The 369,844-nt window shown below is 42.6% G+C and carries 311 protein-coding genes, 3 tRNA genes and 19 pseudogenes; 182 read left to right on the forward strand and 151 right to left on the reverse strand.

The features are described from left to right. Both IPP77_03670 and IPP77_03675 read right to left on the reverse strand, forming a co-directional pair. Positions 1–1,469 (reverse strand): HNH endonuclease (locus tag IPP77_03670; protein MBL0308794.1); only part of this gene is annotated, 1,469 nt, incomplete at its 3' end. Between the two features lie 21 nt (positions 1,470–1,490). Further along, positions 1,491–1,946, reverse strand: coding sequence for a hypothetical protein (locus tag IPP77_03675; GenBank protein ID MBL0308795.1), 456 nt, complete (start codon positions 1,944–1,946; stop codon positions 1,491–1,493). A gap of 546 nt (positions 1,947–2,492) precedes the next feature. On the opposite strand from IPP77_03675, the gene IPP77_03680 reads away from it, so the two are divergent. Beyond that, positions 2,493–2,669 (forward strand): hypothetical protein, encoded by a 177-nt coding sequence (locus IPP77_03680; GenBank protein MBL0308796.1) that lies wholly within the window; start codon positions 2,493–2,495, stop codon positions 2,667–2,669. A 35-nt stretch (positions 2,670–2,704) separates the two neighbouring features. Here the strand turns inward: IPP77_03680 and IPP77_03685 are convergent, their stop codons facing one another. Both IPP77_03685 and IPP77_03690 read right to left on the reverse strand, forming a co-directional pair. Next, on the reverse strand, positions 2,705–3,751 hold the full coding sequence (locus IPP77_03685) for an ImmA/IrrE family metallo-endopeptidase (GenBank protein ID MBL0308797.1): 1,047 nt from the start codon (positions 3,749–3,751) through the stop codon (positions 2,705–2,707). Then, positions 3,748–4,332 (reverse strand): hypothetical protein, encoded by a 585-nt coding sequence (locus IPP77_03690; GenBank protein ID MBL0308798.1) that lies wholly within the window; start codon positions 4,330–4,332, stop codon positions 3,748–3,750. Before IPP77_03690 ends, IPP77_03685 begins: the two co-directional genes overlap by 4 nt. A 133-nt stretch (positions 4,333–4,465) precedes the next feature. Here IPP77_03690 and IPP77_03695 point away from each other — a divergent pair, with 133 nt between their 5' ends. Continuing rightward, positions 4,466–5,380: an IS1595 family transposase gene (locus IPP77_03695; protein ID MBL0308799.1), complete on the forward strand. Its 915-nt coding sequence runs from the start codon at positions 4,466–4,468 to the stop codon at positions 5,378–5,380. A gap of 273 nt (positions 5,381–5,653) precedes the next feature. Here the strand turns inward: IPP77_03695 and IPP77_03700 are convergent, their stop codons facing one another. From IPP77_03700 to IPP77_03710, 3 genes are all read right to left on the reverse strand, one after another. Next, entirely contained in the window at positions 5,654–5,920 is a 267-nt protein-coding gene (locus IPP77_03700; protein MBL0308800.1) for a hypothetical protein, read from the reverse strand. A 159-nt stretch (positions 5,921–6,079) separates the two neighbouring features. Then, the gene (locus IPP77_03705) at positions 6,080–6,226 is read right to left on the reverse strand and encodes a hypothetical protein (GenBank protein ID MBL0308801.1); all 147 of its coding nucleotides are present in this window, start codon (positions 6,224–6,226) and stop codon (positions 6,080–6,082) included. Positions 6,227–6,256: 30 nt separating this feature from the next. Next, positions 6,257–6,610, reverse strand: a complete 354-nt coding sequence (locus IPP77_03710) for a hypothetical protein (protein MBL0308802.1) — start codon at positions 6,608–6,610, stop codon at positions 6,257–6,259. Between the two features lie 145 nt (positions 6,611–6,755). Here IPP77_03710 and hisS point away from each other — a divergent pair. The 3 genes and pseudogenes from hisS (at position 6,756) to IPP77_03725 (ending at position 11,689) form a co-directional block, all read left to right on the forward strand. Continuing rightward, a pseudogene (gene hisS / locus IPP77_03715) lies at positions 6,756–8,102 on the forward strand (histidine--tRNA ligase). Positions 8,103–8,339: 237 nt separating this feature from the next. Continuing rightward, entirely contained in the window at positions 8,340–9,599 is a 1,260-nt protein-coding gene (locus IPP77_03720; GenBank protein MBL0308803.1) for a T9SS type A sorting domain-containing protein, read from the forward strand. Positions 9,600–9,661: 62 nt separating this feature from the next. Further along, complete coding sequence (locus IPP77_03725) at positions 9,662–11,689, forward strand: thioredoxin family protein (protein ID MBL0308804.1); 2,028 nt, start codon at positions 9,662–9,664, stop codon at positions 11,687–11,689. Positions 11,690–11,714: 25 nt separating this feature from the next. Here the strand turns inward: IPP77_03725 and IPP77_03730 are convergent, their stop codons facing one another. After that, a complete protein-coding gene (locus tag IPP77_03730) occupies positions 11,715–12,509 on the reverse strand; it encodes a M48 family metallopeptidase (protein ID MBL0308805.1) in 795 nt (264 codons plus the stop codon). 211 nt (positions 12,510–12,720) lie between these two features. Between IPP77_03730 and IPP77_03735 the strand changes: the two genes are divergently transcribed. Together IPP77_03735 and IPP77_03740 are read left to right on the forward strand one after the other, a co-directional pair. Then, entirely contained in the window at positions 12,721–13,278 is a 558-nt protein-coding gene (locus IPP77_03735) for an ATP-dependent Clp protease proteolytic subunit (protein MBL0308806.1), read from the forward strand. 36 nt (positions 13,279–13,314) lie between these two features. Then, on the forward strand, positions 13,315–13,728 hold the full coding sequence (locus IPP77_03740; GenBank protein ID MBL0308807.1) for a hypothetical protein: 414 nt from the start codon (positions 13,315–13,317) through the stop codon (positions 13,726–13,728). 5 nt (positions 13,729–13,733) lie between these two features. Here the strand turns inward: IPP77_03740 and IPP77_03745 are convergent, their stop codons facing one another. Both IPP77_03745 and IPP77_03750 read right to left on the reverse strand, forming a co-directional pair. Beyond that, positions 13,734–14,060: a nucleotide pyrophosphohydrolase gene (locus tag IPP77_03745; GenBank protein MBL0308808.1), complete on the reverse strand. Its 327-nt coding sequence runs from the start codon at positions 14,058–14,060 to the stop codon at positions 13,734–13,736. Further along, entirely contained in the window at positions 14,061–14,513 is a 453-nt protein-coding gene (locus IPP77_03750; GenBank protein ID MBL0308809.1) for a D-tyrosyl-tRNA(Tyr) deacylase, read from the reverse strand. It lies immediately after the preceding gene. A gap of 122 nt (positions 14,514–14,635) precedes the next feature. Here IPP77_03750 and IPP77_03755 point away from each other — a divergent pair, with 122 nt between their 5' ends. From IPP77_03755 to IPP77_03770, 4 genes are all read left to right on the forward strand, one after another. Beyond that, positions 14,636–15,514: a YicC family protein gene (locus tag IPP77_03755; GenBank protein ID MBL0308810.1), complete on the forward strand. Its 879-nt coding sequence runs from the start codon at positions 14,636–14,638 to the stop codon at positions 15,512–15,514. A 64-nt stretch (positions 15,515–15,578) separates the two neighbouring features. Beyond that, the gene (gene gmk, locus IPP77_03760; GenBank protein ID MBL0308811.1) at positions 15,579–16,196 is read left to right on the forward strand and encodes a guanylate kinase; all 618 of its coding nucleotides are present in this window, start codon (positions 15,579–15,581) and stop codon (positions 16,194–16,196) included. Between the two features lie 41 nt (positions 16,197–16,237). Beyond that, entirely contained in the window at positions 16,238–16,624 is a 387-nt protein-coding gene (apaG, locus tag IPP77_03765; protein ID MBL0308812.1) for a Co2+/Mg2+ efflux protein ApaG, read from the forward strand. Positions 16,625–16,704: 80 nt separating this feature from the next. Beyond that, positions 16,705–17,862, forward strand: a complete 1,158-nt coding sequence (locus IPP77_03770; GenBank protein ID MBL0308813.1) for an ATP-binding protein — start codon at positions 16,705–16,707, stop codon at positions 17,860–17,862. Positions 17,863–18,068: 206 nt separating this feature from the next. On the opposite strand, the gene IPP77_03775 is transcribed toward IPP77_03770, so the two are convergent. Beyond that, positions 18,069–18,746, reverse strand: coding sequence for a fibronectin type III domain-containing protein (locus IPP77_03775; protein ID MBL0308814.1), 678 nt, complete (start codon positions 18,744–18,746; stop codon positions 18,069–18,071). Between the two features lie 888 nt (positions 18,747–19,634). Between IPP77_03775 and IPP77_03780 the strand changes: the two genes are divergently transcribed. The 8 genes from IPP77_03780 (at position 19,635) to IPP77_03815 (ending at position 25,043) form a co-directional block, all read left to right on the forward strand. Next, positions 19,635–19,811, forward strand: coding sequence for a hypothetical protein (locus IPP77_03780; GenBank protein ID MBL0308815.1), 177 nt, complete (start codon positions 19,635–19,637; stop codon positions 19,809–19,811). After that, complete coding sequence (locus IPP77_03785; GenBank protein MBL0308816.1) at positions 19,808–21,478, forward strand: PDZ domain-containing protein; 1,671 nt, start codon at positions 19,808–19,810, stop codon at positions 21,476–21,478. Before IPP77_03780 ends, IPP77_03785 begins: the two co-directional genes overlap by 4 nt. A 2-nt stretch (positions 21,479–21,480) precedes the next feature. Then, positions 21,481–21,738, forward strand: coding sequence for a hypothetical protein (locus IPP77_03790; GenBank protein MBL0308817.1), 258 nt, complete (start codon positions 21,481–21,483; stop codon positions 21,736–21,738). 59 nt (positions 21,739–21,797) lie between these two features. Further along, complete coding sequence (locus IPP77_03795) at positions 21,798–22,040, forward strand: hypothetical protein (GenBank protein MBL0308818.1); 243 nt, start codon at positions 21,798–21,800, stop codon at positions 22,038–22,040. A gap of 1 nt (position 22,041) precedes the next feature. Then, entirely contained in the window at positions 22,042–22,548 is a 507-nt protein-coding gene (locus IPP77_03800; GenBank protein ID MBL0308819.1) for a hypothetical protein, read from the forward strand. 87 nt (positions 22,549–22,635) lie between these two features. Then, positions 22,636–23,505: a hypothetical protein gene (locus tag IPP77_03805; protein MBL0308820.1), complete on the forward strand. Its 870-nt coding sequence runs from the start codon at positions 22,636–22,638 to the stop codon at positions 23,503–23,505. Positions 23,506–23,514: 9 nt separating this feature from the next. Beyond that, positions 23,515–24,561, forward strand: coding sequence for a hypothetical protein (locus IPP77_03810; protein MBL0308821.1), 1,047 nt, complete (start codon positions 23,515–23,517; stop codon positions 24,559–24,561). Positions 24,562–24,563: 2 nt separating this feature from the next. Further along, on the forward strand, positions 24,564–25,043 hold the full coding sequence (locus IPP77_03815) for a hypothetical protein (protein MBL0308822.1): 480 nt from the start codon (positions 24,564–24,566) through the stop codon (positions 25,041–25,043). Between the two features lie 454 nt (positions 25,044–25,497). Here IPP77_03815 and IPP77_03820 read toward each other — a convergent pair whose 3' ends face one another. The 6 genes and pseudogenes from IPP77_03820 to IPP77_03845 form a co-directional block, all read right to left on the reverse strand. Further along, positions 25,498–27,138 (reverse strand): T9SS type A sorting domain-containing protein, encoded by a 1,641-nt coding sequence (locus IPP77_03820; GenBank protein ID MBL0308823.1) that lies wholly within the window; start codon positions 27,136–27,138, stop codon positions 25,498–25,500. Between the two features lie 441 nt (positions 27,139–27,579). Then, positions 27,580–28,711, reverse strand: a pseudogene (locus IPP77_03825) (class I SAM-dependent methyltransferase). 234 nt (positions 28,712–28,945) lie between these two features. After that, a tRNA-Arg gene (locus tag IPP77_03830) sits at positions 28,946–29,017 on the reverse strand. A 46-nt stretch (positions 29,018–29,063) separates the two neighbouring features. Beyond that, positions 29,064–31,164 (reverse strand): annotated as a pseudogene (gene metG / locus IPP77_03835) (methionine--tRNA ligase). 173 nt (positions 31,165–31,337) lie between these two features. Beyond that, positions 31,338–31,595: a type II toxin-antitoxin system RelE/ParE family toxin gene (locus tag IPP77_03840; GenBank protein MBL0308824.1), complete on the reverse strand. Its 258-nt coding sequence runs from the start codon at positions 31,593–31,595 to the stop codon at positions 31,338–31,340. A gap of 1 nt (position 31,596) precedes the next feature. Continuing rightward, positions 31,597–31,794, reverse strand: coding sequence for a hypothetical protein (locus IPP77_03845; protein MBL0308825.1), 198 nt, complete (start codon positions 31,792–31,794; stop codon positions 31,597–31,599). Between the two features lie 592 nt (positions 31,795–32,386). Here IPP77_03845 and IPP77_03850 point away from each other — a divergent pair. The 6 genes from IPP77_03850 (at position 32,387) to IPP77_03875 (ending at position 37,955) form a co-directional block, all read left to right on the forward strand. Beyond that, on the forward strand, positions 32,387–33,283 hold the full coding sequence (locus tag IPP77_03850) for an LD-carboxypeptidase (GenBank protein ID MBL0308826.1): 897 nt from the start codon (positions 32,387–32,389) through the stop codon (positions 33,281–33,283). Beyond that, positions 33,283–33,843 carry a nicotinamide mononucleotide transporter gene (locus IPP77_03855; protein ID MBL0308827.1) on the forward strand — a complete coding sequence of 187 codons (561 nt, stop codon included), beginning with the start codon at positions 33,283–33,285 and terminating at the stop codon, positions 33,841–33,843. Before IPP77_03850 ends, IPP77_03855 begins: the two co-directional genes overlap by 1 nt. Next, complete coding sequence (locus IPP77_03860) at positions 33,840–34,358, forward strand: ATP-binding protein (GenBank protein MBL0308828.1); 519 nt, start codon at positions 33,840–33,842, stop codon at positions 34,356–34,358. The genes IPP77_03855 and IPP77_03860 overlap by 4 nt, the downstream gene beginning before the upstream one ends. A gap of 250 nt (positions 34,359–34,608) precedes the next feature. After that, the gene (locus IPP77_03865; protein ID MBL0308829.1) at positions 34,609–35,241 is read left to right on the forward strand and encodes a TonB-dependent receptor plug domain-containing protein; all 633 of its coding nucleotides are present in this window, start codon (positions 34,609–34,611) and stop codon (positions 35,239–35,241) included. Further along, positions 35,198–36,850 (forward strand): TonB-dependent receptor, encoded by a 1,653-nt coding sequence (locus IPP77_03870; protein MBL0308830.1) that lies wholly within the window; start codon positions 35,198–35,200, stop codon positions 36,848–36,850. Before IPP77_03865 ends, IPP77_03870 begins: the two co-directional genes overlap by 44 nt. Before the next feature lie 190 nt (positions 36,851–37,040). Beyond that, positions 37,041–37,955, forward strand: a complete 915-nt coding sequence (locus tag IPP77_03875) for a hypothetical protein (protein ID MBL0308831.1) — start codon at positions 37,041–37,043, stop codon at positions 37,953–37,955. A 659-nt stretch (positions 37,956–38,614) separates the two neighbouring features. Here IPP77_03875 and paaN read toward each other — a convergent pair. Beyond that, positions 38,615–40,275 (reverse strand): annotated as a pseudogene (gene paaN / locus IPP77_03880) (phenylacetic acid degradation protein PaaN). 123 nt (positions 40,276–40,398) lie between these two features. Between paaN and IPP77_03885 the strand changes: the two are divergent. Then, entirely contained in the window at positions 40,399–42,963 is a 2,565-nt protein-coding gene (locus IPP77_03885) for a M1 family metallopeptidase (protein ID MBL0308832.1), read from the forward strand. On the opposite strand, the gene IPP77_03890 is transcribed toward IPP77_03885, so the two are convergent. After that, on the reverse strand, positions 42,960–43,394 hold the full coding sequence (locus IPP77_03890) for a hypothetical protein (GenBank protein MBL0308833.1): 435 nt from the start codon (positions 43,392–43,394) through the stop codon (positions 42,960–42,962). The genes IPP77_03885 and IPP77_03890 overlap by 4 nt on opposite strands. 145 nt (positions 43,395–43,539) lie before the next feature. Between IPP77_03890 and IPP77_03895 the strand changes: the two genes are divergently transcribed. Further along, positions 43,540–44,223: an alpha/beta hydrolase gene (locus IPP77_03895; protein MBL0308834.1), complete on the forward strand. Its 684-nt coding sequence runs from the start codon at positions 43,540–43,542 to the stop codon at positions 44,221–44,223. Here the strand turns inward: IPP77_03895 and IPP77_03900 are convergent. Further along, the gene (locus IPP77_03900; protein MBL0308835.1) at positions 44,209–45,501 is read right to left on the reverse strand and encodes a carboxypeptidase-like regulatory domain-containing protein; all 1,293 of its coding nucleotides are present in this window, start codon (positions 45,499–45,501) and stop codon (positions 44,209–44,211) included. The two genes, IPP77_03895 and IPP77_03900, sit on opposite strands and share 15 nt — an antisense overlap. A gap of 82 nt (positions 45,502–45,583) precedes the next feature. Further along, entirely contained in the window at positions 45,584–47,524 is a 1,941-nt protein-coding gene (locus tag IPP77_03905; protein MBL0308836.1) for a DEAD/DEAH box helicase, read from the reverse strand. A gap of 322 nt (positions 47,525–47,846) precedes the next feature. Here IPP77_03905 and IPP77_03910 point away from each other — a divergent pair, with 322 nt between their 5' ends. After that, positions 47,847–48,068, forward strand: coding sequence for a hypothetical protein (locus IPP77_03910; GenBank protein MBL0308837.1), 222 nt, complete (start codon positions 47,847–47,849; stop codon positions 48,066–48,068). Positions 48,069–48,306: 238 nt separating this feature from the next. Here the strand turns inward: IPP77_03910 and IPP77_03915 are convergent, their stop codons facing one another. The 8 genes from IPP77_03915 to rsfS form a co-directional block, all read right to left on the reverse strand. Further along, complete coding sequence (locus IPP77_03915) at positions 48,307–48,918, reverse strand: SGNH/GDSL hydrolase family protein (protein ID MBL0308838.1); 612 nt, start codon at positions 48,916–48,918, stop codon at positions 48,307–48,309. Positions 48,919–49,268: 350 nt separating this feature from the next. Beyond that, on the reverse strand, positions 49,269–50,732 hold the full coding sequence (locus IPP77_03920; GenBank protein MBL0308839.1) for an MBOAT family protein: 1,464 nt from the start codon (positions 50,730–50,732) through the stop codon (positions 49,269–49,271). A gap of 160 nt (positions 50,733–50,892) precedes the next feature. Continuing rightward, positions 50,893–51,969 carry a peptide chain release factor 1 gene (prfA, locus tag IPP77_03925; GenBank protein ID MBL0308840.1) on the reverse strand — a complete coding sequence of 359 codons (1,077 nt, stop codon included), beginning with the start codon at positions 51,967–51,969 and terminating at the stop codon, positions 50,893–50,895. A gap of 80 nt (positions 51,970–52,049) precedes the next feature. Further along, complete coding sequence (locus IPP77_03930) at positions 52,050–52,865, reverse strand: hypothetical protein (GenBank protein MBL0308841.1); 816 nt, start codon at positions 52,863–52,865, stop codon at positions 52,050–52,052. Continuing rightward, entirely contained in the window at positions 52,862–53,623 is a 762-nt protein-coding gene (locus IPP77_03935) for a UDP-2,3-diacylglucosamine diphosphatase (GenBank protein ID MBL0308842.1), read from the reverse strand. The genes IPP77_03930 and IPP77_03935 overlap by 4 nt, the downstream gene beginning before the upstream one ends. Before the next feature lie 34 nt (positions 53,624–53,657). Beyond that, positions 53,658–54,428, reverse strand: coding sequence for an LUD domain-containing protein (locus IPP77_03940; protein ID MBL0308843.1), 771 nt, complete (start codon positions 54,426–54,428; stop codon positions 53,658–53,660). A gap of 75 nt (positions 54,429–54,503) precedes the next feature. After that, positions 54,504–56,579 (reverse strand): ATP-dependent zinc metalloprotease FtsH, encoded by a 2,076-nt coding sequence (gene ftsH / locus IPP77_03945; protein MBL0308844.1) that lies wholly within the window; start codon positions 56,577–56,579, stop codon positions 54,504–54,506. Positions 56,580–56,645: 66 nt separating this feature from the next. Further along, positions 56,646–57,011 carry a ribosome silencing factor gene (gene rsfS, locus IPP77_03950; protein ID MBL0308845.1) on the reverse strand — a complete coding sequence of 122 codons (366 nt, stop codon included), beginning with the start codon at positions 57,009–57,011 and terminating at the stop codon, positions 56,646–56,648. Between the two features lie 83 nt (positions 57,012–57,094). Between rsfS and IPP77_03955 the strand changes: the two genes are divergently transcribed. After that, positions 57,095–57,847 (forward strand): biotin--[acetyl-CoA-carboxylase] ligase, encoded by a 753-nt coding sequence (locus tag IPP77_03955; GenBank protein ID MBL0308846.1) that lies wholly within the window; start codon positions 57,095–57,097, stop codon positions 57,845–57,847. Positions 57,848–57,963: 116 nt separating this feature from the next. Here the strand turns inward: IPP77_03955 and IPP77_03960 are convergent, their stop codons facing one another. Next, on the reverse strand, positions 57,964–59,775 hold the full coding sequence (locus IPP77_03960; protein ID MBL0308847.1) for an SLC13 family permease: 1,812 nt from the start codon (positions 59,773–59,775) through the stop codon (positions 57,964–57,966). 359 nt (positions 59,776–60,134) lie between these two features. Between IPP77_03960 and IPP77_03965 the strand changes: the two genes are divergently transcribed. Then, on the forward strand, positions 60,135–60,518 hold the full coding sequence (locus IPP77_03965; protein MBL0308848.1) for a hypothetical protein: 384 nt from the start codon (positions 60,135–60,137) through the stop codon (positions 60,516–60,518). An 8-nt stretch (positions 60,519–60,526) separates the two neighbouring features. On the opposite strand, the gene IPP77_03970 is transcribed toward IPP77_03965, so the two are convergent. Continuing rightward, positions 60,527–60,748: a hypothetical protein gene (locus IPP77_03970; GenBank protein MBL0308849.1), complete on the reverse strand. Its 222-nt coding sequence runs from the start codon at positions 60,746–60,748 to the stop codon at positions 60,527–60,529. A gap of 9 nt (positions 60,749–60,757) precedes the next feature. Between IPP77_03970 and IPP77_03975 the strand changes: the two genes are divergently transcribed. From IPP77_03975 to IPP77_04025, 11 genes and pseudogenes are all read left to right on the forward strand, one after another. Next, positions 60,758–61,507, forward strand: coding sequence for an isoprenyl transferase (locus IPP77_03975; GenBank protein ID MBL0308850.1), 750 nt, complete (start codon positions 60,758–60,760; stop codon positions 61,505–61,507). Next, positions 61,504–64,182: an outer membrane protein assembly factor gene (locus IPP77_03980; protein MBL0308851.1), complete on the forward strand. Its 2,679-nt coding sequence runs from the start codon at positions 61,504–61,506 to the stop codon at positions 64,180–64,182. The genes IPP77_03975 and IPP77_03980 overlap by 4 nt, the downstream gene beginning before the upstream one ends. Before the next feature lie 74 nt (positions 64,183–64,256). Next, the gene (locus IPP77_03985; protein ID MBL0308852.1) at positions 64,257–64,775 is read left to right on the forward strand and encodes an OmpH family outer membrane protein; all 519 of its coding nucleotides are present in this window, start codon (positions 64,257–64,259) and stop codon (positions 64,773–64,775) included. 46 nt (positions 64,776–64,821) lie between these two features. Beyond that, positions 64,822–65,334, forward strand: coding sequence for an OmpH family outer membrane protein (locus tag IPP77_03990; GenBank protein MBL0308853.1), 513 nt, complete (start codon positions 64,822–64,824; stop codon positions 65,332–65,334). Positions 65,335–65,358: 24 nt separating this feature from the next. Then, the gene (locus IPP77_03995) at positions 65,359–65,904 is read left to right on the forward strand and encodes an OmpH family outer membrane protein (protein MBL0308854.1); all 546 of its coding nucleotides are present in this window, start codon (positions 65,359–65,361) and stop codon (positions 65,902–65,904) included. A gap of 42 nt (positions 65,905–65,946) precedes the next feature. Then, complete coding sequence (gene murI, locus IPP77_04000; protein MBL0308855.1) at positions 65,947–66,762, forward strand: glutamate racemase; 816 nt, start codon at positions 65,947–65,949, stop codon at positions 66,760–66,762. 67 nt (positions 66,763–66,829) lie between these two features. Beyond that, complete coding sequence (locus IPP77_04005) at positions 66,830–67,063, forward strand: hypothetical protein (protein MBL0308856.1); 234 nt, start codon at positions 66,830–66,832, stop codon at positions 67,061–67,063. 367 nt (positions 67,064–67,430) lie between these two features. After that, positions 67,431–68,270: an SBBP repeat-containing protein gene (locus tag IPP77_04010; protein ID MBL0308857.1), complete on the forward strand. Its 840-nt coding sequence runs from the start codon at positions 67,431–67,433 to the stop codon at positions 68,268–68,270. A gap of 1,479 nt (positions 68,271–69,749) precedes the next feature. Further along, positions 69,750–73,460 (forward strand): family 16 glycosylhydrolase, encoded by a 3,711-nt coding sequence (locus IPP77_04015; protein ID MBL0308858.1) that lies wholly within the window; start codon positions 69,750–69,752, stop codon positions 73,458–73,460. 2 nt (positions 73,461–73,462) lie between these two features. Then, positions 73,463–75,130 carry a T9SS type A sorting domain-containing protein gene (locus IPP77_04020; protein MBL0308859.1) on the forward strand — a complete coding sequence of 556 codons (1,668 nt, stop codon included), beginning with the start codon at positions 73,463–73,465 and terminating at the stop codon, positions 75,128–75,130. 146 nt (positions 75,131–75,276) lie between these two features. Beyond that, a pseudogene (locus tag IPP77_04025) lies at positions 75,277–76,250 on the forward strand (virulence protein RhuM/Fic/DOC family protein). Positions 76,251–76,591: 341 nt separating this feature from the next. On the opposite strand, the gene IPP77_04030 reads toward IPP77_04025, so the two are convergent. Further along, positions 76,592–77,566, reverse strand: a complete 975-nt coding sequence (locus tag IPP77_04030) for a T9SS type A sorting domain-containing protein (GenBank protein ID MBL0308860.1) — start codon at positions 77,564–77,566, stop codon at positions 76,592–76,594. Beyond that, positions 77,517–78,221, reverse strand: coding sequence for a hypothetical protein (locus IPP77_04035; protein ID MBL0308861.1), 705 nt, complete (start codon positions 78,219–78,221; stop codon positions 77,517–77,519). Before IPP77_04035 ends, IPP77_04030 begins: the two co-directional genes overlap by 50 nt. A gap of 279 nt (positions 78,222–78,500) precedes the next feature. Between IPP77_04035 and purH the strand changes: the two genes are divergently transcribed. The 7 genes from purH to IPP77_04070 all read left to right on the forward strand — a co-directional run bounded on the left by purH (position 78,501) and on the right by IPP77_04070 (position 86,466). Continuing rightward, positions 78,501–80,027, forward strand: a complete 1,527-nt coding sequence (purH, locus tag IPP77_04040) for a bifunctional phosphoribosylaminoimidazolecarboxamide formyltransferase/IMP cyclohydrolase (protein MBL0308862.1) — start codon at positions 78,501–78,503, stop codon at positions 80,025–80,027. A gap of 109 nt (positions 80,028–80,136) precedes the next feature. Beyond that, positions 80,137–81,165, forward strand: coding sequence for a rod shape-determining protein (locus IPP77_04045; GenBank protein MBL0308863.1), 1,029 nt, complete (start codon positions 80,137–80,139; stop codon positions 81,163–81,165). Between the two features lie 90 nt (positions 81,166–81,255). Then, the gene (gene mreC / locus IPP77_04050) at positions 81,256–82,095 is read left to right on the forward strand and encodes a rod shape-determining protein MreC (GenBank protein ID MBL0308864.1); all 840 of its coding nucleotides are present in this window, start codon (positions 81,256–81,258) and stop codon (positions 82,093–82,095) included. Further along, entirely contained in the window at positions 82,088–82,609 is a 522-nt protein-coding gene (locus IPP77_04055) for a rod shape-determining protein MreD (protein MBL0308865.1), read from the forward strand. The genes mreC and IPP77_04055 overlap by 8 nt, the downstream gene beginning before the upstream one ends. 24 nt (positions 82,610–82,633) lie before the next feature. Next, positions 82,634–84,517, forward strand: a complete 1,884-nt coding sequence (gene mrdA / locus IPP77_04060) for a penicillin-binding protein 2 (protein MBL0308866.1) — start codon at positions 82,634–82,636, stop codon at positions 84,515–84,517. A gap of 15 nt (positions 84,518–84,532) precedes the next feature. Beyond that, positions 84,533–85,798, forward strand: a complete 1,266-nt coding sequence (gene rodA / locus IPP77_04065) for a rod shape-determining protein RodA (GenBank protein ID MBL0308867.1) — start codon at positions 84,533–84,535, stop codon at positions 85,796–85,798. A gap of 26 nt (positions 85,799–85,824) precedes the next feature. Next, a complete protein-coding gene (locus tag IPP77_04070) occupies positions 85,825–86,466 on the forward strand; it encodes a DNA-3-methyladenine glycosylase I (GenBank protein ID MBL0308868.1) in 642 nt (213 codons plus the stop codon). A 347-nt stretch (positions 86,467–86,813) separates the two neighbouring features. On the opposite strand, the gene IPP77_04075 is transcribed toward IPP77_04070, so the two are convergent. The 5 genes from IPP77_04075 to IPP77_04095 all read right to left on the reverse strand — a co-directional run bounded on the left by IPP77_04075 (position 86,814) and on the right by IPP77_04095 (position 92,497). Further along, positions 86,814–87,203 (reverse strand): hypothetical protein, encoded by a 390-nt coding sequence (locus IPP77_04075; GenBank protein MBL0308869.1) that lies wholly within the window; start codon positions 87,201–87,203, stop codon positions 86,814–86,816. Between the two features lie 74 nt (positions 87,204–87,277). Then, positions 87,278–90,133 carry a carbamoyl-phosphate synthase large subunit gene (gene carB, locus IPP77_04080; GenBank protein ID MBL0308870.1) on the reverse strand — a complete coding sequence of 952 codons (2,856 nt, stop codon included), beginning with the start codon at positions 90,131–90,133 and terminating at the stop codon, positions 87,278–87,280. Positions 90,134–91,229: 1,096 nt separating this feature from the next. Then, positions 91,230–91,487 carry a GIY-YIG nuclease family protein gene (locus IPP77_04085; protein MBL0308871.1) on the reverse strand — a complete coding sequence of 86 codons (258 nt, stop codon included), beginning with the start codon at positions 91,485–91,487 and terminating at the stop codon, positions 91,230–91,232. A gap of 40 nt (positions 91,488–91,527) precedes the next feature. Next, positions 91,528–91,609 (reverse strand) — tRNA-Leu (locus IPP77_04090). Between the two features lie 33 nt (positions 91,610–91,642). Next, the gene (locus IPP77_04095; GenBank protein ID MBL0308872.1) at positions 91,643–92,497 is read right to left on the reverse strand and encodes a 3-hydroxybutyryl-CoA dehydrogenase; all 855 of its coding nucleotides are present in this window, start codon (positions 92,495–92,497) and stop codon (positions 91,643–91,645) included. A gap of 97 nt (positions 92,498–92,594) precedes the next feature. Between IPP77_04095 and IPP77_04100 the strand changes: the two genes are divergently transcribed. From IPP77_04100 to IPP77_04130, 7 genes and pseudogenes are all read left to right on the forward strand, one after another. Next, positions 92,595–93,845, forward strand: a complete 1,251-nt coding sequence (locus tag IPP77_04100; protein MBL0308873.1) for an insulinase family protein — start codon at positions 92,595–92,597, stop codon at positions 93,843–93,845. 2 nt (positions 93,846–93,847) lie between these two features. Then, a complete protein-coding gene (locus IPP77_04105) occupies positions 93,848–95,119 on the forward strand; it encodes an insulinase family protein (protein MBL0308874.1) in 1,272 nt (423 codons plus the stop codon). Between the two features lie 64 nt (positions 95,120–95,183). Then, complete coding sequence (locus IPP77_04110; protein MBL0308875.1) at positions 95,184–96,896, forward strand: hypothetical protein; 1,713 nt, start codon at positions 95,184–95,186, stop codon at positions 96,894–96,896. A 6-nt stretch (positions 96,897–96,902) separates the two neighbouring features. Continuing rightward, a pseudogene (locus IPP77_04115) lies at positions 96,903–98,584 on the forward strand (ribulokinase). Next, on the forward strand, positions 98,577–100,070 hold the full coding sequence (locus tag IPP77_04120; GenBank protein ID MBL0308876.1) for a sugar ABC transporter ATP-binding protein: 1,494 nt from the start codon (positions 98,577–98,579) through the stop codon (positions 100,068–100,070). Before IPP77_04115 ends, IPP77_04120 begins: the two are co-directional and overlap by 8 nt. Before the next feature lies 1 nt (position 100,071). Continuing rightward, positions 100,072–101,052, forward strand: coding sequence for an ABC transporter permease (locus IPP77_04125; protein MBL0308877.1), 981 nt, complete (start codon positions 100,072–100,074; stop codon positions 101,050–101,052). A gap of 444 nt (positions 101,053–101,496) precedes the next feature. Next, the gene (locus tag IPP77_04130) at positions 101,497–101,697 is read left to right on the forward strand and encodes a YgiT-type zinc finger protein (protein MBL0308878.1); all 201 of its coding nucleotides are present in this window, start codon (positions 101,497–101,499) and stop codon (positions 101,695–101,697) included. Between the two features lie 77 nt (positions 101,698–101,774). On the opposite strand, the gene IPP77_04135 is transcribed toward IPP77_04130, so the two are convergent. Next, positions 101,775–103,499, reverse strand: a complete 1,725-nt coding sequence (locus IPP77_04135; protein MBL0308879.1) for a hypothetical protein — start codon at positions 103,497–103,499, stop codon at positions 101,775–101,777. 300 nt (positions 103,500–103,799) lie between these two features. After that, positions 103,800–104,150 (reverse strand): hypothetical protein, encoded by a 351-nt coding sequence (locus tag IPP77_04140; GenBank protein MBL0308880.1) that lies wholly within the window; start codon positions 104,148–104,150, stop codon positions 103,800–103,802. 103 nt (positions 104,151–104,253) lie between these two features. Here IPP77_04140 and IPP77_04145 point away from each other — a divergent pair, with 103 nt between their 5' ends. The 5 genes from IPP77_04145 to serA all read left to right on the forward strand — a co-directional run bounded on the left by IPP77_04145 (position 104,254) and on the right by serA (position 109,626). Further along, entirely contained in the window at positions 104,254–105,180 is a 927-nt protein-coding gene (locus IPP77_04145) for a substrate-binding domain-containing protein (protein MBL0308881.1), read from the forward strand. 27 nt (positions 105,181–105,207) lie between these two features. Beyond that, positions 105,208–106,050 carry an esterase family protein gene (locus IPP77_04150; GenBank protein MBL0308882.1) on the forward strand — a complete coding sequence of 281 codons (843 nt, stop codon included), beginning with the start codon at positions 105,208–105,210 and terminating at the stop codon, positions 106,048–106,050. A gap of 45 nt (positions 106,051–106,095) precedes the next feature. Beyond that, positions 106,096–107,271, forward strand: a complete 1,176-nt coding sequence (locus IPP77_04155) for a DUF2961 domain-containing protein (GenBank protein ID MBL0308883.1) — start codon at positions 106,096–106,098, stop codon at positions 107,269–107,271. A gap of 165 nt (positions 107,272–107,436) precedes the next feature. Beyond that, the gene (locus tag IPP77_04160; protein MBL0308884.1) at positions 107,437–108,378 is read left to right on the forward strand and encodes a nitronate monooxygenase; all 942 of its coding nucleotides are present in this window, start codon (positions 107,437–107,439) and stop codon (positions 108,376–108,378) included. Between the two features lie 12 nt (positions 108,379–108,390). Further along, on the forward strand, positions 108,391–109,626 hold the full coding sequence (serA, locus tag IPP77_04165; protein ID MBL0308885.1) for a phosphoglycerate dehydrogenase: 1,236 nt from the start codon (positions 108,391–108,393) through the stop codon (positions 109,624–109,626). Positions 109,627–109,671: 45 nt separating this feature from the next. Here serA and IPP77_04170 read toward each other — a convergent pair whose 3' ends face one another. Together IPP77_04170 and IPP77_04175 are read right to left on the reverse strand one after the other, a co-directional pair. Further along, complete coding sequence (locus IPP77_04170; protein ID MBL0308886.1) at positions 109,672–110,676, reverse strand: NAD-dependent epimerase/dehydratase family protein; 1,005 nt, start codon at positions 110,674–110,676, stop codon at positions 109,672–109,674. 146 nt (positions 110,677–110,822) lie between these two features. Continuing rightward, positions 110,823–112,118, reverse strand: coding sequence for a DUF389 domain-containing protein (locus IPP77_04175; GenBank protein ID MBL0308887.1), 1,296 nt, complete (start codon positions 112,116–112,118; stop codon positions 110,823–110,825). 708 nt (positions 112,119–112,826) lie between these two features. Here IPP77_04175 and IPP77_04180 point away from each other — a divergent pair. The 4 genes from IPP77_04180 to IPP77_04195 all read left to right on the forward strand — a co-directional run bounded on the left by IPP77_04180 (position 112,827) and on the right by IPP77_04195 (position 117,543). Continuing rightward, positions 112,827–114,359 (forward strand): hypothetical protein, encoded by a 1,533-nt coding sequence (locus IPP77_04180; GenBank protein ID MBL0308888.1) that lies wholly within the window; start codon positions 112,827–112,829, stop codon positions 114,357–114,359. 162 nt (positions 114,360–114,521) lie between these two features. Further along, complete coding sequence (locus IPP77_04185; protein MBL0308889.1) at positions 114,522–115,607, forward strand: efflux RND transporter periplasmic adaptor subunit; 1,086 nt, start codon at positions 114,522–114,524, stop codon at positions 115,605–115,607. Beyond that, entirely contained in the window at positions 115,604–116,863 is a 1,260-nt protein-coding gene (locus IPP77_04190) for an ABC transporter permease (GenBank protein ID MBL0308890.1), read from the forward strand. The genes IPP77_04185 and IPP77_04190 overlap by 4 nt, the downstream gene beginning before the upstream one ends. Beyond that, positions 116,860–117,543 (forward strand): ABC transporter ATP-binding protein, encoded by a 684-nt coding sequence (locus IPP77_04195; GenBank protein ID MBL0308891.1) that lies wholly within the window; start codon positions 116,860–116,862, stop codon positions 117,541–117,543. Before IPP77_04190 ends, IPP77_04195 begins: the two co-directional genes overlap by 4 nt. Before the next feature lie 85 nt (positions 117,544–117,628). Here the strand turns inward: IPP77_04195 and IPP77_04200 are convergent, their stop codons facing one another. Continuing rightward, positions 117,629–120,958 (reverse strand): methylmalonyl-CoA mutase family protein, encoded by a 3,330-nt coding sequence (locus IPP77_04200; protein MBL0308892.1) that lies wholly within the window; start codon positions 120,956–120,958, stop codon positions 117,629–117,631. A gap of 135 nt (positions 120,959–121,093) precedes the next feature. Here IPP77_04200 and IPP77_04205 point away from each other — a divergent pair, with 135 nt between their 5' ends. After that, positions 121,094–121,522 (forward strand): DUF255 domain-containing protein, encoded by a 429-nt coding sequence (locus tag IPP77_04205; protein ID MBL0308893.1) that lies wholly within the window; start codon positions 121,094–121,096, stop codon positions 121,520–121,522. A gap of 40 nt (positions 121,523–121,562) precedes the next feature. Then, positions 121,563–122,261: a hypothetical protein gene (locus IPP77_04210; protein MBL0308894.1), complete on the forward strand. Its 699-nt coding sequence runs from the start codon at positions 121,563–121,565 to the stop codon at positions 122,259–122,261. A gap of 554 nt (positions 122,262–122,815) precedes the next feature. Here IPP77_04210 and IPP77_04215 read toward each other — a convergent pair. The 13 genes and pseudogenes from IPP77_04215 to IPP77_04275 all read right to left on the reverse strand — a co-directional run bounded on the left by IPP77_04215 (position 122,816) and on the right by IPP77_04275 (position 132,132). Beyond that, positions 122,816–123,508 carry a fibronectin type III domain-containing protein gene (locus IPP77_04215; GenBank protein MBL0308895.1) on the reverse strand — a complete coding sequence of 231 codons (693 nt, stop codon included), beginning with the start codon at positions 123,506–123,508 and terminating at the stop codon, positions 122,816–122,818. A gap of 509 nt (positions 123,509–124,017) precedes the next feature. Continuing rightward, positions 124,018–124,596 (reverse strand): T9SS type A sorting domain-containing protein, encoded by a 579-nt coding sequence (locus tag IPP77_04220; GenBank protein MBL0308896.1) that lies wholly within the window; start codon positions 124,594–124,596, stop codon positions 124,018–124,020. After that, entirely contained in the window at positions 124,553–125,293 is a 741-nt protein-coding gene (locus IPP77_04225; protein MBL0308897.1) for a hypothetical protein, read from the reverse strand. Before IPP77_04225 ends, IPP77_04220 begins: the two co-directional genes overlap by 44 nt. Further along, positions 125,290–125,580 (reverse strand): T9SS type A sorting domain-containing protein, encoded by a 291-nt coding sequence (locus tag IPP77_04230; GenBank protein ID MBL0308898.1) that lies wholly within the window; start codon positions 125,578–125,580, stop codon positions 125,290–125,292. The genes IPP77_04225 and IPP77_04230 overlap by 4 nt, the downstream gene beginning before the upstream one ends. Positions 125,581–125,733: 153 nt before the next feature. Further along, complete coding sequence (raiA, locus tag IPP77_04235; protein MBL0308899.1) at positions 125,734–126,039, reverse strand: ribosome-associated translation inhibitor RaiA; 306 nt, start codon at positions 126,037–126,039, stop codon at positions 125,734–125,736. Between the two features lie 13 nt (positions 126,040–126,052). Then, the gene (locus IPP77_04240) at positions 126,053–126,523 is read right to left on the reverse strand and encodes a DNA starvation/stationary phase protection protein (GenBank protein MBL0308900.1); all 471 of its coding nucleotides are present in this window, start codon (positions 126,521–126,523) and stop codon (positions 126,053–126,055) included. A 225-nt stretch (positions 126,524–126,748) separates the two neighbouring features. Next, positions 126,749–127,063: a phosphoribosylpyrophosphate synthetase gene (locus IPP77_04245; protein ID MBL0308901.1), complete on the reverse strand. Its 315-nt coding sequence runs from the start codon at positions 127,061–127,063 to the stop codon at positions 126,749–126,751. A gap of 23 nt (positions 127,064–127,086) precedes the next feature. Beyond that, positions 127,087–128,009 (reverse strand): annotated as a pseudogene (locus IPP77_04250) (DsbA family protein). A 62-nt stretch (positions 128,010–128,071) separates the two neighbouring features. Further along, positions 128,072–128,452, reverse strand: coding sequence for a nuclear transport factor 2 family protein (locus IPP77_04255; protein ID MBL0308902.1), 381 nt, complete (start codon positions 128,450–128,452; stop codon positions 128,072–128,074). Positions 128,453–128,495: 43 nt separating this feature from the next. Then, on the reverse strand, positions 128,496–129,668 hold the full coding sequence (locus tag IPP77_04260; GenBank protein MBL0308903.1) for an MFS transporter: 1,173 nt from the start codon (positions 129,666–129,668) through the stop codon (positions 128,496–128,498). A 111-nt stretch (positions 129,669–129,779) separates the two neighbouring features. Further along, positions 129,780–131,028, reverse strand: a pseudogene (locus IPP77_04265) (amidohydrolase family protein). 35 nt (positions 131,029–131,063) lie between these two features. After that, complete coding sequence (locus IPP77_04270) at positions 131,064–131,624, reverse strand: NAD(P)H-dependent oxidoreductase (GenBank protein MBL0308904.1); 561 nt, start codon at positions 131,622–131,624, stop codon at positions 131,064–131,066. A gap of 37 nt (positions 131,625–131,661) precedes the next feature. Further along, positions 131,662–132,132, reverse strand: a complete 471-nt coding sequence (locus IPP77_04275; protein ID MBL0308905.1) for a catalase — start codon at positions 132,130–132,132, stop codon at positions 131,662–131,664. A 361-nt stretch (positions 132,133–132,493) separates the two neighbouring features. Here IPP77_04275 and IPP77_04280 point away from each other — a divergent pair, with 361 nt between their 5' ends. Next, positions 132,494–132,952 carry a hypothetical protein gene (locus IPP77_04280; protein MBL0308906.1) on the forward strand — a complete coding sequence of 153 codons (459 nt, stop codon included), beginning with the start codon at positions 132,494–132,496 and terminating at the stop codon, positions 132,950–132,952. Between the two features lie 493 nt (positions 132,953–133,445). Here IPP77_04280 and IPP77_04285 read toward each other — a convergent pair whose 3' ends face one another. Continuing rightward, positions 133,446–133,907: a hypothetical protein gene (locus IPP77_04285; GenBank protein ID MBL0308907.1), complete on the reverse strand. Its 462-nt coding sequence runs from the start codon at positions 133,905–133,907 to the stop codon at positions 133,446–133,448. A gap of 77 nt (positions 133,908–133,984) precedes the next feature. Here IPP77_04285 and IPP77_04290 point away from each other — a divergent pair. Next, positions 133,985–134,706: pseudogene (locus tag IPP77_04290) on the forward strand (TerC family protein). Positions 134,707–134,712: 6 nt separating this feature from the next. On the opposite strand, the gene IPP77_04295 reads toward IPP77_04290, so the two are convergent. Beyond that, positions 134,713–136,632 (reverse strand): ABC-F family ATP-binding cassette domain-containing protein, encoded by a 1,920-nt coding sequence (locus tag IPP77_04295; GenBank protein ID MBL0308908.1) that lies wholly within the window; start codon positions 136,630–136,632, stop codon positions 134,713–134,715. Positions 136,633–136,793: 161 nt separating this feature from the next. Here IPP77_04295 and IPP77_04300 point away from each other — a divergent pair, with 161 nt between their 5' ends. Beyond that, entirely contained in the window at positions 136,794–137,024 is a 231-nt protein-coding gene (locus IPP77_04300) for a hypothetical protein (GenBank protein ID MBL0308909.1), read from the forward strand. Between the two features lie 145 nt (positions 137,025–137,169). Next, the gene (radA, locus tag IPP77_04305; protein ID MBL0308910.1) at positions 137,170–138,543 is read left to right on the forward strand and encodes a DNA repair protein RadA; all 1,374 of its coding nucleotides are present in this window, start codon (positions 137,170–137,172) and stop codon (positions 138,541–138,543) included. A 34-nt stretch (positions 138,544–138,577) separates the two neighbouring features. On the opposite strand, the gene IPP77_04310 is transcribed toward radA, so the two are convergent. Further along, complete coding sequence (locus IPP77_04310) at positions 138,578–139,849, reverse strand: acetyl-CoA hydrolase/transferase family protein (GenBank protein MBL0308911.1); 1,272 nt, start codon at positions 139,847–139,849, stop codon at positions 138,578–138,580. A 20-nt stretch (positions 139,850–139,869) separates the two neighbouring features. Continuing rightward, entirely contained in the window at positions 139,870–140,859 is a 990-nt protein-coding gene (locus IPP77_04315; GenBank protein MBL0308912.1) for a hypothetical protein, read from the reverse strand. 51 nt (positions 140,860–140,910) lie between these two features. Here IPP77_04315 and IPP77_04320 point away from each other — a divergent pair, with 51 nt between their 5' ends. Next, positions 140,911–141,132: a hypothetical protein gene (locus IPP77_04320; GenBank protein MBL0308913.1), complete on the forward strand. Its 222-nt coding sequence runs from the start codon at positions 140,911–140,913 to the stop codon at positions 141,130–141,132. Positions 141,133–141,504: 372 nt separating this feature from the next. Here the strand turns inward: IPP77_04320 and IPP77_04325 are convergent, their stop codons facing one another. The 9 genes from IPP77_04325 to IPP77_04365 form a co-directional block, all read right to left on the reverse strand. After that, a complete protein-coding gene (locus IPP77_04325) occupies positions 141,505–142,260 on the reverse strand; it encodes a tetratricopeptide repeat protein (protein MBL0308914.1) in 756 nt (251 codons plus the stop codon). Positions 142,261–142,318: 58 nt separating this feature from the next. Beyond that, on the reverse strand, positions 142,319–144,241 hold the full coding sequence (locus IPP77_04330) for a protein BatD (GenBank protein ID MBL0308915.1): 1,923 nt from the start codon (positions 144,239–144,241) through the stop codon (positions 142,319–142,321). Between the two features lie 81 nt (positions 144,242–144,322). Beyond that, the gene (locus IPP77_04335; GenBank protein MBL0308916.1) at positions 144,323–145,069 is read right to left on the reverse strand and encodes a tetratricopeptide repeat protein; all 747 of its coding nucleotides are present in this window, start codon (positions 145,067–145,069) and stop codon (positions 144,323–144,325) included. Then, positions 145,066–146,073 (reverse strand): VWA domain-containing protein, encoded by a 1,008-nt coding sequence (locus IPP77_04340; protein MBL0308917.1) that lies wholly within the window; start codon positions 146,071–146,073, stop codon positions 145,066–145,068. The genes IPP77_04335 and IPP77_04340 overlap by 4 nt, the downstream gene beginning before the upstream one ends. Beyond that, a complete protein-coding gene (locus IPP77_04345; GenBank protein MBL0308918.1) occupies positions 146,074–147,087 on the reverse strand; it encodes a VWA domain-containing protein in 1,014 nt (337 codons plus the stop codon). It abuts the gene before it with no gap. Then, on the reverse strand, positions 147,080–148,057 hold the full coding sequence (locus tag IPP77_04350; protein MBL0308919.1) for a hypothetical protein: 978 nt from the start codon (positions 148,055–148,057) through the stop codon (positions 147,080–147,082). Before IPP77_04350 ends, IPP77_04345 begins: the two co-directional genes overlap by 8 nt. After that, positions 148,054–148,971: a DUF58 domain-containing protein gene (locus tag IPP77_04355; GenBank protein ID MBL0308920.1), complete on the reverse strand. Its 918-nt coding sequence runs from the start codon at positions 148,969–148,971 to the stop codon at positions 148,054–148,056. Before IPP77_04355 ends, IPP77_04350 begins: the two co-directional genes overlap by 4 nt. Positions 148,972–149,026: 55 nt before the next feature. Further along, positions 149,027–150,028, reverse strand: coding sequence for an AAA family ATPase (locus tag IPP77_04360; GenBank protein MBL0308921.1), 1,002 nt, complete (start codon positions 150,026–150,028; stop codon positions 149,027–149,029). Positions 150,029–150,309: 281 nt separating this feature from the next. Continuing rightward, positions 150,310–151,257 (reverse strand): glycosyltransferase family 2 protein, encoded by a 948-nt coding sequence (locus tag IPP77_04365; protein MBL0308922.1) that lies wholly within the window; start codon positions 151,255–151,257, stop codon positions 150,310–150,312. A gap of 127 nt (positions 151,258–151,384) precedes the next feature. Here IPP77_04365 and IPP77_04370 point away from each other — a divergent pair, with 127 nt between their 5' ends. Beyond that, complete coding sequence (locus IPP77_04370) at positions 151,385–152,527, forward strand: collagen-like protein (GenBank protein ID MBL0308923.1); 1,143 nt, start codon at positions 151,385–151,387, stop codon at positions 152,525–152,527. Positions 152,528–152,533: 6 nt separating this feature from the next. On the opposite strand, the gene IPP77_04375 is transcribed toward IPP77_04370, so the two are convergent. Further along, positions 152,534–153,115 carry a sigma-70 family RNA polymerase sigma factor gene (locus IPP77_04375; protein ID MBL0308924.1) on the reverse strand — a complete coding sequence of 194 codons (582 nt, stop codon included), beginning with the start codon at positions 153,113–153,115 and terminating at the stop codon, positions 152,534–152,536. Positions 153,116–153,422: 307 nt separating this feature from the next. On the opposite strand from IPP77_04375, the gene uvrA (IPP77_04380) reads away from it, so the two are divergent. The 3 genes from uvrA (IPP77_04380) to gcvT all read left to right on the forward strand — a co-directional run bounded on the left by uvrA (IPP77_04380) (position 153,423) and on the right by gcvT (position 158,728). Continuing rightward, a complete protein-coding gene (gene uvrA, locus IPP77_04380) occupies positions 153,423–156,218 on the forward strand; it encodes an excinuclease ABC subunit UvrA (GenBank protein MBL0308925.1) in 2,796 nt (931 codons plus the stop codon). Positions 156,219–156,247: 29 nt separating this feature from the next. Continuing rightward, complete coding sequence (locus IPP77_04385; protein MBL0308926.1) at positions 156,248–157,030, forward strand: carboxypeptidase regulatory-like domain-containing protein; 783 nt, start codon at positions 156,248–156,250, stop codon at positions 157,028–157,030. A 618-nt stretch (positions 157,031–157,648) separates the two neighbouring features. Beyond that, complete coding sequence (gcvT, locus tag IPP77_04390) at positions 157,649–158,728, forward strand: glycine cleavage system aminomethyltransferase GcvT (protein ID MBL0308927.1); 1,080 nt, start codon at positions 157,649–157,651, stop codon at positions 158,726–158,728. Positions 158,729–158,837: 109 nt separating this feature from the next. Here the strand turns inward: gcvT and IPP77_04395 are convergent, their stop codons facing one another. Further along, positions 158,838–159,623: a segregation/condensation protein A gene (locus tag IPP77_04395; protein MBL0308928.1), complete on the reverse strand. Its 786-nt coding sequence runs from the start codon at positions 159,621–159,623 to the stop codon at positions 158,838–158,840. Positions 159,624–159,667: 44 nt separating this feature from the next. Next, positions 159,668–161,871 (reverse strand): annotated as a pseudogene (recQ, locus tag IPP77_04400) (DNA helicase RecQ). A gap of 188 nt (positions 161,872–162,059) precedes the next feature. Here recQ and IPP77_04405 point away from each other — a divergent pair. The 4 genes from IPP77_04405 to IPP77_04420 are packed head-to-tail and all read left to right on the forward strand — an operon-like array spanning position 162,060 to position 165,519. After that, a complete protein-coding gene (locus IPP77_04405) occupies positions 162,060–163,139 on the forward strand; it encodes a mannose-1-phosphate guanylyltransferase (protein MBL0308929.1) in 1,080 nt (359 codons plus the stop codon). Between the two features lie 11 nt (positions 163,140–163,150). Then, the gene (locus IPP77_04410; protein MBL0308930.1) at positions 163,151–164,305 is read left to right on the forward strand and encodes a methionine aminotransferase; all 1,155 of its coding nucleotides are present in this window, start codon (positions 163,151–163,153) and stop codon (positions 164,303–164,305) included. Between the two features lie 27 nt (positions 164,306–164,332). After that, positions 164,333–165,157 carry an amidohydrolase gene (locus IPP77_04415; protein MBL0308931.1) on the forward strand — a complete coding sequence of 275 codons (825 nt, stop codon included), beginning with the start codon at positions 164,333–164,335 and terminating at the stop codon, positions 165,155–165,157. A gap of 47 nt (positions 165,158–165,204) precedes the next feature. Continuing rightward, entirely contained in the window at positions 165,205–165,519 is a 315-nt protein-coding gene (locus IPP77_04420) for a hypothetical protein (protein MBL0308932.1), read from the forward strand. 142 nt (positions 165,520–165,661) lie between these two features. On the opposite strand, the gene IPP77_04425 is transcribed toward IPP77_04420, so the two are convergent. Both IPP77_04425 and IPP77_04430 read right to left on the reverse strand, forming a co-directional pair. Beyond that, positions 165,662–166,975, reverse strand: a complete 1,314-nt coding sequence (locus tag IPP77_04425; GenBank protein MBL0308933.1) for an amidohydrolase family protein — start codon at positions 166,973–166,975, stop codon at positions 165,662–165,664. 30 nt (positions 166,976–167,005) lie between these two features. Continuing rightward, positions 167,006–169,969 (reverse strand): amidohydrolase family protein, encoded by a 2,964-nt coding sequence (locus IPP77_04430; GenBank protein ID MBL0308934.1) that lies wholly within the window; start codon positions 169,967–169,969, stop codon positions 167,006–167,008. Positions 169,970–170,081: 112 nt separating this feature from the next. Between IPP77_04430 and IPP77_04435 the strand changes: the two genes are divergently transcribed. The 6 genes and pseudogenes from IPP77_04435 (at position 170,082) to IPP77_04460 (ending at position 175,120) form a co-directional block, all read left to right on the forward strand. Continuing rightward, entirely contained in the window at positions 170,082–170,486 is a 405-nt protein-coding gene (locus IPP77_04435; protein ID MBL0308935.1) for a hypothetical protein, read from the forward strand. A 124-nt stretch (positions 170,487–170,610) separates the two neighbouring features. Beyond that, positions 170,611–171,457, forward strand: a pseudogene (locus IPP77_04440) (class I tRNA ligase family protein). A gap of 299 nt (positions 171,458–171,756) precedes the next feature. Further along, positions 171,757–171,909 (forward strand): class I tRNA ligase family protein, encoded by a 153-nt coding sequence (locus IPP77_04445; GenBank protein MBL0308936.1) that lies wholly within the window; start codon positions 171,757–171,759, stop codon positions 171,907–171,909. A 33-nt stretch (positions 171,910–171,942) separates the two neighbouring features. Next, positions 171,943–172,398, forward strand: coding sequence for a class I tRNA ligase family protein (locus IPP77_04450; GenBank protein ID MBL0308937.1), 456 nt, complete (start codon positions 171,943–171,945; stop codon positions 172,396–172,398). Positions 172,399–172,763: 365 nt separating this feature from the next. After that, complete coding sequence (locus IPP77_04455) at positions 172,764–174,398, forward strand: class I tRNA ligase family protein (GenBank protein MBL0308938.1); 1,635 nt, start codon at positions 172,764–172,766, stop codon at positions 174,396–174,398. 53 nt (positions 174,399–174,451) lie between these two features. Beyond that, a complete protein-coding gene (locus tag IPP77_04460; protein ID MBL0308939.1) occupies positions 174,452–175,120 on the forward strand; it encodes a lipoprotein signal peptidase in 669 nt (222 codons plus the stop codon). Here the strand turns inward: IPP77_04460 and IPP77_04465 are convergent. Continuing rightward, the gene (locus tag IPP77_04465; protein MBL0308940.1) at positions 175,110–175,433 is read right to left on the reverse strand and encodes a diacylglycerol kinase family protein; all 324 of its coding nucleotides are present in this window, start codon (positions 175,431–175,433) and stop codon (positions 175,110–175,112) included. The genes IPP77_04460 and IPP77_04465 overlap by 11 nt on opposite strands. A 41-nt stretch (positions 175,434–175,474) precedes the next feature. Continuing rightward, positions 175,475–176,539, reverse strand: coding sequence for a glycosyltransferase (locus tag IPP77_04470; protein ID MBL0308941.1), 1,065 nt, complete (start codon positions 176,537–176,539; stop codon positions 175,475–175,477). 248 nt (positions 176,540–176,787) lie between these two features. Here IPP77_04470 and IPP77_04475 point away from each other — a divergent pair, with 248 nt between their 5' ends. Further along, positions 176,788–177,033, forward strand: coding sequence for a FeoA domain-containing protein (locus IPP77_04475; protein ID MBL0308942.1), 246 nt, complete (start codon positions 176,788–176,790; stop codon positions 177,031–177,033). A gap of 131 nt (positions 177,034–177,164) precedes the next feature. Here IPP77_04475 and IPP77_04480 read toward each other — a convergent pair whose 3' ends face one another. Further along, positions 177,165–177,575, reverse strand: a complete 411-nt coding sequence (locus tag IPP77_04480) for a hypothetical protein (protein ID MBL0308943.1) — start codon at positions 177,573–177,575, stop codon at positions 177,165–177,167. A gap of 159 nt (positions 177,576–177,734) precedes the next feature. On the opposite strand from IPP77_04480, the gene IPP77_04485 reads away from it, so the two are divergent. The 5 genes from IPP77_04485 (at position 177,735) to IPP77_04505 (ending at position 181,445) form a co-directional block, all read left to right on the forward strand. Beyond that, positions 177,735–178,382, forward strand: coding sequence for a fibronectin type III domain-containing protein (locus tag IPP77_04485; protein ID MBL0308944.1), 648 nt, complete (start codon positions 177,735–177,737; stop codon positions 178,380–178,382). Between the two features lie 223 nt (positions 178,383–178,605). Further along, complete coding sequence (locus tag IPP77_04490; GenBank protein ID MBL0308945.1) at positions 178,606–179,106, forward strand: hypothetical protein; 501 nt, start codon at positions 178,606–178,608, stop codon at positions 179,104–179,106. 12 nt (positions 179,107–179,118) lie between these two features. Next, positions 179,119–179,790, forward strand: coding sequence for a DUF4393 domain-containing protein (locus IPP77_04495; GenBank protein MBL0308946.1), 672 nt, complete (start codon positions 179,119–179,121; stop codon positions 179,788–179,790). Between the two features lie 329 nt (positions 179,791–180,119). After that, positions 180,120–180,716 carry a hypothetical protein gene (locus IPP77_04500; GenBank protein MBL0308947.1) on the forward strand — a complete coding sequence of 199 codons (597 nt, stop codon included), beginning with the start codon at positions 180,120–180,122 and terminating at the stop codon, positions 180,714–180,716. Between the two features lie 96 nt (positions 180,717–180,812). After that, a complete protein-coding gene (locus IPP77_04505) occupies positions 180,813–181,445 on the forward strand; it encodes a hypothetical protein (protein ID MBL0308948.1) in 633 nt (210 codons plus the stop codon). A 57-nt stretch (positions 181,446–181,502) separates the two neighbouring features. On the opposite strand, the gene IPP77_04510 is transcribed toward IPP77_04505, so the two are convergent. Both IPP77_04510 and IPP77_04515 read right to left on the reverse strand, forming a co-directional pair. Beyond that, entirely contained in the window at positions 181,503–182,063 is a 561-nt protein-coding gene (locus tag IPP77_04510) for a transposase (GenBank protein ID MBL0308949.1), read from the reverse strand. A gap of 153 nt (positions 182,064–182,216) precedes the next feature. Further along, on the reverse strand, positions 182,217–182,468 hold the full coding sequence (locus IPP77_04515; protein ID MBL0308950.1) for a hypothetical protein: 252 nt from the start codon (positions 182,466–182,468) through the stop codon (positions 182,217–182,219). Between the two features lie 380 nt (positions 182,469–182,848). On the opposite strand from IPP77_04515, the gene IPP77_04520 reads away from it, so the two are divergent. The 7 genes from IPP77_04520 to paaJ are packed head-to-tail and all read left to right on the forward strand — an operon-like array spanning position 182,849 to position 186,847. Then, positions 182,849–183,424 (forward strand): TetR family transcriptional regulator, encoded by a 576-nt coding sequence (locus IPP77_04520; GenBank protein MBL0308951.1) that lies wholly within the window; start codon positions 182,849–182,851, stop codon positions 183,422–183,424. Between the two features lie 23 nt (positions 183,425–183,447). After that, positions 183,448–183,741: a four helix bundle protein gene (locus tag IPP77_04525; protein MBL0308952.1), complete on the forward strand. Its 294-nt coding sequence runs from the start codon at positions 183,448–183,450 to the stop codon at positions 183,739–183,741. A 6-nt stretch (positions 183,742–183,747) separates the two neighbouring features. Next, positions 183,748–184,734 carry a 1,2-phenylacetyl-CoA epoxidase subunit A gene (gene paaA, locus IPP77_04530; GenBank protein MBL0308953.1) on the forward strand — a complete coding sequence of 329 codons (987 nt, stop codon included), beginning with the start codon at positions 183,748–183,750 and terminating at the stop codon, positions 184,732–184,734. Positions 184,735–184,748: 14 nt separating this feature from the next. After that, positions 184,749–185,171, forward strand: coding sequence for a four helix bundle protein (locus IPP77_04535; protein MBL0308954.1), 423 nt, complete (start codon positions 184,749–184,751; stop codon positions 185,169–185,171). 10 nt (positions 185,172–185,181) lie between these two features. Then, positions 185,182–185,571: a hypothetical protein gene (locus IPP77_04540; GenBank protein ID MBL0308955.1), complete on the forward strand. Its 390-nt coding sequence runs from the start codon at positions 185,182–185,184 to the stop codon at positions 185,569–185,571. Continuing rightward, on the forward strand, positions 185,568–186,326 hold the full coding sequence (paaC, locus tag IPP77_04545) for a phenylacetate-CoA oxygenase subunit PaaC (protein MBL0308956.1): 759 nt from the start codon (positions 185,568–185,570) through the stop codon (positions 186,324–186,326). The genes IPP77_04540 and paaC overlap by 4 nt, the downstream gene beginning before the upstream one ends. Beyond that, on the forward strand, positions 186,320–186,847 hold the full coding sequence (paaJ, locus tag IPP77_04550) for a phenylacetate-CoA oxygenase subunit PaaJ (GenBank protein ID MBL0308957.1): 528 nt from the start codon (positions 186,320–186,322) through the stop codon (positions 186,845–186,847). Before paaC ends, paaJ begins: the two co-directional genes overlap by 7 nt. A gap of 563 nt (positions 186,848–187,410) precedes the next feature. On the opposite strand, the gene IPP77_04555 is transcribed toward paaJ, so the two are convergent. The 3 genes from IPP77_04555 to IPP77_04565 form a co-directional block, all read right to left on the reverse strand. Further along, on the reverse strand, positions 187,411–188,118 hold the full coding sequence (locus IPP77_04555; protein MBL0308958.1) for an OmpA family protein: 708 nt from the start codon (positions 188,116–188,118) through the stop codon (positions 187,411–187,413). A 65-nt stretch (positions 188,119–188,183) separates the two neighbouring features. After that, positions 188,184–189,206, reverse strand: coding sequence for a Holliday junction branch migration DNA helicase RuvB (gene ruvB / locus IPP77_04560; protein ID MBL0308959.1), 1,023 nt, complete (start codon positions 189,204–189,206; stop codon positions 188,184–188,186). 57 nt (positions 189,207–189,263) lie between these two features. Continuing rightward, on the reverse strand, positions 189,264–190,448 hold the full coding sequence (locus IPP77_04565; protein ID MBL0308960.1) for a proline dehydrogenase family protein: 1,185 nt from the start codon (positions 190,446–190,448) through the stop codon (positions 189,264–189,266). An 82-nt stretch (positions 190,449–190,530) separates the two neighbouring features. On the opposite strand from IPP77_04565, the gene rmuC reads away from it, so the two are divergent. Further along, on the forward strand, positions 190,531–191,811 hold the full coding sequence (gene rmuC, locus IPP77_04570; protein MBL0308961.1) for a DNA recombination protein RmuC: 1,281 nt from the start codon (positions 190,531–190,533) through the stop codon (positions 191,809–191,811). Between the two features lie 6 nt (positions 191,812–191,817). Then, positions 191,818–192,375, forward strand: coding sequence for a hypothetical protein (locus IPP77_04575; protein ID MBL0308962.1), 558 nt, complete (start codon positions 191,818–191,820; stop codon positions 192,373–192,375). A 5-nt stretch (positions 192,376–192,380) separates the two neighbouring features. On the opposite strand, the gene IPP77_04580 is transcribed toward IPP77_04575, so the two are convergent. From IPP77_04580 to IPP77_04590, 3 genes are all read right to left on the reverse strand, one after another. Then, on the reverse strand, positions 192,381–193,109 hold the full coding sequence (locus IPP77_04580; GenBank protein MBL0308963.1) for a shikimate dehydrogenase: 729 nt from the start codon (positions 193,107–193,109) through the stop codon (positions 192,381–192,383). Then, entirely contained in the window at positions 193,106–193,756 is a 651-nt protein-coding gene (locus IPP77_04585) for a DedA family protein (GenBank protein ID MBL0308964.1), read from the reverse strand. Before IPP77_04585 ends, IPP77_04580 begins: the two co-directional genes overlap by 4 nt. Before the next feature lie 81 nt (positions 193,757–193,837). Beyond that, on the reverse strand, positions 193,838–195,253 hold the full coding sequence (locus IPP77_04590) for a tetratricopeptide repeat protein (GenBank protein ID MBL0308965.1): 1,416 nt from the start codon (positions 195,251–195,253) through the stop codon (positions 193,838–193,840). 336 nt (positions 195,254–195,589) lie between these two features. Here IPP77_04590 and IPP77_04595 point away from each other — a divergent pair, with 336 nt between their 5' ends. Next, positions 195,590–196,438 (forward strand): hypothetical protein, encoded by an 849-nt coding sequence (locus IPP77_04595; GenBank protein MBL0308966.1) that lies wholly within the window; start codon positions 195,590–195,592, stop codon positions 196,436–196,438. A gap of 9 nt (positions 196,439–196,447) precedes the next feature. On the opposite strand, the gene IPP77_04600 is transcribed toward IPP77_04595, so the two are convergent. The 5 genes from IPP77_04600 to IPP77_04620 all read right to left on the reverse strand — a co-directional run bounded on the left by IPP77_04600 (position 196,448) and on the right by IPP77_04620 (position 201,857). Then, positions 196,448–197,383 (reverse strand): UDP-3-O-(3-hydroxymyristoyl)glucosamine N-acyltransferase, encoded by a 936-nt coding sequence (locus IPP77_04600; GenBank protein MBL0308967.1) that lies wholly within the window; start codon positions 197,381–197,383, stop codon positions 196,448–196,450. Positions 197,384–197,626: 243 nt separating this feature from the next. Beyond that, positions 197,627–198,361 (reverse strand): hypothetical protein, encoded by a 735-nt coding sequence (locus tag IPP77_04605; protein ID MBL0308968.1) that lies wholly within the window; start codon positions 198,359–198,361, stop codon positions 197,627–197,629. 519 nt (positions 198,362–198,880) lie between these two features. Continuing rightward, positions 198,881–200,431: an Rne/Rng family ribonuclease gene (locus IPP77_04610; protein MBL0308969.1), complete on the reverse strand. Its 1,551-nt coding sequence runs from the start codon at positions 200,429–200,431 to the stop codon at positions 198,881–198,883. A 240-nt stretch (positions 200,432–200,671) separates the two neighbouring features. After that, entirely contained in the window at positions 200,672–201,493 is an 822-nt protein-coding gene (locus IPP77_04615; protein ID MBL0308970.1) for a tetratricopeptide repeat protein, read from the reverse strand. A gap of 64 nt (positions 201,494–201,557) precedes the next feature. Beyond that, positions 201,558–201,857 carry an integration host factor subunit beta gene (locus tag IPP77_04620; protein ID MBL0308971.1) on the reverse strand — a complete coding sequence of 100 codons (300 nt, stop codon included), beginning with the start codon at positions 201,855–201,857 and terminating at the stop codon, positions 201,558–201,560. 81 nt (positions 201,858–201,938) lie between these two features. Here IPP77_04620 and mutY point away from each other — a divergent pair, with 81 nt between their 5' ends. The 12 genes and pseudogenes from mutY (at position 201,939) to IPP77_04680 (ending at position 214,070) form a co-directional block, all read left to right on the forward strand. Beyond that, a complete protein-coding gene (mutY, locus tag IPP77_04625; protein ID MBL0308972.1) occupies positions 201,939–202,991 on the forward strand; it encodes an A/G-specific adenine glycosylase in 1,053 nt (350 codons plus the stop codon). 36 nt (positions 202,992–203,027) lie between these two features. Next, entirely contained in the window at positions 203,028–203,468 is a 441-nt protein-coding gene (gene ssb, locus IPP77_04630) for a single-stranded DNA-binding protein (GenBank protein ID MBL0308973.1), read from the forward strand. Positions 203,469–203,576: 108 nt separating this feature from the next. Beyond that, complete coding sequence (locus tag IPP77_04635; GenBank protein ID MBL0308974.1) at positions 203,577–204,317, forward strand: DUF21 domain-containing protein; 741 nt, start codon at positions 203,577–203,579, stop codon at positions 204,315–204,317. A gap of 101 nt (positions 204,318–204,418) precedes the next feature. Beyond that, a complete protein-coding gene (locus tag IPP77_04640; GenBank protein MBL0308975.1) occupies positions 204,419–204,907 on the forward strand; it encodes a CBS domain-containing protein in 489 nt (162 codons plus the stop codon). A 35-nt stretch (positions 204,908–204,942) separates the two neighbouring features. Next, positions 204,943–205,545, forward strand: coding sequence for a gliding motility lipoprotein GldD (gldD, locus tag IPP77_04645; protein ID MBL0308976.1), 603 nt, complete (start codon positions 204,943–204,945; stop codon positions 205,543–205,545). A 50-nt stretch (positions 205,546–205,595) separates the two neighbouring features. Further along, entirely contained in the window at positions 205,596–207,077 is a 1,482-nt protein-coding gene (guaB, locus tag IPP77_04650; GenBank protein MBL0308977.1) for an IMP dehydrogenase, read from the forward strand. A 19-nt stretch (positions 207,078–207,096) separates the two neighbouring features. Then, on the forward strand, positions 207,097–208,119 hold the full coding sequence (pheS, locus tag IPP77_04655) for a phenylalanine--tRNA ligase subunit alpha (protein ID MBL0308978.1): 1,023 nt from the start codon (positions 207,097–207,099) through the stop codon (positions 208,117–208,119). A gap of 68 nt (positions 208,120–208,187) precedes the next feature. Next, positions 208,188–210,454 (forward strand): annotated as a pseudogene (locus IPP77_04660) (aconitate hydratase). Between the two features lie 69 nt (positions 210,455–210,523). Beyond that, positions 210,524–211,684, forward strand: a complete 1,161-nt coding sequence (locus IPP77_04665) for a beta-lactamase family protein (GenBank protein MBL0308979.1) — start codon at positions 210,524–210,526, stop codon at positions 211,682–211,684. 74 nt (positions 211,685–211,758) lie between these two features. Continuing rightward, entirely contained in the window at positions 211,759–212,454 is a 696-nt protein-coding gene (locus tag IPP77_04670) for a glycosyltransferase (protein ID MBL0308980.1), read from the forward strand. Next, positions 212,438–212,908: a hypothetical protein gene (locus tag IPP77_04675; GenBank protein MBL0308981.1), complete on the forward strand. Its 471-nt coding sequence runs from the start codon at positions 212,438–212,440 to the stop codon at positions 212,906–212,908. The genes IPP77_04670 and IPP77_04675 overlap by 17 nt, the downstream gene beginning before the upstream one ends. A gap of 1 nt (position 212,909) precedes the next feature. Beyond that, positions 212,910–214,070: an ABC transporter permease gene (locus tag IPP77_04680; GenBank protein MBL0308982.1), complete on the forward strand. Its 1,161-nt coding sequence runs from the start codon at positions 212,910–212,912 to the stop codon at positions 214,068–214,070. Positions 214,071–214,178: 108 nt separating this feature from the next. On the opposite strand, the gene IPP77_04685 is transcribed toward IPP77_04680, so the two are convergent. The 6 genes from IPP77_04685 to IPP77_04710 form a co-directional block, all read right to left on the reverse strand. Continuing rightward, the gene (locus tag IPP77_04685) at positions 214,179–214,535 is read right to left on the reverse strand and encodes a hypothetical protein (GenBank protein ID MBL0308983.1); all 357 of its coding nucleotides are present in this window, start codon (positions 214,533–214,535) and stop codon (positions 214,179–214,181) included. A gap of 94 nt (positions 214,536–214,629) precedes the next feature. Beyond that, positions 214,630–216,447: a hypothetical protein gene (locus IPP77_04690; GenBank protein MBL0308984.1), complete on the reverse strand. Its 1,818-nt coding sequence runs from the start codon at positions 216,445–216,447 to the stop codon at positions 214,630–214,632. Positions 216,448–216,594: 147 nt separating this feature from the next. Beyond that, positions 216,595–217,995: a tryptophanase gene (locus IPP77_04695; GenBank protein ID MBL0308985.1), complete on the reverse strand. Its 1,401-nt coding sequence runs from the start codon at positions 217,993–217,995 to the stop codon at positions 216,595–216,597. Positions 217,996–218,019: 24 nt separating this feature from the next. Then, positions 218,020–219,414: a tyrosine phenol-lyase gene (locus tag IPP77_04700; GenBank protein MBL0308986.1), complete on the reverse strand. Its 1,395-nt coding sequence runs from the start codon at positions 219,412–219,414 to the stop codon at positions 218,020–218,022. Between the two features lie 39 nt (positions 219,415–219,453). Further along, positions 219,454–220,899 (reverse strand): L-aspartate oxidase, encoded by a 1,446-nt coding sequence (nadB, locus tag IPP77_04705; protein ID MBL0308987.1) that lies wholly within the window; start codon positions 220,897–220,899, stop codon positions 219,454–219,456. After that, on the reverse strand, positions 220,896–221,831 hold the full coding sequence (locus IPP77_04710; protein MBL0308988.1) for a quinolinate synthase NadA: 936 nt from the start codon (positions 221,829–221,831) through the stop codon (positions 220,896–220,898). The genes nadB and IPP77_04710 overlap by 4 nt, the downstream gene beginning before the upstream one ends. Positions 221,832–221,996: 165 nt before the next feature. Here IPP77_04710 and IPP77_04715 point away from each other — a divergent pair, with 165 nt between their 5' ends. The 4 genes from IPP77_04715 to IPP77_04730 all read left to right on the forward strand — a co-directional run bounded on the left by IPP77_04715 (position 221,997) and on the right by IPP77_04730 (position 226,968). Then, entirely contained in the window at positions 221,997–223,499 is a 1,503-nt protein-coding gene (locus IPP77_04715; GenBank protein MBL0308989.1) for a U32 family peptidase, read from the forward strand. Beyond that, positions 223,500–224,618 carry a bifunctional 3-deoxy-7-phosphoheptulonate synthase/chorismate mutase type II gene (locus IPP77_04720; GenBank protein ID MBL0308990.1) on the forward strand — a complete coding sequence of 373 codons (1,119 nt, stop codon included), beginning with the start codon at positions 223,500–223,502 and terminating at the stop codon, positions 224,616–224,618. Between the two features lie 527 nt (positions 224,619–225,145). Next, positions 225,146–225,445: a T9SS type A sorting domain-containing protein gene (locus IPP77_04725; protein MBL0308991.1), complete on the forward strand. Its 300-nt coding sequence runs from the start codon at positions 225,146–225,148 to the stop codon at positions 225,443–225,445. Positions 225,446–225,927: 482 nt separating this feature from the next. Next, positions 225,928–226,968, forward strand: a complete 1,041-nt coding sequence (locus IPP77_04730; GenBank protein ID MBL0308992.1) for a tryptophan 2,3-dioxygenase — start codon at positions 225,928–225,930, stop codon at positions 226,966–226,968. A gap of 123 nt (positions 226,969–227,091) precedes the next feature. Here IPP77_04730 and recJ read toward each other — a convergent pair whose 3' ends face one another. The 6 genes and pseudogenes from recJ to rho form a co-directional block, all read right to left on the reverse strand. Beyond that, a complete protein-coding gene (gene recJ / locus IPP77_04735) occupies positions 227,092–229,059 on the reverse strand; it encodes a single-stranded-DNA-specific exonuclease RecJ (protein ID MBL0308993.1) in 1,968 nt (655 codons plus the stop codon). Between the two features lie 423 nt (positions 229,060–229,482). Continuing rightward, positions 229,483–230,649, reverse strand: a pseudogene (locus IPP77_04740) (S8 family serine peptidase). A 35-nt stretch (positions 230,650–230,684) separates the two neighbouring features. Beyond that, positions 230,685–232,034 (reverse strand): FAD-dependent monooxygenase, encoded by a 1,350-nt coding sequence (locus IPP77_04745; protein MBL0308994.1) that lies wholly within the window; start codon positions 232,032–232,034, stop codon positions 230,685–230,687. A gap of 242 nt (positions 232,035–232,276) precedes the next feature. Further along, positions 232,277–232,501, reverse strand: a complete 225-nt coding sequence (gene yidD, locus IPP77_04750) for a membrane protein insertion efficiency factor YidD (protein MBL0308995.1) — start codon at positions 232,499–232,501, stop codon at positions 232,277–232,279. Then, complete coding sequence (rnpA, locus tag IPP77_04755; GenBank protein ID MBL0308996.1) at positions 232,498–233,001, reverse strand: ribonuclease P protein component; 504 nt, start codon at positions 232,999–233,001, stop codon at positions 232,498–232,500. Before rnpA ends, yidD begins: the two co-directional genes overlap by 4 nt. Before the next feature lie 148 nt (positions 233,002–233,149). After that, on the reverse strand, positions 233,150–234,688 hold the full coding sequence (gene rho / locus IPP77_04760) for a transcription termination factor Rho (protein MBL0308997.1): 1,539 nt from the start codon (positions 234,686–234,688) through the stop codon (positions 233,150–233,152). Between the two features lie 270 nt (positions 234,689–234,958). Here rho and serS point away from each other — a divergent pair, with 270 nt between their 5' ends. The 5 genes from serS (at position 234,959) to IPP77_04785 (ending at position 241,544) form a co-directional block, all read left to right on the forward strand. Then, positions 234,959–236,227 (forward strand): serine--tRNA ligase, encoded by a 1,269-nt coding sequence (serS, locus tag IPP77_04765; GenBank protein MBL0308998.1) that lies wholly within the window; start codon positions 234,959–234,961, stop codon positions 236,225–236,227. A gap of 362 nt (positions 236,228–236,589) precedes the next feature. Then, positions 236,590–237,003, forward strand: coding sequence for a hypothetical protein (locus IPP77_04770; GenBank protein MBL0308999.1), 414 nt, complete (start codon positions 236,590–236,592; stop codon positions 237,001–237,003). A gap of 56 nt (positions 237,004–237,059) precedes the next feature. Beyond that, positions 237,060–238,559 (forward strand): hypothetical protein, encoded by a 1,500-nt coding sequence (locus IPP77_04775; protein MBL0309000.1) that lies wholly within the window; start codon positions 237,060–237,062, stop codon positions 238,557–238,559. A gap of 36 nt (positions 238,560–238,595) precedes the next feature. Beyond that, positions 238,596–239,195 (forward strand): hypothetical protein, encoded by a 600-nt coding sequence (locus IPP77_04780; GenBank protein ID MBL0309001.1) that lies wholly within the window; start codon positions 238,596–238,598, stop codon positions 239,193–239,195. Between the two features lie 87 nt (positions 239,196–239,282). Beyond that, positions 239,283–241,544 carry a hypothetical protein gene (locus tag IPP77_04785; protein ID MBL0309002.1) on the forward strand — a complete coding sequence of 754 codons (2,262 nt, stop codon included), beginning with the start codon at positions 239,283–239,285 and terminating at the stop codon, positions 241,542–241,544. Here the strand turns inward: IPP77_04785 and uvrA (IPP77_04790) are convergent. The 3 genes from uvrA (IPP77_04790) to IPP77_04800 form a co-directional block, all read right to left on the reverse strand. Continuing rightward, the gene (uvrA, locus tag IPP77_04790; GenBank protein ID MBL0309003.1) at positions 241,533–244,442 is read right to left on the reverse strand and encodes an excinuclease ABC subunit UvrA; all 2,910 of its coding nucleotides are present in this window, start codon (positions 244,440–244,442) and stop codon (positions 241,533–241,535) included. The two genes, IPP77_04785 and uvrA (IPP77_04790), sit on opposite strands and share 12 nt — an antisense overlap. A 227-nt stretch (positions 244,443–244,669) precedes the next feature. Beyond that, positions 244,670–245,494 carry an endonuclease/exonuclease/phosphatase family protein gene (locus IPP77_04795; protein MBL0309004.1) on the reverse strand — a complete coding sequence of 275 codons (825 nt, stop codon included), beginning with the start codon at positions 245,492–245,494 and terminating at the stop codon, positions 244,670–244,672. 207 nt (positions 245,495–245,701) lie between these two features. Continuing rightward, a complete protein-coding gene (locus tag IPP77_04800; GenBank protein MBL0309005.1) occupies positions 245,702–246,013 on the reverse strand; it encodes a hypothetical protein in 312 nt (103 codons plus the stop codon). 289 nt (positions 246,014–246,302) lie between these two features. Between IPP77_04800 and IPP77_04805 the strand changes: the two genes are divergently transcribed. Further along, complete coding sequence (locus IPP77_04805; GenBank protein MBL0309006.1) at positions 246,303–246,950, forward strand: hypothetical protein; 648 nt, start codon at positions 246,303–246,305, stop codon at positions 246,948–246,950. Between the two features lie 66 nt (positions 246,951–247,016). Here IPP77_04805 and IPP77_04810 read toward each other — a convergent pair. Together IPP77_04810 and IPP77_04815 are read right to left on the reverse strand one after the other, a co-directional pair. After that, a pseudogene (locus IPP77_04810) lies at positions 247,017–247,352 on the reverse strand (endonuclease). Positions 247,353–247,649: 297 nt separating this feature from the next. Next, entirely contained in the window at positions 247,650–248,030 is a 381-nt protein-coding gene (locus IPP77_04815; GenBank protein MBL0309007.1) for a hypothetical protein, read from the reverse strand. A 269-nt stretch (positions 248,031–248,299) separates the two neighbouring features. On the opposite strand from IPP77_04815, the gene IPP77_04820 reads away from it, so the two are divergent. Both IPP77_04820 and IPP77_04825 read left to right on the forward strand, forming a co-directional pair. Continuing rightward, positions 248,300–249,580, forward strand: a complete 1,281-nt coding sequence (locus IPP77_04820; protein MBL0309008.1) for an IS4 family transposase — start codon at positions 248,300–248,302, stop codon at positions 249,578–249,580. Between the two features lie 136 nt (positions 249,581–249,716). Then, positions 249,717–250,841 carry a Fic family protein gene (locus tag IPP77_04825; GenBank protein ID MBL0309009.1) on the forward strand — a complete coding sequence of 375 codons (1,125 nt, stop codon included), beginning with the start codon at positions 249,717–249,719 and terminating at the stop codon, positions 250,839–250,841. Positions 250,842–250,920: 79 nt separating this feature from the next. Here the strand turns inward: IPP77_04825 and IPP77_04830 are convergent, their stop codons facing one another. The 4 genes from IPP77_04830 to IPP77_04845 are packed head-to-tail and all read right to left on the reverse strand — an operon-like array spanning position 250,921 to position 254,975. Next, positions 250,921–251,886: a hypothetical protein gene (locus IPP77_04830; GenBank protein MBL0309010.1), complete on the reverse strand. Its 966-nt coding sequence runs from the start codon at positions 251,884–251,886 to the stop codon at positions 250,921–250,923. Then, positions 251,886–253,538: a DUF3696 domain-containing protein gene (locus IPP77_04835; protein MBL0309011.1), complete on the reverse strand. Its 1,653-nt coding sequence runs from the start codon at positions 253,536–253,538 to the stop codon at positions 251,886–251,888. The genes IPP77_04830 and IPP77_04835 overlap by 1 nt, the downstream gene beginning before the upstream one ends. Next, complete coding sequence (locus tag IPP77_04840; GenBank protein ID MBL0309012.1) at positions 253,535–253,948, reverse strand: AAA family ATPase; 414 nt, start codon at positions 253,946–253,948, stop codon at positions 253,535–253,537. The genes IPP77_04835 and IPP77_04840 overlap by 4 nt, the downstream gene beginning before the upstream one ends. Positions 253,949–253,994: 46 nt before the next feature. Beyond that, positions 253,995–254,975, reverse strand: a complete 981-nt coding sequence (locus tag IPP77_04845) for a transcriptional regulator (protein ID MBL0309013.1) — start codon at positions 254,973–254,975, stop codon at positions 253,995–253,997. A gap of 11 nt (positions 254,976–254,986) precedes the next feature. Here IPP77_04845 and IPP77_04850 point away from each other — a divergent pair, with 11 nt between their 5' ends. Beyond that, the gene (locus tag IPP77_04850) at positions 254,987–256,405 is read left to right on the forward strand and encodes an AAA family ATPase (GenBank protein ID MBL0309014.1); all 1,419 of its coding nucleotides are present in this window, start codon (positions 254,987–254,989) and stop codon (positions 256,403–256,405) included. A gap of 12 nt (positions 256,406–256,417) precedes the next feature. Further along, the gene (locus IPP77_04855) at positions 256,418–256,858 is read left to right on the forward strand and encodes a hypothetical protein (protein ID MBL0309015.1); all 441 of its coding nucleotides are present in this window, start codon (positions 256,418–256,420) and stop codon (positions 256,856–256,858) included. A 719-nt stretch (positions 256,859–257,577) separates the two neighbouring features. Here the strand turns inward: IPP77_04855 and IPP77_04860 are convergent. The 3 genes from IPP77_04860 to thyA form a co-directional block, all read right to left on the reverse strand. Beyond that, entirely contained in the window at positions 257,578–258,948 is a 1,371-nt protein-coding gene (locus tag IPP77_04860) for a hypothetical protein (GenBank protein ID MBL0309016.1), read from the reverse strand. Positions 258,949–259,039: 91 nt separating this feature from the next. Beyond that, positions 259,040–259,121, reverse strand: a tRNA-Leu gene (locus IPP77_04865). An 85-nt stretch (positions 259,122–259,206) separates the two neighbouring features. Continuing rightward, the gene (gene thyA / locus IPP77_04870; protein ID MBL0309017.1) at positions 259,207–260,088 is read right to left on the reverse strand and encodes a thymidylate synthase; all 882 of its coding nucleotides are present in this window, start codon (positions 260,086–260,088) and stop codon (positions 259,207–259,209) included. 174 nt (positions 260,089–260,262) lie between these two features. Between thyA and IPP77_04875 the strand changes: the two genes are divergently transcribed. The 3 genes from IPP77_04875 (at position 260,263) to IPP77_04885 (ending at position 264,955) form a co-directional block, all read left to right on the forward strand. After that, entirely contained in the window at positions 260,263–261,282 is a 1,020-nt protein-coding gene (locus tag IPP77_04875) for an SPASM domain-containing protein (GenBank protein ID MBL0309018.1), read from the forward strand. Positions 261,283–261,519: 237 nt separating this feature from the next. Next, positions 261,520–264,018 (forward strand): carboxypeptidase-like regulatory domain-containing protein, encoded by a 2,499-nt coding sequence (locus IPP77_04880; GenBank protein ID MBL0309019.1) that lies wholly within the window; start codon positions 261,520–261,522, stop codon positions 264,016–264,018. 58 nt (positions 264,019–264,076) lie between these two features. Beyond that, on the forward strand, positions 264,077–264,955 hold the full coding sequence (locus IPP77_04885) for an NAD kinase (protein ID MBL0309020.1): 879 nt from the start codon (positions 264,077–264,079) through the stop codon (positions 264,953–264,955). Positions 264,956–265,337: 382 nt separating this feature from the next. Here the strand turns inward: IPP77_04885 and IPP77_04890 are convergent, their stop codons facing one another. From IPP77_04890 to IPP77_04910, 5 genes are all read right to left on the reverse strand, one after another. After that, entirely contained in the window at positions 265,338–265,601 is a 264-nt protein-coding gene (locus IPP77_04890) for a hypothetical protein (GenBank protein MBL0309021.1), read from the reverse strand. Then, positions 265,598–266,161 carry a hypothetical protein gene (locus tag IPP77_04895; protein ID MBL0309022.1) on the reverse strand — a complete coding sequence of 188 codons (564 nt, stop codon included), beginning with the start codon at positions 266,159–266,161 and terminating at the stop codon, positions 265,598–265,600. The genes IPP77_04890 and IPP77_04895 overlap by 4 nt, the downstream gene beginning before the upstream one ends. A gap of 124 nt (positions 266,162–266,285) precedes the next feature. Beyond that, positions 266,286–266,549, reverse strand: coding sequence for a hypothetical protein (locus IPP77_04900; protein ID MBL0309023.1), 264 nt, complete (start codon positions 266,547–266,549; stop codon positions 266,286–266,288). 21 nt (positions 266,550–266,570) lie between these two features. Then, entirely contained in the window at positions 266,571–267,110 is a 540-nt protein-coding gene (locus tag IPP77_04905) for a hypothetical protein (GenBank protein MBL0309024.1), read from the reverse strand. 43 nt (positions 267,111–267,153) lie between these two features. After that, positions 267,154–267,303 (reverse strand): hypothetical protein, encoded by a 150-nt coding sequence (locus IPP77_04910; protein ID MBL0309025.1) that lies wholly within the window; start codon positions 267,301–267,303, stop codon positions 267,154–267,156. 903 nt (positions 267,304–268,206) lie between these two features. On the opposite strand from IPP77_04910, the gene IPP77_04915 reads away from it, so the two are divergent. The 3 genes and pseudogenes from IPP77_04915 (at position 268,207) to IPP77_04925 (ending at position 270,716) form a co-directional block, all read left to right on the forward strand. Beyond that, positions 268,207–268,914: a UMP kinase gene (locus IPP77_04915; GenBank protein ID MBL0309026.1), complete on the forward strand. Its 708-nt coding sequence runs from the start codon at positions 268,207–268,209 to the stop codon at positions 268,912–268,914. A 24-nt stretch (positions 268,915–268,938) separates the two neighbouring features. Then, positions 268,939–269,504 (forward strand): annotated as a pseudogene (gene frr, locus IPP77_04920) (ribosome recycling factor). A gap of 78 nt (positions 269,505–269,582) precedes the next feature. Beyond that, positions 269,583–270,716 carry a saccharopine dehydrogenase NADP-binding domain-containing protein gene (locus IPP77_04925; GenBank protein MBL0309027.1) on the forward strand — a complete coding sequence of 378 codons (1,134 nt, stop codon included), beginning with the start codon at positions 269,583–269,585 and terminating at the stop codon, positions 270,714–270,716. 3 nt (positions 270,717–270,719) lie between these two features. Here IPP77_04925 and IPP77_04930 read toward each other — a convergent pair whose 3' ends face one another. From IPP77_04930 to IPP77_04945, 4 genes are all read right to left on the reverse strand, one after another. Beyond that, positions 270,720–271,544: a helix-hairpin-helix domain-containing protein gene (locus IPP77_04930; GenBank protein ID MBL0309028.1), complete on the reverse strand. Its 825-nt coding sequence runs from the start codon at positions 271,542–271,544 to the stop codon at positions 270,720–270,722. A 148-nt stretch (positions 271,545–271,692) separates the two neighbouring features. After that, positions 271,693–272,514, reverse strand: a complete 822-nt coding sequence (locus tag IPP77_04935; GenBank protein ID MBL0309029.1) for a TPM domain-containing protein — start codon at positions 272,512–272,514, stop codon at positions 271,693–271,695. Next, positions 272,495–272,935 carry a TPM domain-containing protein gene (locus tag IPP77_04940; protein MBL0309030.1) on the reverse strand — a complete coding sequence of 147 codons (441 nt, stop codon included), beginning with the start codon at positions 272,933–272,935 and terminating at the stop codon, positions 272,495–272,497. The genes IPP77_04935 and IPP77_04940 overlap by 20 nt, the downstream gene beginning before the upstream one ends. Before the next feature lie 28 nt (positions 272,936–272,963). Then, positions 272,964–273,566 (reverse strand): LemA family protein, encoded by a 603-nt coding sequence (locus tag IPP77_04945; GenBank protein ID MBL0309031.1) that lies wholly within the window; start codon positions 273,564–273,566, stop codon positions 272,964–272,966. 182 nt (positions 273,567–273,748) lie between these two features. Here IPP77_04945 and IPP77_04950 point away from each other — a divergent pair, with 182 nt between their 5' ends. Beyond that, positions 273,749–274,717, forward strand: coding sequence for a polyprenyl synthetase family protein (locus tag IPP77_04950; protein MBL0309032.1), 969 nt, complete (start codon positions 273,749–273,751; stop codon positions 274,715–274,717). Positions 274,718–274,759: 42 nt separating this feature from the next. Here IPP77_04950 and IPP77_04955 read toward each other — a convergent pair whose 3' ends face one another. After that, positions 274,760–276,997: a terpene cyclase/mutase family protein gene (locus IPP77_04955; protein ID MBL0309033.1), complete on the reverse strand. Its 2,238-nt coding sequence runs from the start codon at positions 276,995–276,997 to the stop codon at positions 274,760–274,762. A gap of 354 nt (positions 276,998–277,351) precedes the next feature. On the opposite strand from IPP77_04955, the gene IPP77_04960 reads away from it, so the two are divergent. Then, a complete protein-coding gene (locus IPP77_04960) occupies positions 277,352–279,100 on the forward strand; it encodes an NAD(P)/FAD-dependent oxidoreductase (protein MBL0309034.1) in 1,749 nt (582 codons plus the stop codon). Positions 279,101–279,115: 15 nt separating this feature from the next. After that, the gene (locus IPP77_04965; GenBank protein ID MBL0309035.1) at positions 279,116–279,298 is read left to right on the forward strand and encodes a hypothetical protein; all 183 of its coding nucleotides are present in this window, start codon (positions 279,116–279,118) and stop codon (positions 279,296–279,298) included. A 152-nt stretch (positions 279,299–279,450) separates the two neighbouring features. On the opposite strand, the gene IPP77_04970 is transcribed toward IPP77_04965, so the two are convergent. Then, positions 279,451–281,700, reverse strand: a complete 2,250-nt coding sequence (locus IPP77_04970) for a transposase (GenBank protein MBL0309036.1) — start codon at positions 281,698–281,700, stop codon at positions 279,451–279,453. Between the two features lie 63 nt (positions 281,701–281,763). Next, the gene (locus IPP77_04975) at positions 281,764–283,413 is read right to left on the reverse strand and encodes an N-6 DNA methylase (protein ID MBL0309037.1); all 1,650 of its coding nucleotides are present in this window, start codon (positions 283,411–283,413) and stop codon (positions 281,764–281,766) included. A 491-nt stretch (positions 283,414–283,904) separates the two neighbouring features. Between IPP77_04975 and IPP77_04980 the strand changes: the two genes are divergently transcribed. The 6 genes from IPP77_04980 (at position 283,905) to gldN (ending at position 290,518) form a co-directional block, all read left to right on the forward strand. Beyond that, on the forward strand, positions 283,905–284,525 hold the full coding sequence (locus IPP77_04980; GenBank protein MBL0309038.1) for a fibronectin type III domain-containing protein: 621 nt from the start codon (positions 283,905–283,907) through the stop codon (positions 284,523–284,525). A 180-nt stretch (positions 284,526–284,705) separates the two neighbouring features. Continuing rightward, positions 284,706–285,677: a PorP/SprF family type IX secretion system membrane protein gene (locus IPP77_04985; protein MBL0309039.1), complete on the forward strand. Its 972-nt coding sequence runs from the start codon at positions 284,706–284,708 to the stop codon at positions 285,675–285,677. A gap of 157 nt (positions 285,678–285,834) precedes the next feature. After that, complete coding sequence (locus tag IPP77_04990; GenBank protein MBL0309040.1) at positions 285,835–287,097, forward strand: SUMF1/EgtB/PvdO family nonheme iron enzyme; 1,263 nt, start codon at positions 285,835–285,837, stop codon at positions 287,095–287,097. Positions 287,098–287,204: 107 nt separating this feature from the next. Beyond that, positions 287,205–287,999, forward strand: coding sequence for a gliding motility protein GldL (gldL, locus tag IPP77_04995; GenBank protein MBL0309041.1), 795 nt, complete (start codon positions 287,205–287,207; stop codon positions 287,997–287,999). 50 nt (positions 288,000–288,049) lie between these two features. Then, positions 288,050–289,675 carry a gliding motility protein GldM gene (gene gldM / locus IPP77_05000; GenBank protein MBL0309042.1) on the forward strand — a complete coding sequence of 542 codons (1,626 nt, stop codon included), beginning with the start codon at positions 288,050–288,052 and terminating at the stop codon, positions 289,673–289,675. Between the two features lie 15 nt (positions 289,676–289,690). Continuing rightward, positions 289,691–290,518, forward strand: a complete 828-nt coding sequence (gene gldN / locus IPP77_05005) for a gliding motility protein GldN (protein ID MBL0309043.1) — start codon at positions 289,691–289,693, stop codon at positions 290,516–290,518. A 115-nt stretch (positions 290,519–290,633) separates the two neighbouring features. Here gldN and IPP77_05010 read toward each other — a convergent pair whose 3' ends face one another. Then, entirely contained in the window at positions 290,634–291,581 is a 948-nt protein-coding gene (locus IPP77_05010) for a putative sulfate exporter family transporter (protein ID MBL0309044.1), read from the reverse strand. A 200-nt stretch (positions 291,582–291,781) separates the two neighbouring features. Then, positions 291,782–292,171 carry a DUF423 domain-containing protein gene (locus tag IPP77_05015; GenBank protein ID MBL0309045.1) on the reverse strand — a complete coding sequence of 130 codons (390 nt, stop codon included), beginning with the start codon at positions 292,169–292,171 and terminating at the stop codon, positions 291,782–291,784. A gap of 68 nt (positions 292,172–292,239) precedes the next feature. On the opposite strand from IPP77_05015, the gene IPP77_05020 reads away from it, so the two are divergent. From IPP77_05020 to IPP77_05030, 3 genes are all read left to right on the forward strand, one after another. Continuing rightward, positions 292,240–294,819: a hypothetical protein gene (locus IPP77_05020; GenBank protein MBL0309046.1), complete on the forward strand. Its 2,580-nt coding sequence runs from the start codon at positions 292,240–292,242 to the stop codon at positions 294,817–294,819. Positions 294,820–295,069: 250 nt separating this feature from the next. Continuing rightward, a complete protein-coding gene (locus tag IPP77_05025; protein ID MBL0309047.1) occupies positions 295,070–295,297 on the forward strand; it encodes a hypothetical protein in 228 nt (75 codons plus the stop codon). Between the two features lie 284 nt (positions 295,298–295,581). Next, entirely contained in the window at positions 295,582–296,916 is a 1,335-nt protein-coding gene (locus IPP77_05030; GenBank protein ID MBL0309048.1) for a hypothetical protein, read from the forward strand. Positions 296,917–297,152: 236 nt separating this feature from the next. On the opposite strand, the gene IPP77_05035 is transcribed toward IPP77_05030, so the two are convergent. After that, a complete protein-coding gene (locus IPP77_05035; GenBank protein MBL0309049.1) occupies positions 297,153–298,031 on the reverse strand; it encodes a class I SAM-dependent methyltransferase in 879 nt (292 codons plus the stop codon). A gap of 27 nt (positions 298,032–298,058) precedes the next feature. Then, complete coding sequence (locus IPP77_05040) at positions 298,059–298,382, reverse strand: septum formation initiator family protein (protein ID MBL0309050.1); 324 nt, start codon at positions 298,380–298,382, stop codon at positions 298,059–298,061. Positions 298,383–298,512: 130 nt separating this feature from the next. Between IPP77_05040 and IPP77_05045 the strand changes: the two genes are divergently transcribed. Next, entirely contained in the window at positions 298,513–298,839 is a 327-nt protein-coding gene (locus IPP77_05045; GenBank protein ID MBL0309051.1) for a hypothetical protein, read from the forward strand. Next, on the forward strand, positions 298,817–300,190 hold the full coding sequence (locus tag IPP77_05050) for an AarF/ABC1/UbiB kinase family protein (GenBank protein MBL0309052.1): 1,374 nt from the start codon (positions 298,817–298,819) through the stop codon (positions 300,188–300,190). The genes IPP77_05045 and IPP77_05050 overlap by 23 nt, the downstream gene beginning before the upstream one ends. Before the next feature lie 53 nt (positions 300,191–300,243). On the opposite strand, the gene IPP77_05055 is transcribed toward IPP77_05050, so the two are convergent. From IPP77_05055 to gldF, 6 genes are all read right to left on the reverse strand, one after another. Further along, the gene (locus IPP77_05055) at positions 300,244–301,239 is read right to left on the reverse strand and encodes a hypothetical protein (GenBank protein MBL0309053.1); all 996 of its coding nucleotides are present in this window, start codon (positions 301,237–301,239) and stop codon (positions 300,244–300,246) included. A gap of 54 nt (positions 301,240–301,293) precedes the next feature. After that, positions 301,294–302,292 (reverse strand): NAD-binding protein, encoded by a 999-nt coding sequence (locus IPP77_05060; GenBank protein MBL0309054.1) that lies wholly within the window; start codon positions 302,290–302,292, stop codon positions 301,294–301,296. A 42-nt stretch (positions 302,293–302,334) separates the two neighbouring features. Beyond that, positions 302,335–302,829 carry a hypothetical protein gene (locus tag IPP77_05065; protein ID MBL0309055.1) on the reverse strand — a complete coding sequence of 165 codons (495 nt, stop codon included), beginning with the start codon at positions 302,827–302,829 and terminating at the stop codon, positions 302,335–302,337. A gap of 86 nt (positions 302,830–302,915) precedes the next feature. Then, on the reverse strand, positions 302,916–303,371 hold the full coding sequence (locus IPP77_05070) for a hypothetical protein (protein ID MBL0309056.1): 456 nt from the start codon (positions 303,369–303,371) through the stop codon (positions 302,916–302,918). Positions 303,372–303,409: 38 nt separating this feature from the next. After that, complete coding sequence (gene gldG, locus IPP77_05075) at positions 303,410–305,146, reverse strand: gliding motility-associated ABC transporter substrate-binding protein GldG (GenBank protein MBL0309057.1); 1,737 nt, start codon at positions 305,144–305,146, stop codon at positions 303,410–303,412. Continuing rightward, entirely contained in the window at positions 305,140–305,871 is a 732-nt protein-coding gene (gene gldF, locus IPP77_05080; GenBank protein MBL0309058.1) for a gliding motility-associated ABC transporter permease subunit GldF, read from the reverse strand. Before gldF ends, gldG begins: the two co-directional genes overlap by 7 nt. A 115-nt stretch (positions 305,872–305,986) precedes the next feature. Between gldF and IPP77_05085 the strand changes: the two genes are divergently transcribed. Then, a complete protein-coding gene (locus IPP77_05085) occupies positions 305,987–306,892 on the forward strand; it encodes a T9SS type A sorting domain-containing protein (GenBank protein ID MBL0309059.1) in 906 nt (301 codons plus the stop codon). A 151-nt stretch (positions 306,893–307,043) separates the two neighbouring features. Here the strand turns inward: IPP77_05085 and IPP77_05090 are convergent, their stop codons facing one another. Both IPP77_05090 and IPP77_05095 read right to left on the reverse strand, forming a co-directional pair. Next, complete coding sequence (locus IPP77_05090; protein MBL0309060.1) at positions 307,044–307,424, reverse strand: hypothetical protein; 381 nt, start codon at positions 307,422–307,424, stop codon at positions 307,044–307,046. A gap of 202 nt (positions 307,425–307,626) precedes the next feature. Next, on the reverse strand, positions 307,627–307,806 hold the full coding sequence (locus tag IPP77_05095) for a hypothetical protein (protein MBL0309061.1): 180 nt from the start codon (positions 307,804–307,806) through the stop codon (positions 307,627–307,629). Between the two features lie 565 nt (positions 307,807–308,371). Here IPP77_05095 and IPP77_05100 point away from each other — a divergent pair. Continuing rightward, a complete protein-coding gene (locus tag IPP77_05100) occupies positions 308,372–308,989 on the forward strand; it encodes a fibronectin type III domain-containing protein (protein ID MBL0309062.1) in 618 nt (205 codons plus the stop codon). Between the two features lie 50 nt (positions 308,990–309,039). Here IPP77_05100 and rlmD read toward each other — a convergent pair whose 3' ends face one another. Further along, on the reverse strand, positions 309,040–310,449 hold the full coding sequence (rlmD, locus tag IPP77_05105) for a 23S rRNA (uracil(1939)-C(5))-methyltransferase RlmD (protein ID MBL0309063.1): 1,410 nt from the start codon (positions 310,447–310,449) through the stop codon (positions 309,040–309,042). 149 nt (positions 310,450–310,598) lie between these two features. Between rlmD and IPP77_05110 the strand changes: the two genes are divergently transcribed. Genes IPP77_05110 through IPP77_05130 form a run of 5 tightly spaced genes read left to right on the forward strand, consistent with a single transcriptional unit; the run spans position 310,599 to position 315,778 of the window. Then, entirely contained in the window at positions 310,599–312,569 is a 1,971-nt protein-coding gene (locus IPP77_05110) for a peptidylprolyl isomerase (GenBank protein ID MBL0309064.1), read from the forward strand. A gap of 42 nt (positions 312,570–312,611) precedes the next feature. Continuing rightward, positions 312,612–313,466, forward strand: a complete 855-nt coding sequence (locus tag IPP77_05115) for a hypothetical protein (GenBank protein MBL0309065.1) — start codon at positions 312,612–312,614, stop codon at positions 313,464–313,466. Continuing rightward, positions 313,463–314,143: a hypothetical protein gene (locus IPP77_05120; GenBank protein ID MBL0309066.1), complete on the forward strand. Its 681-nt coding sequence runs from the start codon at positions 313,463–313,465 to the stop codon at positions 314,141–314,143. Before IPP77_05115 ends, IPP77_05120 begins: the two co-directional genes overlap by 4 nt. Before the next feature lie 27 nt (positions 314,144–314,170). Continuing rightward, a complete protein-coding gene (locus tag IPP77_05125; GenBank protein MBL0309067.1) occupies positions 314,171–315,529 on the forward strand; it encodes a peptidylprolyl isomerase in 1,359 nt (452 codons plus the stop codon). Positions 315,530–315,580: 51 nt separating this feature from the next. Next, positions 315,581–315,778 (forward strand): hypothetical protein, encoded by a 198-nt coding sequence (locus IPP77_05130; protein MBL0309068.1) that lies wholly within the window; start codon positions 315,581–315,583, stop codon positions 315,776–315,778. Between the two features lie 68 nt (positions 315,779–315,846). Here the strand turns inward: IPP77_05130 and IPP77_05135 are convergent, their stop codons facing one another. The 3 genes from IPP77_05135 to IPP77_05145 are packed head-to-tail and all read right to left on the reverse strand — an operon-like array spanning position 315,847 to position 319,858. Then, positions 315,847–317,193 (reverse strand): aryl-sulfate sulfotransferase, encoded by a 1,347-nt coding sequence (locus IPP77_05135; protein MBL0309069.1) that lies wholly within the window; start codon positions 317,191–317,193, stop codon positions 315,847–315,849. Next, positions 317,190–318,527 (reverse strand): aryl-sulfate sulfotransferase, encoded by a 1,338-nt coding sequence (locus tag IPP77_05140; protein ID MBL0309070.1) that lies wholly within the window; start codon positions 318,525–318,527, stop codon positions 317,190–317,192. The genes IPP77_05135 and IPP77_05140 overlap by 4 nt, the downstream gene beginning before the upstream one ends. Next, entirely contained in the window at positions 318,524–319,858 is a 1,335-nt protein-coding gene (locus IPP77_05145; GenBank protein ID MBL0309071.1) for a hypothetical protein, read from the reverse strand. Before IPP77_05145 ends, IPP77_05140 begins: the two co-directional genes overlap by 4 nt. A gap of 3,005 nt (positions 319,859–322,863) precedes the next feature. Here IPP77_05145 and IPP77_05150 point away from each other — a divergent pair. The 9 genes from IPP77_05150 (at position 322,864) to IPP77_05190 (ending at position 329,005) form a co-directional block, all read left to right on the forward strand. Continuing rightward, positions 322,864–323,229: a hypothetical protein gene (locus IPP77_05150; protein MBL0309072.1), complete on the forward strand. Its 366-nt coding sequence runs from the start codon at positions 322,864–322,866 to the stop codon at positions 323,227–323,229. Positions 323,230–323,294: 65 nt separating this feature from the next. Beyond that, positions 323,295–323,792 (forward strand): hypothetical protein, encoded by a 498-nt coding sequence (locus tag IPP77_05155; protein MBL0309073.1) that lies wholly within the window; start codon positions 323,295–323,297, stop codon positions 323,790–323,792. Further along, positions 323,782–323,964: a hypothetical protein gene (locus IPP77_05160; GenBank protein ID MBL0309074.1), complete on the forward strand. Its 183-nt coding sequence runs from the start codon at positions 323,782–323,784 to the stop codon at positions 323,962–323,964. Before IPP77_05155 ends, IPP77_05160 begins: the two co-directional genes overlap by 11 nt. Positions 323,965–324,039: 75 nt before the next feature. Beyond that, positions 324,040–324,372, forward strand: a complete 333-nt coding sequence (locus tag IPP77_05165) for a hypothetical protein (protein ID MBL0309075.1) — start codon at positions 324,040–324,042, stop codon at positions 324,370–324,372. Between the two features lie 81 nt (positions 324,373–324,453). Next, on the forward strand, positions 324,454–325,482 hold the full coding sequence (locus IPP77_05170; GenBank protein MBL0309076.1) for a hypothetical protein: 1,029 nt from the start codon (positions 324,454–324,456) through the stop codon (positions 325,480–325,482). 98 nt (positions 325,483–325,580) lie between these two features. Continuing rightward, positions 325,581–326,786 carry a hypothetical protein gene (locus IPP77_05175; GenBank protein ID MBL0309077.1) on the forward strand — a complete coding sequence of 402 codons (1,206 nt, stop codon included), beginning with the start codon at positions 325,581–325,583 and terminating at the stop codon, positions 326,784–326,786. Further along, positions 326,758–327,459 carry a hypothetical protein gene (locus tag IPP77_05180; GenBank protein ID MBL0309078.1) on the forward strand — a complete coding sequence of 234 codons (702 nt, stop codon included), beginning with the start codon at positions 326,758–326,760 and terminating at the stop codon, positions 327,457–327,459. Before IPP77_05175 ends, IPP77_05180 begins: the two co-directional genes overlap by 29 nt. Beyond that, positions 327,402–328,142 carry a hypothetical protein gene (locus IPP77_05185; GenBank protein MBL0309079.1) on the forward strand — a complete coding sequence of 247 codons (741 nt, stop codon included), beginning with the start codon at positions 327,402–327,404 and terminating at the stop codon, positions 328,140–328,142. The genes IPP77_05180 and IPP77_05185 overlap by 58 nt, the downstream gene beginning before the upstream one ends. 29 nt (positions 328,143–328,171) lie before the next feature. Continuing rightward, entirely contained in the window at positions 328,172–329,005 is an 834-nt protein-coding gene (locus IPP77_05190; protein ID MBL0309080.1) for a PKD domain-containing protein, read from the forward strand. 144 nt (positions 329,006–329,149) lie between these two features. Here IPP77_05190 and IPP77_05195 read toward each other — a convergent pair. The 4 genes and pseudogenes from IPP77_05195 to IPP77_05210 form a co-directional block, all read right to left on the reverse strand. Next, a pseudogene (locus IPP77_05195) lies at positions 329,150–330,441 on the reverse strand (MFS transporter). Beyond that, positions 330,438–331,487 carry a COX15/CtaA family protein gene (locus tag IPP77_05200; GenBank protein MBL0309081.1) on the reverse strand — a complete coding sequence of 350 codons (1,050 nt, stop codon included), beginning with the start codon at positions 331,485–331,487 and terminating at the stop codon, positions 330,438–330,440. The pseudogene IPP77_05195 and the gene IPP77_05200 overlap by 4 nt, the downstream one beginning before the upstream one ends. 148 nt (positions 331,488–331,635) lie before the next feature. Continuing rightward, positions 331,636–332,735 (reverse strand): annotated as a pseudogene (locus IPP77_05205) (glycosyltransferase family 4 protein). 92 nt (positions 332,736–332,827) lie between these two features. Continuing rightward, complete coding sequence (locus tag IPP77_05210; GenBank protein MBL0309082.1) at positions 332,828–333,826, reverse strand: NAD-dependent epimerase/dehydratase family protein; 999 nt, start codon at positions 333,824–333,826, stop codon at positions 332,828–332,830. Between the two features lie 136 nt (positions 333,827–333,962). Between IPP77_05210 and asnB the strand changes: the two genes are divergently transcribed. The 12 genes and pseudogenes from asnB (at position 333,963) to IPP77_05270 (ending at position 349,126) form a co-directional block, all read left to right on the forward strand. After that, positions 333,963–335,864 (forward strand): asparagine synthase (glutamine-hydrolyzing), encoded by a 1,902-nt coding sequence (gene asnB, locus IPP77_05215; protein ID MBL0309083.1) that lies wholly within the window; start codon positions 333,963–333,965, stop codon positions 335,862–335,864. Between the two features lie 32 nt (positions 335,865–335,896). After that, entirely contained in the window at positions 335,897–337,084 is a 1,188-nt protein-coding gene (locus IPP77_05220; protein MBL0309084.1) for a glycosyltransferase, read from the forward strand. Between the two features lie 135 nt (positions 337,085–337,219). Beyond that, the gene (locus IPP77_05225; protein MBL0309085.1) at positions 337,220–337,900 is read left to right on the forward strand and encodes a polysaccharide biosynthesis/export family protein; all 681 of its coding nucleotides are present in this window, start codon (positions 337,220–337,222) and stop codon (positions 337,898–337,900) included. Positions 337,901–337,905: 5 nt separating this feature from the next. Next, entirely contained in the window at positions 337,906–340,362 is a 2,457-nt protein-coding gene (locus IPP77_05230; GenBank protein MBL0309086.1) for a polysaccharide biosynthesis tyrosine autokinase, read from the forward strand. A gap of 62 nt (positions 340,363–340,424) precedes the next feature. Then, on the forward strand, positions 340,425–341,051 hold the full coding sequence (locus IPP77_05235) for an undecaprenyl/decaprenyl-phosphate alpha-N-acetylglucosaminyl 1-phosphate transferase (GenBank protein ID MBL0309087.1): 627 nt from the start codon (positions 340,425–340,427) through the stop codon (positions 341,049–341,051). Positions 341,052–341,146: 95 nt separating this feature from the next. Further along, positions 341,147–341,485: a hypothetical protein gene (locus tag IPP77_05240; protein MBL0309088.1), complete on the forward strand. Its 339-nt coding sequence runs from the start codon at positions 341,147–341,149 to the stop codon at positions 341,483–341,485. A gap of 139 nt (positions 341,486–341,624) precedes the next feature. After that, positions 341,625–342,113, forward strand: a complete 489-nt coding sequence (locus IPP77_05245) for a hypothetical protein (GenBank protein MBL0309089.1) — start codon at positions 341,625–341,627, stop codon at positions 342,111–342,113. Between the two features lie 72 nt (positions 342,114–342,185). Further along, positions 342,186–343,616 (forward strand): T9SS type A sorting domain-containing protein, encoded by a 1,431-nt coding sequence (locus IPP77_05250; protein ID MBL0309090.1) that lies wholly within the window; start codon positions 342,186–342,188, stop codon positions 343,614–343,616. A 166-nt stretch (positions 343,617–343,782) separates the two neighbouring features. After that, on the forward strand, positions 343,783–345,081 hold the full coding sequence (locus tag IPP77_05255) for a hypothetical protein (GenBank protein ID MBL0309091.1): 1,299 nt from the start codon (positions 343,783–343,785) through the stop codon (positions 345,079–345,081). Then, complete coding sequence (mnmE, locus tag IPP77_05260) at positions 345,081–346,505, forward strand: tRNA uridine-5-carboxymethylaminomethyl(34) synthesis GTPase MnmE (protein MBL0309092.1); 1,425 nt, start codon at positions 345,081–345,083, stop codon at positions 346,503–346,505. The genes IPP77_05255 and mnmE overlap by 1 nt, the downstream gene beginning before the upstream one ends. Before the next feature lie 292 nt (positions 346,506–346,797). Next, a pseudogene (locus tag IPP77_05265) lies at positions 346,798–347,942 on the forward strand (Fic family protein). A 143-nt stretch (positions 347,943–348,085) separates the two neighbouring features. Continuing rightward, positions 348,086–349,126, forward strand: coding sequence for a DUF255 domain-containing protein (locus IPP77_05270; protein ID MBL0309093.1), 1,041 nt, complete (start codon positions 348,086–348,088; stop codon positions 349,124–349,126). Between the two features lie 72 nt (positions 349,127–349,198). On the opposite strand, the gene IPP77_05275 is transcribed toward IPP77_05270, so the two are convergent. Next, positions 349,199–350,161, reverse strand: a complete 963-nt coding sequence (locus tag IPP77_05275) for a carboxypeptidase regulatory-like domain-containing protein (GenBank protein ID MBL0309094.1) — start codon at positions 350,159–350,161, stop codon at positions 349,199–349,201. A 119-nt stretch (positions 350,162–350,280) separates the two neighbouring features. Between IPP77_05275 and IPP77_05280 the strand changes: the two genes are divergently transcribed. Then, positions 350,281–353,343, forward strand: a complete 3,063-nt coding sequence (locus IPP77_05280) for an N-6 DNA methylase (protein ID MBL0309095.1) — start codon at positions 350,281–350,283, stop codon at positions 353,341–353,343. A 556-nt stretch (positions 353,344–353,899) separates the two neighbouring features. Here IPP77_05280 and IPP77_05285 read toward each other — a convergent pair. Next, complete coding sequence (locus tag IPP77_05285; protein ID MBL0309096.1) at positions 353,900–356,047, reverse strand: hypothetical protein; 2,148 nt, start codon at positions 356,045–356,047, stop codon at positions 353,900–353,902. Next, positions 356,048–358,153, reverse strand: coding sequence for a hypothetical protein (locus IPP77_05290; GenBank protein MBL0309097.1), 2,106 nt, complete (start codon positions 358,151–358,153; stop codon positions 356,048–356,050). It abuts the gene before it with no gap. A gap of 102 nt (positions 358,154–358,255) precedes the next feature. Between IPP77_05290 and IPP77_05295 the strand changes: the two genes are divergently transcribed. Further along, positions 358,256–358,750: a hypothetical protein gene (locus IPP77_05295; protein MBL0309098.1), complete on the forward strand. Its 495-nt coding sequence runs from the start codon at positions 358,256–358,258 to the stop codon at positions 358,748–358,750. Between the two features lie 12 nt (positions 358,751–358,762). On the opposite strand, the pseudogene IPP77_05300 reads toward IPP77_05295, so the two are convergent. Then, positions 358,763–359,442, reverse strand: a pseudogene (locus tag IPP77_05300) (response regulator transcription factor). Positions 359,443–359,654: 212 nt separating this feature from the next. On the opposite strand from IPP77_05300, the gene IPP77_05305 reads away from it, so the two are divergent. Next, on the forward strand, positions 359,655–360,965 hold the full coding sequence (locus IPP77_05305; GenBank protein MBL0309099.1) for a hypothetical protein: 1,311 nt from the start codon (positions 359,655–359,657) through the stop codon (positions 360,963–360,965). 127 nt (positions 360,966–361,092) lie between these two features. On the opposite strand, the gene IPP77_05310 is transcribed toward IPP77_05305, so the two are convergent. Then, the gene (locus IPP77_05310) at positions 361,093–361,500 is read right to left on the reverse strand and encodes an OsmC family protein (protein ID MBL0309100.1); all 408 of its coding nucleotides are present in this window, start codon (positions 361,498–361,500) and stop codon (positions 361,093–361,095) included. Positions 361,501–361,572: 72 nt separating this feature from the next. Here IPP77_05310 and IPP77_05315 point away from each other — a divergent pair, with 72 nt between their 5' ends. The 4 genes from IPP77_05315 (at position 361,573) to mgtA (ending at position 369,588) form a co-directional block, all read left to right on the forward strand. Beyond that, a complete protein-coding gene (locus IPP77_05315; GenBank protein MBL0309101.1) occupies positions 361,573–362,325 on the forward strand; it encodes a hypothetical protein in 753 nt (250 codons plus the stop codon). A 141-nt stretch (positions 362,326–362,466) separates the two neighbouring features. Beyond that, the gene (locus IPP77_05320; GenBank protein ID MBL0309102.1) at positions 362,467–365,418 is read left to right on the forward strand and encodes a T9SS type A sorting domain-containing protein; all 2,952 of its coding nucleotides are present in this window, start codon (positions 362,467–362,469) and stop codon (positions 365,416–365,418) included. A 737-nt stretch (positions 365,419–366,155) separates the two neighbouring features. Beyond that, complete coding sequence (locus IPP77_05325) at positions 366,156–366,779, forward strand: class I SAM-dependent methyltransferase (GenBank protein MBL0309103.1); 624 nt, start codon at positions 366,156–366,158, stop codon at positions 366,777–366,779. Between the two features lie 289 nt (positions 366,780–367,068). Next, positions 367,069–369,588 carry a magnesium-translocating P-type ATPase gene (mgtA, locus tag IPP77_05330; protein ID MBL0309104.1) on the forward strand — a complete coding sequence of 840 codons (2,520 nt, stop codon included), beginning with the start codon at positions 367,069–367,071 and terminating at the stop codon, positions 369,586–369,588. Positions 369,589–369,844 lie beyond the last annotated feature (256 nt).

The raw sequence follows: 369,844 nt of genomic DNA on the forward strand, positions 1-369,844 counted from the left end.
CCTTTGCGATTAAATAAGTCGTCTTGCTTTTTCGCTGAAACCAACAAGCTGTCAATTTCTCCTTCTGGTTCGTCCCACATATTGTGAGTGAACAAGCGGTTCAAACATTTTCTGATAATTAACTTCTCTTTGTCGTCAAGTGCAGGGCGATAAAGGATTTTTTCCCGTTCCTCATTAGTCATTGTCTGCAAAGCGAAATACAATATACTTTTAAGATATGGAGCCCAAGTCAGAACAGAACCTTTGTGCCAAATACGTCTTGCTTTTAGTTGAACATTTGTAAGTGTCCTGCCTTTTACGTTTTGTATCCAGTCGTTTAGAAAACTTTCGTCAACAAGAATTGAAACCAACTCTTTGAAATTGTCAACTTCTAAATTTCTGTAGTCGTCAGCCGCAGTAAATTTTGCTGTTGAAGGTTCAAGAAAAAGTGTTGCAGGGAAAAGAGTTTTGTTTAGTAGGTCAATAGTCATTGGAAAACTTGCGTCCTTAAATGCCTCTGCAACAAACTTTGATAAAGTAGAGTTGTCAAGTGCTGAATTTTTTATTGCACTCCGCAACATTTCTTTTGCTTCCAATTTTGCATATTGTTTCTCCGTAACAAGAAAGTGAACAAAATTGCTCTCGGTATGATTGTCTGCTGGCTTGTTAGAGATAAACTCTTCAAGAAGTTCTTTGTAAATAACCGAAAGTCGGTCAAGAAGGGTAGAAGTATAAAATGGAACTTGTTTAAGTTTTGAATGTGCTTCAAGATTTGTAATCATCAAATCGTCAAACAGCTTTTTTGCTTTTTCCGCTTCGTCAGGTGAAATGTAAAACTTAACATCAATGTCGCTAAGATTATTCAGAACTTGTCCAGCAAGTTTATGTTGTCCGTCAAATAGTTTAAGTCGGTTACCTACTAACCTGCCAATTGATGGAGCAAGTTGTGGGTGGTCTTGTAAGTGGTCACGAATTGTTATCAATCTCTTGTAATCAATTACTCTTGGCTGAAGTCCTTCTTGGTCGTCATTCTCAAGCCAAGAGATTGGAATTTTACCATAGAAATAATCTACTCCGAGAATTTTGTCGTGAAGAAGTTGAAACTCTCTTGCTTCTGAACCGTCATCAATTTTTATTGTTGCTCCGTTTCTGTTAGCGTGGGTATTTTTATGTTGAACCTCTTTGAGTTCAAAGATGTCTTGAAGTTTTATGTTGTTCTTTTTGTGCTGAAACAATCTTTCAAGTTTGAGATTGTCCCGAACATCATAAAGCGATTGGTCTGATTTTCTTCGGTTGTATTTTTTTAAAACTATCCGAATGTTTACTACATCAGTTTCTCCGTCCTTTGAAAACGGTTGGATATGGTCATATTCAATATCGTCAGTGTCTGCAATGATTTCTCCTGAAATAAAACATCTCAACGAACCGTCTGCTGAAAGTTGTTGCTGTCTGACTGTTTGCTTTTCTGGTTCTGATAACTGTCTTTTCATTTTCTATTGTTTGTTAGTGGTTTATTGTTGTGCAACACAGCCGAAAGCTACAATTTTATTGTCTCCATCAATTTCAACAAAGGTTTTACCCTGCAAATTAAATTGCTCTCTGTAATCTTTAAGTTCCTGTTGTATGCCGTGAATGAGAAACTTAGCTTCGGTATTTGTCGCTTGCTCAATGTAGCTGAACATCTTTGCAAGATTTGTTTTTTGAGTTACAAACTTGTCAGCAACATATATTTCCCATTGTCCTTGCTCTGTTTCTTTCTCATGCTTAATAATCATCATTAAGTCAAAACTAAAGTCCTTGTCGCTATTAGGAATGACGAGAGGATAAACAGCGGCTTTGCCGCTGGCTTTTTCCATTTCGTCATAAATGCTTTTCAATGCCTCTTGACTTGAAAGAAATGAAGTTACCTCATCGTCCACATAAAAGTGGATTACGTTGTCAGAAAAAGTCCGTTGTGTTTTAAGCATTTGTCAGAGTTTAAGTTTGTAAAAATTGTCCGTCCTGTTGTTCGTTTTATGTCGGTCAGTCGGTGGTCGCACGGTCGTCACAGAATAGCCGATAACATTTATTATGCGAAATAAAGCTATCAAAACTTTCGCTTATCCGCAGTTTAAGCGCGAAAAAGCGAAAGTTTGTGTTTCGCTTTTTCGTATCAGTTTATCCAAAGGTGATTGTATTTTGTTCAGTTTTTTACTGCTGACATGCGTATAGATCATCGTTGTTTTAGGTCAATTGTCACCTCCCTTCGGTAAGGTGCTTCGGCAAATAGCCGTTCTTCACCATGGTGTTCCTAAACAGATAATCTGAGGGGTGGTTTTGTCATTTATCAAAATTAAAATTCTTTTCTTCTTATGCCAAATATCCATGATAGATACCCCCCCCTCGCATATATAGTTTTAGCACCTTCTAATTTTGCATTATACATAGATGTAAATATCAATATGATGCCATTTTCGGTATGTATCCCCTCAAGACACTTGGTCATAGAAAAGTTATTTTAGCAACAAAAAAACATGAACAACCACAAAGTTGAAATTTATCAAAGCGACGACTTCACAAAGCTAAAGAATAGCATAAACGCATTTATTGCGCAAGGTGACCTAAAATCAGTGAGCGTTTCCATTACTTCAGTTGGGGCAAAGGAGTATGATGAACAGATTTACACCGCTTGCATTACATATAGCTGGTAAATAAAAAAGCCCCTTTCTGGGCTTCGCTTTTATTGTTATGCGACTTTTAGTCGCTTGGACTTGGTGAAAAATCTTTCTTCCATTTCATCAACATTCAATCTGAATATTCCGGCGAGTTCCTTCTTGCTATATTCAAGGTCGGTAATAAACAAATTTGCCATCCGGTTCAACAATGTGGCTTCTTCTTTTGGGACTTCAATAGGCTCAACCTTCCTCCATCCCCTTGACGCGAATTGCGACCACAAATATCTTGCGCTGTTATAAGTAATAAGGCTTTGCTTTTGCGCTCTAAACACAATTGACTGCATTGATATTTTCCAAATTCTTTTAAGGTCTGCCAATTTCTCAATGGTCAACCTTCCTTCCAAATCATATTTACACTCGCTTAACGGCATTAAAAACTCAATGCCAAATCCAAAAGCATCTCCCTCCTCATCTCTTGAAAATGAGGGGATACTATTCATGTGCAAAATGACATGACCAAGTTCGTGAGCCAAAGTCAATCTTTGCCTATCACCGGAAGCGTTTTTATTTATAAATATTATTGGATGCCCGGTGTCAGTTACAATAGTTCTCCCGTCTATTTTATCGGTATCAAAATCAAGTTGAATAATAATGATGCCATTGTCCTCTATAACTTGAGCAAGGTTTTGTACGGCTCCTTTAGGAATTTTCCAATAGCTCCTTAAAAATTGAGCTACCTTTTCAGGGGAATCTGTTTCTTCTTTTAATACTGGTATATTGTGCGTTGACAACTCTAAAGACTTGAGCATTTCCTCAATATTGGCCTTATAAATATTCATCAAAGCCTCTGCTTTAAGTTTTGTTTTCTGCTCAATAACAATCGCCTTTCTATAATGAGTATCTGTTGTTGCAAGCGTGATTTGTTGAAAGAAAAATTCTTCTGGGTAGCTAAGAGTGGCACACAACTTTTTCAAATTTTCTGGTGACACATTCAATGCGTCCCTTTCTATCCTACTAAGGTTGCTTTGTGGTATATCGGTTAGCTCGGCAAGCTCGGTTTGGGTGTAACCACGCGACTCACGAGCAAGTTGAATCATCTTATGGTTTACTTTATTCATTCTGCTTTCTTAATTTTTATTTGTTTTTCTTCTCTTACTAATGGCACAATCGGCTCTAATGGTAATGTTGTTATTGTACCGGTCGCGTCATTATTGTTATCAATATTTATTGTCCATTCTATTGAGTCATTTGTCCGGCATACAATAACTAATCGTTCGTAGTATGTCCATGTAGCATCAACTTTATATCCCAAATCTATAAAGGTTAGACTGGTTTCGTCCGAAAATAATACCAACTGATGTGTTAAGATGTCGGTGTTTCTATACGTTTTGGCATTGCTTGATAGATTATTGTGGTTCACCTTTTTTATTCTGCCCACGAGCGAATTATTAAACACTATTTGCAATGATTGATATTTCATTTTTAGCAATACCCCGCCTTGTTCTACAAAATGCCGTTTTGCTTTTTCAATAGCCAAACTATGTAGTGTTGAACACTTCGCTCTATTATTCCACCTTTCGTTTGTAGCGTTCATCGCTAAATTTAGTTCTACTAATGATTCGTTCATTATCATTGCAAGAGCAGAGGCATGTGGCATTAAAATCTCTCTTGCTTGTTCTTTGGGTACTAATTGGCTCATTTCATATTATTTGCGGCAAAGTAAAGCATAAAAACTGAAATCTGCAAATTCATTTGTAATTAGACAAAATAATATTTGCAAATCTCTTTGTAATTAGACACTTATTCATACATTTGCAGTACAATTCACTCCTATGGCAACTTATACTATCCAACAGTTCAGAGAGAAATTCGCAACAGACGAGGCTTGTTTAGACAAGATTTTCACTTTGCGGTACGGGAAGTTAGAAGCATGTCCTGAATGTCAATGTGTTGCATCCTTTCGCCGCATCACAACAAGACGTTGTTATCAATGCACCGAATGTTACACGCAATTCTATCCAACAGCCGGAACGGTATTTGAAAAGACGCGCACTCCTTTAGCGTCTTGGTTTTATGTAATCTATCTTTTCACTTCTACTCGTAACGGAGTAGCGGCTAAAGAAATTCAAAGACAATTAGGAGTGACTTACAAATGCGCTTTTAGAATGGGGCATTGCATCCGTGCCCTGATTCAAGGAATGGGTGCAGAAGCACTAAAGGGGCTTGTAGAATGTGATGAAACGTTTGTAGGTGGGAAAGAATCTAACAAGCATAAAGACCGCAGACCAAAACCAATTCATGTTAGCGTGAATAAAGAAAAGAGAAAATCTCCCATAGCCGGAAAGACTATTGTATTCGGAGCATTGGAGCGCGATGGAAAAGTAATTACAAGAGTTATCCCTGACGTAACTACAAAGTCATTAAAGGCGGCATTAAAAGAAACAGTTGAAGAAGGCTCAATAGTTATTACTGATGAACACGGAGGCTATAAATCAATTACAGACAAATATTTTCACGGTTATGTAAGTCATAGCAAAGGCGAATACGCGCGTGGCGTTGTTCACACAAATTCAATCGAAGGCTTTTGGGCGCAACTCAAAAGGACAGTAGGGGGAACTCACATATCCGTTTCGCCTAAGTATCTTCAACAGTACGCTAATGAGTGCGCGTTCAGGTATAACAACCGTAAAGAGCCGCAAATGATGTTTAAAGTGATTCTTGAGAACTTGCCAGTTCGAGAAATGTAACCCCCTACTTATCTTTCTTGGCGTGAGTATTTTTTATATGCTCAGATACCTCTTGCATATATTGGCATTCAGAAATTATTTCTATCCCTAATCGAATGCAGGCTTGACAGGCGGTAAAGTGTCGAACTGGCTTTTCATCAATGGGGCAATCCATATACCAATGACCACCTTTTGGTCCAATTACCTTGATGGCAGAACCTTTGGTAGATTCCTTAAGTGGCTCAACAGTACATCCATGCGCATTAAACCAATCCCTTAAAAAGGCTCTGGTTATCATGCAACTGGCGCGTACTCTACTGATTTAGTTTTTATGCTCCCGATAATATTTTGGATTCTATCTGAGTGCATTTCTTCTGACCTCTGATGCTCGAAAGTCACATGCAATAGCTCATTTAGATTGACCATAGATTCTTCTTCCGTGTCACCTTCGGCAACTATGTTCGGGAATTGGGCAAAGAATGCTGTATAGCCGCCTATTTGGGGGTCTTCCACCATAATCACATCCAATTTAAAAGACTTAAACTCATTCATATCGTTCATGCGCTTTGGTTTTATATACGCAATGTAAATAAATTTCACTCAAATAAACAAATGTTTTATACATGGTAAACTTTGTAGCACTATATACTACTCATACCACAATCGAAAATTTTATGCCTATTTAACCAATAACGGTAATGCGAAAAAAATATTGCACCATCATTTTACGCCCTTCGGCTTTACTTCCGGCACTAACATTCTAAGCACCTTCTCAAAGTCCTCCTTGTGGTTTGGATTTGGCTTTGCCTCTTTCGGTTTATTGGGAGCGCGTTCCCTTGCTTTCTTGACAGACTTCTTCTTTGCCATGCGACAAAGGTAAAACGAATTTATTTGGGGCTAAGTGTTCAGAGGGGATACATACCCCATTTTCCATGTTTTTCTGTTAATTGGCTGTATTTCGGCAAATATCCAGACTGTTTTTGTCACAGAAATAGGCAAAACCGCGGCAGAATTAGGCAAGTCCGTGACGGAAATATGGAAGTCTGTTATAAAATTAGGGAAGTGCGCGGCGGAAATACCTAAGTCCGTCGCAGAAATAGGTAAGTCTGTCATAAGAATAGGGAAGTTTGCGACAGAAATACCTAAACTCAACACAGAAATAGGGAAGTCCGCCACGAAAATAGGTAAGTCTGCGGCAGGAATAGGTAAGTCTGTCTTGAGATTAGTCTGATAAACGGAGGAGATGCTCAAGTCTGGCCTGAGAATGGGGAAGTGATTTTCAAGGTGCAACTTGCTCGGGCAGATTCATAATTAGTCCTTGCATTGAATAAGTCAGTCCGTATTTTTGAAGGTTGCCTAAACTTATTAAAACAAACAGTTAAACTATTTTCGCCCCATGTCCGATCTCAAAAAAATAAAACCTTCTTTAAGCAAAGGCACTCGCGATTTTCTGCCTTCGGAAGTAGCGAAGCGCAACTATATCTTCGATACCATTAAAGAGGTGTTTCGAAAATATGGATTTGAGCAAATTGAAACCCCCGCTATCGAACGCCTCGAAACCCTGACGGGGAAATATGGAGAGGAGGGAGACAAGTTGTTGTTTAAGATTTTGAATTCGGGAGATTATTTAAAAGAAGTCAGAAGTCAGCAATCAGCAATCAGCGATGCGGATATAAAGGAGATTACAAAAATAATTTCCGAAAAAGGTTTGCGTTATGATTTGACCGTTCCGTTGGCGCGATATGTGGTACAGCATCAGGAAGAATTAGCTTTCCCTTTCCGCCGCTTTCATATCGGTCCGGTTTGGCGGGCAGACCGTCCGCAAAAGGGGCGCTACCAGGAATTTTATCAGTGCGATGCAGATATTATAGGAAGCACTTCGCTTTTGAATGAAGTGGAGCTGACGCAGATTTATGCAGAGGTGTTTGCCCGGTTAGGAATGAAAGTCAGTATTCGTCTCAATAACCGAAAACTTATTGATGAGCTGATTAACGCAATAGAGGGGAATTCTAAGAAAAAGGAAATCATCACCGTTATAGATAAATTGGATAAAATAGAATGGGATGGTGAAAAGGGGATTGCTAAGGAGCTGTCAAACTTAGGATTGAATGCGCAACAGGTGCAGGATTTAAAAGGATTTCTGTTTATGGCAGATTTCAAATTGCTATTTCCGAAGAGCGTTGGCAACCATGAATTGACTTATGTAATGAATAATCTAGACAGCACAACAGGCGTTCTGGTAGATCCTAAATTGATGCGTGGCTTGGATTACTACACCGGTACTATATGGGAAGTAAAATCGAACGATACACAAATCGGCTCGCTTGGTGGCGGGGGTCGCTATGACAACCTAACGGAAATGTTTGGTGGGCAAAATATGAGCGGGGTAGGGATTTCTTTTGGTATCGAACGCATTTACGATGTGATGGAAGAACTGAATCTTTTCCCTGAAACGATTGCTCAAGGAGCAAAGGTGCTTTTTGTTCCTCGCGAAGAAGCGATGGAAGATTTTGCTTTTTAGCAAGTACAACAGATTCGTGAGGCAGGGGTATCTGCCGAAATTTTTCTGGGTAACGTGAAGAAGAAAAAGCAATTTGACTATGCAGTGGCTAAGAATATTTTATTCATAGTAGAAGTAGGTGATGACGAAATGAAGACAGGCAAATTTCGCTTGCGCAATACGCGAAACCGCGAGACTCAAAATGATCTTTCAATAGCTCAAATCATTGAAATGCTTGCTTAAAAGGCGGATTTATGTTGCTTAGACCTTAAATCCTAAGGATGGAAGCAACTCGTAGTCATTTTATGTGGAAAGGATATTGATTTTTGATATTTATAACATCTATTGCCCACTGTAGATAACTAAAGAGAGCTGTGCCATAAATATTCAATCAGAATATTGACATTTGCCGAAGTTTGTATTAACTTCGGGTTCTAAATTGTGTGTTCCGGTCTTTTAGTTGCCGGATGGATAAGCGTTATGAAAAGAATTGGGACTTTAGTTTGTTTAACTTTTCTAGTGGTCGTTCAATTGTTGGCTAACCCCGGCAAGAAAGAACTGAAAATTGGCTTTCGTGACGTTACCACTGGTCTTTTCGATGTCACGAGCATCTATCTCGACATCGGCAGAGGTCCGCTATTTAATCCGGCAAATCCGCCGCTAGCTCAACCGGAAGATGAAGCCAAGCCATTTGATACAGCCGTCGCCAAACCACAGGTTTATTCTTTCACTACCGATAGTATTGCTTGCTACTCTAATAGCTATGGAGCCTTTGGTTCTACAACCATAGTTCGTTTGGGCGTCCGTGTGCAAGGAGGCCATTCCTATACTTTTTCCGCACAAATGATAGACAACTTCGATCCTACCACTATTATTTTGATTGAAGACCGCTCTACCGGTACTTTTCAGAGCCTTCGACAGAGGGGCGAATTTACAGTCAGTCTGCCGCAGCCGGAGTCAATGGAATATCGTTTCTATGTTCATATTACCTATCCACCGGTGATTGATCCTATCCCATCGGGTTGCGATAACAACGACGGTATGGTGACGGTTACTCAAGATACTTTTATAAAGTGGGACCTTTGTTCTATAGACCGGAACGGCTCCAATCCTATTTCGTCCTATACTGGTATTAGCGGTGATTTGAGCTTCTCTAATCTTCCGGCAGGCACCTATAATGTAAACTTTTATTACCAAGGATATCCGGCAAGAAAAATTGTAGTAGTCGGCACTTATAAAATCACCAGTTCTGCCGCCCCTGTGGATAGCTACGCAGCTGTAAATGAGATTTTAAGTTTTTATTCTCAGGCACAAAATGCCACTTCCTACGTTTGGGATTTTGGCGAAGGGACAGTAATTACGGGAGTCGCTAATCCGGAAATGGCTTATGCCCTGCCGGGTGTATATTCTATTTCCTTGCACTGTAGCAACACTTTCGGATGTAATGCTTATGAATATTTGACTGCCCATATCGGCCTGGGTGCTTCTATTGGCGATGACGCAGAGATTATACCGACCATTACCCTTGCAAACAGGACTTTGATAATTCAAATGAACGATCAAGTATCGGGACCGGTAAATTATCAGGTTTATAATATCGCCGGGCAAGAAATCATATCGGGTACTGCCTCTAATGTCCATACTCCGATTAACCTCTCCAGCCAGACATCTGGAATTTATATCCTTCGGCTTCAGGGGGACGACCATGGAACCTATGCCAAGAAATTTTTCTTAGAATAAGTTAAAACTAATTGGCTGAAGGGTTATTGTCCTATTTTCGTCCATTACCTAATATAGTATTGATGAAGACCACAGCCGCCTTTTTTAGTTCACTTCTGATATTCTGCTTTCATTTTTCTTCTGCTCAGATTCTGGCTCCCGCCTCTTGGGAGTGGAAGGCAGAGCAGACCGGTAAGGGAGAATACAAACTTGTTTTTACTGCTAAAATTGACAAGGGGTGGCATATTTATTCTCAGCATATCGGCCCCGATGGACCGGTTCCCACTTCCTTCAAATTTGAAACAAATAAAGAAGTTGAACTGATAGGTAAAACGACCGAAACGGGAGCAAAAACTCATGAAGGACATGATCCTGTGTTTGAAATGCAGTTGAAGTATTTTGAAGAAAGTATGACTTGTACCCAGAAAGTAAAAGTTTCAAAAGATACTAAACTTAAAGGCTCACTAGAGTTTATGCTTTGCGACGACTCACGTTGTTTGCCGCCTGAAGAAAAGGAGTTTGAATTTAATCTGAGTGGCTTGACCGGATTATTGCCACAAGAAAACCTTCTTAAAGAGGAGGTGCCGATTCGCGCAGACCAGATTGCATTTGATTCAACAGTTCAGGCTGAGATTGAGCGTTCCATGAATCAAACTAGCACTCCGGTTCTAGGAGAAAAGGACTTTGGGGTTACGATGAGCGATTGTGGCAAAAGCGAAGCATCTGTGGACAAAGGTTTTTGGTCCATTATTGTATTGGGTTTTCTGGGTGGGTTGGTGGCCTTGCTAACGCCCTGTGTTTTTCCAATGATTCCGCTGACGGTTTCCTTTTTCACGAAACGAAGCGAAAGCAAAACAAAAGGTCGCTTTGAAGCATTCTTTTATTCCTTCAGTATTGTGATGATTTATTTTCTGCTGGCCGTTCCCTTTTTAATCTTCAATATTTCGCCCGATACGCTCAACGAAATCTCCACCGGTGCGCCCTTGAACGTTTTCTTTTTTGTCATCTTCGTAGTCTTTGCCTTTTCTTTTTTCGGATTCTACGAAATCAGCTTACCTTCTTTTATTGCTAACAAGGCAGATTCGGCTTCTAACGTTGGCGGCTTGATTGGTATTTTTTTTATGGCGCTCACCTTGGCGATTGTTTCTTTTTCCTGTACCGGTCCCATTCTCGGCTCCTTACTGGTCGGAGCCTTGAGCTCATCTAGCGGTAAGTTAAATTTAGTGGCCGGGATGACCTCTTTTGGCTTGGCGCTTGCACTTCCGTTTGGGCTATTTGCTCTCTTCCCCAACATGATGAAGTCGCTTCCCAAATCAGGTGGTTGGTTAAATACGGTGAAAGTAACTTTAGGTTTTGTAGAGCTAATTTTAGCGGTGAAATTCTTGTCAAACGCTGACTTGGTTGCTCACTGGGGTATCTTAAAGCGGGAGGTTTTTCTTGGGCTTTGGGCTTTGTTAGGAGCAGGAACGTTTATCTATCTGATGGGTTGGTTTCGCTTTTCAAATGAATCGCCGGTGAACAGGCTTTCACCTATTCGTTTAAGCGCTGCTGCGCTTGCTTTGCTTTTTACGATATATACAGCTTATGGCATTCCGGGCAATGACCTGCATTTGTTTAGTGACTTTCCGCCGCCTAAATTCTATTCGCTGGTTGAAAGCCGTTCCGGAATAGAGTCTGTTAAAAATAATTATGAAGCCGCTCTGGCCAAAGCAAAAGCTGAGAATAAATTACTGATGCTAGATTTCACAGGCTGGGCTTGTGTCAACTGCCGGAAAATGGAGGAAAATGTATGGCCCGATCAGGAAGTGATGGAACGATTGAATGAGCGCTTTGTCATTGCTTCTCTTTATGTAGATGATAAAAAGGAACTGCCTAAAAATGAACAGTATATCAGTGAAGTCTTTAACGGAAAAAAAATCAAAACAGTAGGCAATAAGTTTAGCGAGATGCAGGCAAAATATTTTGGAGCGAATACACAGCCTTATTATGTCCTGCTATCTCCTGACGAAAAGCTGCTCACTCATCCCAGAGGATATACCCCCGACCCGAAAGAGTATGTTGATTTTTTGGATTGTGCCTGGAATACGTACCGGCAGGTCGGTCAGAAGTAACTCCCTACTTCAGGGGATATTCCCCCTACAAATAATATTGGATATGCTTTTCTTTCAGATGCTTCTCCGCCTGTTCAAAATCGGGCATTACCTGCTTCACTAAATTCCAAAAGCGGTTGGAGTGGTCATGGTGCACTAAGTGAGCCAATTCATGAATGAGTACATAGTCTATCACCTTGGCTGGAGCAAACATCAGGCGAATGGAAATTACAATCTTCCCATTTCGTGAACAATGTCCCCAAAAACTGGTGGCATGTTTCATGTTCACCTGGCTCACCTGCTTCTTGAAATAACGATTATTGAGTTCATGAATTCGCTCTTCTACAATAGGGTGAAAGTACTTACACAGACATTTCGACACCAGATAGGAACAGGCATTTCCTTCTGCTTCTTTGCTCAACCCCTTCGCCAGAGAGATGACAATATTGTTGCGAAATATTTTCGCTGTGGACTTGTTCACTTCATTATAGAATAGGCTGACAACAAATTCATAAGCGCCCACCTGGAGCAATTCTCCATTTTTATACTGTCGCTGCGGAAGACTTTCTAACAAATGTGGTTTGTCATCTAGTTTTTCCTTTGCCCATTTCAGCAACTCATCAATGCTTTTGCGCTGTTCTTCTTTTTGTTGTCTGTCAGACACCCGAAGCAGGATGCCATTTTTATTTACTGATACCCGATTATTGAACCGTGGTTCAAATAAAATGCGTACCGGCACTTCGGAACCGTTCACCTCGATCTCAAATTCGCGTCGCATAGCAACCTCTCTTTCGAGTTTGGGGCTTTCTGTAAGGAAGTGGTCAAATAATGATAGTGCCATGAACGGCGCTAAAATCAAAAGAACCCTGAGACTTGAGTGGTGATTTTTTCAACATTAAGGAGATAATATTATGGCTCAGGTATTGTGCTGTTTATTAGCCCTGCTTATAAAATATTCTATTTTTGAATCCTTGTAAACAAAAGACAATAAACGAATGAGAACAAGAGCCGAAGAGCCCGAAACACCTGGCAATCCTGAACCGGAGAAATTGATGGAGAAATTTGCAGGTGGCATGAAATTTGATAATAAATTTCTGGAACAACGCCGTGTATTCCTTTGGGGAGCCGTGTTTGATGAGTCAGCCGAGAAAGTGGTGAACCGTTTATTGTTTCTCGAAGCTACTGATCCGGGGAAGGATATTTTCTTCTTCATTAATAGTCCGGGCGGAGTGGTAACCTCGGGCATGGTGATTTATGATACGATGCAGATGATATCTTCCCCGGTTCATACTATCTGTATGGGCTTGGCCGCTTCTATGGGCTCTATACTGCTGAGCGGTGGTAAAAAAGGCAAGCGGTTGATTTGGCCAAATGGTCGTGTGATGATTCATCAGCCATCATTGGGTGGCATGTATGGGCAGGCGACAGATATTGAAATCACTGCTGCTGAAATACTTAAAACCAAACAGTTGAGTGCTGAAATCTTGGCGAAGAATTGTGGCAAGACCTATGAGCAAGTGATGAAAGATTTCGACCGCGACCACTGGATGAATGCCAAAGAAGCAGTAGAATATGGCATCGTAGATAAGATTGCGGATAAACTTTCATAGGAAACCGGACAATCTGATTCCCGAATTTCCAGTGTAATTGAAACAATGACCAACCAAGATCAACATGTAGAAACTGCCAAATTGCAAAAGAGCATTGCTACGCGATTGGGCATTGACCCGCAGAATCTCATCTTCAACTATACTCAGAAAAACGAGACCGTTCGGCTGGACATCGTGACTGTAAACCCCAAGCACGACCAGTCATTTCTTTTTCAAACCACTTTGGGCATTGATAAATTGGAGGCGCTCAAAAAGATGTTGGAGTATATTGATCGTCATTATAACGATGAGGGAAGCCTGACGATTCAGTGGATAAAAATTGGAGAGAACAAATTACACACCTCCTATTTCCGGGCTAAGAACATGTACGAAGCACTGGACAAGTTCTATTATGGGCGAGACATGGGTTCATACAAGATTTTCAGCATCGTATTAAATCCGGTGAGCTGACTTTTCTATTTCAGCTTTTCGTTTTTCTGATGCCGTTCTGCATCGCGGATGCTTTTCTTCTCTAAGTTTTTTTGTAGTGCTTCGGTGAGGTTGACACCTGTTTGATTGGCAAGACAGATCAATACCCACAGGACATCAGCCATTTCGTCGGCCAAATCTACTTTCTTGTCAGATTCCTTGAATGATTGTTCGCCATATCTTCTTGAAATGATACGCGCAACCTCACCCACTTCTTCAGTCAGGATAGCCATATTGGTCAACTCACTGAAATATTTCACCCCGGTTGTTTTAATCCAACGATCCACGGTTTCTTGTGCTTCTTCTATAGTCATTTACTCTTTGTTTTTACTGTCTATATTTATCGTGACCGGGCCATCATTAATCAACGCCACCTTCATTTCTGCTCCGAATACCCCGGTGCCGACTCCTTTGCCCAAATCCATTTCTAATTGCTTCACGAACTCTTGATATAAGGGAATAGCCACCTCCGGTTTTGCCGCCTTGATGAAAGATGGTCGGTTCCCTTTCTTAGTGAGGGCATGGAGCGTAAATTGCGAAACCACTAAAACATCGCCACTATTTTCCAGCACCGACAAATTCATAAGCCCATTCTCATCGTTGAATATACGCAGGTTCACTATCTTTTTACTCATCCATTTCAAATCTTCCTGGGTATCCGAATCTTCAAAACCTGCCAGTATCAGCAATCCTTTTTGAATACTTGCTTTCATCTGCCCTTCAATAGTGACCGATGCTTCCTCTACGCGCTGGATGGTAACTCTCATATTATTATGGACGCAAATTAAAGACTTAGTTGCTGAACCAATCGGGTGGACGATTGCAATTCTCAAATCCTCTTATTTTTACCACCTAAGTACCAATCTATTCATCCGTTATTCAAATTGATATGCTGAAATCTATGACAGGCTTTGGAAAAGCCAGTGGCAAAATTGAAGAGCGAACCGTGAATGTGGAAATCAAATCGCTCAACAGTCAGAAAGGGTTAGACCTGAATATGAAGTTGCCAAGCAAATATCGGGAATATGAATATGCTTTGCGCACTAAGGCCGGTACTATGCTCCAGCGAGGAAAGGTAGATGTCTATGTTAGTCTCGAAAACAATGAAGCAGCCAGCGAGCTTTCGCTGAATCGCGAATTAATCAAATCCTATTTCGCCGAGTTTAAAAAAATCGCTCAAGACATTGGCGCCTCTACTGAAAACCTCTTGCCCGTCATTCTGAAAATGCCGGATGTGATTGGCGAATCACACCAAGACCCAAGTGAAGGTGAACTCAAAGCCATAGAAGCTGTTTTGGAAAAAGCTATTGCCGAAGTAATATCCTTTCGCAAGAGCGAGGGCAAGACAACCGAACAGGACATATTGTTGCGGATCAAAAATATTGAGGATGGAGCAATAAATCTGGCGGAGGAAGACAAAAGAAGGATACAAGATATTCGCAGCCGATTAAAAAAGAATCTGGATAATTTTATTCCCAAAGACAAGGTGGATCAAAATCGCTTTGAGCAAGAGGTGCTTTATTATATTGAGAAATTAGACATCACAGAAGAATTAACTCGTTTGAAATCACATGGCGACTATTTTCGCAAAATCATTTCGGATGAAGAAGAATTGAAAGGTCGTAAATTAAATTTCATTGCTCAGGAAATCGGCCGCGAAATCAACACTATTGGCTCTAAGGCAAACGATGCTACTATTCAAAAAATAGTGGTGAACATGAAAGATGAATTGGAGAAAATTAAAGAACAAACGAGTAATATTTTATAGTATATGGTTTGCGGTTCACGGCTGCTACTGCTAATCGCTATCTGCAAACTACTAAACCTAATCCATGAGCAAACGTAAATTTACAAGGGTTCTGATTCCGCCAAAAAGGATTTTGGTAATTTGTTCTCCGTCCGGTGCCGGCAAATCATCCATCGTTAGAAAGCTATTGCGCTTCTTCCCCGAACTTTCCTTTTCCGTATCCTGCACCACGCGCGAACTGCGAGATGGGGAAGTGAATGGTCAGCACTATTATTTTTTAACGGTAGAAGAATTCAAAAATAAAATCAGCAAAAACGAATTTGCCGAATTTGAAGAAGTATATCCCGGTAAATTTTACGGAACGCTGAAAAGCGAAGTTGAGCGCATCTGGAATGAGCATCAGGTAGCTGTTTTTGATATTGATGTGAAAGGGGCACTGAATATCAAACAACAATTCGGTAAGGATTGTTTGACTATTTACATTGCGCCGCCCTCAAAAGAAACACTGGTTCAGAGATTGAAGAGTCGTGGCTCGGAAGATGCCAAAAGCCTGAAAGAAAGAATCAAACGTTTTGATGAAGAGATGAGCTATGCTACCAAGTTCGACTCGGTGGTGGTGAATAAAGATTTTGATACGGCGTATATGCGAGTAAAAAACTTAGTCATCAATTTTTTGGAGCCGGACACGATACATGTGTATTGAACTTCCTTCCTTTACAGAGATAGTTTTATTATTGCAACAACATGGAAACGCTCACCACAGCAGGAGTTGAAATCAGGGTAGAGACTTTCTATCAATTTGCCGAATCCAATTCGGCAAATGGCGAATTCATTCATTCTTACCGCATCACAATCAGCAACCACAATGCATTCACGGTACAGTTGCTTCGGCGCAAATGGGTGATTTTAGATTCCTATCGCGAGCTAAAGACGGTGGAAGGCGAAGGAGTGGTTGGTCGCCAACCCATTCTCTATCCCGGTGATTCTTATGAATATGTTTCGGGTTGCAATTTGCAGTCACCCATCGGACGTATGGATGGCATCTACATTTTTCAGAACAAACAAAGCGGAAAAGAGTTTGAAGTTAAGGTGCCTGTTTTTCGTTTGGAGGCACCGGAGATTCTCAATTAAAGTACGTAATAATTATTAAGTCAAACCATGCAGATTGAAAGTTAAACTTTCAATCTGCATGGTTTGACTATTTTTACAGAATGATAGTTCGAGCGAAATACAGCGAAGCTCAACGGTTGCTGAAACACTTTCCGGCGGTGGCCATCGTAGGTCCCCGCCAATGCGGCAAGTCCACTATGGCAAAACTTATTGCCAAGAACTATAAGGACTCGATCTATTTAGACCTTGAAAATCCCGACGACCGCGCAAAACTCACAGAGCCTACTCTTTTTCTGTCGCAAATGAAGGGGCGGCTGGTTTGTTTGGATGAAGTGCAGTTCATGCCTGACATTTTCAATGTGCTGCGCAGCCTGATAGACAAGCATAAAAGGAATGGACAGTTTTTGCTTCTTGGCTCCGCCTCCCCTCATTTGTTGCGCCAATCATCCGAAACACTGGCGGGCAGAGTCGCGTATATGGAGTTAGCTCCTTTCACCTTGAAAGAGGTGAATGTGTCCAATACAAATCAGGAAAGAAAGTTGTGGTTACGAGGAGGCTTTCCGAAAAGCTACTTACCTCGTGTAGAACAAATCAGTATGCTGTGGCGCAAAAATTTTATTCAGACCTTTTTAGAAAGAGACCTTTCAGTATTTGGTTTTAACGTGCCGTCTGAAAGCATGCGCCGGTTATGGCTGATGTGCGCTCACCTTCATGGGCAGCCACTCAACTTATCTGCTCTCGGCAATTCGCTGGGGGTGAGCCACACTACTGCCGGTCATTATATTGAAGTGCTTTCGGGAACCTATATGCTCCAGAAAATTGAGCCGCATTTTGCAAATTTGGAAAAACGCCTCCGCAAAGCACCCAAACTATATGTGGCAGACAGCGGTATCTTACATGCGCTGCTGAATATTGAGAAATACGAAGATCTCATCACCCATCCTGTAGCGGGTTTTTCATGGGAGGGATATGTATTGCAGCAGATAAAAGGATCTTTGCCCGATTGGCAGGTTTCTTACATCGCTACCTCCAACCAAGCAGAGATTGATTTTATTTTGACCAAAGGAAAACGGACCATTGCCGTAGAATGTAAACTGTCCCAAGCTCCATCGGTTGGGCGCGGGTTCTATAGCATCACGCAGGAGCTAAAGATAAAAGAAGCGTTTGTGGTATGTCCCGTCAAGGATTCTTTTCCACTCAATAAACACATCATTGCTACAAATATTCTAGGCTTGCTGGACAGTCTGAGTAAAAAATAAACCATGCAGATTGAAAGTTTAACTTTCAATCTGCATGGTTTGACTTTCTTACTGCGAAGGAAATTCATTGAAAGATATGTATGAGATTTCTGAAGCAATCTCCCATTGTGTAATTTGTAAATCAAAATTGCAATGACCAGCATCCATTAAAAAAGCCGTCCGATATTTATCGGGACGGCTTTTTGTCGAATCAACCGTTAGACAGCTTAGTTGAAATTGATGCGAAGCGTGATCACATCGCTAAACCCTTCATAACCTTCCGATGAAATAGTAGCCACGCGGAAATAGTACCGCTCCCCCAGAGTTAGATCAGCGATATCTACTTTCGCTTTTTTTGAAGTTTTGGCATTGGGCCACACAGACATCGTAATATCCTGCGTCCACTCAATCCAGTAACCCGAACTCTTTTCCACCTTCTTCCATCTAAGGGATACCTTGCCTGTTACTACCGTATTCTTTACTTCAACAGTTGCAGGCGCAGGCAGAATGCCTATGGGATTACGTGTTGCGCGCATCTCAAAACCACTGCTGAGCGCAATCACCACATCGCCCATAGATATATGCTCTACATAAGTATAGAGTAGCGCCAGCAATCGCTTCAGTTCTTTGAGGCGGAGATTTCGTACCACCGTTTTAGAACGCGCCCCGTCCATATCCGTCTGCGCCGCCTCCAGTGCATCAGTGGCCAAGATCAAATCTGCCAGAGTGGGATTAGGTATCGGGAAATTCGGGTTACCCGTCATCATGGTTATAATCCTCCGCGCCAGGATGATTATTTCTGCGACACTTTTGTTTTTAAGCCCCAGCTTGATGACGAAGAAAATAATAATGATGCCAATGATTATACTGATTTGGCGGTTCAGATGTTGGTAATAGTGTTTCATGTTTAAATTTTTTTAGTTTATGAATAAATAATTATAACTCATAGAACGCAAAACATGAAAAAAAGTTACAAATGGCAACTTACACTTCACCTATTTTTGTTCAATTTTCATTGACAAAAAATATTTTAAAAAAAATTTCATTTCATATATTCTATAACTTGAAAATGGCGATTCTAGGGTCTGTAAAAACAAAAATTTGTTTTAGTATATGGACGATATATCTGTGTTATTTAACCCAATAAGCGTGTATCATCACTGTACCAGCCAATAACGCCTCATTATACATTATAAAGCCCCTGAAGTCATGTATATTGCTAGAAAAGCAGCGTATAAAGGCAGAATATACGTGTATAAAGCCCCTGAAATCATGTATATAGCCACAAAAGCAGCGTATAAAGGCTGAATATACGAGGGGAAAGCCTCAATATACACGGATATCGTCTCAATATACATGTATATTGAGGCTATATACCTGACTATTCACACATTATACCGGTATAAAAGGGCGATATACAGGTATAATCCTGCCGATGCAAAGGAGCAAAAATGATGCCAGCAAAAATTTTCTGGGGGTAAGCGGTAACCTTTAGGTGGGTATCAAACACCCCATGTACAGTCAAATTTAATTCAAAAATGTGAGTTAGGGGAATGCTTTTAAACTAAATCTTTACTATTCTTGCAACGATTCATCAAACACCATCAAAAGCAAGAACGGAAAGGAGCACAACCGGAATTGCGGAGAATGACATAAAATAATTTATAAACCAAACATTATGAAACGTGTCCCGTTTATTTTGGGCTGACACACGAACCAGCCAAATACAAACAGACAACAGCCGAACTAGTCAGTTAAAATAAGAGTATTAATAGCACCCTTTAATTTTTTATATGAATGAACAAGAAATAGAAGAATTAGAAAAATGGGTAGAGGCCCAAATTGTAATTGCCAAAAACGATAAAAAAGAAGCTGTAGATTCAAAAGATTTAAGTCGGGAATCTTACCAACTTGGCAAATTAGATACATATTGGGAAGTATTAAAAAAACTAAACCAAAAAATAGAATGAAACAGCTATTTGCTACATTAACAGCCCTATATTTTTGCGCCTTTTCCTTTGCCCAGGATAAACCGGTAACCGTGATTGGCGATGGCGATGGGGCTAATAAAACTATTGCGACAAACCAAGCATTGCGCAATTGCATTGAAAAATCAATGGGTGCTTTTTTAAGTTCAAGCACCACAGTAATAAATGATTCTCTTGCTAAAGATGAGATAGTAACCATAGCTTCCGGCAATATAGTGTCATACGAGGTGCTGTCAGAGGTAAGCACAAATAACAACTACAGCGTTTCCGTTTCCGCACTAATTTCTCCTGAAAAATTAGTGCAGGTGCTAAATTCTAAGGGGTATAGTTTCGAACTAAACGGTGGGGTATATGCTCAAAATATTTTAAAGGAAAAATTTTATACAACGCAAGAACGACCTGCCTTAGAGAACTTTATAGCAACCTGGGAAAAAATTCCTCTGTTTGACTTTGAAGTTGCTTTGCTTGAACCAAAGGTAATCTCAGGATATTGCAAACGTGACTTTAGCCCCAAATTGAACAATGTGGATAATCTCCAGATGACGGAAGTTGGCAATAAATACATTGAACAAAATAAAAACGTTTTAGACTGGTACAGGATTAACTCAATAGCAGTTGCAAAAGGAATTAAAGAGAAATATGATGTCAATATTGGAGGAGTTAAAAACTTGCGTCAATCACTTGGTAACAATGGCGGTCAAGAAAATTGGCATAATGGACTAACTGATGGTTATGTAATATTCGCGGTAATTACACCGAAATTTCGACAAGAATATATTTCTTTTGTTAAAGCTCTTTTGAATTTGCTATCCTCAATTTCCATTAAGGATTTAGCTAATTATAACGCTCTTAACAAAGGATCTCAACAAATATTTATACCAGCAGATGCCATCGCTGGCGGGGTTGATATTTCAAAGTATCCGCAATTCACACAACCACTAAATAATAGGCAAGAAAGGGAGTGTGTAGTATTTTCGTTGAGGAGCAATAAAAATCTTGATTTGTTCGAAAAGCTAAGCAAAATGGTAAATGTGAAATCCTCTGGCTTAAATATTTCTTCTGCATTGTTTAATAACCTAAAAACAGTTCCGCAAGTATTTGGGGATAGTTATCCTTTTATAAACACTGATTATTCATTCCATATCCCCCCAGACATCATGATTTACCCTTTTTATGCAACCGCTGGTCCTCAATCATTACAATTTAGTGCGGATCAGATCATCTCATCTAAAATAATGGCCATCTATTTAACTTTGGATGAGTTGCAAGCTTTGAAAAAACTAGAATTCAGTTCAACTGATGGGAGCGGAATTATTACACCGGGCGAGAAAAAGGGACTTATGGGGGTCAAAATTGTTGATATAGACGCTGCATTGATTGAGCAGATTAATCAAAAAAAAGATAGTAAGTCGAAATATTTAAAAAACGATACAAAAGGTATTTATATAAACGAAGTAATAGAGGGGAGCGCGGCATACGAGGCAGGCATACGCAATGGCGATATAATTACTAAGTTAAACGGCGAGGATGATTTAACGACTGCCATTCACTTTGAGAAATTTAAAAAGTTTCATTCAGGTGATGAAATTAGTTTAACTGTACAGCAATGGCAGGGTGGAGAAAAGACTTTTAAGGTTAAATTGAAATAAGCATGTTTAAACTACATTTTAATGACAAAGAAGGCAAGCAAGATGTCCTTTATTTATTTTTAGTATCAGCGCCTAACAATCAATGCACTTTTACTTGCCTAAATAGAGATTTCAGCAAAGTTGAGGCCTCTACGACAATAAGCACCGCTGATGTTTACCAAAACATTCTGCGCATAATAAAACCCCTTGGAGAATATAGTGGTTTTGAAGGAATTCTACCAGACCCAGAAATGGGAAAGTGGATGGAGCTATCGAAATAATATTTATGCGAATTGATATGGTGCAGGTGATGAGTGTTGAAGTTACAAAAAAATAAATTATGGGAACAACAGATAAAACAAAGCAAAAGGAAATTAGTAATGATGATCTATTGAAAGAATATGATGCAACGATCGCGGCTGGTTATGCAAAATTTGAAAAGAGTATAAAACAAAAGATTGGTGAGAATGAAATGAGTGAGAAAATAATTATCATAAATAATGATTTAAATAAGGTAGGTAGAGAAAATTTTATCCAAAGATTAAAAGATAGCCCTTTAGTAAAAAGCATAATTAAAAAATAAGATGAAACACTCAAAACCCACTAAAGCTATCCTCCGTTTTCTACTGGCTCTTTGCTTATTGTCCTTTGCGCCTAGCAAAAGGTCATACCAAACAGAATGTGTTTCATTAGCAACCGAGGGATACGTCACGCTAAAAATATGGGACATTCAAAAGGGAAACTCATACCAACAGGAACAAGCCCGCAAAGATGCTATTGATGCACTTTTATTTTCCGGCATTGCCGGAAACAATGGATGCACCACCCAAAAACCCATCTTATCCTCAGCCACTGAAATAGAGCAGTTTCAAAAAATAGAAAAAGACTTCTTTAGTAAAAACGGAGTTTGGGCAAACTATACTCGCGAATCAAATACAGAAACAACAGTTCCTTCCAGTATTGGCGATAAAAATTGGAAAGTATATCGTGTTTCCGTTGCCAAAAATTTATTGCGCAAATATTTAGAAGAGGGAAAAATAATCGCCGCAGAAGAAAAAGTAATAATCAAATCACTCAAAACCGGGTTTTAATTTTAAAGCATGAAAAAAATCTTATTGTTTCTCTCGTGCCTGACGCTATCAGGTGCCGCCATAGCTCAAGCCAAAAAACCAACGCTTATGGTGTTGCCAAGCGATAATTGGTGTAACCAACGCTATTTTATGACTGAGTTTGATAATCAGGGCACCAAACAAAAAGTGCCCGATTATAAAATGGCTTTTCAGGAAGATGTGGAGATAGGGCAGGTCATAAGTAAAATTGGCGCCCTCATGATAGACAAAGGCTTCCCGTTGAAGGATGCGGAGCAAGAATTAAAGGCAATAGAAGCCAGAACTGCTGAAGATAACATGACATCCAGCACCACAAGTGGCTCATCTATCTCTGAAAGCCCATTGGATAAATTAAAAAACAAAGCTAAGGCAGATATCATTATTCAGATTTGGTGGAAAGTGAATAAAACAGATCAGGGTAAATCGGTATCATTTATACTTGAAGGGTTTGACGCTTACACCAGTAAAAGAATTGCATCATCCACCGGCAACGGCACTCCATCCGATAAAGATATTGTACCTGTTCTATTGCAAAATGCAATACTGGCGAATATTGATCCTTTCGTTGCTCAACTGCAATCACACTTTGATGATATGTTTCTTAATGGCAGAGAAGTTTTGCTGACCGTAAAAAAATGGGATAGCTGGGATAAGAATTTTGAGACAGAAATAGATGGCAAAGAAATTACAGACTATATCAATTCATGGATGCAAGAAAACACTGTGAAGGGCAGATTTAATATGAGCGATGCTACTGAAAATAAAATAAAATTCGATCAGGTAAGGATTCCGTTATATGATAAAAACAATCAGGCGCTTGATGCCAGACAATTCGCCAAGGGGCTACAAAAATATTTAAAAGCAGCACCCTTCACTTATGAGGTAAAACTTATGACCCGCGGTCTTGGTGAAGCTATTTTAGTTGTTGGTGAAAAATAAAAAATAGCAATGAATAAAACAGCCTTAATAACTGTCCTGCTTAGTCTCTTTGCGTCCTATGCCAAAAGCCAGGCTAAATTAGATGACTTTGGTCGCATCGTTTTGAATACCTATTTGTCCGAAAAGATAAACCTGCCGGGGGAATCAAAGAAATTATTGGAAACCAAGTTAAACCAAATTACCAGCAATAATGGTATGGGCGGCAGCGCGGCTAATCCGAGATTTATTATTACCGCGGTAGTAAATATTGGTACCAAGGACATTATTCCCGGACCCCCTCAAATGATTGCTCAGAATTTTTCTCTTACCCTATTTGTTGGTGATGCAATTGAAGATAAGGTATTCAGCAATACTTCAATATCATTAAAAGGTGTAGGCACCAATGAGAACAAAGCTTTCATTGATGCTCTAAAAAATATTAATCCTAAGAATAAAGAAGTCGCTGCTTTTGTTGAGGAAGCTAAAAATAAAATTATCGCTTACTATGCTACCAAATGTGATTTTCTTATTAAAGAATCTCAAACACTTCGAAATCAGGGCAAATTCGATGAATCAATTTACAAATTATCTCTTGTGCCCGAAGTTTGTCAGTCTTGTTATTTCAAATGCTTAGACACCCTTTCGACTATCTACCAGCAAAAGATAAATGCTGATTGTAGGGAGAAGCTGACCAAAGCTAAATCTATTTGGATGGCTGAACAAAGCCCAAGTGGTGCTGAAAAAACAGGGGATATATTGAGCGAAATTAATCCAATGTCTAACTGTCAGCCCGAAGTGGCTGCGTTTATTAAAAATATAGATGCAAAACTTAAGGCGGATGAAAAAGAACGCTGGCAATTTAAAATGAAGCAATATGCTGACAATGTAGCCAAGGAAAAGGAGCAGACCAGAATTGCCGAACAACAAGCAATTAGAAATGATGCATTACAGGATAAACAAGCTGCTCGTAATTTAGAATTAGATAAAATCCGAGTTAGTGCCTATCGCGATGTAGCCGTAAAATATGCCGAAAATCAACCTAAGACCGTAACCTATAACAATATTTATTGGAGATAATTATGAAACAAACATTTCTGCAGTTTTTCGCAATCGTAACACTGGTTACTACTTCCACTGCCGGTTATGGCCAAGGATTTAATGAAGACAAAACAACGTTGGCCAATTTCATAAAACGTATGTATAACTCTTCTCCTTTTGAGGGGGTAAAAATTATAGAAGACTACAATGCCAAATATATTGTTTCACTAGTCATCTTGGAGAAAGCAAAATATCCTAATTCATCTACATTAAATAGAGTTGCTAATGTAAAAGCTCGTAGCAACGCCAATATCTTTGTGAACGGCTCGTCCATAACATCCGACATGGTTATTAGAACCACAGAGGTTAAGGACTCCGCCAAAACCTCTTTGACAACAATGGAAGAAACAATAAAAGAAAATGCCAACGGCTTTGTAGAAGGTATGGAACTTTTAAATTCTTTTGACATTGACGAGGGTTCAAGATTTGTGTACATTGTGTATCGCGAACTGAAAAAATAAAGGATAAGACCCACACCCTAATTATTAAACAGCCGGTACGTGAAAACGTACCGGCTTTTTTTAGTTAGTCGGCTTGTTATTAATTAGCTCCTTTTCCCAATACAAAAGAATCTAATGACCACAAAAAGATATGGAATTTGAAATCATCCTGGGGGAAGACCCGATAATAGCCTTGTCCATTTTTGGGATCCATTTCATTCGTAAGCATCACAATCGCATCCGCCGCCTTTAATTTTTCGTGATAAACAGTTTGCTTTGAAATCAAACTGTGCGTGCAGAATCACACAGCTTACTTATAGGCTCGAGCGAATTCTAATCTTTAATTCCGTTTTACCCTTTTTATCGCTTGGCCTCGCTTGCTCTTCTCCCGGGAGGAATCTTGTGAATCAGCTTTCCTACTTACCTCAGGCAAACTTCTTTTAGTTTTAAAAGGCTTTCGAAGCTTTGATCTGAATTATTCCTTAATAAATCTTTTGGTGATCTCACCACTATCCGTTTTCAGATGGAGGAGGTACATGCCTTTTGGGAAATTGCTTACATCTACATCAAAGTTAGAGTCAGTCAATTTGTTTTCTGCTACTACTGCACCGAGCAGGTTGCAAATTTGGTAACGTGTGTTTGCGCTATTTAAGCTCGTAGTAATGTGCAGGGTATTGATGGTGGGATTGGGAAAAATATTTACACTATTATTTGCCGCTTCAATGATGCCAACAGTCTTACAAGAGTAGTAAGAATGAGTGCTGTCACCACTTACCCACGAACCATTGAAATAGGCCTGTCTCGCGACGTAATCTGTCAAACTATTGTTGGCATCATAGGTGTACTTTCTTTGTTCATAGTCCACCCAGATTGCGCCGTCCCAAGGTTGATACAAAGAGCTTGTCATGTTATTATTGGCATCGTAGGTATATATATATTGGTAGTTGTCAGCCCAAACCGTGACATTCCATGCTTGACGCAAATAGCTTATCATGTTATTATTAGCATCGTAGGTGGATACATAGTGGTAGTTGTTCACCCAAGCCGTATCCTTCCATGTTTGGAATAATTCAACTGTCTCGTCATTATTGGCATTGAAGGTATATGCATATCGTGTGTTGTTCGCCCAGGTCGTGCCATTCCATGTTTGACGCAAATCACTTGTTTTGTTACTATTGGCATCGAAAGTGTCTGTATATAGGACGTTGTTCAGCCAGACTGTGTCGCCCCATACTTGGTGCAAATCACTTGTGTTGTTATTATTGGCGTCGTAAGTCCAGATATCTTGACTGAGGTTCGCCCAAACTGTATCCTTCCATGTTTGACGCAAATCACTTGTTTTGTTCTTGTTGGCGTCATAGGTGAATATTCCCTGATCGTGGTTCAACCAAGCTGTGCCATTCCATAATTGACGCGAATCACTTGTCATGTTATCATTGGCATCATAGGTATATATGTGTAAATCGCTGTTCTCCCAGACCGTACCGCTCCCTGTTTGATACAAATAGCTTGTCTTGTTATTATGGGCATCGTAGGTAGAGACATATTTGTAACTGTTCCCCCAAGCCGTACCGTTCCATGTCTGAAACAAATGGCTTGTGTCATTCTTATTGGTATCGAAGTTGTATAGATGTTGCCAGTCGTTTTTCCAAACTGTTCCATCCCATGTTTGGTGCAAATCCTTCGTAACGTTATTATTGCTATCGTAGTTACCTATTCTTTGATCGGAGTTCACGCAAGCCGTATCGTTGCAGACTTGATGCAATTCACCGGTCTTGTTATTGTTGGCATCAAAGGTTAAAAAGAACTTGCTGGTAAGATTCCAACTATTATTAAGGGTGTCCAATTTATAGTTGTATCCGCTGTCTATGTAGCACTTTAAAGAAGTCGCGCCCATGGCTTTGGATAAATGTTCCTGTGTATCCGGTATTCTGTTGTGCGAAGGGCGGTCTATTTGTACTTGTTCGTTCGCTTGGTTTACAGAGATAGGCTTCTCAAGTATTTGTTCCTGTGTTATAGCGATAGCATCGCTAGAAGGAAACTGTTTCCCTTGCGCAAACAGACCGGAGATGAACATCAGCAAGCAGATGGCGGTGAGGGGTAGATTTTTTTTCATACAAGTTACTTTATTTGGTTTTTAATTTTTGTCTCTTCGGTTTACTACAGAACGGTTGGTATTCGCTGCAAAAGGGAAAGCGAAAGGCTATAGTGCTCTGACCAAGAATGACCTACTTATATGTCTCTTCGGATACTTGCCACTTTGCACTTCTTTTTCCCTCTGACAATGAAAACTTCTTCAAAGAACTTTTCTACCTACGACCCTGAGTAGGTCGTTTCATGCCTCAAGTATAGCAATAATAATGCTGACCCGCGAAAATATTTTCGGACATCTTCTCTGATTTCTGGAAATTGACAAATACCCCAAAAACTCCGACCCCTTATGATGGTAGCCGGAAAATAGAGGGTGAACTCATCGAATAAGTAACTTCTCTCTCAGCAACAGAAACCCATCCTTGATTTGGATACTGCCTATTTGAGGTTCAATACTGCTTTCGCTTTACCGTGAAGCAGGAATAACTTCTGCTTCTTTGCGGGTATTCACTGTCTGCTTCATGCCGTATAGCTCAGCCCAAACACCGGTATATGGTCGGTCGAAAACGGGAGGATTTGACAAATCCATCCGCAGACCACTTTGGGTATTGGTGATGTTGCGATTGCGGTCGTTCTTATCCAAGTTTTTGTGGGCCGTGATGCTCCAGCAGGTAGAGTTACCGTTAGCAGCCACATCCACGCTCCAGCGCAAGAAGAGTTGCCACATGCGGAAGTAACGGTTGCCGTAGTGTGTGTTGATATAGGCTTCATTGCGCATCCAGTTTTTGTACCAGCGACGAATAGTATGCGAATAGTGAATGCCAATGTTTTCAACGTGCAGCGCTTCAAAGTTTGCGCTCTGTAAAGAGTCAATGAGGAAAGCAAGCGGGGTAGATGCATCAGCACCGCTGAAAATGTTTTCGCCCATGAAGAGACCCCATACGAGGTCTTGCCAGTGCTGGCCTTTTTGAAAAATACCCGGATTAGCGCGCAGACCTGCTTGTTGCAAATAGAACAAGCCGTCGTCTTCGAGCATATCATAAATCATTTTGATAAAGCCCTTGAATTTGCGTATGCCGACGTGCTCGCCCATTTCGAGGCAGGAGATTTGGTTGTAGGTGTTTCCCTTGGGGATGTCGCGATAATCCATACATAAGAATGCGTGCTTTGTCGCTCACTCCATGGTCTTTGATTTGCTGCATACCCCAGTCATGACCGTCTTGTGCAATGGTGACACCGGTGCTGTCTGTGCCATGGTTTTTAGCGGCATAGGCAACGAGGGTTCCCCATCCGCAACCGATGTCGAGGTGGCGGTCGCCGGGTTTCATAAATAGTTTGTTGCAGACCATTTGCATCTTGCGGTCTTGTGCTTGTTCCAGCGTTTCGTTTTCGGCATCTAAAAAAAATCCGCTGGTATAAACCATGCGCGGGCCGAGATAGGCTGCAAAGAAATCGTTGCCGCGGTCGTAGTGGGAGCGGATGATGCGTTCGTCCTGACTTTTAGAGTGAATTAATGTTTCAGGAATCAGCCGGGAGAAGAAAAATTTCCAATGGTGTGCTGTGAGTGAGTAGCGGAAGTAGCCATTACGCACCTTCATAAATTCTTCAAAGTCGCCCTTGATGTCAATATTGCCGTCCATAAAATCTTCCACGAAATGTCCGAAAGAAGGGTTGTTTCCGGTTACGTAACGCGCACGGGTGGCGTTGGTTTTAGGGACAATGAAGTCCAGTGCTGTTGCAGTCATGCTATTTTTAATTCGAATAAAAAAGTCGCCAAAAGTAACTTATTATATGAGGAAAACTATAAAGGCAACCTCCTATAAAAAAAGGTGTCGCCTCTGCAGGAATCGAACCTGCATTTAAAGTTTAGGAAACTTCCGTTCTATCCATTGAACTAAGAGGCGAAAATAGGGGGCGGGGCGAAAATAAAAAATCCGTTCTCTGAAAAGACTACTTGATGATATTGCCGTTCGTCGCCCCTTCCTTCGGTGCAACAAAATGTAGTTTGCCATCCGCATCCTCCGCCATCAAAATCATTCCTTTAGATTCGATACCGCGCAGCTTTCGCGGAGCCAGGTTGGCTACTACCGAAACCTGTAGGCCGATAATTTCTTCTGGCTTGAAGAATTCCGCAATGCCGGATACTACCGTTCTGGTTTCAAAGCCGAGGTCAACACTCAGTTTTAAAAGTTTGTCAGCTTTTTCCACCTTCTCAGCGGTCAAGATTGTGCCGACACGCAAATCAATTTTATCAAAATCATCGAAGGTGATTTCTGATTTTTGAGTACTGATTTCTGATTTTTCTTCCATTTCTGATTTCTGATGTCTGTTGTCTGTTGTCTTGTGTCTGTTGTCTGATGTCTGATGTCTAATATCTTGTGTCTGTTTCAACTTCGCAATTTGTTTTTCAATGGTTTCATCTTCCACTTTCTGATAGAGCAAGGAAGCCTTCCCCTAATTGGTGTCCGGGTTTCAAAAGGTTTTGTCTGCCTGCGTCACTCCATTTAAACTGCTCCTGATTGAGTTGAAGCAGCTCAAAAATCTTCTTGGAGGTGAAGGGTAGAAAAGGCTCACATAAAATAGCGAGGCTGGCAATGATTTGAAGACAGTCATAAAGGGTTGCGGCAGTCAATTCCTTATCAGTCTTGATGGTTTTCCACGGCTCCTTCTCCGAAAGCAATTGATTGCCATGACGCGCTATGTTCATCATTTCCGACAAGGCATCGCGGAACCAGTATTGTTCAATTGCGGCACCTATTTTATCTCGCTGGGTTTCAATAAAGATTTTCAAGGTCGCATTCTCCTTCGCCTCCGGCACTTGGTTGTCAAAGAATTTTTCGGTTAAGACCATCACCCTGTTCACCAGGTTTCCGAAAATGGCCACCAGTTCGCTGTTGACGCGCGTTTGATAATCCTTCCAGGTGAACTCGCTGTCTTTGGTTTCCGGTGCAATCGAGCAGAGCACATATCTTAGCTCATCTGCCTTTTCCGGAAAGTCTTCGATGTATTCATGCATCTCTACGCTCCAGCGTCGGCTCGTACTCATTTTATCGCCCTCCAGATTCAAAAATTCATTGGCGGGTACGTTATCTGGCAGAATATAATCGCCGTGCATGTGCAACATCACCGGAAAGATGATGCAGTGAAAAACGATATTATCCTTCCCGACGAAATGAACTAATTGTGTATCGGTATCTTTCCAATACGGCTCCCAATTTTTTTTATTGTCCAGTGCCCATTGTTTTGTTGCTGATATGTATCCAATCGGTGCATCAAACCAAACATAGAGCACTTTGCCATCGGCATTGGGTATAGGAACTTTCACACCCCACTCTCCATCACGGGTCATGGCCCGTGGTTGCAAGCCCGCATCAATCCAGCTTTTACACTGACCATAAACATTTGAGCGCCAATCTTTGGCGTGGTCACGAAGCAGCCAAGTGCGCAGCCAGGGTTCGTATTGATCGAGTGGCAGATACCAGTGCTTCGTTTTGCGAAGAACAGGTTGTTTGCCACTTAAGGTGGAATGAGGTTTAATTAATTCGCGAGGAGAAAGGGATTTGCCGCATCGTTCGCATTGGTCCCCGAATGCCTTTTCATATCCGCAATTCGGACAGGTGCCTATGATGTAACGGTCGGCGAGAAAAACTTTTTTCTCTTCATCAAAATATTGTTCTGAAGTGATTTCTTTAAATAGCCCTTTATTATAGAAGTCTAGAAAGAACTCTTGTGCGGTTTTATGATGAAGCGGAGAACTAGTTCGATCATAAATGTCAAATGAAATACCAAGCTTCTCAAAGCTCTGCTGAATGAGCGTGTGATATTTATCAATAATTGCTTGCGGTGTGGTCTTTTCCTGCAAGGCCTGAAACGTAATGGCCGTGCCATGTTCATCGCTGCCACAAACAAAAACCACATCCCTTTGGTTGGCACGCAGATAGCGAACATAAATATCAGCCGGAAGATAGGCTCCCGCCAAATGACCAATATGTTTCGGCCCATTTGCATAAGGCAAAGCTGCTGTTACGGTATGTCGCTTCCATTCTTTCATGTCGGGCGAAGTTGAAAATTTGGCGCGAAGAAACAAAGATGCAGAGGGCATTGCCGTGATTTTACTTAGAGCAAAGCATCTCTGCTGGGCATTTATAATACTCAAACTCTATCTGTCATCTTCTATCGTAAAGCGGGTAGGGTTGGCAAGAAATATTTATAGGCTGAGAAAGCTTATTTATAAATATTTTTTCGATGTCCTGCACTTCGCACTTCTACTATCCTTATTTCATCGTCAATAGAATAGACTATTCTGTAGTCTCCTACTCGGATTCGCCACAGATATTCGTCCATGCCTTTAAGTTTTTTACAGCCCTTGGGTCGCGGGTTGTCGGCAAGGGATTTGATAGCGGGAAATATTTTTCTTAAAACCGGGGTTGGAAGTTTAGCTAAATCTTTTTCAGCATCACGGAGTATGCGAATAGAAAACATATTACAACTTACCAGCCTTGATGAGACGTTTTTCAATAGCTTCTAAACTGCTAGACGGCTGACCTTTTCTTAAACTTGCAATGAGCACATCATACAAATCCTCCCACATGGCATCGCCGAACTTTTGAACTTGCGCAATGTCAATCTTCAGATATTTCTTCTTTTTCTTTTCGTCAGTAAGTATTTCAATGCCTTTCATAATAGTGCTGTATTTTGATTTCGAAGATACGTAAAAAATACGATTTTTATTGGTTTTGACGCATTTATAAAGCCATGATTTTTTTCGCGGGTAATTGATTCATAGCAATATAATAGTCAGTCCTTAAAAGGTCATTTCCATCAATTCAAAGATATTGTGGGCGACATTTCTGGGCAGTAGGGTATGGATATTGGAGTAGGGGGAGCCTTACGGAAGAGATGGTGCCGCAATATTTGGAACACCACAAAAGTGCAGCAAACCATGAAGGTGAAAATTTCATTCTGGAGTAAGAATTTTATTCTATTCCCAAACCCATGCACTTTTAGTGTATAGTATTCTATTTTTTTCTGTCCTTCTATGTATTGGAAACACCTAAGCAGGAATTTATAAAAGAATACCCTCGTTTTGCTTACTCCTTGGCTACATAAACTGATTGCATTTTATTTTTGATACTTGATGTTCTAGCCAGAAACCCCCAACCCCACCGAAAACAGTTCTCACTGTTACAGAAAAGAAGAAGCTGGTGTTGAAAATAGTATAGTGACTGGGAATTTTTTGACTCTTGAACACCGCTTTGTTTTATTTTCGCCTCATGCTATTACGACCGCCAGCCCTTCAAAAAGGAGATACCGTTTATATACTCAGCACTGCCCGAAAAATTACGCTGGAAGAAATTCAGCCCGCTATCGCAATGTTTGAAAAATGGGGGCTGAAAGTGATTATCGGCAAAACCATTGGTTTAGAGTTTCGTCAATTTGCGGGTACAGATGCCGAGCGCAGAGAAGATTTTCAGACCGCTTTGGACAACCAACAGGTGAAGGCTATTATATGCGCCCGTGGGGGTTATGGCACTGTGCGTATGATGGATGAATTGAACTATGATGCTTTCACTCTAAATCCAAAATGGGTAGTTGGTTTTAGCGATGTTACTTTTCTTCATGTCAATATCTCCAACAACATCGGCATACAGACTTTACATTCTGCGATGCCCTTTAATTTTCCTAAGGTGTCGGAAGTCTCTATTGAAAGCTTGAGAAAAGAGTTGTTCGGCGAGAAGAACGAATACACGGTTGCTACCCACGCATTGAACCGATTGGGAAATGCAGAAGGCATCTTGATTGGCGGCAATCTCTCTATTCTATATGGTATCACCGGAACGAAAAGTGGCATCAACACCTCCGGCAAGATTCTGTTTCTCGAAGACCTCGATGAATACTTATACCACATTGACCGGATGATGATGAACTTGAAGCGTTCCGGCAAACTGAACGATTTGGCGGGTTTAATTGTTGGTGGCTTTACGGATATGAAAGACAATAAAGTTGCCTTCGGAATATCCGCCTATGAAATCATTGCTGAAAATGTTGCTGAGTTTAAGTATCCGGTTTGTTATGGATTTCCTGCCGGGCATGTAGAAGATAACCGCGCCTTAGTAATGGGTAGAACATACAAACTGCAAGTAACGAAGGAGGATGTAAAAGTCTTTTGATGGACGATTATATTGAATACTTCGCGGTGGCGTTTGGAGTGATTTATGTGGTGCTGGCGGCCAGGGGAATTATTTGGTGTTGGGCAGCGGGAATTCTAAGCTCCATTCTTTATATCTATATCAATCTCCACCACACTCTTTATCAGGATGCCATTCTCCAGACTTATTATGTGTTGGCCGGATTTTATGGCTGGTGGATTTGGAATAAAAAAGATACTCATCCCGAGGAGCAGGATGTCCTTACCTGGTCATTATCCAAAAACGGAAAGCTGATTTTGTTGGGAGTAATTCTTGTTCCTCTTTTTGGATATGGTTTTTCAAAACTCGGCAATTCGCTTCCCTATTTTGATGCGGCAGTTACCGTCTTTAGTTTCATCGCCACCTGGATGACTGCCAAAAAGATTTTAGAGAATTGGTTATTCTGGATTGTGATTGACGTAATTGCTGCGGGGATGTATTTCGTAAAAGGACTTCATGCTACTTCAGGGCTATATATTTTCTACTCCATAGTAGCGATATATGGATACTATCAATGGCGCAAACAGTTGAAGCTGGTATGATTAAAAAAATATCCATCATCGGTACAGAATCTTCGGGCAAAACAGGGTTAGCAGCAAAGTTGGCAGAACACTACAAAACTATTTATGTACCTGACTATTCTCGGACCTATATCCAAATGTTGGAAAGAAAATACAATCATTCTGATGTATTGAAAATTGCCGAAGGGATTATAGAGCAAGAAGATAAAATGGCACACTTAGCTCACCGGATTTTAATCACCGACAATGACCTCGTCAATATCAAAATCTGGTTGCGCTATTATAAGTGGCCTGTTCCCGATTGGTTGGAGAAAGACATCATCACTCGCCTACCGGATTTATATCTACTGTGCGAGCCTGATATTCCCTGGGTAGGGGATGAGCAACGTCAAAATGCACATGACCGAATGGAGCTATTTCATCAGTTCCGAGAAGAACTCGCCGCCATCAATGCCAACTTCAAAAGTATTACTGGTTTTGGAGTTGAACGTCTGGAAATGGCAGTTTCGACAGTGGATGAATTATTGATGTATTAAGATGCCGATGCCATCGCTTCAAGCGATGGCATCGGTAAAAATTCCTCCGCTCACTTTTCTTTACATACATTTGTGCGAATTCTGGGGCGTTCCCGACAATTAATTGTCGGGATTCTGAGAAGAACCCTTCGAACCTGAAACGCGGTAATTCGTGCGCAGGGAAGAAATTGAGAACATAGCTCTCCTTCTCACCAACTTTCAGAAATTATTTATTCCACTAAGTATATCAGTGGTTAACGGATAATAATTTATGATGAAAAGAACATTATTTCTTGCGGCCTTACCATTTATGGCATTCGCACAAACTGATTCAACTTCTGTTGATTCCATCCAATCAAAAACAATTATCAAAGAAGAAGTGATCGTGAGCGCTACCCGCGCGGGCGAAAATTCACCCACTACTTTTCAGGTATTGAGCAAAGAAGTGTTGAACAAAAATAATCTCGGGCAAGATTTGCCCATCCTGCTTGATATGACACCATCAGCAGTCACTACCTCTGATGCCGGTACCGGTATCGGTTACACCGGTATCCGTATTCGTGGGAGCGATGCGACCAGAGTGAATGTAACCCTCAATGGCATACCCGTAAATGACGGTGAATCACAAGGGGTATATTGGGTGGACTTGCCCGATGTGGTTTCTTCGGCGCAGAGTATCCAGATACAGCGAGGTGTTGGCACCTCCACCAACGGCCCCGGCGCCTTTGGGGGGACGGTGAGTTTGCAAACACAAAATCCCAGTGCGAATCCTTTTGGCGAAGTGAATTTGTCCGGTGGTTCATTTCAGACCATCCGCCTGAACGCCAAAGCCGGTACCGGAATGATTAAGAAACGCTTCTTTGTCGAAGCTCCGGTTATGGATTGCATCCAATGGTTACATTGATCGTGCCCATTCTAACTTATACTCTTGGTTCGCTCAGGCCGGCTATCAGTATAAGAACACGTTGCTCAAAGCCCTGTACTTTGGCGGCAGAGAAAAAACTTACCAAAGCTGGTATGGGCTGCCGGAAGATTTGCTCAAAACCAATCGCACCTTTAACGAGGCGGGGACGGATGGAGGTCGTCTTGAACCGCCTTACAAAAACCAGATTGACCACTACGGACAAGATTATTTCCAACTCTTGTTTTCTCAATATCTTCCATCACATTTCAACCTCAACATCGGTTTGTTCTCCACGCTTGGCCGTGGTTATTATGAAGAATATAAAGTGGACCGAAACTTCAACAGCTACTTTGAAAACCACGACAGCATCGGTATTCGCACCGACTTGGTGCGCCAGCGCTGGCTCAAAAACATTTTCTATGGAGGGACTTTTGCCTTAAACTATGAACACCAATCAATTGCCGCTACGCTTGGTGGCGCGCTCAGTCAATATCGCAGTAAGCATTTTGGCAAGGTGGTTTGGGCTGAGAATATCAATAATCTCGATGTGAATGCCCATTACTATGACGGCTCCTCTACCAAAAATGACTTCAACGTTTATGGTAAATTCAATTACGACTTACTGCACAAAATCAATTTCTATTTCGATTTGCAATATCGCTATGTGGGGTACGTAACGAGCGGGATTGACAATGATAAGAACGCTTACTCGGTTGATAAAACCTGGCATTTCTTCAATCCCAAAGCCGGTATACTTTACAAGATAAAGCCAGAACATCAGGTCTATGCTTCTTATGGACTGGCCCATCGCGAACCGAATCGGGATGACCTCCTCGCTGCCACTATTTCCAATCCACCGCACGCAGAGCAGATGCACAATTTGGAAGCGGGTTACAAATTTCTGCATCGAAAGTTTCCCCTTGCGCTCAACTATTTTCTGATGCAATACAAAGACCAATTGGTGCTGACCGGCCGGGTGAATGATGTAGGAAATCCTATCAAAGAAAATGTACCGGTCAGTTACCGTACCGGTTTTGAACTCACCGGAGCCATCAATATCTACGAACAAAAAGTGTCTCGCCGCCTCTTCGCCATCAATTATTCCTTCAGCTATTCGTGGAATAAAATCAAATCGTTTGACGAATACATCTATACCTACGATGAAAACTATTCACCGGTTGAATCGCTGACCCTCGTTATCAACCATCAGAAAACCAACATCTCTTTTTCGCCCGCCATCGTTGCGGCGCTAGAGCTTGTGGCTTATCCCGTCAAAGGCCTTTCCATCAGTTTGATGAATAAGTTTGTCAGCCGACAGTATCTCGACAACACTTCAAACAAGATGCGCTCGCTGAAACCTTTTTATTATTCCAATCTGAACATCTCTTATTCCATTCCGCTGCGCCAAGCAGGCAAAGAGATTAGCCTGAAAGTGTTGTTCAATAACATTTTCAACCGCCATTATGAAAGCAATGGTTACACCTACTCGGAGCGATACAGCTATCTGGACGAGCACAACGCGCTTCAGGTAACCGACCCGGCTACCTATAATTATTATTTCCCACAAGCGGGATTTAACGTGTTGGCAGGGGTAAGTGTGAGGTTTTGACACAACGGCGAATTGAACAAGGAGGTTGTTGCCTCCTAACGAGGCGAGTTTTATTGCTTTAACTCCTAAGATTTAATCCTTCCAAATCTGTGAAGGATGTAATTCATTTACAGATTTATGTAACACTTATACATAAAAAGAAGTGTATTCTTGCAGGGCAACAATTCTGTTGCCTCATAAAATGAATGAAATGAAATTAAAGATTTTCGGATTCCTTAGCGGATCTAATAAAGTAGTAAGAAATGGGTTCTTGCTTATCATCCCGGTGTTGATGCTCTTGGCGTCCTGCCATGATTACAAACCGGATATTGCAAAACTGGAAGGCGAGAAGCAGGATTTAGTGGTTGATAATACGGGTAAGGATTCCACTATTGAGCACTTCATTAATGAAGTGAATACGATTGAAATGAACTTGGCTGCTATTGACACCAGCAAGCGGAATGTAGTGGTTTCTACTTCAAACCCGGAACTGAGAAAAACCCAAATTGTTCGCATCAACGAGAACATTGCGAACATTAATGACTTGCTGCAACAAAACAAGCAACGCATCGCTGCATTGAGTGCAAAGCTGAAAGCTTCGGGCGTTAAAGTTGCGGCGTTGGACAAAATGATGGTTACGCTCAATATGCAAATAGAAGAGAAAGACAAGCAGATTGTCGAGTTGAACAATCAGATTGTTTCGCTAAACACAACTATCGGCGACCAAAAGAACCGAATCGAAGAACTCATCACTAAGAATAATGAAATGCAGAAAGTGGTGGAAGATCAAAAAACAAAACTCAACACAGCGTATTATGTGATAGGCACATCGAAAGACCTGATTACCAAAAAAGTGCTGACGAAAGAAGGTGGATTTATAGGCATGGGAAAATCGAAAGTGTTGAAGGGTGATTACAATAACATGGGATTCACTCAGATTGATATTTCACAAACGACAACTTTCCCGCTTGATGTCAAGGAAGCAAAGTTGATAACCCCACATCCCAGCAGTTCATATAAGCTGAACTATAAAGACAAGAAACATGTTGCCTCGCTGGATATTTTAGATCAGGATGCTTTTTGGAAAACCTCTAAATATTTAGTGGTTCAGGTGGTGAATCATTAGGATTTGCATCTCCCCAAAGAGAGAAGTTTACAAACCTCTCCCGATGCCTGATGGTGTCGAATACCATATATAAAGACAAGCCTCGTGAAAGCGGGGCTTGTTTATTTTAGGTCGGTGAGGGCTACAGGTGGGGGAGCCGAGCCGATTAGAAAGGGCGAAAAGGATGCTTTTTGATAAAAAGCTCTTTGTTTTTCGCCCAAGACACAGATTTTGCGAATCAGCGCACATCGTGAGCGAATCAGTGCTTATCTTCTCCTAATCAGCACACTTCTTACCTAAATGTGCGCTGATTAGGAGAAGAAGTGGGCAGCTTTAGACAAGAAGTGTGCTGATCTTGTGCGAAGCTGTGCAGCTTCGCACTAAATGTGTGCTGATTGCGGTAAAATCAGCACAGTATAGCGCGCAAAGTGCGCTGATTCGCTCACGATGTGCGCTGCTTCGCAGAAAAGCATGTTTTTGCGTCAATTTTGTAGAATTTGGCCAATTTGCCTCAATTTGGAGATTGCCAAAGGTTGGTTTTGAAATGGAGATATAAAAGAGGGGAAGGGGAGTGTGGAATGGGTGTAGTAATAGCCCGACAAAGACAGTTTGGACTTTAAACTTTGACAACTTTCTAAAAGTTGTCAAAGTTTAATCATCAAGAAGACGGACTACTTTATCTATGCCACTCTTCTATGCCCCACCCAAACAAAACGTTTGTTGACGTATTCGGGGTTGGTGAAGGAGGCGTTGCCGGCGGGGTTGCCACCAGTGACGTGGAAGTCGCTGAAGGTGGCGTGTTGGTTCACCCAAATCATGCCGGTCAGGTTGAGGGACACGGGGACAAATACGGATTCCATCTCTTCGAGAATCATGTTGGTGGTGGCTTCGTCGGTGGAGTAGGCAGCGAAGGTAATGGCGCCGTGTTTGGCGGCCATTTCTTTTGCCAGTTCGACGGACTGAGCGGTGTCTTTGGTTTTGATGAGGAGGACGATGGGGCCAAAAAGTTCATTTTCATAAATGCCGATGTCTCTGGCATCTACTTCGAGGACGACCGGTGAGCAGGTGCGTGCATCGGGGAACTCGGCGTTGGCGACTTTGGTGGGCTGGACGAGGATTTTGGCATCGAGGTCTTTGACGGATTCGACGCGCTTGATGGTCGCTTCATTTTGAATGGCTCCGAGCGTGCGGGTCCCATTTGAGGGTGAGCGGCGATGCCGGAGATGGCATCGGTGAGTGCTTTCTTCACCTCTTCATAGGAGATTAATTTGTCGCCTTCTTTGATGCCACCGGCAGGGATAAAGAAGTTTTGTGGAGCGGTGCACATTTGTCCGCTATAAAGTGAAACAGCGAAAGAGAGGTTTTGCATCACTGCTTTCAAATCTTGCACGGAATCGAGAATGGCGGAGTTGACACCAGCCATTTCGGTGAAGGTGGTTTTGTTGGGAAGGGATTGGATATAATTTCCGAAGGCAGAGCCGCCGGTGTAGTCAATGAGTTTTACTAAGGGATGTTCGGCTAATTGTTTGGTGATGAGATTGGTGGAATTGTCCACGGCCAGTTGGCAAACATTGATGTTGATGCCTTTGGCTTGGAGTGCGTTTTGAATCTCAGCAACGACAATCGCCATAGGGTAAACCGATTTGGGATGTGGCTTGACGATGACGGTGTTGCCGGTGATGAGCGAGGCGAAGAGGCCGGGGACGGAATTCCAAGTAGGGAAGGTAGAACAGCCAATCACCAGTCCAATTCCCTTGGGAATGGCTTTGAAAGTTTTTTCCAACTTGACGGATACTTTGCCCATCGGTTTTTCCCAAGTGACGTTGGCAGGGAAGCGTTTCAGTTCTTCGTAACCCATAGCAAGGGCTTCGAGCGCGCGGTCGTTGGCATGAGGGCCGGAGGCCTGAAAGCTCATGACGAAACTTTGTCCGGTGGTGTGTTGTGTGGCGTAGGCGATTTCGAAGAAGCGGTTCTTGATTCTTTCCAGTGCATCTACCAAAATATCGGCGCGAGTATCTATGCTTACTTTTTTCCAGTCGGAGAAGGCCGTGCCAGCACGAACGATGAGGGTTTCTACATCGAAGATGGGATAGGTGATGCCCAATGATTTTTTGGTGTATGGAGAAACTTCTTCTCCTGCCCAGGCAACGGGGTTGAGTTGTCGAAGACCTGTGAAAGATTTGCCAAGTTGATTATTGAAATCATCTTGCCCTTTCTTGGGGGCTTCTTCACCATAGGCTTTTGGATGTTCGGGATATTGGGCGTAGAAAGTGCGTTCATGAATAGCTTTGATTGCTTTTTCGATGATTTCTTTGTTGCTGGCAAGTTGAGTAGCGGACATAAAATGAATCTTTAATCGTTTTGAAAATTGAGGGCGTGAAGATAGAAAAAGCGGGAAGGGAGGACAGGTCATCCTCATCGGCTTGGGACTTTTGATACTTTTACACCCGACAGAAACCAAACCATGATGCAGTTGAAAACCCCTGCCTTTGCCTTCCTGCTGTTGTGGGTGGCCGCTTGTTCTACTTCTAAAAAAGCCCTGAAAAATGCAGCGGAGCAAAACCTGCCTGCCATTGAAATCACCGCTTCGAGGGAGAATCCTTATCGCGCCAGTGCGACTAAAGATTTTGACCTGATCCATACCAAACTGGAAGTTACGCCTGATTATCAGAAGCAATATTTGTATGGAAAGGCGACGATTACGCTCAAACCCCATTTCTATCCTCAAAAAGAATTGGTGCTGGATGCCAAACAGTTTGATATTAAAGAGGTGAGTGTGGTGAGCGGCGAAAATTCGCGCGAGGGTTTGGCTTTCACATACGATTCGTTGGAATTGAAGATTACACTGAACAAAGAATATACGCGCAACGATCGGTTGAAAATATTTATTGATTACACGGCCAAACCCAATGAACGCAAAAGCAGCGGAAGCGCTGCGATTTCAGACGATAAAGGGTTATACTTTATCAATCCACTGGGAACGGACACCACCAAACCGATTCAGATATGGACGCAGGGAGAAACAGAATCTAACTCCTGTTGGTTTCCGACTATTGACAAGCCGAATCAGAAACAAACGGATGAAATCTATATCACACACCCAAAGAAATATTTGAGCCTGAGTAACGGTACACTTATTTCTTCTAACCCGGTGAATGACAGCACCGTGACGGATTATTGGAAGATGGATTTGCCACACGCTCCGTATTTGATCATGATGGCGATTGGAGATTTTGCGGTCATTCAAGATCGGTGGCGCGACGTGCCGGTCAATTATTACGTAGAGAAGAGTTATGCGCCTTATGCCAAACAGATTTTTGGCAACACGCCGGAGATGATGGAGTTTTTCAGTCAGAAGTTGCAGTTTGATTATCCCTGGCAGAAGTATGCGCAGATGGTGGTAAGAGACTATGTGAGCGGTGCGATGGAAAACACTACGGCGACGATTCATGGAGAGTTTATGCAGCGCAATCCTCGCGAGTTGTTGGATGAAACTTATGAAGATGTGATTAGCCATGAATTGTTTCATCAATGGTTTGGAGATTTGGTGACTACTGAAAGTTGGAGCAATATTCCACTGAATGAATCTTTTGCAACCTATGGAGAATACCTGTGGAATGAATACAAGTACGGCAGAGATTTTGCTGATTATAAAGCCTACGAAAATTATGAGTTGTATATAAGCGAAGCGCGGGCCAAGAATGTAGATATGATCCGGTATTATTATGATAATCGGGAAGAAATGTTTGACCGGCACAGTTATGAGAAGGGTGGATTGATTCTTCATTCTCTCCGAAAAACGGTAGGCGATGATGCCTTCTTTAAATCGCTGGAACTCTATCTGAAAACCAATCAGTTTAAGCCGGTGGAGTTGGCACAGTTGCGATTGGCATTTGAAGAGGTGACCGGCAAGGATATGAACTGGTTTTTCAATCAGTGGTTCATGAATTCCGGGCATCCGGTGCTGGATATTAAATATCGTTATGAGAACGACAGCGTCTATGTGGCGATTGAACAAAAACAAAGCAACGGCAAAGGGTTGGTTTATCAATTGCCCGCTAAGATTGGAGTGTGGTATGGCAACCAGATGACTGCTTATGATGTAGTTATAAAAAAGAAGGCCGAGGAGTTTTCGTTCAAAGCAAAAGGAAAGCCGGACTTAATTGATTTTGCTTCCGATCGGGCCTTGTTGTGTGAGAAAAAAGAGAATAAGAATTTGGAAGAGTATGTGTTTCAGTATAAGCATGCCCCCTTGTTCGACCAAAGACGAGAAGCGCTTAACGCTTTGGCTGAAAGCCAAAAGCAGAATGACACGGCGAAACAGGTGATGATATTGGCTTTGAATGACCATTTTTTTTACCTCCGTGAGTTTGCGATTAGAAAACTGACATTATCTAAAGAAGATGCGGCATGGTCAACGATTGAAAGCATGGCTAAGAATGATAAGTCAAGCAGAGTTCGGGCAGCAGCCATCGAAAAATTGAGCAAAAGCAGCCGGTCTAAAGAGTATGCAACGGTATTTGCATCTGCCGCGACAGATAGTTCCTATGATGTGGCTTCTGCTGCACTAAAGGCGTTGAGTGCTGTAGATTCTATTAAAGCACTGGCTACAGCAAGAACACTGGAAAATGAAAAAAACAATTCATTGGCGGCTGCGGTAGCAGATATATTTTCGAAGAACGGAGATTCTACTTATCAAACGTTTTTCGAGAGCAAACTTCGCCAATCATCGGGTATCGGGAAATATACTTCGCTGTATTATTATGCGAACTTTCTTATCCGCATGAACAAAGAGATGGTGCTGTCGGGAATTGAAACGATTACTGCCGAAGGGAATAATTCTGAAAATGTTTTGGTGAAGGGAGGAGCAAAGGGCGCGCTGAAAAGAATTGTAAAGTCCTTTGAAGAGCGAAAGAAAAATACCAAAGACGACTCGCCGGAGCTTATATCAAATTACGAGGCAATCATACGCGCAGCAAATAGCGGTTTGGAGAAGCTGACAAAAACGAGCGAGCCGGAAAAGAATTAATTTAAAGAAACTGTTTTGACCCCCTTTCCGGAAGGAAGACGGAGGGAAGGATAGACGCGTTCTATATTCTCAATACTTATTGTTCTGAGCCGATAGAAGGAGTCATCAACTGTTTTGGAAGGATGTAAATCAACGACACTAATAGCTCCGTTTTCAGAGGTCGTGAGCATTTTTTGATCGAGGTAAGCACATTGGCGGAACTGAGAAGGTTCCCCCATCAGCCGCTCCACTAGCACGTGATGATAGTTCTCAGGATGGGGGAATTGAATAATTACGCTAACGGTTTTTTCTTCTCTGACTACTTCAATAGTAAACTCCTCATCTGTAGACGTCATCTTATAGTCCGGGATTTGAGCAGACATACCGATACTACTGAAAGCTGCAAACAAACAAATCACCCCCTTAAACATCTCTTTATAATTATTCAACATAATCCTTGATATTATTCTGCCACCGCAAATATGGATGTTATCCAAAGGTATATAGTGGTTGTTTTTCTTACTTTTTTGTTCATAGTCCAATATAACGTCCAAATAATCTTTTGTCAAACTCTTTCTGGTTTTTTAACTTGCATCCATGAAAGAATTGCTGCTTTTACATGGAGCCTTGGGCTCAAAAGATCAGTTTGCTGAATTAGAATCGGATTTGAGTGCCTTGTATCATACGCATAGTATTAATTTCTCCGGGCATGGAAAGGCAAGCTCTCATCATCATGCTTTCACCATACAGAATTTTTCTCATGAGGTGTTGGACTGGATGAACGAGAGATACATTCAAAGTATGGATATTTTCGGATACAGTATGGGAGGATATGTGGCCTTGTGGCTGGCGCGGTTTTATCCTGAAAGAGTGAACAGGATACTTACGCTCGGCACCAAACTGAAGTGGAGCGCAGAGGAAGCAGAAAAGGAAATTAAAATGCTCAACCCTGAAGTGGTGGTTGAAAAGGTTCCATCCTTCGCCAAGGATTTGGCTGAACGCCACGGCGAACATGAATGGAAAAGCATGATGAGTAAAACTGCTTTGCTCATGAAAGATCTTGCTCATACGCATCTCGACGATCAGGATTTTATCAAAATTGCATGTCCTGTTCTTTTAGGTTTGGGTGAAAAGGACAAGATGGTTACTCTTGAAGAAACAGATTATGTGCACCGCTTGTTGAAGAATTCTGAATTGAAACTCTATCCCGGTGTTGGTCACCCTATAGAACAAGTGCCATTGACTCTTTTAGAGCAGGAGATAAAATCATTTTTTGTCTGAGGCTGGAATTATTTTACCTGCGTCACGAAATTGGAGGTTCAGGTTCTTCACTTTATCCAGATCAATGGTCAGTTCTGACGGTGTTTTATGTAAGTTGACCATCGAGTAGGTCTTCCAAAAATTTTCATCGTATTTGTAGTAGCTATCATACAGGCTGGACATGCTTAAAAAATTCCCCTTTGTCAGAATTTCACCTACATTCTTAGTGGTGAATTCATCAAAATAAAGCTCAAACACTTCTTCTACAATAAAATCTACCTGACCGGTTTGCCGGTTTAGCACGTGATGGTTATATGTTCTTTGCAAGGAGGTGACAAAATATTTTCCGCCAATATTTTTCAAAATAATGACATCACTTTCATTCACTAATTTCCATCGGCTATCTAATTCATAACGAGACCGGACGTAATATGGGTTAGGAAATTTCTCTATTTCGATTTTTAAAATGGCAAAGGTCTCCTTCTGTATCCAAAATTTCGCTTTTTCCAGTTTTGCACTGCTCTTATCTTTGTATTGCGTCCGTATAATATACTGAGCCGAATCCTCGCTTTCAAACTTAGGAGAAAGGAAATCCAACATCTTTGGGTTCAAAAGAGTCCCCTTATTATAGCTGAAAGGGTTTTCCTTCAACAGGTCTGTTAAGTGATCTCCATGAATATCGCCGTTGGTTTCAAAGTTCTCACTTCTCCGGACTTTATTCGTTTGAATCAATTCGTGAAAAGAATATTTATAGGGCGACTTCGTATTAAATGCTATGCTCACATCCGCCTCAATCAGGCGAACATATTTTCCATTCTCTTTATGATATTGTCTGTATAAGCCCCGCTGAATAATGGAGTCGGTGTATATGTTTTTTCGCAGGTTATCAATCGCCTTTAACAAAACACCACGGGCATTCATGGCGGTAACTACCACTTCGTCTTTGGTTGCTACTTGAGTTTCAAGAATGATTCTAAGGGTGTCTTTGGCTTGGTAATCTGAAACAGAAATGGTTTTGGCTTCGTAGCCAATGAAGGAAATCCTAAGAGAATCTGTCAGGCTACTTTTGGGAAGTGGCAATTCAAAATAACCATTGTCTTCGGTCAACGCACCTAATTGGGAATTCTTTATTTGTACTGCGGCTAATGATAGTGGCTGGCTATTCTCCTTATCAAGAACATATCCCTTTAACAACACGTTGTCTTGTGCAAATACAAGAGAAATAGAAAACAATGCCATCATCGAAAACATGCACTTCATACCCTTCATAAACGTTTCTTCACCCCTTTTTATTTTCACGAACTCGTTTCAAAGAAACAAAAAAGGCAGTAAGCCTTCGCCTACTGCCTAATTTTCTGACCGAGTTACTGTCAAACTGGTCTTACCAGCTCAAATCGTCATCAAATTTTTTCATGAACTCATCCACAACGGAGGAGTCATTTTTTTTCTTACCGGGCTTTTCATTTTCCGGAGAAGCGGGCTTTTCTAAATAGTCTGTCATTTTATTAGTCCTTTTGCGAGCAGGTTTGTTTTCAGTAGGCTGTGCTACGTTCGATACCGCCGTCTCAGGTTTAGGCTTTCTGAAATCAGGCTTTCCTGAGAATTGCTTCTTTTCTCCAAAGGGCTTCCGATCTCCTCTGCCAGAAGGTTTATCATCGAAACTTTTTTCTCTCCTTTCGTCGCTATTATTTGTCCGATGACCGCCACCGCCGCCGAACGATCTGCCGCTGCCGCCGCCACTATCGCGTTCCTTCGCTTTAGTAATCAGTGGCTTTCTTCCAGCTTTATTTTTGCTGAACACCGCCAACAATTGTTCTGCCTCAACAAAACTTACGGTAATGAAGGAGAACTTATCATAAACCTTTATATCCTTAATGGCACTTTGGTTAATAGTTCCTTCCTCTTCTAAAAATTTCGTCAGCGTTGCCGGATTGTATCCTTGCTCCCTGCCGAGAGCCACAAATAAACGTGCTGTTCCTTTGATATCTACAGAACCGCCTCTGCTTTCACTTATTTCCCGATAGGAGTCTTCCTTCAATTCATCTTTAAATGTGTATTTCAATAGAGCAGCGACCACCCGTTCAGCGGTCTGTCCTTCATCTATCAACTCATGAGCCATATCCACATATTCTTGATATCCACCGCTGTCAATCATTTCCATGATGTCAGCCTTCATTCGCTTTCTCTTCGTGGCCACAACGTCTTTTACCGTTGGCACGTTTTCTTTCTTAATGGTTGCTCTTGCAATTTTCTGAATGAAAAGTAATTCACGAAATTCGTGAGGTGTGATAAAAGTGATTGCAGTTCCCTGCTTCCCTGCACGACCGGTTCTGCCGATACGGTGTACATAGGCCTCCGGATCTTGAGGAAGATTATAGTTAATAACGTGTGTCAAATCATTTACGTCAATTCCTCTAGCAGCTACGTCAGTTGCAACTAGTATAGTGGCCTTCTTTGCCTTGAATTTCTTGATAATCAATTCGCGCTGACTTTGCGATACATCACCGTGCATCGCCTCTGCCTCGTAGCCCCGGTCGTTTAGCTTATGAGCTACCTGATCGGTTTCGATTTTGGTTCTGCAAAAAATGATGCCGTAAAAATCAGGCTCTACATCAATGATTCTTGAGAGGGCTTCAAACCTTTCGCTTTCGCGGACTTCAAAATAAATTTGTTCCGTAAGATCTGAGGTTACCTGTTCCTTTTTTACCTCCACGAGGTCATAATCCTTCATGAAGTTTTTTGCCAATCGCAAAATTTGTGCGGGCATCGTAGCACTGAAAAGAAGCATTCTTCTTTCGGCTGGGACGCTCTTCAAAATTTCGCGTACCTCTTCTTCAAAACCCATGTTCAGCATTTCATCAGCCTCATCCAACACCACGTGTGTCACATGCTCCAACTTCAGCGTTCTCTTATCTATCAAATCGCGGATACGACCGGGTGTTCCCACTACGATCTGCGAGCCCCGCTTGAGACCTCGCTCCTGAATGACATAGCTCTGCCCGCCATAAACCGGCAGAACCGAGAACTTCTTGTCTCCTTTATAAGAACTGATTTCCTCCGCCACCTGTATCGCTAATTCGCGAGTAGGGCAAAGAATCAGTGCCTGAACATTTTTGGAGTTGTCGTCCAGTTTTTCAATCAGCGGAAGGCCGAAAGCCGCTGTCTTACCGGTACCGGTTTGAGCCTGTCCAACAATGTCTTTAGCTCCGCTGAGCAATAGCGGAATAGTTTTTTCCTGAATAGGCGATGGTTGCTCCCATCCTTTTTTCTGCAATGCAGACAATACATTCTCACTCAAGCCGAGTGCTTTAAATTTTTCCATGATAAAGTTTTTGTGTCAGTTCGAACGCCAATGAGCCATCTGAGAAAGGAATCCCGACCAAAGGTAGGGAACGAAGCGATAACCATGAGAGATTATCAACGCTGAACCAGATATCCCGCCATCGTTCTGATGACGTTTTAAATAATAAGGGCGCGAAGATAGTAAATCCAGCGATAGTTTTACATGAAATGCAATTTTAAGCGAATTCTCGGCTATTAAAAAGACCGCATTATACTTCTTATCTGTAGCCCAGCCTCCCTTATTTCCGTGATAGGAATAACTAATTCTGAAGCTGTGGAACACCGGTAAACCTTGTTGGGATATGATTAAGATAGCCGCTGATTTGATTAAAACATCGAAAGGTTTGATCAAGATAGCGGATAGTATGATTAAGAAAGCAACCGCTTTGATCAAGATAGCGGAAGATATGATTAAGAATGCCGCGCTTATGATTAAGAAAGTGGCTCTTGTGATTAATATAGCGAATGACTTAATCAATATAGCGGCTACTATGATTAAGATACCCGAAGATGTGATTGATTAAGCGGCTTCTTTAACCGCTAAAGCGGGGAAATTGATTAAGTATCGGGGGATTATTATCGATATTCCGGGGATTATTGTTGATAATCGTTTGCGGGATAGGCGGTTACGAGCAGAACAACCAAATTAGAGTATTTTGTTACGTGAAATGGGTGGTTTTCGCCCTTGATGGAGTTTAGGGTACCAGAATTTCCCCGCCGCCAAGTCCGAAACGAGACTATGCGAGGGCGAAATAACAACTATCAGCGATGCTCAGAGTCTTTTAGCAGTTCCATTTGCTGGTTGATGAATGCTTGTTTGTCAACAGAGTCAAGTAGACCTTGTTGAAGAAGATTATTGAAAAATATTGAGAATTTTCGTGCGCCGCGATAGTTTAGGTGCATATAGTCAGCACGGTCATTATTGTTGGAAGGAAAGTCTTTGAAATCTATAAAATCAACATCTGACAGTCTTTCTTTTCTGAAATGTTGAATGCTACTTTCATTTTTCAAGGTGAGCGAGAGGGGATGTAGAGGTGTTCTTACCAACACAACTTTTATTTGTTTATTCTTTAAATGAGCAACGGTTTTTTCTAAGTAGCTAATACTAATATCAGATAGTTCACCTGATGAGTATAATGAATCATTTTTTGCAGGCAGGCGAAGCAAGGAGTCCATATTGCTTTTGACATTGGGCAAATACTTACCCCACTTGGAATAGGAGATATAGCTGCTCTCTTTGCCGGCAAGAAACTGAATGTTCTTTAGTAAACTGACGGATTCGAGGTTCAGAATGGTTTTGGACTTTTTCGGGAGCAATATTTGATACTCTTTCTTGGTTAAAAGAGGGGCATATTTGACGTAATGACCATTCATGAAATTATCATCCCAAACCCATTTATCACCCCAAGCTGCAATTGAGTTATTGGAAAATACAATAAAAACTACCTGTAATTGGGGATTGTTATCCGCTAATTTTGTTGCCTTAAAATACCGATATAAATAGGCCTCTCCCGAATTAGATATGTTTTGTGAATGGCCAATTAGGGAATCGTTAAATGCACACTCAAATTGAGAGTCTCCTAAAAATAAATAATGTACCTTCTTATCTATTGAAAAATAATGCCCGTTTGCTATTAGGGACTTTACTATACCAATTGTCCCTGCCGTAATTAAAATTACACATGTCGAAAAAACAACAAAAAGAACTAAGAACCGCTTCATGTTTAGAACTGAAAATAAATAAACTGTTGCTCGCTACCCCCCCATAGATAGATAGACATCAGGATTAAGTAATAAAGCCCCCAGCGGATTGGCCGCCACCAACCCAAGCCCAGTTTTTCTAATGCATATTTTTGCTCACGCCCTATCCATTCAATGATGATAAACAAGAAGATGAAGATTGGGAGTGACCAAGACATTCGCCAAACCAGAAAATTGATAGAGTTAATGTATGCTGATTTGTGGAATAGGCCCTGAAACATACTTTCTATATAAGCCAAGGCTGCGGTCAGGCTGGCGGCACGAAAAAATATCCAGGCAAAAACAGTCAGACCAAAGGTTATCGCCATTTGCAATAGTTCTTTGATAGATGGAAACCACTTCCCTTGTGCCACTGTTTGAAGATGAGTGCGGTTGCGGTTAGAAAGCAGCAAGGGTAAAAAGTAAAGCGCATTCAATCCTCCCCAAACAAGGAAGGTCCAATTAGCTCCATGCCAGAAGCCACTGAGCAAGAAAATAACAAAGATATTGCGAACTTTCATCCAAGTGCCGACCTTACTTCCCCCTAAGGGGATATAGACATAATCTCGAAACCAACTCGATAAAGATATATGCCATCGCCGCCAAAACTCTGCAATGTCTCTTGAAAAATAGGGGAATGCAAAATTCTGTAACAGCTCAAATCCCAGCAAGCGGGCCGTGCCTAAAGCAATATCCGAATATCCGGAAAAGTCACAGTAGATTTGGAAGGTGAAAAACAATGCCCCCAGTACCATAGTTGCACCGGAATAGTCCGAAGGGTGATTGAAAATCATGTTGGCATACGTTGCACAGTTATCTGCAATTACAATTTTTTTAAAAAGCCCCCAGAGGATTTGCCGCAGGCCATCTATCGCCTTGGAATAATCAAAATTTCTTTTCGCTTTTACCTGAGGCAGCAAGTGGGTGGCGCGTTCAATAGGCCCGGCCACCAAAAGGGGAAAAAAAGATACAAACAGGCTATAGTCCACCCAATTCCTAGTGGGCTTGATACGGTCATAATAGATATCAAAGACGTAAGATAGTCCGTGAAAGGTATAGAATGATATTCCTACAGGCAGGATGACGCTGAGGGTGGAAAAGTGTGCCTGAAAACCTATTGATTGCAAAAGATCGGCAAAGGATTCTGCAAAGAAGTTGTAGTATTTAAAGAGTCCGAGAAAACCTAGATTCACGACTACACTTATTGTAAGCCAAACTCTTCGAACCCGATTAGATTCAGAATCCTTGATTTTAATTCCGGTGTAATAATCTAAGAACGTAGAAAAGGCCAATAGAAAAAGGAATTTCCAATTCCAACAGCCATAAAAAAAATAGCTCGCTGTCAGAAGCATTATGTTTTGTAGCCGCAATGACTTGTTGGTGACAAACCAATAGAGAATAAAGACTATCGGTAAGAAAAGTGCGTAATCAAGGGAATTAAAAAGCATTGTGAAACCGCTTAAGTCCCTATAGAATGAAGAAAATTAATAGCATCATGCTACAACAATAGTTATTTTAACTAATGGAGGAGGGTAATGTCGCCAATGCGAACCTTTTTTGTGTGAAATAATTCAAATCGAGTCAGCCAATTTCGGCTTTCTGGACTATCTAAAACGCCAAGTTCCCTTCCTTCAGTTTTTCTGATTGTTCTGCCACCGCCAGCGCATCAATCATTTCACCAATATCACCATTCATAAACACTTCTAAGTTATAGACGGAGAGGTTTATGCGGTGGTCAGTAATTCTACCCTGAGGATAATTATAGGTACGGATTTTAGCAGACCGGTCGCCGGTAGAGACTAGGGTTTTACGGCGGGCCGCAATTTCATCTTCGTGTTTGCGCACTGCTGCTTCATAGATACGGGTTTTGAGCATCTTCATCGCCTGTTCTCTATTCTTATGTTGCGAGCGCTCAGCCTGACATTCTACTACTGTGTTGGTGGGAACGTGCGTCAAACGAACAGCGCTTTCTGTTCTATTTACGTGTTGACCTCCGGCTCCAGAAGCACGGAACACGTCTAATCTTATATCAGCAGGATTAATGTAAATCTCCACTTCATCGGCTTCGGGCAGAACAGCTACGGTGACTGCAGAAGTATGTACCCGACCTTTCGCCTCTGTTTCAGGAATACGCTGTACGCGATGAACCCCAGATTCAAATTTCAATCGGCCATACACCGTATCGCCGTTTACCTCAAGAACAACTTCCTTATAGCCACCTGCCGAACCATCGCTTGCATTAACCACAGAGACTTTCCAGCCCAGGGTTTCACAATATCGCGTGTACATACGCGCCAAATCACCTGCAAAAATGCCGGCTTCATCTCCGCCAGTACCGGCTCTAATTTCAAGCAATACATCCCGATCGTCTTCGGGCTCTTTAGGAACCAAAAGAGACTTCAATTCTTCCTCAATTTTTTCTTTTTGTGGTTCAAGTGTTGTTAAATCATTCTTGGCAAGCTCTCTGAAATCCTCATCGCTTTCTGTGGCGATAATTTGCTTATTGGTTTCTATATTGCTTAAAACAAGACGGTATTGCTCATACACCGCCACCACTTTCTCCAACTCTCGATACTCCTTGTTCAATTGGGCATAGCGTTTCATATCCACCATAGCAGCAGGGTCACTGAGGGTTTTACCCATTTCAATGAACTTCCCTTTGATATTTTCTAACTGACTAAACATGGAAATGGAGCGCTAACTTGTTGATTTTAAGGCGGGCAAAAATAACCGAATTGACGAAAGAACTTCTTTCAAATTCCGGCTCAGTATTTATAGAAATCAATATGGTCTTTCTTTAAAATTCCGAGACAATCTTTTTCCAGAACGGCTTGTTGAATATTGGAGGTGTCGGGCAAAGCCAAGGCTACACTTTCAAATGTTGTCGGATTATAAGAGTTGATGGAATTGTTTTCGAAATAGATGACCTGTTCTTTTAGAATTTGGAATTTTTTCAACCCTTTAAGTGGAATGGTTTTAGAATAGCCGCCGAACAGGTCGAACACCAGGATGCCTATTTCGGGGTCGTTCACATATACTCTGTTATCCTTTTCTATAATAAAGTTTGGCGAAGGGGCTTCGCCGATAATTATATTCAGCGGTTGGCTTTCCCGAAAAATCTTTCCGGCTTCATCTATCTTCTTCAATTTAAAATCTACGTTATCATAGAACCACAGCCGATTGTCTGTAGATGAAGCAATAGCGGTGATGTTTTGATAACCGAGATTGAAAAAGTTATAGGTGGTGATAGGAGCCAAGAACCGATCAAGAGTCGTCACGGTCATAAAATCAGGATAAAAAACCATAATTTTCAAAGGGTTGGTAACATCGAGCGTTCCAAACTTTCCAAAACGGTATTCTTCGTACCGATAAAGAAATTTACCGTCTGTAGAAAATTTTTGTAGCCGGTTATCAGACATGGCATAGAAGTTACTGAAGCTATCTACCGCAATCAAGTTTGCCTTTGTTTCATACGTGGCGACAAAAGAAAAGGATGTGGTGATTACAAATACGACAAACAATAGCCACCGTACGGTAATCTTGCGATAAAAGCGACCAATCTCTGATTTTACGACACTCACTTTCTAAAGTATTTCAGCTCCATATTTTTTCCATCAAATTCGGCATAGCTGTTATAGTCCAGCCAATCACCGGTATTGATATAACGGCTTTCCGGACTTAAAACTATATCCAAAGGGAGGTGCCGATGTCCGAATATAAAGTAATCGAAGTGTTCTTTCTTTAACATATCACGCGCATATTGAACGAGCCACTCTCCCTCTTCTCCTTTAAAATGTTCTAGCACCTTTTTATCTCCCTTCAAACCAAACCTACTTTTATAGGAAAAGAAAGCAGCCAACTTTATTCCCAAATCGGGATGCAGCCATCGAAAAACAAACTGACAAATGGGATTTGAAAAAACCTTTTTGATAAATTTGTAGCCACGGTCTCCCGGCCCTAAGCCATCACCGTGCCCGATGTAGAATTTCTTTCCATTGAACTCCCGCTGAACAGGTTCTCGAAACACCTTCACCCCCAACTCTTTTTCAAAATAGCCGAACATCCACATATCGTGGTTTCCGGTGAAGAAATTGACGGGTATTCCGGCATCAGTTAATTCGGCAATTTTCCCTTGTAATCGAACAAACCCTTTGGGAATAACGGTCTGATATTCATGCCAGAAGTCGAAAATATCACCAATGATAAATATCTCTTGCGCCTCCCCTTTTATCTCCTCCAGCCAGCTTATAAAAACTTTCTCTCGTTCCGAGCTGGATTTTTCATCGGGTACACCCAAATGAAGGTCAGAGGCAAAATAGATTTTCTTCCCAAAGGTCATTGGGATAAAAATAGGATTATTGTAATGATCCTGATTAGGGCCGAAGAGAAGGGGGGATAATTTCGTCAATCAGGAAAATATATACATTTTCCGGACCTTCTGCGTTCAGAATCAGACGTTTCTTATCATAGAAGTGGCCCTTATTACAAGCGTCCAATTTTACGATGGAAGGTAATTCCCCTTTGTGCATTTTGTGAAATATTTCAAGTCCTTCTGCCTCACTTGCTGTAAGATGAGACACGTCGGTAATGATAATATGTGTTTTTGGAAAACAGGGAAGTCTTCTTCTAGATGCTTGCTTGGGATTGAGTATCACGATACCCTCGTCAGCCACCAACAATTCACAGAGGGAAATAGCGGCATCAGAATTTTCTATCGTATATCCAATGGCTCCTTTCTGGAAGTTGTTTTCGGCAAAAGCATCTTTAATTTCATTCTCCCAACAAAAAACATGTGCCCATCCCTGCTCTTCCTTCAACATCCGAATGCCGTAGATGGCCTCCCGGATACTTTCACAGAAAATGAATTTGCCACCCGATTGGATAAACTTAGTGGCAAAACGAATATCTAAATCTTTTTTATCGGGGCGCGGTGCCTGCGGGGCACTGACCGGTACGGTGCGGAGTGCAATTTCTCTTTTGGTTATACTTTCCTCTTCCTTTTGCGATGACTTCACAGGATACTCTGCTTCCTCGACATCTGTAACTACTGCCATTAACGTTTCAGTTTGAGTTAGTTCTTCGGAAGATACAAAGGCATTTTTAAGGCGCGAAAAAATATTGGTTCCGGTTGCTTGAGTCAGCATAGTCTTTTTTTTAGTTCTTGGGAATGCTTTATTACCAGAACCCAAAATTAGAATAGGGGACAGAAACCAATAAGATTATACCTTTTCATTCTCAACAGGGGTATTTTCAACGTCCGTGTTTGTGGACACGACACCGGTGCCGTTTTGAATGATGTTTTGCTCACTGGGTTTCTCGACAATTTCAAAAGGCCTTTTGCCAATCAACCTTTCCAAATCATCTTTAAACAGCACTTCCTTTTTCAACAGGAGATTAGCCAAGTCATCCAATTCTTTTCGTTTAGAATTGAGCAGGTTCTGTGCGCGCACATACTCTGCTTCTATTATCTTTCTGGACTCTTCGTCAATCAACCGGGCTGTCTCTTCGCTGAATGGTTTGTTGAAGGTGTTCTGGTTTTGCATGTCATAGAACGATACATTACCTACTTTTTCATTCATTCCAAATATAGACACCATCGCGTAGGCAATCTTGGTTACATGGTCCAAATCATTTTGAGCGCCGGTAGAAATTTTATTAAAAACAATTTTCTCGGCTGCTCTTCCGCCCAAGGTCATGCACATTTTATCCAGCATTTCGTCCTGCCGTTCGATGTACTTTTCAATGGGCAAATACTGCGCATATCCAAGTGCAGCCACACCACGAGGAATGATGGATACCTTTAATAAAGGGTGAGCATATTCCAAGAACCAGCCGCAAATAGCATGACCGGCTTCGTGATAGGCAATAATCTTTTTTTCCTCCGGCGAAATCAACTTGTTTTTCTTTTCCAATCCACCGACGGCACGGTCAATGGCATCGTTAAAGTCCTGCATATCAATTTCGGTCTTGTTGTTACGAGCGGCAATCAAGGCTGCTTCGTTGCAGATATTGGCAATGTCGGCACCAACAAAGCCTGGAGTCAATGCCGCTAACTTATGCGCATCAATAACCGGACTTAGTTTAATGCTCTTAAGGTGTACCTTGAATATTTGTTCTCTCCCGTTCAGGTCGGGTTTATCAATTGAAATCTGTCGGTCGAATCGCCCGGGTCGCAACAAAGCAGTATCCAATACATCCGGTCTATTGGTCGCGGCTACTATAATTACGCCCTTTTCAGAACTAAAGCCATCCATTTCAACCAACAACTGATTCAGCGTGTTTTCGCGCTCATCATTTCCCTGAATAACGTTTTTGCCTCTGGCTCTGCCAATCGCATCAATCTCATCAATAAAGATGATACAAGGAGCTTTTTCTCTTGCTTGGCGGAACAAATCACGTACCCGCGAAGCACCTACCCCTACAAACATTTCAACAAAATCTGAACCGGAAATACTGAAAAAAGGCACCTGTGCCTCGCCTGCCATGGCTTTGGCAATCAGCGTTTTGCCGGTTCCCGGAGGCCCAATCAATAAAGCACCCTTGGGGATTTTACCGCCTAGAGCGGTATATTTTTTAGGGTTCTTCAGGAAATTGACAATTTCCTGAACCTCCACTTTTGCCTCATCCAAACCGGCTACATCGTCAAAAGTGAGATTGACCTTTTCATCGCGGTCAAACAAAATGGCTTTTGATTTTCCGATATTGAAAATATTTCCTCCCGGCCCACCTATGCCACCACCACCGGAGCGGCGCATCATGAAAACCCAGAACAGCACAAGAAGTACTAATGGAAATACCCAAGGGAAGATGTCGCGAAGCCAATCTTGCCGGATTTCATACTTCACGTCTGGTCTTTGCAAATCAGTATGATCTTTATAAAAATCATCGATATACCGGTCGAAGGCATCATTAGAGGCTACCGTGAAATAATAATGTGGTCCCTTATTCACCGAGCCGAAACGGCTATGGTGAACGTCCTTATATTGCTCTTTCGTCAGCGCAGAGTCTTTAATCGTTATTTCAGCATCCTTATCATTGACAATGGCAATTTTATCCACGTCATTGGCCAATAACATCTCGCGAAGTTTGGTTTCGCTAGACTCTTTCGGCTTATCAGAGAAAAGAGGAGTGAACATGAAAAAAGCGAAAAGCAACATCAGGGCATACACCCAGAAATAATTGAATTTCGAACCATCTAACGAAGACTTTGGAGTAGATTTTTTCGTTCCACTCTTCTTGCTGTCCTTCTTTTTGTCTCCCTTCTTGACTTCTTCTTTGTTTTCTTCAGTCCCCATGATATTAGTTTTCTATAATCCTTCTTTCAGACGAATCGCCTGTTGTATTATTGTATTCTTTCTTATTCAGCTCTCGCCGTATTTGGTCAACTTGGCATCGCTCCACAACTCTTCCAGTGCATAAAAGTCCCTCTTGTCGCGCAGAAAAATATGAACCACCACATCCGCGAAATCAACAATGATCCATTCAGAGTTTCCGGAACCTTCTGTATGATATGGCGTAAAACCTTTCTCTTTTGCCTCTTTTACTACATTGTCAAAGATGGCTCTGACCTGTGTGCTCGAATCGCCATGCGTGATAATAAAAAAATCCGCCGGGGTAATTTTTATTTTTCTGAGGTCAAGAGCGACTAGCTCTTTCCCCTTTTTATCCAAAATAGCATCAAGTACAACTTTCTTTAAACTTCCAGCCTCCGATTTCTTTTTTGCCAAATGCCTGTATTTTGTGGATAAAATTTGCCTGCAATACTTCCCAAAAGTAATTAGTTTTCACAAACCTAATAGAGAATGAAGTCATGACAAACAAGCCTTTTATCGGAAAAAATCTAATCGAGTTGGAAGCTGTGGACTCTACCAACAGCTATATTAAAGTGCTACTCACATCTGACCCACCCGCTCATGGAACAGTCGTTGTCGCCAGAGAACAGTTCGGTGGCAGAGGGCAAATGGGGACTACTTGGTCTTCGGAAAGCAATCAGAACATCACCATGAGCGTGTTGCTCTATCCCGATTTTTTGGAGGCAGACAAACAATTCTTTTTAAGTATGGCAGTGGCTTTGGCTGTTAAGGATTTTTGTGAGTTTATTTTGAAAGACGACATCAAAATCAAGTGGCCGAACGACATATACTATCTCAATCAGAAACTGGGGGGTATTCTGATTGAAAACACCATAAGCGGCAACAAGCTTTCCTCGTCTATTATTGGCATAGGATTGAACATCAACCAATCTACCTTCGACCCCGACATCCCTAATCCGGCTTCGTTTGCTCAAATAGCAGGCCATACGTTCGACCTGCCTTCGTTGGTGACGGACCTCTGTTCCTTTTTAGAGAAATATTATCTACAACTGCAACAGCTTCATTTCAACTTTTTGGATCGGGCCTACACTGATAGTTTGTATCGCTATCAGCAAACGCATGAATTCAAAAAGGGCGACCGTGTTTTTAAGGGAGAGATAAACGGGGTGACTAAAGAAGGTAAACTTATCTTGCATTCCAACGGAAAAGAACAGCGCTTTGCCTTTAAGGAAGTGCAGTATGTGATCTGAGCCGTTCCATCATATTTCAACCTGCCAATTTTTCTTATCCAACAAAAAGGGATGGGTAGATTCTCTTTTATCCAAGACATCTTTATGACAAAGAAACCGGATAGTTGCCAGCCCGCCTATTTCGCGAAGGGAAAGTATATCGGTATCACTATCGTAGCGATAATCCACAACAGAATATTGAGTGGCGTACCTATCTTCAGGTAATCATTGAATTGATAATTGCCCGGTGCGTAAATCATGGTATTGGTTTGATAAGAAATTGGAGTCATAAAGCTGCAAGAGGCGGCAAAAGCAACGGCAACGATGAACGGTCGTTCGGATAATCCCATTTGATTGGAAAGGCTGATAACGATGGGAGTCATCAAGGCGGCGGTTGCATTGTTTGAAATAAAATTGGTAGCGATAAAGGTGACCAGAAAGACAAATGACAAGGCTACTTGAGGATGAAAACCACCGAGAAGTTTCTCAATGCCAATTCCCATTTGTGCCGCTCCGCCAGATTTTTCGAGCGCGGCGCCCATAGATAATACCCCGGCGAGCATAAATATTACTTTCCAATCCACCGAACGATAGGCTTCTTCCGGCTTTATGATGCCGAGTATAATCATCAACAAACAACCCACCATGGCGCTAATCACAATAGGAGCAATATTTAAAGCAGCCGTGCCGATAACTCCTACAGCAATTGCCAAGGCTATCACTGTATTCTTGACATGGATTCTTTTTGGCGTATAGTCTGAAATCAAAATGAGATTGCCGTCGCTGATTATTTGATAGAGTTTGTCTTCATCGCATAGCACCAGCAATACATTGCCTTCGTTGAGCACCATGTCGGCAAAATTGGAATGACGGTTCTCGGCCTTGCGATATACCCCCATGACAATGGCATCATAAGTCTGGCGGAAATACAATTGTTGCAAGGACTTGCCCGCAAAAGAAGAACCGGAAGGGATGGAAAGTTCAAAGAGTTTAAACTTCTTGTCATCGCCTATATTTTTGGCATGCTTTCTTTCAAATGGAATCGAAATGCCCTTTTCCTTTTGGAGACTCAACAAATTTTGGGGTGCAATAGTTATACGCAAAATATCACCGGCTGCCAATAATTTTTCATCACCGATATCCTCTATATAATTTTGGTTCTGATAAAACCCAATCGGAGTGGCTTCAAACTCCTTCACAATGTTGGAGTGCTTTATCGGCTTCCCTATATCTGAAGCGCCGGGGCTTAGGAGTATCTCGGTGATGTAGCCCTTTCTGGTCGCAATTTCATGAACCTCCGAATCGGGTTTTCTATTGGGCATCAGCCAATTACCAATCGTCAACATATAAATAACTCCGCCTGCCAGCAACCAGAGCGCTGCTTGAGAAAATTCAAACATCCCCAAAGGCGCCTTGCCATAGCTTTCGGCTATGCCGCTGACCAAGATATTGGTAGAAGTGCCAATCAGCGTACATGTTCCGCCAAGCAAAGCACCAAAGGAAAGCGGCATCAACAATTTGCTGGCGGGCATTTTTGATTGTTTAGCCACCTGCAACACCAACGGAAGAAACATAGCCACTACGGCCGTATCATTGATGAATGCAGAGAGCAATCCCGCAAACGTCATAATAACGGCTATCGTAAATATGTGATGCACCCTGCCAGCTCGGATCAGAAGATTTCCCACCCCGTCCAGCACATTGGTTTTAAAAACTCCCGCACCCAAAACAAACATACAAGCTACCGTAATGGTGGCAGAATTATTAAAACCGGCAAATCCTTCTGCCGGCGATAAAACTCCCGCAACGATAAAGCAGGCCATGATGATGATAGACGTAGTGTCAATGGTGAAATATTCTTTAACAAACAGAAATATTCCGAAGGCAATAATCAGCAACGTGATAACCAAATCGGCATATACCAGCAATTCTTGGTAAAGGTTGAACATGAAACGAAAATAGTTTTCTATGGATACATTTATGTAGTGGACGATGTTTCTTGAAAAGGTAGATGAACCGACTTGCCGATTTCTACCGCTTTCGGTTATCCTTGCTATGAAATTATATTCTCCATCAAAAACCGTCCCTTTGAAGAACTCCTTTGAAATAGTACGATATATTTTCGACTTATTTTACTAAATGGATAAAAAAGCTCCATAAAGGGTTGAAATAGTTTGATACATGGTTGAACCATAATAATATAATTTAGAATGATAACGATGAATGATTGAACTAATTTGATAAAATAATAATGATGTTTGATAAATAGTTGAAAAAATGCTATTTTTATCATTCAAAGAACAACAAAATGGGTACTTACGGAAATAAAGAACTGCTCGGCGAGCAAAACGCTGCCGACCAACCGCATATTGGCAAAGTCATCAAACTGGTGATGGAAAAGAAACGAATGAAAGTAGCCGACCTGAAACATGCCTTGGGGCGAAAGGGCGGCGCTATCTATTATATACTGCGCCAAAAGTATATTCCTGTTCCTATGTTGCTGCGCATTTCAGAATTATTAGACGAAAATCTTCTTGAATTTTACAAGCCAAAAATCAGTCAGCCGAGCATGGGGAAAAAGGAGGCAGAAGACCTGCGAGAAGAAATAGCGAGACTGCATGAGGAGATGAAGTTGCTTAAAAAGGAAAACGAAATATTCCGCGAAGTGTTGACGATTAGGAAAAATGCTTAAACCCTTTTTCATAAAGCTACTTCAACCATAACCAAAGGTTCTGATTGAAACCCTCCAAGCAGCCCCTTGGCCGACAATCTGTTTCGTGTAATAAATGTATCAATCCCGGCATGAATTTCGCGGCTGCCAAGCACAGAAAATGCAGCCTGCATCCCGGCACAGTGACAGACCCATAAAATAATATCTTTGCCCGCCTTTGGAAAATATATCTTCGCAAAGGCGTTAATCATTACGTAAACGTGAGCCTGAAAGACCAAATAGACCTGAGCAAATTGCCCAAGCACATCGCCATCATCATGGATGGCAATGGTCGTTGGGCAAAACAGCACGGCAAAAACAGAATCTTTGGTCACACCAACGGGGTGAGTTCTGTTCGCGAAACTTCGGAAGGCTGTGCAGAGTTGGGCATTAAATATCTGACGCTTTACGCCTTCTCTACCGAGAACTGGAACCGCCCGAAAACAGAAATCAGCGCCTTGATGCAACTCTTGTTAAAGACCGTCAAGATAGAGCTGAAAACTCTATTGAAAAATGATATTCGCCTCCGCCTAATCGGAGACTTGGATTCCCTGCCTCAAGGTGTTGTAAAAGAAATGCAAGAAGCAGTAGAAAGTACCAAGAATAATAGTCGGATGGATTTAATTCTTGCCTTGAGTTATAGTGGCAGAAACGAAATTACTCATGCTGCGAAAAAGATTGCCGAAGAAGTGAAGAACGGAACCTTAGCTCTGGAAGACATCAACGAAACATTGGTCAATCAACATTTATACACGACAGGAATACCGGATCCGGAACTGCTGATTAGAACCAGCGGCGAAAAGCGGGTGAGCAATTTTCTATTATGGCAACTTGCTTATGCAGAATATTATTTCACCGATATATTCTGGCCCGAGTTCAAGAAAGAAGAACTGTATCAAGCCATTATTGAATTTCAAAACCGGGAAAGAAGGTTCGGCAAAACCAGCGAACAGATAGCAACGACTTCATGACCTTTTCTTCTAAGCCGACCTTTCTTTTTATAGCACTGATTGTTTCGTCCTTTTTATATGGACAAGACACGCTCCCATTTTTTGACTATGGTCACGGAGGAGAATATGAGATAGGCGATGTTCGGGTGGAGGGCGCTAAGTTCCTCGATGGCCGAATCCTTGTTACCCTTTCGGGATTGGCAAAGGGGGATAAAATAAAAATACCCGGCGACCCCATTCCTAAGGCGATCAAGTCGCTTTGGAAACAAAGACTTTTTACCAATATTTCCATCACGGCAGATAAAATAGAAGCCGGGAAAATTTATCTCGTGATTCATGTGGAAGAACGGCCACGTATCTCGCGATTCTCTTTCAAGGGGATTAAGAATAGCGATGCAGAAGACCTGAGAAAGAAACTGGAGTTGCGGGCAGGTAGTATCTTCACAGAAAACATGCGCAGCCTGACCGTCAACACGGTGAAGAACTATTATATAGACAAAGGATTTCTATCGGTAGATGTAGAGATAGACGAAGCGAAAGATTCCTTGTTGGCGAACAGCGTGCTGGTGAAAATCAAAGTGACGAAAGGGGTGAAGGTGAAGATTGAGGAAATCAATATCATCGGGAACCATGAACTTTCAGAAGCTGCTCTCAAGCGGAAGATGAAAGACACGAGAGAGAAAGTGAAGTTTGATTTGGATGGACTGTTTCGGTTTAAGAAAAACTTTGAACGCGATTCTATTTTCAAAGTTCGTTGGTATCAGGTCATAGGAAGTATTTCACCTTTGAGGATATGGGAATACTCTGCCCCCCATGTGAATCTGAATATTTTCAAATCATCCAAATTCAAGACGGATGATTATGAAAAGGATAAACAAAAAATTGTTGAGTTCTATAATAGCAAAGGCTATCGAGACGCACGGATAGTGCATGACAGTGTGTATTTGGTAGATCGCAAGAATATGCGCATTAATTTAGTGGTGGATGAAGGCGCAAAATATTATTTCCGGAACATTTACTTCAACGGCAATACGAAATATCCGGATTCGCTCATAGCCCGAATTGTCAATATAAAGAAGGGGGAGGTCTATAGTCAGAAATTGTTGGATGAACGAATATTCATGAATCCGAACGGAGGCGATTTGAGCTCCTTATATATGGATGATGGGTATCTTTTTTTCAGTGTTACCCCGATGGAGGTGAAAGTAGAGGGAGATTCCATTGATATAGAGCTGCGTATCAATGAAGGAGCGCAGGCAACCATCAACGAAGTACGGATTGTTGGAAACACGAAGACCAACGAAAAAGTAATTAGACGAGAGCTCCGCACACTTCCGGGCAACAAATTCAGTCGGACGGATCTGATTCGCTCGCAAAGAGAGATAGTGAACTTAGGATACTTTGATCCGGCTCAGTTGGATGTTATCCCGATTCCCAATCCTGAAAATGGAACGGTGGATATTGAATATAGGGTAACGGAAAAGCCTTCTGACCAATTAGAACTCTCTGCCGGTTATGGAGGCCGCGCTACGGCGACGAATACCGGAGGATTGTTTGGAACACTCGGTGTCAACTTCACCAATTTCTCCATCAAAAATATTGTTGATAAAAAGGCCTGGTCTCCGCTTCCGTCCGGTGATGGCCAGCGATTGGGCATTCGGGTGCAGACCAACGGAAGGGCTTTTCAGTCCTATAGTGTTTCGTTTACGGAACCTTGGTTGGGAGGCAAAAAACCACAAGCGCTCAACTTCGCTTTCAACCGCCTGCGCGCCAATTCGCTGGATCCTGCTGACTTCACAAAAATCACGGGCAAGTATTTTTCTACCAGCGTTTATCTCGGACTGGGAACCCGCGTAAAATGGCCCGACGATTTCTTTACCGGCGAAATAGGCTTAGAGTTTCAGCATTATATCCTAGATAATTACGCCACCTTCTTTACCTTCTCTACCGGCAAAGCCGTGAACTTGAACCTGCAGTTGACTTTGTCGCGTGATTCTCGCGACCTAGTGGCCCCTACTTTTTATAATCGAGGTATCTACCTGATGTTTCAGGGCAAATTGACCCTTCCCTACTCCAGTTTATTCAACGCCCGCAAGAATCTATCTTTTGAAAGCTCTTTGCTTTCTGATGCAGAGCGCTATAAATGGGTGGAGTTCCATAAATGGAAAATACAGTTTGAATGGTATCTTCCTGTTTGGAAAAACCTAGTATTCAAATCATCAGCCAGCCTTTCTTTCTTGGGTTATTACAATCCGCGACTGGGCTATTCTCCCTTTGAACGGGTAGAGTTGGGCGGTGATGGATTAAGCAATATGAATGCCGCAGCACAGTTAGGACGTGATATTATTTCCATGCGCGGCTATCCGGTGGTCACCCCGCAAGGAGGAGCACCGATATACAATAAGTATTTTGTGGAGTTGCGCTATCCTATCTCCCTAAATCAATCTGCCACCATCTATGCCTTGGTATTTGGAGAGGCTTCCAATTTCTGGAATCGCCTGAGCGATTACCGGCCGTATGATTTAGCCCGCTCTACCGGAGTCGGAGTAAGAGTGTTCCTGCCTATGTTTGGATTATTAGGTTTTGACTATGGTCTGGGCTTTGACCGCACCAAATTCGGATTGCAGCCTACAGGAAAGAACATATTTGCCAAATACGGTCAGTTCCGAATCATTTTAGGTCGGGAGCCGGAATAATGATTTGTGAAAAAAATATAACGCATGTATCCTTGCACAGATAATTGGTCTAATCTTGTAAAAACGTAAATATTATGAAACAGACAGTCATATTAATAGCCGCTCTGATGATGAGCATTTCGGGTTTTGCGCAGAAATTTGCTTACGTGGACATGGAATATATACTGGGCAAAATGCCTCAGTACAGCGAAGCGCAGAAACAATTAGATGCCGTAGCCGCCGGTTGGCAGAAAGAGGTGGAAGCCAAAATGAAATCGGTGGATGATATGTATAAGCAGTTTCAGGCAGAACAGGTGCTGATGACCGAGCCGATGAAACAGCAGAAAATCAAGGAAATTGAAGCCAAGGAGAAGGATGTGAAAGAATTTCAGAAGGACAAGTTTGGTCCTAGCGGTGAGCTGTTCAAAAAACGGCAGGAACTCATCAAACCTATTCAGGACAAGATTTATGAAGAGATTCAGAAATTTGCTCTGGCTAAAACGTTTGATTTTATCTTCGACCGTTCCAGCGGGCCTACCATGCTTTATGCCGGCGACAAATACAACAAAAGCGACGATATTCTTTCGGCTTTAGGAATCACCCCTAAGCCATAAATTGTTTTCAAATACTGGTTTCTCTAAAAATTTATATTTGCGCCCCTTGACCAATAAAATAATAGTCCTTCTTATCGCATCACTCTTTATATCTGTAGGCACCATTCAGGCACAACAGAAATATGGACACATCAACTCGAGCGAGATACTGGAAGCCATGCCGGAGTATAAGCAGATGACGGCTGTTTTGGAAAAGAAACAAAAAGATGCCCAACTCCAGATGCAGAAGATGTATCAGGATTATCAGGCGCGCCAAAAAGAATTATCGGAATATGGCATGAGCATGATGATGGCCGTACGGGAAGAAAAAATGCTGGAACTGGACAGCCTGCAACAAACGCTTGATGGCTTTGAAGGCAAGGCCAGTGCTGATATACAAAAGATGCATGAGAAACTGATGACACCCCTCAACGACAAATACATTAAAATAGTGAATCAGGTAGCGAAAGAAAATGGGTATAGCTACATTTTCGATATTGCCGCCGGAATCTTGGTTTACTATCCTGAAAACAGCGGTGATATCACCAACATGGTCAAACAAAAAATGGGAATCAATTAATCAATCGAAAAAACAAAAACAGAAATGAAGAAATCACTTTTAGCAGTCCTTACTATTTTAGTTGCCTTTTGTGGAAGCGTCAACGCCCAACAGAAAATCGGACACCTCAACTCGCTTAATATTTTGCAAGCCATGCCCGAATTCAAGCAAATGACCGGTGATATTGACAAACAAAAGCAGGCTTACACCAAGGCGCTTGAATCTATGTACGGCGATTATGAAAAAAAGCAGAAAGACCTACAGGCTTTGAGTAACGACAAAGCCACTCCCGATCCAATCATTGAATCTAAAATTCAGGAATTGCAAGATTTGCAGAAAAGAATTCAGGATTTTGAAGAGAAGGTAAACGGCGATCTGCAAAAGATGCAACAGGAAAAATTGAAGCCCATCAATGAAAAATATATCAAGGCGGTGAAGGAAATAGCCCAAGCAAATAGCTACGCTTATATTTTGGATGTGGTTTCGGGCAGTATCCCTTACTTCACCGAAGGGCAAAATGACGTAACCGATCTGGTTATGAAAAAATTAGGAATTACTGCTGCGCCGCCGACTCCGGCTCCGGGCAAATAATTTCACAGTACTCAACAGCAGAAGCAAGTAAATCAGTAACAAGTGAAACAACAAAAACATCAGCCCATTGGTGTTTTTGATTCAGGCATTGGCGGCTTAACGGTCGCCAATGCTATTTCTAAACTATTGCCCCAAGAACAGATTATCTATTTTGGAGACACGGCAAACCTTCCCTACGGCGACAAATCGCCGGAACTGGTTCGCTCCTATGCACAAAAGATTACTGAATTCTTGCTGCATGAAAAACAGTGCAAAGCCATCGTCATTGCGTGCAACACCGCTTCGGCTGCTGCCTATGAATGGCTGCGCGATCAGTATAAAGGGGATGTGCCGGTTATCAATGTCATTGACCCGATGATTGAAGCCGTCATTGCCGATCAAGCCATTAAAAAAGTGGGCATCATCGCTACGCGAACCACCGTTGCTTCGGGCGTATATCAGGAGAAATTTTCGCGGCGAAGGCCGGAACTAAAATATGCGGCGGTAGCTACCCCTCTGCTTGCCTTGATGATTGAAGAAGGCTTCTATCACAACAACATCAGCAGCGCCATACTGGAAAAATATCTGGCTCGCAAAGAACTAAAAGACATTGATGCGCTGGTACTTGCTTGTACGCATTATCCGCTCATTAAAAATGAAATTTCCGCCTTCTATCACCACCGCATCAAAATCTTTGACTCTGCCGAAGTCGTAGCGGCCCGTTTGAAATGGATTCTCGAAAAAGAAAACCTTGATTCAGATAAGAAAACGGCCCAGGACAAATTCTTCGTTTCCGACTTCACCGAATCTTTTGAAAAAACAACCCAGATTTTCTATGGCCATGCCATCCATTTGAAGCACTTAGACATTTGGAAATAAAGGAATCCTAAATTCAAGTTCGTCTCTTCCAACTTCTGCAACAGCCCTCCTGATTCCATCAATAATCTTGCCTGTTTTTGCAGCGGTTTTGGGTATTCCTGTCACAGACTTACATATTCCTATCACAGAAATAGCTATTTCCGTAGCTGACTCCCCTAATTCCGTGGCGAACTTCCCTATTCTTATAACAGACTTACCTATTTCTGCGACGGACTTACCTCATTCCGTCACGGACTTACCTCATTCCGTCACGGACTTCCCTCATTCTGTCACGGACTTCCCTCATTCTGTGACAGAATGAGTCTAGATATTTGGGAAAACAGACTATAAAATTGTTAATTCATAGATAAACGCAAAATTTTGATGAAAAGACGATTTTTTCGCTATATTTAGATGCGCATGATTCAGGAGGTTTAAAATCACAATATTCTGAGATTAAATTTGAAGATATGCGAGTTATAACACACAAATGTTTTGGCAATCATTAACAGAATCGTACTTTTACTCAACAATTATGGAAAGATACCCGGACAGCAAGAATGAGATGTAGTTGGTGATTTTGGTTTCCCCTTGAAGGAAGAACATAGGGTGTGATAGCTGAAGGGTTAGCATTGGTGTTGAACAAAGGATAGATTCTTTTATCAATAAACTCACATAAACCTAAAGCCATGAAAAAATCTCTCCCGTTCCTTGTATGCCTACTCCTCATCTTTTTCGGAAAAACATTTCTCAGCGCTCAAGACATGAAATGGGCCATTCGGGTAGGCGGCTCGGGCAAGGATATAGGCTTTAACGTAGCGGTGGACAGCAGCAAGCGCACCTACGCTGCGCAGCAAGTCATTAGCGGTACGAGCGTCAATTTCAACGGCAGTTGTACCATAACGGGAGGGTCTAACAGTTATGATGTGTCCTTTGTGCGGTTGGATACTGTCGGCGCCTGTACTTCATCAAAATATATCATTACCCAAAACGATAACGTCATGGGTTTAAGACTGGATAGCCTGAATAATATCTATATCGTAGGCAATAGGTCAGGAACAAATTCTCTTTGCACCTCACAGGCCACCTCCGGTCAGGACATCTTGCTGGCCAAACTAGGTTCAACCGGTACCTGCTCTTGGGGGAAAAAGATAGGTGGATCAAGTGGTGATTATGGATACCGCCTTAGCTTAGACCGCGATGGTAACATTTACATCACGGGCAGTTTTGCGGGCAGTTTCTCTTTTGAAGGAACATCGCTTTCCTCCAGTGGCAGCAATGACGGATTCATCGCTAAGTTCAATAACAGCGGAACCATACAGTGGGTAAAAAATTCGGCGGCACCGGGGATGACTTTGGGTATGGAATCTCTAACGTGGTGGATGGCTACCTTTATGTATGTGGACGTTTTCAGAATACGGGCACCTTTGGAACACTATCGGCTGTCAGCGCCGGTGGATACGATGCCTTTATTGCCAAAGTGGATGCTTCTAATGGCAGCTTCGTTTGGCTACGAAGAGCAGGGGTGACAGGTGCGCAGAATGAAAATGGCATTCAGGTGGTCATGGATAAATCAGGTAATGCCATATATACCGTCTTAGCCAATACAGGTGCCATATTTGGTACAGACACGATTCCCTATCTATGTGAAGCGGTAGTTATGTACGATTCAAACGGTAATGTGCAATGGACTCGGACGATGGGAAAAGCTGCCGGGTATATCGGGCCCAGCGTAACATTACATGATTCCACTATTTACTTTGCAGGTGCTGTCGGTGCCACTACTTCTATCGGTTCCTTTACGGCTACCACAGCGGGTAGTGCTGATATACTGATTGCCGCATTGGATTATTCCGGCAAACCGCTCTGGGTAAAAACGTATGGCAGCACCTCATCTGATTATGCTATGGAAATAGCTTGTGATAAAGACGGGGATTTGTATGTTGCCGGTGTTTTTGGGGGTACGGTGAACTTTGGCGGCATCAGCCGTACATCGTCGGGATCTAATGATGTCTTTTACTTCAAAGCCACCCCACCGCTTCTCATCACGAAAGTAGCGGAAGGTGAAAACATGGTGTGCGGCACCGGAGCCTTTGACGTAGAATATAGGGCTGGCATTACTTATGACACTACGAATGTATTTACGGTTCAGCTATCCGACACCGCTGGCAGTTTTGCCAATCCGGTTCCAATAGGAACGTTAAGCGCTACTACTTCAGGTACCATCACAGCGTCCATACCAGATACAATCCCTGCTAGTAGTAAATATAGGTTAAGAATTGTTGCTTCAAATCCATCTGCTACGGGAGCCGAATACACAACCAATTTCAGACTATCCCAAATCCCATCCGCCCCGACACCACCCGCCCCACAAACCTCTTGCAGCGACACTGCCGTGCTCTTTACGTTTGACAGCATCCAGCCCGGCAGCGGCGGTAATCAAATTGAATGGGCTTTGAGCAGTTCTTTTGATACCACCGAAATCATTGAGAGTAATGGCAGTATAAATCGCTTGGTGGAATCAGGGGCTATGGATACGCTCTGGATGAGGAGCAGGGATAGCATAACCGGTTGTGTGAGTGAAATAGTTTGGACAGCAGGGGGGGTGAATGAGTTGCCTGAGAATGTTACTCCTTACACTGTTGATACTATGGTATGTGCCGGCTCGTCTACTTACATCAAGATTCCTAATTCACAAGTGGGAGTGTTGTATGAATTGATGGTGAATAGTGTAGTCGTAAATATTGAATTTGGTACGGGGGACACATTGAATATCAGTACAGGAGTTATTGACACGAATACCATGTTTACTGTGGCGGCCATAGATACTGGTACAGGATGTTTAAAGGAATACGCTTCTGTGAATGTAACTATCCCGCCAATGATGGATACCGTTATGTTTAATACAGGGGATACCATACTTTGTACAGGCAGCACGAGTTGTTATACGGCAGCAGCGACTAATAGTGTTTCAATAGTTTATTCAATAAACGGCGGTGGTGCGGTGATTGACTCTGCCAGCGGATGTCAGCCAGGTGACGAGCAGCTTTACCGTCAAAGCCACCTGTTTCGGGTTGTTGGGTTGTGATACGATAGAAGGGTTCATGAACGTATATGTGCCTTATATTACCATCAGTATGCCTTCACCCCTTGGGGTGTTGAGCGATACTCCACACCTCTTCATTATGGAGCCTATAAGTGTTGGTGGAAGAGGAAATCTAATTGAATGGTCCGCAGACAGTGCCTTTACTGCATCCTATACAGATACCTCTCCCACCTCTATTTCAGCTATAGTAAATCCGGGGGCTGATACGCTGATATGGCTGCGGGCAATAGATAGTGTTACTGGCTGTGTTTCTAAGGCAGCTACCATACAGATGATTGTCATGTCAACAGACACCTTGCCAGACCCTGTTTATGATACTATCATTACCCAATGCGTGGGGACCTCTGTTGAAATTCCCATAGCCAATACACACGGCGGATATTTATACAGCCTGAGAATTGACACCACCGTGGTAGCCAGTTCTTTGGGAAATGATGACGTGCTGATCTTGAACACGGGCGCTATTGACACAATGACTCTATTTAATATAATTGCTGCCGACACCACAAAAACCACCTATGAGATACTGGACTCTGCTATTCTGGTGATGGTATTGGAGCCGGTGGACACCCCGATTTTTTATGAGGGAGATACTTTTGTTTATGCGTTGGACAGCTTGGTCTATATCGCCGTGGCGGAGAATGCCGTTTTCACCAACTATAGTATTCTAAGCGGTGACGCAACTATTGACACCTTAACCGGCGTCGTGTTCCATCCCAATTCCGATTTTGTGGTGAGGGCTACTGCCACAGGTCTTACCGGCTGTGGTACGACCACGGCTGACCTGCAAGTCACAGTTACCAACATAGCCTCGCCTATTGCCCCCGAATCGCAATATGTAGTGGCAGATAGCTTTGAAGCTAAAACCGTCACCCTCAGTGCCGTGCAAGCAGGTGAGGGTGGCGATGAAATTGAATGGGCGGTGAATCTAGATTTTGACAACTCGACTATTGTTTCTTCTCCGGCTGATATCGGCTTAATGCTGGAGGCTGGTTCCGACTCCCTGATCTGGCTGCGGAGCAGGAACAGTACCACCGGGAAAGTGAGCAGGTCCTTGAGGAGGCAAAGGAAGAATGAGTACAAAGTTATGAGTGCGGGTATTTTGGATAAAACCCATTGGGAATATAATGCAGAACGTAGTGATGAGTTTACGTACGGAGATCTTGCGGAATTGCGCAATTCAGATAAATGGTTTTTCGGCATTTGCTTTGATGCTGGTTCCGCCTTACCAGTGGATTGCGATATCGAAAATTGTGCTACGCATTGGGTACTGGCAAAAAACGAATCCACAGGAAATTGGTATCAACAATCCGAGGACTACATAAATAATTACACCACTGAGACGGGAGACGGCGGAGAAGTAGATATATTAGATCCCGGTATTGCGGCATTTACCGCTACCAAGTTAGCCCTCCCCAAGACATCTCCCTACAATGCCACCACCTGCGCTTATCCATTTGAAGCTCCTCTATCTTTCCATTACCAATCCGGAGGAGTGGTGGCTAAAAATTTTGTGGTGAATCTTAGTGAAACATCTCTCATGGAGTTGCGCTGCATTACACCAGCTGGCACCGGAGCATGGCCTTCATTTTGGACTTTTGGCGGTAGTTTTGAATTCGATATGTTTGAAAATTATAATGGTGCCTCAAAAACTACTTCTAATGTTCATGACAATGATCGGCCAGAAGGTCAGAGGGGCTGTCAATATTCGACTTGGAAAAAAACGGACTGTGATTATTCACAGGACTGGCATACTTACTCTATTCTGATCAATACAGAGGAGATAATATTTTTTGTGGATGGCAAAGAAACCCGTTCTATAGACCGAACGGTCAATCCATATCCTCAAAATATGACAAATGGTAATAAAGGAATCCTCACCTTTGGCCTAGGAATTCAACAAGGCGCGGATGATGAGTCCTATCAGATGCTGGTGGATTACTTTCGTTATTATACTCCGAAGGCAAACACCGGAAGCGAATGTAATATCCCGAAACGAAGCCTGCAAAATTTAGATGTTTGCACTGCGAAAACACTTGAAAATACTCGCTACTCATCTACCCTTTCACACCATTACCCTGCACCAGTTGTTAACAGCTTTATTCACGTTACCAGAGATATCACCGGTGCCAATTTGGGGGTTATTTCATCCGGCTCAAACACCAAAGTGTTTTTTAATAGCTATACCCTGTGTGGCATCGCCACACAATATTCGAATGGGCTTTGGACAGAATCAGCCATTCTGCCGGTCGAGTTTTTCAAAGTATGGCTTCCTTTTCATGGTAAAGTCAACATTCCCTTACCTCGTTTCCCGGATGTGAAAAATTACATCACGCCAGTGACCGAAAAGCTGGTTTATTACCAAAGTTTGGGTAACCGGCTTCAATATTACAGCTATAATAGCTTCTGGGGATTGTGGGAAAAGCGGATTCCGCTGATAGCAGGTAAAAAAAACAGACCGATTCCAGCCAACTGTGCTGGCTACCTGAATACAGATTTTGCGGGTAGGATATGGTATAAAGGAACCGACAAAAAAATATGGTGTTGGAATCCCCTTTTGAAGGAGCATACCAGCTTGAACCATACTAGCCTCGTAGAGGGATCTATGGTGATGCATACTTGTGGCTGCCTCACTTATTATTGCGACAACCAACATAACCTCAGGCAAATGCAATGGCACAATGGAACGTGGACTTCATCTGCCAATCCGGTGGTTGACATCTGGGAAATACCGCTACACGGCACTATTCCGCAACATGTTAATATTTTGGGTGATTTGCTGATAGACGAAGCAGAAGGCCGGTCGCGGGTTTACTTTATAGGTAGCAACCACGCAGTTTATTATTATTCATGGATAACTCAAGAAACCGTAAAATTAAAATTCAGTTCTGTACAGGATGCCAATAACAATGAGACACGATGCGAGCTCTATCACAATGCCGCATCGCAATTAACTTTAAGCCCCGATGGAAATATGATATACTACCGCGGTACGGATGATAAAATTTGGTATTATTTCAGTGATCGTGAAGACTCTAAAATACTTATTGATAACGATGAACTGCTTCTTGTTGCCCGTGAGAACTGGAATAAAACCCCCATGGATTATTCATCATCCATTATGGGGCCGATGGCTTTTAAGCCGGGTCCTTTTGGAGATTTATATTATGCCGGTCAACGGAATAAATTACATGTGGTGAAATGGGTGTCTGCTGATATCCCAGCTCCTTGCCCAGAAAGCGACGGCTGGCAAATTGCTTCATACAAAACGGATAATAGCAATGGCACAGATATGCCAGAAGTTAAAGATTCCCATGATTCATCACGTGCGGCACTAGATACAAGCAATGTTATTAGTGTAAAAGTTTACCCTAACCCATCTCATGATGTTTTTTTTATTGAAATAGCCGGGGTTGAATCTGGTTCTTTCATAGATATTCAAATTGAAACCCCTGCCGGGAAGGCAGTTTTTGAAAGCAGGCAAAGAATAGCTGCCGGTTCAAAATATCACCACTTGAGATGGGATGCTGATAATGTGCCCTTAGGTTTGTATCTTTATAAAATATATTCCGGCAAAGGTCAGGTGTCTTACGGAAAGATCATTAAAATGTAGCTATGAAGTTCTTTATCATATTCACTGTATGTTTAGTTGGGTCATTGACAGGCCTCTCCCAATATACCTTCATCAAACAATGGGATAAGCGGTACGGAGGCTTTGAGCGTGATAGAGCAAAGGTAATATTACAGACGCGGAATAGCGGATATCTAATTGGTGGCTATTCAGAATCTTCTTTAAGTGGCGATAAAACAGAAGATTCCCGGGGCGGGTATGATTACTGGCTGGTCAAGATGGATTCCAACGGCACCAAAGAATGGGATAAACGCTTTGGTACTACGGGCTTTGATGTCTTTGAAACTATGGTAGAAACAAAAGATGGGGGTTTCCTCTTAGGTGGCTATAATGGAGGTGCTTTAAACGGAGATAATACCCAAGCCGGAAAAGGCGGCACTGATTATTGGATTGTGAAAGTAAGTGCCGGAGGCATCAAAGAATGGGATAAGCGATACGGGGGTAGTAGGGATGACGACCCTAAAACAATTATCTGCACTAATGACGGAGGGTACCTCATTGGCGGAGGCTCTACATCAGGTGTAAGCGGCGACCGTACCTGGCCCAACTGGAACACCTGGTTTGTACCCACTTATGACTATTGGATAGTGAAAACCGATTCGCTGGGTAATTATGAGTGGGATCGGGCTTATGGGGGTAATAAAGATGATATGCTTCGGTCGGTAATCCAAACCGTGGACGGAGGATATTTATTAGCAGGATATTCCAGTTCTGACAGCAGCGGCGACCGGACACAGCCCAATTGGAACCCCAACCCGAGCAATTCACAACAACCTGACGGCTGGATAGTCAAAATAGATTCCGTAGGGAATAAGCAATGGGATAAGCGATTTGGAACGACGCGCTCAGATTATCTTTATTTTAATTTTAATACTGAAGAGGGGGGCTACATAATGGGTGGACGAGGCGAGGGTGGAATTGAGGGTGAGAAGGAAATAATAAAAGGTAGTTTTTGGCTTATTAAGATTGGACTAACCGGCATTAAGGAATGGGAAGCAGGGTTTAGTGCTGGTGCCGATTTTACCGATATGTCTAAAACTTCTGATGACGGATATCTTATATCTGGCAATGCTACATCAGCCGTGATAATCAAGGATAGTAGCTCATTCGATAAAACGGAAAGTAATTTAGGTCTTCATCAGTCCTGGATATTAAAACTTGACTCCCAGGGTAAGAAGCAATGGGATAAAACTATTTTTTCTTTAGGGGATGACCAGGGATGCTATGCCGTTCAAACTACAGATGGTTGTTATGCGATGGCCAACTCCACAAACGGAGACATTGGCGGTTATCAAAGCCACCCCAATCGCGATACTATCGTAACTTGGAATTCTTACGATTACTGGGTGCTGAAATTTTGCATGGAACCATTTAATGCAGTAGATGATTTGAATAAGGAGGATGTAAAAGTATTGGTGTATCCTAATCCATTTACATCGGATGTTTCTATTGCAATAACAAAAGAAGGTATCAGCGAAGCCACGTTTACAATCAGCAACGCGAAGGGGCAGGTAATCTATAATAGAAAGGAAACTAACCTGGGCAGCGGTTATACTAAGAACCTTGATTTAGCACCGTTACCTAATGGAGTTTACTTTATTGAGGTCATTATGAATGGAGAAAGGGTGGTGAGGCAGGTGGTGAAGGAATAGCTTTTTCGAGAGTATGTTTCGGTTTAACATCCACAAAACATCGGATTTATTCCCCTGTTGATAATTTCTATTGCCCTACCTGCCAAGGGTCATAAACCTCAAAACATTAAAAGCACTAAATATGCAGCCATTCCAATCAGGACGAAATGAATCAGATAGAGATATACGAAACGCCAGATAATCAAACACATGTGGAGGTGCGGTTTGAAGAAGAGACGGTTTGGTTAACGCAAAAGGAAATTGCGGTGGTATTTGGCACCGAAGTTCCAGCAGTGAATAAACACATCAAAAATATTATTAGCGATAGGGAATTAAACAAAGCAACTATTTCCAAAATGGAAATAGTTCAAAAAGAGGGCAAGCGAATGGTAGCCCGAAATGTTGAGGTATATAATCTTGACATGATTATATCTGTAGGCTATAGAATTAATTCACAAAGAGCTACCCAATTTAGGGTTTGGGCAACCCAACGGTTAAAAGATTATTTGGTGAATGGCTACGCCATCAACAAAAAACGCTTAGAGGAACTGGGCAAAATGGTTCAACTCATTGAAAAATCGGGCAAAACCGAAACGCTGCAATTGCAGGAAGCCAAAGGATTGCTCGAAATCCTGAGCCATTACACTAGAAGTTTTGTGCTACTCAATCAGTATGACAGCCACAAGCTCCAACCCGGCAAGTTGAACGAAACTATTACTTATGAGATAGAATATTCGGAAGCCAAAAATGCAGTAGCTGAGTTGAAAACAATTGATGGCGAAAAAAGGAGGCAACGGTTCTATTCGGTAACGAAAAAGATGAAGGGTTTAAAAGCTCTCTGGGTAATATCGTACAAACCTTCGGAGGACAGTATCTATATCCGAGCATAGAAGAGCAGGCGGCTCACTTGTTGTACTTTGTTATCAAGAACCACTCTTTCAATGATGGCAATAAGCGGATAGGTGCGTTTTTATTTGTTTGGTTTTTGGAGAAAAATAAACATCGCTTCAAAAGCAATGGGGAGTTAAAAATCAATGATACCGGACTTACAGCCATCGCACTTCTAGTGGCACAAAGCAGTCCTGAAGATAAGGAAATCATCGTCCAGTTGATTATTGCTTTGATTGCAGACAGCAGATAAAAGCCCTTTTTATCCTCTGTGGATAATTTTTATTGCCTTACGAATCAGGCCTTTACAACGACAATTGGATTTATTTTTCATTCGGCTATTGACTTTAGTGTTTTTAGCCATTATATTTGCATCGTCTTTTAGTTCAGAACACCCATAAAAAGGCTCGGAACGAAAAAGACAAACCCACCGAAAGGCGGGTGAAGCAAACCGCCGCCTCCCGGTAAAATAGTCGGGACAGGCTATGCGGGTCACGCATACAGCGGTCCAGAAAACTGTAGAGCTACTTTGAAATAGTAATCAAGCAACGATTTATAGCCCACGATCAGTAGGGGTGCCTCTGCCCGAAGGAATTATCTCCCTACTATCACTTTTCTGGTGAAGCTATGCTCCTTTCCATCAACAGAAATGAAGTAAATACCCGGCGATAAACCACCAATGCTGAGTACCGGTTCTTCTTTTCCGGTAACAGGCAAAGTAGCAATACGAGTTCCTGATGTAGAACTAAGGACCAGATTTTCAGTTCCTTCCGGAATGTTTTGAAAACGCCACACCCCATCAGAAGGATTGGGATAGACTTCAAAAGCAGGTGTATTATCTTCTGATAGTTGTAGCCCCGAAATAATCGAAGGGCTACAAGCTTCCGCACCAAAAACATTCGAATAGTTTGATGCCCAGAAAACAACATTACAGCCTTGGTTATTATCCAATACTTCATAGTCACTATCAGTGATCAAATTTTGTCGGTCGGCACTAAGTACTTTCCTATTACCGGGCCAAGTTCTTGAACCGTCCGGACGAATGCGCTGAATGGCCAAGACGGAGCTTTCCAATCCTTGCCAAACGTTGACTATAGAGCCGCTGTCGCTGACTGCCAGTTTAGGAAATCCATAAACTCCGCTAGAGGTATCCACCATCATTCCCGAAGCAATGAGCTGTTTATTACCCGATGAATCCAATTTTTGGATCATGCTGAAATATGTTGGAAGTTTTCTTGACTCCACCCAGGTAACATAAAGGGTGTCGCCCACCAACTTGGCGGAAGAATGTTGCGGAAAGTATTGCGACGTGTCAGACATGCGTACCCTGAGGTTTGACCACGCAAAGGCTCCTTGTGCGGTAACCTTTGTAGCCACTACGTTCGAACTCGAATTGTCCCAGACGACATAAAGATTCCCTCGCGCATCGGGCTGCATAGTGATATTACCCGAAAACCCGTTGAGCGTACCCCCTGAAGTAATATCAAGAGGATTGACCCACATCATATTTCCTTGCAAATCAAAACGCTGTATATACATGGTAGATCCCACACCATTTCCTTTCGACAAGGCAAAAACCATTTTGATTATCCGTCTGCGAGCGATAGTCATAACCATAAAGTGTTTGGGTTTTTGAAAGTGCCGGCCATCGAAGATTGCCGTTAAAATCTATGCGGTTGTACGTTAAGCCACTTGAGCCGCCAGTATATGTGTAAGAGTGCACAATAAAAGCACCCGAATCATTCGGAAAAATATTGAACCCGGGCAGATCCATATAGAGAAATCCATTTCCACTATAGGCTACTGTTGTTGGCTGTGCCCACAGATCGCTGCCCGCACTACTAATATATTTGCAGAACACCGTATCGTGTGCATTTGTAAAACCTTGTTGAAACCAACTAAGCAGCACGCCCGACTGCCAGGCCGCCACCCGATAGCCCGTGGTGTTCCGACCGGTGTCAGTTAGTACCTTCCCGTCAGCCGCCCATTGTGCCAGTCCATCCTGATCCAAATGTTGCGCATACACCTGTTTTTTGCCTGCATCAAGTCGGTTATCCAACCAAAAAACAAAATATCCGCCGCTACCGTCGTCAAGCACCTGAATATTAGTTTGATTTCCCGTTGCATTGCATAGAGCCATTGGATGCAAATTGTCTGAACTGAATTGTGCACGACTATTCAACACCACCATTGTCAGCACAAGAAAAGCGTAAATGTTTTTCATAATAAATGTTTTTTAGGTAAGGTAAAATTAGAAATTCCGTAGGAATAACTGTCTGGCTTTTCTACTTGGGCGAACCATATCGTCTTGAACGGCTGGGGCGGCGTACCAAACCTATAAAAGTTCACTGTGCATCAATATAGCTTTATCTCTTCGCGAATTGCCTATGCTATTAACCGGAAGATTGTGCGGACTTTTTGAATTGGGAGCATTTATGTTTCGGACTCTTTTTTATCGGGAATCCAATTTCAAAAACTACTTTTGCGCGCAAATTCCCTCCCCATGCAAAAACAGATCAAATCAGCGCTCATCTCCGTTTATTATAAAGACAAGCTAGACCTGATTGTGAAGGAACTCCATCACCTTGGAGTCAAAATATATTCTACCGGTGGCACCCAGAGTTTCATTGAAGGATTGGGCATTCAGGTAACCGCTGTAGAGAATCTTACCTCCTACCCTTCTATTCTAGGTGGACGAGTAAAAACCCTTCACCCAAAGGTTTTTGGAGGAATTCTGGGAAGGAGGGATACGGAAAGTGACCGGCAGGAGATGAAGCAATATGAGATTCCTGAAATTGATTTAGTTATCGTGGACCTCTACCCATTTGAAGAGACGCTAAAGGCGGGGAAAAGTGCTGATGAGATTATCGAGAAAATAGACATCGGTGGCATCTCTCTGATTCGTGCCGCCGCAAAGAATTTTAAGGATGCCATCATCGTGGCTTCTAAAGATGATTACAGCACTTTGTTGGAATTGCTTCAAACTAAAAAAGGGATTTCGGATATAGACGACCGCAAGAAATTTGCCACTAAAGCCTTCATGGTTTCTTCTCATTATGACACCCGTATTTTTGAATATTTCAACCGCGATTCGGGCTTCGATGTTTTCAAGAAAAGCGAGCTGAATGGCAAGGTGCTTCGCTATGGAGAGAACCCACATCAGCGAGGCCTTTTCTATGGCGATTTGAACGAGATTTTCGACATTTTGAACGGAAAAGAATTATCCTACAACAACCTAGTGGATGTAGATGCTTCTTTGAGCCTGCTCGCTGAATTTGATGAGCCCACCGTAGCCATCATCAAGCACACCAATAGCTGCGGTCTGGCTTCGCGGAACAATATCACCGAAGCATACAAGGCCGCCTTTGCCTGCGATACAATTTCTGCCTTCGGTGGAATCATTGCTGCCAATCGCAATATTGATTTGGCAACTGCCAAAGAAATGAACACTCTTTTCTTTGAAGTGTTGATGGCTCCCTCATTCGATGAAGATGCTTTGGCTGTTTTAAAATCTAAGAAGAATAGAATTATTATCAGACTCAAGAAATCAGACATAAGACCTCAGGCAAAACAATACAAGAGTTTGTTGAACGGCGTTTTGGAACAAGAAGCTGATTTAAAGATTGAAGGTCAAAATGAATTCAAGGTAGCTACTTCACAAGCCCCTACCAAACAGGAAATGGCGGATTTGGCTTTTGCGGTAAAAGCGGTGAAGCATCTTAAATCCAACGGTATTGCTCTGGTGAGGAATCAGCAATTGGTTGGCATGGGCTGCGGACAAACCTCTCGTGTAGATGCCCTGCAAGGCGCGATCAAAAAGGCCAAGGAATTTGGATTTGCCCTGAATGGCGCGGTCATGGCCAGCGATGCTTTCTTTCCATTTCCGGATTGTGTAGCTATTGCCCACGAGGCGGGCATCACCGCCATTGCCCAACCGGGAGGCAGTATCAAGGATCAGGATTCGGTGGATGCGGCCAACAAAAACAATCAAGCGATGGTGATGACCGGGATCCGGCATTTTAGGCATTGATACTTCCGGCTATACAGGAAACATGACTTTGTTTATAAAGCAGGAGAATAATGATTAGTTTTTCTCTACTTTGCGCACCATTGCAAACCCTTAGAAACCCGTTCAAAGCATGGCTTTGTTTAATTTTTTAACCCAGGAAATCGCCATAGACTTAGGCACGGCGAACACACTGATTGTTCACAACGACAAAGTGGTGGTGGATGAGCCTTCTATAGTGGCTATTGATCGGCGCACCGATAAAGTGATTGCCGTAGGGCAACGCGCGATGCAGATGCATGAAAAAACGCATGAGAACATCAAGACGGTTCGTCCGTTGAAGGACGGGGTGATTGCCGATTTCCGTGCAGCGGAAAGCATGATACGGGAAATGATCAATATGATCTATGATAAGAAGAAGCCACTATTTCCGCCACGCTATCGAATGGTGATTTGTATTCCATCAGGCATTACCGAGGTAGAGAAACGCGCGGTGAAAGATTCGGCAGAACAGGCAGGAGGGCAAGAAGTAAAAATGATTCATGAGCCCATGGCCGCCGCCATTGGAATCGGTATTGATGTGGAAGAGCCCAACGGCAACATGATCATTGATATTGGCGGTGGAACAACCGAGATTGCGGTGATTGCCCTTTCAGGAATTGTGTGTGACCAATCTATTCGCGTAGCAGGTGATGAATTTACTTTGGATATTGTGGACTATATGCGTCGTCAGCACAACATGCTGATTGGCGAAAGAACGGCTGAAAAGATTAAAATCCATGTAGGATCTGCTTTGACTGATTTGGATACTCCGCCCGATGATTTTGCGGTGAATGGTCGCGATTTGATGACCGGTATTCCAAAACAGATTATTGTATCGTATTCAGAAATCGCACATGCCATTGACAAGTCTATTTCAAAAATTGAAGAAGCAATTTTGAAAGCGTTAGAAACTACACCACCGGAATTGGCGGCTGATATTTTTAAAACCGGTTTATACCTCACCGGTGGAGGTGCGTTATTGCGCGGCCTTGATAAACGGATTAGTCAAAAAACGAAATTACCGGTTCATGTAGCAGAAGACCCCCTACGGGCGGTAGTGCGTGGAACAGGTATCGCACTCAAGAACATTGACCGGTTCACTTTCCTAATGGATGATTAAACAAAGTTGACAGTTGGCTGTTCACGGTTGACCATAATATAGGTTTGTATTTTCCGTGAACTGCAAACCGAAGACCGTAAACTTTTACAAGTGTATAATCTCTTTCGATTTTTCGTCCGCTACCATCTTTTCTTTCTTTTTCTCTCGCTGGAAGTTTTTTGTTTTTATCTTATTTATCGAAACAACCGCTATCAACACGCTGCATTTATCAATATAGCCAATAACATGAGCGGGCAGGTGTATGAAACTTATTCAGGAGTGACCGATTACCTATATCTTGGAAAAATAAACGACAGCCTAGTGGTCGAGAACGCTGAGCTTCGGGCTCAGCTGCTCGAATCTCAATATGATAATCGGATAGATTCTGGCAGCGTGAGCGATTCGAGTGGAAAATATATCCAGCAATACAAGTATTTGACAGCGCGGGTGATTCGCAATTCGGTCAATCAATCGTCCAATCTCATTTATCTTAATAAAGGAAGCCTTCAGGGAATTAGTAAACAAATGGGGGTGATCAATGCCAACGGGATTGTGGGACAGGTTATCAACGTGACCGATCACTATGCTGTAGCAATGAGTGTATTGAGTAAAGATTTTAAGGTAAGTGCTAAATTCAAAAAGAACGATTACTTCGGCAATCTACATTGGACCGGTATGCAGTCTAACATTGCTATTCTGGAAGAAATACCAAAGCATGTGCCGGTGGTGGTAGGTGATACTATTGTGACCAGCGGTTTCTCAGAGCTATTTCCAAGGAATATCATGATAGGGACGGTTAAAAAAATGAAAGCGCAGGCCGACAAAAACTTTCTCGACATTACCATCGCTCTTTCCACTAACTTTGGGAACCTAAGTTATGTCTATATCGTGAATGACCTGAAGAAAAGCGAATTGGCTAAATTAGACAGCTCTACTGTAAAACATGATTAACCAGATTCCGGTCATACTCTTTCGGCTCCTGCTCTTGCTTTTGGTGCAGGTCATTCTTTTCAGCAACATGAATCTGAGTTCGCTGGTTATTCCTTATGTTTTCCCTTTGTTCGTTTTACTCTTGCCGTTTGAAACGCCTCGTTGGCTGCTAATGTTGTTGGGCTTTATATCCGGTTTGACGCTGGATATATTTCTGGGATCTACTGGCATGCACGCCGCTGCTGGAGTTTTAATAGGGTATCTGCGTCCTTTCCTAATTAATGCCATTACACCCAAAGGAACCGAATTCGAAATCAGCCCTAATATTTATGCTCAAGGCGTAACTTGGTTTGTGTTTTATCTCGGCATTTCAATGTTCCTGTACCTCTTCTTTTATTTTCTTGTAGAGGCCGCCACTTTTCTCAACTTTTTCCTACAAATGTTGAAAATTATTTTGAGCACTGTCGCTTCTGTTTTCTTTATGTTGATCTTCCTCTTTTTGTTTTCGGCAAGGAGGAAACGTCGTTTCGTTTAACTCCCTATCTCGTTGAGCAAGGATATTTTTAAAACCCGGTATAAGATTATTCAAACCATCATCGTTTCATTTGCGGTGGTGTTTTTGTTGCGGCTGTTTTATGTCCAAGTGATTGACACAAAATATGTGACACAAGCACGCAACAATGCCATCAAGGAGTTGGACATTTATCCCACCCGTGGCTTGGTTTATGATCGTAAGGGGGAATTGGTGGTTTATAACGAAGCCATTTATGATTTGATGGTGATTCCTCGCCAGTCCAAAGGTTTTGACACTGCCAGAATGTGCGCACTACTTGATCTGACGAAGGAAGATTTGGATGATCGCTTTGTTCAAATGAAAAAATCAAGAGGATATTCTTCCTATAAACCAAACGTATTTATCAAACAAATTTCTTTGAAAGACTATTCGCGCCTGCAAGAATATCTTTATCTCTTTCCGGGTTTCTATGGGCAGGTTCGCACCATCCGTAAATACCCACACCGGGTAGCTGCTACTATTCTTGGCGACATTGGCGAAGTGGACGACAAACAGATTGACAAATCAAACGGCTATTATAAACCGGGAGATTACGTAGGGAAAAGCGGCATTGAAAAAGTTTATGAGAAAGAATTGGGCGGGCGACGCGGTAAAAAATTTGTTTTTGTAGATGTACACAACCGTGAAATGGGGAGTTTCAGTAACGGGGAGTTCGATACGCTTTCCGTTTCGGGTGACAATGTAGTGGCCACACTGGATATTCTATTACAGGAATATGGTGAAAAACTGATGCAGAATAAAAAGGGGAGCATCGTTGCCATTGAACCTTCCACTGGTGAAATACTAGCTCTAGTCAGCAGTCCGGGCTATGATCCGAATCTATTATGTGGCGCGGTGCGCGGTCATAATTTCAAACAACTTCTTTCCGATACTTTGCTGCCTTTATACTCCCGGCCAACCTTAGCCACCTATCCACCTGGCTCATCCTTCAAACCCATTGTTGCCCTAATCGCTTTGAACGAGGGCGTGCAAGGAGTCAATTATACGGTTCCATGTAATGGGATGTACCATTTTGCAGGATTGTCACTTCATTGTTCGCATCACCATCCTTCCGCAACGAATATCCAGTATGCACTGCAACAATCTTGTAATCCATACTTCTGGCAAACCTTTCGCAACACAATTGAAAACCGGAACTACCCTCGTATTCAGGATGCTTACGGAAAATGGGTGGAGTATTGCAAAAGTTTTGGGCTTGGTGTTAGAACCGGTGTAGACCTTCCCAGCGAAGTTACCGGCAATATTCCTTCAGTAAAGTATTTTGATAAACTCTATGGTGAAACCGGTTGGCATTCCTCTACCATTATCTCGTTGGGCATCGGCCAAGGAGAGGTGCTCACTACGCCTATTCAAATGGCAAACATGTATGCCTGTATTGCTAATCAGGGGTACTATATTACACCTCACATTGTCAAAAAGATTACCGACCCACTAACCGGAAAAGATGTAACCCACAAGTATGAAAAGCATACGGCTAGTATAAATAAAGAACACTTTGAGCCTGTGATTGAAGGGTTATTCCAAGTAGTGGAAATGGGTACCGCTAGAGCAGCTAGAGTAGAAGGTATCACTATGTGTGGCAAAACTGGTACAGCGCAAAACCCGCATGGCGATCATCACTCTATGTTTGCAGGGTTCGCCCCAAAAGACAATCCGAAAATCGCCATCGCCGTGGTGGTTGAAAACGGGGGCTATGGCGGAGTCTTTGCCGCTCCAATTGCCAGTTTAATGGTTGAAAAATATTTGAACGATACGATTCAAACCAAAAGGCTACCGATAGAAAAGAGAATGTTTGAATCAAATCTATTGCATAAATACGGAGTGAGTATTAATAAATCGGCACAAATGAGTGCCGAAGGCGATGAATAGTATGATTGGATAATCATGATAAAGCGCAAACAGGAGTCATTTACAGGGAAGATAGATTGGATAACGGTCCTGCTATATTTTGCGTTGGTGTTGATTGGTTGGCTGACTATCTATTCAGCTGTTTACAGCGATGAGACCAGAAACATTTTCAGTTCAACTACCAACAGCGGAAAGCAATTGCAGTGGATGATTGCCTCTATAATTATTGCGGCGGCCATTCTCATAGTGGACTCGCGTTTCTACGTCACGTTTTCCTATCCGGTATATGTATTGATCTTGTTGTTAGTAGTGGCGGTGATGTTCATAGGGGTTGAAGTGAAGGGACAACGAAACTGGATACGTTTCGGAGGATTTCAATTGCAACCCTCTGAGTTGGCTAAGTTTGCGGTGAGTTTGGCTTTGGCCAAGTATTTTTCCAACCTGAACGTTGATATGCGGAAATGGCGCGACAAATGGAAGGTCTTTGCGCTTATTGGCATTCCAATGGTAATTGTATTGGTGCAGGGAGATGCAGGCTTCGCAGTTGTATTTGTTGCCCTGGCACTCGTCTTATTTCGTGAGGGATTGGAATCCTATTTTCTTATAGTTGGCGCATCGGTGGTGGTTTTGTCGTTGCTAGCTCTGTTGTTCAGCCCCTATATCATCGGCGGCATATTATCTGTACTTGCTGCTATCTTGATTTACAATTTCTTTAAAAAACGAAAAGTGGTATGGACCATTTTAGCAATTTGGGTTCTCTCTACCGCCTATATTTTTTCCGTAAACTTTGCCTTCAATAAAATTTTGAAGCCACACCAGAAAGATCGCATTAATGTATTGCTTGGGAAAGAAGTAGAAGAAGGCCGAGACTGGAATATCCGTCAGTCCATTATTGCCATTGGCTCCGGTGGATTCATCGGGAAAGGCTACCTGAACGGCACACAAACAAAATTGAAATTTGTTCCGGAACAAAGTACCGATTTCATTTTTAGTTCTATCGGTGAGGAATTTGGGTTTGTTGGAAGCACAGCTTTAATCCTGATATATCTCGCCTTGTTTTTCAGATTGCTGTTTATGGCAGAACGACAGCGCTCGCGCTACAGTAGAGTCTATGGTTATTGTGTAGCCAGTATTTTGTTTTTTCATTTTCTAATCAACATTGGAATGACTATCGGTGTTGCTCCGGTCATCGGCATCCCCTTACCCTTTATCAGTTATGGCGGATCGTCTCTGCTTTCCTTCACCGTGCTGCTCTTTGTTTTCATCCGTCTGGATACACAGCGCTTTGAAATGATGCGTTAGTCATTTTTTAATCAAATTTTCTCTTCATGGTAACTAAAAAGAAAATATCCGTACCCAAAAAATCAAAGTCTAAATCGGTAAAGGAAAAGTATGCAGGACCGAATGATGGGAAAATCCGTTGCGGCTGGTGTCTCAGCAATCCGATTTATGTAAAATATCACGATGAGGAATGGGGCAGACCGGTGCATGATGACACCTTGCTGTTTGAATTTTTAGTGTTGGAAATCTTTCAGGCGGGATTAAGTTGGTTGACAATTTTGAAAAAAAGAGAGAACTTTCGCAAAGCCTTTGCGCAATTTGACGCTAAGAAAGTATCCAAGTATGATGAGAAAAAATACGAGTCTCTGATGCAGGATGCGGGCATCATCCGCAATCAATTGAAGATACGCGCCGCCATCAACAACGCACGGCGCTTTCTCGAAATTCAAAAAGAGTTTGGTTCCTTTGACAAGTATGTTTGGAGCTTTACCGGTGGTAAAACCTTAGTGAACCAACATAAAACTTTAAAAGACCTTCCCCCTAAAACAGAAATCAGCGACCAGATGAGTGCTGATATGGGTAAACGCGGTTTCAAATTCCGAGGCGCAACTATTTGCTATGCTTTTATGCAGGCAGTAGGAATCGTGAACGACCACCTGATGGATTGTGATGAGAAAAAAATAAGGTAGCCATCCTAAAATTCTAAGCGAGTTATATTTTCAGCATCTTTTGACAGCAGATTTTTCTACCTATTCAACATCATACTCTTCTTCTTATACAGATCCCGGAAGTAAAAATCACTCATGAAACAATATCTCAAAAAAATCTTTCTTAGATAAACCGAGAGATCTTAAAGCATTACGGATAATAAATTCAGGAACTGGGTCTACATGAGTTTGAACAGTAATGGGACGGTTTAGGTCTTTGCGCGTCCAATGTTCATGTCCTCCGGAAGTGCGGATTACTTTACATTCTGTTTTCTTCAAAAACAGGCGGTAATCTGCCAAAGAAACATTGGAAAGTTTGTGGGAAGACATCAGGCAAAGACGGGAATCTGTACGGTTTCGTTGAACTTGCTGAATTCTTTATTACTTACAATATCCCTGAACTCTTCATTTTGCTTTAAGAGAGTGGTAAAGTCAGGGGAGGATACTTTCCTATTCAGCTTAGTGCCTTTGATATCCCATCCCAATCTTTTTAACTCAACTGCCAAAGTATTTTTGTTCACGGTATAGCGAAAAAATTCATTCAACGCTTCCCAAAAAGAAGCCTTAGCTTGATTCAAATCATAGCCACTACCGGACAAATCCAATGCCGGAGAATAGATGATGGTCACTCCGTCTTCTTCAAAAGAAATTAGCGACAAACGGGTTTCCAGTTTTCCCTTTGATATCGGATAAGATGCTTTCAATTTTAATTTCGCCATGAGATATACTTAAATAGATACGAAGATAAGGTATAAGTCCCTGAATCTTATTGCCGAATGGTGTAAATAAAATTCTACCTGCTCAACATCATACTCTTCTTCTTATACAGATCTCGGAAGTATGGATCGTAGAGGTCTTTGATGAACAGAATGGATTCTCCGGTTGATTTCATTTCAGGGCCCAACTCGCGAGAGACACCCGGAAATTTATCAAAACTGAATACCGGTTCTTTGATAGCAAACCCTACCAGTCGTTTGAAGTATTTAAAGTCTTTGAGTTTGTTCACTCCCAACATCACCTTGGTAGCGTAATTGAGATAAGGGATATTGTATGCTTTGCAAATAAATGGTGTCGTACGACTTGCTCGTGGGTTTGCTTCGATAACGTACACCTTTTCATCTTTAATCGCAAACTGGATGTTGATGAGTCCGCGAATGTCAAGTGCTCGGGCAATCTTCTCCGTGTACTCACGCATTTGCGCGATTACATTTTCTGAAAGATTGTAGGGAGGCAGCACAGCATTCGAGTCGCCACTATGGATACCTGCCGGCTCGATATGTTCCATGATTCCCATGATTTCAACCTGATCACCATCGAAAATGGCATCTACTTCTGCCTCTTCGGCGCGGTCGAGAAAGTGGTCAATCAGGATGTTGTTGTCGGGGAAAAATTTGAGAATTTTGATGACGCTTTGTGTCAGTTCCTCATCGTCAATCACGATGCGCATTCGCTGTCCGCCTAATACATAAGAAGGCCTGACCAGTACCGGATAGCCGATGCGGTGAGCGACTTCGAGTGCCTGTTCCGCATCCTTAGCTGCTCCGTAGTTTGGATAGGGAATGTTCAGTTGTTTCAACATATCGCTGAACCGCTCGCGGTCTTCTGCAATATCCATGGCATCAAAGCTGGAGCCGATGATTTTAATGCCATTGTCTTGTAAATTTTTAGAAAGTTTGAGCGCCGTTTGTCCGCCTAACTGTACTACTACTCCTTCGGGCTTTTCATGTTCGATGAGTTCGCGGAGATGTTCCCAGAACACCGGTTCAAAATAAAGCTTGTCTGCAATATCAGGATCGGTAGAAACTGTCTCGGGGTTGCAGTTCATCATGATGGCTTCATAGCCAGCCTCTTTGATTGCCAAAACACCATGAACACAGCAATAGTCAAATTCAATTCCCTGACCAATACGATTAGGGCCAGAGCCAAGTACAATGATTTTCTTTTTTGTTGAAACCGTTGATTCATTTGAGGCCAATTCAACTCCAAGAGATTTCGTCTCAAAGGAAGAGTAGTAATAGGGCGTTTTTGCTTCAAATTCGGCGGCACAGGTGTCTACTAATTTATAAACCCGACGAATGCCTAATTCTTTGCTGCGATAATTATAAACTTCATCTTCCGTTGTTTTTGTCAGCCAGGCGATTTGCAAATCGGAATATCCTTTTTGCTTGAGATCCATCATTTCATCGTGGCCAATATCTTTCAATTCTTTTTTCCGGGTGACTTTTTCTGTGTCCACCAATTCCATTATTTGATTTAGGAACCAAGGATCAATCTTGGTGATTTCTTGAATAGATTTCATGGGAACACCCAACTTGAGTGCATCATAGATTCTGAAAAGTCTATCCCAAGATGCTACCTTGATGCCTTCCAACATATTCTCCGTGCTGACCCAGGTTTTGCCGTCGGCACCTAAACCAATCCGGTTATTCTCTAATGACTGACAAGCCTTTTGCAAGGCTTCCTGAAAACTTCTGCCAATACCCATCACTTCGCCCACGGCTTTCATCTGCAAGCCGAGTGTGTCGTCGCAACCGGCGAACTTGTCAAAATTCCAACGTGGTATTTTCACAATCACATAATCGAGCGCCGGTTCAAAGAAGGCAGAAGTAGTTTTGGTGATTTGATTTTTTAATTCATCCAGCGTATAGCCTATCGCCAGTTTGGCAGCAATCTTCGCAATGGGGTATCCGGTGGCTTTGGAAGCTAGTGCAGATGAACGCGACACGCGCGGGTTCATTTCTACGGAGATAATATCTTCTGTCATCGGGTCAATCGCAAATTGCACATTACATCCTCCGGCGAAAGTTCCTATCTCTTTAATCATCCGCTTGGCGTATTCGCGCATGCGCTGGTAGGCCGTATCGCTCAAAGTCATAGCAGGCGCTACGGTGATGGAATCGCCGGTATGAATTCCCATCGGGTCAAAATTCTCGACGGTACAGATGACGACGAAGTTGTCGTTCATGTCGCGCATCACTTCCAGTTCATATTCTTTCCAACCGAGTACTGCCTTTTCAATCAATACTTCGTGGGTGGGAGAGGCCGCCAGTCCACGTTGCAATTTTTCGTCAAATTCTTCTTTGGTATGGACAAAGGAACCACCGGTTCCACCCAGTGTATAAGATGGACGAACGACTAAAGGGAAGCCAATTTTTTGAGCGGCCTCCTTTCCTTCTAAAAATGAATTGGCAACAAAAGATGGTGCCACCATAATTCCCAACTGCACCATAAATTTTCTGAAGGCTTCTCTGTTCTCCGTAGTTTCAATGGCTTTGAAATCGGCACCGAGAACGCGCACATTGAATTTTTCCCAGATACCCAATTCGTAGGCTTCCATACAGAGGTTCAAGGCTGTTTGTCCGCCCATGGTAGGCAGGACAGAGTCAATGGTGTGGCCTCTCTGTTTTTGTTCTTCGAGAATCTTTACAATGCTATCAATGGAAATAGGTTGGAGGTAAACGTTATCGGCCACCACGGGGTCAGTCATGATGGTGGCGGGGTTGTTGTTGAGGAGGCTGACCTCGATTCCTTCATCGCGGAGGGAGCGAGCAGCCTGACTGCCGGCGTAATCAAATTCGCAGGCTTGGCCAATAATGATGGGGCCGGAGCCGATAATGAGGGTGTGTTTAATGGAAGTGTCGCGTGGCATATTCTAATTTGAGCATCCGGTAAAAGCGACTTTCGGGGTATGAACCGCTGCCGAAGGCATGGCTTCTCCAGAAAAGTCGCGCGAAGATAAAAAAGGAGAGGAAAGGACAATTTACAATGAGCAATTATCAATGAGCAATTTACAATTAACAGTTGGCTATTTGTTTTTGTGGTGTTCTTCTATTGCGGGATGGGCAAAGTGTATAGTGCGCAGTACATATTTCCCAGCGGACGGCATGAAATGAGCTGCGGAGTACCTGAAATTTGTTGCGGACGGCCTAAAATGACTTTCGGACGGCATGAAATGACTTTTTCCCGGCATGAAATGACTTTCGGACGACCTGAAATGTTTTGCGGACGGGGTGAAACGTTTAGCGGAGGGCCTGAAATTAGTTTCGGAGGGCCTGAATTGATTGGCGGAGGGCCTGCCCCTAAACCCCGAAGGGGGGATAAAGACACCGCCACTTCGTGAATTATGGTAGAGATAGAATTTTTATGGGTCGAGAGGTGGTGGTGATGGAGGTACAATGTCATTAAGTTAAGCCATTCAGATTTCGTGTTCCACCTCACCCCGAACCCCTCAAAAGGAGTCCTTTGGACCGAAGGGGGAATAAAGTTGGCGCGTAGATTTATGTATTGTTCTGTCTTAGAAGCTGTTTGGATTTGAACAACCGAATTTGTTATGAATCTGATATGTCGCACGGAGAACACAGAGGTATTTTCTCCGTGATGCTCCGTGGCTCTGTGCGAGACACTTTTTTTATACAGAAATCCAAACAGCCTCTTCGGGAAGTTGGACAAAGCTTGGAGTAGGGGGCTGCGGCAGGGAAGCCTTAACCGGCCCGCCGGATTGTTAGAAAAAGGACAAAAAGTGTAGAGGATAGTATCCATTTTATGCTATCCTTTACATGTTGTCCTCAGGATAGAGCCGGTATCCTTTTTCTTTCCAAAAATATTTTAGAGTTAAGAAAAAGATATAGGCGAAAGCCCGGCTGCCGCCATCATTCTGTTGTTCATTTTTAGGAAATAAAAAAGGAAAGCTATACAGCTTTCCTTTTTGTGCCCAGGAAGGGACTCCCCGCCTGACCGCTGACGCATCAGTCGGGCAGGGAACCCCCGACAATCAGGTGTTTGAGGCGTCGTTTTCCGGCTGCAGTTTTATAGTATTTCTCCAGTTTTCTCGCTCCTTCTCTTGTGTTAACCTGTTCCGTATAAATAATTTTCCAAGGTCGAAAAGCCGAAGTGAATTTTGATTTGCCTGTATTATGCTCTGACATGCGTCTGTCTATGTTTTCTGTAAATCCGGTGTATAGTTTATCATGATGAATGGATTGAAGAACATAGACCGTGAACATTGGCCAAAAATAAAAAAGGAACGTCAAATGACGTTCCTTGTGCCCAGGAAGGGACTCGAACCCCCACACCTTGCGGCTCTCGCACCTGAAACGAGCGCGTCTACCAATTTCGCCACCTGGGCATGCTTCATTCAGAGGTGCGCAAAAGTAACCGTTCAACTGTAATCGTAAAATCCTTTGCCTGATTTCTTTCCGAGGTGTCCGGCATCTAGTTTTTGTTGCTGAATGCGCGATGGGCGGAATTTGGGGTCTTGATAAAAGGATTCGTATAGGGAGGAGGTGACGGCAAAGTTTATATCGTTTCCAATCACGTCCATGAGTTTGAAGGGGCCCATTTTGAAACCGGCAGATTCCATGAGGGCATCTATGTTTTCTATGGTGGCTACGCCTTCTTCTAATAATCGCAGGCTCTCTACGTAGTAATGACGGGCCACGCGGTTGACGATGAAGCCGGGCGAGTCGTTGCAGACCACGCCTACTTTTCCGATTCTGGCAGCTAGTTCTTTTATGATGGAAAGGGTTTCGAGGGATGTTTCGGCACCGCTGATTATCTCGACCAGTTTCATCAAGTGAGCTGGGTTGAAAAAGTGCATGCCCAGTATTCGTTGCGGATTGGGAATGTCTTTGGCTATTTTGGTGATGGAAATAGAGGAGGTGTTGGTGGCCAAAATGGTTTGGGGGGAATTGATTGGGGCAAGGGTTTGAAACAGTTGTTGTTTTACTTCCAGTTTTTCTACGATGGCCTCGATGATTAAATCTGCTTTAAGGGAATTTATATCTGGGGAGAAGGTGATTTTGGATAGTGCATGGTCTTTATCTGTGGCGCTGATTTTGTTTTTGGAAACGGCATAGTCGAGACTTTTTTGGATGGCAGATTTTGCTTTGTCCAATTGAGGAACATTTACATCGAATAGAATTACCTCAAGGTGAGCTTGGGCGAATACTTGGGCGATGCCCGCACCCATAGTTCCTGCACCTGCAATCCCGACTTTATTTATTTGGAGAGTCATCGCTAATTTTTGCCAAATAAAAAGAATAAATCCTCAACGAGCCTGTATGGTTTGCCTCTTATCAAAAACGATACATTTGCCGCCCATTTGAAAGAGTATGATAAAGTTTGAAGAGTTTGTATTGAAAAACGGGCTGAAGGTGATTGTTCATGAAGACCCTACCACGTCTATGGCTGTGGTGAACGTTCTATATAAAGTAGGTTCGAGAGATGAAACCCCGGAGCAAACCGGTTTCGCACATTTGTTTGAGCATTTTATGTTTGAAGGCTCGGTAAATATTCCCGAATTCGATACCCCTTTGCAAAACGCAGGTGGCGAGAACAATGCTTTTACTTCGAACGACATCACGAATTATTACGACATCTTTCCGGCACAAAATCTGGAAACGACGTTTTGGTTAGAAAGCGATCGGATGCTTTCGCTGGCTTTTGATGAAAGCAGCCTGGAAACGCAGAAGAATGTGGTGATGGAAGAGTTTAAGGAGCATTATATCAACCAGCCTTATGGAGATATTTGGCATAAGATGTGTGAGTTGGCTTATAAAGTTCATCCTTATAAATGGCCGGTGATTGGGAAAGATTTATCGCACATCGAACAGGTGAGGATGCCATCGGCTAAAGATTTTTTCTTCAAATATTATCGTCCAAACAATGCGACGATGGTGGTAGCCGGAAATGTGAAGGCGAAGGAAGTTCAAAAGCTGGCAGAAAAATGGTTTGGAGAAATTCCGGCTTCCGGGAAAATTGAACGCAATATTCCAAAGGAGCCTTTGCAAACAGAGGCAAGGGTATTGGAAGTGAAGGCAGATGTACCGGTAGATGCTCTTTATATAGCTTACCCGATGTGTGCGCGCAATCACCCGGATTATCACGCGACGGATTTGCTCAGAGATATTTTGAGCAGTGGAGATTCTTCAAGACTCTATCGCAGTTTGGTGAAGGAGTTGAAGTTGTTTAGCAGCATCACTGCCTACACTACAGAAATGTTAGATGAAGGACTGTTGATGATAGAAGGCAAATTGAGCAAAGGAGTTTCTATGGATGAGGCAGACAAGGCGGTGACGGATATGTTGCTTGAAATGGCTACAGAGAAAATTTCGGAGGAAGAATTGGAGAAAGTAAAAAATAAAATCGAGGCCTATCAAACCTTCGGAGAAGTGAATATTATCAATCGGGCGATGAACCTCGCCTATTTTGATATGCTCGGAAATGCCGCGGACATTAATAATGAAATCGAAAAGTATTCGGCAGTTTCTGCCGAGAAAATCCGTTCCATTGCTGCGAAGATCTTTCGAAAAGAGAATAGCAACACCATCAAATATTTTGCGCAAAACAAACAGGCCAATTGAACATGAACAGAAGTATAGCACCGCCGATAGATACGATTGATACTATCACCCTTCCTGAAATAAAACAAGTAAAGTTAGACAACAAAGTCCCTGTTTACCTGCTGAACGAAGGCGACCAGGATGTAATTAAAGTAGAGCTGATGTTCCGCGCAGGGAAATGGTATGAACCTAAGAATTTGATGGCGGATATTATCAGTCGGATGTTGCGTGAAGGAACAACGAAGCATAACGCAAAGCAGATTGCAGATTCCTTTGATTATTACGGTGCTAGTTTTAATACCGGCGCGGGCTTTGAAACGGCAGGGGCTTCACTTTATAGTTTGACGAAGCATATTGACAAACTCTTGCCTCTTGCTTTTGAAACATTCAGCGAATCCAATTTTCCTGAACATGAATTGGTCACAATCGTTGCAAATAAGAAACAGAAACTGCGAGTGGAATTAGAAAAAAATGATTTCATCGCGAACCGAAATTTTGTTCAGGCACTGTATGGAAGCACACATCCCTATGGGCGGATAACCGAGTTTTCAGACTTTGAGCAGATTACCACCGATGATTTAAAGGCTTTCTATAAAAAATATTACACCGGTTCCAATCTGACCATTATAGTATCGGGAAAGTTTGACGACAAGATTATCAAGGGACTCAATCAATATTTTGGTAACAACGATTGGGTAGGTGAAAGAGGATTGCCTATTCTGGATTATCCGATTGAAGCATCGGAAACCTTGGTTCATCACACCGACAAAGCAGACTCTGTTCAAAGTGCGGTGGTTGTCGGAAATTTAAGCATCAACAAAACGCATCCCGACTTTCTGAAGCTATCTATTATGAATACGGTTTTCGGAGGATATTTTGGTTCGCGATTGATGAAAAACATTCGGGAAGAAAGGGGCTTTACTTATGGCATCTACTCTTCACTGGCATCCTATCCGCACGGTGCTTTTATTGAAATTGCTTCTGAAGTGGGCAAAGAAGTTCGTGAAGCGACTTTAAATGAAATCGAACACGAAATCAATCTCTTGCGCACTGAATTAGTAGGCGAAGAAGAACTGTCTGTAGTGAAAAATTATATGAGCGGAAAGATTCTCCGCAGTATTGACGGGCCGATTAAATTTTCGGAAACACTCAAGAACCTGATTATTTATGGTCAGGACACCTCTTATATTCATCAGTATTTGAGAGCCGTCAGAGAAATTACGGCTGAACAGATTATGGAGACTGCCAATAAATATCTAGACTACGACAAGATGTATAAGGTAACGGTGGGCTAAAAAATTAGGCCGTTTGCGATTCAATATTTCTATATGTTTGTCCGTATTAGAAATCCAATCGCTTATGTCTGCAAAAAAACTTCCTTCCGCCCCATCCTCCAATCCTTCCAAACCGGTCATCGGGATATTCGCCACCTGCGACCCGCGTATTGACAAAGACTCAAGAACACGAGCTGCTAACATTGTGAAAATGGTAGCCGATTCCATTGAGGGTGATTTGAAATTACCCGATGGCAAGTCGGTGGAAATTGTGTACTCCGGTCTGCTCGTGGACGGAGAGACTCAGGCCGATCAGGTAGCGGCGCAGTTTAAAAAGGCGGGAGTCAACATTTTGGTCTGCGCGCCTGATACCTGGGCATTCCCCCAGTTGACGGTCATATCTCTGTTAAGCCATTTTCCAAAAGACACCCCGCTTAACTTCACCTGCGGCAACAGTGGGCCGAGACCGGGAGTTGTTTTCACTCATGCTTGTTCGGGTGCTATTTCGCAATACGGTGGACTGGTACACATCAACGTCGGTAACTGGCCCGATACCGGCTTGAATCCCGAAATGAGTGCCAAAACAAAATCGAATCTGGTGGACTGGTGTTATGCAGCAGTAGCATATCAAGGTTTGAAAGGAAGAAGAATAGTGATCTTCGGCCACGACTCTATGGGAATGGAAACGGCCTTAGCAGATGTACCTGCAATCAGAAATACTTTCGGGCTTGAAGTAACGCGGTTGGATATGAAACTACTCTCCGATATGTTGCAGAAAGAGAGCTATGATAAAAAGGAATTGAAAAAACTGCGCACTTGGTTGGAAAAACATGCGGGCAGAAGAATTGAGTTGCGAGATGAAGCAGATAGCAAGCGCCTCGACCAGAGTTTGGCGCTTTATTTGATCGTCCGTGATATCATTAAAGAATTGGATGGTATTGGTGGAGGATTTATGAGCCAGTTGGAATGGGGTTCTGATTTAAGAGGTTTGCCATTGCCGGTTGCGGATATTATGGAGTCCTTGTTCAATTCGACCTTCGACCACAATGGACCTAAACCCGTAGTTCCTTTTGCCACTGAAGCGGATGTTCAGGCGCTAATTACACAAGTGGTATTTAGTTATCTCTCTGGAGGGAATCCACCTCTGTTTATGGATTTCAGAAAAGTTTGGGAGCCTTGGGAACTGCAACAACTCGCGAAAAAAGCAGGAGTTAAGTTGCAGGGAAATACAATTTGGGAAAAGAAAGGTTTAGTAGATGGAAACAACTCCGGTTCTGCATCCTTCAACTGGGCAGCCAAACCGGGTAGTTCTGAAAAAGAAGTAATGAGCAAAATCTCATTTCCTCTGGCTAATAGCGATTATTTCCCAGGAATGGGGAACTCGGTTACCTTCCTTTCTCCCGGAGGCATCGAAGGACTGGCAGGTAGATTGGCATACAGTACTCTTTCAGGGATGTATTCTATGGTTTGGGATGAGGCAAGTTCTGTTGCACCTCCCGAAAAAATCTCCAAAGCAATTTGCGCTGCTTCTTCGCCATCATGGCCACATACTTTCGTCGTGCCCAAACATGCTACGATGATGGAGTATAAACAATATGCTCCGGCTAATCACTTCCACATGACCTGGAATTTGAATGCTGCCCGTCTGCAATACTGGATGGATTTGACGAACATTCTATCCGTTACACCCTGGGCAGCAAAGCCCGTCTTCAGGGAAGGGATTGACCGACCGGTGCCGCTGCTCTTCCTGATTAACGGTGGAGAAGACCATGCAAAGATGTTGCGCAAGAGGAAATAAAATCCGATGCAAAAAAACTATTCGCTTGGCATTGATTTTGGAACTTCCTCGGTCAGAGCGATTGTCCTTGATTTAGAAACCGGTGAAGAAATTTCTTCGGCTTCTGATTCTTATAAGAGCGGGGAGCAGGGAGTAATCTATAACGTAAGCAACAAACACCTCGCTCGTCAGAATCCAAAAGATTATTTAGAAAGTATGGAGAAGGCTGTGGCCAGTGCTGTGGCTGCGGCAAGAAAAAACAACATTGACATTTCGTTGATAAAGGGAATCGGCATTGATGCCACAGCTTCCACCCCGATTCCGGTGGATGAAAATCTTCAACCTCTTTGCTTTCAAGAAAAATTTAAAGACAATCTCAATGCTTATGCTTGGCTTTGGAAAGATCATACGGCTGTGATGGAGGCTGCGACAATTACCAAACTGGCATCGCGTATCCGACCGGAGTATTTGAGAAAATGCGGCGGAACTTATTCCAGCGAATGGTTCTTTTCCAAAATACTGAAATGCGAAAAGGAAGATGCGGAAGTTTTTAATGCTGCTCACACTTGGTTGGAACAGTCAGACTATATCCCCGCTGTTCTTTGTGGCATCCGTGATGTGAAACAATTGAAAAGAAATGTTTGTGCTGCGGGTCATAAAGCCATGTACAACAAATCATGGGGTGGATGGCCGGACAATGAATTTCTCGAACGGCTTTCTCCTGCTTTGGGCAAATTAAGAGAGAGCTTGTCTGATGACACCTACACTTTTGAAACACAGGCCGGAACGCTATCTAAAGAATGGGCTGAAAAATTTGGATTGAATCCCGGCATACCAGTTGCCGTTGGTTCTATAGATGCACATGTCGGTGCCGTAGGAGCCGGTGTAGGAAAAGAAACTTATGTTCAGGTGCTCGGCACACCTCTAGTTGCACTCTGATGGTTGTTCCCAACGGAGAAAAAGTGGATGACATCATCGGAGTGTCGGGAGTGGTAGATGGTTCCGTGCTTCCCGGATATATTGGTATTGAAGCGGGACAATCTGCAGTCGGCGATTTACTGAATTGGTTTGTGAGCCGCTTGCTGCAAAAAGAGGATGCTTATCATAAGGTCTTATCGGATAAAGCCACCGGTCTTAAAGCCGGACAAAGCGGCTTGCTCGCTTTGGATTGGAACAATGGAAATCGAAATGTGCTGGCCGATATGAACCTGACAGGACTAATTCTTGGCCAAACTATCAACACTACTGATTATGAAATATACAGAGCGTTGATTGAAGCGACGGCCTTCGGCGCTTTGAAAATCATTGAGCGTATTGAAAGCTATGGAGTCAAAATCAATCGAGTGATTAATTGCGGCGGCATTGCGCATAAGAATCCGCTCTTCATGCAGATATATGCCAACGTCCTCAACCGGCCTATGGAAATTTCACAGAGCGAAGAAACCGTTGCTTTGGGCGCGGCTATCATGGGCGGTTTCTGTGCCATGAAAGGCCAGCCGGGATTTGAAACGGTGGAGGCCATTCAAAAAAGAGTGTGCCGGGTGAAGGACAAAGTATATCAACCGGAGGCAAGTGAAGTAAAAGTTTATCAGGAGCTATACCAATTGTACACTACACTTCACGATGCGTTCGGAAAGAATCAGGAAGGAAATGATTTATATGCTGTAATGAAAAAACTACTATCCTTAAAATCTAAACCGGGTGCTTGAATTCAGAAAAGTATCTAAAAGCTTTTCAGAAGTAAAAGTCCTTCGTGATGTTTCTTTTTCCATCACCGAAGGAAAAGTCACCGCCTTGATGGGCGAGAATGGCGCAGGAAAATCTACCCTAATGAAAATCCTTGCAGGCGCGATTCAAGATTATGAAGGACAGATTTTTTTCCGGGACAAAGAACTCGTATCTGCCAATACCAAAGAAGCAGAACAGGCAGGCATCTCCATGATTTATCAGGAACTGAATCTTGTCCCTGATTTAAGCATTGGCGAAAATATTTTTCTTGGAAAAGAGCCTGAGCGTTTGGGCTTTGTTGATTTCAAAGAAATACACGAGCAGTCTAATAAGTTGCTGAAAGAGTTTGAGTTTCCTTATTCATCCGACCAGTCGGTAAAAAATATAAGCTTGGGATGGCAGCAACTGGTGGAGATTGTAAAGGCACTCCATCTCAATTCGCAGCTCATCATCATGGACGAACCAACCTCTTCGCTTACTGAAAGCGAAAAGGAAAACCTCTTTAAGAAAATCAAATACCTGCGTGGCATAGGCAAGACCATTGTCTATATTTCACACCGCATGAGTGAGATATTTGAAATTGCGGATGAGGTCGTCATCATGCGCGATGGTATGAGTGTCGGGCAATTTCCGGTTGCAGAAATTACCCGTGAGCAAATTGTTGAGTTGATGATTGGCAAAAGTCTTTCGGCCAATCCTGCTTCATCCAAGAACATTTCCTCAGAAGAAATTCTTCGTTTCGAGGATGTTTCTGTTGCTACTTCAAAACATACCAAACTCAAAAATATTTCCTTCAACCTCAATAAAGGAGAGGTGTTGGGTGTATCTGGTTTGCTGGGTTCAGGGCGTTCCAGTCTACTCCGCTTTATTTATGGCGCATTAAATCAAGCGTCTTTTTCTGGAACAATAAACCTTGATGGGAAAGAGTATCACCCAAAAACAATTGGAAAGGCGCAGTTGAATAAAATCATCTACCTCACCGAAGACCGCAAAGGCGAAGGAATTTTTCCGCTGCTGGGTATCGGAGACAATACCAGCGCTGCGGTGCTGAAGCGAATTTCAAGAGCAGGCTTTGTAAACAGGCAAAAGGAAATTTCATACGCCACCGATACTTTGGAAAAAGTAAATGCCAAATACCATTCACTACATCAGGCCATCACCCGTCTGAGCGGAGGAAATCAACAAAAGGTGCTGCTATCCAGAATACTATTGACAGAACCTAAACTCATTCTATTGGATGAACCCACAAGGGGAATTGATGTCGGCGCAAAAGAAGAGATATACGAACTCATCAGGAAATTGACTGCCGAGGGAATGAGCTTTATGATCAGCTCCTCCGAAATACCAGAACTGGAACAAATCTGCAACAAGATTCTGGTGCTTTCATCCGGTCATCAGACTGCTTTGCTGCAAATAGAAAAGACGAATGCACAAGAAGTTTTGAAATACGCTTTTGAAAAAGTCTGATATGCTACAGCGAATTATAAAATACAGTTCCGAACACGAATGGGTGAAGCCCGGAGTAGTGCTCATTATCCTTTTTCTGCTTTGCATTATTTTCTCTCCTACAAGTTCTAAAGGCACCTATATTTTTTTAAAGCCCGAGAACCTCGCCAACATTATGCGACAGGTTTCCGAAATCGGAATTATTTCTGTCGGCATGACCTTAGTGATTCTCACCGGTGGCATTGATTTATCCGTCGGTTCCGTTTTAGCGCTATCTTCGGTACTCACCGCCTTTGGCATCATGGATTGGCAACTGGGCATGTTTGCTATTCTCATGCTTGCACTCTTCAGCGGCGGCATCACCGGTTGGCTCAATGGCTTCATCGTTTCCAAATGGAAGATTCAATCTTTCGTGGTCACGCTGGCGCTAATGACCATCGCGCGCGGAGTGGCTTTGCGCATTTCAGGAATGAGTTCCCGAAACATTGGCTTTGGCGAAGGCGCTGCACCCGAAATATTTAAAGTGATTAACACGACTCTATTCGGCATCCCTTTCCCGGTTTATATTTTCCTATTCATCGTGTTTATTTTTTCCGTCTTCCTGGCCAAGATGCGAACGGGCAGATATGTTCGCATTATCGGCAGCAATATGGAAGCGGCACGGCTGGCGGGCATTCCGGTTGCTGGGGTTCAGGCCTTTGCCTTCACCTGTTGCGGCATCCTCGCGGCCATCGCCGGTGTCATTCACGCCGGTCAACTTTTTCAGGGAAACCCCAATGACGGCATGGGATATGAACTCGATGCCATCGCCGCCACCGTTATCGGCGGCACCAGTCTGTCCGGTGGCAAAGGAACCGTGCTGGGCACTCTGGCGGGCGTACTCATTATCGGTTTGCTGAACAATATCTTTGGTCTCCACGGAATGCAAAAAGATTTTCAACTCATTCTCAAAGGAGTAGTTATTGTAGTGGCGGTTCTTTTGCAGAAACGAAATTCATCATAAAAATTTGGGTTTACCCGCCGTAGTTCTTACGAAGGAGGGCGCAATCCCTTGCACGGGCGCAGCGCTCCACTCAAATGATTGTCATTGCAAAAAGAATTCAAGAAAAATCAGCATGGCTTCTTTGAAGCAATCTTACTTTGTGTATTTAAAAACCAGAAATACAAAGCGGAAGATTCCTGCCCGACTGAAGCGGTCAGGCGGGGCCACCGGTAATTCATAATTGATTTATAAAGAGTTACCGCCGCAATTACATCGTTTTTATCGGTGGCTGTCTCACCCACCGAAACCAACTCATCCGAAATAATTCTTCCATTGCTTTATATTCGCCGACATAGAATATTCCGGTGAAACAGAAAAATTTTGACTTTCAGACATTTGAACGAACCGGACTTTAAAACCAAAAGAAAATCATGAGCCGCTGCACTACCTGTAAAAAATGGAGTGATGAAATCAGGAACCACCACGGTCACCTTCGATAAAGACAATATAGTCATTGTACTCCGCTACGTACCCGCTAAAGTATGCGACGTTTGCGGCGACTATACTATCGAAGACACTATAGCCAAATCACTCCTCCAAACTACCAAAGACGAACGCGCAAAAGGTCACGAAATCAGCATCCTCAACTATAACAAAGCTGCCTGAATCCCTATTGGTGGGATAACAGCCGTTAGTGAATAGCGCAGAGTTCCGAAAAGAAATCTCTGCGAGGGGGGATATAACTAGTTTTTAGGTTCAAGTCGTTTAACCAATTCAAGAAAAGCTTTAGGACCCTTAAATTCTTTATCAAGCTTCTCAATTTCTTTACGCAAATAATAAGAAAATGGATAGTTAGACTCCTCCTTGTATTTTATTAGAAGTTCAGTTGGTAATAATATCTTGGTAGGAACTAAATGCACAAATTTTAGGTATTCTTGAATAGCGACTTCTATGGCCTTTTCCTCACGAAATATATCTTGAAAATAAATTAGCGTATCAATATCCATGCAGACTAAAGGAAGGACACACGAGATGTTTAATCCTTCTTGTCGCAATTTATCTAGTTCTTCCTGAAACCAGTAATTAAGGATATAATTTAGCCCACTGGCATTAAATGTTTCATAGTGTGTAACTAACACAGGGTAAATTCTTACGGTTTCTAAAACAATTCCGGTATCTATTGGCCAATCATGAATTAAAATTCTCCTGATATTGCCAACAAGCTGGGAAATAGCTTTGCCGGCAAATTGATGCTTCATTTCCTCAGTAATCTCGAGATAATCAAAACTTTGTTTAACTCTTTTCTTTATCAGAACGTCCTTCGATTCGAAAATAAGAATAGCGTTATCCTTACGCAAATAGAAATCAGGTGCACTTTTAGCTATTCCTATTCTTATTGCATCGTCTTCAGATACCGCGAAGTAATTTCCGGCCGCAATTTTATTTAAGACATTAGCCAGCAAGTATTTTTCGGAAAATCGATCGCAATAAATGTAGCCTCGAAAGTCCTTGAACTTCTTATCTATAGAATAATCTTTAGCATCATGAAGTTCCTTCAACTTGAAATAAAGCCCACGAAAAATCTTATCTATTACGAAGAGATCATAAATAATTCGGTACTCGCCCTTCTCGCCTGGGATTTTATAGAAGGGAAACGCTCTAATCACGGAAAAATCATCATCCTTAATCTCGCCAGTTTCAATCAACGAAAGCTTGTCAAAAAACCTGCAGCCTATCTCAAAATGCTCATCCCGCGTAATACTAACTCTTGTATCTCCTTCTTTCTTATCAACTGCAAACAGAATACTAAAAAGCGGAAGGATTTTCTTAAAGTACTCAATAGAATCTACACACTCATAATATTCTAAAAACCTACTCAATAAATGCTTTGTTTTCTCGTCATAGGTTGATAAAAAGTCAAAGAGGCATTCTGCCTTTAGATATTGAGTAATAGCGGATTTGAGTAAGTCAGTGTTAAGTAGCTCATGCTTGTAAAATGAAGCTAGTAAATAATGCGCCGCTGTACGTAAATCCTCATTTACGTTTTTAACCGAGGCTAAGCCAGCTGTTTCTCTCACTATCCAATCATCACTGGAAGATAGATAAGCTTTGAAAAGATTTATCTCAACTGTTTCTTCTGGAATAGTTTGTTCCTGATGTGGTAATCCATATACAAACTCGAATAATGTTAGACTTGCAATGGGGTTTACAATCCTAAACGGGCCTCTTTCTTTTTCGAATGCGCAGCATCTATTATATACCTGTTGAGCAAATTCGTGGTTGTTAGGTCTGAACCACATACTAATAAAGTCATCATATTTTTCGAATTTGGAATTATGTAGTCTAAAACCAGCTATATGACAAGAAGCATGTAACAGCCAGTTTCTGCTTGCTCCTTGACAATACTGATGAAGGCTAAGGAGCGTTTCATTCGGAAATATTTCCTTAAATCCTGCTATTAGTTCCATAATAGAAAAAGTTGAGAGAACATTGGGTAAGTGCTCCGCTGTGGTTTGTGTTTAGCTTTCCATAAAGATAAAAGTATTTCATGCGTCACCAACAACCAAGGCTTCCCGATCTTCCAAGTATTCTGGCACTTCAGGGTTTCTTTTTCCAAAATATATATAAAAGAAGAAAAGAACCCTGCCCGATGTGCGGTCAGGCGGACCTGCGGCTATATCTTGGTCATTCCGTAAGGTTCCGAAACGGAAAATCAGCACCAGAAAACCCAATTTGTATAGAAAAATATTGTAATTTGGATGTTCTGCTCATAAACACCTTTGCCACAAACGATTATCAACAATAATCCCCGGAATATCAATCATAATCCCCCGATTATTAATCAATTTCCCCGGATTATTGATTAAAGAAGCCGCTATATCGGTTACATATTTCGCTATCTTAATCATAGTAGCCGCTATATTGATTAAATCATTCGCTTTATCAATCACAACCGCGGTTATCTTAATCATACGAGCGGCTAAATCAATCACAAACACCGCTATCTTAATCAAACCTGTCGCGGTATCAATCACAAAATCCGCTTCCCTAATCAAATCTTCCGCGTTCTTAATCAGAAGAGCCGCTATATCAATCACATCGCGTAGCGATTTTCCCAAAACAGGGTACTTCCTCTTTCAAAATTGATGTACAGAAAATACAAGATGCAGTCGGGCTTTCACGTTTTCTATAATTCTACCACAGATTTATTTCTTTCGTACCATGCTACATCGTTTCCTACCATTCCTGCTTCTATTGATTCTTGCATCCTGCAATCAGTCCGCCTCGACGAAAGCGGAACAGAAAAGAAAATTTGTAATCGGCTTTTCGCAATGCAACACCGCTGAACCTTGGCGCGATGCGATGAATAAACTGATGGTGGCTGAAGCTGCCAAGCATACGGATATGGAATTACTTATTTCTGATGCGCAACAGGATAACGCCCGACAGGTGGCCGACATGGAAAACTTTATTCAGAAAGAAGTGGACTTGATTATGATTAGTCCCAACGAAGCGCAGCCACTAACTGCTGTGGTTGAAAAAGCATTCAAGGCGGGTATACCGGTTTTGGTTATTGACCGGAAAGTTTTGACTGATCAATACACCTCATTCATCGGTGCCAACAATTTCAACATCGGCGTAGCGGCAGGAAAGTATGCTGCAAAGTTGCTGAATGGCAAAGGAAACATCGTAGAGATCTGGGGACTCAAAGGTTCTACTCCTGCGCAGGAAAGGCATGATGGTTTTGCAAAAGGATTGGAAGGCAATCCTGAAATCAAAATCATTTATGATCAGGATGGTGCTTGGCTAAGAGAGAAGGGAAAGGAAATCATGGAAAACGCCTTGCAGCGTTTTGAAAAAATTGATTTGGTCTATGCACACAACGACCCGATGGCGATTGGTGCTTATCTCGCTGCTGAAAATGTGAAACGAAATAAGGAAATACACTTCCTTGGCATAGACGGTCTCAGTGGACCAGAAGGAGGAATCCAAGCGGTTGCCAATGGACAATTAGATGCTACCTTTCTTTATCCCACCGGTGGAGACATTGCTATTCAGACCGCACATAAAACCCTGATGGGAGAGAAGGTTGAGAAGTACATCGAACTGGAAACAAGCACCATTGGCAAAGACGATAGTGCGCAATAATATATAGGAGCCTAAAACAATCACGGCATGAAAAAAACTTTCCTCTTATCCGTTCTACTCAATATTTTCCTTTGTTCTTGTGCAGGCAAAGTTGATACGGTTTACGTGATGAGTCCTTCCATGAACAAACTCATTCCGAACATAATTATTACACCAGACAATTATCAAAAGAATAATGAAGCCCTGCCGGTATTGTATCTGTTGCACGGTGCCACCGGTGATTTCAAATCTTGGTTATCCAACGCTCTAGGTTTAGAGGACTATGCCGACCAATACAATATGCTGATTGTTTGTCCGGATGGAGGCTACACCAGTTGGTATTTCGACAGCCCGGTTGATAAATCCATGAAGTATGAAACCTATATCTCCAAAGAGCTAGTTGCTTTTGTGGATAGCAAGTACCGGACACGCGCCGATAAAAATTCTCGCGCCATAGCCGGACTCAGCATGGGTGGACACGGAGCGCTCTATCTTGCTTTTCGCCATCAGGATGTTTGGGGAGCTTGCGGAAGCATGAGCGGTGGCGTGGATATTCGTCCTTTCCCAAACAATTGGGACATTGCTAAACGTTTGGGAACCTACGCCGAACATCCTGACAATTGGGAAAAGAATACCGTCATCAATCTATTGCCCCTGCTGGATGGGAAATCTCTAAACATCATTTTTGATTGCGGTGTGGATGATTTCTTTTATGCGGTGAACAAGAAGTTACATCAGGAAATGCTTTACCAAAGAATTCCTCATGATTACATTGAGCGACCAGGTCAGCATGATGGAAATTATTGGAAAAACGCAGTGAAGTATCAACTACTTTATTTCCATGAGTTCTTTCAACAAAAAAATATGATTCCTTTGGGGAAGGAAAAGTAACCAGAACAATTTTCGATTTCATTTATGTTTCACTAAACCAATGCTATGAAAAAAATTAGACTCTCTTTCTTCTTGCCTCTGTGCTTTCTAATTCTTAACAGCACCGCACAAAATGCTAATGACAAATTCAATGGCCTAGGGGTCAACATGGGGAACCTTTACCGGCTCTCCGATGCCAAGACTCGTTCTATTAGTCCCGAAAATTTTAATGGGGCAAAAGGCGAAGGCGGCAAAGCTACCACCGGAACCGGTGAAAAAGCCTCGCGCGATTTAGGTCAAGGCTGGAAAGTAAGCCCCAGCGTTCGGATAAAATCTAAGACCACCTTTACAGTGGCCGAAATTGAAGGACCCGGTGCCATCCAGCATATATGGATGACGCCTACCGGCAATTGGCGCTATTCTATTTTGCGCTTTTATTGGGATGATGAAACCACTCCATCGGTCGAAGTTCCTGTGGGTGATTTTTTTGGAATGGGATGGGGCGAGTATTCTCCCCTCTCGTCTTTAGCGGTTTGTGTCAACCCCGGCAGCGCTTTCAACTGTTACTGGCAAATGCCTTTTAGAAAAAAATGTAAAATCACTATGGAGAATATTGACGAGAAGGATATGGTGCTTTATTATCAGGTAGATTATACATTGACGGATATACCAGCCGATGCCGGATATTTTCATGCTCAATTTCGCCGCACCAACCCTGTGCCTTATAAAGGGATTTACACTCTGGTAGATGGAATCAAAGGCAAAGGCCAGTATGTAGGAACTTACCTTGCTTGGGGCGTTCATAACAATGGCTGGTGGGGTGAAGGTGAAATAAAATTCTTTATGGACGGAGATAAGGAATACCCTACTATTTGTGGAACCGGTACCGAGGATTATTTCTGTGGGTCTTATGATTTTGATACACAGAAGAAAAACGATGCCGGTGTAGAAACCAGCGACTATACCACCTTCACTACTCCCTATAGTGGATTAGCTCAGGTGATTAGAGGCGATGGCCACTATGATGTGATGCAGCGCTTTGGTTTGTACCGCTGGCATATCACTGACCCCATTCGTTTTGATAAAGATTTGAAAGTAACTATTCAGGCGCTTGGCTGGCGCGACGGAGGTCGCTATCTCCCTTTGCAGGATGATATTGCTTCTACCGTTTTTTGGTATCAAAAGGAGCCACATGCAGCATTTCCAACACTGCCTAATAAAGATGGCTTGGAGGTGAATTAGGCATCTTGCCGACTCCGCTGTTATATAGTTGGAGCAAGAAAGCTGGAAGATATTGTGCGAGTGCATTACCTTGCCCTATTGACTCAAGGCGAAAAACCTGTGCCTGGCAAATCCGATTAGAAAAACTCTTTTCATCTTCTCATCTTTTTATTTCAATATCGCGGAATGAATAATCGGATTACCAACCTTTTTGGAATTGAATACCCTATCATTCAGGCGGGCATGATTTGGTGTTCCGGTTGGGAACTGGCTTCGGCAGTGAGCAATGCCGGAGGCTTGGGAATTATAGGTAGTGGCTCGATGTATCCCGATATTTTGCGCACGCACATTCTGAAATGCAAAGCAGCGACTTCCAAACCTTTTGCGGTCAATGTGCCTATGTTATATCCCGATATTGACAAGCACATGTCTATCATTATAGAGGAAAGAGTTAAAATCGTTTTCACCTCTGCCGGCAATCCAAAAACCTGGACCAGTGTGCTGAAGGAAAAAGGAATTAAAGTAGTTCACGTAACGGCCTCTACCAAATTTGCCAAGAAGTCGGAGGAGGCAGGGTGTGATGCCATTGTTTGTGAGGGGTTTGAAGCAGGCGGACATAACGGAAGAGAAGAAACCACCTCGATGGTTTTGATTCCACAAGTACGGGCTGCGACCAATCTTCCTTTGATTGCTGCCGGTGGCATCGCTACCGGTCGTGGAATGTTGGCGGCTATGGCGCTGGGCGCTGATGCCGTTCAGATAGGAACACGTTTCGTAGCCAGTGCAGAATCATCCGCACACGCTGAATTTAAAAAGGCAGTAATCAACTCACAAGAAGGCGACACCATGCTCTCTAACAAAAAAGTGGTGCCGGTTCGTTTAATAAAAAATGATTTTCAGAAACAGATTCAGGAAGCCGAAGATCGGGGTGCTACGAAAGAACAGTTAATTGAAATATTGGGAAGAGCCAGGGCAAAGAAGGGGATGTTTGAAGGCGATATGAAAGAAGGCGAATTAGAAATCGGACAGATTTCTTCTTTCGTTCGAGAAATCAAACCGGCAGCAGAAATCATCAGCGAAATCTGGCAGGAATTTCTATTAGCCAAAGAAGAGGTCTGTAATCTTTAGAAGCCGCACAACATGAGAAAAAAGCTCACTAGCTTTCCGAAAGAGAAAATCAAAATTTTGTTGTTGGAAAACATTAGTGAAGTATTGGTAGAGGAATTTAAAGAAGTTGGTTATGACCAGGTCAAAAAGCTGAGCGGCGCTTTGGATGAAAAGCAATTGGCAGAAGAGTTAAAAGATGTTCATCTGCTCGGTATTCGCAGCAAAACTCAAATCACAAAAAAGGTTTTGGAGCACGCCGACAAATTATTAGCCATTGGCTGCTATTGTATCGGAGTGAATCAGGTGGACATGAAATCAGCTACTGAAAAAGGTGTAGCGGTGTTCAACGCTCCTTATGCCAATACGCGTAGTGTGGCGGAATTGATTATTGCGAATGCCATCATGCTGATTCGCAAAATACCGGAGAAAAATCGGGCAGCTCATCGTGGCATTTGGCTGAAAGATGCTAAAGGCAGCCATGAACTGCGGGGTAAAACGCTAGGCTTGATTGGATATGGCAACATTGGTACGCAGGTGAGTGTTTTGGCGGAATCTATGGGTATGAAGGTGGTTTACTATGATATAGAAACCAGATTGCCACACGGCAATGCCCAACAAATCAGAACGCTGAAGGATCTGCTGAAACAGGCGGATGTAGTGAGCCTGCACGTTCCTGGAGAAGCCTCTACCCGAAATTTTATTAATGAGCAAACGCTTGCCCTATTTAAACAGGGCAGTGTATTGATTAATTATTCGAGAGGTGAAGTGGTGGATTTAGAGGCTTTGAAAAGCAATATGGACACAGGACATATCGCCGGTGCTGCCCTCGATGTTTTTCCTGAAGAGCCGGAAAACAATGGGGCTGCCTTTTCCTGTGTACTTCAAAACATGCCGAACGTTATTTTGACTCCGCATATAGGCGGCTCTACCGAAGAAGCTCAGTTGAACATTGGCATGGATGTAACGACGAAACTACTGAACTATCTGGAACAAGGCATCAGCACCGGTTCATATTCTGTGCCACCTTTGGTGCTCCCTTCACAGGCTAATGCCTACCGGATATTACACATTCACAAAAATGTTCCGGGTGTATTGGGCGAGATTAATTCTAAACTTTCGCAACATCAGATCAATATTCTGGGACAGTATCTAAAAACCAATGATGAGATTGGATATGTAGTGCTGGATATTGATAAAGAAATTTCTCAGGAGGCATTTGAATTGCTGAAAGGAGTCAGCTATACCATCAAAACACGCATACTGTATTAGTGAGTGAGGGGCTGTCGCAACCGCGTTGACTGCATCTCATTTCCCCTACGTGAACGTTCCATAGTCCTTTCCTTCCTTTATGCTCTTTAGAAACACCCTTGCTGTTTCGGCAATTGTTTCTCTCACCGGAAGGAACTCATAGTTGAGTGCCGCTTTTATTTTTTCATTGCTATATGAAAAAGACTCAAAAGCTATGCCTGCACTGTCACGGGTCACTACGGGCCGGCTTCCTGTAAAAAAAGATTTAAGCACCTCTGCACGCCACGCCAATGAAAGCAAAAAACGACCTGCCTCTAAACTAGGCCGCTTCACCTTCATCTCATCTGCCATCTGCCCAATGATTTCACGAAAAGAAAGATTCTCGGCAGATAGGATGAACTTTTCTCCACTAAAGTTCCCTTCCATCAAGCGGTACAGACATTCTGCCACATCGCGCACATCTACAAATCCCATATTAGAAGCGACATAGAATTTCAATCCTTCATATACCGTTTTGAATAATGAATTGGGTTCTTCCTCCCACCATCCGGCGCCGAGAATAGTAGCAGGACAGGCAATGACTACATTCATTCCTTCTGCCTCTGCCCGCCAAGCTTCGCGCTCGCCATATTGCTTGCTGCGGTAGTAAGCAAAGCATTTGCTGATATTGGGGTCCGAGAAATTTTCATCCATTATTTTCCCCGCAGGCGCCACACCAAACGCGGCAATGGAACTGACATGAACTACTTTTTTTACTCCGGTATCCCGCGCCACATCCATCACGTTTGCAGTGCCTTCAATGTTCACCTGCATCATGTAATCCGTTTCGGAAGGAATGAAAGAAATAATAGCCGCACAGTGATATACTTTCTCTACATCCTTCATGGCAAGCTGGAGAGAAGAAATATCGAGCACATTTCCTTCAATCCATTCTATCTGTTGCGCAAATTCTCCTAATAAGGAAAGGTCAGAAGTCGGGCGTTTCAAGGTGCGCACCTTTCCTCCCTTTTGGAGCAATAATTTTGTAAGATAAGAACCGAGAAAGCCAGTAGCGCCGGTAACAAGAATCATGTATGGCGCAAATTTAGAAGAACTAAAGGTTTATTTCTCCTTGATATCAGCGTGACTGGCTTTCTGCATCTTTGATTTCTATGATACAACCAAATGATTTAATGAATTATCACCACCCGGCGCAGGCTACCCACAGCTAAGTGGAATCATTCTTCGAAGTAAGTTTTAACTTGTTCAATATTCATTCGCACTTTCAGCCAATCTTCAATTTTAGGTTTGTCTGTTGGTTTCCATTTTGTACTGGAATGAATAATGGCAATCCAAATATTTTGCTGAGTAGTGTCGGTGTAATTAGTTGCTGTTTGTAATGAGAAAGATTGAACAGCAGGGTATTGTGTTTTGAGTTCCTTGAAAATTTGTTGGCTCAAAATATTTTGTGAAGAAATGCTGTCAATTTTGCTTTGCAATAAACGAAGTTGATTTTCCTTTTCGTTAAGCGCCATAGTGAGTTGATTGGCTTGTTCATTTTGTTTCTCCTCCTTCAGATAAGCAAACCCTTGTTGTATTTCTAAAGTACATTTGTGGAGATTGTAGATAGTCAATTTGTCTCTCAATTTTTCTATCGCAGCGTCTTCTATAATTTGGCCACCATAGGTGAGGGTAATTGTTTTGCTCTTTGTATCTATATTTTTCTTCAGTAAATAGTCATTAGGGAAAATCGCTTCATTCTCAATGAAGCGATTTGCATTTTTCTGAAATTTATTTTGTTGAACAATGTCGTAACCGAAATATATACTCGGCAATACAGTAATGATCACCACCAGCCATACAATTCGCTTTGCTCTTACCTCATCTTCTTTCATGGGCATTTGCTTAAATGGGAATTTCAAAAAGCGTGTGGTAACGAGCGTAGCTAAGGCAATGAAAACGGTATTGATTAGAAATAAATAAACCGCCCCGAAGAAAAACTGAAATTGAAAGGTTGCCAAGCCATAACCTGCGGTGCATAGTGGCGGCATTAAAGCCGTTGCAATCGCCACACCGGGAATCACATTCCCTTTTTGTTTGCTTGAGGTGGCAAGTATTCCGGCAAGACCGCCAAACAAGGCAATCAAAACATCATAAATATTGGGAGATGTTCGGGCCAATATTTCAGAATGTGCATCGTTGATTGGGGAGAGCAAAAAGAAAACAGTGGAGGTGGCCAATCCCACTGCTCCTGCAAAAAAATAATTGAAGAATGACCTTTTAAGAAGTGCAAGGTCGTTGATTGCCATACCGAAGCCAAGCCCCATGATGGGACCCATTAGTGGAGAAACCAACATGGCACCGATAATCACCGCAGTAGAATTTACATTCAGCCCAAGCGAAGCAATAAAAATGGCAAAAATCAAAATCCAAAGATTGGTGCCTTTAAAGTCAATGCTGTTTTGAATGTTGTCGTTTACTATTTTAAAATCCTCTTTTTCGGCTGCTAACTTAAAGTTGTCTAAAAAACTCATACGCTCGGTTTCGTTTTACTGATTGATTAATGTCTGTCGGGTGAAAGCGTCCTTGTAGTCAAGAGTGTTGCGCACAACTTGTTTTATACTTGAGTATGTACTTCCATCTAGTCGTAATCTCTCGGATAATGGGATACTAAACAGCATAATTATAAAAATTTGACACGCATTTATCTCCAAAGATATTGCTTTGGTTCATAGCTCCAAGATCATCCAGACACAAAAAAAGGCGCCGCCCCTATTCCCACGACGGACTAGCCTATTTCTGTCGCGGTTTTACCTATTTCTGCCACAGAAACAATCTGAGAGTTTTTGAGATTTAAACGAATTAACAGAAAGACCAAGGGGAGGGAAAGCCGATTATGCAATTATCAGGAAAGCCATTAATGGCTGGAGCAGCGTATATAAAGCCATGAAGGCGGAGTAAGGGGTAGCCATAGATTATCGTGTTTGGAACAATTATGGGCATATCCTGCAATCGGTGGGATAAAAGGTGCTTTTGTGAAAACCGGATTACATTCATGATAATCCGGTACAAAAAAATGGAGACGGTCAATATTTCCGGAAGGCTATAAATATGCATTTGTGAGTTTTTATTATCACGGCAAAGATGGTTTTGGATTTCTTAAAGATTTCAGGGAGGAGTAATTTAGCGGGCACCTCTCCACCCAACTTGGTTGTTGGTGACGTTCACTATATTTGTTTTTAATGGATGAACTAAACACCATCAACGGCATAGGAGTGAACGCCGGTTTCAAAAAATCCATATACTTTCTATTCTCAGTTATTGTCTTTGCCTATTTGCTTTTTCGGGCGATTATAATGGACATGACTTATGATGAAATCTGGACCCTCAATCAATTTGTGCCCTCCAGCTTTTATCATATAATCAACTATACTCCTTGTGTTGCCAACAACCATATCTTAAATACAGTACTCATTAAAATTTTATTTCTCACAGGTTCACAACATTATTTTCTCGCCCGCTTGCCTAATTTACTGGCTTCTATAGTTTTTCTGTTTTTCACTTATCGAATTGCAAATATCTTCCTATCGTCTGTTACAGGGTTTGTTTTTTTCATACTATTGGTAACCAACCCATATTTGCTCGACTTTTTCAGTCTGGCGAGAGGCTATGGACTGGCGCTTGGATTTCAGATGGCTTCACTGTATTATCTGATCAGTTTTATCTACAACCATCAAACTAAGAGCGCATACTATTCCCTTCTGGTCGGGTCTTTGGCAGTACTCAGCAATTTTGCCTGGCTGAATTACTTCATCGTGCTATTGCCCTTGATATTATGTGCCGGATGGCTGTTAGCCGACATTAAATACAGGATACGATTTATATCAGTTGCCGGATTTATTTCTCTGGCATTAGCCGCTATTGTTTATGAACCCCTTAGAAAATTGAAAAATTCGGAGGAGCTTTGGTACGGCGGCGGCTCCGATTTCTTTTCCGACTCACTCATTTCTTTAGCGCACTATACCTTATACCTAGAAGTTTCTTACTCTGCTACACATTGGGTTCTTATCTCCTTTCTGACTGTTACAATCACTATAACAGTGCTTTCGTTTTATTTTAACCGCGAGATTATTTCCGCTAGAACGGGTCTTGTATTGCTACTGATATTCAGTACTCTCTCAGCCATCACGCAGCACTTTTTGCTGGGCACACTATATCCTATTGACCGATCCACACTTTTGTATTATCCACTTTTTATCTCCGTTTTGTGCTTCTCATGGGAGGATATTTCAACACACTTTCGTTATCACCGGCTATTTTTAATACTGGCGCTGATATCAACAATAAATTTTATCAAAAATGCCAGTACGTTCAAGTGTGCTAACTGGTATCACGATTCAAGAACTTCGGAGATTTTGGAGTGGCTTAATAACAAAGGGATTCAGGAGCACCGACAAATCAAAATTGATTATTCGTGGCCGGTTTCAGGCTCCACAGAATATCTTTTAAACAAAAACCGATTTCCTTTTGTGAAAAGTGTAAAAAATCAGATACAGCGCGATTCACTTAATTACGAAACTGACTTCTACATTTATTTTGCAGAACCTATTCTTAAAGTGGGTTATGACGCTAATAGTCAAAGAATCAACCACGTGCTAAAGGACACGGTTCTGAAATTCGAGAAGGAGAAGCTATACGTCTTCTCAAACATAAGAGGGTCGAACCCTCTGTCGAAGATTCTCGAAACGAAAACTCGGCGACGGGAGAATTTCTGATGAATTGAAAAAAGCCCTGATTACCATGCAAACTGCCTTTCTCTTAACGATGGTCACAGATACGAATCTCTTTGTTTGTCGAATAATTCTATTGACAGGCGATGATTCGACACAAAAACTATCTTTAGATTAAATTAAAACACAAAAGAAATACTTGCCCTGATGGACTATTTAAAATTCCTCTTGCTTTCTGTTTATCCTTTATTCTTGCTATCCGGCTGTAATAAGAAAGAATACATCTCTCCTGAAAACAAAAACATCACCGAAAGCGCCTACGCATCTGGCATTATAAAAAGCAAAAACCAATACCAGGTTTTCAGCAAAACAAATGGCATACTGGAAAAAGCATTCGTTAAAGAAGGGGCGCGCATTAAAATAGGCGATCCACTTTTTCAAATGGATAATAAAAACTCAAAAGTAGCCACTCGAAATGCACTTCTGGCTTCTGCCACCGCCGACTTTGCTATTAATTCTGATCGGTTAAAAGATGCTCTAAATTCGGTTCAAATGGCTATGAAAAAGTTGAGCAATGATTCTCTATTATTCGCAAGACAGAAGATCCTTTGGAATAGCAACATTGGCACTAGGAATGAACTAGAGCAGAAAGAGTTAAACTTTGAAAATTCTAAAGTAGCGCTGACTCGAGCAAAAGTAACCTATGAAGATTTGCAGCGCCAGCTAAAACTGGCCTCCGGACAAAGCAAAAATAATTATGAAATTGCCAAACTGCTTGAGAAAGATTTGATTATCCGAAGCGATTTAGATGGGGTAGTATATCAAATCAATAAGGAGCAAGGCGAACTGGCATCAAGCCTTTCACCCCTAGCGGTAGTTGGTGCTGATGATTTTATTATTGAGCTAAATATTGATGAATTAGATATTGTAAAAATAAAGCCCGGTCAACAGGTTATTGTGCGAATGGACAGCTATAAATCGCAAATTTTTGAAGCTACAATTACCTCCATCTATCCCATGATGAATGAACGGACCCGGACATTTATTGCAGAGGCTGTATTTACGAAAAGACCTATTGAGCTTTATCCAAATCTTACACTGGAAGCCAACATCGTGATTCATACAAAACAAAATGTATTAACCATTCCAAGGAGCTACTTGGTCAATGATTCTACTGTAATGCTCCAAAATGGGAAGATGCAACAAGTAGAATTGGGCCTAATGGATTATAACTTGGTAGAAATAAAAAAGGGGCTCACCGCTCATTCCAAAATAGCGTTGCCCGAAAAATGAGAATCAAGCACATCACCGAAATTGCCGGGGCACTTTTGTTTTCTCGTTGGAAACAAACATTAGTAGCCGCTATTGGAGTAACTTTCAGTATCACCTTGTTTATAGCGCTGCTTGGTTTTATGGAAGGCTTAAATCAATTATTAGATAGCTTGGTTTTAAACCGGACCCCTCACATAAGGCTATACAATGACATCCGGCCTTCAAAACTTCAGCCTATTGAGATAGCAGAGCAATACAAAAATTATCACCACTTTATCAGTTCCGTAAAGCCTGCCAACGCACGAAAGAAAATTTACAACGCAGAACAGATTTTCGACAGGCTATACGCTGACCCGCGTGTACTCGGAGTGGCACCAAAAGTAACGGTTCAAGCTTTTTACAATCTCGGGAAAATAGATCTAAATGGGGTTATTAACGGCGTAGATGTAGAACAGGAGGCCAAACTTTTCTCGTTTAATGATTACGTCACTGGTGGAAATTATTATGATCTGAAAAATATTTCAAATAGTATTATCCTAGGGAAAGGTGCTGCCGATAAAATGCTGGCTAAGGTCGGTGATATTATTATCGTAACCACCACGGGAGGCGAACAGTTTCCACTAAAAGTAGTGGGCTTTTTTCAATCGGGCATTGCTGAACTTGACAAAGTACAAAGCTATGCCAGTTTGGCAACCACACAGAAACTCTTGGGCGAAACAGGTAATTATGTCAGCGATATCCAGATAAAATTAAAAGACCTTAATCAGGCCCCCGAGGTAGCTCGTGAATATGAAAAGCTATTCAACATTGACGCAGAGGATATACAAACTGCCAATGCCCAGTTTGAAACCGGAAGCAATGTCCGTTCGATTATCTCCTATGCTGTAGGCATCACTCTGTTGATTGTTTCAGGCTTTGGAATTTACAATATCCTGAACATGATGATCTATGAAAAAATGGACTCCATTGCTATTCTAAAAGCCACTGGCTTTGCAGGAGACGATGTCAAAACAATTTTCATCGTTGTGGCATTGAGTATCGGAATCTCTGGTGCTCTAGGCGGAGTTGTTTTTGGCTTTTTGCTCTCCCTGCTTATTGATGCCGTCCCGTTTAAAACCGCTTCGCTTCCTACTATTACTACCTATCCAATTGATTATGGATTGCAATACTATTCTATCGCTGTAGCATTTGCCATCATCACCACTTTTTTTGCCGGTTGGTTTCCTGCTCAAAAAGCAAGCAAAGTGGATCCTGTTATTATCATTAGAGGCAAATGAAAAATCATAACGCACTGGAGGCGCGATCCATCTTCAAGACATTTAACGATCCTGTAAAAATTGATGTTCTAAAGGATATAACATTCAATATAGGCTGTGGAGAATTTGTATCCGTGATCGGCAAATCGGGTTGCGGGAAATCAACCTTGCTTTATATTCTTTCTACCATGGACACGGATTACACCGGTCAGCTATTCATTGATGGTGAAAGTATGCACAACAAAAAAGAGAAAGAGCTAGCAGCTATACGCAATGAAAAGATCGGTTTTGTTTTTCAGTTTCATTATTTGCTCAACGAATTTACCGTATTGAAAAACGTCATGCTGCCCGGCTTTAAACCGGATAAGTTATCAGAAGAGGAATTGGAAAACAACGCGCTCACACTGTTAAATAAGTTGGGAATTGGGAATCTGGCTCATAAGATGGCTTACCAATTGTCGGGAGGCGAAAAACAACGAGTAGCCATTGCCCGGGCAATGATCAATAACCCAATCATTATCATGTGTGATGAGCCTACCGGAAATCTGGATAATAAGAATACGGACATGGTGCTCGAAATATTTAAAGACCTAGCCAAGACTCATCTAAGAACATTATTGGTTGTAACTCATGATATGAATTTTGCTGAGAGTACCGAGCGCATCATAGAAATGGACGATGGGCGCATAATAAACCAGTAGCTTCAAAAATAGATAGCCAACTGAAAAATCTTTTGCCTTGCAGACGACAATGGGAGAGATTTAATTCATCCTTTTTCCATTCAAGCTACATACTCCTTCTATACTGTCCGCCCACTTCATACAGGGCATGGGTGATTTCTCCAAGAGTACAATACTTGACGGTTTCCATCAATTCTTCAAACAGGTTTCCATTATCTGTAGCTACTTGCTGTAGTTTTTTTAGTGCTTCAGATGAAGTAGCGGTGCTACGCTTTTTAAACGCATTCAGTGCGTTGATTTGAAACTCTTTTTCTTCCGATGTAGAACGAATCACTTCCTGAGGAAGGATAGTTGGCGAACCGGTCTTGCTGAGAAACGTGTTTACACCGACAATCGGATATTCACCGGTGTGCTTTTGATGTTCATAGTAAAGCGACTCTTCCTGTATTTTATTGCGCTGATACATTCTTTCCATAGCACCCAATACACCGCCTCGTTCTGTGAGGCGCTTGAATTCTGTGAGTACTGCCTCTTCTACCAAGTCCGTTAATTCTTCGATCAAGAAAGAACCTTGATTTGGATTTTCATTTTTTGCAGTACCCAATTCGCGATTGATAATCAATTGAATCGCCATAGCGCGGCGTACACTTTCTTCCGTAGGGGTAGTAATGGCTTCATCATAAGCATTGGTGTGAAGCGAATTGCAGTTATCATAAATGGCATAGAGCGCTTGCAGCGTTGTTCTGATATCATTGAAATCAATTTCCTGCGCGTGCAAACTTCTGCCGGAGGTCTGGATATGATATTTTAATTTCTGCGCGCGTTCGTTGGCTTTATATTTATTCTTCATGGCCTTGGCCCAAATGCGCCTTGCCACCCTGCCAATCACCGAATATTCCGGGTCCATTCCATTGCTGAAAAAGAAAGAAAGGTTAGGAGCAAAGTCGTCAATCTTCATACCGCGGCTGAGGTAATATTCCACATACGTAAAGCCGTTAGATAGTGTGAACGCCAACTGAGAAATTGGATTGGCACCTGCCTCGGCAATATGATACCCGGAAATAGAAACCGAATAGAAATTGCGCACTTTTTGGTCTATGAAATATTGCTGTACATCCCCCATCATCTTCAAAGCAAATTCAGTGGAGAAGATACAAGTGTTCTGCGCCTGATCTTCTTTCAGAATATCTGCTTGCACGGTTCCGCGGACAGACTGCAAAGCTTTGGTTTTCAGTTTTTCATACACCTCTTTGGGCAACACCCTGTCGCCACTGGTTCCCAGCAAAGTCAAACCCAGCCCGTTGTTTCCCTGAGGAAGGCTACCGTTATAAACCGGTGCTCCGGCTTTTTGATCTTTGAATATATCTTTCAGTTTTTTCTGAACTTCTTTTTCCAGGCCGTGCTCTTTAATATATTTTTCACATTCCTGATCAATAGCGGCATTCATGAAAAAAGCAAGAATCATCGGCGCAGGACCGTTGATAGTCATACTCACCGAGGTTTTAGGATTACAAAGATCAAAGCCACTATATAATTTCTTCGCATCATCCACCGTAGCAATGCTTACACCGCTGTTGCCCACCTTTCCATAAATATCAGGGCGATGATCCGGGTCTTGACCGTAAAGCGTAACGGAATCAAAAGCAGTAGATAATCGAATGGCTGGCTGCCCCAATGAAACATAGTGAAAACGCTTGTTCGTTCGTTCCGGCCCACCCTCACCGGCAAACATACGGGTAGGGTCTTCGCCTTCGCGTTTCAGCGGAAATACTCCGGCTGTGTATGGAAACTCGCCCGGAACATTTTCCTGCAACTGCCAGCGCAAAATATCACCCCAATCATGGTATCTAGGTAGATATACCTTGCGGATGTTCGTTCCCGAAAGGCTCTTGTGAACAAAGGGAAGCTGCAATACTTTTTCGCGCACCTCAAAGGCAAATGTTTCACCGGAGTACCTCTTTTTCAGTTCCTTCCAGTTATCAATCAGGTCTTTACAGAAAGCGTGAAACCCTTTTTCATAATGAGTAATCAATTTTTTGACTTCCGAATTATCTTTCAGTTCCACGCTCACGCCATATAACTGATATAGCTTGCTGGCAATGGCACATTGCTCGTCCACCCACTGGTCATAGGCTTCATTGTTTTCTGCAATCTCCGCCAGATAGCGCACGCGAGCCGGTGGAATGATCTGAGATTTGGTAGCGGTATTTTTAGCAGAAGTATGTTTTACGTGAAACTCTTGACCTGTTTTCTCTTTCACCTTGTTGGTCAGCATTTCAAAAAGATGATTCACTCCGGCATCGTTAAACTGAGAGGCAATGGTTCCCACAATCGGCAGTTCTTCATCCTTGGCTTGAAAAAGCTGATGGCTTCGTTTATAAGCTTTGCGAACATCTGCCAAAGAATCCAGTGCTCCGGCTTTATCAAATTTGTTGATGGCAATCAGGTCGGCATAATCAATCATGTTGATCTTTTCCAATTGAGAAGCAGCTCCATATTCCGGTGTCATGACATACATAGAAACATCGCAATAGTCCAAGATGGAAGCATCGCTCTGACCTACTCCGGCACTTTCAAGAATGATAAAATCGAAATGCGCAGCCTTACAGATGTCAATGGCCTCTTGCACATGCACACTCAACGCCCGGTCACTCTCTCTCGTTGCCAGTGAACGCATATAAGCGCGCGGATTAGAGATAGAATTCATCCGTATTCTATCGCCCAACAAAGCCCCACCGGTTTTCTTTTTGGATGGATCCACCGAAATCACCGCGATAGTCTTGTCTTTAAAGTGACGGAGAAATCTGCGCACAATCTCATCGGTTACCGATGATTTTCCCGCGCCACCGGTTCCGGTAATTCCCAACACCGGAATAACACCCTTGTCCTTTTCTATCTTGGCGATCAGTTTTTTGCCTTCGTCTTCATCATTTTCAACGGTGGTGATGGCCTTGCCAATAATCTTCCAGTTTTTGCTTTTCAACTGTTTCAGTTCCCCATTCAATTTGATCCGCGTATCAAAATCGCATTGACTGATCACATCTTCGATCATTCCTTCCAGACCCATTTTTCTTCCATCATCCGGTGTATAGATTCGGGCGATACCGTATTGATGCAAGTCCTTAATTTCTTCCGGAAGAATGGTACCACCTCCTCCACCAAATATCTTGATATGACCGCACCCTTGCTCCTGCAACAAATCATACATGTATTTGAAGAATTCCGTATGCCCTCCCTGATAGGAGGTAACGGCAATACCTTGAGCGTCTTCCTGTATAGCGCACTCCACAATTTCCTGAGCGCTCCGGTTATGACCCAAGTGGATCACTTCGGCTCCTTTGGCTTGCATGATTCGACGCATGATATTGATAGCCGCATCGTGGCCATCGAACAGAGATGCAGCAGTGACTATTCTAACTTTATGTTTCAGATTCATGAAGATAATTTGACAATAGGATGATAATAAAATGAGGTAACAAAAACACCGGTGAAATTAGCAGATTGAGACAAACCTGTAAGGCAACATTCGTATTTTAAAATCTGCTTATCATTATGCTCTAAATAATGGCAAATGAAAAATTGGCTTATAATCTTCTTCGTTGCGGTTGTGCCGCTTGTTTCTACCGGACAAATAGATTTCGTTGATAACAATTGGGCAAAGGCGAGGGAGACTGCTAAAGAACAGAACAAATACCTGTTTGTAGATGCCTACACCGACTGGTGCGGGTGGTGTAAGGTGATGGATAAAAAAACATTCAGTCAGGATTCTGTAGCCCAGTTTATGAACCAGCATTTTGTCTCATTGAAATTAGAGATGGAACATGATTATGGCGTCAAAATAGCCATGAAATATCGGGTGGCTTCCTTTCCCAGCTATCTTGTTTTCAGCCCTGATGGGAGGTTGGTCTATACAATGGCCGGATATATGGAAGCCGCTTCATTCATGGGAAAGTTAAAAGAAGCATTGAATCCTGAAAAGCAGAAATCATATCCGGAATAAGCGATAAATCGAGTTGGACTATCCCGAGTTTTATGGCAAAATGTTTGCAGAGAATGGCAAAAGAGTATTCCCGGATTCCATCACTCTAATGAGCTATCTCGATCAGCAAAGCGACTTGTTTACTGAAGTAAACTACTCAATCATTAATAAGTTAGTCGCTAAGGTTTCTGACAAATATCAGCAGTTCTTTTTAGATAATCAGGATAAGTACGCCTCGCTCTACGGCAAGGACGAAGCCGACGATATGGTTTCCAATTTAGCCTACGGAAAACTTAAAAAAGCAGTAAAAGACTCCAGTGAAGTGCAACTTCAAAATGTTCGTGCCTTTGTAGATAAATATGTTCGCGAAGACAAAGAACAGACCAAAACTTATTACGGAATCTATTTCTATAAATCAGTTGGAAACTGGAAAAAATTTGCCGATGAGGTAGATACTCACCTCCGGAAAAATAAGGAAGTGGACGATCAAACGATTAATGGCTGGGCATGGGAGGTTTATGAAAACGCATCAGACCAAGAAGTGATACAAAAGGCTATCGCTTGGATGAAGCCGGTAATAGATACCAAGCCGAAATATTTCAACATGGATACTTACGCGGCGCTTTTATATAAAGCAGGGAAATTGAAGGCTGCAAAAGTATATGCCCAAAAAGCGATTGAACTGGGAAAGAAGGAAGAAGAGAAGACCGAAGAAACCGAAAAATTACTCAAGAAAATTGAGAAAGAAAGTAAAAAGTAAGGACGGCTCATCCGCAATTATTTTCACACCCTTGCCTCTAAGAATATAATGCAATTTATTCAATAGGATAATTGCTTCTTGTTTTGGTTGGGATTAAATTCTGATTTCTTCAAGGAATATATCTCCGGTAAAAAAATTTGTTTTTATAGTAGACTTCTTCGGAAAATCATCCATTTGTCTCCCTCTGGAGTATGTGCGTTAAGTTAAGCTTGTCAATTTATGGTTGAAACTTTTATCTGTACTTGAATCCGAAGGATTCAGATGTTTATAGAATCAGGAAGGAGAAGGATGCGACCCCGAAGGAGGTCGAACAAAGTGCGACCCTTTCAGGGTCATTGTCCTTCGCTGGGTATTCTTACTATAAACCTATCACCTCTTCAAGGTGAAAAACAGAATAATTCTTCTCCTAACTTAACGCATATGCCCTCTGGAGGAGTGTAGAGGGAGGAAATTAAACAAACCCGATTTTCCGAAGAGTCTACTGAGTTACATAAGCCACAAAAAAAGGCGCTCCCTTTCGAGAGCGCCTGACCAAGACTAAAAATGGGATTTTATTAGTCTTGAGGTAAACTGAGCCGGAGCGTTGCCACCGGACTGTAGCCCTCATATCCTGCATGGCTAAGGGTCGCCACGCGGAAATAATACTTGGTGCCGGGTGTTAAATCATAAATCTGAATTGAAGCCTTTTCAGATTGATATACCATTGGCCAACCCTGTGCAGGATTTGTAGTGGCCTCAATTCGATAACCGGATGATTTCTTCACCGCTTTCCATTTCAACTTCACAGAGCCCTCCGCTGCGGCTTGCTTGGCAACCAGAGTTTCAGGAGAATTAAGAATGCCAATTGGACTTTTAGAATCCCGAATATCCATACCGGAGCTGAGTGCAATTTCCGGATCTCCTTTTGCTTCACCCTCTACGTAAATCTGTAGATCGGACATCAATATGTCCAACTCTGCTTCGCGGAGGTCGCGGATTTCGGTAGCTGCTGGCCCTCCTGGAAGAGCCTGCTGTGCCAACTCGAGTGCATCTATAGCTGTGGTGATATCAGCCAAGGTGGGAGAGGGTACCGCAAAGTTGGGATTACCAGTCATGAATTCCACCACCCGGCGAGCCAGAGTGATTTTTTGTGGCACGGTCAACAGGTGAAAGCCCAGTTTGACAATAAAGGATACGATAAATACAGCAATGTGCTGGCAGACGGTACGCTTTGCGCTCCCGCCCTTTTTGTTTTTGTTCTTTTTCATTTTGTTTTTGTTTTAAAATTTGAATAAAAAATACGCAGCACCTCGTTCGTAAGCCTCCGCCTATGGCAGAATTTTATCCCTTGAAACAGGATGCTGTTTTTGTTTAGCTATCCATAAAACAGCTATTGTCATTAGCAAACATCCGACCTCCCTTGCCTGCGCCGGCTGGCAATGCAGGAAGCTCCGGGAACCTCTTAAAACCAATCTTTCGCCTTTGAAACTGTACCCCTCCTACTGATTCAGGGTACAGCTTGAATCAGCAGGTTTTCATTGGCAAAATCATTAGGGTGTCAGGCCCTTGCTTCCTTTTTACCGGGAGGCGGCGGTTTACTAGTCTTCTTCGTTCTGAGCCTTTTTATGGGTGTTCTGAACTAAAAGACGATGCAAATATAAGCATCAAAATACCAAAGTCAATAGCTTGATGAAAAAATAGTTTAAAATGGCTTGTAAAGCCTTGGCAGGCAGGGCGATAAAAATTATCCACAAGGGCCGAAAAGCAAGAAAATCAGCTACTGCTTTGCAAACTTGCTCGTCGCAATAATGGTAACGTTGCGCTTTATATAGCACACATAAAGCCCAACGGGATATGAAGAAATATCTATTCTTTGTAACCAGCTATATTGAGGCACGCTTGCTTGATAAATGCTTTGACCTAAGCTATTCATCAATACCAGACTAATCTCCTCTTGTTGGATCCAATCAAAAAGACTGTAATCAACTGTTATTTCAGTTGAGGCTGGATTTGGATAAACTTTTATCCCATTAATTTCAGGCTTAACTACCTCATCTACCCCTACCAAACAATTCTCCACCTCACACCCATTACTATCCAATCTCAATATCCAACCAAATTGACCGGTATATTCCGTAGCCCCCCCCCCCCTATATGTCCATTCTTTGTTAAAGGAACTATTCATTTTAACAACAGTAGCTGTACTATATATGAAGGGAAAAAATTCATAAACCTTCTTCTGTGCAGCATAAATAAAGCCTCCATCTTTCGTTTCGGTTAAACCATAAGCTCCATAAGTGCTGTCGTTTGGGTCAAGCCATTGCCTTACCATCGTGCCACCGGTATCCACTTCCAATAACCACGTATAGCTCCGCTCGCGGGTCAGATCCACCAAGCATTAAGTTGCCATTTAATAATGGGATAATGTTATGGGATGTTTCATACTGATTCAGTAATCCGAAGTACTTTTCCCACAACCAGCTTCCTTGAGAATCAATTTTTAAGATGCAAATATCCGGTAGATAGCTTAAGCTATCTGCTCTGGCACCAGAGATATAAAACATGCCATTATTAAATTCTGTTACCCCTGTGCCTTGAAATGACCATGAAAAAGGTGTGTAATATTCATAAGTCTGAATATTGTCCAAAGCAGTATTAAACTTTGAAAATAATGTGCGAGGCAATGAATCAATAGAATATCCAGCAAATGCATATCCATTTGATGATGTTTTTATTAGGCTATTGTAAAACCCCCCATATCGCTTTGGTATGGTATCATACAAAGACTTATATCTGATAAACTGACCAATAGAATCTAATTCGGCTATTACGATTCTGGCATACTCAAACGGTGGATTATACGGAGATATTACGCCAATTACTTTATAAAAACCATTTTCATGGATGATGCTACTAAACATCATCGAAGGTCTATCTTCCTTAAAAGTTTTATTTAAAATTATCTGTGAATTAGCAGAAGATGTTAAAGCAATTAAAGCAGCTAATATTAGCTGCTTTAATTGCTTTTGTTTGAAAATACTGTCAGTTATCATTTCATAATGTTAAACCGGCCTTTGTCTTTCATGCTATTATTACCAATCACCCTTACTATGTATAGTCCACTGCTGAGCATAGATGTGTTTATCTCAACTTTTGTTTCCTCTGTTGTGGTCTTTTTCGTGTTAATTATCCTGCCATAAATATCCAGAATCTGAACTATGTCGTCGTTTTCAAATCCAGCATACTCGATAGTTACAAAATCTTTAGCGGGGTTAGGATAAATCTTTAGTATAGGTATAGGCCCGACTTTTTCTTTTACCGATTCCGATGTTTTTCTGATTTCATCAGATTCATTGCCCTTCTTGCCTGACCATTGTGGCGCATCTCGTCAGTTATAACTGGCGGGGCAGGCTACTTGATTATGCAATCCCTTTATTTTATCTACTTTAAGCTACCCGACTTTAGTTTCAAGAATGAGATTGCTCAATAAATATTATAATTTTTCTAATTGTCTTCGCAATTTGCTCTCTACATCGGTCAAAAGTGCGTGGAAATTATCTCCATACTCTGAAGCGAAGGGGTCATTACCTGGAATACCTAAACGTATACTGACTTGTTTTTGTTGAGTTTTCTTTTCAGCTTTGTCCTCTAGGTATATATCTGCCCATTCAATTCTATCATAAAAGCGACTAAGGCGTGTGATACTTTTACGTATCGTGTCCTTTACATCATCGTCTATTGTAATATCTACTGCTTGAACATTAATCTTTATTCCTGTGATACTTTCTGTATATTCCATAATTAAATTTATTTTATTGTTTTATATATGCCGTATACATCCATACTAGTTTTTCTTGTGCACTGATATAATCACTCATCAGGGCATTTGTTCCTTCATCGTTTGCGTCTGCCGATAAATCTAGAATTTCTCGTTGAAGTGTAATGATAATTTTAAGAGACTCCAATGTGTCTTTCACATCTTTAACTCCGTCTGACACTTCTGTACTTTCTTTTACCTTCGCTAGCTTTTGATAAATAGAAAACTGATGGTTTGGTGTATGACCAAGGGTCTTAATTCGCTCCGCGACTTCATCTATCTTTACGAATAAATCTTCGTACATTTCTTGAAATTTACCGTGAAGTTCAAAGAACTTATCTCCAGTAATATTCCAGTGATACCCTCTTATGTTTTGATAAAAGATGGAATAGTCTGCTAATAGCTCATTTAATTTTTCTGATAATACGTTGGATTTTTCTTTATCCAGTCCAATAAAATTTGTCATTTTGTTTTGATTTTAATATTTAAAATTGTGCTACGGTCCGTTGTTTAATGGTTGATATCAAACGATTCATTCTCTTTAAGCTGCTTAGTGCCGCGTTTTTAGTACCATATCACCAAGTTCTTTTATTTCGTCTTGTATAATAAAAATGACCCTTTCATCCTTTAATAAAATGTTCCAAGCAATTCGCTGACAATGTCAGAACTGAATGCAAATTACACTTTTTTTTTAAATCTTTCTCTCAGGTCTGTTCAGTTTTTGAACCAACTTAAAAGATGCATAATCTGCATAGATACCATAAGCGTTTACCAAAAGACCTTTTATCTTACCATCTGTTGAGGAAATAGCATATAAAATGCTTTCATTATCAACGTCTGACATTTCTTGAAAACGGTGTTTTTCATCAATCTCAAATTCTTCGGGTTGCAATTGGCATTCGTTTTCTGGACATTCTATAAACTCTTCTTTCATATTAAAGTTATAAGTATAGCCTTTTTTTGCAAGATCGTTGATGGCTTCGGATAAGCTTGAGTATTTTCCCATTTTATTTCAGTTTTAATTGATTATTATTTAATTGCCCAAATAGATCCGTTTTTCGTTGTAAATTTTTCAATGCTCCTTTTTCAGAAAGTTCATTCAAAATAGTTTCGCTTTCGTTTCTTGGCGTACCTGAAAGTTCAGCATACTCCTTAGCAGTAAGTGAATGGTATTTAGAAAAAAGTGTCTCCCAGTTTTTGCTATACTCACTTTTTGTAGCATTCGGATTCAATTTTAAAATGGCCATTTCGTAAAATGCATAAGGCCTGGCACCATAAACGGTTTCCATATTGCCAGCCTTATCCATGAAGAATATAGTTGGAAATCCTCTTACACCCAGTTCTTTTCCTAATTTTAAATCTTCTTCAAACAACGCTTTTGCTTTGCCTTCATAATCGGTTTTCAATTGCTCAACATTCAGTCCAACAGTTTTTGCTGCAGTTTCTAAATGTTCCCATTTGGCAATGTTTTTCTTTTTAAGAAAAACCATTTCTCTAATTCCCCGCATAAACAAAAGGGCTTTTTCTTCATCTTGTAGTTGTGCTGCTTTGAAAGCTATGGATGGTGGATAAGAAGAGTCCAACGGGTCTTCTAACCATAAATCGCCATCAATAGGCATATCATAGTGTACGCTTACTTCATCCCAGTGTGAAGCTACGTCAGACGGTTTACCAATACCACCACTATTGTAACTCCAGTCTGGTAATAAACCTCCCATTCTATAGTCAATTTCAACAATATTGCCATATTCAAGTTTCAGTTTACGTAGTTGTGGTTCAATTCCCCAACATGACGAGCATATAGGATCTGTGTAGTAAATAAGTTTTACGGATTTTTCCGTTGATTGTACTGTAGTTATAGATGTGTTATTAACTTTTTCATCAGTTGTTTCACACATTCCAGTTTCTATATCGCACAAAAGCGGATTGTTTTTTATGGTTTCGTTGCTCATGGTTCTATTTTTATTGTCCTTTTTAAGAAAAAAGGCATTACCAGAAAATTAATAATGATAGGTTATTTTACCTCTTCGGAGGTTGCAAATTCTTCCATTCTTGTGATCAAATCGTTTTCAACTGTATAGATTTGAACCCAATCTTGTTTTAGTTCTCTACCTGATCGTTTTACTTTTTGATGTTCTCTTCCTAAAACCACTACCATATTTCCTTCAACAATATATTGTAGCGGTTCAAAGTTGATGATTTCGGTTCGTTCCATAATATTATTGTAAAAAGCTCTTACACCTTCCTTCTTTTCAAACCGTCCTTTTGGGATTATTTGTGTTCCATGATAAATCCAAACAGTATCGTCTGAAACTGTTGCCACAAATTTATCTGCGTCGCCACCGCTAAATGCAGAGAACATATTCTGTACTACTTTTTTTGCTGAATTTTTCATGTTTCTTTGTTTTACTGTTCCGATTTAATTTCCCCCATAAAAATCAACCTAAAGTCTTTTTCGAAAAAAATGAAATAATTAAACCAGGTACAGAAAGCCCAATTGCCAAATAGATCAGACTCATGGGCGAATAAATTCCTAGTAACAATCCTGCTACTGAAGAAGCAATCATTATAGATAAGTTAAATACCGAAGACTGAACTGAGGTGGCCACATCTTTAGCAGTTTCTACCTGGCGGCTAACACCAGCTTGCAGCAAGGTAACTAATGGACCAAATGAAAGTCCCCATAAAAAGAAGGCAATGTGTCCCAGTCCTGTTGTTCCACCCAAAATTAGAAAAATAACCATAGAGATAATCATGAAGGCAAACATTAAAATGGTTAGAAGTCGCAAATGCTTATCCGTATATTTTATAGCCAGCAATACCGAAATCAAAGATCCTATTCCAAAAAATAATAAGGCACTCTCTACTCCTCCGGCCAACTGAATTTCATCAACAAGACTAGTGATATAAATATAGACACCGTAATGTGCTATGACACCAAGTAGCGTAAGCAGTAAAATAAGTAAAACCGACGGGATTTTTAATAGCGCAAAAGGTGAAGAACTTTTCGTCAGTTTCTCACCTGGTACTGAAGGCAAAGCAAAGAAACTAACTAAGGCGATAACAAAAATAAAAGTGCCTAATCCAATAAATTCAGTTCTCCATCCATAAATATTACCAATAGAAGTCAGTATAGGCATTCCAATACTAATTCCTAATGTAGTTCCAGCCATGATTACTGCAATGGCTTTCCCGTGATCTTTTTCATCGACCAATCGCATACCATAGGCAGCAATCATTGGCCACATTACACCAGCACAAATTCCGCCAATTATCCTTAAGATTATAATAATCGTATAATCGTGTACAAGACCTGCAACAATATTAGAAATCGCAAATCCACCAAGCAAAAGGAGCAACAAGTATTTCCGGTTAAACTGCATGGTGACTGAAATCAGCGGTATTGCAAAAATAGCTGAGGCTATAGCGTAGTAACCTACCAGATTTCCTGTTTGTATCTCACTAATGTTCAAATCAGTCATCATCAGTGGAAGCACACCTGATGGCATTAACTCTGACAGTATTCCTACAAAAGTTACCGATGACATTAAAATCATCATGAGCCACGGAAAAGATTTTTTGGCTTGCTCCGTAATGTTATGTCTGCTCATAGTTTTGTTTTTTGATAACTATTGGAAACATAGTAAGTACTTCACTTCAATTATATTCAGTATTTACTAAAAATATCGAAGTGAAGTACTTTAAAATCGATTCTTTTTAAATTAAAGACTAAAAGGAATATCAAATTCCACTTCTTTTTTGCGGAATAGGAAGTTACCATTACGTACAGATGCTAAAACATCTACTCGTCTACGAATCGCCTCATAAACGGAAGTTTCATTTAATACAATGAAGTTTGCTGCTTTACCAACATCTAAACCATAACTCTCTTGAATATTTAAACAACGAGCACCATTATAGGTAATCAGATCGAAATTTGTTTCTACATCTTTTTTAGACATGATTTGAGCGAGGTGAATTCCATTATCCAGAATATTCATCATATTGCCATTGCCCATTGGATACCATGGATCGTTTATGGAGTCTTGTGCGAAAGCCACATTTATTTCGGATTCAATGAATTCTTTTACTCTGGTTAGTCCACGACGTTTAGGATAGGTGTCTTGGCGACCTTGTAAATAAACATTTTCTGTTGGACAGGAGATAAAGTTGATCTTGCTCTTTTTGAATATGTCCATCATTCTAAAGGCATAAGAATCATCAGCAGAGCCAAAAGAACAGGTATGACTTGCTGTGGTTTTACTTCCATAACCTTCTAGATAGACAAGAGCATTTAATAACTCTAAAAAGCGTGAATGAGGATCATCTGTTTCGTCACAGTGCACATCAATCAATTTATCATATTTTAAAGCAAGCTCAACAGTGTCATGAACAGATTTTTCTCCAAATTCCCTCGCAGGTTCATAATGTGGAATTCCGCCAACAACGTCAGCACCCATTTTAAGGGCTTCTTCCACTAAATCACGTCCGCCTTTATACATGTACATACCTTCTTGCGGAAAGGCAACAATCTGAATATCAACAATATCTTTTAAATCTTGTTTCATTTCCAGCATTGCTTTTAATGCTGTAAAGTTTGGATCGGTAACATCTATATGGGTACGGATGTGCTGCACCCCCTGAGACACTTCGTCTTTAATTCCCTTCATGGCCAGTCTTTTTACGCTTTCTACCGTAAGGGTTTTTTTGAATTGTGGCCATAATTCAATCGCTTCAAACAAGGTTCCGGGAACCAGCTCCTTCCTGGCCCAGTTCCGATAAGGTATAAACGTAGTCCAAATGTAAATGTGGATCTACATAAGGTGGCAAAATAAGTTTTCCGCTAAGGTCAATTTCCGCATCACATTTAGGTAGATTAGTTCCGATATGAGTAATTTTTCCATTTTCTACAATCATTTCGGTTGCGGAATCATTCCGATAAATTTTTGCATTAAAAAACTTTTTTTCCATGGCTGATTAATTTAAAGTTATTTAATGTTTAAATTTTATTTTTTCTGAACATGGGTATCAACCCATTTTTCAAAGGCTTCCAAAAAGTTCTTCAAGAATCCTTTGGTAGAATCGTTAATAAGTTCCCCATTGTCGTCAAAAAGCCCCCCGGCTCCACCAATATAAGCTTCTGGTTGTGCCATTGCAGGGACATTCACAAAAGTTAGCGACTGTCTTAAATGGTGATTCGCACCAAAGCCGCTAATGTTACCAATGGAAACGCTTACAATTCCAGCTGGTTTTCCATCCCATGAATTTTCTCCATAAGGGCGAGAACCGACATCAATGGCATTTTTTAGAACACCAGGTACGGAACGGTTATATTCAGGTGTTAGAAAAAGAAGTCCATCCGAAGCCTTGATTTTTTCACGTAATACTTCCCATTCTTTTGGTGGATTGGCTTCTAAGTCCTCATTGAACATAGGAAGACCTGATATGTTTAACAGTTCCATTGATAAGGATTCTGGTGCCATCGCCATCAGTACTTTGGCTGTTTTTAAGTTAAAGGACTCTTTGCGAAGACTTCCTACGATAACTGCAATTTTGTGTTTTTTCATAACATTGATTTTTTTAGTTTAAAATTTTTTAAAAAATTTATCTATTAGTAGGTTTCGGCGCCCATTTATCATAAAGAGACATGTCAAAATTATTGACCTCATCCATAGTTAAACCAAGTGCTTTAGCAACACCCTGTCCGTATTCTGGATCAGCTTTAAAACAGTTTCTTATTTGACGAATTTGAATAAATTTCTCTGCGCCTCCTCTTTCTCCAGCAACTGTAGAAAATCTGCTGAACAGTTCTGTTTTCTTACCAACTTCGCTAAAAATTCTCGCCTTAATGTATTTAGTAATGTGGTGAGTAACCGCAAATGTGCCAAAAGCACCGGATCCTTTAGTGTGCATTTTTCTTTCTGGGATGACCTCTCTGTCAAAGTTTGCCATTTTTTCAAGAAACCAAGCATCTTGCATTAACATGGGGCCTCGTAGTCCTGTAGTTTGTACGTTTTGATTATCTCCAACCGGTGCTCCAGTTTGTCTTGTGAGTTTTGATTCTTTGTCTTTCATATTTTCCATATCTGGGAAGTTTACGTTACTATTTGTTTATTGTCTTTATAGTTTTTTTAGGTGTTGCATAGCTTGCAAATACCCGACACATTTCCTTCAACAACGTCTGGTATCTCGCTACGTAAAAGTAAAATTTATTTCTCAAGGTCATCCAAAGGACTTTTGATTTCACTAATTTTTTTATTGCTCACGTGCGTATATATCATGGTGGTTTTCGGGCTATCAAATCCATAAGTAAATCACACTCAGGGTGTTTTTATTTCACCAAAAGTATGAGTTCCTTTATCTTATACCAAACAGTCATAATAGATAAGCGGAAGCCGCAGGTTGTATTTTGCCTTTTTCGGATTTCCTATCACGCATGAATGAAAATAGCTATAATATATCGTTTTTCCATGTTTTTCTGTTAATTAGTTGTATTTCAGCAAATATCCAGACTGTTTTTGTCACAGAAATAGGCAAAACCGCGACGGAAATAGGGAAGTCCGTGACGAAAATATGGAAGTCTGTCATGAACTTAGGGAAGTCCAACACAGAAATACCTAAGTCCATCGCAAGAATACCTAAGTCTGTCGCAGAAATAGGGAAGTTTGCGACAGAAATACCTAAACTCAACACAGAAATAGGGAAGTCCGCCACGGAAATAGGGAAATTTGCGGCAGGAATACCCAAACTCGTCGCGAAAACAGGCAAGCGGGTGGTGGAAATACCTCAAGGTCGGGATGGATTATATCACTATTATTTGGTTATAGGTAAGTCTGTGACAGAAGTAGGCAAGTCCACTGTGGAAATAGTCAAACTTGCCGTAAGGATAGTATAGGAAGATGTAGAGAAATTCTGCCCCGTGGGTCGTTCACGGGTCTGCTCAATGAACTGTGTCAGGGTTAAAAAATATGCATTCTAAGCGTTGCGTGTAACGGGCTTATCTATCGGGGAGCAGATCTAAAGAATCCCCATTGAGCAGTAAGTTTGTTTCCGATTTATCGGCTTCTCGCTAATCGAGTCTCTAGCCCAAGCTATCAAGAGCAACCTTTCCTATTTCGTGCGGTACAGAGAAACCTTCGGATGTTACTTTGCGTATGACTGATGTAAACGGCAAGCAGGTGTATTTCAACCCTATAAGAGACCATCAAGGACTTTCCGAAAAAGATAGTTCCTTCGCTGCCGCTTCATTGAAAGGCACTTGCCTGCTAAAAAAACCAACGAAAAACCAAAGAATTACTACGAGAGTAGTGGTACAGTAGGTGAAGAAATAGGTTATCGCAAACCCTTCCAACCTTATTGTGAGGGCTTCGGGAAACCGGAGCCTTTTTTTATTTCAGGGATACAGACACCTGGCTCAGTTTTCCTTTCTCGAACCAGCAGGAAAGAATCTTACCATCTGTTTCAAACTCAGAATAGCCGGATGAACTGTAGTTGACTGTGGGTTTCCCTAGCAACGCTTTTATTTCGCCGGCACTCATGCCAAATTTCACCTGACGGGGCAACACCGCTATAAATTTTCCGTAGGCTGGACTATTTTGATAGAGGCGGACAGAGGTTAGCAATCCATCTTTCAAAACCAGTTCCACGCCTTCTTTCGACAAATAATGAGCGTCGTTTGCTTTCTCTAAATGATAGTTGGCTATCAATTCGCTGACCTCCGGACTTTGAGCCTCCAAGCCCAATGCCGGACTGAAAGCGTCTCCATAATGAGCATATTGAGCATGGCCCCCGACGGAGATAAACATCACAACTATATAAAGAAGTACTTGGTAATTATTGATTGTTTTCATGATTCGGATATTCAAGATGACAGGGGCTATATGATTCGTCAAAATAACGAAAAGTTTATTCTTTTATTTGCGCCTACATGGATTTTAGCTTATCAATTTTTTCTACTGCCGATGCCTGGATTAGTTTGCTCACGCTCACTTTTCTCGAAATCGTTTTGGGCGTAGATAATATCATCTTCATTTCCATCATCGCCAACAGCCTTCCTGCTTCACAGCAGAAAAGAGCGCGAAGTATTGGATTGATGATTGCACTTATTTTCCGAATTGGCTTGCTCATTTCCCTTTCCTATATCATCGGCATGACCGCTCCGGTACTCACTTTGTTCGGGCAAGATTTCAGCGGCAGAGATTTGATTTTAATCGGTGGGGGATTTTTCCTGATTGCGAAATCTACTACAGAGATACATCAAAAAGTAGAAGGGAAAGAAGAAGGGAAAGGAGTAAAAGCTAGAGCGGTTTTCTGGCAAGTGATTTTACAGATTATAGTGATTGACATCGTCTTTTCATTCGATTCTATTTTAACTGCCGTAGGATTAACCCAACACGTGATGGTGATGATACTGGCGGTGATTATTGCCATGATGGTGATGCTCAAGTTCAGCGGGCCGGTGAGTAATATTATCAATAAATATCCCACCCTTCAAATCCTCGCTTTGTCTTTTCTGATTATGATTGGACTGACCCTCATCCTAGAGGATGGGGAGTGCATGTCAATAAGGCCTTTGTGTATGTGGCGGTGCTGTTCTCATTGACGGTAGAGCTGCTCAACCTGAGATTCCGTCAGAAACATTTGCTGTAAATCAGTTTACAGTTGTTCCGACAACTGCTCCCAGTTTTTCATTTCGCTTTCTAATTGTTTTTTCAAGGCCTCATAGCCCGAAAAGAAGTCCGGGTTTTTGCTGAGCTCCTGAAACTGCTGTGCGTCCTGTAGCTTTTTATCTAAATCGGCAATCTGGCGTTCTAGTTCCGCTATCTTCTTCTCGCTCTTCTCTACTTCCGCCTTGAGCTTCTTCACTTCTTTAACCCCTGCATCTTCTGTTTTACCCTTGGGCTTTTCTTTATTTCCCACTTGTGGGCTAGAGGGCTTTTCGTCCTTCTTGGTCAGCATACGTATATCCTCCAGCTTCTTCTTTTCCAGAAATTCGTTGATGTCACCGATATGTTCCTTGATTCCGTTTTTAGTGAATTCAAAAATCTTATCGGTCAATCCGTGTAGAAAGTCACGGTCGTGTGAAACGATGATGACGGTTCCTTCAAATTGTCGGATAGCGTTTTTCAATATCTCTTTTGACATGATGTCGAGGTGATTGGTTGGCTCATCCAACACCAAAAAGTTACGCGGCTCCAATATCATTTTACACAAAGCCAATCTTCCTTTCTCACCTCCACTCAACACTTTCACCTTCTTGAACACATCATCGCCTTTGAACAAAAAGCAACCGAGCATATCGCGCAGTTTGGTGCGAATGTCGCCAGTGGCTACATTGTCCACCACCTCCAACACCGTATCTTTTCCATCCATAGAATCGGCAGCGTGTTGTGCATAGTATCCTACCGTTACATTATAGCCCAACTTGATTTCACCCTCGTAACTGAGATTGTCCACCAATATCCGCGTGAGCGTAGTTTTGCCCATGCCATTCTTCCCGACAAAAGCAATCTTCTCTCCGCGATTGATATCAAAGCTTTGATCGTTGATAACCATCTTGTCGTCAAAGGACTTGGTCACATGATGCGCTTCCACCACTACTCTGCCCGATGCCTGCGCCTGTGGAAAGTGGAGATTCATCGCCGAAAGATTTTCTTCTTCCACCTCGATAATATCCATCTTGTCCAGCTTCTTAATCAGCGATTGAGCAAAAGTAGCCTTGCTGGCCTTGGCGCGAAACCGGTCAATATTTCTTTCCAGTTGCGCTATCTCGCGGTCCTGATTTTTCTTAGCATTGATTTGCTGTTCACGACGCTCTTTTCTTAACTCCACATATTTGGTGTATGGAGCGTTGTAATCGTCAATATCTCCATTGACCACTTCGACTGTTCGGTTCGTGATGTTATCGAGGAAGCTCCGGTCGTGCGACACCATGATAATAGCGCCCGGATAGTCTTTCAGAAATTTTTCTAGCCACAAAACTGATTCAATGTCGAGGTGATTGGTCGGCTCATCGAGCAGAATCAAATCGGGTTTCAGCAAAAGAATCTTTGCCAGTTCCACCCGCATCTGCCAGCCTCCACTCAAGGTCTTCATCTCCTTTTCAAAATCAACCGGTTCAAAACCAAGTCCTTTCAACACCCGCTCGGTTTGCTCTTCTACGCTATACCCGTCGTGCATCTCAATCTGGTGTTCTACTTCGCCCAAACGATTGATCAAATCCATATAGGAATCGCTCTCGTAGTCGGTGCGAGTTTCCATTTCATGCATGATCTTCTCCTTCTCATCCATATACTGAGTGGCGAGTTCAAATGCTTTTTTGGTTTCATTGATGACCGACAAAGAGGACTGGGAATGAAGTTCCTGCGGCAAATAGCCAATCACCGTTCCTTTGGGATACATAATATCGCCTCCATCGGTGTTTTGAATGCCCTTCAATACTTTGAGCAAAGTGGATTTGCCGGCCCCGTTGCGACCCGTCAGACCAATCTTATCGTTATCATTAATAAGAAAGGAAATCTTGTCGAACATTACCCGTCCGCCGAAGTGTAATTCTATGTTGGAAACTGCTATCATTTTTTCTTAGGAGGCGCGAAGGTACTACAACGGAGCGTCATTTTTGAGCGTTTGGGGCAAATAAATCGTATTTAGAGACCTCCGACTGTTAATTAATGGTGCTTAGGTGTTTTGAATTTTACATATTTCGCGTACATTCGCCGCTGAAATTTCACAAAGATATGAGCAAGGTTATTGCAGGCATTTTTACCCTCGTCGGGAGTTTGGTTACTCTCTATTTTACCTTTGTTATCTGGAACTCTTCCTGGGCAATGAGATATAATGATCCAAAACTGGAAATGAGTTTGTATCAAACCGGCGATTTAGTTCCGCTGGCTGCCGGTGTTTTGATGATGACCATTGGTCTGATATTTTTCTTCGTTGCCCGCGAACCGAATCCGAATATCAAGTAGTCCAGCCCAGCCCCTAAATCCTCAAACTCCCCAAACTCCCAAAGGGGGCTTTAGCGTAGTCACAAAAAATCTTTTACCGATAAATTATTGAATTTGTCTTTAAGTCCCCTTCGGAGATTTAGGGGCGGTTTTCTATTTTGCACCCATGTCCAAAACCCGATCCATCTACTTCTGTCAAAACTGCGGCAACCAATCGCCGAAGTGGATTGGCAAATGCCCGGCCTGTGGCGAATGGAATACTTATGTGGAAGAAGTGGTAGATAAGGCCGAAGAGAAATTGAAAGAAAAACGTGGCTTTGCGAAGAAACATAATGAAGAAGCTAAACCGATTCCTATCCGCGAGGTGCAGGAACTGGATACACACAAGATAGATACACACGATACGGAACTCAACCGGGTGTTGGGAGGTGGGATTGTGTTAGGCTCCTTGATTCTGATAGGCGGCGAACCGGGTATCGGCAAGTCCACCTTGATGTTGCAGGTGGCTTTGAAGATGAAGGGAAAGAAAATTCTTTACGTAACCGGTGAAGAAAGCGACCGTCAAATCAAACTGCGCGCCGACCGTATCGGCATTAAGAATGACCAATGTTATATACTGACGGAAGTAAACACGCAGCAGATTTTCAAACAAGCAGTGGACACCGCACCGGATATTATTGTGATTGATTCGATACAAACGCTACAGAGTATTTATGTAGAATCGCCTCCGGGTAGCGTATCGCAGGTGCGCGAATGTACTGCTGAGTTGCAACGCTTCTCCAAAGAAACTTCCATCCCTATCTTTTTGATTGGTCACATCACTAAAGATGGAATGATAGCCGGACCGAAGGTGTTGGAGCATATCGTGGATACGGTGTTGCAGTTTGAAGGCGACCGAAATTATACATATCGAATCCTTCGCACTACCAAAAATCGTTTCGGCCCTACTTCCGAAATTGGTATTTATGAAATGATTGGCGAAGGACTGCGACCGGTACTCAACCCTTCCGAAATTCTGCTCACACAGCGCGATGAGAACCTAAGCGGCATCGCTATCGCAGCGATGATGGAAGGCATGAGGCCCTTCTTGATTGAAACACAAGCACTCGTTACTCCTGCCTTTTATGGAACTCCACAGCGTTCTTCCACCGGCTTCGATGGGCGGCGACTGAACATGCTTCTTGCCGTACTCGAAAAGCGTGCGGGCTTTCGTTTCGGCACCAAAGATGTTTTTCTGAATATAGCAGGTGGCCTCCGCGTAGAAGACCCCGCTATTGATCTGGCCGTGATGGCTGCCCTTACCTCTTCTTATAACGACATACCTGTTTCTTCTAAAATCGCCTTTGCTGCTGAAGTAGGATTAAGTGGCGAAGTGCGCGCCGTCAGCCGTATTGATCAGCGCATCTCGGAAGCGGACAAACTTGGCTTCGAGAAAATCTATATCTCCAAGTTCAATCAGAAATTCGATGCTAAGAAATTCAACATCGAAATCGTTTACCTCAGCAAGGTGCAGGCGCTGATGGAGGAGTTGTTTGGGTGAAAAATCTCTACGGAATGTTGTGGATTTAATTTCACTACAATCGTCCAAAAAGTTCAAATGCTTTTCTTTCTAATTCTTCCCGGTGATCTGGATGAGCGATAGCTATCAGGGCTTTGGCACGCTGTGAAATGTTTCTACAATATAGATCCGCTACGCCATACTCAGTAACGATGTGATGTACATTCGCCCGGGTGGTTACTACACCCGCTCCCGGTTTCAGCATGGGGACTATTTTTGAAACTCCTTTTCCAGTAACAGAATTGAGGGCGATAATAGGCTTGCCTCCTTCACTCAATGATGCTCCTCGGATAAAATCCATTTGACCACCAACCCCGCTATACAAGCGCGCTCCTATAGAATCAGAACATATTTGTCCGGTAAGGTCAATCTCAATCGCACTATTGATAGCGGTCATTTTGTCGTTCTTCCGAATAATGCTGGTGTCATTTACATATCCCACATCCAACATGGCCACCGCCGGATTGTCGTTAATAAAGTCATATAGTTTTCGCGTGCCGACGGCAAAAGATGAAACAATTTTTCCTGCATGTTTTTTCTTCTTGCTGCCGGTTATTACGCCCTTTTCCACCAAAGGCAAAAGGCCATCGCTGAACATTTCGGTATGGATTCCGAGGTCTTTATGATTGCCCAAAGCCAGCAGGGTAGCATTGGGAATGGCACCAATTCCCATTTGAAGGGTTGCGCCATCTTCTACGAGCGTAGCTACATTTTTTCCAATGGCCAGTTCATTTTCTGTGAGTGTCCGTAGAGGTGTTTCATGAATGAGATCTTCAGCATATACCGCCACCGTGATTTTTGACTGATGTATCATGCCATCACCCAGTGCGCGAGGCATGTTGGGGTTTACGAGGGCAATAATTTTAGTCGCCATATCGCAAGCGGCTTTAGTAGCATCCACCGACACACCCAAGGAACAAAAACCATGAGCATCCGGCGGACTTACTTGTACCAACACCGTATCCACCGGATATTTTCTTTTGCGGATAACCAAAGGAATTTCACTCAGAAACATTGGAATATACTGAACGTTCTCCTGTTCTATGTAGGGGCGGATGTTTGCCCCGATGAAAAAAACATTGACTCGAAACGACGATGCATATTCAGGCTGCGCATAAGGAGCAGTGCCCTCTGTATGTAAATGAGTGATACAAACATTCTTTAATTCCCGGTGCCGGGCAGTCAAGGCATTCACCAAACGCTGTGGAGCGGCAGCGGCAGTATGGATGAAAATGTTCTCTCCGCTTTTTACGATGCTAAGCGCTTGTTCTTCGGTTATGAATTTCATAGAATTAATTCTGGTCAATACTACGCAGTTTCCGCTTGAGTGTTTGTTGCACTCATGGCTGGCACCAAATCATAATCACCAACCACCGTCAAATCCATTACCAGTTTACCAGAATCGTTATATGCAAAGGGCCGACGGAATTTTGCGCCCCATACGAATTGTTTGACCGTGTAGGACTGGCGGCTATAAATAGTTTGAGAGAATACATCATCAAAACCTTTGAGTAATACAAACACTTCGACATCCATTTCTTTGATTTCCTGAAGCGTCTTTCCCCAGAGTGCGCTCTCCTCATCAATAGGGTGATTGACGACCCAACTGGTTGGAAACATCGCAATCTTTTCATACTCCAACTTCACTTGTTGAAAGCGTCGAATAGATTTGCCGTTGCCTTCGTCTTCCGTCCAACTTAGATTGATACGCGCCTCCATTTCCATGAGCGTAGAGGAAAGTTCATTGGCCACCATAAATTGCAGGCCTGTAATGTCTTTAAATGGCGCGATGATGATATTCTTGCTGTATCTGATTTTGGCTACAGGCTTTGAAAATCGCCCCAACAGCGTACCGGTGGCGAGGGCAAAAGTCATCAGCCCGGCAAAGGCCTCGATTGTGGCCACCTCATTGCTCATTTTGGTGAGCGGATTGATAGCCCCATATCCTACTGTTGTGAATGATTGCGCCGAGAAGAAAAAGCAGTATATAAACTTGGTGAACTCCGTATCAGAAGGGATGCCCTTCAGCGTTTCCACACCCAACCAATAGTAAGTGCCGGCAAACAAAATGTTCATCACAAGATAAAAGCCCAGAACCACCATCCAGTAGCGCGTCCAAGATGTAGTAATGAGCCAGTGGTAGAGATAAAAATTGCCGAACAGCCTGCCGGTTTTGCGCTCCATATTATAATTGCCGTCTGGGTTGATGGTGCGCTGCCTTGTCCCGTCACCAAAACGATCGAGACCGATGTCTTCGCCCTTCCGCATTCTGTCTATTGCTTTTCTGATAACGCTCATGATGTTCCTGTTGAAAATGAAATTTACGCGAAAATACTGAATAGGCTTTCTTTGCCATTCATTTTCAAATCCATGCGCAACACCACCAAACTTAAAACTCTACTCATTAAATACACTGTCTCCTTGGATATGGATGACGACGGGGGGTGGGTGTTGTTGCTAACGGATAAGGGAAATAATGAAATGAAGCAATTTGAGGGCGAGTCGTATAGCCGGGTTTTGTCTTTGGCCTATAGCTTTCTACTCCGAGATTTGAAGAAGGACCAACTTTAGTCCCTTCATGGTTGTACTTTGCGCTACTTAAAAAAATAGCTTCTTGATATAGGGAGAGGAGTACAGAAGAGTTATGAAAGGGTGTATAGCGCGCGTCGAAACGTCCTTTTCAAAAAAATATCTATTTTCCGTTTTCAATCTCGTTTAAATTAGCGGTTATTGATGAAAACTCTTCTGTCTTTTTTGTTCTTGGGCGTTGTTATCTCGATGTCATCCTGTGAGAAATGCGCCTATTGCCGATGTTATGGCGTAGATACTACCTACTGTAAAAAGGAAATGGGTCCGGAAGAATTTAATGCAGTAAAACAAAGTTGTATAGACAACCCTTACTGCGAATGGTTTTCATTTACTAAGACAAGGTAGTCCACGGATTTAAATCCGCTCGAAACTTCCTTTCTCCAACCAGCCTACTTTCCCATCTGCAAGACGGATTTTATACCAAGTGCCTACTTGGTCTAGGATATTGAATTTAACTCCTTCATGAATCATAAATAGATTGCTGCCATTGAAATCAGGTGCACTTTTAATGAAAGAGTTGGAAACCATCAAAATGGCTGCTGACGCATTTTGTTCTCTGGTTTTTTGTTGAAAGGACAACATCAAAAAGCTAACGGATAAAATAAAAAACAGAACACCCACCGTGGCAGTTATTTTTTTCATCCCTATAAACAATGAAAAGGCAACAGCCAACAGAGCCAGCCAAACAAAAATCACCGCATATATGGCCCATCCACCGGAAGAGTAGGAAGCGGTGAATTCTTTCCACCAAGTAATCACCGCCAATTGGGGAACCGGCTGAATTTTATCAATAGTTTTTAGTTCGGAGAGTTTGAGATTATGCCGGATATCTTCGTCCTCCGGAGAAAGTTTGGCTGCCCTTTCAAAATTGAGTGTCGCCTTTGCAATTTGATTCAATTTGTAGTAACAATTGCCTAGGTTAAAATATACTTCTGGTGATGGATAGCCCTGTGCCAAAATCTTTTCATAGCTGGTGGCCGCTTGTTCAAACTGACTGGATTTATATTGATCTGAGGCAGTTTTATATAAGTCCCGTGGAGCTTGAGCAAATGTAAAAGCGGATAATAGCAGACAAGCACATGCGAGCAGTGGTGCACGAAAGTAGTTCATGACTCTATTGTTCAACGTTTGTATTTTCTGATTCGTTCTCATTATCAGGTGCTCCTCTTCATGCTTTAATCTCATCTTCCAAATCTGCAATCAAGTTCAGCGCTGAATCGTAATGATGCTTCATCTCTCCATCTCCCCCTGATGAAGCATAGAGAGCCAATTCGCAAGTGCTGATCAGTTGCTGAAGTTTAACTACAGTTTCGATTTTAGCACTACGTGCCGAAAGTTTATCTGCCACATTGTCTTTGGAGAGTTCGGACATATCAATACTTAACTTATCTCCAAGGTATCCCCAAATGGCGCGTGAAACTTCATCATAGAAACTCTTTCTGTCATTCTGCTTCAAATGTTTATCAGCCAGGCTCAAGCGCTTTTTTGCCAGTTTCAAAGCTCTTCTTCTCTTGGCACCTACTAAATCTGCTGACAAAGAATCGCTTCTTCTTTTCAAAACTATCAGCCCGATAAAAAGAAGAAACGGCGCAGAGTAAAGAGCCATGAATCCCGCAGAACCGAAAAAAGATTTACCACTTTTATTAAACTCCGGTAGTTTGGTCTTGATGTAAATGATGTCCTGACCAAGTAAGGAAACATCCTGCTTACTAACCGAGGCAGAAATGCCGGTGTTTGGATTTTTAGATGCCTCTCCGGTAATCTTTAGTGCATACTCCGGCGAAGCAATACTGTGGTATTTTCCGGTAGAAGGATCGAAGTATGAAAACACCTGACTCTCGATTTTATAATCGCCGGGTTGGCGAGGTACAATCAAATAGTCATACTGCTTCGTTCCGCTCATTCCTGCTGCACCATTAGAAATATTTTCTTTCACCTTGGGTTCGTAAACTTCAAATCCGTTTGGCAATTGGACAGTGGGAGCATCAACCAACTTCAGATTGCCGGTTCCGGATATTTTAACGGTATAGGTAATTGGTTCATCTGTTTTGGCTTCCTTCGATGAAAGCGAGGTTTGAAAATTCATTTTACCCACCGCTCCTGCAAAGTCGGCCGGTTTGCCGCTGTCTGGCAAATCTTTCACACTGATGCTAGTCGCCGCTGTTTTTAGGTTTAAAGGAACATTCTGCGCTCGCCCCATATTGAAAAAATCATCAAAGGCATTCCGAGAATGAGACCGGACAGCCACCTGTGCCACCGTGGAGAGTTCAGCCGGAGCTATTTGTAAACTTCCTGCACGCTGCGGATAAAGATTGTATTTCAGTACTTCAACCGTGTTGAATTGCTTGCCATTAATGGTTTCAACAGAAGGAGTTCTTTTAGGATCCAATTCCACTTCCTGGCTCCAGAACCCATCGAATGTAGGCGCCTTGCTCAAGTTATAGCCCGATAAGTTCTGACGGAAATATAGTTTGTAAGAAGCGGTAAGCATTTCGCCTTTATACAAGGAGCTTTTACTGACAACTACTTTGAGAAAAATATCATCCTTCAATTGTTTGCTAAGATCTTCATTAGAAGTCTGAGGCTCCGGCTCTTGTTGTTGATTAAAGAAGGGGTCTCCAAAAGGGTCGAAGGGGTTGCGCTGTCGTTGTTGGCTTTGTTGTTGAGAGGAGGGTGCGGATATTTCCACGCTTACCTCATTAGACTCCATATTTACCCCCTCCACATTGATGCTTGCCTTCCCGATTTTATAAGTCCCCTGCTTTTTAGGACGTAAAATATAGGAGTAGGTAACCGACTGAGATACACTGCCATTGATAAACTGCATACTGGTCGATGTATTTGGCCCACCCACCAACTGAAAATCATTGAAGGAAGGAGGTCTTAAATTTGTTCCGTTTGCATTTTCAAGTGTATAGCTCAGTTGAAAGCTCTGATTTTCGGGCACGGTTTTGGGAGCTGCCGCAGAAAACCGAGCTTGGGCGGTTAATAACTGGCAGTTAAATACCGCTATGAAAAGTATAAGCACGACCGCTAAACCCTTCAACAAGGAAGGCTTCAACTGCTTAATATGGCTAGTACTTGTTCTCACTCTGCAAAATTTATAGATTGGATTCTATTTTTCAAACTTTAGGCTTCCGACTTAATATTTTTTCACAATCCAAAACGGATATTACCAATCTTTCTGAATCTTTACGTTGACTGGCTTCATTTGCTTCTGCTGCATTTTTTGATTCGTCTTTTGTTCTTCGTTCATTAAAGCCTGCAATAATTTTTCTGCGTCTTCCTTAGATAGCTTAGCTTGTTGCTGCTGTCCTTGTTTTTGCTGTTGCTCTTTTTGCTCTTGCTGCTTGCCTTGTTGCTCGTCCTGCTTTTGGTCTTTGTTGTCTTGCTTATTTTGTTGCTGATCTTTCTTATCTTCTTTTTTGTTTTTCTGATCTTGTTTATTCTCTCCGCCGCCTTGTTGTTGTTGCATCATCGCGTTGGCGTATGCCAGATTGTATTTGGTGTCGGCATCCTTCGGATTAATCTTTAAAGCATTCTTATAAGCTGAAATTGCGTCGGCCCATTTTTTCTGTTCTAATAAAGTATTGCCGAGATTGTGATATGCCTTGGCTTTAACCACCGGGTCGGCGTTCGTTTGTGCAGAAAGCTGAAATTGTTTAGCAGCCTCTTCATAACGCTTTTGCTCATACACTGCATCCCCTAGATTAAAGACCGCTTCGGGCATATTGTTCTTTTCATTCAGCGCCTTTTTGTAATCGGCTTCAGCATCGGTATAATTGTCTTTTTTGAAATTCTTATTTCCGTTTCGGGTTTGCGTTTTCTCCGGTTGGGTAGTAAAAGGAATCTGTGCAGTAAGCATACCTGTATAGAAAAGAATCAACAACATTAAGTATCGTTTTCCCCTGCTTTTCATTTCCATAAATTTAATAAGCGGCGGCTTTTCCGCTCACTCAGCCACCATTCCAGCAACAACAATAAAGCGGCCGTAATTAGACACCACTGAAATTTATCATCAAAATCGGTAAAAACCATTTCTTCAAAGTCTTTGGTGTTGATTCTGCCTAATTCTTTAAAGATGGCATCAATTTCATCTTTACCACTTCCTAAGAGGAAAAATTTTCCGTTTCCTTTCGCTGCAATATCCCTCAACATTTCCTGATTCAATTTAGACAACACAATGTTGCCACTCTCATCTCTCTTAAAATCATTACCTGAAGGAATCGGCGACCCGTTTTCATTCCCTACGCCGATAGTGAACACCTTTGCTCCTTCTTTTACAATCTCTTCAATTGCCTCATCTACCCCTCCTTGATTATCCTCTCCATCCGTGATAATGATGAGTGCCTTATGTTTGGTTTCACCCTTTACAAACCCCTCTCTCGCCAGATTAATGGCCTCGCTGATGTTAGTGCCTTGAGTTGGAACCATTCCTGGATTCACTGCCCGAAGATACATTCGCCCGGCACTGTAGTCCACCGTCAAGGGCATTTGCATATACGCCTTTCCTGCAAAAACAATGATGCCCAGCCGGTCGTTTTTTAACTGGTCCATGAAGTTATTAATGAAATTTTTAGCCCGTGCCAAACGATTCGGTTTCACATCCTCACTCATCATGGAGTTGGAAACATCTAGGGCGATGATGATATCAATCCCCTGCCGTTTAACTTTCTCTTGTTTCGTCCCAATCTGCGGATTCGCGAAGCCAAAAACGATGAATACATACGAAAGTAAAATCAAGATAAACTTTACCAGATGTCTTCCGTTTGAGAAATCAGGAATCAATTGTAACACTAACGAACTATCTCCAAATTTTGCAATGGCTTTCTTCCTCCAGACAAAAAAGAAAACAAAGAGTCCGGCTACCGGAATAACCGCCAGCAACAACCACAAATACTCTATATGCTCAAACCGAAACATCTATGGAACGCTTTTTAAGAATAAATACCTGAATAGCACTTCCAGTAACAAAAGCAGGCCGGCAAGAAAAGCGAAGCCGTGAAATTTTTCCGTCTTGCGTTGGTAAGCACTCACCTCAATTTTTGTTTTCTCCAGTTTATCTATCTGAGAGTAAATCTCTTTCAATCGTTTGTTGTCAGTTGCTCTGAAATATTGGCCCCCGGTTTTCTTGGCGATGTCCTTTAAAAGAGCTTCATCAATTTGCACATCGGCATAATCAAAAATCAATTCGCCTGTCTGAGTCATGGCCACCGGAGTCATTGCTTTTCCGTTGGTACCGATGCCAATGGTATAGACCCGTACTCCAAATTGCATTGCAATATCACAAGCTGTTAATGGATCCACCAGTCCTTTATTGTTTACCCCATCGGTCATCAGAATAACGACCTTGCTTTTTGCTTGACTTTCCTTAAGCCTCTGAGTTGCTGTAGCCAAGCCCATGCCTATAGCCGTGCCATCTTCGAGCAAACCATTTTTAATTTGCTTCAGTTGATTTTTAAGGATAGTGTGGTCAATCGTTACCGGGCACTGGGTGAAACTTTCGCCAGCAAAAATCACCAAACCAATCCGGTCGTTTGGCCGGCCATCTATAAACTCCATTGCTTCCTTTTTGGCAGCTTCAATGCGATTCGGTGTAAAATCTTTAGCGAGCATAGATGAAGAAACGTCCATCGCCAATACAATGTCTATTCCTTCCGTAGTCACTTTTTCTTCATCATAAGAAGTTTGTGGTCTTGCAATAGCCAGTAGTAACAAAATTAGCGTGAGCACTCTTAAAGCTGGAAGGAACTTCTTTAACCTAGCCTTCATGGGCACACCTAATCCCGCGAATGAATTAGTGGAGGAAAGGATAAGTGTTGGATTGTTTTTTTTAGATAGAAAATACCACCACAACCCGGCGAGCAACAGCACTACGGGAATAAACCATAGTACCCAAGGATTCGCAAAAGTGATATGACTCAGATTGTTAAACATTTATTTTTTCCTCCGGCTTTTCTGCTTTAAGTTCTGTAAAGTCAATAAACTTATAGGCGGCTTCCATTGCGCGCATGTTGGCATCCGGCAGAGGAAGCATCTTGGCAAACTTAACGAGGTCAGCGCTTCTCAAAATCTGCATGAGGCTATCCTTTGCTTTATGCTTGACGTGATACCGGTCAATATTTTCTTCAATTTCTTCTGTCGTTGATTCCAGAGCAAACCAATCGTAGCGGTATTCCAGATACATTCGTAAGATGTCTGTGAGCCGACTGTAGAATTGCTTCACCTCATCTTTCTGCCAAAGTTTTTCTTCTTCTAGTTTTTGCAATTCCTTTCTCGCCCAAATATGTGCCGGGTCCTTTGGTCTTGGCCTTTCAATCACCATCGGCTTACGCTTGCTTCGCTTTCTCCAATAGAAAATGCCTCCAGCAATAGCTGCCAACAACAAAATGCCGGCGATGATGTGGGGAATAAATTCTTTCCATGAATAGGGAACATCCAGCGGAGCTTTGATAGCCTTAAACGGCTTTGCAGTATCCACTTCCAGCGTGTTTACGAGAACTGGAACAGCATCAGACATCACACTGTCAATCAAACCGCCCCTATCTTTGAAATATATTTTGACTGGTCCCGTATGATACTTGCCCGAATCATAAGCGGAAACCGTATAGGTCCGAGTTAAAATTTTGAAATTGCCTTCTACGCTTGTATCCACTTTGGAGGCGTTCAGCACGTCCATATTCCCAAGAGTGTCGGAGAAAGGAGGAAGAACTACCATCAAGTCATTCGCATACTTTACTACCAGCTTGATATTCAAGTGGTCGCCGATCAGGATTTGATTTGAATCAGCCTTTAGTGTGGCAGAGATGATTTGAGCTGAAAGAGGACCGTGAATAATAAGATATAAGGCAAGAAAGAGCATAGTCACTTTCCGAGCTACCCCAATAAATATCCAAGGCGTTCTCATCTTCTCATCTCCCTTCTCTTAAACATATTCATCAGAGCAATGACATAGTTATCTTCTGTCTTAATAGACTCAAACTGGGCTCCGCTTTTTCCAAAAAGTTCTTTGGTCAGTTTCTTGTTTTCATGAAAATTTTTAGAATATCGTTCACGTATTTGCTTGTCGGAGGTATCAATCCAAAAATCCTGTTTGGTTTCCGAATCGGTTACTTTAATCAAACCAATGTCCGGCAGATTAACCTCACGCTCGTCATAAATGTGCAGGCCAATCAAATCATGTTTTTTCCCAATAATGTTTAAAGAATTTTTGAAGTCTATCGCTGTCCGCTGGGTTACTTTGGAAGGAATGAAATCAGAAACAAGAAAAGTGATACACTTCTTTTTCACCACATTGTTCATGTACTTTAGTGCTTCAACGATATTCGTGCCGGTATTGGTGGGATGGAAATCATAAATTTCCGAAATGATGCGAAGAATATGTGTCTTCCCTTTTTTAGGTGGAATAAACTTCTCGACAGAATCGCTAAAAAATATCACCCCAACTTTATCATTATTGGTGATAGCTGAGAAAGCCAATATGCCACTGATTTCGGCAATGATATGGTTCTTGAATTCATTTTGTGTGCCAAAAAACGAGGACTGGCTTACATCTATAAGCAACATCATCGTCAGTTCGCGCTCCTCTTCAAACACCTTGACAAAGGGTTTACTGTTCCGAGCTGTGACATTCCAATCAATGGTCCGCACGTCATCACCGTATTGATATTCACGTACCTCGCTGAATGAAATTCCTTTCCCCTTAAAGGCAGAATGGTAACTGCCGGAGAAAATCTGATTAGATAATTTCCGTGTCTTTATTTCTATGCGACGGAGCTTCCGTCGCTTTTCCTCCGAACTATTTGAAAGATTCTTTGACACTGCTTTAAAAATTAAAAAAATCCAATGAAAACTCTACGATTAAGCAAAGAGTGAACTATGGTACTTCCACCGCATTCAGAATGTCGCTGATTACTTCTTCCGCTGTAATGTTTTCCGCCTCAGCTTCGTATGTCAACCCCACTCGGTGCCGCATCACATCGAAACATATTGCTCGAACATCTTCCGGTATGACGTAACCACGGCGTTTGATAAAAGCATAGGCCTTAGAAGCCAAAGCCAAGTTGATACTGGCACGCGGTGAACCTCCGTAACTGATTAGCGGTTTCAGTTTATTGAGCTTATAATCCTCTGGTTTACGGGTTGCAAAGACGATATCGAGGATATAGCGCTCAATTTTTTCATCCATATATACTTCGCGAACTGTTTGGCGGGCTTTCATGATGTCTTCTTTCTGAACCACCTGATTGATTTTTTTGTTCTCCAGATTCATATTCTGACGAATAATCAGTTGTTCCTCCTCTCTCTTTGGATAAGTAATCACCGCTTTCAGCATGAAACGATCCACTTGTGCTTCAGGTAGCGGATAAGTTCCTTCCTGTTCAATAGGGTTTTGAGTGGCGAGCACAAGGAAGGGCTCTTCTAAGTGAAATGTTTTATCGCCGATTGTCACTTGCTTTTCCTGCATGGCTTCAAGCAAGGCCGATTGCACCTTGGCCGGTGCACGGTTGATTTCATCTGCCAAAACAAAATTGGCAAAAACTGGTCCCTTCTTTACAGAAAAGTCATTTTCCTTCTGACTGTAAATCATGGTGCCAATCAAATCAGCAGGCAACAAATCCGGTGTAAATTGAATGCGTGAAAACTTGGCATGAATAGCTGAGGCAAGTGATTTAATCGCCAGAGTTTTTGCCAAGCCGGGTACGCCTTCGAGCAAAATATGCCCGTTGGCAAGCATGGCTAGCAGCAGTCTTTCCATCATATATTTTTGTCCTACAATGGTCTTGCCCAATTCCATATTCAAAACATCTACAAAAGCACTTTCGCGATTGATACGTTCGTTAAGTGAGGCAATGTCAACGGTGGTGTTTCCTGATATTACTTGCATAATGAGTTTTTTAATGGACGGCAAATGTAACCCTCCACCAATTTGTTAAAAATAAAATTTTGTTAAGGCGATTTGGGGATAGAGTGGGGTTAAATTGCAGTCGGATAGGGAGGATTTACACTCAACTGCATATTAGCTTTTTAAGCCTCTGTTATAGCATGTTTATAGAAATTGCTCCCACTGTAACAGGCATAAACCGATACGGAAATAGAAATGGCTCTAGGATCGCAAATCAACAGGAAACAGCAGCGTCGGTCGAAAAAACCATTTTTTTAATCTCTACTTAGTATACCCCAAGTTTCTTTAACAAAATACAAGGGGCGACTTTTAGTCTCATTAAATATTCTGCCCAAATAAACACCTAAAATTCCGATACTGATTAGTTGAACTGAGCCAAGAAAAAGTACTGAAACAAGTAAGGAAGTCCATCCCGGGATGGTAGCCCCGTGAGCATATCTCCATAGGGCAAAAAATATATAAAACACCGAAATAAAAAAGACAACACCACCCATTAGCAAAGGGATTTTCAGGGGTGCAGAAGAAAAGGAAGTAATAGCATTGAGGCTGAGCGATAGCATTTTAAGAAGCGTAAACTTGGAGTTACCCTTGCGTCTAGCGTCCGCTTTATAGGAGATATAGGTTTGCGAAAAGCCCATCCAAACAACCATTCCTCTGATAAAACGGTCCTTTTCTGGGAATTGAAGGAAGGCATCCAGTGCCTTTCTACTTAATAGCCGGAAGTCGGCAGTGGCACTTTCAATTCTGGTTGGAGAAAGAAAATTAAAAATCTTATAAAACAATCCGGAAGACATCTGCTTAAATACTCCAACCTTTTCATCATCCCGTCTAATCGTATTCACGATATCGTAGCCGTCCAAGTATTTTTTATACAACTCCGGGATAACCGAAGGAGGATGTTGCATGTCTCCATCTAAAGATATCGCTACCTTCCCTTTTGCTTGTTCCAACCCCGCGGTTAGCGCAATCTGGTGACCAAAGTTGCGCGAAAGTGAAATGGCCTTGACTTGAACCATGTTGCTGTTGATCAGATTTCGGATGGTTCCAAAGGTATCATCCACCGATCCGTCATCCACAAAAATTACCTCTGAACGGAATTCGAAATTATTTAATACCCGCGACAACTCGTCATAAAGTATTTTGATATTTTCTTTTTCGTTATAAACCGGTATAACGACAGAGATTTCGATAGAGTGACTCACGTTTACATTATATTGTCGTTACAAAAGTAACATCCTTTACATGCCAGAAAATTAGAGTTTGCATTATCGCCTATTGAACTATTTTCGGCATGTCAAATTCTATTCAATCTCCAAAATATTCTATTCTATGATAAAGCAGCTACTTTTATCTTTTACTTTTCTATCCATTGCTTGTGGAGTTATGTCACAGGCTCCGAACAATCTTAATTATCAGGCGGTAGTGCGCGATGCTTCAGGACAAATCGTTGCCAATTCATCTGTGGGGATCCGCTTTAGTATCCATGATCTCACTGCGGCAGGAAATGTTGTTTTCCAAGAAACACAGACATTGCCTACAAATCAATTTGGTTTGGTGAGTACCAAAATCGGGGCAAATGGAAATCTGGCTATCGTAAATTGGAGCAATGGCAATAAGTTTTTACAAGTTGAAGTAGATATTGCGGGAGGCACTAGCTATAATGATATGGGTACTTCTCAATTAGCCAGCGTTCCTTATGCTCTGTTTGCTGCTAACAGTTTGCCAGGACCTGCGGGTCCGTCTGGTGCAGCCGGAGTAACTGGCCCTACAGGAGAATCTGGCACAATTGGCGCTACGGGCCCTTCCGGCTTGCAGGGAGCTACGGGTGCCACCGGTGCTACTGGTCCGGCAGGAACAGGCGGCGGAGGTGATGGACTACCGAAGATAGTATCGGGCAGCATATCAGTTGGATCTTCCTATGTTTCAACCAATGCTACCACTACCTTGACCAACGGCATTTGTGCGCCTACTGCATCATCTTTATGGCTCCCCTGTACTGGTGGGCTATGTGCAGTGTGTACTGAAACTTATGCGCAACTCTTACCGGTAGGTTTCAACATCATTGGGGCAGCGGTACTAGAAGGAACGGAAAAAACTGTGGTGAAGACTGACACCAGTGGAGTGCTAATCATGGCTAACCTTTCCATTAAGTCCACAAATAATGCTACTAATGGGTTAGGAGTAGGTTCTCGTTATGCTCTTTGGGTACAAAGAAGCACAGATAATTTTGCCGCCAATGCAGTAAATATCTATCGAGTAGAAGAGGGTACGGCTGCGGGAACCACACTAACAACAAACCCACCTACCCTGAGCAGCGGCACATCTAATACAACCATTATTTACCCTGATTTAGGATTGACACCTGGTACTTACCAATACCGGATAGTATATCAGGGGTTGTTAGGCGGAGGCACTGGTCAGGCAGTCTATTTGCAAGACCGTTCCATGGTACTGATGCACGTGAAACCTTAAACGGGTTCAACGCAGCACTACCTTTTGTTCTTCCATAATCTTACGGATGTTAATCAACGCATAACGCATCCGTGCCAGACAGGTATTGACTGGTGTTTTGGTATATTCTGAAACTTCCTTGAAACTGAAATTGAAAAAATGTCGGAGAATCAATACCTCCTTTTGCTCCTCCGGCAATTGCTCAACCAACTCCTTTAACTTCCCCTCGTAATTTTCAGTCCGGATATGGTCTTCTTCAGAGCGCTCCTCAAATTTTAGATACTTAAAGATGTCATCTCCTTCACTAGTTACAATTCCCGGCAATCGTTTTAGTTTTCTAAAATGGTCAATACATAGATTATAAGCAATTCGAGCCGCCCATGGCGCAAACTTGCCCTCATCATTATATTTCCCGGAACGCAACGTATCAATGACGCGGATAAACGTTTCTTGAAAAATGTCTTCGGCGAGATATTGATCTCTCACCATCACGTAAATAGAGGTGTAGATTTTATCCTTATGACGAAGGATTAGCCTTTCGAGAGCCAACCTCTCACCGGAAAGATACAATTGAATCAGTTCCTTGTCGCTTAATAATTGCATGCGCATACCGTTACGTTTTAGGTTAATTAATATAATTACACGTAGAGGTATGCTATAAGCGTTTCTGTTTTTGGTTTATTTAAATTTCTCTTCTCTTACTGTTTTTGGTTCCGATAGAAAGACGCTACTCTCTCACCCATATACCAAACAAGGCTCGAAAACTTAAAAACTGTAAAGAGGTATAGTATTACTCAATGGTTAACGAAAAAATAAAGCCTTAAAAATTACCTTTGCAATTCTTGTAAAATAGAGTAGAGAGAGTCGTTACTGGCTTTTTAGTTTTCGTTAATAAATCAAAGTTAAAAAAATATAATTGAAATCTCCAAATAAATCTTTTGCCGACGAAAAAAAGATTTTCATCAAGGGAGCCCGGGTACACAATCTGAAGAACGTAGATGTGGAACTTCCCAAGAACAAGTTCATTGTAGTAACCGGGGTCTCCGGCTCTGGAAAGTCATCCCTCACCATTGATACACTCTATGCAGAGGGACAGCGTCGCTATGTGGAGTCGTTGTCGTCCTATGCCCGCCAGTTTCTTACCCGAATGGATAAGCCAGACGTTGATTACATCAAAGGCTTGTGTCCTGCGATTGCGATCGAACAGAAGGTCTCTACGAGAACCACCCGCTCTACCGTAGGCTCGCTTACTGAAATATACGATTATCTCCGCCTTTTGTTCGCTCGAATTGGAAAAACTTATTCCCCTGTTTCTGGTGAAGTAGTACAAAAACATGAGGTGATGGATGCGGTGAACTTCATCTTTGGATTGGATGAAGGAGAAAAGGTCTACATCTATTTTGAAAATAAGGTTCAGAAAAATTTTCAGGATGATCTCAAACTTTTATTACAAAAGGGATTCACCCGTATCAAATCGGGAAAGGGGATTGATAAAATAGAGGAGCTAATCGAAAATAAGAAGACGATTTCTAAGCGAGCAGAAACTTCCATTCTGGTCCTAGTGGATAGGCTGGTTGTTAAACAAGCTGATGAAGATTTGAAATCTCGGGCAGCCGATTCAGTACAAACTACTTTTAGCGAGGGGCATGGCGAATGTGTGATTGAATATGGTGAGCATAGGACCAAAGTATTCTCCAATAAGTTTGAGGCCGATGGGATTTCATTTGAAGAACCCAGCCCTGATTTTTTCAATTTCAACAACCCCTATGGCGCCTGCAAAACCTGCGAAGGCTTTGGAACAGTGTTGGGATTAGATGAAGATTTGATTTTCCCAGACAAGGAACTTTCCATGTACGAAAACGCAGCAGCGCCTTGGCGGGGCGAAAAGATGAGTGAATGGCTGGAGCCACTTTTAAAAAAAGGAGTCTTGTTTGATTTCCCAATCCACCGCTCTTATAAAGATCTGAGTGAGGAGGAAAAAGAGCTGCTCTGGTCAGGAAACAAATATTTCAAGGGACTAAGTGATTTCTTCAAACATATCGAGGAGCAGAGCTATAAAATTCAGTATCGCGTGATGCTGAGCCGCTATCGTGGCAAGACCACCTGTCCCGATTGCAAAGGCTCCCGGATTCGGAAAGATGCGCAATACGTAAAAATAAACGACCGAAATATTTCTTCCTTAATGTTGTTGCCAATCAAGGAACTCTATGTTTTTTTCAAGGAAATAAAACTGGGCAAGACAGAAACCAAAATAGCGGAACGCATTCTTGCCGAGGTCAACAGCCGCCTGCAAACCATGATGGATGTAGGCTTAGGATACTTAACCCTGAATCGTCTTTCTAATACTCTCTCAGGTGGCGAAACACAACGTATCAACCTGACTCGCTCTATCGGGAGCAACCTTACTTCGTCCTTGTATATTTTGGATGAGCCGAGTATTGGTTTGCATCAGCGAGATACGGACCGCTTGATTCGAGTGCTGAAGAACCTCCGCGACTTGGGGAATACGGTGGTAGTGGTAGAACATGACGAGGACTTGATGCAGGCGAGCGACCACATTGTGGACATGGGGCCTGAAGCCGGGGTGTTTGGAGGCGAGGTGATGTTTAATGGCAGCACCAAAGAATTATTAAAAGCGAAAACACTAACAGCCAAGTATTTGAATGGTGAAATAAAAATTCCATTTAGTAAAAAAAGGCGCAAGCCAAGTAATTGGTTGGAAATCATGGGGGCATCGCAGCATAATTTGAAAAACATAGATGTCCGGTTTCCATTGAATGCCTTGACGGTGGTAAGCGGAGTGAGTGGCTCAGGGAAAACAACCTTGGTCAAGAAAATTTTATATCCGGCGATAGTCAGGTTATTAGATTCTACCGGAGAAAAACCGGGGACCTATCGCGATCTGAAAGGCGACCTGAAGCGGGTGACCGCCATTGAAATGATTGACCAGAATCCTTTAGGAAGAAGTTCGCGCTCCAATCCGGTAACCTACGTAAAAGCTTATGACGGTATCCGCGATATGCTTGCCAGACAACAACTGGCCAAAATCCGCGGCTATCAGGCAAAAGATTTTTCATTCAACGTAGAGGGTGGCCGCTGCGAAACCTGTAAGGGAGATGGAGAAGTGATTGTAGAAATGCAGTTCCTTGCTGATGTTCATTTGAAATGCGAATCCTGCAACGGCAGAAAATTTAAAGAAGAAGTGCTGGAAGTTCGGTATAAAGACAAGAATGTTTATGACATTCTGGAACTGAGCGTAGATGAAGCCATGATATTTTTTGCCGACCATAAAGATATTATTACCAAACTCACCCCCTTGCAGAACGTAGGTCTGGGTTATGTCAAACTTGGCCAATCGAGTTCTACTTTAAGCGGCGGCGAAGCCCAGCGTGTAAAGCTGGCCTCGTTTCTCAATAAGGGTGCAGCACCCAATCCGGTGCTCTTTATTTTTGATGAGCCCACCACCGGTCTTCATTTTCATGACATCAGCAAATTGATTTCCTCTTTCAATCAACTCATCGAAGCCGGTCACTCGGTTATAGTGATTGAACATAACATGGACGTCATTAAATGTGCTGACTGGCTCATTGACCTCGGTCCCGAAGGAGGTGACGACGGCGGCGAGTTGCTTTATCAGGGAGAGCCGGAGGGCATCCTTTCTGTCAAAAAATCGTACACGGCAAAATATCTTCGACCCAAATTGAATGGATAAAGTGGATGGTCATTAAAACAGAACGACTGATGAATAGAATTCCCTTGTTAGTGCTGATGGTTTTCGGAGTGTTTGGCCTGTCGGCACAGAGTCATTTTTATGGAATAGTCAAAAAATGGGATGGCTCGGCCACCCCTATTTATCAGGCTTTAGTTAAGGTGAAAGAAGGAGAGAAGGTGCTTCCTTCCATCAAATCGTATTTCGACGGCAGCTATAAATTTGAACTGAGCGAAAATAAAACTTACAAGGTGTATATCTCCAAGCAAGGTTGTTCGGATACTACCTTCACGATAACCACCGACAAAGATGCCAAGCCATCTATGCAATACGTCACCGTGCGCCTCATAAAGGATGGAATGCGTCTTACAGGCTCCGTGCGAAGTCGCGATGAGAAATTTCCCATTCGGGACGCAACAGTTATTTTACGCAATGTCATGACCCGCGAAGAACAGCGCAGCACCACCGGCATTGACGGCTCCTATAACCTCCGCCTCGATTATGAAACCAACTACCGCCTAAGCCTCGACAAATGGTCGCCGGGCATTATGAATAAATATCGCGACACCACTTTTTATCTTTCTACTGTGGGCTTCAGCCAACCGGTGGATTATCGCCTCGATGTTTACCTGATTCCTGATGAAGAGGGCACCACCGAGCCTCGCGAAGACTATGATCCTACTCGCACGCCCGAAAACAAAAAGTTGAAACCCGCCCTCGACCTCAGCAAAATAAAATACCGCTCGCTTGATAAAGAAGATCCGGGCCAGCCAGCCAAGAAGCCAACGACTACCCCGGTAGCCAAGCCGAAATAGGGTTAGTCTGTATCAACCAAAATCTTCTAAGTCCTTTTCCAAAACATAAATAGAAACGATAGCCCCCTAATCTGCGAATCGGGCGAAAAGCATGTTTTTTCATCAAAAAACAGGTTTTTTTAGCCCGTCGAAGACTGTTTTTCTATCGAAGACTGCGGGAGGAGTTCCGATAAGTGCAAATATAGTTTCGATGACTGGGGTAGGAGTTTCGATCACTGCGCTTGGAATTTCGATGACTGCGAGAGGACTTTCGAACACAGCAAAACTAGTTTCGATAACTACAAAAATGGTTCCGATAAGTGCAAAATCTCTTCCGAAGACTGCGGAAACTGTTTCGATAGGTGCAGATGGCATTTCGATAAGACACCTCACCTCCGATCCCTATTTCTCCGAAGGAAAATCTTTTTAATCCTTAATGTAGCTGCTTGAATTTCAATCAGAAAGCTGATTAAGATCAAGAACTTAAAGGAACGTATTCCTAATCCTTAGAACTTCTTCTATCGTTATTAATCCTGATAGAGGCTCGTTCTATGCTCACTTTCTGGTCAGAAAAACCAAGACGTCTTTTGTTTTTCTATTACATTCGCCGTTCCAAAATTTTAATCAATGTTAGCTTCTATGAAAGATACAGTCCTTACTTCGGTTCACATTTCTCTTGGTGCAAAGATGGCTGAGTTTGCAGGATATAATATGCCAATTGTTTATTCCAGTATCAACGAGGAGCATAGGGCAGTGCGCAACAGCGTGGGGGTGTTTGATGTTAGCCACATGGGCGAGTTTATGCTGAAAGGTGAGAAGGCGCTGGACTTGATTCAGTTGGTGACGAGCAACGATGCATCGAAACTAGCAGATGGGAAAGTGCAGTATTCGTGCCTGCCGAATGAGACGGGTGGAATAGTGGATGATTTGTTGGTCTATCGTTTCGATGGACAGAAGTATTTTCTAGTGGTGAATGCTTCGAACATAGAGAAGGACTGGAACTGGATAAAGAAGCACAATACGTTTGGGGTGGAGATGGTGAACATGAGTGATGATTTGAGTTTGCTGGCGGTGCAAGGTCCGAATGCGGTGGCCACCTTGAAGAAGTTGACAGCGGTGAATCTTGATTCGATTCCTTATTATGCTTTTACGACGGGCACGTTGGCGGGAATAGAGGAGGTGATTATTTCGAACACGGGCTATACCGGCGCCGGTGGTTTCGAACTTTATGTTAAGAATAAAGATGTGAAGAAGGTTTGGGATGCGCTGTTTGAGGCAGGGAAAGAATTTGAAATTGTTCCGACCGGACTGGGTTGCCGCGATACCTTAAGACTGGAAAAGGCTTTTTGTCTTTATGGACATGATATTGATGACACTACGTCACCAATTGAAGCCGGTTTGGGTTGGATTACAAAATTCACTAAGAAATTTATTCATTCGGATTATCACAAAGCCATCAAAGACAACGGAGCCAAAAAGAAATTGGTAGGTTTTGAGATTGCGGAGAAGGGGAAAATCCCCCGTCAGCATTTCAAAATAAAAGATGCGGCAGGGAATGAAATAGGTGTAGTGACTTCGGGTACTCAATCTCCTTCTTTAAGTAAAGCGATTGGTCTAGGATATGTGAAGGCGCAGTTCGCACCGGTTGGTACCGAAATCTTCGTGGAGATAAGAAACCAGTTGGTGAAGGCGACTGTGGTGAAGACACCGTTTTTGTAAAGCCAAAGCCCCCTAACCCCCGATGGGGGAATAGGAAAGTTTATCATGAAAATTATAAATTGAATATTAGGTGCCTCGCCAGTTCCCCCATCGGGGGTTAGGGGACTGGCTAATTTTCCTGTCCCTCTAATACCACCTCTTGCGGTTCGTCGGGACTGCCTTTCTCTAACCAGAAGTTATTGTAGCCTTCGCCAATCAGGATTTTGATTTGTTGTTCTTGGATAAGTTCCAAAACAGAAAGGAAAACAAAGACCGCATGAACGCGGTTTTCTACTCCTTCAAAGACGGATTCAAAAGCCATTTTCTTTCCAGACTTTACTTTTTCAATCAACAACATTTTTTCTCCCGAGATAGTATAAGGAGGAGTCTCTACGGTGTGGACTACTTTTTGTTTTTCACGAGCAACTCGGTCTAGTACGTTCTGAAAGGCCTTGAGCAAGCGGAACATGGTAAGGCTCTGCATCTCAAATTCTGTTTCAAACAAGGCGGCGATCTCTTTGTTTTCGTTCAGCGCATTGCCGCGCTTGTTGATGTTTTGGCGGTCTTCTTCCAAGCGACGCATCGCCTCGGTAGCTTCTTTGTATTTCTTGTATTCAATCAACCGGCTGACTAGTTCATCACGCGGATCAATTTCCTGACCGGTTTCGGGATCAAGTTCTTTACGAGGCAATAATAGTTTCGCTTTGATACGCATTAAGGTAGCCGCCACTAATATAAATTCACTCGCCACCTCAATGTCCAGTGTTTCTAGCTGATGCAGGTAGGTCAGGAAATCTGTGGTTACCTTGAAGATGGGAATGTCGTAGATATCCAGTTCATCCCTTTCAATAAAAAAAAGGAGAAGGTCGAAGGGGCCTTCAAACTGAGGGAGTTTTATTTCGTAGGTATCCTGCATGAAACTGAATGAAACGCGAATATAATTTTATGACCTTGGAAGGTTTAGTTGGCCATCTCACTCATAAATTTGATGCGAACCATTTGAATATCTTCCGGCTCTAATTCATCAGCCTTGAACTCCTCGCAAGCTGCATCAATTGAGTCTGTTGCTGCCGTACGAAAATATTCATAGATATCGCCTATCAGGTCTTCGTCCATGATACTTTTGATGTAGTAGTCAATGTTCATCTTCGTTCCCGAGTTGACAATGGTTTCGATTTCATTAATCAGTTGACCTCGCTTCATGCCGAGCATTTTGGCAATTTCATCTATAGAAATTTTCTTGTCCACCGCTTGAATGATTCGGACCTTATCGCCGCTCTTATTAACCACTCCTTTCACAACAAAATCATAAGGACGATCAATGTCATTATCGTCCACGTACTTTTTAATAAAAGCAATAAACTCCTTTCCATATCTGTCTGCCTTCCCTTTGCTCACTCCGCTGATGTTGATTAACTCATCCATCGTGACAGGGTATTTGGTACACATCTCTTCTAACGAAAAATCCTGAAAGACCACATAAGGCGGAAGGCTATGTCGCTTGCCAACTTGTTTGCGTAATTCGGTGAGTAATTTTAACAGCGCGGGTCTAAAACCGATTTCGCCCCTCCGCCATCATCCACCATCACGTCTGAGCCATCATCTTCAAAGTTATGATTGACCGATACCTTTGTTGCCTTCGGCTTCTTGATAAACTCCAAGCCCAGCTTATTGATCTTCAGCACCCCATACTCCTCGATATCCTTATCCAAATAACCCAACATCATGGCGTTACGGATCACCGCATTCCAGTGATGTTCGTCTTTATCAGCACCCTTCCCAAACAATGGATTCTGGTCATATTTGAAATCCGTCAACTCCTTCACTTTTTTACCCAACAGGAATTTGACCATGTAGGGCAGGTCATGGTTTTCTTTTGTAACTTTTATAGACTCCAATACATATTTTGTGTCCGCCGCAACATCAATTTTCTCTTTAGGATGACGGCAGTTATCGCACATTTTATTACATCCTTTGGCATCGAATCCTTCACCAAAGTAATGTAGCAGAAATTTCCTTCTGCATTCAGCCGATTCGATATAGGCGACCGTTTCATTAATCAACTGGATGTTGCGTTCACGCTCTGCAACGCTTTTATCTCTCAAAAGCTTTTCCAACTTGGATATATCTTTATAGGAGAAATAAACCACACATTCCCCATCTCCTCCATCTCTTCCCGAACGGCCCGTCTCTTGATAATAGTTTTCCAAGGATTTCGGAATATCATAGTGAATGACATAGCGGATATCCGGCTTGTCAATCCCCATTCCAAAGGCGATGGTAGCCACAATCACATCTAGTTCTTCCATCAGAAAGTCATCCTGGGTTTGTGTGCGTAACTTACCGTCCAGACCCGCATGATAGGGCGCGGCCTTAATACCATTAGCACGAAGCACCTTAGATAAATCATCGCAGGTCTTCCGGTTGATTACATATATAATACCTGATTTGCCCGTACGCTGCTTGATAAACTGCACCATGTTCTTGATGGCAAGCTGCGGGGTTTTCTTGGGACGAATCTCGTAGTAAAGATTGGGCCGATTGAAAGAGGAAATGAAGATGTTCGGCTTTTTGAGCATCAACGTCTTCACAATATCACTTTGAACTTTCGGTGTGGCGGTGGCGGTAAGCGCTATGATGGGGATTTTCTGCTCTAATGCTTTGATAATCTCATGAATCCTTCTGTATTCAGGCCGGAAATCATGACCCCATTCTGAAATACAGTGTGCCTCATCCACCGCAATGAAACTGATTTTAACCTCCTTGAAAAAATCTACTGTCTCCTGTTTGGTTAGTGTTTCAGGTGCAACATAAAGCATTTTAGTTTTGCCATCCGTGATATCCTTAAGAACCGCCGTACGTTCCGTTCTGTTGAGCGAAGAGTTTAGGAAGTGAGCTATGCTATCGTTCTCTGAATAGTTCCTGACCAAATCCACTTGGTTCTTCATCAGCGCAATCAGGGGAGAAATAATAATAGCGACCCCTTCATTCAGAATAGCCGGCAACTGGTAGCAGAGTGATTTGCCACCGCCCGTCGGCATGATGACAAAAGTATCCGTGCCTTTCATCAAAGACTGGATAATCTTTTCCTGATCTCCTTTAAATTTCTTAAATCCAAAATACTCCTGTAAAGCCTCTTCAAGCCTCATTGGTGCTACTTCCATAGTGCATAATCATTAAATGAACAAATCAGTCGAGGTAAAAGTTGAATCTATATCTGAGTGGCTTTTGAATTCTGCCTGAAAATAAGGAAAGTTTTGGTAACGGGATGGCGAATTTATAAAGAAGTTTCAAAGAGTAGTTCGAATACTTATTTTTGCGCCCCTTTGATTAACAATAATTGTAAGCCCCGATGAACCATGTTTATGCAGTCATAATGGCAGGCGGCATCGGCAGCCGTTTTTGGCCAGAAAGCCGTACCGCAAAACCTAAACAGTTTCTCGATATTCTCAATACAGGGAAAACCTTGCTCCAGATGACGTACGAGCGATTTCTTCATCTGGTGCCCAGTCATAATATATATGTTATCACCGCCACAGATTATTTCGGGCTTGTTCAGGAACAACTACCTGAATTGCCCGCCCATCAAATTCTCCGTGAACCAATACGCAGAAATACCGCACCCTGTATCACGTATGCTTGTTCTAAAATTCATTTTCTAGATCCAAAAGCTACCGTCATTGTTTCTCCCTCAGACCATCTGATCACTCAGGAAGAAAAATATTATGATGTGCTGAACCGCTGTTTGGACTATGTAAAAAACAACGGGATGCTTATTACCATTGGGGTAAAGCCAACCAAGGCAGCAACCGGATACGGCTATATTCAGTACCGTGACGAACCTTCGCCAGACGGATTTTATAAAGTAAAAACCTTCACCGAAAAGCCCACTCCCGAAATTGCTAAAACGTTTTTAGACAGTGGAGATTTTCTCTGGAACTCCGGCATGTTTGTCTGGAAAGCCAAGACTATCTTAGAAGCGGTCAAAAAATATCTCCCCGAAATGGCAGATGCCTTCCGCGAAGGAGAAAAATACTACAACCAGCCAACCGAAGAGACCTTCGTTCGCAAGGTCTATTCCCAATGCACCAATATTTCTGTTGACTATGGTGTGATGGAAAAAGCAGATAATGTATTCACCATTCCTGCCCAGTTTGGCTGGAGTGATATCGGTACTTGGGATGCCCTATATGACGTATATAAACACGACTATTTAGGCAATGCTGTATCCGGTGATAACGTAAAGATTTATGACTCGTCCAACAATATGGTCATGGTACCTAACAAGAAGTTAGTAGTGCTCCACGGCCTACGCGATTTCTGTGTTATTGATACCGGCGATGTATTGCTCATTTGCCAAAAAAGTCATGATCAGGATGTCAGACAAATAACGGTTGACTTAAAAGTAGCGGGTTTAGACAAACATCTGTAATCTTATTCCCCATGAATTATCCTTCAGTTATCCATTCAAAACTGCCTGCTGTCGGAACAACCATCTTCACCACGATGTCTGCGCTGGCACGAGAGCACCAGGCCATCAACCTGTCTCAGGGATTTCCCGATTTCAATCCTCATCCTGCTTTGATTGCCGAAACAGAAAAAGCCATGAAAGGGGGCTTCAACCAATATGCCCCCATGGCCGGATATCTTCCTCTGCGGGAAAGAATTTCTGAAAAAATAGATTCACTTTACAAACTGGAAGTCAATCCCGAAACTGAAATAACCATTACCGCCGGAGCTACACAGGCCATCTTCACCGCCATACTTTCTATCATTCGCGAAGATGATGAAGTTATTCTTTTCGCTCCGGCTTATGATTGCTATGCGCCGGCTATAGAACTGGCCGGAGGAAAAGCTATCCATTACAACATGGAAGCACCAGATTACAAAATCAACTGGCAAGAGGTCAAGCGGCTCATCAACCAGCGAACCCGGATGATCATTATCAACACGCCACATAACCCGACCGGTACCACCATGAAGGCCGCTGATTTTGCTGAACTGGAAAGGACTATCAAAGCAACCGACATCATCGTACTGAGCGACGAGGTATATGAACATATCATTTTTGACAAGCAGGTTCATCAAAGCATTCTTCGCTACCCTCGGCTGGCAGAAAGAAGTTTTGTTGTCAGCAGTTTCGGAAAAACTTACCACAACACAGGCTGGAAAGTCGGCTACTGCATTGCGCCCGAAACCCTCATGTCCGAATTCCGAAAAGTGCATCAGTTCAACGTGTTCAGCGTGAACTCCTTTGTACAAGTCGCCTTTGCCGAATTGCTCAAACAAAAAGAACTGTACCTAGAACTGAACTCCTTTTATGAAGAGAAACGCGACTTCTTTCGCCGCGCTATTCAATCCTCCCGCTTCAAACTCATGAAATGTGAAGGCACCTACTTTCAATTAGTTTCTTACAGCCGAATCAGCAGCGAGCGCGATGTAGAGTTTGTTCGCCGAATGACCAAAGACATGGGCGTAGCAGCAATTCCCGTCTCGGTTTTTTATCGCCAGAATATTGACAACAGCGTCATCCGTTTTTGCTTTGCCAAAGAAGAAGACACCCTCAAGCGAGCCGCCGACCGCCTACTTAAAATTTAGTCGCTATTATTCCCGAACTTCGTCCGCGTGAATAAGCTCTCCATCACACTCATTCAATCCACTTTACACTGGCAGGATGTTGCCGCCAACCTCCAGATGCTGTCCGAAAAAATTTCGGCGATAAAAAATCCAACGGACCTTATTCTCTTGCCCGAAATGTTCAGCACCGGCTTCAGCATGAACGTGGAAACACAGGCAGAAGAAATGAACAACAGCTGGGCCATAGAATGGATGAAGAAAACAGCTGCCGAAAAGAACTGTGTCGTGACCGGCAGCCTGATGCTGCGCGACAAAAAGAAATTCTTCAACCGCCTCGTTTGGATGAGACCCGACGGCAGTTTTGAAACCTACGACAAACGACATCTCTTTTCCTTTGCCCAAGAAGAAAAAACATTCACCTCCGGAAGAGAACGACTGATAGTAGAACTAAAAGGCTGGAAAATCTGCCCCATGATTTGCTACGACCTGCGCTTCCCCGCTTGGTCGCGCAACCGACTCGTGGAAAGCGAAGCCGCCGCTGCCGCCTATGACCTTCTTATATATGTAGCCAACTGGCCCGAACGAAGAGCCCAAGCCTGGAAATATCTCCTTATAGCCCGCGCCATCGAAAACCAAACCTACGTGGCAGGCATCAACCGCGTAGGCAACGACGGCAACGACATCTATTACTCCGGCGACTCTATGGTGGCCGATGCCCTCGGCAATATCCTCTACCACCGCGAACAATCAGAAGATATCACCACCCTCCAACTGAGCATGGAAGACCTGACCAAAGTGCGAAGACAATTCCGCTTCTTAAAAGACGCCGACCTATTCAATATCAATCCTAAATCAAAATTCAAAAGCCACTGATGCCCTTGCTAAACAAACATAAAGACGAAGAGCAAAAAAGTTTTGCCATGCGATGGTACAATGTCCGCAACCGCATCAAAGAAGAATTCGGACAGCGCCCCGACATCAACGCCATGCTTTTTATCATCGGCATAAATGAAGTCGGCATCGTGAAAGAAACTTGGGAAAAAGAAGAAAAACAAGACCTGATGCACGTAGCCGTTTGCAAACTCCTATCCTCCGAAGGCTATTATCGGTTTGTCGAAACAGATGAAGAAGGCTGGCCACACTACGAAGCCATCAAATCGCTACCACCCTTCGACATGAAGGCGCAGGAAGAACTGCTGAAAAACAAGATTGTGGAATATTTCGAGGCTCTCTAACCTTCATGGCGCGAACAAAACGGCCCATTGAAATAATGATGGCGGCAGCGAAGGAAGAATAGTCGTCCATAGGTGTCTTCCTCATCTGTCTGTCTTACTTTTGTGCAGCGAGGCAGTAATTCGCAAACTGATAAAAGAGTAATCAGTTTACTCCATACTTTTTAGAGAATTTCTCGTTCAGCGCTTTTTGTTTATTGTTCAGATCTATCTTCCTGCCGCTGATAAATGCGAGCTCGATGTTGGATGTTTTCATATCGAGCACATCGCCGGTAGAAACAATGAGGGAAGCATCTTTGCCCTTGGCAAGTGTACCTATGCGGTCGTCAAGCTTCACAATTTTTGCCACACTTGAAGTGACCATTGCCAGCGCTTCTTCTTTAGTCAGTCCATTAGCTACAGCCGTACCCGCCTGAAACATAAGGTTCCGGTTTGGCCATGAACCATCGCCAATACTCAAGCAAAACAAGACTCCGGCTTTCTGCAAAGCTGCGGGGGTTTTATAGGGTTGAGTGATGTCTTCATCGGCATAGGTCGGCAACTGGTGTGTTGGAGCCAAGATGACCGGCACTTTCTTTTGCGCCAGCACATCGGCAATCATGTAAGAATCCTTTCCGCCAACAATCGCTACCTGGACATTGAATGATTCGGCAAACGCAATGGCGTTAAGTATTTCCTGTACATAGTTCACCGATACATAAAGGTTCAGTTGTTTGGTAAATAAACCTTTCATCGCTTCAAAACGCAGGTTGGTCTTGGCGTGAGTTCCTGCCTCCTGATATGATTTTGCATCGGCAAAGTAATCTTTGAGCATTTGAATATCCTTGTCGTAATCTTTATTGGTTTCATATCTCGCCGCCGCTCCTCCTTTATAGCGAAACATAGAAGGCCAGTTCATAGAAATGCCATCCTCTTTCATCAGGGCATCTTCCCAGTTCCAGGCATCAAGTTGTACAATGGCACTGGTGCCGGATATCCATCCTCCCAGCGGAGCGGTCTGAGCAAAAAGAACTCCATTGCTTCTGATGGTAGGCGTTACTCTTGAATCGGTGTTATAGGCAACAATCGCTCTGGCATCCGGGTTGAAGTCGCCTGTTTCGGCATAGTCCACCGTAGCGCGGACAGCATCTATTTCTACCAATCCCAGCGCGGTGTTGGCCGCGATTAGTCCGGGATAAATATGCTTGCCGGCGCAGTCAATGATTTGTCCCATCGTTTCATCGGTTTTGAAAGTGGGGTTTTCTTCGAGGAAGATAATTTTGCCATTCTCAAATCCGATGGTCGCATTGTTCAACACTTTCCCATCACCGGTATGAACCGTGGCGTGAGTCAGATAAATCTTTCCCTTCTGCGGTGGCCCCGGTGATGGCACGTCGGGGGCTTGCGCATTAACGAGCGATAACATAAACGATAGACAGGTGATAGAGATGATGCGCATGTAAATGGGTTTTATATTCATAACAGTTCTTTCTTTTTATGGTTCCATCAATCAATGCTCATCAGAATCTCCACAGGTGTATCCTTTATGATCCTTCAGCGACGGCTCCTGAGTGGGTGCTCCTGATTTCTTTTCATCCAACATTTTTTGAATCAGGCGAGCACGTTTCTTTCTGATTTCGTCGCGCTTCTGCGCGTCTTTATCTATATCATAAAAGAGAATGCCGTCCACAAAAGTTCTTTCTGCCTTTGCGTAGATAGAAAGCGGGTTGTCGCTCCACACTACAATATCCGCATCTTTTCCTGTTTTTATCGAACCGGTTCGATTCTCTAAATGCAGCATCTTTGCCGGGTTATAAGTACAGAGCTTCCAGGCCTGCTCCTCGGTCAAACCGCCATACTTAATTGTCTTAGCAGCTTCCTGATTCAAACGACGCGCCATTTCCGGATCATCCGAATTGACCGCAGTATTAATTCCCACTTTAGTTAAAATGGCTGCATTGTATGGGATAGCGTCAATCACTTCATATTTATAAGCCCACCAGTCGGCAAAGGTAGAAGCATTGGAGCCATGCGCTTTCAATTTGTCGGCCACTTTATATCCTTCAAGAATGTGGGTAAAAGTATTCAGCGTAAAGCCAAAGGAGTCGGCCACGTGAATCAGCATATTGATTTCACTTTGTACATAGCTGTGGCAGGTGACGAATCTTTTCTTGTTCAGTATCTCCAGCAATACATCCATTTCAATGTCTCTTCTCGGCGCAGAAGCAGCATTCTTTGACGCTTTGAAAGCATCCCAAGATTTTCCATACTCACGAGCTTTTGTGAAGTAGTTATAATAAGTCTGCTCCACTCCCATTCTGGTTTGGGGGTAGCGTACCCTTTGGCGATCGCCCCAGTTGGATTGCTTTACATTTTCACCCAAGGCGAACTTGATAAAGCCATCGGCGTTTTCGATTTTCAGTTTCTCCGGCGTATATCCCCAACGAAGTTTAATGATAGCGCTTTGCCCGCCAATCGCGTTGGCAGAACCATGTAACAATTGCGAAGCAATCACACCACCCCCCAACTGGCGATAGATATTGATGTCTTCCGAATTTACCACATCTGCAATACTCACTTCTGCCGTACTGGATTGTCCTCCCTCATTCACTCCTTCGCTGATCGCAATGTGGCTGTGTTCGTCAATAATGCCGCTGGTGACATATTTATTTGTCGCATCAATGGTTTTGCAATCTGCACAAGTCAGTCCTTTGCCCACGGAAGCAATTTTCCCACCCTTAATAATCACATCCGCATTTGATAGAACAAACTCCTTTTCGTTCGTCCATACTGTTCCATTCTTTATTAGGAAACTTTCCTGCTTCGGAATTTCCTCATTTCCATAAGCCATGAAGGGATAAACCACCTTTCCAATTTCTTTGGTGTAATCTGTGGTGTCATTTTTCGCTTTGGAAGTATCTGCCTCCGGCCCTTTGCTTTGAATGGCCGTCCAGGTAATCCAATCGCCGTTTGGCATTTGCCCATTACCACTTGCACTTTTCTTATCATAATCAATCAAGCCGGTCAGGCGGATTTTGTTTTGTTCTGCTTTTTTATCAGGATTGAAAGAAAGAGTGATGTCCTTTTCCTTGTAGGTCAATTTCACTTCCGGCTTCAGCGAATCAGTAATTACAAGATTTGCTTTCGGCGCATGTGCATCGCCGCTTACCTTCAATTTATAGTTGCTGCTTCCCACAGTCAAGGCATATTCTCCGCGAATATCTTTCGGTTCAAAAGATTTGATTTCATATCGAATTCCCTGAACCCAGTTCTCGTTTATTTCAGTTTTCCCATCAAACAAAGGACCGGAGGTGACAAAGAAGTTTGCCAACTTTCCCGGTTCTAATGAACCTACTTTATCGTAAACACTCAGGAACGATGCCGGGTTAAAAGTCAACGCCTTTAAAGCAATGCTAGAATCTAGGCCATACTTCACCGCCTTGCGCAGATTTGCCAGAAAGTGTTCCTTCTTCTCCAAATCAGAAGCAGTGAACGAAAAATCAATTCCGGCTTTTGCTAATGCCGCAGCATTTGTAGGAGCCAACTCCCAGTTTTTCATCTCCTCTAAAGAAACCCAAAGCGATTTGTAAGGGTCTTCCACATCATAAGCCTTGGGGAAATTGAGTGGGATAATCAATTTCGCTTTGGTGTTTTTTATATCTTCTATCCGTTGATACTCATCGCCCTTCCCCTTGATGATATATTGAACGCCAAATTCATCACCCACCTTATCTGCACGAAGAATTTTCATCCAATCGTTCGAAGCATCAAACAATTGCGTCAAACTTTGCTGGCGATTCATTTCTTCCAGATTGATATTGTATTCTTTTTGGTCTTTGGTGTTTTTATACCACTGGGCATCAAAGTAAGTTTGCCGCAACAAAGCAATGCTGCCCATCAAAGAGGAAGGATAGTCCTGCGTGGACGTTCCTTTGCTAAACGAATAGTGCGCGCTCGCTACTGCTTTCACAATCAATTGGTTATTCTGAGTATTAGCCAGAGTGACGACGGTTCCGGTACCGCGGGCAATTCCGTCTTTGCGATGCGAAAGCACCGTGCCAAATCCCTGTTTGCGCCATTCTTCGGCTTTGTCATTGTCCACAGAAAAATTTCTGTCTGCATAAAAATCTGTATGAATCGCCTGATTCCATCCATAAGCCCCTTTTACATCAGACTCCAATTGTGGCCCTTCTTTGCCTTTCGACTTGGTCGCTTCGGGCATGCCGTAATCCGTAAATAAATCAATGAAGGAAGGATAGATGAACTTGCCCTTCATGTCGTGAACAATCGCTCCTTTGGGAATAGCGATTCCGTTTCCGGCATCTACAATCCTGCCATCGCGAATAACCAGCGTGGCGTTTTCCATTTTGGTGTTGAAGTTCTTCCAGATGGTGGCGTTGGTAAATGCGTGAATTCCCTCTCGGTAATCATCGGGCCCGTTGCTAGGAAAAGTGGTTTCTTGTGCGAACAACATAGACCCGGCAGAGAGAAGAGAAATAAAAACTAGGGTTAGGAGGCGAAATGACTTTATCATTTGTTCAATTTTGGAAGTCCGAAAATAAAATAATCTGAAAAAGGCATTGTTAATGAAAGGCGAAAGGGAAATTGACCCTCCATCTTCCAAACTACTTCGAAACGGAAATCATCTCATCCCCGTTCCAAGTAAATTCATGCAGACTATGAATGAGCGTATACAGACCGCCGATAAGCCCTTTGCTGTGGCGCATCATCTTTCTCTAGATCCGAATGAACTGATTCGGGTTTTGAATGAACTAGTTGCCGCCTCGAAACAGCGTATTCCAACTTGGAACACGCTTGTTCCAACTAAGGATACGCTCATTCCAAGTCAGGATGCGCGTGTTTCGGCTCAGCACACGCGTACTCTAACTCAGGATACGCTTGTTCCGGCTTTGAACACGCGTGTCCGGACGAGAACAAGCGTGTTCTGGAAAAAAACTCCGCGTTTTTGGCGTTTTGCCCCCATTTTTTAACAATTGGAGGGTGCTAGAGACTTCTAACCCATCCTTTTTAACAAAAGTGGGTAGAAAGCGGCGCGAAAAGCGAAGCCCGCATCGTAGTGGCACAAACCCCTATTTTTCTATCTTCGCCCGCCTTATGAAACCAAAGAATCCGGGTACGAAAGGGTACCCCGAATACAGTCAACTCGACCTTCCTGCTATCGAAAAAGTAATCCTGAAATTTTGGAAGGACGAAAAGATTTTTGAGAAAAGCATCGAGAGCCGCCCGGAGGATAAGCGCTTTGTGTTTTATGAAGGGCCGCCTTCGGCCAACGGCAAGCCCGGCATCCACCACGTGATGAGCCGGACAATTAAAGATTTGTTCTGCCGCTTCAAAACTTTGCAGGGATATAGAGTAGAAAGAAAAGCCGGATGGGATACGCACGGCCTGCCGGTGGAGTTGAACGTAGAGAAACAACTCGGCATCACGAAGGCCGACATCGGAACGAAGATTACGGTGGCAGAATACAACCGCCTCTGTCGCGAGGACGTGATGAAGTTCACCGGTGTATGGAAAGACCTGACGGAAAAGATGGGCTACTGGGTGGATATGGACCATCCCTATGTCACCTACGAAAACAATTATATCGAGAGCCTTTGGGCGCTGTTGAAGAAACTGTACGACAAAGGTTTGTTGTATGAAGGATATACCATTCAACCTTATTCACCTGCCGCCGGTACCGGTCTCAGCTCGCATGAACTCAATCAACCGGGATGCTATAGGAATGTGAAGGATGTGACGGCGGTGGCGCAGTTCAAAGTCATTCGCGATGAAAAATCAAAATTCCTTTTTGATAGTGAAGATGAGGATGTAAGATTTCTTGCATGGACGACTACTCCGTGGACATTGCCGAGCAATACGGCGCTTGCGGTGGGTAAAAGAGATTGAATATTTTTTGATAAAAACAGTAAACAGGTTTTCGTTTCTGTTCATTAGCCGCTGACTTATCGCTAAGAATTTTGTTTGGCAACATAGGTTTGAATTAGAGGAAGGAGTTGATTTTCGCAATGGATATAAGCATGAGGGTAATTGAGAGGCAGAGTTACTGGTCTTAAGAAACGGTTTATCTTGACCCTATTTTTAAAAAATAAACCTGAAACGCTTTAAGTTGAACTATCTCTATATCCTTCCTGGATAGAGTAACTGACAAAAATATTATGGCTCTGAACTCGAAGGTATTCAATATGAGCAGCTTCTACCTTATGCGCAACCAACAGATGTCGTGCAAATCAAGGAGCAGAGTTGGTTGGAGAATTTGTAACAACCACTGATGGAACAGGAATTGTGCATCTCGCACCTGCTTTCGGTTCAGATGACTTTAAAGTAGCGAAAGAAAAAATTGGCGCGCTAACTTTGGTTGATAAGCAAGGAAAATTTACTGATGAAGTGAACTGACAATGTTTCCATTGGATGGTCACTATGTAAAAGATGATTACTACACCAAAGCTGAACTGGAAAAGGATTATCAGGCTCAAAGAAATCCTTCGTGTCAACAACATCGTTCCTGATTTGAAGAGCCACATGAGTGTGGATGAATTGATTGTTCTGAAACTGAAATTAGAGAACAAGCTTTTCAAGACCGAGAAATACGAACACAACTATCCGCATTGCTGGCGCACCGACAAGCCGGTGATATATTATCCGCTCGATTCTTGGTTTATCAAAACCACCGCCGTCAAAGACCGTCTGATAGAACTCAACAAAACCATCAACTGGAAACCCGCCCATACCGGCGAAGGAAGATTCGGGCAATGGCTGGAGAATCTAGTGGATTGGAATTTGAGCAGCTCCAGATATTGGGGAACGCCGCTGCCAATCTGGGAAAGCGAATACCCTAAATCCCAGAAGGAAAGGCAAATCGTGTGTTATAGGCTGCGTGAGTGAACTGAAAAAAGTGGTCTTGCTGAACTCAAAATGAGATGGAAATCCATCCACTGCCGTTGAAGCTCACGGGTTGAGGAATTGATTTATAAGCCTTTGAAGATGAAATTATCCAGTCGATTCAGGAACTAATGGGGCCTGATTTATGATGTTTGGTTTGATTCGGGGCAAGCCTTATGACCAAGGAATTGAAACCCGAGATACTTACAGGCAGTCGAAAAAAAGCGGCAAGATGGGGACTCAAACCCAATGACTTAGATAATAAATCAATTTGCAAAGAGACTAGAAACAAGCCCACTCCGCAAAAGAAATTCTAGACGCAATTGGCTTTAAAAATTGAACGGCTATAAATTTAGATCAGGATATTGATGCTAGGTTATAAAATAATTCGCTTCACCAATGAGGAGGTAATCGGCAATATGGATTCCGTTATAAATTCTATTTGGAAAGAACTTGCAGGAAGGCCACTTCAAAGGACGAAACCAGAAAGTTTCTTCGGGGGTTGGCTTTTTCCCGCAGATTTTATTGCTGAAGGTGTTGACCAAACTCGTGGTTGGTTTTTCACCTTGCACGTATTGGCCGTCGCTTTGTTCGATTCCGTGGCTTACAAAAATGTAGTGAGCAATGGTTTGCTGCTCGACAAGACTGGCAACAAAATGAGCAAGCGACTCGGCAATATTATCGAGCCTTTTGAACTGCTCGAGAAATATTCTGCCGACGCCACGCGCTGGTACATGATGCGCAACAGCGACCCTTGGGATAATATGAAGTTCGATGTAGCGGGCTTGCAGGATGTAACGCGCTCCCATTTCGGAACGCTTTATAATACTTACTCCTTCTTTGCACTCTACGCGAATATTGACAACTGGAAGATTGATGAGAAGAATATCGTTCCTATCAGTAAGCGCCCGGAATTGGACCGCTGGGTTATCTCCAAACTTCATTCGCTCATCAAAGATGTGACTGCATTCTACGAAGACTACGAGCCAACCAAAGCGGCGCGCGCCATTGAAAAATTTGTAGATGAAGATTTAAGCAACTGGTACGTGCGTCTCAATCGCCGCCGTTTTTGGAAAGGACAAATGAGTGAGGACAAGAAAGCGGCTTACGAAACCTTGCACGAATGTTTGAATGTAGTGGGGCAATTGATGAGTCCGGTGGCTCCTTTCTTTAGCGACTGGCTTTATAGAAACCTGAATGGAGAAAATGCTTCCGTGCATGTTTCTCACTTGTTCAAAGCCAACAAAGAAGTGCTCGACACAGATTTGGAAGAGAGAATGGAACTGGCACAGAGGACTTGCTCTTTGGTTTTGTCGCTTCGCAAAAAAGAAAAGATAAAAGTGCGACAACCCCTCCAGCGTATCATGGTCCCCGTTCTGAATGAACGAATGAAAGCGCAGCTATCCAAAGTAGAAGAATATATTCTTAGCGAGGTGAACGTGAAGGCGATTGAATATATCTCCGATGCTTCAGGTGTGGTCAAGAAGAAAATCAAACCAAACTTCCGCGAACTCGGAAAGAAAGTGGGGGCAAAAATGAAAGCCTTGCAGACTGCCATAGCTGCTTTCACACAAGAAGATTTACAGAAATTGGAGCAGGATAAAGTTTACGCTCTGAATCTGGATGGAGAGAATTTCAACCTTGAAATCAGTGATGTTGAGATTCTCAGCGAAGATATTCCGGGCTGGTTAGTGGCGAGTGAAGGGGCCCTTACTGTGGCTCTCGACGTAACGCTCACAGATGATTTGCGCAATGAAGGAAACGCTCGTGAGTTCGTCAATAAAGTTCAGAACATTCGCAAAGACAAAGGTTTTCAGGTGTTGGACCGCATTAAAGTATCCGTGGTGAAGAATAGAACATTTGAATCCACGCTGACGCAATTCAAAGATTATATCAGCAGTGAAATTCTCGCTAAAGAAATTGAGCTGGTAGATTCGCTGAATGATTTTGAGGAAGTAGAATTGAATGAGGAGATACTAAAAGTAAAAGTCGAACTGAATTAACCCACTAACCCCTGAAGAGGAGACCGGTCAATAGGGGCTGGAAAATACAATATATGAAGCCATACAAACCTTTTCTAATTATCCTTACTGTCATTCTCCTTGACCAGCTATTAAAACTCTGGGTCAAGACACACATGATTATGGGAGATGAAATCATCATCACCAATTGGTTTCGCTTACATTTTACCGAGAACCGTGGGATGGCTTTTGGCCTAGAGTTACCAGGCTTCTGGGGGAAAATGTTTCTAAGCACTTTCCGATTGGCGGCAACAATTGGCGGCACTTGGTATATTTTTCGCCTGCTTAAAGAAAAAGCTCACTGGGGATTTATCTCTGCCTGTTCGATGATTTTAGGAGGAGCCATTGGCAATATGATTGATGGAACCTTCTACGGCGTTATTTTTTCAGACAGCTTTGGTCGCGTTGCAGAAGTCTTTCCTAAAGAAGGTGGTTATGCCAGCTTCATGCAGGGACATGTGGTAGATATGCTTTGGTTTCCGTTGGTCCACGGCTTTTTCCCTGAAAGCTTTCCGATTTGGGGAGGAGAATATTTTGAATTTTTCCGACCGGTCTTTAACATCGCAGACTCGGCCATTACTGTTGGGGTGACCATTATACTGATTTTTCAAAAATCATTTTTCAAAGAAGAAAATCAGACAGCGCTCATACCTGAAAAGCCTTTACAGACAGAAGTTACAGCAACTTCAAATGCTACAAATTAGTCAATAGTAAATTGAAAATCTTGTTGCCGAAAATGGAGAAGGCAACAATGGTGGCAATCAAAGCGCTTGTCAATACGGCAGCCGCAGAAACATCTTTGGCTTTCTTTGCAAGAGGATGGTTTTGAGGGGAGGCCAAATCAACGACATACTCAATCGCCGTGTTGAACAGCTCCGCCACTATCACAAATCCAATAGTTAAAATGATTACACTCCATTCAGCCGTACTGAGGCCCAAATAAGCTCCCGTAATAACCACCAGAATAATTGCAACAAAATGAATACGTAGATTCTGTTGCTCTTTCAGAGCTACCATCAAGCCGACACCGGCATACCCAAAACTTTTAATGAATTTTTTCACAAAACTGAATCAAGTGCTTTTTGCAAAAGCCCATCTTCGTGCTCAAAGTTCACAAAACCCGTGAACTTTTCCGATTCTTTTATCGCACGCTCCAAGTCAAACTCTGATTGCTTCATATAATAAGCAATTCCACGCTTAAATAACTCCTCGGCAATATACTCCTGTTCTGTTTGTCCCGGAGTGGGGATGAAAACAGCTTTGCTACCCAACCTCATCAAATCCATCACGGTGGTATAACCTGAACGAGCAATAATTAAATCACTCTCTTCTATAACCTGGTTTATTTCATCCGATTTGAAATGATTGACAATCGTACACTGATTATCTTTTCTATAGAACGGGTTCATTGCTTCGGTCTTCCCACGGATAATGATAGAAGCATATCCTGACTCTTTCAGTTCGTTCTCCATCATCTTTTCAAAGATTTCCCGTTGCGGCTCGGGACCAGAACAAATCACACAGAGTTTGTATTTTTTCGGTAATTCTTTTTGCTGAAACCTGGATAAGAAACCTATATAGCGCGCATCCATACCATCCACTTTATTTGTCAGGCGCGGGATCATTGATAACTCCGGGGAGGGAATCCAACAGGCATTAAATTTCTTGATCTGTGATTGATGAATCTTATTTGCCAGCGAAGCCACCCCATTGAATTTTTCAGGGATAAGAAGATTCATCTGATGAGTGATAAAGACCGAAGTTACCTTATTGTTTCTGCACCCATACCGATTATCGGAAATAATCAATTCAATCGAATGGTCTTTGATTATTTTCCGGATACTTCTTCCTTCTCTAAAAATAGTCCAAAAGAATTTAGGCAATTGCATGAGCATCTTCCAAACCATAGAGCCCTGAACCGGATAGTGTGGATTATAGGCCGGTAGCTTTAAAACTTTTAGCTCAGGAAATTCGTTTTCAAGAAGATATTGTGATCTGCCATTAGATGCCAGGACAACCTCACAACCTCTTTGCTGCAATTCACGTATAATTGGGATACATCTTGCCGCATGGCCTAAACCCCAATCCAACGGTGCTACTAATACTTTCTTACTTGATTTCAATTTGTATAACTATTTTCGCCGAGGGACGTTTACTCTAGTATGTATCAGCAAATAAAGCATTTTATCAAATATCTGGCTCCCTTGGCTTTGATTTTTATACTTCTCTGCTCTTTGCCTTCGTGTAAAGCTACCAAGTGCGATTGCCCCACCTTTGGTGGACATCGGTTAAGGCACTGAAAAATAATCTTCGCTTGGCCTCTTGACAAGCAGCACTTCACACATTAACTTGTTGTTACAAAACATGATGTATGAAGACACTAAATGAATTATCACCCGGCGAGCGCGCCTTTATAGTAGATATGCGTAACTCGCAACTTTGTCAGAAACTTTTCTCAGCAGGTATATTTCCGGGCTCTGTGGTGGAGGTTCAAAAAAACGATTTGCGGGCCGACTCCATTGTTGTAACTATCAATAACCAGACCTTTATTTTATTGAAAAAAGCAGCAGAATCAATTCTCACCAACTCTGTAACTTTTGAATTGAGTATGAACTGACCCGATTAATTGCCGGTATAATGATAGGGTAACGATACCCTATTCATTTATTATATATCTGCTTTAAAACGAAATACTCCATTCCCTACGCCTGGCTACTTCGTTAGGCAACACTCTTCCATGCTTCCGTTTCAACTTTGGCTGTTTCTGCGGCAGAATGTCCGCGTTCCGGTTAGAAAAAAACCCGCTGTCACCAAAAATAAATTTTGTTTAACCACTAAATCTTTTTTCCTAACCGCTAAGACGGCGTTCTTAACCGCTACAGCGAAATTCTCAACCGCTACATTATTTTTCTTGACCGCTAAACGATCATTCCTGACCGCTAAAGCCGACATACCAACCGCTAAAGCAAAATTCTTGACCGCTACACCATTTTTCTTAACCGCTAGAGCCAAAATCTTAACCGCTACAGGGTTTTTCTTGACCGCTAAAGCCAAATTCTTGACCGCTAAAACCTTTTTCTTAACCGCTAAAAATGTTTTAGCAGTTGAGAAAACAGCAGTTTTGCCCTGTTTTGGTGTTAAATTGATGATTTCTGGCAATTTTCTGGTTTTTAGCCACAAAAAACAGCGCGGCCAAAAACCTGACTTAACTACGACCCGGCTCTTGTCATTATCGAACTAGACAAATCAGAAAAATTACGCCACCGATTGATAAAATAGGTATCTTAGTAACGCGTTATATAATCAAAATAAACACCTATGAATAGGCCATCACCCATTTTCATCCTGACCCTTTACACCGCCAAAATCGGGTTGCGCAATATCAAGGCGATGGAATTTGTGGAGCGCTGGCGCGAATGCATCAAAGCGATGACCGGTAACCCCAATTTTCTTTTTCCATCTCCATCGCTGCTGGCACAGACCAACATGTGCAAGCTCCTGGAGAAAGCCATACAGGCGGCGGAAAGCGGCGACCATAAAAAAATTGCTTATCGCAACGGCGTATTAGAAGACGCCAAAGATATGTTCCGCCTGATGGTGTTCTATGTCAATAAAGAAGCAAAAGGCAATCGTGAAATCATCCGCAGCGCCGGTCTGGAAGAAAAGAAATTCAAGGGTCCATCCGCCCTGCCCGGACAGGTGAAAGGCCTGAAGGCAGAATATGCCGGTATTGCCAAGATCAAACTACTATGGAAAGGCTTGCGCAAAAAACAGATGTACTACCATATCGAATATACCACCGACCCGGTAAAAGGCGTTTGGAAACAAACTAAAAACGGAACGAAAGACGATAGCTACGTTGTTCACGAACTTGAACCGGGCATAGAATATTTCTTCCGTGTGCGCGCCTCCAACTCAGTGGGTGCCGGTGATTATAGCGAGGTGGCGAATTTTAGGTGTGGGTGAGGAACCGTAACGCCCTTTATAAATATTTTATTTTTGGTAGCGCCTGCGCGACAGCTAAGCACGTAAGCAAAAGACATTTGAGAAAAATTCAATCACCGTTAGATAAATTGATTTAGAAAAGCGAAAGTTTTGATAGATTAGTTTCGCATAATAGATGTTGCTCTGCAATGCTATGGCGACACTGCTAACTTGAAACTGACTGCAAGAAATTAACAAACAAACAATGATGGAATATCTAATTACATTTCAACAATTCTTAGACAAACTTGACGAACAAGAAAAACTTGAAAAGGAAAGACAGCGGTTTAAAGAACTTGCTGGAATAAAAAAAACCGAAGGGACTAAAATCCAATTTTCAATTCAGTTGACCTTTGAAAAGCCAACTGGTGCTGATTTATTGACGGAACATAAGCAATACACACAATTTCAAAACACAACCAACAGACACACACGACACCCAGAGAACACTACGATACCCGTAAAAGCACATTATCATATTGTTCCTTCAAATAGTAATAAAGAATTGTATGCAGTCAATGTTGATGGAACAGCACATCACAAGAAAAACAGAGGACATATAGTCCCTAAAAAAGAGGCTGATGAATTAAGGACTCTTGGTGTAACAATTCCGACTAATAATATCATTGAATCAAAGCAGTGGTTTATAACAGAAAGTATTGCAGACAACTACTTGACTTTTTTCTTAATCTTGGACGAAGAGTAAAATTTACTTGCTATGGGAGAACTGAATATAAAATCATCAACAATTGAAAAGTCGCTTGACTTAGCGAAGGACTTTTTACAGAAACTCATTGGACATTCTGTTGATGAACTTGGACTTTTGTTTGCTGACAATGTAAAATTGTGGCGACTGAAAAATCAAATCAGGAATTTAGAGAAGGTTAAAAAGATTGTGGACGAAGAAGGCATTAAGTTGCGACAAGTTAATCTGAAAATCCTTGTTCCATACTTGGACGGTGTATCACTTGAGGACGATGAGATTTTGCAAGACCTTTGGGCAAACTTATTTACAAATTACATTGACACTTCTAAAAATCTGAGAGTAAATGTTTATCCAAACATTCTAAAACAACTATCAACAAATGAAGTTGCTATACTTCAGTATATGCAAGCCAATGGCAACAAGATTAAGTTCAGAGGTTACAATGCACAAAAGGAAATTGAATGTAGTTCAGAAGAACTTTCCAACTTACTACGACTTTCACTGATAAGAGAAACTCTTGAACTCTCACAATATGGAGGTAATGTGGACGAATCAACTGGACAATGGAAATGGGATGTTGAAGAAGTCGCATCAGGCGACTATTACATCACTGACTTTGGTTTTGAGTTTCTAAACGCTTGTGAAAGAGTAAAACAAAAAGCTGAAAGACGACACAACTTCTAACAAACTTTTGTGCGGACTTCGGACGATACATCTTCGTGGCGAAAGCAGCACAGCAGGTAACATAAAGATAAATGCAAATTTTTAAAAAGGGGGCTTTATCGGTAATCAAACAGTGGTGCTTTCTAATTACATTTGTGCGTAAACGAACAGTTGTGCTTTCTATCCCCCTTTTTAAAAACTTCATTTATCCCTTATGCGTCAGGCTGTGAAAAAACGTAAAAGGAACTGCGCTACAGTTCAAAATTTTATTTTTTCTCCGTCAGGTATCTGAATATGAAAAGGTTGATTCACGATCTGACGTTAGCGGCAAGCATACAGACAGACACATCATGAAAATTGACAAACCATCTTTCATAGAACTTTACAAAACCAAATTCTGGACAAAACTTAATGAAAGTATTGTTCCATTCACCGACATGCCGCTTGACAAAGAGGCATTTCTGAATATGCTCCATACTCAAGTAACAGACTTCACTTACACACCAAGCCATCCAAGACACTATATCCTAGTTAATAAACACAATGGGGTAACTCGTTTTGTTCCCACATTCAATCGGAAAGATTACTGCGTCTATTATCTCTGTATTAAACTGCTCGAACATGAAATTGCCGTGAATCGGGTCGAAGGAACTTTTGGTGGTTGGACACTTGGAAATCCAATAAGGCTAAAAGAGGAACAAGAGATTATTGAACTGGACTATGTTCCATTCAATACAATTAACGAATTATCTTGGGCAAGAGAATGGCAGTCATTTCAGGGCATTGCTAGAAAATATAATGAAACCGGTGCATTTGGATATTATATCAACATTGATATAGCCAATTTTTACGACACAGTAAATCTTGCGATACTAGAAAGAAAAATCAGGCATGTAATTCCGAAAAACAAACAAGATGTAGTTACTTTATTACTTCATTTTTTATAAAATTGGAATAAAAGAATTGAAGGATACAATGTAAAAACAGTTGGACTGCCACAAGACGAAATTGGTGACTGCTCTAGAATTTTAGCAAACTTCTATTTGCAAGACTACGATTTTGCTATGAAAACGATTTGCGGCAAATACAAATCACAATTCATTCGATTTGCTGACGACCAAATTATCTTTACTCATGATAAAGAAACGGCAAGGCTAATTTTATTTGAAGCATCAAAAGAACTCTTTAAGATTAACCTTAACATTAACAGTAGTAAAGTAAAGGAGTTTGCCAGCAGAGCAGAGTTTGAAACTTATTGGGCATTTGAAATCTTCGATTTACTCCGAGACAAAGAGAACAAGGACGCTATAAATTGTGGAGTTGAGAAATACTTTCAACTTATTGATAGTAACACACGATTTAAAGATAGTTCGGTTCTTAAAAGATTGCTGACAATAAATTTTAGTCTTATTGAGCCAAAACACCGACATAGACTAATCAGTGGTTTTTTGACAGAGACTTTTTTATTCGGACTTCAACTTTGGCATTTCAGACGTATTCGAGTAGCTGTTAACAATGACAGCGAGTTTTTTGGACAGCTAGACACCATGATTCCTACGGCATTGTTCAATTCTTTTCTTTTCAATCTTAGACTATTCTATTCTAAAGACAGGAAAGAATTTGACTTGACAGTTATTGATGACAGAATTAAAGAACTCGAAAATGCCAGCCGCTAACAGCCCCCACTGGCGCGAGCGTCCGCTCGTGCCAACACCACACATAGCGAGCAACTATTAATGACAGAAGGGCCCTAACAAAATCACTTCTTTTTCCGAGGGTAGTTGCATATAATTTGTAGCGCTACTAAAACGCCAATCTTCTGGTTTAAATACATAACCCGCTTCCACCGGGTTATTATGAATATAGTGCAGTTTCTGTTCTGTAATTTCAGGTGTACTGAGTTCAGCAGGATGATTCCCTTCCTGCCACAATTGAAAGCCCTTGTGATGGGCGCTTTTTTCACCCGCGCGTTTCATCATCCAAAGCATCCATTCTTTTCGACTCTCGCCCGGATGGTTATGAATCGCTTCCTTCAGCGTTCGCGATGTATAGCTTTTAAAATCACGCATGATACCTTCCAGAGGTTCCTTGCTTGAGCCGATGATCAAATGAATATGGCTTGGCATGATACAGTAAGCATACAGCTCAAGCCCTTTATTATTTTCGCAAAAAGTGAGACTTTCCATTATGGTTTTGCAATAATCGGTTCTCGAGAACAAATCTATCCAATAGACTACCGCAAAACTCACGAAATAAAGGTGCCCATCATTTACAAACTTGTATTTGCTGCTCATAAACTAAATATAGCCGTTTTGATTTGGCACGAGCGGACGCTCGCGCCAGTGCAAGGGTGAGAATCAAGGCGCATCTTGCGCTTTAAAATGCCGGAGGCAATTCAAGCCGACACTAGCGAGACGCGCGCGACAGCAGGAAACGAATAAAACGCTTTAGGCACTCTTTATAAATTCCAGCCGTATAGTACTACAATCCATTTCGGGGGCTATATCTATCAGGTAAAATTGCTTTTTATTGAATTCGCGGTTACAATAATCTTCTATGAACTTGGTTTCGCGGGTATTGGCCTCAAGCAACAGGTAATTGTCTATCATCTGTTGTTCGCGCTCTTCGGTAGAGCTAAGCGTTATTATATAGGTTATATCCGGGTCGTTGTTTTCAACCTTTATCAATTTGTGTTCCATCTATATGCTAATATAAGTGTTCGGGCTGCATTGGCGCGGGATTTAGCCTCTTTTCACATTTGTTCCCTCTCGGCGTAGGCTTAGCCTACGCCGAGATGCGGTATTACCGTTTCCAATTATTTCTACCCATCTAATTTCCACGGCTCCAATCACCCACTGGCGCGAGCGTACGCTCGTGCCAACACCACACATAGCGAGCAACTATTAATGATAGAACGGCCCTAACAAAATCACTTCCCTTTCCGAGGGTAGTTGCATATAATTCGTAGCGCTACTAAAACGCCAATCTTCTGGTTTAAATACATAACCCGCTTCCACCGGGTGAGCTAATAGTTATCGGTTCTGTACAGATTTCTTACTTTCGCTAACAAATGTTAGTTATGGCTACCGCTGTATTATCTACCAAACAGAATATACGTCAAGCTGCTCAGCGGCTTTTCCGCGACCGGGGCTATGCGTCTGTTGGCATGCGCGAACTGGCAAAAAAAGTTGGCATCGAGGCCCCAAGTATTTATAATCACTATAAAAGCAAGGACGATATCCTTCGGGAAATCTGCTTTGAAATTGGAGAGCAGTTTTTCAAAGCCGTTGACTCAATTAATACTAATGAAAAGTCGGTTAAAGTACTTCGGGCTTACATCAAGGCGCATATTGGTGTGATGGCGAATAATATGGAAGCATCGAATGTCTTTTTTCACGAGTGGATGTTTTTGGAAGAGCCTAATCTTGGCAAATTCAAGAAAATGCGTCAACAATACGAACAGAAATACAGGGAAGTGATTGACAAGGGGATTAAAAAGGGAGATTTGAAACCTTTAAACACGCGACTTATCATTCTTACTATCTTTTCGGCTATCAATTCCACCTATGATTTGTACAAATCCAGCGAGAAACTGAGCCAGGAGGAGATCGCGGAACAGATAACTGATTTACTATTAAAAGGGTTGAAGAGTTAGTTGTTGGTTGATAGTTGTTAGAAATGAGTGAGTATAAGACATATAAAGAATTGGACGTTTGGAAAAAGGCAAGGTTGCTTGTAAAAGAAGTGTATAGGGTCACAAAGTCATTTCCAAAAGAAGAAGTTTATGGTCTCACCAGTCAGTTAAGGCGTGCATCAGTATCGGTGGCCGCAAATATCTCGGAGGGGTGTGGTCGCCAGTATAAAAAAGAGACGATTCAGTTTCTGCATATAGCCCGTGGATCACTTTATGAAATACATAGGGAAATCAGAATTAAACTAATAACCAGCAACGAACAACTGTCAACTAAATAAAAAACCATGTACGGAAGCACAAACCTGAGCGAAGAAGATGCAAAGCGGATGGACTCCACTGCTGAAGATGCAGTGAAGTTACACGCCTTTGAAGAACGCATTTCCAGAGGTGAAAAGATAGAACCTAATGACTGGATGCCTGCGGAATATCGCAAGCAACTCATTCGGATGATTGAACAACATGCCCACTCAGAAATTGTAGGGGCCTTGCCGGAAGGCACTTGGATTACTCGTGCCCCCAATTTCAGAAGAAAACTTGCTCTGATTGCAAAAGTGCAGGATGAAATCGGCCATGGACAGTTGCTGTATAGCGCGGCTGAAACGCTGGGCAAAACAAGGGAGCAGATGCTGGAAGATTTGCTGAATGGCAAATCAAAATATTCCAATGTCTTTAACTATCCCGCCAAGACATGGGCAGATGTGGCTGTAATAGGTTTCTTAGTGGATGGGGCAGCGATTGTTAATCAGGTGATAAATTCCAAAGGAAGCTATGGGCCTTATTGCCGGGCACTGGAAAGAATCTGCTATGAAGAAAGTTTTCATTTGAAACAGGGACATGACAATGTGGTTTATCTGGCTACCGGCTCGAAGTATCAGCGCGAGATTTTACAGGATGCGATAAACAGATGGTACCGCCCTTTGTTACATTTCTTTGGCCCGCCCGATAAGATGAGTGCGCATAGTGAAAAGCTGATGAAATGGAAAGTGAAGTTGGCCTCAAACGACGATATGCGGAATCAGTTTCTTGATCAGTATGTTCCAAAGATTTTGGAATTAGATATCACCTTCCCAGACCCGAATTTGAAACGAAACAACGATGGCATCTGGGAGTTCAGCGATCCGGATTGGAATGAATTCAAACGCGTAATAAACGGTGGTGGCCCATGCAATGCCGAGCGTATCGAAGTGAGAAGGTATGCCGAAGAAGCGGGTAGATGGGTGCGGGCGGCTTTGATGAATCCTAGTGAGAAGTATGCAGTGCCTTTGGCTTAAAATGTGACGATGATATGGGACAAGGGACAGGTGAAATAGGGCAAGGGGCAAGTGAAGAGAAAACCAAGGCGGTCATTAAAGATAGTTTAGACCAAGTGTTATTCTATCGGGAATCCATAGCGTTGTGGGATTTGTTTTGGGACGATAGTGAAATTATGATGAAAGATTTGCGTGGCAGAGAAATGGTGAAGCAACTCACAAGGTCTGTATATTCCATATCCGCAAATATTGAAGAGGGATACGGGAGAGGATTTGGAAAGGAATATCCTCAGTTTCTCCGATATGCACGAGGTTCTGCAAGAGAAACGAAGGGTGGCTATGAAAAGGCAAAGCGACTTTTACCTGCTAATGTTGTAGAAGATAGAATTGAAAGATTGCAGAAAATTATTGGAGCAATTACAAAAACATTGAAAACACTTTCTGAAAAACAAAAATAAACCAGTTCTCATGTCTCATGTCCCATTAACCGATTCACTAGATCCAAGAATCAAACGCCTCGACCTGAAGAAGGCAGAAGAAGGCGAAGTCCACACCAATAGCCACCTGATAACCTGGGAAGTTTTCCATCAGGAAAAGCGAGGTAAACAGGTGGAGCATGTGGGCATCGTTCACGCACCGAATCCAGAGATGGCTTTGGTCATGGCCAAAGAAGTATTTGGACGAAGGGGAAAGACTACCAATTTATGGGTAGCCAAAACCAGTGAGGTTTATACATTTTCTGCCGAAGATGAAGACATGTTTGAAACGACACCTGAAAAAACATTCCGCGACCCGGCATTTTATAAAGTAAGAGACCGGATTGAGAAATTTCAAAAACAAAACAAAGTAAAGCCATGAATACCGCTGCTGTAAAAGACCTACTTTTAAAAATGGCAGATGATGCACTTATCATCGGTCACCGCAATTCAGAATGGACTGGTATCGGGCCCATGCTTGAAGAAGACCTGGCGTTTTCTTCTATGGCACAAGATAAAATTGGCCATGCACAGGCACTCTATACTATTCTTCATGAAATTTTGGGTGAAGCAAACCCGGATACTTTGGCTTTCAAACGAGAAGAAAAACAATTTCGTTGCTGCCAGTTTGTTGAGCAACCGATTGGCGAATACGACTTCAGTATCATTCGTCAATTTCTTTTTGACCATGCTGAGTTGATTCGCTATGACTTATTGACGCAGTCTTCCTTTCAAGCGGTAGCACAACTCGCAAAGAAGGTGAAGGGCGAAATAAAATATCACGTGATGCACGCCGATACCTTTGTCAAACAACTTGGCAAAGGAACAGAAGAGAGCCATGCTCGTTTGCAAAAGGCATTGAATAATTCCTGGCATCTTGCACTTGGCATTTTTGAAAAAAGTGAATTTGAGGATGTCTTAATAAAGGATGGGATATTTGCCGGTGAGGAAGCATTGAAAAATAGATGGCTGGAAAAAATCACACCAATTATTCAGTCTGCTGATTTGAAACTCCCTGTCACCGATGAAAGCAAAATAGTTTATGGCGGCAGAAAAGGTTTTCACTCCGAATATTTGAAACCACTTTTAGATGAAATGTGTGAAGTGGTAAGGACCGATATAAATGCGGAATGGTGAACGAGTTGACAGCCAACGGTTCACAGTGGACAGAGGCTGCGGTTTGGCAGGTTCTTGAAAACGTCAAAGATCCTGAAATTCCTGTCCTATCTGTTATAGATATGGGCATCATCACGGCTGTTCAAATCTCCAATCCTAAGCCTGAAACCCGAAATGCTATTGTCATTATGACCCCTACCTTTGTTGGCTGTCCGGCTATAGAGGTGATGAAGAAGAACATCTATGAGGAAGTAAAAAAACTTGGTTTTGATGAGGTAAAAGTACAGGTAGATTTTGATGTGAAATGGACTTCGGACCGGATGAAGCCTGAAGCTAAAATAAAGTTAGAAAAATTTGGACTTGCCCCTCCTCCCGAAATGAAAGATGAAGAACTTTCAGAAGAAATGTTGAATCGTGTTCGTTGTCCTCATTGTGGAAGTACCGATACCACACTACGTTCCTCCTTTGGCTCTACTCTTTGCCGCGCCATTCGATTCTGTTTCAACTGCAAGCAAGGCTTTGAACAATTCAAGCCCATTTAGAGAACAGACCCCTTGTTTTATGATAACAGGGACCGAATAGCTACGAACTGGTCCCTATCTCTTGCTAACTGGTACCGAATAGCAGCTAACAGGCACCTGTCTTTGGCTAACAGGGACCGAATCGCTGCGAACAAGCACCTGTCTTTGGCTAACTGGTACCGAGTAGCTACGAACTGGTACCTGTCTCTTGCTAACTGGTACCGAGTAGCAGCTAACAGGCACCTGTCTTTAGCTAACAGGGACCGAGTAGCTACGAACAGGCACCTATCTCTTACGAACAGGGACCGAATAGCTACTAACAGGCACCTGTCTCTTGCTAACAGGGACCGAATAGCTGGAGATGGGTACCGAATAGCAACGGGTCGGTCAAAAATGGAAGAAGAAAAGGACAATTTGGCATGGATCTCGTTGATCCAGAAAGCTTTGATACATACTTATAGCGATTCCTTTTGTCACATATATTTTAGGCAACATTTATGGGCTAATTAATCCGTGAATCTCCAACCGTCTATTAAGGTTAAAGAATGGATATTCAGAGTCTCTCCTCGGGGGACGGAGGTTTTTCACTCCGAAATAATATGCACTTCGGTCCGGCGGTTTTTTTGACGGCCTTGTGATGTGTCATTATGAGCAATAGGTTTGGTGTCGCCATATCCTTTGGCTTGCACTCGCTCTTCGGCGATTCCTTTTTTCTGTAAATATTGTTTCACCGCGTTAGCGCGGTCTTCTGAAAGTTTTTGGTTCGCTTCCGGCTGGCCTACATTGTCGGTATGGCCTGCTATCTCGATTACCAATTCCTTTTTGATGTTCATGTATTCTGCCAATTCATTCAACTCTTTATTTGATTCAGCACGCAGAGAAGATTTGCCCGAATCGAAAAATACATTGTCCAACGTGAAAGTACGCGGCGGAGTAATCGTGATGGTATAATCAAAAGTGAGGCGCTTTTCGTTAGGCACATCCAACACGGCTGATTCTATATCCTGTGTGAAAGCCTTGTATTTTACTTTATACTTCACCCCTACCGGCAGCAACAGGGAGAACTTACCATCTGCTTTTGTCACGCCTGAAAATTTCTTTCCATCCTTTAAAGAAGTAAAACTGACCACCTGATTTTCCTGCGGTTTCTTTTTGTCGTTCACCACCAACACATTGAGCAAACATTCCGACTCAGTAGGTTGAAGTTCCTGAGCAATAAGTGGAGAAGTAGCGCCCCATAGAACACAAAGGAGACAGATGGTCGCAGATTTTAATTTAGATTGTGTTTTCATATCAGTGATTGTCTTTTTACCAGTGTCAATTGCGTTTTATCTGGTTTAATAAAATAGCATTATAATTAAAATAAACTCCCCCCTATTGTCGGTGGTGTTTTGCCCAGATGCTTATAAGCCAATTCCGTCACCTCTCGGCCACGAGGGGTACGCTTGATAAAACCTTCTTTAATCAGAAAAGGCTCATATACCTCTTCAATCGTGCCCGGCTCTTCGCCTACAGCGGTGGCAATGGTGGTAAGCCCTACCGGCCCACCTTTGAATTTATCAATGATAGCGGAGAGAATCCGGTTGTCCATTTCGTCGAGTCCATGCAAGTCCACGTTCAGCACTTCGAGCGCATATTGTGTAATCTTGAGTGTGATTGTTCCATTGCCCTTTACCTGTGCAAAATCGCGCACCCTTCTTAGTAGCAGATTGGCAATACGTGGAGTGCCGCGACTTCTACGTGCAATTTCGTAAGCAGCATCTTCGTTGATTTCTGTTTTCAGAATTTTGGCGGAGCGCTTGATGATATTTCTCAAAACCTCCGCGTCATAATATTCCATGCGGCAGGTAATCCCAAAGCGGGAGCGCAACGGGGCGGTCAGCAAACCGGAACGGGTGGTGGCTCCGACCAACGTAAAAGGGTTGAGACTGATTTGAACCGTCCGTGCATTGGGACCGGTATCAATCATGATGTCAATCTTATAATCTTCCATCGCGCTGTAGAGGTATTCTTCTACTACAGGAGAAAGTCGGTGAATTTCATCAATGAATAAAACATCATTCACTTCTAGGTTGGTGAGCAAACCGGCGAGATCGCCCGGCTTTTCCATCACCGGTCCCGAAGTGATTTTGATATTGACGTTCATCTCGTTAGCAATGATGTAGGAAAGGGTGGTCTTGCCCAAACCCGGAGGGCCATGAAGCAGTACGTGATCCAGCGATTCGCTTCGCTGTTTGGCGGCTTCCATAAAAACGAAAAGATTGTCCACAATCTTTGGCTGCCCCATGAAGTCATCAATAGCTTTAGGCCGCAGGGCACGCTCCACTTCCTGTTCCTCGGAAGTCAGCACCGATTTTTCGGGATCGAGATTTTCGTTCATCGCATCAAAGGTAAACGAAGATTACTCGCACAGAAATGATTTTGCAGATAATTTATCTCAGGAAGATATCTTTTGTCTTCGGTTTATTTCCTCTTGCAATAGAACTAATTCTCTACCTGTTTGTCCGGCCACTGAGGTATTTTCCTGTGCGCGGCGGATGAGATAAGGTATCACCTCCTGCACCGGGCCATAAGGAAGATACTTGGTAGAATTAAATTTCAACTTCGCAAGGTTAAACGTGATGGAATCCCCCATGCCATAAAGTTGCGAAAAGGAAACATGCGAATGATGGCGTTCTAGTTTTTTATTCTCCATAGCTTGCATCGTTCGGTAAATACTTTCCTCGCTTTGCGAGGCCACACATACCGAAACGGAATCGAGATGACTGAGGCATTGATTCACTGCCTCATCGAAATCTTTGTCCACCGCGTCCTTGTTTTCATGAATCGGTGATTGGTATCCTTTTTCTTCCGCCCGTTCGCGCTCTATTTCCATATAGGCACCGCGTACCAGCTTGGCACCAAGAATATATTGCCCTGCTTTCGCTTTCTCTATTTGCGATTGCAGATAGGCTAAGCGATCCCAGCGATAGAGTTGAAAGGTGTTGTTAATCACACACTGTTTCCGGTTATGTTTCGCCATCATTTCCTCCACCAATGTATCCAGCGCATCTTGTATCCAACTTTCTTCTGCATCTACATAGAGAGGCGTATCATTCGAAGCTGCCGCATCACAAAGCAGGATGAAGCGCTCCCGAAATCGTTTGAATTCCTCCTGCTCCTCTCTGTTTAATTTTTCTTTGCTCTGCACTTTCTCGAATAAGGAATGTTTTCCAAGCCCCGTCAGTTTAAGGCATAAGCCTTTGACTGATTTATTTTTCCCACCAAATTGAAGCGCTTCCAGATTCTTTTGAATCGTTTTGTCGAAGTCTTCTTCTGTTTCTTTCAACTCTACACCGTAATTAAGCAAAGCCCCCACCCCCCGGTGGTTCAAGGCCTCAATAGTCTTCTTACATTCTTCAAAAGTTTCGCCGCCACAGAAGTGATCATAGACCGTCCATCGAAAAAGGGCCGAAACCGGGAGGTGAAGAGTTAATGCCAATTGAGCCAGTGAACTTCCCACTTTGACCAGTAAATTATTTCCCACCAATTGAAAAAGGACTTTGGCTTTTCGGAGTTCAGCCGTTGATTTATCTAAGAAGGCAACCTCCGTATTATCAAAAATATCAGGTGAAATATTCATACATTTATTTGGTGAGCGAAGTTGAAAATAAATTCCATTCTCCCGACAAATACTAATTTTAAAACCTAAACTGACCAACCGGATGGATTTTGCCTTTTTGTTTATTGGCTTGCTCGTAGGAGGTCTGTTGGCCTATCTATTTCTGAAATCAAAGAATGACAGCTCACTCAGCGCTGTAAATGAAAAGGCAAGAATTTTTGAAGGAGAAAAAGATATCTTAAAAAAAGAAAGAGATGACAAGCAGGGAGAAATCACCCGGTTGATGAATGAACTTGGCATACAGCAAAACGAAATCGCCAACCTCAATAATAAACTCACTGATAAGGAAAAGGATATTCGGCAGTTAAATGAAAAGCTCACTAATGATTTCAAGGTGTTAGCCAACCAGATTTTAGAAGAGAAAAGCGCACGGTTCACCGAGCAGAATAAAACCAACCTGGATATCATTCTGAATCCCTTCAAGGAAAAACTTATTGAATTTGAAAAGAAGGTGGATCAGACGTATAAAACAGAATCTGCAGAACGAATTACGCTTAAAATCGAAATCAAAAATCTTATAGAACTGAACAAACAAATCAGTGAGGAAGCGAACAACTTGGCTACTGCATTGAAAGGCGACAATAAACAGCAAGGCAATTGGGGAGAGTTAGTGTTGGAGAAGATTCTGGAACGCAGTGGGCTGAGAGAAGGAGTAGAATATAAAACACAGGTGACCACCACGAATGTTGTGGGAGACAAAATAAAACCGGATGTGGTAATTTTTCTTCCTGACGAGAAACATGTAATTGTTGACTCGAAAGTTTCACTTGTTGCTTATGATGCTTGCGTCAATGCCCCGACGGAAGATGAAAGACTGAAATACCTGAAGCTGCATATCGAATCGCTTCGCAGCCATGTAAAACTACTGAGCGATAAGAATTATCAGACTGCTTCGGGCTTTGAATCTCCCGACTTCATCCTTTTATTTGTTCCTATTGAATCCTCCTTCAGTCTGGCGGTTCAAGGAGATGGAGATTTGTTCAACTATGCCTGGGATAAAAAAATAGTGATTGTCAGTCCTTCCACCCTGCTCGCAACGTTGAGAACTATTGCCTCAATCTGGAAACAGGAAAGGCAAACACGCAATGCCATTGAGATTGCAGAAGAAGGCGGAAAACTCTACGATAAGTTTGTGGCCTTCTATGAAGATTTAGAAAGGGTCGGGAAGAAAATGGACGATGCCAAAAAGGATTACGTCGAGGCCATGAAGAAACTATATGACGGCACCGGCAACTTGGTTCGCCGCGCAGAAAAAATGAAAGAACTCGGGGCAAAAAACACGAAGCAGTTGCCGCCAAGCCTTATTGAACGGGCATCAGAATAAACGGATATGAGCTTTTCACTTTTCTCACTGACTATTTATTTCATCATTGCCGCCATCGGTTTTATGATGGGATATCTTTTTAAGCATGCCAAAACTAGTGCTGAGACATTCTCCCCCAATCCGAAAATTGTCTTGAAAATCTATATGCTTTCATTTGTGGTAGCCTTGGTTACCACATACGCGTTGTCCTACTTCGCCACCCATTCGTTGGTGACAAGTGCCTCTCCTGAAGAGGGCGACATCAATTACCATAACGAAAGATCACTAATGATCTTTGCCCTTAATTTTTTCTTTTTCATCTTAGTATTTCTTTCGAACTTCTATTCTCAGTCCGTTAGAAAGTTGACTCCCATACCTTATCTGCTCACCTTTCTCTTTTATGCTATCTTCATCCTGAAAGACACCTACTATGTTTCGGGCTATTATCTCATTTGGCAGGACTCTCTTCAACTACTGAAGGGTGAGATTCCGGATTTTGAAGCCACCGGTTGGGTGAAATGCCTGTTGGGGTTCAACGTGACAGCATTTAATGCCTTTATGATTTGGTGGGGATTTAGAAAATGATAGATTTATTGATTCCAGATTCTCCAACTTTCTTCAGCTTGCAACTCCAACATCTCTAATCCGTTCTTCGTCTTCGCACCTTTCTCTTTCCCTTTTTTCAGAAACAAGGTTTCTGCGGGATTATAAACCAGATCATACAAAAAGTCCTGCGTGCCAAGTTCTTCATAAGGAATAGCCGGAGCCAAATCAATATCAGGATACATACCTGCTGGAGTACAATTGATAAAAAGATTTGAGGCTTTCATCTTTCCACTAATCTCCTGATAAGTCAATGCACCATCCTTCGCACTTCTTGAAATTACCGAAAAAGGAATCTGCATCTTATGCAGAATAAAGCGTACAGCTTTAGAAGATCCGCCTGTTCCTAATACGAATGCGTGTTGCGGGATAGAAGAGAGAAAATTCTTTAACGACAATTCAAAACCTATGGCGTCTGTATTATATCCTGCCAACTTTCCGTCCTTGATATGAATACAATTAACAGCGCCGATTTCCTGCGCTGTCTTATCTGTTTCATGGAGGAAGTCTAATACCGATTCTTTGTATGGTATCGTCACATTAAGTCCGCTTAAACCGGCATGTGATTTTATTAAAGAAGGGAAGCTATCTATAGTTTTCAATGGGAACAAATCATAGCTGCAATCAGTGATTTTCTGCTGCCTAAATTTTTCTTCAAAATATTTCTGAGAAAAGGAGTGACTTAGGGGGTATCCTATCAATCCAAATTTTCTCATGAATTAGATGGACTAATTTTCGTTTTAACTACTTGCCAAATAATAGGAAGCACCGAAACAAATATGATACCGAGGATAACAATCTCAAAGTTCTTTTTCACAAACTCAATATTCCCAAACAGGTATCCAATGACGGTTAGCCCTCCTACCCATAGAATAGCTCCTGTGATGCAGAAAAGAATATACCGACGATACTCCATACTCCCCGCGCCCGCAACAAAAGGGGCGATGGTTCTCACGATAGGAATAAAGCGAGCCATAATCACCGTCTTTCCTCCGTGCTTATTATAAAATGCCTCCGTTTGATAAATATAATCTCGTTTAAAAAACAAAATCCTTTCTCTCGATTTTATTTTGCTGCCCAGAAATTTTCCGACAAAGTAATTCACGTTATCTCCCAACAAAGCAGCACCTATCAGCAAGGGAATCAAAATCATAATATCCAATTTGCCGGTAGCAGCAGCTAGAGCGCCGGCGGCAAACAACAATGAATCACCCGGCAAAAGGGGCATAACAATGAATCCGGTCTCAACAAAAATGATGAAAAACAAAATAGCATAGGTCAGCGTTCCATATTCAGAAAGAATATCGTTCAGATGTTTGTCTAAATGCAGAAAGATGTCAATAAAAGAATGAATGATTTCCATAAGCGGCGGCAAATATAGAAGAATGGATTAGGCGATTTTCTCCCGGTTATACGGAAGAGAGGGTAATGCTTCGTGCTAGTTTTAGTCGCGATATTGTTCGATTACCTGTAAAATTCCCTCATCACTTAGCAGCGCATCATCCATATCGAAGATCATGGTATGTTCATCAAAATTGGTGAGCAATCCTCTTTCTAAATTGAGCAAGGCTTCGTGGCGGTTTCCGGCCTTGAGATAAAATACTGCTTTGATATAAAACAAGTCGGCGCTGTTTTCAAATTTCAGTTCTGCTTCATTCATAGTATGAAAAGCCTTTCTGAAATCTTCTACATAGAAATAGGCCGTAGCCAGATTTATCCAGTTTTGTCTGTTCGAGGTATCACTCTGAAACAACTTTTCAAAAACTTCCACCACCTTTTCGTTATCTCCCACCGACATATAGGCTTCGCCCAAAGCGGACAAATACTCCATATTTTCTTTGTTCAACTTAACGGCCCGTTCATAATTATGAACTGACTTCAACCATTTCTCCTCCATCCTATAATTTTCACCAAGCTGAAAAAAGGCTTCATCAAAATAAGGATCAAGAGAAATCGCTTTGCGAAGGGTAGCACGTGCCTTTGAAAATTCCTTCATTTTACCATAACACTCGGCAGTCTTTAGGTATAACTCCTTATTGGGCTTAGAAATTTTAATGGCCTCTTGATAGGAGGTCAGGGCCTCCGGATATCGTTCCATCATATACAATACATCTCCGCTACAGATATAGGAACCGTCAAAGTCTTCATCAATCGCGGCCACATAGCCAAAGGCATCCAAAGCCTTTTCAAATTGCCCCAGCGAGGTCAAGGCATGACCTAAATTATACCAAGCCAAATGAGAATATGGGCTTTTTTCAATCAACGCTTCGTGAAATTTCACACTCTCCTCATAGCTTTCGGTCAGCTCCATACAAAACCAAAAACGGTTCAGAGCTTCTTCACTTTGAGGGTCTTGTTCCAAGGCCTTCTTTAAGGATTCGACGACTTCAGGATATTTTTCTTGATCCTCATAGATATCCGCCATCTCCAAATATAATTCGCAAAGGTCGTCTGTGTTTTCAGCGATAGACAAGGCGTGTTCTACTTCATTCAGCGCCTCTGAATGACTTCCCTGTAATAAATGTATATCAGAACGGATTAGGAAGATATTGACATCTGTGGGATCTAGGTGTTCCGACTCCTGAAGCGCCGAAAGGGCATCGTCAAAGTGTCTTTGATTCGCCAGGATTTCTGCTTTCTTAGTATAAAAAAAGGAAGAAAAGGAATATTGGGAAATGGCTGACTCTGTTACCCGCAAGGCCTTGTTGTATTCACCGCCTTCCTGATAAAACTCTATGATTTGTTCATAGTCCTCCTCTTCAAAATACACCGACCGTTTAGACTTGACCGCATCTTCAAATTGCTTAACCAAATCTACTATCTCGCCGAAGGACGACTCAGAGTAACCATTCTCTTCCATAAGATGCAATTTACGGTGAAAAAATCTTAAAAACAAGGGGGGTGGCAATTTTTATTTAAAGAACGTTGCGAATTGCCCAATGACCACTCGAAAATAATCTTCCACATCTCTACTTGCCACATAGTTTTTCAACAGCGCAAACGTGGAGTGTATGGTTTTGGAAAGCCTATTTTGCTTAAATAGACATCCATCCATCTACGGAGGATATGAGCCGGGTACAACATTTTGTATTTATAAGCGTTAATGGTTACTTCGCGCCCGTCTTAATAAAAACAAACAACTCCGCGAAGTTTTTAAACATCTGTAATCAGTGACCAAAGCACTTCACCTTTTTCAGTGAAATATATCCGAAACATCAGCCTGTCTTTACTGCTGTTCAGCAGCGTAGGAGCTTTCGCCCAGATTCATGAATTTGGAGTTTGGGGAGGTATCACGAACTATTTTGGTGATTTAAACACCCGCGCATCCATGAAAATGGTTCGGCCCGGTGCTGGCGTTTTCTATCGCTACAACATCAACAACCGTACGGCTTGGCGCACCACCTTTAGCTATGGCATAGCCGAATTTTCAGATGCGGTGGTCAATGTTCCCCGCAATCAGCAGCGAAATCTTTCTTTCAAGACCGACATTTATGATCTCAGCACCTGGTATGAGTTCAACTTCTTTGAATACGACAAAAACAATAAGAAGAAATGGTTCACCCCCTACATCGCTACCGGCCTGACTGTTTTCTTTTTTAATCCGAAAGCCAAATACCGAAACACTTGGTATTATCTTCAGCCCTTAGGAACCGAAGGCCAAAACGACCCCAACTATTCCGGCGTTAAAAAATATCGCCCTTTCAGCTTTGCTATCCCTTTGGTGGCGGGATTCAAATTCAGTTTCAAGCGCTACTGGAATATAGCGATTGAAGGCGGCTTGCGCCAAACCTTTACCGACTATCTCGATGATGTAAGCGGCAAATACCCCAGCTATGTTTCCTTGCCCGGCGGCTCGGGCGGACTGGCAGCGGCGCTTTCCGACCGCTCCTCCGAAATAAGCGGCGCCGAACGAAGCGGCAAACCCGGTCGCCAACGCGGCGAATCACCACAAAAAGATCAATACCTTTTTGCAGGCATCACCCTTTCATACACCATCATGCCTCTTCGCTGCCCAACGGTGAGCCACAAAAGCACCTATAAATAAGTTCGCGAATTATTTATCCCGCAGCTTCTCCCAAATCTCCGGCAACTTCTTAATCAAGGCAAACTGTCTGGCAAAAGTTCGAGCCTCCTGTGCCGGAATGCCGAGATAAGTTTTGCCCGGCGCTAAAGACTGCGCCACCGCCGAAGTAGCCATCACCACCACATCATCGCCTATCTCTATATTCTTATTCACCGCCACTTTGCCATAGAGCGTCACCCGGTTGCCCACCTTCGTGTTGCCCGCAATGCCCACCTGCCCGCAAATAATACAGAGCTCGCCAATCTTTACATCATGCCCCAGATGAACCTGATCATCAATCTTCGTCCCTTTCCCAATCAACGTATCGCCCGACACCCCCGCATCAATCGTACAACCGGCGCCAATCTCCACCTCATCGCCAATCACCACCCTACCGGCGCTGTGCATCTTGTCATAGTGCGTTTGCTGCTTCTTATAATAGAACGCATCGGCCCCAATCGTCGTGTTCGCATGGATAATCACGTTATCGCCAATCTCCGTATAAGCATAAATCGTCGTGTTCGGATGGATCACGCAGTTCTTCCCAATCCGCACCTTTTCGCCGATAAAAACATTCGGATAAACAAAACTGCCCTCGCCCAACTGATACGTCGGCGCGCCGTTCTCCGCCGGTTTCAATTCAGGATGAAACCTTTTGGCCAACAGATTATAAGCCTCAAAAGGCGCTGCATGATACAGCAGCGTTTTGCCCACCGGCACTTCCACCTTTTTATTGATGAGGATAAAACTAGCCGCCGATTGCAGCGTGAAATCATAATACTTTTCATGATCCACAAAAGTCAGGTCGCCGGTTTCCACATTATGGATTTCGTTCAAGCCCACCACCATCGCATCTTCATCGCCCATGATTTCAGCATGACTAAGCAGGGCAATATCTTTAACAGAAACAGGCTCTTTCAATTTCATGCAGCGAATATAACGGCCAATTGAAATAATGATGGCGGCAGCCGGGCTTTCGGCTATATCTTTTTCAACTCGTTTATATTTTAAAGGATGAAAAAGGATGCCGCCTCTATCCCTGCCGCAGGGTAGCCCTCCAAATCAAAAATGTCTTTGCAAGGCTTTTTCAAAAAATAATAAACAACATAAAAGCCGTGGCGCAGACAATCTGTTTAGGTTGGCGAAACGCCAACCGGAGAAAAACTGCCCCTATGGAATCACCAAAATAAGGCCCTCGCTCCAGGCACCGGCGAAATGCGGATAGCGGATGTTGAACCATCGCGCAAAAATCTGCACCCAATATCCCGAATATTCTCCGCCAATGTGAAAGTTGAATAAGGCACGGGTAAATTTTTCGCGGGTGCGCAGTCTATCGGGATTAGCTAATTTTTTTGCCTCTTCATTTTTCGGAACAATGTAATAGGCGACCTCCACCTCACGGGCGCCATCTTCCAGCGGAATGCGGGCGCGGCCTTCGCTATCGGGTTTGCGCACATGGCAACGAAACGAACCGGTTCCATGATGGGTGACCGCCAGCATACAATCGGCCTGAATGCCTATGGTGCGGCGCGTCCGTTTATGGCGGTGGCGCATCAGCGTGAGGTTAAATGATTTTTCATCCACATGGTCGGCCAGGTCGGAGGCGGCAATAAAATCGAGCGCCGGACTGACCAGCTTTCTGAATTCTTTCATGAAACTTTTGATGGGGCCATCTGCACCGTCCATCAATTGTTTGGTTAAAGGGTCTGTGTATTTAGGGTACAAAGTGGTGCTCCATTCGTTCGCCTTGCTTTGTATTTGCGCCACCTGCGCGGCGTTTATTTTCAGGTAAATATACCGCGCTTGATTGCCCCATGCAACGCTGACCGATTGCAAGCGACTGTTGATTGAATAGATTTGTGAATTGAAGGTGGTGATGTTATGTGAGATCCGTCTTTTGGTCATAAAGAGGTGATTTATGAAGGTAAATGTATGATAAATCTAATAAAACGAACAAATTTTGGAGGACTCGACGTTTTAAACCATATTGTCCTGTTTGTAAACAATACTGTTGTTATTTTACACAGTATTGTTTACAATTTAAACAGCGTTGTTATGTTTTAATACGATGTTGTTTATAAAATAAACTGTGTTGTTTCATTTTATCACAGTATTGTGCAGAAAGAGGACATTGTTATTTATAAGCTGGTTTATTGGCTATTTAATACCGTTTCTTGAAGCGGTGGTATCCTTTTTCTTGGATTAAAAGACCAAGTAGATTTTGCGAAGGTCGGCTGATTTTTCGAGGAGGCGCTTGCTTGCGAATGAGCGCTGCACTGCGGCAGGGATAGAGGCGGCATCCTTTTTTATCCAATAAAAAATAAGTGAGTCGAAAAAGATATAGCCGAAAGCCCGGCTGCCGCCCAAATTATTTTAGCAGTTGGCGGGAATCTGTTAGCCGCTATCTGCTAACCGTTATCGCGGCTAATCCATCTTGATTTCTTCATCCTGCGCGTCGAAGAATTTGTATTCGGTGATGCCGAAGTCTTCGTTGGGGTGGATAGAAATCCAGCGTTTGTATTTGAAGTACCATTTGATGCGCAGGGAGGGGAATCCTTTTTTGAGGTAGGCGCCGATGATGGGGTGGCAGTAGAGTTTGAGTTTGGCGTGGGTGTTGAGGAGGTGGCTGAGGTCGTTTTCGAGTTCGTCAATGAGCAGCAGCGAGGCGTTGATTTCGCCGGTGCCGCCGCAGGTGGGGCATTTTTCGGTGGTGGAGATGTTGATTTCGGGGCGCACACGCTCGCGCGTGATTTGCATGATGTTGAATTTGGAAAGGGGGAGGATGGTGTGGGTGGCGCGGTCGCGGGCCATGACTTCGTTCATCTTTTCGAGCAGGATGCGTTTGTGCTCGGGGTTTTTCATGTCAATGAAGTCAATGACGATGATGCCGCCCAGGTCGCGGAGGCGAAGTTGGCGGGCTATTTCTTCGGCGGTTTCGAGGTTGACGTTCAGCGCGTTGGTTTCCTGAGTGCCGTCCATGGTGGTGCGGTGGCCGCTGTTGACGTCAATGACGTGGAGGGCTTCGGTTTTTTCTATAATCAGGTAAGCGCCATTGGGCATGGTCACGGTCTTTCCGAAGGAGGCTTTGATTTGGCGGGTGATGCCGTATTGGTCGAAGATGGGGGCTTTGCCGGCGTATCGTTGGACGATTTCCTTTTTTTCGGGAGCTACGCGCTCGATGTATGTTTCTACTTCTTTGGCAAGATCTACATCGTTGAGGATGATTCGGTTGAATTCGGGAGAGAGGAGGTCGCGAAGGATGCCGGTGGTTTTGCTTAGTTCGCTGAATACTTTTTTGACGGGTGTGGCTGCGCGAAGATTGTTCATCATCTCTTGCCATTTTCCGATGAGCATTTGCAGGTCTTCATGAAGGACGGCGGCGTTTTTTCCGGCGGCAACGGTGCGGACAATGACTCCGAAGTTTTTGGGGCGAAGGCTTTCGACCAGTACTTTCAGTCTCTTTCTTTCTTCGGCAGAGTCTATCTTTTTTGAAACGCCTACGGATTGGTTGAAGGGAACCAAGACCAGAAAACGACCGGGCAGGGAAAGTTCGCAGGTGAGGCGGGGGCCTTTGGTGGAGATGGGTTCTTTTAGTATTTGAACGAGGAGGTTGTTTTTGTTTTGCAGTACTTCTTTGACGTTTCCTGTTTTGATAATCTCAGGCTGAATTTCAAAACCGTTGAGCATTTCTTGGGCGGAAAGGCTGCCTCCGACACATTGTCCGGTAAATTTTATGAGGGAACGAATGTCGGGGCTGAGGTCGGTGTAGTGCAGGAAGGCATCTTTTTCGTGGCCTACATCAATGAAGGCGGCGTTGAGGCCGGGCATCACTTTTTTGATTTTGCCGAGAAAAATATCGCCTACGGTAAATTTGTTGGTGTTCCGTTCCTGATGGAGTTCCGTCAGGTGTCGGTCTTCGAGTAGGGCTATGTCTATGCCTGCCGAAGTCGTATTGATAATGAGTTCTTTGTTCAATGCAAATAATTTTAACCCTCTAAGTAGAGGGTGTTAAAAATCTATTACAGTATTCCGTAAGAGGAAAGGAGGAAGGATAAAGAAGGCGACCGGAATAAATTATCCGGTCGCCTGTCTTAAAAGATTACTTCTTTTTGTGACGGTTTTTTCTTAGTCTTTTCTTCCGCTTGTGAGTAGCGATTTTATGACGCTTTCTTTTTTTTCCGCAAGGCATGGCTCTTGTTTTTTCGTGATATAAATTTAGCCGTTAGGCTTTTTAATGCTTTGAATATGGTTCTCAATTTCCTTTTTCAATTCCGGGTTAGTGACCGTTTTCTTACAACGCTCCAGATATTCTATCGCCTTGTTTTTGTCTCCCTTGGAATTATAGGCTTCTGCCATCAAAAGCAGGGCCTCGGAATTTTGAGGGCGCAAATATAAAACTTTTTCTAAGCGGGCAATGGCTTTGTCAAATTGGCCGGAAACAAGTCCAAAGCGCCCGAGCATGACGAGGGCATCTATATCGGAGGAGTCGCGGTCTATTATTGCCATGAGCATAGAGACTCCTTTCATGGGTTCAGGGCTGTTTTCGAGGTAGGCTCCTGCCAAGCGGAGTTTGATTTTTTCGTTAGCGGTATCTAATGCGGCGGCCTGTTCATAGGATTGAACGATTTGGGCGTTTAGATAATTGTGGACTTTTTCGTCGGGGGCTGTTTCAATTAGCATGGAGCAGTAATCGCCCGCGCGAAGGTAGGCGGTTGCTGTCTTTTCGGTTTCTGATTGTTTTATCAGCGTATAGGCTACGGCAATGGGTTTATCTATCTTATAATATAGCTCGGATAGCGCAACAAAAGAGTCGGCAAGGAATAGCTTTGAGGCTCTTTGTCTGATGGCTGAGTCGGTGATTTCTTTATGTACTTGGGTGAGATATGCCTCTATGTTGAGCATGTCCACCGGTGCTGCTTCATGTTCATGCGCAACGGGTGCTATCTCCTCCTTTGGCTTCTTAATATCCGTGAATAAATAAAGGCCGATACAGAGCAAGGCACAGAAGGAAACAGCGATAATTTGATTTTTGTTCATCAGAAACGAAAATAGGTTTGCAAAAAGGATGCAAACCTATTTCTAATTTCCTGCCTTCAAAGAATTATTTTTTTTCTTCCTTAACCGGAAGTTCTCTTACCTGCTCCATAAGGATCTTGGCTGGAAGAAAATTGGGTATGTAGTGGGCCGGGACTCTGACTTTTGTCTTCGCCCTAATGTTTTGAGCGGTTCTTTCATTGCGTCTTTTAATGACAAAACTTCCAAACCCGCGAAAATAAACGCTATCCCCTTCTGCTAAAGTGTTTCTGACCTCTTGGAAAAGGCATTCAATCGTGAGTAATACATCTGTTCTTGGAATACCAGTAATGTCAGATACCCTTTTAATAATGTCATCCTTTCTCATATTGTGGAGGTTTTATTTTTTAAAATTGCCGGATAAAAGTGAAAATAATTCTCAGAAAAAGAAGCGCGGGTTTTGAAAGGGGTGGATAAAACAAAATTTGGGCAGACATTATTGAAGTGGAACCGGGAGAAGAATAAGCGTCAGATGCCTTGGAAAGGAGAACGGGATCCTTATTATGTTTGGCTATCTGAAATTATTCTACAGCAAACCAGAGTGGAACAAGGACTGCCCTATTACCTCAAATTCAAAGCTGCGTTTCCGGATGTAAAGAGCCTTGCCTTGGCAAAAGAAGATGAGGTGATGAAGTTATGGCAGGGTCTGGGGTATTATTCGCGTGCGCGCAATCTGCACGAGAGCGCCAAATACATTCATGAAAGATTAGGCGATAAATTCCCCGATACATTTGTTGAAATAAAGAAACTGAAAGGCATTGGTGATTATACGGCTGCGGCCATTTCGTCTTTTGTTTTTGGGGAGAAAAGAGCCGTAGTGGATGGAAATGTTATCCGTGTTTTGGCTCGATATTTCGGAATACAGACTGCTTTTGATACGACCAAAGGCAAGAAGGAGTTTGCTGTTTTAGCTCAGAAATTGATTGACGAACGATATCCGGGAGAATATAATCAGGCAATTATGGACTTCGGTGCTGTAGTTTGTACTCCTCAGAAGCCGAAGTGTACAGATTGTCCTTTCAAAAAGACCTGTGTGGCCCTTCTGAAAAACAAGATTGCTTCTTTGCCTAAAAAAGGTAAAAAGATCGAGATTAAAGATCGTTATTTCAACTACTTGTTGATTCGTTCTTCTAAAGAAATATTTATTCAAAAAAGAGTAGGGAACGATATTTGGAAAGGATTGTATGAACTGCCTCTCATTGAATCGCCCAAGCCGTTAAGAGCAAATATTCAAAAAGAAGTGCTCAAGTGGATGAGGGCTAATAATTATACCATCGCATCTATTTCGGAAAGTATAACACAGAGGTTGTCGCACCGCAATATTCATTTTCAATTTGTTGAAATTGAGGTGAAGAACTTCAGGTCCTTTGCAGCTCAAGAAGCCCAAAAGGTGAGAATTGTAGATTTGCATAGATTTGCATTTCCAAAGACTATAGATTTGTATTTGGCGAAAAACATTTAACTTAGACACTATTATTTACCTAAAAAACATCAAACCATGATCAACAAAGTATTTTTAATCGGAAGGCTTGGGAAGGATCCTGTGATTAAGCATTTTCAAAATGATAGTGCGATTGCAGAGTTTACGCTAGCTACAGACGACAGCTATAAAGACAAGCAAGGAAATAAGGTGGAGCAAACCGACTGGCATAACATTAAAATGCCCTTTAAATGGCAGGCTGAAATCGCTGAGAAATATCTAAAGAAAGGGGGGCTAATTCACATCGAAGGAAAAATCAAAACCCGCTCTTATGACGACAAGGACGGAAACAAAAGGTATATCACGGAAGTGGTGGTCGAAAGCTTCAAAATGTTGGACAGCAAGAAGGATAGCGGAGGTTATTCTCAAAGCAGTTCAGCACCTTCGTCAGAAGATACACCAGTTGCCTCCAACACTTCATCTGCCTCAAGTGCCGTTGAAGACGATCTGCCATTTTGATTATCATAATACCAAAATGAGGACTACCAGAATAATTCATTTACCAGCTTTCCTGAATTGTTTTGTTAGTCCTTTTTTAATACCTAAAATACCGAACGGTTATCTTTCATGGACTTAGTTTTATTAGAAGCTTTTATCAACTTTCCTGATAGTTCCGTATTTTTTGCCAATCTGATTATTCTGGTGCTTATGAGTGTTTCCGCACTGATGTCTGCGTCGGAAATCGCCTTTTTTTCTCTAACAAATGTAGAGCTCAATACATTAAGAGAAAGTAGCAATAGCTCCGACAACCGGGTAGCAAAATTATTAGACCGTCCCCGTGATTTGTTGACTACTATTCTAGTGATTAACAATTTAGCCAATGTTGGAATTATCATCACCGCCTATTTTGTCACCAAGCAGATGTTTAATTTTCAGGATGTAAATCTTGGATTTATTCAGATCCCCGGATTAGTTGCGGAGTTCCTTTGGAATGTGGTTATTGTCACTTTCTTCCTAATGTTATTTGGTGAGGCCACTCCCAAAATATATGCCACTCACAACAAGCAAAAAGTCTCGCGATTGATGAGCAGCACTATGTTGTTGCTGGTGAATTTTTTAAAGCCGCTGAACTTCTTTCTAATCGGTGCTGCTAAATTCTGGGAAAAAAGATTGAAGAAACTGCGCTCTGATATAGCCATTGAAGAAATCAATAAGGCTATAGAAATTACGGTAGAAAAAAAGGAATCGAAGCATGATGCCAACTTGTTGAAAGGGATTGTTCATTTTGGAAATATCATGGTTAAACAGGTGATGCGTCCACGCACCGAAATGATTTCATTGGATAATGAAATGAATTTAGGGACTTGATACGTTCTATATTGGATAGCGGATATTCTCGTTATCCGGTTTACAAGGGTACTCCAGACCATATTGTCGGTGTGTTGAATATCAAAGACATTGTTTAACACTTGAACCAAGACGATCATTTTGGGTGGCAGAGTTTAATTAGGGAGCCGTTCTTCGTTCCGGAAACCAAAAAAATTGATGATTTACTTCGTGAAATGCAAGGTAACCGCAAACATCTGGCAGTAGTAGTGGATGAGTTCGGCGGCACTTCGGGTATCATTACGCTCGAAGATATCGTCGAAGAAGTTGTAGGGGATATTTCCGACGAATTCGATGTTACAAGTGACAATGGATTCAAAAAACTGGATGACAAAAACTTTTTGTTCGATGGGAAAACGCAATTAGTGGATATAGCCCGGTTCATGGAGATGGATACAGATCCATTTGCAGAGGTGAAAAATGACGCTGAAACTCTGGCTGGGTTAGTGTTAGAAATTGCGGGTAAAATCCCTAAAATTGGAGACGACATCAGATATGCCGGTTACAAGTTCAATATTATATCAGTTATAAATAATCGAGTCGAAAAAGTGAAAGTGACCAATGAATCATAGCGTGTTTATTGCCATAAAAAAAACTACTAGTCTTTATGCGCTCATCTTTCTCTTTTTATATCGCTATTACCTTCTTCACTCTTCTTAGCCTTAGTTCATGTCAGGAAGATTATGCGCCAAAACCAAAAGCTTATCCCCGCGTAATTTTTCCAGAAAGGAAATATGAGCTTTTCGATCCTGTAGGTTGTCCGTTTCAGTTTGAAAAGCCCGTATATGCACAAGTAACGCGCGATTCTATTTTCTTCGGTGAGAAACTATCAAACGACCAATGTTGGTTTAATGTTGTTTTTCCGAGTTTCAATGGAACCATTAATCTCACCTATAAAGAAATAATGGACACGATACCGCTAGGGAAGTTGATTGAAGATGCGCATAAACTAGCCTACAAACACACCAGAAAGGCAAATTATATTGATGAAATCAGAGTGGAAAACCCTTATAACGTCCGGGGTATATTATACGATGTGGGCGGAGACGCAGCCAGCAATGTTCAATTCTATCTGACAGACAGTTCCAAGCATTTCATTCGGGGTGCTCTTTATTTTTACAACACGCCCAATAGCGACAGCATGGCACCGGTGTTGGATTTTGTGAAGGAGGATATGAGAATGATGCTGAAAACCTTCCGGTGGAAATGAATTACGAAGGCTTAACGCTTTGAGTTTCTCCAAATTCATTAGGTTTGCACATGGCAAGCAAAAACTCTTTTCCCGAAAAATTTTCTAATGAAGGAATCACCTTCGACGATGTATTGCTCGTTCCGGCATATAGCGAAATTCTTCCACGAGATGTGGATACCCGCTCTCGTTTAACCAGAAATATTGAAGTAAACGTACCCTTGGCTTCTGCCGCTATGGATACCGTAACGGAATCAGCTTTGGCGATAGCCATTGCGCGCGAAGGTGGTATTGGTATTCTTCATAAAAACATGAGTATTGAAAAGCAGGCTGAAATGGTGCGCAAGGTAAAACGCGCCGATTCAGGAATGATTATGGATCCCATCACGATGAGTGAAGAAGGCACGGTGGCACAGGCTTTTCGGATTATGAGTGAAAATAAAATCGGTGGCATTCCTATTATAAATAATAATGGGAAACTGATTGGTATTCTGACTAACCGGGATCTTCGTTTTGAGAAAAACATGAAACGGAAAGTAACAGACATCATGACCGTAGAGCATCTCATTACCGCACCCAAAGGAACGGATCTGAAACAAGCAGAGAAAATTTTGGAGCGATATAAAATTGAGAAATTACCGGTAGTAGATAAAGGAGGAAAATTGGTTGGACTGATTACTTACAAGGATATTTTAAAGGTCAAGAACCATCCAAATTCATCGAAAGATAAGTTTGGAAGATTGCTGTGTGGTGCTGCCGTCGGTGTAACAGATGATATGTTGCTAAGAATAGAAGCCCTTGCGGCGGTTAGTGTAGATGTAGTTTGCATTGATACGGCTCATGGACATTCGCGAGGTGTTCTACTTGCGGTGAAAAAAGCAAAGCAGACCTTTAAACACATTGATATTGTTGGTGGAAATATTGCTACTGAAGAAGCTGCCAAAGCATTGATTGATGCAGGAGTAGATGGCGTGAAAGTGGGCGTAGGCCCGGGCTCAATCTGCACTACGCGCATTGTAGCCGGTGTAGGGGTGCCTCAACTTTCTGCTATTCACAATGCGGCGAAAGCGGCGAAGAAAAGTGGTGTACCCATCATTGCTGATGGAGGCATTCGTTATACAGGCGATATTGTTAAAGCGATTGCTGCCGGTGCAGATACGGTTATGGCCGGTGGTATCTTTGCGGGTACGGACGAAAGCCCGGGTGAAACGATTATTTATGAAGGAAGGAAGTTTAAATCTTATCGCGGCATGGGGTCGGTAGAGGCGATGCAAGAAGGAAGCAAAGACCGCTACTTTCAAGATGTGGAGGACGATATTAAAAAGTTAGTGCCCGAAGGAATTGTGGGGCGGGTTCCTTTTAAAGGGAGTGTGCAAGAAGTGATGTATCAGTACATCGGAGGTTTGCGTGCCGGTATGGGTTATTGTGGTGCGAAGAATATCAAGGCCTTACAACTGGCAAAATTTGTACGCATCACAAATGCAGGTATGCAAGAAAGCCATCCACACGATGTGATGATTACAAAAGAGAGTCCAAATTATTCAAGAAAATAATCCATTTATCGTGCAAGAAATTTTTGATAAAGCCAATGCTGTATTAAAGAAAATAAAAAGCGCCACTCCCGGTAATGCGGAAGAGTTGGAGCAGTTTCGTATTAAATATCTCGGAACGAAAAGTGTATTGAAAGATTTGTTCGGGGCGATGGCTCAACTGCCGGGGGAACGCAAGAAAGAGTATGGACAGTTGATGAATACGCTGAAGGCGACTGCTGAAAGCAAATTTGAAGAACTGAAATTATCAACCGGAAGTGAAAAATCTTTGTCAGCGGAGATTCCCGACCTGACTGCTCCCGGTTATGATATTCCTCTTGGTACGCGCCATCCCTTGAGTATTATCAAAAACAAGATGATTGATATTTTTTCGCGCATCGGCTTTGTGGTGGCGGAAGGGCCGGAGATTGAAGATGACTGGCACAACTTCACCGCGCTGAACACGCCTCCCGATCATCCGGCGCGAGATATGCAGGATACTTTTTTTTTGACGGAAGATAAGAACTGGATGTTGCGGACGCATACCTCTTCTGTTCAAATCAGAAAGATGGAAAACGAAAAGCCTCCGATGCGCTATATATTCCCAGGTAGGGTTTATCGCAACGAAACAATTTCTGCAAGGGCGCATTGCACTTTCCATCAGGTGGAGGGATTGTATATTGACCAAGACGTTTCTTTCGCTGACCTGAAACAAACGATGTTCTATTTTGCTCAGGAGATGTTTGGAAGGAATGTGGAGATACGTTTTCGCCCCTCTTTTTTTCCGTTTACGGAACCGAGTGCAGAGGTAGATATTTCGTGTTTTGTTTGTGGCGGTTCGGGTTGTCCTGTTTGCAAACATTCGGGCTGGGTGGAGATTGGTGGTTGCGGCATGGTGGACCCTTCGGTGATGGAGAATTGCAAGATTGACCCTAATAAATATTCTGGTTTTGCCTTCGGGATGGGTATTGAGCGCATCACGATGCTGAAATATCAGATCAATGACCTGCGACATTTCTTAGAGAATGATGTTCGTTTTCTGAAGCAGTTTGTGTCGGCGGTGTAGGCGCGCCATTTTCTATCTAAAAAACACCTGAAACGTGTATCTTCGCGACTCAAACAAAAAATAACAATATGGCATTTGATATTGAGATGATAAAGAAGGTGTATGCTGCATTACCTTCAAAAATTGCAGCGGCTCGGAAGGTATTGAACCGCCCGATGACCCTGACGGAGAAAATTCTTTATGCGCATTTGCATGGCGAGCAGAAGTTGGAAGACTTTGGGCGCGGAAAGGCTTATGTGGATTTTGCTCCAGACCGGGTGGCGATGCAGGATGCGACGGCGCAGATGGCTTTGTTGCAGTTTATGCAAGCAGGTCGTCCGCAGGTGGCGGTGCCTTCTACGGTGCATTGCGATCACTTGATCACGGCGAAGAACGGTGCGAAGACGGATTTGCAGCAGGCGATTTCGGGAAATAAAGAGGTGTATGATTTTTTGGCTTCGGTATCGAATAAGTATGGCATTGGTTTTTGGAAGCCGGGTGCGGGAATTATTCACCAGGTGATTATTGAAAATTATGCTTTCCCCGGAGGGCTGATGATTGGAACAGATTCTCATACGGTGAATGCCGGTGGTTTGGGAATGATTGCCATTGGTGTGGGTGGCGCAGATGCTTGCGACGTGATGGCGGGTTTGGCTTGGGAGTTGAAACAACCGAAACTGATTGGTGTGAAGTTGACAGGAAAGCTGAATGGCTGGACGGCATCGAAGGATGTGATTAATAAAGTGGCGGGAATTTTGACCGTGAAAGGCGGAACCGGTGCCATTGTTGAATATTTTGGTGAAGGAGCTTTGTCGCTGAGTTGTACCGGTAAGGGTACGATTTGCAATATGGGTGCTGAAATAGGTGCTACGACTTCGACCTTTGGATATGATGAAAGTATGGCTCGCTATCTGCGCGCAACGGATAGAGCCGAGATAGCTGATTTGGCTAATGATATCCGTGAACACTTGACCGGTGACCCGGAGGTGTATGCAAATCCCGAAAAGTATTTTGATCAGGTGATTGAAATCAACCTGAGTGAATTAGAGCCTCACATCAACGGACCTTATACGCCTGATTTGGCATGGCCGCTTTCTAAATTTAAAGACGCGGTGAAAGAAAACGGATGGCCGGAAAGTTGGAAGTTGCTTTGATTGGTTCTTGCACGAACTCATCTTATGAAGATATGGCGCGCGCGGCCTCTGTAGCAAAACAGGCTTTGGCAAAAAATGTAAAAGCAAAATCGGAGTTTACAGTTACGCCCGGTTCGGAACAAATTCGTTTCACGATTGAGCGCGATGGCTTGTTGGATACGTTTGAGGCTATCGGCGGAATGGTGTTGGCCAATGCCTGTGGGCCGTGTATTGGTCAATGGGTGCGTCATCTGGACGACCCGAACAGAAAGAATTCGATTCTGACTTCTTATAACCGAAATTTTGCGAAGCGAAATGACGGCAATCAAAGTACACACGCTTTTGTTGCTTCTCCCGAAATCGTTACGGCTTTTGCTTTGGCAGGTTCTTTGGCGTTTAATCCGCTGACCGATACGTTGACGAATGAAAAAGGGGAGCAGGTAAAATTAGACCCGCCAACGGGTGATGAATTGCCGAAGAACGGCTTTGCAGTAGAAGATGCAGGATTTATTGCTCCGGCAAAAGACGGAAGCAATGTGGAAGTGAAAGTAGCTATTGCTTCGGACCGTCTGCAACTGTTGGCTCCATTCACAGCTTGGGAAGGAACAGATTTGAAAGGATTGAAACTACTGATTAAAGCCAAAGGGAAATGTACTACCGATCATATTTCGATGGCAGGCCCTTGGTTGAAATATCGCGGGCATCTGGATAACATCTCCAACAACATGCTGATTGGAGCAGAGAATTTCTTTAATGGGAAAGCTAATACGGTTAAGAATCAACTGACCGGACAATACGGAGAAGTGCCTGCAGTTCAGCGTGCTTATAAAGCGGCAGGTATTGGTTCGATTGTAGTGGGGGATGAAAATTATGGTGAAGGGTCATCGCGCGAACACGCGGCGATGGAGCCACGGTTCTTAGGCGTTCGTGCTATTCTGGTTAAATCATTTGCGCGGATACACGAAACAAATTTGAAGAAGCAAGGAATGTTGGCGCTCACCTTTGTGAACAAGGATGATTACAACAAGATTCAGGAAGATGATGAGTTGGATATTCTCGGACTCACTTCTTTCACTCCCGGAAAAAATCTTTCTATTCAGCTAACGCATAAAGACGGAAACAAAGAAACGTTTGAAGTAGCGCAAACCTACAATGCGCCACAGATAGAGTGGTTCAAAGCCGGTGGCGCTTTGAATATCATCCGCAAGCAAGTGGCGGGATAAATAGACAATCACAAAAAATGATGCGAAACGCGGGGAAATCTCCCTGCACTTTTCTTTTATTTTCCCGCCGTGAAAAAATGGATAGTCATCCTGACGATGTCGGCAGCAATTACAGTAGCCATAGGCTACTGTTTCAGGCCTGGAGAAGAATCAAAACATTATAATGCCTCTGTTCCTCTTTCATTACGACCGGATAGGCACGCTGAACTTCTTTATCATCGCCTTGACACTTTTTTTACCAACCGGAGTATCCAAAACGGGTTTAGCGGCAGTGTACTGATTTCGATGAAGGGGAAACCGGTCTATGAAAAATGTTTCGGCTGGTGTGATTATCGGAATAAGGATTTAATGCATGACACCGCCGCCTTTCAATTAGCCTCTGTTTCAAAAAACTTTACTGCCACTGCCCTTCTCTGGTGTATTGAGCGCAATTTGTTGTCGGTGGACGATTCCCTTCAAAAGTTTTTTCCCGAACTGCCTTATAAAGGTATCACGGTGCAACAAATGCTTTGCCACCGTTCGGGCTTGCCCAACTATCTTTATTTTTGCTCCGGGAAATGTAACCGCGGAACCTACCTGACTAATGCAGATGTCATCCGCATTATGGCTAAAGAAAAGCCGGGAGCCTACGCGCAACCCAATAAGAAATTTGAATACTGCAACACGAATTATCTGTTACTGGCTTCTATTGTAGAAAAGGTGAGCGGCAAGAGATTTCATGACTTTATGAAAGAGACATTTTTCAATCCTCTGGGAATGAACCACAGTTTTATCTATGATTTTAAGGACAGTGCAGACCGCAAAACCGCCATCAGTTACAATACACGATGGCAGATTCAACCGGATGACTGCTTTGACGGGGTTGTAGGCGACAAAGGCGTTTATTCCACCGTCGAGGATATGTTCAAGTGGGATATGGCTTTTTATGAGGGCAAGTTATTGTCGCAACAAATGTTGAAGGAGGCTTATGCGCCACGAAGTTTCGAGCATCCGGGCAATCGCAACTATGGGTATGGATGGCGCCTGATGAAAAAAATGGATGGAGAATATCTGGTTTATCACAATGGCTGGTGGCATGGCAACAACACCGTTTTTTGCCGCAACATTCAGGACACTACTTCTATCATTATTCTATCAAACAAGTTCAATCGCTACGTTTATAATGTTCGCCCAATATGGGAAATCTTGTATGGAGCCGTGGATGATACCGCGTCATTCGGTGAGGAGTGAGGCTATTCTAACCTTGTTAATATTTCTTCGCTCTTAATTTATAAGGCTTCTCATATTCGCACATTCAGTTTTTTATGAACCCGATCCTCATCGCCGCCATTGTTTTTTCTGTCCTGTATTTTCTATTGATAGGCTACTTTTTGGTGGGCTGGCTAAGATTAAAGTCGGCTAAAGATGATGCACAAATGCCGGATGAGTCACTTCCATTTGTCAGCATCGTGCTTCCTGTCAGAAATGAATCGGAATATATTGCTGAAAGCATTCAATCCATCTTAAATCAGAATTACCCACAAAATCTTTTTGAAATAATTGTGGTGGATGATTATTCCACCGACCCTACTTTGCGGCTTGCCAGAGAGTTTGAAAAACCAAACGTACTGATATTTGATTTACAGCAATACCTAGGCAATCCGGGCGAATATACGGCGAACAAGAAAAAGGCTATCTCCCTAGGAATTAAAAATGCCAAAGGGGAAGTGATTATTACGACGGATGGCGATTGTATGCGCGGTGAAAACTGGTTGTGCTCAATGGTTGGATATTATTTGGCACATTCCTTCAAACTTGTGACGGGGCCAGTGATGGTCAAACCCGCTCGGACTCCATTTGCCTGCTTTCAGCAATTGGATGTGATAACGCTGTTAGGGATTACCGGAGGATCTATCCGCAACAAAGCACCGCTGATGTGCAACGGCTCTAACCTCCTGTATGCCAAACAAACTTTTTTAGACATAGAAGGATTTAAAGGAAACAATGAGTGCCGACCGTGACGATATTTTTCTGATGCAGAAGATACAGAAAAAATATCCGGCATCTATTGGCTTTGTGAAAGACTATAAGGCTACGGTATTTACTCATGCAGAGAAAAGTATCGGTCGGTTTATTTCTCAACGGGTTCGATGGGCATCCAAATCGAAAAGTCACGGAACATTTTTTACCAAATTGGTCATGCTGTTTGTGTATGTTTTTCATCTATTCCTGATTGGCGCCGGTTTCGTATTGCTCCGTCCCGATAAATGGAATTGGCTCCCGCTGGCTGTTATGGGCGGAAGCAAGGTGTTCGTTGATTTGCTTTTCTGCATACCACTCACTCATTTTTTTCGCAAGAAAGTATTGTTGCTACTTTTACCCTTTATCGAAATGTTTCATGTTTTATACATCACGTTCATTGGTTTGGCGGGGCTTACTGGCAGATACCGATGGAAAGACCGCTTAATAAAATAGGGTGGCAGATTCTATCTCCAGCGTCTCACTGAATGCCAAAGCTTGGCGGCGATTGAAAAGAAATTGGAGCGCCATGTTCGGGCTTTTTGTTATCACGCTTTCCATCATCCTCGCTTTCTTGGTCTATGTGGTTTCGCCAGACAGCTCCCCATCGGGCAATGAGCAGATTCTTCAACTGGCTACTCATCCACCGGGCTTTTCTATCCAAATTTTGAAAAAGAAAAAAACTAGAGCTTTGTCGGGCGGCTTCGCCTCGGGATTGGTCAACGGCTTTGAACCGGATTATTTGCCCATTCCTATCACGGCATTCCATCTTGAAAAAGACTCTCTTCAATTTACCGAATACAGGGGAAAATCCTTCCGTGCAGAAGTTCGGAAGTTATCTTACGCAGATATTCTGGGAGAAGAGGCGAAGGACAAGACCTCGGCTGAAAGACAAGACTTAGTCGAGAAACAGCAGATTGAATGGCGAACGTTTTGGCTCGGCACCGATAAATTTGGCCGCGACATTCTTTCCCGTTTGATTATCGGAGTGCGTGTTTCGCTTTCGGTGGGTTTGATTTCCGTTTTCATCTCACTCTTCATCGGGGTTGTGTTAGGAGCCTGGGCCGGCTATTTCAAAGGGTGGGCAGATGATGTTATTATGTGGCTCATCAATGTTTTCTGGAGCATACCCACTTTACTTTTAGCGATGGGGCTATACATCAGCGCCGGTAGTTTGGTAGAAAATAAGCTCGTGATGATATTCATTGCCGTTGGTTTTACAATGTGGGTAGAAACGGCGCGAATTGTTCGGGGGCAGTTTCTATCTATCCGCGAACTGGAGTATGTAACCGCTGCCCGAAGTTTGGGCTTTGGCGACAGCCGGATTATTTTCAAACATATTCTCCCAAACATTACCGGACCGATTATTGTAGTGGCTTGCGCCAACTTCGCCAGTGCTATTCTGGTAGAAAGCGGCTTGAGCTACATCGGCCTCGGCATCCAGCCTCCTGCACCCAGTTGGGGCAGTATGCTCAATGAATACAAAGATTTTATTGATACCGACAAAGCCTATCTGGCGCTCTTTCCCGGTGCGGCAATCATGCTGATGGTGCTCGCTTTTAACCTCTTAGGTAATGGATTGAGAGATGCCTTGGATGTGAAGGGCAAGATGGGGTGATTTCATCCTCCGATACGGCTTGATGAACAGGCCCAGGTAAATAGCTATAACATATCGTTTTCCCTCTATTTCTATGTTAATTTGTTGAAATCTCAAAAATTTCCAGACTCATTCTGTCGTGGAAATAGGCAAAACCGCAACAGAAATAGGGAGGTTCGTGACGAAATTAGGGAAGTCTGTCACAAGATTATGGAAGCTCGTTAAAGAAATAGGGAAGTGCGCGACGGAAATACCTAAGTCCGTCACAAAAATAGGGAAGTCCATCACGGAAATAGGGAAGTCTGCGACGGAAATAGCTATTTCTGTGGTGGGAATAGGCAAATCTGCGAGAGAAATAGGCAAGTCTGCCACAAAAATAGTCAGGATAACAGCGGGGATAATCAACCTTGCTACAAGAAGAAGAGAGGCTGGGGCAAAAATGCTAAACGAAGTTGGGGGATGAAATCGCCCCATCTTGCCCTTCACATTCAGAGCATCTCACAATTCCTGACCCAATGGATTAAAAGGGCACGCCATAGATAGGATAGCCGTATTGGGAAAAAGAGTTATCCGGGATATTTTAATTGCAAAGAAAGGAGTAAGGCTGGGTCAAAGATTTGAGATAGCTATTTATAGTATTTAGCTCTTCTTTCATCTCCTGCATTTTTTGCGATGACTCGAACTTGATAGAAGGAATGAGCTGTTTGTAATACTCAATTCCATGTAATAGATTAGCATGAAATGTTTTTAAATGCCGTGTTTGATTGACGTGTGCCGTCTCTGTATATTTCTTCATTTCATTCTCGAGGTAAGTGACATACAGACGGAGTTCATTGACGAACATGTGCGAGCGTTTCAATGGATTCAACAAATTGATACGACCATAGATATGGTCCACCATCTGCTTGAGCGTACGCACCTCTGAGAAATAGGCCAGATTGGGCCCCGGGCAAATAGTCACTGCCTTGAGTTGATGGGATAGAGGCATGTGGCTTTTTATCAAGGCTGCGGTGCCCAGTCCTTCACACAGGCAGTCTTTTTCTACGATGGCATTGAACTCGACGGTATAGGCTTCGACATCGAGGTTTTTTTCCTTCAATTGATTGATCTTGAGATTCTGATATTCCCGCGAAGCGGTGCAAATAGGCTCGGTAGTGAATTCTGTATTAGACGAGAGCATCTTCTTGTAACAAGGGCTGCCCGGCCTTCCTTTTGCTATCCGTTCTAAACGTTGTTTCTCGGACGAACTTTTTCTGAAATTATTAAAAGGGATACCTAATGGGGAAGCATAGCTGAGGTAATAATCATCCTGCTCTGCGGTGGCGAGTTGTTGAAGGGTTTCTTCATCCACATTGGTTGCCTCGGGCACTAAAAGAAAAGGGCTGCCCCATCCGGTGCTGTCGGCTTGATAATAACTCTGTAAGAACTGGTTTTCAAGAGAGGTGCCTATACCCCCCTGAACGGTGATTTTTATTTCTGGGCGGGTGATGTAGGTAGGCTTGGCTTTGGCTTGGAGGGCAGATTCGCAAAGGCGGAATAGCTCTTCAGTCAAAGTTTCTTTATTTTTTTTGAATTCTTCCATGATAGGACCTAATAGCAAACCGTCGGTCGCGAAGGCATGTCCACCACAGTTAAGCCCGGATTCAATCCTGAACTCAGAAACCCAAAGACCTTTCTTTGCGAAAATCTTTCCCTGAGTAATAGCCGAACGATAGTCGCTGACTTTCAGAATAATCTTCTTTTTCAAATAGCCTTGTTCATCCGGGTAGAAGTCGGAGAAGTTTTCGATATAACCGTATAAACGCGGGTTATAACCGGCTGAAAATATGATGGACGAATCTAGGGTGCTGTTGGCGTAGCCGCGAAATGCAGTAAGGGCATCAGAAAATTCTTTGGGCAGGGGGGTGCCGTCTTTTGCCATATTGGTTCGGTCCACCTTAGACATAATATTAACGTCAATGGAACCGGCTACTATTTTTCCGCGAAGCACTTCTTGCAGCGCCATTTTCTCCTGACCCATAGGAAGTTGCAACATGTCGTTATAGGTCTGTTTTAACGGAGAGGTATCGGGCAGTAATTCAAAATATTTGGCCAGACTGTTTCCTGCTTCAAAAGGTAGGGAACGCAACTTCTCTGTTTGTTGGTTCACCAGGTGGTTCACCAAATCTAAGTAAGCTGTAATCCGCTTAGCTCGCGAGTCATCCTCCTTTGCCAAAATAGGAACAAATGTCTCTCCGGATTGTCCACTATGGAATTCGCGCATTTTCTCTACCAGTTCGTCATCCATAACAGAGATAACTGAGGAAATACCAAACCGCGCCACTTTAAGCGGAGTATCAATCGTAAACGCTAACCCCATGACGGGAATATGAAAGTGATGTATGGAAGTATTATTCATCGGTTTATCTATATTAGTATAAGAGCCAAACTTAGGTGGATAAATAATTTGGCGGGCAAAGGTCACCTAATCGTGCCAGACGAGATATGATTTTGGTCAGTTTGTTGTTTTTTTAATAAAATAGGTGTTAAAGGGTAACGGCCATATTCAATTCGTCTTTGTCAATTCATCCAACCGTTGAAATTTGGCTGTGAAATGGCGCAGGAAAGGCGGTTCATAAGTAAATTTTAAACCGGTGGACCGGGATTTGTCCTCTATCACGTCATCAAAAACATCCAATACATAATCTATGTGGCTTTGTGTATAAACGCGTCGCGGAATAGCCAAGCGCACTAGTTCACTATTCGGAGCTATGTGATTCCCGGCTTCATCATATTTGCCAAACATGACTGATCCCACTTCTACGCAGCGGATGCCCCCATGCATATATAAATCGCAAACAAGGGCTTGTCCCGGAAATTGGTGTACCGGAATATGCGGGTAGAATTTCTTTGCATCAATATAAATTGCATGGCCTCCATAAGGGCGAATGACGGGAACACCTTTCTCGTGCAAATGCTTGCCCAGATATTCGGTGCTTTTGATTCGATAATGTAGGTAGTCCGCATCAAACACTTCTTCCAATCCAACCGCCATAGCTTCCATGTCTCGACCGGATAGGCCGCCATAAGTGGCAAAGCCTTCAGAGATAATGAGCAAATTGGTGCAACGTTCGGCCAGCTTTGAATCTTTTAAGGTCAGGAGGCCGCCCATGTTGACCAACCCATCCTTTTTGGCACTCATAATAAAGGCATCTGCCAATCCGAGCATTTTCTGCGCAATCTCTTTATAGGTTTGGTTTTCGTAACCGGCTTCGCGATGCTTCACGAAGTAGCTGTTTTCTGCAATGCGGCAGCCGTCAATGACAAAAAGAATCCCAAATTCATCACAGAGAGATTTCACTTCTCTTGCATTCTGCATGCTTACAGGCTGGCCACCCGCCGAATTGTTGGTGACGGTCAGGATAATAGCGCCAATATTTTCTTTGCCCGACTGCAAGATTATTTCTCTCGCCTGCTCGATGTCTAAATTTCCTTTGAAAGGAAGTTCGGGATGTAAGCCCTGAGATTCATCTGCGATGCAGTCAATAGCCTGAGCACCGGTAAATTCAATATTAGCCCGGGTGGTATCAAAATGCGTATTGCTGATAAATACTTTGTCCTTACCTCCCAATATCCCATATAAAATACGCTCGGCTGCACGACCTTGGTGAGTAGGTAAAATATAAGGCATGCCGGTCAGTTCTTTGACTACTTTTTCCAACTCCACCCAACTGTGCGCCCCAGCATAGCTTTCATCTCCCCTCATCATGGCCGACCACTGATGGTCGCTCATGGCGGAGGTGCCGCTGTCGGTGAGCAAATCAATATAGACATCTTCGCTTCGAATCAGAAACGGATTGTAACCGGCATTTTTCAAAACCCCCAATCGGTATTCAGGAGTAGTCATCCGCAAAGGCTCTATCATCTTTATTTTAAAAGGCTCGGCAAGAGTTCTTTGCTTTTTCATACTTATAGGGTTGGTGACGTATTATTATTTTAGTTTTTCAAATTTCGCCTGAAAGAATCGAAGATATTTAGGCTCGTAGGTCATCTTGAGTCCTTTGATTTTATTTCTCTGTTGATAGACCGAATAGGCCGACTCTGCAATCACGTCCATGTGCGCCTGAGTGTACACACGCCGTGGAAGCGTAAACCGCACTAACTCTAGCTCCGGATTATAGTTTTTGCCGTCTGCTTTTCTACCCGCCGAAACAATTCCACGCTCCATCGTTCTCACGCCAGAGTCCAAATATATTTCAGCCGCGAGGGTTTGTGCCGGAAATTGTTCCTGTTTCAAATGTGGCAAGAATTTTTTTGCATCCACAAATATGCCGTGTCCGCCGATGGGTTTCACAATAGGAATTCCATATTCTATCATTTTTGCTCCGAGATATTCAACTTGCCCTACTCGAGCGCGGATATGATTGTCTGACAAACTTTCTTCGATTCCAATGGACATGGCCTCCATGTCTCTCCCTGCTAAACCACCATACGTATGAAGTCCTTCATAAACCACTACCAGGTTTCTCGCTTCCTCAAATGTTTCCCAATCGTTAATCGCAAGAAAGCCCCCGATGTTTACCAGAGCATCTTTCTTGGCGCTCATAGTAGCACCATCGGTGTAAGAACATATTTCTTTTACAATCGCTCGGATGGACTTGTTGGCATATCCTTTCTCTCTCTGTTGAATGAAGTAGGCGTTTTCCGCTACCCGCGTCATGTCCTGAATGATTTTGATTTTATGAATTTTGGTAAAAGCGCGCAATTCTTTCAAGTTCTTCATGCTGATGGGCTGTCCACCGGCAAGATTTACGTTGGTAGCAACCGAAATATATGGGATGCGTTTTGCTCCATATTTTTTAACAACGGTCTCCAGTTTATTCAAATCAACATTCCCTTTAAAGGGATGTTCGTTCACCGGATCATGTGCTTCATCAATAATGACATCAACAAAAGTACCTCCCGCCAACTCCTGATGCAAACGGGTGGTAGTGAAATACATATTGCCGGGGATAATGTCGCCTTTCTTAATCAACACTTTAGACAGAATGTTTTCGGCGCCTCTTCCCTGGTGCGTGGGGATGATGTATTTGTACCCGTAGGCGTTTTGAATTGTTTTCTCCAGTTTATAAAAATTTCTACTTCCGGCGTATGATTCATCTCCCATCATCATGCCCGCCCATTGATGATCGCTCATAGCTGATGTGCCGCTATCGGTCAGCAGATCAATGTAAACATCTTGTGACTTTAAGAGAAAGGTATTATAGCCCGCTTCTTTGATCGCTTTGGCTCGTTGAGCTCGGGTGGTCATTTTAAGAAGCTCTACCATTTTCATTTTATATGGCTCGGCCCATGAACGCTTCGTGATACTTTTTTGTTTTTCCATTTATTGAATACTTGGTTTATAAATACTGATGAATAAAATTTACACAATACATTCTGTCCGCTTCGGCGCCTCCTCCATCAGAGTATGAGTCAGACAGGGGTTTTTATCCGGATAATCGCTTCGATAGTGGCATCCCCGACTTTCTTTTCGCAGGATGGCCGATTGAACAATCAGGAGAGAGGTTTCAATCATGTTGCTCAATTCCATGAAATCTTTAGAGAGGCCATCTTCTTTCGTGTCTTCGGCCATGCCAATCTTTAGTTTATTCAATTCCTCTAAGCAGTTATTCAGTGACGTTCCTTCCCGAATAATTCCGGCATCAGTCCACATCAAATTTTGTAAGCGCTTCTTCTTTGAACTCAATTTGTTGGGTTCATCATAAGGTTTCTGATGGACTAATTTTAAATCAATTTCCGGTTGCTTTATTGTCGGAAGAAATTTAGCCGTATCCAAGGCAGCCTCTTCCGCAAATACCAGCCCTTCGAGCAACGAATTGCTTGCCAAACGGTTGGCCCCGTGAACCCCTGTGCAGGAGCATTCGCCACAGGCATACAGATTCTTTGCAGATGTTCTTCCGCTCAGATCCGTTTGAATACCTCCGCAAAAATAATGTGCTGCGGGAGCCACCGGAATCATATCTTTTGAAAGGTCAAGGCCTTCTTTGACGCATCGGGCATAAATATTTGGGAAATGAATCTTCAGTTCGCTCTGGTTCAGATTTCTCAGGTCGAGAAAAACAGAGGAATCTGATGTCTGACTCATTTCGCTAATAATAGCTCTTGAAACAATATCCCGTGGCGCCAGCGATTTCATCGGATGATATTTTTCCATGAACGTCCTCCCGTCCCGCAGTTTCAATTCGGCTCCAAAGCCCCGGAGCGCTTCCGTAATTAGAAAGGCCTCTGAATCTTTTCCATAAAATATCGTAGGATGAAATTGAACAAACTCCATATCCTTAATCAGCACTCCGGCTCGATAAGCCATCGCAAAACCGTCGCCGGTAGCCAGTGGCGGATTTGAATTATGCAAATAAACCTGAGCCCCTCCCCCGGTAGCTAGCATCGTTATTTTAGAAGAGATATTAAAGGTGCAGTTCTTTGAAATATCTAAAACATTGATTCCTTGAACTACCTGATCATTAATGATAAGATTCGTGGCAAAATGATGTTCCAGAATCGTTATGTTAGGATGGTTTCGGACAATTTTCACCAACGAGTTCTCCACCTCCTTACCGGTGGCATCATTGCTGTGTACCACTCTTGAATGACTGTGCCCTCCCTCGCGGTGCAGATCAAAGGTGCCTTCACTTGTTTTGTTGAATTTTACATTTAGCTGTTCGAGTTCAAGGATACTATTCCGTGCATTTTTTGCTAATAGAGTTACTGCCGCAAGGTCGCAAAGTCCGTCACCTGCACAGCGTATGGCATAAAATAGCCCGGCAATCCCGCTGCCGACAATGGCAATGTCAAATTTTGGTAAGGTCATACAAAATCAAGCATCCGTTTAATAGGGGTATATGCTTTCTCCATCACATCATCCGGCAGAATGATTTCATAATTTGCTTGATCGGGAGTTCCAATAGCTTTCAACGCTTGTAAGGTATTAGTCAGAGAAATCTTCTTCATATACGGACATTTAATGCAGGGCGTGATAAATTCTTTATCCGGATACATCCCTTTTAAAGTAGCGCCTAAATCACATTCAGAGGCCAATATGAATTGTTTTGCATGGCTCTCGCCCACATATCGCAAGATGTCGTTGGTGCTGCCCAATACACCTTTCGTTTGATGAAAAGAAGTGTCCACCGTTTCTTTGGGCACCTCCCAATGCATCAACACCTCCGCTTCGGGATGGCTCAACTTCATGCCCTCCATCGAAAGACCGGTAAACTGTTCATGGACTTCACAGGTGCCATGCCAAAGAATTAATTCCTTTCCTGTTTCCTCCTCAATTCTTTGACGAAGATTTTGCCCCATATAGACATCCGGCACAAAGATCAGTCGCTGCGCATCAAACGATTTAGCTATAGCAAGGGCGTTTCGCGAAGTGCAACAGATATCACACTCGGCTTTGGTTTCTGCATAGGTATTGACATACGCTATCACCGGAACGCCCGGGTAAGTTTTCTTTAATTCGAGAATATCATTTGCGGTAATACTCGATGCGAGCGAGCAGCCTGCTTCTTGGTTGGGGAGGAGGACATGCTTTTTGCCGTTCAATATCTTTGCGGTCTCGGCCATAAATTTCACCCCACAAAAAATAATATTCTCCGCTTGCATTATACCACCATCTTTCTCTAAGACTTGAAGTTCGGGCGACATATAGTAGTGCGCCAACACTACTGCATTTTTAATGCGTTTCAGCTTACGTATTTCCGAGACCATATTTTCGATCTCCGTATTTTTCATCAAACCCATGGATGTTACTAATAAGAGGGTCCAAATATATTTTATCCGAGGCAGGACGGAAGTAACCTAAGATAGCCGATTCCATGACATTTATCATACCCCTATTCTGATTCTTATCATTCGTTTGCCCGCTAAAATCAATACCAAAAATTCATCAAAAATCAAAAAGAAAATATGAGCCAACTCAAAAAGAAAAACATCAATGATCTGCCGGTCAAAGATCGCCCTACCCGGTTTTCAGTAGCCTGCAATTTTGACCCCGAACTGATTGATAAAATCGCCCCCTATCCTGTATATGAGGTGTATGGCAAATTGCCTTCAGATTACTTTGGCGGTGGAAGGCCCTCCTTTTATCTGCCGAATGTGGATAGGCAGGAAATGAAAAGATATGTGGACCATACCCACAGCAAGGGGATAGAATTCAATTACTTGTTGAATTCATCCAGTATGGATAATATTGAATTCACTACAGAGGGGCAAAGAGAATTGCGCAAACTGTTAGACTGGCTGACAGAGGTGGGGGTGGATAGCATCACGGTGTCAAACCTTTTCTTCCTACGGGCTATCAAGCAGAACTATCCTCATTTCCGGGTGCGGATTTCGGCACACCGCGAAACAGACAATGCACGCAAAGTAAGATTCTGGGAAGATAATGGAGCCGACTGTGTGGTCATCTCTGAAACCACGATACATCGGGAGATGAAAATCCTTCGCTCCATGCGCGAAGCGGTCAATATTGATTTATCGTTGATTGTAAACAACTGGTGTCGTCAAGATTGCGCCATTGCTTCCAACCATGCGGTGTTGCTGTCTAATGCATCCAGAAACAAAGGCAACAAATTTCCGCTGGATTATTGTTCTATCTATTGCAATGCCTATCGCTTAGAAGAACCGGTGAACTATATCCGCGCCAACTGGATTCGCCCGGAAGACCTTCATTACTATACAGAAATGGGTTATACCAATTTCAAAATTGTAGAACGGAACACGCCTACCGAATTGCTCGCAATGCGGGTGCGGGCTTATGATAAGCAACACTATGACGGCAACTTGCTTGACTTGGTACAAAACTATGCCTATCCGGCTTCCGTATTCAAATCCAAACATGAGAAGGATAGTTTTTCTGTCAAGCGTATGATGAAGCACTTCCTGAAACCAGGGCAAGTAAACCTGCTTCGCTTTCCACAAATCGTAGATTATGGAAAGAAAACTTCGATGGTTTATCCGCGTCAAGACGACAATCCGGTTTACATTAACAACCGTGGTTTAGATGGATTTATGAAGCGTTTTGAAACGCTGGGTTGCGAAGAAATAGACTGCGAAGCATGTCGCTATTGTCACCAGTGGGCCGAAAAAACAGTTCATATAGATGCGGAATGGAGAGGAGCGATGACTGAGAAATATGATACCTTATTAAACGATCTTCACTCAGGCTCTCTTTGGGAATCTTACTTCAGCACAATCAAGAGAAAAGTTTTTGGCAAAGAGAAAGCAGGAAATGGCGCAGCGAAGCGCTCTTTAGGCGGTGCCGCTTTACCAAGTATCGTTCAAAGAAAGTATCGGAATAAATCGGTAGCTCCCGTAAATCCTACCTGTGCTAATCCGAAGCCATCGGGTGCAGTAAGTATTGGAAACAAGGGATTGACACCGGAGCAAGCCGTTCCTGAAAATAAATAGATGGCGCGCAGCAATAAAATTCTGTTCAAAAGAAGGAACGGAGGAAAGCCCTTGCTTATTGCCGGTCCATGCAGTGCAGAGTCGGAGGTGCAGATGTTGGAAACAGCAAAGGGCCTCCAATCTTCATCGGTTACTTTGTTTCGCGCAGGAATCTGGAAGCCGCGAACGCGACCGGGAAATTTTGAAGGGGTCGGCCTCAAGGGGCTGCACTGGATGAATGAAGTGCAGAACAAATATGGTCTTCGCGTGGTGACCGAGGTGGCCAATACCGCACACGTAGAAGCCTGTCTGGAATTAGGAATTGATGCGCTTTGGATTGGTGCGCGAACGAGCGCCAACCCCTTTTCGGTGCAGGAAATAGCCAACGCGATTCGTGGAACCGGTATTCCGGTGCTAATAAAAAACCCGGTCAATCCCGACATTGGACTTTGGATAGGAGCGATAGAAAGAATTTTGTCTGCCGGCAGCACGGATATTGCCGTCGTCCATCGTGGGTTTTCGTCGCACACAAAAGGTAAGTTTCGCAACGCTCCATTATGGGAAATTCCGATAGAGATGAAGCGCGTGATGCCCGAAGTTCCAATTCTTTGCGACCCCAGTCATATTTCGGGCAACCGGAAATATCTGGCAGAGGTGTCGCAAAAGGCGATGGATCTGAGTTTTGATGGCTTGATGATTGAAAGTCATATCCACCCCGAAGAAGCGCTGAGCGACTCGGAGCAACAGCTCACTCCAAAAGCAACTAAGTCACTCATCAAAAACTTGGTTTTGCGCAAGACAGTTACCGACAATGTCATTGTGAATAGTGCGCTCAAAGAGTTGCGGAACTACATTGATGAGTTGGATGATGAACTGATGCAGATTGTTAGCCAAAGGATGAGCATAGTGGCGCAGATAGCCGCTTATAAAAAAGAAAACAATCTCTCTATACTTCAAGAAAAGAGATGGGCGCAGATATTGTTTTCAAGACAAAAGCGCGCAGAGGAACTGGGGCTTTCGGCAGAACTGTTTATGAAAATATTTGAGCAGGTGCACCAAGAGTCTATCCTAATCCAAACAGGCATTTTGAACGAGCAGAATACTCATAAAACAATAATGAGTAGCGAAAAGGTATTGTAAAGAAATCTTTCAGGTCTTCGAGGCGTGAAAGGATTTGAATACTACTTTATTAGGAGGTGAAAGCACCGCTTTCTTCCGCTGCTTATCTTCGGCTTTTAGCCTAAAACTATTGACTTACTGCTCCAAAACGCAAATTTTGCGAATCAGCACACTTCTCCAGCGAATCAGTGCTTATCTTCACGCAATCAGCACACATTTAGACAAGAAGTGTGCTGGTTAGGTGAAGATGTGGGCAGCTTTAGACAAGAAGTGTGCTGATCTTGTGAAAAGCTGTGCAGCTTCGCACTAAATGAGTGCTGATTACGGCAAAAGCAGCACAGCTTAGCACGCAATGTGTGCAGCTTCGCTCACGATGTGCGCTGCTTCGCTGAAAAGCATGTTTTGTCGGTCAATTTGGCAGGATTTTGATCGGTCTTGGTCAAATCTTTGACAAATCGGGAAGGTTGACAGGGCTTGGTTTGGAAAGGAGATGGAAATGGGCACCCTTTCAGAATTAGAAGTTTAGGGTATTATTAATTATCACTCAAATGAAAAAACGGGGGCCCGCTTTTTCTACTGGCCTTCGGTTTGAAATAGTGTCCATTATTTATCCAAATCCTTCCACCGATTTTATTTCTGTCAAGTTCGACCTACCAGAAATGGGGAATATTAAGATAAGTATCTATGATATAACTGGGAAATTGGTTTTGTCTAACCCTGATTTATCCTTAACTACCGGTGACCAAAACATTCAAATTGGAACAAGTCAGCTTTCGCCTGCTTCCTATTTTTTGAGAATCACATCTAATAACGAAGTGATTGGTATTGATAGGTTTATGGTTAATTAGGTTTTAGTTTTATAAAAAGCCGACGATTTGGAATTCCAAATCGTCGGCTTTTTTATTTTCTATAATAAAGTGCTCTTCGCCCTTGGCGGGTGTTTGAGTCCTCCATAATAATAAAATGCTGAACTGAACGACACCAACACGCAACAACAGCGCGGCACAAAAAAGACACAATGGAAGATTACCGCGGCTTTTTTTCTGATTATTATTTTGGAAAAAGCCTCGCAAGTACAATCTGTTTATTACCACCCCCGTCCCGCTGATATGGACCGCCCTTGTCACCCGCCGGGGGAGGTGGATTTTTCTGTGAGAGCAGAAAAAGACGGAGGTGGTATCATTGGTTTTGGTGAGAGAAACTATAAAAAAGAGTGCTGAACCCGCGGCAAGTCCGAAGGAATCCTATAGAGGATAAAGCCGACATCATTCTTCTTTGCCGGATGGTTACACCAAACTTTTCATCTTTACTTTCTAAATAGAAAGAGAAGATGAAAGATAAAGACGGGGTGTATTACGGCGAGTATTTGCAGTTGGATAAAATATTGGGGGCGCAGGCACTGGAGAGTGACAAGGAGGGGCGGAAACATGCGCATGATGAGATGTTGTTTATCGTGATTCATCAGAGTTATGAGTTGTGGTTTAAGCAGATTTTGTTTGAGGTGGATTCGGTGGTGGAGGTTTTGTCGCAGCCGAATATTCATGATAACTCACCGGATATGTTTGTGGTGAATCACCGGTTGAAGCGGGTGGTGGTGATTTTGCAGGTGTTGGTGGACAAAATCAATATTCTGGAAACGATGACGCCGCTTGATTTTCTGGATTTCAGGAATATGCTACGACCTGCTTCGGGTTTTCAAAGTGTGCAGTTCAAGGTGCTGGAGGCCCGGCTGGGGTTGAAGATGGAGAACCGGTATGGGAAGGAGTATTACGTGAGTCAGTTGAAGCCGGAGGATGTGGAGATTATCAAAAGCATAGAGGGCAAAAGGACGCTGATTGAGTTGGTGAATGAGTGGCTAGAGCGCGTGCCGTTTTTTGATAAGCCGGAATTTTGGAACGAAGGAATTGGTGAAGACGGGGTTCATCCGTTTTGGAAAAGGTATGCAGAGATTTATTCAGAAAGCTTAGTGCCGGGAGAGAAGCACAATCTGGAAAAATTTAAGGAGGAGGTGCTGGGCACTGTGAAGAAGGAGGGCTGGGCGCTCAGCCCGAGAGCGCGGCGCGGTGCTTTGTTCATTTTGATGTATCGCGATTATCCGCTGTTGCAACTTCCGTTTCAATTGCTGAATGTGTTGTTGGATATTGACGAAGGTATTTCGAACTGGCGCTATCGGCACATACACATGGTTCATCGGATGATTGGTGCGCGAACCGGAACCGGTGGCAGTTCAGGAAAAGAATATCTGCGCGGAGCGATGGAGCGGCATCATATCTTCACCGAGTTTGCAGACTTGACGAGTTTTATGATTGAGCGGAATAAACTGCCGGAGCTTTCTTCGGAGTTGAGAGTACGATTGGGGTTCGAAAGTTAATCCTCACCCCACGGCCCCTCTCTTGACCTCATCCGTCCCGTAGATAAAGGTGGGACACCTTCTCCGAAAGAGAAGGGGAAAGGAAAATATCTGTTTGAGAGGGAAGTGGCTTTGCCACTGGAATTAAGAAATGTCCTTTACCATCATTTGGAGTGTGATGTTTCCATTCCATTCATTTTCTTCAATGTGGTAGGCGATATCAAATGGTCCGCTTTTTACGAGGTTCATTTTCTTCGCTAGGCCAAAACCGATGCCGTCTATCTTTTCGTCGCGACCCATGCGGAGCGAAAATTTGAGATGTTCTTCTTTGACAATTTTGCTCCAGCCGGTGTCTCTCACTCCTCGGGTGATGAAAAGAGGTGTCATATTCTCGGGACCGAAAGGACCCATTTGCTGTAGAACGGAATAGAACTTGGGCGTGATATCTTCTAAAGAAAGTTCGGAATCAATATCTAATTGTGGAATGAGTTGTTCATCCGTAATTCTTCCACCGATCACTTTTTCAAAGCGCTTAGAAAAGGCTTCGACTTTATCGGGCGACATGGTGAGTCCCGCCGCGAATTTGTGCCCTCCGAACTGGAGAAGCAAATCACGACATTCGTAGATGGCTTCATACAAATCAAAATTTTTCACCGAACGCGCCGAACCGGTAACCTTGCCATCGCTTTCGGTGAGCACCACCGTGGGCCGATAATAGGTTTCGGTTAAACGCGAAGCGACAATTCCAATCACCCCTTTGTGCCATTCGGGATGAAAAAGCACGGTGGATTTTCGATTGCACAATATTTCGTCTCCCCCTATCATCTCCAGCGCATGAGCCGTGATGTCTTTATCCAAACCCTTGCGCTCATTGTTCAGCTTGTTGAGTTGGAAGGCGTGAGATTCAGCATCAAAATCAATGTCTTCGGAAATCAGAAGTTTGACCGCATGTTTGGCGTCGTCAATTCGTCCGGCGGCATTGATGCGCGGGCCGAGAATGAACACTACATCTGTGATGGTCATTTCTTTTTTGACGCTAGAAATTTCTAGAAGCTTTCGCAAACCGTTGACGGGATTTGTATTCAACTTCTTTAAGCCATGATAAGCAAGAATGCGGTTCTCACCGGTGATAGGAACAATATCTGAGCCAATGCTGACGCAAACTAAGTCGAGATATTGAAGGTATTTCTCGGGAGGAATACCATTCTGAATACTGAAAGCCTGAATCAGTTTAAAGCCAATGCCGCATCCGCTGAGTTCTTTGTAGGGATAAGTGCAATCGCTTCGCTTTGGATCCAAGACCGCTACCGCTTTCGGAATTTCTTCGCCGGGATTATGGTGGTCGCAGATGATGAAATCAATTCCTTTTGAATGAGCATAGTCCACTTTGTCGTTTGACTTGATGCCACAGTCGAGCGCAATAATCAGAGAGAAATTATTTGCCACAGCAAAATCAATGCCTTTGGTGGAAATGCCGTAACCTTCGGTGTAGCGATTGGGAATATAGTAATCGCGGTTGGGATAAAATTCTTTCAGAAAAGAATAAACCGTAGCGACAGACGTGGTTCCGTCCACATCATAATCGCCATAAATCAATATTTTTTCATTTCGCTCTATCGCCAGTGTGATCCAGTTGATAGCCTTATCCATATCTTTCATCAGAAAGGGATCGTGAAGGTCGCTCAGCTCAGGGCGGAAGAAATATTTGGCTTGCTCGTAGGTTTCGATTCCGCGCTGAACCAGTAGCCTGCAAAGCACCGGATGGATATTCAATGATAAGATAATTCCGGTGTTTTTGGAAAGACTCAGTGAAACATTCAAAATATCCTGAGCCGGATTCGGGTAAACGTTCCAATCATTTAGCTCCTCTATTTCGTTTGAACTATTTACGACTACAGTCTTTTGGACGATACAACCACTTTCACTTCGCACATAAACTGTATAGCTGCCACTGACCGGAATCGAAAAGGTGGCGGTCGGTTGATAATCCACTGCGTTTAAGGAATATTCCAGTTGATAGTTGCCCGCAGTGGCGGTGATAATGATATTGCCGGGATTGGATCCATTGACCGGAACGGTGGTGATCGAAGTAATAGCAATACTATCCGGCATGAACAGAGAAACGTTTTGGGTTTGCAAACAACCGGAATCATCTTTTACCGTAACAGAATAAAAACCCGGACACAAGTTCTGCTTGCTATTGAAGTTGCCGAAACCGGTTCCCCAGTCGTAGGTGTAGTTGCTGCTACCGGTTACCGTCAGCGATATAGATCCGTCGCAGCTATTATTGCAGGAAGGTTGTTGTATTGTTTTTGCTATTAAATAATTGCAGTCACTACAGTTGTATTCATCCAGATTGCGGACCGCTTGGTACAGATTTAGTCGTCCACCGGTACTTGTTTTATTAAACAGATCCGACAATCTGTCAGCGCCTTTAAGCATCATTTGTTTTACAATTAATGCAATTGAATCAGGATAGGTGAGGTAATCATCTATTAACCTCGGACAAGCAGCGGCATACATAGCAGCAATCCCTCCGGCAATGTGTGGTGATGCCATCGAGGTGCCAGTGCGATAACCATAACCATTCGCTGCGTAGGTAGAATAAATGCTGGTGCCCGGAGCACCCATATCAATACTGACTTTTCCATAAGCGGAACCGGGATTTAGATTATCCGTCGCAGTAGTGTTGGTCACCGCTATCATCCATTTGCTTGGACATTCTGTTGGGATGTCATGCACGATGTCCACATCCTGCGGACGGTTGGCGGTGGCGGTTGCACTCAAAATTCCCAGTGAACCCATCGTATCATACAAGGCGCACCAGATGGGAAAATCAAGAGGGCTGCCGTTGTCCACGCCAAAAGAAGAATTCGTAGCTACGATGAAAGCTCCCTTGGCCCCTGCTGTTTGGTTGTATAAATTGCGCATGGCAATTACGTAGTCGTAGGCAGCCACTGCATCGGCTTCGGTCGTTGAAGAACCAGCAACACGCAGAATTTTTACTCCCCAGCAAGTCCCGGCGACACCGATGCTATCATTTCCAATGGCACCGACAATCCCTGCTATGTGCATAGAATGAGGGTCGGTACCACCTTTATTGATTTTGCCGGAATTGTCATAGGCATTCCACCCTTCGTAATCATCAATGAAGCCATTCGCATCATCATCAATTCCGTTGTTCGGTACCTCTTGATAATTTTTGAAGAAATTCAAATCTTCATGATTCAAATCGAAGGTGCCGTCAATAACTGCCACTACAATCGTGTCACCGTTCACCGTTATGTTGTTATGGTTCAGCATCCAGGCTTCTGTGGCGTGAATGTCGGCGCCGAACGTTCCGCCGTTCAGGCCGGTGTTCTGCATGTTCCATTGAAGATTAAAAAAAGAATCGTTCGGAACGAGGGAGCGTTGCTCCACCTTGTGGTTGAACTGTGCTAATTTTACTTTACGGTTAAGTTGTAAAGCAGAGAGAACGGCTTCGGCAGAATTTGATTCTGTTTTCATCAGCCAGATATTCATCTGCTTTGAGATGTTCTTTATCAATTTCAGTTCAGGAACTTCATGCAACAACTCTTTGACTTCCGTATCGGAACGAAGCATAACAATCAACTCATCCTGAATGCGATGGTCCTCCCCTCCCCATTGTGAAAAGGCATCTGTTGAGAATAAAACCAGTAAAAGAAAAATAGCTTGTTTCATATTCTATAGTTAAGACGAATCAATCCGCCTAATAGTTAGTGTTCGTTTGATTTAATCCATTCGCCCGCCATCTGCAACACCTCCTCGCTATCCCACTTTTGTTCGATTCCGGGAACAGCCATCAGGCGATCCAGCAGTTCATTTTGTTTCTCCCCTCTGCGTTTTGCTTCGTTGTAAGACAAATCAGAAAAGGTAACCATCGAATAATGTGTCATAAAGCGATCGCCGAATTTCGCGGCAATCTTTTTTTCAATTTTCGAGCGCAACTGAAAATCTTTTCGACCGCTCAAGTCACGCATTTCGATAAAATTATAGAGTGCCAGGTCGGCAATGGCATCGGCATTTGGTTTCCGTTGTGTTTGAAATTTATTTAGGGTGCTTTCCCATTCTTCACTGGTTTCATTTAATATTTCATCCAGTTCGCTCACATCTTCAAAGCCACAATTCATTCCCTGTCCATAGAAGGGCACCACTGCATGGGCCGCGTCGCCTATCAGGCAGGTATTTTTGTAGTTCCAAGGAAAGCACTTCACGGTGACCAGCGAAGAAGTAGGGTTTTCAAAAAAATCTTTTTTCAATTCAGGCATCAGCGGAACGGCGTCTGCAAAGTTTCTGCTAAAATATTCCTCCACATCCTTTTCTGTGCGAATAGTATCAAAAGAGTTTTCGCCTTTGAATGGAGCAAAAAGTGTTACCGTAAAGCTGCCGTCCAGATTAGGCAAGGCAATCATCATAAAACTTTCACGCGGCCAGATATGAAGCGCGTTTTTTTCAATCAAATGAGCGCCGTCCTTTCCGGCAGGGATTTCTAATTCCTTATACCCATACTCTTCATGCTGCTGCGACAAGTTGAAGTTAGGTGTCTTCTGCATTTCATAACGCACCTCGCTATATGCCCCATCTGCGCCGAAAATATAGTCGGCTTTTCTATGGTGATTGTTCCCATCACTAGACCTTTGAAATGTCAATTCATTTTTATCGAAATCAAGAGCGGCACAACGTTGGTCGAAATAGAAGTCCACATCGGGAAGTTTATCCGCTTCTTCCACCATTATTTTATTCAACTCACCACGCGATACAGAGTATATAGCCTGTCCTTCTTTCCCGTAAGGAATCAAATTGGTTTTCCCATTAAGGTCGTGAATCATCCGGCCTGTCATAGGGATGGCAATTTTTTCCACAGCTTTATCTAATCCAATCTTTTTCAGCGCCTTCCAGCCGCGATAGCTGAGAGCCAGATTGATCGAGCGCCCTCCTACAAAACCCGCCCGGCGCATATCCGGTCGGCGTTCATAGACCGAAATTTTATGGCCCCGCTTTGATAAGTAGCAAGCCAGTAGAGAACCGACCAGTCCGGCGCCTATAATGCTTATATCTTTCTTCATAGAATATGAGGGCGAAGGTAACGGAGAATGGAATACCTCGAAATGGAATTGATTTTTGTTTCTGTAGAACCCAGAAATTAAAATTAGGTATATAAGAAGTCTTCCGTCATTTAGCCGTCATTTTATAGGGGATAGACTGGCATAGGCTATCCACTTATTTGCATTGCCCCTTTTAGCGATTAGTTTTTTATCAAAAGTTCCTACAGGGCTAGAATAAACATGCTTGCTCAATAATTGAGGCTTCAAGGCACTGGGTCATGGCCATGACCGCCCCAGGGGTGGCATCTGGATATTCTTTTCAAAGCCAGCCACCCGCCTTTAAATGGGCCATATTTTCTAATGGCCTCCAAGCCATATTCTGAACAAGTGGGGATATATCGGCAGCTTGGTGGAAGGATAGGAGAGATGAGCGCCTGGTAGAACTTTATGATGCCGATAAAAATCCAGGAGAATAATCTGGAAATCATGCCTGGAGCAATTTTGACAGGCAAGCAGTGATGGCTGCTTGGGTTTTGTCCATATCCGGCAATTCTTTCCCTTTATAGATAAACATCAAAGCCATTTGCTTCTTTTTCTCGACCAGCGACTGGTACAAAGGAATTTTATTTAACCGATAAACCTCTCTCATCAATCGCTTAATTCGGTTGCGATCAACTGCTTTTTTAAAGTTGGATTTGGATGCCGTGAATCCCGCCTGAGCAGGATAAAAGGAATTGAGGGTGCAGGGGAAATAAACAAGGGTAAATCCGCTCTTGCCGAACGATTTACCCTGTTTAAAAAGTTGTTCAATGATTTTCTTGCTCTTGAGCTTCTCCGCTGCGCTAAAGGTGTTTCTCCCTTTCAGCTTTTCGGAGTCAAAGGCATCAAAGGACCTGACTTGAAAAGGACTATTTGAGTCTCTTCTCGTCTGAAACCGTGAGCTTTTTTCTGCCTCTGGCCCTTCTGCGTGCGATGACTTTTCTTCCATTTTTAGTACTCATTCTCTCTCTGTAGCCGTGCTTGTTTGCTCTTTTTCTTCGGCTGGGTTGGAATGTCCGTTTCATAGTCTAAGGTATATTGTTTTTTCTAAAAGGGTGGCAAATATAAAAGGTTATTTGGTTTATCCGCGTTGCCGGTTAGGAATTCATCGCCACAAGGAACTCTTCGTTGGTTTTGGTGCCCTTCATCTGTTGGGTCAGGAAGTTCATCGCCTCTTCCGAAGTCATGTCAGCGATGTGATTGCGCAACACCCACATTCTTTGCAGCACATCTTTGCTCAACAACAAGTCATCACGACGGGTTGAAGAAGATACGATGTCAATGGACGGATAAATACGACGGTTAGAAAGTTTGCGGTCGAGTTGCAATTCCATATTACCCGTTCCTTTAAATTCCTCAAAAATCACTTCATCCATTTTCGAGCCGGTATCAATCAGGGCCGTAGCGAGAATAGTCAAAGAGCCGCCGTTTTCAATCTTTCTGGCAGCGCCGAAGAACTGCTTTGGTTTCTGCATCGCATTGGCTTCAACTCCTCCCGACAAAACTTTGCCTGAAGATGGAGATACCGTATTGTGCGCCCGTGCTAGACGGGTAATTGAATCAAGGAGAATCACTACATCGTGCCCGCACTCAACCATTCTTTTGGCTTTTTGCAACACAATGGCCGAAACCTTTACGTGTTTGTCAGCAGGCTCATCAAACGTGGAGGCAATCACTTCGCCGTTTACGTTTCTTTCCATATCGGTTACCTCCTCCGGTCTTTCATCTACTAACAAGACGATGAGGTAAACCTCTGGGTGGTTTTTGGCAATTGCGTTGGCAATTTCTTTGAGGATAGTTGTCTTACCGGTCTTTGGTTGAGACACAATCATACCCCGTTGTCCTTTTCCGATGGGAGTGAACAGGTCAATAATACGAGTGGTGAGGTCTGTAGGTTTGGTGAAAAGATTGAACTTTTCGTGAGGGAAGAGAGGCGTGAGATAATCAAAAGCTACCCGGTCGCGCACTTCTTCCGGCGCACGTCCGTTCAAAGTATCTACCTTCAACAAAGCAAAATATTTTTCACCGGCCTTTGGAGGACGAACATATCCCGCTACCGTATCTCCGGTTTTCAAACCAAACAATTTGATCTGCGAAGGCGAAACATAAATATCATCTGGTGAAGAGAGGTAACTGTAATCGGAAGAGCGGAGGAATCCATATCCATCCGGCATCATTTCCAATACACCTGAACCTTCAACGACCGCATCGGTTTCAACGGTGAAAATACTAACCGCTCTTTTGCTGGGATCGTCCTGTCTTTCTTCGCGATTAATCGAATTGCCATTATTTGCATTAGAGGAATAATGCTCTCTTTCTCTGGCAGGAGGAGTGTTCATCACATCTCCACGCTCCGACTGCACACGGGCCGGACGGTCTGAAAGTTCTTCTTCTCCATCTTCTTTTTTGGTTTTCAGTTCCGCACCAATGGGTTTGCGGGTTCTGGGTTTCTTAACCTTTTCCTTTTGACTATCGCCCTCGTCTTCGGTGGTTGGCGGAGCGAGTGCCTGTGCATCGAGCACTTTCAGAATCAGTTCTTGCTTTTCCATTTCTTCTGAGCCTTTCACATTAAGTTTATCGGCTACCTCCCTTAGTTCGGGCAAAATCATCTCGTTTAGCTGGAGAATGTCGTACATGTTTGAGTTTTAAATTTGACTTTTGAATCGTGAATTATGAATGGTTGCTCCTACAAGCAGAAACACATCTTTACAGTGCTATTCCAAAAACTATATTTTATGTTTTGAGTATTAAGTCCAGAAAATTTTAGAAGGGACTGGTTGAATCCGGTGAGAATCTCTTCGGATAACGATGCAATGTTAGATATTCTTTCCGATTCGCCAAATATTTTTCTGTCTGCATCTTTCCCCTCAAATTTTAACTTCGCCCGTCATTACATTTTTCCTATTATGCTTGAAATTGCCTACCTCCGAAATCACGCTGCCGAAGCCCGCGAACGCTTGACCGTAAAGAACTTTAAAGAAATCAATTTGGTGGATGAAGCCCTATTGGTTGATGAAACCCGCCGTTCGGTTCAAAAACAATTGGACGACAACCTGTCGCGCCAAAACCTGATAGCCAAAGAAATAGGAGAGTTGTTCAAATCGGGCAAGAAGGAAGATGCCGAAAAGAAAAAAGCCGAAACCGCTACTTTAAAAGAAGAATCAAAATCTTTGGAGACCTCGCTTCAAAAAGCGGAGGGTGACCTGCATTATATTCTTGTGCGGATTCCCAATCTGCCACATGCCTCGGTTCCGAAGGGGAAAACGCCGGAAGAAAATGAAGTAGTGAAACAAGTAGGCACCATCCCTACCTTGGCTGGCGATGCTTTGCCTCATTGGGAGATTGCTAAGAAGTATGACCTGTTTGATTTGGAGTTGGGCGTGAAAATCACTGGCGCCGGTTTTCCGGTATATAAAGGAAAGGGTGCCAAGTTGCAGCGTTCGCTGGTCAGTTTTTTTTTAGATGAAGCCATTGCCGCCGGATATACCGAGGTCATTCCTCCGTATATGGTCAACGAAGCTTCTGCTTTTTGCACCGGCCAACTGCCCGACAAAGAAGGGCAGATGTATTACATCAACGAAGATAAATTCTACCTCATTCCAACTGCCGAGGTGCCGGTGACGAATATTGTTCGCGATGAAATTCTAGAAGAAAAAAATCTACCCTTAAAATTCACAGCCTACTCTCCCTGCTTTCGCCGCGAAGCGGGTTCTTATGGAAAAGATGTGCGGGGGCTGAACCGCGTACATCAATTTGAAAAAGTAGAGATTGTTCAAATCGCCCATCCCGATAAAAGCTATGAAATATTGGAGGGAATGGTGAAGCATGTAGAAGGCCTGCTTCAAAAATTGGAACTCCCATACCGCATCTTGCGTCTTTGCGGCGGCGATATGGGGTTCACCTCGGCGCTTACTTATGATTTTGAAGTATTCAGTGCCGCGCAACAGCGTTGGCTCGAGGTCAGTTCTGTTTCCAACTTTGAAACCTTCCAGAGCCACCGCCTCAAGGTGCGCTTTCGCGATGAAAACAAAAAGACCCGCCTCGTTCACACTCTCAATGGCAGTGCTTTGGCGCTTCCGCGCATCGTCGCTTCTTTATTAGAGAATCATCAGTCGGGCGGAAGGGTCAATATCCCCGCAGCCCTCCAAGCCTATACAGGGTTTAGCACGATTTAGCTACTACAACCCTTCATTTCACTGAATAATATACGTATTCAGAGGCACTTTATTCGTAAGCGAAGTAAAATAGTTCGTAAGGAATCAGGTTTGATTCGTTAAGGGCATGGTTTTATTCGTAATAAGTAATTGACAATAGTTATTTAGAACTAATTATTTAGTATAAAACACTAGGTAGTTGGTATTATTAAAACAAAATAGGCTGTTTCTAATGGTTATAAAGAAAAAAGTGATTCGTGGTATGCATAAGCTGCCGCCAGATATGCATAACTTGTTGTCGGATACTAATCTTTTTGTTATTTTTACTAATAAATAAGTTCCATTTAAGAATTGTTCATTCTTTTATAACCAATTATTGAGCCATGATAATTATTGCCCTTTCAAGAAGTACGCGCAGTATGCGCAAAAGACCCTTGATGCCCAACTTTGTGCCGTACGTCAAAGACCTGATGTATCGAAATAAGATTTCGATACCTAGACTGGCCGGCCGGTTGTCCACCACGCCCGACACGGTTTACCGTATGATGCGTCGCGATGACTGGAAAATGAGTGAAATTATTTTGACGGGCGAAATATTGAAAACTAATCTGTTTGAATTCTTCGTGAAGCCTGCATCAGAATCACCTGCGACTGAAGTTTCTGCTTCCTTGGAAGGAACTGCACCGGTTCCGGCTGACGAGATACAAACACTGCGCCACCGGAATGAATTACTGGAACAAGAGAACCGTCTGCTGCGCGAAATGATGGAGATAATGAAACAAAAGGGACAGCCTTAGTTTGGCCGTACACAATTTCTATTTTCACCCACCGTTATTATCATTCAATTTTTAAGGTGAAAAAATCGTTTCGTTTATTGGTTCTGCTAATCGCTCCCGCGGCCTTGCTTTTCTTTTCGCAATGCAAAAAAGATTTGTTGGGTGATGGCAAAATCTCTTTTTCTACCGATACCTTGACCTTTGATACTGTCTTTGTAGCTTCCGGTTCTACCACCAGAAATTTCAAAGTCATCAACAATACGCGCAGCACTATTACGATTGATGAAATCAGGCTGCTGCATTTGGTGGGCACCCAGTTTCGTATCAACGTAGATGCCGTGACCGGCGACCGATTCACCAACGTGGAGATTGCGCCGAGAGATTCCGCCTACATCTTTGTGGAAGTAACCGTGAACCCCAACAGCAGCGCCACACCTTTTGTGATTATTGATGATGTACAGTTCTTGATTGACGGCGCGGTGAAGACCGTGCACCTACAGGCCTGGGGACAGAATGCCCACTATCATTATGGCGATGAAATCAAGACGGACGCAACATGGGCGAACGACTTGCCGCATATCATAGTGAGCCGCGACACCGTGCCGGGGGCCTATGTGCGTTGTGGTGCCAAACTCACCATTCAGCCGGGCTGCCAGATTTTCTTTGGAGATAATGCAGCCATCTTTGTAGAAGGTGAGTTGCATGCCGTATCCAATTCATGGACCGACTCTATTGTTTTTCGCGGAGTGAGGCTGGAGAATTATTATGATAATAAACCGGGGCAGTGGTTCGGCATTGTTTTTCTTAGGAATAAGGCAGACTGTGGCAGTCAGATTCCTAAAGGCTTTTTTGACCATTGTGTGGTGGATGGTTCTACCAATGGTATTTATGCCGGTGCCGGATTGAGTAATGATCTGGCAGATTATATCAGTCCAAACCCGAGGCCGGTGGTCAATATCAAAAACACGATTGTGAAGAACAGTTTGAACCATGCCATCTTTGGATTCAATGCAGACATCAAAGCCGAGAACTCTATCTTTTTCGCCAGCGGTGATTATCTAATCAACTTAGGTTTGGGAGGGAAATATGATTTCACCCATTGCACGATGTATAACTCAGGCTCTAAGTATGTCAATCATCAAAAAGAAGTATTGCTGCTCAGTAACTTTGCGGTTGACGGAAGAACAATGGTTACCTATCCTGAAAAACTGAATAGCAGTTTTACAAACTGTGTGGTTTATGGAAATTTAAAAAATGAAATCTCATTCAATAACTACAAACCCGATGAATTTGATCTGACGGATTTCGATAACAGTTTTAAATATTGTTTGTTGAAGAGCAATGCCGATACGGTGGGTTTGTTCAGTCTGATTAACGAGCAAAATCTTTTCAACGAAGAGCCTCGTTTTAAAGAAGCGAATGTGGATTTTACACCATCGGACAGCGCAGGATATTTTTCTCCAATCATTGACTATGCGCCCACTGGTTTGGGTACAGATATTTTCGGTACCGTTCGTCCGGTTTCAAAAACTAATAACCCAAACAAGTTTGACTTGGGCGCAGTAGAAGCCCCCTAAACAGAATATTTTATTTTCGAAAGATAATCACTCTCTATGAGCCGGATACTCCTTTTCATTTCTTTTATCTCCTTGTTTTTTTCTGCCGCTGCACAAGATGTTGCGGGCTTAGATGATTTTGAGAAATCTATGAAACCCGGTACGGTGCTGACCTATGAAGTCAAAATCGGTAAAATACCTTACATCCTAACTGCCACCATTAAAGCCTTGGGCAATGAAATTTCTTTTTCATGGGATGCTTCTGAACCGGCGAATAAATCAGGCATATTTCAAATGAATGCAGAGGCTGTTGCAAATGCCGATGCCTTATTTCATGTATTTGAAAGCGGAACAAAGACGCTGAGTAATGAGACATCATTATGGCTCAGCAAAAAGATTCAGTCAGAAATTACAGCGAACACATCTGCTTTGCTGAAGATTCAAGGAGCCGAAGACACGGCGACCTTGATGAGTAATACAATCAGCGAAACCGGCTTTCTGCTCAATGGAGACTTTGTCACCGTTCCCGGTTGGGAGTTGGAAGGCGGGAGCGATATTAAATATCTTGTCGGTGTGATTGAGTCTAATAAATTCCCCCTGATTTATCGTTTGGACATCGGTTGGACGATGATCCTTACAGAGGTGAAGACTCCATAGTTTGTATATTCCTTTGCACAAGTGAAGTGCAGCACGTGAATTGGCGATAAGAACACCTGCTGCTTTTTCGCGTTATTGCCCACCGATATGGCGGCGACATTGTGGTTGTTTCTTAAAGATTTGTTTTACTCCTTTCCGGTTCAGCTATTGCTGCTATCCTTCCGGCGCTATCAGTTTTTGCTCTTCTTTTGGGTTTTTCTGCTCGTTGCCATTGTAGGAAAATTCGGCACCACCATCGGTTTGCCTGCTGCCTTTCTTGATCCCGAATACATGGGGCATGTGGGTTATCTCAGCTTTGCCGTTGTGGGTATTGGCTTCGGAGCCATATTCATTACCTGGAACGTGGTGATGTATATACTTCACAGTCATCGCTTTCCGTTCATGGCTTGTTTACAATATCCGCTGGGTATGTTCATTCTGAATAACTCGATCATCCCCGCCGCTTTTTTGATTGCCTATTTTACTTCTATCATTTTATTTCAGATTCAATACGAGTATCAAACATTTTTAGACCTGACCTTTGATTTGTGTGGATTCATTGCCGGATTCAGTTTGGTGTTGCTGATCAGCGGGGCTTATTTCAACCTGACGAATAAGAATGCGGGAAGTATCATTGAAGAGAATCAACAGAACCTTTGGCGAAAAAAGCGAATGAGAAAGGCCCGGTTAAATGAAGACCTGGATATTACACGTCCGAACCGGGTAGATTTTTATCTCACCAATAAACTCAATATCCGGCATACCCGAACCATTGAAAGCTATGATGCGCGCCTACATCAACTGGTTTTCAAGCGCCACCACTGGAATGCTTTTATTGCTTTTCTTGTTTCGTTTGCGCTTATTATTTTGATGGGCTTCTTTATTGAAAAGCCCTTTTTCCAATTTCCGATAGCCGCTACCAGTTTTTTCTTTGCCTGCATTTTGATGTCGCTGTTTGGCATGCTCCTCTATTGGACCGGCGGTTGGGGAACCATGGCGATTATTTTTTTATTAGTTGCAGGTAACCAACTGACCAAGTACGATCTTTTTGGTCTGCAAAGCCGGGTGTATGGATTGAACTATCAAACTGAAAAGGCGACCTACAATACCAAAACATTTCAAAAGATTTCTTCCAATGCTTTGATTGAAGAAGACAAAGCACACTTTCTCCAAATACTGGAAAACTGGAAAAGGAAAAATACGGATACGCTTTACCCCGACAGAAAACCCAAACTATATTTTATCAATGCCAGTGTGGGCGGTTCCCGCTCGGCCATGTTTGTCACAACGGTTCTTCAAGGATGTGACAGTTTGAGCAAAGGGGCTTTGTTCGACAAAACGTTTCTGATTAGCGGCACATCGGGCGGAATGTTCGGAGTGACTTTATTGCGCGAACTGTTTCTGCAAAAAAAGAAGGGGGTGCCTATAAATATGGGGGATCGCAAATATGCTTATGATGTCGCCAAGGATTTGTTGAACCCCATAGCGGTTTCTACATTGAGCAATGATATCCTTGTTCCGTTCCACAAATTCAAGGTTGGCGGGTACGAATATGTAAAAGACCGGGGCTATATCTTTGAAAAATTTTACTGCCGAAACACCGGATTCCCTTTTGAGAAAACCTTAAAGGATTATGAGCAGGAAGAAACAAAGGCAAATATTCCGCTCATCATATATCACACGACCGTGATGAACGACTCGCGCCGTTTTTTTATCACCCCGCAACCTGTTTCCTTTCTCATGAGGCCTGTGGGGGGAAATCAAACGGGAGATCCATTGACCGTTGATGGAATTGATTTTTGTCGCTTTTTTGAAAAGCAGAACGGGAAAAACCTTTTAGTGACTTCGGCCATGCGCATGGATGCTACCTTCCCGCTGATACTTCCTAATCCGGTATTGCCTACAGAGCCAGCTACTCATGTGATGGATGGCGGAATAGTGGACAATATGGGGGTGGAAGTAACCTTTCGCTTTTTGAAAGTGTTTAAAGACTGGATTAATGAAAATACTTCGGGAGTGGTGCTAATCCAAATACGTGACTCGGAAAAAGAACCGGAACCGGAAGAAACAAAAAAGAAAACATTGCTCAGCAGAATGTTTGATCCGATTGGTTCGATTTATTCCAATAGTGGCAACGTCCAAAATTTTCAGATGGATCAGAAGATGAACTACGTCAATGAAGAGCTGAAAGGAAATTTAAAACTGGTTACGTTTGAATATACCAGCGAGAACAGAGATGCAAAAGCCGCGATGAGTTTTCACCTAACCTCTCGTGATAAGGAAGATATTATCCGGTCGCTCAACAGAAAAAATAATGTGGCTGCATTTGGTGAACTGAACACAGTCCTGAACGCAGAATCAAAGCCCTAACTCTTCGCGGAGATAAGGTGCGGTGTGGCTATCTTTAGCCATAGCCACTTCTTCAGGGGTTCCTGTAGCAATAATTTTTCCGCCGCGGAAACCTCCTTCGGGGCCCAAATCAATGATATGGTCTGCTACCTTGATGACATCCAGATTATGCTCAATCACCAAGACTGTATTTCCTCGCTCCACTAATTTATTCAGCACTTCGAGCAACACGCGGATATCCTCAAAATGTAATCCGGTAGTAGGTTCATCGAGAATATAGAAAGTCTTGCCCGTATCTTTCTTAGATAATTCCGCGGACAACTTTACCCGTTGTGCTTCGCCGCCCGAAAGGGTAGTAGATGATTGCCCCAATCGCAGATAACCAAGCCCCACATCATTCAGCGTTTTTAGCTTTGGATAGATGGCCGGTATCGCTTCAAAGAATTCCAGTGAATCTTCGACGGTCATATTGAGTACGTCGCTGATTGATTTGCCTTTATAGCGCACCTCCAGTGTTTCGCGGTTATAACGTTTGCCCAAACACTTTTCACAGGTTACTTCCACGTTGGGCAGAAAATTCATTTCAATCACTTTGAGCCCACCCCCTCTACATTCTTCACATCTTCCACCTGGCACGTTGAAAGAAAATCTACCCGGTTTGTATCCTCGTATTTTTGCTTCCGGCAACATAGCATACAACTTCCGAATCTCGTCGAATACTTTGATATAAGTCACCGGATTGCTGCGGGGCGTTCTGCCAATCGGCGACTGGTCAATTTCAATCACCTTATCTATGTGTTCTAAACCCTGAAGAGATAGATGCGCAAGCGGTCGGTACTTCCCTCTATAAACATAATTATGAAGCAGTGGGTAAAGCGTTTCATTGATTAAAGAAGATTTGCCGCTGCCGCTTACTCCGGTCACACCAATGAAAGTCCCCAATGGGAATGAGACATCTACATTCTTTAAATTATTGCCACTGGCTCCTTTGAGTGTGAGCTGTTCTCCATTTCCTTTGCGGCGTTGTTTTGGGATTTCGATTTTCTTTTTCCCGGACAGATAATCTGCTGTGGCTGATTTTTGCTTTAGAAATTCTTTAGGTGTTCCGTGTGCCACAATTCTACCGCCATGTTCGCCCGCACGAGGACCAACATCAATAATGTAGTCACTTTCAAGCATGATTTCCTTATCGTGTTCCACCACCAGCACCGTATTTGGGTTTCCTGCCAACTGTTTTAGGGCATGAATTAACTTTCGGTTGTCGCGTTGATGAAGCCCGATGCTCGGCTCATCCAAAATATAGGTAATGCCTGAAAGTTGCGAACCAATCTGGGTAGCCAGCCGGATACGCTGTGATTCGCCACCGCTCAAACTTTTAGAAGGACGGTCCAACGCGAGATAATCCAAACCCACATCGAGTATGAATCGGATACGTGTGCGAATTTCTTTCAGCAAATCCTTGGCAATTGTTTTTTGCCTTTCACTCAAACGATCTTCCAGATTTTCAAACCAATTTGCCAGATCGGTCAAATCCATCTTTGCCAGTTCACCGATATTTTTCTCATCTATCTTGAACCAAAGGCTCTCTTTCTTCAATCGGCTTCCCTCACAGGATTTGCAGGTAGTTTCCTCCATAAATCCCTGTGCCCACTCCCGAATGCTTTCTGAAGTGGTGAAGCGAAAACATCTTTTCAATAAACCAATCAGTCCACCTTTATTCAATGTGTACCAGCGGTCATCAAAATCATCAATAATCAAATCCTCTTCATCCATCGTTTCCCCTTCTGGATTGCCATGAAGGATAAAGTGCAACGCCTCTGAAGGAATTTTGTTCAGCGGGTCGTTCAGATTAAACTTGTATTGTTTGGCGATGGAATTCAATTCGCGGAAAATGAAATTGTCGCGCGCCTCGCCGATCGGTAATATACCGCCTCTACTAATCGAAACTTTTTCATCGGGTATCATGATGGTTCGCTTCACTTCATACGTCACCCCCAATCCATTGCAAGTGGTGCAGGCTCCATAAGGAGAGTTAAACGAAAACATGTTTGGAGAAGGTTCTTCATACGATATGCCTGAGTCCACGCACATCAAATGGCGGCTGAACATGAATACTTCTTTGGTGTCAGCATTCAGCAACATCATCAAACCTTTTCCTTGTTTCATGCTGGCAGAAACTGCTGAACGGATTCGGGTGTGTTCTGCTTCTTCAATCACCATCCGATCAATAATCAACTCAATGTCATGTACCACATATCGGTCCACCTGCATCCGTGGCTTAACGTCCAGCATTTCTCCGTCCACCCTTATTTTCAGGTAGCCTTGCTTGAGCACCTGCTCAAACAATTCGCGGTAATGACCTTTACGGCCACGAACCACCGGAGCGAGAAAAATCATTTTCTTACCGCGGTGATTGTTCATCACATGCTCAATGATTTGTTCTTCAGTGAACTTCACCATTTTCTTACCGGTGACATACGAATAAGCATCGGCAGTGCGGGCGTAGAGCAGTCGCAAGAAATCATATATCTCTGTCACGGTACCCACCGTAGAACGAGGGTTCCGGTTTACCGACTTTTGTTCGATGGAAATGACGGGTGAAAGACCGGTAATCTTATCTACATCGGGACGTTCATAGCCACCGATAAACTGACGGGCATAGGCCGAAAAAGAATCGAGGTAGCGACGCTGGCCTTCATTATATATCGTATCAAACGCCAGAGAAGATTTTCCGCTGCCCGAGATACCGGTAATCACCACCAGTTGGTTGCGCGGAATAGAAATGTCCATATTCTTCAGATTATGAACTCTGGCACCGAACACCTCGATGTTATCGGGCTCTAATCCAATCTCCTCCGGATTTTCTATGGCCGGAGCCTCCGCCAATTCTGTAAGCTCCTTTGATTCTTCCTTATTCATGTGCAAACCGCAAAGATAAGGAAAGAGGACTAATAGGAGAGGAGATGATATAACTATTTGGCAATATGAGGAGGAGGACGGTCGTTGTTATTTATGGGGAAATCCAGCTAATACCCACTATTTTTTTGCCTCATCATAGGGTTTGAACACCTATAGATACCTCCTAAACTCAGAAGGGAATGGAACTGCCCGAAAAGAGAAATGTCTGGTGGGTTTCCCTTTTTATTCTAGTTCAGAGAAAATTCAAAATAGATGGGGATGTGGTCAGAAATTGCTCTTGCAGCCTTATGCGTAGGGAGGTTTTTGTAGAAATGAATTACCCCTGATTTTAAGAAAGTAACTTTAGAGGAGTTGTAAAACATATTATCAAACGCCGATGCCAAACAATCCTCCCTTATACAATCTTGTTTCAAGGTGGTTTTCTGATTAGAGAAAATAGGTTTGTAGCCCATTGCTTTCAGAGGATTAAATACAGTGTGAGATTCGGGACAATTAAAATCACCAGAGAAAATCAAATTCTTTAAAGGATACGCAGCAGGAAGATATTTGAAGTATTTAATTTCCGTTTCCGGTTGTTTAGATTGAGTGATAGCATGAAAAGCTACCAACGTAAACTCTTTGCCTTCCGACTTAAATGTTGCGAAGTATGGCTCCCTGTCTATCTCTAAACTATACTTTTTCTCTAGCCAGGCAGCACCAACTTTTACCACCTTACTTGTTTTCCAAATAAAAGCATATCGCTCTGTTTTATACGAACTACTTACTGTTGGATCACTAATGGTATAATCCCATTTAGCTCCTTTTCTATTGAGCGCGTCACTCAATCTTGCAACCGCCGGTGCCCCTCCATCACCCGCAACAACTTCTATTATGGCTACCACATCGAATTCTTTCAAAGTGTTGGCAATGAAGGCTATTTCGGAGTCGCTCTTTGAGCGACCAAAATTCTCAATATTCCAAGAGCAATAGAAGATGCTGGCCTTGGCATCAAAACACAAAAGAGTCCCCCAAAAAAAGAGAAGTAAAAATTTATTTGAAAGCCGGACACACATCATTTAATATTCGCCGAAAATGAAATTACACGGGTACTCCGCCAAACAAAGCTATGTTTTTCAAGTTTTCAAAATCCCCACTAAGCGCAGGCCGTGCTTACGTCCTTCAAGAACATAGCTTTTTTCTCCCATAGCGGAAGTACTGGTAATTCCATAATCTACGTTTAATTAATCTGTGAATACCAGTTGATCCCGGTCAATCTGCAATCAAAATAGAAATTGTTTCAAAAATGACGAAAACCTCTTTTTCTTACTTACGTTATTGGGCGGAACAAGGTGCTTATTATCTTTTGATTCGGTCTCTTTAGCCCGCAGTATATCAGAGGTAGAAACATCCGATTCCGGCATAGCCTGATGCGCTAGGCAGTTTAAATTGCAGCACAGTTCCCGGAACTCGTCAAAACTAATTTCGGTCAGTTCCTCGTGGGGTATTGGATACCCTATATACGGAAACAGCTTTTTATAGCGATCATCCACATCCATCTTCACGCAGCGGCTGTTCTCAAACTCATTCAGCAACTCAGTAACTATGTGCAGTTGAATGATTTTTTGAAGAAGTCTAATGTAAATTCAAAGCCCGGAGGCCTGCGGAGAATAATTGCATATTTACCGCACATGAAAAGGCATCCTACCTACATTCATCAGCTAAAGAATTGGCCCAATTTTACCATGGATCTTGAACATGTACTTCCTTTGCTGAGCCGGATAAGAATGGGAGAAGTATTACTCTACAGAATGTTACAATTTGATAAAGACAAGAGACAGACTGGTAATAATTGCATCAAATGAACTTATAAAATAAATTATCATGTGCTTTTCTGCTGAAATGAGTTTTGGAGCTGGGGTTGTTTTAACGACAATTGGAGTTATAACAACCCGAAAAGCTAAACCAAATCAAGTCTTTTTTGCCTGTATTCCTCTTTTATTTGGGATACAACAAATTACGGAGGGATTTATTTGGGTTATACATAATACCGATAAGTTTAGTTATCTTCTTTCGTATTTAAATTTTATCTATTTATTTTTTGCTTTTATCATCTGGCCTATTTGGATTCCCTTTTCAATTTTAAAATTAAAAGGGAATACCAACGAAAAATTTGTCAAGTTTGCTTTAGGGTTAGGTATTATTGTCTCTTTATCTTTAGGCAATATGTTGTTTTTTTATAAAATTAATTCAGAAATACTATGTTACCATATTAAATATTCTGTTACTTATGTGAAACCTTTTAAATACTATTATCCAATTATTGAGATTTCATATTTAATAGCTATTTCTCTTCCCGCTTTTTTACATAATAGCAGATCTATTAAGATATTTAGTGTTTTATTGGTGTTTAGTTATTTCATGAGTAAATGGATATACACCAATTATTTCACTTCTGTTTGGTGCTTTTTCGCCGCTATAATAAGTATATTTGTATATTATTCATTATCTGAAATTAATTCTAAAACTTAAGGATCTTATATATGCTTATTATAGGTACTGGATTAGATTTGACAACTTTTAGAATTTGTCAAATCTGTACTTAAATGTTGCGAAGTATGGCTCCCTGTCTATCTCTAAACTATACTTTTTCTCTAGCCAGGCAGCACCAACTTTTACCACCTTACTTGTTTTCCAAATAAAAGCATATCGCTCTGTTTTATACGAACTACTTACCGTCGGGTCACTAATGGTATAATCCCATTTAGCTCCTTTTCTATTGAGCGCGTCACTCAATCTTGCAACCGCCGGTGCCCCTCCATCACCCGCAACAACTTCTATTATGGCTACCACATCGAACTCTTTCAAAGTGTTGGCAATGAAGGCTATTTCGGAGTCGCTCTTTGAGCGGCCAAAATTCTCAATATTCCAAGAGCAAAAGAAGATGCTTGCATTGGCATCAAAACACAAAAGAATCCCCCCAAAAAGGAGGATGAAAAATTTATTTGAAAGCCGGACACACATCATTTAATATTCGCCGAAAATGAAATTACACGGGTACTCCGCCAAACAAAGCTATGTTTTTCAAGTTTTCAAAATCCCCACTAAGCGCAGGCCGTGCTTACGTCCTTCAAGAACATAGCTTTTTTCTCCCATAGCGGAAGTACTGGTAATTCCATAATCTACGTTTAATTAATCTGTGAATACCAGTTGATCCCGGTCAATCTGCAATCAAAATAGAAATTGTTTCAAAAATGACGAAAACCTCTTTTTCTTACTTACGTTATTGGGCGGAACAAGGTACTTATTATCTTTTAATTCGATCTCTTTAGCCCGCAGTATATCAGAGGTAGAAACACCCGGCTCCGGCATGCCCTGATGCGCCAGGCAGTTTAAATTGCAGCACAGTTCCCGAAATTCATCAAAGCTGATTTCGTTAAGCTCCTCATGGGGTATTGGATACCCTATATACGGAAACAGCTTTTTATAGCGATCATCCACATCCAGCTTTATCCGGCGGACACTCCCAAATTCATCCCCAAGTTCTGTAAGGATATGCAGTTGAATAATTTTCCCCTCTTTCTCTCTCTTTAAGTAGTGTGTTTTTCCCATTGCATCTAATTTTAGTGCAAAGGTGGGGAGAGGGAGTGCAATCTATTTGCATTAGACTTCTTCGGAAAATCAGGTTTTTTTAATTTCCTTCCTCTACACTCCCTCCAAAGGGCATATGCGTTAAGTTAAGAGGACAAAAAGAGGTTCAAGTGTTTGGTAGTGAAAAGAAAGAGAAGAAAAGATAAAGCGGGGAAGCGTTGTTTGTAATTTTTCAACCGACTAAAGATGAACAAACACTACAACGCATCCCCAGACAAAATTAAAAAACGATAGGAACCCTATCGAAGAAGAAAATAGCCATTGTTTCTAAAAGATGTGGGTTCGAGCAGCGCCAGAGCGGCAAGATAAGTGCGCACGCGCTTGTGTTGTCGTTTATGCAAATGATGGTGACAGGACAAACCAGCTATTGGTCATGGGCTCGTTCGCTATCGCTATTAATAGTCCATACCATAAGCAAGCAAGCTATTTTCTATCGAATGAATACTGCTTGGGTTTCCACTGTAAAAGCCTTGGTGGCAGAGGTGATTGGGCAACAGGCGGTAAAACAAATCAAACACGAACTGTTTACCGGTTTTACAAACGTATGGCTTCAGGATAGCACCTGTATTCATTTGCCCGATGCGTTAAACCAAAAGTTTAAAGGAAGTGTGGTGAGTGGCAAACAGAATTCCGTCGCCAAACTCCATGTAGTGGTTCATGCTTTAACCGGGCTTTGTCCATTGATGGAATGGGGTAGCTATCATATACCGGAACAAACCCTTGCTTCCGCCATTATGGGAATAGCAAAAGCAGGCGACTTAGTGATTCGTGATTTAGGCTATCTGGTGCTGCGGGAGTTCACCAGAATGAACCAAGAGGGCATCTTCTTTTTGAGTAGATGGAAGTATAAAATGCTGCTCTTTAACCCCCAAACAGGAGAAGAAATTGATTTGCTTAAAACGCTCGAAGGCAAGTCCTACTTGGATATGCAGGTATTATGCGGAAGAACAGAACGGGTGAAACTTCGGGTGGTCGCTATTCCATTACCTCCTGCCCAAGCAGAAGAAAGGCGACGAAAGGCGAAAAAGGATGGAAAGAAAAAAACCAATCACAACACAGAGTATTATGCGTTGTTAGGCTACGTGATCTTTGTGACGAATGTCGGAGAAGAAGTGTGGAATCATCAACAAGTAGCACAAGCCTATCGGGTGAGATGGAACGTGGAAATACTTTTTAAAAGTTGGAAGAGTGGTCTGCACGTCGAAAGAATGATACCGGATGCCAAAAAGCACAGCAATCGGATTGAAAGCATTTTATATCTGCTGCTGCTTTATGTAGCCTGGTTCCAGCTATTAATTTATGCTCCTTTAAATTGGCGTTGCCGCCAAAAGGGTAAATGCCTTAGTGTTATTCAATCCGCAAAATGGATGCTCGCCAATACCATGCGATGGATCGTTGGAGCCATAACAAACAGCATGGAAAAAGAAATATTTTACTACTGCTGTTATGATACTAGGCGAAAACCCAATGCTATCCATCGTTTGGAACAATTTACTAAGCCCTTAACTTAACGCATATGCTCCAAAGGGAGACAGATGGATGATTTCCCGAAGAAGTCCAATGTAAATTCAAAACCCGGAGGTGTGCGGAGATTAGCCGCCATATTCTACGCATAATTTGCGTAGAATAATTGTATATTTACCGCAAATGAAAAGGCATCATACCTACATTCATCAACTAAAGAATTGGCCCAATTTTACTATTGACCATGAACATGTATTGCCTTTGTTGAGCCGGATAAGAATGAAACAGGGCCAACTGCTGGGCAAAATGAAGGGCATTGGCTTTGACCTGCAGGAACAAACCACTCTGCAAAACCTGACACTGGATATCACCAAGTCAGGCGAAATAGAAGGCGAGTTTTTAAATCCTGAGTTAGTGCGGTCTTCTGTGGCCAGAAGATTGGGTATTGCCACCGTGGGATTAAAGCAGGCCGACCGCCATACAGACGGTGTGGTAGAGATGATGCTGGATGCCACACAGCATTTTGAAAAACCCATCGGAAAAGAGCGGCTCTGTGGCTGGCAGGCAGCCTTGTTCCCCACTGGCAGAAGCGGCCTGTATAAAATAGTTACCGGCGATTACCGCAAAGACGAAACCGGACCCATGCAGGTGGTTTCGGGTGCCCTGGGCAAAGAGAAAGTGCATTTTGAAGCGCCTGCTGCAAAATTGCTAACCGCCGAAATGAAGAATTTCATGAAATGGTTTAATGCAAAAGAGGGAACAGACGCAGTATTAAAAGCTGCCATTGCCCATTTATGGTTTATCACCATCCATCCTTTTGATGATGGAAACGGCAGGGTGGCGCGCACATTAACCGATATGCTGCTGGCAAGAGCAGATGGCATGAAGCAACGATTTTATAGCATGAGCGCACAAATACTGCTGGAAAGAAAAGCATATTATGATATGCTGGAGCGCACACAGAAAGGCACGCTGGACATTACCCCGTGGGTAGCATGGTTTTTAAAATGCCTGCACAGCGCCTTACAGAATAGCGAGCAGCAGACACAAAGCATTTTTGAAAAGGCAAAATTCTGGGAAGCGCATAAGAAAACTCATTTTAACCCGCGGCAGATAAAAATGATGAACAAATGTTTTGACGGATTAGACGGCAAACTGAGCACCACCAAGTGGGCTAAAATGAACAAGTGCTCTCCCGACACGGCCCTGAGAGACATACAGGATTTGATAGAAAAGAAAGTTCTGAAAAAAGAAACCGGCGGAGGAAGAAGCACCGGGTATGTGCTGAAAGGAAGCAGCGGGGTTTAAATGTATTGAGATAAAAATACTTCGTAGCCACAGGCTACATGCTTGCAGGACATGGGCATAGCCTAAGCCCAGATGGGGGCTATTCTACTGCCTCTATCAGCTTCAAAATGATTTTCGCAATTGCTTGATCGCCTTTAAAAAATTTAGCCTTCAGCGATTTATTTAAAACTTCTTTTGAGTATTTAAGATTAGTATAAAAAAACAACTGCTTTCTAGTTTCATCAAAACTTAAATGAGGGAGGCAACGTAACTCTTCATTTGGAATAAAGTAATTGCTAAAAGAATTATCAGAAGCGAAATATTGACAATTCGTGAAGAATAGTCTTTTATGGTACTTGTTGACGGTTAGAAGTAATTTTATATCAGGGAAAGATTGTTGTATCTCTGAAAATTTATCGCCTATTCTTTCTATCAAAATAGCTGCTTCTTGTGCAGTGGTAATTCTTTTGGGGAAATCGAAACTCTCAGTAGCTGTGTTGATGATTACATATTTACATGAACCAATAAATTTTGAGTTTAATGCTGTTAGCATTTTAACTAAAGCGTTTTTATCATTTAGAAAAAGGAAGGAGTCATTTATAACCAAGAACTCAAAAGCGACAGTCTTTTCAGATATACTGCCCCAAGATTTCAAATCATCCCTAATATTGTAGGGAGCAGGAATAAAAAGTTTGGCGTTAATTGTATCATTCAAGATGTCATTTAGTTTGTATGCCGAAGTTTTTGTTTCTTTTCTTAAAGATTTAGTATCAATTGTGTTTGAAACAAAATGATAATAAAATGGGCCTGCATCTTTTTCTATATTCCTAAACTGAGCAGTAAGTGAGGTCAAATCCGAATCGGATTTTCTAAATAAGTATTCCTTAAGTTCCTCCGGGTGGATATTTGGCAGGTTTGGATAACTAATTTTTCTTGAAAAAAACGATTTGTTAAACCTGCTTAGTTTTTCATAGTTACTTTCCCCATTCAAGAAGATATTTTTGCCAATCTCCTCTTTAGCTTTAAGATAATCCTTGAGAAAATCTATCTCAACGTGAAACACCATTAGTTCAGGTTTCGGGCTTCCCAAATGCTTTCGATGAGTTTGGTGGTTTCATCAAAAAAACCTGTCCCAAAATCAGCAGATAATCTGCCATCTTTCAGAATATTTATCTTCCTTACCTGTTTTTCTCCTTTGGGGACAGCATCCGGCGGATGGAAATAATATATCTGTGTGAAATCAGGGTTGATTTCTTTCTTGGCAGTGAGGTATTGTAACTTTCTTATTAAATATTCACTGTGTGTTTCAATTATAAACTGTATGTTGTATTCTTTGTAACACTCAATAAACATATCCGCCAATTTCGACTGCAAAGCAGGATGCAAGTTGGTTTCAGGTTCTTCAATAATTATGAGAGATGGAAAAAAATCATGATTACGCATATTTATATAGATTACGTTCGGTTGTTTATCTGCTGGCTCACTATCGTGAATAAGCAACGCAAGCTTTAATATAATGGGTAAAATTTGCGAGTACCCATAACCCACATCAGCCAAATTGATTTCTTTTCCGTTAGAAACAAGTGTTATCTGACTAAATGAGCTATCGGGTGAAGATTCAATTTTTACTTTTTCTGCAATCCCGAAAAAAGCAATATACTTATTGAGAAATGCCCCAGCCTTTTGGGATAACCTAATGCCCATCATCTGATATAGAGCGTCATGAAAAAATGAATCCTGAGGCGTGTTTCGATATACTCTATCTACTTTATTTCTGATGGAAGGAACAAAATCAATGTTTAGTGAATTTTGCAAAGCTATACTCATTTGCAGAATACCTTCATATAAAAAGCCTTCCAAGAAGTAATCCCTTATGCTGTAATCGGGGCAGTTTGTGCTTAACTCGCCATTATTATGCAAAACCAATCTTCCGTTCTTTCTAAGCTTTTCCAAGTGCTTGTTGCCAACTAGTGTTTTGTCTGGCTGATTTTTAAATCGTAAAATATAATCAGAGATTGAATATTGTTTAATGCGATAGAGTAAGTTCTCAAATAAATTCACAGGTGAGAATTTAGAGTCATTTTCGTTTTGGCTTATATAGTTTTCTATTTCTTCTAATTCCCAACGTCTTACTGTTTCTGTAATTGTATCTTCTCCCGGCAAAGCATTCGCTTTTATATAATTTTTTGCTTCAACATAATCTAACATCAATTCATTTGCTTCATCTTCCGGTAGATTAGGATAAAATTGTTTCAATTCCTCAAGCGATTCAATCTTGTAAACAAATAAATAGTTGTTTATGGTTGTATCTGTGAAGGCTCTATTCTTTCCTATCATATTAAGATCATCAACATTCATGTAATACAAATGTCCATCTGTAAATGAATCGTTTGGGAAAATACGGTGACTTCTTAGCCATGGTGATTTGCTTAAGATGATGTTGCGTTTTGTTATTAACTCATTTAATTCCTTTGAGAAGTGATTTTGTGTTTCATATTGCTCACCCCAATTAAAAGCTATCCCTATCTGGTCAAATGCCGACTCAAGAAGTTCAGTTGTTTCTCGAAGTTCAGTTATGGCTTTATGGCTTCTTTGAAGAATAATCCAAAGCTTTTTTAGGTCAACCTTACGCTTAATCTTAGTATTTGTTGTAGACCCCTCCCCTGAAAATGTTTCAGAAACTTCTATCAAAACATCATTGGTCTTTCTTTCAATCAATTTAAATGAGTGAAGCAGGCCAAATTTTCTTGGAGAGTTATCTTTTCTGTATTGAAGGTTAAAACAAAATCATCAATGCAATCAGGAAATTTAAATGGCAAATTGAAATGAATATATTCATCTGATGATTGATGGTTTTTACTGGTTTCGAAATTTCCTAATTGTAAGTGATGATTAAAACTCAAAACTGATAATGAATTTAAATCAAAGCGGTTTATTGAGAAAGATCCAGCATTATAACTTGCCTTGATGTTGGTGAAAGATTCTTTTAATAACAGCATTGCCTTTGTGAGTGAACTCTTTCCACTACTATTCGTGCCCGTTAAAACCGTGATAGGGGAAAGTTCAAAGTTGTACATGTCTTTGAACGACCTGAAATTTCCTACGCCAAAATTGCTGAGATGTGCCATATTAAATGCAAAAGTAAATAATCAGAGTGCAAGCTATTTGCATCATTTATAAATAGTGTTTCCCTGCTGCGGTTATCAGCGCAGCAATTTTAGTTCTTAAATTTTTTGGCTCCAAAACTTCGACATCCTTCCCATAAGAAAGTATAAGCCCCTCCAGTTCATTGTTCGGTATTAAATGAAATTCAAAAGTGTTTTCCGCGTTTTTTGCCATTTGTTGTGTATGGTGTAATGGATTGGTGGCTACATACTTCGCCCTCATAGGTGAAAAACCTAAAACCACCCTTTCTACTTCGGCGCCCTGCGGGGTACTCATACCATAAATATTCTTGTATAGCTCAACCGGATCAAAGTCGTGATGCTGGTAATGTTCAATTTTCGCTTCTGCCTTTATTTTGCTTTTGATTCGCTCCAGGGCAAATTGCTGAAACTCATAACGCTGCTTTTTTCGCAATTCTTCAGGCAGGCCAAGGAGAAACCAGCGGTTGTTATATTCTTTGAGCAAATATGGATGCACTACTACATTTTTAGGTGAATCATATTTAAAGGGTTGGTAATCAAAACTGATAACGGTTCTACCCTTAGTAGCTTCAAGAATATCTACCATGAATTTAGCGCCTTCATAATTTGGACGCGTGTCAAACTGGATGATGGTTTCATCATGCTCCATTTCGTCCCGCATATCCAGCTTTTTGAAAACCTCATTCAATTCCTCATGGATGTCGAGTCCGGGCACCTGTTTCAGGATAGAAGCCGCCAGCTTTATTTTCTCCACCGATGAAGAGGTCACCTTCACGTCTTCAATATTATAGCCCTTTGGTTCATAGATGTAACCTCTGCCCCGGACATTTTTAATAGGCGCACCTTCGGCGCGCATATATTTTATCATGTCCTGGATGGTTTTCTTGCTGACACTATCGCTAATATGCTCCCTCACCCGTTCAATCAATTCATCAAGGGTGTAGTAGCGGCTTCTGAAAAGCTGATTCAGAATTTTTCTCCGCTCGGTATATTTTTTGGTTTGGGGCATTTTTCAAATAAATGCAAATAGTTTGCATTCGGTGTCGCGTTATTTGCATCGTAAATATAGAATCAACATTACAAAACAATGAAAACGCTATCACCATTCTTGACCATCTGCACTTTGCAAGCCCCACCACAGAGCAAAAAAACGCTTTGCAGGGCATGGCGGAGTTTTCAAAAATGGAAAACACCGACGACTTTATGATTCTGTGTGGTGCGGCTGGCACCGGGAAGACCTCTATCGTCAGCGCCTTTATCGGCTACCTGAACCAACAGGATATTGCGTACCAGATAGCCGCGCCCACCGGACGGGCTGCCCGCATCCTGGGCCGGAAGAGCAAAACCGTGAGCAATACCATTCACTCCATGATTTACACGGCTAAAACCAATAAGAAAACAGGGGTAGTCAATTGGGTATTGAAACAGAACCTGAGTTCAAAGGAAACGATATACATCATTGATGAGGCTTCGATGGTGCCAAGCATCGCGGATAACAATGAGTTATCGCTTTTTAGAAATGAAACATCATTGCTGGATGGCATAGTGGCTTTTGTAAAGAACGGACACAAAAACAATAAGGTGCTGTTCCTGGGCGACCGATACCAATTGCCGCCAGTTCATGAGGAAGAGTCAAGGGCGCTTTGTGGCGAGTACCTGAACGCTACTTATGGATGGAAGGGCAAAACCAACCTGTTGACAGAAGTAAAGCGTCAGGAAGATGGCAGCCAGATAATGACGAACGCTATCCGCACCCGTAAGGGAATAGATGAAGGAAAGGCAGCCGTAAAACTGGATGGGCATCGCTTCTCAAGCTTTGCGAATGTGGCGGACGATTATGTTCATGGGTTTCTGAACAAGGGAAGCGAACATGCCATTTCAATCGGCGCTACACATCGCATGAATGAAGTCTTTAACAAGGTGGTACGCGAAAAACTGTTTGGAAAAAGGGCGCTATTATTAGAGCCGGGCGATTTGATGATGGTCACCACCAATTGGTCACGCAACTCGCATCACCTTTTTAACGGCGACCATGTAACGGTTAAAGAATTCTTCCCGAAACTGATTGAAGAAGTGGTAGGCTTGCATTTTATGCCTGTCAAAATTCTATTCAAAAACTTGGAGGGAAATGAGGAGGAGATTGAAGACTATTTATTGGTGGAAAGCATCACCGCTAAAAACGGGCAATTGGATGAGGCCGTTGAGAACCGCCTCAGAAATGAGCGGTTCATCAAGAATCCCCAATTTTCCGAATGCGGATTTGCGTCGGACGACCGCTACGTGGGAGCACTGCGCCTTAATTACGGATACTCTATCACCTGCCACAAGGCGCAGGGTGGGGAGTGGGAGAAAGTTTATTTCAATACTTTTAGTATTCCCTCTCTACGGTTTCAATATACCGCTGTGACGAGGGCAAAAAGTGTTTTGCAGTTTTATTAAATCAAGCAAGCTATGGGACAATTGGAACTTTTTACATTAGAGGAACAAAAGCGTATGCCCAGAAACCAGTACGAAGCTGTCGTTTATTTTATGTCCCATCTTGACATTGAGATGGTCAGCTCATTTTTGGATGATGAGAAAACCTATCAGGACTTTCAAAAATATCTTTTCATCAGTAAGTTGATTAAGGCTTTTGAACAGTTTGAAAAGGCGGGGGACAAAGTGTTGTCGCTACACAAAGGCAGTTGTGGAGGATGCAGTAAGGGTTGCAGCGGTTTTACTTTTTTAGGAAAGGAGGGACACTATATGGATGTTCTCTTTTTGGTGGAGGGAGAAGAAATCAAAGACATTTATGAATGTGCGAAATTCATCAATGATGAGGAGGTGCCGAATAAACTCATCAGCGTAGATATAGACCCATTAATGTTCGGCGATGAGTATGCGCCGTTTTAGGTTCAAAACCTAATTCTTGCAAGAGTGACATTTGAATTCATCCGATTGGGCTTCGGGATGTAGATAAGCAGGAAGAGGTTAATTCGTGCCTCGCTTTTATTGTAGCACAAAACTAAATTATTTAAAAAGGACATTTTTGAACAGCTAAAGATCGTGCTTTTGGTTTCTCTCAAATACATGACATTAAAACACACTTTCATACCGATTTATTCCGTTTTTCTGTTAATTAGCAGGATTTCGATAAATATCCAGACTCATTCTGTCACAGAATGAGGCAAAACCGCGACAGAATGAGGCAAGTCCGTGACGGAATTAGGACAAGTCGCCACGAAATTAGGGAAGTCTGCGGCGGAAATACCTAAGTCCGTCGCAAAAACAGGGAAGTCCATCACGGAAATAGGGAAGTCTGCGACAGAAATAGCTATTTCTGTGATAGAAATAGGAAGTCCGCCACGGAAATAGGCAAGTCCACGACGAAAATAGGCAAGCCTGCCATGAAAATAGTACAGAATGATGTAGAAAAGTTCAGCCTCCTGAAGCTATCTACTAAACTTGGTATGAGTTTTTAAAGCATTTATAAAGAATTATCGGGGCTTGGACTTGGGAGGATACAGGAATTAAAGAGCAGACTCTAATGCTTCATCCGGTTGGGCTTGAATAAAAACAAAGATGCCATCGCTACTAACGATGGCATCTTTGTTTGTGAAAATGAAAAGAGCTTATTGCTCTTTATCCATCATATCGCGGAATTCGCTGAAGGTAATCTCCTTGGTAGTGAGCACGGATTTTCCCTTAATGAAATCAATCACCTTGGCTTCTATCAGTTCGTCGCGGGTTTGAGACACCACTTTCTTATCGCTCAATTGTTTTTGTACAAACTGCTCCACCCATTCGTCTCCCATGTTGGACATGCCGTAACCATATAGCCGATGGATGAGGTTAGTTCGTACGCGGTCGGCGACCTCTTCCGGAGTAATATTCAAGCCCTGTTCCTTTATAATTTTCCCCTGCATCAATTGCCAGCGCAGCGATTTGGCAAAATCTGGATATTCTTTTTCAATCTGTTCGCGGGTCACATTTTCCTGATCGTTGGTTACATCGAGCCAGCGCAAGAGATAATCATCGGGCAAGGGAAATTCCACATGCTCCATCATCCCTTTGTATAAATCGTTGACCAGAATTTTGTCGCTGCTGCCATCAAGGTAGGCTTCCAGGTCGCCCTTGATTTGTTCCCTCATCTCGGCTTCGGACTTGATGCCATCCTCCCCATACACTTTCAAATAAAATTCTTCATTCAGTTCTGCTGGTTTGGAACGGGAGATGTTGTTCAGCGTCAATTTGAAACTGTCACCCACTTCTGAAAGTTTGCTGAGGTCGTTGATGTTCAACACGTTCTTCGCCATGCTTTCGCGATCGCGATCCATCAATTCAAAAGCGTTATAGACAATGCTTTCCTGTTTTTTAAGCAGTATGATTTTGCTTTTTGCATCCTCCGTCAGCAAGTCAGTCATGACCGTGGTGGTGGTATTGATACCACCGGGTTTCAGGTTGCCCTGTTCGTCTAGTTCTTCAACTGTGAAGGTGAGGATGTCTGTTTCGCCTACCACTTCGGGATATTCATAAGTAGCAAAGCGAGTGCGGATGCGCATCACTTCGTCATCAATCATCTTTTCATCGGGAAGAATTTTGTACTTGGTGAATGAAGGCGAATTCTCGATGTAGGAAAGATCAATTTCCGGAGAAATAGAAACATCATATTCAAAGTCAATATCCTTCATTTCATTCACATCCAAGTGCAGGCTCTGATTAGGCGCTGGTATTGGAGACACCAGAGTATGGATTTGGTTGTCGCGAATATAGTTTTCGATTACTTCGCGAAGCTGCTTATCTATCTCTTCATAGAAAACAGAGTTGCCGTACTTTTTCTTAACGATTTCGATCGGCACCATTCCGGGGCGGAAGCCTTTGATGTCCACCTGTTTAGTAAGCGCTTTGATTTGCTTCTTTATCTGGGGCTCATAATCTTCTTTTTTGAGATTGACCTTGACCCGCGTGTGAAGTTTGTCAATTTTTTCTTCTGTAATAATCATAATTGCTGGTTTGATAGTTGGCAGATGGCGGTTCTCAGTAGGAGACTGGTCTTTGCTGTGAACCGCCAACGGCTAACCGTTATCTGTGTAGTGCGGGCGGAGGGACTTGAACCCCCATGCCTTGCGGCGCCAGATCCTAAGTCTGGTATGTCTGCCAATTTCACCACGCCCGCATATTTTAAAGAACAGCCTTTTGAAAAAGGAGCGCAAAATTAATAAAACAAGAGACAAATTAGAGTGCTAAAGCATAAAAGCGAATTAAACAGCCACTTCGGCGGCAATATGAGGGTGTGGGTTATAGTCCATCAGTTTAAAATCTTCGTACTTAAAGCTAAAGATGTCGGTTACCTCCGGATGAATAATCATCTTGGGCAGGGGTCGTAAATCGCGAGTCAATTGAAGTTTCGCCTGTTCTATATGGTTAGAATATAAATGTACATCACCGAAGGTATGCACGAAATCACCCAAACCAAGACCACATACCTGCGCGACCATCATGGTGAGGAGGGCATAGGAAGCGATATTGAAGGGCACACCGAGAAAAACATCGGCGCTGCGCTGATAAAGCTGACAACTGAGTTTTCCGTCCAGCACATAAAACTGAAACATGGTATGGCAGGGCGGCAGGGCCATCTCTTCTATATAAGGAACATTCCACGCGCTGACAATCAGCCTGCGAGAGTTGGGGTTCTTTTTTATTTGTTCTATTAGGGTGCTGATCTGATCTACCGATTTTCCGTCGGGTGCCGGCCAACTTCTCCATTGATAGCCATAGACTGGCCCCAAGTCGCCCCATTTTTTCGCAAAGTCATCTTCGGTGGCTACTCGCTGCGCAAATGTTTTGATGTCTTCTCCGCCAAATTCAGTACTCTTTTTATACTTCTCGTAAGGCCAATCGTTCCAAATACGCACACCGTTTTGACAGAGATATTGAATGTTCTTATCGCCTTTTAGGAACCAGAGCAATTCTTGTATGATGGCTTTGGTAAAGAGTTTCTTGGTGGTGAGCAGAGGGAATCCATCTTCGAGGTTGAACCGCATCTGATAACCAAAAACACTATGCGTCCCTACGCCCGTCCGGTCGTCTTTCCAAACTCCCGTATTTAGAATATGGCGGAGTAAATCGTGATACTGTTTCATCGCCGCAAAGGTAAAAAGTAACGGAATTATAAAGTGAATATCATGGGGGTTGTTTTGGGTTATCCTTTCAGAAACTAAAAGGATAGTTATAGAAACTCCAAGCGTGCTTTATCCATTTATGCGACAAAGAGTTTGTTCTTAGTGCCTAAGTGATAAATTGCACTTTAAACCGAAATATTGAAGCTCACCGATTCCATTTCATTCATTTCCAAGCTCAGTCCCGGCAAGGTTTTCAATGCCTCTTCCGTCATTAGCTCCTACTATTTAGCCAAATGGATGAAGCGACCTATACAATGGGGGATGCCATTCAATGTTTCCATAGAACCAACCACGAATTGCAATCTCGGCTGCCCCGAATGTCCCAGCGGACTGAAATCTTTTACCCGCCCCACAGGAAATCTCGATTACGATTTTTATAAAAGAACCTTAGATGAAATCGGCGATAAACTGATTTATCTCTATTTCTATTTTCAGGGAGAGCCGTATATGCACCCCCACTTTCTTGATCTGGTGAAGTCGGCATCAGAAAAGAACATTTATACTGTCACTTCTACCAACGCTCATTTTCTAACGGAACGAAAAGCAAAAGAAACGATTGAATCCGGCTTGGACCGCATACTGATTTCTATTGACGGCACCACACAGGAAACCTATGAACAATACCGAATTGGCGGTAGCCTTCAAAAAGTAATAGACGGAACCAAAGCGCTGGTGAAAGCCAAACGGGAAATGAAATCAAAAACACCTCATATTGTGTTTCAGTTTCTCGTAGTCAAGCCGAATGAACATCAGATTGAGGAGGTGAAGAAACTTGCCAAGGAGATAGGTGTAGATGACGTGAAACTCAAAACTGCTCAGGTGTATGATTATGAAAAGGGGAATGAACTCATCCCGACGATTGAAAAATATTCCCGTTATAAAAAAGCAGGGGACGGCTCCTATAAAATAAAGAATGAATTGCTGAATCACTGCTGGAAGCTATGGCATAGTTGCGTCATCACCTGGGATGGCCGCATCGTTCCTTGTTGCTTCGACAAAGATGCGCAGCATCAACTGGGAGATTTGAATACGAAAACCTTTTCCGAAATCTGGCGCAGCGATTTGTATCGCTCCTTCCGTTCCCGTATTCTTCAATCCAGAAAGGAAATAGATATCTGTACTAATTGCAGCGAAGGTACGCGGGTGTGGGCTTAAAGTTTATGGAAGTTAAGATATTGAATTCGACACCAAATGACTTCGATGAAAAAAGAGTGTTCGTCCAATTTTCTCAAGGCCGGTTGAGTATTTTATCTCAGAATGTTCTTTACCAAGCGGAGTAGCTCTAATATCGTAATGAAATCAACACGAAAGGTCAATCATATTATTCTATTTTTGCGCCGTTTTTGAATAATGATTTTTCGACGCACGCTATTTATTTTCTTTGGAATCTTTGTGCTCACTAAGGGCTTAACTGCTCAGGTACGTACCCGCACGCTGACTGAAGTTCGCGGAAACGTGATAGATAATGCTACTAAAGAGCCTCTGTCCTTTGTCAATATCAGGATAAAAGGTAGTGCAAAAAGTACTTTAACGGACGATAACGGAGAATTCTATATTAGTTCTAGTGAAACATTTGATTCCATCATATTTTCGTATCTAGGCTACCGGAGCATTACCTTACCTATAAAGCCAAAACTACAACAGCGACTTCACGTCAAAATGAGCAGTGAAGACCTGAAACTGGCAGAGATTACCGTAAAGGCGAGGAAAAGATATAAGCGTGTAATAGACACTGCAGCGATGTTCGTCTTTCACCGGGTGCTAGAAAATAAAGAACTCAACAATAGTAAAAACGTATCCAGCTATAGTTACGATTCCTATGATAAACTACAGTTGTCATTGCTCAATCCCAAACCCGGGCTGATTAATTTTTCTATTCTCAAGCCGTTCAGGTTTGTATTTGACAACAAAGACACGACCGAGGGAGGAAATGTTTTCGTCCCGATTATTCTGAATGAGAAATTAAGCAAGGTATATTATCAGAAGTCGCCACCCAAAACAAAACAATATGTCATTGCGCAGGAAACAGGAGGTATAGATAATTCCTCCTTGATGAAATTGGTGAGCTACTACTCCATGGGAATCAATGTCTATGATAATTTGTATGTCATTTCCACCGTGTCGTTTGTTTCTCCATTTTCTTCCGGAGCCAGTTTGATCTATCGTTATTATCTGACCGACACCGCAGAGATAGAAGGGCGGGTTTCATACAAACTTTATTTTACCGGGAAAGTTCGGGAAGACCAGGCTTTGAAAGGATATGCTTGGGTAGATTCTGCCACTTGGGCGATTCAGGCAATTGATTTTCGACCTAATGAAAAATCGAACATCAACTTCATCAATGACTATACCATCCGACAGGATTATAAATTAATTGATGATAAATATTGGATGCTGAAGAGAGAAGAAATGATTACGGCTCTCGCCTTGCTAAAGGGCAAGAATAGAACTTCCATGCTCGCCACCATAACTCAAAACAGGAAAAATATCGAGGTGAATGGATTATTTCCTGATTCTGTTTTTGCAGGACCAGAAACAGTCATCGTCGCATCAGATTCCTGGCGGAAGACTCGGGACTATTGGGATTCTCTTCGATTTGAGCCTTTAACAAACTCGGAAAAACAAGTACATCATATTACCGATACCGCCAAGTCCATTCCGGCGTATAAGGCAATTGACTGGAGCACCAGACTACTGACCGCCGGATATGCAGGAGCAGGCCCCGTCAACATTGGGCGGTTGGTCAATTTTGTCAGCCGGAATAGCATTGAGGGTTGGCGACTCCGCTTTGGCTTTGAAACCAACATTAGGTTCAAAAAAGATGGGAATCCGGTTCGGGCTTTCCTTAGAAGATTTTATTTCAGCTCCTATGTGGCTTATGGATTTAAAGACAAGGAAGTGAAATATGAAGCCCTGACGCGAATTAATCTGGCTAGGAAGAATGACAATTGGAATTCGTTAGAACTGAAATACCGCTATGACATTCGTGTTCCGGGAATGGATGAAAGCCAAACCGTATTGACCTTTGACAACATCTTCACGCTGCTCAGTGGCCGCCGGCTCAGCAAGGTGATGAAGGTGCGCGAAGCAAGTATCACTTATGATAGAGAGTGGTTTCGTGGGTTTTCTACCATCTCGACCTTGAGTGAAAAAACATTTTACGAAGTTCCGGAAGTATTTCCATTTACGCATCAGACACCAGAAGGACTTCAGCGATTTTCTAATTTTCATGTCACTGAATTTCAAACTGATTTCAGGTATTCAAACATGGATCAGTATTATGCGCGTGTTTTCTACCGCTATTTTCAAATCACCCGCTTTCCGGTGTTTGTAGTGAGATATGCTGCCGGAATTGTGCACATGCCCGACAAGCGATATACTTATCACAACGTGCATCTCACCATCAGCCAGCGCCTTTCTTCACCGGTCGGACATACCATTTATCTTTTTCGGGCAGGAAAGATTTTTGGAAAGGCTCCCTTCACAAGCACTTACCTGACTCAAGGAAATTTAGGTCTTTTATTAGATCGCTTCAACTATAACTTGTTGGGCGAATTTGAATTTGTGAGTGACCAATATGCTTCGCTTTGGGTAGAACATCACTTTGATGGTTTCTTTTTTAATAAGATTCCGGGCTTCAACAAGTTAAGGCTTCGCGAGGTTATTTTTGTGAAATCCTTGATTGGAAGTTTTAACCGGAATAATTCAGATGTGCTGACCGTTCCAAGTGAATTGAGAGCTCCGGGCCCTAAGCCATATCTAGAGGGAGGCTTCGGAATCGAAAATATATTATACATCTTCCGTGTGGACTTTATCTGGCGATTAACTTATCGCAACCAAATAGGCGCACCGAACTGGGGAGTTAAGATAGCGATGAGATTGCAGTTGTAAATTTGTCAGCGGCTTTGTTCTGTTAGCTAAATTTTATTTTTGTTCAATAAATGATTCTATGATTGCCATTTATGGAAAGACATTCCAACCGTCCAACGCTGGTTTCGCACAGAACATGTTTGATTGCCTTGATAGAAAGGGGATGAAGTATATTGTAGAAAGAAAATTTCTGCAACTGCTTAAAAACGAGATTAACCTAAAAGTTAAATGTGAGGATTTTGAAAAGCCGGATGATATTAAGTCTGCAACGGATATGGTCTTCAGCATTGGTGGTGATGGCACGATTTTAGACACCGTAGTTTGGATTAAAGAGTCTGAAATTCCTGTTTTAGGAATCAACTTTGGCCGCATGGGCTTCCTTGCCAGCATAGGCAAAGATCATATCGATGCCGCGATAGATGCAGTAGAGAAGGGAACATTTTGGATTGATAAGCGAAGTATGTTAGAGTTGCAATGCAGCAAGCCGCTGTTTGCCAATAACTTTGCACTAAATGATATGGCCATTCAACGACGCGACCATTCGAGTATGATTACCGTAACGGTACGTATGAACGGTGAACTGCTTAATACCTATTGGGCAGACGGATTGATTGTCGCCACCCCCACCGGTTCCACCGGATACTCTCTAAGTTGCGGCGGACCAATATTATATCCGGGTTCCGGCAATTTCGTTATTACTCCGGTTGCCCCACACAACCTCAATGTCCGACCAATCGTAGTGATTGATAATTCCATCCTAACCTTTGAAGTGGCGGGTCGGGGAGACAGTTTTCTATGTACACTCGACTCTCGTTTCCGTTCCATAGATTCCTCCTATCAATTGACGGTTCAAAAGGCGAAATTCAATGCGCACATTGTTCGCCTTGGCGGTCAAAGTTTCCTTTCCACCCTAAAGGAAAAACTGAATTGGGGCACAGATCGAGAAACTAATAAATAGATAAGGCTCCTGATTCATAGCTAAAGCCAATTTTTCATAAGCCTATGGTCACCATAGGCTGAAGCGTGGTGTTATAACTCCGCCATTCATGGCGGAGTAGTGTGTGCGAAAGGTGGCTGGCTTTAGCCACAGATTATCATGTTTCGAATATTTATTGGCATAGTCTACACCCAGCGGGTGAATTTTGCAGAGAGGGAAATCGAACGCCTAAATTCAAACCAGAATAATAGCGGGAGTCTTACGACCCGTGCTACTTCCAGCTTTCGGTGCTTTCGGCGGCTTTCTTTTTCGGCTCTTTGGGTTTGCGGCCTTTGCCAACCGCAAAATCGCGGGTAATGTTGAAGCCGAATTGCACCCCGAAATTTTTGAAGGAAGAGGGGAATTAATTGCCAGTTGTTTCGGTAATAAAGTTCTTTTCAATCATGCCTCTAGAATTGGTGAAATGAAGTTGAAAAACGTGTCCTCCGGTTTCGAGGTCCAACCCAATGGAGAGGCAGTTTTGTACCTTTTCGTTGTTATAGGGCGAAACAATTTGTCTGGGTGGCACATAAAAATATTCCATCATAAACCGCGTACGCCTAGTTATTTTGACCGAGGTTGCAAAGTCAAGTGCAAACACATCGTTGCGGTCTTTCGTAGTTGTCACCAGGTTTCGTGGACAAGAGTGGGCATTATCTCAACCGAAATCCACTGCCCGAACTTGCGTGAAAACATGAGTTGAAAGGTATAGTAAAGCCGAGAGGAGAAAAAATTATGCCGCGCCGGGTCAGCCCAATCAGCGCTTTTGATAGCGATGCTTGAAAAAGCAGAAATGGTGATGGGAATATGCCATTTGCCGGTTTGTTGGCGGATAATCCGCCATTTCATGTAGCCATCCCAGGTTTTTTCAAAAGAACTTCTACCCATTCCAATAGAAAGATTGTTGATGATGCCATATTCCACGCCTATGCGGATGGTGGCATTGTCCAACCCGATGAATTCCTTAAACCCACCGTTCAACCTTCCGAACCGGTGAGAGATAATAAAGTTGATGGTTTTCTTGGCCGGTTGCTCGGTGCTTTGTCCGTTGATGATTTTGTTTCCTTTAAAAACCCCGAGTGCATATTCGTGGGGTTTTTCTGTTTGTTTTTCCAGTTCTTTGAATATATCAGCCTGCGCAAAAAGCAGATTCGGTATCAAACAGGAGAGGAGGAGTAGTTTTTTCATGCCATTTAATTATTCGGCGCACCGGCATCCACCCATTTTTTAACTTTTGACAATTCGCAGGTAGTCAAAGGCCCAGAGGTGGCATGTCCTTGCGCACAATAACCGGTTGTCTAAAGAGCCATTGTTAACAGAAAGTTTTACTGCCGCATATCCGCATAATCACTAGAGCTGTTCCACCGAGCATGACATCCGGCGGTGGCGCACCGGCATCCAGAATGGGTTGAATGCTACCGGCGAAGGTGATATTAACGGTGTCGCAGTTCTTGTTGGCATAATACTCGGCATAGAGTTTATCTTCATTATCATAATAACAGGAAGAGAGAAAAAACAGAGGAATGAGGAAAATCAATCCTACCCAAAGCGGGACTTGAAAATTTTTGAGAATCACAAGCTAATTTTTTAGATAAAATCAATTATTTGCGGCACCTGCATCCACCCAATGTTGGAGTTTGCCAATGGTGCAATCACTTAGTTTTTGCGTTCCATAAGGCATAGCAACCACACCTACATCGTGCTTGATAGAACTCATAAACTTACCATTATTGATATAAGGCATCATATTGTTATAGCCATTCAAGTTTACTCCTCCTTGCTCAGCACCGGTGGTGTGGCAGCCCAGACAATAGGTTTGAATCATGGGATTGACGACCGCAGCAAACGTGACATTGGTACTGTCGCATGTACATACATGAGAACATGTAGTATTCTTAGAACCCTGTTGTATCCATACTTTAATCAATGCTTTTTGTTGAGCTGTTAAGTCAGGATTGGGAGAGGGGGGCATGGAGTTATCATTAATGGTCTTCCAAAAGCTGCTATTCAGGAAACGAGTTTCTACACTGGTGGTGCTAATTAGGGTTTGATAGCTGGTAGTTACAATTCCTTCCTCGTGTGTATTGGCATCGTGACAACCGCTTTTGGCACAATTAGTTTGCAGAATAGGCAGCACATCTTCTGAAAAAGAAATGACTCCTGCTGCGCAGGTGTCGCATTTAAAATATCAATAGGGGATGTGTGCTGTCGTAAGGTGGCAGAACCAACGGAATATCGTATATCAGGTCATGCTTGCAGGAAGACATCATCGAAAGCATTCCTCCGGTAAATAATAAAGTGACGATTAGAAAAACAGATTTGGGCTTCATAAATTTGTGCTTTGGGTGCAGAAAGAGGTTCATCTATTACAGTCTAACGGCTGATAGGGATATATATTATGCTGTAAAGTTTGCCATTCAAGTGCCTGTGTGGTGGTTCTGAAACACTTTAGACCTGTTTGGTTTCCGTTATTGTCCAAACAAACCACACACTTGTCTTTAGCACAGCCCTGAATAATAAAGGTTGTCAGTATGATTATTACTCTGATTCTGATTCCGTACTTCATTACTATACCAATTAGGTTGCCTAACCCCAATCGGTTACTACAAAGATATGCTTTCCCCACCGGAACTTACACAACACTGACACATATCATTTGTTAATTGTCCTTCAGCCGGTTTTATCATTCCCCCTTTACAGTTTCCCATTCATTATTATTTTTGAAGTATCCCTTCCTTGACAGGCTGCCGGTTTCTCCGTAAACAATACCAATTGATTATACATTTCATCGAATTGCTTAAGCATTTGATCGTAATGCTTAAGCATTTCTTCGGATTGCTACGGCATTTTGTCGTAGTGCTATAGCATTGCCTCGAAATGCTACAGCGTTTTGCCGTAATGCTATAGCATTTCCTTGAATTGCTATAGCATTTTGTTGTAGTGCTTTAGCATTTTACTGTATTGCTACAGCATTTTGTCCTTATGCTGAATCAATTCTGCCTCATTAAATAGCATGCCTGAAAAATAATTATCTTCTAAGGTCTTACAATGCAATGAATTACATTGATGTTATTATTTACTGCGTAACCTTTCATGCCTCTATCTCCTGTTGCCTACCAGATTGTCCAGACTTGGCGAATCATAACATGGTGCGGCATCTTGTTCTCGATGAAACCAAGGTTGCTGACGAATTGCCTATTGTCATTCCCGCATTTTTCTAATTTCGTCCCTCGATGAAATACAAGCGTATATTGCTAAAACTGAGTGGTGAATCTTTGATGGGCAACAAGCAGTTTGGCATTGACACAGATCGTGTGATGCAATACGCCGAAGAAATCAAAGCGGCAATGGAAGCCAAAATAGAGGTGGCAGTAGTGATAGGCGGAGGAAATATTTTCAGAGGGATTCAGGCAACTGCCAATGGGATTGACCGCGTTCAGGGAGATTATATGGGAATGTTGGCAACCGTCATCAACAGTATGGCTTTGCAAAGCGGACTGGAGAAAATAGGTGTTTATACCCGCTTGCTCAGCGCCATCGAAATGAAGGAAATAGCCGAGCCTTATATCAAGCGTAGAGCGGTAAGGCATTTGGAAAAAGGACGGGTAGTGATTTTTGGAGCCGGCACCGGTAATCCATATTTCACTACAGATACCGCTGCGGCACTTCGAGCTACAGAGATTGAAGCAAATGTGATATTGAAAGGAACCCGCGTAGATGGTATTTATGATTCGGACCCGGAGAAAAACCCTAAAGCAAAGAGGTACGATAAAATTACCTTTGGCGAGGTGCTGAATAAGAAGTTAAATGTGATGGATATGACGGCCTTCACGCTTTCTAAGGAAAACCATATTCCTATCGTCGTATTTGACATGAACAAGGAAGGAAATCTGAAGAAGATTCTGAATGGAGAAGAAATAGGAACTGTAGTAACTGATTAAAAATTCAACCTTTAATATTTAATTATGACCGAAGAAGATGTAAAAAGACTTTTGATTGACACCCGCTCGCAAATGCAGAAGGCGCTGGAACATTTTGAGTTTGAGCTTTCAAAAATTCGTGCAGGAAGAGCCAGTGCTGCCATGTTAGATGGAATTGAAGTGTCGGCGTATGGAACCATGACCCCCTGTTTCAGTTGGGCAACGTTTCTACTCCAGACGCTCGGACATTGAGCATTCAACCTTGGGATGCGTCCCTTCTTCCTGAAATTGAGAAAGCAATTCTGAAAGCCAACATTGGAATTACGCCACAAAATGACGGGAAGATTATTCGCCTGAACATTCCAGCGATGACCGAAGAGCGGAGAAAAGATTTGGTGAAGCAGGCGAAACATCAAGCCGAAAATTGCAGAGTGTCTATGAGAACGATCAGGAAAGACTCGAATGAAAAGGCCAAAAAGTTTCAAAAAGATGGTTTGCCGGAAGATTCTTTCAAACAGTGTGAAGCAGATATTCAAAGCATCACGAATGAGTCCTCTGTAAAGGTGGACAAGCATCTGGATGTGAAGGAAAAGGAAATCATGACCGTCTAAATATTTATTCCAGGTAAGCACAAGGACGCAAAGAGTATTTTTTGCGTCCTTGTGCTTTTAGCAAATCAAACTTGAATCATGAAGAAGAAAATTGTAGTACTCGGTGCAGGAATGGTGGGTCGCACCATGGCCGCCGACTTGAGCACAGATTTTGATGTAACCTCCGCTGATCTGTCTGATGCCAATCTGGCATTGATGCAAAAGATGGCAAAGGTCAATACTGCCAAAGTTGATTTTAGTGATGCCAAGCAAATTGCTACTGCTGTTAAGGATGCGGATTTAGTGGTAGGTGCAGTTCCCGGCTTCATGGGTTTCAACATGCTGCAAACGGTGTTGGAGGCGAATAAAAATATCGTGGATATTTCATTTTTCCCGGAAGACCCGTTTCGTTTGGATGAACTGGCAAAGAAAAATGGAGTGACAGCCGTCGTTGATTGTGGCGTGGCTCCCGGAATGGATAATATCATATTGGGTTATCATTATAAAAGAATGAAGGTGTCCCGCTTTCTCTGTATGGTGGGAGGGCTGCCGGTGGTGAGAAACTTGCCTTGGGAATACAAAGCACCTTTTTCTCCGATTGATGTGATTGAAGAATATACCAGACCGGCGCGATTGGTAGAGAATGGAAAGGTGGTCACCAAGCCTGCCCTTTCTGAACCTGAACTGATTGATTTTGAACAGATAGGAACTCTGGAAGCCTTTAATACCGATGGCCTGCGAACCTTAATACGTTTCGACATACCCGATATGGCGGAAAGAACTTTGCGCTATCCCGGTCATATCGCTTTGATGAAGACCTTGCGTGATGCGGGATTCTTCTCTGAGGAAGAAGTCACATTGAAGTCCGGCAAGGTGCGTCCGATAGATTTGACGAGCAAGATTCTTTTCCCTCAGTGGAAATATGAAGAAGGAGAGGAGGACTTTACGGTGATGCGTGTCGAGGTAGAAGGAGAAGAAAATGGCATTCCGAAAAAGTATGTTTATGATTTATTGGACCGCTACGATGTTGCTTCAAAAACTTCGAGCATGTCGCGCACCACCGGTTACACAGCTACTGCGGCAGTTCATTTGTTGATGAACAAAACCTATCAGAAGAAAGGAATCATTTCGCCGGAGATGTTGGGAGAGGAGGAGGCTTGTTTTCGCTTTATGTTTAATCATTTGGAGGCGAGAAATGTGGTCTATCGCATCAAAGAATTAGCGGCACAGTAAAAGTCATTCTCCTACTTGGAAGTAGGGAGCAATCTTTTGGTAGATGCTGTCATTCATTCCCTTTACACTTTTTAATTCCTCAATTGATTGGAGGTTCACCTTTTTATCTCTATACTTTTCAATGGCCTCTGCTAGATAGTATCTGATATAGGGATGTGCTTTTAATTTTTGAAGGCTCACCAGATTGATATTCATTTTGCTAACCGGTGTGCCGACCACCAATTTGTCTTTGATTGCCTGATACGTACTGTCCGGCAAGCCCCATATTTCACTGACTTGTTCAACAGAAACATAGCCGCCTAATGCTTTTCGGTAGTTGACCATTCGCCGAGCGTAGGATGGGCCTATTCCTCTCAGCTTTTCAAATTCTGCAGAGTCGGCTGTGTTAATATCAATGGTCCATCTACTTTTCGATTGTTCAGTAGCTTCCGGTCTTTCATATTCTCTCTTTTGAAATTCTCTGGAAGCAATTTTGATATAAGGTGCAAGCCGTTCATATCCATCTTCGCCGATAATATACACCCGCTTTAAATCTTCGGGTTTATAGAATTTAGCACCATGAGCTTTATACTTTTCAATAGACTCCGCTTGTTTTTCACTAAAACCAAGTTTCATCCATTCCTCTACTTCGATTTTATTCGGGTCAAATTCAAAATACTCTATTCGCTTTGCTGCTTTCTGTGAGTAGCCTTTTCTTTCCGAAGAATCTTGTCGGTAGAAAAAAGTGGAAGCACTTTTCCTTTCACTATACTCTTTGATAAAGGCGGCTATTTCTTCCTTATATATTGAACTGTCGGCGTGTTGAACCGGCCGGAAGTAAAAATACATTTTAGGGAAAATGAGTGTGAAGACAACGAGAGATAATAAAACGATCACCGCGTTTCTTTCTCCTTTTGAGAACGTAAAATATTTTCCAAGAAGCTGTAACAAACTTGAAATTGATTTTGACTTACAATATTTATGCTAATCTATGTTTTTACCAAGAACCACCAGCGCCGCCGCCGCCAAAACCGCCGCCGCCAAAGCCTCCAAATCCACCGCCTCCTCCTCCACCACCGAAGCCGCCTCCACCAAAACCACCTCCACCTAAGAATGGTCCGCCGCCCCAACCTCTGCGCCCATAGGAAGTGCCGCCATTATTATTTTTGGAAATGAAGAAGATGACAATAATAATGATCACGAATATCAGGATGATTGCCCATAAAGGAAGTTGTTTTGCATCGCCATCGGTGTCGGTGTTTACAAAAACGCCGGACATGCGGGCTATCATTTCATCTGTGGCAGCATTTAGGCCATTGTAATAATTGCCCTCTCCGAAAGATGGCTTAATAACCCTTTCGATGATTCGTTTACAAATGGCATCGGGTAAATATTCTTCTACTCCTCGTCCGGTGGCTATGAAAAGCTGCCGGTCGCTTTTTGAAACCAGAATCAAAACCCCATTATCAAACTTGGCTCCTCCTATGCCCCATTTTTCTCCTAATTCAGTGGCATACTGCGCTTTGTCCATCCCGTCCAGCGTATTAATAATGACAATGCTGATTTGCGTAGAAGTGGAATCATCGTAGGCGACTAACTTGCTTTCCAATGCTTGACTTTCGGAGGCGGAGAGCATCCCGGCAAAGTCATTGACTAAACGTGGAGGATTTGGCTTGGCGGGATAATCAGGTAATGAAAAAACAAGCAGGTGGCTACTGATAATAAAGAATAGAATGAGCAATCTTTTCCGCCGAAAGGAAGGCGCTACTAATCGCCAGCCGTCAACGGTCAACCGAAAACTATCCTTCGCTAATCTCATTGGACAGTTCGTTTTTATCGTGCTCCTGAATTGGAAAATACTGCTTTAGATGAGAACCGGTTTCCTTAATGGCGAAAACAATACCCTCTAAAAATTCTCCCTTTACAAAATGTCCTTTCATTACCTCCTTGGTTCCGTCCCAAAAGTTGGCGGGGACCACCTGGTTGATTCCCTGGTCGCCGATGATAGCGAACTTACGGTCTTCAAACGCCAGATAAATCAACACCCCGTTGGCGGCAGCCGTTTTATCCATGCCGAGTTTATAAAAAACTTCTGTAGCGCGGTCCAATACATTCTCCGACTTGCATTTAGGCTCTATATGAATACGGATTTCCCCAGAGGTCATCTCCTCGGCTTCCCCAATTGTTTTTACCATGAGCCTTTTTTGCTCAACAGAAAAAATTTCTTTAGAGAATAACATGGATACGGTACCTAGAGTGTGTAAGAAATTATTTCTTCTCTCCTCCGGCAGTTCCAAAGTCAACGGTTGGTGCTTTGTCTGAACCTTCTGCTGACTTAAAATATGCGCGCTCGCCAAAGTTGAACATCTTCGCTATGAATAGCTGTGGGAATTTGGCGATGTAAGCATTATAGTCCCGCACGACTTCATTAAAACGGTCACGCTCTGTCTTGATTCGATTTTCAGTTCCCTCTAATTGAGCCTGCAACTCTTGAAAATTTTGTGTGGCTTTCAAATCAGGATAGCGTTCTACGGTAACCAATAATCTTGACAGCGCACCGCTCAGTTGGCTTTGTGCTTGCTCGAACTTAGCCATATTTTCAGGAGTCAAATCGTTCGCACTAAGTTGAATAGAACTTGCTTTGGCGCGAGCCTCTATCACTCCGGTTATGGTAGATTTCTCAAAGTCAGCGGCACCTTTAACAGTGTTTACGAGATTGGGAATCAGGTCGGCACGGCGCTGATAGGCAGATTCTACATTGCCCCAGGCACCGTTTACTGCTTCGCGCTTTTCCACCATACTGTTATATCCGCAACTGGTCAGGGTGGAAGCGATGATGAGTCCGAAAAAAAGTCTTACTATGTTTTTCATGTGTTTTAAGGGTTTTGATTTAAAAGTAAAGTTAAAAAGTTTTGTATGTTGGATACTTTGACGTTTCAAATAGCTCATTATTTTAAAACTTGCTGAATTGAATTATCCACCCTGCTCGACCAAGCAGACCTCAAAATTCTTATCATTGTGCCTTATTTAGGATGGAAGCTAAAACCGCTTTAATGTACACACTGGAAGAGCTACAGGAGTTCTATAGTAAATTTTATACCGAAAGCCGCTTTGATTATACGCCGGATGGTCTCTATGCACCGGTGCGCCATATTATGAGCATTCAGGGTAAACGGATTCGTCCGATGTTGCTGCTGATGGCCTGCGATATGTTTGGAGGTAATGTAAAGGACGCACTTAATGCAGCCTTTGCCGTGGAGGTTTTTCACAACTTTACACTGGTTCATGACGACGTGATGGACAATGCGGATATCCGCCGGGGAGTTTCCACGGTTCATAAACAATTTGGGTTGAACTCAGCTATCCTCGCAGGAGATGTCATGCTTTCCTATTCGTATAAGTACCTCATGCGAATTTCTGCGCTGAAGATGGGAAATGCACTGGAGGTTTTTACGCAGACAGCGATTGAGATTTTTGAGGGGCAACAGATGGATCTGGATTTTGAAGATCGGACCAACGTGAATGTGGATGAGTACCTCAAAATGATAGAGTACAAAACTTCGGTCTTGCTGGCTGCTGCGCTTCAGATAGGCGCAATAGCTGCCAATGCCAGTGAAGAAGACCAGAAGAAATTATATGAGTTTGGTTTGAATCTGGGTTTGAGTTTTCAGATAAAGGATGATTGGCTCGACACCTTTGGTGATGGAGATAAGGTGGGAAAGAAAATCGGTGGCGACATCATACAGAACAAAAAAACATTCCTGCTTATCACCGCCCTAAATGATGCCAACGAAAAGCAACGTGCGGAATTAATGAACTTGTTTAAAGACAAGAACGAAAGCACCAAACTGCCGGGTGTGATGAAGATTCTTGAAGAGCTGGATATAGCCGGAAAAACCGAAAAGAAAATTGAAGAGTTTCATCAAAAGTCCTTGGACTCACTGGCGGCAGTCAATTTGCCCGAAGAAAGGAAAACCAATCTGCGCGTGTTAGCAGAGAGTATCTACAATCGTGATTTCTAATTGGTGAAACGGGACGGCTAAGAAACCCCTACTACCTTCTTCTCACTTTACTTGTCCCATGCTGCTCGTCTCATTTCCATATTTCTTCAAATACCTTCCCAGTGCCCAAATAGGAAACACATTTCGATAGGAAGTGTAGGAGATCATACAATTGTGGTTGAACACCCCACTGATGCTTTCCTGTTCCCAGTCGCCGGTTGGCTGTTGGCGCGATAATAAAAATTGAATACCCTTTTCGATAACTGTTTTATCAGGATAATCTGCTGCCATTAAAGAAAGCAGTGCCCAAGCTGTATTGACCACTTGCGATTGTTCATGGGGGATGTATTCTTTCTGTACACAACTTTCAAAATTTTCACCCCAACCGCCGTCGGTGTTTTGTTTGGACAATAAAAACGCACAGGCTTTATCCATAGCTGTTTTCACTTTTGATTTGTCGGAAGCATATTGCACATGCTGCAAAGCATCTATGGCAAACCATATACCGTAAGTGAAACACACCGCCCAGGAGCCATACCAAGAGCCATCTGCTCGTTGTTGTCCGAGAATGAAATCCATACCTCGACGAATGGAAGCTTCAAACTCCTGCTTTTTGTGATTGGGGAAATAATGCAGAAACTTCACCATGCCCTGAATACATGCCGAGCTACATTCGGTGTAAGAATAGTCTGCCATGATATTTCCGAAAACTTCAGAAGGATTCAGCAATTCAATCCATTGCGGCGCGCGCGTCAATTCATAGGAAGCCCAGCCACCGTCTGCATTTTGAAAAGTAGGCAAAAGCTCGGCGGCTTGAATCAATCGTTCATCCGAAATTTGTTTTTCTTTCAAAATCAGGCCGGTGGCATTCACCATCAGGGAAGATTTCAAACCTTCGGCGGTGCAATCGGTAATCGGCCATCCGTGGTCAGCAGTGGAAAAAGCCCAGCCACCTACTGAATCATGACGAAAGAAATATTTGTGGTCGCGCACCTCTTCACGCACTTGGCTGATGTCAATATAGTGGTAAACATTCTTCACCGCATCGGGAAAATATTTTTCCATACCTCCTTCTAAAATCGCTTGTGTCGCAAAAGTGGTGTCCCACAACTGCGAGCCGTTATAGCCATTCATTTTCATCCCATCTTCCGCTACCCACAAATAATCATTCCACCGTTCTACATGCTTTTTAAAATTCGGGGAATCCTTCCCTTCTGCATGCCAGATACATAAGGAGTTGATGACTTTGTTCACCGGTCCTATATCTATGAAATTGGTGTGGTCATCTTCGGCGCGGATATAAGAAAGCGTAAAATCCAAAGCTTTTTTACGAATGGATTTCAAATGAAATCCTTCGTAAACATTCAGCAGTTTATACATGGTCTTCAAAGTACCCGACATAGGGAAATACAAATCGGTTTCGGAGCAACGGTTTCTGGCTTCTTTCCAGTTGATGTCCTCATATTCTTGCGTATAAAGTTCTTTGCGCAATGCTTCCACCAAGGGGGTAATCGCACCGGTTACCTGATGACCGGAACAATAGGTCATGGGCAGATAAACCATGCGAGCATGACACCAGTAATTGCCGGGATGAATCGGCAGCGAGCGCGGCAGCAACCACATTTCAGGGAACAATGAGTTACAGCCCTTCCATTCATAAGCCCCCAAAACACTCAAATAAAATTTTCCCCATGAAGGGATACCGGTAGCTCCACCGTGTGACTGAAGCCATTGGCGCGCCGAAGCCACGCGAGGGTGGCTTGCCCCCAAACCAAGAATTCGCAGCGACACATATTGCAACACGGTACCGAACATGGTACTTTTGCCTTCCAGATGCAGCCCCCAACCTCCATCATCGTTCTGATGATTCAACAGGTAGCATTTCATCATTTCCTGATGCTCCTTTGGAAAGGGAACACCGGTTACATAGGAAGTAATAATCAATCCCGGCAACAGAAACATAGGACCACCATAGTCGCCGGGCCAATGTCCTTCATCGGCTTGCAGCGATTCATAAAAGTTCACCCCTTTATATAAGGAGCGAAAAACCTCTTTGGGCAATTCGCCAGTCAGAGATTCGTTCACCGGAATTTGGCTGTTGTCTATTGCCCGATAGGAGGCTGCCGCCTTTTTATTTCGATAAACACGATCACCGCTGTTGGGGTTTTCTTTTTTGTTGTAGGTAAAAGCCTCCCGTAACTGTCGTAGCGATTCATCATCGGTCTTGCCTTCATAAAACCACCGCTGCCGACCCCGCTCGGTTTTCAGATTCCAGAGATTCCAAATATCTTGTTTCGTCATAATTATAGAAGCAAATAAAGTTGAAAATTGTTGATTGATGTCGGAGGAGTCATGAGTTGGTTGGAGCAAAAAGCGCAAATTTTGAGAAGTAGCGCATACGGTACATTATTTCGCGTGTATTTCCTTACTAAATCCTGTGCCTTTTGTTGAAAATAAATTGGATTCATGGTAATCTGCGAAAAACAGACTCTCGGATTATGCTACCATTGCGTTCCTTAGATAGATTCCATATCAACTTATAAAAACGAATGTCTGCCTTGATGATTTGTATATTTTTTAATCGAAATTCCTTTTTTATTTCGAACAAGAGAGGCATTATTATGTTTTAATGGAAACATTCTCTGTTTCAACTAGATGGGCAAAATAAATATCAAACCTTCTTACGACATTGTAGTAATCGGCGCCGGCATGGGCGGACTGACAGCGGCCGCTATGCTCAGCAAAGCCGGATACTCGGTTGTGGTGGTGGATGCCGCCAATCAGGCGGGGGGCTACTTAGCAGGGTTTCACCGGAACCGGTTCCGGTTTGATACCGCCGTTCATTGGTTGAACCAGTGCAATCCTGGTGGTGTCATTCATACCGTTTTTGAAACCATTGGCAGCGACTATCCTCGGGCAGCTACTCAAAACCGAATCAAACGCTACCTCGGCGACCATCATAATTACTTATTGACTAATAGTCCGGATGAATTAAAGCAACAACTTCAGAAAGAATTCCCTCACGAAAAAAAGGGTATCGAACGATTTTTTAAAGATGCCAAAGCTTTGGGGGAGCGGATGAATACATGGGGTAACAATGTCCGCGCTTCAGAAACATTTCGCTTTGCTGAAAAGCTGCAATACGCTGCCAAAACATTTCGGTTCATCCTTCCTTTTATCAAACACATTCGGTTTACGGGCGAAGAAGGTTTGAAGCGGGGCCTAAGACGCTATTTCAAAGACGAAAAAATTCTGAAGATTTTCAGCACAGAGCCTGATTTGCTTTCATGCTTGGTTCCTATAGGATGGGCTTATTTCAAGGATTATCAAAACCCTCCAAAGGGCGGTGGACAGGCTTTTCCCGAATGGCTGGAACACGTGGTGAAGTTCTATAAGAACGATACTTTCTATCATAGCAAGGTGACGAAAATTTTGTTGGACGGCACCACAGCTACCGGAGTTGAAATAGATCACCGGGGAACGAAGTATGAGGTGAAAAGCCGTTATGTGCTGGCTGCCTGCGATGTAGAAACGCTCTATGAAAAGATGTTGCCCGAAAACGTCGTCCCCAAAAAGCTTAAAGATAATTTGCACCATGCAGTGATGTATAGTTCCTCCTTTACCATATCGGTTGCCTTAGATTGTAATCCGGCGGACTTGGGCTTTGGCGAAGAAGCGATACACATTTCTAAACAAAATATCAGCTTTAAGGAACAGACCGCCGCCAATCCTGAAACAACAGAACTCATCATTCTTGCGCCTTCCTTCAGAGATGAAAGCCTAGCTCCCACCGGACAGGGAACGCTCACCATCTTTATGCCTGCCGAAATGGAGCAGTATGATTTTTGGAAAACGCAGCGCGACGAAAACGGAGCGTATATAAGGGGGGAAGAATATCATCAGAACAAAACGGCCATTGCCGAGGTATTGATAAAGCGCGTAGAAGAAAAAATCGCTCCGGGTTTGCGCTCGCACATCCTGTTTTATGAGGTGGCCACGCCGGTTACTCACCACCGCTACACCGGTAACCGGAACGGCACCATGATGGGAGCAAGGCCGGGAAAAGAAAACATGAAAGCCGGAGTGGCTCATTACCGCACACCGATAAAAAATTTGTTGCTCAGCGGTCACTGGGCGGAACTGGGAGGAGGCATTCCCATTGCGGTGAAGGCAGGGTTTAATGCCGCCTTATTGGTTTTTAAAGATGAGCAGCCGGAGATTTTTGATGCCTATGTTCAATATATCAATCACAAAATATCGGCAGTCCAAATTCGGGAGTCTCCGCATTTAAAACCATATACCAATAGCTGGGTGCAAGACCTTACGCCCGCACAACTTTTAGCGGCGCGGAGGAATAATGATAATACTACCTCAAAACACAAAGAGCACGTATCTGATAAATAGTCAAAGCAGAAAGGAGTGGAGCACGTAAAAGCAAAAGCACGAATTTTGCGAAGCGGCACACATCTTCAGCGAATCAGTGCTTATCTTCTCGTAATCAGCACACATCTTGACAAGAAGTGTGCTGATTACGAGAAGAAGTGTGCAGCTTTAGACAAGAAGTGTGCTGATTACGAGAAGAAGTGTGCAGCTTCGCACTAGATGTGTGCTGATTAGCACAGAATCAGCACTGATTCGCACGCAATGTGTGCTGATTCGCTGAAGATGCGTGCAAATGAGAAAAAGATGGGTTTTTTCGGTCAATTTGGCGGATATAGCTTTGACAAATTTGAAGATTTGTCAAAGCTGGCTTATTAGTTGTTTTCTACAATCGCGATTTCTTGATCCGTCAGGTCGTAGAGGGAGTACACCATCCGGTCTATTTCTTTATCGGTTTTTTCTATCTCGTCCTTTAACGCCAGTGCCTTTTGTTTTTGCTCGCTGAGATAAGTCAACCACTCTGCTTCCTCGGACAAACTCATCTTTACCTTTGCTTTTTGTAACTCCTTCAAGAACTCTTTAAAGTCTAACAAGTACCACTCTTGCAGCTTTCTAGAAACGGCTTTGCCCGGCAAGGGAGTGTTGCTAGATGCCTTGGGCAAGGGAGTATTATTAGATGTCTTCGACAAGGGAGTATACTCCCTTGTTGACAAAGGAGCGTCCGTAGTTGTATTTGACAAGGGAGCATTCGTTGTTGTATTTGACAAGGGAGCATGCTCCCTTGTTGTTGCTCCCGCGCCTTTATAGAAATCAAATTTGCTTTGTAGTAGGGTGAGGAATTGGGATTGTATATTCCCGAAAGAAGATGAGGCATCCATCGCGCTATCTACTTGACAGACCAATTCATATTTATACTTCGCATCTATGTTAATTAAAACTGGAAATTGCTCAATGTTCTCCATCAAGATTGTTGGAAACAGCTTCCTCTTAAACTTTGGTGAAGTGACTAAAACATAATAAGAAAAAAGCTTGCTGTTTATAAGTGCTAGGAAATATTTCAATGAGAACTCGTTATTTTCTTGCTTAAGAATCCCGTTGAAAATAGACTGGTTATTAAAGTATTCTTCTTCCGCGTATGTCGCATTTACACAATACCTGCCTTCTGTGGTTATTTCTCTTACCAATAGTCGTGGTCCTTTGAAAAATTCAATGGGTCTTTGAAATGCAAGCCAAGGACCATAACTAAGCCATTTTATTTCATTCCACACAAGGCAATATCTTAAAACATCTTTTCCTAAAATCTCTTTACCGAAAGTTTCATTCGCTTTATAATCCTTTGTCCATGGCCTTGTAGTCATTATTTTTTCAACTTCATCCGACGTAAATTTATTTGCGAGATGTTGTCTAGAGTATACTCCCAATCCCTTTTTCCAAATCATTAACTTGGATAGCTGGATACCCTTAGAATTTATTTTTTCAACCACTTTACTGTTAAACTCAACGGATAAGTCGATATTATTATCTCCTTGAAGTAAACTTTCCTGTTCAACACTACTTAATACTTCATTAGTGAAAACCTTTTTGAGAAATATTTTACTGTTTTTAATTTTTGGCTTTTCTATTATAAACATTACCGACTCTACAGAAGCCGCAAATGTGTCTAAAGGAGCTTTTATAACCTGCGTAATGCTGTAATTAGTAAGAATATATTTTCTTAACTCCGATGCCTGTTTAAGGTTTAAAAAAACATCTGGAGTGATAAATCCAAGTTTTGAATTATGCGCTAATAATCTCAATCCTCGTTCGATAAAAAATCGAAACAAATCGTATTTTTTCCCTTGTGTAGTTTCATAGTTATTTCTAAAATAGTCTGATTCCACAAGACTAATTGTCACAACATAAGGCGGATTCCCCACCACCACATCAAAGCCTCCTTTATATTCTATACGAAAGGCGTGGTCGTGGTCGCAGCACATCTCTTTGACAAGGGAGCATGCTCCCTTGTCCATGGGCGGCAGTTGGTGCTTCTCGCGATTGTATTCTATATACTCGATGGTATTGGCCAATTGCTCGTTCGTGGTAACAGGTTTGCAGCCAAACTTTTGTGTCCATAGAGAAACGTGGGGTTCTTTATCCGGTTCTGACAAGGCAGCATGCTGCCTTGTTGCTATGGTGTCGGTATCGGAACCCCCGATGTCTTTTGCTGACAAGGGAGTGGGCTCCCTTGTTATATCGGTACTCGCGCTATCTTCTTCTGACAAGGCAGTACGCTGCCTTGTTGTCGTATCGTTCTCGGAATTCGCGCTATCCTTTCGCGACAAGGGAGCTTGCTCCCTTGTTGTTGTTTCTGGTGCAGTGGTTTTTCCGGTAGCCCGGTTATATTCTTTGGCGCTTACCGATTTTATTTTCTGCATGATGCGCGGCACTTCTTCTTCCTCGCACACCAGCAGCAGGTGCATGTGGTCACCACATATATTATAGGCCAATACATTCAGCCGGTCTTCTTTCACGATACGCGCTACCACTTCCGTTATCAGCGCTTCGTCTTTTTCTTCGAGCCATATCGGTTGGGCTTCCGGGCGCATTCCGTTATCACGTTTTTCACGCACCTTATGTTTTATCATGCGCTCGGAGGTGCGGCTGTCATGTGTGGCGGTGGTGATATGAAAGGCCTGCTTTTGCTTTTTCTACAAACACTCGGCAAATTCCTTCTCCCACTTAAATGCCTTATCGCCAGCCACCGCCGGGTCGTCAATCAAACTGTTGCCACATTTAATGTTGTGGTTCAGCGCACTCAGCTTTCTTCCTTTTTTGGCGGTGCGCAGCCAGAGTGACAGTTTTGCTATTTCAATACTCTCTTCATTCAAGTCCACCCCATAGAGATTGTTTTCGAGAATGTGGTTCTCTACATCGGTCAGGGTGATGCTATCTTCAAATAATTTTGCACGCAGTTCATCCACCTTCCGGTGTTCGGCAATCAAAAACTCCAATGCCTGATTCAGAAAAGCACCGCTGCCACATGCCGGGTCGAGAATAGTAAGTTGTAAAAGCCACTGACGATAGCTTTCTAATTTATCATTCAGTGCCCGTTTGTCTTTTTTCTTTTTGCCGCCGCTATAGTCTTCGTCCTTTATTTCGAGGGCGGCTTTCTTTTCATCACACAATTTGCCTACGGTGTTTTCTACAATGTATTTGGTGATGTATTTGGGCGTGTAGAACACACCGTCTTTTTTTCTCCGGGTTTTGTCTTTCTCCAGTTGCTTGCCTTCGGCTTCAGCAGCCACCGCGTCCACATCATTCAGACTGTGTTCAAAAATATGTCCGAGGATATTGACATCCACTTCGGTTTCAAAATCATATTGGCTCAGCGCGAAGGTGCTGTCATAAAGAAGTGTATCATCTATCGTAATGTTATCGAGCACTTCGTCCGGCGCAAACAGTCCGCCGTTGTAGGCGAAGATGTCGTGCTGTTTGCCTTTGTGTCCGGTGTTCAGGTAGCCGAAATACTTTTTGTATCGCTCATAAAGTGGCACCACTTCATCCAGTTCCTTGAGTTGTTCCCATTGTTTTAGAATTTCGCGAATGCTATTGGGTGGCAGCAGTTGTTTGTCTTCGGCAAAGAGTATGAACAGGAACCGGTCGAGCAGTTTTTGAGTTTTCTTATAGACTACCAACTTATCAAAACCGGGATTAAGCGTATGAATGTTATGATAAAGCTGGCGCTTGAAATTGCTGTAATCGTTATAAAGTTTTTTGGTGATGCCCTGCTCTTGATTGACGGAGGCTGACTTGATTGTCGCCGGGAGATTGGCCAGCAGATTATCTTTATGCAGACAGAGATAGAGCACAGCAAAATCATCAGCAGAAAGATGGAACAGGTCAAACTCCAGATGCTCTACGCTGTCTTCTATATAGAAGCGCAGTTTTTCAAAGTTTGATGTGATGACATACGCACATCCTTTCTGATTATTCTTATAGCCGAAGGCCTGAGTTTCTACATGGTCGAGATCCACGGTGTCAGTGCCTTTCAGTTCAACTACGGCATGGACGGCTTCTCCTTTCATCACGGCTCCGTCGGCTTTCTTGCTATCTGTCGCGTTCTTCTTTTCTAATACAAAATTATATTCCGGCTGCGGCTTCAGCGTGTAGCCCAGCACGTTCACAAACAAATCGCGCACAAATCCCTCCTGATATTCTTCCTCTTTTGCATCGCATATATTCTGCTGTATAGCTGCGCTGCCAAAGTGGGCGCTAAACTTCGCAAATGCCTCTGCTACCAGATGCTTATCCTGTTCGTTCAGATGTTTTCGTAAAACTGATTTCTGGAAGAGAGCCATGTGGCGGTAAATTTAATCCGTGTTGTGAAACTGAGCTTTGACAAATTCCAAATTTGTCAAAGCCGCCCAAATCTGAAGGCAAAATACCCCTGTTGATAATTTTTATCTGCCTGCATTGCAAGGCGTTATAAGCACTATTGAGTTTATTTTTCTCCAACTATTGTATTTAGTGTTTTGATGCCTTATATTTGCATCGTCTTCTTTGTTTTAGTGCTCGTAAGCGCTAAAGCGGGAAGGAGGCAAATCGAGACCCACTAAATACATTTATAGGTCAGGGCAAAATACAAAAATCGTATTTAACCAATGAAACTTCGGACGATTCAAGCTGTATCCTGAATCTGCCGGAGGATACAGATTCAAAGGGAGGAGAGGATAATTGTAGGTCATGACGGATGAATGTAGTCCTGGAGTCGGCACAGGTAGTGGGAATTGAATTGCTATTAAAAGTAGTTAAGTAGTATTTATTAAACAATTAAAAAAAAGGAGAAATTATGTCAAAAGTAAAAATGGGATTTGCAGGACTCAGCATCCCTTCACAAATAGAACGTTCAAGGTGGATCGTAACCAGAATAACGGGTAATCCGAATTACCCCACCCCCATTCCATCGCTAGCAGATTTAACCACTGCCACCGATGCTCTGGAAGTGGCGTATAATGATTCACGCAATGGCGACAAAAACCTGATGGTCATCATGCGCTTGCGTCAAAAAGCGATGCTCGATATTATCAGAAAGCTGGCTGCTTATGTTCAAGACGAATCAGCCGGAGATGAAGAGGCTATCTTGTCCAGCGGTTTTGGTGTGGTGCAAAGAGGGGGACCTTTATATGTGGGTCAGGTGTTGAACCTGCGCACGAAAGGAGGTGTCAATTCTGGAACCATTCGCGCCGTGTGGGATAAGGTAACCGGTGCCGGTGCCTATATTGTGGAGGTTTCCGATACAGGTCCTGCCGGAGAATCGTTTACTCAGTATCGTGTGGTGATTGGTTCTCGGATGGATATCACCGGATTAAACCCTGGTGGACTGTACTGGATTCGTGTCACTGCGGTAGGGCGTTCAGGCTACGGATTGCCAAGCGATCCAAGCGTGCATAACGCCTCGGTTACTTATTAAGCAGCGAATATTATTCGTATGCTCATCCAGGATGAGTTGCATCATCATTAAATCACGCAAGGCGTGAAAAGAAACACTTGATTGTGTGGGCCCCGACCGTTTCAGTGTCGGGGCCTTTTTTATTTTGTTATGACCAATGCTAACAGATAGTCGGAAAATTGGTATTTTCATTCTCCGTTTATGGTTCGGTGTGGTATATTATTCTTTTCATTTTTTCTTTACTCTGGTTTGTATGCCCAATCGGAACCACAGTTTACTCAGTATATGTACAATCGCTATTTGTCAAATCCGGCGTATGCAGGTAGTACAGATGCGCTAGAGTTTCACTTGATTCATCGCAGTCAATATGTGGGTTTGGCAAATCGAGCTATTGCTTCTCAAGGATTCAATTTTAATATGCCTGTTTATTCAATCAGTTCTGGAATCGGGTTGACAGCGGTGAATGATTTTATTGGGCTACAACGCGCTACTTATGTAGCGCTTAATTATGACTATAGGAAATCATTTAAGTGGGGTAAAATGTCCATAGGTATCGGTGCGGGAATAGTTCAAACATCTATTGACGGTGCTAAAATCAGAACGCCCGAAGGAAATTATAATGACGGCCAGCTAAACCATAACGATCAAATTTTGCCGGATAATTTGCAACAGGGTATTGCTCCGGACTTTTCATTTGGATTGTATTTCAATAATGACCGGTATTTTGCAGGTGCCGCTATACAGCATATCGCTTTTTCATCTGCTACTATTGATGCTGTAACTCAAAAAACCAAACTGAATTTTGCCCGTAACATAGTTGTGTCAGGTGGCTATGATTTTCAAGTGGGCAAGAAGTGGAGCGTGATGCCGTCAGTGTTGGTGAAGACCGATTTGAGGAAAGTACAACTCGATGTGGGAGCTAACGTAACGATCATACAAAATATTCTGACAGGAATTTCGTTTAGAGGTTATGAAAAGAATACGATAGATGCTTTGGCGTTGATGTTGGGATTCAGATATAAAGGATTTCAGGCGGTCTATTCTTATGATGCCAGCCTTTCTTATCTGACTAAATTCAACACCGGTTCTCATGAAGTGAGTTTAAGTTATCGTTATAAGTTGAAGAAAAAGGAAAGCAAAGGATATTTTTATCATAATCCCCGGTTTGATTAAATGAAGAATGATTCTGTCTAAGAAATGAAACAAAGAACATCAGAATCCGTATTTAAGATGGGGAGGTCATATTTTTTAGAATATTTTTGCAAAAACAAAAACTGTCTATATTTACGCGCTTTATAAAAATCGGGGAAAAACTATCAAATACAAAATGATGAAAAACGTACATGGTGTTTTAGGTAAAGCCTCTCTGGCTTTGGTTCTTTTTTTGGTGGGTTGTCAAGGTGGATATAATGGTCAATTGCTCGGTGAGCTTGACCGGCCAAAATGGAATCCAATCACTCCTTATGGAATGGTGTTCATTCCTTCCGGCGTGCTGCATATCGGCCCCAGCGATCAGGATGTAAACAGTTCTTCTCAGGCGCGTTCAAAACAAGTCTCTATTGTTGGCTTCTATATGGATGATACGGAAATCACAAATAATGAGTATCGTCAGTTCATTAACTGGGTTCGCGACTCGGTCGCTCACAAACTGCAAGGTGATGTGAAACAAGATGCTGATGGAAAAGAAACCATTGACTGGAATAAAAAGATTGAGTGGAGCGGCAAAAACAAGAATGAGCAAATAGAAGAGATATACCTTCCTGAAGATGAAAGAATTTGGGGTAAAAAAGAATTGAACCTTTCCAAAGTCAGATATGATTATGAGTGGTTTGATTACAAGGCCGCTTCTATGACAAAGAACAGAGGAAAGGCGAGAACTAGTTTTATTCATAAAGAAAACGTAGATGTTTATCCCGATACTTTAGTATGGGTTAGAGATTTTTCCTACTCTTATAATGAACCAATGACCAGAAACTATTTTCACCATCCTGCCTTTGATGATTATCCGGTGGTTGGCGTAACTTGGCATCAGGGAATGGCTTTTAGCTTCTGGAGAACCAGATTGTGGGAGGACTATAGAACGCCTCGTGGCGAACCGCTAATGGATATTTTCCGCCTTCCTACCGAGCACGAGTGGGAATATGCTGCACGTGGAGGCAAAAAACTGGCTCCTTATCCATGGGGAGGCCCTTACGTTAGAAACTCTAAGGGATGTATTCTTGCCAACTTCAAACCTGGTCGGGGTAACTATCCTGAAGACGGCGGATTCTATACCGTACGTGCGGATGCCTACTGGCCTAATGATTATGGTCTATATTGTATGGCAGGAAATGTGGCAGAGTGGACATCTTCTGCTTTCTTTGAAAACTCCTATTCCTTTATACATGATTTGAATCCGGATATTCGTTACGATGCCGAACAGTCTGAGCCAGAAGCGATGAAACGCAAGGTTATCAGAGGGGGATCATGGAAGGATATAGGGTATTTTATTGAAAACGGTACCCGTAGTTGGGAATATGCCGATTCAGCAAAATCTTATGTCGGATTCAGATGTATCACTACATTTTTGGGTAGAGATATTACCGACAAGTAAGCAATATTTAAAGTCACTTTTCGTTATTCCTACGTTCAAAGTTTTTAAAACCCAAAACTCGATTCTATAATTTTCTAAAAATCAAAAACCAAAAAAACAGAAACATCATGGCAGAAAAACAGCATCCATTAACGACTAAAAATGCAAGAGTTTATTTAAACTATGCTTATTCATTCGGTGCGGCAATCGTTATCGCGGGAGCACTCTTTAAAATCATGCACTGGCCCATGGCCAACGTTATGCTGATGGCGGGAATGGGCACGGAGGTTATCATTTTTATTATTTCAGGATTTGAACCACAGTCGGCCATGCATTCTGGATACGAATGGGAAAGAGTTTATCCTGAACTGGCTGATGAGGGCCCGGTTAATAAAAATCAAAAGCCATTAACCCAGCAATTGGATAAGATGTTGAGCGACGCTAAAGTTGGCCCCGACTTAATCAATAGCTTGGGCAAGGGATTCACTTCCTTAGGTGATAGCGTGAAGAAAATGAGTGAACTGACCGATGCTACGGTAGCGGCCAATGACTTTTCTAAGAATGCAAAAAATGCATCTAATCAAATCAATTCGTTTGCGCAAGCCGCTGCTACAGCAACCTCGGCGGTTAGTGGAATTGGTGCGGGCGCAGAGCACACCAAAGTTTATCATGAACAAGTACAAAGCATGGTGAAAAATCTTTCACAGTTAAATGCGATATATGAATTAGAACTTCAGGATTCCAATAATCACCTGAAGGCCATGAATAAATTCTTTGGCAATCTTAATTCAGCGGCTCAAGCACTTTCTGAAACTGCAGTTGACGCGACTAAATACAAAGAGAATTTGTCTCTGTTGAACAAAAACTTAATGTCCTTAAATGCGGTGTATGGTAATATGCTTTCAGCTATGAAGTCAGTATAAGTATAAAGGGGTAGTACATTTTATAATTAAAAACCGAGAAAAATAAAAAAATGGCAGGTGGTATATTAACTCCCCGGCAGAAGATGATCAACATGATGTACCTCGTGTTGACAGCGCTTCTTGCCCTGAACGTGTCGCAAGAAGTATTGAATGCCTTCCACTTAGTAAACGAAGGTCTGCAAACTTCAAATGGCTCATTATCTGAAAAAAACACCAATATTTATAAGGCATTTGACAAACAGCTTGAGGATGATAAGGGCAAAGCGCAGCAATATTATGATAAGGCGCAGCAAGCAAAAAAAATGACAGGCTCCTTACGTGATTTGTTAGAGAAATATAAGGTGGATATTATCAAAGGCGCAGGGGGAATTGATCCCGAAACCGATGACATTGTACAACGTGATAACGTGGATGTTGCCACTAGAATGTTTGTTGAAGAAGGGGAGGGCGTCAAAAGAGGCAGAGAACTTCAGCAAAAAATATTGGACGTGCGCAAAAATTTAATAGACCTCGTTGATCCGAATGATAGAGCGAACTTTAAATTGTCTCTTGATGCTCAAGCTCCTAAAAAGAAGGGTGAGCCTGGCGCAAAATGGGAATACGTTACTTTTAGCCACGTACCTGCTACTGCAGCAGTTACTATTCTTTCCAAATTCCAGAATGACGTCGTAAGTTCCGAAGGCGCTGTGATAGAATACCTGATTAAAAAAATTGGTGCAACAGATTTCAAATTCGACCAATTGAGTGCTAAAGTGATAGCTCCTTCTAGCTATATCATGCAGGGTCAGCCGTATAAAGCAGATATCTTTTTAGCGGCATTTAACTCTACCCAACAGCCAGAGGTTTTTTTAGGTTCGTTGGCCGGGTTTAAGAAAAATCCTGATGGCTCTTATGATCAAGTTGATTCCCCCAATCCTTTGCCTGCGGGCTATTCCGAGAGCGGAGTGCTAAAAACTGACGGTGGCATGGGTAAACTAGAACAGGGAACCGGAGGTGGAATTGGAGAAAAGAGATATGGTGGTATTATCCGGGTTAAAAATCCAGCCGGGGGTTATACTTTCTATCCCTTTGAAAATTCATATCAAGTTGCTCCACGTGCGGTGGTTGTATCTCCTACCAAGATGAATGTATTGTATATCGGCGTCGAGAATCCGATGAAGATTTCTGTACCTGGTGTTGGCCAAGCAGATGTTTCAGCGTCTCTTCAAGGAGCAGGAAGTCTTTCTAAAAATTCGGATGGAACTTATACAGCTTCAGTTACTGCGATTGGCAAATGTCAGATTGCTGTTTCAGCCAAGATTGAAGGCAAGGTTCAGGCTATGGGTTCTGAAGAGTTTCGTATCAAGCGTATTCCAAATCCTATTCCTGCAACAAGCGGAGGCTTAACCGGAGGCAATGTTCCTCCTGGAACCATGAGATCTCAATCAGGTATTATTGCGCAACTGAAAGACTTTGACTTTGATGCCCGGTTTGCGGTCCAAAGCTTTCAGATGGTTTATTCTTCAAAAGGAGAGATTTTCAAAGCTGATGCAGCTGGTCCTTTGTTCAATCAGCAGATGAAAAGTTTTCTTGAGCGCGTGAAACCGAAGGACATTGTATTTATAGACGAGATTAAGGTAGTAGGTCCTGATAAACAGCCCAGAAAGTTGGGGCAAATCGCTTTCACGATCATCTAAATAATCAACAGAAGTATGAATAAGACAACTGGTAAAATTTTATTAGCTGCCTCCCTGCTTTTCAGCGCGGCGGTTTGGGCGCAGGAACCCTTGGACGGGGCTTGGGTAAAAACCACAACCAAAGAAAAGGATGTGATTCCTTATGATTATATTCGGGAAGCGGATGTTTTCTGGTCTAAACGTATTTGGAGGACGATTGATGTGCGCGAGAAGATGAACCTTCCGTTTAAATATCCACAACAACCACTGTCCACTATTATTCATACGGCCGCCAAGAATGGGGAGTTGACTGTTTATGATAACGCCGTTATTGATGGAGACCAGTTTAAGCAAGTATTGAGCGTAGATGACGTTAAGAAACTTGGTTCACGGGTGGATACGGTCATGCAGGTGAATCCGGTGACACTAGAGGAAGAGCAGGTGATTCAGAAGAATGAGTTTGATCCATTGAAAGTGGTGAAGTATAAAGTGAAGGAAGATTGGTTCTTCGATAAAGAGACTTCTACCTTTCTTGTGCGTGTTATTGGCTTGGCGCCAGTAATGGAAGATTATGATGCTAATGGAAATTATCGGGGAGATATGACTATGTATTGGGTCTATTATCCAGACCTTCGCCCTATCTTAGCGAAGTATGAAGTGTTTAATCCAAAGAATGATGCGGTAAGATTAAGTTGGGATGATTTATTTGAAGCCCGTATGTTTGAAAGTTTCATTTATAAAGAAAGCAACGTTCATGATCGCTCGATTCAGGAGTATGCAACTGGTGTTGATGGTTTGCTTGAAAGTGATCGGGTGAAATATGAAGTTCTCTTCAATTTTGAACACGATCTTTGGAATTACTAGGATTTATAATCTAGAAACTAAAAACGCTCCGCTTATACGGGGCATTTTTAGTTTCTGTACTAAAGCAGGCGGTGGCGAGACGCGCAACCGCCACCCTTGTTTGCAGCGATGCCTCTTACTTCAGTATTACAAATAATGTACCACAAGAGATAGATAGCCAAAGTAGGATGGCCAATATTAGGGGTTTCGTTCCTACCTCTTTGATTACATTTAAAGAAAGCCCTGTACCTATTAAAAATAGAGTAAGTGTTAAACCTGTTTTTGAGAGACTCACGATAATAGTGCTTGCGTTTTGTACCAATGGGAAATAGGTATTCAAAAGCATGGCTAATATGAAGAACGCTATAAACCAGGGGATTTTGATTTTGGATTCTTTGTTCTTGAATAATAATGCAGAGAGAAGTGAGAGTGGAATAATCCATAAGGCTCTTGCTAATTTAACCGTGGTGGCAACCTCCAAAGCTTCTGCTCCATATTTGCTGGCGGCACCTACCACTGAACTGGTATCGTGAATAGCGATGGCACACCATAGGCCAAAATCGTGTTGCGATAAATTTAAAATACTGCCAATTGCGGGAAATATTAATAGTGCAATAGAGTTCAAAGTGAATATGACTGCGAGTGCTATTGAAATTTGGTTGGGCTTAGCCTTCACAATTGGAGCGATGGCCGCAATAGCACTTCCTCCGCAAATTGCAGTTCCTGCTGAGATAAGGTATCCTGTAATTTTTTCAATTTTAAAAATCTTAGTCAAAGCAAATCCTATAACAAGCACTGAAATAATACTAACTATAGAAAAAATGAAACCCTCTTTACCTGCCTTTAATGCACTGTTTGTATTCATTCCGAAGCCTAATCCGACAACAGAAACCTGTAGAAGTGTATGAATTAATCTCTTTGTAATTTGCTCATAAGGATTGCCAATAAGTTGTATAATAAGGAAGCCTAGAACTAATGCCAAGGGAGCTGAAATGAAAGGGGTACAACAAAGTATGGCGAGTGCAATAAATAATGCCTTTTGAAAGGATGGATGTGATTTGAAGTAATCTGTCAATTTTTGCATGGTTAATTCATTTTGAAATAGGTGCTGATTCAAAGTTCAAGAATAAATTGACAATGGCAGATTATTCACCTTTCGATTCAAGAAAGTAAAAACTCTGGACGATATAGATAGCTTTTTCATGTCTGTTACGACAAGGACTTTGCTTTTGAGACAGATAGCGAGTATATTTTATGCTGAAATTCAGTAGGAGGTTTTAACCCCTACTGCTTCCGTCTGATTGCTTCCCATAAGATTAATGACCAGCCTGCAATAAAGAAGAGGCCTCCGATAGGAGTGACTGGTCCCAAGATTACAACCGGAATCTGTGTTATTTCTCTAGTGGCAAGCAGATAAAGAGACCCTGAGAAAAACAGGATTCCTATCATAAAACACCAGAAGGCATTTCGAATAGCTTTTGAATCTTCCTTCCTCAAAAAAAGAAAACATAGAAACAAGGTAATGGCATGGTAGAACTGATATTGGACACCTTTTTCCCACATGAACAGATGTTCCGGGCTGATGAGCGACCGGAGGCCATGAGCGCCAAAAGCGCCGAGAACAACGGCTGTCATCCCGGCCAGTGAAGCAGCTATTAAAATAGTCTTTTGCACAGAGTATAGTTTATAAATGAATCTTCGTGCGAATTAAATGAAAATAGCTTTGCTACTTCGCCATATTGATGAAAAAACTAACCTTACTGTATGCAGCTTTTATCACGATGCTTGCTATAGGCGCCGCTTCTTACTATTTTTTAAGTTTCCCAACTGTCTTTGACGCGATGCCTTCGTCCTGTGTGGCAGTGCTACAGGTAAATAACTGGAGCCAGTTTGAAGATAAACTTGGAACAACCTATACCGGCCTGAAGTTAAAGAAAGCGCCTGTCATTCAAAAGTTATTGAATCAGGTGAACGAAATTCATGAATTACTTGAAGATAAAATACGGCCAGAATGGCAGTTTAATTCTGGCAAGACCGTAGCAGCTGTGCATCTTATTTCTGCAGACAATTATGATTTCCTTTTTGCTTCCTCGGTCAGAGGATTGGGCAAAAAAGAATTGCTTCAAAATATTCGGTCGAAAAAAACAGTAAGTTCTGTTAACGAAAGAGTGTTTAAAGGAGAGCATGTATTAGACATTGTGTTGAAGGATGGGAAAATACTAACCCTTGTTGAGACCAAGGGTCTGATTGCTATTAGTTTCACCTCTTTCTTGGTAGAAAATTCGATTAAAGCAATTCAGAGCGGCGACAATATAGAAGATGATAAGTCGTTTATGAATGTCAGAAAGAAGTTTGTTCCATCCGGCGATCTGAGCCTGTTTTTTAATTTTCAGAAGGCAGAGGTGATTTTGCCCGTCGCGTTTAAGGAAACCAAAGTAGCGATGATGAACAGTCTCCACCAATTTGCGGATTGGGGAGCCTATAATTTGACTTTGACAAATCAGGAACTGGTATTAACCGGTTTGGCATATTCGGCAGGAGATGCGCGGCTAACTACGCCAAAAAATAGTGACGGACCGAAAGACCCCTTCCTTACCACTGTGCCGGATAATGCTGCATACTTCGTTTCAGGCAGAATTGAAAATACAAACCAGCAAGACCCGATTTTCTCTAAAAAATTTGAACCCTGGATTGGAGAAAAGCAGGCTTTGGTCATACTAGAATCGCTAGAAGAAAACATTAATAATCAGAGCCTATTGATTTTGCAAGTGAAGAATATCCAACAGGCCAAGGCAAATTTGCTGCAATCAGGGGCAGCCAAAATTGAAGCGCTTAATGAAACAGGTGTAGCATCAGGAGCAGAAATATTTTCTTACAAAAACGGAGATTTGCTGAACAATTATTTTGGCAAAGGACTTATTGCTTGGGACCAGTGCTATTTCTCTTTTGTTCAAGGATCTGTCATTTTTTCCCAGAGTCCTAACACACTGAATTTTGTTTTTGATAAAATTGATAGCGGCCAAATTCTTATCAAGACAACTAGTTTTTCTGAACTCCAAAATCAAATAAAAAAGGAAACGAACATTCTGGTGTATATAAATCCTACCCGAGCTGAAATGTTATTGCAGGGGTTACTGAAAAATAAATCCTCCGTGACAAAGTATCTCATGCAGTTCGGAGAAATTATGATTGGTTCTGAGGCGAAGGATGGATGGGTCACCTCCACAGGAATTTTTAGGACGGGAGGAGAGAAGAGGACTTCTCCCGGTGTACTTTGGAGGACTGCTTTAGAAACGCTCTCTGATTTTGCACCTCAAATTGTACTCAATGCGACCACTCTCGAAAAGGAAATATTTACACAGGATACAGCGGGTAACATATACCTATTGAATAAGGGCGGCGAAATTCTTTTCACCAAAAATATCCATGAAGCTATTATCGGCGAGGTTCAACAGTTGGACTATTACAATAATGGTAAGATGCAATACGTATTCAATTCTGCTACCCACGTCTTTATGATAGACCGTTTCGGAAATGATGTGGCTTCCTATCCGCTCCGGTTGAGCAGAACAGCAACCGCAGGACTCACCCTCGTCAATGATCCTTCCTCCAAATCCTATAGATACTATATCCCCTGCGACAATGGAGGAGTGTATGGATATGAAAGTACCGGAAGACCGGTGTCGGGTTGGAGCCCGCGGGCTATGGCGGGGCGATGCACCAAGCCGCTACAATACATCCGCAACAAGGAGGGTGGTTATTTTCTTGCTTATACAGAGGACGGCAAACTATTGCTGATTGATGAAAAAGGAAAATTGATGTGGAGCATCAATAATCTGCCGGATACCAAACAAAATTTTTCCATCGTTGCGCAGGGCGATGATATTATTCTGCTCAATGCCGCAGGTAAAGAACTCACAGAAATATCCTGGGATGGAAATGATCGGATAAAACCACTGATGGATTCGGCCAACTCATTTACGGCCACCGCCACATCAGATTCCTCCTACCTCTATTTCTTTAGCACCAGAAACGAAATTCGCGCTTATGATGGCAAGGGGGGGTTCAAAAATTCTAACTTTATCAAGGATGCTCATATTTCATCTATCGAGGTGGTGTACATTGCCGCTGAGAAACATTTGCTGGTGAAGGACGAATCGGCTTCAAAGGTTTATATCTATGACCTTGCCTTAGAGTTTGAAGGCGTTTTGTCGCTCAGCAACATGGCCTCTGCCACGGTCGCCGACTTGCTCGACCGGAATGAATTTATCGCCATCACCGGCGACCGGAAAGGCAATATTGTTTGCACCCGCATCAGGTAATTAACCTAAATTGATTGTTAAGAGGAATGGAACGCAGATGACGCTGATAAGACTGATAGCCACTGATATAAAGCACTGAAAGAACTTTATTATCATCTCAAATCCTATTCAATCTGTGTCATCTGCGTTCTATTGTATCTGATTTTCAACTAGCAACTTGGGATAATTAACAGAATAATGGAAGGTGTAGGTCACAAAGGAACTCGGCTAAACCCGATTTTTTCTGAATGTGGCACATTTTACCTTGAATGTGACACGTTTGACCCTTGATGTGTTACATTTCACTCTGAACGTGACACGTTTGACCTCAGATGTGTCACATTTCACCCTGAACGTGGCACGTTTGGTATCAGATGTGGCACATTTGACCTTGGATGTGACACATTTCACTCTGAATGTAGCACATTCCACCCAAAATGTGCCACATCAAGTTTCGACTGCATCTATTTCCCGAGATACCAAGCCTGTTGCTGAATGAATTGAGTTCTTGCGGGTGGATTTCAGCTCCGTTTTACTGTTTTTAGACTTCAGAAAAAACAATTGGAGTTTTGGGTTTGACCGCAATTATCCGCCCAAATGGATGAGGAACAAAAATTTTAGTTTTTTGTCCGCAACACCGTGCAAAGCATGTTGTGTAGTCTTGACAAATTTAGAAATTTGTCAAAGCTAGTGCTACAAAAAACCATTCCGCAAGGGGTGGGTTTTTTATTGTATTCATTCCACCCCCACCGCTCCATCAAAATAAATATCTTTATAAAGCCGATGAGAAGATTAAGGTATTTCACCCTGACGATAGGTTGTTCTTTGTTGCTGTTGTTGGCGAAGGGGCAGAAAAATGATTATGTGTGGCTGAGTGGGTATGATAGCCAAACTGGATATAGTCCAATATGGAACTATTATTTTGGCACAACGATATTTGATTTTAATGATTCTCCGGTTAGTGTGAGACGGGATTCCTTGCAAATGAATTTTAGTGCTACTAATACCAGTTATTGCGACAGTAATGGTAATCTTCTCTTTTATACCAATGGAATTTATGTTGCTAATGCTTTAGATGAAAAGATTGAGAATGGAGATAGCTTAAATGCTGGTTGGTATCAGTATAAATGGGATACTACAATTAAAAGGTACGGATATAGAAGATCACAGGGTGTTTTAGCTTTTCAGGATGGCAGTAATAATTCTTATTTTTTAATACATTCCTTCGTTGATTCCAATGTGAATAAGGCTCCTTATGGGGCAGCGATACTTTGCACTTATCTCGATATGAATGAAAATGTCGGTCACGGGAAAATAATCAGCAAAAACCAAAATATCATTAAAGATAGTTTGGGAAGTGAGTTAGCTGCAACAAGGCACGGCAATGGCAGAGACTGGTGGGTATTGGTACAGAAAAGATTAACTAATTGTTATTACCGGATATTGATAGACAGTTCTGGACCGCATGTATTGCCAGACTTGACCTGTGGAGGGGCTACCACCCCATTTTTGGATGCAGGCGCTGCTTGCTTTTCGCCGGATGGTAGCAAATATGTTTACCTAAATGGTTACGGGGGCATAAGCGTATTTGATTTTGACCGGTGTAGCGGCACATTAAGTAACGCAAGATATATGCCCTTGCCAGTAATAATTAGTGCAGGCTGGTATGGATTGGGATTGGCTATCTCACCTAATAACCGGTTTCTTTATGCGTCTGTTACTTATCATTTATACCAATTTGATTTGTGGGTGAATGATATATTTTCAACAATTGATACCGTCGGCATTTACGACGGACATAAGGCACCATTTGGTAGTGTGTTTAAGACAGCGCAAATAGCCCCAGATGGAAAAATTTATATCAACTGCGGCAATGGAGAATCTGTTTATCATGTTATCAATAACCCAGATGTCAAGGGAGATTCGTGCAATTTCGCTCAACACAGCATCACCCTTCCAACCTTTGCAGGTAACAGCATTCCTAATTTCCCTAATTACAGATTAGGAAGAAAAGTTGGTAGCGAATGCGATACCTTATGGAATGGAATAAATGAAGAAAAAAATTCTAACAGAGAGAAGGTTTTAAAAATATTCCCAACCCCGCCACCACCGATGTGATGATTGATTATGGTTTTACGGATTGGAGCAAAGAAGGAGCAATGAGTATGGAGATAAGCAATGACTTAGGTCAAATGATTCATCAGCATAATTGCCGATGTATTCCGGTTTTCAGAGAATAGATATTTCAGCATATCCGGCAGGGCTTTATACTACTTATATCAAACGCAACAATGCAATTATTGCGACGAGTAAGTTTGCAAAGCAATGATTTTTAATGCGTTCTGCTTCGGCAATCACACTTTGGCAAATCGCGCAAAAGCCCCCAAGGGAAGGTTTTTTTTGAAGCTATCCTGAAGATATAATTCTCCTACTTCTAAATTCTGGGGATTGAAATTTTGCTTCACCATGTTTTCTAAAATCAGGGAAGAAAATCCGAGCGAGTAAGCATTCAGAATCAGAAAGTGTTTTTCTTCATGCAATAGCTCCAACACCGCTTTCATCATTTCATTGATGTTGTCTTCCAGCTTCCATTTTTCGCCGGTGGGGCCGTGGCCAAAGGCGGGAGGGTCGAGAATAATTCCGTGATATTTATTGCCGCGCTTCACTTCGCGTTTCACAAACTTCAGCGCATCTTCTACAATCCAACGGATATTATTTAAGCTGCTGAGTTCCATGTTTTCCTTTGCCCAAGTAACCACCTGTTTAATAGAATCTAAGTGAGAGGTATCGGCACCGGCAGCTTTAGCCGCCAGAGAAGCACCACCGGTGTAGGCGAACAAATTCAGAAATTTGGGTCGTTCCACTCCCAGTTTTCTGATGTTTTCTACTATATAGTTCCAATTGACCGCCTGTTCGGGGAAAACACCTACGTGTTTAAAAGAAGTCAATCCCAACCGAAACTGAATAGGGGTCGCCTCCTTCAGCTTGTAGCTAATAGTCCATCTGTCGGGAACATTCTTGAGCTTCTGCCAATCGCCGCTCGAGGAAGATTTAGGAACAAACTTTACATGTGCCTGCTTTTCCCAATCGGCCATACTCATGCCCGGATCCCAAACCGCCTGTGGTTCAGGGCGAATAGTAATATGACTGCCAAACTGTTCCAGTTTCCAGAAATCTCCGGAGTCAATCAGTCGGTAGTCATCAAAATCTTGGGGCGTGAACGAAAGAATCATTCGGCAAATTAAATCGAAACCCCTGATTCAGGGCGCGGACTTTTCGGGAACGATGACAAACACATCTTCATTGTCGCGTTTCATCCAATAATGTTCCCGGGCAAATTTTTCCTGCGTTGAAGGGTTGGTGGTCAACTCGGAATATTCTTCCAGCATTTTTTTGGTTTGTGCAGCATAAAAATCTTTTTTCTCTAGCAGAGATGACAGTTCGCTATGCCTCCTGTATTGGCTTATAAAATTATTGTCATCCAAAAAGAGCATCCATAGAACGAAGGCTAAGCCGCTGATGAAATATGGATTTCGTACTAGGGGAGGAAGTTTTTCAACTCTTTTTTTGAAATTTTTCCACATAAAGCAAAGATGGTAATATATCGGCGCCATCTACCAATACAACTTTCTTTATTTGCACAGTGGTATAGTAAATTGGGCATTTCTGTAAATCATTGAAATAGCTATAACATGATTATCTTGCCACCAATATATGATGGGGACTGGTTTCAACTTTAAACTTCTTAGGCGATACAGGCAAATTATCAGCATACTGGTTAAGTATGGTTTCCAACATATATTGTCCGATGCCGGCGTTTCACTGCGCGCGCGAATGATTGAAGCTGTCCTGCCTAAAAGTATGGTGGAGAACGTGCACAAGTACAGCCAGTGGGAAAGAATTCGAATGGCAGTGGAGGAATTAGGGACTACCTATATTAAACTGGCGCAGATACTGAGTAATCGGCCAGATGTAATCCCTCTGGAACTGGTGAATGAGTTTGAAAAGCTGCAAGCCAATGTTCCCCCCGTTCCCTTCTGAAGAAGCAAGAAGTATCATCGAAGAACAAATTGGGAATAAAATTGAGGATGTTTTTTCTCAATTTGGTGAAGAGCCATTTGCGAGCGCTTCGATAGCTCAGGTGCATAGAGCTAAGTTAAAAGACGGTACACGAGTCGTCTTGAAAGTTCGCCGCCCAAATATTCTCGACAAGATTGAGATGGACATTATCATCATGAAATATATAGCGCGCAAAATGGAAGACCGCGGTTATATGGTGAACCTAGATCCTGTGGGCATTGTTCGTGCTTTTGACAATGCCATTCACAAGGAACTGGATTTGACTCACGAAGGATATAGCCTTCAACGATTTGCTGCCAACTTTGAGGGTGATGACACCGTTTTTGTACCCAAACATTATCCTCAATACACAACAAAAAAAATGCTGACCATGGAGTTTGTGGACGGCGTTCATCCGTATGACAAAGAAGAGTTAATGCGTATCGGAGTTAGTCCAAGTGAGTTGGCAAAAAATGGAATGGCTGCATTATTCAAACAAATCTTTGAATTTGGATTCTTTCATGCCGACCCTCACCCTGGGAATCTTTTTGCGATGCCGGGGAATAGAATTTGTTTCATTGACTTTGGTATGATGGGGACGGTGCTGAAAAACGACATTGAGTTTTTTGCAGATATAGTTTATGGCATCACTTCAAGAAACTCAAAAACACTGATATGGGGTTTGAAAAATATTGCGGTGATGCAGCAATTTGATGGAAACAAAACTTTTGAATACGAAATTGAAGATCTGATAAATGAATACCACGCGCTTCCAGCCGACAAGATGAATATGAGTGTTCTTTTTAGTCGCCTCTTGGAACTGGTCAATCGCTATAACATTCACATGCCTGCTGATTATTTTCTTTTGTCCAAATGCCTCATTACCATAGAGGGAGTTGGTCATCGTCTGGACCCCAATCTAAATATCATTGAAGAACTTAAGCCCCATATCAACAGGGCATTGCAACAGGAATTTAATCCGGCGGCTATCTTTAAACGCTTGTTTGGATCAGCGCGAGACACCCTTGCTTTGATAGAAACTCTCCCTCGTGACTTACGAGAAATCGTCGGTAAAATCAAGAAGGGTGAAGTGAAGGTTTCGGTGGAACATGAAGGGCTGGCCGAATTGAGTCGGAAAATTGAAATTTCCAGTAATCGCATGGCGGGCAGTTTCATCATTGGCTCCATCCTGATGGCTTCGGCCATTTTAATAGCGGTCGAGTTTCCTCCGCTTTATCAGCACATCTCCATTCCCGGAGGTTTTGGATTTATACTAGCTTCTTTTTTCGGAATACGAATGTTGCTGAATATTTTCGGAAATAAGAAATATTGAGGGAAGCCCGATTAGCTGGCTTAGTGACTAGCGGAAACAATCGTTCCTCTTTTTTATTTCGGCCTTTTCATCTCATCTCCTGGTAATTCAGGCTGCTTTTTGGGTGTGCCAAACAAGGGTGCCGGAATTGGAGGATTGTCATCTTCATTAATGGCAAAAGTAAATACCTTTTCTACCCAATTCCAGCGATTGTTTTTCCAGACAAACCCTTCGTAGGTTCCGTCGGGCACATAAGTAAATGTTGCACCCTTCGCTTTTTCAGTCGGTGGTGCCACGTGGTCAAAAACAATCATTTCAAGGGCCTTGTCATAGTTCAGCACCGTGGAGGCGCTATACTTATATTCTAAAAAGAAGCGGGTGAGGGTATCGGTATGTTTAAGTTTAGTCGTATCCTCATATTTAAAGTAGAACAAGGGGGCACCAAATTTAGGCTTGCCGTCTTCGTCAAAACTCAATATGTCAACCACTTTGCGTCTCGTGAGAATATCAGCAGCCTCAAATCCAAACAAGGTATAAATCGTTTTCTTGTTCGCTTGCTTCTGAATAATATTATAGTAGAGACAGCCATACCAATTTTCATTCGTGGTAACCTGTTGCGACATATAACTCATAGTGTCGCTCATATCGTAAAGGGGAAACAGCTTCAATTTTTCTGACTTCATTTGAATCATACCAAAATAACGAAACGTTCCTTTAGGCAAAGCCAGTTGCCAAGTAAAAATGCGAAACGAACTATCGGGAGGATATATCTTTGAAACCGTGATGAGTGAATCAAAAGGGTAGGTGAAGGAATTGTCAAACTTTAGCGCTTTTACCAGTTTAGGAATAAAGGAATAACAGGCTTCGCGGCGATGGCTAAGAGAAGTGTCGTACACAAAGCGATTAGATAACTGATACAGCGTGTCCTCCATCAATTTTATTTTCTCCAAGTCCTTTTTTGCGAGAGAAGGGCGTTCTAAAACAACCGGATTAGGTAGATTCATTTTCTTTTGCGCCAGCACCTGTAAAGAAAATGCTAACAAGAGAAGGAGAGGGAAAGACTTTTTCATGATTATAAGAACGAATTCACATGCCGAAATATTGTAGCAGAATGAATTCTCATTTTATATCAACAGCTTTTTTGCCTTATTTAATTGATCTTTCGAACCCATAACGATTAAACGGTTTCCTCGCTCTACTTTGATTTTTGCAGAAGGATTCAATATATATTCACCCAGAGTAGTTTTTAATCCCAAAATAGTAGCTCCGGTCTCGCTCCAGCAGTTGAGGTCTCCAAGTAGAACCGTTCTGGCAGATATAAGTTCAGCTATTTCAAAATGTTCGTTACTATTTGTCGCCATCAAATCAATGAATTCTTTTACATCGGGACTGAGTACCAGTGTTGCCATGTGTGCTCCCCCGATTTTGTCAGGCATAATCACATTGCTTGCTCCGGCAGATTTCAGTTTCTTCATGGTGGAATCTTTAGAAGCTCTGCTGATGATTTTGATTTTAGGATTTAGTTCACGAGCAGTGAGTACGATAAATAGATTGTCTGCGTCATCGGGCAGTGTAGCAAGTAATGCGCTGGCTTTGCCAATGCCAGCTTCTAATAAAGCCTCATCTCGGGTAGCATCATCTTCCAGATAATGATTTACTACAAATGGCAGGTCGTTATGGCGCGTTGGTTTTTTTTCAATCACCACAAAAGGTTTATGGCTATTGTGAAAAATGCTGGCTGCCTCACGTCCGTTTCTGCCAAAACCGCAAATGATGACATGTCCGTCAAGCTCGTTAATTTTGCTGTGCATATTGTAGAGTTTATATAAGCGAATGAATTCTCCATCTAGGAAATAACTGGTCATTTGGGTGAGGAAAAAAGTAAAGGTACCGATGCTTGCCAAGATCAGAATACCGGTGAATATCATTCCGGCATCATCCATAGGCCTCACTTCGGTAAATCCAACGGTTGAGATAGTGATTACCGACATGTAAACGGCTTCGATGAAAGTATAACCCTCGATTTTCATAAAACCAATGGTGCCGGTAGTCAGTATGATGGCAAAAACCAACAACGTGAAGTACAGTTTTCGGAAAAGATGAAATGGAAAGTGAATAGACATGGTTAAAACAACACCTGAAAATAATAAAAGAGTGTAGCTAATTTAGGGGGTTGGCTTGAAGTAGAAGTCTTTATATTGACGCAACAACTTACCGAAAACATAATATTGAATGATGGTTAGGTCTTTATCATTATTAATTAGCGCATGGTAATGCTCTAAATCGGAAGTCAATTCATTTCCCTTTTCATCAAACTGCACCTTGCTACGTTTGCTGATCGGCATAGGGAAAAGCTTGGTTTGATTCACCGATTTATCGGTACCGGTAACAGTGATTAAACAATATGGAGTTGAATGAATCAAAGAATCCTTTTTTGAATATTCATTGTCAAAGGCCTCTATAGAAACCGAAGAGTAAAAGCTGAGATATTGCCGGATGTATGCTTGACGATAGGCGTCGTTGATACGATATTTTTCACTCAGGGGGGCGAGAACAAACGAATCAGTACTTATCCTATTTATCGAAAAGGAATTTTGCTCTGCTTCCGGATATTCTATACTTAGGGATTGAATATCTTTTTCTGCATAATTAAATAGCATCTTGCTGCGCCAGGTTTCCTCATCTGTATTGAAGCGAAAAGTAACATGACCTCGAAACCCGGGTATATAAATTATATGAGGACGAGCTAAGGCTTGCCATCTTTCTCTAATAGCAAATAGGTGCCCTTCCCATCAAGAGTAGGCCCCCCGACATAATAAGTTTTGATTGGGTTGCTTTCACCCGCTACATAAATTTCGGCCTTTACATTTTTTGCCATCAGTTCACGCAACACATTATCATGGGCCGAATAGGGAACCGGGCTGAGGATAGTCATTCTGGTTACAGCATCCATCAAACTTTGAATCAATTCTTCGCGCGCAGGAAATTTGTTGTTCACCATCCAGATGCCCTCTACCTTGGTGAGCAAAATCTGTTTGTGATCAGAATCGGTGAGTACAATCTTGGATACATCGCTTGCGTCCTTAACCGCAAAGGCATCTTCCTTCATTTCAGAGGTGCCGGATGTTTTGTTATAAACGAACCAAGCACTTGCGCCAGCCAGAGCGAGAATCAATAAGATATAAGGCAAATATTTTTTCATGAACTTCGTTTGAATTTCTACAGGATGAATCAAACAGATTATGATCCTGCGTATTTACGCTTTCGATAGAAATGAAAAACACCACCGAATAAAATCACTAGAAAAATTGGAATCGCCAGATTGATGATTTGCCACATCAATCGTTCCTCCTGTACTTTAACCGTATTCAGCAGCCGCAGTTTTACTTCCTTATTTCTGGTTTGAAGAATGCCGCTATCGTCCAATAGATATTCGATACAATTCAATATGAAATCTTTATTGGCAAACTGCTGTTTGGTAAACATATAATAGCCTAAAGGATATGCAGAGCTATCGTTGCGCAATTCGTTTCGAATGATGTCTCCATCTGAAATGACAATCATTTTGCTTCTGCCGCTCTTTTCAATGAACTTCAGATTCTTAACCGTATCGCTGGCTGCAAGAAATTCGGGCGAAAGGCGATTCTTGAAATCCGATTCAAATTCTCCTTCTAATAATACTGCCACAGGTAGGCGCGGTTGATTATAATATTCCGGATTGGGTTTTCCCTGAAGGATACCAAAATGAACTCTTGTTGGTGCTAATTGTGCCTTGGCATTATCGGTAGTGTGCAGTAAAATAGTTTTGCGTACTCCCGGATTCTTTACGGTATCAATACTGCTGGCAAAATAGCTCGCTACCGGATCGAGGTTGCGCACGATGGGATGGATGTTGTCGGAAATCAACAAAGGAAAATAATACCAAGGGAACATTTCCGTTTGTGGTGCGTTGCCCATTTGCCCAACCACCAAAGGAATTTGATTGCACAGGTTGATGTCCTGAATTACATCTGTATTGATGCGTACTCCATATCTAAAGAGCATATCGTCCAGATTAAAATCATTGCCTGAAATAAACTGCCCTGTAGGATTCATCTTCAGGCTATCCATCGAGGCGTCCGTTCCATCTAACAGCCAAAGCACCTTGCCTCCTCGCATGATGAACTGGTCAATTTTGTATTTATCCTTTTCATCAAAGGGGGCTCGTGGCTTTGCAATCACCGCCAATTCAAACCTTTCAGGAATGATATAGTTTTGTGTAATGTCTAAGGTCTTCACATCATAATGAAGCGAGGTAAGTGTTTGGCGAATGTCCGCAGTTTCCAATTCAGACAGTTCATGATGACCGGTGATAAATGCGATACCCGGCGGGCGAAATTGAATCAGCTTTCGTATAGCATTGATGAATTTATATTCCAACAGTATTTCTGAATTATTCAAAATCTGTTGGGGTGAAAAGCCCATTTGATTTTCAAGCAACTGCACCGGCATCTCTCTTCCGCCATAAGTAACGATGGCTCCGGGAAAAATTAGTTGTTGTTTGCTTTCAGTCTTGCTACGAGTCGTGAGATTGGTAGGCGCCAAGCCCTTCTCAAGTAAATCAGAGATGAGCGCTTTTCGTTCATCCAGGTTTTTTATGGCCATCGGATCAATAAACTCGTATTGAATGTTCTTTCCGCCGTAGGCACGAAATTCATCCAGTAAATTTTTGGTTGATTCTTTTAAACGGGTGAATCCTGCATTCAAATCACCATCCAAATATACCTTCACGGTTACTTCATCCTTCAGATGCTTCATCATATTAATTGATGGAGGAGATATGGAGTAACGCTTTTCAGAAGTTAGATCCAAACGAAAATGAAAGTAGAAGGACAGGACATTGAACAATATCAAGATGACAAGAAGCAGCCCTAATTGTATCAGTGCATCCTTGCGCCGGGTCATTCGACCTCCTTTAAGTACAGGTTTCTTTACCATCTTCTACTGGCAAGCGCCGTTCGGGTAAACAGCAGGAACAAAGAAATTACACTAAGAAAATATACCACATCGCGGCTGTCTATCACTCCCTTGCCCATAGAATTGTAATGTGCGTTCAACCCGAAAGATTCTACCAGAAAATCATTTTTGCCGACAAAGACACCAAATTGCGAAACGTAATCGAATACTAAATAGATAAAGAAGCAAAGAAACACCCCGGCTATGAATGCAACGATTTGGTTAGAAGTGATAGAAGAACAAAAGCAACCAATGGCCACAAACACAGCGCCCAGAAAAAACAAACCGAAATAAGAGCCGAGGATTCCCCCTATATCTACATTTCCGACAGGGGAGGCCAATTGATAAACGGTATAGAAATAAATGAAGGTGGGCAAGATGGAAATGAATACAAGCGCCAAAGCCGCAAAATATTTTCCCAACACAATATCCAGTTCCGTAACCGGTCGGGTAGCTAACAATTCAATAGTTCCTGTATTGATCTCTTCGGCGAATGACCTCATCGTAATAGCCGGAATCAGGAAAATGAAAATATAAGGAGCAATGCCGAAGAAAGAATCCAACGTGGCATAGCCGAAATCAAAAATATTGGTGTCGGGGAATACCCAATTGAAAAGACCCAACGTGAGTAAAAAAACAATGATGGCGATATAGCCAATCAAGGAACTGAAAAACTGTCGGACTTCTTTTTTAAAGATGGCGTACATAGCGGCGGACGGCAAAAATAAGCGAATCGGTCAATCGTTTTTTAATCGTTTGCTTTTTAGAATGAATTTTTACATTTGCCACTCAAAATATTTTTAACTAAAACAAAAGAAGATAATGAAAACAAAAATTACACTTTTAGCGCTGATGCTTGTTGCATTTGGTTTTACCAATGGACAGGCTTGGCAGGTACAAAATGGTGGCTTTGAAACTTGGACAAATCCGCTTGCTCCAGATGGATGGTGCACTTTAGAATCTATTTTCGATCCGGTTGCTCCTGGTCTTATTGTTGGCTTTTCTTCTAAAGACACGATTAATCCTTACTCAGGTACTTCTTCCATTAGACTTTCTACAGATTCAGTTACAACTCCTAGTGGCAAAGCGGTTCAAGGTGGTTTGGTTTCATTAGGTACAGGTGCCTATACCGGTACAGGAGTCACCTTCACTGGTATTTCATTCCCTTTTAGACCCGATACGCTAAGTTTCGCCTACAAATATTCCACAGCGAATATTGATACGGCTTTCTTGAATCTATCTTTCAAAGCTGGAGGTGCTTCGCTTATTAACGGGGCGATTATTTTGAATGATACAACTTCTACGTGGTCTCCAAGTTATGTGCCTTTAACAAACATTTATGCTACCAGCGCCGTTCCTACTGAAATGTATATCCAATTCGGATCGAGCATTGGTACCGGTGGAAGCAAAGGTTCTGTGTTTAATGTAGATGGCGTTAGTTTTGGTTATGTAAATGTTCCAACTTTGGTTGAAGAAATTAAGAGCAATGTAACTACCTCTGTTTATCCTAACCCTTCTAAGAATCTAGTGAATGTTTCGGTAAGCGAACTTCATAGCCAAGCTATGATTATGGTATTCGATATCACTGGCAGAGTGGTAAAGCACCAGTTCATGGATGGCTCTACGCACCAATTCAATGTAAGCACTTGGGCTGAAGGTCTGTACAGCTTCTCTATCATCGAAGAAGGCAAAGTAATTACCAAAGGCAGATTTACTGTAGCTAAGTAATTAGTCAATCTATATTCTTTAAAAAACCTTCCCGGGATTCCGGGAAGGTTTTTTTATGCCTGGAGTTCAATCCAAATAGTTTTTAGGATAGCCGAAAGCTATATTCTTGAAGGACGTAGGCGCATCTAAGCCCAGAGGAGGAGAAAGAGACTTATTTGCAATAACTCATCCCTGCAATAGTTATGTAGACTGACAAGGTGTCATCTATATTGTATTTTTCAAACAAGGCCCTTTTTCCTTGCTTATAAAGTTTGCTTTGATACTCGGAATGATTTATTCCAAAATCGGGATACTTAATGTCCGCTTGTTTAATTGTTGTTCCTTCCAAGTCATAAAGTGTTTTGTAAATAAAGCAAATGTCTGTGTTTCGCTTTTTAAAATAGTCGGCTAGTTCTTCTTGTTTTTTTTCTTCAGCCGACTTTATATTGTCAATTGCACCTTCCTTAGCTTTTAGCTGAAGGTCGTTAAAGCTAATTCTTGGGAGATTGTCAGAAGGGGTTTTACTTAGCATTGCTATCCATGCTTCGGGCATATTCGTCGCTTTGTCAATGCTTGTAAAGAGATAGATGGCAATAACGGTTGGTGAGGAAAGTTTTGAAGTTGCTATAACCTTCTAAGCTACTGTATATCTGGTTCAAAATTCCTGATAGCTTTGCTTCTGAAACTGTGTCTGTTGTCAAGTAAGCACGACATATCCACCTGTGCTTTGCGACTTCTTTCCGATGATTCAGTCTTTAGGATTTTGTACGTTGCAAATTGCTCTTGCTTGATTTTTTTTCAGTTACTACTTGTTTATCTTCTTTAGACATGTTGTTAGTGGATTTGGTGTCGCCACAAGAAAACAGCCCTGTCATCAAAATAAAACAAAGAAGTTTATTTAATGTTCCCTTCGCCATTACTGTTGTTTTGTTCATCTAATGAAAATAAACATTTTACCACCGAAACGGCCTATATATATGTATAGGCTACCCTTTTGAATTTTTCCAACCATTTTTATTTTAGCGACCTACTTCGTTCATTGAATTATGATGAGCATAGAAGAAGAGCAGCCGCTTCTTCTATAAAACTGCCGGAATCTATATTGAAGTCGTAAGAATCTTAATTAAGTTTGGAGGAATCTCAATTGAGTTTGGAGGAATCTTAATGGAGCTTTTCAGAATCTGCTATCAGATTTTGATTTTCTCAATTAAGATTGAAAGAGTCTTGATTGAGTTTAGAGGAATCTTAATGGAGTTTTTTGGAATCTGCTATCAGATTTACATGCTTTGATAAAGACTTCGGGCAGCGTGAATAAAGTTTTTTATCGTCTAAATTTGGTTGTGTTTTGTCTATGAGAAATAGCTTTAAATAAGCATCGCCATAAAACTTTAGTGAAACCTTTTATTATCTTCCTACGTAAACAATGGCATGAATAATAAACAACAAAGCGGCCGGAGCGCAAGGCGCAAAACCCGCAACTTAAGAAGGCATAGTGCCTAGTTGATTTTTCTCTTTATTTCTAAACTGGCACTGAGTGACCTGAGTGTGTCGGCCAAAATCACGAAAGCGAGACGCATCGTGACTATGTCCACCGGCAACCCTAACGTCCCTTCACCCACTCCAACGCTTGCGGATATCACCATCGCTGTTGATGCGCTGGCAGAAGCGGAGGAGTGGATGCCCGGCACGAAGGCGCAAACCATCGAGCGCAATAACCGCGAGAAGGCTTTGGACACCTTGTTGGTCAGATATCAGCGGTACGTAGAGTTTACGGCTGATGGCGATCCGGGCATCGTATTAAGCACCGGTATTGATATTCGCGACGCGAACTCACCGGTGGGTATTCTTGAGATTCCTTCTGATTTCAGCGCTATAAACACCCGCGTGAAAAAGCAGGTGAAGCTGAAGTGGAAGCCGGTCAAGAAAAGAATATCTTATGTGGTCGAGTATACAATTGACCCTATTGGCGACGGTCCTTTTTTTAATGTGGAGTGCACCAGAGCAGCCATTTCGCTGAACGGATTGAATAGCGATGTGAAGTATTACTTCCGCGTAGCAACCATCAGCACAGCAGGCTCAAGCGGCTTCACTGAATGGATGCCTTGCCGTCCTAATTAATCGGAACTTATTTTCTTAACAGAAGGCGCTCCCTCGGGGAAGCGCCTTTTTTATTTCAACTCCAGCCTCACCACATTTTCAATGTGCGTGGTATGCGGAAACATATCTACCGGTTGCACTCTGGTGACTTTGTATTTTTCAGAAAGCAACTGTAGGTCGCGCGCTTGCGTAGCGGGATTGCAACTGACATAAACAATGCGCGGCGCTTCTAGCCCAAGCAAAGTTTTAATTACATCATCATGCATCCCTGCGCGCGGAGGATCAGTAATCACTACATCCGGTTTTCCGTTTGCTTTGATAAAATCATCTTGCAACACCATGCGAACATCGCCGGCATAAAACGAGCAGTTGACTACCCCATTCATTTTTGCATTTTCTTTAGCATCTTCAATGGCTGCAGCTATTTGCTCAATACCGACTACCTTTTTGCAGGAACCGGAAACATAGATAGCTATGCTGCCTACGCCGGTATATAAATCATAGACCACATCACCCTCCTTCAAGCCAGCAAAGTCTTTCGTTATATCGTATAGTCGTTTTGCTTGTACTGAATTGGTTTGAAAAAAACTCTTGGGTCCTATCTTAAATTGGTAATCACCCAAACGCTCTGTGATATGGTCTTTCCCTTTATAGACGATGGTGTCCAGGTCATAGATGGTATCGTTTCGTTTTGAATTGATGACATATTGAAGAGAGGTGATTTCGGGAAACTCAGCCATCAGAAAATCAAGCAAGGCATAGATTTTCGTTTCGTCTTTTTCAAAGAAACTAATCAGCACCAACAGTTCGCCGGTGGTGGTTGTGCGGATAAGCAAATTTCGGAGTAAGCCGTTTTGTGCTTTCAAATTGAAGAACGTATATCCGTTTTGGACGGCAAACTCTTTCACTGCCAAGCGAATAGAATTGGAAGGGTCTGCTTGCAAATAGCACCGGTCTATATCAATGACCCCGGAAAAGCTATCGGGCACGTGAAACCCTAAGGCATTGCGATGTTCAAAAGTCGCGCCACTATTTATTTCTTCTTCGGTCAGCCAACGCCGGTCAGTGAAAGTGAATTCTAATTTATTGCGGTAGTAGAAATTATTCTCAGCACCTAACACATCGGGAATAGGAGGGAATTCAATCTTTCCAATTCTGGAAAAAGCATCTTCCACAATCTGTTTCTTGAATTGCAGTTGGGCGTTATAATCAATATGTTGCCATTTGCAGCCGCCGCAAACACCAAAGTGAGAGCATACAGGCTCCGTGCGTAGCGCTGAAGACTGTTTTAATTCTTTAATCACCGCCTCCGAATAGTTCTTCCGGCTCTTCCTGAGTTCGATATCTGCCACATCGCCAGGAACGGATAAGCCGGTGAAGATTACTTTACCATCTATCTTTGAAATGCCCTTTCCTTCGGCAGACATGCCCTGAATGGCGACATCCTGCCATATTTTCCTTTCCTGATTTTTTTTGCCCATTGCGCGCCGAAAATAACAGAAATGTAGGCGGTCAGGTCGAAATATTAGAAGAAAAGACACGTTTTGCTCACTGTTAAAAGATTTTAACTTCGCCCAGTTTTAATGGCAACTTTCAATATTTGCGACCATAATACTTAAACCGATTTTAAATGAAGAAATTCATCAGTTTTCTCGCTACGGCTGGAATCTTTGTCTTATTGCAGGCTCAAAATCAGGACAGCCGAACTCTATTTACGGTAGGCGGAGATCAAATCCCGGTAAGCGAGTTCCAATATGTTTATAATAAGAACAACATCAACAACCAGGCAGATTACAGCGAAAAATCCTTGCGTGATTATTTAAACCTCTACGAAAACTTCCGTTTGAAAGTAAAAGAAGCAGAAGCGCTGAAACTGGATACCATTGCGAGCCTGAATACAGAATTGGATGGCTATCGCAAACAGTTGGCTAAATCCTATCTGACGGATCGCGAGATTTCAGACAAACTGATTTCAGAAGCCTACGAGCGCTCAAAAACGGAACTTAACGCCAGCCACATTCTGATTCGCTGCGATGAAAATGCCAACCCCGCAGATACTCTGGCTGCCTATAAAAAGATAATGGCACTGAAAAAGCGGATTGATAAAGGGGAGTCGTTTGAGAAAGTTGCTAAAGAAGCATCCGAAGATCCATCTGCCAAAACGAATGATGGAAATATAGGCTGGTTCACCGTTTTTGGAACTATTTATCCTTTTGAGAATACGGTTTATGCAATGAAAAAAGGGGAGATCAGTCAGCCGGTGAGAACAGAGTTTGGCTACCACTTGGTGAAGTTAAACAACACTCGTCCGGCGCGAGGTCAAATTCGGGTAGCGCACATCCTCATACATTTCCCGGAAAACGCTACACAAAAACAAAAAGATTCGTTGCGCCTGAAAGCCGATTCTGTTTATCAATTAATTCAGTCTGGGAAGATTCCGTTTGAAGAAGCTGTTAGAACCTATTCTGATGACCGAGCCACTCGCGTTAAAGGAGGTGAATTACAATCCTTTGGATCCGGCACCTCGCTCCGCATGGTTCCCCAATTTGAGGATGCCGCATTTGAACTGAAAAAAGACGGAGATATTTCCAAGCCAATCATGACTCAATATGGATGGCATATCATTCGCCGTTTGGAAAAAACAGATTTGCCTTCTTTCGCAGACGCGAAGGCGGACATAAAAAAGAAAGTAGAGCGCGATTCTCGCTCTCAGGAGGCAAAGAACGTATTGATTGCCCGGATTAAAAAGGAAAATAACTACACCCCATTTGCCGACAACAAGGCTAAATTTATTGCAAAGGCGGACAGTACTGTGATGAATGGAAACTGGCGGGCTGATAGCGGTCTTCGAAATACTTCACCCATATTCTCGCTGGGTGGTAAAAACTATACTGTCAATGACTTTATTGATTTTATCGAGAAAAATTCGCACAAAAGAAGCGACAAAGGAAAGGAAGCGCTTTTGAACGAGTATTACGAAAACTTCGTCAATAATAAATGTCTGGAACACGAAGAAAGCCTTCTGGAAACCAAGAAGCCGGAATTCAAAAACCTGATGAAAGAATATAAAGATGGTATTCTGCTTTTTGAACTGATGGACAGAATGGTTTGGACAAAGGCTGTAAAAGATACGATGGGACTGGAAGAGTTCCGCAAAAAGAATGAGTCCAAATATATGTGGGGCAATCGGGTCGAAGCAGAAATCTACAATTGCAACAACAAAAAGCTATGCGATGAAGCTGCCAAAATGGCGCAGAAAAACAAAAGCCCGGAAGAAGTAAAATCCAAATTGAATAAAGCCGGTAGTCTGGCCCAAGTGTCGGCCATAGAAGGCAAATATGAAAAGGGTCAATATGATGTGGTGGACAGTCTCGATTGGAAAGAAGGCGTGTCGCCGGTGGTGACTTTGAACGACAGTAGTTTTCGTTTTGTCCGCATCAAAAAGATTCTTGGGCCGGAACCGAAAAGTTTGAAAGAAGCTAAGGGTTATGTGGTTTCTGATTATCAGGAATATTTAGAGAAAACATGGTTGGCAGACTTGCGTAGCAAATATCCTATCAAGGTGGATGAAACTGTGTTCCGTTCGCTCATCAAGAAATAATTGATTCTCCTGTAAGGGAGATGCTTTAAAAAAACCTTTTTTGTGAAGCATGCGCTTCTGATTTTTTCGCTTGTTGCGATGGCTTCGTGTTCTTTTTTCAACAAAAAAAAAGTGTTGGATAAGGATGTGATTGCCCGGGTGAATGAGGAATATTTATACGCCTCCGACATCCAACCCATCACCAAGGGACTAAAAGGGAAAGATAGTCTGGACGCATTGAAAACCTTTGCAGAAAGCTGGGCGCGCAAAAAAATGCTGCTCGAAAAAGCAAGAGAAAATATTTCGGACGACGATATAGATATCGTCAAAAAAGTACAGGATTATAAAGAGTCCCTGTTGCTATATGAATACGAAAAGGCCTACATCCGTCAGAAATTGGACACGGCTATCACGCGACCTGAATTAGAGGAATGGTATGAAAAACTGAAATCAAATTTTCCACTTGAAAACGATGTTTATCTCATTCTCTTTATCAAGTTCAAAAAAAATATCCCCGACTATGAGCAAGCTCGCAAATGGATTTTGAAACCTAAGAGCGAAGAAGATCTATTTCGCTTAGAAGGATATTGTAAAGAGTTTGCCAACGTATATGTCTTGGAAAAGGGAATGTGGTATGACAAAGAAACGCTACTCAAAAATTTCCCTTTGAATGAGTCCGATATCAATTCACTGATTGCGTCAAAAGATTTCAAAGAATTTAAAGCACCGGAAGGCAACTGGTTTATTCGTATTGTCAGCGTGCTTAAAAAAGAGGAGCCCTCACCGCTGGAATTGGTGCAAGCCCCTATCAGCCGGGTTATTATTGAGCAGCGAAGAATGAAACTGTTAGAACGGGTGTATGATAAAATCTATCAGGATGGTTTGGAATCTCAGTCAATTGAAATACTGTTGAAATGATAAATACTCGTCTCTCCTGCGAATGGACTAGCCTCCTTATATTCAAACTCCACCGGAGTAAAATATTCTTCTTTTTCGTGTCGCTACTGTGCTTATCTTCAGGCTTGTTTGCTCAAGTAGATACTCCTTCTGCCGCCTCGATAAAGAAAGCAGAATATTTACCAAGCCCTGTGGCTCGAGGTCGCTACATTATTGGTGGTGCAGCAGATTTGAGCAACACCTTTCAAAAGAACAATGGAAAGTTTAACCTGTCCTTGGCTCCCTCCTTCGGCATTTTTGTGTTTAAAGGGCTGGCAATTGGCGGACGCTATTCTTTTGCTATAGGCACTTTTAAAACCTTTGACGCGGTAAAGAACAAGAATGTTACCACCACTACATTTACATCTTTTGTAGGCCCTTTACTTAAATACTACTACGGAAAGAGTCAGTTAAAGGGGCTTATTGCCGCGCAGGGCGGGTATTCAGTTTATACGGCGCTCAAGGGAACAGACGTGAGCAACTACAATGGCTTTGCCTTTGGTGCTTCGGTGGGTATGGCTCATTTTTTCAATCCCCATCTGGCGCTCGAGACCAGTTTATATTTTAATACTACTGGCTACGAAAAGCAATTTCCAAGCACCCGGGTAGGCATTTCTTTAGGACTCTTTGCTTTTCTCAACACTAAAAAGCAAGAATAGGCGTTATTTGACACCGGTAAACGATCCATGATAAAATCAAATCTTCTTTTTCTGTTTTTCAGTCTCTTTAGTTTAGGCGCAGCCGCCCAGGCTTCTCAGGTGGACAAGGTGATTGCCGTAGTGGGAGATAATGTCATTCTCTATTCCGACATGGAAGCCCAGTTTCAGCAAATGGTGGCACAACATCCCGAAGAAAAAATTCCGGAGGAAGAGCGTTGCACCATCTTCGATAACTTGTTGCTGGACAAATTATTCTTGGCTCAGGCGAAATTAGATAGTATCACCGTATCTCCCGAAGAAGTGGCCGGTGAACTTGACCGACGTATTAAATACTTCATTTCCGTTTTTGGTTCTAGCGATAAACTGGAAGAATATTACGGCAAAAGTATTTTAGAACTGAAAGACGACTTCAAAGAAGACATTGAAAAGCAGTTGATATCTGACAAAATGAAAGGCAAGGCCTTTTCGGGCTTAAAAGTTTCGCCCGCCGAAGTCAAAGATTTTTTTGATCGTATTCCAAAAGACAGTATCCCCTATTTCAATTCCGAATTGGAACTGGGGCAGTTGGTCATGTTTCCCAAAGTGAGTGCAGAAGAGAAGCAGGCAGCAAGAAAAAAACTAGAAGACATTCGCAAGGATATTTTGAAAGGAGATGATTTTTCGGTCAAAGCCATTCAATATTCTGAAGATCCCGGCTCCTATCTGGAGGGCGGAAATCTCGGATTGATTGAGCGGGGGGAACTGGTGCCCGAATTTGAGGCGGTAGCCTTTCGGCTCAAGGAAGGCGAGGTGAGCCAAGTGGTCGAAACTCCCTTTGGTTTTCATTTGATTATGGTAGATGAGAAGCGCGGCAATAAACTCAAGCTGCGCCACATACTCATTAAACCCAAAATTAACCGCACCGATATGATTGCGCTCAAAGACCGCATGGACAGCATTCTTCAACAATTGAAAACAGACTCCGTGAGTTGGCGCGATGCGGTCAGCACTTTTTCAGACGATGAGCCGTCCAAAATCATCGGTGGACTGATGACTAATTCTAAAACCGGTACCACCTATTTTGAAAAGGCAGATATTGACGGCACCCTTATTTTTGAAATTGACCGGATGAAAGTGGGCGATTATTCCAACGTGCTGAATTATTCTTCCCCCGAGAAAACCGGAGAAACCAAACAGGGCTTCCGTATCATCTGGTTGAAAAGCGAAAGCGAGCCACATAAAGCGAGCCTCGAAACCGACTACTCAAAAATTCAAGCTGCAGCCAAATCGGAGCAGCAACAGAAATCTCTCGACAATTGGATTCGACTACATAGAGCGCGCAACTATATTCGCATTGATGACTCCATGAAGCATTGCGCGCAAACGGCTAAGTGGCTATCGGAGTAATTTAAACCTCTGTTTCTCCCCAAATCCATCGCTGCGCCTACCTTACAAAAATTGGGCTACAGCCTGCTCTTTAAACCAGGAGAGGAATATGTATTTACGGATGAAAACATAAAGCGGTTTGATGAGGAAAACAGCCTCCTGAAAAAAGAAATTGCCCTTACCGAAAGTGCCGAAGAGGTGAGAAAAAGAAGTTTGCAGACTAATTTTTTAAAAGAGGTGGTGCAGCGAAACAATTTACACAAGCCCTAACAGGTTTTATTATTTCTTCTCTTGCCATCACGCTAAAGCCTGCTTATAAAAAGCAGTCCAACTTGTTTTTATGGCTTTCTTTTCTTAGGACTGTTGCAGAGAGCGTTCACATCGTTAATCAATAGCTGTTCCGAGCGGATAAACCCTCCTTCCCCGTAAGGCACAAACACGAAATAATTTCCCGGCTTTGTTACAGCAATAGTTCGGGTTACACTGGAGTCGCTCCACTGATAGGAAGAATAGTCTTGAGTGGTTTTCAGGTATTTCACGCCGAGGGAGTCAAAACAGGTAATGGCGGGAGGATTGACCTTCCAGGGAAGCTTCGGGTAGTAGAAGGAGCGGTAAGAATCGAGATGGTCGGGTGAGTTCAGCTCAAAAAGTTTACGACCTCCCTTATCTACCACGACGAAGACCACTTCGCTGGCAGTCCCAACGCCCCCATAATTGACTAAGGTATAACCATGGTCCAAGCGTTGTACATTCCCTCGGGCATGACTGACTAAAGCCGTATCGTAGGTATAACTCCATTTCAGGGTGGCAATTTTCTTCACTTCATCCAATTCAAACTCCAGCGCTCTGGCTCCGTGCGATTTCTGATGCTGTCCCCCGTCAAACAAAGTGATGTTCCCGTTGCTGATTCTACGGATGTCATGCTGACCGTAAAAAGGAACCGGGCAATTCACAAAGGTGAACTGGTTGCGTTTGCCCCCCAGTCGCCACATAATGGAACCGTCTGACCTATTGATTTTGGTGATCTCGCTGTAATTCCTACATGACAATAAAATGTTTCCGTCCTGATCCGATTCAACTGCATTCACATGTTCCATATCCAGCATCCTCAACAGGATTCCGAACAAAAAAGTGTCTGCGTCTGTCATTCCAAAATGATCTTTGGCGCGCCAGTCAAAAACCACATTCTTCTTGGCATCTAACTCCTGAATCGCTGCCCGCCAGCCGAGAATCGTATCCACCTCTTCAAATTTTTTGCCTACTGAATCTTTCCTCAAATCCATGCTTACCGTATCCATTCCCAACAACAGGAAATGCCCGTTGGGCAGCCAACGCATGTCGTGCGGGTCTGTTTGATACAAGTTTTTGCATTGAACCGAATCAACGATTCTAAAAGTACTGTCCATAAACAGATAACTTCTCTGGTTAGAGTAGCTAATCCACCCATTGGCCTGTAATGCAAAATTATAAGGACTTGTTTTTTTCTGTATCAGCGGTTTATAATAAGCCACGCTACCGGTGTGATCGAGCACCAAAAAGAAGGTTGCACCGGAATAAGCGGCCGAAAGAAAATAATAACCTTTCAGTGCCGGATGGTAAACACTTGCCTTCAATGTAGGCAAGGATTGTGTAAACGATGTCATCGAGCACAGCCAAAAGCACAGCAGTGAAAAGGTTATTCTCATTTATTCTTTTGAAGAGGCGGCTTTTTTTCTATCGGACAAGGAACCGAAAGATCGGCCACTACCCATTTTTCTGAGTAGATAAAGCCGTTTTCGCCGCAGGGAACTAACACCTGATAGTTTCCTGGATGGGTCACCTCGACTACCGGAGAACTTATTGAATCATTCCAAAGATAAGAGTCATAAGGCTGTTGTGTTTTCAGGTATTTTATACCGAGCGAATCGAAGCAAACCATTTGCGGGCGGGGAAGAAGGAAGGGGAGCGAGTCATAATAATAGGTTCGGAAAGCACGCGATCCACTCACCCGAAACAGGGGACGGCATAATGAATCTACCATCACAAAAGCCAGATGCTCCGATTGGTTGGTGAAAAATCCGAAGTCTAGAAGCGTATTCGAATTTTTTAACCGCTGCACACTTCCTCCCAGTCCGCTCACGAGCGTAGAATCATAAATGCAGCGCCATACTTCGGTAGCAGTTTTCTTTTTCTCATCCAGATTTATTTCTACACCTCTTGTTCCCTTCTTGCTGAGTTCTAAGAAGGATATATTCCCGTTGGGCAGCACCCGGATATTGCGTTGCAGGTTGAACGACACCGGTGTGGGTTCTGCGCCGCTTTGCGGATCTATCCAGGTAAACTGGTTATGCTTTCCGCCCATCCTCCACATAATAGAGCCATTCCTTCGGTTTATTTTTGTGATTTCTTTAAAGAAACGAGACGATAGAAGGATATTGCCGTCTCTGTCAATGTCAAATGAGTTCAAATGAGTCCAGTTAATCAAAGGCGAAGCGAAAATATCGCGGGCCGTATCCACATCATCAAACAGGAAGTGGTCTTTGGCGCGCCAGTCAAACACTACCTGACGGCGTTGGTCGAATTCCTGAATTAAACCGGCGGAAACTTTTGCCGTGTCGGAACCCTGCCTCCCTCTTATGCGATACTTACTCAAATCCATGGTTACAGTTTCCCGTCCGAGGATCATTGTATTTCCGTTCGGCAGAATTTTTATCTCATGCCAGTCGGTTTCGCAATCCTTACAGGCTATGGAATCCACTACCGTAAAGGTGCTGTCCATCAACCGGAACTGACCATCATAAAAATACGTCATCAGTCCGTTCGGCTCAATTTTAAAATCGCTGTCGTTGCTATCAAGCGATTTCACATAAACGATCTCCCCCTTCTGGTCTAATATCAGCAGATGACCGGTATAAGACACTAAGAAAAAATAACCCCGCACGGCTGTCGAGTCATAGATAGAAGTATGGAAAGAAGGGAATTGGGCGAGGGAAGAAAATGAAAAGAATGAAGCGAAACCAAGAATGAAAAAAAATTTCATTTCGCTTCCTGCTTGGTCTTTTGCGGCACAACAATATCCGAAGGTGGGCTTCCGCAGGGCTTCCGGATATCGGGCACATAAAAATTTTCGGAGCGCAGATAGCCGCCCTTACTGTCAGCAACGAAAACAGAATAGGTTCCCGGCTCGGTCACCTTCCGGACGGCAGTGTTGCTTCCATCACTCCAGAGGTATGAGCCGTAACTTTTTTTGGTACGGAGATATTTCTTTCCCTCCGAATCGTAGCAACTAATCACCGGTCGCTGAAGTTGCCAAGGCAGCGAAGGATAATTAAAACTTCGGAAGGAGCGAAGCCCATGAACTTCCATTATTTTTTCCCCCTCCGGATTGACCACCACAAAGCCTAAATTTCCTTTGGAGTTATAGCAATAACCAATGACGGTATTTCCGTTAGCTAACCTTTGTACATTTCCCCTTCCGTTGCTGGTGATGGTGGAGTCATAAGTATAGCTCCACACCAGAGTGGCTGTTTTATTTTGTTCATCGAGTTCAAATTCCATAGCTCTGGCGCCATGAGACTGATAATTTTCCCCCCCTTCAAAGAAGGTGATATTTCCATTGCTCAATCGGCGGGCATCCCTCGGACCATAAAAGGGAACAGGGCAGTCAATAAATTGAAACTGGTTCGCTCTGCCGCCCAGTCGCCACAGCACAGAACCGTTGATGCCGCTCACTTTGATCACCTCATTCGTCCACTTGCATGCCAACAGGTAATTTCCCTCCGGGTCTTTTTCAATTGAACTGATCTGTGGCAACGATATGACCCGATTGGAATCCAGATAAAAATCATCCACTTCCTTCATGGATAAATGGTCTTTGGCATGCCATTCAAACAATACTTTTTTTTGCGCATCCAATTCCTGGAATACGCTGCACCTCACCCGCAACTCCACCCGGTTTGTTTTCTTCTGCACTTGCGGAAGACCCTCGCTGCTCATCAATGCCCATTCATCTCCCAACACTAAGGCATGGCCGCCCGGCAACAATTGCGCATCGCGGGTGTCGTTTTTAAAACCATTCTGGCATACCATCGTATCCCGGATGGTGAAACTGCTGTCCATCACATAACACTGCTTCAAATCTACATAGCTCATTAAGCCGTTTTTTTGTAGGGTGAAATTGAAGCCGGCTCTAACCGGTTTATAATAAATCGCATCGCCATAGCGACCGAGGATTAACAGATTGGTACCGTCTGTCAGGAAATAATAACCCGTGGTTTGGGCGCTATCATAAATAGTTACCGAATATTCCGGCACCTGACATATACCCGACCTTGAAATCAGGAGAAGAAAAAGTAAAGGAATGTATTTCATTTTTAAAAGCAGCGAATTTTTTTTGGGCTAAAGATAAAATCTTTCTGTGGCTTGCATTTCTTTTTATCCTGATAAAACCGGGCGAATTTCCATTGAAATAAAAAACCTACAGAAGTCTCCAAGACTTTTGTAGGTTTTTACCCATTTAATCACCTGAACAAACGAGTTTTGGTGCTGAACCAACATATTTCAGACCGGAACATGTATGGTCGGGTGCAGAACTAAGGTGTTTCAGTCCGGAACGTATGCGTTTTGGTGCAGAACTAAGGTGTTTCAGTCCGGAACGTATGTGTTTTGGTGCAGAACCAAGGTGTTTCAGTCCGGAACGTATGTGTTTTGGTGCAGAACTAAGGTGTTTCGGTCCGGAACGTATGTGTTTTGGTGCAGAACTAAGGTGTTTCGGTCCGGAACATGCATGTTTTGGTGCAGAACCAACATGTTCTGGTGCCGAACCAATAGGTTTTGGTCGGGCGATGATAAACTACAAAAGTCTTTTAGCCTTTTGTAGTATAGAACCCCATAATCCATCCGTCCTCCCCCGTCCCGCTGATATTGGCGGTCCACCCCCTCCAGAGTGGGACAAACAGCCGTCCAACACCATTATATGGAGTACTTGTAAAGAGAATGACTGCACTTGTCCCCCTCTGGAGGGGGTGTAGGGGGAGGATTTTCTGTAAACCACAGAAGTCAAGACCAAAATGCAAAAGACGAAGTCAAAAACAGAAGTCTCCAAGACTTTTGTAGTTTAGAACCTCACCATCCATCCTCCCCCGTCCCGCTGATATTGGCGGTCCACCCCCTCCAGAGTGGGACAAACAGCCGTCCCACACAATTATATGGAGTACTTATAAAGAAAATGACTGCACCTGTCCCCCTCTGGAGGGGTGTAGGGGGAGGATTTTCTGTAAACCACAGAAGTCAAGACCAAAATGCAAAAGACGAAGTCAAAAACAGAAGTCTCCAAGACTTTTGTAGTTTAGAACCTCACAATCCATCCTCCCCCGTCCCGCTGATATTGGCGGTCCACCCCCTCCAGAGTGGGACAAACAGCCGTCCCACACAATTATATGGGGTATTTATAAAGAAAATGACTGCACTTGTCCCCCTCTGGAGGGGGTGTAGGGGGAGGATTTTCTAAACCACAGAAGTCTCTAAGGCTTTTATGGGTTAGGGCAATGATAGAAAACTCCTTTTGCATCCATCCTCCCCCGTCCCGCTGATATTGGCGGTCCACCCCCTCCAGAGTGGGACAAACAGCCGTCCCACACAATTATATGGAGTACTTATAAAGAAAATGACTGCACCTGTCCCCCTCTGGAGGGGGTGTAGGGGGAGGATTTTCTGTAAACCACAGAAGTCAAGACCAAAATGCAAAAGACGAAGTCAAAAACAGAAGTCTCCAAGACTTTTGTAGTTTAGAACCTCACAATCCATCCTCCCCCGTCCCGCTGATATTAGGTCCACCCTCCAGAGGGGGGACAAACAGCCGTCCAATACAATTATATGGAGTACTTGTAAAGAGAATGACTGCACTTGTCCCCCTCTGGAGGGGGTGTAGGGGGAGGATTTTCTGTAAACCACAGAAGTCTCTAAGAATTTTATGGGTTAGAACAATGATAGAAAGCTCCTTTTGCATCCATCCTCCCCCGTCCCGCTGATATTGGCGGTCCACCCCCTCCAGAGTGGGACAAACAGCCGTCCAACACCATTATATGGAGTACTTGTAAAGAGAATGACTGCACTTGTCCCCCTCTGGAGGGGGTGTAGGGGAGGATTTTCTGTAAACCACAGAAGTCAAGACCAAAATGCAAAAGACGAAGTCAAAAACAGAAGTCTCCAAGACTTTTGTAGTTTAGAACCTCACAATCCATCCTCCCCCGTCCCGCTGATATTGGCGGTCCACCCCCTCCAGAGGGGGACAAACAGCCGTCCAATACAATTATATGGAGTACTTATAAAGAAAATGACTGCACCTGTCCCCCTCTGGAGGGGGTGTAGGGGGAGGATTTTCTAAACCACAGAAGTCTCTAAGGCTTTTATGGGTTAGGGCAATGATAGAAAACTCCTTTTGCATCCATCCTCCCCCGTCCCGCTGATATTGGCGGTCCACCCCCTCCAGAGGCTACCGTGTGGACACAAGTATTTAGGATGGATATTTTTATTGATAGACTCGTTATTATGGCGAAAAATCCTAAAAACCGAATACAATTTAACGCAAAGAACACAAAGGCTAACGCAAAGAGCGCAAAGAATCCAGTCGTTGACTATACCTTTTGCGCTCTTTGTGCGGCTGTTCACTTTGCGTTCTTTGCGTTAAACTGTATTTTTTTATCCGATGATCGTTAAAAGTGCAAACAATAGAATGGTTTTGTAACATGTTGCCATTTAAAGTTGTGTCCACACGGTAGCTCCAGAGTGGGACAAACAGCCGTCCAACACAGTAGGGTTAGAACTTTTGTAGTCTATTATAATCAAAACCTGTCTATATTATTGTTCAAAAAGCTGAAGAGCTATTTGATTGATATGGCACAATGCAACTAGATAATGGCACTATAATAAAGTAAATAATATGACACTATTTATGTGAAAGGCTATAATTTAGACAAGGCTTGCAGTTTATTATTTGATGAATTCTTATGGTGCCGATAGAGCTACAGAGCGGACAGTGTTCCTATCCAAAAGCCAATAATAATCTTGGATACAGCCGTTCTTGACTATCTATTGTTTTTCCACGTAGCGGCAGGTCTGAAAGGCTGGAAATCAGGCTGCTAAATATTTTTGGCATCATTCTTGCTAAGTATAGATTTAGTTCTAAGATGGACTTGATTTTTTTACTTTTAAATTTGTTCAATTGAAACCATTGATTACTTTAGCAGACAGAAACACAAAAAGAAAAGAAACTTTTGAACAGAGGTTTCGTATTAAACTTGACAGAAAAGATTTTAAGTAGTATCTTAAAGAAGATAAGCAACATAAAGATTTTATTTCACCATTAAACAAGCATTATGACAAACAGATTTACAAACAGTTTACCCACAAGAAGAGAAAATGGAAAAGCAGGAGCAATCGCTCTTTCAAAGGCAACAAAGTTTCTTGCCTCGCTTGGTAGGTGGCGTTTCTTAATAGTTCCGGCCATCGTGTTCTCGCTGCTGCTGATTGATTCGAGCGTATCGGCACAAACAGTCATCCAAATAGGAACGGGTACGGGTGTTCCCAATGTGGGAACCAATCCTGCTTCCACCTTTGAATGTGTTTCGCCTTACGGGGTAACGAACGCCAAGAGCGGTAAGCGGACGCAGATGATTTATACGCCTGCTATGATTAACGCAGCCATGGCTGCTGCGAGTATTAGCCTCATCCGGCATTTATAAGTAACTATGCTTTTAATATAACCAGTGCCGTAGGGTCACATACGGTTACCTCCTATACGGTGAGTATGGCAAATATAGCACAAGACCAGCTTACTACCACCGGCGGCCTTTATACTGGGCCATCTACTTTGGTTTATTCCGTAGGCTCATATAATATGGATAATTCTACGGGATGGATTACATCGCCCACTTTCGGCTCTCCATTTCTTTGGGATGGTAGCAGCAATCTTCTCGTGGAAGTTTGTTATAGTTATAGCAAACCAGTCATTATTGGTACTTATGGAGGCGCTCAGTACACGCCCGACGCGGGCGTGGGTGCGCCCAATCACATGGCCACATTATTGGCGTACGGTCCTTGTGCAAACCCCTCAGGCACTGTTACTACTTTCTACACCAGTCGCCTCACGAATATTCGATTGACAGTTACATCTGCCAACGTCTGCGCCGGTAACCCGGCAATAGGAAACGTATCAAGTGGACTCCAATGCCCAAATAGCAGTACCGATATTGATGTTTCGGGTTTGGGGTGGACAGGGATATACTTATCAATGGTTGCAGTCTAATGCCCCAAGCGGGACTTACGTAAACGCTGCAGGAATTTCAACCAACGAAACTTATAGCACCCCAACTACTTTGCCTTATACTCCTACTTATTATAAAGTAGATGTTACTTGTTCTAATGGAGGAGGGATTACGCGTTCCACTCGGGAAGCGTTGATTTGGACGAGTTTGTGAACTGTTATTGTATGACCTCTTTTAGTTCGGCGAGCGCCGCAACCGATATAATGACCAATGTGACACTAGAAGGAAGTGGAGCAACTCCCGCTATCACCTACCCCATTGAATAATACTTCCGGAATAGAGACAAATCACTATGGTCTATATGGGTCAATCGCCACCCCCTATGGTAATGTATCGCAGGGGTCTAATTATTATTTAAAAGTAACTAAAGGAACAGACGTGGGTAGTCGGGCTAATGCTTGGTTTGATTGGAACCGGGATGGAGTTTTCGGCACCACGGCATATCCCGCTGTTGGTTGGGAATATCTGGGAGCCACCACTGCCGGGAATGGTGCTTATGCTTATCCGGTCTTTACCGTTCCTGCCCAGCCGTTACAGGGCCTACCGTTATGCGGGTGGTAGAAGGGAGAAATCTGGCGACAAACAACGCTTGTATTAGTACTACAACAGGGGAAACTGAAGATTATGTGATATTCGTAACCGGTGGCGCGTGTAGAGCCAAGTATTCAAGCCAGCGGAAATAGCATGGGAACGATTAATGCAACGGATGCGACCATTAACTGGAGTGGAAACGGTAATGGTAACGGCGGTGTATTTGTGTTGTTGAAGCAAGGATCGTCTGCTCCATATGAGCCTTCGCAGGCTGTCAGCTATGCAGCCAATGCGAATTTTGGTTCCGGCGACTTCACTTTAGCAGGCTCTTATGTGGTTTATAAAGGGTCCGGAAGTTCTGTTACTGTTACGGGTCTTTCCATTGGCACCGAATATACTTATAGTATTTACGCCTATAATTCAACAACTGATTGCTATAAATTGGTGTCACCAATCGGGGCATCGTTTACTACCTTGAACGTACCTATGGTTGTTCTTTCGAGCACTACGACGCAGTTGGTAACTGCCAATGTCACCCAGAACTCGCCAAATAATCAGATTATTGGCTTACAAGTGGTAGCATCAGGCGGCACAAACCCTGCTCTGGACTTTACCTCTATTACTTTTAATACATCAGGATCTACCTCTCCGGGTAGTGATATTGTATCAGCAAAAATATACTACACCGGAAATAGTTCTACGTTTACAACAACTACTCAGTTTGGTAGCACAGTTGTTGGGCCTAATGGGTCTCATGTAGTCAATGACTTGATTACCCTGCTACCGGGGACTAATTATTTCTGGGTGGCCTATGATATAGCGCCGGCGGCAACAATAGGTAACTTTGTGGATGCATACACCTCCTTTACGGCAGGCTCTCCACTGACCCCTTCTGTTACTAATCCGGCTGGATCTCGTGAGATTGGGCTAATCGTTTATTGTATCCCCGCTCCCGGAGGATCAGCCTGTGATATATTTAGTAATGCTGATGTTGTTACTGTCTCACTGTCTATCAACGGTACTGGCTCCACATTTAATTTTACAGGCGATACCTGTTTGGGAGGTGCTCCAAATAATTATCAAATAAATTCTTACACTGGTAATTTGGTGATTGGCATACCTATAACATCACGCATGTGAAAGACGGAGGCACTTTTTGGCTGTCGCCGTATTGTTTGGATAGATCTGAATAACGATGGTGACTTTACGGATACTTATCTTGGCCAGAGGAAAAAGTCATGGATGTAACCTCAACCAACGTGAGTGAAACGGGATCCAATTTTGTGATTCCTGTCGGTATCGTTGCTGGCATTCACCGCATGAGAGTTTGGTCTGGTTATACCGGATCATTTGTTCCTTCTGACATTAATACGGTAACCACCGGTTGTGAGTCGCTTAATTCTGGAACAAATATTGGTGATGTTCGCGATTTTAATGTAGATCTTATTTGCCCTACACCGACGATTAGCGGCTTAGCGACCAATAAGGTATGCGCTTCGGCGAGTGTACAAAGCATTAATCTTTCTTATACCGGGGTAACCAATACACCCAATCAATACAGCATTACATGGAATCCGGCGGCTATTACCGCAGGATTAGTCAATGTAGGATTTACGGCATTGCCAGCCAGTCCGATTTCGGTTTCAATTCCTGCGGCATTGGCAGCCAATACTTATTCGGGTACTTTGGTGGTTAAAAATGCTTGCGGAACTGTCAGTGTCGGCGACCCGATAAGCATCACGATCAACCCAATACCCAATGCCCCTACCAGTGCAGGCGATGTGGGCATCTGTGCAGACATACCTTCCGGAGTGCTGACTGCTACCAGTGCCGGCAATGTGGTAGATTGGTTTAATAACCCTACCGGAGGCAGTTCTATTAATACCGGAACTACTTTGACCACAGGTACTGCGGGTACTTATTATACCCAGGCTACTACTTTGGCCACAGGATGTGTGAACTTGACAAGAACACCTATTACTTTGACCATTAATCCACTTCCGGTTGATACCTTTAACGTGACCGGAGGAGCTTGTACGCCAGCCGTCATGGGCTTGGACGGCTCTGAAGTGGGGGTTAATTATCAGTTGATTCGTACGGATACATTCAATGTGGTATCCAATGTGGGTTCTATATATGCCGGCACAGGAAGTGCTCTTTATATGGGCTATCAGAATGTGGCAGGTACTTATCAAGTAGTAGCAACCAGTGTGGTTGGAGGATGTACTAGGATGATGAAGGGTGTGTCCACCGTTGGGCTTTGTATTAGTGAGTGGGGAGGATTTACAAGCGATGATTGGTTTACTAATACCAACTGGCTTCCACCTGCTGTACCTAATATCTGTGGTGCCACTATTGTAATCTATGCTAACAGAGCTCCTTTCCCGGTCATTAGAACCGGACCAAACACATCCGATGTACAAGTGGGTAAATATGTATATTGAAGGTGGTGCTACTGTTACAGTGAATAGTGGTCGCACCCTGTCTGTGTGCGGAGATTGGAACACTTTTAATGCTTATACTACCGATACCGTTTCTGAAGTGAAGGGAGCAGGAAAAGTAATTATGAATGGTGGATTTACTCAAGGATTTACAGGAATATCCAGATTTAAGTTGCTTGAACTGGACAATATCTTGGGTGCTGCTATTGGTGCCAACGCTGTCGCATCAGTTGAAACAGGTCTGCATCTTATTTTGGGCGATCTAAACACTACAGCAGGCACCTTGCATTTGCTGTCTAAATCTGCCACACATAGTGCCTACTTAGACAACTTTACCCCGGGTTTTGCCGGTACTTTGACAGGCAATATCTATATGGATCGCTTTATGCCGATACGTGGATTCAACCAACACTATATGAGTTCGCCGGTGAGTGCTCCTACCTTAAAACAATTAGGCGCGAGCGGCCCGGATGGAATATTTGTTAAGCCGATGCTTACTGCGATGAAACAAAGAGTGCTTACCATTCTCCTTATGGAACGGTGTTCTCTTATGATGATACGTACATGGGTGCAGGACAGTGCAAATTGGGCAACTGGCAAATCAAAAGTCAGGGCACGATGGACAACGGTCGCGGCTATTCATCCTACCAACAGGGAGATACAGTTAGAAGCCTAATCGGCGTTCCGAATACAGGCAATTTGGCTGTAAGCGGCTTAAACAACAAAGGCACTGTTCCAGTACCTACGCTTCAATCCATCATGAACCCTATTGAGTCGGGATGGAATCTGGTGGGCAACCCTTATCCTTCGGCTATTGATTTAACAACGCCTCGTGCCGGGTTCTCTAATCAGGTGCAGGTATGGATGACTTCAGGTATTTACTCCGGAAGCTGGCAGCAGTACCGGATAGGTATTGATCCACATATCTATATAGCTCCTTTCCAAGCCTTTATGGTTTTGAAGACTTCTGCAGGTAATAACGGCAGCTTTGATTTCTTCCAATCAGAGCGGGTTAGAACAAATGCAGGTATTCAGTTCTTCCGCACAAGTATCGAGAACAGCTTGGTACTGGAAGTTGATTACAATGGTGTGAAGGATATTACAACGGTAGAGTTTAATCCAGAGGCAACGGATGGTTTTGATGCTAAATTTGATGCGAGCAAACCAGGTGGACAGGCGGGCAGACCAACCTTGTTCACACACATGAATGCCAATCGTGGATATGCGATCAATTCTCTTCCATCTCTTCATCAGGCTACTACAGTGCCTATGGGCTTGAGACCGGAAGCAAATGGTACGATGAAGATTGCTGCCTTGGGTATTCAGTCCTTTGATCCGACTTCTTACATCTTCTCTTAGAAGACAAGCAAACCGGTGTATGGCACAATATGAGAGACGGCGACTATACTTTCGCTACCAAGACTACCGATAATCAAGATCGCTTTGTGCTACACTTCACTCCTCCTGCTCAAATCTTGACCAGCGATGCGACTTGTAGCGGCAGCGGCATGATTCAAATCGAGCAGCCGGGAAGTTCCAACTGGAACTACAGTCTGTCTGATGTGAATGGTACAGTAGTTTCCGCCGGAACGCTGAACGCTTCTTCACCGGTCAACATGGCCGCCAATGCAGGTGTCTATTCACTGACCTTGCGGGATAACAACGGTTACACAGTGATGAAGAATATACAGGTGAGCGGAGAACAATCTATAGTAGCAGATTTCACCGCCAGCAGTAATCTGGCTAAGACACAAGAGGATATCTCTTTCACTTCTCACAATGCAGACGCGGTGACGGTAGAATGGAACTTTGGTGATGGAAATACTGCCAGCACTATAGGTGCAACTCACCGGTTTAGCGCCGAGGGCGTTTATACTGTTTCTCTGACCGTGATTAACGAAGCGGGTTGTAAATCGGTCACCACACAAACGGTGACGATTACTTCGAGAGAAGCTACGGGCTTAACTACTATTCAAAGCAACAAACTTCCTATCTGGAGTGCCGACAACCGAGTGTTTATAGACTTCGGTGGTCAAACGAAAGTAGAAGCAGAGATTGAACTTTACAACATCATCGGTCAACTGATCAGCAGTGAGAAGTTTGGCCGCTCTACTATCTATTCTAAGGAGATTCCGAATCTGGAAGCTGCTTATATGATTGTGAAAGTGAAGAATGACGGTGTCACTACTACCAAGAGAGTGTTTATCGGGAATGTGAAATAAGTTTCACTATCCAAATATCAAAGCGCCTTGTCAGTTTTCTGATAAGGCGCTTTTTATTTTCAGACTACAGACTACAAAAGTCTCTAAGACTTTTGTAGTTTAGAAAAGGAGGGCGACTGATCGGTTGGGTTAGGTGGCTTCTTTCTAAGGATACTGCTCGGTATAATCCAAGTCTTTGGCGAAGGTCTCTTGAGAAGTGAATATTGCCCAGAAAGACAGGCCGAGACAAATCAATCCAACAATAAATCCACTCCAAATATTGCTAATGGGAAAGGTATGCAACCATTGAAAAAGACCTAGAATGAGTGGTACGGCACCCCGGACAAAGTTGGGGGTAGTGTTGGTAACGGTTGAGCGGATGTTGGTCCCAAACTGTTCCGCAGCAATGGTGACAAACAAAGCCCAGAATCCGGTAGCCGTTCCCAACATAAAAGCGAGGATATAAAAGGCAGAGTTTGAAATGCCTTGGGCGAAAAAGAAAAAGTAGATAATAAGTACAAAGGAGAAAACGAGATAGAGCATCACCACTTTTCTTCTGCTCCGTAGTGCCTGACTCAATATGCCGCTGATGACATCGCCAAAACTCAATCCGATATAGGAATACATCAGCGCTGTTCCGTTGACGACGGCCCCTTGAACATTCAGTTCCTTAGCCCAAATCAATTCGGAGTTGGCAACAATCAGTCCTATAATATACCAAATAGGAAGCCCTACCAAGATACCCCTCAGGTATTTTAGAAATCTTTCCCGATTGGTAAAAAGCATAAGAAGGTCCCCTTTGCGAACCTCCGAATGCTGAATGTTTTTGAACATTCCTGATTCGATAGTCCAACCCGAAGAATGAGGAGCATTAAACCCAACACTCCGCCGAAAATATATGCTACTTGCCAATTAGCGAAAGGCCGGTTGAATATATGACTTAGCCATTGGCCGATTACCTGACCTTCTGACCCTACCAAAGCAGCAGCCACCGCCCCAAGTGCGCCGAAGGATACTATGATCATCGTACCATAGCCTCGCTTTTCTTTAGACATCGTTTCGGCAACCAGCGTGATACCTGCTCCCAGTTCCCCGGCTAGACCAATGCCGGCAACCACTCGAACCAAAGCATAGAGCGGAACGGTGGTGACGAATGCATTAATGAGATTGGCGGCGGAATAGAGTAGGATGGAGCCAAACAATACAGAGAGTCTTCCTTTTTTATCGCCCCAAACGCCCCACAGTAACCCGCCAAGCAGCATTCCAAACATCTGCATATTGAAGAGGAAAATACCGGTACTGTTGATTTCATTTGTTGAGGATCCCTGCATGATTATCTCCAGACTTTCCTTCTTAACCACGTTGAAAAGAATGAGGTCATAGATGTCCACGAAATATCCGAGGGCAGCCACGATGATGATAAAGTAGTTAATGAAAGAGCTATTTTTCTGTTTCATGAATTGGGGTGCTGTGTGCTCTGGTTGAGATGAAAAATAACAAATACGGTAACCGCAATCAGAAACATAGCTCCCGCTTGGTGCATCACACCCCAAAAAACAGGGATACCTCCCACACAGTTCAAAACAGTGAAAATACCGATTGTCACTTGTAATAGAACAAGGAACGGAAATGAATTCAATCCAATTTTGAAGATTCTATCGGTGCTTATATTTCTGGTTTTGAAATAGAATAAACCGATCAGAATAACGAGTGCGTAGGCCGTAAATCGGTGAATAAATTGAATGAACGTTCTACCCCAAAAGTCTTGCGCATTGTATTGAAGGAAGCCGGCAATAGATGGCTTTTCCGAGAATAGAGTGGATGGAATAATTTGACCATTCATATCGGGCCAAGTCGGATAAGCCAAACCGGCTTTCGTCCCTGAAACGATACCTCCAAGAAATATTTGAAGGAAAAGAAAAAATAAAATAAGGTATGCCAGATTTCGAATGGGCTTTTGATCTTTGGTCTCCGTAAATTGCCAATCAGCTCGATAAACCGAAAGCGTCATGTATATCAGGTAGCCAAATAAACTAAGTGCCAGCGCCAAGTGTATGCTCAAATGAATTGGAGGGACATAGATGCCCGTCAAACCGCTTTTTACCATCAGCCATCCATAAGTACCTATCACCCCGCCCCAAATGAAAAGGATGCCGATTTTTCGAAAGAATTTCTGATCCAACCATTTCTTCCAAATAAAAAATGAAAAGGGAATAATAAAGGCGAAGCCCATAAATCGCGCCCAAAAGCGGTGGAGGTACTCCCAGAAATAAATCCATTTAAACTCTTCAAGGCTCATCCCCTCGTTGATGGTTTTGTACTGTACCTTTTGCTTGTACAATTCAAATTCAGCATTCCATTCTGTCTGGTTAATGGGAGGGACAATTCCTTTCAGGGGTTTCCATTCCGTGATGGATAGTCCGGAATCTGTCAACCGGGTTACACCGCCAATGATCACTTGGAAAAAGACCATTAGACATCCGAGCAGAAGCCAGCCACCCACAATTTTTTGAACCTTCGGAGACATAGTCAGTATCAGTAATAGCTTTTATGAACGGGTTAAACATACCAAAAAACCAGTTTCGCAACGCGATCGGTTATTTTTAGGGTGAAAGAGATAGTTTGTATAATAAGTAGATACCGATTCGGATCTACGCAGATGTCAACGCCTCAAAATATTGTAGATACATATTCTGCCAAGCCTTGACCGAGTACTTGTCTTCAATCGTCATTCTTCCGGCTTTGCCTATTTGTTTGCGGAGCGTAGCATCATCAATCAATTTTGAAATAGCTTCGACATACTCCTCCTCGGTTGAAGCGAGGAATCCATTCACGCCTTGTTGAATGATCTCACTGTTTACCCCCACCGGTGACATGATGGTGGGAATTTCGAGCGCCATGTATTGCAATCCCTTGAGGCCGCACTTACCTTTAGCCCATTCATCGTCGGGCAGCGGCATGATGCCAATGTCGAAGGAGGAGAGTTCTTTTAATTCATCCTTTTTATTCCAGTTCAAGCTAATGACATCCAGTTCTGCATTTTTATAATTGGCATCGCCAATCACTTTTATTTTTATCCGATCGCCATATTTCTTTTTGATTTGAAGCAGGGCAGGGACCGCAAACTTAAAATGCTGAATAGTGGTGATGCTCCCACTCCAGCCAATGCAAACTTTATCATCCGTTTGTGGCAAACTTATACGCCGGTATTCATCTGTATCAATGGTGGTAGGAACAATGCGGATGTTTGGTTGAATGATTGAGCGTAATCAGACAGATATTGATTGCCTGCAAAAATTAGGTTGCTGAACGAGATTATTTTTGAAGTTTTAGAGGCATCTTTCATAAAGCTGAAACGCTTATTTGCCTCTGACACGTTTTGCATCCAGATAGAATCATCAAAATCAAAAATCACTTTGGCACGCGAGCGAGCAAATTGTTTTTCGAAAAAAGTGGTGCCGGTCAAGAAGGCTTCGCGCTGAATGAAGATGAGGTCGTAGCGATTGGCGCGGAGCACATCGCGAAGGCGTTTTAAAAAACACTTCAGAAAAATAAAAGCCTTGCGCAGCATATTGCCGGAGGCATAAAAAACTTTGTCGTCTTCGGGACTAATGAGAAACGAGAAGTCGTAATCATATCCTTTTTGTTTCAGAAATTCAATGTATTGCTCAAACCGGAATCGCTGCGAGGGCGAACGGTCTGGCCGGTGCATGGCAACGTAGAGAACTCTTTTTTGTTTGGATTTACCCATTGGGAAATTTTAGAAATCAGATTTTAGATTGAACAGCCATTGTTTTTTTAATTTCAAGCTCACTCCTAAAATCTACAATCTGCAATCTTGATTTAGGATTCTGTCCAGAAAGAAGGCAGTTTCTCTGTGATTTCGATATTCTTAAACGTCGTACTTTTTTGGATCCCGGTCTTTTTAGCCCAAGTTGCCATCTTAGTCAAACCATCTTCGAGCGAAGTATGCAGGCTGTCGCCAAATAGTTTTTTTGATTTGGAATGATCGCTGTAAGCATGCATCACCTCGTTGCGAGCGGGCAAATAGCGCAATTCGCCTTTCATGTCCATCACATCCATCACCACTGTGGCCAATTCTTTAACCGTATATTCTTTATCTGCTCCCACATTGATGACTTGGTTGAAGGCAGCAGGAATGTTGACACAATTGGCGATGTGCGGGGCAATATCGCCGATATAGCTGAAAGCACGCGTTTGCAAGCCATCGCCAAAAACGGAAAGTTGTTTGCCCTGCATTAACTGATTCATAAAAATGCCCACTACGTTTCGATAGCGGTCGCCGAGGTTCTGGTATTCACCATAGACATTGTGCGGACGGAAAATCACATGATTTAATCCGAACATTTCATGGGTCACACGCAAATCCATTTCTACCGCCAGTTTCGCAATGCCGTATGGATCTTCCGGCACCGGAATCATATCTTCCTTTAAAGGCGGTTTGCCAGCGCCATAAACAGCAATAGAGGAGGTGAAGACAAAGCATTTTACTTTGTGTTTCACTGATTCATTAATTAGATTGACGCTGCCGATGAGATTATTGTTGTAGTTGAAACGCTTGATGAAGTGACTTAAACCCTCGGCGGCATAAGCCGCGAGGTGATAGACATAGTCAAAGCGATGTTCGTTAAAAAGATTTTCTATCAACAGATGGTCAAGAATAGAGCCATTCACAAATTGTGCTTTGGGATTTACGTTTTCTTCAAATCCCCCGCTTAAATCGTCCAATACAACGACCTCATGCCCCAACTGAATTAATTCATTCACCACATGTGCGCCGATAAAGCCTGCACCGCCAGTAACCAAAGATTTTATTGCCATGTATAAATTATATGGCGCCAAAAATAACCTTTCACATTTATCTTATTCGCCGAGGTTAATCTCTCGGTGCGATGTTCTCGGTAAGAGCAGAAAACCTCTATCTTCGGGCGCAATTAATCTTCGGCGGACAGAAAATATGTGTGGCATTGTTGGGTATTTTTCAAAACAGCTAAATCATTCGCTCGAAGATTCGCTGAAACGTTCCGTTCAAACCCTTTCTCAAAGAGGGCCTGACTTGCAGCAAACAGAGATGCTTTCTCCACAGGTCGGTTTTGCGCATGCACGGTTGTCTATCATTGATCCCTCCGAGGTGGCTAACCAGCCAATGAAAGACAAAAGCGGCAGGTACACCATCATCTTCAACGGTGAAATTTTTAATTTCAGGGAACTGAAACAAGAATTTCTTTCGCATTTAGAATTACATTCTGCTTCGGATACAGAGGTGTTGCTGTATCTCTACATTGGTATGGGGAAAGATTGCCTGCAACACCTCAATGGCTTCTTTGCCTTCGCTATTTTTGACCAGCAAAGTGGTGAGATTTTTCTCGCCAGAGACCGGTATGGTATTAAGCCACTTCACATCTACAGCGACGAACAAATACTGGTATTTGCTTCGGAGGTCAAAGCGATTTATAAATTTCCGGTAAAGAAGGAATTGGACTACAACACCCTGGCACTCTATCTACAATTGAATTATGTTCCGGGCGACTCCTCTATGCTGATTGGAATTAAAAAATTGAAGCCGGCTCATTTTGCCATAGTCAATGCCGAAGGAGGGTATTCTGAACAGAGCTATTATACTATCCCTTATCAGCCGGGGAAGATAGTTTCAGGTGAGCACCTGAATTATGATAAAGCCAAAGACAAATTGAAAGCTCTGATAGAAAAGGCGGTGGAACGAAGATTGGTTTCTGATGTACCTCTGGGAACTTTTCTAAGCGGAGGCATTGATTCTTCTATCATTACAGCCTGTGCTGCGAAGCATGTCGCTAATCTAAATACCTTTTCGATTGGGTATAAGGATGAGCCTTATTTTGACGAAACAAAATACGCGCGCCTCGTAGCAGAAAAATACAAAACCAACCATACCGTGTTTTCTATTTCAAACGATGAAATGTTTGAAAATATCTTTTCAGTGTTGGATTATTTGGATGAACCCTTTGCCGATTCATCATCCATCGCGGTTTATATTCTGAGTAAACACACCCGGAACAAAGTTACGGTAGCGTTATCCGGTGATGGGGGTGATGAGTTATTTGCGGGATATAACAAGCATCGGGCCGAATTACGAGCCAGACAAAATACCTTGTCCAACGCAATACTTAGAAACAGCCTGCCGATTTTAACGATGCTGCCCAAATCACGTCATGGCAAAATGATGAATCTGTTCCGTCAACTAGAACGGTATAGCGAAGGCTTACAACTAAAGCCTAACGAGCGCTATTGGCGCTGGTGTTCTTTCCAGACACAAGACCAGGCACTTCGTTTATTGAAATCTCATACAGCAATTAATGATCAAGAATTAGAAAACAGAAGGAAACTGGCTACGGATGTAGTAACTGATTCAGGAGACCTCAATGATATATTATTTGCAGACACTCAAATGGTTCTGCCCAATGATATGCTGGCAAAGGTAGATTATATGAGTATGGCAAATAGCCTGGAGGTGCGTGTTCCTTTACTGGATTTTACAGTCATGAATTATGCCTTCTCATTACCCGTTTCGTTCAAAATAAATTCGAAAGTGGGTAAGAGAATTTTGAAAGATGCCTTCAGAAACGAATTGCCAGATGAATTATTCCATCGTCCCAAGCATGGCTTTGAGGTTCCCCTATTAAAATGGATGCGTGGAGGGCTTCGTCCATTGATTGATAAGGAGTTGTTGGGAAAGGCATTCGTGGAGGGGCAGGGTATTTTTAATTATGAAGAAGTCGAAAGCCAGAAGAAAAAGCTTTTTAGCAATAACCCGGGGGATGCACATGCCATCATTTGGGGTCTTCTGGTTTTTCAATATTGGTACAAAAAGTACTTTAGCTAATCTTAAAATTGTAGTAGAGAGAGTAATTATACATGCCGCGTGTACTAAGAATCATAAACCGACTTAATCTGGGTGGCCCGACGTATAACGCGGCTTATCTTAGTAAATATCTGGAACCCGAATTCGAGACGCTGCTGGTTTCTGGCATGAAGGATGATGCCGAGGAAAGTTCAGAGTTTATTGTCAAGAATCTGGACTTGCATCCGGTATATGTTCCCGATATGTATCGAGAACTACATCCTTTCCGCGATTATAAATCCTATTATAAGCTCCGCAAACTGATTGAAGAATTTAAGCCGGACATCGTTCATACCCATGCGGCCAAGGCCGGAGCAGTGGGTAGGCTAGCTGCTTCTCACAGTGGAGTGCCCGTAATTATTCATACTTTTCACGGGCATGTGTTTCATTCCTATTTCAATCCGGTCAAGACCCGGATGTTTTTAGAAATTGAGCGATACCTGGCAAAGAGAACCACCAAGATTATTGTTTTAAGTGAGACTCAGAAACAGGAATTATGCGATAATTATAAGGTGGCTCCTTCGGAAAAATTCGAAATCGTACCCCTTGGTTTTGATTTGCGAAAATTTGAAGAAAATCAGGAAGAAAAGAGGCGCCAGTTCCGGGTGGAATACAATATTGCTGACGATGAAGTTGCTATTGGCATTATAGGCCGACTGGTTCCTGTTAAAAACCATGATCTCTTTCTCAAGGCCTTAAAAGATGTTAGCCTCCGAACCAGCAAAAAAATCAGGGCATTCATTATCGGCGATGGGGAATCAAGAAAAAGTATTGAAGAGAAAGCGATTAATCTTGGATTGAAATTTAGCAATAATGATCCGCGGGAACCTAATATTCTCACCTTCACCAGTTGGATTAAAAACATTGATGTTTCTAATGCCGGATTAGATATAATTGCACTTACTTCTAATAACGAAGGAACCCCGGTAAGTTTGATAGAGGCTCAGGCTTCAGGACGGGCCATCGTTTCAACTAAAGTGGGAGGGATTGAAAATATCGTTATACAAAATGAAACCGCCTTATTATCACCCATAGGTGATGTGAGGGCATTTGCCAATAATTTATTTCAATTGATTGAAAACAGTGAGCGTCGCAATGAATTGGCGAAAAACGGAAATGCTTTTGTGCGTGAGGAGTTCAGCTATAAACGTCTTTGCACCGATATGCGATATCTTTACCATTTTTTATTAAATAGCGTCTAATTATCATAATAGCGGCGAAGCTTTTTTTCATACGTTTGCAATATATATTATCAAATGAGGCGCATACTTTATTGGCTTTTCTTTTTCTTTCTTTTCTTTTTTCTTCCATCATGTAGGGTTTTATATCCCAACCTAATGTTTCAACAAAAGGATTATCAATTTTTTGATTTAGGAAAGAAGGAAATTAAAGAATATGTTATTCAGCCGGGAGATCAATTTGATATTAAGATATTTTCTAGAGACGGCTTTAAACTGATTGACGTTTTGGACGAAGGTACTGTCGCTTACGGGGCACGAATGGTTAGAGGATATTTAGTGGACAGAGAAGGGTTTACAAAATTACCCGTTCTTGGGGAGTTCTATGTTAAAGGCTATACGGAGACTGAACTTGAAAGAATTCTAGCAGAAAAGTTATCTAATTTATTTGTTAACCCCTATGTAGTGGTTACCGTTAGTAACCGAAGAGTGTTTTTGTTCAGAGGTTCTAGTGGTTCTATTATTCCTTTAAACCAATCTCCTACCAATTTGCTTGAAGTAATCGCTAAAGCAGGTGGGGTGGCAGGAAATTTTAAAGCGTATAAGATAAAGATTATCCGAGGAGATCTGAAGAACCCGCAGATACACGTAGTGGACTTATCAACTCTGGAAGGAATGCGCAAAGCCGATTTAATTGTGCAATCGAACGATATTATTTACATGGAGCCCAAACGAAATGTTGTGGGGGCTTTAACAGCTCAACTTAGCCCTATATTTGCAACCTCTAGTACTGTTTTTTCTTTGATTGCATTGATTAAAGCCTGGGGGGGTAAATTTTAACCAAATTGGACAATTCAGAAAAAGAGGATAAAAGCGGATTTGTAAATCCGGTTGACGATTTTAACCTGGGGTTAATGATATACATCGTTAACATCAGTATCGTATGGGTAATCCTTATCATGGTTACTTGTGTTGTGCTATCGCTCCTCTATCTGCGGTACACACCTAGAATATTTGAATCAACCGCTAGGATGATGCCTAAAGTATCTCAATCGAGCAGAATGCTTGGAATGAGGAGTTTGGTCGGAAGTGGTAATGAAGAAGAGATTAATCGGCAAATGCAAATTCTGACTTCTAGAATGATGCTGGATCGGGTAGCGGATTCTCTTCCTCTAAGCATCGGATACTATAAAGAAGGCAAAACCAAGTTTATCTATTCAGAACTTTATACTTCTTCTACTTTTAAAATTAGGGGTGGAGCTAAGGATGAAAATATTTTGAGCGTACCTATTTATTTGAAAATTCTTAGTACACGAAAATATTACATCTCTTTTTCTGTGGCAGGAAAAGATTATGAATATCCTAGTGATACGGGTAGAACACTAAACTCTCCATTTTTTAGCATCTCGGTTTCCTTTGCAAATGGGCTTTCACCAGAGGATATAAGTGGTTTGTACTACTTTAAATTTTTAACCCGAAATGAGGTTTATTCTGACATTGCCAATAAATTGGCGGTTTCTCCAATTGATCCCACAACTAAAAATATTCTACTAAGCTATCGGGACCGTAACCCCGAGAGGGCGCGTGATATAGTAACTACCTTGTGCGAAGAACTGCGCCAATATGACATAGAAACCAAGCGAGAAAGTTTTAATAATGTTTTATTCTTTCTGAATAATCAGATAGATACCTTTGAAAGAGACTTTACCGTGCTCCGAGATTCGATTACTGCTCTACGAATCAGCGAGCGTTATATTGAAAAGGGCAATTGGTACATCAACCATTTACTGGAAAAAGCGATTGATTTTGACCAGGCCTATAGCAATACGCAATATGATCTGGAACTACTTATAGAATTCAAAAAAACGATACAAAAGGAGCGAGACTATTCTACCCTTCCTAACTTCGATTTTCGTAATAGTAACATTAGTTTTGCTGCAAACATTTCATGGATTAATAAACTAAGGGAAGACCGTAATAATTTGTTAATTGAGGTGACTGAAGAGCACCCAGTCGTTCGTCTTAAGGACAGGTCCATTGAAGAGGAAAAAATTAAGCTACTCAGGAAAGTGGATAATACTATTGAGAGCGTTCGTCAAAATCAAATTGAATTAACAGAAGCCCATCAAAAGTACATTGATGAACTGTTTACTACTCCGGATCAGATGAGTAAATATGATCGCCTCAATAAAATGTTGGCTAAAAAGAGTCAGTTTATTTTAGATCTGTATGAAAAAAGAGCAGCCTATCTGATTGCCAGCGCGGCGGTGGTATCAGATTTTGTGGTTCTGGAAAAAGCAACCCTTAATAAAACCCCTGTTTCGCCTAAAGAGACCTTTGTGAAAATTGCCGGAGTGGCTATTGGATTATTGATTGGGATTGCACTGATTATTATTCGTTATTTACTTCACAATACCATTATATCTATTGATGACGTTGACAAAAAGATAAACGTACCTTTACTTGGTGTTATTCCTAGGCATAAAGAGGATTTAGAACGGTCACAGATTGTAGTTACTAAGGACCCGAAATCCACCATCACAGAGGCATTTAGGGCGATTCGTTCAGGTCTTCAATTTATTTCATCTGAGCCAGGTCCTAAAATTGTGTCCACTACCTCTACTATTCCTGGCGAGGGCAAGACCTTTGTGTCTCTGAATATTGCAGCAATCCTTAGTATGCTGAATAGGAAGGTGATTATTATGGACTTTGACATGCGTAAACCAAGGCTCGATAAAATATTTGATGTAGACACTCATCGTGGTGTCAGTACTATTTTGAGTGGCCAGTCAGGTATTGATGAGTGTATTCTAGAAACCGGCGTGCCAAATCTTGATTTGATAGTTTCAGGTCCGGTGCCGCCCAATCCCTCTGAGCTTATTCTATTGCCCAAACTTCCGGAACTGATAGCCTATCTTAAAAATAAGTACGACTATATCGTGATTGATACCCCTCCTATTGGTTTGGTGACAGATGCTTTAGAAATTTTGAAGATGGCTGATTATCCGATTTATGTTTTCCGTGCCGCCTATTCAAACCGTAACTTTGTGAACGGCGTTGCACGTATAGTTACTGAAAGTAAAATAAAAAATTTATCTGTCGTTTTAAATGACTTTGGAAGAGGTGCTTCCGGATATGGATACGCTTACGGGTATAACTATGGCTATGGGTACGGGTACGGGTACGGATATGGGTATGGCTACGGGTATTATGGACGGAAGCATGGCGAAGGATACTATACCACTGAGGCAAAGCCAAAATCAAAAGGCTGGCTAGTGAAGTTGATGGAAAAGGTCAAGTAGCACATATGGGGAGTGACAATTACTTTATAATATTTTTAGGCTTATTCTTTCTAATTAGTGTCATGTTTTCATTTTTGATTAACTGGCTTTTTTTGAAATTCTCATTTACGCTGGGGATACGAAATAGTCGAGGAGAAGTTTCGCAGATTAGATGGTCCTCCAATATCAAGCCAGCCATTGGCGGCATTTCATTTTTCATCGTGTTTCTGATTTCGATTTCAGTGATAGGCACTCTACCACGACAGAGCAATTATCTGCTGGATAGACACTTGATCGGAATAATAGCGGCTACTTCACTTGGTTTTTTGCTCGGGCTCGCAGATGATGCTTATAACACCAACCCACTTGCAAAATTCATTTTACAACTTTCCTGCGCTTGCATTTTGATTATTTCAGACGTATACATACATGTGTCGGATAACTCAGCTTTCAACTTTATTATTACGATTGTTTGGGTGATTGGCCTTATGAATTCAATTAACATGCTAGACAATATGGACGGCATTACTACGACAGTCTCCATGAGTATTATTGCCGGATTAATTATTATATTGTCGGTAATCGGAAATCCGATAAGTATGTTCTATTTAGTGATGCTTATTGGCGTGATGGGTGCCCTCACTGGCTTTCTATATTTCAACTGGCATCCATCGCGAATATATATGGGGATACCGGCAGCCAGTTTTTAGGTGTATTCCTTGCCTCTACCAGTATTCTTTTCTTTTGGGATTTCCGAAATGAAGCCTCTCCTGAATTTATTCAACTGAAACAGTTTGTAGTTCCCATGCTCTTTTTTATTATCCCTTTAATAGACACCATTACAGTTACTTATCGTCGCCTGTTGCGTAAACAATCGCCTTTTGTAGGGGGTAAAGACCATATCACACATCACTTAGGGTATCTCGGACTCTCTGACCGCTGGGTAGCCATAATTGTTATTTTGGTTTCGTTATCTTCCTTACCTCTTGCTTTGCTTCTAGTATTAGAGGTGGTCGAGTGGGATTGGATAACGACCTTTGCAGCATTTGCCTACTTTACAATTATATTTATCACCTTTCAAGTTCTATACATCGTTGGTGCCCGGCGCCACCAGAAAAGTAAAGTGGCTGCAACGACAACTTAACTAACCATAGTCTAACTGGTTTTACCAGATAAAATAGTTATCGGCTTAGGCAATCATATAGCTCCTTGTTGAAAATTATTCCAACCAGCTATCCAATTATCTTGAAAAATTAGGTTTATTTTATCCAAACAAAAAACCTATGGAGCCGATTCTTACATCAAAATGGAGAAGATTAGACGGGCTCAAGATTGAACAGCCTATAGCAGAGGCGGTAGAAGTCGCTTTGCTACGCGAGCGGGCCGTGGGTTATAATATTAAGGTTTGTATTGGTACCGACTCACAAGTTCGCGGACTAGAAACCGAATTTGCCACGGTTATTGTGCTGCTACGAAAAGGGCGTGGTGGATTTATGTTTATCAATAACGACAAAACGAAAAATAAAATGAGCCTGAAAGAGAGGCTGCTTATAGAGGTGTCGCGATCCATTGATATAGCTTATAACCTCTGTCCGCTCTTTGATAAGTATGGAACAGAATTAGAAGTTCATGCCGACATCAATACTAATCCCCGCTTTGGCTCTAACGCAGCATTGAGTGAAGCAATGGGATATATACTTTCCATGGGGTTTACTTTCAAGGCCAAACCCGATGCACCTGCTGCCAGTTGCTGCGCTAATAAGGTGGTGTAAAATATTTGTAGATTTTCGGAATTTCTAATTGACGGTGTTTTATAAATCTATTTCTCCTACCTTTATAGCCGAATGAAACGCTACCTATTTCTTATTGTCGGCTTATTGCTTTGGAGCATCTGTGCCACTGCACAATCTTTCAAGATTGACACCATTCAATATATGGGAGACACTTCCCGCTTCATCAATGTGGTCTTCTTGGGTGATGGATATACCGCCGGTCAACAAGCTGCATTTCGTTCGCAGGCAGATAGTGTTTTTAAATATTTCATGGCCCGTTCACCTTATGCCCAATACAAAAACTATTTCAACGCTTTTGCTGTAGAGGTTGTTTCCGAAGAATCAGGTGTAAAACATCCACACACCGCTTCTGACTGCGGTTCTGCCAGTCCGCAGGTTCCTATTACCAATCCTAAAAATTATTTTGGAACCACTTTCGACGGCTATGGCATTCACCGACTGGTAGTGCCCGACAGCGTACCGAAAATAGATTCCGTGCTGGCCACTCATTTTCCAACGTATGACTTGGCCATTGTTCTGGCCAACTCCCCATATTATGGCGGTTCCGGTGGCTCTTCTCATTTGGGAGGCACCGGTTACCCTTATATTATTTCCACCACCTATTCTGCTAATTATGAAATTGCATTGCATGAATCAGGGCATTCCTTCGCCGGTCTGATGGATGAATATTGGGTAGGTTCCCAATATCTTTTTGAACGTCCTAACATGAGTCAGGAAAAGAACCCGGCGCTCAGCAAATGGAAAAACTGGATTGGCACCAACGGTATCGGTCTCTTCCGCTTTAGTCAAGATACCAATTGGGTTAAGCCTACTAACAATACCTGCCGGATGGAAGTCTTAAGCAAGCCTTTTTGCAGCGTTTGCTCTGAGGCCATTATTGAGCGAGTACATTCTCTCACGAACTCTATTCTCAGCTTTTCGCCAGACACAACTACTCATTCTTTTTCTGACACAATCATCACCCTTCGCCTAGATAGTTTTATCACCCCGATTCCCAACACCTTGAAACGAAACTGGTCCTTCAATGGAAACACAGTAGCCACTAATGTGGACTTTTTTCAAATCAGTCAGGATACTCTGGCACCGGGTAGCTATTCGGTTGTGGCAACTGTGATAGATACGACTTCATTGGTTCGGACAGAACTTCATGCACAGTCACATATTTATTTGGTTGAGTGGAAAATAGAAGTAATCATTATTGGCGTACAGATTACGGCTTCCACCAATACTATCTCATGCACGGTGTTTCCAAATCCAGCTTCGGATGTGATAGATATTGAATTAGAAACACAGCATGACATTTCCCTTCAAGTTGACCTTATAACTATGGATGGGAAATTGCTTCGCCGCCTAGTGGATGAACAAACCGGTACCGGAATCTGTCATCAGACATTCAATATTAGTGATCTGCCCGCAGGAACTTTCCTTCTTCTATTTAATGCCGGAGGAACTCGTTTCACCAAGACAGTAATCAAGAATTAATACAACAGACTAGATTTAAGCAAACATTTCGTTAATTATCAAAATGATTTCTCTCCATTCCCGGAAAACCTATGTTCTGGTTCAAGGCTTCAATATCTCTTCTATAAAATCGAAGGATATATGTTGAACTACTGAATTTTCTCAAGGCAAAAATTACTTTCGGTGCGTGAACGTATTGATTCTGGCCTACGATTTCCCTCCACTCATCTCCATCAGCGGACAACGCCCCTATGGTTGGTATAAGTACTTGCCAGATTCAAACATCTCCGTCACGGTCATCACAAGGCACTGGAGTGAAAATTGTCATGTGCCCATAGATTATGTGCAACCAACTTCGCAGGAAGTATTACGGGAAACCGATGGAAAAGGCAACTTAATAATCCGAGTTCCCTTTGCTCCAAATTTACGAGATCGTTTTTTGGTAAAGTTCGGGTTTGAGCGATTTGCGTTTGTAAGGAGATTTCTAACGCTCATTTATTCATTTCTCCAATTTCTGTCTTTAGCATTTGATCCTAAACGAAATATTTACAAACAGGCTGAGCTGCATATCAAAGCAAACCCTCCAGATTTAATTATTGCCACCGGTGAACCATTTATATTGTTCAAGTATGGTTATTTGCTCTCCTCGAAATACAAAATTCCTTGGATCAGCGATTACCGGGATCCGTGGACGAGCAATCAGGGTCAGTATCAGCGAAACACACTGCAAAAAATACAAAACTGGTTCTACAAAAAATTAGAAGAGAAGTATGTTTCTAATGCCGCGTTTATTACGACAGCCGCACCGTCTTATGTAAAAAAGTTCTTGGAAATTCATCCGGAGAAGGAGATGCACGTTGTATATAATGGCTTTGATGAGGAACATTTTAAGAACGTAGAAGATATCGTTCCAATCAAAAATAAGTTCATCATCACCTACACCGGAATCATATATCCCCACCAAAATGTAGAAATGTTTCTTGATGGATTGGATGATTTTATTCGTCAAGAGAAAATAACAAAAGACCAACTGGAGGTTCGTTTCTATGGACTTGAATTGTGGGCAGACGCCATCAGAAGAATGAATGAATACAAGCCATATCTGCGAGATTATATTTCGATACACTCTAAGGTTCCTTATGCGGATATGGTGAAGAAACTACGCGAATCTCATTTGTTGTTATTGCTTTCCAAACTTGGAGTGGAATGGCTAAATGCTAAGATATTTGATTACCTCGCGGCACAACGCAAAATACTTTTAGTGGAGAATGATCAAGGTATATTGGAACAACTATTACGCGAAACCGGAGGCGGTTTTGCGGCAAACAGTTCAAACGATGTGCTTAAAGTACTTCGTAGCGAATATCGGGCATTCTTAGATGGAGAATCGGCTGCCGCTACATCCAATGATAGATATAAAACCTTCTCGCGAAAAAAACAAGCCCAGCTATTTGCCGAATTATTGCATCAAAAGTTTAGTGCGTAATGGATGGGTTTATAGGTGATACTATTGCAGCATTAGCTACTCCTCAAGGTGCTGGAGCGATTGCCGTGATTCGTTTATCCGGTCCCGGAGCTATCAGTATTACCAACAAAGTTTTTAAAGGGAAGGATTTATCCAAACAGCCTTCGCATACCATTCACTACGGCCATATCATGGACGGCGATAAAGAAGTGGATGAAGTGATGGTCAGCCTGTTTCGCGCACCCAAAAGTTTTACGACAGAAGATGTAGTCGAGATTTCGTGTCACGGCTCTCCATTTGTGGCTGAACAAATTCTGCGTTTGCTAATTCAGCAGGGTGCACGTGCAGCTAAGCCTGGCGAATTTACCTTGCGCGCTTTTATGAATGGTCGGATAGATTTGTCGCAGGCAGAGGCGGTGGCTGATTTGATTGCCTCCGAATCTTCGGCGGCGCAGGAACTGGCCTTGAAGCAGATGCGCGGTGGAGTTTCATCCGAAATAAAAACGCTGCGCCAGGAACTGGTACACTTTGCTTCGCTCCTCGAATTAGAATTGGATTTTGGTGAGGAGGACGTAGAGTTCGCCGACCGGAAAAAATTAGTGGCACTGACAGATGCCCTTCAGGCACAACTGAAACCGCTGATAGAATCTTTCCAATTGGGTAATGTCATTAAGCAGGGAATCAACACCGTGATTGTCGGCAGGCCGAATGCCGGAAAATCAACTTTACTTAACCTACTGCTCAATGAAGAAAGAGCCATCGTTTCTGAAATTCCAGGTACTACACGCGATACGATTGAGGAGGTCATCAACATCGAAGGCATCCGGTTCCGGTTTATGGATACCGCAGGAATCAGAAACACGACTGATGTAGTAGAGAAGATAGGCGTGGAAAGAACGATGGAAAAGCTGAAGCAATCTTCCGTCTATCTCTATCTCTTTGATGTGAACACAACGAAGCCCAAAGAGTTGTTGCAGGACTTGCACCATCTGGGTCTTCTTGGTTTCAAGGGAATGATTATTGGAAACAAAATTGACAAAGCCCATTGGCAAAACACCGCTCCTTTCTATAGAGTTCTGGATATTTACAAAACAAATGTCTGTTCTCCAGAGGCTGCCCTCGCCTTTCCGGGACTACTTTATATTTCTTCTCAAACACATTTTAATCTCTCGCTGCTGAAAGAAAAACTCTACCGGTTGGTGATGAAAAATTCCTCGCTCGCCGCACAATCCACCGTGATTACAAATCTGAGGCATCATCAAGCGCTGGTGCGCGCCAAGGATGCACTGGACGAAGTGAAAGCCGGAATTGAAAAACAGATCAGCACGGACCTGATTGCACTGGAAGTGAAGCAAGCACTTCAATACCTAGGTGAAATCACCGGCGAGGTGACGAACGATGAAATACTCGGAAATATCTTTTCTAAATTTTGTATTGGAAAGTAATCAAGAAAAGGCATGAATGAGGTAAAGAAGGGATAAAGATAGAAGGTATTAGGTCTATTGAATGTAATTTTTAAACCCCAGCGACGCACTTATAATCCGCACTTTCATTTGGTTGTTTAGACCAAAGAGGCAGTAGAATTGATAGTCAAAGAATGGCTGGTGCAGAGTAATATTGAAACCTGTTTAAAGTAGGTATGGCTACCTTAACTACAAATTAATATAATTAACTTTACGCCGATTGGGTTAACTATGGTTATTTGTAGTTAACTAAACTTGTTAAATCATCTACTCAATGAATATCAGTGAATTTAAGTCTGGAAACTTGAGGAAAACCAACGGTTATGATGCTTTTCAGCCAAACAAGATGGATACTACCTATGAATGGACAGATAGGGAATTGACCTCTTTACAGGAACAAGCAAGTATTAGGTTAGGTGAGTTAAATGCCTTTGCCCACTTAGTGCCAAACATTGACCATTTCATACGGATGCACGTAGTAAAAGAAGCGAACCTAAGTAGCCGCATAGATGAACACAGACAAATATGGAGGAAGCTATGCTACGCGAACAGGACGTGCAGCCTGAAAAGCGTGACGATTGGCGAGAGGTGAACAACTATATAACTGCTATGAATAAAACCGTAGAGGCGCTCGCACGGTTGCCACTAAGTTCTCGATTATTACGTGATGCGCATAACACATTGCTTACGGGAGTAAGAGGGGAACACAAGCTCCCCGGCAACTTTCGCAGCAGTCAAAACTGGATAGGTGGGGCTACACTGCACGATGCTGTTTTTATACCTCCAGTATTTCAGGAAGTAGAGCCACTTATGGGTGACTTAGAGAACTTTATACACCGTTATGATAATGGACTTACCCATGTTATGCGTATCGCATTAGCACACTATCAGTTTGAAACGATACACCCATTTTTGGATGGCAACGGGCGCATAGGGCGACTACTGATAACAATGTATTTTGTAGAAACCGGAATATTAGACAAACCAGTGCTTTACCTTTCAGCCTTCTTCGAAAAAAACAAACAACTTTATTATGACAATTTAATGCGCGTTCGTACCCATAACGATTTATTGCGTTGGCTGAAGTTCTTTTTGGTCGGCATAATTGAAACCGCTAAACAGGCCATTGAAGGACTAAAGAAGATATTGAAGCTAAAAACCGAATGTGAAGAGAAGCGGATATATAGTTTAGGCAAAAAGACAGTAAAGGCCAAAATGTTGCTGGATGCGCTGTATAGCAAACCAATAATGTATGCAGAGGAGGTTGTGGCCGCTACCCAACTTTCTAAAGTATCGGCATACAAATTGATTGATGATTTTATCCGCCTCGGTATTTTAACAGAGACTACAGGATATAAGCGCAACAGGTTATTTGTATTCAAAGAATACTATGAAATATTTGAGCAGCCTGCTGGTTAGCCAAAAGCCGCAAATCGGGTTTAGTTATACCCCATTTGTACCTTAAAAAATAAGATTCCGAATCCCTGTCTGTCCTACGTCTGTCATTGTTAATTACTTTTTGTATCGGAAAATAAATTCAACAACCTATTACCTTTGTTGCGATGAAACAAGTTCTGATTTCTTTATTCTTTATTCTTTTTCTTTCTCCAATATGCTTTGGCCAATCTCCCGATGCGGAGGGAAGCCTCGTGAAATGGATGAGCATTACAGAGGCGATGCAGAAGAATGAAGCACAGCCCCGCCCTATCTTGATAGACTTCTATACCCACTGGTGCGGCTGGTGCAAGCAGATGATGCGGACCACTTATGCAAACCCAGACTTGGCGGGATACATCAATACCAATTTTTATCCCGTAAAATTTGATGCAGAAGGAAAAGACACGGTGGAATATCTCGGTCAAAAATACATGCCTACTTCCAACGAAACCCGAACAACGCATCCGCTGGCCTTGAAACTTTTGCAAGGGAAATTAATGTATCCCACCACGCTGTTTCTTCATGGTTTCGATAAACAGAAAAACGAATTTTCGCTCAGCATGTTGGCACAAGGATATCTCGATGAAAAGAAAATTCAGCCTATGTTGATTTTTACGCTGGAAAACGCTTTTCGCAATTCCAACTTTGATGATTTCCGCAAAGAGTATGAAGCGGCATTTGAGGACGAACAGATAGAGGCGCGGATGAAAGACGTGGACTGGCTAAAGCCCGCTGCTTTTTTTACTCCGACGATGAAAGACTCCTTAGATAAAAAAACGCTGGTGTTGATTGCTACCGACTGGTGCAATACCTGCCGCGTGATGCAGCGCGCCAGTTTCAGCGATTCTTTGGTGGCGGCCTATTTGAACAAGAAATTTAATCTGGTTCAATTCAATCCACAGACCACCGAAAAACTTTATTTCCGAAAACAGGAATTTGTCAATACACAATCGGCGCAGGCTCCTTTTCATCAACTGGCGACTGCGCTCGGGCGCAATTCGCTTACGCTGCCTTCCATTATTTTGCTGGATGAAAAATTGAATGTGCTGGATGTGATTCCTTTCTTTTTGCCGCCGCGCAGCTTGCTTCAAATCGCCACCTACTATGGTGATGATTTTTTCCGCCATCATACTTGGAATGAGTTTGTGGCAGGCCGAAAAAACTAATAGCCTTATTATCAAAATAAAAAAAAGCCCGAAGGATTTATCCTTCGAGCTACCTTGATCCTATCTTCTTGTTTATACTAAAGGCAACCTGACCGTCAGCCTTGCGCCCGTTCCTTTGTTCACATCCTTTTCGCCCGATTGGGTTTGGCGGCCTGCCAAAGAAACCGACCAGAGATAGACTGCGGGGTCTATGCTTCCGAAAGTGACAGAACCGTCCACACCAACCGTAGCGGTGCTTAGCGCATTAGTGCCCTTCTTTTTGATAGCGACCTCGGCGCCCACCGCCGGAGCATCCAATTCATCAAACGATACGGTGACCTTCAAACTGGCGCTGCTCGGAGGCGACACCATTTCTCTGATGGTTTCCCAAACAAAAAACTGAGCCTCGGCAGCCGAGTTGCGAAACTTGGCTTGCCCATCCGAGCAAAGCACCATCGCATAGTCTTTATAAACCGCATTGTTCGCCGTTACTTTATTCATCGTGGCGACTTTGGTTTGGCGGGCAGGCATAAAGAGATCATACTTATCATTCCATGCGTTATAATCGGTCAAATATTGACCCGGAAAACCAGCCGGCATGTTCAGTCCGCCCATATCCAATTCTGCGGAATGGTCTGTCATAAACTGCATGGCATCGAGGTGCATGGCTTTGGCCTGCTCCCAGTTAAAGTCTGCTGCCTTTTCATAATAAAGCGAACCCGCCGCTTCCAGTTTTGGTTTTTGAATGTCTTTAGAAAAAGCTTCGGCAATATAGCGCTTCAAATCCTGCCAGTTGTTGCAGCAAGTTTTGTTTAGAGGAATCATTTCGAGGCGAAGAGTCTCGGACAATTCGCCGCGCTCTTCGTCGGAAGGCAAGGCTTGGGCTGCCGTTATCGCGGCCTCAAAGTCATCGCCCCAAGTAGGGGTGTATTTGCCCTTGAAGGCTTGAAGTGCCGCTTGATTGGCGCGGTAGTTGGCTAATAAAATAGTACAGATTTCGTAAAATTCGGCTTGGGTACAATTGTACTCTGCCTGTGGAATGTGGAATACGCCCATAAGTATAATTTTTTAGGTTAATAATAGAACGAAGGAAAACAAAAGCTAATTACTGTACAAATATCATTTGATAGTTTTTGAGGAGGGGAAGGGTCAGAAAAACTTTTTACTTTGCCTTCATGCAAACCACCTTTGAAGAAGCCTATACAAAAGTCAAAGTCTTAGCAGAAAATTTTCAGCTACACAGCAACCGCTTCTTGCGCCCCGATTATAAAGAGCATGAAGTGCGCGAAGATTTTATCAATCCCTTCTTTGAAGCCCTCGGTTGGGACGTAAGCCACAAGCATCAACGCGACCCCTTTCGGCAGGAAGTGAAAGGCGAGAAAACCGAAAAAGAAGGAAGAGTGGACTATTCTTTTTTCAAAGCACCCGATTTTAAAAACCCTGTGTTTTTTGTAGAGGCAAAAAAACCTTCGGTGGATATTAAAAATGAACTCCACTATCTGCAAACTATTAAATATGCCTGGAACGCCGGGCTGCCTGTTTCTATTCTTACCGACTTTCAACAGTTGCACATTCTCGATTGCCGCAGCAAAGCAAAGGCGGGTAATGGTTCGGCTTTTATTGGCGACCATAAAGAGTATGTCTTCACCGATTATCTGGATGAAAAGAAGTTTGCCGAAATCTACTACACCTTCAGCCGCGAGGCTTTAGAGCAAGGCAACCTCGAAACCTACATCGGCCAACTGCGCAAACCCAAAGGCAAAGCCGTACAAACCGGTTTGTTCAAAGGCGCTTACCGCCCGGTAGATGAAGACTTCTTGGCTTACATAGATGACCTTCGTGAAGAACTGGCCAAAGCACTGAAGAAGAACAACGAAGAACTGGAAAGCGAAGAACTGACCGAAGCCACACAGCGAATCATTGACCGGCTGGTGTTCATCCGCTTTTTGGAAGACAAAGAAATTCTCGATGATTATTTAGTAGATAAGTTTGGAGAGAAAGGAAGCTCCTGGGCCGATTTCATTTCCACTTGCTTGCGCCTCAACACCGAATACAATGGCGTGGTTTTCAAAAAACATTTCATTGATGAAAAAAGTTTTGATGGGCCCGACGAAAAAATGTTTCGCGACATCTGCCAAGGCATCTGCCACCGCAACACCGACTACAACTTTCGCTACATCCCCATCCACATTCTGGGCAGCATCTATGAACGCTTTTTGGGTAAGGTGGTTCATGCCACCGACAAGCGCGTAAAGATTGAAGAGAAACCCGAGGTGCGCAAAGCGGGTGGCGTTTACTACACCCCCAAATACATTGTTGAATATATAGTAGATAACACCGTAGGTAAAATCATTGGCAGTTCTCCCTCCCCTTCGGGGAGGGCTGGGCTGGGGCTTTCACCAAAAGAAATTTCCAAGCTCCGTTTTGCCGACATTGCCTGTGGCTCGGGCAGTTTTTTGATTTCGGTTTATGAACACCTGCTCGACTATCACACCGTTTATTATAACCAAGCAGAAAACATTGTAGCGGCACAAAAAGACGGATGCCGAAAAGATGAAGACGGAGTTTGGCAACTCAGCATCGAGATAAAACAAAATATCCTGCGAAACAATATCTATGGGGTGGATATTGATGCACAAGCCGTTGAGGTCACTCAACTTTCGCTCTACCTCAAGATGTTGGAAAACGAAAACGTAGTAACCGTAGCCAAACACCTGCAAAAGAAAGGCCGCCTCTTTGGTGCCGACAAAATCTTACCTGACTTATCTAACAATATCAAATGTGGCAACAGCCTGATTGGCTCCGATATTCTCCACGGGAAACTGTTTGAAGATGCTGAACTGAAAAAGCTGAACCCTTTTGATTATGAGGTGGAATTCCCGCATATTTTCAAATCTAAATCAATAACGAAGGCACTAATTACAAAGCATGATTTGGGAATTGATGAAACACAAAATGTTGACGAACCTGTTGTAATTTATAATGCAAACGAGAGAGGCGGCTTTGATGCAGTGGTTGGAAATCCACCCTATGGTTTTCATCAAATTCATACAGATGCAATTAAGCCATATCTTAAAAATCACTTTGAATCTTCACTTGGTAGCTTTGAGAATTACTTTCTGTTCTACGAAAGATCATTGAAATTAGTAAGGCCAGAGGGGCTGCATGGATTTATTGCTCCTGTAACATGGCTTACTATCCCTAGTGCAAAATCTTTAAGAAAATTCATTCTGAATAATTATTTCATAAAAGAAATTATTTGGTTGCCCGATATGGTTTTTAAAAACGCTCAGGTCAACACACTTATATCAACCATCCAAAGACGCGCTTCAGGTAAGACGGTAATTAAAATATACGATACACAAGATCTTAATGAATTGCCACAAATAGAAAATCTAATTGAACAGAAGAAGTTTATTGATTCCGATTACTACATAGGCATTTTTGAAAATAATATAGATCAAGACTTGTTAGAAAAGATTTTATCTGTTTCACAACCATTAAAAACAATCAGTCGGCCTTGTTCAGGTTATAATCCTTATGAAGTAGGGTCAGGTAAGGCGCCAAATGGAAAACCACACACCTTAGAAACAGTTAAAACAAAACCTTACCATTCTGAAACAAAGAAAGGTGAAGATTGGAAACCGGAAATAGTTGGTAGAGACTTAATTCGTTACGGAATTGCAATTACTGAAAAAAGATGGGTTAAATATGGCCCTTGGTTATCAGCTCCTAGGGATCCAAATAATTTTATCGGTAAGCGAATTTTAGTTCAAGAAATTACAGGTGGAAAGGAAAGAAGAATAGTAGCAGTTTACTATGATAGGGAGTTATATCATAGTAGAGATGTAATTCCAATTAAAATTGAAGATGACAAGGTGAATTCATTATTCATATTGGGGATAATTAACTCCAAACTTTTAACCTGGTATCATCATAAGAGAAATCCAAAAGCAAAAAAGGGGTTATTTCCAAAAATTCTTGTTAGTGATTTAAAAAACCTTCCCATTAGAATAATTGACATAGAAAATGAAATTACGAAAACCCGCCACGACCACATCGTCCGACTGGTAGAGCAAATGCTCTCGGCGAAGAAGAACAGTAGCGAAGCCAAAACGGATAAAGACAAGGAGTTTTACAGCCGCCAGTGCGAAGCCCTCGACAAGCAGATAGACGATGCGGTGTTTGAGTTGTATGGATTGACGGAGGAGGAAAAGCAGGTGGTGTTGAATAGCTAAATAGACTACAAAAGTCTTCAAGACTTTTGTAGTTTTCGAGGGAACAGGCCTCAATGGCACTTTTATTTTCAGAAATGCTTAGAAAGGCTCAAAATCAAGCGGTTTAACACCAAAATTGAGGATATGAGTATCCATATTCAATTTTCTTCGATAGGAATTTGATTTCTATCTCCCCCAATTTCATTTCCCTTGATAGGAATTTCATTTTCTTCCATAGGAATTCAGTTTCTGCCGATAGGAATTTGATTTCTGCCGATAGGAATTTGATTTCTGCCGATAGGAATTTCATTTTAATCCGTAGGAATTCGGTTTCCCTTGATAGGAATTTCATTTTGTTCCACCTATAATTGATTTTAGTCTATCCATAATTGATTTTGATAGACCTATAATCCACTTTTCCCGACCAGTATTTCGTTTCTGTTGGAGCCGTTTTGAAAGGAAGGGAAGTTGGGGCGATGTAGGGCGCGGTCGGGTACACACCAAAAGATATCTAGTAGATAATGATTAGCCGCTAGTGGTTAAGGGTTGGCCGATGGGCGGTCAGCTTTGGAATTTTTTAGTTGACTTGCTCCATCATTTTGTTGTAGGTCTTGATGAAGATGGCGCCGAGGTTTTTGTGTGGGGGGATGTAGTCGAGGAAGCCTTCGTAGGCGAGGGGTGTGGTTTTGACTTTGGCTTCGAGTTGGGTCCAGAGGGTTAGCCATTGGAGGTCGTGGCTGGAGGAGATGTGGTCTGCGAGGAGACGGATCATGGGGTTGTTGACGAACATGGTGCCGATTTGTTTGGAGGAGATGATGTTGGCATCGGGCGAGCGCTCGATGATGGAGGAGATGGAGTTGTAGCCGCCGCAGGAGCCGAGGACGAAGACTTGGGTGGATTCTTTGATTTTTTCGATGGTTTTGTAGGCGTAGTAGCTGTGTCCGCGATGGACCATGACGTTGGGCTCGAATTTGTTTTGGTCGAAGAGTTTTTCGATGGCTTCTTGTCCGTCGTATTCGTGTTTGGGTTTGTTGGCATAGATGTGGACGGGTAGGCCAGTGCGGGATTGGAGGAGGATGTAGGCGCCGGAGTCGGCGATGGTGTATTTGTTGTCGGCAAAGGATCTGAGGAAGGTGGCGAAGGAGGCGTCGCCGTCTTCGTCGTCGTAGAAGTAGATGATCCATCGGCTGATGGTGTCGCGGCCAAAGAGTTTTTCGCTGGCGATTCGGTCGAAGGGAGGGAGGGCGTATTGGGAGGAGATGGAGGCGAACCAGTTGTCGCCCTGTGGCTGGTGGTTGACGAAGAGGTTGGAGAGGAGGCCGTAGATGATGAGGCCCCGTTGGTTGTTTTTAGCGTTGAGTTTGAGGTATTCGAAGCGGATGGTGGCTTTGAGGATTCGGAGGACGAGGCTGTCGGTGATGCTGCTGAAGGCGTCGGCGACTTGAACGGCTTGTGAGAGGTCGGGGTAGGTTTCGAGGCCGGAGGCAAATTTGATCATGAGCATTTGTTTGTGGAGGGGGCTCATGCTGTCGAGGAATTCGCCGAGTTTGCCAAAGCTGGCGCACATTTTGATGAAGGTTCGGAATTTGTTGTAGCCGAGGGATTCGAGAAATTCGTGGCCGGACATGTTGGCGCTTTTGGTCATCATTCTTTTGAAGAGGGCGTTGAAGGTGGAGGTGAAGATTTCTTCTTCGCTATAGACCATGAGGGTGTAGAGTTCTTCGGGGGTGAAGTCTTCGATGGAGGCGAATCGTTTGGCATCGGGCTCGTTGTGGAGGTCGTTGAGCACGCGCACGAATTTGAGGGCGTAGATTTCGAGTTCGGTTTCGAGGGAGTGGACGGCGAGGGGGTTTTCTTTGGAGCGGATGCGGAGCATGGCGCGCAAATAGGCGCGGGGGTCGGCGCCGGTTTTGTCGGCTTCTTCGGCGGTGCTCGCGCCGTTGACTATGTCGTCGAGTAGGGTGAAGGCATTGGAGCGACGGCCAAATTTTTCGTTGATGTCGAGGATGGCTTTGATGACGGTGTCGTCGCTTTTTCTCAGGGTTTCAAAGATAGGGTTGCCGGGGTTGAAGTATCGTTTGACGGTGACGGGTGCCATTTTTGCACTGCCGATAATGACTCTGGAGGCGTAGTCTTTGTTGGCGTAGATGTTGTAGTTGCTAAAGACGAGGTCGGGACGGCTGCGGGAGGCGAAAATCAGAAAGGAGTCTACGCCGGTTTCTTCTTTCACAAAGGCAAGTAGGTTTAAGGATTGGGTGACGTTTTTGATGAGAAAGGGGAAAAGTTTGTTTTGATTCAGGGCGTGTAAAGCGCCTTCCATAAAGCGAAAGCTCTGGTCAAAACGTTTTATTTGGTAAACGCTGTAGGAGTTGACTTTGAGAAGTTGTGCATAGAGTTGGTCGTTGTAGTTTTTGATTTTGCCGGCGCTGATATTTCTGTCGGCAATGATTTGTTGGATGGAATCTACGAGACCGAAGTAGGTTTTGTTGGCATAGGCATTGATGATGGAGTCGCCTAAGTCCACTTGGCCATCTAGTTCGCTGTCGTATAGATCTATGCGGCTCTGTTCGCGCTCAATACGAAAGTCGGGCTTGATAGCATTTTTGTTTCTGGTGGAATCAGCAGAAGCAAAAATCGAAGTAGAAAGAGTCAGAAGAAAGAGGAAGGAGGCTGAAAAAACTATTCCGGTGTAGGGATACAGGCTCCTGCGATGAGATGGGAACATTCAGACTCCAAGTATTTTATAATAGGCACGGATAAAAATGGATTCGAGGTTTTTGTTGGGTGGAATATAGTCACTAAAGTATTGATTGTTTCCAAAGCGGCTGCGCATCTTGTCCCAAAAATCATTCCATTCGATGTCGTTGCCCTTCCGGATGTTTTCATTCAGGGCATAGAGCATGGCATCGTTCAAGGCTTTGGTTCCGATTTGTTTTGTAGCGATGATGTGGGCATCGGGAGCGTTTTTGAGGGCGATGGATATTTTGTAGAAGCCGCCACAAGAACCTACAAAAATTAATTTGGAGGATGGAGGAATTTTTTCGAGGGTGGATTCGGTATAAACGCTGTGTCCGCGATGAACGACCACGACCGGCAAAAGATATTTTTCCTTAAAGTAGTTGTTGATAGCGGTCACGCCCTCCACTTCGAGTTCGGGCTTGTTGGCAAAAATCTCCACTTTCAAACCTTTTTTAGAATAGATGCGGACATAGGGGCCTTTGTCCTCGAAACCCCAATTCGATTCGCTTCTATAGGTGTTTAAGAAATTGATGTAGGAACCTTTGCCATCGGCATCGTTGTAAAAATACATTTGCTCGACACATACATCTGTGGTATCGAACAGTTCTGAGGAACGCAAGGAACTAACGGGCGTTATTTTAAACTGTCGGGAGACTTTTTTATACCATCCTTCTTCTACCTGTGCGTTTCCGGAAATCATACTGGAAAGCACTCCGTATAAAGAAATTCCAATTTGATCATCCGAGGCCTTCACGCGCTCATATTCTTTTTTGATGTTGGTTTGTAGTAAGGCAAGTAGTTTAGAATCGGTCATATTAGTAATGGCTTCCACCACCAAAACAACGGAGGTGAGGTCGTCCTTCTGTGATTCTAAGTTGGAGGTGTATGCGATAAGCAATTTTTCTTTTGCCTCGGGCGAAAACTTGGCCAGAAACTCTTCCATCCTTCCAAAACTAGAGCACATCGAAATAAAATCTCTGAATTGATTTTGGTTAACGGATTGAAGAAAATCTTCGCCATCTTGTTCCGGCAATTTTTTCATGAACCGGTTGAACAGTCCGTTGAAGGTGGAGGTGAAAATTTCGTCGCGACCATATAACATCAGGAAATACAAGTCGGCAGAAGATAATTCTTCAATGCAGCCAAAGGGTTGAAAATTGCCTCCGGCCACCTTGTCATTGATTTCGCGAATAAAGCGAAGGCTGAAATCGCCCATGACATGATCAATACTGTACTTGCCTATATAATCGGGCTTTGAAATAATCTGAACGATTTCTGAGAATAGCACTTTAGGCTCTTGGCAAATAGCCATCGCCTGTTTCGTATCTATCGTGTTGTCCATCAGGTTGTTGAGCAGCAACAGAGGTTTGCTTTGATAGCCTATTTCTTGATGAAGTTCCAGAATCTTTTTGACCACCGGATCGGGGCTGCTTTGCAAAAGAACGCTTACGGAGTGTCGCGGAGTGTACATATACCGACGAATAGATAGCGGGGCATAGTAGGCACATCGCTCTAATATTTTTCTACAATAGTATTTCCCTTTGAAGTCATCTATCTTTTTCAGCAATTCATCCGGCTCTCGTTGGGCGGCATACATCAATACCTCTTCGGCATAGTTTTCGTTGATAAAAGAAGGAATGGTCTGAATAGTATTGAGAATATTTTTTTTCATGGTAAGCACGGTTCTAGTTTGCTGATCTAGAACAATACTCATAGGCTCAACAATTTCAAACCTCGGCAAGGGAATAGTCGCTTTTTTCTCTAAAGAGACAGCAAGCGGGGATGGAGAAAGAGGAACGAAGGAAACCGCCTGTTTTTTTGACAACGGCCCCACCACGGTTTCCCTATTCTTTGCATTGGGGGATGTTGGTTTTATAGCGATTGTGTCCTCTTGCTTATTGAGAAAACCACTCGAAACATTTGGCAACAAACCTGAATTCTGGGTAGTAGCGTTCGCCGGTTCGGGATTTAAACTCTCTGCTGTCTTATATATATGGGCAGTACTGTCTGCCAGAGACCCTGCGTACAGCAAGCAGGAATGACTCCAAAGACAAGCACCAAGAAAAAATAACAAGGAGCTCAGTCGTTTCATAATTGTAATTCTACTTATTTTTGAGATTCTTCGCAATGAAGGTCTGTAAATATGGTGTTCTGTGTAGCTTTGTGCCTTATTAACCTCCGTAAAGTATTTCACATGAAACGAATTTCTGTCCTTTTTTTTGTTTGCCTGTTTGCTATTTGGCAACCCTCTTGCAATAGCAAAGCAAAACAGGCAAAAACTTACCATGAGCAAATCCTTCTATCCGTTCAAGCAGTGATAGACAGTTCGCTAGATTTCGGCGATGCTGTTCAAAGTTACGAAAAACAACGGATAATTTCTACTGAAAGGAATTATGCCGGATTGGTGAATCGTACCATGAATAAAATAAATGCCACTGGAAGTTTTAGACAAGATACGGTGCTTCAATACTACGCCAATGAAATGCTTGCGTTTTATAAAAAGTCTTTAGAAGATGACATCCTTCCCTACGCGCTTACCCTGCCTGAAGGTGAGCTTTCTGAGGTGCAAAAACATACCCTAGACTCGCTGTACGCTAAGATGACGATGATGGAAAATAAGTACTGGGCGCGTTTCGATTGGGCGGAGAAAAAATTTTATCAAGAAAACGAAATCAGCAAAGCAGAATAGATTATTGACTGTTCAGGTGTCAAATTTATATCCAATACCCTTGATGGTTTTAAAGTAATCGTCTCCGATCTTTTCGCGCAATTTGCGAATGTGTACATCAATAGTCCGATCACCCACTATCGTGTCGGTGCCCCACACTTTGTTCAGAATTTCTTCCCGTTTGAATACCTTCCCGGCTTAGACGCTAGTAGATAAATTAGTTCAAATTCTTTTCGGGGGAGGACAATGTCTTTACCTTCTTTCACCACCATATATCGGTCCCGGTCAATTTCAATATTGCCTACTGTGATTTTCCCACCTGTTTCATTGGTTTCAAGACGTCGCAGCAAGGCCTTGATTCTGCTCATAAATACACGAGGCTTAATCGGTTTGGTGATATAATCATCTGCGCCTACTTCAAACCCTGCTATTTGTGAATAATCCTCATCGCGCGCAGTCAGAAATGTAATCAGTGTATTTTTTAATTTTGGTATGTCCCTCAATTCCCTACAAGTTTCAATTCCGTCTTTCTTAGGCATCATCAAATCCAGAATGATTAAATGAGGCAGAACTTTTTTTGCCAATTGCAGTCCTTCTACTCCGTCCCGAGCAGTATAAACCACAAATCCCTCCTTTTCAAGATTATATTTCATCAAGTCAAGCACATCGGGTTCATCATCCACTAACATCACTCTGATTTCCGTCATTTCCATTGGTCTGTCTTTTAATGCGAAGGTATTAGATATGTGTTACTGTAAGGTTAACACAGCATTAAAATACCCGTTGTTTAAGAATATAACAGGCACCTATACAAATCACCTCACAGTATCCCTTGTTGAAAAAAGAGCAGCCAATGCTCGATGCATCATAGAAATACATTTTCTTTGTGGCGTAGGAGCTATTTGCAAAATCATTTTGTCTTCCCATGATTGTTAAAGTTATTCTCACCATTTTTTATCTGCTGCTATTCAATCTTCTGATACATAAGTATAGAAAATTCCAGTTCAGCATTTTCAAGCCTTGGATTACTCATTTAGTTTTTAACCTGAAGTTTGTTGTCGGGATATTCATCTGGATGATATACACCTTTTATTATACCGATGTTCAACAGAATGACATCCACAAATTTTATGATGATGCAGCAGAACTTCACTTCATCAAGACAGAAAGCCCCGCAACATTTTGGAGGCTAATGACCGGGGTATCAATGAAACCGGAAGATGCAGGAAAATTAAGCCAACTGAAAAACTGGAATCGAAATTTTGATGAAGCACCCATCAATGAAAACCGAACGATTATTCGGCTCAATGCCTGGTTGCTGTTTCTTTCGTTTAAAACTTATCCGGTTCATATTCTGTTCATGTGTTTCATTTCTCTGGTAGGGCTGATTTTGCTTACCGACTCCATTTTTCAGTTTGTTGAGCCTAAGGCATCTATTCTTTCTTTGTTTGTACTATTCACCCCCTCTGTTTTATTTTGGACATCGGGAGTTATGAAAGAGCCTTTGCTTATGTTGGGATTGGGTCTGTTTGTTTCCGGCGCCATCCATTTGCGATTCCAAGCTTGGAAATTTAGGCATGTTATTGGTTGGTTATTGGGCAGTGTACTAATTCTCTTCACAAAATTTTTTGTTTTGGCCTGTCTGGTTCCTTCAACTCTGGCATTCTTTCTTTTCAAAAAGAATGAATCGGGGAGATTTGTTTTTTTGAAATATGCAGGGATATCCGGTTTGCTTTTAATAGCAGCACTAAATATCCAGCACCTTGTTCCCGGTGTCAACTTGCAAAAAATGCTGTTGAACAAACAGGCACATTCTATAAAAGAAGCGGAATATCATCATGCGGGAAGTCGGATAGAAATTCCGGAATTGACTTCAAGCCCTATAAGTTTAATCAAAGCGGCTCCCGTTGCACTATGGAATACCATAGTCCGGCCCTGGGTTTGGGAAAGTAAAAATGTAATGATGTTGGCGAGTGCCGTGGAGAATATGCTGATGTTGCTTTTTTTGATTCTATGCATCTCCTCAACGGATTGGGGGGCGCGCAAAAACTTAGACCTGTTTTTGTTTTTACTTTTTAGCGCTCTGGCTTATTTTGTTCTTATAGGAATAGCCACTCCGGTGATTGGCAATTTGGTGCGTTATAAAGCTCCGTTATTACCTCTATTTATGTTTGCATTTATCCTCCGGGTAAGGTCAAACATGATAGCCGACAATTTGAAGTTTGTGTTGAGGTAGTGCGCAACTAACCTAATTCCGATTGACTGGCAGCCATAGATCTCAAGTTAGTTTTGATATATGGTCTTTTTAAAACAAAAGGATGCCGTTGCAGTCTCTAATATATTGTCAGCCCTTCATTGAAAAACTATCTGTTCCAAACAAAAATCAGCTCTTGTTTCAAATCCGGATGGAGTGATTTTGCTACCGGACAGGTACGGGCAATGTTCTCCATGATGGTCTTTTCTTTATCCGTGAAATGATTGTCAGGAAACTGAATCGTGATGTGAATTTCCGCAATTCGCCGCGGCTCGCTACCCATTACTTTGGTTACGGTCAATTCAGTCCCGGTCAGATCTATATTCATATCCCTGGTTTTAATTCCCATCGTAGTGATGATACAACTACCCAAGGCGGTGGCTACCATGTCGGTAGGAGAGAATGCTTGTGCCAGTCCATGATTATCCAGAGGAGCGTCATTGGTAATAGTGGCTCCTGAGTATAGATGTGTTAAGGTCGTTCGCAGATTGCCTTCATAAATAATTTTAGAGGTCATAAATTCTTATTTTTTGTTCGACAAACTTAATCGAAAACAATATCGTTTATAGTTTGTAATATTGACTTCGTAATGAAGTGGTTTTTTCCCTTTTTTCTTTTGGCGTTCATGGGCTTGTCCGATGCGTTTTCCCAATCACTGATTCGGAAAAATTTGGACTTGCAGGATTATCAATACAAGAAAGAGGCATCTGGCGGTGTAAGGGTTCAGACCAACGGGTTTTCAGTTTTTGGCGAAGGGGGTTGGATTAAAGACCTGAAAAGTACTCGGCTGATTCAAGTTGAATACTCCTATTATATAGACTATAGACAAAAAGGAAAGAGTTCTGATAATGGAGGCAGAAAATTTGTTTATGGATTACGCAACCGCTTTCATATTCTTCGTTTCTCTGCTGGAATGAAAAAGACCATAGCCGACAAAGCCGACCGAAACGGGTTGAGGCTAAGTTTTGTTGGCTTTGGTGGCATCTCTCTCGGGTTGCTGAAGCCTTATTATCTTCTTCTTCGTCAACCAACGGACGTGCCCCCCTATTTTGCAGACGAAAGATATACAGATGAAAATGCAACTCGCTTTCTAAGTCTTGATTCAATTGTCGGAGCCGGAAGCGCCACCAAGGGTTTAGATAAAATCCAACCTGTACCCGGAGTTCATGGCAAAATTGCCTTAGACTTTGATTGGGGCAAAAAGGATGAATTTGTCAAAGCGCTGGAAGTTGGCATGATGTTAGACCTCTATTATAAGCGTGTCCCAATCATGATTAATAGCTCCAATCGTTTTTATCAAGTGGCGCTCTTCGTGTCTTTTCAATTCGGCAAACGCTGGTGATATATTGTAAGAATAATGCAACAGAACTCGTTTTTTTACAATTAAATGACAATGCTCCCTACCAAAGTTTCGTCTATTAGACGTATCTTTGTATCTATCTAAAAAACAATCAGGTATTATCCATAACATCAACATCATTAAATGAAAAAACAAACAATACTCATTGCACTAAGCGTTGTCCTATTTAGCTTGGCGGCATTAATAGTTACTGGCCGTTTTGACCCGGCACAGAGCCGTTTTCAATTGGAATCGAAAAAGAAGGGTGGCAAACCATCCTTCGACAAAGAGCAAGGGGCCTTAGATGCAGCAGAATGGCGCCATAGCAAGATGGTTGATGAAAACGGCAATTTTTCTCCCAACTACATACGAAATGCAATGCTTCAGGCAGACCGGAGCAAAGTGAGTGCCAGTCGTTCTAATCTTAATATGCAATGGGAAGAACTTGGACCAGACAATGTGGGCGGAAGAACCCGCGCCATATTAATTGACAAACGCGATCCAAGCAATAAAACCATATATGCCGGAGGGGTAAGTGGTGGTATGTGGAAGTCTCTGGATGGAGGCAATACTTGGAATATATTACCTGAGTGGAACCGGTGGCTTACCGTTACCTGTATTGCCCAGGCTAATGATTTCAACAAGGCAATTTTCATAGGAACAGGGGAAGGCTTAGCACAGCCGAGCGGTATATCGTTTAACTCTGGAAATATCGGAAACGGAATATTCAAATTGGACAACGAGGATAAACCTACGCTTATTACTCCTGACAATTTTGCAGATAGTATTCAATATATCGGCGACGATTGGACGCTTGTTAACCGAATCGCCATTAACCCAAGAGATGCCAACCAAATGGCAGCGGCAACCGGAAAAGGCTTATTTCAATCGGACGATGCCGGAGTGTCTTGGTATGCTTCTGTTCTGCCGGCGGCTTTGGTTGGAAAACCTGCTGCGGATGTGAAATGGGGCAATGATGGCACCATCATATTCGCTTCTGTGGGTGCTACCTCCAATGGTTTTGGTGCCGGAGCTAGTCTGGTCGTTTCGCAAAACGGTGGTTTCTCTTGGAGATTGATTGTGAACAACCGTCATGGGTTCCCCCCCAAGCAAGGAAGAATAGAAATTGCCATCGCGCCATCCAATCCAAACATCGCCTATGTTTCTGTAGCTGGCTCGGCAGGTGCCACATACCAAGTGTTGCGAACAGAGAATACTTCAGATACCGGTATTGTCTGGAAAGTGATTGGTGCAAAAGGACCACTTTTTGATCCAATGGGTGAAAACTCACAAGGTTGGTATGATAACGTGATCGCCGTTTCTCCCGCCGACCCAAACAGAGTTTATCATGGCGGGGTAGATTTCTATACCTGGAGCGATCTTTCGGGATGGAAACAGATTGATTTTGGATATATTACTGAGGTAAATCCAAGATACATACATCCGGATAAACACGCAATTACCATTGCAGATAATGACCCCAACCTAATGTTTGTGGGCAGCGATGGAGGAATTTCACGCTCTTTGGATGCGTACAGCAGTTTCCCTTTCCCCAATTTTAGTGTAAAAAACAGAGGATATAACGTTACTCAGTTTTACTCTGTAGCTGCTGCTTTAAGTGGTGAGGTGATGGGGGGAACTCAAGATAACGGAACGCCTTATATTAATTACCTTGGAAACACCCGTAAAGCCTCTAGAATGGTGTCGGGAGGAGACGGAATCTACACCGAAATATCACATCTTGACCCGCGCATGTTTTTTGCAGGGGTCTATTACGGACAAATCCGCCGTTCCGGAAATTATGGAGCTTCCTTTGATGGTTTTTACGATTTGAAAGTGGATCGTACAGGCAAAGGATGCCCCAGCAGATGTGGCGCACAAGAATGTGTCGGGAATGCACCCTTTATAACTCCCTTCTATCTAAGTGAGACCAAAAATGCCGGACACGGATTAGCGACCACCACTTTTAAAGCAGACCGAGCCTATTCGACAGGCGAAGAGGTAACGGCAATTAGCCGGACAGCCGAATATAAATTTACTACCACTTTGACGGCTGATTTAGCCCCGGGGCAGGAAATTCAAGTCAACGACCCGATTCGTTCCAGAGCTTTTGTTTCTTCATACTGTGGGGTGTGGCTTACTTCTGAGGCTCTTGAATTGGGAGGTATTCCTAAATGGCATAAATTAACCAACAGTACTTCCGGTGTGGTAAACGCTTACGCGGCGACCAAAGATGCAAACACGTTATATGTCGGCTCGGCTAATGGATTTGTTTACCGATTTGGCAATTTGAATGCTCATTGTGATACCGCTACTTATCCGATAGGAGATAACGCATGGACTGTTTTATATCCTACGAATCCCAACGTGACTAATGACTATACCAGCAGTGCCAGTCCGGTAGCGGCCAACCGTTCTGTTGAAGGCGTTGCCGTTGACCCGAATGATGAAAACCACGTGGTGGCGGTGGTCTCCGGATTTTCGGCTACGAACCTCCCGCATGTTTATGAAAGTTTTAACGGAGGGAAAAACTGGACGGCTCTCACAAAGGACCTCCCTAATATGCCGGTATATGATGTGGTGGTTCACGATGCTAATACCATCATCATAGGCACCGAAATGGGTATATGGAGTTGGGATGGATCGGGATGGCACGAGGAAAATAACGTATTGCCACGTGTTCCGGTGTTTCGCTTGATTGAAAAAAACCTTTATCAGGATGGCTGTCCGGTTCTCTATATCGGTACGCATGGAAGAGGAATATGGCGTTCTACCTCTCTTACTCCGGGAGGCTGTAATTTAGTAGCCGGAGTTGAAAATGTAAAAGCTCCTGAAATTTCAGATTTGAATATTTTCCCCAATCCTGCAAATGCTTCTTCCAAAGTTTCTATCTCATTGGAAAATAGCACACCGGTTACCTTGCGCATTTTTGACATGACCGGAAAATTACATAAAGAAGATACCTATACCAATACCAAATCAGGCGGAAATACTTTTGACTTGAACGCCGCCGGGCTATCCTCCGGCACTTATATCTTGAGTGCTACCGTTGCCAATACCAGAACACAGAGCCGATTGTTTGTGATTTCTAAATGACTTTAATTTATTGATGAATGATAGAAAAAACCCGGATTGATTCCGGGTTTTTTGTTTAGCAAGCCATTTGATAGTCAAAGAAACATAGGCAATACAATGTTGAGGCCGCTGATAAGGCTTTTATCAGCTATTCAAACTATTCAACCTAATCGAAAACCAGCTTTATCTGTGTTCTATTACATTCGTTTTTTCAATGAGCCAACGAAATAAGTTCATTAACGATTACATATACTCCCTACTTGGCGACAGATTGTCTGATTACCTGTCCATTTTTGACAGGCGGCAAGCTATTCGGTACCCATCTGCTGCTATTCGGTCCCTGTTAGTAAGAGACAGGTCCCTGTTAGTAGCTATTCGGTACCTGTTAGCCAAAGACAGGTCCTTGTTCGCTGCTACTCGGTACCTGTTAGCTAAAGACAGGTCCCTGTTCGTTGCTACTCGGTCCCTGTTAGTAAGAGACAGGTGCCTGTTAGCTGCTACTCGGTACCTGTTAGCCAAAGACAGGCGCCTGTTAGCTGCTATTCGGTCCCTGTTAGCCGAAGATGGGTGCCTGTTAGCTACTATTCGGTCCCAGTTCGCTTCTGCTGCGACCAGTTTAGTGAGCACTCTTGCCATCTAGGTCCTATTTCGGTTGGAGAGGCCGCGATTGAAAGAAAAATCTTCATCCATTATTATATTTGGATACCGAAAGCAAAACTCTTTGGCGCTAAAACTTTCGCTTTAATACTACAAAGACAATGATAAATACTTGGGCAGACAGATGGAATGAAAGATATAGGATGAAGGAGTTTGCTTATGGTGAGCGTCCTAACAACTATTTAAGGGAGCAGTTAGAAAAGCTACCTGTCGGAACCATACTTTTTGCAGCAGAAGGAGAAGGAAGGAATGCTGTTTTTGCTGCTAAACTGGGTTGGACAGTTTCTGCCTTTGACATCAGCGTTGAAGGTCAGCGGAAAGCGCTACAACTTGCAGCAACAAACAATGTAAAAATAGATTATCAAGTTGGCGAATTACAGACATTGAATTACCAAAGCGAACAGTTTGATGTGATCGCATTAATCTACGCACATTTCCCCGCGAACATCAAATCATCTATACACAAGGCTCTTGACCAATATTTGCGAACAGGGGGAACTGTAATTTTCGAAGCATTTAGCAAAACGCACCTTGACTATAACTCAAAAAACGAAAAGGTTGGTGGCCCGAAAGACATTGCTTCCTTGTTTTCAATAGACGAAATAAAATCGGACTTCCCAAACTATGACTTTGAGGAGTTATTAGAAATGGAAATTGAACTTAACGAAGGATTATTTCACAACGGACAAGGTTCTGTGATTAGATTTGTTGGACGAAAGAAATAACATGATCAAATGACGCTGCAGCTTCTGTCCTATTTTCTTGCTAAAAAGAAAACAGTAAATCGAATAAGCTACCCCGCCAGATATCTTTAACGGGAAGGGACTATGGGCTATCACACTGGGTTTGCTCTCTCTCTCCCCAAAACTACATTCACTATTCAATGCACATACAGCAGTCTGGCAAAAAATGGGTGAAGAACCTCAATAAAACAGTCGTATTGAAACTAGCAGTTTTACTCCTTATGAACTTTATTACTAAAAAAATCACTTCTTAGTCAAGCCGCGAAACCTGATGCAAAATACAACTGCAAATAATTTTTGGCAATTTGATGAGGACTACTGGTTCAAAAAACTTAATAGTAGTTCAAATGGATTAACTCAAAACGTTGCAGATACTATTTTGTTTTCTTCTGGCAAAAACAAAAGATACACTTCCCCTATAAAGAAGGACTTCTATCTTTTCATTGGGCAATTCAAAAGTCCATTGATGCTATTGCTTATAGGTGCTGTAATTTTATCAGTATTCTTAGGCGACACATCCGATGTTTCTATTATTCTGTTCATTGTATTATCAACAGGACTACTTAGTTTTTTTCAAGAAAGAAATGCCGGACGAGTTGTGGAGAAACTGCAGTCTATGATTTCGTTGAAATGTGATGTACTGAGAGATGGCAAACAACAAGCAGTTGCGTCTGACAAAATTGTTGCTGGGGATGTACTAGTTTTTAATGCAGGGGATATGATTCCTGCTGATTGTTTGTTGATTGAAGCAAATGAATTGCATTCAAATGAGTCGAGTTTGACTGGCGAATCGTATCCAGTAAGAAAAGAAATTGGAGTATTAGATGCAACAACAGAATTAGCAAAAAGGACCAATTGTTTATGGGAAGGGGCCAGTGTTGTTAGTGGGAATGGCAAAGCCTTAGTGATTCAAACAGGAGTCAATACCATTTTTGGTAGCATTGCGCAAAGTGCTTCAACCACCATAGAAACCACTTTTGAAAGAGGCATAAAAGACTTCGGTTATTTTTTAATGAAAATAACGCTAGTGTTATCCATTTTTATTTTGGCCGTTAATTTACTCAACCAAAAAAGTGTTATTGAATCTATCCTTTTTGCCTTGGCATTAGCCGTGGGTATGGCGCCGGAATTACTTCCTGCCATCACCACCATTGCGATGAGTGCAGGAGCAAAAAGAATGTTGGAGAAAAAAGTAATTGTAAAAAGGCTCGCATCTATTCAAAATTTAGGAGAAGTAAATTTATTGTGCACGGACAAAACAGGAACCATTACTGAAGGAGAAATTAAAGTGGTAGGTTTAGTCAATGGCTTTGGCGCAGAAGATGATTTTGTTACACAATTGGCATTTTGGAATGCCACTTTTGAAACATGTTACAACAACCCTATTGATGAAGCTTTAAAACAACTTTCGGTCGACATAAAACCAGATACAACAAAAGTGGGCGAAATACCTTATGATTTTATTCGTAAGAGATTAAGTATAGCCGTTAAAACAACTGAAAATAGTTTTCTAATAAGCAAAGGAGCCTTTAAAGAAATATTAGGTATTTGTACGCAAATTAGAGTAGCAGACAATTCTATTGCTATTATAGATACCTATCTCTCAGAACTCGAAAGCCGTTTCGCAGAATACGGCAAAAAGGGATTAAGGGTGATATCTATTTGTTACAAATCAATAAACGACAATAGTATTTCAAAAGAAGATGAGACCGACCTCATTTTTGGAGGGTTTATACTGCTGCAAGATCCGGTTAAAAAGGGAATAGCAGAAGCTATAAATGAGTTAAAGAAGTTAGAGGTCAACTTGAAAGTAATAACCGGAGACAATAGAAATGTGGCTCAATCTATTGCTTTAAGTATTGGCATTGAAAATCCCAAGGTATTAACCGGAGCGGAACTGTTTAAGATCAACCCGGAAGCACTGACTCAATTGGTTAGGGACACACACATTTTTGCTGAAGCAGAACCACAACAAAAAGAGCGCATTATACGGGCATTACGAAAAACATATACCGTAGCGTATATGGGCGATGGGATTAATGACGTAGCGGCAATTAATGCAGCCGATGTAGGCATATCCGTTGAGAATGCAGTGGACGTAGCAAAGGAAGCAGCAGATTTTGTGTTGATGGAAAAAGATTTAATGGTTTTAGTAGATGGCATTAAAGAAGGCAGAAAAACTTTTGCCAATACCCTGAAATATATATTCATTAATACGGGATCCACATTTGGCAATATGTTTAGTGTGGCAATAGCTTCTTTAATATTGCCATTTTTGCCCATGATGCCAAAGCAAATTCTATTAATGAATTTCATCATCGACTTTCCTTATTTGACCGTTGCCTCAGATAATGTTGACCAGGAACAGTTAGATCGTCCTGGCAAATGGGATTTAAAATTCATCAGAAGGTATATGGTTATTTTTGGCATACACAGTTCAATATTTGATGTAATAACATTCCTCATCCTGTTGTATGTTTTGAAAGTAAAAGAATCGGCGTTTCAAACAGGATGGTTTGTTGAATCCATTTTAACGGAGTTATTTATATTATTTATCATCCGGACGCATAAAAACTTTTTAAAAAGCAAACCGGGCAAATATCTATTCATACTTAGTATTTTAGGGTTGATTATTACAATGGGCTTGCCTTATATGCCATTCGCAAAGGACATTGGACTAACCCCATTACCAATCATTAATATGGCAGTAATGCTACTCATAGTGTTGGCGTACATTATAACAGCAGATCTTTTGAAAGTATGGTTCTTTAAAAAATATATAAGCGTATAGTAGGAGCTAACATAATTACGCCAAATAGAGGACAACTACTACCAACAAGTGCAACTCGACAATGTGGAGGCAAAGTGCCTCGCAAGAAAAGTTCTTGCATATTTGAGATGTGGGGCTTCGGTTAAGTGTTTGCACTAAATTGTTTGACTATAGCGAAACCGCAAACTGTTATGTGTAATAATTTATGGAGAACAATTTTTATTACTCGTTAAAATCGAAGTGAAGACTAGAAAGCATTAGGGAGACGGCAAAACCA

Source organism: Bacteroidota bacterium (assembly GCA_016722375.1).
GTDB lineage: Bacteria > Bacteroidota > Bacteroidia > Chitinophagales > LD1 > Bog-950.

What these genes read in the sequence shown, in the direction of transcription:
- IPP77_03675 (MBL0308795.1), bottom strand. Translation starts at nt 1,946, where the DNA reads ATGCTTAAAACACAACGGACTTTTTCTGACAACGTAATCCACTTTTAT.
- IPP77_03680 (MBL0308796.1), top strand. Translation starts at nt 2,493, where the DNA reads ATGAACAACCACAAAGTTGAAATTTATCAAAGCGACGACTTCACAAAG.
- IPP77_03685 (MBL0308797.1), bottom strand. Translation starts at nt 3,751, where the DNA reads ATGAATAAAGTAAACCATAAGATGATTCAACTTGCTCGTGAGTCGCGT.
- IPP77_03690 (MBL0308798.1), bottom strand. Translation starts at nt 4,332, where the DNA reads ATGAGCCAATTAGTACCCAAAGAACAAGCAAGAGAGATTTTAATGCCA.
- IPP77_03695 (MBL0308799.1), top strand. Translation starts at nt 4,466, where the DNA reads ATGGCAACTTATACTATCCAACAGTTCAGAGAGAAATTCGCAACAGAC.
- IPP77_03700 (MBL0308800.1), bottom strand. Translation starts at nt 5,920, where the DNA reads ATGAACGATATGAATGAGTTTAAGTCTTTTAAATTGGATGTGATTATG.
- IPP77_03705 (MBL0308801.1), bottom strand. Translation starts at nt 6,226, where the DNA reads ATGGCAAAGAAGAAGTCTGTCAAGAAAGCAAGGGAACGCGCTCCCAAT.
- IPP77_03720 (MBL0308803.1), top strand. Translation starts at nt 8,340, where the DNA reads ATGAAAAGAATTGGGACTTTAGTTTGTTTAACTTTTCTAGTGGTCGTT.
- IPP77_03725 (MBL0308804.1), top strand. Translation starts at nt 9,662, where the DNA reads ATGAAGACCACAGCCGCCTTTTTTAGTTCACTTCTGATATTCTGCTTT.
- IPP77_03730 (MBL0308805.1), bottom strand. Translation starts at nt 12,509, where the DNA reads ATGGCACTATCATTATTTGACCACTTCCTTACAGAAAGCCCCAAACTC.
- IPP77_03735 (MBL0308806.1), top strand. Translation starts at nt 12,721, where the DNA reads ATGGAGAAATTTGCAGGTGGCATGAAATTTGATAATAAATTTCTGGAA.
- IPP77_03745 (MBL0308808.1), bottom strand. Translation starts at nt 14,060, where the DNA reads ATGACTATAGAAGAAGCACAAGAAACCGTGGATCGTTGGATTAAAACA.
- IPP77_03750 (MBL0308809.1), bottom strand. Translation starts at nt 14,513, where the DNA reads ATGAGAGTTACCATCCAGCGCGTAGAGGAAGCATCGGTCACTATTGAA.
- IPP77_03755 (MBL0308810.1), top strand. Translation starts at nt 14,636, where the DNA reads ATGCTGAAATCTATGACAGGCTTTGGAAAAGCCAGTGGCAAAATTGAA.
- gmk (MBL0308811.1), top strand. Translation starts at nt 15,579, where the DNA reads ATGAGCAAACGTAAATTTACAAGGGTTCTGATTCCGCCAAAAAGGATT.
- apaG (MBL0308812.1), top strand. Translation starts at nt 16,238, where the DNA reads ATGGAAACGCTCACCACAGCAGGAGTTGAAATCAGGGTAGAGACTTTC.
- IPP77_03770 (MBL0308813.1), top strand. Translation starts at nt 16,705, where the DNA reads ATGATAGTTCGAGCGAAATACAGCGAAGCTCAACGGTTGCTGAAACAC.
- IPP77_03775 (MBL0308814.1), bottom strand. Translation starts at nt 18,746, where the DNA reads ATGAAACACTATTACCAACATCTGAACCGCCAAATCAGTATAATCATT.
- IPP77_03780 (MBL0308815.1), top strand. Translation starts at nt 19,635, where the DNA reads ATGAATGAACAAGAAATAGAAGAATTAGAAAAATGGGTAGAGGCCCAA.
- IPP77_03785 (MBL0308816.1), top strand. Translation starts at nt 19,808, where the DNA reads ATGAAACAGCTATTTGCTACATTAACAGCCCTATATTTTTGCGCCTTT.
- IPP77_03790 (MBL0308817.1), top strand. Translation starts at nt 21,481, where the DNA reads ATGTTTAAACTACATTTTAATGACAAAGAAGGCAAGCAAGATGTCCTT.
- IPP77_03795 (MBL0308818.1), top strand. Translation starts at nt 21,798, where the DNA reads ATGGGAACAACAGATAAAACAAAGCAAAAGGAAATTAGTAATGATGAT.
- IPP77_03800 (MBL0308819.1), top strand. Translation starts at nt 22,042, where the DNA reads ATGAAACACTCAAAACCCACTAAAGCTATCCTCCGTTTTCTACTGGCT.
- IPP77_03805 (MBL0308820.1), top strand. Translation starts at nt 22,636, where the DNA reads ATGGTGTTGCCAAGCGATAATTGGTGTAACCAACGCTATTTTATGACT.
- IPP77_03810 (MBL0308821.1), top strand. Translation starts at nt 23,515, where the DNA reads ATGAATAAAACAGCCTTAATAACTGTCCTGCTTAGTCTCTTTGCGTCC.
- IPP77_03815 (MBL0308822.1), top strand. Translation starts at nt 24,564, where the DNA reads ATGAAACAAACATTTCTGCAGTTTTTCGCAATCGTAACACTGGTTACT.
- IPP77_03820 (MBL0308823.1), bottom strand. Translation starts at nt 27,138, where the DNA reads ATGAAAAAAAATCTACCCCTCACCGCCATCTGCTTGCTGATGTTCATC.
- IPP77_03840 (MBL0308824.1), bottom strand. Translation starts at nt 31,595, where the DNA reads ATGTTTTCTATTCGCATACTCCGTGATGCTGAAAAAGATTTAGCTAAA.
- IPP77_03845 (MBL0308825.1), bottom strand. Translation starts at nt 31,794, where the DNA reads ATGAAAGGCATTGAAATACTTACTGACGAAAAGAAAAAGAAGAAATAT.
- IPP77_03850 (MBL0308826.1), top strand. Translation starts at nt 32,387, where the DNA reads ATGCTATTACGACCGCCAGCCCTTCAAAAAGGAGATACCGTTTATATA.
- IPP77_03855 (MBL0308827.1), top strand. Translation starts at nt 33,283, where the DNA reads ATGGACGATTATATTGAATACTTCGCGGTGGCGTTTGGAGTGATTTAT.
- IPP77_03860 (MBL0308828.1), top strand. Translation starts at nt 33,840, where the DNA reads ATGATTAAAAAAATATCCATCATCGGTACAGAATCTTCGGGCAAAACA.
- IPP77_03865 (MBL0308829.1), top strand. Translation starts at nt 34,609, where the DNA reads ATGATGAAAAGAACATTATTTCTTGCGGCCTTACCATTTATGGCATTC.
- IPP77_03875 (MBL0308831.1), top strand. Translation starts at nt 37,041, where the DNA reads ATGAAATTAAAGATTTTCGGATTCCTTAGCGGATCTAATAAAGTAGTA.
- IPP77_03885 (MBL0308832.1), top strand. Translation starts at nt 40,399, where the DNA reads ATGATGCAGTTGAAAACCCCTGCCTTTGCCTTCCTGCTGTTGTGGGTG.
- IPP77_03890 (MBL0308833.1), bottom strand. Translation starts at nt 43,394, where the DNA reads ATGTTGAATAATTATAAAGAGATGTTTAAGGGGGTGATTTGTTTGTTT.
- IPP77_03895 (MBL0308834.1), top strand. Translation starts at nt 43,540, where the DNA reads ATGAAAGAATTGCTGCTTTTACATGGAGCCTTGGGCTCAAAAGATCAG.
- IPP77_03905 (MBL0308836.1), bottom strand. Translation starts at nt 47,524, where the DNA reads ATGGAAAAATTTAAAGCACTCGGCTTGAGTGAGAATGTATTGTCTGCA.
- IPP77_03910 (MBL0308837.1), top strand. Translation starts at nt 47,847, where the DNA reads ATGATTAAGATAGCCGCTGATTTGATTAAAACATCGAAAGGTTTGATC.
- IPP77_03915 (MBL0308838.1), bottom strand. Translation starts at nt 48,918, where the DNA reads ATGAATGGTCATTACGTCAAATATGCCCCTCTTTTAACCAAGAAAGAG.
- IPP77_03920 (MBL0308839.1), bottom strand. Translation starts at nt 50,732, where the DNA reads ATGCTTTTTAATTCCCTTGATTACGCACTTTTCTTACCGATAGTCTTT.
- prfA (MBL0308840.1), bottom strand. Translation starts at nt 51,969, where the DNA reads ATGTTTAGTCAGTTAGAAAATATCAAAGGGAAGTTCATTGAAATGGGT.
- IPP77_03935 (MBL0308842.1), bottom strand. Translation starts at nt 53,623, where the DNA reads ATGACCTTTGGGAAGAAAATCTATTTTGCCTCTGACCTTCATTTGGGT.
- IPP77_03940 (MBL0308843.1), bottom strand. Translation starts at nt 54,428, where the DNA reads ATGCTGACTCAAGCAACCGGAACCAATATTTTTTCGCGCCTTAAAAAT.
- ftsH (MBL0308844.1), bottom strand. Translation starts at nt 56,579, where the DNA reads ATGGGGACTGAAGAAAACAAAGAAGAAGTCAAGAAGGGAGACAAAAAG.
- IPP77_03955 (MBL0308846.1), top strand. Translation starts at nt 57,095, where the DNA reads ATGACAAACAAGCCTTTTATCGGAAAAAATCTAATCGAGTTGGAAGCT.
- IPP77_03960 (MBL0308847.1), bottom strand. Translation starts at nt 59,775, where the DNA reads ATGTTCAACCTTTACCAAGAATTGCTGGTATATGCCGATTTGGTTATC.
- IPP77_03965 (MBL0308848.1), top strand. Translation starts at nt 60,135, where the DNA reads ATGGGTACTTACGGAAATAAAGAACTGCTCGGCGAGCAAAACGCTGCC.
- IPP77_03970 (MBL0308849.1), bottom strand. Translation starts at nt 60,748, where the DNA reads ATGATTAACGCCTTTGCGAAGATATATTTTCCAAAGGCGGGCAAAGAT.
- IPP77_03980 (MBL0308851.1), top strand. Translation starts at nt 61,504, where the DNA reads ATGACCTTTTCTTCTAAGCCGACCTTTCTTTTTATAGCACTGATTGTT.
- IPP77_03985 (MBL0308852.1), top strand. Translation starts at nt 64,257, where the DNA reads ATGAAACAGACAGTCATATTAATAGCCGCTCTGATGATGAGCATTTCG.
- IPP77_03995 (MBL0308854.1), top strand. Translation starts at nt 65,359, where the DNA reads ATGAAGAAATCACTTTTAGCAGTCCTTACTATTTTAGTTGCCTTTTGT.
- IPP77_04010 (MBL0308857.1), top strand. Translation starts at nt 67,431, where the DNA reads ATGAAAAAATCTCTCCCGTTCCTTGTATGCCTACTCCTCATCTTTTTC.
- IPP77_04020 (MBL0308859.1), top strand. Translation starts at nt 73,463, where the DNA reads ATGAAGTTCTTTATCATATTCACTGTATGTTTAGTTGGGTCATTGACA.
- IPP77_04035 (MBL0308861.1), bottom strand. Translation starts at nt 78,221, where the DNA reads ATGAAAAACATTTACGCTTTTCTTGTGCTGACAATGGTGGTGTTGAAT.
- purH (MBL0308862.1), top strand. Translation starts at nt 78,501, where the DNA reads ATGCAAAAACAGATCAAATCAGCGCTCATCTCCGTTTATTATAAAGAC.
- IPP77_04045 (MBL0308863.1), top strand. Translation starts at nt 80,137, where the DNA reads ATGGCTTTGTTTAATTTTTTAACCCAGGAAATCGCCATAGACTTAGGC.
- IPP77_04055 (MBL0308865.1), top strand. Translation starts at nt 82,088, where the DNA reads ATGATTAACCAGATTCCGGTCATACTCTTTCGGCTCCTGCTCTTGCTT.
- rodA (MBL0308867.1), top strand. Translation starts at nt 84,533, where the DNA reads ATGATAAAGCGCAAACAGGAGTCATTTACAGGGAAGATAGATTGGATA.
- IPP77_04070 (MBL0308868.1), top strand. Translation starts at nt 85,825, where the DNA reads ATGGTAACTAAAAAGAAAATATCCGTACCCAAAAAATCAAAGTCTAAA.
- IPP77_04075 (MBL0308869.1), bottom strand. Translation starts at nt 87,203, where the DNA reads ATGGCGAAATTAAAATTGAAAGCATCTTATCCGATATCAAAGGGAAAA.
- carB (MBL0308870.1), bottom strand. Translation starts at nt 90,133, where the DNA reads ATGCCACGCGACACTTCCATTAAACACACCCTCATTATCGGCTCCGGC.
- IPP77_04085 (MBL0308871.1), bottom strand. Translation starts at nt 91,487, where the DNA reads ATGTTCACGGTCTATGTTCTTCAATCCATTCATCATGATAAACTATAC.
- IPP77_04095 (MBL0308872.1), bottom strand. Translation starts at nt 92,497, where the DNA reads ATGACTCTCCAAATAAATAAAGTCGGGATTGCAGGTGCAGGAACTATG.
- IPP77_04100 (MBL0308873.1), top strand. Translation starts at nt 92,595, where the DNA reads ATGATAAAGTTTGAAGAGTTTGTATTGAAAAACGGGCTGAAGGTGATT.
- IPP77_04105 (MBL0308874.1), top strand. Translation starts at nt 93,848, where the DNA reads ATGAACAGAAGTATAGCACCGCCGATAGATACGATTGATACTATCACC.
- IPP77_04110 (MBL0308875.1), top strand. Translation starts at nt 95,184, where the DNA reads ATGTCTGCAAAAAAACTTCCTTCCGCCCCATCCTCCAATCCTTCCAAA.
- IPP77_04125 (MBL0308877.1), top strand. Translation starts at nt 100,072, where the DNA reads ATGCTACAGCGAATTATAAAATACAGTTCCGAACACGAATGGGTGAAG.
- IPP77_04130 (MBL0308878.1), top strand. Translation starts at nt 101,497, where the DNA reads ATGAAATCAGGAACCACCACGGTCACCTTCGATAAAGACAATATAGTC.
- IPP77_04135 (MBL0308879.1), bottom strand. Translation starts at nt 103,499, where the DNA reads ATGGAACTAATAGCAGGATTTAAGGAAATATTTCCGAATGAAACGCTC.
- IPP77_04145 (MBL0308881.1), top strand. Translation starts at nt 104,254, where the DNA reads ATGCTACATCGTTTCCTACCATTCCTGCTTCTATTGATTCTTGCATCC.
- IPP77_04150 (MBL0308882.1), top strand. Translation starts at nt 105,208, where the DNA reads ATGAAAAAAACTTTCCTCTTATCCGTTCTACTCAATATTTTCCTTTGT.
- IPP77_04155 (MBL0308883.1), top strand. Translation starts at nt 106,096, where the DNA reads ATGAAAAAAATTAGACTCTCTTTCTTCTTGCCTCTGTGCTTTCTAATT.
- IPP77_04160 (MBL0308884.1), top strand. Translation starts at nt 107,437, where the DNA reads ATGAATAATCGGATTACCAACCTTTTTGGAATTGAATACCCTATCATT.
- serA (MBL0308885.1), top strand. Translation starts at nt 108,391, where the DNA reads ATGAGAAAAAAGCTCACTAGCTTTCCGAAAGAGAAAATCAAAATTTTG.
- IPP77_04170 (MBL0308886.1), bottom strand. Translation starts at nt 110,676, where the DNA reads ATGATTCTTGTTACCGGCGCTACTGGCTTTCTCGGTTCTTATCTTACA.
- IPP77_04175 (MBL0308887.1), bottom strand. Translation starts at nt 112,118, where the DNA reads ATGAGTTTTTTAGACAACTTTAAGTTAGCAGCCGAAAAAGAGGATTTT.
- IPP77_04180 (MBL0308888.1), top strand. Translation starts at nt 112,827, where the DNA reads ATGGATGAACTAAACACCATCAACGGCATAGGAGTGAACGCCGGTTTC.
- IPP77_04185 (MBL0308889.1), top strand. Translation starts at nt 114,522, where the DNA reads ATGGACTATTTAAAATTCCTCTTGCTTTCTGTTTATCCTTTATTCTTG.
- IPP77_04190 (MBL0308890.1), top strand. Translation starts at nt 115,604, where the DNA reads ATGAGAATCAAGCACATCACCGAAATTGCCGGGGCACTTTTGTTTTCT.
- IPP77_04195 (MBL0308891.1), top strand. Translation starts at nt 116,860, where the DNA reads ATGAAAAATCATAACGCACTGGAGGCGCGATCCATCTTCAAGACATTT.
- IPP77_04200 (MBL0308892.1), bottom strand. Translation starts at nt 120,958, where the DNA reads ATGAATCTGAAACATAAAGTTAGAATAGTCACTGCTGCATCTCTGTTC.
- IPP77_04205 (MBL0308893.1), top strand. Translation starts at nt 121,094, where the DNA reads ATGAAAAATTGGCTTATAATCTTCTTCGTTGCGGTTGTGCCGCTTGTT.
- IPP77_04210 (MBL0308894.1), top strand. Translation starts at nt 121,563, where the DNA reads ATGTTTGCAGAGAATGGCAAAAGAGTATTCCCGGATTCCATCACTCTA.
- IPP77_04215 (MBL0308895.1), bottom strand. Translation starts at nt 123,508, where the DNA reads ATGAAAAAGAACAAAAACAAAAAGGGCGGGAGCGCAAAGCGTACCGTC.
- IPP77_04225 (MBL0308897.1), bottom strand. Translation starts at nt 125,293, where the DNA reads ATGATAACTGACAGTATTTTCAAACAAAAGCAATTAAAGCAGCTAATA.
- raiA (MBL0308899.1), bottom strand. Translation starts at nt 126,039, where the DNA reads ATGGAATATACAGAAAGTATCACAGGAATAAAGATTAATGTTCAAGCA.
- IPP77_04240 (MBL0308900.1), bottom strand. Translation starts at nt 126,523, where the DNA reads ATGACAAATTTTATTGGACTGGATAAAGAAAAATCCAACGTATTATCA.
- IPP77_04245 (MBL0308901.1), bottom strand. Translation starts at nt 127,063, where the DNA reads ATGGGAAAATACTCAAGCTTATCCGAAGCCATCAACGATCTTGCAAAA.
- IPP77_04255 (MBL0308902.1), bottom strand. Translation starts at nt 128,452, where the DNA reads ATGAAAAATTCAGCAAAAAAAGTAGTACAGAATATGTTCTCTGCATTT.
- IPP77_04260 (MBL0308903.1), bottom strand. Translation starts at nt 129,668, where the DNA reads ATGAGCAGACATAACATTACGGAGCAAGCCAAAAAATCTTTTCCGTGG.
- IPP77_04270 (MBL0308904.1), bottom strand. Translation starts at nt 131,624, where the DNA reads ATGAAAAAACACAAAATTGCAGTTATCGTAGGAAGTCTTCGCAAAGAG.
- IPP77_04275 (MBL0308905.1), bottom strand. Translation starts at nt 132,132, where the DNA reads ATGAAAGACAAAGAATCAAAACTCACAAGACAAACTGGAGCACCGGTT.
- IPP77_04280 (MBL0308906.1), top strand. Translation starts at nt 132,494, where the DNA reads ATGAATGAAAATAGCTATAATATATCGTTTTTCCATGTTTTTCTGTTA.
- IPP77_04285 (MBL0308907.1), bottom strand. Translation starts at nt 133,907, where the DNA reads ATGAAAACAATCAATAATTACCAAGTACTTCTTTATATAGTTGTGATG.
- IPP77_04295 (MBL0308908.1), bottom strand. Translation starts at nt 136,632, where the DNA reads ATGATAGCAGTTTCCAACATAGAATTACACTTCGGCGGACGGGTAATG.
- IPP77_04300 (MBL0308909.1), top strand. Translation starts at nt 136,794, where the DNA reads ATGAGCAAGGTTATTGCAGGCATTTTTACCCTCGTCGGGAGTTTGGTT.
- radA (MBL0308910.1), top strand. Translation starts at nt 137,170, where the DNA reads ATGTCCAAAACCCGATCCATCTACTTCTGTCAAAACTGCGGCAACCAA.
- IPP77_04310 (MBL0308911.1), bottom strand. Translation starts at nt 139,849, where the DNA reads ATGAAATTCATAACCGAAGAACAAGCGCTTAGCATCGTAAAAAGCGGA.
- IPP77_04315 (MBL0308912.1), bottom strand. Translation starts at nt 140,859, where the DNA reads ATGAGCGTTATCAGAAAAGCAATAGACAGAATGCGGAAGGGCGAAGAC.
- IPP77_04325 (MBL0308914.1), bottom strand. Translation starts at nt 142,260, where the DNA reads ATGAACTACTTTCGTGCACCACTGCTCGCATGTGCTTGTCTGCTATTA.
- IPP77_04335 (MBL0308916.1), bottom strand. Translation starts at nt 145,069, where the DNA reads ATGAAAAGCAGGGGAAAACGATACTTAATGTTGTTGATTCTTTTCTAT.
- IPP77_04340 (MBL0308917.1), bottom strand. Translation starts at nt 146,073, where the DNA reads ATGTTTCGGTTTGAGCATATAGAGTATTTGTGGTTGTTGCTGGCGGTT.
- IPP77_04345 (MBL0308918.1), bottom strand. Translation starts at nt 147,087, where the DNA reads ATGTTTAACAATCTGAGTCATATCACTTTTGCGAATCCTTGGGTACTA.
- IPP77_04350 (MBL0308919.1), bottom strand. Translation starts at nt 148,057, where the DNA reads ATGAGAACGCCTTGGATATTTATTGGGGTAGCTCGGAAAGTGACTATG.
- IPP77_04370 (MBL0308923.1), top strand. Translation starts at nt 151,385, where the DNA reads ATGATAAAGCAGCTACTTTTATCTTTTACTTTTCTATCCATTGCTTGT.
- IPP77_04375 (MBL0308924.1), bottom strand. Translation starts at nt 153,115, where the DNA reads ATGCGCATGCAATTATTAAGCGACAAGGAACTGATTCAATTGTATCTT.
- IPP77_04385 (MBL0308926.1), top strand. Translation starts at nt 156,248, where the DNA reads ATGAATAGAATTCCCTTGTTAGTGCTGATGGTTTTCGGAGTGTTTGGC.
- gcvT (MBL0308927.1), top strand. Translation starts at nt 157,649, where the DNA reads ATGAAAGATACAGTCCTTACTTCGGTTCACATTTCTCTTGGTGCAAAG.
- IPP77_04395 (MBL0308928.1), bottom strand. Translation starts at nt 159,623, where the DNA reads ATGCAGGATACCTACGAAATAAAACTCCCTCAGTTTGAAGGCCCCTTC.
- IPP77_04405 (MBL0308929.1), top strand. Translation starts at nt 162,060, where the DNA reads ATGAACCATGTTTATGCAGTCATAATGGCAGGCGGCATCGGCAGCCGT.
- IPP77_04410 (MBL0308930.1), top strand. Translation starts at nt 163,151, where the DNA reads ATGAATTATCCTTCAGTTATCCATTCAAAACTGCCTGCTGTCGGAACA.
- IPP77_04420 (MBL0308932.1), top strand. Translation starts at nt 165,205, where the DNA reads ATGCGATGGTACAATGTCCGCAACCGCATCAAAGAAGAATTCGGACAG.
- IPP77_04425 (MBL0308933.1), bottom strand. Translation starts at nt 166,975, where the DNA reads ATGAATATAAAACCCATTTACATGCGCATCATCTCTATCACCTGTCTA.
- IPP77_04430 (MBL0308934.1), bottom strand. Translation starts at nt 169,969, where the DNA reads ATGTTGTTCGCACAAGAAACCACTTTTCCTAGCAACGGGCCCGATGAT.
- IPP77_04435 (MBL0308935.1), top strand. Translation starts at nt 170,082, where the DNA reads ATGAAAGGCGAAAGGGAAATTGACCCTCCATCTTCCAAACTACTTCGA.
- IPP77_04450 (MBL0308937.1), top strand. Translation starts at nt 171,943, where the DNA reads ATGATTACTACACCAAAGCTGAACTGGAAAAGGATTATCAGGCTCAAA.
- IPP77_04455 (MBL0308938.1), top strand. Translation starts at nt 172,764, where the DNA reads ATGCTAGGTTATAAAATAATTCGCTTCACCAATGAGGAGGTAATCGGC.
- IPP77_04460 (MBL0308939.1), top strand. Translation starts at nt 174,452, where the DNA reads ATGAAGCCATACAAACCTTTTCTAATTATCCTTACTGTCATTCTCCTT.
- IPP77_04465 (MBL0308940.1), bottom strand. Translation starts at nt 175,433, where the DNA reads ATGGTAGCTCTGAAAGAGCAACAGAATCTACGTATTCATTTTGTTGCA.
- IPP77_04475 (MBL0308942.1), top strand. Translation starts at nt 176,788, where the DNA reads ATGAAGACACTAAATGAATTATCACCCGGCGAGCGCGCCTTTATAGTA.
- IPP77_04485 (MBL0308944.1), top strand. Translation starts at nt 177,735, where the DNA reads ATGAATAGGCCATCACCCATTTTCATCCTGACCCTTTACACCGCCAAA.
- IPP77_04490 (MBL0308945.1), top strand. Translation starts at nt 178,606, where the DNA reads ATGATGGAATATCTAATTACATTTCAACAATTCTTAGACAAACTTGAC.
- IPP77_04495 (MBL0308946.1), top strand. Translation starts at nt 179,119, where the DNA reads ATGGGAGAACTGAATATAAAATCATCAACAATTGAAAAGTCGCTTGAC.
- IPP77_04500 (MBL0308947.1), top strand. Translation starts at nt 180,120, where the DNA reads ATGAAAATTGACAAACCATCTTTCATAGAACTTTACAAAACCAAATTC.
- IPP77_04510 (MBL0308949.1), bottom strand. Translation starts at nt 182,063, where the DNA reads ATGAGCAGCAAATACAAGTTTGTAAATGATGGGCACCTTTATTTCGTG.
- IPP77_04515 (MBL0308950.1), bottom strand. Translation starts at nt 182,468, where the DNA reads ATGGAACACAAATTGATAAAGGTTGAAAACAACGACCCGGATATAACC.
- IPP77_04520 (MBL0308951.1), top strand. Translation starts at nt 182,849, where the DNA reads ATGGCTACCGCTGTATTATCTACCAAACAGAATATACGTCAAGCTGCT.
- IPP77_04525 (MBL0308952.1), top strand. Translation starts at nt 183,448, where the DNA reads ATGAGTGAGTATAAGACATATAAAGAATTGGACGTTTGGAAAAAGGCA.
- paaA (MBL0308953.1), top strand. Translation starts at nt 183,748, where the DNA reads ATGTACGGAAGCACAAACCTGAGCGAAGAAGATGCAAAGCGGATGGAC.
- IPP77_04535 (MBL0308954.1), top strand. Translation starts at nt 184,749, where the DNA reads ATGGGACAAGGGACAGGTGAAATAGGGCAAGGGGCAAGTGAAGAGAAA.
- IPP77_04540 (MBL0308955.1), top strand. Translation starts at nt 185,182, where the DNA reads ATGTCTCATGTCCCATTAACCGATTCACTAGATCCAAGAATCAAACGC.
- paaC (MBL0308956.1), top strand. Translation starts at nt 185,568, where the DNA reads ATGAATACCGCTGCTGTAAAAGACCTACTTTTAAAAATGGCAGATGAT.
- paaJ (MBL0308957.1), top strand. Translation starts at nt 186,320, where the DNA reads ATGGTGAACGAGTTGACAGCCAACGGTTCACAGTGGACAGAGGCTGCG.
- IPP77_04555 (MBL0308958.1), bottom strand. Translation starts at nt 188,118, where the DNA reads ATGAAAACACAATCTAAATTAAAATCTGCGACCATCTGTCTCCTTTGT.
- ruvB (MBL0308959.1), bottom strand. Translation starts at nt 189,206, where the DNA reads ATGAACGAAAATCTCGATCCCGAAAAATCGGTGCTGACTTCCGAGGAA.
- IPP77_04565 (MBL0308960.1), bottom strand. Translation starts at nt 190,448, where the DNA reads ATGAATATTTCACCTGATATTTTTGATAATACGGAGGTTGCCTTCTTA.
- rmuC (MBL0308961.1), top strand. Translation starts at nt 190,531, where the DNA reads ATGGATTTTGCCTTTTTGTTTATTGGCTTGCTCGTAGGAGGTCTGTTG.
- IPP77_04575 (MBL0308962.1), top strand. Translation starts at nt 191,818, where the DNA reads ATGAGCTTTTCACTTTTCTCACTGACTATTTATTTCATCATTGCCGCC.
- IPP77_04580 (MBL0308963.1), bottom strand. Translation starts at nt 193,109, where the DNA reads ATGAGAAAATTTGGATTGATAGGATACCCCCTAAGTCACTCCTTTTCT.
- IPP77_04585 (MBL0308964.1), bottom strand. Translation starts at nt 193,756, where the DNA reads ATGGAAATCATTCATTCTTTTATTGACATCTTTCTGCATTTAGACAAA.
- IPP77_04590 (MBL0308965.1), bottom strand. Translation starts at nt 195,253, where the DNA reads ATGGAAGAGAATGGTTACTCTGAGTCGTCCTTCGGCGAGATAGTAGAT.
- IPP77_04600 (MBL0308967.1), bottom strand. Translation starts at nt 197,383, where the DNA reads ATGAAATTGAAAGAGCCTGTTTCTGTTAAAGATATTGCCCTGCTTAGT.
- IPP77_04605 (MBL0308968.1), bottom strand. Translation starts at nt 198,361, where the DNA reads ATGACCAAAAGACGGATCTCACATAACATCACCACCTTCAATTCACAA.
- IPP77_04615 (MBL0308970.1), bottom strand. Translation starts at nt 201,493, where the DNA reads ATGAACAAAAATCAAATTATCGCTGTTTCCTTCTGTGCCTTGCTCTGT.
- IPP77_04620 (MBL0308971.1), bottom strand. Translation starts at nt 201,857, where the DNA reads ATGAGAAAGGATGACATTATTAAAAGGGTATCTGACATTACTGGTATT.
- ssb (MBL0308973.1), top strand. Translation starts at nt 203,028, where the DNA reads ATGATCAACAAAGTATTTTTAATCGGAAGGCTTGGGAAGGATCCTGTG.
- IPP77_04635 (MBL0308974.1), top strand. Translation starts at nt 203,577, where the DNA reads ATGGACTTAGTTTTATTAGAAGCTTTTATCAACTTTCCTGATAGTTCC.
- gldD (MBL0308976.1), top strand. Translation starts at nt 204,943, where the DNA reads ATGCGCTCATCTTTCTCTTTTTATATCGCTATTACCTTCTTCACTCTT.
- guaB (MBL0308977.1), top strand. Translation starts at nt 205,596, where the DNA reads ATGGCAAGCAAAAACTCTTTTCCCGAAAAATTTTCTAATGAAGGAATC.
- IPP77_04670 (MBL0308980.1), top strand. Translation starts at nt 211,759, where the DNA reads ATGAACCCGATCCTCATCGCCGCCATTGTTTTTTCTGTCCTGTATTTT.
- IPP77_04675 (MBL0308981.1), top strand. Translation starts at nt 212,438, where the DNA reads ATGAGTGCCGACCGTGACGATATTTTTCTGATGCAGAAGATACAGAAA.
- IPP77_04690 (MBL0308984.1), bottom strand. Translation starts at nt 216,447, where the DNA reads ATGAATAATACTTCCATACATCACTTTCATATTCCCGTCATGGGGTTA.
- IPP77_04695 (MBL0308985.1), bottom strand. Translation starts at nt 217,995, where the DNA reads ATGAAAAAGCAAAGAACTCTTGCCGAGCCTTTTAAAATAAAGATGATA.
- IPP77_04700 (MBL0308986.1), bottom strand. Translation starts at nt 219,414, where the DNA reads ATGGAAAAACAAAAAAGTATCACGAAGCGTTCATGGGCCGAGCCATAT.
- nadB (MBL0308987.1), bottom strand. Translation starts at nt 220,899, where the DNA reads ATGACCTTACCAAAATTTGACATTGCCATTGTCGGCAGCGGGATTGCC.
- IPP77_04710 (MBL0308988.1), bottom strand. Translation starts at nt 221,831, where the DNA reads ATGGGTTTGATGAAAAATACGGAGATCGAAAATATGGTCTCGGAAATA.
- IPP77_04715 (MBL0308989.1), top strand. Translation starts at nt 221,997, where the DNA reads ATGAGCCAACTCAAAAAGAAAAACATCAATGATCTGCCGGTCAAAGAT.
- IPP77_04720 (MBL0308990.1), top strand. Translation starts at nt 223,500, where the DNA reads ATGGCGCGCAGCAATAAAATTCTGTTCAAAAGAAGGAACGGAGGAAAG.
- IPP77_04725 (MBL0308991.1), top strand. Translation starts at nt 225,146, where the DNA reads ATGAAAAAACGGGGGCCCGCTTTTTCTACTGGCCTTCGGTTTGAAATA.
- IPP77_04730 (MBL0308992.1), top strand. Translation starts at nt 225,928, where the DNA reads ATGAAAGATAAAGACGGGGTGTATTACGGCGAGTATTTGCAGTTGGAT.
- recJ (MBL0308993.1), bottom strand. Translation starts at nt 229,059, where the DNA reads ATGCCGGATAGTATTGCTATTACTTCGATCACCACCGTTCCGGTCAAT.
- IPP77_04745 (MBL0308994.1), bottom strand. Translation starts at nt 232,034, where the DNA reads ATGAAGAAAGATATAAGCATTATAGGCGCCGGACTGGTCGGTTCTCTA.
- yidD (MBL0308995.1), bottom strand. Translation starts at nt 232,501, where the DNA reads ATGATTTCCAGATTATTCTCCTGGATTTTTATCGGCATCATAAAGTTC.
- rnpA (MBL0308996.1), bottom strand. Translation starts at nt 233,001, where the DNA reads ATGGAAGAAAAGTCATCGCACGCAGAAGGGCCAGAGGCAGAAAAAAGC.
- rho (MBL0308997.1), bottom strand. Translation starts at nt 234,688, where the DNA reads ATGTACGACATTCTCCAGCTAAACGAGATGATTTTGCCCGAACTAAGG.
- serS (MBL0308998.1), top strand. Translation starts at nt 234,959, where the DNA reads ATGCTTGAAATTGCCTACCTCCGAAATCACGCTGCCGAAGCCCGCGAA.
- IPP77_04770 (MBL0308999.1), top strand. Translation starts at nt 236,590, where the DNA reads ATGATAATTATTGCCCTTTCAAGAAGTACGCGCAGTATGCGCAAAAGA.
- IPP77_04780 (MBL0309001.1), top strand. Translation starts at nt 238,596, where the DNA reads ATGAGCCGGATACTCCTTTTCATTTCTTTTATCTCCTTGTTTTTTTCT.
- IPP77_04785 (MBL0309002.1), top strand. Translation starts at nt 239,283, where the DNA reads ATGGCGGCGACATTGTGGTTGTTTCTTAAAGATTTGTTTTACTCCTTT.
- uvrA (MBL0309003.1), bottom strand. Translation starts at nt 244,442, where the DNA reads ATGAATAAGGAAGAATCAAAGGAGCTTACAGAATTGGCGGAGGCTCCG.
- IPP77_04795 (MBL0309004.1), bottom strand. Translation starts at nt 245,494, where the DNA reads ATGTGTGTCCGGCTTTCAAATAAATTTTTACTTCTCTTTTTTTGGGGG.
- IPP77_04805 (MBL0309006.1), top strand. Translation starts at nt 246,303, where the DNA reads ATGTGCTTTTCTGCTGAAATGAGTTTTGGAGCTGGGGTTGTTTTAACG.
- IPP77_04815 (MBL0309007.1), bottom strand. Translation starts at nt 248,030, where the DNA reads ATGGGAAAAACACACTACTTAAAGAGAGAGAAAGAGGGGAAAATTATT.
- IPP77_04825 (MBL0309009.1), top strand. Translation starts at nt 249,717, where the DNA reads ATGAAAAGGCATCATACCTACATTCATCAACTAAAGAATTGGCCCAAT.
- IPP77_04830 (MBL0309010.1), bottom strand. Translation starts at nt 251,886, where the DNA reads ATGGTGTTTCACGTTGAGATAGATTTTCTCAAGGATTATCTTAAAGCT.
- IPP77_04840 (MBL0309012.1), bottom strand. Translation starts at nt 253,948, where the DNA reads ATGGCACATCTCAGCAATTTTGGCGTAGGAAATTTCAGGTCGTTCAAA.
- IPP77_04845 (MBL0309013.1), bottom strand. Translation starts at nt 254,975, where the DNA reads ATGCCCCAAACCAAAAAATATACCGAGCGGAGAAAAATTCTGAATCAG.
- IPP77_04850 (MBL0309014.1), top strand. Translation starts at nt 254,987, where the DNA reads ATGCAAATAGTTTGCATTCGGTGTCGCGTTATTTGCATCGTAAATATA.
- IPP77_04855 (MBL0309015.1), top strand. Translation starts at nt 256,418, where the DNA reads ATGGGACAATTGGAACTTTTTACATTAGAGGAACAAAAGCGTATGCCC.
- IPP77_04860 (MBL0309016.1), bottom strand. Translation starts at nt 258,948, where the DNA reads ATGATTATTACAGAAGAAAAAATTGACAAACTTCACACGCGGGTCAAG.
- thyA (MBL0309017.1), bottom strand. Translation starts at nt 260,088, where the DNA reads ATGAAACAGTATCACGATTTACTCCGCCATATTCTAAATACGGGAGTT.
- IPP77_04885 (MBL0309020.1), top strand. Translation starts at nt 264,077, where the DNA reads ATGATTGCCATTTATGGAAAGACATTCCAACCGTCCAACGCTGGTTTC.
- IPP77_04895 (MBL0309022.1), bottom strand. Translation starts at nt 266,161, where the DNA reads ATGAAAAAACTACTCCTCCTCTCCTGTTTGATACCGAATCTGCTTTTT.
- IPP77_04910 (MBL0309025.1), bottom strand. Translation starts at nt 267,303, where the DNA reads ATGAAGCCCAAATCTGTTTTTCTAATCGTCACTTTATTATTTACCGGA.
- IPP77_04915 (MBL0309026.1), top strand. Translation starts at nt 268,207, where the DNA reads ATGAAATACAAGCGTATATTGCTAAAACTGAGTGGTGAATCTTTGATG.
- IPP77_04925 (MBL0309027.1), top strand. Translation starts at nt 269,583, where the DNA reads ATGAAGAAGAAAATTGTAGTACTCGGTGCAGGAATGGTGGGTCGCACC.
- IPP77_04930 (MBL0309028.1), bottom strand. Translation starts at nt 271,544, where the DNA reads ATGTATTTTTACTTCCGGCCGGTTCAACACGCCGACAGTTCAATATAT.
- IPP77_04935 (MBL0309029.1), bottom strand. Translation starts at nt 272,514, where the DNA reads ATGAGATTAGCGAAGGATAGTTTTCGGTTGACCGTTGACGGCTGGCGA.
- IPP77_04940 (MBL0309030.1), bottom strand. Translation starts at nt 272,935, where the DNA reads ATGTTATTCTCTAAAGAAATTTTTTCTGTTGAGCAAAAAAGGCTCATG.
- IPP77_04945 (MBL0309031.1), bottom strand. Translation starts at nt 273,566, where the DNA reads ATGAAAAACATAGTAAGACTTTTTTTCGGACTCATCATCGCTTCCACC.
- IPP77_04950 (MBL0309032.1), top strand. Translation starts at nt 273,749, where the DNA reads ATGTACACACTGGAAGAGCTACAGGAGTTCTATAGTAAATTTTATACC.
- IPP77_04955 (MBL0309033.1), bottom strand. Translation starts at nt 276,997, where the DNA reads ATGACGAAACAAGATATTTGGAATCTCTGGAATCTGAAAACCGAGCGG.
- IPP77_04960 (MBL0309034.1), top strand. Translation starts at nt 277,352, where the DNA reads ATGGGCAAAATAAATATCAAACCTTCTTACGACATTGTAGTAATCGGC.
- IPP77_04970 (MBL0309036.1), bottom strand. Translation starts at nt 281,700, where the DNA reads ATGATAAAACATAAGGTGCGTGAAAAACGTGATAACGGAATGCGCCCG.
- IPP77_04975 (MBL0309037.1), bottom strand. Translation starts at nt 283,413, where the DNA reads ATGGCTCTCTTCCAGAAATCAGTTTTACGAAAACATCTGAACGAACAG.
- IPP77_04980 (MBL0309038.1), top strand. Translation starts at nt 283,905, where the DNA reads ATGTCAAAAGTAAAAATGGGATTTGCAGGACTCAGCATCCCTTCACAA.
- IPP77_04985 (MBL0309039.1), top strand. Translation starts at nt 284,706, where the DNA reads ATGGTTCGGTGTGGTATATTATTCTTTTCATTTTTTCTTTACTCTGGT.
- IPP77_04990 (MBL0309040.1), top strand. Translation starts at nt 285,835, where the DNA reads ATGAAAAACGTACATGGTGTTTTAGGTAAAGCCTCTCTGGCTTTGGTT.
- gldL (MBL0309041.1), top strand. Translation starts at nt 287,205, where the DNA reads ATGGCAGAAAAACAGCATCCATTAACGACTAAAAATGCAAGAGTTTAT.
- gldM (MBL0309042.1), top strand. Translation starts at nt 288,050, where the DNA reads ATGGCAGGTGGTATATTAACTCCCCGGCAGAAGATGATCAACATGATG.
- gldN (MBL0309043.1), top strand. Translation starts at nt 289,691, where the DNA reads ATGAATAAGACAACTGGTAAAATTTTATTAGCTGCCTCCCTGCTTTTC.
- IPP77_05010 (MBL0309044.1), bottom strand. Translation starts at nt 291,581, where the DNA reads ATGCAAAAATTGACAGATTACTTCAAATCACATCCATCCTTTCAAAAG.
- IPP77_05020 (MBL0309046.1), top strand. Translation starts at nt 292,240, where the DNA reads ATGAAAAAACTAACCTTACTGTATGCAGCTTTTATCACGATGCTTGCT.
- IPP77_05030 (MBL0309048.1), top strand. Translation starts at nt 295,582, where the DNA reads ATGAGAAGATTAAGGTATTTCACCCTGACGATAGGTTGTTCTTTGTTG.
- IPP77_05035 (MBL0309049.1), bottom strand. Translation starts at nt 298,031, where the DNA reads ATGATTCTTTCGTTCACGCCCCAAGATTTTGATGACTACCGACTGATT.
- IPP77_05040 (MBL0309050.1), bottom strand. Translation starts at nt 298,382, where the DNA reads ATGTGGAAAAATTTCAAAAAAAGAGTTGAAAAACTTCCTCCCCTAGTA.
- IPP77_05045 (MBL0309051.1), top strand. Translation starts at nt 298,513, where the DNA reads ATGATGGGGACTGGTTTCAACTTTAAACTTCTTAGGCGATACAGGCAA.
- IPP77_05050 (MBL0309052.1), top strand. Translation starts at nt 298,817, where the DNA reads ATGTTCCCCCCGTTCCCTTCTGAAGAAGCAAGAAGTATCATCGAAGAA.
- IPP77_05055 (MBL0309053.1), bottom strand. Translation starts at nt 301,239, where the DNA reads ATGAAAAAGTCTTTCCCTCTCCTTCTCTTGTTAGCATTTTCTTTACAG.
- IPP77_05060 (MBL0309054.1), bottom strand. Translation starts at nt 302,292, where the DNA reads ATGTCTATTCACTTTCCATTTCATCTTTTCCGAAAACTGTACTTCACG.
- IPP77_05065 (MBL0309055.1), bottom strand. Translation starts at nt 302,829, where the DNA reads ATGCTATTTAATTATGCAGAAAAAGATATTCAATCCCTAAGTATAGAA.
- IPP77_05070 (MBL0309056.1), bottom strand. Translation starts at nt 303,371, where the DNA reads ATGAAAAAATATTTGCCTTATATCTTATTGATTCTCGCTCTGGCTGGC.
- gldG (MBL0309057.1), bottom strand. Translation starts at nt 305,146, where the DNA reads ATGGTAAAGAAACCTGTACTTAAAGGAGGTCGAATGACCCGGCGCAAG.
- gldF (MBL0309058.1), bottom strand. Translation starts at nt 305,871, where the DNA reads ATGTACGCCATCTTTAAAAAAGAAGTCCGACAGTTTTTCAGTTCCTTG.
- IPP77_05085 (MBL0309059.1), top strand. Translation starts at nt 305,987, where the DNA reads ATGAAAACAAAAATTACACTTTTAGCGCTGATGCTTGTTGCATTTGGT.
- IPP77_05090 (MBL0309060.1), bottom strand. Translation starts at nt 307,424, where the DNA reads ATGCCCGAAGCATGGATAGCAATGCTAAGTAAAACCCCTTCTGACAAT.
- IPP77_05095 (MBL0309061.1), bottom strand. Translation starts at nt 307,806, where the DNA reads ATGAACAAAACAACAGTAATGGCGAAGGGAACATTAAATAAACTTCTT.
- rlmD (MBL0309063.1), bottom strand. Translation starts at nt 310,449, where the DNA reads ATGGGCAAAAAAAATCAGGAAAGGAAAATATGGCAGGATGTCGCCATT.
- IPP77_05110 (MBL0309064.1), top strand. Translation starts at nt 310,599, where the DNA reads ATGAAGAAATTCATCAGTTTTCTCGCTACGGCTGGAATCTTTGTCTTA.
- IPP77_05120 (MBL0309066.1), top strand. Translation starts at nt 313,463, where the DNA reads ATGATAAATACTCGTCTCTCCTGCGAATGGACTAGCCTCCTTATATTC.
- IPP77_05125 (MBL0309067.1), top strand. Translation starts at nt 314,171, where the DNA reads ATGATAAAATCAAATCTTCTTTTTCTGTTTTTCAGTCTCTTTAGTTTA.
- IPP77_05135 (MBL0309069.1), bottom strand. Translation starts at nt 317,193, where the DNA reads ATGAGAATAACCTTTTCACTGCTGTGCTTTTGGCTGTGCTCGATGACA.
- IPP77_05140 (MBL0309070.1), bottom strand. Translation starts at nt 318,527, where the DNA reads ATGAAATTTTTTTTCATTCTTGGTTTCGCTTCATTCTTTTCATTTTCT.
- IPP77_05145 (MBL0309071.1), bottom strand. Translation starts at nt 319,858, where the DNA reads ATGAAATACATTCCTTTACTTTTTCTTCTCCTGATTTCAAGGTCGGGT.
- IPP77_05150 (MBL0309072.1), top strand. Translation starts at nt 322,864, where the DNA reads ATGACAAACAGATTTACAAACAGTTTACCCACAAGAAGAGAAAATGGA.
- IPP77_05155 (MBL0309073.1), top strand. Translation starts at nt 323,295, where the DNA reads ATGGCAAATATAGCACAAGACCAGCTTACTACCACCGGCGGCCTTTAT.
- IPP77_05175 (MBL0309077.1), top strand. Translation starts at nt 325,581, where the DNA reads ATGGATGTAACCTCAACCAACGTGAGTGAAACGGGATCCAATTTTGTG.
- IPP77_05180 (MBL0309078.1), top strand. Translation starts at nt 326,758, where the DNA reads ATGTACAAGTGGGTAAATATGTATATTGAAGGTGGTGCTACTGTTACA.
- IPP77_05185 (MBL0309079.1), top strand. Translation starts at nt 327,402, where the DNA reads ATGGACAACGGTCGCGGCTATTCATCCTACCAACAGGGAGATACAGTT.
- IPP77_05190 (MBL0309080.1), top strand. Translation starts at nt 328,172, where the DNA reads ATGAGAGACGGCGACTATACTTTCGCTACCAAGACTACCGATAATCAA.
- IPP77_05210 (MBL0309082.1), bottom strand. Translation starts at nt 333,826, where the DNA reads ATGGCAATAAAATCTTTGGTTACTGGCGGTGCAGGCTTTATCGGCGCA.
- asnB (MBL0309083.1), top strand. Translation starts at nt 333,963, where the DNA reads ATGTGTGGCATTGTTGGGTATTTTTCAAAACAGCTAAATCATTCGCTC.
- IPP77_05220 (MBL0309084.1), top strand. Translation starts at nt 335,897, where the DNA reads ATGCCGCGTGTACTAAGAATCATAAACCGACTTAATCTGGGTGGCCCG.
- IPP77_05225 (MBL0309085.1), top strand. Translation starts at nt 337,220, where the DNA reads ATGTTTCAACAAAAGGATTATCAATTTTTTGATTTAGGAAAGAAGGAA.
- IPP77_05235 (MBL0309087.1), top strand. Translation starts at nt 340,425, where the DNA reads ATGTTTTCATTTTTGATTAACTGGCTTTTTTTGAAATTCTCATTTACG.
- IPP77_05240 (MBL0309088.1), top strand. Translation starts at nt 341,147, where the DNA reads ATGCTCTTTTTTATTATCCCTTTAATAGACACCATTACAGTTACTTAT.
- IPP77_05245 (MBL0309089.1), top strand. Translation starts at nt 341,625, where the DNA reads ATGGAGCCGATTCTTACATCAAAATGGAGAAGATTAGACGGGCTCAAG.
- IPP77_05250 (MBL0309090.1), top strand. Translation starts at nt 342,186, where the DNA reads ATGAAACGCTACCTATTTCTTATTGTCGGCTTATTGCTTTGGAGCATC.
- mnmE (MBL0309092.1), top strand. Translation starts at nt 345,081, where the DNA reads ATGGATGGGTTTATAGGTGATACTATTGCAGCATTAGCTACTCCTCAA.
- IPP77_05270 (MBL0309093.1), top strand. Translation starts at nt 348,086, where the DNA reads ATGAAACAAGTTCTGATTTCTTTATTCTTTATTCTTTTTCTTTCTCCA.
- IPP77_05275 (MBL0309094.1), bottom strand. Translation starts at nt 350,161, where the DNA reads ATGGGCGTATTCCACATTCCACAGGCAGAGTACAATTGTACCCAAGCC.
- IPP77_05280 (MBL0309095.1), top strand. Translation starts at nt 350,281, where the DNA reads ATGCAAACCACCTTTGAAGAAGCCTATACAAAAGTCAAAGTCTTAGCA.
- IPP77_05285 (MBL0309096.1), bottom strand. Translation starts at nt 356,047, where the DNA reads ATGTTCCCATCTCATCGCAGGAGCCTGTATCCCTACACCGGAATAGTT.
- IPP77_05290 (MBL0309097.1), bottom strand. Translation starts at nt 358,153, where the DNA reads ATGAAACGACTGAGCTCCTTGTTATTTTTTCTTGGTGCTTGTCTTTGG.
- IPP77_05295 (MBL0309098.1), top strand. Translation starts at nt 358,256, where the DNA reads ATGAAACGAATTTCTGTCCTTTTTTTTGTTTGCCTGTTTGCTATTTGG.
- IPP77_05305 (MBL0309099.1), top strand. Translation starts at nt 359,655, where the DNA reads ATGATTGTTAAAGTTATTCTCACCATTTTTTATCTGCTGCTATTCAAT.
- IPP77_05310 (MBL0309100.1), bottom strand. Translation starts at nt 361,500, where the DNA reads ATGACCTCTAAAATTATTTATGAAGGCAATCTGCGAACGACCTTAACA.
- IPP77_05315 (MBL0309101.1), top strand. Translation starts at nt 361,573, where the DNA reads ATGAAGTGGTTTTTTCCCTTTTTTCTTTTGGCGTTCATGGGCTTGTCC.
- IPP77_05320 (MBL0309102.1), top strand. Translation starts at nt 362,467, where the DNA reads ATGAAAAAACAAACAATACTCATTGCACTAAGCGTTGTCCTATTTAGC.
- IPP77_05325 (MBL0309103.1), top strand. Translation starts at nt 366,156, where the DNA reads ATGATAAATACTTGGGCAGACAGATGGAATGAAAGATATAGGATGAAG.
- mgtA (MBL0309104.1), top strand. Translation starts at nt 367,069, where the DNA reads ATGCAAAATACAACTGCAAATAATTTTTGGCAATTTGATGAGGACTAC.